Consider the following 461,373-nt stretch of genomic DNA (forward strand, 5'->3'; position numbering starts at 1 on the left):
TAATACTACTTCTGTATCTTTTATTGCTACTAAAAAGTGATTTTTTGTGAACTTTATTATTATTTATCGGTATTGTATCTTCTAAAGCCATTTCATTATTATTCAGATAACTACGTAAGGAGGCTTTATAAAGAGCCATGTTACTTGCTATTTTAACTACATCTTGCTTATATTTAAACCCTAAAGAATGAGTGGCTGAGTGGTAATGTGCTATAGCTTTGTGCCAACTCCCTAGCTGATCATATTTTGAACGCAAGAATTTTGCTCCATAATGAACGTTATTATTTGGATCAAATGCCTGTTCAAGGGAATTAAACGCTCCTAAATGATGTCTTAAGTTAATCTGCATACATCCGACATCAATACTCTCTCGCCCTCTTATAAGCTCTATTCTAACAAAACTTACGGCTTCTCTTTTTGTGTTAAAATAATAGCCTTTTCCTTCAACGTTTACCGTCCAAGGCCATACTACTCTAATTTTATGGGTTGTATGTTTTTTTCCCGATTCTTTTAAAGCTATTGAATGCAACGTATTAGATGGGATATTAAATTTTTTTTCAAAGTAAGGAAAAAGCTTTGAACATTTAAAGGATTCAGCTATTTCAGGATCGGCAATAGCCGGATTTGAAAAAAAAAGAAAGGATAACAATAGGAGTAGTATAGTGTTAACATCATCCCTACACTCTTCTATGTCATTCCCGCTTCCGCGGGAATGACATAGGAAAATTTGGCACAATTCCCAAACCATACCGCCAACGCTAAAATAAACTTGAGTTACAATAAGATAAACCAATCTACCATAACTTATCTTATGAAGCAAGGGAAGTTATCAGATCAGAAACAAACAAGATTACTTATAAATCATTAGCATCAAAATTATCTTTAGTAATACCTAATGTTTCGAATATTTGTTCAAGTTTTATTACTACAGGCTCTAACTCAGCTGACTTTTTATTAAAGCTAAAGTTTGCTGATGTTAATGTTGCTTCATTTAAACTTGCAGTTCTAACTACACTAAATATTACGCCAACTTCTTTATAAGCAATTGATATGTATTATTAACATCTTCATTATTTCTATAATAATCACTACAATCATTTAGTATTACGTGAAATATTTCTGCTTTTAATGAATCGCTTTTAGTGACCGGTAAATTTTGAGAAAGTAAATCTAATATGTCCTTACCTTTTATAATAGCTTCATTATTATTGTTTGCTTCTTTTAAAACCTGCTATAAGGACAAAAAGCCTTGCCTTAACGCTATATTATCAATATTACTAATCAATTACTAGTTTCAATAAACTGTTTAATTTCGATAAGTATACTCTCTGTCGTCTCTAGTGGTTTTACTGTATCTTTTTTAATTTTTCAGCTAATTACTCTTTCACAAAATATATCCTTATTTAAATTAAAATCTTAAAAAACCATGGAATATGGATTCTGAATTTTTGAAAACGGGGATATATAGAATTTGTAACATTTTGTCAATAAAATATAAGGTTTGTGTATAGAAGTTATACATTATTTTTAAGAAAAAGGCAAATATCATCACTTCCATTATGAAGCAAAAAAAGTTATGATATTTAAGATTTGAAGACTTAATATAAATCAAGATCAGCATCTAAAGTATCGCCTAAAGAATCGACTTCATGATTGTTTAAATTACTTTCAGTAATTTCAAAATTTTTACTTCTAGAAAAGTTTTCTTCATACCATTTTATATATACTTCTGCTGCTATTTTTAATGGATTTAATGGTGCTCCACCAAACATAGAGCCTAATACTTGTAATAGATTACTGGTTCATTATGTTATTACTTTACAATATTATTTTAGCACTTTACTTGCTTTATCTAATATAGGCAGTAAATCTTCTATAAATTTTGCTAAATTTTGAAACTCATCTGACTCTACAAATAAAGACCTACTTAGAAAATTCAGAGAAGCATAATGACTATCTAATGATTTCGTAAGATTTCCTACTATGATGAGAAGTTCTTGTTTAATAAAGTGAGGCTTATTTAAAGCTTGATCTATTATCTCTGCATCTTCGGTTTCTAAGATTCTATTTATATGTTCTTCACTGATTACTATTGTGTAATTTTTTATTAACTTATTGATTTCATTAATACTTTCTTTAACATTAAACTCTACTCTATGAGAGCTAGTAGAGCTAGCGGTATTGGAACGAGTAGAAGGTTGTTCACCTTTGTATAAATACATTATCTTATTAATATGTATCAATAAAAATGTTTTTAATTGGTAATTGACCGATTAAATAAAAATGTTTATTATTAGTCCAAATTAAATGTAATTAAGTATGTTTTATGAAAGTCGTTAGCTCATTAAAATCACTAAAAAAACGTGATAAAGATTGTCAAATCGTCAAAAGAAGAGGCAAAATTTTTGTAATAAATAAAAAGAACAAAAGATTTAAAGCGAAACAAGGTTAATTGTTTCTAGATGGAATATGGCCGGTCACTCAAAGTTTAAAAATATTCAGCATCGTAAATGTGCTCAAGATAAAAAAAGAGCAAAAGTTTTCACTAAATTAATTCGTGAAATAGTTACTGCAGTTAAAACTGGCTCTTCTAATATCCCTGAAAATAATCCGCGCCTTAGAAATGCTTTAACCGCCGCACGCAGTCAAAATCTCCCAAAAGAAAGAATAGACAAAGCTATTAATAGTGCTGACGATGCTAATACTGAAAATTATACGGAAATTAGATATGAAGGTTATGCACCGAACGGTATTGCTATAATAGTTGAAGCTTTAACCGATAATAAAAACCGTACTGCTGCTGAAGTGCGTTCCAGTTTTACCAAATACGGTGGCAGCTTAGGTGAAACGGGTAGCGTTAATTATTTATTTAAACATTGCGGAGTTATTCAGTATCCAACAAACATAGCATCGAATGAAGATATTTTTGAGGCAGCTATAGAAGCCGGAGGGGATGATATCGTATCTGATGCAATATTCCATACAATCTGCACGGATATTGAAAATTTTTCTAAAGTTCTAGAATTTTTAACCGGTAAATACGGTATACCTGAAGACTCTTATATAGGCTGGATTCCATTAAATACAATAATTATAGATGATACGGAAAAAGCTGAAAAATTACTAAAGCTTGTAGAAGCTTTAGAAGAAAGCGACGATGTACAAAGAGTTTTCAGTAATTATGAATTCTCCGATGATGTTTACGAAATAATACAAGGAGAAGAATGACTTATAGCGATGCAAATTATCAAATAATTATTTTAGCAGCCGGTAAAGGGACTAGAATGGAGTCCGATTTACCAAAAGTAATGCATAAAGTCGGCGGAGTTCCAATGCTTGAAACGGTATTAAAGAATTCGCTTAACGTCACAAATGATGTAATTATAGTTTATTCAGAAGCACTTAAAAAACATTTAATGCCCTATGAAAATATGTGTCGTTTTGTACTGCAAGAAGAACCTAAAGGCACAGCTCATGCTACTTATGCAGTAATAGATTTAATTGATAAAAATAAAACAATATTAGTTTTATATGGTGATCATCCTCTTATTACTCCAAAACTTATGCATGAATTAATAGATTATTTAGGCCTTACTAATTCTGCATTAGTTACTTTAAGCTTTGAGAGAGCAAATCCGGCTCAATATGGAAGAATAGCTACTGATAGACATGGTGAATTTTTAGAGATAATTGAACATAAAAACGCAAGCGAAGAAGAAAAAAACATCACACTTTGTAATTCAGGTATTATGGCTTTCAGTAGCGGAATTTTAAATAAGTACTTACCTTTATTTGCTACTAATACTAACGGTAATAAGGAAATTTATTTAACTGAAATAGTAAAAATATGTAAAAATTACGGTGAAAAGGTTTCATATTTATTATCTACTGATAATGATTTAATTGTTGGTGTTAATACTCAACATGAGCTAGAAGAAGCTAATAATATTTTTTCTAAGAATAAGTCTTAGCGTTGCGGTATATGGATCGTTTTTATCGTCACTGCGAGGAAAAACTGTAAGTTTTGACTAAACAATCTCAGGATTTGTTATTATTGCCTGAGATTGCAGCACATCCTACGGCTGCATAGCTCATGACAATTCTTTGGTCATGTTGGCAACGTCTGGAGTCGCTCTCAATGCATTGCCCGCGCGTGTATACTGATGTTATTCCTGCGAATGCAGGAATCCGGCATGAAGCGAACTTTTAATTGCAAAAATTTGCTATATTTATACTTTTTTCTAGATTCCCGCTTTTAGCTAAGAATGACAAAAGAAAATTTACCGGTCCACGCAGCAATGCCCGCTCGCAATGATATTTTGGGTAAATTTCTGAGATAGTGCACATAACGCTAAAAATTTTGGAGAGATGGCCGAGCGGTTTAAGGCGCACGCCTGGAAAGCGTGTTCACGGCAACGTGTCGGGGGTTCGAATCCCCCTCTCTCCGCCAGCTCTAGAAAGCTCGCGGCTTCTTGTAGTTTATTGAACGGGCAAACCAAGATATAACCGAGGTCTTCGCCTCTCAAATTTAGGGTTATCAAACCTTTAAAAGTTTCGTACACATTTTTGATTACATTTATAAAGTCTAAAAGCTTTTACAAAGCTTTTTGTCTACTAATTACCTCATCTTGATAGTCTTTTAATCTCTATTTTTACTTGTATGATAAAAATAGTTGTATATTTATATATATTACTTTCTCTATTATAGTCGTAATTTTATAAGTGACAATTATATACCTAATAATCAATTAAGTTTTGGCTCATAAAGATTTATCACATTTAACAGCAGAACAAATCAAAGATTTAATAAAACGTTATTATAATTACGAAAAAATACCAGATGTATTAAAAGAATTTGAGATTAATGTATATCCTAGCATGTTAATTAAACTTTTTCCACCTGTAGTTTAGCACATAGGATACCATTATTATGTTCCTCCAGACAATTTAAATGAAGAAGAGTTAGCCCAAGAGCTAGAACTAGAACAAGCTCAAATAATTACTCTTACAAATTATAATTTTGATTAGTATGAAAGCATTGATAAAAAATTAAACTCTTTAGGTAAGTATATACCTTAGATGATACATTCTGATAGATAAGATCATAGAACTGGTATATTCCATTCACACGTTATTAGTGATTGGAAAACTATAATTCAAATTTCTGAAAAGTTTTTTAAATTACTGTGGGAAATATAATTTAGTCAATCTTACTACAACCTAATCTCTGCTTTTGCTAAATCTTTTAAAGTACGTGATCCAGTACATATCATGGTAATTTTAAGCTGCTCGATTATCAATTGTATCTCTTCGGACACTAAGTTTTCTGAAATATCTGCCGCTTTTAATAATTGACCAGCAAGTCCAAAAATACTAGCTCCCATACGAATTGCTTTTGCTCCGTCAATGCCGGACTTTAATCCGCCGCTCGCAATAATCGCAATGTTACCCGAAACTTCTCTCACCATTTTTAGAGAATCTAAAGTTGGGATTCCCCAGCTAATAAAACTACTAGCTATACGGTTTTGCAGTGAATTTGTAGCACGGTACGCCTCTACTTGACTCCAAGATGTTCCGCCGCTCCCTGCAATATCAAGAACCTCAACACCTACCTTTATGAGGCTTTCAGCAACTTTTTTAGACAAACCGTATCCTACTTCTTTAACGACTACAGGGACAGAGAGGTAATTAACCAATTCTTGTATCCTCGGTAAAAGATTTTCCCAATTTCTATTACCTTCCGGTTGAGTCAATTCCTGTAACACGTTTAAGTGTAAAATTAAGGCATCAGCTTTAACGACATCAACTAAATACTGACATTCTTTTGGTGTTACTCCATAATTAAGCTGCACTGCTCCGATATTGGCTAGTAATGGGATATCGGGAGCAATATGCCTTATGGCAAATGTCGTAATCGTATCCGGCTTCGTTAACAAAACCCGCATAGAGCCAAGCCCCATAGCAATTCCGGCTTTTTGGGCGACTTGTGCAAGCCTATAGTTAATATCGCGCGCTCTCGCCGTTCCTCCGGTCATACTAGAAATTAGAATAGGTGCTTGTAGGTATTTTCCGAGGAAAGTAGTACTAGTATCTATGATATCATAGTTAATTTCCGGTAATGCGTTGTGAATAAATTGAATAGATTCAAAACCGCTTTTAAGTGTAGATTCAACGTTTTTTGTAAGATTAATTTCAATATGGTCTTGCTTTCTTGCTATATCTAAATTCTGATCTTTCGGCATTTTCTCACTAATTCTTTTTTACAGTTAATCTATATCAATATCCATAGCTTTACAAAATATATTTAGTATTACCTTAAACAAGGTAATTTTATTGTCATTCCTGCAAATGCAGCCTTGTTGCAACCGCTTCTATAATTTTTGCAAACGGCGTAGCAGGTTTTTATAATGGCTCAACGATGTCGGAATATAGAAATCGTGGTCTTGCAAGTGATTTACATAGAGCTAGGTTTAAAATATTAAAAGAAATAGGGATAGATAATGCAATAATTCAAACTTCACCGATGGCAACATCACTTGCTAAAAAAATTAGGCTTCGAGAAATACACAGATTATAAGATATATTGCCAAAGTTAGTAAAAAATAATGCTTGATACACTTCTCAAATAACCAAAATTTTATATTGCTGAAACAGCTGATGAAAAAGCTTTATGCAATGCTGTGAGAAATAATGATGTAGACCAAGATCTCTCTCTTATTTCAAAATTAATTGAAGCAAATCAGTGTCAAAAATTTAATGGAGATCTTCGTAATCGTGATCCCGAGGAAACATATTATGAAGTATATTATCCGTTCCTTTCAGTAGCTGTTTTAAAACGTAATCTTACAATGCTTACAATATTGTTAGAATATGACTTTAAGCCACATGCTATATCATCAGCGCTAAATCCTGAAACTACTCCGTTAATAGAAGCATCTAGATGTGGACGAGTTGATATGGTTCTGAAACTTACCTCTATTCTTAATAAAGATGAATTAAATTATTACGATCATGATATAAAAAACTCAGCTTTATATTATGCAATACAAAATAATCTTAGGTTTGCTACATTTTCTATTAGTATCTTATTGTTGCCTAAAAACACTTTATGAACTTCGAATACATCTTCCAGACGCCCCAGTCCAGTGACAAGGTATCTATGCCTAGAGACGCTATACTGCATTTACGTAATAAATCGCCTGCTTCAGCAGGTACAGAAGGGAATAGATGATTATTGTGATATTTTTCACATTCAGTTCAAAATTTTTCCCAACCGGTTTTGATCAGTACGCATGAATTTTGGCTAATTGTAGAGTTATAACTTGCTTCAAAAGCTACAATATCTTCAGACGTTACGCTGTAACGTTCATGTGCTTGTGCTGTCCCGAAACACATTTTCATAACACGGAATTTATACTCACATTCGCAATCAGAGTAGTCTAAATGTAGATTGTGATAAAAACCGCAGCCTCCATTCCAAGTTGGAATGTTGCTATCAAGCGTATGTGTTAAGTCAATGAGTTTGTATGGGAATGTCATACAATCTTTTATCTAAGCTGTTTAAAATCTCAGACTACCAGCTATACCGGTGCAGTATATTAACTATTACAATATAATTTATTTATAACTGGAAACTCTTCAATTGTAGCTATTTCATATTTAATGTAATCATTTTTTACTCTTACATTATATTTAAAATAATATATATTATAAGTACAAAAACTAATAGAGAATAATATGACTGATAAAAATTTAAATACGGCAGTATCTTATTATACTTCTATGCGTGATAAGAAATTTGAGGAAATGGCAACATTCTTTCATCCTAATATTCATTTTATAGGACCATTATCAGTTATGGATGGTAAAGAATCAGTTGTAGAAGCTGCTAAAAATTTTGCTATGTTTTTTAAAATCGCACAATCAGCGAAAATTTTTCTTCTAATGATAAAATGATGCTAGCACTTGAATTTGACTGCCCGGAGCCCATTTCTGGCCATTCTATTATTCTTCCTATAATGGTACCCAAGCATTTTATTTTCATCTTCTGCAATTAGCATTATATAATCATCTTGTAATAATAATTCTTTAAACAATTTACTTTGTGATTCTTCAGCTCCATCTTGATATCGCCAAAATTGTGGCTGTGCTTTTATAGCCATGCCGTTTAGCGTAAGATAAAGAAATCATAGAAGAAATATCGTTATTATTAGCATCACGAATTAAAATATACTCTGTACCCATATATTTCTTACCATTCAATAACCTGTATTATCTTTAAATGCTCTGCTTTGTGCTTTATACTCTCCGACTTGTTTAAAACCAGCTTTACTATAAAAATGCGTAGCTCGTGGATCATTTTCATCAGGATCAATAAAGAAAGTATAGCTTAGTGGATCAATATGTTTGTAGTAAAATTTTATAACAGCTTCTAAAATAGAGCTAACAAGCCCTTTGCCTAAGAAGTTTTTGTTACCTATACTAAAATCAAGAGTTATTGTATGACCTGATTTAGACAAATATTTTCGTTGAATCTCTGATAAATCTTGATCCTTTTGAAGAATGTCCAACACAATGAAACACAACAGTGCATTATTTATAAAACCAATCTAATAATTAATTGTCCCGTAAAAATAATGCTGTTTTCTGCCGGTCATAAAATTCAAAATATCATTCTAATGTTCTTTACTATTGTCCTAAAATTCTTTTATATGAGTCTCTTCTAACCAATTAAAAACAATTTCTTTATGAGTTAAATTAGCCTTCTCGAAATGTATATTCATATATAATCTATAACATTGATAGATGTAGAAATAATATAATTAGTATATATAAAGCGCAAGGGGCAATCTGGCTTGAAAAACTACCTAAAATTGTAGCAGCATTAACTAGAGCATGGAATCTATTTAAACTTAAACCTATAGATAATTTATCTTTCAATTATGTTCTATCAGGGTATCAAAATAATAAGCCTACTATACTGAAACTAAGCTTTACTGCTAAAGAACTCACAAATGAAGTGGCAGCTTTAAAAGTTTTTTCCGTAGTGTTGCTATTTAGGATTTTGTCTTGTACTTTGTCTACAAAAAGTCACTGCATTGTTGTCCCGATTCTTACAGTATCAGCATTCATTTCTACGGCGTTTGAGGTGCGGGCTGTAATACCAACTAATTTAATTGCTGATAACTTTTGAAGAGTAAAAAGTTCTTAGTTTATCATATGTTTATTGTTTGAAGTGTTTATAAATTGAAATAGAAATAAGACATGGTGGAGCCAGAGGGAATCGAACCCTCGACCTCTTGAATGCCATTCAAGCACTCTACCAACTGAGCTATGACCCCAATAACAAATTAATTCCCTTATACTATAATAATAAAACTAAATCTATAAAATTTTTTTATAAAATTCTTTGAGCATTGCTAACTAAGTATAGATTAATTAGCACTTAACGTCTGAGCTACGGAAAAATTAAAAATTTTGATGAAGCAATCCGGTAAGAAAATATTAAAATTAGCACTTTTTATTATTGTTCTGGATTGCCACAGCCACTTCGTGGCTTCGTAATGACGAATCTATATTGAGTAGCAATACTAATTCTTTATTTTGCTGACATTGTCATAACATCTCTAGAAGAAATTATATTATCAATTATTCCAAATTTCTTTGCTTCTTCCGGTGACATGAAATTATCACGTTCCATACTTTTTTCGATATGTTTTAACTCTTGTCCAGTATGTTTACTATACAATTCGTTAAGTAACCTTTTGATTTTTAGAGTTTCTTGAGCATGGATTTCTATATCGGTAGCTTGCCCTTTATAACCTCCTGACGGTTGATGGATCATAATACGGCTATGAGGTAAACTATAACGCATCCCCTGCGTGCCTCCACAAAGTAAAAGTGAACCCATAGAACACGCTTGACCGATGCAAAGCGTTGCCACTTTAGGTTTTATATATTGCATTGTGTCATAAATCGCAAGACCTGCGGTTACAACTCCTCCAGGGGAATTGATATACATATATACATCTTTTTTAGGATTTTCTGCTTCAAGAAACAATAACTGTGCAACAATTAAGTTGGCCATATGATCTTCAACAGTGCTACATACAAAGATTATACGCTCTTTTAGCAATCTTGAATATATATCATAAGCACGCTCACCTCGAGAGGTTTGCTCAATTACTATCGGTACATACGACATTAATATTTTCTCCTTAGACTAATTATATGATATTTTGTCATTGCAAGCGCACGTGGTCTGCGTGGGTCTTGAAACTCGTCATTGCGAGGAAAAACTGTAAGTTTTGACGAAGCAATCTAGTCAAAAATTCTGTACATCAGAATTTTTTAATTATTTTTACTGGATTGCCACGCTCCCTACTGTCGGTCGCAATGACGAGTTTCTATATACACACGGGCAACTCCTGCTCTCAGTGGTGATTGCTTACTTCTTATCTTCTAGAGCATTAGCAAGTATATCTCCAATATTGGTGGTATTATCACTAGAACCATATTCTTTGAGAGCTTTTTGACGTTCTGCTATTTTATGAGCTTTTACCGATAATAAAATTCTACCGGTTGATTTATCGATCGAAACAACTTTTGCTTCTATTGCTTCATCTATTTTAAACATTTCAGGCTTCTGTTCGTCTTTTTCATCCGATAGTTCAGTTCTTTTAATAAAACCTGCTACTTTATTGTTTAATAGTACTTCGAGTCCATCATCTTTAACTTCTGTTATAAGGGCTTTAACTATTGTGCCTTTTTTATATTCGTCACTGATTTCGTGATATGGATTAGGTAATAATTGTTTTATACCTAAGCTAACTTGTTCTTTTTCAATATTAATGGATAGAACTTTACATTCTATTTCGTCACCTTTCTTGTATGATTTTAATAAATCTATTCCCTTATCTTCCCAGCTAATATCACCTTCATGAATCATACCGTCCATATTATTACCGAGTGCAACAAAAATACCGAAATCCGTAATATTTCTAATCGGTGCTTTAATTATAGTACCAACAGGATTATTTTCAGCGAACTTTATTAAAGGATTTTCTTGGCATTGTTTAATACTTAAAGACACACGATGCTTTTCAGTATCAACCTCTAAAACTACGAATTCTACTTCTTGCCCTATAGTTAGCGTTTTTCTAGGATGTTGATTAGATTTTAACCAACTAATTTCGCTTGCATGAACAAGCCCCTCAAGTCCGTCTTTTAATTCTATAAATACACCATAATCAGCAAAATTTGTAACTTTACCGATCATTTTTTTACCGACTGGGAATTCTTCTTTAAGTGCTTCCCATGGGTTAGAATCAAGTTGTTTTATACCAAGTGATATTCTTTTGGTTTTTTCATCAAACTTAATCACCATTACTTTAACCTTTTGGTTAAATTCTAATACTTCTGAAGGATGGTTAACTCTGCCCCAAGAAATATCGGTTAAATGTAATAAACCGTCAACACTTCCAAGATCGATAAACGCACCGTAATCAGTAATATTTTTTACGGTTCCTTCTAATACCATACCTTCTTTAATTTTAGCTAGCATCTCATCTCTAGCTTCGGAACGTGATTCTTCTAAGATAGCTCTCCGTGAAACTACTATATTACCAAGCTTTTTATCCATGCTTAAAATTTTAAACGGTTGCTTAATATTCATTATAGAAGTAGGATCTTTAATAGGTCTAACGTCAACTTGGCTTCCCGGTAAGAATGCTACTACACCGGATAAATCCACGGTAAAGCCTCCTTTCACACGACCGAAAATCGTACCGTCGACAAATTCACCCTTAGAACACATGATTTCTAGTTGTCCCCATAATTCTTCTTTAACTGCTTTTTCACGGCTCAATATCGTTCTGCCGTTACGTCCTTCAATTTTCTCGATGAAAACTTCAACTACGTCCCTCACTTCAGGTAAAGCTAGAAATTCACACTTAGGTATTCTACCTTCATTTTTTAACCCGACGTCAACAATAATCATATCGTTTTTTATTTCGATTACTTGACCTTTAACTACCGTTTTTTCTTTTATATGACTTGTATCAACGGTTTCAAGCATTTTGGAAAAATCTTCTTCAAATTTGTGATTAATTGCCGCAAGTTGTGGAACAAATCGTTGTTTTAGTTTTATTGACATATTATTCTCGTAATATTAGCTGAAGTGCTTAAGCTAATAAGATTTTTTAAATGGTTAATAAAATTGGATGCTGCTGCATGGCTCGGTTTTCAATCATTGCAATAAGAATTACGTAGTAATTCGACGAAGTAATCCAGTAAAGAATGCTAAAAATTAGCATTCTTTACTGGATTACCGCGTTCCTTTTAGTCACTCACAATGACGTTTCGTGTATCCATGCAACAACACCATAAAATCAAAGAAAATAACTTAGCACTTATTTCAAGCTATTTTATTCTTTATGTAATTTGTTACTTCTTCTACGACTTCCATAGCAGAAAGCTCTGAAGTATCAATAATTAAAGCATCTGAAGCCGGTAATAACGGTGCGGCTTTTCGCTCTTTATCTCTTTTATCTCGCAAAATTATTTGCCGTAAAATCTCATCGAGTATACATTTTTTTCCTTTTGCTTGCAACTGCTTATATCGTCTTTCAGCCCTAATTTGAGGATTTGCGGTGATAAAAATCTTTAAATCTGCTTCAGGTACAACAACAGTACCTATATCCCTACCCTCCATAATGATTCTTGGCGTTGTTTTTACTAGATTAATCAGATATTTATTTAGATTATTTCTAACTTCACTTATTACGGCGATTTGCGATGCCATATCGCCTATACTCTCATGCTCCAAGTCAAGATGACTATCGAGTTTTAATGCTTTAGATAACGCAATGACTGCATCCATATCAGTGACATCTATTTTTTGATTAATACAGTCAAAAGCAAGCTGCCTATACACAATACTTGACTGAAAATATTGAAGAGAAAATTTTTTTGCAAGTATTAAACCGATAGTCCCTTTACCTGAAGCAGCGGGACCGTCAAGAGCAATAGCAAAATTTTTAGCAAAATCAAAGGCTTTAGTTTTTAAATCCACCATAAATTATAGACTGAATAATAAAATATTATAAATAATGGAAATAAAGCTTGAAATCTAGTACATTATGAAATAGATATAGAGTTTAAAATTATTAGAGCCTATCAGTAATTAAAATTTATTTACTGATAGGCTCTAAGGGTGATTAGCTCAGTTGGTTAGAGCATTACGTTGACATCGTAAAGGTTAGAGGTTCGAGCCCTCTATCACCCACCACCTTAACTCCATGGTTTGCATAATCTACTAATTTTAGCTTCATACCACGTATGCTCACTATATGCTGCTTACATTTCACTTCTGATTGTGTAATCCATGATGATTGTGATAAAAATCCCACTATTTTCTACAATTTTATTGGTAATTTTATTCCACATGAATGGAGTAATCGCTCATCTCATAATGGTAAAACATTAAGTAAAACTGCAAGGCAACTACTATCTCTAATCTTCTTTCGCTTGCAAATCTACTATAACGATAGTATCAACGAACTTCAGGAAACCTATCATTTCTTTGAACAACACTTAAGGGGTTGTCAACGAAGAGTAAGACAATGTCTACTTGAACTAAAACAATCCGGGTTTATCAATCTTGCTACCTAAACCATTATTAAATATGGTATCAAGTGTCGTAGTATACAAAATTTTCCACTCTTCATCAGCAAGTATGACAGTACAAGGCAGATTTGGATTTGTTCTAGCTACTAAAGTAATGCACAATATTATACATGCAATTACACTCATTATTGTAAGAAAGTGGATTAATCTATCTACTGTTTGAAGTCTACATTCTTCAACTTTAAGACCAGATTTTAAAATTTTGTGAAAAATTTCTATTCTCCATCTTAAACACAATACCATTGTATTTTTTCTACTGCATCTTCAAAATTATTAATAGTTAAATTTGTCAACAACATCCAACTAATAGTTTCTTCATGCAAGGAAGGATATTTTACATAAATAGTACTCAATTTTAAATTATGTCACTTTCTGATTATACTTTTAACATGATTCTTTGGTGGATACAGCACAAAATTACTAAACTTTACTTCTAACACTACCGTTCTCTTAGCTTTATTATCACGAGCAGGAATATTTATTTGCATCGCTCCTAGACAAGGCGAGTAACTCATTAAATTCCACAATTTTTACCACTTTTCTCCGAATAAGTCGATTTCTTATGTACTTTTCTACTTTGACTTGCTCTTAACTATAAAGAAAGATTGATTAGCACAAGAAGCTTCAAATAAATCATAAATATCTGCGTCTCTATCACAAATAGTAATCATCTGAATATTCTTGAATCCTGAATGATTAGTAGAATTTTCCAGAGATATTATCCACCTTCTGATTTCTTTTTCCTCTATATGGAGAGCAGTATTATGGCTTCTTCTTTTTAACGCTTTTTGATCTTTATCTAAAAGAGGTCTAGAACTAATTGTTGATCCAATAATCCTAGAGCTAATCCTTCTGTTATAACTGCAAATGTTGTATGCATAACTAATCCACGGGTTTTAAAATTAGTTTTGTTAGATCTTATTCTTGCTGCTATAACCCCCTAGTCCTTTAGTCTTCATATGGTTCTTATATGTAATATAACTCGTATATTGAATAGCTAAAATAATTGGAGATTCTTTTGCTCTTTCAACTGTTTTAGTTATATGGCTATCTAATATATTTCTTTTAGAAATAGCATCGTTTTGAAAAAATCTATAAGCTGCTTTACTTTGATTCCAATCTTCAAATGCCTGATTTATTGAGCATTCAGGTGAATTAGCAACACTATCATCTATTTTTAAAAGTCTTGTACTTAATCTTTTATCACCAAAATTAATAATTCCAAATTCATGCTACGCCCAACTAAGATTTGAGATATTTAATTGTCCTTGTGTCATCTGTGCTCATTGTTTAATTTATACCAGTTCTACATAATTACTGAAATATCCATTTATCATTTTTTGATTTATGTGTAATAGTAAGCTACTGAACACAGCATTTATATTAATCATTATACTTGCAATACAGACTCTGAGATTTAATAAGTTTCATATATATTGTATAAATATATAAAGCAAATATGTTATTACCAGCCACATTAACTGAAGAAGTAATACAGTTAATTACTATATAAATACTTGTAATTAAACTACACATTTCAGAAGTAAATCCTAAGGTTTTTCTAATACTGGTAACATCACTAATATTGTTCCACCTAGCACTCCAGCACCTGAAAATTTTGTTAAAGTAAAATATATTGCAAATAATAAAAATTGTTGGTTTGAAATAGGGAAACCATAGAAATTTATTAACAATATAGCAATAATTGGTATGCAGATTGTATCACATACAATCTGTATATTCATAGTTGTTGGACATATAAAATTTGTGTAATTTTTATTACCAACATTTTTATTAACTGTGGTTAAGGTAAATGGTAAAGCATATGCACTTGACATATTAGAAAGAGCTACAACCATAGGTAAATAAGACTCTTGAAAATTTCTATTACTTTTTTAAAATTGAAATGTGATACTAGAAAAACATGAAATATTAGATAGATAATCGTAAATCAGATCATTGTTTAATCATTAGTTCTAAATTTTGTTCTAAAAGAGTATTAAAAAGCTTCTCATCCACAAGCTTTACTACATAACCAAATATAAAAAATGGCATCAGCGGTACAAAGAATTTATTCAAAAATATCATACAACATTTGTTAATAGTACTTACAGTGGATTTGACGATATGAAAACCAAAAATATTTAAGATAAAACCTATAATGAACCCACTAACAAGAGCGAGATCATTAGAAATTATTGGTCGTAAATTTAATACCCAAAGCGGCGTAAGATTATCTAATAATTGATTCACCTGATAAGTTGTTTGTGCTGGAACAATTATAGTACCAATGATACAACATAATATGACGTTTAGAAAATTTGACAGGCAAATACAACCAAACAATATCATTACAAATAATTTTGCCCCTTTGGGAATATTGCCAAGAGCAGAAGCTATTGAACTAGTAATTAGAAAAGGCAGCATAAATACTAGCAAGGTTCTTAAAAAAGTGCTAATTGTAAAAAAATTGTTTAGTTTGATAATTAAAGTATTGGGTAAAAAATATGTATACAATAATAACAAGAAAAATTTGAAATATAGTATTTTTAATAATTTTAAAACAGTTATTAATTATGAAAATAAACCCCTCTTTTTATAAGTTATTTATATAATATGCAATACAGATCTTATCTAATGCTGTCAATCAATTATAAGATAAAATAAAAAGTCAAGTTCTAACAATAGTTATAACATAGAGATATTTTACTACAGCATTTTTTAGTATTTTGGAACATTGACTAATTGTTGTACCAGTGTTAATACATCATCTATTAACAATATTTTTTGCCAGAGATCTGGTATTTTTTATTTAATATCAAACTACCAGATAGCTTTTCTCTCTCACTTTTTGGATAAATAAGCTTGAGACTTTGTCCATTTTGACTTAATCAATATATCAGGTACCACTTGCACCTTAAGTAATTTCCTGATTTCTATAGCTAGAAGGAACGGTGGATTATACATCTTAAATAATCTCTTAAATCTATTCATTAATGCCAATTAAGAGCTAAAAAGTATAGGATGTAGAATTACAGTATGGGATAGTTTGGAAGGAACCAGTCCATAATATATATGGTACTATATTGACTAAAATAAGAGTACAAATTATGGACTGGTAGAGAGATTTAATATCACTTTATGTGGAAATCAGCAAAACATATCATCAAAAGTGCATAGGATATTGCTATAGAATGTCAAATTATACAAATTTAGAATTTTCAGATGAAGAAATTATAATAATTTATATATGTACTGGTCTAAACTTTTTTCGGGTTGGAACGAAAACTTTTTCGTGTAGTGCTAAATTTTTTTTCGTTTTTACCTAAAGATTTATGATTATAAGGCTGTAAATTTTTTGCTAATTTCACACAGAGAGTATTAGGATACATAAAACAAAACACTATCCTCAAATTCCTACCCCATAAAAAAGTTGTAAGATGGATAGCTCAGTTTGGAGGAGTTTTAGCTCGTAACAATGATGTAGAACCAGGCCTATGACATTGTGAAATGGATAAAAAAGATGAGTTGATCTTGAAGAAGGATGGCATCTTGCACTTGCATAACTTATGAGTAATAAGTAAGGTTCTTTGGGAGGAAAGCACCAATATAGTGCCTACATACCAGCTCTGCTTTGTTTTATAACAAAGAGTACCCTCTTTACTTGCTGATCTTTAACATATTTTGCTTAATGGCAATTGTTTATTTTGATTGATGATATTAATTTCACTGATTTGGTTTGGTATGAGTATGTTCTCTTTTGATGATTTTTTTGAAATTCATGTATTCTGATTCTATAAAGCAATTTAAAGATTTTTAGCAATAATATATGATAACAGCTAAAATGTATGGCAAGAATATAGATCAGTTCCCTGGTTGTATGTCAATCAGTGATATTATGGATCAATAATACGGTAAAACTGGCATGTGGACCACTAATTTTTCTACAATTATTCTATCTATTGTGGTAGTAGCTATGCAAGCTACAGCTATGGGTTATTATTATGCATTATTGGCATAATGATATTTACTCCATGGGCTCATATTCAGGATATTCTATTTCAAGCTCTAAAGAACTTGATCATGTTACTTATCACAATGACACATGTTATAAAACAATGTTTCATTCAAGATGATATAATTTTTTGTTGGTGAACATACAACCATTTTAGAGTGTATAAGTACAATGGAAGCTGCTGTTGAATCAGGTGAACGTATAGCACAAGCTATTATAAAAAATGATTTCTATCTCCATGAATTAATGAGTTAACTTCTAAAATTTATTCAGCATTCATGATGGTGATAATAATCAAGAGTTAAAGCCACTGATATGGATAATATAATGAAACAAAGATTAAAATTAGAACAAAAAAAGGCTAAGATCGTTATAGAAGAAGCTAAAAGGAAAATTAGAGAAAGAAAAGCGCGCACTCGTTATTTAATTGCATTGCAAGGGTTAAGTTGTTAAAGCTAAACTTGAGATGGTATCAGACAGTTTGTGTCAGTTGTAACAATAGTTAAGAATAAAATGAATTAAAACAACTTAACATGAGACTAATATGAAAAATAAGAACAAAGTATCAAATCCAACTATAGAAAAAGTAGTATCAGACATACTATCACAAAGTGACCAATCTGAAATATTTGGCAACGGATGGATCTTTGAAGAATTAAAAAACAGCTGGTGAATAAGATCTTAGAGAAAGAAATGGAGTCTCATATAGGATATGAGAAGCATTCTAAAACTAAGACAGAGTCAGAATAATAGGCGAAATGGTCATTATGAAAAAAACATTTTAGATGAAGAAGATCGTAAATTAAGATTAGAAGTACCAAGAGATCGTGACGGAGAGTATGAACCTATACTTATTCCTAGGGGCGTTCGTAAATTTGAAGGATTTGATGCTAAAGCTGATATCATTATATGCACGAGGTATGACTACTAGAGAAATGCAGGACCATTTAGAAGAATTGTACTCTACCAAGAGGTATCTGCTGAGTTAATATCAAAGGTAACTGATGGTGTATTAGAGGATGTTAATGCTTGGAAAATAAGTCACTTGATAGTATCTATCCTATAATGTATTTAGATTTCATTTATGTGAAAGCAAGAGATAATCATGTAATAAATTAACAAGGCAGTTTATTTGTCTGTATGTGTGAATTTAGAAGGTAAAAAATAGCTTTTATGCATTTGGATAGGCAAAAAATGAAGGCGCTAAATTCTGGTTACAGATAGTAACAGAATTAAAGAACCGTGGAGTTGAATAAATATATGTTGTATGTGTTGATTGTTTAAAAGACTTTCATGAAGATATAAACAGTGTGTTCCCCAAAACGATAGTACATCTCTGTATAGTCCATATGATTAGGAATTCTGTACAGAGTTTTAGCAAAAAATTGGATAATAAATATCAAGTTATTTTTAATATAGGGCAGCGAAATTGGCCGGGTATAGCTCCTTTTTTTTTAGTTTCCCGGATGAAATCAGAAAAGTAATTTATACAACTAATGCTATTGAATCAATTAATCGTCAAATCAGAAAAATTATCAAGAATAAATGGGTGTTTCTAGATGATAAATCAATTCAAAAAATAATATTTTTAGCATTGACAAATGCTTCTAAGAAATGGACAATGCCAATTGAGAATTGGGCAATGGCTTTAAATCAATTTGCTATACTTTGTGATACTAATTTACAAAATTAGGCAAATGGAGAAATTCTACTTACACAAAGAATCTGACAGACTTGTGTAATCGATTAGAAATAGGTCATCATTAATAGTTTCACCTTCTTGCTCATCAATATACTGCTGTATCATTTCATCAGTAATATTACCTAAATTAACTGCCATATAACCTCTAGCCCAAAAATGATTGCCCCAATACTGCTTTCTCAAATAAGTAAATTCTTGCAATAATATTCTTGAGCTACTGCATTTTCAATACTGCACAAGTTTGCTAGGTGTTATTTGCGGTCTATACTAGATAAACATATGAACATGATCACAAGCTACTTTGCCTGAAATTATCTGTACTTCATGTTCCATACAAATACTCCTAAATAAATCTCTAGATCTCTCTTCGCTACCTTTCACGTTAATACACTCTTGCTATACTTTGGTACCCACATATTGTGTACTTTTAAATCATACTGGATATGGCTATTTTTTTCTATAACTTCTCATATCTCTTTATAAATTCGTCGCCAAGGCAACTTCATTATATCTTACATTCGACTAAAGGCGATTGATTGTTCATCCCAAATCGGCATATTAATTTTATTTTATTCATTTTGTTCTCATATTCATTTATGAACCTCTATATACAATAGATAATATGATAATTCAATTATTAATTATAATTTTTTATATTTTATTATTCAGAGAAACATAAGAACGCTCTATGTTTCTTGACAAATGCTATGCATTTATATATGCTTCTTCGTATGTTAGCAACGAGCAATAAGGCTTAGAAATAAGTACTTCGAGCTTAGCACCCGTAGCTCAATTGGATAGAGTGTATGACTACGGATCATAAGGTTGGGGGTTCGACTCCTCTCGGGTGCGCCATTCCTCATTTTTTAGTATTCCTACAAAAATATCACAAGACAGAATAGAGTTTATCTGCCAGTTGAGAGATTTCTTTTTGACTGATTGTTTAAAGCTTTCCGTTGTACCATACTATTGCACATTAATTTTATTTTTCTAATTCTGTATTTCTATTTTAGAATTACTAATAAATAACTAAATTTTTAATATCTTTCAACTTATATTTGATTTTTATGCGATTATACTGATAATCTCTTCTAATTATATTTAAGTAATTAAGTTAGATATGGTTTGAGAATTGTACGAGATTTTGAATGTTGTAGTTAATGGAAAATAAGGTCATCATAATTTTGCCTCTGTCATCCCGTGGCCTGACAACAGTATCCAGTTAAAAATACTAAAATTATTAGTATTTTTTATCGTTTTTATGGACCAAGTGATCAAACGCACTAGGTGACACAGTAGGTTTGATCTGTCTACGTAACAATGCCTTGCGAACAGAAAAGCGACGTGGCAATCTAGGAAATAATGAAAATTTTCTGATTTACAGAATTTTTAGCTGGATTGCTTCGTCAAAACTTACAGTTTTTCCTCGCAATGACGACATTCAGTATCCACACAGGAACGACATAAAATAAAAATTGTCCGATACTATGACTAAATAGTTACTAATAGTATTTAAAGTTAAAAAATGATTCTGTTATTATAATTCATAGTAATGGATATCTAATATTCGCAAAAAACCAACTGTAAAATACTAAGCCACTGCTTATATGACCGCTAGGTAAACCGAAACCTGTAATATTTAAAGCAGGATTTAAAGGTATTTCAAATGTATATTTTAATAATATATTAAAATTGTAGTGAAAAGTAATACACAAATAGCTTGTGCAAATAGTTGATTCCTAAATACAGTAAATCCGAGTATTATGATAATCTCATAAACAATATTCTTGTCCAAATAACAAAAAAATTTTGTTAAATATTGGAAAAAATATCCTTATTCATTGCTTTACTTAATTTTATTTATATATAATTGAAGTTATCATACATATAAGCTATAGATATGAAAAACATTTTCCGCAAATTTGTATTTGCCATTTTCTTATGTTTAATAAATTTACAACTAATTGCTGCAAGCTTTAACGAAAAAATACCTTTATATTTTAAATTAAGTAATGAAGATCTGTTAGCATGGCAAAACTCATTAAATATTGACCTTTGCGATTCTAGAATTAAAGAATGGTGTACAAAGCCACAAAGAGAGCTAGGGCTTAACGGCAAAAGGATGAATGACTACATATCTATTTCGCCTGATATTAAGGGAGAATGGCGATTTGGCTGGTGGTATAACATCAATTTTACTCCAGAAAGTAATTTTGCAGCTCATCAAACGTATAAGATTACTATCGAAGATTATATATTTCCTCATTTTATCAGTCTAAAAAGTAATAATATAAGTTTTACAACTTTACCGCTACTACCTATTATTAAAGAAATGAATTATCTACAGGATAATATCGATATTTCCAAAAAATTCATTCAAACTACAATAGCCTTTAACTACCCTATAGAACCTAAAACTTTAGAGGAAAGAATAGAATTTATAAAATCTTCAACCAAAGAAAAATTACCGTTTTCTATCAAATTCAATGCCAATAATACGGAAGCTACGATTATTACTAATATACCACCACTTACAGATAAAGAAGATACTGTTTCCGTCATTATAAAAGACGGTGTTAAACCTCTACATGGCGGAGAAATTTTCACACATAAAAATGTAGAATATCACAATAATAAGATGCCAAATAATATAAGATATTCTTATAAAGAAAATGTATTAATTCCAAGTCTATCCTCATATTTAAAAATCACTAATAGTACTGCTACAATTGTTAAAGATGATAAGCTAAAACCGGAACAGATAATTATAATTACTACAAATACACCAGTTTCAGGCGAAGAAATAAAAAAACATCTAGAATTATTTTTATTACCGCAGGATAAGCCGGCTTTCTTAGGAGTTGCAGGCAAAAAAAACTATAAATGGCAAAGTCCGAAAGAAATAACTTATGATATTCTAAAATCTAGTGAAAAAATAAATTTTGAACTTTTACCTTCCGTTCCAAGCATTACTACTATGCATAGTTTTAAAGTAGATACGCTTGCCTCAAGAACTTTGCTTGTTAAAATAAATAAAGGGGTTAAAACATCGGATAATTTAACGCTTGGCTTAGATTACTCTCAAATAGTACAAATACCGGATAGCCCTAAAGAAGTGAAACTAATGTCAGATGGCTCTATTCTTTCATTAGCCGGTGATAAGAAGCTGCCCGTATATTCACTTGGCATAGATAAATTATATATAGAAATCGATAAGATTAATCAGCAAGAAGTTAATCATTTAATCAGCCAAACAAATAGATATAACATTTTCCAAAACCCAACGTTCATAAATGAATATTCTTTTAATGAGTATAATATTTCCAAGGTATTTCAAGATGCAGTAATAGTTAATTCTCCAAATTTAAATTTACCTAATTATACTGATTTAGATTTCAGTAATTATTTTAATTTAGAGGCAGCAGGCAGCTATTCTAAAGGATTATTTCTAACAAAAGTTTATGCTAAAGACAACAATAATAACATTATAGCTCAAGATAAAAGATTAATTTTAGTTACCGATCTTGGTTTTATAGTAAAAACCGATAAAAGCGGAACACATCATATCTTTGTTTCTTATATCAGTAACGGTAAACCGGCCGGTGGCGTTAAAGCAGATATTATAGGACTTAACGGTGAGGTGTTAGCAAGCAGCAAAACCAATAGTAAAGGATATGCTGTTTTATCCAACATACGTGATTTTAATAAAGAAAAAACCCCTATAGCTTACGTGTTAACTAATAACAACGATTTCTCGTTTATGCCATATAGCAGAGTTGATAGGCAAGTTAATTATTCTCGGTTTGATGTAGCAGGAGCCGTTAGTTCCGATCAAGGGTTAAAAGCTTATTTATTTTCCGATCATGGCATCTATAGACCAAGCGAGCAAGGCCATATAGGTATTATGCTCAAACAAAACGATTGGCAAGGAAAATTTGATGGCTTACCTCTAGAAATACAAGTCACTAACACTCGCGGAAAAGTAATAGATAAAAATAAAATAACTCTAAATGCAGAAGGGTTCGGTGAATATTTATTCTCAACGCTTGATGATGCCTTAACCGGCTTATATAATATAAGCTTATATTTAGTAGGAGATAAAGGCACAAATAACTATCTTAATAGCGTATCTGTCATGGTTGGTGATTTTCAACCTGACCGCATGAAAATCAACATAAACTTCAATAACTCACAAGATGAGCTATGGACAAATCCAAAAGATCTTAAAGCAAATGTTAATCTTATAAATCTTTACGGCACTTCTGCAGCAAATAGAAAAGTCAGCGGATTTATTGAGATTAGACCTACCGAGTTTTTTATACCTCGCTTTAAAGAATATAAATTTTATAGTAGCAAAGGAAATAACGAGTTTTTTAATGAGAGTTTAGGAGATGTTAATACCGATGCTACAGGTATCGCAAATTTTGACCTTAACCTTGAAAAATATTATAACGCTACTTTTAATCTAATATTTTCAGCGTCAGGATTTGAGCCTGACTCCGGAAGAAGCGTAAACGCAAGCAAATCGCTTATAGTTTCACCTTTGCCTTATATTATAGGCTTTAGAAGCGATAGCGATCTAAAATATATTAAGAAAAAAACTACTTCAACAATAGAATTCATAGCAATATCAAATAAAGCAGAAAAAGTAGCTGCACCTAATTTAACGCTTAACTTAAAAAAGATTAATTATGTAAATAACTTAGTAGCAGATAGTAACGGTAATTATTCTTACAATTCAGTACCTATTGAGACTCATATATCTTCTACCAAGGTTAATATCACAGCAAATGAAAGTTATATTTATAACGTGCCTACTAAAGAAGCAGGCGATTACGTCATTTACTTAACTGATAAAGAGGATACAATCTTTGCTCAAGCTGAATTTTCGGTAATAGGTGAAGGAAATGTTACAGCTAATTTAACAGACAAAGCAAATTTAAAAGTTAAACTTGATAAAGATGATTATAAAGCAGGCGATAACATTCTTTTAAATATTATAACTCCTTATACAGGTTATGGATTAATTACTATCGAAACAGATAAAGTACATAATTTTGCATGGTTTAAAGCTGACGAAAATAATAGTATTCAAGAAATACAAATCCCTGACGGTTTTGAGGGTAAAGGATATGTAAATGTACAATTTATAAGAGACATAGAAGCTAAGGAAATCTTGATGTCACCGTTTAGCTATGCAGTAGTACCGTTTACTGCTGGCATTTATAAACATAAACAAAATATTGAATTAACGCTTCCTACAAAAATTAAATCAGGCGAAAAATTAACAATTAATTATCGCACTGCCAACCCAAGTAAAATCATAATATTTGCTGTTGATGAAGGGATATTATCATTTGCCGGTTATCAGACTCCCGATCCGCTTAATTACTTCATTAACGATAAAGCATTGGAAGTCCAAACGTTACAAATCATGGATTTAATATTGCCTGAGCGTCCTTTATTAATGCAAGCTTATATGGCAGCTCCTCCCGGTGACGGTTTTATAAATGTCGCTCGAAACATTAATCCGTTTAAAAGAAAAAACCAACCTCCCGTAGCATTTTGGTCAGGCATTTTAGAATCGGATCTTGATGAGAGAGAAGTCACATTTGATATACCAAGCTATTTTAACGGCACTTTAAGAGTCATAGGGGTAGCCTCAAGCCTTGACGCTATAGGAACTTACCAAGCTGATTTATTAGTCCAATCTGATCTTATTATCAATCCAAATTTACCTTTATTTGTAGCTCCGAATGATGAATTTACAGTACCGGTAACAATATTTAATAACCTAAAAGATTCAGGAAATGCTCAAGTTTTTCTAAATATTGAAACAAGCGAAGGACTTAAACTATTAGATTATCCTAAAGAGATACAGATAGACGAAAATAAGGAAGCTACTATTAATGTTAAATTAAAAGCGACTGATAAACTCGGTTCAGCAGATTTCAAGGTCACGGCTTCTATAAATCACCTAAAACCTGGTATAATATCTAGGGCAGTAGTGCATAGCTCAGAATTAACTACTACTACAAGCGTTCGTCCTGCTAGCCCGAGCGTTACAACGGTTGATACAGGGTTTATTACGGGCAATAAAGCTAATTTACAAATCTTCAGGGATTTATATCCTGAATTTGCTAAACTGCAAATTTCTGCTTCTAAATCACCGCTCGCTATTATTTCTGGCTTTAAAGATTTTCTAGATAATTATCCTTATGGCTGTACCGAACAATTAGTAAGCCAAAATTTTGCCAATGTTTTATTATATAATGAACAAGAACTAGTTCAGATTCTTAAAACTGATCGTAAAAAAATGGATGAATCATTATCGAAAATATTCGAAATTTTATCGGAGCGTCAAAATTATGACGGTGGATTTAGATATTGGAACAATTTTAATGACGATTCCGATCCATTTATTTCTGTTTATACTATGCACTTCTTAAGCGAGGGAGCAACTAGATATTTAGCCGTTCCAAGCGATATTTTTAACCAAGGTATTTACTACTTAGAAAATATGGCAAATAGATCAATAAACTCCTTAGACGAAGCACGAGAAAAAGCATATGCGGTTTATGTCCTGACGAAAAATAGCGTTATTACTACAAGCTATATTGCAAATATTTTAAAATATTTAGACAAGTACCATAAAAATACATGGCATGATGATTTGACTAGCGTTTATTTAGCAGCTAGCTATAAAATGCTGCAAATGAATGAAGAAGCGGATAAATTACTAGATAGATTTACTCTAAATAAACCGATACCAAAAACAGACTATCAATATTACAATCCTCTAATAAAATATAGTCAGTATTTATACTTAATTTCTGTACATTTTCCGGAAATGTTACAAAACTTCGACACAAAAATTGTACAGGATATCGCTCTTTTGGCTAAAGATAACTATAATAGCCTATCGGCAAGCTATGCAATTATGGCAAGTCTTGCCTATGCTGATAAAATCAGCAATGTAAATGATGTGAGTATTAAAGTAACCTCTACAGATAAAGAAGTTACTTTAAAAGGCGATAAAGTGATGATTGCTGAGCTGTCGGTAGAAAATAAGGAGATATACTTAACATCCTCAAGTAACAGCTTCTTCTATCAGCTTTTAACTTCAGGCTATGATAAGCGATTAATAGAAAATAAAGAGATAGTTAAAGGAATAGAGATAACAAAAAAATATCTCAATGACAATAATAAAGAAATCAGTAAAGTAAAATTAGGTGATAATATTACAGTGGAAATCACCATGCGTTCAGGTAGTAATAAAACCTTGAGCAATATGGTAATACTTGACTTATTACCAGCAGGCTTTGAGCTTTTACCGGATAATCATAACGTAAATATACTAGAACGTAATCCTGTAACAATGATATGGCAACCGATATATATATATAATCATGATGATAGAGTGATGATGTTCGGTACTATTTCTGATCAAAAAATGACGTATCAGTATAAAATCAAAGCGGTTAATAAAGGCACATTCGCAACTCCTGCTATTTATAGCGAAGCTATGTACGACCCTCAAACTTACTATCTCGGCACCATAGGCAGTATTATTGTGGAGTAGTGTTACCACAGTTACCACAGCATGGCTTTTATGTAATTCCAGTGAGAAGCATTGTTGCGTGGACCGGTAAATGCTCTCTATGTCATTGCAAGTGACATCAATGCCCCAACACAACTTTCAACTTCTCTATAGTTTTTGGATCTTTTGCAAGTTCTAAAAATATGTCACGCTCATAGGCAAATAGCGATTCTTCATTCGTTTCATTATGTTGATCTATAATGGTTTGAAACTTGCTAAGTACCTTATTTTGTAGATCGTTATATTTTGATATATCTATTTCAGTTGCTAAATTGATTTTGGGCAAAGTAACTTTATGGGTAGCCGGTACTATTTTTTTAGATAGGTTCAGCTTTAAAGCTTCATCGAGAATGTAATGCTTGTTCATATTTACTTGCATATTCTCTACATCATAATCTGCTTTCACGTAATCGGCTGAACTTGTTTTATTCTGCTCTATAATATTTCTAACATTTCTAATTAGTTTAGTTTTATCTCCTCTAGCGCGAGCAAACATTACGGTAACACCGCCCCACCCAGGTATTAAACCGACTCCAAGTTCTACAAGTCCAGCACTCAGTTCATTATTTGCGACAATATAGCTTGAGTACAATAGCAGCTCACACCCGCCTCCAAGGGCTACTCCTTTGGCACAACTAACAATATGAGCTGCAGAATATTTTAAGTGAAGCATGGTTTGCTGTCCCAGCTTTAGTAAATTCTCTAAATCATGAAAATTTTTATCCTCAATATAGGAGAGAAGAAGCTTTAAATCCGCACCAGCAGAAAAATGATTTCCTTGCGGATAGATATAAAGATTTTTGCCGTCATTTTCAGCTTTACTTGCTGCTTCTTGCAGTAAATAAAACACATTATGATTTAAACAATTCATTTTCGTAGTAATAACAAACACTAAATTCTCACGATAATTTATTAGCTTTGCAGAATCGTTTTCTAATACTATCTGACTTTCCTTTAAAATATCTTTGTGAGAATTAAATTTTTGTTTATCGATTTTTTGATATTCTTTATTACCTAAATATTGCGGAAGTGGGATGTGCATTAAATCGGTATTTTTAATGATCGAATTCCAGCCGTCTTTAGCTGCTATGGTCAATAATTCAAATGGACCGTATTTCCAACTGTAACCAAGCTTCATAGCAGCATCGATATCATAGATATTATCGGTTACAGATGGTACTAAGCTTGCTAAATAAACATAAAATTCTGTGATAATTTCAGTAAAAAATTTACCGTAAACTGAATCGCTAGCTAGTAACTCATCAAGATTCTTAAATGAAATATCTACTTTTTGAACAGGACTATATGATAAGTCGTTTATATTGATAACTTCTTGAATCTTTTTGCCATTTGATACCGATAAACGATAAAATCCACCACAGCCTTTACGCCCAATTAACTTCCTCCCAATCATCTTATCAAGAACGGGAGTATTGACATATATTTTATGATAAGCATCCTTTGCAGGAAGGGCAGCAAGTAATGAGCTTGATATTAACTTCATGACGTCATGTCCTATTAGATCATATAAACCAAAAATTCCGGTACTCGGCAGCCCCAAACATGTAGTAAATATTTTATCCAAAGCTACAAAATTAAGCTTTTGACTTATCGCTTTGCGGACTACTAACTCCAGTAAAAAACACCCTACTCTATTAGCAATAAAACCAGGTGTATCATTACATCTGACTATAGTTTTACCAAGCGTTTTCGTTAAGAACTCTGATACTCTTTCTATGGCTTCAACCTTTACCATATGGTCTATAATTAACTCAAGCAGTTCCATATATCTTGGCGGGTTGAAGAAATGCGTAATAACAAATCTCGATTTGATATTATCCGGTAAATTCTCTTTTAGTCTTTTAAGAGGTAATGTAGAAGTATTAGAAGCAATAATTGCCTCTTCTTTAAGATAAGGAATAAGTTTGTTATATAATTGGTGCTTGATTTCTAACTTCTCAACAATAACTTCAATAATTAAATCACATTCTGTAATTAAATCTAAATCATGTTCTAAAGTACCGATGGTAATGAAATTTGCTTTATCGGGACAAGATAAAGGGGGAGGTTTTTGTTTATGCAAATTCTCTATAGCATTTTTTACTATTTTATTAGGATCATCAGAATCTTTAGCGATAATATCCAGTAATACGACTTTATGAGAGGAATTAGCAATTAACGCTGCAATCCCTGAACCCATTACCCCTGAACCGATAACACAAATTTTTTTTATTTCATTTTGCATAAGTTACTTCACTCTTGATGGTTTTATTTAATCGTCATTACGAGGAAAAATTGAAAATTTTGACGAAGCAATCCAGTTAACAATACATAGCATGTTTTTAATTACCTTTCTGGATTGGCGCACGGTCTTCAACCGCGCGCAATGATGTTCTAAGTCATAGCAACACTCATCACATGTACCGATCATGCCCCAGCTTGTCGTAAAATTTTAGCACATTCATTTATAGTAGCACCGGTGGTAACGACATCATTGACTAATAAGATTTTTTACTTACAATATTATATTTTGTGTTAAATTTGATACTACCATTTATATTACTTTTACATTGTTTTCGTGAACGAAAAGTCTGAGACTTATCCAATCTTGATTTAGTTAAAATATCGGCTTTGAACATTTTATCGGTAACTTTTGCAATTGCCATAGCTAAAATATGAGCATGATTATACATTCGTAGTAACCTCTTAAATATATTCATAGGTACAGGTATGATTAAATCAATATCTTTTATATCCTTGCTATATCTATTATATAAAAGCTTAGCAAATATCGTCTTATCCTGATATTTAAACTGATGAACTATTTTTTGCTATGCTCATTAAACTTAAATAGGCTGCGAGCTAGTTCATAATTAGGCTTACTGCTATAATAATTTCCACAAATACAATTATCTAAGATTTTTATACTAATATACTGCAATAAGGTATTGCTATAAACTCCAACTTCTTCCAACAATCGCTACAAAATTCACCGCTCCCCCTAGTATTTCCGAACAGCTTCAACATCTCTACGGCAAAATATAGTCTATTTACACTATTATAAACTTTAAACTCATCTTGAAGATTCTTGTTTCTTAGATGCACTTCTTCCTGTTAGTAATGGCGATATATTATTACTGCGAGCAGTAACCTTACCGTGCATTAAACTTTCCTGCATATGATGTACTTTTTCTGCTGCTTTAGCAATTGCAGGAGTTTTATGCTTTTGAATATTAGGAGTAATAAAAACGGTACTAGATTTCTGCTCTTCCTTTTTACCGTATATTTCTTTTAAATCACCAACTTGCGATTCAACCAAACAACCCGCTCCTGCTGTTACTGCTGATTTAACTTTTGCAAAATTAGTTTTTTCAGCAAGAGGAGCAAATTCAGGTGTCTCTACAACCTTTCCTCTAGTTACATTAAAATACTCTCTTAGCTGCCACTCACTTAATTGATCAATTTTAGGTAATTTAGTACCCAAGAAATTTTTAAGTGCAGGACTATCTTTTCCTTTATCTATTTGAATAGCAACTACTAACTCTGCTTGCTTTACATAATTAGCTTTAATATTTTCTAAAGTTTTTTTCTCTTTATCTAAATACTTATCTTCTCTTACTTCTAAAGTTTCCTTTACGACATCATAAGCAACGACTGATAAAGAAAGCAGCAAGCCCAAGTCCAACCGGCGTCGGGTTAATGACTAACGACACCATGACACTACCAATTTTTGCAGTACGTTTTACTGCCTTACTACCCAATGTTTTATATGTTGTCTCGAATACATTTGCTGCCCTTTCAGCACTCGGTAAAGTTTTTATTTTATCAAGCACCTTATCGGCAATACCAAGATTTGGGGTGCCTTTTTCTTTAATTTTTGCACCTTGCTGAAGTTTATCAACCGGATCATAAGCTTTTGTTACTTTTTCTCCAATGTTAATTACTCCTTCTACTATATGAGCATGACTAGCGATAACTTGACTACCATCCTTTAGCACTTCAATTGCTACTCCACTTGCAGTGATTCCGGCACGAGCGACTCTAGCACCGTAAAGTAGCGTATTCTCTTTCAGCGTTCTTTTTCATGCTGGCTTATTTTGCGATTACCGTTCCTCTGGAGGCTCAGAAGCTTTTGTTTGTGCTGCTTCTAATAAAGGCTCTACTCTTTCAGAGGTATTTATTGAAGATTTCAACTTATTATCTTCTGCTGTATTTTTTACTCCATCTTCAGAAACATTAATAGATGATTTAATGCTTAAATTTTCTTTACTCATGAATGCTCTCTAACTTTTTTAGGTATTATTACATAGCTCAGCTTTTTTGTCATTGCGAGGAAATTATGCAATCATTGACTAAGCAATCTCAGGATACTGGACGAGATTGCCACGCAGCCTACGGCTCGCAAGGCGTTGCCCCGAGTGGATCAATTTCACCTCTGTCATCCCGTGGCTTGACCGGTCTTGTTGCGTTGCTCGTTTTATGTCATTACCGCGCAGGCGTGGATCCAGAAAAATAACTTACATATTTATATAGAAGTTATATAATTTGGTGAAATAAACCAAAAAACAAGTTTTTTGTATGTTTTACTGGATCCACGCCTGCGCGGTAATGACATAGGAACACTCACCTCTTCCCCATCGCATAGCCAGTAATCAAGGTTTTTATAGGCTTAAAATTATTTATCGCCTTAAATCCTATTTGTCTTAAATATCTTACATTTTTGGCATAATTTGAAAAAATATTATTTAACTCATCAGTCAGCTTATACATAATAAAATTATCCTCTTGCCTTAGCTTTTGGTATTCTTGTAATGTACCATTATTACTAACAATCATACTCAAAGTCTCTATATCCTTTATGCCCTGATTAAGCCCCTGTCCTGCTAAAGGATGTATTGTGTGAGCAGTGTCGGCAATAAGCACTATCTTATTATGAAAATATCTATTTGCTATACGAGCTTTTAGCGGAAAACTACTAATCTCACTATCAATAGTAATTTTACCTAAAGAATTACCGGCATTTCTTTGAGTTAAAAATCTAACTTCTTCCACAGGCAAATTAACAATTAAAGCAGCCTGATCAGAAGAAGTTGACCATATTACGGATGAAGCATATTGATTTTTTAAAGGCAGCAAAGCAAAAGGACCAAGCGGCAGGAAATGTTCCATAGCACAATTTTCATGTGGATTTTCATGCTTAATATTAAATGTAAGAGCAGTTTGATAAGATTTTTCAATTTCATTAGCAAAATAATGAGACTTCACTTTTGAATTTGCGCCATCACATATAATTAATAAACTACACTTAATGTGTTTATCATCAAATTTTATAATCGAGTAGTCATTATGGCTTATAACATCTTGATATTGATTATGATCAATTAATGTTATCCACGGATTATTAGTCATTCTTGACAATAGTATTTTTTTAAAATCACTATTCTTAATCACATATCCAAGTACAGAGTCATCGTCATTGCGTAAATCTAATATCTCTGCAGCCTTATTATCTACCACATATATTTCTTGCATTTTTGCCACAAACTTTTCAAGCTCTGCCCATATATCAATAGAGAATAAGAAATTTTTGGAATGCGGCGTTAAAGCAGTAATTCTTATATCGTTGAAAAACTCTGGGCTTTTTACCGATTGACTCTCGAATATAGTAGTTTTAATACCCTTTTCTGCAAAAGAAAGTGCGGTTAGCATGCCACTCAAACCGCATCCTAAGATTATAGTATCAATCTGTTTTGTTTTCATTTGACTCATGTATAAAATATTTTAAATATCCGTTTGTTGCTATAAAGCTTAAAAGAAAGTAAATAATGGCTATATCCAAATATGAACTATTGCCTGAGTATAAACCTAAACAGCAAATAAATAAACTAACTAAAGTCGTGCAGCTATTTAAAATCAATAAATTTGTAAAAGTATCTGTTTTTTTGATAAATAGGTAGGTTATTAAGCAAATAAATAATGCAATAATAATTAAACAGATGTTAAGCATAATTTTTAAAATTTGGTTTTACTGCTTGTTATGGGCTTTGTTGTATAAGTCCGATGTTATACCGTGGTTTGACCACGGTATCCATAAAAATAACTTATGCATAATACTAATAATTTTATTAGTAGCAACTGGACCCCGTGGTCAAGCCACGGGGTGACACAGCAAAGCACTAGGTTCACGCCTACGTGTAAATGACAATATCACACAGTACCTCATTATGTATAATGATTTATAACACTACAAACAACAAATAAATTAATTACAATTCCTTAAATAATTTTAATATTATGTAATCTTAGCCAACATTTACATTATAAATAGCTATTGTGACAAAAATGTTATAAAAAAATGTTGCTTTCTTTTACATTCAGCATTAACGTATATATTTAGGCTTTGATTAATATTTGTAAGGTAAATTGTAATGTCACAACTAGATGTTTTAATAGTAGATGATGAAGAAAGTATACGAAATCTCATTGCTGCAAATTTGAAAGATGAAGGTTTTAATCCTAAGGTTGCCGCTAATAGTACTCAAGCTCTTAAAATACTTTCCGCGAAACCGGTCTCTGCAGTGATACTTGATATTTGGCTTCAAGGAAGCGAAATTGACGGTCTTGGGATTTTAGAGATAATTAAAAAACGCTATCCTTTAATGCCCGTAATAATTATTAGCGGTCACGGTACTATAGAAACAGCAGTAAATGCTATAAAAATGGGTGCTTACGATTATATAGAAAAACCTTTTAATAATGATAAATTAGTTATTTTACTTAAAAGAGCTTGCGAAGTAACAAAGTTAAAACGTGAAAATATAGATTTAAAATCAAAAGTTATAGATAAAACTGAATTAGTAGGCGAATGTGCGGTAACTTTAAAATATAAAATGGAAATAGAAAAGGCAGCTAGCTCTAGCAGTCGTATAATGATTCACGGTAAAGTCGGTAGCGGTAAAGAACTTGCAGCAAGGTTAATTCATAAACAATCTAAAAGAGTTAATAATCCGTTCATTATTTTCAGCCCTACCTGTATGACTACAGAAAAAATTAATCAAGAATTATTCGGCGAATTTGCAAAGCAGGAAAATAATAATAAACGCCCTACTATCTTAGCATTTGCTAATAACGGTACTTTATATATAGATGAGGTCAGTAGTATTCCTATGCCCATCCAGGTAAAATTATTAAAATTCCTTAAAGATCAGACTATTACAAAGCCTTGTGGAAAAACTATTAAAGTTGATATAAAAATTATCACAGGTACTTCTAAAAATATTCAAGATGAAGTTAATAATGGCAAATTCCTAGAAGATCTATATTATCGCCTTAATGTATCCTCTCTAAAAGTACCCTCATTATATGAGAGAAAAGAAGATATACCGCTACTAGTTAAATATTTTGTTAAACAGCTTTCAAAATTTTCAGGTTTAAAAGAACGTAACTTTGCTGATGAAACTATCGCTGCTCTTCAATCCTATGAATGGCCGGGTAATATCAGACAATTACGTAATGTAGTTGAATGGACTTTGATTATGAATCCATTAACTGTAGGTAATAATGAAATTATCAAACCTTATATGATACCTTCCGAAATATTAGCAAATAGTGCTAATCTCACAAAACTTGAAGATAGTTTTGATATGTTATCTATGCCACTTAGAGAGGCTAGAGAAGTTTTTGAACGTCAATATCTATCGGCACAAATGAGTCGTTTTAATAATAATATTTCAAAAACATCCTCATTTGTCGGTATGGAAAGATCAGCTTTGCATCGTAAATTAAAATTATTAAGCTTACATATACCTCCTACAAATAGAATCAATGAAGAAAAATATGAGGAAGCAAATGCTTAAAGTAATATCAATAATTACTATTTATTTGTTATTAAGCAGCTGCTCCGAATCTACTCGTGATGCGAATGGATTACTTACGGATAGTCAGAGCACAGTAATTCGGAATTATATAATATCGCAAAATTCTAAAAACCTTAAAGTGCACCTTAAAGAGAAGTTCGGTTCAAATTTAAAAGGAGTCAAATTAATAGGAGTCAAGCTAATAAATGAAGATTTATCAGGAATAGATTTAACTTCCTGTGAAATATTACGTGCTGATTTTGCAGGTAGTAATTTAGAAAAAGCTATACTTACAAATGCTATAATTCAAGAAAGTAATTTTGCAGATTCGGTAATAAAAAATATTTCCGGATATAATTCTGACTTTCAAGGTTCAATTTTTAACAATGTAACATTACAAAATACAAATTTTGTTCGATCAAATTTTAGCGATACTGCTTTTAATAAAACTACTATAATAAATGTCAACTTTGAAAATTCTCAATTTAGTCATGTATTATGGCGCAATAGCACCATCGATGGTGTTAATTTTCAAAAAACTAACCTAAAGAATAATAGCTTTAAAAATACTAATATAACAAATTCAATATTTTACGGTACGGATTTAGAAAAAAGTGTAATAAATAATACCAATTTTACTAATAATTATTTTGAATCTAGCGATCTAAGTCACACTAAATTAACGGCAGTAATAATTAAGGATTCTAACTTTACACAAAGCATTTTTAATGAAGTAAATTTTAATAACATACAAAGTCACAACTCTTTCTTTTCATACGCTTCCTTTCAAGATTCAACGTTACGGAATATTAGCCTTACTAAATGTGATTTACAAAATAGTACAATTAGTAGTTCAGTTTTAAATCATTTTAAAATCGATAATGCTATATTAAATAACATGAGTCTCAACGATAACAAATTTAATAATTTATCAATAAAAAATAGTAATGCCAATTTTGTAAGGATTAATAAAACTAAAGGCTCAAATATTACTTTAGATAATATCAGCTATACTAATAATATTTTTAGCAATAATGATTTTAAACAATTTATAGTGATTAATACTGACTTAAACAGCAGTGAAATAATAAACTCAAATATAACTAACGGACAATTTAATAATGTAAATTTTTCTAAATCTTTAATACAAAACGTAAATTTTTCAGATGTTAAAATGACTTTAGGTAATTTAAACCAAGTAGCTCTAATAAATTCTAATCTAACAAATACTACGGTTATTAACTCCGTCCTTTCTAATTCACAAATAAATAATATTAACTACCAAGCATATTCCGGTTTTATTAATACTAATGTTTCTAATAATATTATTTTAAATAGCAATAATTCGAGCAAAATTCCACCAAATAATATAGTAATAAGTTCGGTAAAAGATTTGCAAAAAATCACTAACTTAACAAATATAAATTTAACAAATCTTGACCTAAGTAGTTTAGTATTTAATGAAACAGATTTTTCAAATAGTATCTTTAAAAATGCTAATTTAACAAATACGGTAATAAAGAATTCTATTTTAAAAGAAGCTAATTTTTCTACAGCAATACTTACTAAAACAGATTTCTCAAACTCAATATTAACAAATAGCATATTTAAATCAGCTAAAATTGATCGGGCAGGCTTTAATAACTCTGACCTAACAAATGCTGATTTTACCGAAGCAACAATTAAAGATACTTCATTTGATCAAGCTAAGACAAGCGGAATGAAAGGCGTAGAATAGTTTTCAAATGCTATAAGCGATTGTAGGATTTGTGTCGCATGGCTCGGTTTCACTTCTGTCATGCCGTGGCTTGACCACACGGCATCCAGTTAAAAATGCTAAAATTATTAGCATTTTTATTGTTTTTATGGACCCCCCGTGGTCAAGCTGCGTTGGTGACGCTGTAGGTTTTACAGGTACGCCACAACGCCTGCTCTCAATGACCACTCGGTATCCATGCAACAACGCCCCGCTTATGCAGGAATGAAACAGCATTTACCTTCGATGGCTCTTCAAAGATTTTCCTTTATTAATAGGAGTATTAGACGGTGTAAATGCATTATTATTCATGCAACCAGTAGGAATTTGCTTCTGCATTCTATTAATAATTCGTTGTTGTTTAAGATTATTGATCTTTTGTCTTCCGGCTATCCTTATAGATTTAGTAATTTTGGCAGTTTCCACAAATATTTCCTGAGGAGTTTGTAACTGATCAATGTACTCACAATGCTTTTTAAGAAACTCTTCTTTTATCTTTGGCGTTACTCCTTTCAAATCAACATATGTTTTATATAACTTCTTTAATTTTATTTTAGATTCTTTTATTTGTTGTTCGGAAGATTTTTGAGAAAGTGATTTAATCGAATTAACAAGACTACTGCCTATTTCTTTTATAATATTAACTGCAGGCGCAGCTATTTTCTTTATTCCTTCATAAATTTCACCGATTGCTTTAGCAATAACATCTAATATTTTAGGCTCATATTCTTTGGATATAGTAGGTGTATCCCTAATAATATCTCTAGCTTCAGTTAGATTATTAGCTAAATTAAATAATGCTTTTTTTTCTTCTAAATCAGTATATCGAGTAGCATATGAACTAACTATATCTGCATGAGCATCTATAGTATCGGTAATTATTGATTTAGTATCATTAAAAGAAAGAGCTGTAAATGTCTTTTTTCGTGTTACAGTAGTATCTTCTCTTAATTTATCTAGCCTATCACGTATTGCTTGGTCTTTTTGAGCATTAAGAGTTTTACTTTTTTGTTCTATTTTAACTGCGGATTGTATCTTCTCAACTAGCTTATCTACCTCATCATCGGATCCATAACCAGAGTCATAACCGGATTTTTTTGCTGGGATATAAGGTCTATCTTGGAGCTTTGCAAATCTTTCTTCTAATTCTTCAAGTGTTAGAGGAGTGCCTTTAAGTTTTGCTAATCTTGCTTCTAATTCTTTTATTATTTGATCGTCCTGCTTTTTCTTAGACATATATACCTCCGTAATAATTCTCAATTATTAATAACACAAACTACTAACTAAAATAAAGTATTTTTTAATATGAAAGATAACATCCATTTAAACAATATCATTATCCAAACTATCAAAACCGCTACCTGCTATTTTAGTGCTGCTATCTTCAAAATGAAGATGCTGAGTTATCTCACCTATTACTCCTGCTTTAGCTATTAGTACCGGTAATGCACTTTAGCTATACATCCTATTTCAAAAAAATGAGCTTTGATATAATTATCTAGTTTTATAATTATCATCTAATAACAAGATTTTTAATGCCTCTTTTTTATGTTTTGGCAAACTGCTGCCATATTCTCTAAGCGCAGCATATTCTTTATATCCTATAGCACTCTCTTTGCTGAATTTCTTTTCAATAAATTCAGCCAACTTACTTAAACAATACTGTGTACTCTAAGTATCACAAATTTCTTACACTTCAGAAGTAGAGGAGTTATATGCATTCACAAAAGCGTCACATTATAACCCCTCACGTTTTTTTATAGACAGTAGCAAATTTGCTATAAGCGGTAAACTAATTGAATCAAAAGCGTGCATCTTAGGTATAAATATACTATTCTCAAGAAGAATTTGAGCCATTTCTATACGATTTAATTCAAGAACAAACAACCAAGCAATTTTTACAGCCCATGCATACTCAAATTCAGCATTAACATCTGCTCCATTTTGTAGTAAAAGCCTTGCAGCTTCAATACTATCAACTTCAACTGCTGAATGAAAAGGCGTTACACTATTTTCAGAAGCTCTTCGATCTACAGTAAAAATATTATTGTCGAGCAGATAATTTATAATATCTAAAAATCCATTGTTTGCAGCAATATTAAATATAGTTAATTTATTATAATCATCTTCTATTATAAGATATGGATTACCTCCCTTTTCAATAAAATACTTTATTACGGGCAATAAGTCCTGATCAGCAGACTCTTCTACTATTGCTTCTGCTTTTCCATCTCTATAATAAGCTCTAAATTCTGGTAATTCTTCTTCAGATAAATAATATCTTTCTAGATATAATTTTAAGAATAACTCTTTTGATGCTGCTTCAGATAAGTTATATTTTTCTTTATACACTTCTAAGGATGATTCTTTGAATTTGTCTTCAAATAAATTGCTGTTTTCTTCAGATCATTTGCAAAATAACTGTTTTAATTCCTTTTCAGATAAATTATTTTTTTTATAAACTGCTCAAAATAAATATAGCACGTCTTCACTGGATCAATAGTATTTTGCTTTATATGATTTTAAAAATAACTCCTTTAATTCTTTTTTAAATAAGCTGCATATTCCCTTATACTATTTAAAGAATAACTCAGTTTCTTCTTTCTGCGTTAATTCTTCTAACATAATTTTACCATAAGTTAATTTTAAACATAAGTACACAAAGACACACAGTAGGTATATGAAGCTCAATTTGGAAAAGAGGAATCTGTTTTGAATCTTTTAACCGCAGCGTACATACTATAGTCAAGTACAACTAAGCCAATTTTTCAAATTCAACGAGTATACTTATCCAGCACGTCAGACATGATTTTACGAGCTATTGGGGCGGCGGCTTTACTACCGCCTCCTCCATGGTCAACAAAAACAGTAACGGAATAAAGAGGATCGTGATAAGGAGCGAAGCCCAAGAACAAAGCATGATTACGCCTCTCCCAGGCAATAGAGTCACGGCTTAAATCGTCTTTAGCATTTAGTTTGCCTTGTACTTGGGAAGTACCGGTTTTACCAGCAAGCTGCCTATTTTTACCTAAAATTCTATTATAATACGCCGTACCTCCCGCAACATTCACAGTATTATATAAACTTTCTTGTATTATTTTGATATTTTCAGGCTTAATATTAACATTATAAAATTCCGAATCATTTTTTAATATTCTAGGCGTATATAGTTTACCGTTACTTGCAATAGCCGTAATAAATCTTGCAAGCTGAATCGGCGTTACTCCTAAAAATCCTTGCCCGATTGCCAAATTAAAGCTATCACCTATTGACCAAGGAATCTGTAATTTTTTCTTTTTCCATTCTTTTGACGGTACAAATCCACTACTTTCAGGAGCTAAATCAATACCGGTCTTTGAGCCGAGGCCAAATTCTCTTGCAACTTCAAGAATTTTATCCGGACCTACTATTCTTGCGAGTGCATACATATAAATATTACAAGAATGCTTTAAAGCAGACATCATATCTACCGTCCCATGCCCGCTATGATTCCAACATCTAAAGCTATTAGTACCAAGAGCAGAGCTACCGTCGCAAAAAACGGTTTTATTAGGATTAATGCCTACTTCAAGGGCTGCAAGTACGGTAATTATTTTAAAAACCGAACCTGGGGGATACGAGCTTTGTATTACCTTATTAATTAAAGGCTTATAAGGATTGCTAATTAAACTTTGCCAATAATTTTCCGATAATTTATTGAAATTATTTGATTCAAAACCCGGTGTGGAAGCACAAATTAGTATGTTTCCGCTTCTAGTATCCATAACTATTGCCGAAGAGCCTTTAGGATTTAAATATTGCTGGATATTTTGCTGAAGAGAAGCATCGATATTTAAATACATATCTTTACCAGCTTTAGTAGGGGTTCCTGCTATTTCTCTTACCTGCTTACCGTAAGCGTTTACTTCAACTTTTTTATAACCGAATTCTCCTCGTAATTTACTATCGTAATATTTTTCGATACCGTATTTACCAATATTAAAATCGCTTAAGCTATGTATATTTAACTCTTGCTTCTCTTGTTCATTTATTTGACCTAGATAACCGATTAAATGAGAAGTAGTGCTTGAAAAAGGATAAAATCTTAAATATCCTATATCAATGAATATTGAAGCTAGTTTATGCTTTTGTTCTTCAACCATTGATACTTGCTGCCAATCGAGCTGATCAAGTATTATTACAGGAGTGTGGCGACTAGATTTTTTAATTTTTTGCTTAATATAATTATATTTTTCCGGAGATAAATTTAGAATATTACTAACTATTGCTAATTCATCCAGATAATTATTATTAATGCTCCTATCTATTACTAACTGATAACATGGTTTATTAGTAGCTAAGATACTGCCGTCTACATCATAAATTCTTCCTCTGGTCGGCGGAAGTACAACAAAATTAATACGATTCTTATCTGATAAAGTCTTATATTCTTCACTTTTAATAAGCTGCAAATAAAACATTCTTATTCCAAGCAGTGATAAAAATCCGAGTTTACCTAACCCGATTATAAAGGCCCTTCGTGAAATTAACTCACCATGTAGTATTTTTTTATTTAGCATACTTTTTAAAGTAATTCATAGGAGAATCAAGTATAAGACGCATTATATTGTAAGAAAATATAGTTGTTAAAAATTGAAAGCAAATTATTAAATATCCGTCTGCTTCTAGCTTCTTGATCGTTATTAATAAATATTTAAAATTCAATATAAATAAACAATAAACACAAAAAACAACAAAATTTATCCAATAGTTTTTAGCTATAAAAAATTTTACAAAGAGTTTATATATTATATATGCCGATAAAAAAACTAACGAATTTGTACCGATAGGCATACCGCTTACTTGATCTATCAATAGACCGAGGAAAAATATGCTAAAAATATTTAAGGAATATAAAGACATGAAATAATAAATAAACATAATTTCCATTGCCGGACAAATTCTGCTTTGGCTATTTATTTTATAACTCACTAACGGAAATAATATTATAAAAAAACATAGAAAAGCAAACAGCAATTTTAATATTACTTGTAAGCTATTTTTATATATGTCCTGTTTTATCTTTAACATGAATAGTTTGTTGTTATGTATTTTGTACTGTGTTATACTATAATTAGTTATCATTCCGCGACCTGATCGCGGAATCCATATAAACAACATTTTATATGGTCATTTTAACTGGGTCTCGTGGTCAAGCAACGGTATGACGCTAGTATATGAAATATAAATTAATTTTCTATTTTGTATAGTTTTAAAAAATGAATATAAACTCTACAATAACTCACTATAATTAGGGTTAGGTCTTTTATCATCACCGCTCCGCTCTCATTCTTCTTGTTCATCGGAATTTAAGAAGAAAAACGGTTGTAACGTTATTTCTTTTTAATAGGACATTAAAATACTTAAGACGCCTGATAGTGATTAGGTAATATTTTCAACTCTCTTCCTCACTTTGTTCTATCGGCTCTAAACCATATAAAGATATCATACGCTCAAACACTCTACCGGCAGTAGGGGCAGCCGTCCAGCTTGCCGTTGCAAAGCCAAAACTTTCTTTAGTCGGTTTCGGCTCATCAAATCTAATAAAAATAATATATTGCGGGTTAGATGCGGGCAGCACACCTAAAAATGATGAAGCTCTACTATTTTTTAGATATTTCTTTTTCCCCCCTGAACCTTGTGAAAGTTTTTCTGCTGTACCGGTCTTACCGCCGATAAGATACCCTTTGACCTCTGCTCTTTTACCATTACCTTCTTTTACTACCGACCTAAATAATTTCTTCATTTGGGTAGAGGTATTTTCACTAAAAACTTTTGTACCTATTACTTTTGCATCCTTTCTTTTTAATAAAGTAATATCATATAAAGTACCGCCGTTAACGACCGGTAACATTGCTCTAACAAAATGCAAAGGACTAATTGAAATGCCGTAGCCGTACGACATAGTAACACTAGTTAACTCATTCCATCTTTTCTCGGAAGGAAATAACGGAGTACCTCGTTCAGGTAATTCTATTTGTAACTGATCTAATAGACCTAATTTCTTAAGGTATTTTTTAAAATTGCTTTTACCGATTTCAAGCATAATTTGACTTGTGCCAATATTTGAAGAATATAGAAAAATCTCAGGCACACTATGCCACCCTTGCCTTGGCGTATAATCCTTAAGCTGGAATCCTCCCACTTTCATATAACTTATATCATAAGCATCATTCATATTTATTGCACCAGTATCAAAACCGACTGCCATAGTTAATGCCTTAAACACCGAACCCATTTCGTAAATGCCAAGACTTGCTATATTAAACAACTCTTCCGGTTTTGCTAAACTCGGATGATGCGGATCGAAATCAGGCTTATTTACTAATGCTAAAATCTCGCCATTATTTGGATCTGCAATAATTCCTACTGCTCCTATGGCCTTAAATTGCTTTAAAGTTTTATCAATCTCTTCACTTAAAATACTTTGTAATCTAATATCAATAGATAATTGCAGCGGTTCTTTCCTATTCTTTGGTTCGTTTAATTCATAATCGGAATTAGTTAAATATTTATCATAAGCGAGTTCTAAGCCACTAAGCCCTACCAAATCTCTACCTACATAACCGACAACATGCGACAATAAATTAGAAAAAGTATAAATGCGTTTCTGCTCTTCTTCAAATTCAAAACCAGGTAACCCAAGGCTAGTTATTTTTTCCTGCTGACTAGGTAATAAATCCCTTTTTACCCATATAAAGCTTTTATTTGATTTTAGTTCAGAAAGTAATTTAGCTTTATTAATATCAGGTAGAATTTCTGCTAGTTTTTTTACGGAAGTTTCAGGATCGAGAACTATTTGTGGATTAGCAAATAATGAGGCAGAAGGTAGGTTAACTGCTAATAAATTACCATTTCGATCAACTATTTCTTTTCTAAATTGATGATTTTTTTTAAAGGAATTAATATTTTTATCGTAAACACTCGTAGCAACGATTATCAATCTGTAAGATAAAGTACAAAAAAGAAAAGAAAAGCCACAAATAACCATTAATAATCGGATTTTTGTATTTTTACTACAAACGTTCCAAATTATCAGACTTTTAATTGCAGGTTTCCATTTTCCTAAAATTTGTTTCATATATTATTTATAATGACGTTTATAAACAATCCTACTACGACACGAAGATCAACTGCAAAAGAGCAATGAGCCCATAAGACAATGAGCGGAGTGTATACTTAATACGTGAGCACCGCAGCACTTATAGATGACGCAGCCAATTTTCGAAGTTCATCGAGCATCCTTCACTCTACTCGAAACAGTCTTTATATACTTATTATTCGTAATTCTTTTGTAACGCCATTTACTACTCTTTGAAATACTAATATTATGATTAAATTTAATATTTTGATCGATATTTGGTCCTAACGGATCTTTTATCATTTGATAAGATTTAACTGTTTCTAATTTTAAATAAGCTGCTGCAAGTTTTTCCAATCTAGCTGGCAAAAGTAGATAAGCTTGTTCTGCTTTCAAAATATGAATATTATTATTCTCACTATTTATCTGTTTTACAACGCTACTTAATTGATAATCAAGAGTTGAGACTCTATCCTTTATGCTAAACAAACTACATATTACTATAACTGTTATCAATAATGTTAAATAGTGCAACTTTCTTATAGTCATAACTAAATTACTCTCGTATTTCCTATAATACTTTAGACAATCTTTTAAAAGCATTCGATATCATGCCTAGGTAAAAGCAGCATTGCCTGAGTTGTTCAAAAACCTACTCGATTTCATTCAGGCTTCGGCTGGAATCCAAAGCTTTAGGGTGTCATCCAGTGGCTTAACCATGGGAGCTAAAAATAATAAATTAGATACCGCGATCAAGTCGCGGTATGACAAAGTACTTGATTCCCGCCGACGCCGGAATGACATCAATCAAGCCATGCAACAATGACATAGGCTATAGTATCTTTTTTGCGGTTCTAAGCTTTGCTGATCTCGCTCTAATATTAAGCCTTATCTCTTTATCTGAGGGTGCTAGAGCTTTGTTAGTAATAATCCTAAGCCATTTATTTGGATCAATTATTATATCATCTTTAGCATATTTTGACCTTGCTACCGGCTTTTCCGAATTTTCTTTAAAGAAATTCTTGATTATCATGTCTTCTAAAGAGTGAAAAGATACCACAACTAAACGTCCGTCTTTCTTTAATATATTTTTTACATTCATTAAAAACCGCTCTAACTCCCCAAGCTCATCGTTTATATAAATCCTAATAGCTTGAAAGGTTTTAGTTGCAGGATCAATTTTGCCTTTTCTGAATCCTATACTGCTCCTGACAATCTCAGCGAGCTTGCCCGTACTATCAATTCTTGCCGTTTTTCTATATTCTACGATGCTCTTAGCTATTCTGCGTGAAAAGCTCTCATTACCATACTTATAAATTATATCGGCGATTTCTTTTTCCTCTAACGTATTTACAAATTCCTCGGCACTAAACCCTTGCCCGCTCATACGCATATCTAGTGGTCCATCATGCAAAAACGAAAATCCTCTATCTGCTACATCTAACTGCATTGATGAGACACCTAAATCCAGCACTATCCCGTCAAATTGTTTTTCCTTAAGCTTTGCAAAACTATCCGCAAAATTCGTTGCTATAAAATCGAATCTCTCAACGTAATTTTGTTTAATTTCTTCAGCTTTTTTAATCACGTTTGGATCACGATCCAAAGCTACAACATAACAGTCACAGCTTTCTAATATTGCTTTGCTATATCCTCCTGCTCCAAATGTACAATCCAAATAAAACTCACCGCCTTTTGGATCTAAAACCTTCAATACTTCGCTTAGCATTACAGGTATGTGGGTCTGTAACATCAATTCGCATTCCGTAGAGTGAACCGCTGTTCATGAGCAATTTTTTGAGCAGATTTTAAATGTTTCTCAAAATTCTGCGGCTGCCAAATCTCAAAAATCACCCCTTTACCTACAAAGCATGCCTGCTCTTCGATCCCTGCATGCTTCATTAAAGATTGCGGCAATATTACTCTTCCATCCCCATCAAACGAAAGCTGGACAGCTTCCCCGAATATCATAGTCTCAAAGGCATCACGCTCCTCGGAATAAGGATCAAGCGTCTCAATCATTTGCTTTAATTTCTCGATATGCGAAATACCACACGCCTCTATACAATTATTCCTAATCGACGGATAAGCAATCACGCCGTTAAATAGTTCTTTCCCTAGTACCGCACGGTAATTCGCCGGCACTGATACCCTACTCTTTTTATCAACACCATTTACATACTTAGATAAAAATACATTCATTGGTATAATTTGGGTTAATGTGGGATTTTATGGTAATCTATAGGATATTATAGGAATATCAAGGAGTCAAGCGTTTTTAACAGACAGAAGTTAAATTATTAACTTCTGTCTTTATTGCCATTGCGAACCGACATTGTTGTGTTGGTTGGTGCTTCCGTCTGAGCCACCGAAAAATTGAAAATTATGACAAAGTAATCTCAGGCAAGATTAATTTTTATTGTGTTTTATTTGAAATAATTATTGATTAGTATTAATAATTATCTTACTTTTTACATAAATAAGGGTTAATTATGCTACAACTTAAAATAGGTATTTTTAAAACAATAAAAACTAAAATTCAATCAAACGCTAATTATCCACTCAAGAAAAAACTACTAAAAAAATTTTAAACCCCATGGTAAAATATATAAATATGATCCCAACCAAGATGTTTGGACACCGGATACTGAACTTCTTGGAACAGATTATGACACATAATTATAAATCTAGCATTCTTAACTAAATATATATATTGTGAACAAATGCTAAGTTTGAGCTTTGAAATCTAATTTATGTTTAATTTACCTATTGATAATATTACCGTATTCATATACCTAATATCTATTCTACTTATTGGTATATATTACCGAGCTAAACATAGTAGTTTTAAGAACTATGCAAATGTTGACAGTAAAGCGCAAAATAGTAAGCTGTTACTAATAGCTACAATATTTGCAAGCTCTGTCGGAGGTGCTACCACTTTCGGCATTATGGAAAAGGTTTTTTTAGGACAAGAATATTATGCTTATGTTTTGATGCTTACAATACCTATGGATATATTAATTGCAATCTATATAGTGCCTTTAATTGCCAAACATTACGGAGCTGAAAGTATCGGCGATATCCTAAGTACATATTACGGTAATATCGGTCGTTTTATCGGAGGTGTTAGTTCGGTTATCGTTTCAGTAGGGTTTTTGGCTGCTCAAATAAGCGTCAGCGGCTATATTTTTCAATATATCTTAGAAATAAATTATGTAAATGGAGTAATTTTAAGTTATAGTATGGTACTTATATATACTACAATTGGCGGCTTACAGTCTATTGTTTTTACTAATTTATTACAATTTTTGGCGATGATAATCGCTATACCGACTATAACTTTTATAAGTTTAAATAAAATCGGTTTTGTAGCTTTGATTAATAACCTACCTACGGAAAATGCAAATTTTAATCAGAGCAACCTACTTTCTTATACGATTGCAGCAGCTTTAAGCTTTAGCGTTATGAATCTATATCCTACATTTATCCAAAGAGCTTTAATTAATAAAAATCCTACACAAACAACTAAAGCAATATATGCAAAATCTGCTATATATTTTTTCTTCTTGATTTGCATTACTTTAAACGGTTTAATTGCTTATAAGCTTTATCCAAACCAACCGTCAAATTTAGTATTACCTTATTTAATCAACCAAATTATTCCGCCTTTAATTCAAGGGGTAGTAATGAGCGGACTCTTAGCTTCCGTTATGTCTACTGCCGATTCTGATTTAAACGTTACTTCTATAGCTCTCGTTAAGGACATAATTAACCCTATACTTAAAGTAAAAAATCAGCAAAAATTATTATTAATTGCCCGAATTATTAATGTTATAATAGGAAGTTTTGCGATCATTGTAGCTTTAAAATTTAGTAATGTAATTGATTTAGTAGTGTTCTTTACCGGTTTCTGGGGACCAGTAATATTAGTACCGTTAATAACAACGCTTTTCGGTATCAGAACATCTAAAACTATAATAGTCTTATCATCACTTGGCGGAGCAGCTACTTTCTTAATATGGGAATATTATGCTTTATCGTTACAGTATTTTAACCTTAGAGGGGTGTTTATAGGAACGATGGTGAGTCTGATAATATTTATTTTAGGACGTGGCATTATGGCTCTATGTCATGGACGCAAAAGCGAGAATCCAATTTAGTATGTCTAGACTTTTCAGTGCATGGATTCCCACTTTTGCGTGCATGACATCAAGTATACTTCTGATCATATTCAAAGTTAGGTAAATCCTTATGCTGCCAACTCGATATCATGAGTTATAAAATTAGTTTTTTCTATGTGCAACTGATGTTTAAACTAGTTATTGTTATTACGTACATAATATGGTACCATCAATGGTAAAACTTTTTTAGGGATAATATTGTGGCTATTTACACAAGTTCGCAAGCACGAGCTAAATTATTTACTCTTATTTATGAAACCAATAAAACTCATGAACCTATTTATATAAAGGGAAAACGTAATAATGCGGTAATCATATCAGAACAAGACTACGAAGGATTACAAGAAACTTTATATTTGTACTCTAAACCAAGCTGAGTAAAAAGAATTCTTGAAGCTAGTAAAAAATCGTTAGAAGAATGTATTGGCCATGAAGAAGCATGGAAATGATATATACTATACTGTACCCAAAGAAAGCAATTGAAGATATACAAAATTTAAAAGCACCTAAATTAGCCGATAAAGCAGAAAATTTATGTAAATCCTTAACAATAAATTCAATACCATTAAATAGTAAAAAACTGTATCGTAATTTAGTTGGTAAACGTTCTATAAGAATTAGTTTACAACATAGACTGGTTTATGAAATATTAGAGGATAAAAAATTATAAAAATACTTAGCATGTGGGGACATTATGAGTAATGATGCCTCATCTCTTATGCAACGTTCTAAAAATCATCGCGGCAAGTGACTTGTTAATACCGTTTACTTTAGTAAGCTCATCTATTGTGGCATCACATACTGCTTTATAAGAACCGAAATAGTGCAGCAATGCTTTTTTACGAGTTTCACCTACGCCCTCTATGTTATCAAGGCTTGATATTTTTATAGCACGTGATCTACCGAGTCTATGATTCTTTATAGCGAAATTATGTGCCTCATCCCGCAAGATTTGTAAATATTTCATAATCGGCAAGTTTGTATCCAGCGTAAATACTTCTTTACCTGTCATATGAAATTGCTCAATGCCGGCATTTCTATCTACTCCTTTTGACATACAAACAAAAGGAATATGCATTGCAAATTTATCCATTACCTCTTTAACAATACCTAAATGCCCTTTGCCACCGTCTATAATCATCAAGCTCGGCAATTTATGCGGCTCATTCTTAAGTCTAGTTAATCTGCGTATTAAAACTTGCCTGAGCATTTCATAATCGTCACCTACAGCATAATTATGCGTACTGCTGGTGTCATCCTCCCGTGACCTGACAACGGGATCCATAGGGTTTGTTAATGTACTGGATCCCGCGATCAAGTTGCGGGGTGAAAATGGATAGGCGTGAGATGATAATGAAGCGTCGCAGGACGATAATGAGAAAACCCGATATTCCTTTTTATCAAAACCGGCTTTACCAACAACTACCACAACGCCGACGGCAAACTTACCTTGAATATGGCTATTATCATAAATCTCAATTCTTTCAGGAATTTCATGAAGACCAAATAGCGCTTTGATTTCAAGCATAATCTCTTGATTTTTTACAAATTTCTTCAAATATTGCTCTAGAGAGAATAAAGCCTTTATTGCTGCATTCTGAACTAGCTTGGCTTTACCTCCACTAATAGGTATTATAATATTGAGTTTAGTAATATTATTGATTTTCTTAATCGCCTCTATCATATTCTCTTTATCATTAATTTCATGATTAATGATAATTTCCGCAGGCACTTGTTGTTTTTGATAAAATTGTAATAAAAAATATTCTAATACTTCTTCTTTGGTACTATTTTCAGTAGAAGTAGGAAAATAAGGAATATTACCGCATGCTTGCCATGCCCTATATAAAAAAACTTCTACGCAATAATGTCCATTCTTTTCTACAACAACGATTATATCTGCATCTTTAACAATATCTGAAACACATGACTTAAGCTGCACATAACTAAGTGCCTTAATACGGTCTCTAATTTCTGCCGCCTCTTCAAAACGCATCTGACTACTTAGCTCTTCCATCTTTTTAGATAGGTTCTCTTGGAGTGCTTTGGTACGACCTTGTAAGAAATCTTTCACCTGAGCTACTAAGTCCCTATAGTCCTCCTTATTTATTTTACCGACGCAAGGAGCATAACAACGTTTTATTTCATATTGCATACAAGGACGAGTACGTGAATTAAAGTAATTATCTGTGCAGGAACGTAATTTAAAGATTTTTTGCAATTCCGTTAAAGTAGTGTTAACTTCCGTGGCGGAAGCAAAAGGACCAAAACATTTTCCATCATTTAGAGTTTTACCGCGATACTTTAGCAATTGTGGGAAATCATGATCTAAACGTAACTTAATGAAAGGAAAAGATTTGTCATCCTTAAGAAGAATATTAAATTTCGGCTGAAATTTTTTGATTAGCTGGGCTTCTAAAAGTAGTGCCTCAACTTCGGAATTAGTAATGCTGTACTCTAAAAAACAAGTATTTGCAATCATCCGAAGCGTCTTATTATCTAAATCGCTTTTAATGTAATGAGTAAGACGTTTCTTTAAATTTTTAGCTTTACCGACATAGATAACCTGTTTGTTAACGTCAAACATTCGATAAACCCCGCAACGTTCAGGAGCATCTATAAGTTTAGATTTAATTAACTCACTTCTGGTAATTTCTAGAGTCATGTATATTGTGCATTTGTCATACCGTGGTTTGACCACAGGATCTTATATCACAGGCTTTATTCTGAGATACCGCTACAAGCCCCGTGGTATGACCTTTAATGCCCTGTTTTATTATAAGGATTGTCATTTGCTACTTTAACATCCACTATTTTTCGTGTATTGTCATCAAAGAAAAAAGTGATTTTAAACTCATCTCCTACATTTAAATCTACTTTTGGGTCATAAAGCATAATATGCATACCCCCAGGCTTAAAATCAATGTTAATATTACCAGCAATTAAAAATGGATAATCGACTTTTACCATTTTACTAACACCTTGATCATTAATTGTTTGATGAATTTCTATTTCACTTATCTTATCTGAAGATATATTCACTAAATTATAACTCTTACTTCTACTATTTATTAATGTAAAATACATAGCAGAATTGCTAACTTTACCTTGCACATTTGTTGTAGGTCTTGCCCAAGGCTGTGCAAAGTGAACGGCTGCTTCTGCAGGTAGTAGATCACCCGACTGATCAGAAGAAGAATTTGTAGAATTAGTATTTTGAGCTGCTTGGTTATCAGCATAGCTTACTGCACAAATTAAAGTTATAAAACTAACTAATAAAGTTTTTAGCATAATAGTACCTATAATAAATTAAAATAGGATACTAGCATAAGTTATTTTTTTTGCAAAATATTCTTACGCACCTCTGCATAAAATTGCTCTATTGCATAACGAACTGCGGTTCTTGGTATTTGTGATATATAACGATCCAAAAAATCTATTAACTGTTTTTTATCTTTTTTCCTGCTTCACGTAGCATCCAACCTATTGCTTTATTCATTAAATCATGTTTATCGTTTAAGAGTAATTTATTTTCAAAAGTTGTATCTAATTGATTATTTTTGATAAAATACCAAGTAGCAACCATAGCTATTCGTCTCTCCCACAGAATTTCCGACTTTGTGAATGTAAACATTATACCATCAATAAGCTCCTACAACGTGATGAGCTGATTCACCCACTAAATTCCAATTATTTACGTATTTTATAAGTAATAAGTCTGCTTAAATCCTACACATCTAAATTATAATAACTTTTATCTATTTTACGTAAAGTCGGCACGGTAACACCAATAAACCTATCATGCTCGACATACTCTCCTTCCTGAGTGTTAAAAAACAGCGTTCTACGTTCCACAGGAATAATAGCATTCTCAAGTCAAATATTTCAAACTTGTTGTAAATTTTCTTTCATGTTCAATAAGCCATTTTTGACGATCTAGCCCTGAGCCATATCCGCCAAGCTCGCCGTTATTATTGATGCTGCGGTGACAAGGAATAATTATAGCAAATTTATTTGCTCCGTTAGCATTTACAACGGTTCTATAAGCTCTTTCCATACATATTAATTTAACTTGAGTAAAGTAACTTCGTGTTTCATCGTAAGGTACATTCATTAGCTCTTGCCGTACTAATGTTTGAAATGCGCTTCCTAAAAGATAGATAGGAGTATTAAATTTAAGTACAATTTTAACTCCTCTTCAATTGATAGAATAGGTTTAGTACGATCTGCAGTAATAGCTGATTTTACGTTAATTTTAAGTCTTTTAATTTTATGCTCTTAATTCTTTATTTTCAACAAAATCGATCCAATAAAGATTCTCTTCATCACTAATTGACAACATTAAACCAAGAGGCGTGTCAAGCCAAGCTGATTTTAAACTCATTTTTTACCCTAAATATGATTTCTTAGTATTACACTTCAGCTATTGATTTTGTGATTTAACAATCTTAATATTTCTTTAACCAACAATTTATAGGTTATAGGTAATTAAAACGGATAGCATAGTAACTATAACTCAATTTAGCAAACACTCATCTATAGATCCACAAAATGCTGGCACTATAGCTATACATGAAGAAAAAGACGGCGGTGTAATAGACCAGATAAAACCGGTAAAATTACTACCGAAGAATTTCGTATAGATTCGTATAGCAATGAATGAATTAATTGAAGAAGCAGGCGATACACCTATTACAAATCTTGAAACATTTGATAAATGCTGGAATACTATGTGCATAGTAGAACCTGAAAAACTAGTAGAGCTATATAATTTACAACAGACGCATGCATTTCATATCCATATTGTAGGCGGTACAAACGAATTACAGCATAATTATATTCAGCAAGAAATACAAAAAGACTCGATTAAACCTGATATTTCTTATACACTTTCATATGAACTCGGTACATTAGATAAGAAAAAATTAGAACATTATACAGAAAATGCTTAATTATGAGCCGATATGGCACACTGCTAATCAAAATGATGATGACCAAAACGCTTTAGACATATCAGGAAAATATTACGATAATACGACTACAGATATTATATAAATATTGATGCCTCTAAAATTCTACAATAGCGAATTATGCAATAATTCGCTATTTGTTTGATTTATGTGTTTATCTTTTATCAACTATATAAAATATAGCTTATGACAAAATACAATAGTTATTTCCTATAACTTTTTCTAGAGATCCAATATTCTCATCTTTTTCTAAAAGTTCGTCGTAATATCCTGTTTCTATAGAATATGGCTTAAGGCAACTTAGAATATGTAATATTATTTCAGTAGATAAGTGCGCAATATGTACTTCACCTTTTATAAGTTCAGTCTCATATTTTATTACTTTACATACCCCTGCTACAGCTAAAGGATTTTCCTTAACAAAATTACTTAAGGTTGATAATAGAAAGAAAATATCTGTTACATCTTCGTACTCTCTTAAATAATCTATTAGTAACTGCTTGTCAGCAATTTGATAAAATTTTAAAGCTACTAAATTTTTAATATTTAAATTTATATTTTTAGCCTCAAGAGAAAAACCGTTAATTAAAAATAAAGATAATTTTTACTAATTCTCTGTTTAAGCAAATAATTTCCTCTACTTCTTCCGGTTCTTCTGTGCGTATATCCCATAACTATCGGTTTAGTATAAGAGTAGTAAGAGAATAATTAGTTTGTAGAGCTTCTATGAAAAAATTTATCCATTCAGGGCTAACGATTCTTCTTGCAAGTCTAAGATACGTTAAAGTATTATTTGTTTCTAATGCTTCTGCAAGAAATTCTGCTCCTTTATCACATATAGCCCACTCATCGCCCCAATGACAATCGCTACCTAGGTCAAGATATATAAGAGATTTATTTACCTTTAACACTTCAGCTATTGCTTTAGCTCCTATCACACCTACTTTGCTATGGTAAACACTAAGATACTTTAATGTATCATTAAATGCTAAAGCTTTACCAATCGGTTCAATTGCTCTAGGATGTAAATAATGATTGCTGCTTAAATCAAATGAAATAAGCTTAGAGTTTTGTTGTAAAAATTCTGCAATGAATTTTAATCCATCACTTTGTATAAAAGCACTCTCTAGAATAAGGCAAGTAAGCGTAGAACTAATTTTGCTACCAAAAGTTAATATATTAAGAATATATTTTTGCTAAATTTCAAAAAACTCTAAAAACCTTATAGGAACTGGTGGAGATAAAGGGAATCGAACCCTTGACCCTCTGCGTGCAAAGCAGATGCTCTACCCCTGAGCTACATCCCCGATTATATAGAAGATATATTGTTTATAAGTAATTAAGATAAGTTTTTAACTAATCCCCAAGGTAATGGTTGACCGCTACTTCCTACGACTAAATCCCCGGAAGATTCATATTCAGCCGCTAGAAAGGAATTGCGATCAGCAATAAGCTTTACAGGTTTAATTTTCTGACCGTTATGAAAATACTCTTTAGCCTGTTCCCTAGAAGTTGGGTTGTTTTTGGAAGCGGTTTTTGCTTTAGCTTTAGACATACACTATTAACTTTTTCTTAAACTCGTGAAGAATATACAACTTTTTCCTACACCTGTCAATAACTACCGTCTCGTAATATCTCAGAAAATTATTATTCTGCCATTATTATTCACCTTCACCGACTAACTATACTTTAAATTCTGCTATTTCTGATATCGTTTTTCCGTCATATATACTAAACACTACTCATCTAAATTCTAATGTTGCATTAATTGATAATAACAGTTTACGTATTTCATCATCCGTAATATTTTCAGAAGTATATCGAACGTTTTTAGCAACCGCATGTAAAGGTGTTACTCTGGATTTGCTTTGATAAACTGCAGAGCATTGCTCAAGTAATAGTTTTTCTGCATTCAAGTACTTACCGCTTACAGCTTCATATAAAGGTGGTCCTAGCAAAGCTCGCTCGTAACCGTTTACTGCAGTTCCTTTTGCTATTAGATATTCTGCCACTTCATAATGTCCATAACGTGCAACCGTATTTAAAGGAGTGTCCTTTTTACTATGCATATTAACATTTGCTTTTCTTTCTTCAACTAACCATGCAGCAACTTTTACTGCATTATTTGAAGATTCTGAAAATAATGCAGTAGTAGATATTGTTCGTAATTTATTTAAACCTTTTATTACATATGCTCTATCAAGAGAGATAGCTTCTTTTAAAACAGCTTCATAACCAAATTGTGCTACATAAGATGTTGTATCTTTTACTATACTATTTGACTTTAGCAATACAGTTCAATTGAGGCTTAATAGTGCTTTTATCATATTCTATTTATTTATAATTTTGTATAAAGAAATTACTCGTTAACTAAATTTATCTAACTTTAAATATCCGGATGCGTATTGCTGTAGAACGCTAGCAACAAGAGTTTGATAAGGTATTCCTTCTTGTGCTGCCACTCTTTTTTATATGCTGCAAATCATGTAACGACAATCTAATATTAATTCTTTCTGATTTTTAAAAAAATTAGCAGCTGCAATTTTAGCTATCTCCTTTTGCTTATTTAGCTCTTCTTCAGGTAGTTTTACAAGTTCACCTTTTTCAAAATAATCTAATATTTCTTGCTCTTCCTCTGTTATTTATATTGCTTAATAGTTTTTACATTTAACTTTAAATTTATTAGTACTTAAATGTGATTTTAAAAGAATTACTGACCTCTCGGTGTCATGGCTCGCGTGGTGCGGTTTTCCGTCATTGCGAGAAGCATGACGCATTAATTCGACGAAGCAATCCCTACGGTCGTTCGCAATGACGATGAAACCGACCCATGACGGGTTTAGCTAGGAATGACATTGAACGCTTTGCTTGAGCTATGCAACAAGACTAATCAAGCCACGTGGTGACACAGTGGATTTTACCGCCTTTTCATCTACTCATGTGCACCATGACAGTATTTGTATTTCTTACCTGAACTGCATGGGCATAGCTCATTACGAGATACCCTACCCCAACTAGTAGGATCATCAGGGTTTCTATCTTTTGGGTCAATGCGTGATACGACAGGTTTAAGGTGAGTCTCAAGGCTACTTCCTGCATTATATTTACTAAATGCTGGATCTTCACGACTCTCACGCATATTGTTCTGAAGTTTTTTACGCTCAAGCGAAACATCTTCTTTTTGAACATGTTTTAAGTCGATATGGAAGTGATACACTGCTTGAATAAATAATTCTTTTAAATTATTAAGCATCTGCTCGAATAAGTTAAATGCTTCTCTTTTATACTCACTAAGAGGGTCTTTTTGAGCATAAGCTCGAAGAGATATGCCCTGTCTTAAATGATCTAAGCTATATAAATGATCTTTCCAAACTTGATCGAGAGTAGTGAGTAAAATATATTTCACGGCATTATGCATTAACTCGCTACTATATGCTTCTTCTTTTGACTTATATACATCATGAGCCATTTGTATAACAATCTTTGTGATTTCTTCTTCCGTTACATCACTTTTACTTACTAAATTATGATCAAATTTTATAGCAAAGACACGATGTAATTCTACGCTTAAATTTTCTATATCCCAATCTTCTCTATAAGAGCCTACAGGCATAAAAGCTAATACTATCTTTTTAGCGAGTTCCTCAGTAGTACTATTTAAGAAACCATAACTATCTTTAGATTTAATAATTTCAGTACGTTGCTCGTATATTATTTTACGTTGGTCATTCATTACATCATCAAAACGTAATAAATTTTTACGCATCTCGTAGTTATATCCTTCCACTTTTTGCTGCGCTTTCTCAAGTGAACGACTAATCATCGGATGCTGGATAGCCTCTCCGTCTTTCAATCCAAGTGTTCTAAGGACTCCTGATATACGATCTGATGCAAAAATACGCATTAAATCATCATCAAGCGATAGGAAAAACTTAGTTTTTCCTGGATCACCCTGTCTACCCGATCTTCCTCTTAGCTGGTTATCTATCCTACGGCTTTCATGCCTTTCCGTACCTATCACAAATAACCCACCCGCTTCAATAACCTGCTTTTTTTCTTCGGCAATTTGAGCTTTTATTTCATCTATTTTAGCTGCATAATTATGATCTTTATCCAGATGCTCTATTAGCATTTCAGGATTACCGCCAAGCATAATATCAGTGCCTCGTCCTGCCATATTGGTTGCAATCGTTACAGCTTTAAACCTACCGGCTTGAGCAATAATACATGCTTCCTGCTCATGGAACTTAGCATTTAATACTTTATGAGGGATTTTTTCTGCATTTAAAACGCTTGAAAGTTCTTCTGACTTTTCTATGCTTATCGTACCGACAAGTATAGGCTGACCACGATCGTAACAATCCTTAATCAGCTTTAAGATAGCATCATATTTTTCTTTTTTACTGCCGTAAATTTCATCATCAAGGTCAAGCCTTGTAACTTTATTATGAGTTGGGACTGCAACCACATCGAGATTATATATATCTTTTAATTCCGGTGCTTCAGTCATAGCCGTACCTGTCATACCAGATAATTTAGGATAATTACGAAAATAATTTTGGAAAGTAACGGAGGCTAAAGTTTGATTCTCATTTTGAATTTTCACATTTTCTTTTGCTTCTAATGCTTGATGTAAGCCTTCCGAATATCTACGTCCTTCCATTACACGACCGGTAAATTCGTCTATAATCATTACTTTACCTTCACGCACCAAATAATCTACATCAACAGTAAACATATTATGAGCTCTTAAGGCTTGGTTAACGTAATGTACTAAAGTTAAATTCTCAAAATCATATAAACCAGTATCAGGTTTTATAATACCCTCTTTACTTAAAAGCGATTCTATATGCGTAATGCCTGTTTCCGTTAGGTTAATAGTTTTTAATTTTTCGTCTTTTTCAAAATCATTTATATTAAGCAGACGTACAATTTTATCAATTTTACCGTATAATTCTGAATTATCATTAACCGGACCTGAAATAACAAGCGGCGTTCTTGCTTCATCTATCAAAATCGAATCAACCTCATCAATGATAGCAAAATTAAAAGGACGAAGTACCCGCTCCTGCAAGCTATACTTCATATTATCTCTCAGATAATCGAAACCGAGTTCATTATTTGTTGCATGAGTAATATCGGCATTATAGGCGGCTCTTTTTGCTTCATCTGGCATACCGGCAACAATACATCCAACTGATAAACCTAAAAAATTGTAAATTTTACCCATGGCAGCAGAATCACGTCTTGCCAAATAATCATTCACGGTTACAACATGTACGCCTTTTCCGGTTAAAGCATTTAAGTAAGCAGGAAGCGTTGCAACTAAGGTCTTACCCTCGCCGGTACGCATTTCGGTAATCATGCCTCGATGTAATATAAGCCCCCCTATAAGCTGAACATCAAAATGCCGCATACCGCAAACTCTTCTAGCCGCTTCCCTAACTACCGCAAACGCCTCATATACTATATCGTCTAAAGTAGCTCCGTTTTTAAGCTTTTCTTTAAACTCTACAGTTTTATTCTTTAACTCCTCATCTGATAATTTTTGTATAGCATGCTCAAGCGAGTTAATTTTTGTAATTTCAGAAAATAGTTTTTTTACAGTACGATCATTTGCAGTACCGAAAAGTTTTTTTAAAATCGAAAGCATTAAGGTCCTAAAATAATATTTTGTATTTAAAATTTATAATACTGAATCGATTTCATTCCTGCAAATAAAGAGGTATCCAGTACTATGTTGTTTTAAAATATATGCGATTTTTGTTAATAGTGCTATATAAATTTGCTGCATAATTTTTTAAATCATTATTAATAAATAAAATATTCGCAAATAGCTGTTGACGGTTATATATTATTTTTATAGAATTTGAGCTTATGTTTAACACAATTATGAGTCATAAATGAAAAAATTATCTGTTATATTTTTATCAGTTAGCATGCTTTCCGGTATTGTTTTTGCCGATCAAGACAAAGTAGTTGCTACCTATAAAGGCGGTGAAGTAAAAGAATCGCAAATTATGAAAGAATTTAAGCCTCAGCTTAATCTTCAATCAGGTGAAACAATCAAAAATTTTGATGATTTTCCACCGCAAGATCAGGAAAAATTAATAAAAATTTATGTTAATAATCTTTTGTTAAAAGCAGAAGTTGCTAAGTCAAATATTACTTCATCTAAAGAATTCCAAGAAAAACTTGAAAATGCAAAAAATCAATTAGCTCAGCAAGAATTACTAGCAAATTACATAAAATCTAATATTACAGATAAAATGTTTGATGACGAATATAATAAATATGTCGGTAACCTTAAAGGTAAAGAGCAAATAAAAGTTGCTCATATTTTAGTTAAATCTCAAAAAGAAGCTAATGATATCAAGACCAAATTAAGCAAAGGCGGAAATTTCACTAAGCTTGCAGAAGAATTATCTCTTGATAAAGCTTCAGCTTCAAACGGCGGAGTTATAGGTTACATTATATTAAATCAACCTGGACAGTTAGTACCGGAATTTGAGAATAAAGCTTTTGCTTTAAAAGTAAATGAAGTTTCAATTCCTGTAAAAACCACTTTCGGTTGGCATATTATCAAAGTGCTTGAGAAAAAACCTGTGCCTATTCCAACAAAAGAAGAAGCAAAAGTAACTATTGATAATATATTAGCCGCAGAAGTACTCAAGAAATATATTTCTGATTTAGAATCTAAAGCCGATTTAAAAATCATGTTACCTAAAGCAGATAGCAAAGCCGGATCGTAATTTATTGAATATCATTTCTAGCTAAAAGAAGCATTGTCTGTATGGCTTGTCGATGTCATTCCCGCAAAGGCTGGAATCCAAAAAAATAACTTTAATTTATATTTAATAAAATCAATCTATAAAAATAAGTTTTTTATAGATTTTACTGGATTCCAGCCTTTGCGGGAATGACATCGGGTAGATTTTTTGAACCACATGCAACACAACGGTCTATGCCTACTCTCAATAACAGATCGGTCCTACCCAAGAATTACACCTAACAACTACTCTCAACTATGGCAAACGCCACGCATACAGGATAATCATCAGAAAGAGAAAGGTGAATATTAAAAGAAGAGTATTTTTTTGTATAGCTTGCACTAACTTCTACTATAGGTTTGCCTAAATCATCATTGAGTATAGTAATGTCTTTAAAGTTTATGCCTTGACCGATACCAATGCCAAAAGCTTTACTAACAGCTTCTTTAGCAGCAAAACGTTTTGCTAAAAAAGTAGCATGACTTGTTTTATTTAATAAAGCAAACTGTCTTAATTCTTTTGAGGCTAGAATTCTTTTAGCAAAAAGTTCTGGATATAAATGCAATATTTTTTCGATTCTAAGAATTTGTACTATATCAGTACCGACACCGATAAGCATTTACTTATCGGGGTCATAATCTTCGCCATTCTCATCAATAAAGATTTGATCATCTAAATCAGAATAATCTTCCGTTATACAAACTTCAGATAAGTACTCAAATTCTTCTTTTATATCCTCTGATTCATCTTGATTAACAAGCGGCTCTATCATAGTTTTTGTACGCAGACTATTTATTAAGTCTTGCTCTAACTGTTCTACCGATACTTTTCCGGCCGCAATTCTACGTAATGCGATAACAGGAGGCTTATCACGTTTTTCTTTTTTGATTTGATTAGTTTCTACTTTATAATTTAATAATTTAGCATATCTTGTTGCTAGTACAACAAGACGAAACCTATCCGGTATAATTTTATTACAATCTTCTGCTGTAATTCTTGCCATAATTTTCTCCGTTAAAAATAGTATACTACAAATAAATAGGAAATGAGTATACAAAGATCAACTTCAAAAAGAGTAAGGAGTTCACAAGGCGAGGAACGCAACATATAGTTAATACGTGAGTACCGCATCTCTGAACGAATTAGCCAATTTTTGAAGTTCATCGAGTATGTTATACCCTTTTTATATCCGCACCACAATTACTTAATTTTTTTTCTAAATCTTGAAAGCCACGATCCAAGTGATATATTCTGTGTAATACGGTTTTGCTATTAGTACTGAGCCCTGCGAGTATTAGCGATACCGAAGCTCTAAGGTCGCTTGCCATAACTTCTGCTCCTTTTAACATTTCTACACCCCGAACGACCGCCTTATTACCTCGTACCACTATATCTGCTCCCATTCTACATAATTCAGGGACATGCATGAAACGATTTTCAAAAATATTCTCGGTAATCATTGAAACACCGCTACTCAGCGTCATAAGGCTCATAAATTGTGCTTGCAAATCAGTAGCAAAGCCAGGATAGGGATTAGTTTCTAAATCAACTGAATTTAACGTCCCTTCATAAGTTACTTGAACTCCGTTATTGATCGGCGCAACTTTTATACCGGTTTCAATAAGTTTTAAAGCTATATTTTCTATAATATGGTAATCAATCCCACAAATTTTTACATCACCTTTAGTAATAGCTGCCGCAAACATATAAGTACCTGCTTCAATACGATCAGAAAGTACTTTATAGCTCATTTTATTTAAAGAATCTTTACCTTTTATCGTTATTTCACTAGTACCGACGCCTGCAATATCGGCTCCCATTTTGATAAGGCAATTACATAAATCAACTATCTCCGGCTCCAGGGCGCAATTAAAAAGCACAGTCTCCCCCTCTGCTAAAACAGCTGCAAGTATTGCATTAATCGTAGCACCGACGGAAACTTTATCAAAAACAAAATGAGTACCTTTTAAGCGTCCTTTACTTGAAGCGTTAATATAACCGTCTTCTATTTCAATCGTAGCTCCCATAGCTTTTAATACGGCAATATGCAAATCTACTTGTCTTGCTCCAATAGCACAACCACCCGGGAGCGACACTTTTGCTTTACCGTATTTAGTAAGCAAAGGACCGAGCACCCAAATAGATGCTCTCATTTTACGAACTATTTCATAATCTGCAGTAAAGTTATTTATATTACCGGTATTAATTATAAGCTCAAATTCATCCGTGTGTTCTATTATTTCGATACATGCCCCGTGACTGCGGAGCAAATCTTTCATAGTACTAACATCCGTTAATTTTGGAACATTAGTAATATGCAGTTTATCGGTAAGAATAGACGCTGCCATAATAGGTAACACGGCATTTTTAGCACCACTAATATTAATATTACCTTTAAGAGGTTTACCGCCATGAATAATTAATTTTTGCATAAGTTTTGGTTATGTCATGCTTACCGTTCTTAATGTCATTCATTCCAGCGCAGGCGGGAATCAAGAAAAAACCTTAATATTTAAAAATTACATATTTGAAAAAATAAACATATAAAAAACTTGTTTTTATATGTTTTACTGGATTCCCGCTTCCGCGGGAATGACATTAACAAGCCACGGGATGAACCCGATTATCTTAAAAAGATACAGAGTCATCTCAATCACTTCAGACAAGATGAATTTTAAGGGATAGCCCACGCACAGCATACAAAAAGTACGTGAGCACATGCTATACCCGCAAAATTCGCTTGTATCAAGTGATTGTGAGATGACTCTGTATTATACATCCAAATTCATGACATTCAACGCATTCTCTTGGATAAATAATCTACGCGGTTCAACAACATCACCCATTAAAGTAGAGAAAATGCCCTCCGCTTCATCGACCTCCGCAACTCTTACCTGAAGCAAAGTTCTTTTTGCAGGATCAAGAGTAGTTTCCCATAATTGGTCGGAATTCATCTCACCAAGACCCTTAAAACGCTGAATGTTTATCCCTTTTTTCCCACATTCTATAATGGTATTTAATAACTGGCTTGCTGTTAAAATACCACATTCCTGACTTTTTACTATAAGCTTTAATTTCTTACTGAATATATCAAAAATCGTTAAAGCAAGCTTTGATATTTGTATAAACTCAAAGGATTCCAACTGCTCTTTCAACAATATTTTACTTTCTTTTAAACCCATACTAAAACGAAAGAACTCTATTTTATTTTCATGTTTTAAAATTTCCCAATTAGTTTTATCAGGTGACTCTTCTAAGCTATTTAACACATCTAAAGCTTTTTCGAGTCTTAAGTCACTTTCAGCTTCAAATATTTTATTATTAAGTAAGTCATTAATCGCAAGAATTTCAGTAATTGAGCGATTAAATTTTTTGCTAGCGTGCTCAAGCAAGCCGTTAAACTTAACTACTTTATTAATTAGCTCTTCTAAATTATCACCTACTAACTGCTCTTTACCGTCTAGAGTTAAGGTTGCATCATTGATAGTTGATTTTATCAAATAATCCTGCAAAGCTTGCTCATTCTTCAAATAAAGCTCAGCTGCACCCTTTTTTACCTTATAAAGCGGTGGCTGTGCTATATATAGATAACCTTTATTTATTAGCTCAGGCATATGACGATAGAAAAACGTGAGCAATAAAGTTCTAATGTGCGAGCCGTCAACATCAGCATCGGTCATAATAATAACTTTATGGTATCTAAGCTTTTCTAAGGAAAATTCTCGCTCAACACTAATCCCAAGAGCTGTAATTAACGTACCAATTTGGTCCGAACCGAGCATTTTATCAAATCTTGCACGCTCAACATTCAAAATTTTACCACGCAAAGGCAATATAGCCTGAATTTTGCTATCCCTACCCTGTTTTGCAGTACCGCCCGCAGAGTCTCCCTCAACAATAAACAATTCTGAAATTGCCGGATCTTTTGCATGGCAATCGGCAAGCTTACCGGGTAAGTTCGAGACTTCTAAGGCTGATTTTCTTCGAGTTAGCTCCCTCGCTTTTCTAGCAGCTTCACGAGCATTAGCTGCTTCCATAATCTTAGCTATAATTGCCTTTGATTCCGCCGGATGCTCTTCAAACCACTCAAGAACCTTTGTATAAACGGCATTTTCAACAACCGGTCGCACTTCGGAACTTACTAGCTTATCTTTCGTTTGAGAGGAAAATTTAGGATCAGGAACTTTAACGGAAAGTACACAACATAAGCCTTCTCTAGTATCCTCACCGCTAAAGTCATTTTTAAATTTTTTATTAAGACCCGTAGTATCAAGGTACGAGGTAATAACACGTGTTATTGCTGATTTGAAAGCACTAAGATGAGTTCCGCCGTCACGCTGCCTAATATTGTTAGTGAAACACATGATATTCTCATGATAAGAATCGTTCCAGTGCATCGCAAGCTCAAGGCTTATACCGGAGTCAGCATTCTCTGTATTAACTACTATACATGGATGAATGGCGTGTTTAGCTCTATCTATATATTTTACATAAGCTTCTATACCGCCCATATAATAAAACTCTACTTCTTTAACTTCTTCAAAGCGATTATCGACGAATAAAATCTTTACGCCTGAATTTAAAAAAGCAAGCTCACGAAGACGATGTTCTATAGTACCGAAATCAAATTCTATATTAGTAAATGTTTCTGCAGACGGAAAAAAAGTAACTTCCGTACCTTTTTTATCAATATTTTCTTTGACAACCGCAATCGGAGCTGCTGTTATACCATTATTAAATCTAATCAAATATTCCTTATTATTACGCCAAATACGTAATTCAAGCCACTCTGAAAGAGCATTCACAACCGATACTCCGACACCGTGCAGCCCGCCTGAAACCTTGTAAGAGTTCTGATCAAACTTACCGCCGGCGTGAAGTTGCGTCATAATCACTTCAGCTGCAGATGTTCCTTCTTCTTCATGAATTTCAACGGGGATACCTCGCCCGTTATCAGATACAGTTACCGAACCATTTTTATTCAATGTTACTCTTACTAGATCACAATAACCGGCAAGCGACTCGTCTATAGCGTTGTCGACTACTTCATAAATCATATGATGTAGACCGGACCCATCTCCAACGTCCCCGATATACATTCCCGGTCTTTTTCTTACGGCTTCCAGACCTTTTAAAACCTTTATAGAATCAGCGCCGTATGATGACTCGTTAAATTTTTCTTCAATTTCCGACATAATCCGACACAATATTTATTTGTTGCTAGAAACAATAAAGATAACTATAACGTAACTTATTAGAAGAGTAAAGTTTCTTGATTTAAAAAGTTTACGTCATTGCGAGGAGCGAAGCAATACGGCAATCCAGTAGCAGCTATGCATTTTTAACTGGATTGCTTCGTCAATTGCTATGAAATTTCCTCGCAATGATGATATGACAATACCAAATTAGTGAGATAACAATGAATATATTAAAGTTAAACAATATTTTCGACGTGATAGATGATTATGACGTGTTTTTATTTGATCTTTGGGGTGTCATAATCGAAGGAGGGCATACTTACCAAGGCGTCGTAGAAAATATTAATAAAATTATTAAACAGAAAAAAGTATATTTTGTCACTAATGCTCCACGAAATATTTTTTCGCTGCATCAAACGATTAAATCTTGGGGAGTAAACGTGTTACCTGAAATGATTATTAGCTCAGGTGAAATAGCTGTGCAAATGATCCTAGAAAGCAAAGAACGCTTCGGTATTACAAAACCGGTAATATATCACCTAGGACATTTAGAAAATGATATAATAAATGGAATTCAATGTCCTATTACTGATGATATTAACGAAGCTAATATTTTCTTAATGACTATTTACAGAGACGAAAACAAAAATTTAGATTTAAACGAATTCGATGAGTTATTTAAAATTGTTGTACAACGTAAAATGGTCAATATTTGTGCTAATCCTGACCTTGGAATAAATCAGCACGGTGTTTATAGATATTGTAGCGGTTATTATGCCGAAAAAATAAAGCATCTTGGCGGCAAAGTAATTTATAGCGGTAAGCCATATGAAGACATATATAGCAAGATTTTAAACGAATGTCATAATACCCCTAAGAATCGTATGTTAATGATTGGGGATACTTTTTACACCGATATACTTGCAGCAAATCGCCTTGGTATAGACTCTGCCCTAGTGTTAACCGGAAATTCTAGAGAATATCATAGTAATTTTGATAATATTGAGGAAAAACTGAATAGTTTAACAAAAGCTGCTGTTAAGCAATCGATTATACCTAATTTTGTTGCGAGGTTGTCGTAACTAACTGTCACCCCGTGACTTGACCACGGGGTCCATAAAAACGATAAAAATACTAGTAAAGTTAGTATCTTTAACTTGATCCTGTGGTCAAGCCACGTAATGACATATGTGAAATGGATCCACACGAGAATAACATAGAAAAGCGGGAATGACATCAAAAGAACTCTATTGATATTTTACTCATAATCTGCTATAGAGTAAAACTTAAGCGGTCGTGGCGAAATTGGTAGACGCGCAGCATTGAGGGTGCTGTTCTGTAAAAAGATTGGAAGTTCAAGTCTTCTCGACCGCACCATTCCTCGGTTTTTCACAAAGCAAAATTTTTTCTATAATTCTTCTTGTTAGCAAATGTCGGTGCTAGTTGTATGAAAAGGAGTTGTAAATAAAAACTATTGCTTATTTGTACTCTGTGATTTATATTGATTAGTGAATTGTACACAATTCTGTGCCAAGCCTAGCTAACCAGCTTTAAATAATTATAATCAGTATACTCCGAAGCAAAATGAAGAGTTGTCATACTTCGACACAACTTCAAAAAGAGCAAGGAATCCACAAGGTGAGGAGCGGAGCGTATACTTAATACGTGGCTACCTGTGCTCTTTTGGGATGACGTAGCCAATTTTGAAGTTCTATCTTAGTATGTATAATAAACTATTAGGTAAATAGGCCATGCCTAATTTCAATATATTTAAAAGCATTTTACCTGATCATCATGATCAATTTGCCGAGATTTTTGATCAAATTAATGATCTGATTGAAGATCACAATTATGACGCTGCTGCAAGCAGCCTGGCCAAGCTTCATTATGCCGATTTAGCAGATTTCTTAGATAATCTTAACAATAAAACATATAAAATCATTATTCCTTTATTACAGGATGAAATGAAGCCTGAAACGTTAGTATCGTTAAATGCTTATAGTAAGCCTTTAATCATAGAAACTTTAGGCATAAAAAAATCTGCAGAATTAATCAATAAGCTAGTTATAGAAGATGCTATTGAAGTGGTAATCGATCTAGACGATGATATAAAAGACCTTATCCTAAGTAATCTTACTAAAGAAAAAAAACACCAAATTACCGTAGGTTGTACATATCCTGAAAATACGGTAGGTAGGGTAATTGAGCGAGATTTTATTAATCTTCAAGAAGGCTGGACGGTTGAGGAATCATTAAATTTTATCAAGAACGTAAAACATGACTTTTATGCTGCAATCGTTACGGATAATAAATTACGCCCCATCGGTATTATTTCTCTTAGCACGCTAATTAAAGGCAAAAAAAATGAATTAATAAAAGATTTGATGAGCAAAGATTTTAAGCTTGCAGATGCTTTTACCGACTTAAATGAATTAAGCTTCATTTTTAGACAATATGCTTTAACTATTGTACCGGTAGTAAATAAAAGCGGCAAGTTAGTAGGTAGCGTATCAATCGATAATATAATTTATATTATCGAAGAACAAGCCGGAAAAGATATATTATCATTAAGCGGGGTACACACTCAAGATACTTTCTTCAATGTATTTTATACCGTTAAACATCGTTTTCCTTGGCTCTTTGTTAATCTCATAACTGCCTGCATGACTTCACTTATCATTAACCATTTTAACGATACTATTGCAAAACTTGTAACGCTTGCAGCTACTATGCCTATCGTAGCTTCAATGGGCGGAAATGCTGGAACACAAGCCATGACCGTTACGGTTAGAGCCCTTGCTAATAAAGATATTCATTATAATACTGTCAATAAAGTTATATTAAAAGAAATAGCAGTATCAGCTTTTAACGGTTTTGTACTTGCAATTATCGGAGCAGGACTTAGCTTTGTGATGTCGCTTGACTTAAATCTTAGCGTTATTTTTGCTATTGCAGTTATGTTAAATTTTTTAGTAGCTGGATTATTCGGCTCTGCTATTCCTATAATACTGCATTATTTTGATATAGACCCCGCTGCAGGCTCCGGCGTATTTCTAACAACCATAACCGATGCTCTAGGTTTCCTAACTTTCTTAAGCCTTGCTCATATTTTTTTAGTGTAATTGTTTATTAGGTGTCTTTCCAAACCAACTTATAGAGAGGAATTTAAAGGAGACATGGCAATGCTTGCCACTGCAACGTACATAGAAATAAGTGAGAATGTGAGTAGGTATTGTTGCGTGTACCGATAAAACACACTGTGTCACACCGTGTCTTGCTAACTATGTAAATAAAAACAATAAAAAATACTAATAATTTTAGTATTTTTACTAGATCCAGTGGTCAAGCCACAGTATAACAGAAGTGGAATCGATCCATGCAACAATACTATGTGAGTACCGGATCAATATATAAATTACCTATAAAAGCGAAGTTTGGAAAGACATCTATTCAAATAAAAATACGTACACATTACAGCAAACAGTAGCTACAACTCCAAGACATTTACATATACCGCAACTTGCATCCTGATTTTCAGACTCGGTAATATTATTCTCATAAGATATATATTACCTCTTTGTATATTCTGATTATTATTATTGATATTCGAGTCTTTGAACAATAAATTTGCAACAGTTAGTATTAACCCACCCTGTGATGCAATTAGATTAGTATTATTCAAGGAGCTACATTGTGCATACTCTTGTACTTCTAAACTATTACGGTTTGACATAGTTACATTTTGACTTTAGGATTAATATTAAAATTATATAACAATAATTTTTAATCTGCATTTATTATTAAAATTTTTTAATTAATAGCCCACAAATTATAATGAGATAAGACATAACTTTTATGGAAGATATAAGCTCTTGGAAAGAAAAGTGTGAAATTTGTATTTATAGTAAAAAATTACTCGATAAACTCGAATATTTAAATCCTAAAGTAGAAAATCCTATAGATATCCTTGAAATCAAACAAGGTATCTACTATGCACGTAAATATCACGGTTCTCAAATGCGTCAATAATGCGATCCCTATTATTCGCACCCGATTGAGGTAACAATTATACTTGCTGAATTTGTAGCTGAAGAAGCACCTAAGCTTTATAACATTATTATGCTGCAAGCCGTTTTACTTCATGATACTATTGAAGAGACCAAATTCACTGAAGAAGCAATTATCGAAATTTTTGGACTGGAAGTAGCAAAACACGTAGAAGTTCTAACTAGAATTAAATCTTACGGGAAAATAAGTAGCGGAGAACGCTTAAACTTATTAAAATTAGATAAAAGATACAATACGGCATTAATAAAATTATTTGACCGAATTCATAATGTGCAAACTTTGGGAGTTAAATAACCTGAGAAAGCTAGAAAAATTATTGAAGAGAGTTTAATAAATTTTCTTTTGGTCACTGCTAATATAAATTACAAACTAGAACGAGAATTTGCTGAATTATGCCTAAAAGTTTTTAATATCGAACTTGAAAGATAAAAAACTTTTTCTAATAATAACTCTCTGCTTCCTCCTCTAACTTTATAAAATGATTTAACTCCTAATGTATAACCAATTAGAATTGGAATAATAAAGAATAATAATACCCAGTGATTAAAATAATCTATTAAGTAAATTGTGCCAAAAGAAGAAACTGCAAACATTGAAGCTCTTGATAAGGCAAATATAAAACTGCCGCATGTAAAACGTTTTAATACCGGCAATCTTGCATAAAACACTGGACCTGCCGGAAAAGTAGTAGGGGCAAATACTGCAATAAATAATTGGAATAAAAGTAATTCTATAGTATTTGAAATATTGTTTAGTAAGAATTGTTTAGTAAGATATGAGACATAATAACTACAATAGGAAATATTATTAATCTTACCTTAAGGACTTTTAAAGGATATATTTTACAAACCAAATAAGTAACAATTATTGTACTTATTAATTCTGTACCACGAACAATAAAATTTTGATGAATTACCTGATAAGAACTGTAATTAAATGAGTGTTTTAGCATATAATAAATATAAACAATATAAAACCATAACGGGGCTCCACAATGTATAAAAAAGAAAGCTATTGCTGTTGGTTTATTAATTTTTTCACTCCAAATAGGGATTGATTTTAGCCTATTACCATCTATACACGCTTGTGCTACAGTTTGCTTTATTCGTCTTTTTCCATCAATGAAATCCGGAGTCTCTATAAGATTTGTCCTTGCAATAGCACCAACTATAGCAATAGCTGCTCCAAACCAAAATGCAAGACGCCAATCAAGTCCAAAAGAAGTAATAAGTGTTCCCAGCGCCAATACTACGGTTGCACCTAAAGTTATAAAAACAACAAGCGAAGCCACTAACCAATAACGTTGAGAAATTTTTGTCATTTCGGTTAGATAAAACTCTGCACCTACGACCTCCTCCATAGAGGACATCAACTGAGCAATACGACACGCAGTTACTACAAAAGTTTCCGTATACCAATTTCGGCATAAGTTTTTAAATTAGCCATTATAAGACAACAAAGCGACATTAAAAAAGTTGTAATAATTACCGTTGCCTTACGACCTATAGTATCTCCTATCCAACCGAATATTAAAGCACCGATAGGTCTAAATACATATGTTGAACAATATGCAATTGCAGAATATAGAGAAGCAGCTCGTACATCGGCTTCAGGAAAAAAATAGCTCGTTAAGAAGTACCACCATGTGCATATAGAGCATGAGATCAAAATATTCAAGAAACATACTTATCGATAGTAGCACTATTGCTTCTTTTTGATTATAGGCTAAACTCTTTTGCTCTTTTGCGTAACTTAACATACTTATTTTGCAAATTAGTTAAAATTAATAAAGAATTATACTGTGTTATATAAAAATAACAGTCAATTTAAAAAAATTAGATTTTATAGAATTGCTAACTCAAGACCAGTACTGTAATGCGTTGAGCTTGTTGCGTGGTACAATTTCACCTCTGTCATACCGTGGCTTGACAACGGTATCCAGTTAAAAATACTAAAATTATTATAGTATTTTTTATTGTTTTTATGGACCACGTGGTCAAGCACACTAGGTGACACAGTGGATTTTATCGATCTACACAATAATGCCTAATGAGCTGAACGACTGAAAGGAGCGTATCAATGTAAAAAAATAATAATAAAAAATTCTAGTTTACAGAATTTTTAACTAGAGTGCTTAATCAATATACTTTGTAATTTCTTTGCAATGGCGTTTATTTATTAAATAATCTATCTTTATTTAGCAATGCCAATAAATTTCTAATTTAACACTTGCAATTTATCTTATAATTACTTATATTCAGATCCGCTTAGATAAAAAAAACATTAAGGCGTTTTATATGTAATTAATTTTGATCCCCTTAAACTTTGTACATAAAGAGCGTTTTTAGAGAAAGTTCATAAGATTTTTGAGGTGATATTATCAATATTTCAAAAAAATCCTGTAATTTGCCGCCAAAAAGAATTAAATTGTCGGTTAGAATTTATTTACTGATGTCCTCATATTTAAGCGGGTGTAGCTCAGGGGTAGAGCGCGACCTTGCCAAGGTCGAAGTCGAGGGTTCGAATCCCTTCACCCGCTCCAGTGATTTTTTCCGTTTTATGTTGTGCCTGCATGGCGTTGTTGTGTGGGAACCAAAACCATCATTGCGAGGAGCGCAGCGGCGCAGCAATACATAAAAAAAATTAAAAAAATTCTGTAAATCAGAGTTTTTTACTGGATTGCTTCGTTGAATTACTACGTAATTCTTTTCGCAATGACGGCAAATCAGTCCAAGCAACAACGTTCTTTCGCAAGAAACATAAGTTATGTTTATCATAAATTCAATCTTTTAGACAATATTTTTTCTGAATATCTTCTCATGAAGTTACTTATTCTCATTTTTCTATACGAGACCAAGCAATTAATAAATCCGCTTTTTCTTCTATATAATTTTTTATATCGGCAATTTTAGTTGTAATCAATTATTTATTTTACCCTTGCATTAAAGCTATTAGGTAGCTATTTTTATTTTATTGCAACAATTAGGAAATTACATATGTCAGAAAAGACGCAAGATAGTCAGGTAAATAATAACGACACTATGGAGATACAGGCAACTGAGGTATTGCCTGTAGAAACAAATGCTCTGCAATCAGGGTTAACAAGCTTAATACCTATGGTTTTAATTTTTGCTGTATTTTACTTCTTATTATTACGTCCACAAGAAAAACGACGCAAAGAAATAGAGAAATTAGTAAGTAACGTTAAAAAAGGCGAAGAAGTTCTAACAAATAGCGGCATTTACGGTATTGTGACTAAAGTAAGTGAAAATGACAATAATGTTGAAATCGAAATAGCTAAAGACGTACGTATTAAAGCTTTAAAAAGTGCTATTATCGATATAACTAGTCGTACAAAAAAAGTAGCAGTAAAAAAAGAAAATAACAAAAAAGATAAGAGGGTAAACGGTGCAAAATCTTCCTAAGTGGAAAATTTTTCTTTCAATTATATGTACGGTTTTTGCGGTTATTTGTGCCTTACCTAATTTTATGCATATAAACTCTAAGTTTCTGCCTCATGATTCAGTAAATTTAGGGCTTGACCTTAGAGGAGGAGCGCATTTATTACTCGATGTTGATTTTGATACCTACTTAAATGATTTAATGGAAAATCTTGCTGATACTTTACGCAAAAATTTTCGCAAGGATAAAATCGGCTATAAAAATCTGTTAGTTAGACAAAATAATATTCAATTAGAAGTAAGATCGCCTGAGGAATTAAAACCTTTAAAGAAAATAATTAATAAAATCGATCCGGAAATTATCACTGACGTAAATAAAAATAAAATAAAGCTTAGCTACAGCGAATCTAGATTAAATGACTTACTTAATAAGGTAGTAGACCAATCTATTGAGATCGTTCGCATGAGAGTTGATAGTACCGGCACTAAGGAGCCAACACTACAGAAGCAAGGCGATAAGCATATATTACTGCAAGTGCCCGGAGAAGAAAATCCCTCTTACCTGAAGAATCTATTAGGAAAAACTGCAAAACTAACTTTTCATTTAGTTGATGAAAATGCCAATATCGAAGAAGCGGTAAAAGGACATGTCCCTGTCGGTTCAATGCTAGTTAAGGGAGCTAACGAAAGTCATGGGGAGTATTATGTAGTTATAAAGAAAAAAGTTGTTTTAGGTGGGGATCAACTTACAACTGCTTCAGCTTCTTTTGACCAAAATTCACAAGCGGTAGTTGCCTTTTCTTTCAATAATTTAGGTAGTAAAATATTCGGTGAAATAACAAAAAATAATATCGGTAAACGCCTTGCTATAGTTTTAGACAATAAATTACTAAGTGCTCCAACGATAAACGGAGCGATTATTGGCGGAAGCGGTATAATAACGGGAAATTTTACCGTTGAGTCGGCAAATGAACTTGCAATATTATTGCGTGCCGGTTCGCTCCCTGCCCCACTTAAAATTATTGAAGAGAGAAGTATAGGTCCAAATTTAGGTGCTGACTCTATAGAGTCGGGCAAAAAGGCATGGCTTATAGGATTTATAGCAGTTTGTATATTTATGGTTTGGTCTTACGGCGTGCTTGGTTTATTCGCCAATATAGCATTAAGCCTTGCATTGTTATATATTCTAGCTTTACTTTCACTTTTCCAAGCTACTTTAACTATGCCGGGAATTGCAGGAATAATACTAACTATGGGTATGGCTGTTGATGCTAATGTATTGATTTACGAAAGGATTAAAGAAGAATTGCATAAAGGTGTTTCTAATCTTTATGCCATTAGAACCGGTTTTGAATTTGCATTTGCTACTATCCTTGATTCTAACTTAACTACGTTAATTGTTGCTTTTTTACTTTATATATTCGGAGTCGGGGCAATAAAAGGTTTTGCCGTTGCATTAACGATCGGGATTATATCTTCAATGTTTTCGGCAATGATCATTACTAAATTGTTAATAGATATTTGGGTAAAATATTTTAAACCTAAGAAATTAGGTTTGGTGTAAAAGAGTAGACTTTGTGGTAGTCGTAGTTTTAACGTCATTGCGAGGAAAAACTTGCGTTGTTGCATAGCTCATTTATGTCATTCCCGCGTAGGCGGTAATCCAATATACTTTAAAGATTTTTAAAAAACTTTTTTAAAGGGCGCTTTACGCTGGATTACCGCCTACGCGGGAATGAGATCGAACGTATTACAACAAAACCTACAAGTGAGCTAGGATTACAACTAGAAAATTGGTAATATCTTATGAAAATGCAATCAAATATTATAAAAATAATTATCGTAATTAGCTTGTTAATAGGAGTAGGAGCACTATATTTGTTGTTATCTTTAAGCACACCTGAAAAACCGCTTGCCGGTCAAGTTAATATCTATGAAGATAACGTAAACATCGGCGGTGATTTTGAACTAATAGACCAAAATGGAGAGATATTTAATAGTGAAACGTTGAAAGGGAACTTAAGCCTTGTTTACTTTGGATTTACTAGTTGTCCTGATATATGCCCAACCTCTCTAAATAACATGACGAAAATTGTAGAAATTTTAAATAAACACAAAATAGATATTCTACCTATTTTTATCACTATTGATCCCAAACGTGATACACCTGAAGTGCTTAAAGAATATTTAAAACATTTTCATCCGAAATTTATAGGTCTTACCGGTAACGAACAGCAAATAAAAGATGTAGCTGATAAATTTAAGGTTTTCTATGCTCGTGTAAATGGTGATGATGACGACCCGAACTATATGCTTGATCATTCATCTTTTACCTATTTAATCGATGCAAATGGAAAATATCTAAAACATTTCTATTTAGATTCTTCACCTAAGGACATTATGGAGTTTTTAAGAAATGAATAATTATATATTGGTAGCGTATTTATTTACCTTCTTAACCTTATCCATACTATTAATCGTAATTTTTTTAAATTACAAGTCACTGAAAAATAAACAGAACTTTAATGCAAAAGAGAGTAAGAAATAGATTAATAACAATAATTATTTGTTTCTGCTCAGCTGCTCTCGGAATTAGTATAATACTTTACAATTTAGAGAAAAATATAGTATTTTTTTTGCCGCCGTCAAAAATTAATGAGATAGAAGAAGGCAAAGAGTTAAGAGTAGGCGGGCTTGTTAAAATAGACTCAATCAATAAAATTGCTGCTGATAAGATAAGTTTTGTTATTACCGATAATATTAAGGATTTAGATATATTATATCAAGGGGTCCTCCCTGCCCTATTTCGTGAAGGACAAGGAATTATTGCCATAGGGCAATTGTTGGACAGGAAATTTATAGCAAGGCAATTACTTGCAAAGCATGATGAAAATTACAGACCTCCGAGTTAAAGAACTCGGTGTCATACCGTGGCTTGACCACGGTATCCATAAAAACAACTTAAAACACAAGTTGTTTTTATATTTTTAACTAGATGACGTGGTCAAGCCACGGCATGACAAAAACAAAACGAAAAACATGTTTATAGATAAAATCAAAGCAAAAGCAAATGATGACGAAATAAACGTAATTATCGAAATTCCGATGAATAGCGGTCCAATCAAATACGAATTTGACAAAGAATCAGGAGCGGTTTTTGTTGATCGCTTTATGCAAACTACCATGAGCTATCCGTGTAATTACGGCTTTATTCCTCATACTCTTTCAAATGACGGTGATCCGGTAGATGTACTTGTCGTAGCTCATCATCCGGTAGTGCCTGGGTCGGTTATAAAATGCCGAGCAGTCGGCGTATTAATGATGGAAGATGAATCAGGACTCGATGAGAAAATTATCGCAGTACCAACCTCTAAACTCGATATTACTTTCGATCATATTAAAGAACTAGATGATTTATGTGAAATGCTAAAGAAACGTATCGTGCATTTCTTTGAGCATTATAAAGATTTAGAAAAAGGTAAATGGGTTAAGGTGAATGGATGGGAAAATAAAGCAAAAGCAGAAACTTTAATCAATGAAGGAATAGATAGGGTTAGTTAGAGGTACAGTAGTGCTGTCATACTGTGGCTTGATCACGGTATCCAGTAAAACATATAAAAATTTATTTTTATATGTTTATTCTATCAAGCTATGTACTGTCGGTAATAACGTTTAGATTATTTTTTCTGGATCCTGTATACAAGCCACGGTATGACAGAGGTAAAACTAATCCACGCAAACAATATATCTTTACAATAACGTATCTATAAAAAACAGTAATATTAATAAAACAGTGACATTATTTCGTTCAGGAGTCATAGTAGCTTTTTTTACACTAATTTCTCGTATATTCGGGCTTGTGCGTGAACAATTTATCGCATCATTATTTGGCTCTACGCCTATGGGTGATAGCATTAATATTGCTTTTAAACTACCGAATCTATTTAGAAGAATTTTTGCAGAAGGGGCATTATCAAGCGTATTCATTCCTATTTATAATGAAAAAATGCTTATTTCTAAGAAAGCCGCTAATAATTTTTCAGGCGAGGTATTTACCCTGCTACTTCTAACATTAATAGTAATAATAGCATTAATACAAATCTTCATGCCACAATTAATGTTGTTTATTGCTCCTGGATTTCACGGTAAAAAAGAAAAATTCGAGCTTACGGTATTTTTATGCCGCATTACAATGCCTTATTTAATATTTGTTTCATTAACAGCTCTACTTGGCGGAATATTAAACTCTGTAAAGAAATTTGCAGCCTTTGCTTTTTCACCGGTTATTTTAAGTATATGCGTAATAATTTTTACTTTAACATTTGATAATTATATAGAGTCTACTACCTCAATTAGCTTATCTTTAATAATTGCCGGAATATTACAAGTTTCTTTTATGTTTGTTTGTGTAAAAAGATCAGATTTAAACTTTCCAATAATTTTTAACCCAAGCGATCCCGATGTAAAAAAGCTTTTGATTAATATGGGACCGGCAACTATTAGCTCCGGCGTACAGCAATTAAATCTTTTCATATCCCAATCTATTGCTAGCTTTATTGAAGGTGCTATTTCTATATTATCTTATGCCGACCGGATATATCAATTTCCTTTATCGATAATAGGTACTAGCTTTGCTACTATATTGCTACCTGAGCTGTCAAAAATCTATAAATCAAATGATATAATAGCTGCAAAAAAAATACAGAATAATGCTATTAGAATGGGGCTGTTATTATCACTGCCTGCAACATTCGGTATTATCATTCTATCTAATCCGATTATTAATATAATTTATGAAAGAGGAGTATTCACGCCTCAAGATACTACAAATACAGCCGAGGCTATTTCTGCATTTGCATTAGGACTTCCTGCTTTTATTTTGGCAAAAATTTTAACTCCTATTTTTTATGCTAACGGAGATACTAAAACACCGCTCAAAATAACCTTATTTTCAATCATAATTAATACCGATATGAATCTATTATTAATGGATTCTTTGAAACATATCGGTATTGCAGTCAGTACATCTATTGCAGCTTGGTATAATCTAGGTTTATTATATAGCTATACTACAAAACAAAATAAGCTTCATATAGAAGCCGGTATAAAACTTTTTTGCGGTAAAATTTTGTTATGCTGTACATTAATGTCTATTATAATTGCTTTAATAAAACATTATTATTTAGAATATTTTTATTCGGAATATTTCCTGATTAAGGTCTGTATGCTAGGTAGTACAATTGCAGTGGGAATGGGAACATTTTTCGGCACAGCATATTTATTAAAAGTGGTCAATTATGATAATAACAAAAAATAAATCAAATTATCAGGATTTGCTAAAAACCTTAGCTATTATAGCCATGAGCATTGATCATGTGGGTTTATATCTATATCCTGAATTAACGGTTATGCGAATTATAGGTCGCACGGCTATGCCGATATTTTGCTTTTTTGCCGGTTACAATTTTCATGATAAGCCAAAAACTAGAATAATAATATGCGGAGTTTTGCTACAAATATATACTACTGTACTATTTAAACAGTTTTTTACTACACATATTCTAATCTCTATCTATCTAGGGCAATGGTATATTTATTATTTTCGTAATTCTTTAACTCGCTTTTTCTATAGTGGTTATTGCAATGTAGTGATAATGGTAATATTGTGGTATATTAGCTGGGCTTTGATTGATTACGGGACTCTTGTGATTGCTATAATGATACTTGGATTTATTGCAAAACATGAGCAGATAAATTTCAAACTTTGCGGTTTTATAGCAATTTTTGCTTCCCTAGTGCATTCAACTCTTTTTACTCTTGCGATTCCCTTTAGTGATTTTAATTTTTCAAATACTGACTTAATTTTAAACCTTACTTTTTTAACAATTACTTACATATTAATGATCTCAAGAGATTACTCACAAAAAATACCAATAAATCTCAAATGGATAAGTCGTAATGTTATATATATCTATTGTATACAAATTATAATCTTACAATTCATATTCATTTATAAATACACATATGGTTTTAAAAATTGGTAGATAAACATTAATAATTAGTGACAGCGTAATTTAGTTAATATTAATATATTTAAATAAATTGATCATTAAATATATGAATATAATAGATCGCTTAATTTTGGATAATGAACAATATAAAGAGCAATTTAGAAACAATAAACTTTTTAAAATTAAGTTAGATAGTACCATACGAAAAAATAAATTTCTTATACATTTTCGGATTTGGTCAGACGCATTTCAAAAAATGGTATTAGCAAGAGTAGTGTTTTCTGAAACAACAGAATTTAAACAACTTGCATGGGAGCATCTTACCGATGAATTTGGACATAATATAGAATTATCCCAAAATCTAGAAAATGGTGAAGAAGTTACAGATTCTATTTTTGAGGCCTTAGGTTCTTGGTTTACACTAAAAATGATGACTCTTGGAGATAGTGAGCGAGTTGTTCTTGTCCATTTAGTAATAGAGTCTTGTGCTACTATATTCTATGAAAAACTGGGATCAATATTTTTAAATCATAAGTCAGCAAAACATTTCAAAACACATATGCATCTTGATCCTGAACATGAACAAATGGGAATAGATTTATTAAAACAAATAAATATTAATGATTTTTCTTTACTCACTATTCAAAAAAAAGGCTGGGATATGATGGACGCTCTGTTTACTAGGCTTGCGGAAATTACACAGGACTAATTGGATAATAGTGTATCAGTAAATAAATTTTAACCGAATATTATAAATAGCAAAAATAACAACTAATTAATTGACATTTAGAGCCATTATATGTATATTACTATGTCTTATTTGTATATAAAAAATTTTTAATATATAAGCTATACGGATATTAAGTAGTATTAATGAATTAAGTTATGCCGATACTACACGTACTAATAGCAACACCAAAAAGCATTTTGAATAACTTACTTATAAATCAGATTAGCTGCTACTATACGGGCTTATAATGCTGTAAATACTCTAGATGAAGCTTTCAAAACTTCATTACAAAATAATTCTTATAAAACTGTAAAATTACTACTTTCATCTGGTTAACTTCATCTTCATTATAAGGACACCGCAGGAAATTCAGTTTTAATGAATATACTTCAATCACAAAATACTCCTATACTAAAATAAAAAATTATTTTAGTAAGGCAAACGCGGAAACTGATTTTAAATTATTTCCTTTAATACCTAATAATAGCTGTCATACAATTTATGAGATTGCTGCAGTAGCAGACAGTAAAAGATTTCAAAAATTCTTTATCATAAAATAGCAGAGCTGCATGATTTTAATAAAATAGGAGTTCAATCATTAAAGGATATGCATCCGTCTTATTATACACTTTATCCTAATAACCTAGATACTCCACATGAGATGGAATTAAATTGAGAAATACTGTTACCAACAGTACATACAGAATAAAAACATAATACAATACTAATAGCTTGAGTATCAGTATTTGGTACAGCCACTAGTGTACGAACGTTGCTACATCGTCATGGCAAAGCTATAAAGTGGCTGCGGCAATGACGAAAATCATTAAACCTAAACCAATTCACTTACTTGCGATTTGGCGAAAAGCCTTATCTGAAAGTTAATAAAATTTAAATTACCTTTTGAACATATTGCCGCAAATTTATGAGCTTTAAGTAATAGATCATAATCTTCTGCCAAATCAGCAAAGAAAAACTCCATTTCACCGCTTTGCTTTACTCCTAAAACCTCACCGCTACCTCGCAGTTTTAAATCCTGCTCAGCAATATAAAACCCATCATTAGTTTGTTTCATTATCTCAAACCTACCTCGTGCAACTTTTCCAAGCCTTTTAGGATTATAGAGCAATATACAATATGACTGCAACGAGCCTCGCCCTACTCTACCTCTAAGCTGATGCAACTGAGCGAGACCAAATCTCTCAGCGTTTTCAATAATGATCAAAGTCGCTTCAGGCACGTCTATTCCGACTTCAATAACAGTTGTTGCAACTAATATCTTAATTTCACCTGCCTTAAACTGCTTCATTATTTGCTCTTTCTGCTCGTTCTTCATCTTACCGTGAATAATACCGGTATAACCTTGATATATATTTTCGATAGAGTTAAAACGATTAATCACATCCATTAATAAACTATCCTCTTGCTCCTCCTCCATTGTCATCCCGTGGCTCCTACACAGGATCCAGTCTTTTTTAATTTTTTTCTGTATACCGGGGTCAAGCCTCGGTATGACATCATGGGAGGGACTCTGCTCTACCAATGGACAAATCCAATATACCCGCTCACCTGCTATAAGCTTCTTATTTATCGATTCGATAATATGTTCTATCTTATTAACTGACATGGTATTTGTAGCGATAGGCAAACGATTTTTTGGCTTACCCATTAGCTTTGAGATACTCATATCACCAAACATAGTAAGTGCAAGACTACGAGGAATCGGCGTTGCGGTCATAACTAAAACATCGGGATTTAGTCCTTTATTTATCAGGTTCAAACGCTGCTGTACCCCAAATCTATGCTGCTCATCGATCACTATATAACCTAGCTTCTTAAAGCTTACTTTCTCTTGAAATAAAGCATGAGTACCGACTAATATATCAATCTCGCCGTTTTTGAGCTGCTGCATGATATTTTTTCGAGCTGCCCCAAGGATTTTACCGGTAAGTAACGCAATTCTTATATTAGTATTTTTTAAAGCTTTAACACAAAACTCATAATGCTGATTGGCAAGCAAATCGGTTGGAGCCATAAGCGTTGCTTGAAATCCAGCTTTTACCACATTTACAATCGTAAGCAAAGCTACCAGAGTTTTACCGGAGCCAACATCACCTTGCAGTAATTTCATCATTTCTACTTTATCGCTTTGCTCAAACTCTATTTCTTCTATGACTTGCTTTTGATACTGCGTTAACTCAAATCCTAACTCATTTAATATATTTGCTTGAATAGCTGCAGCTTTCATGTAAATATTACCTTGTCTTCTACTCATTTGTGTACGTACATTAAAAAGAGATATTTGATTGGCGATTAGTTCTTTGGCTGCTAGTTGTTTTTTGAACGACTCAGTGTCATACCTACTAGATTTGTCCTGTGTCATCCCGCGACTTGAGCGCGGGATCCAGTCTTTTTTTATGCTTTTATTGATACCGTGGTCAAGCAACTGTATGACAACCTCTCTTACATGCAAAACATTCAAACTCTGCAATATCTCATCCAAATATTCTTTCACTTCTTTATCTTCCACCACTTTACACTTCTCTTCAAATATCTCTATTGCTTTTATAATATATGAATATAGCTGCTTGTTACTAAGCAAGTATGTCAGGGAATAAATCGGCTCTATTTCTTTTGCAAGTTTAGGATTCGTAATAAATTCAGGATGCGAAATCTGCAAATAATGATCAAAAAATTGTACTTTACCGCTAATAATATGCTTTGTTCCGACTTTCAGCTTATTAAAAATAAACGGTGGTGGTTTATGAAAAAACACTAATAACAAAGAACCGGTATCATGGCTAGCCGTAATTTTTAAAGGCTGATTACTTTTTTTCGGTAAATTAACACTCTCAATTACAATTTCCGTTTGTATTATTTCCCCGTCTCTGACTTCCGTTAAATTGGGCCATAATATTTTATTTTTGTATGACACAGGTAGATAAAATAATAAATCACGAATATTATTAATACCGAGCCTCTTCAAAGCATATACGGTATCTTCACGTATATTGATGAACGTTTTTATGGAAGAAAATAAAAATTTTTCTAGAATAGTTAGCATATATTTTAAAGAATCTAAAACATATATTCTAAATGATTTTGCTAAGAAAATTAATAAGAATTTTTAGTTTACATGATTATATTTGTTTGCTATTTTATAAAATAAATTAATAGAGGTTAATATGTTTACTAATCCACAAGAAATTTATATACTGTAGAAGAATTAGGAAGTAAATTCCAAACAGCAATGAAGGCAGATAATGTAGAAGATTTAAAAAATTAATAATTAATGTTTGAAATTACTAACGTTATCGATATACCACGTATACAGCCTAACTTCAATATAATATTAGATGAAAAAGTCTTATAAAAATCGCTAAACTTGATCCTATCATCTACCTAGTTTTTCTTACTAAGATATGTTTACCCTCAGAACAACTGCACTCCTCTATTGTATACAAAGCTTTCATAGATTGTATCCAAAATTTCAAGAAATAACAGCAATTTACACTTTATTATTACTCAGCTTAACGTGTAATCAATACCTTTATGAAGGAATAACAGGAAAGATAAAAAAGTAAATAATCTTTTACGCTACATGCATTTAGATTAAGAAGCATTTAATATAGCTATGGATCAAGGTGGAGCAATTAAAGATTTTATATGTCAAAAAGATAAGAAACTACACCATAGTGAATTTTCTAAGAATTATCTTACAGGTGAAACACAAGTAGATATTGCAGGGGATTCAGAAAGTCATTCGTAATAAATATAGTTACATTGATAAAAGTCGTTATTGCGAGGAATTTACGCACCAATTGACGAAGCAATCCAGTAAAATATAGCATTTTTACTATTTTTACTGGATTACCACGCTCCTTTTAGTCGCTCGTAATGACGGAGCGATATCCACGCTGGCAACGCCGCTTCACAATGATGTTTTTTGCAATGCTTATAAATCTAATTTTAACCCTGCTCTAAGAATAGCTGAGGATTTCAAAGGCATACCTTCTAGAAAACCAGCTGTTTTGTAGCCGCCTGAGCCAACTATCTTAAATGTTTCATTTAAGCTAAGCTCAAAATTAACTGCCCCAAATCCACCTTGTTTACAGCTCTCTTTTAAAGGAGTAGCGGTTAACATTTTAGGCTGATTCCAAAATGCAGCTTCTAAACCTAAACCGCCAAAATCGAATTCGATCAATTGATTTGCTTTAACCCCAACACCGTAAGACTTAAATTTCTGATTTTTGCCGTAATTAATATTAACTTGAATATATTTATTATCAACAACAAAATGGTTAACTAAACCACGCTCTAAACCGTATGGAGCAAGTATCGCTCTGGTCGCAGGTAAATATTTCACTTCTCCCAACTCAAACATTGGAATATTATTAAGATCTTGATTCATTATAAATGAATATCCTGAATAGAATAAAAACGGATCAAATAAATCTAAACAAGCATATGAACGAAGTTTATTTTTAGTAATATAATTTTCACCGTATATGGAGTTAATCACTTTTACATATGCATTCATATCATTACCGTCTTTATCTTTAGCGTTAAACTTAGTACTAAAAATATAAACTGCTTGATCTAGTCTTGCGACTAAATAACCTATACCGTAAGTAGGGTTAATTTTGTTACTTGTCATATATCTATCTTTAATATTTTCAGATAACAAATAGCTTGCTTGAACCCCACCTGTATCTACAGCAATGCGCTTATGAACTTGAAAAGCATTAAGATTGTTAACTTTCAAATGTGTTGTACCACTAAAAGGACCTACTTCATATTTTGTTACTTTTAAATCAAATTCTCTTGCTCTTGCTCCATGACCTCCTATTTCATGATTACCTACCATAATCCAAGATGCAGCAGTAAATCTTGTAATATAACTTAATATATTCATAGCGATATGATCTGAATCGGCAAATATAGCATCATCTAATTGACGGTAACCTTCAAGTAATGACATAGCAGCATCGCTACTCGCTCTTGAGGACATATCTTTATCATAAGTAACTATATAGCTATAACTTTTTTTAGAATTTTCTTGAATTGCCATATCGTCATCAATATTTGATGTAGTTGCCAATACTGTTGATGAATACAAAAAACAAGCCGCAATAGTTAAATTTAATTTATTTAATTTCATAGTATTATTAATTTTTGTTAATCGTAAGTAGCCACGATATATACTATTTTTAAATTTGTAAAGTATTTTTTTAACATACCAAACTTTTGTATGTCCTTGACTTCTTTTAAATCCTCATAATTTCTTAAATCTAATAGATACTAAATAATTGAAAATTTATGAATAGAATCTATCCTTCGACTGAAGCTGCTCTTGAAGGACTTCTTTATGACGGCATGACTATCATGTCAGGCGGATTCGGTCTATGTGGTATTCCCGAAAATCTAATAAATGCACTTCTTAAAAGCAATATTCAAAATTTAACTATTATAAGCAATAATTGCGGTGTTGATAATTTTGGACTTGTGCTTCTTCTTCAAAATAAACAAATAAAAAAATGATTTCTTCCTATGTCGGAGAAAATAAGCTTTTTGAGCAACAATATCTTGATAAAGTACTTGAGCTTGAATTAAACCCATAAGAAACTTTAGCTGAACGCATTAGAGCAGCGCGCATAGGCATTCCGGCTTTTTATACTAAAACAGGTATAGGTACAATAGTTGAAGGAGGTAAAGAAACAAAGGAGTTTAATGGCGAAAAATATATAATGGAAACAGCACTTCAAGCTGACATTGCTATTAACTAAATGCTTTAAAGCCGATAAAAGCGGCAACGTAATTTACAATAAAACTGCAAGAAACTTTAATGCAGTCATGGCAGGAGCAGCAAAAACCACAATTTGTGAAGTAGAAGAAATAGTCAATATAGGAGAGCTAGAACCTGATAATATTCATACACCTAATATTTTCATACAGCGATTAATAGTAGGTAAGAAATATGAAAAACGTATTGAACAATTAACTGTTAGAGAAAAATAAATATGTCTTGTACTAAAGAACAAATGTACAAAATAACCGCAGAAGAGCTTAAAGATTGGTCATATGTCAACGTGGGTATAGGTATCCCTACTCTTGTTACAAAGTATATACCTAAAGGAATGAATGTAATATTTCAAAGCGAGAACGGTATGCTTGGTATAGGACAATTTTCCTTACACAGGAGAAGAAGATCCTGATTTAATTAATGCCTGTACTATTACTGCTCTACCTGACAGTAGATATTTTGATAGTGCCTTTTCATTTGGGATGATTAGAGGTTCGCATGTCGATTTAACTATTTTAGGTGCTATGCAAGTCTTACAAAAAGGCGATCTTGCCAACTGGACTATTCCAGGTAAAATAGTTAAAGGTATGGGAGGAGCTATGAATTTAGTCGCTAACACCAAAAGAGTAGTTATTATAATGGAACATAACGCAAAAGACGGCAGTGCTAAATTATTAAAAGAATGCACTTTTCCATTCACAGGCAAAAAAGTAGTTAACAGAATCATTACCGATCTTGGAATTTTTGATATTGATAAAGATGAAATGATATTAGTTAGAAAGGGTGACGATGTTACTATTGATGAGCTAAAGTCTAAAACTGGAGCCGAGTTTATTGTATGCTTATAAGAGATGTGTGTTTAGTATGGACCGGTTCATGTCATTCCCGCGTAGGCTTGAATCCAGTACTTTCAAGATTGTTAAAAGCTCTATTTAATCTAGCTTTATGATAGGGCCTACGCGGGAATGACATAGGAAGCCTGTGGGTAACACCATGAAAAGCAAAATGAATTGTAATATTTATATAGAAAAGAAAATCGTTAAAGTAACTATCGTATATTATAATGAATATGGTCATGCTGCAAAAGTAGCTGAAGAAATACACAAGAGCGTAAAAGCAGCAAGAGCAAATGTTTCTATTATACAAATAAATAATGACAAACTTGATAATACCGATTGGGATTTATTAGACAATGCATATACTATCATTTTTGGAGTCCATACCTATATGGGTAGTTTAGCCGGATCATTTAAAATATTTATGGAAGCTACCTCAACTAGATAGACACAACAAAAATGGAAAGATAAAATAGCTGCAGCTTTTACTAATTCTATTTCTTATTTAGGCGATCAGTTATGCGGTATTCAACAGATATTTCACTTCACTATTCAGCATTGTATGATCTGGATCGGGTAAGCTGAAAGCTCACCAAATTTTACCGATCATGATATGCCTGATCCTGATAAAATTAACCGCTTCTGTGTATCTTGTCAGGACTTATGACTCAATCTAACCATAAATCTTCCCCTAATATTGCTCCTAGCCAAGGCGATCTAAAAACTGCTAATTTATTTGGTAAAAGAATAGTTGAAGTGACTAAGAAGTTTAAAAGGTAGACCCCGAATCGTCATTGTGCAGACATTGTATAGCAATTGACGAAGCAATCCAGTAAAAAATTCTTATTTACAAAATTTTTTTAATTATTTTCTGGATTGCCACGTCACATACGGCTCCTCGCAATGACGGCTTAGGTATCCACACAACAAAGCATACTTAAAGATTAACTTCTAACAAATGATGGTTTTTGTGAACTCCTATTACTTAGAATCTTTTGAGCATGCGTAGTCCTTTTACCATCTCGTTCTCTTCGATTTTTTAGAGCCTTTGGTTTATCGCTATTAACACTAATATCACTCCAGTTACCACTATCACTATCGCTTTCACTTCCACTACTGCTGCTATCACTCATCTCCATAGCAACTCTGCGTGCTAAAATTGATGCAACTCCATTAGGTTGATTAACATTCTTAGCAGGCTTACTATGAGAATGTGCAACCGGTTTTCCTGTATTAGGATCAAATGCAACTTTTCTTAGTTTGTGTTCACCTCTTATAGACTGCAGCAATAAATCTCTAGAATCTTGTATCTTAACATCCGTTTTTTCAACTTTTCTTAGATTGTTTGGTCCTGCTATTTCTCTCATTAAATCAGAAGTATCTAGAGAAGGACGTTGTTGATTTTCCAGTTTTTTAACCGTAGTAACGCCTACAGGCTTAGATAATGCATCAGTTTGAGCCGTAGGCATAGGGGGCGGCGGTGGCGGTGGCGGTGGCGGAATGTTATTTTTCGATAAAGGCGGGGGTGATGGAATATTATTTTGTGATAAAAGAGGAGGCCTTGTTATATTATTTTCCAAAGGTTTAGCGATGGACGAGGTGGTTAAGATTGGCTCCTTTTTTGAAGTCATATGATTTGCAAAATTACTTACTATATTTTTTAACTCCTCATTGTCAGGTAACTTTGAAATTATATCATTAATATTTCTTTCCTTATTTTCAATTAATTCCTCAAATTTATGCTTCGTTTTATATAATTGTTCATCAATCTTTCTAATTGTTCTAGTATTACTTTCTTTGTTTTTTGCTAAAATCTTCTCCTTATTATTTACAAAAACATTTTTAACATTTTGCCAAATATTATTTAATTTTTCAAAAAATGTATAAGGTATTTCTTCTCTAATTTCAGCAACCTGTTTTTGTATTTCTTTAAGCTCTTTGATATTAGAATTCTCGGATATTAAATTTTGGATGTTTTGTCTTGTAGCATTTAAAGAATTATATTGTTTCTCTAGTTCTTCAGCATTAATGAATTGTAAAGGATTTGTAATATGTAGAGCTGAGAATCTTTCAGGTTTGCTCTTATAGCTAAAATATACTTCTGATAATCTTTCTCTTTGCTCTTTAGATAAATCTTTCTTTGTTAAATCCTTAAAATTTTTTGCGATTTCTTCTTGTAATTCTTGCTTTAACGGTGCAGATTTTGCCGCTATATTATATATCTTATTATCAATACTTTTTAATACTTTGTTATTATATTTTATCGCTTCATTTGTTAACTGTTCTTCACTCTTTACAAAAATATACTTTACGTTAGAAACTGTTTTTACAAGTCTTTTAAACCAAGGCAACGATCTATTATGTTCTTTTGCTAGTTCTTTAGTTTTATTTTGTATTTCGATTAAACCTTGCAACTTCTTATTTTGTGTGCATAATTCATTTACTTGGCTTAATATAGCATTTAAAGCATTATTTTCTTGTGCTAATAATTTATTTATATCTATTTCCTGAGCCACGCCATACACCTACTATAAATTAATGTCAGCATTATAGTAAATTTCTTGTACAAAATCAAAGAGAACGTTAATTTATGTTATATTTAACGTAATTTTAATGATGATAAGCCTATAAGAGCGAATATAACCGAAATAATCCAAAATCTTATTACGACTTTTGATTCCGCCCAACCGTGTTTTTCAAAATGATGATGGAGCGGTGCCATTTTAAATATTCTTTTTCCTTGAGTAGCTTTAAAATAATATACTTGTAAAATAACAGATGCCGTTTCAATAACAAATAAGCCGCCGACAATAGCTAAAACTATTTCATGCTTAGTAATGACGCTAATAATTCCAAGTACACCACCAAGACTTAAACTACCGGTATCACCCATAAAAACTTCTGCCGGTTGTGCATTAAACCACAAAAATCCAAGACAGCTACCAACTAATCCAGCACACAATACTGTTAACTCCCCAGTATTAGGTATATAAGTTAACTGCAAGTAATGCGAGTAAATTAGATTTCCTACTAAATAACTTATTAAAGCAAAAGAACCAGCAGTAAAAGCAATAGGAACGGTAGCAAGACCATCAAGCCCATCCGTTAGATTCACTGCATTAGAAGAGCCGACTATAACAAATATAGCAAACACTATATAAAAATAACCAAGATCCAAATTTAAATTTTTAAAAAACGGTACATTAAGCAAATGACTTGGATTTTTATCTAGATATTCTAGTAAAACACATATAATTAAGCTAATAATTCCTTGCAGTACAAGCTTACTTTTGCCTCTGACCCCGTAATGGTTATTTTTAGTTACCTTAGCATAATCATCCATAAATCCTATAATACCGAAGCTAATAAAACCAAATAACGTAATCCAAATATATTGATTAGTTAAATCAGCAAGTAATAAAGTAGAAAGACCACTAGACAAAATAATCATAATGCCTCCCATTGTCGGAGTACCTGCTTTTGTTTGATGCGATTCAGGTCCGTCTGAGCGTATAGGCTGACCGTTTTTTTGAAGCGATCGCAGAAATTTTATTAATATCGGACCCATTATAAAACTAAGGCTTAGAGTTATAATAATAGCAAGACCGCTACGAAAAGTAATATAGTGAAATAAATTGGCTATATGTGAATTATGAATGTGAGGAAGTAAAAGATTGTACAACATTTGTAGATTTAAATTAGAAAGTATATTTAAGGTATTATTTGTATAGCTAGAAAAACGCACTCGATGTCATACCGCGATCAAGTCGCAGGATGACAACCATTGTACCAAACCACACAACATTAAAAATATCCTAGTGTATTTATTTATAATAATCAACAATCTTATCAAGTTTTAGACCTCTTGAACCTTTTATTAAGATAAGATCATTACCTTTAAATAAATCCGTAATATGTGTAATTAATTCATCAACATTTTTAAAGTATTTTTTAGCTATCTTGGAAGGAAGTAAATCATAAATATATTTAGTATTTACTCCTACTAAATAGATCTTAGAACAACCGACATCTAATATATAAGGCACTAGTTCCTCATGTAACAGTTTAGAATTTTTCCCTAACTCTAGCATATCGCCTATTATAGCGGTTTTATTCTCAGCCATTACTTGCTTTAAATATTCTAATGCAGCTTGCATTGACTTGGGACTTGCGTTATAGTAATCACAAATTACACGAGCATTTTGTATATTGATAATATCCCCTCTTCCTTTAGTAGGATAAATATTTGCTAAGTGATTTGCAGCTATCTCTATATCTTTACCTAATATATCGATAATTAAAAGTACCACGGTGTAATTTTTTGCAAAATGCCTAGGAATGAACGGTATAGTGATCTCTAAGGATTTATTATTTATCTTATATTTTAAGCGGACTTGCGCTCCTAGGTGCTCATATAAAACTAATTGTGCATGTGTATTATGCAATATGCCGAAGTTATATACCCTATCAATATAAAGGTTTTTTAATATCGATAATATTTTGCTATAACAATTAGTATCGGCATTAATAACAGCAATATCATTTTTGCTAAAATTTTCAAAAATCTCACATTTAGCTTCAGCTATCTCTTCAAGCGAGTTAAAAAACTCTAAATGAGCTTCCGAAATATTAGTAATCACAGCAATATTCGGCTTTAATATTTGAACCAGTTCCCTTATCTCGCCTTTATGGTTCATACCAAGCTCCAGAATAGCATATTCCATATCATCAGCCATTGATGCAAGATTAATAAGTAACCCCAAATAGTTATTAAAGTTGCCTCTACCTGCAAAAACTAACGAATCATGTTGTAATAATATTTTTAATGCTTCTTTAGTGGAAGTTTTACCGACACTACCAGTTATAGCTATAAATTTAGCTTTTGAATTCTCTCGTTTATATAGAGCCATTTTTTTTAGAGCTTCAAAACAATCATCGACTAAGAGAATTTTATCTTTATCTGTTATCTCTACTTGCTTACTAACAATTACGGCTGCCGCCCCTTTATCTATAGCATCTAGAGCATAATCATGACCGTCTCTATTACCTTTAAGTGCTATAAATAAGTCACCTTTTTTAACATCTTTAGAGTTTAATTGTACCTCATTACAATTGATAGAATTAGAGATTGTTATACCAAGAGCAAAACTTAAAGTTTTAGAGTTCCAGATCATATGTTTTTGTTATTTATGTGTTGTTGTATGGCTTGTTTATGTCATGCCCGCATGGCATTGCCCACGTAGATGCCAAACCCGTCATTGCGAGCGACTGTAAGGAGCGTGGTAATCTCAGGATTTTGGCATGGGATTGCTGCGTCAATGCTTTGCCTTTCCTTGCAATAACGTTAGTTTCCCTACAATTTCAGCATCATCAAAAGGTAATTTCTTATCTCCTATAATTTGGTAATTTTCATGACCTTTGCCGGCAATTAATAAAATATCATCTTGTTTTAAATTATTTATACCATATTTAATAGCCTCTTCTCTATTTGCAATTTCCATATAATCCGCTTTCTCTATACAGCTTATGATTTCGGCTCTGATCAGTTTTGGATCTTCATGACGTGGGTTGTCATCGGTAATTATTACGGTATCGGCAAGTTTGGCGGCTATTTGCCCCATAAGACTTCTCTTTGTTTTATCACGATTACCGCCGCAACCAAAAACCACGATTAACTTACTATCACGTAATTTAATATTTTTCAGCTCTGTTAAAGCTTTTTCAAGAGCATCCGGAGTATGGGAATAATCAACGAAAATATTAGTGTTATCTATCCTTTCCATTCTGCCTTTTACCGGTTTAACTTGCGTTAGAATTTCAACTATTTTATTAAAATCACATCCGATATAATGAATGCTAAGAGCGGCAATTAACAAATTGCTAGCCTGAAAACTACCGATTATAGAGGTATTAAAACTACATTCTCTATTATTAAATGCAAAACTAATATTTTGTCCTTTTAAAGAACCATTAATTTTAGTTATTTGTACATCACCTTTTTTTCCAACAGTGATAAATTTAATATTATGGTTAAGCAGATAATCTTTAATAAACTCTATTTCTTCTATATCAGAATTTAATATTGCAAGACCGCCTTGTAATAAATGCTCAGTAAATAATTTCAGTTTGGCTAATAAATAATTTTCTTTTGTATAGTGATAGTCTAGATGATCCTGACTAAAGCTAGTAAAACATGCGATATTTACTTTTATTTCCCCAAGTCTTGCTTGATTAAGACCATGACTAGAAGCTTCAAAAGCCAAATATTCTATATTGTTTTCAGCTAAATTATGTGCAATTTTTCTAAAGCTTAAATAATCAAGTGTGGTTAATTCCGTCACATCATTTATAAGATTATCGCATCCAAAAATCTCTACACCTATCGTGCCGATAGATGCGGCTTTTTTTCCAAGTAATGAATATGTTTGAGCTATATAGGACACTACCGAGCTTTTGCCGTTAGTACCGGTTACGGCTATCAAATTCTTTGGTTTCTTAGGATAAAAAATTTCTATAGCTTCATATAAAGCTGCTTGTACATCTTCTACGTAGATTATTTTATCTATAGTAGCACTTTTTTTATTGTCCGTAATGACTAATGCTACCGCCTGATTTAAAGCATCATTTATAAAATCATTTACATCGACATTTTGTCCCTTAAGCACAAAAAAGACATCATTCTCCTTAACGGTTTTAGAATTAATCGACAAACCTTTTACTTTATATTGTTTAAATAATTGTTTTAGGTTATAGCGCATGTTTATTATGTTAAAAAATGTTACTGTCATTGCGAGAAGAATTACGTAGTAATTCGACACAGCAATCCAGTAAAAAATTCTGTAAATCAGCATTTTTTTAATTATTTTTCTAGATTGCCGCGTCGCTTCGCTCCTCGCAATGACGACCTAGGTATATACGCAGGCAACGCAGAGCTAGGAATTACATCGAGTCTACGCCTCCGATAAATTCCAAAGTAACTGATTTGCCTCAGTAATTATATTTTTATCTACTAATTTCTTAATATATACTAATTTATTATCCGGCTTTATTTTTACCTGATTAGAGTAAATACTAACGAATTTCAAAATTTTATCGGTCATATCGGCATTTTTATAAAATTTAATCACAAATCCGTTATCTCCTGAATCTAAATTCTCAATGTTTAACTTAAAGCATAATAGTTTTATTTTTACAATATCAAGTAAATTATTAAATTCAATCGGTAGTGAGCCGAATCTATCAATCATCTCATCTTTAAATTTTTCTACTTCTATCTCATTGCTTAAATTACCTATTCTTCTATATAAACCAAGTTTAAGGGCTGAATCGGATATATAATGATCGGGAATAAAGACGGATAATCCTAAATTAATAGTCGGGATAAATAGCTGTTCCGAGACAATAGGTTCATCTTTAAAAATAGCTATTTGTTCTTCCAGCATTTCTTGATAGAGTTCCGTACCTACTTCTTTAATCTGTCCTGATTGTTCTTCACCTATCAAATTACCGAAGCCCCGTAAATCCATATCGTGACTTGCAATAGTAAAACCTGAACCTAAAGCACAACTATTTTGTATTATCTCTAAACGTCTTAATGAGTGCGATGTCATCTTTTTATGATTTGCTACCGTTAGATAGGCATAGCCCCGTACTTTACCTCGCCCTATCCGACCACGCAATTGATATAACTGGCTAAGCCCCAGCATATCGGCTTTATGTATAATCATGGTATTTGCTTCAGCTATATCAATTCCTGATTCTATAATAGTAGTTGAGACTAGTATATCGAATTTACCGGCATAAAACTCGCTCATAACCTCATCAATTTTACTCGGGGTCATTTTTCCGTGCGCTATTTTATAGCTTAACTCCGGCACAATGTGTTTTAATTGTTTTTCGATATCCTCTATATCTTTAATTCTTGAAACTACATAAAAGCTTCTTCCACCTCTAAAATGTTCGCGTAATAATGCATCTCTTATGATAACGGAATCAAACGGCATAACCATCGTCCGAACTTCCAACCTGTTTAGAGGCGGCGTTGCAATAATGCTAAGTTCTTTTAGACCGGTCATTGACATTTGCAGCGTTCGAGGAATCGGTGTTGCCGACATTGCAAGTACATGGGAAGAGGATTTTAGTGATTTAAGAAATTCTTTTTGACCAACACCGAAATGCTGTTCTTCATCGATTATTAACAATTTCAAATTAAAAAATTTTATATTTTTATGTAATAAAGAGTGAGTGCCTACTATTATATTTATTTTACCACTTTCAAGTTCTGCTCTTATAATCTTTGCTTCTTTAGAACTAACAACACTAGATAATTGTTTGATATTTAAACCAAAACCCTTGAACCTTTCTATGAACCTGGAAAAATGTTGACTACATAAAATAGTCGTCGGTACAACGACTGCTACTTGAGGTAAATGTTCATTTAGAGATTTTGCTACCATAAAGACAGCACGCATCGCTACCTCTGTTTTACCAAACCCGACATCACCGCATATTAACCTATCCATTAACAGACCGTTTCTTAGATCTTCTTTAATATCGTTTATAGCGGTTAACTGGTCTTCTGTTTCGCTGAAAGGAAAATTAGCACAAAATTTATCATATTCTTCAAGGTCAAATTCAACGGCAGCGCTGCTATTAAGTTTCCTTTTAGCTGCTATTTGTATTAAATGCAGTGCTATCTCTTTTATATGATTTTTAAGTTTCGCCTTAGTTCTTTGCCATGAGACGCTGCCAAGCTTATCAAGCTCCGCATTATCATTACCGTATTTCTTTATTACCTCTATATTTTCAACCGGTATATATAATTTATCATTGCCGGCATATAAAATCTTTAAAAAATCATGCAGCTTGCCTTTGATTTCTAACGCTTCTAGCTTTAGAAACTGCCCTATCCCATGATCTTTGTGAACAACAAATTCGCCTTCAACTAAATTATCAAGCTCCAACAAAATATTTTTAAGTTTTTTATTAGTATTTATAGGACTAGACTTTTCTTCTAATAATTCACTAGCGGCAATAAATAAATATTCTTTCGTATAAAAGCTTTGATTTAAAGGAATTATCCCGACATTTATTACTGAAGCCTTAGCCTCATCTAATTTATTTATCTCATTATATTTATATTCATAATTTTGAATTATGCTTTTAAGTCTCTCAAGACCACTTAAAGAAGCTGCACTTATTACGGCTTTTTTAGAAGAATGAACTTTAATAATTTCTAATAATTTATTAAAAACCGTTTTCTTTTCTATAAAACTTGTAGCGGCTATATTTTCAATTAAGCAAGCTTGCTCTGAGTTTTCAAAAGTAAGTAGTATATTATTTTTTTGTTCTAGTAATTCCGTTATTTCAGAAGCGGTAAAATATAAGATAGTTGGTGAAAGAGTGGGATAGAAACTATTAAATTTAAGTTTATTTCTCGCTGATCTTGCGGAATAAAAATCATTATAACTATGTTCAAACTCTAAAATGGCTTGTTTTGACAGATTATCGAATATGAAAATAGGATTGTTTAGGTAATCTACTAAACTAGAGCAGGAATCGTAAAATAACGGAAGTAATTGTTCATATCCTGCGAATTTTCTTCCAGATATTACCGCCTCATATAAAGGATTATCAGTATGATTAACTCCAAAATTTCGTAAGTAATTATTCTTAAAATTACTGATTGTTTCAGAATTTAAAACTATCTCATTTGCAGGACTAATAACGAGTTCCATACAAGATTTAGTTGAAATTTGCGTATCAATATCAAATTCTTTTATTGATTCAATATAATCCCAGCTAAAATTAATTCTATAAGCTTTAGGACCAGGCAATATTATATCAATGATTTCGCCTCTAACCGCAAATTCCCCAACATCGATGCTACTCGCATTTCTGGTAAAACTATTTTCTACTAGAAACATAGCAAGCTCATCCGTAGTAAATTTCATTTTAGGGGATAATTTCAAAAAATATTTAGACAAAAAATCTTTCGGCGGTAATTTGTTTAATAAGTTTGCTGCATGAGTGATGAGTAATTTACCATTATTATTATTCGTTGTTAGCTTGGTCAATGTTTCTGCACGTCTCGATAAGATATTTGTATTTGGTGACGTATGGTCGTAAGGGATAGTATCATAGCTTGGAAAGTAATAAATATTCTCATTAGAAGAAAAAAATAAAGCTTGCTTGTATAATTGCAACGCCTCCTCTTCATTATTAACACTCAAGATGAAATCTTGCTTAAGATTCTTAGTAAAATTATCAATTACAAAGAAAGACTTGGCAATCGTCGGAAATTTTTGTTGTAACATTCTACAGGAGTTTATATTCTTGCTATTTTGCGTAATTTATCCATTATTTCAGCATCTAGATAAGAAGGAGCAGAAGATTCATTATTGATCCAATTATAAATGTCATTATCGTTTTGATCAAGTATTAAAGTATAGCATTCAAGTTTTTTTTCATCCATTAAGGATAGGTACTTTTCGGCAAAACTACCGAGTATATAATCCATTTCTTTGCAACTGCGATTTTTACTACGGTAAAAAAGTTTCTTTTGTAAAGAGTTTTTATTTAATTTATTCATCTATAATATCTTGCAAAATTTTTTTATAATAATATTATTAAAACTACTAAGGGTCTATGAACAAAATTTGAATTATTTATATTTTAAGATATTTTTAAACGAAATTTAATAGGATTTTTACAGCAATAGCTGTTTCTATTTCAAAAAAATCTTATAATTTGCAACAAAAAAGCACTAAAATAGATTATTTTAAATTTTGTTTATAGAACCACCAAGATCATTTTAAAATACTTTAATAATTAAGCACTCTAATAAATCCGTGTTACATGGGTGGAATTCTATTAGCTTTTATTATCAATAACAGCAAAAAAGCGTAAATATGTCGGTTCAAAATATCTGTTCTACAAAAGCTTATGATATACTCATTTCAAATGATAATACTTTCCTTGTGGATGTGAGAACTAGAGAAGAGCGGCAACAAGTTGGGATGCCTCATTTAGCTAATAAAAATAATGTAATCTTTCTAAACCTACAATTGAATAAAGATTTTGAAGATAATTTTTTATCTATTATGAACGATAAAATAGGTGCAGCAATATTTTTTCTGTGTCGTTCAGGATATAGGTCATTTATTGCGGCAAATTTTATAGCTAATATTGGTTATAAAAATTGTTATAATATTAGTGACGGCTTTGAAGGGAATAATCAAGACAAAGGCTGGAAACAAAATAACTTACCGTGGCAGTTTTAAGTGAATACTAATCAAATAATTTTAACAGATCAAGGGGATAATTATGTAAATCTCTGGAGTCACGTGGCTCAAGATCTTTACAATCATTACGGTGAAACTCTATATAATAGCTGGTTTAGTAAAGTCAATTTTATAGAGTCTTCATTAAATACCGTTATTCTTTGTGCTCCTACTAACTTTGTCAGAGATTGGATAAAATCCAAGTACTCTATGGTCATATTGCAACTATTTCAACATTATAACAATACCATTAAGTCGATTGACATAATTACTAAAGAGCTACCTGGAACAACCCAGACAGTTATAGAATTACCTACTAAGACTTTTGCAGATATCGGCAGTAGTGAACTTAATTCGGAAAATATCTTTTCAACCCTTGATGTACGTTTTACTTTCGATAATTTTGTGGTTGGAGCCCCAAATGAGCTAGCTTATGCAGCAGCAAGGGCTGTTGCGGAATCATCAGGTGCAGTTTCTGAATCTAATCCGCTTTTTCTATATGGCGGGGTTGGACTCGGTAAGACGCATTTAATGCATGCAATCGGTTGGTACATCAAGCAGAATAACCCAAGCCGCAAAGTAATATACATGTCGGCAGAAAAATTTATGTATCAGTTTGTTAAAGCTCTGCGTAACAAAGAAGTAATCTTGTTTAAAGAGAAATTCCGCTCGGTTGACGTGTTGATGATTGATGATATTCAATTTATTTGCGGTAAAGATAGTACGCAGGAAGAATTTTTCCACACTTTTAATACATTGATTGATAATAACCGTCAAATGGTCATTTCTTGTGATAGGTCACCTTCAGATTTAGATAATATTGAAGATCGAATAAAATCTCGCCTTGGATGGGGCTTAGTTGCCGATGTTCATAGTACTACTTATGAACTGCGACTCGGTATTCTAGAATCTAAGATCGAGCAAATGAACGTTAAAATACCGAAAGACGTAATTGATTTTTTAGCATCTAAAATCGTGTCAAACGTTAGAGAACTTGAAGGAGCTTTAAATAAAGTGATAGCTCATTCTAATTTTACTTTAAAAGAGATTACGCTCGAAAATACACAAAATATTTTAAGAGATTTATTACGTTCTAATGAAAGAATAATTACCGTTGAAGATATTCAGAAAAAGGTAGCTAGCCGTTATAATATTAAATTATCCGATATGTCTTCGTCACGGAGATTACGAGAAGTGGCAAGACCGCGTCAAATAGCTATGTATCTTAGTAAAGCATTAACGCTGAAAAGTCTTGCAGATATCGGTAAAAAATTCGGTAAAAAAGACCACACTACGGTTATGTATGCTATTAAAAAAGTAGAAGAATTACTGGAAAACGATATAGAATTACGCGAAGAGATTAATTTGCTGATGAAAATATTGCAGCATTGAATATCATGTCGCGCCACCTCTGTCATCCTAGCTAACTTGATTGCGGGATGCAATAAAGAAATACTAAAATTATTAGTATTTTAAGCTGTTCTGCTGGAGACCGTGGTCAAGCCACAGTATGGAATGTTCTAGTTTATTAACTTGTTCTAAAAAATGTTTGATATCATTGATTTTATATTACCCATTTTTTTGTAAAATTGCATTAAAGATACGATATCAAATATTCGTGCCATATTTGCTAATTTATAATTATTTAATTTTTCACTAAGCCATTCTATTAATATATTACATTCTGTGATAAGTAATAGATCACCGTTTTGTACATTTGTAATGTCATAATCCATAGAATAAGCATTTGGTAACACATATTTATAGTTTTTAATTATGCCTCTTGTTTGAGCAACAGCATGCTTAGTAGACATAGGAAAAAACTCCTGAGTTGATAAAAATATACTATTTTTGTCAATAAGTTCTAGAAACATCTGAGTTGTAAATAAGGTTGTATTATTTCTATATATTTAAACTACAAATAATAAATATGTTAGCTTTTCAGCAAAATAGTTTAAATCACGCGGTAGCTCTTGTATAGTTTGTGAAGCTTCTTTATTTTTTATAACTTCAAATATACGTTCTATAATATTATTTTTATGTTCTAACCTTTGATTAAATTGAGATAAGATTTCATCATATGTTCTAAAACCCGGTACATCTGTATTACCGATTTTGTAATGCATAACATGATTATCTGTAAATGTTTTTCATAGTATTAGGGATATTACATATAGTAGAAGAATTATCATCCATACCATATAACATTACAGATTTTAGAGTAATTTTAGTTGTTTTAGTAAATGCTAACAACGCTTTAGAATTATGTATTGTAAAATTTAATGGGTTATTACTTATGCTTTTTAAGTTGATATTACTGTGTTGCAATTCTTGTAATAATACTTTTTTTGCATGCTGAGCAGTCATACCGTCTGCTAAAGCAAATATCTTAGGAATAGAGAGTGCTTTGGAGAAGATACACAGTGTAACAGCTCTTGGTAATCATGATCACTTATGTTTTCTTTGTTATAATCTTTAAATAATTTATGAAAATGTTTATTAAAAGGAGTCTTTATAATTTCAGTTTTCTTGTAAAGACTCATTATCTACAGTTAATACTTCAGATTTATTTTTTTATAAGTATTTCTAATAGCAGAATATTTAAAAAATCTATCGTCTAAATTATGTAATATTAAACCAAGTCTAAGTTTTAATCCTTTAGAGGTACTTATATAACTAATATTAAGTATATTTCTTGATAAAAAATTAAGATGTTGAGGTGAGGTGTAATTTTCCTTGGCTCTTCCTCAGAAGAGCTATCTAAGATTTCATATTTTAGTGTGATAAAATGTCATTGTTTATAGTAGCATTAAGGTTTAATTATTTAAAATATATTTTTATAAAGTCGTTTAAATTATCTACAGCATCAGCGAGAGGAATTGCTTAACCTATATAAGGCAGATAATCTACATTAGAAACATGATCATTTTCAGATATTCAATCTTTAAGATTCAAAGTTACTCCAGTATTTGCATCGCATAAATAAAAAATGCCAAAGCTTTAACTATTTCACATTTTATAAGATGCTTAGATAATTCTTTTTTTTTCATAAGCAATTACATCTTCAGTACTGTTTAACTAATTAATTACTTAGGATTCCTTTTGTGTTATTTCAGCTGCTAATAAATCTAGATTTACATCGCTATTACTAGGATTACTTATCATATCTCATAACATTATAGTTATAATATTCACTATATACTAAAATATTAATTAAGCTTTCTTTACTGATAGTGACAATTTTGTTAAGTTTATACAGATAAATTTATTGACAATTACTAACCTTTGTTATATACCGTCGGGTGATATAAATCTTTACGGTATTGTTTATGGCAGCAAAAATTGATAATGCAAAGACTAATAGAGTACTTGCACTTTCCGGCGGTGGAATTAAAGGTATATCTGAATTAGTGGTACTTATGGCAATCGAAGAGAGAACAGGCAAATCTATTTCTGAACTATTTCATATTATTTCCGGTACTAGTGTCGGTGGTCTTATTGCTGCATTATTAACAATTCCGAAAGAACCAGGTTCAAACGAACCAAAATATAGTGCTAGAGAAGCCCTTGAGATATTTAAGTCAAGCGCAAGTGATATATTTCCTAATACTTTCCTAGGTTCGGTTAAGCAGTTATTTACCCATAAATATAGTCAGAAGCCTTTAAAAGAACTATTAACAAAATATTTAGGCGATAATAGAATGGATGATACTACTTCCCGCCTTGTTATTCCAGTAAATGATTTGACTACTAACGGTGGAGAATTAGAAATTTTTGACAGCTTTCACGGTTATAGCCCTCATGTTAGGGTAAAAGACGTATTACTTGCAACAACAGCTGCACCTACATATTTTAAACCTATTATGGATAGAGCGGCTGTGCAAGGATATAATTATGCTTCAGGTACTCCTTATGCATATGCAGATGGGGGGCTCGATGCTAACAGACCGGCACACACAGTTTTAAAGTTGCTTAAAAAAGGTTATCTACATAAAGGGCAAGATCATATACGCGAAGAGAAAACACTCACACGTGAAGAGCAGAAAGAGATATTGGATAGGACTATGGTTTGTGCATTCAATTTCAGTAATGACATCGCACCTACGAGTTCCATACCTAAAATCGGCTTTGACGGGATAATAGGTTGGCTTGTAAAAGGAAAATTAGTCAGCAGGCTTATGAACAATATGGAAAATTCTTCCACTATCGAAGTTCAAAATGATTTATGCGCAGAAGATGAATTTTTTGAAATAAGCTTACCTATTACTCAAGAGACTGAAAGTTTAGATAATGCAACTCCTAAAAATATCGCAAAATTAGAAGAAATAGGACATAAATATGTAGCAGAGAATAGCGAACAAATACAAAGATTATGTGATACTTTAATGGATAATTTAAATAAAGAGCAAGCAGCTAATCAAGATGTAGATTTAATAGATGAAGGCTTTGAAGAAGAAGAAGAAGAAGAAGAGAATATAGAAAACAACAATGAGGCAGTTGATGCACGAGTAGCTCAATCTCTAGATTCTAAAGATATAAAAGACATAGAACATGCAAAAGAAGAATTATTAGCAGGTATCAAGGAGTTTTGCAATCCAGTTATCGAAAAAAATCCAGAGGCAAAAGCAGATATCGAGAATTTTTTATGCGAAATGAAAAATTGGACATTAGAAGAAATTGAAAATTGTATTGCTAATTTTAAAGAAGCTATCTTAAGATGCCAAGCCAAGCAGAATAGCCTTGATATATCTAGTAGCTGCAGTATGGAAGCCTTAAAGGAAGAGAGAGACCTTGAAGGGATAGATGATGAAGTATTAAACCATGAGATTTTAGCGTAATGGTTGTTGCTATCTCTAATTTTCTTAATGTCATTCCCGCGTAGGCAAGGATCCAGAGAATAACTTCAATATTAATATAGAAGTTACATATTTGGTAAAAATAAACCTTTTTTATAGGTTTTGCTAGATTACCGCCCACACAGTAACGACATAAAATGAGCCACGCGGGTTCCCACAACTGCTCATAATAACGATTCCTATCTTTAATCAGGAACACCTGACTTTTTCTTATATAAAATCCCAATACAGTAAAATGCAGAAGCAGAGCTAATACTTAAAACGAAGCATAATAAAGCAAAATTGCTTATCGTTTCGCTGTGTATTTTAGAAACCAAATAAGTTACGGCAGCGATCACTACATAGTATATCGTACCAAATATAGATCCTGCCGTACCTGTGACTTTAGCATAATCCTCCAGTGCATAACGAAGCGTCATAGGGATCAGTAGATTATGCCCAACCATATGAATCATCATCGGTGCAAATACCGTAGCGATTGCAAGACTATGATTTGCTGAAACAACTTCCAATATAAAAGCATTTACCGCAAATAATATACATCCACATAGACTAAATATAAATCCTAAACCCATAACTTTTTTATCGTGTACATGGCGTTTTTTTATTAAATATTCTCCTAAAAACCCTCCAAAGATAGCGGCAAAAGATAACAAAAATACTAATTTACCGTAAAAAGATGGCGAAACTTTCATTGTATCAATAAAAATAAAAGGAGCTTCTATGAAAAAACCATAATATATGCCGTTAAATGCACCGATGATAAAAGCATATAACAAAAGAATTTTATCTTTAATAATTACCTGTAAAACCTCAAAATATTTACTGCTTTGTGAAAAAGCTATATACGAATTTGTTTCAGGTAAAACTTTATAATATAAAGCTAGTAATATAGTACCGGTAAGACTAAAAAATACAAAAACATAATGCCAGCTTGAATATTCTATAATATAGCCACCTATAGATGAACCGAGAGAAGGGATAAATAACAGACACGGAGATAAGCGAGCATAGACATATGATAACTCTGAGCCCTGATAGGAATCTCTAGCCATGGCCTGCCCAATAACAGAACCTATACTTACACCGAAAGCTTGTACAAAACGAGCTATCATCAGCATTTCTATATTAACTGCAAAAATGCTAATAATTGAAGATACAACATAAATAAAAAGCCCAAGTAAAACTATAGGTCTTCTGCCGTAAATATCTGATAATCTGCCAAGCGTTAATATACCGAGAGCAAATCCTAAAAAATATAATGTAGAGGTAGTTTGAGTGATACCACCGTCAATGCCGAAATATTTAGTTAAACTCGGTAATCCTGAAGTATAAATTGTTTCCGTAGTCGGTGATAAAATAAATAAGCATAGAAGCATCCATGCCGGGATTTTAGCAATTATTTTCATAAATGATTTTTTTATTTCGGTTCATCGAGTCTTATCGATTAATCCGCTCCAAACAAATTCATTCCGTAATGTTTTTTAATTTTGCTACTCTCTCAATCAAGTAAAATAACTGCTCTTTATTAATTTTATAATTTTTATCATATCTTGATCAACATATGCTTTTTTTAGTAATTCAAAACACTCTTTTTGTTCGGGAGTTGCAATAGGAAACACTGGCAATAACTCACTATTATAATTTGCTGCTCTACTACCTAACTTTTTTATATCATGGAGTTTTGGTTTATAATTAGAAAAAACTGATAAAATGCTACTGTAAAAACTTTCAGTAGCGTGATGAAGATAAAAAGCACTTTTATTTAACTCACCTCTTTGCAATGTATATTTGCAATCAATTAAAAATCCGCATCCGCTGCTAAACCATTATGCATAATAATCTTTAGCAATTTCTTTCATCGCACTCCAAGGTAAATCTTTAGCTTCGCTTAAGGTAAATTCCTTACTATCGTATAAAAGTATGACTTCGTTTTTTATATCAGTGAAAAAATAATGCCATATCTCTACCGACTATTTACCTCGTCTATTGATTCAAGAATTATTGATATCTATGAATAATATGGAATAATCTGCTTTCTTATTACTCCCGTCTGCTCTAATCTTGTATATATATTATCTTCTAACCTTAAAGTAGCATGTCCTTTATATTTACCTTTCTTTAGAATTATCAAGATATCAGTATCGCTATGGTCACCATTAGGTAAATCACAAACCCAATCACCTCTTGCAAAAGATCCATACAGAATAATCATGGCGATTTTATCCTGTGCAATATCTAGAATCTGCTGCACTATAAAATTAAGCCTAGCTTAGATTTTTAGGGAGCGATCGGGTAAAATTGTTTCCATAATATTACTTTTGTTTCTTGGTCATTTCCTCGCAATGACGGATAAACCGGTCCACGCAACAATGCTCTACGCTGGAATGACATTGCAACACTTTTCTGTATCCTACAATAAAACCTAATACTTTAAGTATTTAAACGTTAAATCTAAAATGTACTATATCCCCATCCTGCATTTTATATTCTTTACCCTCTAAACGCATTTTACCTACTTCCTTGGCTTTTGCTTCACTACCAAGGTTTATATAATCTTCATAACCGATAACTTCTGCTCTAATAAAGCCTTTTTCAAAATCGGTATGAATAATACCGGCAGCAGCCGGTGCAAGCGTGCCGTCTTTAAAAGTCCAACTATGAGCTTCTTTAGGACCTATAGTAAAAAAACTTTTAAGATTTAAAAGATTATACCCTTCTTTAATTACTTTACTAAGCCCTGTTTTATTTAAGCCTATAAATTTTAAAAACTCTTCTTTTTCTTCAATGCTTTCAAGTAAAGCAATCTCAGCTTCTATTTTTGAAGAAATTACGACGCTTCTAGCATTTTCTTTCTTTGCTCTTGCAGCTACTAATTTTGTACATTCATTACCTATAGCTGCATCTTTTTCAAGTACGTTACATATATATAAAACAGGTTTAGAAGTAATTAACTGCAATTGTTTTAAATTATCAGATCCTAAAACTTCATTTAGCACTCTTGCAGGTTTACCGTTAGCTAGCACTTTATAAACCTCTTTTAACAGTTCTATTTGCTCTACCATTGTTTTATCACCTGACTTTAAGCGTTTTTCACTTGTTACTAAACGCTTTTCGACCGATTCTATATCAGCAAGTATTAACTCTGTTTCAATAACCTCAAGGTCATAGATTGGATCGACTTTGTTATGTACGTGCGTTATATCCTCATCTTCAAAGCAACGCAGTACGTGCAGTATTGCAGAGACTTCCCTAATATGAGATAAAAACTTATTACCTAGCCCCTCCCCTTTGCTTGCTCCTTCAACAAGTCCTGCAATATCGACAAACTCAATATAAGACGGAATAATTTTTCCGCTTCCGGCTAAGCTTGCGAGTCGTTGTAAACGCTCATCAGGCACTAAAACTTTGCTGCTATTAGGCTCAATAGTACAAAACGGATAATTAGCGGCATCCGCAGCCTGACTTGCCGTTAAGGCATTAAATAACGTCGACTTACCAACATTCGGCAACCCAACAATTCCTAGTTTTAGTATCATAAATCTTTCCGTAAACAATAATTATAGAATCTTTTGTATAACCGTATCTTGTAAATTCTAGCTTATATCCTAATTTCTCGTAAAAAGGTTTAGATTGAAAATCCATAGTCGCTAAAGCAATAAAATTATAGAAACGCTCACGTGCTCATTCTTCAGCTTGTTCCATTAATATGCTTCCATACTTTTTGTTTCTATGATTTGCATCTACAAACAATGAAGTAATATATAAACTACCCAAAAGGCTTATTCATTGCATACCGGTAATAAAATTTTTATCTTGATCTAAGCATGAGACAGAAAAATATTTTAAATCTCCTGTTAAACCTTGCTTCTCTCTTGAATCTTTATTAAAAGCATCCCAAATTATAGCTGAATAGGCTTTATCCATTTCTTCAGCATAAACAATTTCAAAATCTTGGGGCATCAGTTTTTCTTTTAATTAAAATTTTGTTGCATTGATCAATTTTTTTGTCATTGCCAGGAGGCATTGTTGCGTGGATACCACACAGTCATTGCGAGGAGCGACAATCTCAGGATATTTGACGAGATTGCCGCGTTGTGTCGCTCCTCACAATGACAATTTTTATACTATCTTATTCTTAAATTTTTCTAACTTATTCTCTAATATTAAATCAAAATTATTAACTATTCTATCTATAGCTTGCATTGCTATTTCATACTCGGATTGCAAGAAATTATTAAGTAAGTAATCTGCTACATCCTGATTATTTTTTGGTCTACCTACCCCAACCCTAATGCGATTATAATTATTGCCTATAACACCGTCAATTGATTTTAAACCGTTATGCCCGCCGTTACCGCCACCGGTTTTAAATTTTATTCTACATGTTTCTAAATCAATATCATCATGAATAACAAAGATTTTTGCGGGGTTGATATTATAATATGTTTTCACTGATATCACTGACTTACCGGACAAGTTCATATAGGTAGTGGGCTTTATAAAAATAATCTTTTGTCCATCACTAATAGTTTCAGCAATCTCGCAATTGAATTGTTTCTTTGTACTAAATGATGAATTATATTGGTTTGCTATTTTCTCTATAGCAATAAAGCCGATATTATGCCTCGTATATTGATACTCTTTTCCTGGATTACCAAGACCAATAACAAGAATCATAATAATTTACCTAATAAATAATAGTAATGGAAAATTTTTGAAGAAATATTAATCTGGAAGAAGTACGTGAGTATTCAGAATGTCATTCTCGTTTCTAGCGGCATTGCCCGCGTGAATTGCAACACTTACCCAATGTCATTCCCGCGTAGGCGGGAATGACATAAAATGAGCCAATCAACAACACCCACGAATCCTCGCAATAACGATCTAAGTATCTAAGCAAGAAATTATCTTACTTCCCTACTTCAGGGGCTTCAGCTTCAGTTTTTGCTCCTCTACGTCCTATTATAGTTGCAAGGACAAATTCTTTTTTCGTAACAAAACTACATCCTTTCGGTAATTCTATTTTTGACGATTTTAGCGAAGTGGCAATAGGCATATTAGTCACATCTATAGTTACGTTCCTTGGGATATTATTAACATCACATAATAGAGTAACTCTTCTTTTTACTATATTAAAGTACCCACCTCTTTTAACGCCTAAAGCCCTTTCTTTCCCTTCATATACTATAGGTACTTCCATTTTTTGGGTTTTTGCTTCTAAAAAGACAAAATCAACATGGCGTACCATATCCGTAACGGGATGTAACTCTACGGCTTTTGGTAATACCTTATATTGCTTCTGATCGATCGTTACATTAATTAACTGAGAGATAAAAGCAGGCTTTCTATAATATTTAGTTATTGCTTTTTCTTCCAAAGAAATACTAACAGGTGTTTTACCAGCTCCGTAAATAATAGCCGGAACACGCCCTTCTCTTCTTAATGCTCTTGCTGCTCCCGTACCGAATTCCGTGCGAGGTTTCGCTTCAAGGTCTAATATTTCACTCATTATTTAAACACTTTAAACTTAAAAAATATCATCATAGCTTCAATTAATATAAAATTCAAGTATTTTGTAAAAGACTCATAAGGCATTGCTTAGAGAACTGTTGATATCGTCATTACGAGCGGCTAAAGGCCTTGTTGCATGGCTCAGAAAAAGTGTTCAATGTCATTCCTGCGAAAGCATGAATCCAATATTAAAGCGAGATAACTTCTGCTTTTAATTTCAAAAATTTGCTATATTTATACTTTTTGCTAAATTCCCGCTTTTGCGAGAATGATATAAACCGAACTATGCAACAACGCAGTAATTTCCTAGCAATGACTTAAACTTTTTAAATTATCAACCTATTTCTAAGCAATGCCACCAATAATACTTTACTCAATTCCTAAAATTTTATGAGTTTGCAGCGATAACCTAGCACCGCTTTCTAGTGCTAATTTTACTGCTAACTCATTATTTTCGTCATTAAGTCTTTGGTTGTTTTGATCCATAGGTTGAATAAAAACCGGTATATTATAAGAGGTTTGCCCTACTTCCGGTATGAAATTATATTCTAAAATATTTTTAGCAACGATGAATTTCACCGCACTAATTTGAGACAATAAATCCTCTCGTATTTTACTATAACCGGTTTTACCGGCTTTCGGCGAACAAATTATGTACACTTCATTTGGCAAAGCGCGATATAACGTACCGTTAGTCTCTATTTGTACTTTAAAATCTTGGTCTAGTAACTTCTGACATAATAATTCTATAGGTTGACGCATCGGCTCGCCACCGGTTATTACTACCAAATTAATCGCTCTTTCATTTTTAGAATTTAATGCCAAGCTTTCTACTTTATTTAAAATCTCAACTATATCCACTAACTTAAAATCCTCAAACTCCGTATCACAAAAATTACAAGCAAGATTACACCCTCCAAGCCTAATAAAGATTGCAGGGCCACCTACAAAAAGCCCCTCCCCTTGTATAGTCTTAAAAATGGACTGTACCTCTAACGTAGTACCGTCACCGTTTAATATGCTTCTTTTAGGATTTTGTCCGAACATTTTCAGTATTAATATGTACTCAGAATACCCATTGTAGCAAATAGTTAAAAAAAATAATAGAGTTTAATAGAGGTGTTGGCTCAATAAAAATTTAATCAAGTGCTACAATAGCTAGATTCCCTAAAAAGTTATCTCTAACATATCATGTATAATAAAAGGCTTATAACTCTTTCCTGATTTTAATAATATTACTGATCCTAGATTTTTAGCACATGTAAATCTAATATAAGGTCTATCCTCAAGCAAACCAAGCATTTCAGCATTTACTGTAACGGTGCTATTTTTATGGATATGAAATTTAATCGGTTTCCACTTTCTACACAAGACTTGAAGTTAGTATCAGTAGGAGCTTCAAAAAAATTAGTATTTTGCATAGTACTTATAATTGTTAGATTGAATTTATAGCATATATGGTATGAATTTTTGCTTAAAAAGAATTAACAATTGATTTGGTTTTAATTTTATTCAACCTAAATAATGCAAGTTTACAAAACTTAAAAAAAATCTTGCAATAACTCATAAAAAAAACTAATATTTGCTTTTCTATACTGTACGTGGCTTTGGTATGCCTAATCACAGTGAAATCTTAGTAAATACCAATTTATAGGGAATAATCATGCCTAAATTAAAAACAAAATCTGCTGTAAAAAAGCGTTTTAAACTTACTGCTACCGGCAAGGTTATCGCATCTCAAGCAGGTAAAAAACATTTTATGCGTCGTCGCACTAAAGCTCAAATCCGTAACCTTAGAGGCACTACAATACTTTGTCCTAAGGACGGATATAACATTAAAAAATATTTTTTACCGTACGGTATCAATTAATCTAATTCGGAACTAAAGCAATGACACGTGCAAAATCAGGAAAAATTTCCAAAAATCGACATAAAAAAATCCTCAAATTAGCCAAAGGTTATAGAGGTAGAGCTAATAGTTGCTTTAGAGTAGCTATTGAAAAGGTAGAAAAAGCGCTCCAATATGCTTATAGAGATCGTAGAAATCGCAAGCGTGATTTTAGGGGCTTATGGATTCAAAGAATAAATGCAGCAGTAAGAGAACATGGGTTTGTTTACTCTCAGTTTATAGGAGCTCTTAAAAAGGCAGAAATCGATATAGATCGTAAAGTACTGGCAGAACTTGCCGTCAATAACAGTGACGGATTCGCAAGTATCGTAGAAAAAACAAAAGCACATATTTAGCAATGTCATTCCGTGGCTTGACCACGGAATCTCAAGATACAGACTGGAACACCAGCTTCCGTGGTCAAGCCACGGAATGACATAATTTATAACAATTAATTTTTATTTTCGTTCGGTATAAATATTATGAAACGCACATTTCAACCTAGCAATTTAGTGAGAAAAAGAAGGCATGGATTTAGAGCTAGAATGGCTACCCCAACCGGAAGAGCAATCTTAAAAAAACGTCGTGCTAAAGGTAGACATAAATTATCTGCTTAAAATAATCTGACTTATCAAATTGTCTATTACCTCTTTAAAAAATCAAAAAGAATTTGAGCTTATAAATAAGCTTGGAAAGAAGTTTCATGAGAGATATTTTATTTTGGTAATAGCCAGGAATCTTCCCACAATCTTCCTTAAATCGCAATATAACACCTTTTTAGGCATCAAAGTTAGCAGGAAGCTAAATAAAAAAGCCGTGATTCGCAACAAAATTAAAAGGCGTATACGACATCTAGTTAGAATTATTGTGAGTGATGCTAAGCTTAGTGCTGTAAAATTCGCAATGATTATTATTCCAAGAAAAGGATTTGAAGAGATCAACTTCTCACACTTGAATTATGAATTAAGTAAAATAGTTCTAAGAAATATTTAGATTTTATTGAATAGCTTAACGTTGCCCGACGTAGAGCTGTTTGTCTGTCATTGCAAGCAGTCGTAGTACTTGCGTGGTAATCCAAAAAAATAATACACAAGTTCTGTAAATCAGAACTTTTTACTAGATTGCTTCGTCAATTACTATGTCATTTCCTTGCAATGACGTTAAAACCGGTCCACACAACAATACCTCGCAGTAATGACAACTTGGATATTCATGCAACAATGTCGCGTTTGTAGAGCGTTGTGATATTGTTTATTAAATCTCCGGGTCAGTATTTCCGAATATTGTTATATCTGAATTACTATCCGTATTTTCTTCCATAAAATTTAAATTGAGTTCAATAAAGAATTGCAGGAGTTATTCCTTTATAATTTATATTTTCTATTATATTTTTTGATACAATATTTGATCCTAGAATTAGTGTACCCTCACCGGATATATTTAAAGTGATTCCTGACCTATAGTTAGTAGACCAGCGATATTCAAAGATTTTCCTGTTTCTATCATTACGCTAGTATCAGAATTGAATGAGATATTAGTAAGAGTCGTATTTGATTCTAGAACAAATCTAAGAGTATTTATATTCATAGAATCTAAATGCATATCTAAACAATCTTCAATTTTTATTTCTTTTAAATAATTTTCTTGTGCCTCTTTTGACATTTCAAGTAACTCATTTTTAGAAATAGTAATTTTTTCTGCTAGTGTATATAGATTTTTATCTTTTAAGAGATCTAATAAAAAATTTTTACTAGATAAAAACTGCAATAGTTCCTTATAAGTTATAGCATCAGAAAACCATTGTATTAACTTCCAATTTCAAAAAAGAATTTTTGATCATTTTCCTCTGTTAGTGTTCTATAGAATTTTATTCGCTCATCATTTACCGTGAAATCATGGGATAATTTTTTGAGAGTTTCTTCTAACCTAGCTAATATTGCTAAATCAAAAAAAAATCATTACCTTTTTATGGACCTGGTCATTATTAAGAGTAAAAATCCTACTATTTACTGCTATTAACTCACATAATTTATCTCACTCATTACCAACTACGTAATCAATATCTTTAAAACTAAGTGGCTTTTGTATAGTTTGTTACTCCAAGTTCATTTATGCCTTTTTGCTTATCATCTTCATAATCATTATGAGCAATTTCAAATAATTGTGTTACTGCATTTGCACTAGCCATATCATTATAACTAGCTAATGTATTTAATAATTCATGATTTGAAATAATAGTTTTCATTTCTTCTGGACTTAATATTTTCTCTTTAACTAAAAAATGATCTTTCATCTTTTCTATTAATGATTTAGCTCTTAACGCTTGTACCTTTGCACCTAATTATTTAAAACTGTCTATATTTTCCTTATCTTGTTTTTTCTTATAAGCATTTTCTATTTCTTTTTGCCTTAATTCATTACTCTTACAGTTATAAGCCTCTTTTTCTTCTCCATGTTCAGGTTGACAGTTTGTAATACGCTCTATTTTGTTCTCTATTTCTACAATTTTTTCTTTTATAAATTTAGAAGATTCTATATATATTAACTTCAATTCCTTACCTACATTTCTAACTTTATCTTTAATATATTGTCTAAATTCTGATTTTAATCTGAAAAACTCTTTCATAACCTCAGCATTCTAAATAGGCATTGATTGGTTAAGGTACTTTAAATTATTGTAAATATACTGGAAATTTTCTTTTTGCTTTTCATGGTCAAATAAAAATGCTGCTTTTATTTCAATAGCATCAATAACACTTACTATAAAACTTGTCTTTTCTACTTCAAAATCTAATTCGCTCATATTCAAATCCTAATTAGTATTAAATTGAAATTTAAGCAATTTTAACTTTTGGTAATGTAATAATTAATTAAGATAGTGTCAATGTCATATAGTCATTCAATTGGATTTTCATACAACGAGCGAAGCCTATAACTAATACAAAAGCGACGAGTAATAATGAAGGTGAGTCCAAATCAATTGACTATAAAATACGGTAATTGATTTTTATGTAAGATGCTCTCAAACTATTATCAATAAAAACTTACAACCACTTCCGTTGCTTAAAATATTTATAGGTAATAATTATAGATAATAGCATTAAGCATAAGGCTATAGGATAACCATAAGATGATTTAAGCTCGGGCATTACAGTAAAATTCATGCCGTAAATACTGGCTATTAAAGTGGGTGGTAGAAAAAAATATAGTAACCAACGAGAAAATTTTAATAATATTATTTTATTCAATAGCGATCATACCTAGTACTGCGTCTAGAGTTCTTGTAATCTCAGTAGATATAAATTGTGACACATTAATTATTGAGTCTACATCTCGAAGCAATGTATCTAATAAATCCTTCGATGCTTTATTTTGAGTTATTTGTGGAGATTTTAAAATATATTGAATAGCCATAGTTAAAAAAAAATAAACACTCACGACTTGTAGAAAGTAAACAACCTTTTCGACCTATTTTCTTTAATACATTGGTATGATCTATACGCAAATTATTAATGTTATTATCAAGTATTAAACGTCCATAATCATCAATATCAATACTAATCGACTGTACAATATTCGATAATCTTGTTACCATATTACGAAGTAACATCAATAAAATATTTACTGCATTATTAAGCTGCTTAGCACATTTATTTATACAGTCATTAAAGGGTATTAATTCTACGTAACGAACTGTTATAAAACAACCTTTATACAAAAAAGATACTATAAAATGTGTTTCAGGAAATTTTTGCTCTTTATTCACGAGTTCCACAATAAGTTTAAATATAACGCCTCATTTTCAACATATAACCTCTCGGAAATCTCAATTTGCGATATGTCCTTTCAAGTCGGTATTTCTATATTTAATGTATTTTTTACTATTACTTTTCTTCATCTGTTATATTGAATAAATCCATCCATAATGTGGATTCATTAATAATATATTTGTCATTTTTTACTATAGAATTATTTTTCTTTAAATATGTAGTTATCATATAATCTCAAATATGTTTTTGTAGAGATTAACAAACTGTACTCTTTAAAGCAACTTAAAGCTTTTATTCTCGTAGATCATTCCTATTATTAGGCTTCTTGCATAACATATATTAGAAAGAGAGATTTGAAAGAAACACGCAAGCACTTGCCACCGAGCGTATATAAATATGTGAGGATGTATGGATGTATTGTTGCATGGACCGGTAAAACTCACTGTGTTAGCTAGTTCACTTGCTAACTATGTCTATAAAAACAATACTAATAATTTTAGTATCTTTAACTGGGTCCCATGGTCAAGCCACAGTGAATGACATAGATGAAATTGATCCACGCAGGCCCCCATGGGCCTTGTGTAACAGATTAACGTACAAATCACCTTTAGAAAGAGGTCATGCAAGAAGTCTATTTTCTAAATAACAAATAATATACAATATAAAACCATCAAAAAAAAATCCATGAATGATAGCCCATCATACTGATTTATTCACATTAAATGATATTACTATTGCCAGTATTGTTCTAAGAGAAATACAACCATATCCTAAATAATTCATATATTTTATCCTTAATACTTTTTAATATCATTGTAGGAGATTTATTATATTTTATGGATTAAAAATAATTAATTTATATATTATTGCTTAAAAATTACTTTCTTATCATTTACAGCTAAAGAAAGCAACGAGTCCACAAGACAAAGAATATGACAAAAGTTATTAAATGTTCGGCATCCAAGAGTTGACAAAGATATTGCTGCTAGTTTTTTTAAGTTATATCTAAATATATACGTTCCTTATAAAAGAAGAACTTGATATATTAATTACTTTTTGCAGTAAGATTCCAAATTTTCTCTGCGTTGCTTCCAAGCCACCAAAAGCTTATTTCTAGAATTGTAAAAAATACTGATTTATGAGTTGTATAATTTTAATAGAAAGATAGGTCAAAATTACTTGGCTCTATGGACAAAGTACCTTCAGAAAGAGTATATACAACAATTCCAACGAGTACATAAGCCAATAAGTTTTGTCACTCACTACTTTAATTTTTTCTAAAGAAAAAACAGTATTGTCTTTGCAAATACATACAGGAAATCGAGAAAAGAAAATTATTGTCCTAAAAGCAAACAATTAGTTAAAGATAGTGACAGCAAATATTTGGACTGAGCAATCACTTACGTAAATATAAGCAATACACTAATCTAGTCTTTAAGGAGGTAATCCAGCCGCAGGTTCCCCTACGGCTACCTTGTTACGACTTCACCCCAGTCGCTAATTCTACCGTGGTTGGCTGCCTCTTGCGTTAGCTCACCACCTTCAGGTAAAACCAACTCCCATGGCGTGACGGGCAGTGTGTACAAGGCCCGAGAACGTATTCACCGCGGCATGCTGATCCGCGATTACTAGCGATTCCAACTTCATGCTCTCGAGTTGCAGAGAACAATCCGAACTGAGATGTCTTTTAGGGATTTGCTCCACGTTACCGTCTTGCTTCCCTCTGTAAACACCATTGTAGCACGCGTGTAGCCCAACCCATAAGGGCCATGATGACTTGACGTCGTCCCCACCTTCCTCCGGCTTATCACCGGCAGTTTTCTTATAGTTCCCGGCATTACCCGCTGGCAAATAAGAATGAGGGTTGCGCTCGTTGCGGGACTTAACCCAACATCTCACGACACGAGCTGACGACAGCCATGCAACACCTGTGTGTGGTCCAGCCGAACTGAAGGAAAGCATCTCTGCGATCCGCAACCACCATGTCAAAGGTTGGTAAGGTTTTTCGCGTAACATCGAATTAAACCGCATGCTCCACCGCTTGTGCGAGCCCCCGTCAATTCCTTTGAGTTTTAATCTTGCGACCGTACTCCCCAGGCGGAGTGCTTAATGCGTTAGCTGCGAAACCGAAAGAGACTCTTCCGATATCTAGCACTCATCGTTTACGGCGTGGACTACCAGGGTATCTAATCCTGTTTGCTCCCCACGCTTTCGTGCATCAGCGTCAGTCGTAGCCCAGATGACCGCCTTCGCCACCGGTGTTCCTCCTAATATCTAAGAATTTCACCTCTACACTAGGAATTCCATCATCCCCTACTACACTCTAGATTAGTAGTTTTGAAAGCAATTCCGAGGTTAAGCCCCGGGCTTTCACTTCCAACTTACTAAACCGCCTACGCACTCTTTACGCCCAGTAATTCCGAACAACGCTAGCCCCCTCCGTCTTACCGCGGCTGCTGGCACGGAGTTAGCCGGGGCTTTTTCTGCAAGTAACGTCATTATCTTCCTTGCTAAAAGAGCTTTACAACCCTAGGGCCTTCATCACTCACTCGGTATTGCTGGATCAGGCTTTCGCCCATTGTCCAATATTCCCCACTGCTGCCTCCCGTAGGAGTCTGGGCCGTGTCTCAGTCCCAGTGTGGCTGATCATCCTCTCAGACCAACTACAGATCGTCGGCTTGGTGAGCCGTTACCTCACCAACTACCTAATCCGACGCGGGCTCATCCATCAGCGATAAATCTTTCCTCCGTAGAGAATATACGGTATTAGCTTTTATTTCTAAAAGTTATTCCGTACTGATGGGCAGATTCCCACGTGTTACTCACCCGTTCGCCACTCACTAACTGGAGAAAACCCCAATCAGTCCGTCCGACTTGCATGTGTTAAGCATACCGATAGCGTTCGTTCTGAGCCAGGATCAAACTCTCAAGTTTGATTCTGTCAGTTTTACTTATAAAAAATTGACAGGTTTAATTATCACTTTTGTGATATGTAAATGTTTACTGTCACTATCTATATCTAATTATTTACTTTTAAAAACAGCTGCGACTTGTTTCATTTATCGCTTTGGACAGGTGTAGTTATATGCAATATAATCAGCTATGTCAACTACAATTTTGAAAATTATTTTATTTTTGTTCTATATATCTAATTTAGATCCTTCTTTTACAGCCTATAATCATTACAAAACTTTAGTTAAAATCTAATCACCATTAATGCTAATATTCTTTATTCTATACTGTGCAGATATCTATTACTCATTGATATAGTATTTAGTAAATACCTATCTCAATCATAACTTTTCATGCTCATATAAAATATCATGAATAATTTGTAAATTCTTAGCATAAAAACAATCGAGTGGAGCAATTAAAGCTTTCTACAAAGCCCAGCCTATTGCTCTATCCCAAGTATCATCATCTAAGACTCACTTTTCTTTAAAAACTTTGCTTGCTGCATTTTGCAGAAAAGTCCAAATTATTACTAAATCACAAGCAGAATCGCCAACACTCATACCTCCAAAATCGATTACTGCATCAAGTTTGTCATTTTTTATAATAATATTACTGCTTGCAAAATCACCATGAATCCATACAGGTTTTTTATTACACTGAGAATTTAATGCTTTTCCCCACACAGATAGAGCTTTATCTGCATCAACCCAATGTTTTAAGTTTTTAATTGCTGATTTTATCTCAAGGTTATAAACTGCAAGATTACCCACACGCCAAAAATTATGAGTACCTGGAATAGGTACATCAGTTATATCAATCTTATATAATTCATTTAGCAATTTTGCTAGATCAGCAGCAATTAGAGACCAATTTAAACTGCTAGCATCAAAGCTATTTACACTTTCTCCTTTAATCCATTTATATATTGACCAATTCCAAGAATAATTTTTTGAAGGTTTACCTAAAGCTAAAGGCTTAGGGATATGAAATGACAAATTATGAGCTAATACTGGTAACCATTTTTGCTATTTTGAAACCGCATCTACATATTTTGCGGCACCTGGTAATCTAATTAACATTTCATTCATCGCCTAAATAAAATGTTCTATTATCATGACCACTAAATTCAACAGGTTTAATTGATAAATTAGCACAATTAGGACATTATTCTGCAATAAGTTCTTTTGCTAAAAGCTCTGTAATTTCTATATTCATAACTTTTTGCCTATTAGGTAAGTGATCAAGTCGGCATTGTTGCGTGGATCGATTTTTCCCTCATTGCAAGGAAATTACGTAAGTAATTAACGAAGAAAAGAAGAAAAAATTCTGATCTACAGAATTTTTTTTAATTATTTTCTAGATTGCCACGCAGACTACGGCTGCTCCCAATGACGAAATGGTATCCACGCAACAATTGTATAATTCTACCATCCCAAACGCCCGACCTTCAAATTCAGCTCTTTTAAATCGAATTTTATATCGATTATTGCGCCCTCTTCTTCTCTGTTTGCTATATCTAGAATGCCGCAATGTTCTTCGACTATTCTTTTAACTATAGCAAGCCCTACCCCCATACCTTTACTACTGGTTGTAACATAGCTTTCGGTAGCTTTGCCTATTAGCTCAGGCGGGAATCCTTTACCGTTATCTATTACAATAACGCTAATAAAATCATCTTGAGCATCTATAGTAACTTCTATTTTTCCGGATTCTCGCCCTTCTATTGACTCTTCTGCGTTTTTCAACAAATTGATCATAACTTGATTTATTTGTGTAGCATCACACATAAAATCAAATTGATCTACGTTAGACTCAAATTTATACAAAATGTTATCATTAAGTAATTGACGTGCTTCAACAATATGTTTAACTAAATAAACGAATTCACTCTCCGTAAATTTAGTAGCAGGAAGACGTGCAAAAAGCACAAATTCAGACACTATATTTTTAATATCGTTAGTATGACGAATAATCATTTTTAAATAATTTTCAAATTCTACCCTGTCCTTAATTTCAGGACTAAATTTCTTAAGCAATCTTTCAGAAGCAAGTAAAATAGGAGTTAATGGGTTCTTGATTTCATGGGCTACTTTTTTTGCAACATCTGACCAAGCCATTGCTCTCTGTGCTATAAATAAATCACGCTGCTGACGCGAAAGCTGCTTAATCATTCTATTAAATGCAGCGTAAAGCGTGCCTATTTCGTCTTTATCTACTTCATTTTCAGGCACTTGTACCGTTAAATCACCGTCTTTAACTTTGTCAGTTGCAGTAACTAATTTTTTAATAGGCTTTACTATTTTAGCAGTAAATATAACCCCAAAACTTATAGCTACAAAAAGAAGTAATAATGCAATAAAGATAAACATTATAGAGAACTTAATCTGTATATTATCTATTTCATTTTTAAGGATATTATACTCTGCAGCTGCTCCGTTAGTTGCATCTACATGGTCGATAATTTTATTATCTACTAATCTACCGACTAATAAATACACATCATTATATTCTTTTAATTTAATCAACATCCTTATTTTGGTCGGATCGGATTTTACTTCCACCGGTGCCCCTAAATCCGCTTTTTTAATTAAATGTGCTGGAATAGTTGCAAATGATAATGAAAAACTTAAATAACTATTAGCTACTATAGTATTAGTAGATTTGTTTAAAACTATAGCTTCATCAAGCGAGCGCATCTCTGCTTCGGTATTAAGTGTTTTAGTAAATAAAGCGGGATTATGAATTAAATCATAATACATATCGCTTAAATCTTCAGCAACGGCTAGAGCAGTTTCTTTTAGCTGTAATTTATGCTCGGCAATATAAGATTCTGCAACTATTACGGATTGATCAAGAACCGTAGAAATCTTCTTATCAAACCAAGCTTGAACACTAAGATTAAAAAAATAAACAGAAAATACTGAGACAATTATAGTTGGAATAGCTGCAACTAAACTAAAGGCAATTACAATACGATTTTGTAATTTAGAACTATCATTATTACTATTTTGAGTAAAAAATTTTTGAGTTAGTAAAACGCCTAAAATTAAAAAAATTGCTAAATCAACTAATAAAAATCCAATAATCGTACTAAAATTCTTTGATTCTAAAGATATCACATAAAAAGTAGCACAGACAAAAATAATAGATGCCATTGCTAAAGTAAAAATTAGTACTCTACTAGAAAAATAAGAACGTAAATTTTGTTTAAAATAACTAAGCATAGATACAGTTTATATGGCTATAACAGTTCTTTATAACATAAAAAAAAGCGAGTTAGGAACATTTGTACTTTAAGTCATTCCTGCGGGGGCATTGCTGAGTGGACACCTAATCGTCATTGCGAGCAGTCATAGGCTGCGTGGCCATCTCATCAAATATCCTGAGATTGCGGACGTATAATTGCTACGCAATTTCATTGCAATGACGAAAAATTACAAAGCAATCTACATAACAAAAAAGCTAGAAATATTAATATTTCTAGCTTTTTATTTAGTATTAAAATTATTTGAAATTTTATTCATCAAACATTTTTTTACGAGCAAATTTTCTCTGTCTTCTTGCTGCTTCTTGTGCTTTACGAACACGCTTCGCTGAAGGTGTTTCATAATAACGCTGTTCTTTCATCTTACGAAAATAAAGCTCTCTTTGTAGCTTTTTCTTAAAATTCCTAAGCGTATTGTCACAATTACCGGCGTGAACATTTACTAGTATCACTAAAATTACTCTCCTTATAAAGATATTGTAGTTCGTTGGACTATACCCTATAATTAAGTTATATGTCAAGGTTAAAAAATATGAGCATTAAAGAACACCATATAAAAAAAATAAGCTTCGTGCAGTCTTTATTAGAATTATTACCGTTTAATGAATGGAATAATACGCTCCTTGAAGAAGCAGAAGAAAAATGCGGCTTTGCAAAAGGTTATGCTTTAATAGTTTTTCCAGACGGTTTATCTGAAATAATAGAATTCTTTGAAAGCTATTTAGATAATATTATGCTAGAACGCTTAAAGACAATAGAAGAACCGACAAAAATAAGAGATAAAATATCTTTAGCAGTAAAGATTAGGATCAAAACCATGCTGCCTATTATGCAGAGTAAGAATGCCGCTTATTTTGCATTAAACCCAATGCAAGGAACTGAAGTTGCATTCCGTAGTTGTGATGCTATTTGGCGTTATACCGGCGATAAATCTATTGATTTTAACTATTATACTAAAAGAGGTTTATTGCTATCTGTTTATATCTCCTCTATTCTTTTTTACATACAAGACGAATCGGAGAATTATATTGAAACTGATCAATTCATTGATACTGCCGTAGAGAATATAGTAAACACTTTCTCTCAGATGAAAAAATTACTCGACCCCTCAAATATACCCATAGTCAGAATGTTCACATAGATATACTCAGTTTTTATTGACTACATTCGAGTAGTTTTTGGTCAAAAGTAAGTAACGGCATACTTAAATATTTTGCTTTAGCGAGTAGTATACCAACTGTATGAATATTACATTTTGTATAATATTCTAGAGCATTTAGGTAATATTCTTTTTCACAATGTACACCTTTGTAAGCAAGTAGATCCGATAAAGTAGAAGAGATTTTATTGAGAGAAATTTTATAAACAGAAGATAGAACAAATATTACATCCGTAAATACAGTGTGCTCTATTATTAAAGTAATATGTCCTGTTTTAACTTGTTCAAACATTTCTTTCGTCTGATTAAACATATTTTTATCATCGGCAAATAAATATCTAACAATAACATTTGTATCACATATATATTGCATTGTATTTCCTTAACATTTTTATAATGTGAAAATACACTCTCCATCCAAGCTTTTTCTCTTACCTCTTCAAAAGAAGTTTTTGTATTTTTTTTATTATTTTGCACATACACCCCCATACATCTGAAACATGAGATAATATAACTTTATTATTATAATCAATTTCTATAGAAATAATATTGCTATTTTCTCTAACTTTTTTTGGTAGAACGATCTGTCCGTTAGAAGTAATAGCTAAAAGTAATATATTAAAATTCTTGTGTTATTACCTCTCTTGTATATAATTAGGATGTTTTTAAAAATAATTTCTAAAATGATGGCCAATACTAAATATTATCCTGAAGTTAGTTCAAATGCTAATTTTGCTGCTATAGAGCGAGAGATACTAAAATTTTGGCAAGACAATAATATATTTCAAAAATCTATTGATGGTAGGAATGGAGAATCAGAATTTATTTTTTATGACGGTCCACCTTTTGCAAACGGTTTGCCGCATTATGGTCATTTACTTACCGGCTTTATTAAAGACGTATATGCTAGATACCAAACCGTAAAAGGTAAGAAAGTTGAGCGTCGTTTCGGCTGGGATTGTCACGGTCTTCCTGCTGAAATGCAATCAGAGAAAGAGCTTGGTATTTCAGGGCGTCTTGCAATAACTAATTTCGGTATCGAGAAGTTTAATGCACATTGCAGAGCTTCAGTAATGGAATATGCGAGCGACTGGGAAGAATATGTAACTCGTCAAGCAAGATGGGTAGATTTTAAAAATTCTTATAAAACGATGGATAAGAATTTTATGGAGTCCGTCCTTTGGGCGTTTAAAGAGCTGTATAATAAGGGGTTATTGTGTGAGTCTATGCGGGTAGTACCGTATTCTTGGGCATGCGAAACACCGCTTTCTAATTTTGAAACAAGGCTTGATAATTCTTATCGTGAGCGATCAGATAAAGCTGTAACGGTGAGTTTCGTACTAAGGGATAAATTGCATGAGATTCCTGCTTTTGCAGGAATGATATCGAGGGAGTCAGAAATGACAGTAGGCGGTGATTATCAAGAATATAGAATCCTTACTTGGACGACGACGCCTTGGACTCTTCCATCAAATCTAGCCATAGCGGTCGGTAGTGATATAGATTATGCGTTAGTCCCTCAAGAAAATATTTGTTACATAATAGCTGCCTCGTCAGTTTCTAAATATGCTAAAGAATTAGGGCTTAGCGGTGAAGAAAATTTTGAGATAATTAAAGGCTCACAGCTTCAGGGACTCCGCTATAAACCTTTATTCGACTATTTTGAGCATCATCCAAACAGCTTCAAGATATTTGACGTCGACTTTGTTGTTGAAGGTGACGGTACAGGGGTTGTACATATGGCTCCCGGCTTTGGTGAAGATGACCAAATACTTTGCGAATCAAAAGGGATCTCACTTGTTTGTCCTGTGGATAATAGCGGTAAATTTACTAAAGAAATTCCTGATTTAGAGGGAGTGCAAGTATTTGATGCAAATGACAAAATAATAATCAAACTGAAAGAGCAAGGAAATTGGCTAAAAACCGAGCAGTATATTCATAATTATCCTCATTGCTGGCGGACGGATACGCCTCTTATATATAAGGCTGTTCCGTCATGGTATGTCAAGGTAACGCAGTTTAAAGATAGGATGGTAGAGCTTAATCAGCAAATAAACTGGATCCCACATCATGTTAAAGATAATTTATTCGGTAAGTGGCTTGAAAATGCACGTGATTGGTCGATAAGCCGTAATAGATTTTGGGGAACGCCGCTTCCTGTATGGAAATCAGACGATCCAAAATATCCACGCATAGATGTTTACGGCTCTATAGAGGAATTAGAGAAAGATTTCGGCGTTAAAGTTACTGATTTACATCGTCCATTTATCGATAAACTGACAAGACCAAACCCAAACGATCCAACCGGTAAATCAACAATGCGTAGAATCGAAGACGTGTTTGATTGCTGGTTTGAAAGCGGCTCGATGCCATATGGGCAAGCTCACTACCCTTTTGAAAATAAAGAGTGGTTCGAGGATCATTTTCCGGCTGATTTTATAGTTGAGTATTCAGCTCAAACACGTGGTTGGTTTTATACTTTAATGGTGCTATCTACCGCTTTATTTGATCGTCCACCGTTTTTAAATTGTATATGCCACGGTGTAATTTTAGACGCTACCGGCCAAAAACTCTCAAAGCGCCTTAATAACTACGCCGATCCGCTGGAGCTATTTGATCAATACGGCTCTGACGCATTAAGAGTTACGATGCTATCTTCAAACATTGTTAAAGGTCAGGAACTGCTAATCGATAAAGACGGTAAGATGGTATTTGATACGCTTCGTCTATTCATCAAGCCTATATGGAGTTCTTATCATTTCTTTACGATGTATGCTAATGCCGATTCGCTTAAAGGTGAGATTAGTTTTGCTTCTGAAAACGTACTTGATGTTTATATATTATCTAAGCTAAAAATAGCAGTCAGTAAGATTGAAGAGAGTTTGGATAATTTCGATACGCAAACAGCTTATCATGCAGTTTTAGAATTTTTTGAAGTATTGAATAACTGGTATATAAGACGAAGTAGAGCAAGATTTTGGAAAAGCGAAAAAGATACAGATAAACAAAATGCTTATAATACTCTATATTCATGTTTAAAGACTATGGCAATTGCAATGTCTGCACTAGTGCCTATGATTTCGGAGGCGATATATAAGGGGCTATGTCATTGCGAAGAGACGTCTACATTGTCATCCCGCGACTTGATCGCAGGATCCAGTAAATCGATAAACAATTTGAATCCAGTGGTCAAGCCACGGGATTACACCCCATCAGTGCATCACAATGACCAAATTAGCGTCCATCTATGCAACTACCCCACTCTCTCAGACTTTGAAATAAATCACGAGCTAGTTGCTACTATGGATAACGTGCTTGATATTTGTAGTAATAGCCTGTTTATTAGAAGTACTAAAAATATCAGGGTAAGGCAGCCGCTGGCTAGCATAACTATTATCAGCAAACATAATAATGATCTAAAAGCTTTTGAAAATTTGATCAAGGATGAGATTAATGTGAAATCAGTAATTTATTGCGACGATCTAGAGAATTACGCAAGCAAAAAACTATCGATTAATTTCCCAATGCTTGGTAAACGTCTTCCAGCTAAAATGAAAGAGATTATAGCTGCTTCTAAAAAAGGTGACTGGAAAGCTATCGCAGGCGGTTTAACTATATGCGGTGAAACCTTAAATAATGAGGAATATAAGCTAATTTTGGAGCCATATTCACATATAAAAGGAGCAGCAAGTTTTGAGAATAATAGCAGCTTGTTAATACTTGATTTAGAGCTAACAGCTGAGCTAATAGAAGAAGGATACGCAAGAGATATTGTACGCTTCATACAACAGGCTCGAAAAGATGCAGGTTTCTCTATAACTGACAGGATTTTAATTGAGATAATAAGCGAGTTTGATTTATCTGAGATAATTTATAATTATGGAGACTTTATTACAGAACAAACTTTAGGCGAGTTTTCTAAAAATTTTACGCCTGATTATGTAAGTAAAGTAGAATTAGAGGATCATCCAATACAACTTAAGATTAAGAAATCGTAAATTATTTTACTATTGATTAAGGTATTAATAATTTACTTATATTAATCTATAGTATGCACGCTATAAATTAATTTAGGTAAATTATGTCACAATACTCCTCATTAAGCCCGAGAGACAAAGGTTCTTGGATTAAAAATCGTTTAGGAACTAGTACCACAAAAACCACACATACAGAAATTGTAATAACTTTAGAATATTTAAAACAATATTTTAATGAGTTTCAGCCTCTAGAAGGAACAGCATTAAATATTATAGCTAGCTTAGATGCTCCGAATTTAAATCAACTACATCTCATAGAATGCCTTATATCTCAAGGCGCAAATAAATACAAAGCATTAGAATTTGCAATTAAAAATAACAATGAACAGGCTGAATATCTACTTAATCGTCTTACGTTTGAACCCAATTCTAGCCTAATACAAGCAATACAAAACCAAAGTTTAACATTAGTAAAGTATTTTGTAGAAAAATAAAAAGCAGATGTCAATTTTAGTAATTTTGGTTTTAACCCACTAAGACTTGCTGCTAGCTTAGCAGCACATTATAAAATAGATATTACATGTTATCTTTCAATAAAAGGAGTAACTTATTTAAATACAACCTTTAAAGCAGCATCACAAGGCAGTCAAACTGTAAACGAGCTTTATAAGCAAATCTTTTTAAAGCAATAAACGCAAATAAACTTAAAGTAATTAAAAAATTTGTTTGCATATACTGTTTTGATGTTAATACGAAATATTGTTTTAATACACCCGTTAAGTACCACAAATTGAAAAAATAGAAAAGCAATTGCAAAATATGTTTTATCTAAAAATGCTAATTTGGATATAGCTCTAGAAATCGCAATAATAGACGGTAAGTTAGAAGGGGTAAAAACATTATTAAAGGCAGGAGTAAAAATTAACGGCAATAAAGATGCACCACCTTTAATGCTTGCATCAGAGCATGGGCAGACCATAAGATGGGCAAAAGATAACTTACATAGTTTGCAATGGCGATATCAGAGTATATCAAGCAAATTCTAATAATACCTGCCCTCTTACAACATTATCCTTTTCATTAACAAAAACTTTAGCTATTGTTCCGTCTCTTTCGGCTAAAATAAGATTTTCCATTTTCATAGCAGTTAAAATCATAATTTCTTGCCCTGCCGTCACTACCTGCCCTTCTTTCACCTTTATTGCAACAATTTGACCGCTTAGAGGAGCCACAAGTTCGGAGCTTTCTTCTACTACTACTTTTGAGACCATCAACGCTTCAAGTTCTGATATACGAGGAGAGCGAACAAAGGCTCTTACGCTAATACCAGCATGCGATAATAAATAACCGGTTCTGATATTCTCAATTTTTACATTTGTCTTTTTACCGTTAATTATAGCCGTAAAAAGTTCATTACCTAAATTCCAGTTACTACGAATATATATTCTATCACTTTCGTGACGTATATTATAGCCGTTTTCAACAGGTGTAATTAATACGGGAAATAATTTATCATCTATAGTTACTACCCACCTTGTACCTATTTTGTTAGCCTGATTGTTAATATTGCCGGAAATTAAAGAAGCACGTCTTTGTTCCGATATATAAATAAAAATAGCCGTTGCTAAAAATACGGTAGTTACTTCTGAAGTTAGACTAGCTCCGGAAAAACCGTCAGGATATTCTTCTTGAATAAAGGCAGTAGAAATATCACCGCTAACAAAGCGTGGATGTAGCATTACCGCTTCTAAGAAACTAATATTATGAGCAATACCGTTAATTATATAAGAACTCAAAGCAGAACGCATTACCTCAATTGCCTGCTCTCTTGTTTCACCATAAGTACATAATTTCGCAATCATTGAATCATAAAACATACTTACTTCACCACCAAGCCCAATCCCTGTATCTATACGGATATTAGGATTCTTGGCAGGTTCAGAATACGCGATAATTCTACCGCTAGAAGGTAAGAAACCTCTGCTTGGGTTTTCGGCACAAATTCGTGATTCAAATGCCCAACCTTTTAATTTTATATCATCTTGCGTAAATGATAATTTCTCACCGGCTGCAATTTTTATCATCTCTTCAACGATATCTATACCGGTAATTAGCTCAGTAACAGGATGCTCAACTTGTAACCTAGTATTCATTTCTAAAAAATAGAAATTTCTATTACTATCTACTATAAACTCAACGGTACCGGCCGAATAATATCCAACTTTTTGAGATAAGGATATTACCTGCCGATACATTTCTTGCCTTATATCTTCAGTAATAAAAGCACTTGGTGCTTCTTCGATTACTTTTTGATGGTGACGCTGTATTGAACATTCACGCTCTCCGAGACATACACTATTGCCGTATTGGTCGGCAATTAGCTGAATTTCAATATGACGGGGAGTTTGAATTAACTTCTCAATAAATAATCTATCGTCACTAAAACTATTTGCTGCTTCAAGCTTTGCCGACTCAAAAGCATTTGCCATTTCAGCTGGATTATTCACTACTCTCATACCACGTCCACCGCCACCGGCAGCCGCTTTTACTATTACCGGAAACCCAATCTCTTTCGCAATATCCACCGCTTGCTTAACATCATTTATAGTTCCCATATAACCCGGAACGGTGCTAACTCCGGCTTCTATCGCTATCTTTTTTGCTTCGATTTTATCGCCCATTTTTTTAATAGTTCCGGCACTCGGTCCTATTAAAACAACACCGTCTCTTTTAAGAATATTGGCAAAATTCGGATTTTCCGATAAAAAACCATAACCTGGATGTACTGCACTTGCGCCACTTTCACGAATTGCTGAGATAATATTTTTAATAGATAAATAACTTGCCGTTGCAGGGGAATCACCTATATAATACGCCTCATCTGCATACTGCACATACATCGAGTTTGTATCTGCTTCAGAATATACTGCAACCGACTTTATTCCCATCTTTTTTAAGGTACGTATTATCCTAACAGCGATCTCGCTACGATTAGCAATCAGAATTTTATCAAATAATGGTTTATTCATAGTTTTTATTATAAAGTAATCTGTATCATTAATACTGCTGTCGATGTCATTCCTAGCTCAGCATTACCCACATGAACTGTTTTATGTCATGCCCACGAAAGCTGGAATTCAGCATAAAGCGAGATAAATCGAGCTTTTAATTGCAAAAATTTGCTGTATATATGTTTTTCTGGATTCCACTTTCGCTGGAATGACAATTAAACATTACAACGGCAAATTATCATGCTTTTTCCAAGGCAATTCTACTTTTTTAGTACGCAGGAAATTTAACGCCTTACATATTCGCCATCTAGTATTTTGCGGTCTTATAATATCATCCAAATATCCCCTAGATGCCGCAACAAAAGGCGAAGTTACTACCTTTCTATATTCATCGATTTTTTGTTTTTTAGCTTCAGGGTCTTTACATTCTTCCTTAAATATTATCTCGGCTGCTCCCTCTGCCCCCATAACAGCGATTTCTGAATTAAACCAAGCATAGTTTATATCGCCTCTAAGATGCTTGGAGTTCATAACTATATAAGCACCACCGTAAGCCTTACGGGTAATTACGGTAATCTTCGGCACTGTAGCTTCTGCATACGCGTATAACAGCTTAGCACCGTGTTTAATAATACCGTCATGCTCTTGGGATGTACCAGGCAGAAATCCAGGTACATCCACAAGACTTACTATAGGAATATTGAAAGCATCACAGAATCTAATAAATCTTGCTGCTTTTCTTGAGGCGTTTATATCTAAACATCCTGCTAAATGCAAAGGCTGATTAGCCACAAATCCTACCGTATAACCTTCCATATAACCAAATCCGATAATGATATTCTTGGCAAAATCAGATTGTAGTTCAAAAAATTCTCCCTCATCAACGATACGCTCAACAAGCTCTTTCATATCATAAGGCTTATTAGGAGTGTTAGGTATTAACGTGCTAAGAGACATATCGACTCTATCGGCAGGATCAATAGTCGAACGAACAGGAAGAGGACTACGATTGGATGATGGAAGGAAATTAAAGAACTTACGGATTTCGAGCAATGCTTCTATATCATTATTGAATGCAAGATCGGCAACACCGCTTTTAGTGGTATGCATTCTAGCACCGCCGAGCTTTTCTTGGCTTACTGCTTCACCCGTAACAGTTTTTACTACATCGGGACCGGTTACGAACATATAAGAACTATTCTTAACCATAAATATAAAATCAGTTAAGGCAGGGGAATATACCGCACCACCGGCACAAGGTCCCATAATTAAGGTAATTTGAGGGATAACACCTGACGCTAACACATTACGCTGAAATAATTCACCGTATCCGGCAAGAGCATCAACCCCTTCTTGAATTCTTGCTCCCCCTGAGTCGTTAATACCTATTACTGGAGCACCGGTTGCTATAGCTTGATCGATAATATCGCAGATTTTCTTAGCATGATATTCGCCGAGAGAACCGCCTAGTACGGTAAAATCTTGGCTGTAAATAAATACCAATCTACCGTTTATCGTACCATGCCCAGTTACAACACCGTCACCTAAAAACTTTTTATCCTGCATCCCAAAATTATCGCATCTATGTGCTACAAACATCCCAGTTTCGGTAAAACTATTCGGATCTAATAATACTTCTATGCGTTCTCGTGCAGTTAACTTACCTTTTTGATGTTGTGCGTTGATCCTAGCTTCACCGCCCCCTTGCCTTGCAATATTTTTTCTCTCATCCAATAACTCAAGGGAGATTATATTACTTTGAGTCATAAATATTTATAGTTTTATTTCCAAAATATCCATAATATAATATAATAATGCTAACGTGAAAAGATAATTATTTATGTCATCTACCGAAGATACTAAAGAAAAACCGAAAAAAGACAAACCGGCAGCTAAATTTAATAACTTATCAACTGCTTTAAAAAAGAATTTACAAAGAAGAAAGAAAGTACAAAAAGAGAAGAATAATATGGAAAAATATTGATACTAGGTCTTATATCTATTAAAGAGTGATAGCATAGAAAATAATTTTTAGGAAAATAAATATGAGCGTACATGAAATAATAATTAAAATCAGTAAAATTTGTTCTATTTTTATTCCAAAACACGATATCGAGGAATCTAATAATATTCCTGCTAATAGAGAAGCAATGCGTTATTGTTATGAAGATTTCAAATAACCCTCATTAAACATTATTTATCTATATGCAATTTGACATATTAATATAAATTGCTAGTATTTTGATAATTTAGGTTTTGTTTTGAGTCCTATGTCATTCCTGATTTCGCAGGAATGACATAAATAAGCTATGAGGGCAAAACTAACACCTTGCAACAATGACATCAAAATCTAACAAAATCGGTATTTTAAATATTAAATATAATATGGACACAAACAAATTATATCTTTTCAAAGATAGACGATTTTTACCGAATTTTATAGTGCAGTTATGCGGTTGTCTTAATGATAATATATTAAAAAATGCTATAGTAATCCTTATTACTTACGGTATTTCAGGAGCTTTAAGTAAATATAATAATATACTTGTTTTAATTGCTAATGCTACTTTTGTATTACCTTTTATAATATTCGCAAGCATCGCAGGACAAATTGCCGATAAATACGAACGTGCGAGTCTTATTAAGATTATTAAGATTTGTGAAATCGGCATAATTGCCTTTGCAATTTATGGATTTCATCATAATAATCTGCTAATCCTGTTCTGTTCTATTTCCTTAATGGGTATACACTCTACTTTTTTCGGTCCAATAAAATATAGCGTATTACCTGATCACCTAAATAAAGACGAACTACTTGGCGCTAACGGCTTTGTTGAAGCCGGAACTTTTATCGGTATTTTTATCGGTATAATAATCGGCAGTTATTATACCGTCAGCAATAATTTTATAATTTATTCATTAATTACCATCGCTTTTCTCGGCTTCATTACAAGCCTGTTTTCTCCAAAATCTCAAAATGCAAATCGTGATGTTAAAATAAATTGTAATATTATAGATGCAAGCATAAATATGATTAAATATGCCAAAGCAAAAAAACAGATATATTTAGCTATACTTGGTATTTCATGGTTTTGGTTTATCGGAGCTGCTATAATTTCTCAAATACCTTTACTTGCTAAGATAACTTTTAAAGCTGATGAGAATGTTGCTAACTTATTTTTAGCAGTTTTCTCGATTGGTGTTGGTGTCGGTTCATTTTTATGTAGCAAAATATTTGAAAATGAGATTACAGTTAAATATCTCTTTATTTCAGCCCTAGGCATTAGTATTTTTGGTATTGATTTATTCTTTGCAAGTAGAATTAGCTCAGTTAACTACGAACCTACTCAGCTAAAAAGTATTTTAGTATTTTTATCGAAAAGACATAATTGGCGAATAGTGATCGATTTATTTTTCTTAGCATCAATAGGCGGTTTATATATCGTTCCCCTTTTTGCGATATTACAGCATTACGCAAATCCTGCGCATCGTAGCCGAATTATTGCCGTTAACAACCTCATTAATTCCATTTTCATGGTGGGATCAACAATGATTCTATCGTTATTATTTTATCTAAATTTCACTATCCCTTGGATTATATTATTTATTAGCCTAGCTAATATAATCGTCACTATATACATTTACCGCTTAATACCTGATGTTAAAATTATTCCATTTAAACTATTGCGAAGAATATTCCAAATCTGTTTTGATCTTATGTATAAGGTTGAAGTTAAGGGATTTGAAAATTTTCAAAAAGCAGGTAAAAAAGTAGTAGTAGTAGCCAATCATATTTCATATCTTGACCCTCCACTAATTGCTACTTATCTAAAGGAAGAAATGATTTTTGCAATTAGTCCCGATATACAAAAAATATGGTGGATTAAACCGTTCTTACGTATGGCAAGAACTTTACCGGTTGATCCCAGTAACCCAATGGCAATAAAGACTTTAGTCAAAGAAGTACAAAAGGATCAGAAAGTAGCAATTTTCCCTGAAGGTAGAATAAGCGTTACCGGCTCTTTAATGAAAATATACGAAGGACCTGGAATGATTGCCGATAAAGCCTGTGCTACCGTTTTACCGGTTAGAATAGACGGAACTCAATTTACTCATTTATCAAAATTAAAAAACATATTAAAAAGAAAAATATTTCCTAAAATTACTATAACAGTTTTACCGCCGGTAAAATTCGCTAATGTGAGTGCTGCAAGTAATCAAGAACGACGCAGTTATATCTCTAGGACTCTTTATGATATCATGGCTGATATGATGTTTGAGAGTTCAGACTACAAAAATACTTTATTCTCATCTCTTATAGAAGCTGCTAAAATTCATGGATTTAAGAAAAAAATAGTTGATGATTTTGAAAAAAATACGGTCACTTATCGAGATTTAATATTAAAATCTTTTATCCTAGGTGATTTAATCAAAAAAAATAATATCTTTGGCAGAAATTTAGGCTTAATGTTGCCTAATACCACTAATACATTAATTACTTTTTACGCCATGCAATCTAGCGGTTATGTTCCTGCTATAATTAACTGGAGCAGCGGCATAAGTACTATTATTAACTCCTGTAAACTTGCACAAATTAAAGTAGTTTACACTTCAAAACAATTTATTAAGCAAGCAAATTTACATGAATTAATAACTAACTTATTAGATTTCGGTATTAAAATCATATATTTAGAAGATTTTAAAAATCAAATTAGTACATCTCTAAAACTAAAAGCAAAAATAGGAAGTTATTTTTCTCAAACTTATTACAATTATTTTTGTCGTAATCGTGATGATGAAAAACCGGCAGTGATAATTTTTACTTCGGGCACTGAAGGTGAGCCTAAAGCCGTATTACTATCTCACAGAAATTTACAAACTAATAGATATCAAATAACTGCTAAAGTACCTTTTAGCCCCGAAGATATAGTATTTAACTCATTACCTTTATTTCATTGTTTTGGTCTTGGAGGTGCAATTATTACAACTTTAAACGGTATTAAGCTGTTTCTATATCCTTCTCCACTAAATTATCGCAGCATTCCTGAAGTTATATACGATATCGGAGCAACCATATTAATTTCTACCGATACTTTTTTAAACGGTTATGCTAATTATGCTCACCCATATGATTTTTACTCATTACGCTATATATTTTCCGGTAGCGAGAAATTAAAAAAATCTACAAGACAATTTTGGCTTAACAAATACGGTATACGTATTTTTGAAGGGTATGGAATTACCGAAGCCGCACCTATTATAGCTTGCAATACCCCTATGCATAATAAAGCAGACACGGTAGGAAGATTATTACCGAAAATTGATTATAAGCTTGAGAAAGTAGAGGGACTAAATGAAGGATGTCGTTTATTCATCAGAGGTCCTAACATCATGCTTGGTTACCTAGACTTAGAAGGTCACCGTACTTATCACGAATGGTACGACACAGGTGATATAGTCAAAATCGATTCTGAAGGATATATAACAATTTTAGGACGTTTAAAACGCTTTGCTAAAATATCAGGGGAAATGATATCTCTTACAAAAATTGAAGAACTTGCTAGTGAAATTGATCCTAATTCCTTGTATGCTGCTATTTCTATGCCCGATAAAACGCACGGAGAAAAAATTATTTTACTTACTACCGGTTCCGATATAAATAGAGAAAATTTTGCAGATACTGTATCTAAAGCTCAAATTTCTTTACTACATTTACCGCAAGTAATTATTACCGATTCAGAAATACCTTTGCTTGCAAGCGGTAAAATAGACTATCTTGAGATTATGAAGAATGTGGATAAATTCTAACATCCTTGCTAGCGATTGGAAGCCTTGTTGCAGGGCTCGTTTTGTCTCATTCCCGCGTAGGCGAGAAGGCGTTGTTGCGTGGAACGGTTTTTCGTCATTGCGAGGAAAAATTGAAAATTTTGACGAAGCAATCCAGTTAAAAATTCTGTAAATCAGAATTTTTTAATCTGTTTCTGGATTGCTGTGTCGCTTCGCTCCTCACAATGACGGTTTTGGTATCTAGACAACAATGCCACACAGGAATGAAATAACCGAGCCATGCCACACTGGTCAAGCCACGGGATGACATTTATTTTTCTTATTAATAGCAGCATTCAAAGCTAATTTAAACCACTTACCTAATAACTCTTGGTCCTCCATAATTTCAGGTAACACCTTCCAATATGATAGAGTTACAAATTTACCTTTACTTTGATATACAAATGCCTCAGAACGGCAAGATTGCAAATATTCATCAGTGCTTAGTTCTGACTTAAAATATAATTCATTACGCTTAATAATTCCTACCTTAACCCCACACTTAATATATACCATATCCACTAAACATTACACGAACGGCTACTGCACCATATGGTTCTAACAGTTCTTAAACATATTCAGTAAATTCATTTTTATTCATAATAATCGCTTTAAATACAACAAACCATAAATAAATGTACCTAATATAATAAACAATGGAGTTAAAGGTAAATCAAAGTAGAAAGAGCTAAATGTGGCACAAAAATTAATAAATAAAGAGATAAGAATTGATATTATAATCATCTGAGAGGGGCTATATGCTACAAACCGGGCGATCATTGCAGGAATAAGTAAAATAGCAGTAACCATAATTACACCAACAATCTTTATAGCAAAAAATACCGATAATGAGAGAAGAAGTAAAAATATTAGCTCAATAATATTAACCTTTAAGCCTTTTATGACTGCAATATCTCTATTGATAATGATCAGAAGAATTTGATTATATAAATATACTATAAAGCTTATAATAGTTATTAGCACTACCCCTAGTATAATCAAATCATTAAAAGACACGGATAAAATATCCCCAAACAACAAATTAACTATATTATTCTGCAAAGAAGTAAAATAATTAATAACTAAAGCAACAGCTAGCATAAAGCTAGAAATCAAATTAATAACTGCATTTTTTTCAGCATTATTTTTAAAAATAAACACAAAAAACGAAAAAAGAATTGCAACTATTATTCCTGAATATATTAATGGGAAATGTGCTATAATGCTTATGCTAACCGCTAAAAAACTACTATGAGCAAGCCCATCGCCAAAATAAATATATCGATTCCATAGTGCAATGCAGCCAAGAGGAGCAAATATGCAGCTAATGAAAATTAATGCTAGTATTATTAAAGTCATCTGAGTATATTATATATGTTTGTTGTATGGCCTCTTTTCATCCTGTGGAGGGGCCACGGGATGACATTGGAAAAAATCATAGACTATGTCTTCAATCGATAAAAAAGAATTAGCAAAATTTGAGAAAATTTCTCATAATTGGTGGAATAAGGACGGGGAATTCGGTTTATTACACCGAATAAACCCTATTCGCCTTGAATATATAATAGAGAAAATAACTGCGCATTACAATAGACACCTTTCCAAACTAGAAATATTAGATGTTGGTTGCGGTGGAGGATTAATTGCAATGCCTTTAGCGGCTCAAGGTTTTAACGTTACAGCCATTGATGCACTACAAAGTAATATTGAAACAGCAAGCACTTACGCTAAGGAAAATAATGTAAAGATAAATTATTTACAATCTACTATAGAAGAATTAGAAAGTGACAAGCTATATGATGTGGTAATTTGTATTGAGGTTATTGAGCATGTAGGAAACGTACAGCAATTTATACTCAATTTGGTGAAGCATATTAAGCCAAACGGTATGGCAATAATTTCTACGATTAACCGCACTAAAAAAGCTTATGCACTTGGAATAATAGTTGCTGAATATATTTTAGGCTGGGTGCCTAAAAATACTCATGATTATACCAAATTCTTAAAACCATCGGAAATTTACGAAATGCTTACGGATACCGACATTGAAATTAAAGAGCTGAAAGGCTTGGTATATGACCCTGCTAAAAATGAATGGAAATTAAGCGATGATATAGACGTAAATTATTTTATGTGTTTGGGGAGCAAGAATGCAAAATCAATCAATGTCATTCCTGCTTTAGCAGGAATGACATCTTGAACGTTCATACACTAGGACATCAAGACACGGTATGACACAGTTCTTAGTATATATTTAAAAACAATAATACATGACCAACGTAATTACTAGATTTGCTCCGTCACCGACGGGGTTTTTACATATAGGTTCGGCAAGAACTGCCCTTTTTAACTACTTGTTCGCAAGGCATAATAACGGTAAGTTTCTGCTCCGCATTGAAGATACCGATAAAGAAAGGTCAACTAAAGCAGCGGTAGACGCTATATTTTCAGGTCTAAAATGGCTAGGGCTTGATTGGGACGCGGAAGTTATATTCCAGTCTAAACGTAATGATCTTTACAAAAAAGCGGCTCTAAGACTCCTGAAAGAAGGTAAGGCATATTATTGTTTTACTAGCCAAGAAGAAATAGAAAAGCAGCGACAAAAAGCTTTAGAAAATAAACAGCATTTCATTTTTAATAGCGAGTGGCGTGATAAAGAACCTGACGCCTATCCTACTGATGTTAAGCCAGTAATACGTCTCAAAACTCCAAGAGAGGGCAGAATAACAATTCATGATACCTTACAAGGCGAGGTAGTAATTGAGAACTCTCATATAGACGATATGGTACTACTAAGGGCAGATGGCACTGCTACTTACATGCTAGCCGTAGTAGCAGACGATCATGATATGGGTATCACTCATATTATTAGAGGTGACGATCATTTAACCAATGCAGCAAGGCAAATTGCTATTTATCAGGCTCTCGGTTATGAAGTACCGAGCATGACTCATATACCGCTAATTCATGGAGCAGACGGAGCAAAACTATCAAAAAGACACGGAGCCTTAGGCGTTGACGCTTATAAAAATATGGGATATTTACCTGAAAGTTTGTGTAATTATTTATTGCGTCTCGGATGGAGTCACGGTAATGATGAAATTATATCAATGACTCAGGCTATAGAATGGTTTAATCTTGATTCGCTCGGTAAATCACCTTCTAGGCTTGATTTTGCTAAAATGAATAGCCTTAATGCTTATTACTTAAGAATGCTTGACAATGATACCTTAACTGCAAAGACTGTCGAGATATTGAAACAAAATTATAAGATTAGTGATAAAGAGGTAAGTTATATAAAACAAGCAATGTCAAGCTTGCTAGTTAGAAGCGAAACATTGCTAGATTTAGCACAGCTTGCTCAAATTTATCTCGTAGATTCGCCCATCGTCTACAACCAAGATGCAAAGGAAATTATAGAAAATTGCAATAAAGATTTGATCAAGCAAGTTACAGAAGGTTTAAACAAGATTGAGAAGTTTGATAAGGAATCCGTACAGAATAAATTTAAAGAAATAGCAGCAGCAAACGACTTAAAGCTGAGTGACATTATGAAGCCCGTAAGAGCTTTAATAACCGGCATGGACGCATCACCTAGCGTATTTGCAATTGCAGAAATTTTAGGAAAAGAAAATATTTTAAAAAGGTTAGAAACTATATGAAAGATTGTATAAAAAAAGTTGCTTTTGTTCTTAGTGGATTATTTATAATAACCAGTACTTTTATTTTATACAGAGTAACAAATGTCGATGCTTCATCAACACCAAAAAAGTACGGATCTTGGACTTTAAATTGTACTCTTAATAATGAGAAAAAACAACTTTGCTTCTTATCACAACAAATTAATAATCTAGAAAAAGATAAAGAAAAGGAAATATTAGCCATTTATCACATAGGTTATTTCAATGTGGAGCAAGAAGAACAGGAATTAAAAATAATAGAACAAGAAGAACAGGAATTAAAAATAATAGAAATAGTCCCGTCAAATGTTCAAATTCCGGCAGGCACAGTCATTAATAGCGGTGACAAACGAATAGCAGCCGGAAAATACATAAATTGTACGATAAACGGCTGTCAGGCTTTGGCTGTTATTACAAAAGACGATTTAGAAATGATTTTATCTAATGATAATTATATAGAACTAATTACCGCAGACGGAAAACAAGCTAAAATTTCCTTTATAAAAGACGGCTTAAAGGAGGGTCTAAAAGCTTTGAGTAGATAGTAACGGAATTTAAGCATTGTTGCGTGGACTGTTTTTCGTCGTCATTGCGAGCAGGCATTGCCTGCGTGGATACCTAAGTTGTCATTGCTAGGAGCCATATATGACGCGGCAATCTAGAAAAAGTAATAAAAAATTCTGTAAATCAGAATTTTTAACTGGATTGCTTAGTCAATTAATTACGTCATTTCCTCGCAATGACGACTTAGGTATCCATGCAAACAATGCCATAAGCCGCTTAAAGCTCATGACAATTTGCTTAATAAGTTACATAATTGAATTAACTGTCTTTCACCGCCTAAACTTGCTTCATATTCAAGAACACACATGATTGATGAAATGCCGTGCCTGTATCAGCTACTACTATCCATCTTTCTAAAAGAATATGAAATCCTGCTTCCCTTTCCGGCAGAATTATTGAATGATCTGTAGAAGCAGGTAATGGATAACTCCAAAATGGTTTTGCTTGGCTTATATTTTGAAAAAATGTCTTAAGCTCATTAAAAGTTAGTCGTTGATAAAATCAGTAGGATGATCAGTAATCTCATATGAATAAACACGTGTTTTATGTGCTATGGTATAATCACAATGTATATCAAACTTGTCACCAGCTTTTACTTGATAAAAATGATGGCATTTGCTTCCATCTCTCAAATCAAATGTTTTGTCAGATGAAAATTGTCACATTTCTGCATTAGTATCATTAACAGAATCTCTCTCATCTTCTTTTCCACCTCTAAGAAGATACACATCTTTAATTGCCGGTGCACTTACAGCATCATCAGGAATGTTAACATCACTAGGAAAGTTTTTTCCTACTTCCATCTCATTTTTCTGTGAGCTATCCTTTAACAACTTTCACTCTTCGCAAACTAAAGCCATTGTCTTCGGTTAGGTTACTACCCAATGATATTGGGTAACACCTAAAACATGCTAAAATTTCTTATCGTACTCTGCTTTATTATGAGCTATTTTGTTATCAAGTAGTGTTTTTAGTTATAATTTACCTATTAATTTAAATTATATTTACGATATATATCAATAGATTGAATAATAATCTACCTTTACAATTAATAATATTTATTAAATTTTTAATATATTGCAAAAAATTATAAAACACTAAATGGAAAAAATATTTGATCATAAATAAAAAGGCTTGTCTTTTTATTAAACTTTATTAACTATTTTTATATTTTGACTGAAGATACTAACCATTATTATACTGATATATTCAATTTATGCTGTTAATGAAAATTAATATTAATTTAATATAACTGTCTAAAAAAATCACAAAAATATGATCACATTGACAAATCAAGATATAGTGCAACTTGTGCTTAAGCATTGATTATCGATCAATTTAAAATAAATATCATATCTTTCTAAAATCTTATTAATTTTATGATCAAAACATTTTATACTAATTGTATGCATATACTCCTTTTAAAAGAAGTGAAAATAATTTAGTATGTTTATGGAAAATATTGATGTTTGGCAGAAAAAATTTGAGGTTTGTGATGATAGTAAAAAACTAATTGATCGAATTAAATATTTGAATATTATAGTAGACTCATCTATAGATATAACAGAAATTAAAAAAGGTCTTTATTATACCCGTAAATATAATGCTTCTCAAATGCATCAATCAGGGTAACCTTATTATTCTCACCATATAGAAGTTACAATCATAATTGCAGATTTTACGGCTCTTGAAGCTCCTAAACTGTATAAATCATATATGATAAATGTGGCCATTCTTCATGATACTATAGAGGATACAATACGTACACATGCTGATATTAGTAAAATTTTTGATAAGAATACTGCCAATAGCGTAGAACGTTTAACAAGAATTAAGCCGTACAGTAAAATTATCTCCGGCGAAATATTAAATTTACTAATACAAGAACAAAGATATGACATTGCACTTATTAAAGTGTTTGATCGCCTACATAATTTACAAACTATAAATGCTAAATTTACGGAAAAGACTTTAGAAACAGTAAAAGAAATTATAGAAAGCTTCTTACTCATAGCAGCTTATTTAGAAATACAAACCGTAGAATAACAACTATCAAATGTTTATACCAATTTTATCAAGCAACATTTCCCTTCAGAACAAAAAGCAATATTTCAAAATGTTGGTTTACAAAATTTCTTTTTTCAACTTCAAAACAATACAAAATAAATGAAATTTGTATCTCTATTTTATAATTATCCTCAGTTGTAATAATAGTATGTAAAGATTGATAGCCGTTTGGCTTAGGATTAAGAACATAATTTTTAAATTTATCATTTCCATGCACATAAAGATCATGAACTACTTTTAAAGCTTTATAACATTGCTCTTCATCTATTACCACTATTCTTATCGCAAAAATATCTGTTAATTCTTCTAACTTTATACCCTTACGATATAATTTATCTAAAAGTGACATTGGATGTTTGATCATACCTGTTATTTGAGCAGTAATATCATGTTCAGATAAATTATGATTTAAATGTTTAATAACCCTTGGAACAAATCTACCTCATTAATTTATACTAATGTAGTTAATAGTTATACTTACGAATCACTAAACACACATTAAAGCAATAAACTTGATTAAGTTCTATTGATATTTCTAATGAATTTGCAATTAAAAAGAATTTAATGAGCTTTAAAATTATTTTGTTAACAGTTTCATAGGATAAATACCAAAGGTTGAGCCATTATAATTAATTAAAAAATATTTATAATCATTTATTGCGATAATTATAAGAAACTCTATATTTTATTTTTTAAGAAAGAGTTCTATTAAATAATTTATTTCTAAATTAAACAACGAATTGCTTTAAAACCCATTTGTTGTATAAATCAGTTTTTCAGTATCTTACTGCGACTTGATAATATGTTCTACGGTACGTTGTTAAAATCATTATTATCAACATGCATTGCCTGCGTGGGAACCCACAAAACGTATCCGGTGTCCACCCCCCGTGGCTTGTCCACGGTATCCAGTAAAACAACTAAAAATACTAACAATATTAGTACTTTTAACTAGACCAGTAAAAACGATCCATGCCGCAATGTCTCCTCAAAATGATGGAAATAGGCAATGCAATAAGACGAGTTTATTAGACCTACTGCATCACCTATCTTATGTAGATATAGACTTAGAAATCCATACCGCCCATACCGCCCATACCACCACGCATTGGCGGCATTGCATCTTCTTTATCAGAAGGTTCGTCAACAATTAAAGTTTCCGTGGTAATAATTAACGAAGCAACGGAAGCAGCATCTTGAAGCGCAGTACGCACTACTTTAGCCGGATCAATAATTCCTGCTTTAATCATATCGACATATTGCATATCTTGAGCATTAAAGCCATAATTTTTATCATTATGTTCTAATAATTTACCAACTACTACGCCACCGTTTTCACCGGCATTTTCAATAATCTGTTTTAGCGGATCCTTTAAAGCTTCTATTACTATCTCAATACCTGCTTGTTGATCCTTATTCTCGACTTTAAGCTTTGTTAAAGTTTGTGATGCATGAAGTAATGTTACACCGCCACCGGCAACAACACCTTCCTCAACTGCAGCACGTGTTGCAGCAAGCGCATCTTCAACACGATCTTTACGCTCTTTCACTTCAACTTCCGTAGCACCACCAACCTTTAATACGGCAACACCACCGGAAAGTTTAGCTAAACGCTCTTGTAGTTTTTCTTTATCATAATCAGAAGTAGTTTCAGCTATTTGAGATTTAATTTGCAATACCCTATCTTCAATATTTTTCTTATCACCGCTACCATCAACAATTACGGTATTTTCTTTAGAAACTGTTACTCTCTTTGCCGTCCCTAGACTTTTAATACTCACATTTTCAAGCTTCATACCTAAATCTTCAGTAATAAGCTCACCTTTAGTTAGGATAGCAATATCTTCCATCATTGCTTTTCTTCTATCACCAAAACCTGGCGCTTTTACTGCCGCAACTTTTAAACCACCACGTAATCTATTGACCACGAGCGTTGCAAGAGCTTCGCCCTCAACATCCTCAGCAATAATTAACAACGGGCGTTGTGATTGTACTACAGCCTCAAGTATAGGTAACATCGGTTGTAAATTTGATAATTTTTTTTCAAATAGCAATATGAAAGGATTTTCAAGTTCAGCAACCATTTTCTCGGAATTCGTTACAAAATACGGTGATAGATAACCCCTATCAAACATCATACCTTTAACTACTTCAACATCGAAGCTAAAATTCTTTGCTTCTTCAACAGTTATCACGCCTTCTTTACCGACTTCCTCCATTGCCTTAGCAATTTTCTCACCGATTTCCTTATCACCGTTTGAAGATATAGTACCAACCTGTGCAATTTCCTCTTGGCTATTGATTTTTTTACTTGATTTTTTAATTTCTTCTACTACTGCGTTTACCGCTAAATCCATACCACGCTTTAAATCCATAGGATTATAGCCCGCTGCGACTAACTTATTACCCTCACGAGCTAATGCTCTAGCAAGTACCGTAGCTGTAGTAGTACCGTCACCGGCTACTTCTGCAGCTTTTGTAGCAGCTGATTTTAATAGCTGAGCTCCAGCATTTCTAATTTTATCTTTTAACTCGATCGATTTTGCAACCGTCACACCGTCTTTGGTAATTTTCGGTGAACCGAATGATTGCTCAATAAGTACATTTCTGCCTTTTGGACCTAAAGTAACTTTTACTGCATCTGCAAGTACGTCAATGCCTTCTAGCATTTGCTCACGAGCTTTTGAACCGTGTTTAATAAGTTTTGTTGCCATATTTAATTTCTCCTTAAAACAAATAATTAATTAATAATACCAAATACATCGCTTTCTTTCATAACGATCAGTTTTTCGCCTTTAATTTCAATTTCGGTACCTGCCCATTTACCGTATAAAACTTTATCACCTACTTTGAGCTCTAAAGGATGAATTTCACCTTTTTTATTACGAACACCGTTACCTACGGCTACTATTTCACCTTGCATCGGCTTTTCTTTTGCGGTATCAGGAATAATAATTCCACCTTTAGTTTTTTCTTCGTGTTCGATAGGCTTTATTGCAATTCTATCATGTAATGGTTTAAAAGACATTTTAACCTCCAATTATTAAATCTTTAAATGTACATACTATATATATTTTATTTTTGCTAGTTCAAGGGGCAAGAATAAATTTTTTTTACTGACCTCTTTCAAATTCTTCTTTTTTTATACAAGAGGTCTACTCTTTCTCAAAATCCTCTAAACTAGTGCCGTGGTTAGTTTTGTGCCATTGAAAAGGACAGAAAATTATTTCAAATACTGCTTTATATGAAGCTACGGTATGTAATATAAAATAACTAGTCCATAAGATCAAAGCTACTATATCCTGAAATGTTACTTTTCTGCTTTTTAAAGAATCCTGTAATATATACAGAGCAGTACTATTAAAGATATAAAAGCGAAAAATACTACTAACAAGCCATAAATAATTAATTATAGCATTTTTATTTATAACAATAGAAAATATTGTAAAAGGTAAACTCCAAACATTATAGGTAGAGAAGCCGATAAAAATATAAATTATTATTTGAGGTAAAGTAAATTTTCGGTATTTATCTTTTTGTGCTTTAAATACAAAAAATGTTTGCAGAAAACCTTTAATCCAGCGTGATCTTTGGTTTAGCCAATTACCTAAACTATCCTGAGCTTCTTCTAGAGTATAGGAATCAAGGATAGCTACTTTATAGTTCTATGAGTAAATTCTTATACCAAGCTCGGCATCTTCCATCACATTATCAGCATCCCATCCGCCAAGCTTATTTAATATATCCGTTTTAAAATGATTACTAGTACCACCAAGAGGGGTAGGAAGTTTTAATAAACTTAATCCTTGCAAGATATATTCAAACCATAAACTATATTCTTCTATATTCTATATTCTATATTCTATATTCTATATTCTATATTCTATATTCTATATTAAACATTGTGGTTCAAATATTCTCATTTTCATTATAAAAATTGAGCTTATCCTGAAGACAAACATATTCATCAGATAAACTTCTAAACGTTGTTAGAGCTTTAAGTAGATTTTCAGGTTCAGGTTTATCTGCAGCATCATATACTACTAGATACTCACCACATGAATATTCTAAAGCATAATTAAGAGCTTTCGGTTTAGTTCTTGGTATACTTCTTGGAACAAGTATAATATGAAAATAAAACGGTAAATTATATAAGGCTATTTCTTTAATCATTAGATAATCTTAATATTCTTAGCAACAATTGGTCCAACTTTAAATCCAAGAGCATATTTTAGTTAAAGATAGTAACAGAGAGGATCTTTTGAGACATTTCCATTAGTAAAGATATCTCTCCCAAAAAATATTCTTTAAGTTTTTACCATTACTCATTAAAATTTTAGGCTGAGCAGAAATAACAAAATCTTTATCTTCAAATAGCTTCAATTAATAATAAATCGCAGCATCCATGCTTATGTTTTTTTCATTCAAAATTTATCTTCTTTGAATAAAAAATGTAATCCTATATTCTGATTATCAGTAATACCATATTCTATTGCACTACTTGCAAATTGTTCATCTTGGTAAGATGATAATTCTACTATCTTCTGCTCTAATCTTTTTATTTGCCGCAAGATTTTTGCATGAAGCCTCGGATGATCACTTACTTTTTTTTGAGGGACTCCAATAGATAAGTTACTATGTTCTTATGTATAAAACGCCTTCTTCTCTTTGCTTTTTTTTCGTTTTTTGATATCTTATTAACTTTATTAGCACTTACAATATATCTATATCTTCCCTGCTCTAACAACCATGCCGAGGCATTTACATTATTAATATCAAAAATATAGAAGTATTACTTTTACCACAGAAAGTAGAATAGCAAATATTAATATATCCCACGATAAAATAACAATTGGATCTAATCAGCGGTTCACGTTTAAAAGCCTAGGTAATATTGGGAAATTAATCTTAGGATCACATAGTAGTGTTAAAGTAACAGATCTTAATCATAAGGTATCTATAAATAACACCAATCGAGATAAGATAATTATATTATCAGGTGAAGATACTAATTTTTATGATAATCCCTACGCTTAAATTGAAGTGTGAATAGGTAACTCATTACGAGGACATGACGTAGTACTTAACTAAGAATCCTAGGAGTTTATTATTATTGCATGAGATCGCAACGCAGCATACAGCTGTTTGCAATGACGGAGCAGTATCCACTCTTGCAATGCCTCGCAGAGAATGCATCAAGAGCATTTTACCGCCCCACAAAATAACACCTCTAAGTCCCAAGCAGCACTTGATTTTGTAGTTTAAATAATTCTGCTGCACCGCATTTAGCAAGTTTTAACATTTCTATAAACTGCTCTTCGGAAAAAGGTTCTTGCTCTGCCGTGCCTTGTACTTCGATTAAATTACCGTTACCTGCAAATACAAAATTACTATCCACTTCAGCATCACTATCTTCTAAATAATCCAAATCTAGTATCGCCTCACCTTTATATATACCGCAAGAAACAGCTGCAATTTGACTAATTAAGGGATTGACCTTTAAAATTCTCTTTTTCATCAATGATCTAATAGCTAGGTGTAATGCTACATAGCTTCCTGTTATCGATGCCGTTCTAGTACCACCATCGGCATTAATAACGTCACAATCTATAATAATCTGCCTCTCACCCAGTTTCTTCAAGTCCATTACACATCGCATGCTTCTTCCTATCAAACGCTGTATTTCTTGGGTTCTTCCGCCTTGCTTCCCTTGTGCTGCTTCTCTTTTAATACGCTGGGATGTAGAGCCTGGGAGCATGCCGTACTCAGCGGTAACCCAACCTTGATTTTGCCCTCGTAAAAACGGTGGTACGGTAGTTTCGCAAGTAGCACTACACATGACATGCGTATTACCGATTTTAATAATGCACGAACCTTCCGTATTAATAAGCGGTGATAATTCTAATGAAATAGGACGTAATTGGTTGCTTTTTCTTCCTGACTGTCTCATAATACAATTTGTACTCCATAAGTAGTATACTAGTTTAATTTTTCAAATTCAACGAGTATACCATTGAAAAAATTTTTATTATATATATATATATCTCAAAAAAGAATAGAAATATAAAGTAAATAATATGATAGATGATAATATAGAAAATAATGAACAAACCATAAATGATATTGCTGAAGAGATAGTTGAAAAGGCAAATCCGGAAATAACAGAGTTAAAAGCAGAAATTGAAGAGCTAAAAGACAGACTCATTAGAACTACTGCCGAAATAGACAATACAAGAAAACGTTTAGAAAAAGCACGTGACGAAGCAAAAGATTATGCAATTGCTACATTTGCTAAGGAGCTACTAAATGTTAGTGATAATCTTTCAAGAGCATTAGCACATAAGCCGGCAAATTCTGATATAGAAGTCACAAATATTATTGCAGGCGTTCAGATGACTAAAGATGAACTGGATAAAATCTTTCATAGACATCATATTGAAGAAATAAAGCCTGAAATAGGATCAATGTTCGACTATAATTTACATAATGCAATTTCGCAGATAGAACATCCTGATCATGAACCGAATAGCATTATTACTTTAATGCAATCAGGATATAAAATTAGAGATAGGCTGCTTCGCCCTGCTACCGTACAAGTAGCTAAAAAATCTTAATACTAAGATAAAACTTCAAAAATTGGCGTTGTCGTCCTACAAGAGCTTCGGTTCGAATTATATTAAGTATACGCTGCGATCCTCACCTTGTGAACTCCTAGCTCTTTTTGAAGTTGATCTTCGTGTAGAAAATGGAAAAAGTAATATGAATATAACCGCTATATTTTGGCTAGTTTTTTTAGGGCTTTTTATAAGCGGTTTTATGCTAATTTCAGACGCAGTAAAACCATTTTTTATCGCATTTATAATATCTTACTTACTACAACCTGCTATAGGTCTTATTGCATCAAAATTTAAAATATCAAATAAATTTGCATCAAGCATAATTTATCTGATATTTTTGAGCATGTTTTTCTTAAGCTTAACTATTTTAGTGCCGATAATTTATGGACAAATTTTTACTTTTATAAATAATATTCCAAAATATAAAAATTATTTACAAGCAGAAATATTGCCGCCTATAATGGCAAAAATTTATTTGATAGAACCTGATATTGCCGATAAAATTAAGAATTCTTTAACCAATTTTATAAATAGCATATTTACTATACTTGGCAGTATTGCTAATAATTTTTGGCGTTATACCATTATTACCATTAACATATTTGTTTTATTTTTACTTATACCTATAATATTATTCTATTTCCTACGTGATTGGGCGAAAATTATTACAAACATGAAATCATTATTACCTATAAAAACCCGACCGAAAATTCTAGAAATATTATCGGCAATTAATAATCTGTTATCTGCTTACATAAGAGGACAGCTAAATATTTGCTTATTATTATCTACTTATTATAGTATTGCATTTACCATAATAGGTATTGATCTTGCTATTTTACTTGGCATTGTAACAGGATTTTTAGTTATTATTCCTTTCCTTGGCACTTTTATATCGTTTCTTTTAACTCTAATTATAAGCTATTTAACTTTTGGCATAAATACCAAATTACTATATATAATGATAATTTATCTAGTTGGAAATATTTGTGAGTCTTATATCTTAACCCCTAAAATTATCGGCGATAAAATAGGGTTGCATCCTCTTTGGATTATATTCTCGATTTTTGCCTGCGGCAGTTTATTTGGAATTATTGGAATATTTTTTGCTATACCGATTGCAGGGATTACAAAAATTTTACTCTTGAATCTAATTAAATTTTATAAATCTAGTAAGTTCTATCGAACAAACGGCTAAGTTATAATATTATTGTATGATTTTTAACAAGTGTCTAATGTCATTCCTGCTTTTGCGGGAATGACATAGAGAAGCATAAAATGACCCCCTCGACCTACCACAATGCTGCTCAGGATTAATAAATGCAGCAATATATATTTCGTTTTACTACTTCTAATAAATATCATCATGATGAGTTTATTGTTTCTAGTTCTAATGAACAAGCTTATAATATTGTAAAAAATTGGCAGTACAGCTTTGGCGTTAATCCTTATAAATTTACTGTACTAATTAAAGGGCCTTCTTCATCAGGAAAAACTTATTTAACCAAAATATGGCAAAATTTAAGCAATGCCTATATTATTAAAGATAGTTTTTTTAATGCAGAAATTTTAGAAAAATACAATGCTTGTATCATTGAAGATATTGAAAACTGGCAAGAGCCGGCATTACTTCATATATTTAATATTATTAACGAAAAACAAAAATATCTTTTGCTTACCTCATCTGATAAAACCAGAAACTTTACTTTACCAGATTTATCTTCACGTATTAAATCAGTACTTAGTATAGCATTAAACTCACCTGACGATGAATTAATCAAAATTCTAATATTTAAGCATTTTTCTATTTCTTCGGTCACAATATCCGGACAGATAATAGATTTTCTTTTAGTAAATTTGCCTAGGGAATATTCTAAAATTATAGAAATATTAGAAAATATTAACCATTCTGCTTTAATTTCTAAAAGAAAAATAACAACATCATTAGTAAAAGAAGTTTTAAATAACTATCATCATAAAATATTATAACTTTTGCCTTGACTTTAAATATTCTCAATATAACCTTTCTATAAATTAACTTTTTAGCAAAAATTGTGTTTGGATACAAACAAAAACAAAAAAATTTAAATAGAGAACCAAAACAGGCTATAGGCTTATTATCCATAGGTACTTTTTTAGAGTTATTTTGATCTTACGCTATATGTTCATATGGCAGTATTACTTAATGAGCTTTTCTTGCCGCAATATGATACTAACGTTAATCGCCTTCTTGCAGCTTTTTCTTTTTGTTCTACTTTTATTTTTAGATTCTTGGGAACTTGATTATTTGGCTGGATAGGAGATAATATCGGTTGCAATACACAGTCGTTATTACCACTATTTTAATGTCGTTTTCTTGCATCGTTATGGCTAATCTTCCTACTTATGCCAAAAGTGGATGCTAGTACCACTTGGATAGTAACAATATGCCGTATAGTGCAATGTATGTCGTCCATGGGAGAAAGAGTAAGAGCAGCATTATATTTAACGGAATCCGTAGGAGTTCCTAAACGCTTTCCTGACATAGTATTTGTAGGGATATATGACAGCTTAGTATTAACTGTCGCCCTTGGCGTAGTAACCTTAGTTACATCCTATGGCTTTAATTGGCGTATCGCATTTTGGGTAGGTGCAGGCATTGCTTTTATAGGTAGTGCTGCTAGGACTACTTTACATGAAACACCGGATTTTGTTGATGCTAAGCATAGAATACAAGAAACTATAAAAGACAGTAATATAATTAATGTAGCAAAGATAAAAAATAACCATGTATAGCAGGAAAAAGTTAATAAGAAGACTGCAATCTATTATTTTTAATACAACTAGCACAATCGGGCAGTAATACATCAAAATTTCATTATTGCTATAGTAGAATTTTTTGCAGCACTAGCACTTACGTGTTTATGTTATAAATTTCACCAATTAAAAATTTTAAAAACGCAATGGGTAATATTTTTAACTTTTCTGCTATGTAGTCCATTTCTTAATTCAACTAATTGTACTTACTTTTTCTCCAAGTGAATTTCTGGCAATTCCAATATTTTATAAAGGTTTTCCGGTTTTTAAACGATTTACCTATGCCAGCTTTATATATGCTTCTGCACGACCAGCTATGTACGTCATTAGTTCTTTTTAGCTTGTTTCATAGCTTGTTGACCACGATATAGCATTATTACGTGGATCGATTCCACTTATATCATCCTAGCTCGCTTGACCGTAGGTTTCAAAAAGGATAGCCAACTAATGTAATATTATAATGAAATACGTAACTACGACTAAAGTGAGATAAAAAAATATAAACTGTCATACCAGGACTTATTTCCGGTATCCAGAAAACCTTAAAAAGTTTTGGATCCCATGGTCAATCCATGGGATAACAAATTAATATAGCATACCATTTTTATTTCACCCTAGCTATATCAATCTCTAAATGGATAATCTCTTCTCATTTTCTTCTTGTAAACGAAATTACGTAAATTTTATTAGACTTCTTCAGAAATAAGGATTTAGAGAGGAATTTGTCAAGAGATACTGCACTTCGAACTGGAGTGAGCCTATATACTAATATGTGAGGATGAGTGGTAAGGATCGACGTACACAAATTACCTCTAGAAGTAGAGTTGCCGCAGAGGTCTACTGTATGAAACTAAGCGTGCCTCCTGATCTATGCAACAAAAAACTATAACTGTAAAGCACATAAAAATCTAGAAAAAGCAGTTAAAAATACCATTAACTGGATTATCTTGCCAACTACTCCGTCATTTTCTTGCAATGACATTATTAACTAATATATACCCAGTCAACAATGCCATTTCACAAAGACACTGTTTTTCATGATAGGTTTAACTATTGTAACATTTAAGACTGAAAAGCTTAAGTTTAAACTTCATGTATATATTGTTTGACGTTTTCGTTGAAACACTAAAAACTTTCGATTGGTGGGCGATGACGGACTCGAACCGCCGACACTCTCGGTGTAAACGAGATACTCTACCAGCTGAGCTAATCGCCCATATTTTTTATTAATTAGTAAAATAACATTATTTATAATTAATAAGAAGTATATATAAGTAATTTAGCAAAATTTTATTAATTCTTGCTTTTAAATTACCTATAAGGTGTTATTTACTTTCGTTCAAACTTTTTATTTGTTTTGATAACCTGCTGATTTTTCTTGAAGCCGTATTTAATTTAATTATATTTTTTTTCACACCTTGCATTATCTTAGACTGAGCAACAGATAAAGCTAGGTTAGCATTTTCTTTATTACCAAGACTGATTTCATGTACAACTTTCTTTATAAAAGTTTTTATTGCACTAGATCTTGCTTTATTGATTAGAGTTCTTTTTACTGTCTGTCTAGCAGCTTTTTTTGCTGAAGAATGATTAGCCATGACCGAGTCCCTTATATTTTAATTTCTTCATTATCATCTTGCTGTATATTTCCTTTAACATTAATATCTCTATCTACAAATTCAATATACGCTATCGGTGCTAAATCACCATAACGAAATCCGGCTTTTATTATTCTAGTATAACCACCAGGTCTATCTTTATATCTAGCACCTAAAATATGTATAAGCTTTTCTACTGCTTTTTTATCTTTTATTTTTGATAAAACGCTTCTTCTTACCGTTAAATCAGCTTTTTTAGCTTTAGTAATTAGATTTTCAATGTAAGGTCTTAATTCCTTAGCTTTTGGTAAAGTAGTTTTAATTTGTTCATGTGTTACAAGTGCCACAGCCATATTAGCGAGCATTGCTCGCCTATGACTACTTGTTACGTTTAACTTTCTACCATTAATTTTATGTCGCATTTTCATTAGTCCTTAATTATAAGAATCTTCATAACGTTTAGATAATTCTTGAATATTTTCCGGTGGCCAATCCGGTACATCCATACCAAATCTCAAATTAAATTTCGCCAATATTTCTTTAATTTCATTTAAAGATTTTCTACCGAAATTTGGAGTTCTAAGCATATCAGATTCCGTTCTTTTTACTAGATCCCCTATATATATTATATTATCATTTTTCAAACAATTTGCCGATCTCACCGATAATTCCAATTCATCAACTCTCTTAAGTAAATAAGGTGAAAATGGTAAAGTATCAGTTTTAACTTGCTTATCTTCTTCATGTTCTTCAAAAGAAATAAATAATTGTAATTGCTCTTGTAAGATACGTGCAGCTAAACCCACAGCCATTTCAGGTAATAAACCACCGTTAGTTTCTACAAACATGATTAATTTATCATAGTCGGTAACCTGACCTACCCTAGTATTTTCTACCTTATAAGTAACACTCTTGACCGGGTTAAATAAAGCATCTATAGCTATTTCACCAATAGGTAAATCATCCTCATAGCTATTTGTGCTAAGTACATATCCTTTACCAACCTTACAAGTTAATGCCATTTCAAGTTGCTTGTTCTTAGCTAGATTACAAATTATATGATCAGGATTCAGTATTTCTACATCATGCCCTGTTTCAATCATACCGGCTGTTACAACACAAGGTCCCGTTGCTTTTAATTTCATTATACGTTTTTCTGCAACATGCATTTTTAATTCAACACCTTTAATGTTTAAAATCACTTCAGATACATCTTCTTTTACACCGGGTATAGAAGAAAATTCATGTTCTATAGCAGGAATCTTTATAGAAGTGATAGCCGCTCCTTGTAAAGAAGATAGTAACACTCTTCTCATAGCATTACCGAGTGTTAAACCAAAACCTCTTTCTAAAGGTTCAACTACAATTTTAGCTTTATTATTGATTTCCGGAAAATTTTCATAAGCAACTCTATTCGGCTTTATTAAAGTATTCCAATTTTTACTTAACGATAACATTCAATACCTACGATTCTCTTATACTCTTCTTCTTTTCGGCGGTCTTACTCCATTATGAGCAATTGACGATACATCTAAAATTGACGTAACAACAAAATTTTGCCCGAACAAAGCTCTCATTGCTGATTCACGCTGAGCTCCCGGTCCTCCAATCCTAATAGAAATAGTTTTGAGCCCATGTTCTTTTGCCTTTGCCGATGCTCTATCAATTGTCACTTGAGCTGCGTAAGGTGTTGCTTTTCTTGCCCCTTTAAACCCATTACCTCCTGCCGATGCAGAAGAAATAGTATTACCTTGGATATCAGTAAATGTTACTATAGTATTATTAAACGATGCTCGGATATGCACAACACCAAGAGTGATAGTTTTTTTCTTTTTCTTAACTTTAACCGTCTGATTCATTATTTATACTCTATACTTAAACTATTATTTTACAGCTTTTTTCTTTCCGGCTATCGCAATAGCTTTACCCTTTCTAGTTCGAGCATTAGAATGCGTGTTCTGTCCTCTCACCGGCAATTTACGTATATGTCTAAGCCCTTGATAGCATCTTATATCTTTCTTCTTCTTAATATTAAGTGTCACTTCTCGTCTTAAATCACCCTCAACTTTATACTCACTTTCAATAATATTACGTAAGCTTATTAACTCTTGATCCGTAAGTTCTTTAGCTTTCTTATCTTTTGATATTTTTGCTTTATTACAGATCTCTGCTGCCATAGCAGGTCCAAGACCGTAAACATAAGTCAAACTTACAACTAAACGTTTATTATCGGGAATATTAACACTTGCAATTCTTGCCACAAACAATCTCCAAAATTTTACTAGTAACTAAAGGATAATATAAAAATCGTTGATAAAGTCAATTTATTTTTAGTATTTTCTGTATATCAATTTCTATTTCTTGTTCATTTTTACTTCCATTAACTAGATAAAAATTACCACTATTCTTATAATAATCTATTAACGGATATGTTTCTGTTTTATATACTTCAATTCTTTTTTTTACTACTTCTTCATTATCGTCTTTTCTATAATCAAATGTACTTGAACCGCAAACATCACATACATTATCAGTTTTAGGCTGCAAGAAGTAACTATTGTATATTTTACGGCAATTTTTACAACTATATCTTCCTAAAACTCTTTTAATTAATAATTCATCTGAAACATCAAAATATATGATTTTAATTTTTTCTTTAATAAATGATTCAAAGAATTTTGCTTGCTCTAAATTACGTGGATATCCATCTAATATATAGCCGTTTTTATATGCAGAGGATAATAAAAAATTTTTGATTACTTGATTAACTATTGCATTAGGGACAAGCTCCCCTTGCTTAACATAATTATTAATTAATTCTGCTTCACTAGTTGATGTTTTAATAATTGTCCTAAATATATCACCGAGTGCTATATGTGGTAAATCAATTTTTTTAGCGATCTTTTTTCCTTGTGTTCCCTTTCCAGCTCCTGGAGGACCTAAAAAAATTACTATCACTACTTAAGCTCATTTTTAATTTTTTAATTTTACTTTCTTCATTAAACCTTCATACTTACTACTAAATAAGTAAGTTTGAACCTGAGTCATAGTATCAAGTACCACGTTCACTACAATTAAAAAACTTGTACCTCCTAAAGAAAGAGATATTACATACTTATTCATTAATAGCTCCGGAATTACACACATTACACTTAAATATATGCCACCTATAACCGTAAGCCTTGTAAGTATATAATCAAAATAATCAGACGTATTTTTCCCTGGTCTTTTACCAGGAATATAAGCACCATATTTTCTTAAATTATTAGCAGTTTCTTCAGAATTAAATACTATTGCAGTATAAAAAAAACTAAAAAACATAATTAATGCTACATATAACAAAATATATACAGGTTTTCCATGCCCTAAATAATAAGTAAACATGCCCATAATTTCTGAATTACTATTAGAAAAATTAGCAAGCGTAGCAGGAAATAGTAAGATTGAACTAGCAAATATTGGAGGTATCACACCAGCAGTATTTAATTTAAGAGGCATATGAGTTGCTTCTCCTCCATAAATTTTATTTCCTACTTGTCTTTTAGGATACTGCACCAATAATTTTCTTTGGGCTTTTTCAAAAAATATAATTATAGCTATTAATACAACTACTCCAATACAAACAGCTATCGCTATTAAAGGCGATAATACTCCTTTTCTTGATAATTCAAACATACTAATAATAGCACTAGGTACTCCTGAAATTATACCTATAAATATAATTAAAGATGTACCATTACCTATTCCGCGTTGTGTAATTTGTTCGCCTAACCACATTAATAGCATAGTGCCTACAACTAAAGTAATTACGGTTGTAACCCTAAAGAAAAAACCAGCTAAAATTACCACAGGACCGGTATTTGTTACAATCGACTCTAAACTTATAGCAACTCCATAAGCCTGAACAGAAGCAAGCAGAACAGTTAAATATCTTGATATCTGATTTACTTTTCTTTTACCAACTTCGCCTTCTTTTTTTAAATTTTCTAAAGGTTTATAGGCAACTGACATTAATTGGATAATAATTGAGGCGGTAATATACGGCATAATTGCTAAAGCAAAAATAGACATTCTACCTAGCGAGCCTCCGGATAGCATGTTGAACATTCCGAGTATTCCAGATTGATTTTTTGCAGCCACACTACTTAAAGCAATTGAATCTATACCAGGTATAGGTATAAAAGATCCAAATCTACATACTATAAGAATGAGAATAGTAAAAATAATGCGACTAACTAAATCATTACCGGATTTTTTAGAAAAATTCTTCCCCATATACTATAACAATTTCCCACCTGCTTTCTTAATTAAATCCTTAGCTTTAGAAGAATAAGCATCTAATTTTAATGATAGAGGAGAAGAGAAATCATCACTACAAATAGACAATAACTTTACTAGATTTTTATTATTTTTGTTATTAATTAATCCGACTTCTACCAATTTTTCTTTGGTAATAGTATCAGCAGCACTTAAACGTCCATCGATCAATGCTTTTTCAATATTATAAATGTTTATTATATTGTATTCTTTAGTTGAAATACAATTAAATCCTCTTTTAGGTAGTCTTTTGATCATAGGTGTTTGACCACCTTCAAAACCTTTTATTGCGACACCGGATCTAGATTTTTGACCTTTGATTCCTCTACCGCCGGTTTTTCCTTTACCGCTACCAACACCGCGTGCTATCCTTTTCTTATTTTTTTTAGCACCTATATTATTATATAATTCATTTAATTTCATTTCAAAACTCTAACTACATATTTTCTATTTTTAACAAATGCTTTACTTTGTTAACCATACCTTTGATTGAATTAGTATTTTCAAGAATAACGCTTTTATTCATTTTGTTTAAACCAAGCCCAATTAATGTCAATCTTTGATCATACTTATGACCTATAGCACTTTTAACTTGAGTAATTTTTATATTATTAATCTTATTATTCATAACTTCACCTTACTTAAGCAACATTATTCATTAACTTGAATATCAGAAGATTTTATAGATATTTCATTTACTTTTTTATCTCTTCTCATAGCAATAGATTTTGGTGACGCCAGTTTATTTAATGCATCAAATGTTGCAGAAATCATTGCGTAAACATTCGTTGAACCTATTGATTTAGCAACAATATCATGAACGCCTAAAGAATCAAAAATTGCTCTCATAGACCCACCGGCTATAACGCCCGTACCTGCTTTAGCTCTTCTTAAAATCACTTTAGCAGCTCCACTTTTACCGACAACATCATGATGAATAGTCCTATTTTGATATAACGGCACTTTCATCATTCTCTTTTTAGCGGCTTGTTTTGCTTTTCCTCGGGCTTCATTTACTTCTTTAGCTTTTCCGTGTCCCGCCCCGACTCTACCAGCTTTATCACCGACAACTACATAAGCAGAAAAAGCAAATCTTCTACCACCTTTTACTACTTTTGTAACTCTATTTACATCAACTAAAACTTCGCTTAAAGTATCTTCATTTTTTTTAACTTTAGACATTACTACAACCTTATAACCTAAAACTTTATTTTCTCTCTAGCTGCATCAGCTAGAGCTTTTACAACACCGTGATACTTATATCCGCCTCTATCAAATACTACTTCTTTTATCCCAGCAGAATCAGCTTTTTTTGCTATTGCTTCACCTACCTTGATAGCATTATCAATATTACAATAAGATTTTTTTAATGTTGTTATTTTCTCATCTAAAGTCGAAGCAGAAGCAATCGTTATAGACCTAGAATCATCAATAATCTGTGCATATATATGTCTACATGATTTAAATATAGATAACCTAACTCTATTAGATGTTTTAGATATTTTATGTCTTATTCTACTTCTTCTTTTTTCAAATTTTAGCTTAGCACTACGCATATTTAACTCTTAAATTTAATTTTTCTTACCTTCTTTACGCGGTATAAATTGATTGTCAAATTTAATCCCTTTTCCTTTATAAGGCTCAGGGGGTCTCTGTTTTATAATAATTGAGGCAAATTGTCCTAATTTTTCTTTATCTGTTCCCTCAAGAATAATAATATTTTGCTTAGGCACATCTATTTTAATATGTGAAGGTATTTCAATTTTTGTATTGTGGCTTTTAGCAAGCATTAAATTTAAGTATTTACCTTTTACCATTGCTCTATAACCGACTCCGTTAATTTCGAGTTTAAGCTTAAACCCTTCTTTTACGCCGATAACCATATTTGATATTATGCTTCTTGCAGTACCCCACATAGCACGTGCACTTTTATTTGCGGCTAAAGGTTTTACTAAAAGCTTATTTTCTGCCAATGAAATTGCTATATTACCTTTAAAAATTTTTGATAATTCGCCTTTAGGTCCGGATATTTTTACTTCTAAATCATTTAAACCAACTGTTACACCTTCAGGTATAGTAATCGGCAATTTTCCAACACGTGACATTTTTCTACCTTAAAATACTTTACAAATTACTTCGCCGCCGACATTTTTAATATGAGCTTCTCTATCAGACATAACACCGTAAGGAGTAGAAAGAATATATATACCCATATTATTATAATATCCCTTCAAAGCTTTAATAGCAGAATATACTCTTTTTCCAGGCTTTGATACTCTATGAATTTCGCATATAGAAGCATCACCGTTTACAGAGTATTTTAACGCTACCTCAGCATAACTAATATTATTTTTTTGAGTAGTTACATAATCTTTTATATAACCTTCTTTTTGCAAAACATCTAAAATTGAAGTTTTAATTTTAGAACTAGGAAAAGAAACATTTATCAATTTGCTTTTATAAGCATTTCTAATTCTAGTTAACATATCTGCTACATTATCCGTCATTGACATATTATTTACCTATCGAATTTTACCAACTTGACTTAATGACACCGGGAACTAAACCTCTACCTATTAATTCCCTAAGCTTATTCCTCGATATACCGAATTTTCTTGTAACACCTCTTGGTCTACCTGTAAGTTCACATCTATTTCTTATTCTAGTAGAGGATGAATTTCTAGGTAATTGTGCAAGCGACATTACCAAAGAAAAACGCTCTTCTAATGAAATATTTTTATCATAAATTTTACTTTTTAATGCTGAACGTTTATTATGTAAACTTTGTGATTTTTTTTTCCTACTTTCGTTCTTTTTTATAGAACTTACTTTTGCCATTATATACATCCTAAAAATTAATTATAAAAAGGTAAATTAAACCCTGATAACAAAAACTTACTTTCTTTATCTGTTTTAGCAGATGTAACGATTGTAATATCCATACCCCTTATTGTATCGATTTTATCGTAATTAATTTCAGGAAAAACTATCTGCTCTTTTAATCCAAAAGTAAAATTTCCTTTACCGTCAAAACTTTTATCAGAAAAACCGCGAAACTCTTTAACACGAGGTAACGCAACAATTACTAGCCTTTCTAAAAAATCATACATTCTATCTTTACGTAATGTAACCTTGCAGCCTATTTTCATACTCTCGCGTAACTTAAAGGTTGCAATAGATTTTCTTGCTAACGTTACAACAGGCTTCTGACCTGAAATACAAGTAAGGTCATTTACCGCATTATTAATTACTTTGGAATCGGCTATCGCTTCCCCTACTCCCATATTTATAACAATTTTCTTAATTTGCGGTATTTCATGCTTATTTTTATAAGAAAATTCTTTTTGTAAGTTTTCAATAATTTTTTGCTGATATAATTCTTTAAATCTTAACATTATTTACCTACCTTACCGATAATTTCCCCTGATTTCTTTGCTACTCTAACCTTGGAACCGTCGTCTAAGCATTTAAAAGCTACCTTGGTAGGATCACCGGTTTTTGGATCGATATGTGCAATATTTGAGATATGTATAGGTAATTCTTTAGTTATTATTCCACCTCCACTCATTTGATTAGGTTTAGTATGCTTTTTTACTAAATTTACTCCAGCAACAATCACTTTACTGTCCTCAGGAAAAACTTTTAATATTTTACCTTTTTTTCCCTTGTGCTTTCCGGTAATAACAATAACTTCATCACCTTTTCTTACTTTTAATTTAACCATTTATAACACTTCCTCTGCAAGCGACATTATTCTAACATATTTTTTTGTTCTAAGTTCCCGTGTAACAGGACCGAAAACTCTAGTACCGATAGGTTCATCTTGTTTATTCAAAAGCACTAATGCGTTTTTATCAAATTTTATTGTACTACCATCAGGTCTTACTACTCCGGTCTTTGTACGAACAATCACGCCTTTATAAACATCACCCTTTTTAACCTTACCGCCGGGTATAGCTTCCTTAACAGATACAACTATAACATCACCAAGCTTTGCCACCATATGGTGCGAACCACCTAAAACTTTAATACACATAACTTTTCTAGCACCAGAATTATCTGCAACTTCCAAGATGCTCTGCATTTGAATCATAAACTACTTCCAATTTTTTATACACGAGAAATAAACTAAACAATCTACCTTATAAAGTCAAAGACTAAAAAATTTTATTCCCCATTTACTACTATCCACGTTTTGGTTTTTGAGATAGGACGACTTTCAATTATACTAACTTTATCTCCTTCTTGATATTTATTTTCTGAATCATGAGCAGCATATTTTTTAGATACTTTCACGAATTTTTTATAAATAGGATGCTTAAACTTTCTTTCTACTTTTACTGTAACAGTCTTATCAGCTTTTGAACTTATAACCACGCCTTGTAACACTCTTCTCGGCATTTTAATATTCCTCACTATTAGATCTTTTTGTTAATTCAGTTTTAATACGTGCTATAGACTTTTTTACTAACGAAAACCTACTAGTATTTTTTAACTCACCTAAAGCTTGTTGAAATCTTAAATTAAACAATTCTTTTTTTAAAAGATTAAGGTTTTTATACAACTCTTCTATTGTGTCAGTAGACAACTTACTTCTTAATAATTTTAAATCATTCATAACGTCTCACTATCCTTGTTCTAACAGGTAATTTTGCACTTGCAAGCTCCAAAGCTCTAAGTGCAATATTTTCTTCTACCCCTTCAATTTCAAACATAATTTTCCCAGGCGAAACTCTAACTGCAAAAAATTCAGGAGAACCTTTACCTTTACCCATTCTTACTTCAGCAGGCTTCTTAGACACGGGAACATCTGGAAAAATGCGAATCCATAATCTTCCTTGCCTTTTCATACATCTAGTAGCAGCTTTTCTCCCCGCTTCTATTTGTCTTGCGGTAACACGCCAACCATCTATAGATTTTAGACCAAATGACCCAAAAGCAAGCATCGTACCTGCTTTTGCTTTTGAAGCAACTCTACCTTTATGAGCTTTTCTAAACTTTTGTTTTTTCGGAGCTAACATTTTAATACTTAAAATTAATTATATCTTTTATTTTCTGTATATTCACCTTTATAAATCCACACTTTAACCCCTATAACTCCATAAGTCGTTATAGCCTCAGCTGTTGAATAATCAATATCAGCTCTTAAAGTATGTAACGGCATTCTTCCTTCTATATACCACTCGGTTCTAGCAATTTCAGCACCTCCAAGTCGCCCTGAACAACTAACTCTTATACCTTGTCCACCTTGCTTAAGTGAAGCCTGAATTGCCGTTTTCATAGCTTTTCTAAAAGAAACTCTTTTTTCAAGCTGTAATGCTATAGTTTGAGCTACTATAGCAGCATCTATATTAAACTTTCTAACTTCGTGAATATTTATATACACTTCTTTTAAAAAAGTCATTTTCTCAATAGCTTTTTTTAGCTTATCAATTTCACTACCATTTCTACCGATAATAATATTTGGTTTCTTGGCATTAATACTAATTATAATACTTTTATTAGAAGGACGTTCAATCAGAACTCTGCTAACTTGAGCTTGATTAAACCCCTTATTTATTAAATCCCTAATTTTTAGATCTTGTATAAAAAGAGTTTTATAATGTTTTTCTGCATATAATACGGAATCCCAACCTTTAATTAAAGTCGGTCCCACTCTAAAACCATGTGCACAAACTTTCTGCCCCATTTTAATTATCCTCTTTTTCTGTAACAGTTATGTAAAGATTACTAAAAAACTTATTTATTCTAGTTGCTCTGCCTTTTGCTCTTGGCATAACTCTTTTCATTACTAAAGCCTTACCTACAGTCGCTTTAGTAATAACCAATCTATCTATATCTAGACCTAAATTATTTTCAGCATTTGCAACAGCAGATTGTAAACAACCTTTTACAACTTTTGCAATTCTTTTAGAAGAAAAAGTTAATTGTACCAACGCTTCAGATACTTTCATATTTCTAATAAAGGCTGCAACTAAATTTAGCTTCCTTGGACTCACTCTAACAGATTTAGCCTTTGCCGTAGCAAAATTTTTATTTTCCTGTACCATATAAATCTTTACTTTCTTTTGACTTTTTTATCTGCTCCATGACCGTAAAATGTTCTAGTAGGAGCAAAATCACCTAATTTTTTTCCAACCATTTCTTCATTTACAGAAACCGGAACAAATTTATTCCCATTATGAACAGAAAAGGTAAACCCTACAAAAATAGGCAAAATTGTTGATCTTCTAGACCAAGTTTTAATCATTTCAGATTTACCTGATTCCATTAATTTTTGAACTTTCTTTATTAAATAACCGTCTACAAAAGGCCCTTTCCATATTGAACGTGCCATACCAATACCTAATTAATTTAAAATCTATTTTCTTTTCTTTACGATAAATTTTGAAGTACGTTTATTTTTACGTGTCTTCTTACCCTTTGTTGGGAATCCCCAAGGAGTAACAGGATGACGCCCTCCTGAAGTTTTACCTTCACCACCGCCATGAGGATGATCTACAGGATTCATTGCTACACCTCTAACATGTGGTCTCCAACCGAGCCATCTATTTCTACCTGCTTTGCCTAAATTAATATTTTTGCGATCCGGGTTAGATATACTACCTATAGTAGCTTTACAATCTAAAGGTACTAACCTAAATTCACCTGATCTTAATTTAATCTGAGCATACCCTGAATCTTTACCAACTAGATCTACTGAAGTACCTGCAGACCTTGCAATTTGACCACCCTTACCTACTTTCATTTCAACATTATGTAAAGTAGTACCGACAGGGATGAATTTTAAAGGTAAACAATTTCCTATTTTTATATCAGCATCTTGACTTGACATTACTCTATCACCTACAGATAACTTTTGCGGTGCTAGAATATAAGAATATTCCCCGTCTTCATATTTTATTAAAGCAATAAAAGCAGTTCTATTGGGGTCATACTCTATTCTTTCAACAACAGCAGAAATATCTATTTTATTTCTTTTAAAATCAATAATACGATATAATTTTTTGTGTCCTCCACCCCTGTGCCAAGAAGTAATTCTCCCTTGATTATTCCGTCCACCGGTTTTAGATATACCTTTGGTCAAAGATTTTAAAGGTCTGCCTTTCCATAAACTAGTTCTATCAACTTGAACTAACTCTCTAAGAGAAGGAGTAATTGGATTAAAGTTTCTTAAAGCCATTTATTTAATTCCTCCGGCAAAATCGATATTATGGTCTTTTTCTAATGTGACAATAGCTTTCTTTCTATTAATTTGAGTCCCTGTAATTCCTTTAAATGTTTTCTTCTTACCTTTAACGTTTAAAATATTCACTTTTTTTACTTTTACTTTAAATATTTCTTCTATAGCCTTTTTAACGGTAAGTTTTTTAGCAAATTTATCTACATAAAAAGCGTATTTATTCTGTTCCGAAATGTTAGTAGTTTTTTCTGTAATAATAGGTTTTCTAATTAAATCGTAGTACTTATAAGAACTCATCTTAACCTCTCTTCTAAAACGCTCACTGCTTCTTGTGATAATAGGACATATTCATATCGTATTATATCATAAACATTTGCTCCTATTTGTGGAACAATCGCAGTATTATAAATATTTTTTGCAGCTAAAGAAAAATTAGTATCTACTTCATTTCCATCTATTACAAAAAAACTTTTCCCTTGGAATTTGCTTAATATATTTACAAGAGCAGACGTTTTAGGCTGATCTAGCTTTAAAGAATCGATTACTAATAATCTCCCTTCAGCGAATTTCTCAGATAAAGCATGAATTAAACCAAGTTTTCGTACTTTTTTAGGTAATTTTGTTACATGACTACGCACTCTAGGTCCGTGAGCTACACCACCACCACGCATCTGTACGGATCTAAGGGAGCCTTGTCTTGCATTACCCGTACCTTTTTGCTTAAAAGGTTTTTTTGTGGTTCCTGATACTTCTGATACTGTTTTAGTTTTGTGATTACCGGACATTGCTTTAGCTCTCTGCCAATCAATAACCTGTTTTATTACATCATCTCTGATAAATTCAACAGCAAATATATCTTCATTTAAGCTAATCTCACCAACTTCTTCATTAGCAAGACTTAATATTTTAGTTTTCATCTTTATTTAACCTTATACAGTCTTATATAAAACTTTTATATAAATAATATTGCATGATGCTTTGTTAATTTGATAATCTTTAACCTCAACAAACATGTCTAAGAGGTGATCAATAAACAAATTTTAACCGATAATTTAATTCTTTGTTGCTGTAAATCATACGATTTTTTTTGAAATATGCATAATACTCCTACAAAAATCTTATCAATTTTTTCTAAAAAAAAACTCTTTAACTATTTAATTAAAATTCATTTACTGATAACCTCTAAATATCTATTATACAGTTATTGAATTCTTCTTTACTGCATCTTTTATTGAAAGATACGAATTTTTGTGACCAGGTATACTACCCCGAATCATAATAAGCTTACGCTCTCTATCAACGGCAAATATTTTCAAATTTTGAATAGTAACTTGGTTACATCCCATATGACCAGCCATTTTTTTGCCTTTAAAAACCTTTCCCGGATCTTGTCTTTGCCCTGTAGAACCATGCGAACGATGGGATATAGAAACACCGTGAGAGGCTTCAAGACCTCTAAAATTATGTCTTTTCATACTACCGGCAAACCCTTTACCAATAGTAGTTGCCGTTATATCCACAAATTGTCCGGCCATAAAATGGTCTACTTCTAGATTTGCTGCTATATCAATAAAATTCCCTTCAGAAATTCTAAATTCTTTTAATTTAGTTTTAGGAGATATTTTAGCATTAGCAAAAACTTGCTTCATAGGCTTGGTTACTCTAGATATTTTTTTATCTTTTATACCTATAACCAAAGCATTATATCCATGCTTTTCTAGAGTTTTATGCCCTACCACTTGACAATCATCAACTTTTACTAACGTCAAAGGAATTCTTTCTCCTTTATCATTAAAAACACTAGTCATTCCAATTTTTTGAGCAATTATACCGGTTCTCATTTATTCCCCACTCTCTAATTCAATCACTACATCAACACCTGCTGCTAAATCAACTTTACTTAAAGCATCAACAACCGCCGGATTTGGATCATCTATAACTAATAATCTTTTATGCTTTCTAATTTCAAATTGCTCTCTTGACTTTTTATGTACATGAGGAGACCTATTTACGGTAAATCTTTCAATTTTTCTAGGTAAAGGAATAGGACCATTAATACTCGCAAACGTTCTTTTAACAGCACTAACTATCTCTTTTGTAGCTTGATCAAGACTATGGTGATCAAATGATTTTAAACGAATTTTGATTTTATTTTTCATTCAGTAAACCTAATATTTAAACAGCCAGATGTGTTGCAGACATCTTAAAATATAAATACCCATTATTAAAAAATAATAGGTATTTATAAAATAAATTAATTATTTATTTTAGTTACTACGCCGGCACCCACTGTTTTACCACCTTCACGTATAGAGAATTTTGACCCTTGCTGCATAGCAATTGGTTTAATTAATTCCACTGTAAAAGTAGTAGCATTATCTCCAGGCATCACCATCTGCTTATCAGCAGGCAATTTTATTGTACCGGTAACGTCTGTCGTTCTAAAATAAAACTGCGGACGATAGTCATTAGTAAATGGTGTATGACGTCCACCTTCTTCTTTACTAAGCACATATACTTCAGCTTCAAACTGATCATGCGGTTTTATGCTACCAGGTTTTGCGAGAACTTGTCCTCTTTCAACTTCTTCCCTTTTTGTACCACGTAGTAATATACCGACATTATCTCCGGCTTGTCCTTCATCAAGTAATTTCCTGAACATTTCTACACCGGTACAGGTAGTTTTTTGTGTCTCTTTTAAACCGACTATTTCAACTTCCTCACCTACCTTAATTATTCCTGACTCTACTCTACCAGTTACAACAGTACCTCTTCCTGAAATCGAGAATACATCTTCTATCGGCATTAAGAAGGGTTTATCAGTAGCTCTTACGGGATGCGGTATATAATTATCTACTGCATCCATTAACTCATTAATAGCTTTTTCACCTTCAGGCTTTCCTGCTAAGGCCTGAAGCGCAGAACCTTTAATAATAGGTACTTCATAAGCCGGAAAACCGTATTGTAATAATAAGTCCCTTACTTCCATCTCTACTAATTCTAATAGAGCAGGATCATCCACCACATCTACTTTATTTAAGAATACCACCATAGCAGGTACACCTACCTGTTTTGCTAGTAATATATGTTCTCTAGTTTGCAGCATTGGACCATCAGCAGCAGAAACTACTAATATTGCACCATCCATCTGAGCGGCACCGGTTATCATGTTCTTTATATAGTCAGCGTGTCCCGGACAATCTACGTGTGCATAGTGTCTATTTTTAGTCTCATACTCTACGTGTGCGGTAGAAATAGTTATGCCTCTTTCTTTTTCTTCAGGAGCAGCGTCAATTTGATCATACGCTGTAGCTTTTGCTCCACCTGTCTTAGCAAGTACTGTAGTTATTGCTGCCGTTAAGGAAGTCTTACCGTGATCTACATGACCGATCGTACCTATATTAACGTGCGGTTTAGTTCGTTCAAATTTTGCTTTTGCCATATTGTTACTCTCTACAATTTTTTAGGTTTAATACAAGTTAATTTTTTTCTAAATTTATTTATTACCACTATCTCTGGAGCGGGTGATGGGAATCGAACCCACACAACCAGCTTGGAAGGCTAGGACTCTACCATTGAGCTACACCCGCATTGTGCCACTATTAATAAAACAATTCCAAAGCTATTTTGTTAACAGTCCTATATCAATTTTATTCAGATTTACAAAATGTACACAATTGTGTTTTATTTATTAAATATATAGATGTGCAATCTTTTAAAATAAAATGACATGCTTCCCTGAACCATTTAAGTGGTGGAGGGAGAAGGATTCGAACCTTCGAACGCTTACGCGGGCAGATTTACAGTCTGCTGCCATTGACCACTCGGCCACCCCTCCTAAAGAACTTTACCGTATTAGATAGACTAATTCACTGTAAAATACAATACATATTATTATTAGGACTTAATAAAACTTCTTGCCGAATTATCAAACAAACAAATGGCAGCTTGCACATTTATTTAGTTGTAACTTTCTATAATAAATAGTAATTTCTGTCAAGAACAAATTACTGATGGTTTTCAATAAGATGCAAAATAAAAAACTTGATTCTAAAAATTGTTATTATATGTATGGGAAACATCCTGTATTTTCTGCTCTAAATAATCCAAAACGTCAAATTGAAAATATTTTATGCACTAGGGAAATTTTGGATACAAACAAAAAATTAATAGGTACTAGATCTTATGAAATTGTTAATAACGATATTTTATCTAAATTACTTGGAAACCAAACACATCAAGGAATAGTTGCAAAAGTAAGACCAATTTTTTCTTACAATTTAGAGAACTTAGATATAAAAAACCAAAAATGTAAAATTGCGATTCTTGATCAAATAACAGACACACAAAATATTGGCGCCATTATTCGTAGTGCCGCTGCTTTTGATATCAATGCTATAATATTACCTAAAGATAATTCTCCGAATGAAAGCGGAGGCATTGCTAAAGCGGCTTGTGGTACTTTAGAATTAATATCTATAATTAAAGTGACTAACTTACGCTCATGTATGAATTATCTTAAAAAACACGGCTTTTGGATTATAGGTCTAACCGGTTCTGCACATGATTACTTTAGCGATAAATTAATTTCCGACAAAATGGCACTAGTATTTGGTTCAGAAGATAAAGGCATACGAAGATTAATCGAAGAAACATGTGATTATTTAGCTAAAATCCCTATTTCTAAGAGAGTTGAAAGTCTTAATGTATCAAATGCCGCTTCTATAATTTTTCATTCATTACATTAATAATATTTTTAAATCAAATATTGTTTTTATTTACTGCGATATAAGTATCTAGTCTACTAAAATTAAAGTCATAAATTTTTATTAATGTGATAGAAAAGTCATAAAAAGTGGAGCAAATGAACAAATTATCGAGAGTTTTGAAAAGCAATGAGACATATTTATAAATGCACTTACAGAAGAAGAGATAACAACAGCTATATTAAATAATTTTTTTGATCAAGTGATAAATAACCTCAAAAATGAAAGATTCATTAATGGTACTATATTTGATATATATCAAGGTAAAGCAGTAACTACTAAACCTATATATTCCTATTACATCAAATCTTCTGAACCTAAATATAACGAACATTGGCAAAAATTTTATAGTTTTAATGTTAATTTTATGATAGAAAGCACATTAATATTTATCGCTAAGAATCTAAACAAAGCTTCTTTAACAGACAAATTATATTATAGCTTTGCTAAATTAGCCCAGCAATTAGACTTGAATGTAGCAAGTAATCATTTTATGAAAAAAGATAATTATATAACATTTAACAATTTATGAAAAATTACAGAACCGAAAGCGATTCTTTTGGAGAAATTCAAATAGAAGAAAAATTTTATTGGGGAGCTCAAACTCAAAGATCTTTAGAAAATTTTAAAATAGGCAAACAAAAAATGCCTGAAATTTTAATTCGTGCTCTTGCTATTTTAAAAAAATGTGCAGCACAGGTTAATTATGAGTTTGGTGATTTAGAAGCTAAAATAGCTACAAGTATCGATAAAGCTACAGATAGAATCTTAGAAGGCGAATTTGAGGATAATTTTCCTTTAGTAGTTTGGCAAACGGGTTCGGGTACGCAAACAAACATGAATATGAACGAGGTTATTGCATCTATTGCTAATGAAGAATTAACAAGCAAGAAAGGCGGCAAATCTCCAGTACATCCTAACGACCATGTTAATAAAGGACAATCATCCAACGACTCTTTTCCAACCGCTATGCATATAGCAACCGTACTTGCAACTAAACAGCAACTTATACCGGCTTTGAATAATTTACTTACAGCTTTGCAAGACAAGTCAAAAGATTGGGGTAAAATCATAAAAATAGGACGCACCCACTTGCAGGACGCAACTCCTTTAACTCTTAAACAGGAATTCTCCGGATATATTACACAAATAGAGTATGCTTTAGAACGCATAGGAGATGCACTAAAAAAAGTTTATCTACTTGCTCAAGGTGGAACGGCAGTCGGCACAGGTATTAACTCAAAAATAGGCTTTGATATCAGATTTGCTGAGAAAGTGGCAGAGTTTACTAAACAACCCTTCAAGACGGCTCCTAATAAATTTGAAAGTCTAGCTGCCCACGACGCACTAGTAGAATTTTCAGGAACTCTTAATACTATAGCAGTTAGCTTAATGAAAATAGCACATGATATAAGGTTACTCGGGTCAGGTCCAAGATGCGGTCTTGGTGAGCTGCATTTACCAGAAAACGAACCCGGTTCTTCGATTATGCCCGGTAAAGTAAACCCTACCCAAGTCGAAGCTTTAACAATGGTGTGCAGTCAGGTGATGGGAAATCATGTTACGGTTACTATTGCCGGCTCTAACGGACATCTTGAACTTAACGTATTTAAACCTGTAATAATATACAATATCCTACAATCTATAGAGCTGTTATCCGATAGCGTAAATAGCTTTGTTACTCACTGTGTTAAGGGCTTAGAACCTAATATAGCACGCATTAATGATTTACGTGATAAATCGCTAATGCTTGTTACGGCTCTTAATCCGCATATCGGCTATGATAACGCCGCAAAAATTGCTAAAGAAGCTCATAAGCATGGTATTACTCTAAAAGAAGCAGCTAAAAAACTCAATCTTTTATCGGAAGAAGATTTCGATAAAATAGTAGTGCCTGTAAAAATGGTTGGACAACCTTAGGTTTGGTGCTAAAATATAAATTTTGACTATTAATATTACTGCACAAAATCTTATAAATATGCTAGTATTAAATTAGTTTATTTATTGTATTGCCTGTGTGAAACAAAATTTATCTAATCAAATTAACCTAATAGAAGCAAAAACTCGTTTTTCCGATCTAATACAGCGTGTACAAGACGGCGAACAAATTGCTATTTGTAAGCATAATACGCCGGTTACAACAATTATACCTATAACTCTAAAACCTAAAATAGATAATATAGTAGAACAAATAAGAGAATTCAGCAAAGGTAATACATTGGTTCCTTATACTATTAAAGAGCTTCGAGATGAAGGTAGAAGATGAGTTCTAAACCATTTATAGCCGATTACTCCATAACTCTGCTGCATGGTTCTTTAATGATGAACGTGATGACTATTCTGACTTTACATTAAATTATTGTTATAAATTTAGAGCAGTAGTACCATTTCTTTGGAAATTTGAATTATTAAAACTATAGATTTTTTAAACTCCTTAGCAATCAATATATCAAATTTTGATTTTCCTAAGTAACTAATACAATATTAATAGCAGCAAAACGTGCTAGAATAACTTCAGAAACATGTACGCAATTATGAATACTGCAAGAACCAATAATCTTACTTCATACTATGCAACTTATTTGTTAACTGCCATGCATGCAGTGCTCCCTGTGGCTACTAATGATAAAGCATTAATCAAAGCGTGTCATAATAACGGCGTCCCACTATTAAAAGAAAATCATCCGCATTTTTTATACAATACTGTGGGAATTTTAAGGCTTTGTGAAAAAATTTAATTTTTTATATTGTGAGATATTTTTGAGCAAAAATTAATAAGATTTTTGCAGCAAATAGCTACTCCTATTTCAAAAAAAATCTCATAATTTGCAGCTAAAAAGAACAAAATATATTAATTAAATTTTTCTTCACACAGCCTTAATCTTTTATTATACTTGAACATAATTATATAAATAAAAGATTATCATGGTTTTAAATATAAAAGCTCCTGAAAATATAGTATTAAAGCCGACCATTACTGTTTTCGGTGTAGGAGGTGCAGGTAGTAATGCAGTAAATAATATGATTAGTGCTAATCTGCAAGGTGCTAATTTTGTAGTAGCTAATACCGATGCACAATCGCTTGAACATTCTTTATGCACTAACAAAATACAACTCGGTGTTTCTACGACTAGAGGTCTTGGAGCAGGAGCCTCTCCTGAGGTTGGAGCACTTGCTGCTCAAGAATCAGAAAGCGAAATTCGTAGTTACTTAGAAAATAGCAATATGGTATTTATTACGGCAGGTATGGGTGGTGGTACAGGTACCGGTTCTGCACCGGTTATTGCACGCATTGCTAAAGAACTAGGCATCCTTACGGTTGGTGTAGTTACTAAACCTTTCCATTTTGAAGGCGGTCATCGTATGAAAACTGCTGATAAAGGACTTATTGACCTACAGCAATTCGTTGATACTTTAATTGTAATACCGAACCAAAATCTATTCCGTATTGCTAATGAACAAACGACGTTTGCCGATGCTTTCAAAATGGCAGATGACGTATTACATGCAGGTGTTAGAGGAGTAACGGATTTAATGATTATGCCTGGACTTATTAATCTTGATTTTGCCGACATTAAAGCAGTAATGAGCGAAATGGGTAAAGCAATGATGGGTACGGGTGAAGCTAGCGGCGAAGATAGAGCTATTAAAGCAGCAGAATCTGCAATTTCAAATCCGCTTCTAGATCATAGCTCAATGTGCGGTGCAAGAGGTGTATTAATCAATATTACCGGCGGTTCCGACATGACCTTATTTGAAGTTGACAACGCTGCTAATAGAATTAGAGAAGAAGTAGATAACCTTGATGCTAATATTATTTTCGGTTCAACATTTAATCCAGAATTAAAAGGAATTATCCGAGTATCTGTTGTTGCTACCGGTATTGAAGCCGATAAAGTACCGACATATAAACCAGCAATAGCTGAAACTACCAATATAGTTCCTGAAAAAATTCATAATGAAGCTATAGTACAACCTACACAAATAGAAGAAATTCCTGATTTTAACAGCTACAGTACCGAAAATATTGAAATTACCGACTCTACAACAAATCAAAATTTTATCGGAAATGAAAAAGCACTAGGGTTACATGTAAATACTTTCAACCAATCTGAAGATGACGCACCAAAACCATCATTTTTAGGAAAAATATGGGGTTCTCTGCGTGCTTCAAATAACCAAACTTTAGAACGCAAAAACATTGTTGTTAATACTATAGATCAAGATAATAAAGAGTCGGATATTCATGACATACCAGCTTTCTTAAGAAAGAAAAGGGATGAGATTAGAAAATGAAGATAATTTCAGAACAGCATAAAAAAGCATTATTAGAAATAACTAAAAATTTTCCTGCAGATATCGTATCACTAATAAATTATGTAGATCAAACATTTATAATGTCATATTCATGATTTATCTTTATCGGATCAGAAAGATTTAAAGTTTTTTATATCAAAAAACTTTGCCAATCAAATTGATACTCGTAAAACTAAAGAACATGCTCAAAATTTTTTACAAGAGTTACAAGATCTGTTGGAAGATTTATTTGAAGAGATATTAGCAGATAAGCATGTATATAGTTTAGACATTGATGGAGCAACTACTATACATAATTAAATCAAAATAATATGCTGAATACAACAGTTAGCAAAAACTCTCTTAATGTTAATTTAATAAAAACGCTACCTAACTTTTCTAGTGGCAAACAAAAATATAAGGCTGAACTAACCTTTACGGAATTAAAACAAAATAATTTTGCAAATATATATTTGGAAAAACAGCAATATAACTCTCAAACTATTCTTAGTTCAAATATACAAAATAATCACAATAATGACATATTATTTCCTCAAATTATAAAGAACAAGTTACAATAGATGTATTAAATAATTTATTATTAGGTGCTTATAATAAATGTAATTTTTTGAATCTAATAACGGATTAGAAATATATTTTAGATTCCCTAATAATGAAAAGCTTGCCATGAAAGTTTTCAGTTTAAATAATCATCCTATATTAAAAGAAAATCAATTTGAAAATGCTATATTATTTTTAAGTAAAAAAATAAACACAAAGGGTGAGGTTGACTATAGTGAATGCTTTAGTGCTGATATAACCGATGGTAAAATAAATTCTTCTTATATAACTCCTTTAGGCGAGATAATGGATTTTAATTAATTAAAAAAATAATCATATGCCAAATAAAATTATATTATTTCTTACGCTAGGTCTTTTTGGTAGCACCTTACTAGCTAATACTGCTAAGCTGTTAAAAGATATCGCACCATATCTACAACACTTAAAAATCAAAAGCGTTATGTAATTTATTTATCTACATAGTCTAATGAAGCAACGCTAAAAGTAGAATTGTAAGCAACAAAAAATGCAATGACAAATTGTAATCGTGTTTGGTTTTGCGGTAAGCTAGAAACAAAAACTTTAGAAGAATGGGGATATAATTATTATATAATCGAGCAAGTTAGCGATCACACTGCTAGTACAATGATGGCATGCCCAAGGTGATGAAACATTTTTAAGATATAATAGCAAACTACCTATCTAGTATATGCTCCGAAAGATGTTAAACTATATTACGTTATTTGGTATCAAAATGATATAATCAATTCTGCAAAGGAAGGTTAGTATTATAGATATCGCCATTCCAAGTAGCGGAAGTTGTTATTGCATGTCCTCCATGTCATTCCCGCAGAAGCTGGAATGACATGGAATGCGGGAACGACATAGCAACTTACAACCCACTCCCTTAGGTAATGCCTAAATTACTCAAAATCTTCCTCTACAGCTTCAACTTCTTGTACTTCCGGTACAAAATGTTTAAGCATGGACTCAATACCGTTTTTTAATGTAATGGTGGAACTAGGACATCCACGACATGCACCTCTAAGTGCTAATTTAACTACACCGTTTTCAAACCCTTTATATATTATGTCGCCGCCGTCCTGAGCAACAGATGGTCGCACTCTAGTTTCAATAATCTCTATGATTTGCTTCTCTATTTCTGAAAACCCATCAATGTTATGATTTACAGTATCTGCTTTGGTACTTTCTTCAAACACAGGAAATCCTGCAACAAAATGATCCATAATAATCATTAAAACTTCAGGCTTTATAATTTGCCAATTACCTTCAGCTTGTTTAGTTACTGTTATAAAATCACTACCGAAAAATATTGATTTTACATTATTAATATGAAATAGCGATTCTGCAAGTTTGCTTCTTCCTTTAACTTCAGCAAGCTCACTAAAAAATACCGGCTGATCGCTACTTATTTCCTGCCCTGGGAAAAATTTTATTGCATCCGGATTTGGAGTATCTTCAGTTTGAATAAACATAAATAAATCACACTAATAAATTTGTTGATTATTATAAAACGACAATTTAAACTATACAATATTTATAGTTTAGGTAAATATCGAATTAATATATAAGCAGGAATAAAACAAAATCCTGCTATGATAAAAAAATAACTCCATCCAAGATAAGTAGCCGCATAGCCTGAAATACTACCAAACAATATGGTACTAATATAAGCAATAGAAGTAATTAAAGCAATTTGGGTTATACAATATTTAGCACTACAACATCTTAATTGGTAAGAAAAAAACGGTGAAATAGTTAAGCCTTTGGTAAATTCTTGAAAAAAGACCGATATATACAGACTTGTAATATTTCGATTATAAAAATAGAGAAATAAAAAAGATATGCTAGATAAAGCATGATATATTAATGCTCTTTTAAGCAAATAAGAATATTCATATTTTCGGCACAAAAACCCACCTATAAAACCTCCAAGGACTGCAGCACACATACCAAAAGCTTTATATCCAAGAGCTAAATCTTTCTTCGTATACCCGATATCGAGATAAAACATATTTGGCATCATTGAAAGAAAATTATCCTGAAGACGATATAGCAGCATAAAACTAATAATTATTAGACATTTAGGTTTCTTGATAAAGTCATAAAAAGCATGCCCAAATCTACAAAAATCATTAATGATTATCTTCTCTTTAAATTTAAGCGGATAAATTATAATTAATAGTAATGACGGTATACATAAAATTGCCATAGCACGATAAACATCTTGCCAAGATATGATAGTTGATAAATATAACGCTCCTGAACCTGCTATAAGTATACCTATTCTAAAGCCTGTAGTACAAGCTGCCTCACTTATGCCCCAATTTTTATTTGTAATAAGTAACATCTGTGATGATTGAAGCAACATATCATAAATGGAAGAAAAAAATGCCACTGCTATTAAACATAAAGCAAATTGTATAAAATGAGTGTTAGGGTTAAAATTTGTTAGAACATATACACAACAAATACAGCTAACCAAAGCAATAATTAAACAATATTTATATCCTCGCTTACTTAAAGGGGCAAAACTTACTTTTTCTAGTAAAGGACCCCATAAAAATTTAAATATATGAATAAAATTAACTAAACTAAAAAGCCCGATAGTGATTTTATCAACACCGGATTCTCGAAGCCAAAAAGAAAGCGTTGAACTCGTAAGTAAATAAATTAAACCTCCTGGAAAAGAAATTATTAATATAAAGAAAATATTATATATATATTGAAATCGTAAAAAATTTAAATTTATGAATTTATCCTCCTTTTTTATATTCGTTATCCTGTGATTTATTCAGCGTTATTGCATAGCTCAAGAAAAGTGCTCGGTGTCATTACTGCGAAAGCACACATCCATTATAAAGCGAGATAAATCGAGCTTTTAATTTCAAAAATTTGCTGTATTTATACTTTTTTTGGATTCATGCTTTAATAGGAATGACATCAGACCTTACTACGATACTTTCTTTCTTTTATTACCGTAGATGTTACCGTCAAAGGTTCTTGTACGGCTATTATCAAAAGAATTAAATTTTTTACCCTCACCGCCGACTCTTTTACCGAATGATCTTTTACGATTATTTTTATTAACTCTAAACTCACTACGCGGCGTAGATTCTCCTTTATTTACTAGCCGATCAATTGCACGCCATCTAATAATATCATCAGGAGAAATAAAAGACAAGGCATGTCCGGTAGCCCCTGCTCTACCCGTTCTACCTATTCTATGCAAATAATCTTCAGGACACATAGGTAAATCATAATTAATAACATGCTGTGTATGGGGAATATCAAGCCCTCGAGCCGCTACATCAGTTGCTACCATTATTCTATGGTTTGACTTACGAAATGATAAAATTACTCTTTCACGTTGACGTTGACTTAAATCACCATGTATAGCTTCTGCTTTATGATTTTCATATTTTAACATTTTAGCTAATTGATCGGCAGAGCGTTTAGTCTTCACAAAAATAATTACCGATCCTTCCCTATTACCAAGTTGTTTAGTTAATTCACTAAATTTTTCTTTATCAGAAACATGTATTGATTCCTGTTTTATTTCTGCAGCTGCTTTATTGGCAGCACCTACTGTAATACGTACCGGATTGTTTAGATATTTTTGAGAAACAACAATAATATGTTTTGGCATAGTAGCAGAAAACATTAAAACTTGTCTTTTTTCCGGTAAAAATTTATTGATTTCTTCTAACTGTTCTTTCATCCCCATATCAAGCATTCTATCCATTTCATCAAGTACAGTTATACCTATGCGATCAATTTTTAAACTTCCTCTATTTAAGTGATCGATAATACGCCCAGGCGTACCGATAATCGCTTTTGGATTCTTTTTTAATTGCATAAATTGTTTATGCATCGGTTCACCGCCTATCAAAACTGCACTATTCATTTTATAGGATGTAGTTACTTTATTTAAAGTACTGTGTATTTGTGTCGCTAATTCTCTAGTCGGAACAAGAATTAAAGCAGTAGTTTTATTTTTAATGAATGAATCAATCAACGGTAATAAATAAGCAAGAGTTTTTCCTGAACCTGTTTGGCTAGAAGCGAGTATGTCCGACCCAGCCATTGCAACCGGAATCGATTGCTTTTGTATTTCAGTCGGCTCAGTGATATTCATTGTTTCAAGAGCGATAATTAATTCTTCAGATAAATTAAAATTTTTCATTATATAATCCAATATAGTTTTAAATCAAAATATGCACATTATTGATTAGACCACTCACATAACCCATTTCTTAAAGATATACGAGAAGCTCTCTCAGCCTTACATACTTTTAACTACAGTATGCTTGAGTAGAGTAGAAATCTCCTATTCCATTTATTAAGAGCCTATCTGTAAATAAGTTTTAACCGATAATTTAATTCTTTTTGGTTGCAAATGATAAGATTTTTTTGAAATATGAATAACTATTTCTGCAAAAATCTTATCAATTTTTGCTCACAAAGCTCTTTAATTAGTGATTAAAATTTATTTACAAATAACCTCTAAGATAAGTTATGCAAGAGGTCTATTGTATAAAAAATAAGCTATAGTAAATTAAAATAACGACTTATATAATTATCCTGAATCAAAAAATATGCTTAAGCTAGATTACAAACCAAACTAAATATATAAAACGATACTGAATAATGAAACTAGTTTAGAATCTTATTCAAGCCAGAATAATATTATTAGATTTAGAGCATTTTCATACCCTTTAGTAAAAATAATTTATTATACTTAAAATTATATAGGTTATTATAAGACAAAAACAAAAGATTTACTATTCTGATAAAGATGACTGTGCTACCCTCAATTATAAACAATTTTGGATAGCTGCTTCTGGTATTATAAATACGTTCATTTAATTCTGAGGTTAACAGCATAGGCTTTTCCTTGCTTTTCTTCAAGGTCAAAAATTACATCTTGTCCTTCTTCAAGGCTATGTAAACCTGTCGCTTCTACGGCTGATTTGTGTACAAACACATCTTTGCCGCCATTTTCCTGTTCAATAAATCCAAAATTCTTCGTAGAATTATACCACTTAACTTTACCTACTATATTTGTAGCCATAAAAACCTTTATTAGATAGAAATTACTTATTTGAACTTAACACACGCTTATATAATAACTGAAACCTTAATTTTACTCTAAGCCTCCCCTAAGTATAAGAGCCGATAAAATTCATCATGCAAAACTACCTTACCTTGCGGCATTTGTCAATAAACATGTCAATAACATGCAAGAGAAAGTATTACTTTCTGAAGCTAATCTATCATATTATTACTATTTTGTCACCATTTAAGTTAATTATCTAATAAATTAATGAGTAAATTAACTATTGTAAAGGTGTTTAATAACTTTTCCATATCAGACTAATATATTAACGATAAAAGTACTTGCTTTTTTGTATTTTTTTTATTAATCTGTCCAGTTAGCAAAGTACAGTTCTGTATTTATAACTGCCCGCGTGATGGAATGGTAGACATAACGGACTTAAAATCCGTGGAGCGTGAGCTCTTGCCGGTTCAAGTCCGGCCGCGGGTACCATTTGCCGGTTTGAGGCAAATTCACCAATGTATAAAACGGCGAGTGCAACATAAAATCAAGATTTTCAGCATTTTTTACTTAACAATACGTACACTTTAATAAATGTTGTTTATTATATTGTGCTTCAGAATTTGTAGGATCAAGTTTAACTGCTGAATTGCAAGTCTAAAGAACTAATGCATATTTACCTAGTAAATAGGAAAAGCCATATTTTTGAGTAAAATAGATTTATTAAAAATATAATTATTACAATTAACAATTATAATTATTAACTTCTTTTAATTCCCCATATAAATTACTTCTCTCAAATGATCATTAAACTCTATCATTAATATATAAGCTAATTTTAAAGAGTTAAAATATGAAAAATAAAGAAGAAGAAATTTTAACCTTCTTATATTGATGAATAGGAAAAAAGGCGATTAAAAGCTTACAATGCAAGGAAAGAGCTTAAGTTAATACTAATAACTCTTGGAATAGTTTTGACTAGTTTGTTAACTTGCTGTTATTTCTTTTTTAATTATGCAGCAGAAAAAAAGCAGCAAAGTATAAATTACAGCAAGAAGCGGAAGCATCAAAGTTAAATAAAGCTGAATAATGCAAACTTAATAATATCTAATAAACTCTTGAATTACTAATTAAAGTTTATTTACTGAGAGACTCATAGCAATTCTCAAATAATCTTGAGGAGCAAGATTTTCAGCGCGATAATTATCATTGATTTTCAACTGAGTTAATACTTCATGTATATTAGGTACAAGATTTTTCAGTGATGATTTGATCATTTTCCGCCGTCCTGCAAAAGCAAATGTTGTTATTTTCTCAACTCTATTTATTAGAGCAATAGACGGTGGATTTGCTAAAGGTATTAGTTTAACTATTGCAGAATATACTTTAGGAGGTGGATAGAAAGCAGTCGGTGATACGTCAAAGCATTTTTCCACTTTAGCAATTAACTGACATATTACCGATAACCTGCCATATGCTTTAGTTGACGGCATAGCACAAATACGTTCTACTACTTCCTTTTGTAACATTAGCGTCATATCAGTAATTAGCCGTGCTTCTTTCAGCCATCTAATCACTAACTCAGTACCTATATGATACGGTAAATTAGAAATTATAGTTACCTTATCATAGTCTAAATCAGTTAAATTAATTTTAAGAGCATCTTGTTTAATAATATTGAGATTAGGATAATATTCTTTAATCTCATTAAGGAGCGGGATGAATCTCTCATCTGTTTCTATAACAGTTAGGGATTCAGGATTTTTCTGCAATATTGACCTAGTTAACCCTCCGGTGCCTGGTCCTATTTCTAGCACCCTGCTATTTTCTGCAAGGTGACTCGCACGTACAATTTTATCACATAAACTACTATCAAAAATAAAATTTTGTCCGTGCTTTTTAAGAGGATTAATTTGATGAGATGCTACATGTTTTGCAATTGAAGGGAGCATGAGGGAATGTTGCTTTAGTAGAAATGGAATTTTGTTATTTTTCCAGTGTCATGCCGTTGCTTGACCACAGCATCAAAAAAAAATCTTATTAATAAAGACTGGACCCCGTGGTCAAGCCACGGGGTGACAATATACTAAGACGGCAGCATTATTTTTATGGCTGCCTTTTTACGCATATTTTCAAACATTTTTTGTGCTTTTTGCGAAATCTTTTTATTAGTTAAGAAATTTACTACATAATTATTTTCATCTTCATTAACATTTAAGATTTTTTTGCTGCACACTAATATTATTTCAAATTTGTTATTTACTTCAAAAACATTACTTGCTTTATCCGAACTTAAGTCCTTTACGATAGTTTGTTTTACGCCTTCTATCTTGCTAAGCTTATCGGTAATAATTTCCATAGTAGCGAAATTATCATAAAGCGATTTTTTAACATCCGAACATTTTTTTAGTCGATTTTTCAAATGATGCATCTGCGTAAACGCTTTCTTGCTACTATCTTGCGATGTAAATACTTGCATCGAAATTTCTACGTCTTTTTGATCACTAGATAAAATTGCGGCATCTATTTCTTTATTACTTACTTGCACCGATCTTGATAGACTTGATAAAATATTCATTTTAATCAGCTCGGATTTAATTTGGGCAATAAAACTATTAGGATTAACTGATCTGCTTTCTAGATACTGAAGAAGAGAACCTTGAGGCATTTTATTACGATCTTCAATAGATTTAATAGCGTTGTCTATCTCTTCTTGCGGAATTTCTCTATCTCCGGCATATTGAAAAAGCAAAGATTCATCAATTAAGCTCTTGATTGCCAAATCACTCAGCTGCTTATCTTGAGAAGGTGTTAAGCCATCAACATTATTGAGTGCCATAATCATTTTTTTTCTAGCACGGAACTCATTAAGAGTAATAGGTTCATCATTTACGGATGCTACTATATTCGGTAATGATGCTTGTGCTACATTAAAAGTAAAAAAAACAGTAATGATTATAAGTATTAATTTTTTCATATTTTTTCAGACTCACACAATGTAATAATTGGAATTAGATGTCATGACCGCGTGCAGGCGGGAATCTAGTCATTAAAAGATACACAACACCGAATAAAGCTCGATGTACCTCGATTTACCATGGATTCCAGCCTCCGCGGGAATGACACATATGGCACATTTGAAACTCACATATTCAAAACCTTTAAACCAATAGAAATAGTAGGCGAAGAGGTAGTCTTTGTGATTCCTCTACTTCCGTCGGCTAGATAAGCGGAATAAATCTTTGTAGTAATTCTAACACAATCTTTAGCATATGTCACCCTAATAGTTCGAGTAAGTAAATTTGGAGAACGTCTAGAGAGATCAATGAGGGCACCAAAGCCTATAGTCCAATTTTCCACTAGATGATAATTTATGTCTCCATAAAATTGTCGTACTCTATTATTTGAAACCTTTATACTTTCTACGGAATAATATTTTTTAAGATTGGTGAGCTGAATAAAACTACCTAGAAAGTTAATCTTATCATAGTTAAAATTTCCTCCCACTTCATCTCTAATAGGTTTGAAATATCTATCTTTCCGAAAGCTATAAAACACTTCTAAATTATTAGAAAGATTACCTAGAATCTGCCCTACATTTTCCGTATCATCGGCAGGCAAATCTATACTATATCTTGTATTACGTGACTGTCCTAATAATAATTTTAAATAATTTTCTTCTTTAGCAATACTAGCATTTAAGCCATAACTTAATCTATTACCAAAATCATGGCAATCAATACCACTATAACGATTGGATAAAAAGATATTTCTTTCAGATAATTCATATTTAGCAGGATCAATTATAACAAATTTTTTATCTTTCTTAGATAGTTTACGTCCAATAGTAAAAGAAACTACCGGTTCAATAAGTAAATTTATCGTTTGTGTTATATTACTTACTAACGGATAACGCCATAAGGTTTGCAATTCCGGTATATTTCTTTGAAATGATTTACTTTCTCTCGGCTTATCTAAATAAGCACGTCTAGCAAAATAAAAATCACCTCTATCTTTTGCTACAAAATCAAAAATTTGCCCTGAAGAAGTCAGCACATTATGCATAAAGGATACTTGTAAAGAGGTTCTAGCAACTTGTTTCCCTATTCTTTCTTTGTACATTAATGTATTATTTTCAACAACGATATGGCTGTTGTCATTATCATTCAAATTTATCACGTTTTTCGTATTGACTTTCGGTAATACTAACGGATCAGTATACTTACTATCATTACTACCTAAGCCTTGAAAACTTAATCCTTCCGCCGAAAAATAATCAGCCTCATAAATTTTATTTAAGAATATTTTAGAAGTTAAATATGAAGCATAGTTATTATAATCATTTTTTAAATAAGCTTTATCCGATGTACGTTCTACTCTAAAACCGTAATCATAAAGTTTATCGATACTAATAAAATTGCCACTTGCTATATAATGATAAGAAGAAACTTTTTTATTTTTTACTATACTGCCGTCTTTTGTTAGAAAATATGGTAATTTACCGTAACTACCTTGAAAATGCATATTATCGGTATCATTCAGACGATAACGCGCTTCTAGCTCATAAGTTTGATATTTACTAAAAAGCCTTGGAGTGAGAGTAAAATCCATATTAGGTTTTGCACGTAAATATATAGGTATACCAAACCCTTTATTTTTGACGCCAGGTACCAATAATCCAGAAGTTGCAGGGGCCGTAGGCGTCGGATGGAAAAAATATGGTAAGTAAAAAATCGGTACGCCGTATACTTCAAAAAATACGTGTTTATAAACTATTCTATGCTCTTCAGAATGAATATAAGTATCCTTAGAAGCAATTTGCCAAATAGGGTTTCTGTTACAAGTAACATCGCAAGGGGTAAATTCGGCATGGTGCAGTTTAAGATTATTTTTATCTATTCTTTCAGCAACTTTAGCAATTAAAAGATTATTATCACCGGCAAGTAAAATGAATTCTGATATGATCCCTTTCTTAAATTCGTCTTTTAAAACTGCTTTATCACCCTCTATTATTCTGTTTTGTTTATCCGTAATTCGGACATTACCTCCTGCCCATAAAATATCGTTTTCTATATCATAAAGTAAATTATCTGCCGTTAATAAGTACTCATCCGTGATAATTCTTATATTACCTTTAGCATATATTAAATCCTGACTTTCGTTATACTCTACGAAGTCGGCTATCATATTGCTTATTTTAATATTTTGACCATTCTTAGAAAAATCGGCAAAACTTATCAAAGAAAATATTATGATAATAAGCAAACATATTATTCGCAATAGCATTTATATTAACAAATATATTTTAATAGTAAAAAATAATAGCAAGCTATTATTAATATATCAAATAATAAAAAATTTTGCTTGCTCTTTTGCAGTGCAAGGTTATTCTATGGAGAGATGTATGTCATTAATGGATGTCATTCCTGCGAGAGCAGAAATCTAGCAAAATAAAATTACATATTTGATAAAATAAACATATACAAAACTAAATTTTTTTATCTGTTTTGCTGGCTTCCCGCTTTCGCGGGAATAACATAAACCCCCGTTCAAACTACAAATAATCTTAAACAAATGCTAGAGAATTTCATTGCAAATCAAGCAACCAAAGAGTTTTCAGTTAGTGAGATTTCTAATAAAATCAAAGAATTATTAGAAAATAATTTTGGCTATATTAAGGTAAAAGGAGAAATTTCAGGTTTAAAAATAGCAAGCTCAGGTCATGCTTATTTTAACTTAAAAGAAAATACCGCTATTTTAGCTTGTACTTGCTGGCGTCCTATTCTTGCTAAAATCAAATTTCCTTTAAATGACGGTATAGAAGTGGTGATTAGCGGCAAACTTTCAAGTTATGCAGGTAATTCACGCTATCAATTATCGGTAGATAATTTGCAACCTGCAGGACTTGGAGCTATGCTGCAAATTCTAAACGATCGTAAAGCTCGTTTAGAAAAAGAAGGCTTATTTAATAAAATACGTATTCCTATACCCTTTTTACCTGATAAAATAGGCGTTATCACTTCAATAACCGGTGCCGTTATTAAAGATATTATTCATCGTATTCGTGAACGTTTTCCGACGCGGATAATAATATGGCCGGTTAGCGTACAAGGAGAAAATTCCAGCAATGAAATTGCTGAAGCAATTGAAGGATTTAACAATTTAGCAGAGGTAAATAAGCCAAGTGTCATAATTGTTGCTAGAGGCGGCGGTTCTATAGAAGATCTTTGGTCATTTAACGATGAGATATTAGTACGTGCCGCTTACAACTCAAAAATTCCTATTATTTCCGCAGTAGGTCATGAAGTGGATTACACTTTAATAGATTTAGCAGCCGATAAAAGAGCTCCTACACCTACTGCTGCTGCTGAGTTTGCCGTACCAGTACGATCTATTTTAAATAATACTCTACACTCATATGAAAAAATATTATTGAATAATACTAGCAGGTTAATTAAGTATCACGAACACAATATAATAAATTACGATAAAATACACAGATATCTCTCTCACTATATGGATAATAGACAGCAATTACTGGATGAAACCGGTTTTAATTTATTAGATGCTTTACTGTGCTTTATTGAACTACAAGAAACAAAGATTAAATCTTTTTCTAAAGAAAGAGTCAACCCTGCTAAAATACTCAATTACAAAACATTAGAATTAACACATCAAACAGCTTATCTATCAAAATCAGCAAATAATACTTTGAAAAATTTTGAGTATAAATTAGAATTAAATAGTACATTACTTGCAAGCCTTGATTATAATAACGTATTAAAACGAGGTTTTGCTATAGTTAAAGGAGAAACGGGTAATTTTTTATCTTCTAAAATTGCGGCTGCGAATGAAAAAATTTTTAATATTAAATTTTCTGACGGAGAGATTAAGGTAGTGCGTAATTAAGGAACTTTATTACACGGATTCGATGTCATTCCTGCGTAAGCGGGAATGACAAAGCACAATTCTAAAAAAATACAAACCATGAAAATTTTAAAGCTTTTTATTTTTATACTGCTCATTTCGAAAAATTTTTATGCTTTGAGCATAGGTGCAAACGAACAACAAGCAATTTTAGAATGCGAATGGACATCCGATAAAAAAACTTTGATAAATGCATGGTATATAAATGAACCTTACCAATACTTAATGGCTACTTCAAACGGTCATACTACCGTTTCCGGTATGGATATAGAATTAATTAACGCTATTGCTGCAAAAATAGGTATCAATATTGAGTATAATCAAGACAGCTGGTATCAAGATCAATTAGATATTCAAAGCGGCAATGCCAACATGACAGCAGGAGCTACTTATACTACTGAGAGAAGTAATTATGCTTATTTTTCAAAGCCTTATCGTCTTGAAGAATTATCATTATTTATTATTGAACCGCTTGCCAAAAAGTTAAATTTCCAAAATATTAATGAACTAAAAGCACAAATACGTCTATTTAATCTTCAGTTAGGAATAGTGAAAGGTACTGTATACGGAGACCATAAATTTACGGATTTTTTATATAATGAGCAAAATCAAGATATAATAAGAATATATCAAAATAATATGGAATTGATAAATGGATTAATCAAGAAAGAAATTGACGGTTTTATTAGTGACCGCATTGTCGGTGCCATTAATATTTTAGGAAGAACAATGGACAGGAATATATTAGAAGTTCCCTTAAATATTAAAACTCCTCTACATTTAATGTTTAGCAAAAAAAACGTATCTTTAAATATAGTTGAACAATTTAATTTTGCGATAGATGATTTTATTGCAAGTAACGAGTATAAAAAAATTATTAAGACATACATGTATCATATTCTATTACCTAAATCTATAGATTCTCGTTGGTGTCATGTTATATGCTTACTTGGTTGCCTTGCTTTTGCTTTTGCAGGAATTATTTTGAGTAGTAGAAAAAATAGTACTTTATTCGGTACATTTTTATTTGCTGTATTACCGTCTGTTAGTAGCTGTATAATGCTAGATTTAATAGTAAACCATGATACCGGACATTTAAACTTCTATTTTACTCCTTCTTATTTCTATTACATATTTATAGTAGTTTTACTCGGTTTTACAATTATTAAATTATTTAGTTATTATAATAAACAGATTGCTGAAGATCATTATTTAGAACAATCATTAAATAATATAATAGCAATTTGCGATTCATTCGGACAAGCAACTTTTATAATTATAGGAGTTGTAATGGTTATTATTCACAAAATTGAGCCTTTAAGTTTTTGGGGACCGTTTTGTGCTTTCATTACAGCTAATTGCGGTGTAATATTACGAGATTTGATTATGAAAGAAAATGCAATTAAGATGGTACAAAGAGGCGTTAGTATTGAAATCACTGTATTATGGGGTATCGCTTTTAGCGTATTATTAGATATGTACGGTAGTAACCCAAATTATCATACAATAAAATACTCAATGATTATAGTAATTTCCGGAGCATTTATTACTAGTCTCTTAGTTTATCATTTTGGTTTTCTTGAATGGCGATTCCGTAATGAAAGTCCAAACTTAGAAAAACCAACATGAAAATAGCTACTTGGAATATTAATTCCATAAAAACAAGACTTAATTTATTGCGTAATTTTTTATCTCAAGAAAATCCGGATATTTTATTATTACAAGAAATAAAATGCAAAACCGAAAATTTTCCTTTTGATGAATTATCCGATCTACCTTATAATTTTTATGTTCACGGACAACAATCATATAACGGCGTTGCTATAATTTCAAAATTTCCTGCGGATGAAATAATTAAGGATTTTCCGAATAATTACTGCAGTGATCAAGCAAGATTCTTAGAAATAAAATTATCATTACCTATAGGGTTTTGTAATATAATCTCGCTCTATGCTCCTAACGGTTCATTTGTCGGTAGCGATAAATTTGTTGCAAAGCTAGCATTTTATGATAATTTTATCAATTATCTATCAACTAAAAAATCTTTTGACGAAAAAACTATCATAGGAGGAGATCTCAATATTGCACCGTTCGATATAGACGTATATTCGCCTAAGATACTTTCTGAAACTACTTGTTTTACTGAGGTTGAACAAAAAAAACTACGTACTATTCTAAATGCCGGGTTTGAGGATTTATATAGATTGATGCATCCGAGTAAACAAGCATTTTCATGGTGGGATTATAGAGCCGGATGTTTTGAACAAAATAAAGGTATGCGAATTGATATGATTCTTGGTTGTAATAATACTATTGACTATTTAGAAAATTGCTATATGGATTATAATTTAAGGACCCAAGAAAAACCTTCAGATCATATACCGGTAATTGCAAGCTTTAAGGTGTAGCATGAGTCGTCATTGTCTGCATGGACCGAAAAACGCACTCGGTGTCGTACCGTGGCTTGACCACGGTATCCATAAAAATAATTTAAAATACTAATATTAGTATTTTAAAACTGGATCCCGTGATCAAGTTAGCTAGGATGACAGCGGCAAAATTAATTTACATAGGAATGACATAAATCACTTTTAAAAATAAATATATGTCTCCAAAATTCATAAAATTTTACGAAAAATATATGACGATTGTCGGTACAATCGGCAATTTTATGTTTTATGTACAGGCTCATAAGATTTTCACCTGCAAATCTTCGGCTTCCGTTTCTATGCATGCCTTTACTATCAGTGCTATTGCTCTTTGTAGTTGGCTTATATACGGCATATTAATAAAAAATACACCTATTATAATAGCAAATATAGTAGGTTTTATTGGAGCATTATTAGTTCTCTTAACCATAATAATATATTAATAATGACTAAAAAAATCATTGCTTTAGTTGGTCGTCCGAATGTAGGCAAATCAACGCTTTTCAATAGATTAAGCATACGTAAAAAAGCTATCGTTCACGATTTGCCAGGCATTACTAGAGATAGAAAATATACAGATGGTAAAATCGGATCTTTTGAATTTTTGTTAATTGATACCCCAGGACTTGAAGAGAATCATGATAGTATGGGCGCAAGGTTAATGGAACAGACTACTAAAGCAATTTTAGAGGCAGATTTAATTTGTTTTATGGTTGACGGTAGAAGCGGAATATTGCCCAATGATAAGCTACTTGGTAGCTTTGTTAGAAAGTATAATAAGCCTGCTATATTGGTAGTTAATAAATGCGAGAAAGCTTTTGATTTTGATAAAGAGTACTACAAATTAGGGTTTGATAGTATGGTGACTATCTCTGCCGAGCATGGCACAGGCTTAATTGATTTATATGACGAGATTATCACCAAGTTACCTGAAGAAGAATCAATAGAGACAAATATAGCTGATCCAATTAAAGGAGATTATTTGCAGATAGTAGTTAGTGGCAGACCTAACGCCGGAAAATCTACTTTTATAAACGCTCTTATTAATGATGAAAGATTATTAACCGGGCCCGAAGCCGGCATTACTCGTGAATCGATTGAAATTGATTGGCACTATAAAAATAATCACATTAAATTAATCGATACAGCAGGACTCCGCAAGAAATCTACTATTACAGAGTCTTTAGAAAAATTATCGGCATCAGATGCTATTAACTCTATTAAATTTGCTAATACCGTAATCTTAATGATTGATGCTTTAGCCCCTTTAAAACAGCAAGATTTAAATATTGCAAGCCATGTGGTAAATGAGGGGAGAGGTATAGTTATAGTAGTGAATAAATGGGATCTAGTCAAAGAATCCAAAAAAGAAGCATTTCAGGAAGAATTTTATTATCAGATAAATACTCATCTGCCTCAGGTTAAAGGTGTACCAGTGCTATTTATTTCAGCAATAAATAAACAAAATATAGAGCAGGTTTTAGATTCTTGTCTTAAAATCTATAAAATTTGGAATAAGAAAATAGCTACTAGCAAATTAAATGAATGGCTTAATTTTACTACGGAAGCACATCCTTTGCCGTTACAAAAAGGCGGCAGAAGAGTGCGTGTAAAATATATGACTCAAACCAAAACTCGCCCGCCTACTTTCAAATTATTCTCCAATAATCCGGAAAAAATTACCGATAGCTATACTAGGTATTTAGTAAATAATATGCGTGATGCTTTTGACATGCCAGGCATTCCTATTAGATTCACTTATGTAAAAACCAAAAACCCTTATGTGTAGTTTGAAACTAAATCTTTTTAGAAATGTTTACAGCTCCAAGCATAGCAAGATATGAATTAGATATCTTTAAGCTATTTAATATAGCATGAGCTAAAGTAGCTTTACCACATTGCCTTGGACCGAGAATGGCAGAAATAGGAAATATTTCAAAAGAATCTTTGATATGTGTTAAATAATAATCTCTGTCTATTATCCTTGTAATTTCATAATGACACTTTGAATTCACAATATAATTTTAATCAAAGAATAGCAAGATGTTTCTAGGTCTTGTAAACTTTTGATTAATGATTATTCTATTAAAAGTACACAGGATTTAGGCTCCCCTACCGGCTTTTCCCTATCTGTCTTTGTCTTTCTTCTAATACCTTACTTGTATGCGGTCCTACCGCTTCTGTATCTTTACTAAATTTACTTTTTCCTAAATTAACTATAGTTTCTACTACTACTCCTAGAACTTTCAGATCTGATAATAATTTTAACGCCAGTACTATAATTTTGCCGTATTCATGTTTACTAAATTTATCAGCAATTTTAATTAATTCAAGTGCATGCTTACCGGCTATCTTTACTAATTTTTCACGGTTTAGTTTTAATGTTTGACTATTAGGTGTTTTGTTTTAAAAAAATCTCATCTACAACCGGTCCTAAACTACTTGCATGTTTTGTTAATAGTGCAAGAAGGTCTTTTTCAATGATGTTGCTTATTTTTGGATTATGATTTTTAATTTCTATTAAAGTACCAATCAATTCCTTTATCTCTTGTACCTTTTCTTCTTTTGATTTCTCTTCCTTTGGCACTGACTTAATTAACTGAGTGTTTTGTATTATATCAGCAACTTTATTATTATAGGCAAGGGCAAGGCTAGCAAGTTTAGTAATTGACGGCAGAGCATCTTTTAAAAAAGGCATGGAGGCATCTAGTGCCTTATGTATAAACTCTGGATCTTTCCCTTTTGATTCTATTCTTTCTATTACTTTAGGATATTTTAAAACATCTAATATATCCTGTTTATTACAATCTAAATATCGCGGTAATTCTTTTTCTAAAATAGGAGCTAAATTATCAATAATCTTTTTGGTAGTTTCATAATAAAAAATTTCTTAATATATAAGGCTATAATATTAATAATTTTTATATGTCAAACAATATCCTCTAGGATATCTAGGTAATGCTTTACCAATCGTAGCAACTTCGCTTCAGTGCTTAAGTTTTTTACTGCCCATTTTTTAATCCAAGGTTCGGCGAGTTGCCACATATTAACATTACCGTCTAGCTGTCTACCTATCCCTTCAACCATTATCAAAGTCTTTTGCAATAACAATAATTCCGGTTGTACTTCCATGCCGAACTCTTCAGTGATTTTAAATAAATGTGCAAGCAGCTTACCTATGGAAATATTTTTCGTGGGTATCCCTACTATAGGCTCAGTAACTGCTCTACAACTTTGAGCGAATAAATCTAAATCGGTATTTGATGGGATGTAGCCGGCTCTTAAATGTACTTTAGCCACTAATTTATAATCACGTTTTAAAAAACCGAATAGACTTTCGGCAACAGCTAAACGATCTTTTTCTTTAAGTCTGCCCATAATACCAAAATCAAGTAAAATTATCTTACCTTGCTTATTCACTAAAATATTGCCTGCATGTAAATCAGCATGAAAAAACCCATCTCTATAGGCTTGATTGAAAAACATTACGGCAAAATTCTGAGCTATTTTTGTAGGCTCTAATCCCAATTCTTCTAGCCGCAAAGTATCATATATAGAAGTTCCTTCTAACCACTCAGTAGTTAGTATATTTTCTGATGTTAAGTCCCAATATATTTTAGGGATTATCACATTAACATCATGTCGCATATTATCCATAAGCTCAGAAGCAGCTGCCGCTTCTAACCTTAAATCAAGCTCAAATCTCATAGTTTCATGAAATTTATCAACTACTTTAATTGGTTTTAGCCTTTTTGCTTTAGAAAATTTTGCGATAATTTTTGCAAGAAAATATAGCAGCTTAATATCTCTGTTATATTTTTTATGAATACCCGGACGCAGAATTTTTACCGCAACATATTCACCAGTTGCGAGTTGGGCCTTATGTACCTGGGAGATTGATGCGGCGGCAATGGGGGAGTTGTTTAAAAACAATGTCATCCCGAGACTTGATTGTGGGATCCAGTCTTTTTTAATTTTTTTCTGGATACCGTGGTCAAGCCACGGGCTGACAATACACTTACCAAACTCCCTCTCTATAATTTCTCTAGCCACCACACCATCAAACGGAGCTAGCTTATCCTGCAATACCCTTAAATTACCTGCTATCTCTGCTCCTACTAAATCAGGTCTTGTCGAAAGAGTTTGTCCGAATTTTATATAAATAGGTCCAAGATCGCTTAAACAATCTATTAGGCGTTTGCCATAATCTTCATACGGTTTTTTAAATAATGATAACGGAGCAGAAAATAAAGCTAATATATAACCGATAAACGTAAAATACTTAGGGCTTCTTGAATCAATTAGAATTCGTTTTTTACTGATGATACGAAAAATACGTATTAAATTAAAAAAATTATTTATCATATCTTATATCCACTGTGAATAGCAACTATTCCGCCACTTAAATTTTTATAACCAACTTCCTCAAAACCGGCTTCTTTAATCATTATTCTAAACTCGTCTTGTGAGGGGAATAACTCGATACTTTCAACCAAATATTCATATGCTTCTTTATTACCAGTGATGACCTGACCGATGGTAGGTATAATACTAAATGAATAAAATTTATAAAAATCTTTAAAATAACTTTCTTTTACCTTTGAAAACTCAAGGCATATAAACTTACCCATCGGTTTTAGAACTCTATAAGCTTCTTTTAAAGCTTTATTAATATCAGGTACGTTTCTAATACCGAATGCTATAGTATAATAATCGAAACTATTATCCGGGTAAGGTAATTCTTCGGCACTTGCTACAGTAAATTTAAGGTTCTGAAATAGGTTTAGATCAATTGTTTTCTTTTTAGCATTCTTTAGCATCTCTTCATTGATGTCACTTAAAGTTAAAGCAATATTATTGCCTCTATCTCTTGCTTTTTTAGCAAGTTTTAAAGCAATATCACCGCTACCGCTAGCGACGTCTAATATATGAGAGTTAAGATTTGGGATTCGCCTAATAAATTCATCTTTCCATAAGCGATGTAACCCAAAGCTCATTAAGTCATTCATTAAATCATACTTATCAGCGACATTAGAAAAAACGCTATTTACTAATCCTTGTTTTTTAGTGTAGTCTACTTTTTTAAAGCCAAAATCTATGTGATTCATTTATATATATATGAAATTTTTATACCCGAGGCATGAATGGGAAAATCTTTTGTATTTCTAGTAACTAATAAGCTGTTGCTGTACTTAGCGGTCGCCCATATTATAGCATCAGGTAATTTAATTCTATTTTCTTCTCTAATAATTACAGCAATGTCTGAAATTTTTTCATGTAAATTAACTATAGTAAAGTTATTTAAAATTCCTTTATTGTTTCTTGTTTATCTATCCAAAATTTACATTTAGTAATTATACTAATTTGATGATTTCTATATAACTGAAGTTCTTCATAAGCAGCTAAATTGCCAAGCAAATAATCTATTAATATGTTGGTATCAAATACTGCTTTCATTTATTCCATTCATCCTTTAATTTAGCTTGATATACTAAACTGTCTAACTCCTTATTTTCCATATACCAAAAGAGGCTTCATAACTCTTTTGGCTTTCAATATCATCAGCAATATAATTAGTTATAGCTTGTCTTATAATCTGAGTTCGGGATATTTGATTTTTTTAGATAATTGATCTAAAATTTTAATTTGTGTATCCGGTATATCAATAATAGTTCTCATAATAGTTTCTATTATGTATTGATGTATTATGTGTAAGTTATCATTATTTGATATATTATAAACGTAAAATTATTAAAATAATAGCAAAAATGCCATAACTTCCTGAAGTAGAAACTATTAAAAACTCCCTGAAAGATAAGCTAATTAGACTTATTATAGAAACTGTAGAGTTAAAAAGAGATAATTTACGTTATAAACCATCCACGCTTTTAGCTACAGAAATCTTAAATACTAATATACTTGATGTTAGGCGTCGTGCAAAATATTTAATTATAGATTTTAATAATGATTATTCCTTAATCGTTCACCTAGGCATGAGTGGTAGATTTACTCTACAATCTGCTAATTATAAAACTCAAAAACATGATCATGTAATTTTCAATTTAAATAACTCCGAAAAGCTAATTTTCAATGATACTAGACGCTTTGGAATGATTTATCATTTAAAAACTCACTTATTGAAAAAAGAATTTTTTACTAATTTAGGAATAGAGCCGCTTTCTGATTGATTAACACTGGGATATTTAAAAAGCAAATTAATTACTCAAAGAATACCGATAAAAACTTTATTATGGATAAGAGAGTTATAGTCGGAGTCGGCAATATTTACGCTTCCGAAAGTCTTCATTTAGCTATAATTCATCCGGATAAATTAGGTAGCAATTTAAGGGCTGATGAAATAGAAAGTTTAATTAAATCAATTAGAGAGGTGATAACTAAAACTATAACTACCGAAGGTACTACTCTTAAAGATTTTGTAAACAGCGATAACAAACCTGGTTACTTTACTCAGCAACTTACGGTTTACAGCAGAGAAGGACAAAGTTGTTTACACTGCTCCAGTAATATTACTAAAGCAAAACATTCAGGCAGGAGTACTTTTTATTGTAAAACCTGTCAATATAGTGAATGTACTTGACATATTTTTAAAACTATTTATAAATCTCCCTATTGTTTATTCAATTATTGTAAAATATATTATAATAAAGCCGGTAATTATAGCAGATGGTAGCGGTAAAAGACTATGGTCTTTATCATCTAAGGAGAAACCGAAACAATTTAAAAAAATATTGAGTAATCTAACTTTAACTACAGCAAACATTAACTAGAAATAAATTTCTGGGACAACCTACTGTTATGACTTCCAAAACATATGAATCAATCACTAAAGAACAAGCAGTAGAAATAAAATTAATTACCGAACCTTTACAAAAAAAATACTGCAGTTTGTGCTATCATTACGGCATTATCGGCTAAAGCACAATTGGTTGATATCGTAGTGTTAATACCTTCAGACCATCACATATCGTATAATATAAATTACTTTAATACTATAAATGGAGATTTACATTATGTTAATGAATTTGATATTTGCATTATAGGCATTCCTATAAATTTTATAAGTGCCGAGTATGGCTAAACACTGGATTATCAATTGCAGCAAATGTTTATCTAGTTGATCACTTCATTGACCAACCTATATTAGAGCAAGCAAAAACATTTTCAAAGTAATGAATATTTTTGGAATTCAGGAATTTTTGTATACGATCTTCAATGCTTCTGCAACTTAGCAATAAACCTTCAACCTGATTTATTGTGTATTGCAGAAAAAGCATTTAATACTGCTATAAAACATGAAAAAAGTTTGACAATAGACAGATGAGCCTTATAATGTAATATATTTAGGGAATTGTCATGATACAAGCTGATTTTGTTTGGAACGATCTTGGTACTTGGCATTCCTTATTACAGCTAACACAACCAAATATAAACGATAATTATTGCGAGGGAAACGTAGTAACAAGCAATACTACAAACTCTTTAATTAGTTCTAATAATAAATTAACTAACGTAGTAGATCTTGAAAATATCATAATTATCGATACTGTGAACGGTCTTGTGGTTGGCGATAAATCAAAAATAAATACAATTCAAGACTTAGTATTGATTGGAAGTAAACTCGGAAATACAGAATGTACACAGCTTATTGATTCATATCCTACAAAATATACAAGCTTTGAGTATACTGTTAATAATTTTATTCAGAATTATGTGGGACAATCTGATATCACTTCTGATAATGCTATATTGTCAGCTGCTTGCTCCGATACTTTAAATATTGCCATTTTAGGAGACATAAATTATAAGAATATGTACAACCAAGGTTGGACACATATTATTACATAATTTACTACTAATATTCAAGGATATTGACATAGTATTACTGCTTATATATCCTATTTTTATGAGGCTTAAACCTCTTCATTATAGTACAAGATGTTGCATTATGTCCAATTTATAGGAAATATTTTATTTTTTTAAGAATATAGCGAATAACGGAAAACGCTATGAGGTATGTTTTTAAAAAATTAAAAGATAATGGATAAATTGCACCTCTTCGGAAACGAGGGTTTGGGGCGACATTTGAAGGAGACACGGCAGTGCTTGCCACTGCAGCGTACTCAATGGTACGTGATGATGCGAGTTTAGGCGCTACGTACAAATTGCCCCTAGAAGTAGAATTTCCGAAGAGATCTATTGAATATAATTACAACTGCTCTTACTATAAATATCTCTAATCTTATAAACTTCAAAAATTTGTAAGTTATAGGAATAACTTAGTAATAAAGAAGTTCATTTTAGTTGAGTTACAACATGAAAAATGCTACAGAAGAACAAATAATAATATCTGAATTCAAAAATGATGAAGACGTAAGTAAAGAAAAGAAAAGATTAAAAGCAGAAGATTCACGAAAGCAACTTACAGCAATACTAATAACATTTGGTATTATTTTAACCGGTTTTCTAACTTTTACTTATTTCTTTTTTAATTACATAGAAGAAAAAGCGGAACAATATAAACAAAATCAACAACAAGAAATGCAAAAAACTACTAAAAGTTGAATATTAGATTACCGCACTGCTCCTTTAATTATGGTCTTGTTACATAGATGCTCTATCATTCCAGCAAAGTATTCTTGCGTGGATAACACCCAGGCATTGCAAGCAAACATTGTTGTATGGATCGATTGCACCTCTGTCATACCGTGGCTTGACCACGGTATCTAGTAAGATAACTAAAAATACTAATAATATTAGTATTTTGAACTAAACACCGTGGTCAAGACCATAGTACTGGACAATTGCTATTCTATGTCATGCACGTGCAGGCGAGAATCCAGATAAAGTAACCTTAATATCGATACACAATTATATATTTAATAAAATCAACATATAAAAAACTTGTTTTTATATGTTGTACTAGATTCCTGCTTTCGCAGGAATGACATCACGGTCTTGTCAAAAACTATCCGGTACTATACAGAGGAAAATACTGATTCATGAAACAAGGCTGCGACCGCCAGGAGCGTGGCACTCCACAAAAATAACAAAAAATTCTGATTTACAGAATTTTTTCTTCCTTGCTGTGTCAATTACTTACATAATTTCCTTGCAATCACTATTTTTATACTGCCTTAAGTTTAGATTACTTGAAATTAGTTTTATCAAAATCATAGATAAAATCTTTGATAATAGGTACTATAAACTGTTTAAATTTACTTCCGCTAAATACCCCGTAATGCCCTGCACCTTTCTGTACATGGTATCTTTTCATTGATTCAGGTATATTTGCACAAAGTTTTAAAGCAGCTTTTGTTTGCCCTACTGCTGCAATGTCATCTAATTCCCCTTCAATACCAAGTAAAGCACATCTAGTAATATGTTTTAAATCGATCGGACGCTTCTCAGAAACTAATTTACCTCTTGCTAACGAAAATTGTTGGAATACTTCATCTATAGTTTGTAAGTAAAACTCTGCCGGCATATCCATACCTGCTAAATACTCATCATAAAATTTAATAGTATGATCAGCTTTTTTATAATCAGAATTTAATAAACTTTGCCATAATTCTAAATGTGAATCTATGTGACGGAATAAGTTTAAACTCATAAAGCCGGCAAGTTGGAGAAAGCCGGGATATACTGTTCTGCCATAACCAGGATAGTTTGGCGGCACCTTCATTGTAACCATTTTGCAAAACCATTCTAAACTTTTACTTTGAGCAAATTCATTAACTGCTGTAGGGTTTTTTCTAGCATCAATAGGTCCCCCAATCAAAATCATCGAACTCGGCACATTTGGACTATTACTCTCCGACATTAAGCTAATGGCAGCAAGCAGTGGCACAGTAGGTTGGCAAACTGCCATAGTGTGAACATTAGGTCCTATAAAACTGATAAACTCCATTACGTAATCAATATAATCATCCATATCAAAATGCCCTGCTTCAAGCGGCACGAAACTTGCTTCCGTCCAATCTGTAATATAAATATCAGCATATGGTAATAATTCTTGTACGGTTGATCTAAGTAAAGTAGCGTGATGTCCTGCCATGGGTGCTACTATTAATAATTTAGGTAATTCTTTTTGAAAACCTATTTTCTGAAAATGCCTTAGTTCACAAAAAGGCTTTTTTAATATAACTTTTTCATTAATGTTATAGGTTTTATCATCAATAATTGTGTCAAGGATATTAAATTCAGGTTTTGTATATTTTCTAGTCATGCGTTCACAAAGTGTTAAATAAGCATGCATAATTCTTGCAAAACCGTTATCTTCTAGAGACTCATGTTCATACAGTTCTTTTAGAATTTTTATACCTAAATGCATTGGAGCAATTTGTGCTCTAAGCCCCTCTAACACATAATATGTATAATTAGTACTTAAATCATAGTTCATCATAATTTATCCCTAAATCTAAAAATAATTAATATAATTATTTAGTTTAACATCAAAAATTTCTTTAGTAACATTAATTTTAGGATTCACGTCTTAAATTTTTATAGATGCGTGATAATAATGGTCTATTGGACTGTTAACAAAATAGGTTTTTTAGCGAAAATTAATAAGATTTTTGCCGGAATAGTTATTCATATTTCAAAAAAATCTTATAATTTGCAGCAAAAAAGATTTTAATTAGCTTTAAAATTATTTTGTTAACAGTCCGATATATAAATATGTTTACTTTTTCTTCTTGTTTTGATTAGGAAGTTTATTTACGTGGTCATTAATATCAAACCACGTACTATCATTTACTTTTTGTTTTTTATAAAATGTGTCAATATTGTTTATATAATTTTCAAAATCTTTGTTCTCTTCTTCCAATCTATTAACCATATTCCAATCTATTTCCAGTCTTTCTCTAGCCAGCATTAATATCTTACTATATTCAGGATTTGCTATATCCATTAAAATAAAGCCTATACCGTGGCTAGTACACAACATTTCGAGTTCATGCCTAGTATCATTTTGTGTACTTTCAATTAAATCAGCAGCAACTAAATAACCGTCATGTGCCCCTGATGAATTTGATAAAGCCTGAAAAAATATTCTCGTAAATTACTACGGTTGATTTTTATTTTTGCTTCAAAAGACCAAAGCCGTGCTTGTTTTCCTGCATAATATTTAGCACAATCTTTAATTAGTAATCCACATTTTTCATTAAGAACCTCCATACCTACCCAATCTAGATGTAGCCACTTATTACCTTTAGCACCTTGTTGATTTGAAAAAAAATTATGCTAAATAGGCATATTATGAATCTTCAATTTGTTTTGAAGATATAATGCAAATGCATCACATACTTTATACTTCGGTTATTTTATCTTCTTTATTTGTATTTATTTTAGGTTCTGTGGCTTGTTCATTATTGACATAGTAATCACGGTTTTGCGAATAATAAAACTTTATTTTAGGTTTTAGCTCTATTCTAATATTAGGTTCTTGTCTTCGCTCAGCAAAAAGCTTACTACCGCTAATTTCACCTGCATAAATGCCTATAATCTCCTTATCTTTTTCTTCTTGAGTCTTTACTTCTAACAATCTCTTATTTGTACTTGCATTTGCTTTGAGTCTTGCTTATTCAAGGTGCTTTGCTACAAGCAATTAAGCTATGCCATAAGCGGTAAATTTGTGATCTTCACGTTCTTTTAAAAAACCCATGATGGCATTCTTGCGATCAAATTCCATATTAAATATACTAATAATGAAAATACTATAAATAGTTATTTTAAAAATTTCAACTTTAAATTATCAATCTTGAGCAGCGTACACTAGTACGTGAGGATTATTAATAAGAGACTTTGTAGCCAATGTTTCAAATTAAACGAGTATGCTTTTCAAATTTGGAAAATAATGTTTTGAAGTTTTGAGTAGTAACATTTGCTACTTCTTTTGAGGTGATATTTTTGAGTTCAGCGACTTTCTCTGCGACATATCTAACAAAAGCCGGTTCGTTTTGTTTGCCACGCATAGGGGTAGGTGCTAGGTAAGGTGAGTCAGTTTCGATTAATAACCTATCAAGCGGTATATATTTAACTATTTCCTGCAAATCGGTTGCATTCTTGAAAGTTATAATCCCTGACATTGAAATATATAAACCGATATCTAGCATTTTTTCTGCTAATTTTTTTGAAGAGGTAAAGCAGTGTATTAAACCTGGAAATTTGCTGTTACGCATTTCTGATGTTAAAATGTCAATAGTGTCTTCATCTGCTGCTCTTGTATGAACAATAACAGGCAGACGTGTACTAGACGCCGCATGTATATGTGCTACAAACGAATCTTTTTGGAGTGTTTTATCGTAAAGCTGATGATAATAATCAAGCCCCGTTTCACCGATGCCAATCATTTTCGGATGGTTGGTAATCTCTATTATTTCTGAATCCGTAATTAGCATACTGCTTTCATTAACCTCACACGGATGCACACCAACGCTTGCAAAAATATTGTCATATTTTTCGGCTATTTCTAACACAATTTGTAAATCTTCAAGCTTAGTACAGATAGTTTGCATATACTGCACATTATTTTCTAATGCTCTTTGAATGACAGAATCTAAAAGCACCGTGTCATACCGTGGTTTGACCATGGTATCCAAAAAACAACTAGTATTAGTTGTTTTAATATTTTTACTGGATCCCGCTACGAGATCGCGGGATGATAAGTCAGTAAGTAAATTAAGATGACAATGCGAATCTATTAACATGCTACAATACCGATATCATTCCTACGGAAGCAGTAATCCAGTAAAAAATGAATATAAAAGCTAGTATATAGTCTATTTAAAAAAATAGATTCCAGCTCTCGTGGGAATGATATAGAAGAAATTGGAAAGGACATAACAAGATTCATACAACATCCCCCTCAAATCTCGGAAATATTATGGTAGGTTCTAAAATATTGCTACCTGCCCTTAAAGCATAATCACGTATTAAATGCTTAAATAGGCGTTCTTCTTTACTTATCCCTAACTGATTTAGCATTTTATTCGCTGAACTCGGTATAAAAGGCTGAAGCATTATAGCAATATAGCGTAAAACTTCTAGTAAAGTGTATAACACTTCTAGCATTTTATCCGGATCTGTTTTTTTCAAATTCCAAGGTGCTTCACTATCAATATAGATATTTGCTTCTTCAGCTAGATTAATAATATTGTCAAGAATTTTATTAATCTCTGTTTTGTCCATCAATAAAATATTCTGCTCGGCAAATTTACTTGCGGTTTTTAAAATCGGCAGCTCATATATTTTATCTATAACGCTTTGCGTAAGAAGCGGCACTTTACCTTCATTATTTTTATAAACAAAAGCTGTACTACGCTGTAATAAATTACCTATTTTGTTTGACAACTCGCTATTAATACGGGTAATTAAATTACTACGGGCAAAATTGCCATCTGCACCAAAAGTTACTTCACGCATCAGAAAATACCTAATCTGATCAATACCGAATTCATTGATTAACTTAATCGGATCAATGGTATTACCAAGAGATTTAGAGATTTTCTGCCCCTCATTCGTCCACCAACCATGAGCCATAATTGTTTTCGGTAGCGGAATTTCTGCAGCCATCAAAAAAGCAGGCCAATAGACAGTATGAAAACGCAAGATATCCTTACCTACTACGTGTAAATCAGCCGGCCAAAATTTACCGTAACTACTTTGTTCATCAGGATAACCGAGTGCCGAAATATAATTAGCAAGTGCATCAAGCCAAACATAAATCACGTGTTTTTCGTTATTTGGAACTTTTATACCCCAGTTAAAAGTAGTACGTGACACGGATAAATCTTTTAGACCTGATTTAACAAAGCTAATTACTTCGTTACGCCTTGATATAGGTCTGATAAAATCAGGGTTTGCTTCATAAAACTCAAGCAATTTATCTTGCCATTGTGAAAGATTAAAGAAATAGCTTGGTTCTTTAACCCATTCAACTGGAGCACCCGTCGGCGCTAAACCGTCACTCGTAAGTTCCGACTCATCAAAAAAAGCCTCATCTCGCACTGCATACCAACCTTCATAAAATCCTTCATAGATTGTACCGTTATCTAGCAATTTCTGCCAAAAAACAGCTACAGCTTCTTTATGTCTATTTTCCGTGGTCCTAATAAAATCATCATTAGAAATATGCATAACAGCCATCAGATGACGAAAACTCTCCGAGGTCTGATCGGTAAATTTTTGAGGATCAATATTTTTGTTAATTGCTGCTTTTTCTACTTTCTGCCCATGTTCATCGGTACCTGTTAAAAATATTACGTCGAGACCACGAAGGCGCATGAAACGAGCGATTACATCACTTGCAACGCTAGTATAAGCATGACCGATATGAGGAACATCGTTAACGTAATATATAGGGGTAGTAATGTAGTAAGTATTATTCATAAATGCTTTTTTATTAACTCATGTACTTCAGGTGGACTTAAATCTGATGCTTTAATTGTTTTTATTCTCTCAGGAAATCTATTACTTAATGCTTTAAAGCAATCATAGACTTTTTTATAAAAATCTATACCTCTTATGTCAAATTTATTGCTCATATTTCGTGAATTGACTCTCTCAATAGCAGTATCCGGCTCTACGTCAATAAAAAACGTAATCTCCGGCATAAGAGAAGGCATTAAAATTTTGTGCAGATTATAAACTAAATCTATGCCGTTTTCTAGCTCTAATCCTTGATAACATGCAGTCGAGTCAATAAACCTATCACATATTACGACATGTCCATCTTGCAGAGCCGGTATAATTTTCCGTGCCATATGATCATAACGTGCTGCCATAGCTTGCAAAAGCTCAGACATAGGTAATAATGATTCATGAACTAGGATTGCACGCATTTTTTCGGCGACGGCAGTACCTCCCACTTCACGAGTTAAAATAACGTGAGTATTTTGAGATTTTAAATATTCATAGAGCATTTGAGCTTGAGTGGATTTACCGATTCCATCCCCTCCCTCAAATGTAATAAACTTTCCTTGTTTCAAATTATTCATTAATTACAATTACTCTAAGCTATAACTTTTATAATCATATCTCTTAAAAAAATTATTTACAAGTAAGATTACATACTTATATACTCCTAACACAATTAAGAGCAATTATACGAAGCGCAATTTGGAACAGAGCAAGGCATTTTGAAGCGTTTAACCGCAGCGTATATACCTAACGTGCGGATCAAAAGCGAAAAACAACGACGCCAATTTGTCAAATTCAGCAAGTATACATTATAAATTTTACATTACATTATTAATATATGAGCAATTCATTAAGCAAGAGGGATTTTTCTATCATAATCGGTAATGCGATGGACCATTTTGATACTGCACTTTATGGGTTTCTTGTACCGTTACTTGCTGGTATTTTCTTTCCGCATCATGATAAAATTGTCGCCTTAATACTTACCTATAGTGTTCTTGCGACATCTTTATTTACACGTCCCATAGGCTCTTATTGTTTTGGCGTAGTTGCTAAAAAATACGGCGGGGTTTTTGCTTTATCTCATTCTCTAATCGGAGTTGCTTTAACAACTAGCTTAATAGGTCTAATCCCCTCTCATACGCACATAGGCTGGCTTGCACCGCTATTATTAGTTGTGCTTAGAACGTTGCAAGGAGTATATTCCGAGGGTGAATGTGCTATTGCTAAATTATATATTCTAGAGAATAAAGACGAAAAAAAAGCATTTAAAGCTTCTTACCTTTATCAAACCTCTACAATGCTTGGTATTATTCTTGCTTCATTTATCAGCAGTATAGTTTTAAATCTAGAGTATAATGAATATTGGCGTTTATGTTTCATATTTGGCGGACTTATAGCCCTTATAGGTTATTTTTTAAGGAAGAGCGAGGATATTATAGTAAGACCATCATTGTCAAGCCACGGGCTGACAATGAGATCCTCGCCTCGCAATGACGTGGTATCATCGCTATTACTCGACTTAAACACAATTTGGAACAATAAACTAAGTATCTTACGTATTAGTTTTGCCGTAGGTTTCTCATATATTACCTATATAGTGCCTTGCGTCTTTATGAATAGCTTTATTCCGCTTATCACTGATATATCGCTTGAAACAATGATGAAATCTAATACGGAATTTCTGATTTGTGATATGATTATGATTCCGATAATTGGTCATCTAACAAAAAAAGTCCATTACCTTAAAATATTGAAGGGTACTCTCATTATCATGAGTTTAAGCATAATTCCTTTATGGTTTTTCTTAGATAATTCGTCTATATGGTATGTTAATTTCGTACGTATTTGGATTATAATACTCGGTGTTGGCTTCTTAGCACCATTGAATTGCTGGCTAAATAATTTGTTTAAAACTGCCGATAAATATATGTTAGTAGGTATCGGCAGTAGTATAGGCTCTTCACTGATCGGACGCCTTACCCCGTCAATCTGCCTAATGCTTTGGCATGTAACCGGCATCTCTTTATCAATTGCGGTTTACATAACTGTAATATCAATGGTAACCTTATGGGCTGTTAGAGGAGTTATTGCACAGGTCAATGTCATGCATGCATAGGCGTGGCTTTGCTTATAGTACTGGACAGTTTTTACTTTATGTCATTTCTGCGGAAGTGGTCATCCAGAAAAAAGCATCACTACAGCAAGCTTTTTGAATTAAAAGCTTGATTTATCTCGCTTTATGCTGGATACCAGCTTGTGCTAGTATGACATCCGGTAAGGTTGCTATTAAGTTGACACTCGTCTGCTTGCGCATGAATGACATCAAGCACATTATCTAATCCCTAATAAGACTGTTGTTAGTACAAGAATTTAATAAAACACCATACTCAAAAGTACCCCGACATAATTATTAGCTCTGAACCTTGTCATACAATAATCAGGATTTTTTATATCAAGCGTCGCTACTTGCAATATCAGTAAAATTAAAGCAGCTAAAATAGGTAAATAGTCGATATTACGGTTAGCTATCTTTGTTGCTAGGGTAAATAGTAATATAAAAACTATATAGCATACATCAAGCCAAAATTTAGGATGCTTGTTTTCTAAATATATGCTTAAAGATTTCACTCCTATTTTCTTATCGTCTTTTATATCCATATAGCCGTAAATCGTATCATAACCGGTTGCCCAAAAACAGCATGCTAAATATATAATAATTGCTGCTAAATCAAGTTTATCCTGAACTGCCGCATACGCTATTAATGCCCCTAGATTAAAGGTAAATCCCATAAATATTTGCGGAAAGTAGGTAATACGTTTCGTTAGCGGATATAGGCTAATCATTATTACCGCAAAAAAACCTGTATATATGGCTGTTTTGTTTAAAAGTAGCAATATACAAAGCGAGATAATACTAAGAATAAAAAGTATAAAAATAGCATAAGAAACAGATAAAGCACCGCTTGCTAAAGGTCGGTCTTTAGTCCGTGTAACATGTTTATCAAATTTTCTATCAAATATATCGTTAATAATACACCCGCTACTCCTTGTCGTTATACTCCCTAAAATAAATAACGGTAATAAATAAGCTAATTCCGTGTTAGAAGGGTTTGCAAGCAGCAATCCAAATAAAGCAGGGAAAAAAACCAGCAAATAAGCTACCGGCTTATCTACCCGCATTAATTTTAAAGTAAGTAAAAGTTTATTTGGCATTTCTATTGTTTATTAATTCTTTGGCACGTTCTGTTTTAAGACCTTATCTGTAAAGATATTGTAAAACTAATTAAATTCTTTTTTACTGCAAATTATAAGATTTTTTGAAATAGGAATTGCTATTGTTGCACAAATCTTATCAATTTTCGATAAAAAAGTTCTTTAATGATCAATTAAAATATTTTTACAGATAGGCTCCAGCTCTTCAATAGTTGGGAGTTCACTTTTTATCTCGTCAGGTATATTTTCAGTGATTTTATACTCTGTAAGTCCAATAGGTTTACTCATATCACGCAATACATATTCTACAAGTATATTATTTTTTGATTTGCATAAAATTAGCACAATAGACGTGTTATCGTTTGGATGCTTTAAAATATCATCTAAAACCGATAAATAAAAATTCATTTTACCAGCATATTTTAGTTTAAAATCCTTATCTTTAAGCTCACTTACTACAAAACGACGAAGTTTTAAATGATAGAATAATATATCAATATAGCATGTTCTACTATTTCTAAATGATATTGTCTGCCAACAAAAACAAAACCAGCTCCAAGCTCAATTAAAAATTTTTCTATATGTTTAGTGAATTATTTTTATACCTCTCTTTCATGTGCTGTATTCCATATACTTAAAAAATCAAAAACATATGGGTATTTGAACGTATAATGTGCTAGATCAGATTGAGGAGAGGCTAGTTTACTTTGAAAGTTTGTTATTGCTTGTCCTTGTCTTTTATGTAACTCAAGTTCAATTTGCATAGTAAGTACACTACGTGACCAACAATATTCAACAATTTTTTTCATATAAAAGATTTGGTGTTTTCTATCTTTTACTTTATCTAGTAAAAGAACTATATGAAACCACGTCAATTGTGCAGCAAGCTGCTGCACAAATTCTAAATCCCTATACTCTTGAGCAAAACGTCTCATATATTTTTAAGGTTTCTGCTGCTAAATCCTTTTATTTCAGGAAATGCATAATGTAGATCACGGCTTAAATTATCTATTACTTTCGCACCCTAACCATATTTGTTCTGTCGTTTAAGAATTTCATTACCTATATGATGATATAGCTTTATTAACTCACTATTTACTGACCTTGCAGCTTGATAACGACTTTCAGATACTTGAATTTTTAATTGCTCTACAAATTTTAAATACTCTGAATTAATGATATTTTGATCCCTAAAATTTCTATTGGCATTATTATATACATGGATTTTTATATTTTCAATTATTAGCAATAGTTCTATTGTCATAATCGCATATAACCTTTATAATGAGATTCCTGAATCAACTATAAAATCTATGACAGAATTTCCGAAAAATTATAATTTTACAGAAAATGAAAAAAAATGGCAGCAAATTTGGCAAGCGCAGCAAATTTATGCTTATGATCCAAATATTTCAAAAGAAGAAACCTATGTAGTTGATACGCCGCCTCCGACGGTTTCAGGGCAGTTACATATCGGGCATGTTTACAGCTATACGCAAACGGATTTTATTGTACGATTTCAGCGTATGATCGGTAAAAATATCTTTTATCCTATGGGTTTTGACGATAATGGTCTACCAACCGAGAGACTTGTTGAAAAACAGAAGCAGATCAAAGCTTATAATATGGGCAGAGACGAGTTTATAAAAATTTGTGAAGAGGTAGTAGAAAGTGAAGAAGAGAAGTTTAGAAGGCTATTTAACCAAATAGCTTTATCGGTTGACTGGAGTTTAGAGTACCAAACTATCAGTCCGTTATCACGTAAAATATCACAAATGTCTTTTCTTGATTTAGTGAAGAAAGGTAAAATTTATCGTAATGATCAGCCGATATTGTGGGACCCGGTAGATGGTACGGCTCTTGCTCAAGCCGATATTGAGGATAAGGCAAAAACCTCTTTCATGAATTATATTATTTTTAAAACTGAGCAAGGAGAGTCTCTTACTATAGCAACTACCAGACCTGAGTTATTGCCTGCTTGCATCGCCGTATTTTATCACCCTGATGACAAGCGTTATAAGCATCTAGCATGTAAATCAGCTATAACACCGCTTTTTAATGAAAAAGTTCCGCTGCTTGCCTCTCCTTTAGTACAACAAGATAAAGGTACAGGTTTAGTTATGTGCTGTACATTTGGTGATCAAACGGATATTACTTGGTGGAAGACGCATAATCTACCTTTAAAAACTATTATCACTAAAAAAGGTACAATAAATTTCCCTCACAATATTGCTATAGACGGTTTGAAAATTAAAGAAGCACGAATAAAAATAATAGATATTTTAAAAGAACAAAAGTTGATTACTAAACAAGAAGAAATTACCCAAACCGTTAAATGTGCTGAGAGGTCTGGTGCTCCTCTTGAGATACTAACGGTGCCGCAATGGTTCGTTAAAACGATATCACATAAAGAAGCATTACTTAAAAGAGCAAACGAACTAAACTGGCGTCCTAACAATATGAAAATTCGTTTAGAGAATTGGATTAATGCCATTAGTTGGGATTGGTGCATAAGTAGGCAGCGTTATTTTGGTGTGCCTTTCCCTGTTTGGTACTCTAAAAGAGTCGGCGAAGAAGGTAAGATTTTATATGCCGATATTTCGCAGCTACCTGTCGATCCATTAAAAGATTTACCTATAGGTTATAGTAAGGAGGAAGTAGAGCCTGATTTAGATGTTATGGATACTTGGGCAACAAGCTCTGTTTCACCTCAACTTTCGACGCATTGCATCTCTGACAATTTCGCTGTTAATAAAGATAGACACAATAAATTATTCCCGATGGATTTAAGACCGCAAGCACACGAAATTATCAGAACTTGGGCATTTTATACTATCTTAAAAGCTCATCTACACCAAAATACTCTACCGTGGGGAAATATCATGGTTAGTGGTTGGTGTTTAGCTGAAGATCGAAGTAAAATGTCAAAATCTAAGGGCAATGTTTTAGTTCCTGAAAAGCTGCTAGAGCAGTACGGTTCCGATGTAATACGTTATTGGTCGGCAAATTCAAAACTAGGTGCTGATACCGCCTATTCCGAAGACGTTATGAAAAACGGCAAACGACTTGTTAATAAGCTGTGGAATGCCTGTAAGTTTATTTTTATACATTGTAATAAACTAAAAGATGTAGATAAAAAAGCAAGCTTGTTCGATATTAAAGAACAAATCACTAATGAATTTGATCAGTGGATGATTAATAAGTTAGTGGAATTAGTTAACGCGGCAACAAATGAGTTACAAAACTATGAATACGCAAATGCTATGCATCTGACGGAAAAGTTTTTTTGGGTGATATTTTGTGATAATTATTTAGAGATAAGTAAAACAAGAAGCTATGATGAAGAAAATAAAAACCCACAAGGACAGTATAGTAGCATATTAACTTTATATCATGTGATGCAAATTTTACTGAAACTATTTGCACCGTTTATACCCCATATTACTGAAGAGTTATATCAGATATTATATAGTGAGAATTCTATTCACGTTAAAGGTAACTGGGTTAATTACGGTGACTTACACTATGGAATCGATGTAACGCAATCGGAAGGATTAATTGCAATCCTAGATATCGTCAGAAAATTCAAAGCTGAGAATAATCTATCTATAAAAGCTCCAATAAAACTGCTTGAAGTTAGCGGCATAGAATTATCTGCAGAGCTAACGGAAGATTTAAAAAACGTCACATCAGCAGAAGAAATACAATTTGAGGGCCAAGGTGATAAAATTAAAGTCAATGTTATCTTTTAAAAATATTATAGGCTTAATATTAATTATATTTGCCGGTAGATTTTTTTATATTAGAACATAACTGGCGATATGTAACCTTAAGTGATGAACAAGTAAAAAAATATAGAATTAGCGAGACAAAAGCTATCGCCCTTTATCAGCTAATGAAAGATACTCATGAGCTCCTTGAGAAGAATAATATTAATTATTGGACAGAAGGAGGCACTCTGCTTGGAGCCGTTAGACATCAAGGTATAATTCCTTTTGACGATGATTTAGACATCGGTATTATGCATGAAGACGAAATATTGCTGCAACAAATATTACCGCAATTTGAGCAACTCGGTTATGCTGTTTCCTACGAGAGAACTTATAATATATGCAAAAAAGCTTGTCAAGACAAATTTATATATACTAATTTAGCAGCTCGGGATAAGTATCCGAAGAGTTCATTTTATGATAATGAATTATATCCTTTAAAAAAATATAGATTCGGTAGTATATAGGTTTATGGTCCTGCTGATCCTATAGAAAATCTAAATAGGCAATATCCAGAATGGGATAAGTATGCAGTGATAAAGCATTCCCATAGCTTACATTTACCTTTTTTATCTAATATCGAGCAAAAAACCAAATTTATATTAACGCCGGAATTATTAAAACCTGCTCAGCCATTCGGACCTCTAGCAGATAAAGTGAATATAGTCAATTCAGCTACATTTATTGGTATGCACGAGGATATGGCTTATAATTAAATGTTGAAATTGTTAAGATTATTTCGATATCAGTAACAAAATAGTCATATGATTTACATTTGACTAAATTACCTTTTTTTTCGCAAAAATTAATATCACACAAATTGAGATAAGAAAGTAATAGCCAGTACTATCAATAAGCCCGGTTCATCAAATCAAGAGCCCGAAATAGCTTGTTGATTTTGAACCACTTGAAAGCTAAATTCAGGTTTAAGTAATTCATGAAAATATTTTAAGCTTGAAGAAACGGTTGAGTCACTTACTTTTGCCTCCACTAAAATCCATGGGTGGTTATCTTTTGTTATTACTAAATTGACTTCACATTTTTGTTTATCACGAAGATAATATAAACCAAAATCACCAAGCCATGTTTCGTTCCAAAAATATACTGCTTTTAAAAGGTGAGCAGCTACAAAATTTTCAAATCTTGCTCTTATATCTTTTATTTACGACCAATCCCAAAGGTAAATTTTTGGCTCTTTTATCAAGCTCCTTACAACATTTTTAGACCAAGGATTGATGGTAAAACAATAATAATGCTTTTCTAGCAAAGAAAGCCATCTTCTTATTCTTATTGTGTGGTCTGAAACCCTAACTTTGTTAACAAGATTTGTATAGTTTATTAATGAACCGGCTTGGTCGTTTATAATGGTAGCAAGTAATTCTAACGCATAAATATTGTATATATGTTCAGTATTTCTTACATCTTCTCTAAATAATTGCGCGAATCTTTTATTACTCCATATTCTATGCAATTTAGTTCTTGCTTTTAAATAACTTTCTGCAAATCCTCAAAAATTTATTAAAGCTTCAAATGCATCTATAGTGATATTTTTAGGACTTGTTATATAATCAATGTTATTATCAAAGTTTTTAGCTATTTCAGATACCGATAATGGATGCACGGTTAAATTTATATAACGCCCCATTATGCTATCGCCGCCTTTTATATATATAATTTAGCACTACCTATTATAATAAATTCAATATGTTCTCCGAATTTATCATAAAATCCTTTTACAAGATTTTTCCAATCTTTACATTTATGAATTTCATCTAATATTAAACATGGTTTCTTATAGGATATAGTAGAAAGTCACTTTTCAAAAAGTTCTGTATGTTTATTTAAGATTTTATTTCTATCTTCAAGATAATCCCAATTTAGGTAAATTGAATTGTGATTAGGCTTGATTACTTGTTTTGATATTGTAGTCTTTCCTAGCTGCATTGCGCCGCTTATCAATACAAGTTTACCGTAATTTGTTAGATATTATGCAACTTGCTTTTTATATAACCTATACATTATAATATCTCTATAAGTGTTGCCCCCACCGCTGTCATACCGTTGTTTGACCACGGTATCCATAAAAATAATAAAAAATACTAGTATTTTTTAACTGGATCCAGCGATCAAGTTAGCTAGGATGACAATCTACGGGTAATGCTATAAATTCATAAAAATATGATAAGTAAATGTCGCAATAGTTAAGACTGTTCCGATATTTATAACGCAATGCTCACATGAATTACAAAATATATGCCTTATTTATTAGCGGTTACCGCAGCTATTCTGCTTATTTTACTAGCTTTAATCATCTTATTTTATGTAAAAACTAAAACCTTAAAAAGGCAACTACAATTCTTATCAGAGCAGAATTTAGAAATTAGCAATAACAACCAATTATTGCACCAAGAAAAAATAGGATGTTTGCAAAAAATTGAGCAATTGAAGTGCAAAGTAGAATATCAAGAACAGACTATTAAGGATTCAAAAAAAATAAGAGAAGAATCATTTTCATCGGCTAAAGCTGCTTTATTTGACCTTGGGAAAGATTTGTCCAAGCAATTAATAGAGATACATAAAATGGAAAACACAGCGACAAGAGAGCTGGCCGAGCAAAATATCGCTACTGCTTCAGGAAAATTTAATAGCGAGTTTGAGAGATTGATTACTATGGTAGGAGCATTACATAAAGATATAGAGCAATCAAAAGATACCGTTGATTTGATAAAACAGTCGCTACTTTCTCCTATCGGTGCGGGGTTACTTGCTGAAATTACGCTTGAAAATATCCTAAAATCGTCAGGCTTACGTCCTAACCTAGATTTCATTATGCAATACGGTCTGACTACAACAGATAGCGGGAAGCTAAGACCTGATGCTATTATTTTTCTTCCTTCCGATAATTTAATGGTCATTGATTCCAAAGCTTCAAAGTTTCTAGTTAATGAGCAGGATAATAGCGGGAATCTCAGCAAAACTATGAATTATCATTTAAAATCTCTAGCTAATAAAGACTATGCTGCAAATATTGTAACTAATCTAAACAAAAAGGATCAGAACTTTAACAACGTTATTACTTTAATGTTTTTACCAACTGAACAAGCGGTCGAGAAAGTCATTGCAGCCGACCATGAATTTTTACAGAAAGCTTGGCGCTGTAATATCTTTCCAGTAGGACCTGCTGGGCTTATGAATATGCTATCATTTGCAAAATTTCAAATTACCGACCATCGTCGTTCAGAAAATTATAAGGTAATCATTGAAGAAGTAAGAAAACTATTAAGCTCTATAGGTACTATGGCTGATTATTCTCAAAAGATCGGTAATAATATACAAAATATGGTTACTAATTATGATAAATTTGCTGCCTCGTTTAATCGTAATTTTATGTCAAGAGTGAAGAACATTAACAAGCTTGGCATTGATTCAGGAAATAAAGCAATGCCTGCGGCCTTAGAGCGTTATCAAATCGTTTCCTCTAAATCTGAGATTATCGAAGTAGAAGCCGCAAATCCACCACAAATAGAAGAAAAATTATAGAGGTATACTATAACTTTACCTATAATGCTCATAACGGATAATTTGTGGTGGATTCATAAATATCCTTGCATTATGCTTAGAACGCATACACTCATGCAGATACACATGTTCGCAATCGTCTTTTATAGAATCGTAAAAACAGTTTTCGAAGAATTGTCGTTTATATGGCAAGACTCTTAAAACACGCATTTACCGGTAGTAAATCTGAATCCGGAGGATATATTTTCTGCATTAGAAGAAGGTTTTCCGTATCAAAATAACTCTTACCGGTTTTTATGCTATACTCATGTGGTGTATAGGAAAATGCTTCATTACGCAATGTGAAAGCATCATACATTTGCCCTGTGGGATATTATTATGCATATTAGCTACGTGTGTAAGGATTTGTTCCATAGTAAATTTATCGAGATACATCTTATGAGCTTTGTTGCCTTTTCATAAGCTTCTTCACGATGAGACTTCAGCCATTCTAAATGCTGATTTATTTGAGAGTATATTTCCTCAGGAGATTTGTGTAAAGTTTCTATATTATAGTATATTATCACCAAAAGTTGCTTTTGCCCATGTCATTGCGTCAACAATTACCAATGCTGAAGCACTCACAAGTTCTAAAACTTGTACAGAAGGAAAGTTATCCATAATATGATCTTCTGAATGCAATGCTAAACCAATACCACTTTTTCTTATTGTATAAACAAATAACTGAGCGTCATAAGGTATAAATCCTCTATATGAATTAAGCAGTAACAAACCTGCTCTAGGACCATACATATCTACATCATTACGTTTATCAAGTAGTTTATATAATTTTTTATATTTGAGACCAGAGCGAGTATTATCCCAATTATAATCACACATAAATAACCTCGAATCATTAATTTTAATAAACTCTGTTTTAGGTCGTGAAAACTTGAAACCAATTATAGGTATGGCAATATCTTCATAATATTGATTAATTTTTTTTAAAATCCGTAACAGCAACTAATCCATAAGATTTAATAGGTTTAAGACAATAATAGGGAACCAAAGCAATATCTATCAAATATTTAGCATTATTTCTCAGACAAGGAAAATGTAAAATAACATAGTGTCTAATATCCACAACCTTAGCAAAATCACCTGCGGATATAGTAACATCATGATTAAATTGCCTAACTATACTATACATTCTTAAAATATCTATCGGATGCATATTAGTGCTGATTACAGTAAATAATGATTCCCACCCAAGATTATTCATTGCTTGCTGTATCCTCATACATGCCAAACGATCATGCCTGCATAGTATTGCAATTCTGTAAGGAACATTTGGATTTTTAGGAAGCTGTACGATATAATTGTACTTTTCGCACTATTTCTGTAATGAAAGGGACAAAAAATTATAATAAAACCCCTGATATAGATCGTTGCGATATATACCATTTTTTCCTAGATCATAAATTTCTAATAACAAATATATTGGTACTGCTAATAATATAAATGGAAAAATTAACACAAGTTTTGATTTATTTTGAATACGCATCAATACTATAAAAAAAGAAGTTAGTAATATTGTAATTTTTTATACTAGATTCTGTCTACTTTTAATAGAATAATCATAATTAATCAAATGTCCATAGAACCTAGACATGGTACTTCTTCTGTAGGTTCAATATCAATAACTGTATCATCATTTGTGCCTGAGTCAATTTTATTAAGCCAAGTAATGGTAGTAGCAGTTTTCTCAGCAATATTTTTACCTACACTACTTATTGCATTACCAACATTTAAATCCGATATAGCAGTTGTGAAAACATCTATTAAAGTTGCAAGACTTAAGAAGTTTAAATCTTTAATAGACCCAAACATTATTAAGGGTACTATCGCTACAGTCAATCTTGCCGCATCATGATAGTAAAATTTTTGAAAAAACACATCATTAGTTAATTTTTCGCCCTTTATTGCCACAATATGTTGATACTAATCAAAAAGCAAGACGTATTAATTTAACAGAAGTGGAGGCATAAAACATTGGATCTTCATAAAATTCTAATTCTGGATTATGAAAATACAAACAGATATAATCTAAAATCAGTGTGGCTATTGCCGAACACATAGCACTACTCTTCAATCCATGATAGGTACTAATGTCTGATTCAATATTGTTAAAATCTATATCTTGATTGATAAGTTTATTATATATTGACTAAAGTTTTATTTGCGTATTATTATCTTGTTTAGAATATTTATATAGTCACTGAAAATATAGCTTGGGTGATTGTACAGCCATCTCTTGTTAACGCAAGTGGTTGTTACGGTGGTACCTCACTATTTAGGCATATTGCAATATTACCATACTTTATTCCTTTAATAGGCGATTGTTTGCAACAATTTCAACCTATTCATATTGATGATTTAACGAAAGTAATTATTCACTGTATAGAAATGGAATGGAAAATCTACAAATTATTAAGAATAGTTGAACCAGAATAGTTACCATGAAGGATATCTTGCTTGGATTTAGAAGATGGCTTGGAGTTAATACTGGAAGACTAATTAAAATTCCTCTAATATTCATCAAAATAGCAGATAAATTAGAGAATTTTCTAAACATAGGACCCATTAATTCTACTGCGTATAATATATTATTTCAACCTAATATTGCTGATAAAAAAAGATTTTATCAATTTTACTTCTATAATCCCTAGAAACTTGCAACAAGGTTTTGCAACCGAACCTTTAACCGTACAATCCCCATATGGCACGCTATGCTTTATTTGCTAAAACCTGTGATAACAATTGTCTTATGGCTATTTTGTATAATGACAGGAATTATTGCAAGCATTTTTTCTTATGATGCTAGTATGCACATTATAATATCACTAGGATTTGATAAACCAATAGCACATTACATATTATATGGAATCTGCTTTACGGATATTATTCTTGGAATTCTACTAATTATCAAAAATAAGATAAGTAGAATATGTAGTTTACAAATTTTAATCCTAACTTATACTCTACTATTAACATATCTTAAACCAATATTGTTGCTAGATCCGCTTGGTCCGATATTTTAAAAATATTCCAATAATATTACTTACTTTAGTATTAATGGCGATAGAACGAGATAAATAATGGATTATCTTTTTATAAAAACTATTCATATTATTAGCTCTACCATTTTATTTGGTACTGGAATCGGTACTGCTTTTTTTATGTAGTTGGCAAATAAAATCGGCGATTTGAATGCAAAGGCATATGCAGCTCGCACTACAGTTATAGCTTATCTTCTTTTTACTACTCCAACTGTGATAATTCAACCGGTGAGCGGCATAGTCAATATGCTGGGTTATAATTATTCTAATTTATGGCTTATCTTAACTTATATCGGATACATAATCGCCGGTAGTTGTTGGCTTCCGGTATTATGGATTCAAACTCAACTACGAAATATGGCACTTGAAGCATGAAAGCAGCGAACTCCCTTACAGGAAAAATATTATAAATTATTTAAATAATGGTTCTAGCTATGCTGGCAAGCATTTATCAGTTTTATTATTACTTTTTTCTTAATTGTATTAAACCCTTATAGTACTAGTTTAGGATAACTATTCGGTGTCATCCCGTGGCTTGTACCACGGTATCTAAAGAACAGCTTAAAGTACCAATAATTTTAGTCTTTTTAACTGGATACCGTGGTCAAGCCACGGGATGACACCTAATGCGTTTTTCGATACACGCAGGCAAGTCCGTAAGAATTACATAGCGAGGAAACAATATTTACGCTGGTATATCTTCAATCATCGATTGTTTTTTGTTTGATTTTGTAGAAATAAGAGATGTCATTATCGGTTCTACTAAGCCGTTAACTACCTCTTTTGTAATAGTAACACGCTGTTTTTTTAGCTCAGCAACTTTATACATACTATCAAGCAAAAGATGCTCAAGTATTGAACGAAGCCCTCTTGCTCCAGTCTTTTTAGCCAAAGCTTTTTCAGCAATAGCTTCTAGTGCAGAATTTTCAATTACAAGCTCAGTATCATCAAGCTCAAATTGTTTCTTATATTGCTTTACTATGGCGTTCTTAGGCTTAGTGAGAATTGTAATTAAAGCTTCTTTGTCTAACTCATCTAAAGTAGTAACGATGGGTAACCTACCGATAAATTCAGGGATTAAACCGAATTTAGTTAAATCCTCAATCTCTAGGGATTTAAGAATCTCACTATTATTTTTCTCTTTATCTATATTTACGTTAGCTGCAAAGCCTATAGAACTATGATTAGTTCTTGAGGTTATAATGCTATCAACCCCCATAAAAGCACCACCACAAATAAATAAGATATTTGAAGTATCTAACTGTACGAAATCTTGTTGCGGGTGTTTCCTACCGCCTTGAGGAGGCACAGAAGCAACTGTGCCTTCCATAATTTTAAGTAATGCCTGCTGTACTCCTTCGCCCGATACATCACGTGTAATAGAAGGATTCTCTGATTTACGTGCAATTTTATCAACTTCGTCAATATAAATTATACCTTTTTGTGCTTTTGCTATATTAAACTCAGCTGCTATCAATAAGCGTAGTAATATATTCTCAACATCTTCACCAACATAACCGGCTTCCGTTAAAGAAGTAGCATCCGCCATAGTAAAAGGTACGTCTAGAATTTTAGCAAGCGTTTGAGCAAGTAAAGTTTTGCCTGAACCGGTAGGACCAATCAATAAAATATTTGACTTATTAAGCTCAACGTCATTATTGCCGGATTGTACATATTCAAGTCGCTTATAATGGTTATAAACCGCTACTGCTAAAATCTTTTTAGCTTGGTCTTGCCCAACTACGTAATCGTTTAGAATTGCACATATTTTTTGCGGTGTTGGAATTGAAGAAGTAATTTGCTTTAACGCAACTCTACTTTCTTCTTTCATAATATCCGTACATAAATCTATACATTCATCACAAATAAATACTGCAGGACCTGCTATCAGTTTTTTTACTTCATGTTGTTTTTTACTACAAAACGAACAAATCAATTCTTTTTTATCAGCTTCTACTACCATTAACTTTCTTTTTTATGTTTATACTCACTGTCATCACGTGTCTTGACCACGGGATGACAGTACAATTCATACAACCCTACCATACATATAATAATCTTTATGCTCATTTGCAACTATTTCGTATTTCTTAAGGATTCCCTCCCTAGCAAAACCGCATCTCTCAAGAAGATTACTTGAACGCAAATTATCAGTAATTACTGTTGCTTGGACTCTTACAATGCCTATATAATCAGCAAATTTTAAAATATTCTTTATAGATTTTAACATCATACCTTGACCCCAAAAATTAGGATCTAGGTCATAACTTATCTCTGCTCTATGATGTTCTAGATTTATTATATTAAAACCGGCAGTACCTATTAATTTATTATCGTCTTTAAGGGCAATTCCCCAATAAACGCTTCTATGATTTTTATATAAACTAGACCAATAACGTATTTCTTCTCTAGCTTCTTCTAAGTCTTTAGGTCTATTACTATCAGTTATATAAATAGCCATTTCCGACTTACTCATATAATGAAAATAATCTTGTACATCACTTTCCACTAATTCCCTTAGTACTATATTTTCTAAATCAAGTACAGGAAAAGGCGCATATAAATATCCTCTATCTATCATAATACTTCAAGTCGTTATACTGCTTGTATTGCATATTTTGATAGGCGAGTGAGCGGAGCGTACACATAGCACGTGAGCATCACGAGTCCTTGATAAAAAGAAAGAGCAATTCTTGAAATACAAGCAGTATTTATCATACATATTTAATTGGGTCTTGTATATTATTCTTTTTAAAAGCATCAAGCCTTATCATGCAAGCAAGGCAATTACCGCAAGATGAATCATCTTCAGTAGGTTCATAACATGATATAGTATTTTTGTAATCTACACCAAGCTTAAGACCTGTTCTAATTATTTGCTCTTTAGTCATATCAATTAAAGGCGTATGAATAGTAATTTTTTGACCCTGTATTCCAATACTGGTTGCTAAATTTGCCATTTTTTCAAAAGATTTAATATATTCAGGACGACAATCAGGATAATTTGCTGAATCGCTTGTATGCACACCTATAAAAATATCTTTTGCTCCTATTACTTCTGCATACCCTAGTGCATAGCTTAAAAATATCGTATTACGAGAAGGCACGTAAGTAACCGGCACATCTTCAGGTACTGCGTTTACATCATGATAATGCGGAACATCTATATTATCGTCGGTTAAAGCAGAACCACCGAAAGCTCGTAAATCTATATCAACAATCTTATGCTGCTTGACGTTATATTCTTTTATAAGCTCCTTAACTTTCCGAAGCTCTGCATTATTACGTTGTCCGTAATTAAAACTCATAGAATGAATTTCATACCCTATTTCTCTTGCCATTGCAAGAACCGTAGCAGAGTCTGCCCCGCCGCTAACTAACATAACTGCTTTTTTCATTGTTTACCGATAAAGTTAATTTTTGGAATACTAGAGCATTTAAACTAATTTTTGCTCTAAGTGCTTCAAGTACTAAAGCTCGATACACACGTTTATCTACTCTAACATTAAACTGCCCGCTATACTCTTGCCTAGAGGGTGCTAAAGTAATAGATTGATTATGACTTATATAACTTTCTTTTATTAAAGTCCAAGCTTGTTGTAATTATTGTAGTGCTTTTTCAGGTGCATTGCCAAAAGCCGATACGTTCAGTAGCTCTTCAAATCTTGCTAGCCGATCTCCATCCGTATCTTTAAAAAGCTCTATAGTAAACCCGTCAAATGCGTCATTTGTTTTCATCTTCCTTTCCTTTTTCAAAGTTTTAAAATTGTTGAACTTGATATTCTTGTGCAATATTTCCAAAAGTTTGAATAGATAATCTATCTCCTTTGGGTGAGTACCAAATCTGATGGCTACCTTTTTGTCTATCTTTAATCCAACCACACTTAGTCATTAAAGTATGACATTCAGAGAAACTGCATCCTTTAGGATTTTGTTTAGCTGTATTTATCAGTTTTATATACTGATTTATATTGTAACTATGCATAGTTACAATATATAAGTCAAATAATATATGTTAATACAATAAATATTCTTGACTAAATCCTTCTGATAATCTAAATTTACGTTGTTAGTTTATGGCGGGTGTAGCTCAGTTGGTTAGAGCATCAGGTTGTGGTTCTGAGGGTCACGGGTTCGAAACCCGTCACTCGCCCCATATTTTTGGATTGTTGCCGTCATTGCGAGGAGCGAAGCGACGCAGCGATCTGGTACAAACGTCCTGGGGAGTGCGACACTCCTTTTAGTCACTTGCAATGACATTTTTTCTTATGGATATCAAACTTTTGTATAGGATGATTAAGTATTTAAAGTTCTATAAAAAAGACTTGATAGTCGTTATGGTTTCTTTACTTAGCGTATCAGCTTCATTATTACTAATCGGTAGTGTTTTTAGGAATTTAGTTGATAACGGCTTAAGCCAAGACCATATTTTATCGGTTGATAAATCCATATTATATATTTGTTTATTAATTACCATCTTAAGTATTGCTAGTTTTTTCCGTTCATATTTTATCAATAATATTGCTGAAAAGGCAGTTAATCAAATAAGAAAAGAAGCTTATAGTAATTTAATTAATTATGAAATTGAAGAGTTTGAAGAACTAAAAATCGGCGATATCATTTCACGCCTAACAAATGATATAGATCAAATATCTACGCTCATAGTTAATTTCTTATCTTTTTTTATTCGCAATTCAGTGATGTTAATTGGCGGCGTTACTTTAATGTTTTTTGAAAGCTTTAAACTTGCTTCTATAGTAATTATTACCATTCCTGTCTTATTAATTCCTTTAATTAAATTCGGCAAGCATGTTAAGGCTTTATCTAAAAAAGCTCTAGAATCTAAGTCACTTTTAGCATCGGATATTGATGAAACTTTTAATAATATTAGAGCTATCTATGTTTTCAACAATCAAACAAATAAAATTGCCCATTTTGATACTAAACTACAAAACTATTTAACATACTGCAAAACCCGTTTAAAAATTCGTGCTTTATTCTTTGCAATTTCAATAGCCGTTATATTTCTTGCAATTACTTTAGTTGTTTGGATTGGAGCTTTGGATATAGTCAAAGGGCATTTATCCGCAGGACAAATTATATCGTTTATTTATTATGCAATTATTGCCGGAGTGAGCTGCGGCGGCATTTTTGAGCTACTAAGCGAAATACATTTGCCTGTTACAGCCCTTGAGCGAATAATTACAATTATAGATAAGACGCCTATAACACATAATAATTATTTAGAGTTAAATAATTCCAACGCAGTATCAATCGAATTTAGAAATGTTAATTTTACCTATCATTCAAGACCTCATTTAACAATTATCAATAATATGTCTTTTAAGATAAATGCTAATCAGTTTGTTGGTATTGTAGGCAGATCAGGCGGAGGCAAAAGTACTTTGATGCAGTTATTGCTACGTTTTTACCGGCAAGAAAGCGGTACTATTCTTATTAACGATCAAGATATAACTCTTTTAAATCCTACTGAAATTCGTAAATTAATTGCCTATGTTCCTCAAGAAGCAAGCATTTTTTCCGGCACTATAAGGTCTAATATTATATTCGGTAATAATGAAGCAAACGACGACGAAATAAATGAGATACTAAAAATTACAGGAATAGAAGAATTTTCTGCTACACTTCATGACTGCATCAATGCTAAAATAGGTGAAAAAGGCGTTAGATTATCAGGAGGACAAAAACAAAGGATAGCTATTGCTAGAGCATTAATACATAAACCACATATCCTACTTCTTGATGAAGCAATGAGTGCTTTAGATACGATGAGCGAGCAGAAATTATTAAATTCTATCAGAAACATAATGAAAGGAAAAATTATTATATCAATTGCCCACCGGATTAGTAGTATAGAATCTGCTGATAATATCTTAGTAGTAGATAAAGGAGCAATAGTTGCTGAAGGATCACATAATAATTTATCTAAAAACTCAGAAATCTATCGCAATATTTGCAAAGAACAGTTAACAGTATAAAGGGATATGCCATTGTTACGTGGATACTACCACGTCATTGCGAGCAGTCATAGACTGCGTGGCACTCTAGGAAAAGATTAAAAAAATTCTGTAAATCAGAATTTTTTATTAGATTGCTTCGTCAATTGCTATGCAATTTCCTTGCAATGACGGATAAGCAGATCAACTCAACAATACCTCACTTGCATGACAATACAGTATATAATTGATATATTTGTTACAAAAAAAGTTCTATAGTATAAAAAATTTAAATGTTTAATATAATTTAGCTTGAAAGCTACTGTAGCTTTGTTATAATCGCCATTACAAAATAAAAAAGGTTTACAAAATGAAAAGTTTATTAAAAATTTTATTAATTTTAGCTTTCGCAAGCCCAGTATTTGCTTCATCAATGCAAAGACCTGACCCAGCTTCAGTTACAACAACCCAAATACAAGCTATGAGTACTGGCGATCAACAAGCTTGGGTTGCTAGCTTAACAGCAGATCAGTATAATATGTTAAGTCCTAGTGTCCAAAAGTGGGTAATGGAGAACACTACCGATGCTCAAAAACAAGCTTTAGGAATTAATCAATAATATTTTAATTGATTTAATTGATAGGGAACTGTTAACAAAATAATTCTAATTGATAATTAAAAGAGTTTTTAGCGAAAATTAATAAGATTTTTAAAAGAATAGTTAATCCTATTTAAAAAAAGTTTTATAATTTAGAGCAAAAGTAAATTTAATTAGCTTTAACATTTATTTTGTTAATAATCCCATATGTTAGGAATAACTATTCTTAACATATATCACTAGAAGTTTTTGCTTTCACTTCCTTTTAGTCTGCTTGTTATCGTGTCATGTATATGCTCCTGATGAATAAAAATTGCTAGACGAGTATAAAGATTCGTTTATTCTTTCTTTAGTAAAACAATACATTCTCATTCCTGCGGAAGCAGGAATCCAGTAGAAAATGGATTGTTGTCATGCCGTGGCTTGACCACGCCATCCAGAAAAAAAATTAAAAAAGACTGGATCACGCGATCAAATTGCAGGATGACATGGATAGAAGCGATCCACGCAGCAATGCCTCGCTGGCATGATATCGTCAACACAACCTCAAACTGACAATTACTTATGAAATTACTTATTACCGTAATCATCATGGAAATACTCGCAGGCGCGGAAATAGATTTATTCGTTCCAAGCTTCCCTGAAATACAAGATACATTCAACCTTTCAACTTTTATGATGGAACTATTACTTGGTGTAAATCTAACCGCTTATTCTATTACTTCGCTTATAGTCGGTAATTTAGGAGATAGGTACGGACGCAGACCGATTATTATACTCGGTTTACTGATTTTTAATCTTGGTAGTTTATTTTGTGTATTTGCAAATAATTATGAATCCATATTATTTGGAAGATTTTTGCAAGGATGTGGGATATCATCGGTTGCAGTGCTAGTATATGTTGTTCTTGCCGATATTTATTCTGTACAAGAGCAGCAAAGATTAATGGGTATTATAAACGGCAATGTTGCACTTTCTATGGCAATAGCGCCGGTTATAGGTAGCTATGTCAATTTATTTTGGGGCTGGCGTGGTAATTTTGTTTTATTGCTTATAGTAGGTTTGACTAGTCTAATTCTTGGTATGTTATTTATTCCGAAAAGAAAAGTTAATAAAAAAATACGTATTGCCTTAAAAGAATATATACCTATCTTCAAATCACCAAAAGCTATATATTATATACTTACAATGATATTTCTTGAACAAGGATATTGGATATTTATTGGGATTGCTCCTATTTTATATATGCAAAATTTAGGTGTAACTTTAGAATATTTCGGACTTTATCAAGGAGCAATGGCGGCTTTATTCTCAATTATGAGCTTTTCAAGCGGTTATTGTTTTAAAAAATTTGGAATTAGAAATTGCTTCTATTTTGGAGTTATATTTATAATACTATTCCTACTAGGCAATAGTATATTAGTTATCTATAATATTAATCATCCTTTAACTATAACAATAGTTACTTTATTATTATCTCTTGGTGTGATATATCCGATTAACATATTATGGCCACTGCTTTTAGAAGCTATTCCGGACGGCAAAGCTCGAATGACGGCTATGTTTACTGCGGCTAGATTGATTTTAACGGCATTTGGGTTGCAAGTAGTAGGATTGTTATATAACGGTACTTTTAACCCTATTTGCATTACTATATCCATTGTTACGCTATTTGGGTTAGTAACATTACCTAAATTATTTAAGTACGATCAAGTCTTTGAGATTTCTAATAGGGTATAGAGGCCTTTGTGGCGTCATTGCGAGCGACTACAAGGAGCGTGGCAATCTTCAGGAAATAAAAACTAGATTGCCGCGTCACTCCTCGCAATGACAGTTTGGATGTAAAAAATGATCAATAACAACTTTATTTTCAATATAGCTTTCAGATATTTTAGAGCTAAGAAAAACGAAAAATTTGTTTCTATTATTTCTGCATTTTCTTTAGTAGGCGTAATGATTGGCGTTGCAGCATTGATAGTAGTCATGTCCGTTATGAACGGTTTTCATATAGAGCTTACTAAAAATATTATCGGGTTAAATGGGGATATAGTAATAAATCGGCAAGGCGCTAGTATTGATAACTATGAAGAAATTAAAACTAAACTCCTAAAACAAGATTACGTAAAACATGTAACATTCATTGCTCACGGTCAAGCTCTAGCTCTTGGTAAAAGTAATAATAGCGGTGTGCTTGTTAAAGGCATGAAATTAAAGGATTTAAGTTTAAGAAATGAAATTTTTAAAAATGTAAATTTTGGTAGTTTTGATAATTTTTACGGCAAAAACGTAATAGCACTCGGAGAACAATTAGCAAGCAATTTAGGAGTAACTGTTGGGGATAAGATTAGATTAATTTCACCACATTCGGTTTCTACCGCCTTTGGCAGTATGCCAAGATCAAAAGAATTTAAAGTTATCGCAATTTTCAATAGCGGTATGTATGATTATGATTTGACAACGATATTAATGCCGCTTACTGCAGCACAAAATTTCTTATCTCTCGGCAACGATATTAATTTAATCGAAATTAATAGTCTAGACCCAGATAAAGCTCTCACATATTCATATAAAATACAATCATTATTAGGTCCAAACCTATACGTATTTAATTGGCAAACCCTAAATTCACAATTTTTAAGTGCCCTTGCTGTTGAGCGTACGGCTATGTTTACTATTCTATCTTTAATTATTACGGTTGCTGCATTTAATATTATTTCAAGCTTATTTATGCTTGTTAAAGATAAAACTTCAGATATTGCAATTCTTAGAACTATGGGAGCAAGCACTAAGCAAATAATGCTTATTTTTATCTATAACGGAATGTTTATAGGATTACTTGGCACGACACTAGGTATAATTCTTGGTGTTACTTTTTCTTATAATATTCAAACTATAAAAAATTATTTGGAGCGTATAACAGGTACTAAAATTTTTGAAGCAGCTATTTATTTTCTTTATAGTTTACCGTCAAAAGTAAGAACTGAGGATATTATTTTAATTACCTCTTTATCTATAATATTGTGTTTTCTTGCAACAATTTATCCTTCTTATAGAGCCTCAAAATTAAATCCAGTGGATGCCCTAAGATATGAGTAATACAATCCTCATTTTAAAAAAAATCTCAAAACATTACAGCCAAGGCAACACTATTGTTAAAGTACTCGATGATCTTAATCTAACGGTTAATGAAGGTGAATTAATCGCTATAATAGGTTCTTCAGGTAGTGGCAAATCGACTTTACTACATATTTCCGGCTTGCTTGATAAACCTACAAACGGTCAAGTCATAATACCAAATAGCAAGTATCAAAAATATCATCTAATTCGTCTTCATTATTTAGGTTTTATCTATCAACAACATCACCTACTGAAAGATTTTACCACTCTTGAAAATGTTATTATGCCAAGACTTATTAGCGGTCTTGATCAACAAGAAGCAATAGAAGATGCAACAAAGATATTAGATGATTTAGGACTTGGGCAAAAACTCTATAATATGCCCGGAGAATTATCGGGAGGAGAACAACAACGGATTGCTATAGCTCGGAGCTTAATTAATAAGCCGAAAATTATTTTAGCGGATGAACCAACAGGTAATTTAGACCCCAAAACCACACATGAAGTGTTTAATTTATTTTTAAAAGTAGCAAGAGAACAAAATACCGCCGTTATTATGGTAACACATAACCATGAGTTAGCACATAAAATGGATAAATGCTATAAGCTAAAGCACGGATTATTAAATATCACTTGATTTAAAGCTCAAAAATTTTGATAATTATATATAGATTCTTTTAATAAAGGTTAGTAATGGCTGAGCCTATTATATTTACTCTTTTACTTGGCAATAAAGATCAGATATTAGAAAGAATAAACAAGCAGGAAGCTCAAAATAAACTACCTGTTATCCCACTTCAAGTTAATAAAGAATCACATATATCCGATAAAGAACGTATTTTTTCGGAAATCTTGGAAAAATCCCGCAAAGAGGGCAAAACACCGATTTTTAACATTCAACTCAACAATAATAATGTAAAACCAATTTTTCGGGTACAAGATTTAATTAATTCACAAAATTTAAATATAAAAACTACTATTACTTTTGATCAATATAATTCATTAACCCAAAATCCTGAGCTGGAAACTTATTGGAAGCAAGTTATGGAAAAAGTTGATCATGTTTTTTTCATAAATGAAACAGATCAAAATTTAGCTATAGCCGAGGGTATAGTACAAAAAGATAAAACCACTACAATTACGGATATAAGTTTAGTAACATCTGTTTTTAACAATCTTGTATATGATCGTGAAATTGACAAGTTTCTCTCGGGTACGATACATGACAAAGCAAAATTAGACAAACTCATAAAAACAACTAAAAATCAAGGTGGTAGAGTAATTATAGACACTTGGCCTATCTCTACGGATGAAGCAACAAATCTTATAACTTCTACATTCGGTATTACCTCTGAAGATCAAATTTACGGATTGAAACTTGAAATTAATGAAATCTTAAGAGATCCAAATAATGCTGCTGAAAACTTTAAACAATATGTATCACAAATATCTAGCCAATTTCAAAAAGATTTGTGTAAAGCTGAAGTAAATCCTATTGATTTTAATTTTAATACAAAGAAGATTATAAATGATCGAGCTGAGGATATACAAAAAGAACAAACAACACCATATGAACCTCTACAAGAAAATCAACCACAACAGCAAGTTTTTTTTAGAAGAGTTTTGCACTATTTTAAAGATAGAGTAACGAGTGTTAAAGAAACAATATTCGGCAAAGAAAAAAAGCCTTAAACTCAAGAATCCACAACTCAAACTACGGAAGCAATGACGCGAGAACAGCAAGTAGTGGCTGTCCCTTCTATAACTCAACCGGAGCAACAAGCTTCTGTGAGTAATACAAAACCCTAGGAAGAACTAGGAATTATACAACAAATGTATGAAGAATCTCTGCAAGCAGAAAAACAATTAATTAAATCGCTAATAGAGCCAAAAATACCTAAAAAAATCATCACCTGTTATAAATACTGAAGCTCAAGCCGGTATTTATAATATAGAAAATATAAAACAACCTGAGTATTTATACACTGAAGATGATATAAAAAATATACTGGAAGCACATATAGATAAGAATAAATTCTCTATATTTCATCACGTCTCTTTAGAAGAGCCAGAAATACTAAAAGATACTCTTCATGCTACAGGAGAATGTTTACTATGAGATAACAAATCTGCAATTATACCGCTCAATACAGGACATAAACATTGGTTACTCTTAACGGCTAGTAAAGATGGTAACGGTAATATAAACTTTATTTATAATGACCCCTATTGTGAACAATTGACATCTCGTCCAAAAGTAACATAATATATTCACGAAGTTTATCATGGTGCAAAAATAACAGATCTAAACACCAAACAACAAAAAAACGCTTATGATTACGGAGTTTTCGTATGCGATAGTGCAATAAAATTTTCTAAAGATCAAAAAATTCTGACTACTGAAGCATCTAAAGGACAAGGTATAAATTTAAGAAGGACTCACGCTAATACACTATTAATGCAACAGCAAGCACAAAAAATCGTGAGACCGTTAAAAACAAATTCTGTACAGCAATCAAGTAATAAATTGCAAGAATTAGTGAAGAATCAAAAAATAAATGATCACGCTAGACGACTCTAATATACTCTGATAAGAATAAGTAGTATCTTGATACAACTTTAAAAAGAGCAAGAAATCCACAAGGCGAGGATCGTATACTGAATACGTGAGTACCGCAAGCTCTACGACATAGCAAATTTTTGAAGTTCTATCGTAGTAGAATAAAAAAACATTAGGCAAAATTTCTAATTCCTAATATAATTATTTATAGTTAATTTATATTTAACAAGAATGACTACCATGCTTGTGATCGTTATTATAATAATGATCGCCTTATCTGCTTTATTTGCGGCTACCGAAACTGCTATAACCGCGTCTTCCCCAGGGAAGATTCATAAGCTTAAAATCACAGGTAATAAGCGTGCTAAAACAGTTTTAGAGGTTCTTAAGAAAAAAGAAAAAGTCATAGGAACTCTACTAATCGGTAATAGCCTAATCAATACTGTTTGTACTACTATTGCTACTACTCTCTTTATTAGCTTTCTTGGAGATAATGGACCTATTGTTGCTTCCGGCGTTATGGCTTTTATAATTATTGTTTTTGCCGAAGTAGTACCGAAAGCAATCGCCGTTGCTAAACCTGAACAATTAGCATTAAAAATGGCTTCAACTATAGTAATATTTTTAAAGCTTTTCAAACCTATTAATATTGCTCTTGATTACATTACAAAAATATTTTGCTTCATATTTCGTATTAATTTAAGTCCTCAAATATCAGGAACGGAAGAAGTAAGAGGCGTGATTGAGCATTACCATCAAGAAGGCGGAGTTTATAAATCCGATCGTAATATGCTCGGTGGGATATTAGATATACGTAATATGACGGTATCGGAAATTATGACTCACAGAAGTAGTATTATAGCCCTTAATATCGACCTACCTCATGAAGTGATAATTAAAACTTTATTATCGGGCACTCATACACGTATACCTTTATGGCAAGATAATAGAGATAATATAATAGGGATTCTCAATCTAAAAGATTTGCTTAAGGCATTATATGAAAATAATAATGATACAAAAAAAATTGATATTAATACACTTCTAACTCCACCTTGGTTTATCCATGAGAATGCACTTGTAGTAGACCAGCTACATGCATTTAGAGAACGTAATAATCATTTTGCTTGTGTTGTAGATGAATATGGTGATTTACAGGGAATTATTACTCTTGAAGATGTGATAGAAGAAATCGTAGGACCTATTACCGATGAACATGATAGGCTTAATAATGAAATTATCCAGAAGTCTAACACCGAGTTCATTATAAAAGGAACTACGACTATTAGAGATATTAACCGAGAACTTGATTGGAATTTATCGGATGAGGATGCAAACACTATAGCAGGATTAATAATCCATAAAATTGCTAGAATTCCAAATCAAGGAGAAGTAATTGAAATATTTAACTTTAAAATAATAATTTTAAAGAAAATTGCCAATAAGATTGATAGTGTAAAAATTACCGTATTACCTACTACCGAGGAAATAATAAGCAGTGAGTAAAATCGGTAATTTTTTACTGCTAATAACGATGTGCTTAAGTGGGATATCGATTGTTTATGTACCTTTGTTATCACGTGGCTTGACCACAGGATCCAACAAAATAATTAATAAATGGATTCCGCGGTCAAGCCACAGAGTGACAACCATACTCCCATTCTACATAGCGGCCTCATGTGCTATACTTGCCTTTTTTACCCTAATCTATTCCTTTATCACTTCTGACTTTTCACTACAAAATGTTTTCTTAAATTCCAGTACTTTAAAACCTTTAATATATAAAATAGCCGGCAGTTGGTCGAGCCATGAAGGCTCAATGTTATTATGGTTTTGTTTATTACAAATCGTTAGTTGCTGTTATATATTTTTAGTGAAAGATAAACAGCTTCAACTTTTATCTATCATCATATTATCAGCTATACAATTACTGTTTAGCAGTTTTATTTATTTTACCTCCAATCCTTTTAACGTATTTTCTGTCGCTCCTAAAGAAGGGTTAGGCTTAAACCCGATGCTACAAGATATTGCTTTGAGCATTCATCCTCCTCTGCTTTATTTAGGCTATGTCAGCTATTTAGTGCCTTTTACTATTGTTTGTGCCGCTATGTCATTCCAGCGTAGGCACGAATCCATTGCTTCTTTTATAAAATTTTTACTGGATTCACGCATACGCGGGAATGACATAAAACTTCTCAAAACATTTTCCAATATTGGTATCTTATTTACTACCATAGGAATTAGCCTTGGTTCTTGGTGGGCATATAGAGAACTCAGCTGGGGTGGATTTTGGTTTTTCGATCCGGTGGAAAATATTTCGCTATTCCCTTGGTTATCCGGAATTATGCTACATCATGCTATAATTGTAACAACAAAAACTGGACGTATGCAAAGCTGGACTATGGTTTTATCACTTACTACTTTTCTGTTAGTCGTATTTAGTACTTTTTTAGTACGTTCCGGTTTTATTACTTCAATTCACTCTTTTGCATTCTCACCTGAGATTGGAATATACTTGCTTGGGATATTTTTGATTATGGGGATTGGTGGACTCTGTGTCATCCCGCGTCTTGACTGCTGGATCCAAAAAACAAGTGATAATACTTTTAACTTGATCCCGCAGTCAAGACGCGGGATGACAATAATAGACAAATGCATACTCCTTGGAAATACTTTCTTCTTACTTAGCCTTATTGTGCTAATAGCTGCCACACTTTATCCACCAATTTACTCTTTATTTTACGATAAACCAATCATTATTAGTGAAACATTTTTTGTTAATAATTTTATTATATTCGTTATCCCTATTCTTTGTACTATAGGATTATTTACTACCAGTAGCTCTATTAAAAAACATATTATAATTCTAATATTATCTCTAATAATTACTTATTCAATATCATTAAAAGTCACATTTAGTGTTATATCGATTTTAACTATAATCACATCGATATTTTTGATGTTTCATAATATTCATTATCTTTTGGTTAACACTAATTATTTTAGAAATAAACTTAAAGCAAGTGCTGCTAGTATGATCCTTGGGCATTTTGGTTTTGCACTAGTTGCTTTCAGCATTACCATGAATTCATTATTACAAAGTGAAATGGATTTTACCGGAGAAGTAGGAACAAGTAAAACATTTAACGAATTTAAAGTAACGTTGCAAAATATTAAGTTCGCTCAAGGTAAAAATTATTATAGACAAATCGCTGAATTTTGGCTTGAGGATAATAGCCGTAATATAACTATATTAAAGCCGGAAAATAGGCTTTATATAGTTGAAAAGAGTTTATCGCAAGAAAGCGATATATATTCTTACTTATCATATGATCTTTACGCAGTTTTAAGTAATATAGACGGCGATATAATTCATGCTAAAATATATTACAAGCCAATGATGAGCTTTATTTGGCTTGGAATTATTCTTACCGCTTCCGGTTTTTTTATTGCACTAATAAGAAACAATTCTAGCTAATTCAAATTAGCACATTTAAGGTTTAAAATTAGTAGCATTATGTTCAAGATATTCTTTAGTTCCTTTATCTCAATTTATTTGTCATATTTTTTCAGCGATAACATCATGCATTTCAAATATCGGATTAACTTCATTAGGTTCAATATTAGAGCTCAAAGCAAATTTAGAAAGCTGATAAATATCATCGTCTAGACTATGCTTATCTTCAGTAACAGAATTTAATAATTCTTTTGAAAAACTTTGATTATTAAGCATTGCTATCCCATCTAGTAATCTTTTGACACTAGGATTTAATTCATTGCTAACAAGTTGTTATATTTAGCTTAATTTTATCCTTAGAGGCTTTTATCTTGTTCTTATATGCCTCTAAGTGCAAAACCTTGTACTTGATTTAATATTTGTGTTCCTTGAACTACAAGAATCGGATAGCCTACAAATTCTTTGGTCAAAAAATTTATTAATTCCGGATTTTTATTTTCCAATATATTTTTTACAAGTAATGCAGTTTCTGACTTAGTGAAAGCATTTGCTTTGATTATATTAGATAACAATTAATAATCTTGAGAATAAACTATAATATTACCGTTATATTCCCAATTAATAAAATCCTATATTGTCTTATTTCCGCCTATTTTTAAATTATCAAACACCAACAACCATTTATCTTTAGTTGCTGGATAAGCTATTAAATCTTTCTTCATCACTACCATATCTTCTGAAATCACCGGTGATTTTACCTCGATATTAATAGCTTTAGATCATTTGAGTAATTACTGCTCTATATTTAGATTACAATCAATAAACCAAATTATGTTATAGTTATCTTTATTTGCATAAGCGTACATCTTAGCAAAGCTGCGTTTTACCCATACTGCTTCCCCATACTACACTAGACTGCTTGTATTTATTAAGATTTTCTTTTAGTGTTTCCAATTGCGATACATGATTTATAAAATAGCTAACCGGTACAACTCAATTAGATATTTGACTTTAAGCAAATATACTTTATTAGAAGCATAATAATCCCTTCACTAATATAATATTTTTTCATCATATTTATTAATTATAAATTTTTAGCTGTAAACTAGATATCTTTTTGACTAAAAAGTTAATAAAATTTGAGGTTAATGAAGATATTGCACTTGGTATAAAAGTAGATGATGTCATTCCAGCGTGGCATTGTTGCGTGGATCTGCTTTGTCGTCATTTAGAGAAGAATTACGTAGTAATTCGACGAAGCAATCTAGTAAAAAATTTTGTAAATCAGAGCTTTTTTAATTATTTTTTCTGGATTGCCGCGTCGCTTCGCTCCTCGCAATGACGATTAGATATCAACGCAACAAAACTTTCTCGCGTAGACAAGAATCCAAACAAAAAGTATCAATACAGAAAATTTTTGAAATTAAAAGCTCAAATTATCTCGCTTTATGATGGATTCCTGCTTTCGCAGGCATGACATAGGTACCCACTCCACAAGATCTGTAGACAGAAAGAAAAAATTAAAAACCCCCTTTTTTCAAAGAGGGCTTTTTCTTGAAGAACTTATAAACTTGCTAATCAGGAGCGATTAGAAGTTTACACGGACTTTTAAAGTACCTTGATGCGCAACGTATTTACTTGCAATCTGAGCATCGTAACCGACTCCATATTCCATCTTAGCATCAGGTCTTATGCTTGCACTTAAACCTAAATTATAAGATGTTTTAGCAGTTCTGTCAGGCTGGCTGATAAACGGAGTAACTTGTCCATCTAACTGAGACTGAGTTTTAGATAATCTACCGTTTACTTTGTGAACTACAAAAACGTGAGCTTCAGGATATACTGCAAGATCAGTTATATTCATAGTACCACCGGCTACTTTAGCACCTACTATTAAATCAGTTCTATCGCTAAACTTGCTGTTAACTTGCTTGTTTGCAACTGTTGTACCGGATTCTTTGTAGTTTTCGTCAGAAGACTTTAAGTAGCTAAGACCTGCCATTGGCGTTACTAATACACCTTGCAGTGCATTGTAATCATAGCCGACCATTAAGTTACCACCGAATGTAATGTTACCGTAATTACCGGCAGCAACTTGTTTATTCATCTTACCGTTAGCATCGAAGAAGTAACGCTGACTTTTGTTCTTCACGTGGTTTAAGCTAAATATTGCACTACCTTGAGCAAAGAAGTTCTTAACAAGCTGCTGGGCACCATATAACGAGAATGAGAAACCGTTAATGTCGGTTTTATCACCTTTCTTATAATCTTGGTGTTTTATATCGGTTTTAGTGATACCGATAGCAGCACCGATCATTAAGTTATCGTGAGCTAGCGTATCTAAACCGATTACGACACCGGTGGTTTTAGCTTTATAACCAGCTAAACCGCCTTTCTTACTTTGATGTGCATCAGTATAGAAAGGTTTTGCCCATACACCGTAAGCTACATTGTCAACAGCTTCGTCACCTGCAGCAACCGCAGCAGGTATTGCTCCAGCTTCAGGTCCAGCCATTTCAGCAGTTTCATGAGTACCTAAATATCTCAGAGTACCTAATCTATTACCAAGTTGAGCTTGGATATCTTTAGCTACATCTAATTGTGCATTAGTTACAGCTGCACTTGTATCGGTAGTAATAGCTCCAACAAAGTCAGCAGAATCAGCACTATTTTTAGCTAAAAGAAGATTATTATATGCCGCGGTATTAGTTGCATTTACAAATGTTGTAACGTTCTGACCTACACCCGATGCACTTGCAAATGGGCTATTTGCGATATCATTAGTAACTACGTTTGCTGCATTGTTAGTACGTGTTATCACATAATCTTGGTTAGCATCACGTATTAAAGCGTAATTTACAAAACGATTACTTCCGGTTACAGCAAAATTAGGACCTCCTAAAGTACCGTTAAATCTAGCACCACCTTGGATTAAAATATAAGTTTTTGTACCGCTGAAATTTGCATTAGCATTATCTTGTACGTTAATGGTTGTAGCTCCTGTATCTGTTGCATTAACCTGAGCATTTTCCGCAATAACGATGTGACCCATATTACCGTTTGCTACTGTTAAAGTAGTTTCAATAGAAGTATTGCTTCCCCATGTTGAAGTACCGCTTGCAAATGTTAAGGTATTTGTAAGAAGATCGATTGCACCGTTAATAGCAGTAGTACCGCCGCCCAAAATTACGTTAGAATTTAAAACAGTTAAAGTATAAGTACCAAAATCCGTGACTTGTGAATAAATATTTCCTTGTAATCCTGCACCATTATGATTACCTGTAAACTTAACAGAAGCTATATTAGCATCAGAAGCACCGATATTACCAACATACGCATCACCTAAATAAGTGACCGTACCGTTATTAGCTTCAGTGGTCACAATCATACTTGCAGGACTAGAAAATGTGCTGTCAACAAACCTTACATTAGCGTTACCGTTAACACTTCCAAGGGTAATTGTACCGTCGAAATCTGTCCCGACTACACCACCCGTAGTAACAGTTACACCGTCATTAATGGTTACGTTAGTTGCGACAATACTACCTAAGTTGTTATAGTCTGTAGCAAACGTTACTTGCTTTAACTTTGGACTATCGCTCCCTACACCTAAACCGTAAATTGTACCAGGGGTATTAGGGATACCGCCGTTAAGTGTGACAGTACCTTGATTATTTTTTGTAGTACCGATACCTGCATATAATGTAGTAGCATCAACGGTTACGCCATTATCGCTTCCAAGACATAGACCTACGATATTGTTTTGATCACCGATTGCTTGACCATCAGCGATTACACTATCAATACCTGATACGACCACAATAGGAGCATTCAAGTTACCTGGTGTACCATTACCTACTGTACTTTTAATTGTTAAACCATCTAATGGGGTATCGCTAGGTAAGAATAAACCTGCACCTAAACTTGCATTTTCAAACGAGATTGTATTAGTTTTTATAGCATGGTTATTACCTGCATTACCTATTTCATTAATCACTACGTTACCACGACCGGAAACTGTTATTTGTTTTAAATCATCAACAAGTCCAGCTTGTTTGTTTAATGTTACGGCAATAGGAGATGTGTTAACAAATTCTACTATACCGGTATTATCATCCGATGCGATAAAGTCTGCAGTATAGTCACCACCGATTTGTAAGGTAGAATTACCGGAAATGAAAGTATGGCCATCAAAAACGGAATTACCTGCAAACTGAACCGTACTATTGCCGTCTAAATATACGCCGCCGATTTTATTAGCAGGCGTACCAACTGTACCGCTTATTATACTTGTTCCACCACCAACAAATCGAAAGAAACCGTTATTAGGAGCAATAGTAGTAATATTATTGGCGTGTATACTAGCTCCGCCAAGCACTTCCAATACAGTACCTATTGCCCCACCAGTCGGTGCAGCAAAATTGAATTCTGAAAGTGGAGCTTCCGCACTACCTAAATTTGTTCCTGCCATAAGACGTGTTACATTACAATTATTCCCACCAATATTACCAACTATAGTAGAGTTAGCTATTATTTTACCTTGACCTGAAGCATTAGTAGTTTTAGCTATTAAATAGTTCACATGACCAAGATTTACTGAACCGTTATTGCCAATAACTAACTCATTAATAGCAACATCACCGATATTTAAAGTTGTTGCACTTGAACCTATCTTTAACTGATCAAGAGTTTTATTATTAGCTGCAATAGTACCGATACTACCTGCAATAGTTAAAGTTTGAGTATTTGTTAAGCCACTTGCATCAACAACACCTGTTTTATCAGCAGCAATAGCTAAATTAAAATTAACTAAAATATCATTTTGAGTACTTGTTAATTTAATAGTACCACCGTTAGCTTGGAAATTAATCGTTCCACCGGCATTGACACCGATAATCTTTGCTCCACCGAGAGTTAATGTTTTTGAAGCATCATCAGCTAAAGTAATACCGTGTAATGCAGCATTACCAGCACCGTTACCTATATCACCGGTAATTGTAGCACTTCCATCTAACTGAATAGTACCACCTGCAACAGCACCACCAATAAGAGCATTTTCGTTAACTTTACCGTTTATAACTGTATCGTCAGCAAGTTTAAAGACAGAACCGGCATTTCCTAAACTTAACTCAGCAGTATGTGTTCCTGATAATTGAACAACTCCGGCACCTGCTACTTCGATTGCTTTAATATTATTTGTCACTGCAACATTTGCATCAGAATTACCGCTTGCTAAAGTACCGTTAGCAGCAAACGTTATCACACCTGCAGTATTACCTTTATTGCTAGCATCACCTGTGAAATTACCTGTAAGGGTCTTAGTATCAGGAACTGTAATCTGCACTCCAAGATTACAGAAATCAGTAGCACCAAGGTTTGAGTTTTCAGCTATTATAACTTTAGAATCTGCGGTTTTAAAGGTAGTAGTACCGTCTATACCAACATCAACTATGTGGTTAAAGTTTACTTGTCCGCCTGCATTAGCACTTTGTATAACAATGTCTTTAGCATAAACCTGCCCAGCGACTGTTGCTGCATTACCATTATCTACGCTAACAACAAATCCTGCAGCTCTACCTGCTCCATTATTAGTACCTATTACTGCATTAGCAGGACCCGCATTAGCTATAAGTTGACCGGCTACTGCAGTAGTGTTAAATTCGATAATACCTTTTAGATTACCGCCTAAACTTCCTGTCATAACGTTAAAGTCGGTAGTACCATTCTTACTTAATAATACTAATCTACCGGTACCATCCGTTCCGTTAAAATTAATAGTAGAACCAGCTACTTGTTGTAAATTTAAAGCATTACCGTTAGTAGCATCAGTATTAAAAATGAAACCTTGACCGTCACCGATATTAATTGTCTTAACAGTAGCAAAACTTTTATCTGAAACTTGAATAAATCCCTTAGTAACATCTAAAGTACCGTTAGCACCATTAGCTATTTTAGCATTACCCCCAAGTATAAGAGGAGCGTTTTGAGTTGTAGGATTTACTAAATTAAATACTAATGCAGAAGGTACACCACCAAAGTCTATTGTGCCTAAACCGCTAAGATCATTATTGGCAACAGCATTACCACCATTAACTTGTGCAACAACATTTTGAGCATTTTTTGTAGCACCTGCTTGTGCAGCAGTAATACCTTGTCCTGTTATGGCAAGAGTTTTACCGGCAGCAAGAGTAAGGTTAAAGAAGTTAGCTTGATTAGCAGCATTAGTGACAAACCCTAAAGTAGTATTCTCACTAACTGTCACTGCTAAATCGTTCGCAGTATTTAACAACAAACCGTTCAAACTACCTGCTGGAGCATTAAAATCAATACCATGATTAACATTAGCAGTAATAACTGCATTTGGAACAACTGCAAGATTCGCGTTAGCGGCATCTTGGTCAAATCCCACACCATCAAGAGTTGTAGCAGCTCCAACTGTCGTTCTATTCTGCTGTGTAGCAGCACACATAGCTGAGCCAGCAAAGCCGGCCACTATGGTAGCTGTAGAAGCAGTTACCAATCCTGCGGAAATTAATTTTTTTAGAAAATTTGGTTTTTGAGCCATAATTTTTTTTCCTATATTTAAGTTAAAATTTAGTACCTAGTATTAAAACAAACTTACCAAACGTGAGTCAATACGTCCTGCATTTGATAAGGAAATAACCTAATATTTTGTTTCAATAGTCTCTAAACTACGGGCCACAGTATACCATATGTTGTATATAATTACAAGCATCGCTGTAGTTTTTTGATAAAGTTTTAATAACTGTTATATTTTTATCACATTTGGGTTATGACACACAGGTCGTCATTGCGAGGATGTATTACCTGCATGGATCAATTTCACCTCTCTCATTCCATGGCTTGACCACGGGATTACGAACTAATGCGCCCTACTCTTCATTAAATACTAGCACTGCAGCAGCATTTTCCCATTTTAGCATTTCTTCATATTTAGTATCCCAAATATGCATAATTTCTTTTTCATATTCTACAATTTGCTCTTCTAATCCTTTAAATTGTTTCACCATTTTACGTGCTTTAGAAAGTATCGTGTCATTACTAACATCAAAAACTTTTTTCAAATGACGGTCTTGTTCTTCTTTATAATTTAAATGAGCTGCTCTACCCAGCTCAGCATCTTTATGCATATCTTCACTTCGTATCTGTATTTCAAAATTACGTTGAGAGTGTAAACACTGCATTATATTATGCAGAGACTGATAGCCATTGCTTTTTGGTCTATTGATATAATCTTTGGTGTATAACCAATCTAAATGCGAAGAACTCTTAACTACGTCCAAAGCATTATAGCATAGAGCTTTAGATTTAACTATAATCCTACACGCAATTAAGTCTTTCAATGCATCAATCGGCACTTCTTTCCTTTTCATCTTTGTTAAAACAGAATAAGGTCCTTTAAGACGCATATATATCTCATTTTCTATATCTGCCTTATTTAAATCTTCTTTAAGCAGATTAATAATATCACAAATCAAATCCCCCCTGCTACCTAAAATTCTATAATCTCTACTATTCTTAGTAAATATTACTTATAGCTTTTAGAACTTAAATCCCCCAATACTGCTTTCTCAAATAAGTAAATTCTTGCAATAATATTCTTGAGCTACTGCATTTTCAATACTGCACAAGTTTGCTAGGTGTTATTTGCGGTCTATACTAGATAAACATATGAACATGATCACAAGCTACTTTGCCTGAAATTATCTGTACTTCATGTTCCATACAAATACTCCTAAATAAATCTCTAGATCTCTCTTCGCTACCTTTCACGTTAATACACTCTTGCTATACTTTGGTACCCACATATTGTGTACTTTTAAATCATACTGGATATGGCTATTTTTTTTCTATAACTTCTCATATCTCTTTATAAATTCGTCCGCCAAGGCAACTTCATTATATCTTACATTCGACTAAAGGCGATTGATTGTTCATCCCAAATCGGCACATTAATAGGTCAGAAAATTTATCTATAGACTCTTCCGAAACACTACCTAGAACTTCAGACATTTTGTTAAATTCTCCGGTACATTCAAGCACTATATCTACGCCTGCATCTAAAACTCCTTTGGTAATATCTGCCATACTACCGCTTAAAGCTTTCATATCTATTGCATCGGAAATAATAAGCCCTTTAAAGCCTATATTATTTTTAATATAGGCTTTAACTTTTTTGGATAGGGTGGCAGGGTTCTCAGGATCAAGAGCTTTATAAATTATATGTGCAGTCATAGCAAGTTTAATATTATCGTACTTCGCTAACTCCTTAAATACTTTAAAGTCTGTATCCTCTAGTTCTTTTAAGCTAGTATCAACAATAGGTAACCCTATATGGCTATCCACTTTAGCTCTACCATGACCAGGAATATGTTTTATACAAGCCACGACTTTCTCTTCTTGTAATCCATCTATAGCAGCTAAACATAAAGGCACGACTACCTCCAGATCTGAGCCGAAACTTCTATCGCCGACTATCTTGTCTGCTCCTTCGTGGATCAAATCCACTACCGGAGCAAAATCTAGATTAATACCTACTTCTCTTAACTCTTTGCCTATATTGATATAGTTTTGTTTGCACTCTTGCACATCAACGAAAGTTTGAGCAGCCGGAGCGTCATAAAAAGTTGGTGCTATGAGCCTTTTTACCCTACCGCCCTCTTGATCTATAGAGATGATAGTATTTGCTCCTAATACTTCTTTTATATCTGCAATAAGCTTAATAAGAGTCTCTTTATCCTGCTCACCGTTATCATTCTTTCTAATATTACGACGGAATAAAATCACACCTAAAGGATTATGCTTTTCAAATAATGCTCTTTCAGCATCGGTTAATTCAGGACCGGATATGCCTATAATTACCGGTTTTGCTCTTTGTCTTATTATCATAATATACTCTTTTCTTGTCTTTAAAACGTTATAAAACGTTATATGACAAGTACTATACGCAAGCCATCGAGGAGTCGGCAAGAATTTTTTTTATTTGAAGAGACAAATTATAAAAGTTGGTAAGTAATATATCGACTTTATCGGTAGACGGAGATGTAATATCTTTCTTTAAAGATTTGTGAAGTAGATCAATATCACTAACAGTATAATATTTTCTATTATTTATTTTATAATTAGATACATCAGGGATTTTTGCCTCTAGATATCTTAATTGATGTACAGCAATATTTAAATGCTTAATCACTTCACTAGCAGAATAATATTTTTTTGTGAACTTATTGTTTGTCATGTTTATTCACTAGGGCTTTTAATTTGGCAGAAGGGACAAAACGCAAACTCTTTTTTGATTCTATAATTACTGGTGATTTAGTATGAAAATTTATTCCGGGACGTGGATTTTTGTGTTTAACCTCAAAGCGACCGAAATTCTTTAAAGTTAATTTTTGCTCTCTTGCTATTTCTAAAATATTAGAAAAAACCGTATTAACTATTTCCTTGCATAAATTATTTGAAAAACCCAATTTGGAGCTTAACATAGCTGAAATTTTTTCTTTGGTAATAGTCATAAATAATACCGATTTTAATTGTGTCACCCCCGTGGTCAAGCCACGGGGTGACAATAGTAGAACCAAAACCCACTCAATAAAATTATGAATTTGCTGTTGCTTTATTATATTCGTTAATATTTTTATTTAGCTCTTCTAATTTATCCACTAGGTGCTGACGTATTTTTTCTTGCCCCTTGCTTCCTGCCTTTTTATAATCTTCCATTTTTGCTTTCACATCCTCTATAGATTTTTGCAGTTCTTCACCTTTTTTATCTTTCTGATCTTTCACAGTCTTTTTTATCTCGGCAACACTTTGTGCTATCTGATTGTAAGTACTGTCTAAGGTCTGATTAAATGCATCGGCTCCCGTTTGGGCTAAGTGCGTTAAATTGTCTTTTAATTCTTGTAAATTTTCGGTAATTGTTTTGATACTGCTTGTAACTACTTCTTCAGTTTGCACTACATTTGCTTTTGCTTCCTCCTTGGTAGGTGAATCTGCAAAAATGCTAGGTGTTAATAATAATGTAGCAGTAGCACCGAATGTTATTAAAACTTTTTTCATTATATTCTCCAATTATTTATATTTTCTTACTTTAAATCATAAGTTTTTTACAAAATCTATATTCTGCAACTGTATCATCTCTAATTTTCTGATAATCCTGTAACTCTTTCGTTAAATTTTTATATTGCTCTTTTATAGTTTCTAAAGAATGGTCTTTACTGTCCTGAGTATATTCCTCTAATCATTAATTTTGACGGATAATTTATCCGCTACTTCATGACATTTTTTATTAAAATCGGCAGTAATAATTTTAGCATAGTCCTTAAGATTTAAATGTAATTCTTCAAGTTATTCACTTATAGCTCCCATAAAGCCTCTTTTTGAAAAAAATAGCTAATAAAAATTAAACTTAGATATCGTATACCGATATCATAAATAATATAATTTTAAAAAGCAATTTTAAAAAGGACATATTTAATATATAGTTTATTAATATAAAATAAATTTGAGTATGTCATGACATTAGAACTAGGAAAAAAAGTTCCTGATTTATCTTTACACATAGGTAAAGATAAAGTAATTAAACTATCGGATTTAAAAGGAAAATTCATAGTACTATATTTTTATCCGAAAGACGATACGCCTGGATGTACTATTGAAGCACAAGATTTTAACAAGCTAAAACCGGAATTCGATAAACTTAATACGGTAATTATCGGAGTATCCAAAGATAAGCTTGACTCTCATGATAAATTTAAAGAAAAATATAGTTTAGGATTTGATTTAGCCTCTGATGCAAATTCAAATTTGTGTGAACAATTAGGGGTATGGGTAGAAAAATCAATGTTCGGTAAAAAATATATGGGCATTGATAGGGCTACGTTTTTACTTGATAATGAGGGAATAGTGAAGCATATTTGGAGTGCGGTAAATGCTAAAAATCACGCTCAAGAAGTACTTGAAACATTACGGACTATACTTTCCTAAGTGGTTGTTACGTGGATCAATTCCACCGCTGTCGTACCGTGGCTTGACCACGGGGTGACACCGAGTGTGTTGGGCCATTCAGTCACTTAGCTGATTACGTTTCATTTCTTCCATCTATTGTGAAACCAAAACCATTGAGAAGGATTTTGCTTAACCCATTCTCCTAACATTTGATTAATATTAAGCATAATATTATAGCAATCAGCTTTATTATCGCCGGTTTGCTCAAATTCTAATTGCGGATGAACTATTACTTTAAAATAGCTACCTTTAGTTCTGATAATTTGACACGGTATAATTGTATATTTATACTGCAAAGCAATTTTAGCTATGGCGTTGGCCGTCATAGCAGGATGCCCTAAAAAAGGCACTTCAATTCCATCATTCATTTTTTGATCCACAAGCATAACAATAGATTCACCATCCTTGATAGCCCTAACTAAAGCTCTTCTACCTTCAGGACCTTTCGGTATAAGTCTTAATTTATCACCGGCACGGCTTTCATTAATTAACTTATTAACATACGGATTATTTGCCTTACGGTAAATCACAGCAAATTTCGAATAAGATTTATGCAGAAGATGAAGCCCAATATCCCAATTAGCAAAGTGACCACTAAATAATAAAAATGGTCGTTCTCCTAGCTTTCTAATATTCTCAATACCTATTATCTCGGCTCTATGTTCTAGCTCAGCGTCACTCATTTTATTAACATAAGCACTTTCACCGATGAATCTACCGAAATTATCCCAAGTTTTATCTATGATTTTTTCAACATCACACATATCGCCGAATACTGCTTTAATATTTCGTTTAGCAATTTTATTAACGGCGAATAATATACCGACTTTTCTTGCTATAAAACTACAAATATCTGCTGCTTTATCTACACCGAATATTCCTATTACTTTAAGGAATATAACGACGATAAAATACTCAATTAAATATCTGAGCTTTTTTAAAAATTTTTTCATTTAATAAATCATGGTTGTTTATAGATAGTTCTACATCTAAACAGACAATATTATTATTTAAATCATTGAACTTAATATGATCTTTTCTTGTAGTAATTAAGGTAGTATTATGCTCTTTAGCTAACGAATATAAATTTTCCAAATCTTCTTGTAAATAATTATAATGATCAGGAAAAATTTTGTAACCGGTTATATTCAGTCCATAATTTTTTAAAGTCGAAAAGAAACGCTCAGGATTACCGATACCACTAAAAGCAAAATAATTTTTAGTTTTATCTATATTATTTGAAGGAACTATTTGAGCACTTATTACTTTATTGACATAAGGAGTTAAAATATTCGGTATTTTATCATTGGTACTACTGACTAAAAAAATTAAATCAGCTGCATCAAGGGCTTTATTTGGATCTTGTCTTAAGGGCCCTGCAGGAATTAGAAAGCCATTGCCAAAAAGCCTTTGGCTATCTACTGAAACTATAGTAAAATCTTTATAAAAATAAGGATTTTGTAGGAAATCATCAATTATTATTATATCAGGTTTAAGCTCATTAATTAATGGTAAAATCTCTTTAATATTTTTAGTAGCAATAACTGTTCCATACTTTGCAAGTATTACTCCCTCATCTCCTACCTCTAATGCTGTATGTCCTGGATGTATGGTAGTTGCACTTTTAAGGTTACTACCATAAGCCTTAGTTACTATTACAAAACTTACATTTTTAGCTCTCAGTAATTTGGCTAGATACATTACTATCTGTGTCTTACCCGTACCTCCTACGCTACAATTACCGACACAAATAACTTTAGCAGGCAACATAATAGGACGCGCTAAACTATCTCGTAAATAGCCTAAAAATTTATATATCAGGCCTATAGGCAAAAGCAAATAAGCTATAATATTTCGCTTTTGCCAAAATTTAGGATATAAAAGTTTGATCATGTTATATATAAATTAGGTTAATATTTGTGTTATTGCATGGATCGATAAACCTACTCTATGTCATTCCCGCGTAGGCTGAGATCCATAAACAATAACTTCAATATCAATATAGAAGTTACATATTTGGTAAAATAGACATATAAAAACAAGTATTTTATATATGTCTCACTGGATTCCCGCATACGCGGGAATGAAATAAAACTATACAATAAAACATATTTATCAACATTTACGGCAGTGAAAAATAAAGTCCAACGGATTGATTGCTTTGTTGTCTAGTAGAATTTCAAAATGCAAATGTTCACCCGTTGCATTACCGGTTCTTCCTTGTATACCGATCAATTGACCCCGCTTAATTTTATTGCCTTCCTTAACTAACATTTCCTTTAAATGAGCATATTTCGTAACAAATTTGCGTCCATGTTTAATCTCAACAAAATTCCCGTAATCAGGGGCTCTAGCGGCTTTTATAACAATTCCGCTTGCTGCTGCATATATCGGTGCTGCTTTTTTAGCTTGTAAATCAATACCGCTATGGAAACATTTCTTTTTTCTTTTCTTTTTATGAGGACTTTTCCTAGTTCCGTAATGGCTAGTAATTTTCGGCTCATATTCTGGCATCATAAGCGGTATCGTGCTAATAATCTTATCAAGCTTGATTAGTTCTGAAATATTATTCCTATGAGTCGGTTTTTTTGTAAAATAACTAGCTTCCGGTTTAGAGAGAAACTTATATTTTGAATTTAATTTTGTTACAACTGCCTTTATATCAGATATTTTTATTTCAGCTGCTTTATTAAATTCTGTCGGGTTTTTATTATAAAATTTTTGTAAAAAAATCTTATTCTGCTTAGGGTTATTAATTATCATACCTAAGTTTTTTGCGTATATACATTTGTTATTTTTGTTTGTTAAATCATACTGTACTACTAAATCCGAATGACTGATTTTATATTTTTGCTTTAATTGAGATGAAGTAGTAGAAAGTAATATAGTATCACTAGATTCTTTAATACTGCTGCAACCTTGAACAAGAAAAACTATAAATAGTAAAAAGATATATTTTTGAAAAGACATTAAAAGTAAATATACGTAAATTTTAAGTTTAAAATATTGCTTAAATAACACGTTAATTTTTCTAATTCTCCTATAATATTTAGAGGATTAATTAACATTAAGCCACACTTGACCATATTTTTATCACTATTTAAAAGCTCATATTCAATAATTATAGCTTCGTTAAATCCAATATTTTTGTAATTGTGGTAAAAATCACGGACCAAAGGTACATCCTTTATAGGATACCAAATTAAGACGGGATTATTAAGAACTCGTAGCTTAATTTTTTTAAGTGCTTCAAGTAATTTTTGGAACTCATTTTTTACTTCAAAAGGCGGATCAAGAAAAATTAACCCTCTATTCTCTTTAAATGGTAGAAAAGCTTTAATCGCATTATAAGCATCTATATTATGCGTATCTTTTGGTAATAATTTTTTTAAACTTAAATAATCGCTTGGATGCAGTTCGCAGGCAATTAAACGATCATTTGCTCTTAATAATTGTTTAATTATAAAAGGTGAGCCAGGATAATGATTTTGTCCTGCTAAATTTACTATATTTAAGAAAGTTTGTAAGAGTTCAAGGATAGGATTAGTAGCTTGCAGTAATTTATTAATTCCCGTATTGCTTTCTAGAGTTTTAGAAGCCGCTTCCGAGTTTAAATCATAAAGACCAAGACCTGCAAAAGCATCTAAAACCGAAAAAGGTTTATCTTTTTTCTTAAGCTGTTCTAAAATGCTAATTAGCACTAAATGTTTGACTATATCGGCAAAATTGCCTGCATGATAAATATGACGATAGTTCATTTTAAATTAATCATAAATTTCACTTCTATGACCAGCTCGCTCGCATCACTCTATGTCATTCCCGCTTGCGCGTGAATGACATAGAGCATATACTTTATAAACCATATTTCTTTTTTAAGAATTCCGTTGTGGCTGCTGCAGTATAAAATATTTTATTTGGATTATTGCTTCTTGCTAAAGCAATTTCTGCATCTTATCTATCTTCTTTCAATGCACGTAAATAATGTTTGATTGCTGCTTATATCAGCTTAGATTTAGGCATTTCCTCTAATTTAGCTATAATGGTTAATTCATTATTTAAATCATCAGGGATACCAATACTATGCCTCATAAATGCCTCTTTATATTCATTACATATTATATCATAGTAGAATTTACTGTGCAATCTTTCGTAAAAGCAATGTAAATAATACTATATCCTTTAAGTAAGTTAGTAGCACATTTTCTCAAAGCGATTCTTCTATTAGAATTGATCCTATAGCCTACTAAGATTATTGAATCTAAATTATAATTCTATTTGTCTTTTGACACTCTTTTCTCCGTCCATTTGAACTGTTGCAAAACATGCAACAGTTGCTTTTCCTAAGCGTTTTTTATAAGCGTAAGCCATTCTTCTTCATCAATAATTTTAATATTAAGCTCTTTAGCTTTTTGAAGCTTACTGCCTGCATCAAGGCCTGCTACCACTAAATCCGTGTTCGATGATACGCTAGCCGCAACTTTAGCTCCAAGCTTCTCAGCTGTGGCTTTAACTTCTGCTCTAGATATCGTCGGTAAGCTACCGGTAAATACCACTATCTTACCTGTTAAACTGCTTTGTGCCCTAGTCTCTTTATAATCTTCAATATTTAATATTTCACCAAGTTTTTTGATAAGCTGGATATTTTCTTTAACGTCCAAAAAGGCAATAATATCTATTAAAATCTTATCACCGATGCCTTCTAAATTGTTTAGTTTTTGATAGATATCCGAATCGTTTTTGCTAAGCAATTCCATTTGAGCTATAAAATTATTATAGCTGCCAAATTCTCTAGCAAGTAATTTAGCATTTTGTTCACCAATATGCCTTATGCCTAGTGCATATATAAATCTTGGCAAGCTAACATTTTTTGATTTTTCTATATTTTTCAAAAGCTTTTCTACTGATTTTTGACCCCATCCATCCATATTTTCAAGTTTGATTAAACTAGCTTCATTGTTTTTTTTTAAAAAGAAAATATCGAGAGGATTACTAATCAACCCCTTAGCTATTAAAAACTCAACTTGCTTACGCCCAAGCCCTGCAATATCCATCGCATTTTTTGATACAAAATGGCGTATACGCTCATAATGCTGAGCTGGACAATTAAGACCGTTATCACAGCGTATAATAATATCTTCAGGAACGTAATACAACTTAGAATTACATGAAGGACAAAATAAAGGAGCTTCAAATGCTATTGTATCATTAGGACGCTTCTCTATATCAGCTCCCGTGATTTTAGGAATAACGTCACCGGCACGCTGCAAGAATACGTAATCCTTAATCTGCACATCTTTTCGTACGATTTCTTGGAAATTATGCAGCGTTGCTCTGCTAACGGTTACCCCGCCTATTTCTATAGGCTCAAGCTCTGCTACCGGCGTTAACGTACCGGTTCTACCGACCTGCACAGTAATAGAGAGCAGTTTTGTTTGTCCTATTATTGCGGGAAATTTATGAGCGGTAGCAAAACGTGGAGATCGAGCAATAAAACCCATTCTATTTTGTAGTTCAAAATCATTTAGCTTATATACTACCCCATCAATTTCATAAGGTAAATTTTCTCGATTTGTTTTTAAATATTCGTAAAAGGCAAAAATTTCTTCTTCGGACTTTGTAAGCTTAGATATTTCATTCACGCTAAAACCAAATTTTTTTAATTTTGTAAGTAATTGATCTTGAGAAGAAGCCAGATTCTGCTCAGTTACTCCACCTGAATAGACAAAATATTTGAGCGGTCGTTTAGCCGTAATAGAAGCGTCAAGCTGACGAAGCGAACCGGCGGCGGCATTACGGGGGTTAGCAAATTGATCTCTGCCTTGCTCTTCTTGTTCTTCATTTAGGTTTAAAAAATCTTGTTTTTCAATATAAATTTCCCCTCGTACTTCTAAACATTCCGGAGCATTATCTATTTTATGAGGAAAATTTTTGATTGTTTTAATATTTGCCGTTATATCTTCACCGACATATCCATCACCTCTGGTCGCTCCTGTTATAAGCAGCCCGTTTTTATATATAGCAGAAAAAGATAAGCCATCTATTTTAGGTTCACAAAAGATAGGAGCAAACTCATCAAGACGTAAGAAATTTTTTATACGGTCTACAAAATCTCTTACATCTTGCTCATCAAAAGCATTACTAAGAGATAGCATAGGCACTTGATGCGTAACTTTAACAAATTTATTTGCTATTTTAGCCCCTACTTCCTTGCTAGGACTATTTTCTAAAACTAAATGAGGAAATTGCTGCTCTAATTTTAGATTGATATTAACTAGCTGATCATACTCGGCATCTGACACTAAAGGATTATCCTCTATATAATAAGCATGGTTATACGCTGCTATTTTACAGCTGAGTTCTTCTAGTAATTTTTTTGCTTCTGCTTCAGATATAAAATCAATATTTTGCATTAGTAGTTAATATTTTTAATTTACATTGCTCAATAACTATAAATTTTGTCATTGCGAGGAGGCGTTGTTGCGTGGACCGGTTTTTCGTCATTGCGAGAAGAATAGTAATTAGACAAAGCAATCCAGGAAAAATAATAAAAAAATTCTGTAAATCAGAATTTTTACTAGATTGCTTCGTCAATTACTCCATAATTTCCTCGAAATTACGGCTTGAGTATTGGTTTCTAAAATTTTTATTTTCTTCAAAATCGTTAATTGCTCGCTTTAGTCTTTCAGCATTCTTAAGACTTTTGAACAAATATAAAGTTTCTTCTATAGAATGATGATCTTCAAGCGATATAATAGCCATCGATTTTTGTTTTTGTCTATCTACAATCACTGAAGTATGATCTACATAAACCTTGTCCATAACATAACATATCTAAGTACGTTTTATAATGAGTCAACTAAGGGCTTATTAAGAATAAAAATCAAAATCTTTACCTAGTTTAATATATTCTCTAATACGGCTTATGAGGTTTTGAAAATATGTTAAATTATGCCAGGTCATTAGCATAGAACCAAGTATCTCACCGATTCTAACTAAATGATGCAGATAAGCTTTCGTGTAATTAGTGCAAGCAGGACATGGACAATCATGTTCTAGCGGCTCATTATCACCTGAGTATTTGCTATTGCAGATATTTACCGTACCGTATTTTGTAAAAGCCTGACCGTTACGTCCTGAGCGTGTCGGAATTACGCAGTCAAACATATCTATACCTCGGTTAACCGCACCGATAATATCAGCAGGCTTACCGACTCCCATTAAATAACGCGGCTTATTTTGCGGCAGAAAATCCGGAGCATAATCAAGCACTTTAAACATCAGCTCCTGCCCCTCACCTACTGCAAGCCCGCCTATAGCATAGCCATCAAAATCGAGTTCTACTAAACCTTTAGCTGATTGCTCACGTAATTCTTCGTAAACACTACCTTGAATAATACCGAATTGTGCGTAGCCTTCCCGCTTAACAAAGGCATTACGTGATCTATGCGCCCATCTAGTCGTAAGCTGCATAGAAGTTTTAGCTTCTTCAAATGTAACAGGGTACGGCGTACATTCGTCAAAAGCCATAGTGATCGTGCTACCAAGCAGATATTGTATTGCGGTAGAACGCTCAGGCGTTAACATATATTTATCACCGTTAATATGAGAGCTGAAACTTACTCCTTCTTCGGTTATCTTCCGTAACTTCGATAGCGACATTACCTGAAAACCGCCGGAATCGGTTAATATCGGCTTATCCCAATTCATGAATTTATGCAGACCGCCAAGGCGTGCTATACGCTCGGCACTTGGCTGAAGCATTAAGTGGTAAGTATTACCCAGTAATATATCAGCTCCGGTTTCTGCTACCGATTCAGGCAACATTGCCTTAACAGTTCCTCTAGTCCCGACCGGCATAAAGGCCGGAGTACGAATTTCACCGTGTGCAGTTGCGATAATACCGCTTCTAGCTTTTTTATGCTGATGATGAATATTAAATGAGAATTTTGACACGTATAATCACTTGTTTTTAAAAGCAATATCTTAGCATACTATAGGAATGTTAACAAAATAATTTTAAAGCTAATTAAAGCGATTTTGCTAACGGCTCTATAATTGATCCTGAAATATAAAAATTAAGATTAAAGGTCGCAATACTTAAGAAAATCGTCAAGTATTGATCCCCAAAGTTTTAACTCAGTATAAGATTTTATATATATTGCCGTTTTAATTAATCCAAGTAAATATCAAGTCCCAATTACTGAAAATAGGACTATAATATTTGGAGTATTGAATAATTTATCTTCAATAAAAGCAGTAATGGTTCCTTTAGGCTCGTGTACGATTTGATTAATCAGCTCTCGTAAAATAGCATAATCAAACAAGCTTTTTTCTAGGGTTTTTAATATAGTAAAACTGTTTTGCCAACAATATAAATTAGGGAGTCCTCTACGACGCTTACGATCTTCAGAATTTGAAAGTGGTGTTAGAAAGATTATTATTTTTTTATAATGGTCTATGTATTTAATCAATAAGTATTTAAAATGAAGTATAGTTTTAGATACTGTAAGGAGGTAACGATGGTGGTCAGGTTATTAATTTAATTATAATTAATAACCCGTGCCCCGATGTGTTACTCCTTACTTCATTTTGTTCCGAATAATCAATAGAGCAATGGTTTATTTACGATCAACCATTAATATCAAGTAAATAACCACCCAAAACCTTAATAAAGTTGAGGATGGTATCATTCAATGGTAAATACCAACCACGTTTACAAAAGGCTTTAAAAACCCCCGAAATAGCCTTTTGCCATTTCAGTTAAAATTTATACATACGAATCTTGCTGAATTATCTACTCGTCAAGTAGCGGAAGCTAATAATGCAAGAGGAATGGAAGAAAATCAGGTTGCAAGTAAAATGTATAGCTAAAAACGCCTTAGAAAATAAAACCGGCAAAAAAGTAATCTCAACAGAGAATTATTGAGCGCCTAAACGTATAAAGTAACTAGGGTATGTGAAGAAAAATTAATAAGATTTTTGCAGTAATAGTTATACCTATTTGAAAAAATCTTATAATTTGTAGCTAAAAAAACAAAAATAGATTGAGTTGATTTTCCTTTACACAACCTAAGATTAATTTGAAATACTTACCAATGAGCATAATTTTTGATGGTCTGTGAGGTCGCAAACTGCCGAAAGTCAGCCACACTAGGTTTTAAGCTTATAGTAACCCTTAAGCTCTGAACATACATAATACCTCCCCGACCGTGAAGTCGAGGATTACATTGGTTTTGTGAGAAATGTTCTCACTTTTGGCAGATGTTTCGACACCATGAAATAGCACTTTGCTACTCCAAGTGTCATTTTATATACAACTTTCAAGTCAATGATTGTTTGTTATTATACCAACAACGTTCTATACTACTATGCCTAAAGAGCTGATGAGACATCAGCTAATAATGACATTTCATGATCTGGTAACTCTGGAATATAAGTATATACTCCGCTTGAGGTTTCATCAATTTCAAGTATCGTCTCGAATATTTTCTCAAGACAGTTTTTGTGTTCTTCGGATTGAATATCCATTTTCCTCGATTCTTTTATTAAATTCGTAAAAGATTTAATAGCAATAAAATTATCCTTTCCATTAAGAAGATCACATATTTTATGTAATGTGTTACCTAAGGAATTTATATTAACACATATGTTAGAGACAGAATTTAATTTTGTAATTGCTTTATCTAGACCTTGTATTTTTGATTTTAATAGAAACATATCATAATCTTGACCATGTAAATTTATCGTATCTTGCTGAGTGTTGCTTAGTATTGCAAGTATATCTGTTAAATTTCCAATGTCTATCATTTCATCTAATATAGCTTGAAATTCAATTAGTGTGCTAAGATTTATATTATCCTTTTGTAACTTTATGTTTTCACCCTCTAACCTTATGTTTTCACCCTCTAACTCTAAATTTTTATCTTTTATATCCCCCAACGTATACCAATCCCATCCATATTTAGCTGCAAAACCTAGACTTATTATTCCAAATACCGTAGCGGTGATATAAGCACCGGTATATCCACCGCCATTTGTTTCATCGTTAGGTTTTTCTGTAGTGGCAGTGATTGCCTCAGTGAAAGGTTTACTCAGTAAATCTAAAATATTGTTACCTAGTGCTGTAGTGGATCTAGCGTCCAACGTTACGTTGAAATAATCTAGAATAACCTTAAGATTATCAGTAGTGAATGTGATTGGTATATTTAATAAATTAAAAATGTCTACCCCTGCTTCTTGAGCATTGTTCAAAGTTATTTCCTCATTATTAAAAATATCTCTCAAATGATTAACAAGCATTTTTGCATTATGCTCTTGCAAAATAGCTTCGCATGCATTGGTAGTGCATTCACTTAATTCTACTAAGGTAGCGTTTTGCAGTAAGTGCTTACCTTCTTCTAAAATAAGGCTAGTATTGTTTCCATAAGTGACAATAGATTTTATAGGAATTTTAATGCCTGTACACTCGCTAATTACTGCTGATAAATCGTTAGGTACATCTGTTAAATGATTAGAGATTCCTACCCAATTACATTCCATATGCTCAACGAAATAACCGTTAGTGAAACTTCCTTTAACAGTATTATATACTGATGAAAATATAGTATCGCCTAACTTATAAATAATATGTTTTGTATTGCCAGGTAAGCTACTCACCATTTCATTTGCAAATATAGGCATGAAACAGTTTAAGTTTATACTGAATATAGGCGCCATCATGTTACTCCTTTAACTTAATTAATAAAACCACAAAGCGTGCTTTCTAGAGTATGTTAATGTATTTGTCAAGATAAAGTGAAAATAAATTAATATATTAGACAGGAGTTTGAGATGGGTTATTATTATGAAAGCCTCTACGCCGTCATACCGTAGCTTGACCATTGAATCCAGAAATATAACTCATAATGTACATAATTTGACATTTTTAACTAGATCCCGTGGTCAAGCTACGGTATGTGACACCAAGTGCGTTTTTTGATCCATGCAATAATACCAATGCCAAGCTGGCATCACATATACATTATTTCCCTATGCAGAAATTTTGAAAGATCTCGCCTAGTATTTCTTCTACGTTAATAACGCCCGTAATAGCACCAATGCAGCGTGCCGTAATTCTAATATCTTCAGTTGCTAGAACTAAATCATTATCTAAGCTAAAATCCGTTAAATGTGAAAGAGCTTGTTTTAAATAATGACGATGACGTTGATTTGTTATGTAAGGCGTTTCGGTAAAGCCCGCCATATTTTCGGCAATATTTTCAATATTTTTTAATATACTTGAAAGAGCAATATTATTTTTTACCGAAACTCTTAAGCATTTATATTTATCTTCAATTGAAAATACTTTGCTTGGTTCTATAAGGTCTATTTTATTAATTATTACGATAGTATTTTCATCAATTAAACCTGTAATATCTTCATTTATAGAGGAATCTAATTTTTTGGCATCAAACATAATAATTTTAATATCCGCTGTTTTAGCCGAATTAATAGCTCTTTTTATACCTTCTTGCTCGATAATGTCACTACTTTCTTCTCTTATACCTGCTGTATCTTGTAAAATAATAGGATAACCGCCAATGTCTAAATGACCCTCTATTATATCCCTAGTAGTGCCTGCAATATTTGAGACCATCGCTATGTCTCTTTGCATTAAGAAGTTTAATAAGCTAGACTTACCTGTATTAGGTGGACCAACAATTGCAAGTTTAAGACCGCTATTTAGTAATTCTCCTCGTCTATTATCGTTAAGATAATTAGATATTTCATTTACAAGGTTTTTATGAGTATTATTAACGTCGTTAAGGACGCTATCCGGTATATCTTCATCAGGGAAATCTATATAAGCTTCAAGCAGAGAGATAATTTTTAAAAGCTGACTACGCCAGCTATTATATAATTCTTCAAGTCTTCCACTTGCTTGTCTAATTGCTTGCCTATGCTGCATAATGGTTTCGGCGTTAATTAGATCAGCTATTCCCTCTGCGGCTGTTAAATCAAATTTATTATTTAAAAAAGCTCTTTTGGTAAATTCCCCTGCTTCTGCCAAACGAATATCAGAGATATTTAACAAAGTATTTATCATCATAATAGATATAGCTTTACTGCCGTGAGTATGAATCTCGACTACGTCTTCTCCAGTAAAACTATTAGGTAGCTTAAAATAAACAACCATAGCATTATCAATTAGCTCCTTGGTTTCAGGGGCAATAATTTGTTGGTAATACATTAATCTCGGCTTAAAGGCTTTTTTACCAGTAAGCAGCTGCAAAACTTCCAGACTTTTAGGACCTGAAATCCTAAAAACCGCTACCCCTGCTTTACCGAATGCAGAGCTTTGTGCAAATATAGTTTCCACTTATTTTCTATGCCTCTTGCTTAAGTTATTTTATATAATATAATAACTTTATTATTATTCTAGAGAAAATCATGGCATACAAAACAACTCCTTTAAACTTTAGCCGTTTAAATTGTCAAATTCCGCATTATAAAACTAAAATTCTAGCACTTAGCAAGGAACGTGAGTCAAGTTCCATATATATAGATTTTGTTCAAAAGTTTTTAAATTATATTCCGATAGATTATGATTTTGAAAATAGAGAAAAATTATTTCAAAATTTTGCAGATGAAGCCTTTAAGTTTTTTAAGCAAAGGGTAGAAAGATCAAGAAAGATAGCAATAACAAAGACGGTTATAGAAAATGATCCGGCAATAAATGTCCTGATATTACTTGATAATAAACCGCATATTGTTGATTTTATTATATGTCTGCTTAAAAACATGAATTTACAAACTAAGTTTTTACTCCATCCGGTAATAAACTGCATCCGCAATAGTAAAGGAGAATTAGAAAAAATATTAGAAAATTCTGTGTCAAATGAAAAATCAGAATCGATACTACATTTAACCATTTTAGGAAATTTTGACGATAAAACTACTACATTTTTAACTGAGGCTATAAATGCAAGATTAGAAGAGTTAGAACAAAGCTATAGCCATTTACCGCAATTACTCACAAAATTACAAGGTTTATCTAAAAATATAATTAATAATGATAAATTCAATTTTGAAGAAGCTAAAGAATTCTTAAATTGGTTACAAAAGAATAATTTTGTTTTATTAGGGACTCTTGATTTTGAGGTCAAATCTTTAAAATTAACTAATGAAATAGGAGCAGCAAAAATATGGCAAGAAGTAAAAGACGAGATTTATGATATTATAAAATGTTCTACTAATCCTTTATATCAAAATCAATTAATAATACTCGGTAAAATAAATAGTGCATCGCTTATCCATGCAGATAATTTAATCGACTATATCTTAGTGAAACAATTTAACTCTTCAGGTGAGTATATTGCGGGAAGTATAATTTTCGGCATATATAATTCAAATATATATTACCATTCAATAAGTGATATTCCAATCCTACGACAAAAATTTAATTTTGTAATTGAGAAAGCAGGTTTTGCATTGTCCAGTTATAATGCAGATAAGTTAAGAATTTTAATGGAGTCGTTACCGAGAGAAGCGTTAATACAAATTGATCAAGGCGATTTATATTGTATGTGTTTACATATGCTCTCAAGTATGATGAGTAAGAAGCTTAAATTATTTATTCAATATGATTGGTCGAGTTCTTTTCTTAATATCATAATTTTTCTGCCACGAGAACGTTTAACGGCTGAAATACATAATATGATAGATTGTTATTTAGCAGAAAAATTCGGGAGTAAAATTTTATCCAACTATATAACCGAAGTAGCCGGTAATTTTTCTTATCTTTTTGTAACGCTTGAAGCACAAGGGGAACATAAAATAAATTTTGAAGCAGAAATAATACAGCAAGATTTAGATCGTATCTCTACACGCTGGAGTGAAGATTTGTATTTTAAGCTTTCTAAAAAATTTGGCGAATATCAAGCAGGTATTAATTTAAAGCTTTTTTGTAATGTTTTTCCGGCAGATTATAGACAAAAATTTTCTCCGGAAATAGCTTTAGTAGATATTGAATATTTAACGGAAGCAAGCAAGTCACAAGCATGTATGTTTAATCTAGTTTCTGTAAATGAAACGGAATTTTCCTTAAAAATATATAGTCCAAAAGTAAAACTTGCACTTTCTAACATATTGCCGCCAATCGAAAATTTAGGTTTTAAAGCAATTGATGAACAAACTTTTGCAATTAAGGAGGCTCTCGAAATTAAAGAAAGCTGGATATATAATTTTATCTTAACTTCTATTGTACCTGTAACAGAGAATATTACCAAATTAAAAATAAATGTTGAAGAGGCCTTAGATAAAATGGCACTTGGGATGCTTGCTAATGATGCTTTAAGTAAATTAATAGTGCTTGCAGGTTTTAATTGGAAGCAAGTTAAACTCGTTAAAGCTTTAACAAGCTATTTGCATCAAACGGGTTTTAGTTACGGTAAAGGTTATGTACAGTTAACGTTACTTAAACATCCAGAATATACAAAAATGTTGGTAAATCTATTTGATATAAAATTTAATCCTAAACAGCCCAATAACAATTATGATGCAATTAAAGATAAACTAAATAATTACTTAGTAACCGTTGAGATGAGTAGTGAAGACAAAGTACTACGTAATATGCTTGGTATAGTTAATGCTATTACTAGGACAAATTACTATCAACCACATAAACATATTTTTTCATTTAAGTTTGATTCCTCAAAAGTACCAGATTTACCTAAACCTGTTCCATTTGCCGAAGCATTTGTTTATTCTAGAAATTTTGAAGCTGTTCATTTAAGAGGCGGTCCCGTATCACGCGGAGGACTTAGATGGTCGGATAGAGCAGAAGATTATAGGCTTGAGGTCCTTGGGCTTATGAAAGCACAAATGACGAAGAACTCTGTTATTGTCCCTGTCGGCTCTAAAGGCGGCTTTTATGTTCATTTTACTGAGGAAGGGCTTACTCGTGATGAATATATGGAAAAAGTGGTAGAATGCTATCAGAATTTCCTGAGAGGTTTATTAGACATAACCGATAATATCATTGACGGTAAAGTAGTACATCCGAAAGACGTTATTATTTATGATAAAGAAGATCCTTATTTAGTGGTTGCTGCCGATAAAGGTACAGCTTCATTTTCAGATTACGCTAATAGTGTGGCAAGAGAATATAATTACTGGCTTGATGATGCTTTTGCTTCCGGTGGCTCTGCAGGTTACGATCATAAAAAAATGGCTATTACTTCCAAAGGAGCTTGGATTTCCGTAACTAATCACTTTAAAACTTTAGGATTAGATGTTCAACAAGACCATATTACCGTAGTAGGTATAGGAGATATGTCGGGCGACGTGTTCGGTAACGGTATGCTAAGATCAAAGGCGATTAAGTTAGTGGCTGCCTTTAATCATAAACATATATTTATTGATCCTACCCCTGATCCTGTATCAAGTTTTAATGAGCGTTTGCGTTTATTTAATTTAAAGGGTTCTAATTGGTCCGATTATGATTCTAAGATTATTTCTAAAGGAGGCCAAGTATTTGAACGCAGCAGTAAATTAATAAAACTATCACCAGAAATTAAAAAATTACTTGATATAAATGATAATGAATTATCACCAGAAGAATTAATTAAAGCTATTTTAAAAGCAGATGTTGATTTATTGTGGAATGGTGGAATAGGCACTTATATCAAAGCTAAAACGGAAAATAATTTAGAAATCGGTGATAAAACAAATGATAGCCTTAGATGTAACGGTGAAGAAATTAGAGCAAAGGTTATAGCAGAAGGCGGTAATGTCGGTGTATCACAGAGAGGTAGAGTTGAATATGCTAAAAAAGGCGGACGCATAAATACCGACTTTATTGATAATTCAGCAGGGGTTGATTGTTCCGATCACGAGGTAAATATCAAGATTGCTTTAAGTAGTGCGGTAACCTCAGGAAAAATTACTTTAGAAGAACGTAATAAACTCCTACATGATATGACAAAGCAAGTTGAAGAATTAGTATTGCTTGATAATCATAAGCAAACTGAAGCAATAACAATTATGCAGTTATCTCCTACTTTAACCGTTAATATACTTAGTCAATTTATAGATATTTTAGAAGAAGCAAAAGTATTAGAGCGGGAAAATGAATTCTTGCCTAGTGTAGAAGAATTAAATAGGAGAGCTATTAGCGGTGAAGTATTAACTCGTCCTGAGCTTTGCGTATTGCTATCATATAGTAAGAGATCTGCTTATCATGAGTTAATTAATTCTACTTTTTCCCATGATAAATATTTTGATGCATATCTTATAGATTATTTTCCTGAAATGATGCAAAAAAAGTTTCGTAATGAAATTTTATCTCATCCTCTTAAACATGAGATTATTAAAACCGTTACTATAAATAAAATAATTAATCAGCTTGGAGGACCTCTTATTAGTATTGTAAAGCGTGAGATTGGTGCTCCTCTTTGTGATATAATAAGGTCATATACCATTATTTGTGAAATTTTTGATCTTGATGATATATGGGATACTATAAGTAAGCTACCTACTAATATTGATTACAATGTAAAAATTGATATGTTTACCGAAATAACAAAATTAATGCGTCGTGGTATTTCGTGGTTTATTAAAAATTTAAAACATCCTATTAATATTAGTGAAACTATCGAAGAGTTTAGAGTTCCTGCACAAAACTTAAGAAACACGGTAGATACTTTATTAGTCGGAGAAACTAAAATAAGATTTAACGAAAAATTAAATTATTATACAACTGGCGGGGTAGAGGAATCATTTGCTGCTACTATTGCTACATTTGACAATTTAATTTCAGTATTTGATATTATATATGTAACAAAACAGACTTCAGGAAATAATCAAGAGATAGCAAAAGCTTATTTTGCTGTAAGCGATATGTTTAGTCTTGATTGGTTACGTAAAGCTTGTGATAAGCAATTGAACGATTCATTTTGGCGTCGCTTAGGTATTCAATCCCTAAAAGATGATTTATATGACAAACAACGTAGATTATTAATAAAAATAATTAATAAATCTAAAACAATTATTGCTTTAGATTTATGGATTGATAATAATAACTTAGTTAAAAATTTTCTTGATTTTATTAAAGAAATTAAATCTCAAGAAACTATAGACTTAAATATAATTATTTTAGCAAATAAGAAATTTGAAATATTCTTACAAAAACTTAAGTAAATTATGTCGTCAATGCTTAAGCAAATTAGGTTAGATTCTGGTAAAACTTTAAATCAGCTATCTAGTTGATTTAAAAATTAGAAAAAAATATTTAGTAGCTTTAGAAGAGTGTAATTTTGATGTTTTACCGGGAGAAGTATACGTAAAAGGTTACTTAAAATTATACTTAGGTTATCTTAACGTAAAAGATTGAAATGCAGAGCAGATAGAAGCTACTAAACAGAATGAAACCGAAAAATTATTAAGTAATAAAAGAACTACGGCATTAATAAATTATAAACGTAAAAAACAATTAGTACTTATATCTATAATAATGTTATCAATTATTATTGTAAGTCCTACATTCATAATTAATACAACTAATTAATGCTTGGGCAAAAATGGATAGTGAAATATTAAAGAGATTAATGGAAGAAGTTGAGCATAAACTTGATGAGTTGTTGCAGGCACAAATGAATAATCAAAATGAAGTTAACAAATTACAAAATGAAAATAAAGAATTAAAAGATAATTATATAAAAATGCTAGATCAAATTAACATTTATATTAATGAACTTGAGGAAATAAAAAAACAGCAAAAATAATTATGTCAATTGTTACGGTAACATTAAATAACAAGAGCTTTCAATTATATTGTAATAATGGGGATGAAGAGGAATTACTATCTTTAGCGAATAAATTGAATGATAAAATAGCGGAAATTAAACTTGGTAGTCCTACAGCCTCTTTTGAGCTATTATTAGTTATGGCATCACTTACTGCTCAAGCTGAAATAGCGAGTCTAACAGAAAAACTTAATAAAAACGGCCTTCAAAAAAATCATCCAGACGAAGAAAAATTCGCAGAAACCTTAACTACTATAGCAGGTTACCTAGAAAACCTTGCACGTAAAATGGGAAAGTGATATATTAGCTCTCGGCTGCTTGGTTCGTGAGCTTAATATTAACCTAGGACTATCACTAACTTTTAGGACATTGTCCCTGTCTAATACTAATTCAGTTTAGATATATAAAGTCCACCTTTACATAAAGGTCTTTGAAGGATTTTAAGTAACGGCCAAAGCGGTGATGCATACCTATGTCATTCCTAGCTAAAAGCGTGAATCCAGCATAAAGCGAGATAAATCACGCTTTTAATTTTTAACAACTTGCGGGATTTATGTTTCTTTACTGGATTCCTGCCTACGCGGGAATGACATCGAGTAGGTTTTTCAACACATGCAACAAAGCTGGATGACACCAAAAAACGACAAATCACCTTTAAAATGAAACAAATAAAACCAAGCAATAAAGTTCTCGGTGCTTTTTTAGGCACTATCATTGAATATTACGACTATAGTTTATATGGTTTTTCAGCGTCAATTATCGCAGATAAATTCTTTTCACCCGGTACTGATCCGTTAACAAAGCTTGTAAATGTTTTTGCCGTTTATGCAGCAGCATATTTATCAAAACCTATAGGGGCCTATATTTTTGGACGTATAGGGGATATATACGGTCGAAAAAAAGCCTTAAGTTTTACGATTATCGGTATTGTAATACCTACCTTAATAATAGGTTTATTGCCTGATTATTCTTCGATAGGAGTTTGGAGTACGATAATGTTAGTTTTATGTCGCTTTATGCAAGGTATTTTTATTGGAGGGGAATATGACGGTGCGGCAATTTATGTTATTGAACATTTAGAAGCAAAATACCGATTTACTGCCTCTGCAATAACTAGATGTACAGGAGTAATCGGTTTATTATGCGGGATTGGTGCAACTAATTTCTTCAATTCTCATATTTTTCCGGAGTGGTGTTGGCGTATTCCATTTTTACTAAGTTTACCGCTTGCATTAATAACTCTTTATTATCGCCGAAAATTTGATGAAACACCGGAGTTTAAAAAAGCACATCATAGCCAAGATTCTATCCAAACACTTAGCTCTATAATTAAAAAGCAATGGAAAAATATTGCACGGTTGATATTTTTGGCTGGAGGTTTTGGAGCAACATATCAAATTGCGATCATCTTTATGAAGCAATATTTACCAATCGTATTACCTTCAGTCGGTATTATTATGAGTTCTTTTTCAGTATTAATAGTAATATGTTTTGCTGTTTGCATGCCGATTGCCGGCTTTATTGCTGACCGCTTAGGAGTTAATTCAGTATTAAAAATCGCATTGATATGTACTATTACAGCAAGTGTATTTTTTGTGATAGCAGTAAAATATCAAATGACTAATTTAGGGCTTACAGCTAGTTTAATGTTAGCTGCATCGGTTACTCCTTTTAATGCTCTTGCTCATAGTATAGTTATTAAGTCTTTTGTAGTTAAGGAACGTTACCGTGTTATAAGTTTAGGACATAATATCGGTTCAATGTTAATGTCTGGTACTGCTAATTATATTTGTGCAAAGGTAATAAAATCATTGGATTTTAACCTATTCCCGATTTTATATCTTTGTATGTTTGCCGTACTTGCTTATTCTATGACGATGTTGTTTAGTAATGATACCATATTAAATCAAGATCTAAAAAACGACAAATAAACATAAGTAATAAATTGTAATTATCGTAAAAAATGACATATTATAATAAATGTTAATTTAGAGTTATAATATGGAAAGAATAGTGACCAACATGGATCAGCATGGCAGAGTTCTTATACCGGCTTCCATTAGAGAAAGATTTAATACATCAGGGTGAAAAAATCACCATAGAAATTGAAAATAGTGAAATTAAAATCGTTAGCGTTGATAATATAATTGATGAGATGCATAAAATTTTCACCAAAAATCAAATTGATAAAAATATTTCTATAGTAGATGATTTTATTGCTGAAAGACGTCAGGAATATTTAATGGAAGAAAAAAAAGTAACAAATGTCCAAAATAATATTTGATGCCCCTACACTAATTGCATTATTTGATAAAGAAAATGGTTACCAATTGATTAAGAAATATATGCGCAATGGAGTTATTTCAATCGTAAATATTGCTGCAGTTTATAAATATTGTATAGAAAAACAAGGATGAACGGAAGAAAGTGCAAAAATACTTACTAAATTATTAGATATCAAAATTATAGACTTTTATCCTGAGCAAGCACTAATTAGTGCAAATATAATTAATACAACTAAAATTTATGGTTTATCAATTGGAAATAGGACATGTATAGCTCTTGCTATCTTTAAAAATTACCCTATTCTTACTTGCGATAAAATTTGGCAAAACTTAGATTTAGGTATTAAGTTTATTATGGCACAATAATTATTTTATATCCTTTAATCAAATAGGAAAACTTCATCTATTGCAGGAATAATAAACTTATTTTTACCAATATTGTGTTTTTGCATATAGCTTGCAGTAGTTCTAAAGGAGCCGAATTAGAGCTTCATCAGCTAATTGAAATACGTTAAAATGACTAGCTATAGAATATTTAGAGCCTAAGTTCAAATGAGTAAATACTGCTTATTCATGATTCATATGTACCTATTTCATAAACCATCTTGGTTCATAAGCACCTATCGAAATAAGGCTTATTAAAAATATTATGTTTTTTCCGATCTCTTTAAAAAGAGTATCGATATAACCCGAATCACCTATAAAACCAATATCTCCTATTTTAGTTTTAATGATAAAAGTTCCACATAATGCTTGATTTTTATCAAATATTCCTCTTACAGACCAGTGCTGTGCCGGTTCTAGATCAATATTTTGTGCTTTATATGATGCTCCCCATCCCAAGGTAATAATTTCTGCATCGCTAATATGTTTTTTGATTATTACATCATTAATGAGCGGTGTAATAATCCTTAGGCTTAGCCATTATCCATAAATCTTTAATTATTCTGATATCTAAGTGCTCATAATGATTATGCCTTACTACTATAATATCTATTTTGGGTAAATCGGTAAAATTAATACCAAGCTTTACTACTATTTTTGGTCCTGCAAAAGTACAAGAACTAACCCGCTCATACCATACCGGATCGGTTAAGATCTTTAAACCGTCTATTTGAATTAAAAAAGTTACATGCCCTATATAGAATATCCTTATAGTCTCATTATCAGTTATTTTTTGTGGGTGTAATATAAATGGAAGTAAATTGGCAGTGTTGTAGGGCATTGTGGTCGTTTTGAAGTTATTTTCCATTTTAGAATATCAAATAAGGTTTTAGGTTTGATATTAGGATCAATATTGAAAAAATATTTTTATTTAGATATACCTTCCTTTCGGTTTATTAGAGTTTTTAACTTGTTTAGCAAAAGATTTTGTTTCTTTAGTTGTCGGTTTATGCATAAATCCTCTAGTTTTTTCTCCTATCAGCATGGCTTCTTGCAGTATGTCTTTTGATAGTTTCGTTATGGCTGCGGATATTTCCGGAGTTTGTTTCATTTCTACCGTTATCTTTTTTTCTTTATTGATATCTCTTCCTATTACTTCATCTAGCGAAACATTTTTATAATCGGCAAGAGCAACAATTGCTCCCATATCAAGCATTTTTGTACGACCATCTAGGAAATTTTTCCACGCTGTTTCATGGGTACCTGTTCTTTCACTTAACTTATACGGGGTTATATTCTCTGTTTCTAATATATTCAGTACAAATTTTTTAAAATTATTTCTAATTTCTTCTGGACCATCTTTATTTGTTTCTGATATATCGTTAATCTGATTCAATTTTTCTTTTGACATTATATCTTCGCTCATTATTTTTTCCTGTAAACTTTATTCCTAAAAATTGAGAATTAAAATAATTTTTTAATGATAAGCATTTATGATTTTTAAGAGGATATCTATGAAGTTATTTTAATTTATAATTAAAGAGATTTAATAGCAAAAAAGAATTTAATGAGCTTTAAAATAACTTCATAGATAGCCTGTCAGGCTTATTTATTAATATATAACTAATAAATAGTAAAGAGAAGATAATTATAATGAAAATAATAAATTTAAGCTATTTCATTAAGTATTTAGGTCTGATATATGAAATTTAAATCTATTTAAACTTTTGTTGTCACAAATTATAAAATTTTATGAAATAGAAACCATGCATTTTCAAAATCTTATAATTTTAACATCAAATAACTTAAGATATAAATTAAATTTTAGATGCAGAATCTAAGATATTTTAAAAAGATTATATAAATTAAAAATTGTTTTTTCTACATCTTGATCATTTATTAATAAGGTAATTTTAACTTCTGATAATTGTATCATGTTAACATTTATATTATCTTTCGTTAACTTTGATAATATAGTTTCAAGTACTTTACAATCATTTTTAATCCCATAACCAATAAGAGAGATTGTAGCAATTTCTGCATCAAAAGTAAAATCTTGTATCTGCTTATCATTTTTTAAATTAGTAAGTAAAGCTTGTAAATTATTTTTATCGGTTAAACTTGCAATAAAACTATATTCTTCATTATTATTTACCTCTTGCATAAATTCAATATGATTATTATTTTGTGTAATAATATTTGCAACTTGCAAAAAACTTAAAGAAATACTCTTTACAGATATTTTTAATAAATTTTTATTAGAAGTAATGCTGTTAATAATGCCATTCTCCATATTTTTATCCTTTGAAGTAATTAACGTACCTTCTTTATTCGGTGAAAATGTTGAAAGAACACACATATCTATTTTATACCGCATGACCAGCTCTACAGCTCTAGGGTGTAATACTTTTGCTCCACTTGATGCTAGTTCTAACATTTCTAAAAAATCTATTTCTTTTATTCTCTTTGCATTTGGAATAATTCTTGGATCAGCAGTAAATATTCCCTCTACATCGGTATAAATATCACATCTATCGGCTTTCATAGCTGCAGCGATTAAAGCGGCAGTAGTATCGGATCCTCCTCTGCCCAAAGTGGTTAACCTATTGGATTTGTTAATTCCTTGAAAACCGGCTATTATAGGGACGATATTTAACTGTAAACATTTTTTTAGTAAATCTGTAGTAACTGATTCTACTACAGATTTACTATGATTATTATTGGTGAGAATCGGTAATTGCCAAGCTAGGAATGATCGTGCCTTTATATCTTTTTCTTGAAGAGCTAGTGCTAGTAATGATGCTGTGACTATTTCACCGCTAGAAAGTGCCACATCATATTCTGCAAATTGAGAAATACTGTTAAGGCTTGATACTTCATTACATAATGTGACAAGTTGATTAGTAACACCCGCCATAGCCGAAACTACTACAATTACTTGGTTATTTTTAGCTATTGCGGCTTTAATGATAGAGACGATTTGTTTTATTCTATCAATATTTGCAACGGAAGTACCACCAAACTTTTGAATTATTAAGGCCATAACTAAAGGGAGACTATTTATGAGTATTATTAGTGGATTAACAAAACACTCTTACTCTATGTCATTCCTGCGTAGACATAAATGACATAGAGCATTAAGTTGACACCTATGTACCTACACAACAATGCCATAAAAGCATTTTTTGTTCCATGTAATACTAGCAGATCAAACTATAACACTCTCAAAGTCCATCTGTAAATAAACTTTAATTAATAATTAAAGTTTATTTACAGATGGCATCTTAGGCATTTGTAATTTCTTTAACATTAACAATTTTATGATTTCGCTTAGTTAAAAATTCTACTCTACCTTCTATCAAAGCAAATATTGTATGATCTTTACCAAGTCCTACATTCGTTCCAGGATGAATTGTTGTGCCGCGTTGTCTGACTATAATATTACCGGGTATTACATATTGTCCATCAGATTTTTTAACTCCCAGCCTTCGACCTGCCGAGTCTCTTCCGTTCCTAGAACTACCACCGGCTTTTTTGGTTGCCATTTTATAATTCCTTTTAACTTATTATTATTGTTTGGTAATATCTAATATTTTTAATTCCGTCAGTTCTTGACGATGACCGGCTTTACGACGATAGTTTTTTCTACGCTTTTTCTTAAAGACTATAATTTTATTATCTTTAAGTTGGTTAGTAATTTCAGCCGTAACCACAGCTCCTTTAACTATTGGAGTACCAATAAAGGAAGGCTTTGAGTATTCGCCAATCATTAAAATTTGATCAAACTGAATTTTAGACCCAAGTTCTCCATCAATTTTTTCGACTTTAATAATACTATTTCTGTCTACTTTATATTGTTTTCCACCTGCTTTTATAACTGCGAACATGAAAACTATCTCTTTAAAAATTAATAAACATTTTTCGTATCATATTATTATATTAGCAATTAGTCAATGATAATATTATGTTATACTCGATGACCTTGAAAAATTAGCCACGTCATCTTACAAGAACTAGTGTGCTCACGTATTAAGTACCTGCTGCCGTTCCTCGTCTTGTAGATTCCTTACTCTTGTTGAAGTTGAGCTTCGTATACTGCCCTTTCACTTACCAACATTATCTATTAATACGAATATAATTGCGTATTGAGTTACCGCAGCAAATATTGCGGCTAACAAATCATCAAGCATAACGCCGATACTGCCCTTAATATTTTTGTCAAACCAATTAATAGGCCATGGCTTTACTATATCAAAAAACCGGAATAGACAAAAAGGTAATATGAAAAGTAATATAATATTTATTGTTAGCGGACTAAAATATTTAATTAAATGCGATTCGTTAGCAAATAAAGCAGAAAAAAATACTAAAATGATAGTAAGCATTTGCCCTACTACTTCATCAATTACCACTTCTTTTGGGTCGTTTGAATTTGTATAATTTAAATATATTTTAGTAAAATAAGTACCGAGTATTAAGAGTATCAAACATAGGCTAAAGCTTATAATAAATATACTAACAAGTTGAGCTTCACCGAGAGTAAGATTTGAGAAAAGAATAATTATTTTATTATTAACAATAAAATATATTAAGAAGTAAGTTAGAGGGAAAGCGGCAATCGATCCAAAAGTACCTGGACAGTATTTCATTTTTCCTATATAAAGAAAAGTAGCAAAAAATTCTGAAAATTGTTTTTTAGTAAACATTGCTTTAATTATTTTATTCTAGATTAGAGCTATAATACATTTATATAATAAAATTTTAACTGATACAGCAAAAATATCATGGGAATGAGCTTTAGCCATTTATTAATAGTGTTGTTAATTATTTTTGTATTATTTGGTGCCGGTAAATTACCTCAAGTTATGTCCGATTTAGCTAAAGGTCTTAAAGCCTTTAAAAACGGCATGCAAGACGACGGTAGTGATAATGATAAAAATAAATAATTGATCTTTAGTGTCACCCCGTGGCTTGACGACGTGGTCCAATTAAAAATACTAAAATTGTTAGTATGTTAAGTTGGTTTTGGATCCAGTGGTCAAGCCACGGGATGACAGATGAAAATGCCCTAATCCCTTGAAACAGTAGAATATACACCATTCTCTTTCCTAATAATGTCATACCGTCTCTGTGCTAATCCATTGATGAAATGAATATTACCGGATAAACCTATATAAGGTTGTCTACTGTTCATTCTATTTAAAAACCTTTCAGATGCAAATTCATTGCCTATATAGTGTGCAGTCATACGTCCTAAATCATAAGAAAGAAGATGCATGAAACCCATATGGTTAATACCTAAGTCTTTTGCCCTATCCGGAACGTTGCTATTGAGTAAATTTAAAGAACCGGTAAAGCTAATATCGATATTTTCAGGGTAATCGATATCAATACGATTATCACCGATTAAAATGGATTTTTTATCTAAATTATATTTACGAATGCTATCGGCAAGTAGGTTTAAATTTTTTGGATCATCTGATAGATAAATAACCGATTTTGTTGTGTCACTACGTTCATTTATAATATCGGTATTGTCTGAAATATTTCTTGCTGCTTTTGCTATAGATTCAGGATTATCCTCATAGAATTCGGTGCGTGATAATGATGCATTTTTCTGAATTAATATATTTTGCATTACTTGACTAATAGTTTGCGAATGCTTCCCTTTAGGCAATAATGCCATAAAATCTTTATGGTCGTTACTTGCGTAATAATTGATAATACGTATCAGTTGTTTTAAAGGAGCATGACCGAATACAAATAATTTTTCTTCTGCAAGAGCCGGGTTATTTGACATAGTTATAATAATAATATCATTAGCTTTTGCTTTTTTGGCTATTAGAGAGGTAAAGTTAGAATATAGAGGCCCTAAAATAATCTTAGTTTTACGTGCTACTATTTTATCCATAGCGTCTAAAACGTTTTGTTCGTCTGAACCGTCGTAAGAAGTAACATGTATATAAGCTTTGACTCCGTCGTTAAGTCCCATTTTAATTAAATCTGTATATTGTTTCCCAACAACACTATCAGGACCCTGATTTGGCATTAAAATTGCAATCTCAATTTCTTTTTGTTCGTTTTTAGACAAACTTATAGGTTCTTCTTTCAGAGTTTGACAGGATGTTAAATATATCAAGAAAAAAAATGATAGAACGATTCGTAGTTTATGTTTTATACTAGCCATAATATTACTTAAAATTAAAAAACTATGATTTTAAAATCGGGATTATATATTGTTTCAACGCCAATAGGCAATTTTGAAGATATAACGCTTCGTGCTATATCGACTCTAAAAAACTCAGATATTATCTTATGTGAGGATACTAGAATATCCCAAAAATTGCTAGCAAAACATGATATTCATACTAAATTACAAATTTATAATGATCATAGTGACGAGAAAGATAGAGAAAATATTATAAGTTTAATAAAATCTGGCAATATAATAAGCTTAATTTCTGATGCAGGAACTCCTTTAATTTCCGATCCTGGCTATAAGTTAGTTAAAGGGTTGCGTAGTCTTAATTGTCATGTAGACGTAGTACCAGGGGTATCTGCACTGATTACTGCTCTAACTTTATCGACTCTGCCTACTGATCGATTTTTATTTCACGGGTTTTTACCTAAAACTACAGAAAGTAAGCAAAAGATTTTTTATGAATTAGTAAATCTTAAGGCTACATTGATTTTTTTTGAAACTGCTCCTCGTTTGATAAACACCTTATCGGTAGCTAAAAAAATACTAGGAAACCGAGAAATATGTGTAGCTCGTGAGTTAACTAAACTGTATCAGGAAATAAAAACAGGGGATATAGATGAAATAATAGAGTTCTATCAAAACAATATTTTAAAAGGTGAGATAGTATTGTTGATTTCAGGAATTTTACAAGAACAAAACCAACAAATCAATTTAGAAAAATTGATAGAACTTTGCTTAAGTAAAAACTTAAGTAGCAAAACCACTACCGAACTTGCTTATGATAAATTCAAAGCCGTTTATAGTAAGAAAGAAATATATAGATTGGTGAACAACCAAAAAACTTAATATACTTCTTCTGAAACTCTACTTCTAGAGGTAATTTGTACGTCGATCCGGTACTCCTCGAATCCTAACGTATGTCTATATACGATGCAGTGCTGCGTTCTGTGTTTCCTTCAAATTCCTCCCTATAAACGAATTTCCAAAGAAGCCTAGTATAAATTTATAGTAGAATTTACCTTAGAATATGGTAAATTTAAAGAACAAAGATAAAATTTAGTAGTATAATATGTATAAAGTTAATACGAGAGGCGATTTGGCCTTTAACAAATCTTTAGAGTAGAAGAGTAATAGGGATTTGTTGATCTCGCTTATTAATGCGATAGTAAGCGAAGAAGATCATGTGGCAGAAGTAACGCTGCTTAATCCATATAACCCGAAGAATTTTTGGACAGATAAGCTGTCTATCCTTAATAGAAAAGACAAGAGTTAAAGTAGTAAAATATTTAATATTGAAATACAAGTGACAGATGGAGCGTATTACGCGGATACACGCACTTTATATTATTAGACAAAATACTTAATTTTATAAGTATTATGAATACTGATAATGATCATAATGCTTTTCAGTTCAGCAAAAAAATAGTGGTTTAATATATTTCAAAGATAGAGAACTACATACTATAGAGCTTAATAAATTTGCTAAGAACCCTAAAGAAGAGTTATCGGATGTCGTTAAGACAGTTAAAAACGCTTTAGATATATGGCTAGCATTTTTAACACGTAATGATTTATTAAATAACGATAATGTACCAAAAGAGCTAGATAATAATGAGCTAAAACAAGCATTAACAATACTTGAAGTAATAAATTTAAGTGATGCAGAAAGAGAAGAGTATGAGAATCGTAGAGAATGGCTTAGAATTGAAGCCGTGGCTTTTAAAAAGATGGAAGAGAAAGGAAGGGCTGAAAGAAATATAGAAATAGCAAAGAACTTGTTATTTAAAAATATAGATATAAATATAATAGCAGATTCTAAAGGGTTAACTACATAGGAAATAGAAAAACTAAAAGCAGAAATTGATAAGGTAGAAAAATAAAAGGTCGCCTGTGATATATCAGACGACCTATTACAAATTAGTTAGCTGAGCTGTGAGAACATCCACAACCTTTTGTACTCTTATTGCTTTTTGCTGAATCCTCAAGTTTTTTACCTTCCGCTTGCATATCTTGACCAGCTCCTTGCATTGTATTACATGCACTTGTTAAGAAAGCTACAGCTACAAATATAGAAGTTATAAATGCTGAACGCATAAATTTACCTTTATCAAATTGAGACTGGATATTATGAAGTAAACAAAAACTTGTCAACTTAAAATGTATACTCATATAGAGCTTCAAAAATTGGCTACATCGTCTTATAAGATCTGCGGTACTCACGTATTAAGTATAGGCCCAGTTCCTCGACTTATAGACTCCTTGCTCTTTTTGAAGTTGATCTTCGTATATCTATTTCATTTACTGTGAGTTTATTAATATAATACTCACAATCATCTTTAATAGGGCATATGTCACAATCTGGTTTTCTAGCTTTGCAAATATATCTACCATGCAGAATTAGCCAGTGATGGGCGTGAGTTAGCCATTTTCCATCGATAATTTGCAGTAGCTCTTTCTCTACTATTTCAGGACTATTACCTTTAGCAAGTCCAATCCTTTTGGCTACTCTAAAAACATGCGTATCAACTGCCATTGTCGGCATACCGAATAAGCAGTTTTGTACAACATTGGCAGTTTTTCTACCAACGCCTGGTAGTTTAACTAATTCCTGAAAGTCATTTGGTACTGAAGCTTGATAATTGCTTATCAATATTTTACATAATGCGATAATATTTTTTGCTTTGCTGTTAAATAGTCCGATAGATTTTATATATTTTTTAAGTCCTTCTTCACCGAGTTCTAGAATTTTTTCCGGTGTATCGTAAGCTTCAAATAAAGATTTAGTTGCTAAATTTACTGATATATCGGTGGCTTGAGCAGATAATATTACTGCTACTAATAAGGTAAAATCATTCTTATATATTAATTCAGTTTTCGGATTTGGATTATTCTGACTAAAAATTTCAAGAATTTTATTAACTATTTGTGCTTGCATATATTGCTATAGAAAGTGTATTCTAGAAAATAAATTATTGAGTCTTAAAATGCTAGAAAATAAAAATTTTGAATTTATAGAAAATGCACTAAAAAATAATAAAGTAGTGCTGTTCATGAAAGGTACTCAGGAAGCTCCAATGTGTGGCTTTTCTGCTAAAGTAGTAGCTATTTTGAATAAATTAGGTGTAGAGTTTCGTGATATTAATGTATTTGTTAATCCGGAATTTCGTGAAGATTTAAAAAAATTTAGCGATTGGCCAACATTCCCACAATTATACATTAAAGGGGCATTAGTCGGCGGCTGTGACATTGCAACAGAACTATACAATAATGGCGAACTTGAGAAGATATTAAGAGAGTAAGGATGTCATACTGCGACTCTTTGATGTCATTACCGCGAAAGCGGGAAGCCTTACGCTGGATTCCCGCTTTCGCGGTAATGACATCTAAAACATAACAATTTTGTAAAAAACATGAACAAATATTTAGAATATCCCGAAGTAGAAAGTAAAGAGCAGCCGGCAAAGCAGCTAGTAGTGTTACTGCACGGCGTCGGCTCGGACGGACATGATTTAATAGGATTAGTCCCTTATATCAAAAATGATTTACCCAATTGTCATTTTATTTCCCCACATGGTATCGAGGCTTATGATATGATGCCTTATGGTAGACAATGGTTTAGTTTGCAAGCACGCAGCCCGCATATTATGGCAAAGCTAATTGCAAATAATATTTCTAAGATTGAAGATATAATAAAGCAAAAGCAGGAAGAGTTACATCTAACCAACAAAGATACTATCATTATCGGCTTTTCTCAAGGTACAATGGTAGGGTTATATTTAACACTAGTTCAAAAAGAGTCGTTTTTTTGTACTATAGGTTTTTCGGGTGCATTAATTCCACCTATGGAAGTTAATAATACGCTTACCCCTATATGCTTGATTCATGGGGAATTAGATGAGGTAGTTGGTGTTAGTGCGATGTATAATGCGTCAAACTATTTATCTAAGCTCCATATAGAGCATAGCGTGCATAAATTAACTTCTCTTGCTCACTCAATAGATGGACGGGGGCTTGAGATTGCGATTAATTTTATAGATTTTGTGTATAAAAATTAAACTATGTTATTGCCTTAATACTTTATAAACTAAGATTATTTGTGGTGATTGTTTAGAAGTAATGGATAAAATCACCAATAATTCTATTGATTTGATTGTAACTTCTACACAATATAATTTAAAGAGTTCTACGGGTAATGGTATGAAAGACGCATGTGGTAGTAAATGGTCAAATGCAGCTTTACTTAATGGTTATAAAACCACTCCGATTGTATGCCGCATGATTAATATGTCAGTTGGCAAAGAGAATGCTTAGCTGAAATGCTGAAGATAATATCAAATGATGGAGCTATTTTCTATAACCATAAATGGAGAGTACAAAAAGGAATTCTACAAGATCGTCAAGATATAATATCAGGTTTTCCTGTAAGGCAAATTGTTATATGACAACGCAAAGGAGGGATAAATTTTAATCCTGGTTATTTTCTACCTACGTCTGAAGTCATTTATTTAATATTTTAAATTATCTCCTAAAGCAAATGCATATGGTGATGTATGGGCATTTACTTAAGAAATGAATAATGATCATCCTAGACCGTTTCCAAATGCACTAATTAAAAGAATTATATCTTCTACTAATGCAAAAATAGTCTTAGATCCATTTATAGGTTCTGTAACAACAGCAATAGCTGCTCAAAAATTAAATTGAGATTATATAGATATAGAAATTTCTCAAGAGTATGTACAACAAGCACAAGCAAGCATTAATGATCAACTTGACAAATTAACAATATTAATAAAATGAATATTCCTATTTATACAAAAGAATCTTTAATTGCTAAATGACTTGAAATTAAATCTATGGGATGTATAGAAAATAGTAGGTATGGAAATCATGGTGGGCTTGGAAACACTATTGAAGATTTATTAGGTATCAGAGAAAGAATTTTTCTTATATTCTAAAATCATGACACTTTCAGGATTTTCGTTAAATAAATTTATAGGAACAGTTGCAATTGGGGATATTGTTGTAGATTTTGATGCTAGAACATGGCATAATCATGGAAATAAGTTCAGGTTCAGAAATAGTAGATTGCACGAGTTGTATGAAAATGTAAAACCAATATAAATATGGGATAATTAATGAATATTTTTAATAATAATTTGCATGAAACGGATAAAGAAATTAATGAAATAATAAAACATGAAAAGTTACGTCAAAGTAGCGTAATCGAGCTTATTGCATCAGAGAATTTCGTAAGTCCCGCAGTACTTGAAGCTCAAGGGTCGATTCTGACTAATAAATATGCAGAAGGGTATTCCGGTAAACGTTTTTATAACGGTTGTGAGGAAGTAGATAAAGCTGAAAATTTAGCTATAGAGAGAGTAAAAAAATTATTTAACTGCAAATATGCAAATGTGCAACCTCATTCAGGCTCACAAGCAAATCAAGCTGTATATCTTACTTTATTACAGCCGGGCGATACAATTCTTGGTATGTCATTAGATAGCGGTGGGCATCTAACGCACGGTGCATCCCCTAATATGTCCGGTAAATGGTTTAACGCCGTTTCTTATGGCGTAAATAAAAAAACTTATTTAATCGATTATGATGAGATTGAGAGGTTAGCAGTTTTACATAAGCCAAAACTACTTATAGCTGGCTTTTCTGCTTATCCTCGTAATATTGATTTTACAAGATTTAGAGAAATTGCGGATAAAGTCGGAGCATATTTCATGGCAGATATTGCTCATATTGCAGGGCTTGTTGCCACAGGTGAGCATCAAAGCCCTATTTCTTATGCTCATGTTGTTACCTCCACTACTCACAAAACGCTTAGGGGACCAAGGGGTGGTTTAGTCTTATCTGACGATGAAGAGATAGGCAAAAAAATAAATTCTGCATTATTTCCAGGATTACAAGGTGGTCCGTTAATGCATATAGTCGCCGCAAAAGCAGTAGCTTTTTTAGAAAGCTTGCAGCCTGAATATAAAAGCTATATTAAGCAGATAATAAGTAACGCTAAAGCTTTAGCAAGTAGCTTGCAAGAAAGAGGATATGATATATTAACAGGCGGAACAGATAATCATATTGTTTTAGTGGATTTGCGTAAAAACGGAATTACCGGAAAGCTTGCTGCTAATTCTTTAGATAACGCAGGGATTACATGTAATAAGAATGCTATCCCGTTTGATGAAACTTCGCCTTTTATCACTTCAGGTATTCGCCTTGGTACTCCCGCATGTACTACTAGAGGCTTTAAAGAACAGGATTTCGTATCAGTCGGTCATATGGTAGCAGATATTTTAGATGGTCTAAAGAATAATAAAGATAATACTAAAGCTGAACAGCAAGTGCTACATAAAGTAACAAAACTAATTAAATTATTTCCGTTTTATGACTAATTTAAATAAAAAACCGGATTGGATAAAGGTTAAAGCTCCTAATTCTGCAGAGTATTATAATACAAAAGATTTAATAAAGAATCTGAGTTTAAATACTGTGTGCGAAGAAGCTGCTTGTCCTAATATCGGTGAGTGTTGGTCGAAAAAACATGCAACCATGATTATTTTAGGTTCGGTTTGTACTAGAGCCTGTATGTTTTGTAATGTCAAAACTGGTAGACCTGATTTACTTGATCCGCACGAACCGCAAAGGTTAGCAGAGGCTGTACAAAAGTTAAATCTTAAACATGTAGTAATTACTTCCGTCGATCGTGATGACCTTGAAGACGGTGGAGCTTCACATTTTGCGGAGTGTATTAATGAAATTAGAAAATCCTCGACAAATACTACTATCGAGATTCTAACACCCGATTTTTTAAGAAAAGAAGGAGCAGCTGAAATAATAGCCAATTCAAAGCCTGACGTATTTAATCATAATGTCGAAACAGTACCGTCTTTATATAAAACGATTAGACCTGGAGCTAGATATTATAATTCTTTAAGCTTACTTCACAATATCAAAAAATTATCTCCTGAAATTTTTACAAAATCAGGTATGATGGTAGGACTTGGCGAAGAAATAAATGAAGTAGTACAGGTTATGGATGATTTAAGGGAAGCACAAGTTGATTTCCTCACTATCGGACAGTATCTGCAACCTACTAAAAATCATGCCGAGGTCGCAAAATATGTTACTCCTGAAGAGTTTCAATATTTAGGGCGAATAGCAAAAACAAAAGGATTCTTGATGGTTTCGTCAACCCCGCTAACCCGTTCTTCATACCATGCCGATGAGGATTTTCAAAAATTAAAAGAGAATTACCAACAGCGTCATACAGTGGCTTAACAGGTGTTGTTGTATGGATACTCGAACCGTCATTACGAGAAGAAGCGTAGTAGCATCGACGTGGCAATCTCATCAAGCAAGTAGTACCAAAGTCCTGAGATTGCTACTTCCTTTTAGTTGTTTAACTCATGACAATATTAACGCTTTCTAGCAATACCTCTAGAGTAAATAACCCTAATATTGATTAATTTTTATTATATGATACTATGCGTATTATATACGTGTATGAGGATTGTTTTATGCAGAAGAAATTAACAATTACTATAGATGAAACGGTGTATTATAGACTGTATTCTGTAATAGGTGCACGCAAAATTAGTAAATTTATTGAACAACTTGTAAGACCTTATGTAATTAATGAGGAGCTGGGAGTTGCTTACAAAGCTATGGCTAAAGATACAAAAGCTGAAGAACAAACCAATGAGTGGGTAGAAGGATTAATAGACAATGATTTGTATGAAAAGATGTGAAGTATGGTTGGTAGATTTTAATCCATCGTTAGGCGGTGAAGTAACTAAAGTAAGACAAGCAATAATCGTTAGCAACAATTACTCAAATGCTTCATTAAATCGTGTGCAAATAATACCTTTAACTAGTAATATTGATAAATGCTATCCTTGTGAAGCTTATATAATGATAGGTGGTAAAAAAGCTAAAGCCATGGCTGATCAAGTCATGACAGTAAGCAAATTAAGGTTAAAATCTAAAATTAATGTTATCTCTAATGAAGATATGCAGCTTTTGGAATATGCCATTAAATTACAGCTAAGTCTATAAAGATAATTTATTCAATACTTGGTACAATGATAAACGTAGAAATCATAAAAAATTACGACAAATGGCGTGAGCATAAGCAGATAAATAAGAGTTTAATCCAAAAAATAACTCAAAATATTTTATTGCGGTTTAATAATTTTAGTAAAATAAAACAATTTGAATTATCAATGTTACTAACAAATACTGCAGAAATATTGACCTTAAACAAACAATTTCGTAATATAGAAAAGGCTACTAACGTTCTTGCTTTTCCAAGTAATGAATTAAATTGGCAGGATTTATATTCTAAACTTGAATTTTTAGGCGACTCTGATTATATGCACTTAGGTGATGTAGCATTTTGTTATGAGGTAATATATAATGAATCGTGCGAGCAGCAAAAAACTTTTGAGAATCATTTTATTCATCTTTTAATACATAGTATTTTACATTTAATTGGATTTGATCATCAAAATGACACAGAAGCACACATTATGGAAAATCTAGAAATTGAAATATTATCATATTTCGGTATTTCTTCCCCTTATTAACTAAATAAAAAACTTTATGTTAAAATCTTCAAAAAAAGAAGATTCTAGTAAAAAAAATCAAAATAATAATTTAATTTTTACTGTACGAAAATTATTCTCTCCGATAAAAAATTTTTTTAGAACAACAAAAACGCCTGATAATTTTTTTGGTGTCATCAAACGCCTTAAAATTAATATCCAAAAAATGACCCTAGACGAGCGTAATATTTTAGCTAATTTATTGGAGCTAGAAGATAAAACTATTGAAGATATAATGGTACCGCGTTCTGATATTGTGGCAATAAAATTAACTGCGAATCTAGCAGAATTAAGTGAGTCTATTAAGTTAGAAGTCCCACATACACGCACTCTTATATATGACGGTACTTTGGACAATGTAGTAGGGTTCATTCATATCAAAGATTTGTTTAAAGCATTGGCTACAAAGCAAAATGGTCGTTTAAAAAAACTTATACGTAAGCATATAATTGCAGCTCCTTCTATGAAATTATTAGATTTGCTAGCAAAAATGCGTCGCGAGAGAACACATATTGCAATAGTTGTTGATGAGTATGGCGGTACTGACGGTTTAGTTACTATTGAAGATCTTATAGAAGAAATAGTAGGACGCATTGATGATGAGCATGATCAGCAATTAGATAGCGATAATTTCAAGGTTATTAATAACTCAACAATTATTTCAAATGCACGTGTTGAAGTAGAAGTGCTTGAAGAAATAATAGGAGAAAAGCTAAAAAATGATGATGATGAGTTTGATACAATAGGAGGACTTGTATTGACTAGAGTCAGTAGTGTTCCGGTTATCGGTACTAGAATAGATATTTCAGAAAATATTGAAATTGAAGTTACGGATGCAACTCCTCGTTCTTTAAAACAAGTCAAAATTAGACTAAAAAACGGTTTGCATAGCGATAAGATTTGATTTTAAATAAATATGAATTTAGAGTGGTTGATACTCTAAGTTCATTAAAAATGTTTTGTTATTATGTTTCAGTATTGTATTCTACTGCTCCAATTAATCCTTCTTCTTGGGTATTTGTTCCAATATAATAATTATAACAGACTTCTCCTACCTTAATTGCAGCTAATGTTCCAAGCACATGCTCTCTACTACTGCAAGCTTACCGTACCAAGAGTGTTGTATTATCGTTTACTGTATCATTGATTATTTCCTTAAGCATAAATATCAACCTATTAATTAATATTAAATTCTAGAGCCATAGCGTATAACTAAATATTCACTAATTGTCAATAATAATTACCAAGAAACATGGTAAAATATAATTTTATGATGTTATTTTCATTTGACTTAGCAGAAAAATTGCGTTCAATACCGAATTCTCTATATATAAGAAATGATCGTTATGCATAAACTAAACAACTCTCAGCTATAAGCTAAGATGTTATAAATAGAAGTGTAATCGATTAGAAATAGGTCATCATTAATAGTTTCACCTTCTTGCTCATCAATATACTGCTGTATCATTTCATCAGTAATATTACCTAAATTAACTGCCATATAACCTCTAGCCCAAAAATGATTGCCCCAATACTGCTTTCTCAAATAAGCAAATTCTTGCAATAATATTCTTGAGCTACTGCATTTTCAATACTGCACAAGTTTGCTAGGTGTTATTTGCGGTCTATACTAGATAAACATATGAACATGATCACAAGCTACTTTGCCTGAAATTATCTGTACTTCATGTTCCATACAAATACTCCTAAATAAATCTCTAGATCTCTCTTCGCTACCTTTCACGTTAATACACTCTTGCTATACTTTGGTACCCACATATTGTGTACTTTTAAATCATACTGGATATGGCTATTTTTTTCTATAACTTCTCATATCTCTTTATAAATTCGTCGCCAAGGCAACTTCATTATATCTTACATTCGACTAAAGGCGATTGATTGTTCATCCCAAATCGGCATATTAGATATTAAACTACAAAATTACAGTAGTATATATCCTGAAGAAATTGTTACAAAAACAAAAATGCTTGAATTTTTAAATGAGTATGCAAACCATTTTAGCCGAGATTTATAAATAGGACATTTCACTGCTTCGGCTTTTTTACTTAATAATGATAAAACTAAATTTTTATTTATACACCATAAAGAGCTTGATAAATGGCTTCAACTAGGCGATCATTGTGATGGAAATAGTAATATATTAAATGTAGCGTGTTAAAGAAGCTATAGAAGAATCAGGAATTAATTAGATTAAAACAATAAATAAAAATTTTTGATATAGACGCACATTATATTCCGCACACTCATAAGGAGCCTGCTCATTATCACTATGATGTACGATTCTTACTCAAAACAGTAAATAACGCTAATTTTATAAAAAATAACGAATCGAATGAACTTAAATGGTTTAGCTTTTCTGATTATTCAAAATTAGATATTGAGCTAGAACGTTCCGTTAATAAAATGATAGCAAAGTTTATGAAAATTAACTATCCTGCTTGTTAAATATAAATTATTTCCCTATAACGGCATTTTTAATAGAATATAAATCAAATGCCATTATCTAGAATTTTTTCATTCCGTAGCAAGAACAAGGAAGCTTACCACAAAACCCAAAAATGACGCATCCAAACCCAATTAATGAGATTGCACGCTCCTTACAGTCGCAGCCTTATTGCACAGATTGCAAAAATACGCTCGGTGTCATACCTTTATTTGACCACGGTATCTGAAAAAACAACTTGTAGCGTATATTATTTGTCTATTTTTCCTGGATCCCGCGATCAAGTCCTTAGATGACAGAAGAACAACCGATCCACGCAACAACGCCTACAGTCGCTCACAATGACAAGAAAATCGTATCACGTAGGCAACATCAGTATCATTATGCTATTTTTTGATATTCAAAATATATTTTCCTTACTGCATAAATCCAAGCAAGGCATACGAAAGTAAATACCACCATTAGAATCGGTGAGATTGAGGTAAAAGTAGCAGTCGGAACTAAGGTAAAGATAATAGATTGTACAAGACCGCTAGAGGATTTGCCAACTTTTGCACTTATTACGTCAACCGCTGCTTTGCCTTTGGTTTTAAGCTCCTCATCAAGAGGGATATATAACATTTCTCTTGAAGTATCCCATATAGAATATTTAGTACCTTTAGCTAAAATATTTTGAATACCGCCGATCGAAACGGCAAGAGCAAGAGGTGACATTAAAATTGCTCCATCAAATAATGATAAAATTTGTTGATCAAATACTATAAGTACAAAGAACAAAATGCCGGTCACCATTATTATAACTGGTGAAATAACTGCTGCTGCAAACCAGTTATGCATACGCATAACGTTATTACCGATGATGGTCATAACCATTATTGCAACGCCTGTCCAAAGTATATACAAACTGTTAAATTCAGCATAGGTATTTACAGTCGGATATAATTCCTTAATTTTTGCTTTCCATACGGCTTCGACTAAGTTAATAGCAAATCCGAACGCTGCGGAACAAATTAAAAGTAGCCATAAATATTTTGATTTTGCAATATATTTAAAGCTTTTAATCAGTCCTATCCGTGCTGAAGTTGATCTACCGCTTTTTACTTTGGCATAAAATAATGGGTTAGTAAAAACGTTCTTACTAATAAATCTAACTAACAAACAATAAACAATAGAAACGATAGCAACCATTGTCGTGGATACTTGAACTAAAGTGATTTTACTATCCGAAATACTCATAAACTTCTTAATAATAGTATCTTCCGATGATAGATTCATCATTAAAAAGCCGACTAATATTAAAGAAGAGTTGCCGAATAGCGAAAAGAGAGTATAAAATCTTTTTGCTTCTTCGGTGGTAGTAAGTTCATTAGCAAACTGCCAAAATAATAATACGTAAAAAATATTAGGCCAAAGCTCGGCAAGACTATAATATACTATATAACCCCAATTACCTACTAATGATATATACCACTTAAAATGAGGATAGCGTTCCATCCAGTCAGCTAGATTATCTGGATGTACATGAAAAATATGAATATTAGGATAAATAACAAAGGCAAATAAAACAAAAAAGCCGATGAAAAATGCACTTAAATAATAAAAGATCTTGTCAAAAGTAAGATGATTAATCATTTTAGCATAAATAATCACGAATAAAGCAGCAGCAGGAGTAACACAATAAACTTTAGCAAAACCTGCTATTTCTGCACTAATCTCAGAAATTAAAATACTATCTTTTAAGATTCGTAAAACATTTTGATTAAATAAAATACAAAACATTAAGGCACTCATCGGAATAAACTTTCCGAGTTCGTAATTATGCACAGGCCAAAATGCCGCTCTGAATTTGCTTTTAAACGATCGTGATGAGGTACTCAGCATTATAAATCCCTAAGGACAAAAAAAAAACTTAAGTACTTTATGTTCTGTGTACTTTACAATCATTAATTATACAGCACACATAACCTCAGATTTTATGAAAATATATCTACAGATATCATCTGAGAGATGGTATACTGTTTGTTGTACTTTGACGGTGCTGAGCTTATATAATATGTTTATTCTTTTGTCAATAATTTAGTCATAAAATAAAATACTCGCAATGCTCGATAGTAATAAACTACAGGAATATTTTGAACTTTATGATAATTATACAAAGGCACATAAGCTAGGTAATAAATATTTAGAATACGCTAAAATAGTAATGCAAACAGAGTATTATAGGGTGTTGTATTACTCGGCATCATCCTCAATGCCATCCTTGTCATTCCCACGAAAGCGTGAATCTAGAGATAATCACAAGATGTGTTCCCGCTTTCGCGGGAATGACATAAACAGAGACATGGATGACAAGCATAAGTTCCTAATCATCCCATCTATCTTCAACTCACCGGAAATATTTTTTCTAGCTCGTGGCAAAAATTTTATTGAAAATTTGAGAAACTACGGTGAAGTTTATTTAATAGATTGGCTAGAGATTGAGGAACCTAAATATTTACTAGACGACTATGTGCATAAAATCATTGAAGTAATAGATAGTTTGAAAATTAAAGACATTAATTGCATAGGTCATTGTATCGGCGGTAACCTTGCGATAGCTACAAATGTACTTATACCTAAATTTATAAAAACTCTGACTTTACTTACCTGCCCGTGGGATTTTTCTCATTTTTTTTATATAAGAATGTTGCATCGATGTTTAAAACTAGATAGTGGCATAGAAAATTTACCGACAATTCCTAAGATTCATATTCAAATTTTATTTTTTCTGTTATTTCCTAACTATTTCAATGCTAAATTAAAAAAATTCTGCTCTATCACTTCTGATCAGGAGCAAGAATTAGCATTTAGAATAGAACATTGGCTTACGTCAGGAAACAATATATCTAAAGGTGTGTATAATCAAATCATACAAAATATATTGGATAAAAATATGTTTATAAATCTTAAATGGCAAATCGATAATAGATCTCTTCAGAAATTCGCTTATAGAAAGGAATTTGGAGGAGACACGGAACGCAGCACCGCATCGTATATAAACATACGTGAGGATGCGAGTACCGGATCGACGTACAAATTACCTCTAGAAGTAGAGTTGCCGAAGAGGTCTAATTTTATTATTGATCCGAGTTTAATCGATTGCCCTGTATATATAGTAGCAGCGGAAGATGATCAAATAGTGCCTAAATCTTCCATTTTATCTTTGCAAAAATTATTAAAAAACTCTAAACTTATAGAAGTAAAAGGCGGACATATTAGCTATTTGATAAATAGTAAATTAGATAAATTATTTAAGGAGTATACTTAGATAGAACTTCAAAAATTGGCGTTGTCATTCTATGAGCTCAGGTGCTCACGTATTACTATACGCTCCGATCCAAGGACTCTGCATGCCTAGTTCTTTTTGAAGTTGATCTTCGTATACCTATTATTCATTCACTTGGAGTATACACATTATGATAAAACCGGTTTATATAACTTATGCGAAAAGGACGGCGTTCGGCTCGTTTATGGGTAGTCTTAGCACGACTTCAGCACCAATGCTAGCTGCTCCTTTAATAAAAGATATGATACAAAACAGCAAAATCGATCCAGCTTTAGTAGGTGAGGTAATACTTGGACAAGTAATAACAGGTGGTAGCGGGCAGAATCCGGCGAGGCAAACTCTGATTCATGCGGGGATACCGAAAGAAGTGCCGGGTTATACGATTAATAAAGTATGTGGCTCAGGTCTTAAAAGCGTAGCACTTGCAGCAAATGCGATTATGACTGGTGATAATGAGATAGTTATAGCAGGTGGGCAGGAAAATATGTCGCTCAGTATGCACGGTAGCTATATCAGAGCCGGAGCTAAATTCGGCGATATTAAAATGGTTGATCTCATGCAGTATGACGGACTAACTGATGTATTTTCAGGAGTATTTATGGGAATTACTGCCGAAAATGTCTCGAAACAGTTTAATATTAGTAGACAAGAGCAAGATGAATTTGCTTTAAGTTCTCACAAGAAAGCAGCTAAAGCACAGCTAGCCGGAATTTTTAAAGATGAAATTTTACCTATCGAAGTAACGGTTAAAAAAACTACTAGTTTGTTTAAACATGATGAAACAATCAGACCTGATACAAGCCTTGAAATTCTGAGTAAATTATGTCCTGCTTTTGATAAAAACGGCGTAGTTACGGCTGGTAATGCTTCTTCAATCAATGACGGTGCGGCATGCCTTATGGTAGTTTCTGAAGAAGCATTGAAAAAGCATAATTTGATGCCGCTAGCTCGTATTGTTTCTTATGCTTCAGCCGGTGTTGATCCAAGTATTATGTGTACTGCCCCCGTTCCTGCCTCCCAAAAGGCTTTAAGTAAAGCAGGTTGGAGTGTTAATGATTTGGAAATTATCGAGGTTAATGAGGCGTTTGCTGCTCAAAGTATTTATGTAAACCGTGAAATGAAATGGGATATGGATAAGGTTAACATAAATGGCGGTGCAATAGCCATCGGGCATCCGATTGGTGCAAGCGGTGGACGTATTCTTATAACTCTGATACACTCTTTAAGAAGAGCTAAAGCTAAAAAAGGCTTAGTCACCTTATGTATCGGCGGAGGTATTGGTATGGCTATGTGCGTTGAAGCAGTTTAAATGTAAGTTAAATATGCTGTTACAGTTTTTTAATCAATAGCAAATTACGAGGTATTACTCAATAAATATAGATTTAGTCATTGCAAGCAACTGCAAGGAGCGCGGCAATCCAGAAAAATAATCAAAAAAATGCTACAAATTAGCATTTTTATATTTCCTTGCTTCGTCAATTACTTAGTAATTTCCTGGCAATGACAGAGACTTTCAGAAATATCTATAGTTATTGAGCAATGCCAATTACGAAAGTAACTTGCTATTGAAGGTAACTACAGTTTGTTATAAAATATATCTGATTTAATATCTCTACAACCTAATAATGCATCTTTACAATGCGTTATTGTATTTATAAACTCATGGAATGCAGAAGAGTTGGAGAATACCTCCGGTTCATAACTCTCCCAATAATTCTCTGCTTCTTCTATGTGATTACAAACATGCTTTAACTTTCTACCGAAATATTTAGGAATATTACACAAATTTTTTGCCCAGCTCCATACCATAAAATAGTTAGGATTGAAATCAGTATGATCTATAAGAGGAGTTAATTTAAAATACTTCAATAAATTAGAAAAGTGATTTATGAGTTTATGAAAGACTAACACTTCATTTTGTACGTAATTCTCATCATCAAATTTATATATTTTTATGCATACTAGTATCTCTTTTGCAAGTTCCATATAACGAGAAGATGAAAATTGGGTATTATAAAAGGTATAAGTTTGATTGTTATTAAGTCATTATTTATTATTTGTGCATCTTCAATTGGATATGCGTCATTCCAATCAATTAAATAGGACAATATATAACTTAAGGCAGCTAATTGCATGCTTGGTGACTAGTTTATAGGATTGCAAGAAGACCAAATGCTATAACACTACATATTTAATAATTTCCTTATTATTTTGCATTTATTATATCCTGTTTAGGTTAAGGAAATATATTAAATGACTTTGTAAAAGATAATAAAGTTTTATTAAAAATCATTAATAATTTGGCGATAATTTTATGAATTATACATGTCTTTATATACTGTAAATAGTAACATTAAAAACTTGTTTACTTCTGCTAGTTTCATACTTAAGATATTTCTATATTAAGTAGAAACTTCTGTTTATGTACAATCAATCCGATGAGCACATCAAATCTATTTTAGATGTATGGAAGATTATTGAAGTACTGACTCCCAATAAAAACGAAAATTTAAATAGATATTTTGAAATCATTAGAAGTAATACAGATAAAAAAGATAATTTTAGTTGCCGGCTTGATGAGCAAGAAAAGCTTTTTTGCTTGAAAGATGCACCGTTTAAAAAGCTATATAAAACATAACTCGGTATTGAACTCAACATTAATCTTAATGAAAATAAGGTAGCCGTTCATTGGCATGTTTATTTAGGATATTTAAAATGGTCAGCAGCTGAAATTGATCTTTTAAAGAAAATAGGTATGAAAAGACAGTTTGCATGTAAATCTAATTTCCTTATAAAATAAAGGAAACATGGCGATAATTTGTATTTGCGAACCTAAATTTGAAAGGCGAAAACCTTGATGACTCCTTTACTTTCCCGGAAGGTAAACTACAAGAATTGGATAACTGTCGAGACGCTTGCATGGTGGATGGTACGTTATGCGAACCTTGAACGAGTATAGATTAGCCTTGATTCAGGCTATGCTTAAGTTTTGTTATATCTACTTTGAAAACGATTAATTTTAAAATATGGTTTATTACCCATATAAATATATGGGCATTTATTATAGAACTCAGTATTATTAAATTAATCGATTAAAGGCTAAAAAAGCATTCTTCTTTTGAATGGGATGAAGAAAAAAAATAATATTAATATTGCGAAGCATAATGTAAGCTTTTATGAAACTCAAAAAGCTTTTCTAGATATATAAAGGATCCTTCTTAAGGATATGGACCATAGTATTACAGAAAAAAGATATTTTTGTTTAGGTCAAGTTAATGGTAATATTTTAACAGTCCATTTCATGTTTTGAGGTAATCATATAAGAATTTTTGGAACAGAATACTGGCTTAAAGGTAAGAGAATTTATGAGCAAGAGAATAAAATACAATGATGTGGCAACAGTGGAAGTAACAATAGTAAAAGATTTCTTACCACATCCTAGAGAACTGTTATTAAAAGATGATTCTGTAAAAGTAACCATTTCTTTAAGTAAAGAGAGCGTAGAATTCTTTAAATCAGAAGCAGCCAGTGCACATGTCCCTTATCAAAAAATGATTAGAATGTTACTAGATAAATATACTAAGCATTATAAAGAAAATAAAAGAGCATAGAGCTGGCGGAGAGAGAGGGATTCGAACCCTCGATACGGTATGACCCGTATAACGGTTTAGCAAACCGCCGCCTTCGGCCACTCGGCCATCTCTCCGGTTATTGCTTAACTTTATATCATCTAAATTATAAAATTTCTAGAATTATTTTATAATGCTTCTAACTAAATATAATCATTTCACGGCTTGACAGAATCGCCAATAACTAAAGCTTCCGTATCATAACCGGGCAGTCCCTTAAATTTAAGATCCCAATAACTAGTTAAACCATCCCAACTACAGACATGTTTAATATATTTATAACAATGCTCAGCCTCTATTTTGTAGTTTCAATAGTTGTGTTATCCTCACAAATATTAAAAAGTTGCTCGGTTATATAATAAATAGATTTGATATCGTTTTTATATTTACCTATTAGGTAATCTATAATTTCGACGCGTTGTTGTAGGCTAAGATTGTAAGAGCTCGCAGTTAGCAGCTTTACCCAACCATCTTTATCGTTACAAATATTAAAAAGTTGTACGGCTGCAGGACAAATAAATTCGGTATTATTTTTATATTTATCTACTAAGTACTTTATAATGTCGTTTCACTTGTTTAAACTCAGATGACAAGAGTCTAAAATTAACAATTTTACAAAATCATCATTATCGCTACAAATGCTAAATAGTATTTCTGAATATTCTTCGCTAAGATTATTAAATAATTTCTGATATTTTACTAACAATCTATTCCAAGTTATTGCTTCAATATCGACAAAATGATTATAATTTTTAGGCTGGTAATCTAATTCATAATACGTCAATGGTACCATAAAGTTGAGGTTATCTAAATTTTGATGATATTTTATATATCTGCTACTAGCTCACAATCTAGTTTTCTAATATCATTTACTATATTACCTATATACCGTGTGATCTACATATTAAATATTTAAATCTTCAAATGTAATAACTTGCCCTTTGATTATTGTATAGTTTTTAATTATAGATTCTTCATAGTTAGCAATAATATAAATTTTCGGATTATATATCTTTAAAATTATTGCGCAGCATATTTTTTACTGCTTTTACCGTATTGTGATTTAGATAATCAAGCTCTAGCATATGAATATTGGTAAGTAGTAAACTTGCATTATCTATCTTATCAAAAGGAACAACATACCATGGGTATTCACATTCTTTAATGCATCCTTTAATAAGAGTAATTTTTGAAACATTCTTCTTTTAAAAATGTATCATTAGTATATGCTAAAGCTAAATTTTCATAACCCTCTAACATTATCTAAATAGCTCTGCCAATCACTAGTTAATAATTCTAGCCATTGCTTAAAAAACTACAACTAATTTTCATATAATAATATTATTGAGTTAATTTAAAAGCTTTATAAATCAGAAGTTATTAGAGGTGTTATTTGCTAACGTTCTCTAAAAAATTCTGTAGTTCTTCTAAATTACTAATATTACTTAATTTATATGGATAATTAATTTTCCGTAGCATATTGGTTAGTACGTTTCCTGCCCCTATTTCTACTATATGGGTTACATCTAGCTGATTAAATAGCTTTAAAGTTTCACGCCATCTAACTCGTCTACATATCTGAAGAATTAAATTTTGTTTGATTTCGGTAGGATCTAGAGTAAGTTTTGCAGTACAATTTTGGATTATCGGTATTATAGGCTTATTAATTACAGATTTATCAAGAGCTACTCGCATTTTTTCTTCTGCAGGCTTCATTAAGCTACAATGAAATGGAGCACTGACTTTCAGTTTTATCGCTTTATAACCTAAATCTTTAATTATACTAATAGCATGATCGATAGCTGTGGTTTTACCGCTAATAACTATTTGTCCTTTGATATTATCGTTGGCAATTTGGCATACATTTATTTTGTTGATATCTTCTAATATTTCTTCAAGTTTTTGAAGCGGAATATTGATACAAGCTGCCATGCTTCCCTCACCTTCGGGACATGCTTCTTGCATAGATGTACTACGTATATGAAGTAGCTTTGCTGCTGTCTCAAGGCTAATACTTTCGGTACTACATAAAGCACTATATTCACCTAGCGAATGACCGGCAGCATAATCGCAAAAACTATCCAAATTTTTACCTGTTTCAGCTTTGATAATATTTATTATTGCCATAGATACTGCCATTAATGCCGGTTGTGCGTTAGTGGTTAAGGTAAGTTCTGCAGAAGGTCCATTAAAAATTATATTAGTGAGCTTTCGATTTAGTACTTCATTAACGACTTGAAAAGTTTCTTTGGCGGGTTTAAAATTATCATAAAAATCCTTCCCCATGCCGATCAATTGCGCACCTTGACCGGGGAAGATAAAAGCTGTTTTCATATTTTGTATTATCGATTGAGTCTGTTAATGGATATTATTAAAATTTTCTAAAATAGTCAAATTATTTTAAGCATTTAAAAACGGTTTTTCAATTGTGACGCTACATATAATTTTTACAAAAGTATTAATTTTGCTTAGCTCTATAACTTGATTACTTCCAACTAGTACTATAAATTAAACTAAGAAAATATAAACAATAAAATTAGTGATGAAGGTAAAAGAACATTTTAAAAAAGTTAGCAAGTACAGCTTTTGGTCCGTGGCTTGCTGCATTTCAAAAATGATTTAGTAACGAGGAATTAGAAGCAACAATACTGAATATAAAGCAAAAGGAATCTTAAAAGCTAGAGGTTAATAAAAAAGATTTAGTATCTAATAATGTTATTGAAATTGAACAAAAAGATATAATAGAGAATGCAATTTCAGGAGCTAACTAATATAAAGAAAATATAAGTTTGGTATTGACCATAATTACCAATATTAAATTAGAAAAATTTGCAGAATTTATCTCTAATTTACCGAAAAAACATAGTGAATTTAAGGATTACTTTCGTAGTGAAGCACAAAAAGATATTTTTTAAGAAGATGCTTATAAAAAAGTTGTTAATAAAGGTAAATTAGTTAAAAAACTCTAAAACTTATATAAATATAATCATGAAAAAATAGAACGAAATGTTCATGAATTAGAAGCTTATTTAGGTTCATATGAATATAAGTGTGATATTACTAAATCTGATTTATTAGGGCATGATTATTACTATAATGCATAAATTATTATGCTATCTGAAGTAGCGGTTTCAATAAAAATCTTATTAATTTTCTTATGACAATATTTAAATATAAATGATTTAAATTTAGGATATAGTAGTTAAATTGAAATCAAAAATATTTAAGTTGAAATTTAAATAAATGTTACTACTATTATGTAATGTAAACTAAACTCTATAAAATTAATAATGTTTGATCAGTCAAATATCTTATATACTCTGTTAATAAGTATTTTTATCTTTCTTGTTATAATCGTTATTTCTAAAATATCAAAATATAAAAGGACCTTAAAAGAAAAAATTTAAGTATTATACAATTTTATCTAGATAACAAATTGCTTCATAATCATTTGAATAAAAATCTTAAAAGCCCTAGAACTGAGAATTATGCTAATGCTTTTTTAGAAAATATCAAATATGATTTGACATTAAATGATATAAGGATGATCTAGCAGGAAGAGCTAGTAGGTGATCAGGAGCTAAGGAGTTTATTTCAAAGATAAGTTAGAAGAAGTTGCTGCATCTTTGAGATAAAACAAAAAAAGATATAACAGCTTTGTATGAGGTGCTGCATGCTAATAAAGAGTCTCAGAACCAAGAAGCACATAGATTATATATATTTATTTACCGCCTGATCAAATAAAGAAGCAAGACGCCAAAAGACTTATTGATGTAAAATCTCCGTACAAATTTACTAAGGCAGAAATTTAAATACTGGATATTTATATACATTTAGTGCAGTTATTTAATACTAGCTTGGAGTAAGCTAGGAAGTAATTGCTAAAAGCTGGAATAACATTAAGGACATTTTCCGATACATGCATCCATTCTTTAACAATAGCTAATTGACTTTTTTAAAAAATTAATTAAAACCTTCCTCAAGAATAGCAATAATGTTATTCTTGATTGTAGAAGTCCTTTATCACAGATGGTTAGCATTATCCATTTAAAAATGCTCCTCAACTTTGTCATGGTTGGTGTGATTTTAGCTATGTTCAGGGTTTAAAGTACAAATTTTAAACCTAAAAGCTATATAACTGTTCTGTGACAGTTCTTCTAATGCCCCAACCACCCAAGGTCAAAATCTTTGGCGGTTGAAACTTGAGCAATTTAAGTTTGGGAGCATTTAAGTGTTAAATCAAGGTAAAAAAGCATTTACGATAGAGTATTAGATTCTACTGAACAAGAGATAAATATGCTAAAAGATGAAATTGCATTTTTATTAAGAAATCCTTTCACAAAAGAAGATATAGAGAGAATTGAGTAACGTTTAGGAGAGTTGGAAAGCCGAATAATGACTTAATAAAGCAGCTGTTAATCAAAAGTTTGCTTGACTATTTCATACCAGCAATTTTCAGGAGTGTTAGATTTATTACTAAAACCGCATATAATTAGCCGGTCTTTAGCTCTTGTCATTGCAACATAGAGTAGTCTTATATATTCTTGCAAATCTTGTAATTTTGCAGCTTCTTTTAATTCTTGTAGGAACTCCGGCGTATCTACAATATTAGCAGAGAAGAACATTTCCCCTTTATCGTCCCAAATAAATTGATTGCTACTTACAGGCAAAGTAGTAGAATCGCATAATATAACAATAGGAGCTTCAAGTCCTTTAGAGCCGTGTACGGTCATTACTCTTATTTTATCTGAATGCTCCATATCACGTTTGATGTAGATATCGTTATTCTCAAACCAAGCAACGAAGCCTTGCAGTGAATTATCTATATCATTTGCATAGTGTTTGCTTAACGTTAATAGCTCATTTATCATATCATCACTATCATCATCGTAAAGCTCTCGTAAATTTAGATTATGCACCACTAAATCAAAGAAATTCTCAACAGTCGATATTTTATAAATTTCAATTAGGGCATTTAACTTAGCGTATATTGCTTCACAAGCAGATAGATTATCCCATAAACTATTATCGTTTTTATTTATAAGAAGTACGTATAATTGCTTTTCGTTAATGCCGATAATCGGTGATTTTAGTAAACCGGCAAGGTTTAGATCATCATCTGGTAGTAATACAAATTTAGCCACGGACATTAAATCCATTATAGTTAGATTTTCTTTAATATTAATTCTATCGCTTATCTCAACGTTAAGCTTAGCGTTACTAAGTTCTTTTATAAGATTATTGCTAAATTCATCTCTCTTTCTTACTAATATTATGAAATCTTTTTCAGATATTGTGCTTACGGTAGACGGTAAAATTTCTTTGCTTTCTATTTGTTCTTGTATGAAATTTACAATTTTTTCTATAAGTAAATCAGCAGCAGATTTAGAATGTTCATAATCTTCAGGCAATGCCCAAAAAAGCTCTTCTTGTTTTTCACTCATTACTAAAGGCCAAATTGTCACTAGGCCTTGATGTGTACGACATGAGGATATTAAAGGATTATCCGCAAGGAATAAACTAGGGTAATTGGATTTTATATTTTTCAAAACATTATGAGTAAATTGTAAAATCTCTGCACATGATCTATAAGAAAATTCAAGGGTGATATTTTTGAATTTTTTATTAGCACTTGTAAGGTTTGCTTTTAGTTGCTCCTTTACTAAGCTGAAATTATGAAGATCAGACCCTTGAAAACTGAAGATGGACTGTTTATCGTCACCAACTATAAAGGTACTATTACTTGGTTTATCTGCCGCATTAAACGCTGTTATTAAAGTAGTGATAATATTCCACTGCGGGGGGCTTGTGTCCTGTGCTTCGTCAACAAGAATGTGTTTTATCTCGTTTTCAAGCTTGTGCAACAACCACTCATGCGTAGTGTTATTATTCAGCAATTTTTCGGTGTAGTAAATTAGATCATCGTAATCGAGTAAATTATTTTCTTCTTTATATGAATCGTATTTTTTTAAAATAATATGAGCAAGTTTAGTAAGTAAGTTCGTATGATATTCTAGCTTCTCTATGCGATGCAACTCATCTAAACGGTAAATTTCAGAGATAATTTTTTCTAGCTCTAGCAATAATTTAGGATATTTTCTTCTTAATTCTTTCGATAAAAGGCTTTTACGTTTTTTTCCGTCTTTTGTAAAAAAGATTTCTTTCGGCTCTATTTCCAAATCATATTCTGCAAATAAGCTTTTTACCTTATCGTAAATATTATTTAATTCCACAAACGCTAATCTTTTATTATATATTTCATTTGGAATAGTTTTATGAGTAAATAACTTCTTGAATTTAATTTTCTGATCGATTATTTCATTAAAAATATCTTGCAGGGTTATTTCATGAAAGCGGTTAAGTAAAATTTTAATGAAGTCATTATGCTCATCACTTAAGTAGATTTCATTTCTGATATTTAGGAAGATATCTTGTAATTTAGTTTCTTCAAGAATTTTAAATTCCGGTGTGATACCTGCTTCTAAAGGAAAAGTGTTAAGGATTTTTTGACAAAATGCATGAATTGTATAGATATTTAAAGGCTCGTTGCTCTTTAGTATTTTATCGTATAAAGTTTTTGCATTTTCTATTTCTTGAGGTAGCGGCTTATTACCACTCATTAAGAAGAGTTCATTTTCTAAATTTTCTGCATCACAAAGAGAAAGATGTTTAAGCTTACTATTAATTCTTGCTTTCATCTCTATAGCTGCAGAATTAGTAAAAGTAAGACATAAAATATTGGTAGGTTCTACGCCTGTTATTAACAAACGTAAAAATCGATCGGTCAGGATTTTGGTTTTACCTGTACCGGCAGATGCCGATACCCACACAGAATAATTAGGATCGGAGGCTTGTTGTTGTAGATTGCTCATTTATGTATCGCTTACTGTCACCACGTGGCTTGACCACGTGGTCCAGTCTTTTTAATTATTTTTCTGGATCCAGCGATCAAGTCGTGGGATGACATCCACGGCCATATAACGACGCTGATAAATCATATATATTACGATTAAAGAAATAGCAAGACCGAACCAAGTTAAGGCATATTCTAAATGGTCATTTCTGATTGCTGCTAAATCATTTATCGAAAGTGGTAATAAAATATCTAGATTGCTAATATCTTGTCCTTCCGTGATAATATAAAAATTCTCTAGATTTAATTCTAAGGTTTGAGAGGCTTCTTTTAAATCTAAAGTTAGCCACACCTTATTTTTTATATCGTTAGCAGGTAAGTAGATACGAGTTTTTTCAGACGGCATAGTAACACCGATAATCTCATGTGGCTGATCGTTGGTCGCTTGGGTAATAATATTTTTATTGCGATTACTGAACCAACCTCGTGCTACTAAAATAACTTTATCTTCTATTGTTTTAAAAGGAGTAACTAAATAATAGCCGTCTTTTTCACTCGACATTGACCTTCTACCATATAAATATATGTCTTTATTAGGTAAAAATTGACCGGTAATTTTTACTTTGTGATAAGGTAAATTGTCTTGAATTTCTGCTAAATTAATTGCTGGTAAGGTTAGATTAGCTTGCATCGAAGCTAAGAATAACTTCTTTTCTTTTAATCGACTAAGCTGCCAAAAGCCCAAAGAGACGAGTATCATAAAGGTGATCAGTACAAGGAAATTTGTTTTCATAGGTAAGTTTAAGGAAGGTTGATAATCGTCATTGCAAGGAAAAACTGTAAGTTTTGACGAAGCAATCCAGTTAAAAATTCGGATTTACAGGATTTTTTTTAATTATTTTCTGGATTGCCGCGTCACCTACGGCTCCTCGCAACGATATTTTACTAAGCAGTTTTTAAAATACTACTAAGAAACTCTTTATGTTTTTGCAGCTCTTCTTTTGTAGGTTTAATAACAATACTAGCTTGCTCTGTTTTGCTATTTACTTGATTAATTGCTAAATTATTTATTCCAGCAGATTTATCAACCATTTTAAAAGAGGATTGTCTACCACCCGTTAGTTCCACATATACTTCTGCAAGTAATGCCGCATCTTTCAAAGCCCCGTGAAGCTGCCTACCTGAATTATCAACTTTAAATCTTTTACATAATGCATCAAGATTATATTTTGAGCCTGGAAACATACTTCTAGCCATAACTAAAGTGTCTATCGCATTGGACAGTTCTAAAAGTTTGATTTCTGCTCTTTTTAATAATGATAATTCGTGATTTAGAAATTTAATATCGAACGGAGCATTATGAATAACAAGCTTGCTATCTGCAATAAATTCTAAAAAATCATCGGCTATTGTGTGAAACAAAGGCTTGTCCTTTAAAAACTCACCGGAAATACCGTGAATTCTATACGCATCAAACGGAATGTCTCGCTCAGGATTAATATAAAAATGAAAATTCCTACCTGTTAACACCTTATTCATCATTTCAATTGCAGCAATTTCAACGATGCGGTGACCTTGTCGTGGGTCAAGTCCCGTAGTTTCGGTATCTAAAATTATTTCTCTTAAACTTGACATTCCCAATCCTTTATTAGTCTTTTAAAATCGTCACTGCGAACGGGTGTTGTTGCGTGGATACCAAAATCGTCATTGCTAGGAGCGAAGCGACGCGGCAATCCAGAAAAAGATTAAAAAAAATTCTATAAATCAGAATTTTTAACTTGATTGCTTCGTCGAATTACTACGTAATTCTTCTCGCAATGACGACTGGTGGTCTACGCAAAATGCCTACGCGGAAATGACACAAGTACCATAAAACAAGCTTACAATTTCCTTGCAATTACGAGAATTAGCTGTGCTATTTGTTTTTCCAAGTCTAACATATCAACGCTGCTATTTATAGCAAAATCTGCTTTTGCTATTTTGCTCTCTTGTGATAGCTGAATTTCTTTTATTTTATTATAAATCTCTATATCAAATGAAGTTCTTGTTATCGCTCTTTGCATTCTTATTTCTTCAGAGCAGTATATTGTTACGACAAAATCAAAATATTTATCAAATTTCGCTTCATAAAGCAACGGTACTTCGGCAAAGCCAAATTTGAAATTAGCATTTTCTTTTTTAAATAAAATGAGTTTATCTATCAGTAATGGGTAAATAAAATTTTGTAGTTTTTCTCTAGCTAGGTCATTATTGTAAATTAAATTACTGATTTTTTCGATATTGAAAGATTCAAGTTCATGAAGTAATTTTAAGATTTGAGTTTGTACGCTCAAATCTTGATATAATTCTTTTATGCATCTATCGGCACAAAAAGTTTTATATCCTTTTTCTGCTAAATAATCCAAAATAAAAGTTTTCCCAGATGCATAGCTACCGGTAATACCTATTGCTAACATTTTGTTATAAAAATTTTATGTTCATTAGCGAGTTTTATAGTTAATTCTTCTTCGACTATAATTACGTTATTTTTCTGAATCGCTACTCCTTTGTAATTATATTTAGCGAGATTCTTTATAGTATCAGGACCAATTGTTGGCATATCTAGTCTATTATCTTGACCTAATTTCGGTATTTTGACTAACACTCCCTCATGTTCTTTTTTACGTAAAGCTGCACATCTTGCTATTAAATTATCCGTCCCTTCGGCAGCTTCTATACCTAATATGTAGCCATTTTCAACTATAACCGATTGTGCGATGTCGAATGAACTTAAATGATTCAATAATTTTACTCCAACCTCAATATCATTTTTATCTGCACTGGTAGAGTTAGTATCGGTTATAATATTGGAGTTACCTTGTTGATTTTTATATATTGCGTTACTTGAAATTACTTTAAAACCGTAGCTTTCAAAAAAATCCGCTACTATTTTTAGCAGATTATCATCTCCTCGAATTTTTTGCCCAACTATTTTGAAAAGCAATAAACCGCCTATTTTATCTACGGATAAATTTTTAAAATTCGGTCTATTAACTCCGCCTATAAAAATAATATTTTGTACCTCATTATCCTTAAAATATCTTATAGCTTCACCAACCATACCGATTTTTAAAATCTTATATTCAAAATCTTTAATTGGATCTATATCAGCTTCGTCTTTAATCGCCGCTATATAACACTTGCCGCCTTGCTTTGTATAGTTACCTGCTATTAAGTAAGGTAATGACCCTCTGCCTGCGATAATGCCAAGATTTGGTAGCATAATCAAGTTTTTAATTTAGAATTCTAAATTATTTATTATAAGTCCATTTTTAATATAAATCTAGAATTCTTATTTGACCTTTACATTTTAATCAAATTAAGGCATAATGTTTAGTGCTAATATAGCTATAGTAATAAACGTAATTTAGAATAGAGGTTGCGGACTCGGGGGCAGTACCCGACGCCTCCACCAATACTCGATGAACTTCACAAATTGGCTACTTCGTCCTATAAGTACTGCGGTGCTCACGTATTAAGTATACGCTCCACTCCTTGTCTTATGGACCCATTGCTCTTTTTGAAGTTGATCTTCGTATACCAGTCGATGTCAATACTGCTTGTACTTTAAAAAGTGAATTTTATTTTGAGAAGTGAGCACCAGCAGCCTATACTTAATAGGTGAGGATGCAAATCCTTGATAAGATGAAATTCAATTTTTAAAGTACAAGCAGTATTTTATGGGGGCGAAATAGGATCGACGTGCCTAATAAAAAGATTGCTTTTACTCGGGATGATTCCGCCGATGGCTTTTGCCATATGGGTCAAAACAAAGAAACGCAAACGATAATAATCGTTCTGTAGATTTAGCTCTAGCAGCTTAATCCTACGCGGCTGGGGGTTTGCCGGGCAACAGAAAAACCCCACACGTATACTCGTTTAATTTGAAAAATTGGCATTGCCTAAAAACGGTTAATACCGTCATTAAAACTTACAGTGTTTGCTTGCAATGACCTACACTGCTCAAATTAAACTTCGTCGACCCATTTTTATTTATTTTTCTTTTATGAATATTGAATATAAAAAATTTGTGAATGAATATATGTTAGAATTTGTGAAAAAAATTCTAACAAAAATTCAGCATGAAAATTTATATTGGGATCAGTTAATATACATATCATACAAAACCGATAGCCCTGCAGTAATTTTACCTTCAAAAGTTAAACAGTCATATCCAAAACAGATAACAATAGTACTGCAATATCAGTTTGAAAATTTAATAGTACATGATACCGGTTTTTCCTTAACGGTAAGTTTTGACGGTGTTAAAGAAATAATTTACGTACCTTTTGATGCACTTATTAGCTTTGTTGATTTCAATAATAATTACAGCTTAACTTTTAATCAGTCGTTAAATATACAAGAAAATCAACAACATGAAGAGGAAATAAATACTAATAAAAGTTATAAAACTTCATTATCTCCAAATCAAAATGTTATAATGTTAGATAAGTTTCGTAACTCTTCTAAACCTAGTTAATGCGCATATATGAATTCAAAAGTAGTTATATATACTGATGGTGCATGTGCAGGTAACCCAGGTCCCGGAGGATGGGGGGCTTTATTAAAGTTTAATGATGCTAGTAAAGAAATATTTGGGTATGAGTTAGATACAACTAATAATCGTATGGAAATCACGGCAGCATTTGAAGCATTGAAAATTTTAAAAAAATCTTGTAATGTCGAGATTTATACTGATAGTAAATATTTGCAACAGGGAATTACCGCTTGGATTCATAATTGGATAAAAAATAATTGGTGTAAAAGCAACAATGAACCCGTTAAAAATGCCGACTTATGGCAAAAATTATACGCAGAATTGAGTAAACATACTATTATTTGGAAATGGGTAAAAGGTCATGCAAATAATAGCGGTAATATTGCTGCCGATAAACTTGCAGTGCAAGGAAGAGAAACTGCTATAGAAGTTTTAAAATGTCGTGGATAGATAAGTTTTTTATTACTTTTTTTCACAAAAAAGTAGGAGAAGATGAATTTTTGAATCAATATTATGAAAGCCGTAATATTGATTATTTAGGGCGTTCAAGGAGGTTTGTTATTTATAAAAATGTAAATGAACCTACAACAATTCCGCCAAGTTGGCACACTTGGTTACATCATTTAGTAGATGAGATACCGAAAAATATCCAGCTTTTTCCATGGCAAAAGAATGATAAAATCGTTCAAAAGCCGCCTAAAACATCAAATCTTAAATATAGTAGATGGCAACCGTAATTAATTAGTATACTTAGATAGAACTTCGTATACAATTCTTCCTTTATCATGGGTATAGTAAAAAAACAATGAAACAGAACATTATTGAAACAATTATAGGCTGTATAGTATTAATTATTGCTTTGCTATTTTTAATTTTTGCCTACAACACAGGTAGTTCTATAACGAACTCAAAAGGTTATCAGGTAACTGTTAATTTTCAGAGTGCAGAGGGTATAGCAGTTGGAAGCGACGTAATGATCTCAGGTATAAAAATAGGTATTGTAAAGAAAATTACTTTAGATCCGAAGAGCTTTTATGCAAGTGTATATCTAAATATTAATGATGATGTTAAAATACCTAAAGATTCTAAAGCCCAAGTAGTCACCAGAGGGTTACTTGGAGGTAAATATATTTCAATTGTACCTGGTAATGATGATGAAAATTTAGCGGCGAATGAAGAGATAAGATATACTCAATCAGCAATTAATATTGAATCATTAATTAATAAAATTTTTTCTTCATTTGGTAGTAAGTAGAGTTTTGTTACATTGCTCGTTTTACGTCATTCCCGCGAGAGCGGGAATCCAGAAAAAAATGTATAAATACAGAAAATTTTTGAAATTAAAATCTCGTTTTATGATGGCTCCCCGCTTTTGCGGGGATGAAATATATGGGGTTTTTCGAGCCATACAACAAAGTATATCAGTAGAAGTAATACAAATTTCAACCGAATCTATTTTGAATTCGGTTTTCGTTATTTTGAAATCTCATAAATTTATTTCAATAATGTTATTTAAGCTATTGTAAAGTTCTTATAATAGGAGTATTGCATAGTTGTAGGCAAAATAATCTGCTTAACAAAATGTAACTAATCAAGGAGTAAATTATGAAAGAATCAAATTCAAACTCTGCTAAAGAAGATGTCGAAGGTATCAAAAAAGATATTGAAAGCTTAGTGTCAAGATTACGTAAATTAAGGTAAATCCGGATATATTCTATATGAGCAGTGAGGCAATTTATCATCCGTGATGGAACATTATTGGTACTATTGGTGGTACTGCTGCACTAGGACTTGCTACACTTGTCACTTCTTATGGGTTTAATTGGCGTATGGCTTTTTGGGTAGGTGCTGGTATAGCTATGATTGGAATGATAGCACGAACAACTTTACGCGAAGCTCCTGATTATGTAGATGCACGACAAAAACTTCAGGAATCATTATCACAAGTGAATCATGATATAGCAAATTTAAAAAACGATATTATTTTGCATAAAAAGTTGATAACAATGTCATAATTTCCTACTTTATAATTGAAACCATTTCGCCTATATATTTTAATTTTATTTATTTTAGTGATATTTTAAAAACACTCATTTTCTTTTTCTTCAGAACAAGTTATATATCATAATTTTATTCTAGGTATATGCTTTTTTGTTTTAAACTACATCCTCTTAAATACTTAAATTTAAATTATGGGTATTTGCTCATTGTGCCATTATTTTCCCATATTTGCGAGATATAGCCATAAATTCCAATCAAATACTTATAATTCAAATTATAAGTATTATACTAACATGTACGACATTTCCTGCTAATCCGGTAATTTGCTCTCATTTCCCTATTTTTAAACGTTTTTTTCTAGTACATTTACTTTTGCTATTGCGAAAGCTGTAATGTATCACGTTAGCTCTTTTGGTATTATGTATATAACTAGGTATTTTGGCAATCTAGGTTTATTAATTTGAACGTTACCTTTAACTATATGATATATTATAGCTAGGAATTATTTTGAGAAGCTAACAATAATAAATTGTAGTTATTATTAATAACTTTATTCGTTTTATAATAAGGATCAATTATAGCATAACAAACGCCTTCTATTAATTCTTGGGCACTGTCAATACCTAAATATAAAGCAAGAGTAAGGAATATATTAATAGTTTCTATTGCTTTTTTCTTTGGCTTTTCTTCTTTCTTCAAGTGTAATGTTAAAATATTGTGCAGACGATCCAATAATTTAATCAATAGTACTTCTTGATCCTTTGCATAAAATACAATATTTATAACTTCTCTAATGGTTTGTTCTTCCACATTAGAGTGCATGCTAACCATTTTACCAATTCATGGGTTAAATATTTTTGCAATAATTGCTGCTATGAGTTCAGTATCCTCAATAGTGTTGTGTAATAGGCTAGCTATAATTAGATTATTTATATAAAATTTGACTTCTTTATAAGCTACAAACTCCGCAAGCATAATCGCTACTTCAATTGGGTGAGAGTAGTAAGGATTGCCTGATTGGCGCCATTTGCAAGCCGTGATATTTACGGGCGTAATAGATACCTTTTTTGACTTCCTCTATATCAGCGGGATTTTTTACTTTAGTGTTTAAATAATTGTATTTCAATAACTTCATTCTGTATTATTATTTACTTTTGCTTCTTGTTCTTGCTGTAATTTATACTCTGCTGCTTTTTTCTATATAGTTAAAAAAGAAATAACAAAAAGTTAAAAAACTCGTAAGAATAATAGCAAATGTTATTATAATATTAACTTAATATATTCCCTTGCATTTTGAGCTTTTAAACGCTTTTGCTTCTCTTCATCTATTGTTAACTCAGAGATTAAAGTATCTTCTTTATTTTCTATATTTTAACTCTTAAAAATTAGACTATATTATGAATGGCAGCGTTTAATGATCATTAAAGAGAAGTAATTAAAATAAGTCAATAATTATAATTATTTAGGGTTGAAAAATTATCATGAACAGAAAGGAATAACATTATGAATAAAGAAACAATAGAAGAAAAATTTAAAGACATTGTGAACTAAAGAAAAAGAATAATAAAAAACTCGATGTCATCCCGTGCTTTATTCACGGGATCCAAAAAAATACCTAAACATCTAGTATTTTAAGTTGTTTTCCTGGATACCGTGGACAAGCCACGGTATGATATATCTCTTTAGTTAGCAATGCCAATTTAATAATGTAGTTAAAGCTATTCACAATGCTTATAACTGTGAAATCACAGAAGCACAAGCACGACAAACAGGAAGGAATTTTATCACATTTTTTCAAAAGCTTATAGAAGTACAAACTAGATTAGCAAAGGAAAAAAATAATAAAACTTAAGTATTAATTAACTTTTTGGAGGTTATATAAGAATCGTAACCGGAATTGCAACTTGCTATTTCGGGACGCAAGAATCTCTTGCTATTATGGTAATACATCAGCCATACAATGGTGTAATCCTCGACTATGTTATGGTCGGGTCGGCGATAGGCATGTTCAGAGCTTAAGGATCACTTTAAGCTTGAAACCTATTGCAAACTGTTAGTAGCGGTTTTCTTACCTACCAGACCACCAAAGTTAAACTTTGATGGTCGAAACTTGAGCAATTTAAGTTTAATAAATCGGGCATAATGATTATGTCCAACCAAAATAAAACGACCTTATCTGAAATCACATTAGAATTTGCTGCAAAAGAAATAGAAGCTCTACAAGCTTAGATCGTGCTTTTGCTAGAAACCCCTCTAATACACAGCGATATAGAAAGAATAGAACAACGTTTAGTCAAACTAGCAGAAATATTTGTTAATGGTTTGTATACTTGAAAATATTATCATCCTATTTGATTAAAAACTTATTACAAAAATAAGTACTAAGATAATTTATAGTAACCATGATTATAAATAGTGCAAAACTGTAACTCTATACCTGTTTCATCATATAATAAAGCCATTAATGTAGAGAGGAGGCTTTAAAAGTAGGAAGAACATACATAATCACGCCCACGAATATTAGAATGATTATTCCTGGAATAATACATACTATATTAAATGCATTTATAAAAGCAATATTAACTCCTTAATTAATTCGTAATCAAATGAAGGTGATCGTTGTTGAGCAATAATTATCCCTTCACCGATTGAGTCACGAGCTATTTCTGCCATTGATACAGAAACACCATGAGTGATTACTAGATTGTTACTGTATATAAAAGACGTAATACTCACAATAACAGCCATACCTAATACATCACCTAATTCATATGCTGTTTCTTATAGTGCTGCTGCACCTCCTGATCTCTCTGCTGATACTGCATTCATCATAACTGTTACGGTTGTAGAGAGGCATAGACTACTTCATATACCAAGCAGTCCAAGATATATAGTATTCGGTAATAAATCTCTATAGGCTAATATACTAGGTAAAATCAATGATATAGTAATAAAGATAAGCACGCTAAATATTATTATACGTGCAGTAAATCGTGTAAGTAAATATGACATCACTACAGACACAATTAAAGCAAAAACTGTTGAAGGCAACATATAAAGACCTGCATACAAAGTACTTAACCCTTTGATAAACTGTAACCATAATGACATAAGATACATTATAGAGCCTAAGACACAAGTAATCAGTAAATAAACTATTATTCCTACACTAAAATTGCTAATTAAGAATAAACTCATATTCACTAGCGGGTCATCACTTTTAAGTTGGTGTAAGGTAAATATTATTAGTAATACAATGCCAATTAATAGCATTCCACCGGATGCTATATTCATAATACCGTATTTAGCCAATATCTTAATATCTTGAACTAAAGCTGCTGTACCGAAAAATGATTGAAATACACCTATCCAATACCATGGTTCATTACTGGGGTTAGATGCTTCAGGAATCTAAACTATGCGAAAAGCAATAATTACTAATGCAATAGGTGCGTTTATAAAAAATGCAAATTGCCAACTTAAAAGATCAACCAATACTCCCCCAGTACGGGTCCTATAGCTTCTCCTACGGTTACCATGATTCCACACAATGATATTGCGATCATACGTTCATGTGTATTAGTAAAAATATTACGCAACATCGATAAAGTGGAAGGCATAATAATTCATCCTCCTAACCCAAGTAAAACACGGCATAATGCTAAGCCCCATGAGCTATCAAATACATAAACTAACATTGAAGCGATAAAAAACTAAAAGCCCACAAAGTAATAATCTTTTACAACAAAATCTATCTCCTAATGTAATGCACCTGCGGTAATTAAAAGACCTGATAATACTAATGCATATGTATTGATTATCCACAATTGTTGTAAAGTATATGGTTTTAAATCAAGCATTATAGTAGGCCTAACAGCATGCAAGATTGTATGCATACATTGATACTAAAAGTAAGAAAATGCTTAAAATCATTAAAATATGCCATCTAAATTTATAATATGTAAATGATGAATTATCTTTAGTATATATTCAGTTTGTGGAAATTGTGATACCCTAGGTGATAAGTTATTTAACCAATGGTTTTACTAAATCTATCTTTTTCGGAAACTATGTGACCTTAATTAGCTTTTAAATTTATAGCACATTTATAGCACAAGTAAATTTAACATCGAAGCATCATCTAGTATGGAAGTCAAGATTTAATCTTACAAGCACAAATAACATAAATAAAATTTGATTTTTCTTGCTCAAGCTTATATTTTAATTGGTAAGTTTATAATATGGAAATTTATGTCAAATACAGATAAGGAAAGAGCCATTGCCGCAGCACTCGTGCAAATCGAAAAAAGCTACGGTAAAGGTTCTGTGATGAAACTCGGGCAACGTCCGAATGTTGATATAGAAGCCGTATCTACCGGCTCACTTGGGCTAGATATAGCTCTTGGAATCGGTGGTGTTCCTAAAGGCAGAATTATCGAGATTTTTGGTCCTGAAAGCTCAGGTAAAACCACTCTAACACTACATTTAATCGCCGAAGCACAGAAAAAGGGTGGTACATGTGCTTTTATTGATGCCGAGCATGCATTAGACCCTGCTTATGCGAAAAAACTTGGCGTAAATATTGACGAGCTTATTATTTCGCAGCCTGATACAGGTGAACAAGCCTTAGAAATTACTGATACTTTAATTCGCTCCGGCGGTATTGATATGATAATAATAGATAGTGTTGCGGCTTTAGTACCGAAATCAGAGATTGAGGGCGAGATGGGTGATGCACAAATGGCTTCTCAAGCAAGATTAATGAGCCAGGCACTCCGTAAACTTACCGCATCAATTAATCGTACCAATTGTATTACTGTTTTCATCAACCAAATCAGAATGAAAATAGGTGTGATGTTCGGCAGTCCTGAAACTACGACAGGCGGTAATGCTTTGAAATTCTATGCTTCTGTTAGGATCGATATAAGAAGAATAGGCTCCATTAAAGATAAAGAAGAAGTGATAGGCAGCCAAACTAGAGTAAAAGTAGTCAAAAACAAAGTATCTCCTCCATTCAAAACTGCAGATTTTGATATAATGTACGGTTCAGGTATTTCAAAAGAAGGCGAGATAATCGATCTTGGAGTTAAGCTTGATATTGTTGAGAAATCCGGCTCTTGGTTTTCCTATAATAACGTACGCATTGGACAAGGACGTGAAAACGTCAAACAATATTTAAAAGAACATCCACAAATTTCCAACGAAATTGAGAAAATAATACGTGAAAAATCGTCAAAAATTATTAATATAAATCTTGATCAAATGGAGGACGAAAATGATTGATTTAACAGCTAAAACTGCTTTAATTACGGGAGCTTCAGGAGGTATAGGTGGAGCTATAGCGAGGTTACTGCACAAACTCGGAAGTCATGTAATTATTAGCGGTAGTCATGAGGAAAAATTAAAATCCCTTGGAAATGTTTTAAAAGATAATTATACGATAGCAGTATGTAATCTTGCAGATAAAGAAGAGTGCAGCAATTTAATATCTAAAGCACTAAAGCTAGATATTTTAGTATGTAACGCGGGTATTACTAGCGATACACTAGCAATTAGAATGAAAGATGAAGATTTTAACAAAGTTATTGATATTAATTTAAAAGCAAATTTTATTTTAAATCGTGAAGCAATAAAAAAAATGATGCAAAACAGATATGGACGCATTATTAACATATCTTCAATAGTAGGAATTTCAGGTAACCCAGGGCAGGCTAATTATTGTGCTTCTAAAGCAGGCTTAATAGGTATGACCAAATCGCTCTCTTATGAAGTTGCAACCAGAGGAATTACGGTTAATGCAGTAGCTCCAGGATTTATTAAATCAGATATGACCGATAAACTAAACGCACAACAAAGAGAAGCCATAGTACAAAAAATTCCGCTAGGCACTTACGGTATGCCGGAAGACGTGGCAAACGCAGTAGCATTTTTAGCAAGCGATCAGGCATCATATATTACCGGCCAAACTATTCACGTAAACGGTGGAATGTTAATGGTGTAAAATTTTGTGCTAGCATAAAATAATTTTTTGTGCTAGAAGTGCTTCTAAAGATAAAATGCTATGAATATTTTAAATAAATATTTATACCAGTTAAAAAAAGTATAATAGCTGAATAATCGCTATTATACGGCATATAAAATTAAATGATTTATGGAGTTCAAAATTATGAGTATAACGGACAAGATCGAACAGAAAGTTATTGAAATGGTTGCTGAAAAGCTAAATAAAGATAAATCGATAATAACTACGAATTCAAGATTTATAGAAGATTTGGCAGCCGATAGCCTTGATACCGTAGAGTTAATGATGGCAATAGAAGTTGAGTACGGTATTGAGATCCCTGATGATGAAGCCACTAAAATTAAAACCGTATCCGATGTTATAACATATATCAAAGAACGCCAATCTTAATCTACATCAATTAAATCCCTAATAGATAATTAAAAATGTCGAATCAAAGAGTAAATAAAAGAGTAGTTATTACCGGACTTGGACTTGTTACTCCTGTTGGGCTTAATGTTAGCTCATCTTGGAAAAATATTGTAAATGGGGTAAGCGGTATAAAAACTATTACGGAATTTGATGCTTCTAAACTTGCGTGTAAAATTGCTGGACTTATAGATTACTCTGAGAAAGATGGATTTAAACTTGAAAATTTCACGCAAGCAGATAACGTTAATAGACTAAGTAAAATGGATAAATTTATCCATTACGGAGTAGCAGCCGCAACCGAAGCAGTTGAAGATAGCGGCTGGTTACCCGAAAATGAAGAATCTCGTGATAGAACCGGCTTGATATTAGGTTCAGGAATCGGCGGGCTTAAAATGATCGAAGATACCTCTATCAAGCTTTATCAAGAAAATAATGGCAAAGTTAGTCCCTTCTTTATTCCTGCATCACTAATTAATCTTTTATCCGGTCTTGTGTCTATAAAATACGGTTTTAGCGGTCCAAATCAAGCAGCAGTAACGGCTTGCTCTACAGGAGCACATGCTATAGGCGATGCTATGCGTATGATAAAACACGGCTATGCAGACGTTATGGTCGCAGGCGGTGCAGAAGCTCCAGTTACACCTGTTGGAGTTGCAGGTTTCGTTGCTGCTAGAGCATTATGTACTAAATATAACGATAATCCTGAAAAAGCCTCAAGACCTTGGGATAAAGACCGCAGCGGTTTTGTTATGGGTGAAGGAGCAGGCGTTGTAGTCTTGGAAGAATATGAGCATGCCTTAAATCGAGGGGCTAAAATTTACGGTGAAGTTATAGGATACGGCTCTACAGGTGATGCGTACCATATGACAGCACCACATCCTGAAGGTAGAGGGGCTTATAGAGCGATGAGAAATGCAATGCTAGATGCAGCTATCACCCCCAATATGATTGATTACATTAATGCACATGGCACTTCTACTAATCTCGGTGATGAGATAGAATTAGCAGCCGTACAAAAATTATTTTTAGAAGCGAATCCTCAAATTTTAATGTCTTCTACTAAATCATCAATAGGACATTTACTCGGTGCAGCAGGAAGCGTTGAGTTTATCTTTTCAGCTCTTGCAATTCGAGATCAGATTGCACCGCCAACTTTAAATTTAGATAACCCCATGGATGAGGTTAAGATAGATTTAGTAAAATTAAAAGCTAGAGAAACTAAAATAGACTACGTGCTTTCTAATTCATTTGGATTCGGCGGTACTAATGCTAGTTTAGTAATTAAGAGAGTTTGATTCCTACACAGTCATTGCAAGAAACTAAAGGCGTTGTTGCATGGATCGGTTGATGTTATTCCAGCAAAAGCGTGAATCCAGCGCAAGGCAAGATAAATCGGGCTTTAAAAAAGCATTTTATATCAAGATTTTATTCAAATAAAGTTTTTAAAAAGGCTTTAAAGTACTAGATTCCTGCTTACGTGGGCAGGTATTATTGCGTAGATGCCAAAACCGTCATTGCGAGCAATCCAGAAAAAGATGAAAAAAAATTCTGTAAATTAGCATTTTTTACTGGATTGCTTCGTCGAATTACTATGTAATTCTTCTCGCAATGACGGAAAACCGGTCCGCGCAACCACGCTACGCGTGAATGACATCGAGCAGGTTTCTTGAGCAATGCAACAAAGCATTCAGTCGCTCACAATGACGGATTTTGCATATGCAACAACATCAACAATATATTCCATTTCATGATCCAAATTTATTACATCAAAAGTGGTAATCTAAGTTTTGCCGATAAAGTAATCTTATCTGATTTAGCACTTTATTTATACAAAAGTGATAAAAGATTTGTCTTATAGGACGTAACGGCTGCGGAAAATCAGGCTTAATGAAAGTAATATCAGGGGATTATGAACTAGATAACGGCGAACTATTTCAAGATTCTGCAATTACAATTGGCTATTTAAGACAATATGTTTCTATAAAGACTAATCTAACTGTTTACGATTTTATCTTACAATAAACAGATAGTACAAAAGAAATAGATAAATACCAAATCGATATAATTCTAGACCAATTACAAATAAGCTGAACAGATAACTTATCAACCTATTCATGGCAGTCAGCTTAGAAGAGCAAGCCTTGCTAAGGCTTTAATTAGCGCCGGAAACATTACTACTTGATGAACCGACCAATCATCTAGATATTGAAACGATTGAGTGGCTAGAAGAATTTGTTAAATCTTATAACGGTATTATTATTTGCGTGAGCAATGATCGTTACTTCTTAGATAAGTTAGTTACTAGAACTTTAGTCTTTGCTCAAGGTAAAATTCATGACTTAACAGGATGTTACGAAGATTATAAACAGTATTTTACTACCTCTCCTATAACTAACAAAACTTCAAAAGCACTACCACTAGCCTCTCAAAAAGCACCTACAAATAAAAAGCTATCTTATAAATACCAGCGTTTGCTTGAAACATTGCCCGACGATATCGAAAAGCTAGAAATATCCATCAAATACTTAGAAAAAGAAATTGAAGATGTTAATCTATATTTAGATAATCTTCAACAATATAACCGTATTACTAGTCAATTAATTAATGATAAAAAGAAACTAGACGAGTTATTAAATCAATGGTTAGAAATACAAAATTAATTTTTATTAAAATTTTCTTGACTGAATTACTAATTGTTGTTAACGTTTTTGTGTACGATGGAAACACAGATAGAAGGTTATTGTGAGTGAAATTACAAATAAAGAATATCCACAAAAAGAAAAAATCGCTGATCCTCAAGCACTTAATGCTATCAAAGATATTCTTGCTCAAATTACCGCTACTAATAATCCTGCAGAGTTAAATAGATTAGTAAGTGCAGCTCGCAATATTAAATCTGATAGTACTTTTATTAATGATATAGCAGAAAAAGTAGAGGCTATAGCATTAAAAAAGCAAGAACTAGCAGAAAGCCAGCTTAATTCTGAAATTACTCAAAAAGAGCTAGAACAATTAGAAAAACAACGAGAATTGGAAGCAGCAATAATACAACATAAAATGGAAGCTGCAAGACAAATGCAGGAACTGAATGCTATTCATGATAGATTTAAGAGTAAATTAGAAGAATATAGAGAATTATCTCCTTCTATAGAAACAATGGTTAAAATAAATGAAAATGGAGAAGAGATAATCGATGAACAGGCTATTAATAAAAATATTTTAACTCAAGAAGAAATAGAAGAGCGTAGACAAAAATTTGCAGAACTTCAAGAGGAGAAAGAAAAAGTAAATATAATACTAAAAAAAACTAATGAAGAAAAAGAGATTATAGAAAAAGAGATTGATGCTTTAACTGAGAAATTAAAAGATAAAAATTTATTACCTGAGCAAATTAAAGAATTAGAAGAGAATTTAGAAGTAAAGAAAGAAAATCTTGCAATTAAAAACACTGTAGTAAAAGAAGCTAGAAAAGTTCAAAACCACGTTCAAGAAGAAATAGAAAGTGTTAAGGTGTTTCATCAAGAAAACCAAAAAAAAATAAATAAGCTTAGAGATGCTATAGAGAAATCAAAAAATACTCTAGCTCCTAACAAACATCAAGAATTTAAACAGAAGCATTCTTTACTCAATAACCAACAGAAAGCAATAGTCAATAATAAAAATTTAAGCAGTGAAGATCAAGATGTACGTAAAAATATATGTAGTAAAATTAATGCTCAACGTGAAGCAAATAGAATAAAAGATTCTTTAAATAACCCAATAGCTACCACAAAAAATTATCAAGTTGAGCAAAGTAACCAAGTTCAACAAAAAAAACCAAATAACGTGTGGATAAGATAAAATTTAACAAATAAAATATAGGATGAAATATGAGTAAACAAAGTAATGATATGGATACATTAGCAGAATTAGAAAGAATTAAATCTAGAGTAACCACTTTATCAAAGGAAATAAAATCTAAACCTGTGAAAAGTATGGTAACTACCGCGACGCCACATTCAACGAATGATCATCAGACTTCGAATCAAATGCATAATGATTATGAAGCTCAGCAAACAAAACTTGCCGGCAAAGGTGCTAAAAAATTTGGATGTGAAATAATGTAACATTCTAAGAGCTGTAACTACATAGTTGCAGCTCTTGTATCATTTTGAATTAAGCAGGAGAGACCTATTGCCTATATTTGTTCTGACAATTTAAAGCTAATATCACTTTGGAATATTACATTAATTTGATCAAGCTTTAAATCTTCTAAGGATGTTTGCATTGGTTTTGTAATACTCGGTGTGTTTGTATATTTAATGTCAAAACTTAAACGTGTGCCATTTTTAAAAATTAAAATCTAGTGCTGCTCCGTTATGAGATGACCAAAAATAGCATTCCTTAGCCTTAACTTTATGGTATCTAATAATTTGTTCTAAAGCAAATCCCTCCCATGATGCACCGATTTTAGGATTAGTATTTAATGCTTCTGTAACACTAATAAATTGTGATGTGTTTCGCTATCTCTAAAAAAATTTTAGGAGTTTTAACATGTCTTTTCTTAAGATTTTCATACCAAGGCTGCAAAAAACGGATCATAAAAGTTCCTTCTAAAATATCTAAATAATGCTTTGCGGTATGATATGAGATATGTAGAGAATTTCCAAGTTCTGAAGCATTAACCAAGACCTATTGTCAAACCTAAATTTGGTATATCTCTTTCTAACAATGTTTTAATATAATGTTGACGCCATAAAGTACTTAACTCTTTATCATCTGCAAGATATGATAAAGGAAATCCGCCGCGTACCCATAATTTTTGAGTGCCTGACACTTCAGATAGGGCAAACACCGGGGTCATTTCAATATAGCTTATCCTACAACCCCACCCCGACCAGCGTTTCAGAACCTTGTTTAATTAAGTCTCTTGATGCACTTGCCTAGTACTAAAATTTAATATCAGTTGTATCAACAAGAACTCTTAAAAATAGGAAATAGATTAGGTTTATACTGAATTTCATCGATAATAACAAACCATTTGAGATCAGATCAAGCAAGCATCGGTTCATTTAACCTTGCTAAATCTAAAGGATCTTCAATGTCAAAAATATTGATTTTAGAAATATTATAAGCTTCTGCAAATTGTTTAGAAAGAGTAGTTTTCTGCACCGTCTTTGCCCTAACAAAGCACAAACTTTATGAGTTTTAAAATGTTTTATTATTGATAAAAGGAATTGTTTTCTAAGCATTTAAACTAGTATAATCCGAAGTAAAATGAAGAATCCAGTAGACGAAGGTCAATTTCAAAAAGAGTAATCGGTGCACAAGGCAAGGAGCGGAGCATATACTGAAACATTCAGCACCGGAGATCTTGCAGAACGACGTAGCCAATTTTTGAAATTCACCAGTTAAGCTTCCAATTTTCAGTATAAAAAGGAAAAGTGATAAAGTCAAAAAGCTTTTTCCCGTTCTGCAACTATAATAGCATGTATTTTTTTAAGAGTATGGCTAAAATCATCGTTAGTAATCACATAATCGTACTCATTAGCATGTGACATTTCGTTTTGTGCCGACTTCATACGTAATTTTATTGCTTCTTCATTATCGGTAGCTCTCTTCCTTAAGCGTTGTTCCAGTATTTCAATACTAGGAGGCAATATAAATATAGCAACAACATTAGTAGCATTTTTCTTAATGCTCTTTGCTCCTTGCCAATCAATATCAAACAAAACGTCTAAGCCTTGATTTAATAACATTTCGACATATTCTTTAGGCGTACCGTAATAATTATCGTATATTTTAGCATATTCAAAAAATTTATTCTGCTTAACTAATTCTTTAAATTCTAGACTGGTCTTAAAGTAATAGTGTATGCCATCTACTTCTCCTAAACGTGGTTTTCTTGTAGTTGCCGAAATAGATAAACGTAAATTATTATCTATTTTCAATAATGCTTTAGCTAAACTTGACTTACCAGTACCTGAAGGAGAAGATAAAATTATAATCAGTCCTTTATTTTTTATTGTCATATTTTATATTTTATTTCGTAGGTACAGCATATTTCAGAAAGATTCAGACAAGATGACTTTAAATGCAAGCCTGCGAAAGCAGTAGATAAAGTACAGGTGAGTCATGCAAAATGCGCTTACATCAACCTTTATGAATTATGCGGTACTTTTCTTTTTATTACCTCATCCATAGTACAATTAAAATATTTTGCTATTTTTAAAATAGTATCTATTTCAGGATTGAATTCACGATTAGCTTCCGCTCTCATAATTCTACTAACAGTTGTATAAGGGATATTAGTGACTTCGGAAAGATATTTACGATTGATTTTTTCTTGTTTTAATTTTTCTTCTAAAAATTCTTTTACCTTAGTAGCAAGTGCCATATTAATAACCTCTGAATAAATAAAGGATAGATATATACAAAATTTGTCGAGTATTACCATCCTTGTTATATGGATACCACCACGTCATTGCGAGCAGTCGTAGACTGCGTGGCAATTTCATCAAATATTCTGAGAGTGCTTCGTCAATTACTTCGTAATTTCCTAGCAATAACAGAAAAACTGACCCACGCAACAATGCCTTCCGCATAGCCGGAGCCATACAACAACAACGAGTATTACAAAACATTTTTTATAATTATAGGTAATTTATAAGACCTCATAATTACCAAATCAAACCTGATATTATAATTTCTATATTTAGAATTGCTACTTAAAAATATTTCAGCAGCCCTAATAATTCTTCTTTGCTGATTGAAAGATACAAATCTATCATAAATTGTAGAGATTCTTGCTTTGACTTACAATAAAAACAATGTCTTTATTATGTAACACAATAATATCTATTTCCCATACATAGTAACGTTTTCTATGATGCAGTATTTGATAAAATTTTAATTTATAGATTATTATACAAATATATTCGGCAATAATGCCCAAATAACCATTTGTCATTATTCCTTAGGTAACAATACTTGCACAAATTCCGTTTTAGATAGATCAGCTGCTACATTTACCATAACATCATGTTCCGTAACTTTAGACACATAACCCACTAAAATACCTGCAGGATAAATATTACCGTGTCCGGAGGTTACTATCTCCTCATCTTTTTGTACTAAGTGATTGTTAGGCAAGTATAAAATTTTACTATTATTATTATTACCTGCTAAAATACCTTGTTCTCTTGAAGAATTAGCTCTAATAGGTATTCTAGAATTAATATCGCTAATTAACATTACTTTAGCATAATTATTACTCACTTCTATTACTTTTCCTATTAATTTTCTTGAATTAACCACGATTTGATCAGGTTCAATGCCTTGCTTTTTACCTGCAGAAATCAAAGCAGTTCTAGAAAAAGGATTAAAGGAAACACTAAGTAATTTAGCAGTAATGTATTCAAACTCTTCTTCCTCAGCAATCGTTAACAAATCTTTTAATGCAATATTTTCAGCTCTTACCGATTCTACTTCACTTTGCAAACGTTGTAACCTTGCTATTTCAAGTTTAAGTTCTATATTTTGTCGTTCTAAATCTTGAAAATAAACAAATTTTTGTGTTATTGAATTTATATATCCAAATATATCTTCATAAACTGCTAAACCGGTTGATACTATACTACCGGTTACTTCAAGTGATATACTAGATATTTTTTTAGGCGTAGTAAAAAATAAATATACAGACAATCCAAGCCAAAATATAACAAAAAAACGCTTAAGAGTATTTGATATTATTCTTATTAATTCTAATGAATTTGAAGAATTTTTTACTCTATTTGCAAGTATTGCCATTGTTAATCCTGTTTAAATAGTACATGTTTTAGCTTTGTAAAATCTTCAAGTACTTTTCCTGTTCCAAGTGCCACACAAGAGAGGGCATCATCTGCAACTATCACAGGCAATTTAGTGGCTTCACTAAGAACAAAATCAAGATTTCGTAATAATGAGCCGCCGCCTGTTAATACAATTCCCTTATCCACTATATCTGAAGATAATTCAGGAGGCGTTGCTTCTAATGCCACTTTTACCGCTTCAACAATTTGACTTACCGGCTCAATTAGACTATCAGCAATTTGTCTTTCGTTCAATATCATTTCTTTAGGAATACCGTAAATTAAATCACGTCCTTTAATTTCCATTTTTCTCGGTTCAGCGTTTTCATCTACATAAGCCGTACCTATTGCTTGCTTTATCTTTTCGGCAGTAGCCTCACCTATCAATAGGTTATAGTGCCTTCTTATGTATGAGATAATAGCTTCATCCATCTTATCACCGCCGACTCTTACCGACCTTGCATATACTATGCCCCCTAGTGACAAAACTGCAACTTCGGTAGTGCCTCCTCCAATATCAACAATCATCGAACCGGTCGCTTCCGTTACGGGTAGACCTGCACCAATCGCTGCCGCCATAGGTTCTTCAATTAAATAAACATCCCTACCACCTGCACTTTCTGCTGCTTCTTGAATAGCACGACGCTCAACCGGCGTAGAACCGGAAGGCACACAAATAACAATTGTCGGACCAAAAAAAGAGCGACGATTATGCACCATTCTAATAAAATACTTTATCATTTCCTCTGCACCCTTAAAATCGGCAATAACACCGTCTTTTAAAGGTCTTTTTGCTTCAATATCCGTAGGAGTACGCCCAAGCATCATTTTTGCTTCATGACCATAAGCATAAGGTACAAAAGCACCGTCTTTTTTTATTAACGCAATAACAGAAGGTTCCCTTAAAACAATTCCACGACTTTTTTGATATACAATAGTATTTGCCGTACCAAGATCGATGGCCATACCGGAAAAAAAACCTTCCAAAAATTTCATTATCATTTTATTTTTGCTCTCTAAATTCTAAAAACGCTCCTATGGAACTGTTAATAAAACAAACAATCCCATAGTAAATAAAAATTTAATTATAGATGAAGTTTAATTTGGAAAAGAGCAAGAAGCCTCGGAATTTTTGACCGCAGCGTAGAATACTACGTGAGGATCAAAAATGAGAAGCGACGCAGACAATTTTCAAATTAAACGAGTATATATTAAATTTCCTTATAATGTAAAATAATAAAGTTACTAATGAAGAATATTAGCATACTAGGCAATAAAATAGCAGCAGTTAAAGACAAATTATTATAAGTAAGTATTTTTAATAATATTTCTGATAACGAATATGCTATAAAACCTAAAAATAAACCTAATATCAGTATTTTTTCTTGGGAATTATCACGCTGTTTAAGACTAATAAAACAACTTGCTAAAATTACGGTTGCCATCATCATTATAGGCTTAAATAATTGCTTATAATAATAAATTTGATAATTAATAGCGGGTAAACCTGAATTGAATAATTCATTAATTAATTTAGGTAAAGACCAAATAGAAACCATTTCAGGACGAATAAATTTATTTACTAAACTATTAATTGATAAATTTGTCTGTATAGTTAAATTATTGTAAGCCTTAGTTTCCTCTTTTGTACAAACCTTCACTCTCTTTAAATGTAACATTTTATTTTCAATAATACCGTATAATGCATCAATTCTCTTTAAAAAAGAATTATTACTATCAACAAATAAAATTGTAATATTATTTAATTTTTTCTCGGCAACATTAATAAATTGTGTTTGGATAATTTGATTTTCCCCATTTAAAGATTCAAAAAATAATAAACCTGATTTAGATATTATACCCTCACTCAAGGCTTTTTTAGTTAGTTTTGCTTCTAATAACTCATATTTTTGTAAGCCTATAGTACCGATAGGATTCAATATAGTCGTAAAAACTATACCTAAAATTAAAGTTACAATACATGGAATAACAAGCACTTGCCAAATATGAATACCGCTAGATAACATAGCCGTTAATTCATTATTTTTTGTTAGATTGCTAAGAAAAAATAACATAGCGGTAAAACTGATTAACGAACATACTTGACCTAGTAAATAAGGAATCTTATATAAAATAAGTCTCCAAAAAAAACTAAAAGGAACATAAATATTTTTGAATTTTTGCAAAAGATCAAAAATGTTTGAGATAATTAATAGCACGATTAAAAGAAATAGTATAACAAGGAAACACTTAGAATATAATTTAGCAAGATACCAAGACAGTGTTTTTAGATTAATCATTATAAATTCAGTGCTAATACGAATTTAAATAAGAATTTGTGTGGTAGGGCTGGTAGGACTTGAACCTACGACCACACCGTTATGAGCGGCGTGCTCTAACCAACTGAGCTACAGCCCCTTTTCATTTGAAGTTTATATAATTATTATGCAGTTAAGTCTAGTAAAATTTTTATATTTTTGAGGTATTGTCTAAAAAACAAGGCAATGTGGATCAGTTTTTTCGTCATTGCGAGGCAATTACAAAGTAACCGTACGTACACGCAATCTCAGGAGTCTGCTATTATTTCATGAGATTGCAACGCAGCCTATTGCTGCCTACAATGACAATTTGGTATCCACGTATAAACAAAGAAAGCCGAGTAGTAAACTCGACCTTTTAGGATACTATAACCAGTAAATAATTTTAGTGATGTACAACTGTTACAGCTCTACGATTATAAGCAAAAGCTTCTTCAGTATTACCAATCATAGCAGGTCTATCTTTACCATAAGAGATGGTATTTAATCTGCTATGGTCGATTCCTTTATGAACTAAGAATTTTTTTGCTGCTTCTGCTCTTCTTTCACCTAAACCTAAATTATACTCTCTGGTACCTCTTTCATCGCAATGTCCTTCCACAGTAGCTTTTACTTCAGGATGCTTTGATAACCAGCAAGCTTGTCTTTCTAGTTCTTCTTTAGCTTTTGGAGATAAAGAAGAACTATCAAAAGCAAACCATACAGCATTACCTGCATGTTTCTCGAAATCTTTCATTAATGATGTTTCTTCACACTGACTCATCATACCATCCATTTTTACGGTTCTTTTTGTTGTATTACACCCTGCAAGCACAAATAATGCAAGAAAAGCTAATGTAATTTTTGTTTTCATAATTAAACTCCTTGAGATTATAATTTATTAATATTGAATTCATTTTAGCTAGTTATAAAACTACACATAACCAAAAGCTATGTCAGTTAGTATATATCATTATTTTATTAGTTTAAAGGCTAAAATATTATAAAATGCAATTACTCATGAATAAATGTGGTAAAAATATCATTTTTATAATACGAAGTAGATACTTTGGATAAATATACAAATGAAGTTTAATGTAGAAAAGAGGAATCGATTTTGAAGCTTATAACCGGCAACATATATATAATATGTGAGGATCAAGCAATATTAGACAACGACGACAATTTTTGAAATAAAACGAGTATACTCACCATCTAATTAATGCACTACCCCAAGTTAAACCTGCACCGATAGCTGAAAATAGTAGAATATCACCTTTTTTTATTTTGCCTGATGCTTTTAGAGTACTCAAAGCAAGCGGAATAGAAGCAGCAGAGCAGTTAGCGTGTTTTTCTACGGTTTTCACTACTTTATGCTCTTCTATATTTAATAGTTCAGCGAGTTTATTTATAATACGGATATTTGCTTGATGAGGTATAAAATAATCAATACCGCTCACACTGAATTGATTAGTATGCAGCAAATCTTCTATAGATTGTTGCATTTTTTCTATTGCATGACGAAATAATTTTTGGCCCTGCATTATTATTTTCCCGCTAGTACCGTTCATGCTTATACCACCGCTTGTGTATAATATTTCATAATCAGCCCCGCTTGAAAAGATATTACTATCTATTAATCCGGAATCATCACTACTACGCTGTAATATTACGCTACCTGCTCCATCACCGAATAAAACACAAGTAGACCTGTCATTCCAATCTAAGAGCGAGGTCATTTTCTCGGCTCCTATAAGCAAAATAGTTTTATATTTACCGGACGCAATAAGAGAATCCGCCACTTGTAAACCATAAACAAAACCGGCACATACTGCTTGTAAATCAAAAGATGGTATATTAGTTAAACCAAGATAGCCATGTAGTTTAGTAGCAACAGAAGGAAAACTATTATCGGAAGTAGTAGTACATGTAATAATTAAATCAACATCATTTGCCGACACCCTCGCATCTGCTATAGCTTGTTCAGCTGATTTTAAAGCAAGATGGGAAGTATATTCATTATCGTCTGCTATATGACGTTGTGAGATGCCGCTTCTTGTTCTAATCCATTCATCATTAGTCTCTACAAATTTTGCAAGCTCATCATTACTAACTATTTTTGAAGGAAGATACCCGCCGCAACCAATAATTTTACAGGTCATAAAATCTTTAGGCTACTGCTTCTTCCGTTTCAATTCTCTTTGTTACTACTTGACGATTATTATAAGTACCATCGACTAAAGAAACGTGATGCGGAAGTTTATATTCACCTGTTTGCGAGTCAACTATTACGTTAACTTTGCCAAGTGCTAAATGCGAACGTCTCATATTACGTCTTGATTTTGATGTTTTCTTCTTTGGAACTGCCATTATAAGCCTCTCTCAATATAAATTAAAAAGTATTTGTCAAATTATTGAAGCAGTATATTATAATCATGTAATAAAATCTAGATAAAATTAAACTTATGAAAATTTTTATAACATACATTTTTAGTATATTAGCATTTTTTTCCTTAAGCGGCTGCAAAACTATCGAAAATAGAGGACAATCCATAGATGATGTAGCACTTGTAAAATTAGAGTCTAAAAAACTAAATAAAACAGAAGTCGTGGAGTTAATAGGTACACCTACTATGGTACCGGAGTATTCCCAAAATACCTGGTATTATGTTGAAAGAGTTATGTCTCAAAGAGCTTGGCTCAATCCAAAAATTGAAAAGCAGAAGATAGTCAAAATTAAGTTTGATGCTAATAATTTTATACAGGAAGTATTAGTAATAGATGATTCTCATAGACAAGATATAGAAACAGTACGTGAATATACTAGGACATATGGAACGGAACTTAACGGACTACAAAAATTTGTTAAAAATTTAGGGAGATTCAATAAAACTACTGACGGAAATAAAAACAAAAGCAAGAATAAGAGAAAGAGATAAGTAACTTAGTCACCATTGCTTACTATGTCATTCCTGCGAGAGCAGGAATCCATAATAAGTCATTCTAATAATACTTGATAAACCTATAAAAACAAGTTTTTATAGGTTTATCTGGATTCCCGCCTACATGGGAATCCAGTCATTACAAAACAAAAACTATCCAATATGATTTCGATATTTAGCAAATTAAAACAAAGTTTATCTAAAACTTCTAATAAAATATCGGAAGGTATAGACAAAATATTTTACAAGAAAAAATTAGATACAGAAACTTTAGAAGAGCTTGAAGAACTACTGATTGCAAGTGATATGAGCATTTCGGTAGTAACTAATATTATTGAAGAGTTTAAAAAGGTAAAATTTGACAAAGAAATAGATAGTGATACAGTAAAAGAAGCCCTAGCTGAATTAATAGAGCAGCAGCTATCAAAAGCAGAAATTCCTTTTACACTAAACGAAAATAAATTAAACGTAATTTTAGTTTGCGGTGTTAATGGAGCAGGTAAAACCACCACTATAGGTAAGCTTGCTGCCATGTACTCAGCACAAGGCAAAAAAGTAGCGGTTGCGGCCTGTGATACTTTTAGAGCAGCTGCCGTGAATCAGCTAAGCAGTTGGGTAGATAGAGCAAATGCACTACTTATTACTGGTGAAGAATCGGCTGACCCTGCGAGTGTTGCTTACCGTGCTATGGAAGAGTCAATAAAACAAAATATAGATATGCTGTTTCTTGACACAGCAGGTAGGCTTCATAATAAGAAAAATTTGATGGATGAACTGTCTAAGATTGTAAAAGTTATAACAAAACTAGACGGGCATGCTCATACTCATAGCATTTTAGTAATTGATGCTATTACAGGACAAAATACTTATAACCAAATCGAGCATTTTAACAATGCTACTAATTTGACAGGGCTTATCGTGACTAAACTCGACGGTAGTGCTAAAGCCGGAGTGCTTGTCGGAGTGGTACAGAAATTTAATCTACCTGTATACTTTATCGGTATAGGCGAGAAGATAGAAGACTTAAAAATATTCCACCGACATGATTTTGCTAAAAGTCTAGTGGGGTTGTAATGTTTTGCTGCGTGTGTGGGTACCGAGCCGTCATTGCAAGCATCCGTATGGCTGCACAGCAATCCAATACAAGTCATAAAAAACTCCTGAGATTGCTTCGTTAATTATTTCATAATTTCCTCACAATGACGGAAAGACGCACCACGCAGGCAATATCCACTCGCAATGACGATAGAATTCAAAATAAAATCACGAAATGACTCAAAAAAATACTTTATTACTCATAGACGGATACGGATTGGTTTTTAGAGCCTATTATGCACAACAACATTTAACTTCACCGAAAGGTGAGCCTGTCGGTGCTCTTTACGGCTTCACTTCAATGCTCCTAAAATTGCTGAGCGACTTTAAGCCTAAACATGTCGCTGTAGTATTTGACAGCGGCGGGAACAATTTTCGCCATCATATTTATCCTGAATATAAAGCTAACCGCCCGCCTCCACCTGAGGATCTAGTCGTACAATTACCATTAGTTCGGGATGTCGCTAGTAACTTAAACTTGCCTATTCTAGAAAAAAACGGCTATGAAGCCGATGACATTATTGCAACCTTTGCCGCTAAAACAGCTGCACTCGGCGAAGATGTAGTTGTCATCTCTTCCGATAAAGATTTATTACAGTTAATGAGTGAGAACATCAAAATATATGATCCTCTAAAAGGCAAATATATTACAGAGGATGATATTGTTAAAAAATTCGGTACTACTTCGGATAAATTACGTGAAGTGATGGCTTTAACAGGCGATAGATCGGATAATATTCCAGGCGTACCGTCCATTGGACCGAAAACGGCAAGTAGTCTTATAACACAATTTGGTTCTATAGAGAATATATTTAACTCTTTAGACCAAGTCTCAAGCGTAAAACAACGTGAAACTTTACAAAATTCTAAGGAAGATGCGTTAATTTCATGGCAGTTAATCGGACTTGATTCTAACATTGATTTAGATTTTCAGCTGAATAATTTAGAATGGTTACCTCCAAATAGTGATAAATTAACAGAATTTTTACAAAAATACGGTTTTAAATCTTTATATAAAAGAGCAGAAAATTTATTTGATATTAAAATTAATGATCACAAAGAAATAGTAGATAATAAAGTAACTGAAGAAAAAGAAATCAATAATGCTGGCGAGCTTGCGAATTTTGCTAAAGAAGCTGAGAAAATAGGAATATTCGGGATATATTTAGTGCAGCACAAAGGAGATAATCTTGCTTTTATTTTATCACTGCAAAACCAAAGCTATATTATAAAAATATCTAATACTTCTAATGATTTATTTCCTTATAATACTAAAAATAATAACGACTGGTTTTCAGATATAATCTTTAATTTACTAGCCGATAAATCCATAAAAAAAATTACCTACTCTCTTAAACCTCTACTTAAATTTTATGCAAACCAATCTCATAAAATTACGGCTATAGAGGATTTAGAACTAATGCAATATGCGTTATCTGCCGGTTTATCACAGAAAAATTTATTTGAAGAAGCTTTAAAAGAGGACAATATAATCAATGAATCAGCAAAAATAGTAGCAAATTTTATCTCACTTTATAAGCAAACTATATTAGCACTTAAAGATAATAAAGCCTTTAGACTGTATAGCGACATTGATTTACCTATTTGTTTTATCTTAGATAAAATGGAGAAAACAGGTATAAAAGTAGATGCAAATTATCTAAATCAGTTATCTGCTGAGTTTGGAGCAGAAATATCTATACTTGAAGAAGAAATTTTTGCTCTTAGTGGAACTAAATTTAATATCGGCTCACCCAAACAACTAGGTAAGATTTTATTTGAAAAAATGCAATTACCTTTTGGTAAAGCTGCGGCTAAAGCAATCTCTTACTCAACAGCTGCTGAAATACTCGAAAAACTTAGTGAACATGGATATAATATTGCAGATTTATTATTAAGATGGCGGCAACTTACAAAATTCAAGAATACCTACACCGATAGTTTGCCGAAACAGATAGATAATATAACAAGGCGAGTACATACGACATTTTTACAAACTTCTACCACCACAGGAAGACTTAGCTCACAAGAACCTAATCTGCAAAACATACCTATTCGCTCTAGGGAGGGGAATAAAATCAGACAAGCTTTTATTGCTGAAGAAGGCTATAAATTGATATCTGCAGATTATTCTCAAATTGAGCTTAGAATATTAAGCCATATCGCAAATATAGATACACTAAAACAAGCATTTATTAATAAAGACGATATCCATACTCAAACGGCTTGTCAAATCTTTAACTTGCAAAAACATGAACTAACTAGCGAACATAGACGTAAAGCAAAAGCGATAAATTTTGGTATTATTTACGGTATAAGTGCTTTTGGGCTTGCTAAGCAATTAAACGTTAGTAACAGCGAAGCATCCGAATATATCAAGAAATATTTTGCCGAATATAAAGGAGTACAAGAATATATGGAGCAAACAAAAGCTTTTGCAAGCAGCAACGGCTATGTCATAAATTTCTTTGGCAGAAAATGTTTTATACCTCTAATTCATGATAAAAAGCTTAAACAATTTGCAGAACGTGCAGCTATTAATGCTCCTATTCAAGGAACTAATGCCGATATAATTAAAATTGCTATGATCAATCTAGATCAAGAAATAGCAAAAAATAAGCTTAAAACCAGATTAGTACTGCAAATTCATGATGAATTACTATTTGAAGTGCCGGAGGATGAAGTAGAACTCGTAACGCCTATTATCAAAAAAATCATGGAAAACTCTACTAATATGGATGTACCGATTATAACCGAAATTAGAGCAGGTAATAACTGGATGGAAATTCATTGAATTATATAAAACTGTGTCAAGGCTTGTTGACATTGTTGCGTGGATACTATAGCCGTCATTGCTAGGATCGAAGCGACGTGGCAATCCAGAAAAATAATTAAAAAAATTTTTTGCTGGATTGCTTCGTCGCATTACTACGTAATTCTTATCGCAATGACGGAAAACCGGTCCACGCAACAACGCCGCTTTTGGCTAGGAATGACATCAAAATCATCAAGTACACTAAAATTTGATAAAAAATGATTTGATTAACTATAAAGCTTATTTAAGATCAGTACATTTTAATGATTACGAAGAACTATTTTTCGATAAAGTAGAATTTATAAGAGATTTGATAAGCTATGAAGTATCTGACGCTAAAACTTAAATAAAGTCATTTCAAGAAGCTATAGATAGTTATCTAGAAGATTGTAATATAGTCTGGTAAAATACCCGATAAACCTTTTAAAGGTAGTGTTAATGTAAGAATTGAGCCTGAACTACATAAAGAAATAAGCTGATATGCAATGCAACATAGCTATACTTTAAACGGTATAATTAAAAAAGCTTTGAACGAATTTATAAAAATATAAGAGGTTGTTTGCATCAATTATTTTAAAAATGAGCGTAATGTATGAAAAATTTTATATTCACATCTGAATCAGTTTCTGAAGGACATCCGGACAAAATGGCCGATCAAATTTCAGATACAGTACTTGATGAAATTCTAAAGCATGACCCTAGTGGTCGTGTTGCCTGTGAAACATTTGTAACAACCGGTCTAGTTCTAGTGGGTGGCGAAATTACTACTAGTACCTATGTGGATATTGAGCAAATAGTACGTAGCAAGATACAAGAAATCGGCTATAATAATCCAAATTATGGATTTGACGGTAGCTGTTGTGCCGTAATTTCATCCATCATGAAACAATCGCCCGATATAGCTATGGGTGTTGACAATGCAAATGACGATGAAATAGGTGCAGGAGACCAAGGTATGGTTTTCGGTTATGCATGTAATGAAACAGATAGCTTAATGCCTGCACCGATTTACTACGCTCATCTTTTAATGAGAAGACAAGCATATTTACGTAAACAAAATGTCTTGCCTTGGCTTAGACCCGATGCAAAATCACAAGTCACGTTACGATATGAAAATAACAAACCTGTTGCCATTGATGCAGTAGTTTTATCAACTCAGCATCATCCGGAAATACAACAAAAAGATCTTATTGAAGCAGTAATAGAAGAAATCATTAAACCTACCTTACCAAGCAGTTGGCTAAATAAAGACACTAAATACTTAATTAACCCGACGGGTAGGTTTGTTATAGGAGGTCCTGTTGCCGATTGCGGTTTAACCGGTAGGAAAATTATCGTGGACAGCTATGGAGGCATGGCAAGACACGGTGGCGGTTGTTTTTCAGGAAAAGATCCAACCAAAATAGATAGGTCTGCTGCTTATATGGCCCGCTATATTGCTAAGAATGTAGTAGGAGCAGGACTTGCCGATCGATGTGAGATACAAATATCTTATGCAATCGGTGTTGCTGCTCCCGTATCTGTGTACACTGAAACTTTCGGTACTAGCAAATTAAGCAACGAACAAATTACTAAACTAATAACACAACATTTTGATATGCGTCCTGGTAAAATTATTAAACATCTTGCACTTCGCACTCCATGCTATCAAAAAACGGCTTCTTACGGTCATTTCGGCCGTGAAGACGCAGATTTTACATGGGAGAAATTAGATAAAGTAGATATATTGAAGTGAGTATACCCCAAAGTGAAATGAAGAGTTGGTATACGCAGATCAACTTGAAAAACAGCAAGGAGTTTGTAAGCAAATGAGTGGGGCGTACAGAACATCCAAAGTCTTACAAAGACGACACAGCCAATTTTGCAAGTTCATCGAGTATAATTTATTGACATTTATTCGTAATACATGATTATTTTTATCCTTGTTTAACTAGTCAGTTGAAAATATAGCTGAGAATATAGATAATAATAGAAAATTCAGTAACTTAGAAAATTATGGATTATATCAAGCTAACAAAGAACAAATAATTAAAGAACTATAAGAAAAATGCTGAAATGATAAAGATGTAAACATACTTATCAAAGCACAAATACAAGCAAAATAGAAAGCCGGCCATCTATAGATATTTTCCGGTAAATGAAACAAAGTAATATTAACCTTAAACCGCTAGAGCTATCGGAATAACATAAGCAATTGAATGATGTCATAAAAGATATGGCACAAAAATACAAAATGACCATACCGAAAACAAAAGCGTCTCAGGAAATCACTCAAGTAGTTAAATATTATAGTGAAAATAAATTTAATGCAGAAATAACACCTATACAGGCTCAAAAATTAGTAGATGAATTTACGCAAGCAACACTAGATATTTTTGGAGAGAATAAATTAATAGACTCACCTACAATTGAAACAAAAAACGAGCATATTAATATACCGCCCCCGAACTTAGAAAAACAAGAAACTACTAATCTTAACTTGGATACAATACACTCAAAAAATTCGCCTGTATCAGGCTTTTTGGATGATGCTGTACTTAAAGAAGAAAAACAAAATTAAGTAGTAGACGATAAAAAAACAAGAAGTTAAAACCTATAATATATTCAATCAAAACTCAGAGCTTAAAAAACAAACTATCAAAAACAAGTTTTATAAGTATTTAAGCAAATTAACGGGAAAATTTGGATTAAAATCCATAAGTAATTATTTTAAAGAATTAATTAAAGAGCCAAATCTTAAGCAAAATATCAATTTAGAAAAAGATGCAAAGTTAATAGCAGACAAACATCAACTAACAAAATATATGGAGCTTAGCGATAATAAAAATAATAATGTAGTATTTAGCGGTAAAACAATATCAAAGCATATCACTCAATTATATATTTATTTTACCATCAATTCAGGTATTGCCTATGAAAAATTGACTCAAGGTTTCTACGTCATTCCTGCGAGGCATTGTTGCGTGTATACCACCACGTCATTGAGAGCAGTCGTAGACTGCATGGATCGATTTTATCTCTGTCCACCCCTTGCTTGACCACGGAGCGTTTTTCAAGAATCACACAATAATATCTCACAGCAATGACAGAGAAAGCCGAGCAACAACACTATTTACTATATCCTTTTAAAATCTCAAAATCTTGCACTTGGAGAAAAAACTGTTCAGATAATGTAATTTTTGCTACAAAATTCTTTACATCTTCACTTTGTAAATAGATTGTCGCTTTAGCATTACTATGATCTCCGTTATTAGTGCGAGCTGAAAGCAAGGTTACTATCTGCTCTAATTCTTCATAATTCTTGGGGTAAAGCTGTAACTCAAATTGTTTATTATTAATTGCATCCTCGATTGATGAAAAGCTTTTTGCCGTTAGTTTTATTCCTCCTTCATCTTTAACTACATCACAATTAACCACTACCAAACTTTTAACATCGAGTAAATGTACATAATCTTTTAAGACTTCTTCACTAAAAACACTAAGTTCAAAGATATTCTCAGGATCGGAAAGCACAAGCGTCACGAACCTGCCTCTTGCCGACATACGAGAATCCTTTTTTTGTATCACACCAGCAAGATTTACTCGGTTAGTACCTTCAGGTAAATTATTATACAAATACGCAGTATTTAAAATATTTAAACGACTAAATATTTCTTGATATTCCGTAAGAGGATGATTAGAGATAAATAAACCCATAGACTCAAATTCATAAAAGGCTAAAGTATTTTTATCGGCATAATCACTTGATACTAAAATAGTTGGACTTAAACTAGAAACTTTAATTAAGCTAAATTGATTAGATTCCTGCTCTTCGTGATATGAAGTTGAATAAGCAAGCAACTTTGAAATACTTAAAAATAATTGCAATCGATTATCATGTAGCTCATCAAAGCAGCCAGATTTAATTAAATTTTCCAATAATTTACTGTTAATAGACTTTGGCGGTAATCGTTCAATAAAATCAGTAATTGATTTAAAGGCTCCTCTTGCCTTTCGCTCATCTGTTACTAACTTACCGAAACTTGGCGTCACTCCCTTAATAGCACCTAAAGCGAAGATTATTGCTCTTTCTTCTTTGTCATATCCGGTACTTTCTATGTTATTCTCGCAAAAGCGGGAATCCATTTTCATTTCACTAGTTTTTTCTGGATCCACGCCTACACGAGGATGACATAGAGCACTGCCGAAATGACAAGTTGTAAAATACCCTTCAGAACTATTAATATTAGGAGCAATAATTTTTATACCGCTATCTTTTGCTTCTTGTAAAAATAAATTAATTTTATCATGATTATTTAATTCAAGGTTTAAACATGCTACTAAAAACTCAGCAGAATAATTAGCTTTAAGATAAGCAGTTTGGTATGAAATAACACCATAAGCCGCAGCATGGGCTTTATTAAAACCGTAACCGGCAAATTTAGCCACAGTTGCAAAAATGGATTTAGCTTGAGATTCCGAAATATTATTAGCAATCGCTCCTTTAACGAAGATTTCTTCATGCTCCTCCATTTCTTTCTTTATCTTCTTACCCATTGCTCTACGAAGCAAATCAGCAGCTCCTAGGGTATAACCGGCAAGAATCTGAGCAATTCTTTGTACCTGCTCCTGATATATCACCACTCCGTAAGTTTCTTCTAAGATTGGCTTTAATAGCTCATGTAAATAATCAGGCTGTTTTAATTTATGCTTACAAGCTATATAGGTAGGGATATTTTCCATAGGACCCGGACGATATAAAGCCCCAAGAGCTATCAAATCGTGTATAGAATCAGGTTTAAGGCGTCTAAGTGCATCTTTCATCCCAATACTTTCAAATTGGAAAACGCCGACTCCTTTACCTTTACACAACATTTGATAAGTCTTATTATCATCAAAGGTCATATTGTTAAAATCTACTTCTATTCCTTGCTCTTTAAGTAGTTTCTTACAATCGGTAATAACCGTTAGGGTTTGCAGTCCTAAAAAATCAAATTTAATTAAACCGGCAATTTCGGAATATTTCATAGAATAACCGACTACCAGCATATCAGAATTAGCATCTTTATATACCGGTACTATATCGACTAAATCAGTACATGCTATTACGATTCCTGCAGCATGAGTTGAGACATGCCTATGTAACCCCTCAAGAATTAACGAAGTATCAAGCACTAGCTTAATTAACTCCGCTTCACCCTCCAAATTATACAGCCCATTACCTTTAGCGGCATTTGCAAGCTCCGGAACTTCACGCATCGCCTGTTCAAGCGTAACTGGATTAACCGCACTAAAAGGTACAAGCTCCGTTAGATAATCAGCGAATTTATAAGGTAAACTCAGCACACGAGCAACATCCTTAATTACAGCCTTTGCCTGCATTTTACCAAAAGTTATAATCTGCCCTACTCGATTATGGCCGTATTTAGAACGTACGTAATTAATCACTTCCTCACGTCTTTCTTGACAAAAATCAATATCGAAGTCAGGCATCGAAATACGTTCGGGATTTAAAAATCTTTCAAATAATAAGCCGAATTTAATCGGATCGAGATCAGTAATAAGCAAGCTCCAAGCGACAACCGAGCCTGCTCCTGAACCTCTACCCGGTCCGACTAAAATCCCCTTTTTTTTACTCCATTTAATAAAATCGGATACAATCAAAAAATAACCGGCAAAATTCATATTACAGATAATATCCAGCTCATAATTAAGACGCGCAAAATATTCGGTTTTCAACTCTTCTTGATTCTCTAATGAAATATGTTCAGATTTAAACTTTGTAGCAAGCCTTGCAAGCAACCCTTCTTTTGCATCTTTTCTAATTAAATCCGTTTCACTAATATCTTTGGTAGCAAAATTAGGCAGCATCGGCGGGTTTGCATGTGCTGCAAAATAACAACGCTCTCTTAAATTCACAGTATTTTGTATGGCATTAGGTAGATCAGAAAAAATCTCTCTCATCTCATGCGGTGACCTAAAATAACAATTTTCACTAACTGTTTTACGATCAGGATATTCTTTAGTCACACCAGCTGATATACATAACAGCACATCATGTGCATCATGCATGCTTTTTTCGCTAAACAGAACTTTATTAGTAGCAACAAGCGGAATAGATAATTCCGAAGCTATCTTAATATAACTATCCTCAATAAACTGTTCTTCCGGCAGATCGTGCCTCATAATCTCAAAATAAAAACGATCTCCTAAGATTTCCTGTAGAGTGCGGGCAAACAACATCGCTTGTTCTTGCTCACGAGCTAGTAAGCATTTTCCGACAATACCGTCAGTATAACAACATAATGCTATTAGCCCTTCTTGATATTTGATTAAATCTTCAAAAGTAATATGATCGCATATCTTACGATCATTTTTAGTAAAAGTAAGGCTTGATAGTTTGAGTAAATTTTTATAACCGGTTTCATCTTTAGCTATAAGCAAAATTTGAGCAAAAATATCTACATCATATTTTATATTTAGAATAACTCCATGTATCGGCTGCAGTCCTTTTTTTACTGCATATAATGCAAATTCTAACGAGCCGAATAAATTGCCCCTATCTGCCAAACAAATAGCAGGCATTTTATTCGATGAAGCAAGTTCTACTATCTTCTCAAGCGTTAATGCACTTTCTAGAAAAGAATAAGAGCTTTGAGTTCTTAAATGAATAAATTCAGGTTGCATTTTTTATTAATGTTAAAGTTTATTGTCTTCATGACAATGTATCACCACGTTGCTTGACCACTTGGTCCAGTCTTTTTTAATTTTTTTTTGATACTGTGGTCAAGCCGCGGTATAACACCGAGTGTATTTTCCGTTCGATACACCAAGGCTACATCTTACTCCCAACTGCATAATATCTAAAACCGATTTTTCTCATTGCTTCATTATCTAGTATGTTTCTAAGGTCAATAATTATCGTGGATTGTACTAAATTATAAATTCCATGCCAATTAAGTTCTTTGAATTCTAACCATTCGGTTGCAATAACTATAATATCTACTGATTTACAGGCTTCATCTACCGAATCTAAATATAGCAAATTTTTATGTTCTAAATTCTTTTTAGCATTTTCAAGCCCAATAGGATCAAATGCTTTAACATATACATCTTTATTTAATAAGATCTTTACAATTTCGATTGCAGGACTGGCCCTAACATCATCTGTTCCTGCTTTGTATGTTAAGCCTAAAATTGCTATATTTTTACCTTTTAAATCTCCGTCTAACAAAGTAGCTATTTTATCTACCATATTACTTGGACGCTGCTTATTACTTGTAATTACTGCCTTAAGAATCTTACAATCGATATGATGATTTTCTACAAGATTATTTAATGCTAGAATATCTTTTGGAAAACATGAACCACCAAAACCAGGACCTGCATTTAAAAAATCTTGACCGATTCTTTGATCAAGTCCTACACCTTTAGATAAATCTTTAATATTGCCGCCAATTTTTTCGCATAAGTCAGCCATTTCGTTAATAAAAGCAATTTTGGTAGCTAAAAAACTATTTGAAGCATATTTAATAAGCTCACTCGTCACTAAATCGGTAATCACAAACTTTGCTCCTTGTTCTATTAAAGGTGCATAAATTTTTCGTAAAATTTCCTCTGATTCTTTATCATGTACACCGATAACTATACGATCAGGATATAAAAAATCTTCTACCGCATTGCCCTCTCTTAAAAACTCAGGATTAGAAGCAACATTAAATAAAAAACCTTGTGAGTTTAAAGAAGCTATAATATTACTGCAACTACCAGGCGGAACAGTAGATTTTATGACTATTAAACAATCTTTATTTATATGCTTAGAAACTTTATTAATAGCATCATAGACATATTTTAAATCTGCTTCTCCCGACTCTTTTGAAGGCGTACCGACCGTAATAAATATTGCCTCGGCATTTTGAAGTTCATTATTATAAATATTTGTAAATTTTAACCTATTAGCTTCTAAAGCTTGCTTAAGATATTCATCAAGCTTAGCTTCATAAATCGGCAATATTTGCTTATTTAATTTGGATATTTTCACCTCATCATTATCAAGACAAGTAACATTATGGCCTAAATAGCTCATAATAATACCTGAGACTAATCCAACATATCCGCTACCGATAAATGTAATATTCATAATTTTTTGTGATTTTTATATTAAATTTTTAAATTATACGTTATATTCCAAGTGTATACCTCAAATAAAATGAAGAGTAGTATAGACGAAGATCAACTTCAAAAAGAGCAAGCAATCCACAAGACTAGGAATGGATGGTATACTTCAATACGTGAGTACCGCAGTACTTGTAGGATGACGTAGCAAATTTTTGAAGTTCGTAGAGTATATAAAGCTTTTATCATATTTCAATAGATTTACAAGCTCAAATGAATTTTATTAAAAAAATCTTTATTAGTATTTTGATAATTCTAATGTCATTATCTTTGGCTATAACTCTCACTGTTTATAGTGCAAATAAAGGACTCTTAAATGAACCTTTGAAAAAAATAATTGAATTTTATTTAGGTAAAAATGATATAAAGGCTGTGCTACATAATTTAGAATTTAAAGAAAACCGATTATCCATAGATAAAATTTCCCTAAGTCTTATAGATAATGCTAGAGGAGAAATTAACGATTTTAATCTTTTCTTTAATTTCAAAAATTTCTTCTCTAATTCGTTAATAGAGGCTAATTTTAATATTGATCAAATTTCCATAATCTCAAATAACGATGAAGAGATTATAAATACTTCAACAACCGGTGATTATTCGTTAAATATAATTAAACAAGATTCCCTAACCGACATACGGCTAACTTCAATAAAAAGTGATATCTTAACGGATGAGCAAGGAGCATACTTACCTCTAGGAAATGCTTTATGCTCATATAAAACCGCCTATTCTAAAGATAATACAAAGATAGTTAATTGCAAACTCACATTTGGGGATAAAGCTTTTTTATCACTAAGCGGTATAATAACTGATAAAAATATTGATGCAAGTGCAGCTGCCGCAAATATGCCTTTAATAATTTATCAAACAGTCGAAAAAATTATTCCGGATAATCCTATAATATCATATTTACGAAAACATATAAAACAAGGTTACATCCAAAACGGAGAATTAAAGATTAAATTAGATAAAAATTTTTTAAAAAAAAATATTTTAGTAGAAGATAATTTAAAAGCAAATTTACATATCTCGAATTTTGAATATAAATATCATACAGATTTACCGCCTTTGACTAAAGTTGATACTAATATAATCATTTCAGGACCAGAAATAAAATTTCTAATTAATGAAGCATATAGCGGTACAAGTGTTGTGTCAGACGGTATTATGACTTTCAAATGGGAAGGACCGGATAAATCACAATTTATTTTTAATGCTACTGCTAAAGGTGCAATTAACGACCTAATTGCCTTTATTCCACATGATGCATATCAAAATATTAAAGCTCAAGAGATTGATCTTAAACAAATCAAAGGAACAGCAAATTCAATAATAGAGCTAATAATTCCTATTAGCCCAAATATCCCTAATAGCTATAATGTTTTGTCGACATTAACAAATATCTCTTTTAACACCTTAGACAATAATATCATATTACAAAACGGTGAAGCCAAAGGTAGTTTTAAAGATAATAAACTAAATATTAGTGGTAAAGGTAAAATTAATAATTATATAAGCAGCTTTACTTATGATCATGATATATCAGATAAAAATAATGAGTGTTTACTTAAAATAAAAAGTAATATTACGGCAAATAATCAAAGATTTGGAGTATTTAAATTAATTTCAGGCAGCACCGTTTTAAATTTTGAGTATAAAAAACAGCATAATAATGAGAGTTTGATGACCGTTAATTCTAATCTTGATAATTTAGAATTTTATATAGATAAAGTATCTATTCATAAAAAATTACATAAAAAAGCTAATTTATATTTATATATTAAATTAAATGATAAAAATTTGGATAGCAATATTGAATTTAACCTTTCAGGGCAGGATAATCTAAAAATTAACGGTAATGCCTTAATTAAGAACAATATTTATAATATTAATCTAACCTCTGTTAAACATAATCATACGGATTTAAAAGGAAAAATAATCATAGATAACCATAATCTTAATACGGAACTTTATGGAAGCGGATTAGATTTATCAAATGCTGATATGATGCAGTTTTTAGAAAAAGAGGTGGATTCTACACGTAATATCAATTTAAAAACTACTATATCAAAAATAATTTTAAAGAATAATATAATTCTAGGTAATCTTGATTTAGCAATTAAATGTGATAAAGTGCGTTGTTTCTACGGTTTTCTAAATGCTGATATTGATAATAAAAAAGTTAAGATGTCGCTTACCGCTAAAGAAACTTTTGAACAATGGCTAATTGAATCCGATAATGCCGGAGCATTACTTCAGGGACTCGGAATGTATACCACTATGCAAAACGGTCAGATTAACATCAACTTAAATACAAAAAGATATGAAGTAAAAAAAGGGGAAATAGTGCCGATATTAGACGGCAAATTTTCTATAAAACATTTTACGGTAGTCGATACTCCTTTTTTAACACGGCTTGTTTCCTTTGTTTCGTTGCCAGGTTTTCTTAGTTCAATAACTAATAATAAAAATATTTTATTTGAAGATATGACAGGTAAATTTAATTATAGAGGAAATATAATTACAATTTTCGATACGGAAGCACATGGACCGTTCTTTGATTTTACTATGAAAGGTAATATTGATACCAAGCAGCAATTAATTACGGTTAAAGGAAATGTTATTCCTTCATTTTTCTTAATGAGTACTATTGTAACTAAAATACCGGTAGTCGGTAAAATATTTTCCAAAGTAGCACCTTACTCCTTAAAAATGAACTATAAATAGTTATATTCTGTGTACAAAAAATTATATTTAATCGGTATTTTACTTTTAGGCTTAATTTCCGGTCTTACGTTTAATTTAATTTTTTTCACGGTTCCATACCAATTATCCGAAGCAAAATACACCACTGATATAATAGGTTCGATATCACTAGCTGCTTTTCCGTATTGCTTAAAGGTCATATGGTCACCTTTTATAGATAAATACTCTATACCTTTTTTATGTTCTAAATTCGGTCACAGGCGTGGCTGGGCATTGGTATCACAAATATTTTTAATCATAGCGATGACAGGGTTCTTAAACATAAGCCCTTGTAATAACTTATATATTACTGCAATTATCTTATTTATTATTTCATTCTGCAGTTCTACACAAGATATTGTACTTGACGCATATAGAATTGAGAGACCTATATCTAAAGAAGAGCTTTCAATGGCTTTTACCTTTAGTAGCATCGGGTTTCGTTTAGGTATGTTACTTGGCAGCATCGGTGCTTTATATTCATCAATTATTTTCGGCTGGAATATAGTATATAAATTTGCTTTATTCATTAATATAGTTGGACCTATAGTAATCTTATGTATCAAAGAACCGAAACCTAAAGAAAAACGTCATACGGCTAATAATTTAATAGGATTAAAACAATATTTTGAAGTTATTAAACAAAGTATTATATCCTTAAAAAATGAACAACAATATTTATTGCTAATTATATTATTTGTCTTTTTATATAAAGCTGCAGATTCCATACCTATGGCTATGAGTTCGCCCTTATTTATAGATTTAAGTTTTACTACTCACGAAATTGCCGTTATTTACAAAGCTTACGGGTTACTGATCATGATAGTCGGAGGAGCTTTAGGAGGAGTTTTAGATGCAAAAATAGGTATATTTTATAGTATCTTAATTGGCGGAGTTATTCAATTATTGTCACCTCTTATGTTTATGATTCTTGCGACCATCGGCTATGATATAAGGATATTTATAATAACCGTTACAGTACAAAATTTTTGTACAGGCTTTGCAGGAACTATTATCTCTATCTATTTTGCTAGTCTTTGTAATAGTGAATTTGTTGCCACACAATATTCTATTCTTGCATCTTTTAGCTCTCTTAGCCGTATTATTCTAGCTAGCATTGGCGGTATTTGTGCAAAATATCTTACTTGGTCTGTATTCTTTTTAGGTAATACTCTGTTTAGCATGTTATTTATACCGATATTTTATAAAATATATAGAAAAAAACTAGACTTTGTGAATCTTTCTAAAAAGATATGACAATTATTAAAAAAGGTTTATAATATTGATATATATACTTCTGCAAAATGAAGAGTCGGAATTTTTATGCAATTATATAGTTTTCAAGAACATTTATTAGAATTAAAAATAAGACTGCTTAGAATATTTACTGCTTTTATAATTATATTTGCTCTTTGCTATTATTTTAGCGACAATATTTATAGTTTTTTACTAAAACCGCTTGCTAAGCTAAGTGGTGATACGGTACGAAATATAATTTATACAGGGCTTACAGAAGCATTTTTTACCTATATTAAACTTGCAGCTTTTACTGCTTTTACTATTATTATACCTATAATTGCTTTGGAGTGTTATTTATTTATCAATCCAGGGTTACATCACCATGAAAAAAAAATTATCGCTTTTATTCTTTTTATGTCACCTATTTTATTTTGGTGCGGTAGTATTTTTGTTTTTTACTTTGTAATGCCAAAAGCTTGGAATTTTTTTCTTAGTTTTGAAAAACGTGATATGATAGTACCGATAGTTTTAGAAGCAAGAATTAGCGAGTATCTAAATTTAGTTATTCATTTAATTATTGCTTTTGGAGTTGCTTTTCAACTACCGATTGTGATAATAATATTAAATATACTAACAATAGTTAAGGTACAAACACTTAAAAAAAAAAGACGCATTGCCGTGGTAATTAACTTTATTATTGCAGGAATATTAACGCCTCCTGACATTTTAAGCCAGTTTGCTCTTGCAATACCACTACTTTTATTATATGAAACTTCAATAATGATATGTAATTTTATAGAAAAACCGAGGACACTAAATGTTAAGTATCAAATGGATTAGAGAAAATCAAGAATTATTCGATGAAAAGCTTAGCAAAAGATTTATTGAACCTATGTCTAGTAAAATTGCTATGCTCGACGGAGAGAAAAGAAAAATTACGAGTTTAATTCAAGAATTTCAGCATGCACGTAAGGTAAAATCAAAGATTTTAGGTAATATGGCTTCTAAAAGCGGCGAAGAGTTTGAAGCGATACAAAGAGATGTCAAACATATAAATGAGAAGTTGGAAGAACTTGAACAGGATCTAAATAATAATAACGAATTAAATGAACTATTAAATATGCTTCCTAATATTCCGGACGAAGAAGTACCTTACGGAATGGATGAAAGTATGAATAAATTAGTTCGTACTTACGGAGAGACAAATCCAAATGCTTTAAATAAACAGCATTTTGAACTAGGTACAAAATTAAATTTAATGGATTTTGAACAAACTGCTAAAATTTCTGGAGCTAGATTTGTAACGTTAAAAGGTGATTTAGCAAAGTTAGAACGTGCTTTAATTAATTTTATGATTGATGTTCATACTAAAGAGTTTAACTTCTTTGAGATGTCACCTCCAGTATTAGTTCGAGATAATGCTATGTATAATTCAGGACAACTACCTAAATTTGCTGAAGAGTCTTTTGCAACAACAAATGGTTACAGACTAATTCCAACCGCAGAAGTATTTTTAGTAAATATAGTCGCCGATACTATAATACCAAGGGAAAAATTGCCGATGCGTTATGTTGCTTACACCCCGTGCTTTAGATCAGAAGCAGGTAGTAGCGGTAGAGATACAAGAGGTATGATCAGATTACATCAGTTCGGTAAAGTTGAGCTAGTATCTATTACTACCCCGGAAGAATCAAAACATGAGCATGAATATATAACTAATTCATCAGAGACTATTTTACAAAAACTGAATCTTCCTTATCGTGTTATGTTACTTTGCACCGGAGATATGGGATTTGCGGCAAAAAAAACCTATGATATAGAGGTGTGGCTTCCGGGACAAAAGCAATATCGTGAAATTGCTAGCTGTTCTAATTGTGGAGATTTTCAAGCACGTAGAATGAAAGCAAGATATAAGGAATTCGGCAGTAACGAAACTACCTTAGTCCATACTTTAAATGCTTCAGGATTACCTATCGGAAGAACTATGGTTGCAATACTTGAAAATTATCAGAATGAAGATGGCTCAATAACTATACCTGATGTCTTGATAAATTACATGGGAGGGTTACAAAAAATCACTACACATGGTGAATAATTGTTTATTAAATGTAAATAATAAGGTAAAGTTTTGTTGTCTCCTTACTATTCATTTATTCGAGTATATCTTAAAAATTGGCTCTGTATGGTAGAAGATGCGGTTGCGTGGGTTGATTTTTTCGTTGTCACCACGTGGCTTGATCACGGGGTCCAGCAAAAAACTTACAATACTAATTTTTAGTATTACAAACTAGACCCCGTGGTCAAGCCACGTGGTGACACAGTATACAAAACGATAATTTAAATTCAGGTTATTTGTGTTTAGTGATTTACGAAAATTTGACAAAGATATATATAATTATGATGCTCCTAATTTTATACCTATAGCATGTCATTATAATGAAAATACTTTACTGACCAAAGACGGTAAATTACTACAAATTATAAAAATACACGGAATTAATTCAGAGAAAATAAGCGATAACATACAAAATTTACGTGAAATGGTTAGAGTTTCTATAAAAAAGAATATAACCGATTATGATTTTGCTTTTTGGCTACATACAATACGAGAAAAACAAAATTTAGATGATTCCACTCCTTACAAAAAATTATTACCAGCAAATATTCATGCACTATGGCAAAAAAAAAACCATTGGAATGATAAATTCGTTAATACTTTATATATATCTATAGTACATGATTCTGCTAAAGTTGACATCAAAAATTTTAACTCTTTAATAAATTCTTTATCTAATAAATTAATTACTGATTTTGAAAATAATTATTTAGATTCAGCTTTTCAAAAACTAGAAAATATCACTAATAATATTTTAAAAGATTTAAATGAATTCGATGCTGAGAAACTTGGTATAGTATTTGAAAATGATAATGTTTTTTCTAATCCTTTATTTTTATATAATCGAATAGCTAACCTTAATAATAATGATTGTTTGGTACCTATAATAGATTTATCCGATGCACTAGGTAGAAGTATTTATACAATTAGCGGCGATAAAATGGTAGTTACGGATTATGAGAAAAATAACAAATTCACTTCTTTACTATCTATAAAAGAATATCAAGAAACTTCTTCTAATACACTGGATAAATTTTTACAGTTACCGATTGAATTAATAATAACTGAAATATTTTACTTTGTTAGCAAAAAACACGTAATATCCAAATTGCGTGGTCAAGATTATATTCTAAAAATTACTAATGACTCAATTTTACTTAATCATAAAGGGATTGATAAGCTTGATGAAGCTAATTTAGATTTTCAATTTTGTAATCAGCAAATTTCAATTGCCGTTATAGAAGCAGATGAAAATAAACTAGATGCAGCCGTAGCTAAAGCATCAACTGAACTTTTTAAACTTGGTATTATTCATGTAAAAGAAGATATTAATATTGAACAAATATTTTGGTCGCAGTTACCTGCTAATTTTGCCTTTATCCGTAGAATGTCACCATTACCAGTAGAATATATTGCTTCTCTTACCGCTCTTCATAATACTACACTCGGTAATCAATATAATCCTTGGGGTAAGGCTATAACTTTACTTCGAACCGAGAAAGGTACTCCATATTTCATGAATTTTCATGATAAAACGAATAAAGGTAATACTTGCATCTTTGGTACGGAAAAAACCGGCAAAACCGTATTATTGAACTTTCTAATATCAGAATCGACTAAATACAATCCAACAATAATTTATATCTCCAATAATAATGATTCTAAAATTTTTATCGAGTCAATAGAAGGCAAATGGTTAGAACCAGACAAACAAATTATCAATCCATTTTTAGTAGATGATACAGAAAAATCACAAGCCTTTATTTTAGAATTTTTAAAATTAATCAGCGGTCATTATATTTCACCTCTTAGCGAAATGGAAATATCCTTTCTAAAAAAATTAAAAAATAAAATTTTATCAATTGAAAAAGAAAAACGTATTTTTTCCGATATTTTACAATTAGAGGATTTTAAGGAGGAAGGAGGAATACAAATACTTGATAAACTCAAAGTTTTTACCGAAGGACAGTTATATTTCGGATTATTTGACGGACCATCTATTAACATTGAAGAAGGGAAAGTTATAGGGTTCAATTTATATAAACTATCTGATGAGCCGTTTTCTAAACAATTTTACCCAATAGAGAGAAAATTTTTAGAACAATTTAATAATAATTTGAAGAAACACCAAAGTATTAGTGCAGCAGCAATTTATGCTTTTACTTATCATTTAAGCCTCGTTGGCACAAAACCTAAAATATTTGCTGCCGATAATTTTGATACACTTTACAGACCTGAAGTTTATTATGATAATATAAATTTAATCTATAATAATTTATCTAAAAATAACGGTGTTTTCGTCAGTAATTTCAATTTTATTTATCTTAAGTCATATCCAAAATATACTATAAAACCTTGGCTTGATTTAATTAATACTAAAATTATTCTACCGTCTGACGTTAAAATAGAAGATTTAGATAAAATTTTAGGTTTAAGCGAGGCGGAAATACGAAAATTATCACAGCTAATACTTTCTGCAAGAATGTTCTTAATTAATAAGGATAATGAATCGATAGCTTCTGAATTAAGTATTGCCGCTTTAACAGGAATTGTCCGTATTTTATCAAGCAGACAAGAGGAAATGGATATTTATAAAAAAATACTTGAACAACACCAAGGTCCTCCGGATAATTGGATTAATTACCTATATAATGAGTTAAATACGGACTGATGCGAATAGCTTAATAAAAAATACTAATAATTTTAATATTTTAAACTGGATCCCGTGGTCAAGCCACGGGATGACAAAGGTGAAGTTGGTCCACGCAACAATGCCTTGCGTGGAGAGAAGCTTTGTTGCAATCTAGTTTTAATTTCATGAGATTGCCACGCTCCTTACAGTTGCTCGCAATGATGGAAAATCAGTCCATGCGGGCAATGCCTTCTCACAATGACAACAAAACAACGAACATAAAGAATACTCAAAGTGTTAAAAAAATATTTACTATTTTTCTTATTTTCATTTTGCTCATTTAATGTACAGGCATCTATTTGGGGTGATATAGCCGATTGTCTTAGCGATCCATGTAATTGCGGACAAAGTGATAGAACTGAAACTTGGAATAGAGGCAGCAAAAATGAAGTGACAAGAGGACCTTTTAAGTCAGGCGCATTATGTCCTCCTTGGAATAAAAGCGACGGTCGCGATCATGATACTTGTTTATTAAAATTTGATTACCCAGGTACATTTATCGGGTTTTTACTTAATAGATGTGCGGAAGAAGCCCCTGATAGTAGTTACTTTACTCCAAAAATTCGTATTAGAGTTCAAAGCTGTAATGCCGCAGCTTGTTGGCACCAAAACTCTACTTTAAATTGGGATGGAGAATGTGTATTATGGCCTACAGGTTACGGTCTGCCTCTAACTAGAGTCTGTGCTAGAGTTGCCGTACCGGATATGCCTCCACCTCCAGGAATAAACGCCACACCTTCCCCTGCAGATCCAGGTTATACTGATGGAGTACATCTCAATAAAGTCGGTTATACAGAAACTGATAATAAGATAATCGGTGTAGACGGAAAAATAGTTACTTTAAAATCTCCTAAACTTTGTGCTTATAGCGACCCTGGACTTGTTAACCTTGTTTCAGATTCCGGTGTACATCTTGATCCAATGGACTGGAATCCTAATCGTCAACCTCTTCATCAAACTAACGAACTTAGCCCTATTGCAAAAGTATTAAAGTTTTTAGTTGAAACTGTAAAAGGAGCAAGTTTACCAAGTTTATTAGGGCAGCTTCTTGGTATGCTAGATCAAAATTCAGAATTCATAAAAGTACTTCAATCAATACTTAACGCAATAGGAGAGGTTTTTAATTTTTTCCCGAGTTTAATAATAAAAGTTATTGAAGCACTTGGATCATTAAACGGTGCTGTAGATAGCTATTCTTTTGGTTGTGTACAATTACCTTTAGGACCTTTTCCACCACCATATTGCCCAAATTTAGATTATATTAGTATTAATGCTAATGCTCATAATATATGTAGCATAAAAAATACCCCAGAGGATATTCAGAAAGGAAAACCTGTATTTAAACAATCTTCAACTGTGCCTCCTTGTGTAGTATCAAATGTTAACAACAATATTGTTAATAATACCATACGTGTTAGCTTTAGCAATCTTGTTCCGCTGTGCACGAGTGCTACCTCTGATCTCAAGACTTGTGTAGAACCACGTAATATAGATTTTCTTTCAGCAAAAATTACTCATACTAATACGGCTTTTAAAGATTTAATTAAATCGTGTAAGAATACTTCAGGAGGAACTCCATGTATTAATACAGAAATTGCTACGCCATGTAGTGTTACGGCTAACGGTTGTAATGAGGGATTTAGAATAGTATATTCGCAGAAAATTGGAAATGTAGAAACACCTAGCGATTATTACATAGAGGATATACCGGACTGTCCAAGTTCTAGTTCAACTACCTGCCAAAAAGTATGGGGAGTTAATATAGGTGAATTTAAGGATGTAAGCGTAAAGTTTCCTAAGGTACAAGGGCAAGATATAAATAGCTTACTACCTATAAAGACAGATGTCACCCTAAAAGACAATAACGGTAAAGATAGAAAACTTTATGTCTCTATTAGTAATACCGAAGACGATAAGCAAAATCCTAATAATATTTGCTTATTTGAGTCCGGTAATTTAATAGATTGCGTACCGAGAGTAAATCATTCTTATAGTCTAGCTACTTATGAATGTTCAAGACAATATGCCGGCATTACTTGTACTAATCACAATGCCAACGATGCTTATTATAAACCGCAATTCATTGCTTCACTGCAAGTAAGAGAGAAACAAACAGATGGTACTATTAACATTATAGATGAAACAAGCACTCTTGTAACACCGTTAGCATACGCCGGACCTCCACCTCCCAATCCAACGGACACAGAAAGTATAGTAATGCTTGCCGGTTATAAGTATAGTTCTTCTGTTGCGTTTATACCTAAAGATCCGCCAAAAGATCCAAAAAATGATAAATATATTGCTATGCCGTTTTCAGGAGAGAATGCTCTAAATCAGTTGACTATTCACGGTAAATATAAAGACGACAAAGAACCTTATGATAGTAATGGAAAACCTGATTCAAGTGCGGTATATTTAAAATATTTAGAATATTTAAATGGTAAATATATCCAAGGTGGAACGCATGCCTGCTTGATGCCGAAAAATTTCCAACATTGTAATCCTATGCCGATTCCTACTTTACCTGATGGATCATCTATTCCAGGTTACAATAATGACTCAATAAATTGTGTACTTGCTAAACTAAATAACAACAATACTATAAATTGTAAGAATTTTAAAAATACATATAGCATTAAATATCCAAATCTTGGTTTATGCAGCAAAGATATAAATACAAGTAGCTGTACTCTAAAAGAAACAGTGGAAGGTATTACTATTTATGCTTGCAATATAAATAATATTCCAAGTAACTGCTATACTAATAATAATAGCCCTAATACTCCAGTATGTGTTTTAAGTAGGGATTATAAAGATAGAATCGAGCCAGGACCTGACAAAGGACCAACATTAGTACCATTAGATGATCCTTTTAAATATTATACAGTGAAATATACAGCAGGAGATGAAAACCATCCTCCAGAGCCGACATATAAAGCTGAAACTGAGGATGTACGAGATAAAACTTGGCAAGAGCTAGGTCTTTGTGCTCCTATATTAGTACCTACTTGTGCTAAAATTCCTAGCACAGCTGATGCTCCTTCCGGTAGCACCCACGGTAATGCAGAATGGGATGAAAGCGATATAGGAGAACTTGCAATAGGAAGATGCCCGACGAATTGGATAGTTATTGATCCTAGTAAACCTTTAGAACGCCATTGTTTATCATACTTTGATAGAAAAGTTGTTGAATTCGAACCTTTAGGTCCAAATGTCGGATGTAGAGAATCTACAGGATTGCCTATAAAAGTTAGTTATAACGGCTTTCCATCAAATCAATTACATGAGATTCCTTATAATCCGGTAACTAAAATAGGTGACTATATCTTAAACAAAAAACCGGTACAACAGGGAAGCATTATGTCATTTCCAAAGGATGGGACATTTATAGATGCAACAAATGAACCGGGCAATACAATATTACATACTGTAGAATTCAAAGTAACTTTAGATATGATAATTGATGATATTGAGTATTTTAGAATAGAAGATTTATGGTACGATGATTGCACATTAATATATGTCAATGGCACAAAGCTACTTAGTCTTCCTACTGACGTTGATTCTCTAGATGAGAAAAGGTACTGTAATTATGGAAATGACCAAAATCAAGCATTACAAGCTAAAGTTGATAATCAACCTATTAGTGCAAGAAATCCTATTAATATTAAACCTTATTTAAAACAAGGAGAAAATACTATAAGATTCCAGCTAAGAGTTATTTTTGGTGGTGGACTATATTTCCACATGCAATATAAAATGAAGAGATAGGTAAATGAGTTGGATTATTTTTTATACGGTAATCGCTGCTTTACTGATTCTTGATTTGGGAATAGTACACAAGAACAATACCATAGTGAGCTTTAAAAAAAGCGTACTGTTTAGTCCTTTCTATTTTGTAATAGCTTGTTTATTCGGTATCTATGTTTACTATAATACAGGGGCAGACCATGCTCGTGAATATTATACTTGCTTTCTCATTGAGAAAGCTATGTCCCTTGATAATATTTTTATTATCTCTATTATTTTCCAATTTTTTAAAATTCCCGGGAAATATCAACATCGTGTCTTATTTTTTGGTATAATAGGCGTAATAATATTCAGAGCAATAATGATTTATGGTGGTATTATTCTTATAAATAAATTTGCCTGGTTATTATATATTTTTGCCGTAATACTTATTGCTACAGGTATAAAAACTTTCTATGTATCACATAAAACTTTTGATATACAAAATTCTTATATTTACAAGTCAATAATAAAAAATCTAAATATTACCACTAATATTGAAGGGGATAAATTTGTTGTTAAACGTAATAATAAACTATATTTTACTCCCCTTTTTATATCGTTAGTGCTTATAGAAGCAATAGATTTAGTCTTTGCTATAGATAGTATACCGGCAATATTTGCAATTACTAATGATGTTTATATAATTTATACTTCAAATATTTTTGCTATTTTAGGGCTTAGAGCATTATTCTTTTGTTTAGCAGAAATTGTAGAACGTTTCAGTTATATAAAACATTCTTTGGCTTTAATTTTAATATTTATCGGCTTTAAGATATTTATTCATCATTATATAGCAATTCCGGCATACGTGTCGCTCACTGTAACTATTACTTTATTACTGTTTGGTATAATTGCTTCAATAATTAGAAAAAATATGATTGACCATTAATAAAGTGGATATATAATATTTTTTATTTTTTAGGCAATTGTAATGATAAAATTACTAAAATTATTTTTTATTACTATTATCATTTTTAATCACATTGCTTTTGCAAAAGAAAGAGGGGTCTATATAGGAGCAGCAGGAGGAATAGTTGAACCGGTCGTTAGTAAATTCCGACATAAACGCTCAAATACCGAAATAATTTTAAAAAAAACAAGTATGTATAGCGGGAAAATAGGCTATATAATATATCCACAGATAGCTATTGAATTCTCCGCAACTTATCAACCTAAATATCGTATGCATTACATATTACCTCAGCAAAATTTAAGTAATGGTCTCACTATTCATAAAACCCAAGGTAATACTACATTATTATCAAATATATATATGCTAAATCTTATTTATGATTTGGAACAAATCAAAACTTTCACACCTTTTGTAATACTTGGAGGTGGAATAGCACAAGTAAAAGTTAAGCCTACCTCCCATAGGTGGAGTGTTATAAATTGTGATTATTTTACAGTAAGAAGAACTCATAAAAATTGCGTTGCTTGGCAAGCAGGTCTTGGAATTTCACAAGATGTAACTTCAAATTTAAGTATTGATGCAACAGCAAAATTACAAACGGCATATAGAGTAATAATTAGTTATGATACGCTTGATATGAAAACAGGGAAATTCGTGCCGGCAAATCATATCAAAAAAACTATAGCAGTTGGGGAATTTGGCATAGGATTTACTTATAGATTGCCATTTTAATAATTCTGTGAAATATTTATATGAAAGCATCGTCGACGTCATTGCAAGGAAAGTGCCTAACAATTGACGAAGCAATTTCAGGATATTTGACGAGATTGCCACGTCACTTCGCTCCTCGCAATGACGTTATGATACATACAAAAATCAACTATATAAGGAAAAAATATGTCCACAAAAGCCGCTAACTCTTCTTCTACCACTAATGGTCATGATAAGACATCAGAAACTACCAAACATGTTCTGAATGGTGCGGTTTCAAATCATAACACTTATGATGAAGTGCCGTATGAAAGCTACCCATATGCTCTTACAACTCCTTATCACTTAAATACACTTGCAACTCTTTTCGGTGTAAATGCTCCTGAAGTCGAGAATGCAAAAATATTAGAGCTTGGTTGTGCAGCAGGCGGTAATTTAATACCACACGCAGTTCTTTATCCCAAAGCTCATTTTGTTGGTGTGGATTTGTCTAAGGTACAAATTGACGCAGCAAATAAAAATGTTAAAGCACTAGGATTAAAAAATATAGAGTTCTATCATTGTTCAATAACCGATATTGATGATTCTTTCGGTAAGTTTGATTATATAATTTGCCATGGAGTAATTTCTTGGGTACCAAAAACCGTTAGAGATAAAATTTTTGAAGTTTGTAATAAAAACCTTACTTCAAATGGCATAGCATATATTAGCTATAATACCCTCCCTGGCTGGAATATGGTCCGTACTATCAGAGATATGATGATGTATCATTCTAGCGCATTTGCAAATGTCCGTGATAGAATAGCTCAATCTAGATTATTACTAGAATTTGTTAAGGATAGCCTAGAAAACTCTAAAACTCCTTATGCAGAGGTATTAAAAACCGAATCAGGGTTACTTGCTAAACAAACCGATCATTATTTACGTCATGATCATCTAGAAGAAGAAAATGCTCAATTCTATTTTCATGAATTTATGAATGAAGCAAGAAAGCACAATTTACAATATTTAGCCGATTGTAATCTTTCGACTATGTATCTCGGTAATATGCCTCTGAAAGTAGTAGAGAAGTTAAAAGAGGTGAACGATATAGTTAGAACTGAACAATATATGGATTTCATTACGAATCGTCGTTTTAGAACCACTTTACTATGTCATAGTGATGTGAAAATTAATAGAAATATTAACAATGATGATATAACGAAATTTAATATGATCTTTAATATAGTGCCTGAAAAACCACTCAAAGAAGTAGACATGAATAATGCTTCCGAAAATTTAAAATTCTTCTTAAACGGTAATCAAGACTCTAACTTAACAACTAGTTCGCCTTATATGAAAGCTATTTTGTATACTTTCAGCGAAAATCTAAATAATCCGTTAAGCTTTGAGAAAATAACCGCTGAAGCTAATAAAAAGCTACATAATACTAAACTAAACGAAATCAAAGCTGAGCTTTTAAATAATGCAATGAAGCTAGTACTACAAGGTTATATTAGTATTACAAATCAGAAACATAGAAATAACCCTGAGCTTGATAGGCCTAAAACAACAAAAATGGTCATACATCAAGCAACCAATACACCTTCTATGTGGGTCACAAATTTAAAACATGAACCGATCGGCGTTAATTTCTTTGAGAAGTTTGCACTTAGATATATGGACGGTAAACACGATAAAAAAGCAATCATTGATGCTATACTGGGTCATGTAGAAAAAGGCGAGCTAACTTTAAGTAAAGAAGGTCAAAAAGTAGAAAATAAAGAAGAAATACGCAAAGCACTAGGAAGCTTATTTACTCCGATGATCGAGAAGTTTTCTTCTAATGCTTTGTTGGTTTAATGTGTTATTGCATTCCCGCTTTCGCGGGAATCCAGAAAAAACTATAAATACAACAAATTTTTGAAATTAACAGCTAGATTTATCTCGCTTTATGCTGGATTCCCGCCTACACGGACATGACATAGGTAACGATGCAAGCGATATTCAAAAACACAAAAATAACTTATGCCCATATTTTTTTATTTATTTGCAACATTAATAACTATTAGTAGCTTATGCGTTGTTTTAAGCAAAAATTCCATATATTCGGTATTATGTTTAATTTTTACATTTATCAACGGTGCAGGACTTATGATTTTGCTTGGAGCAGAATTTTTAGCTATGATTCTTATAGTCATTTATGTTGGAGCTGTAGCAGTGTTGTTCTTATTTGTGATAATGATGCTAGATATGCATTTTAATAAGACAATAACGCAGTTAAAAGAAAATTTAGCTTTAAGTATTTTTATAGCTTTAATTATGTTTTGTGATTTAATAATAATTATTTTACTTGGTACTAAAAACATTAATTTTAGCTCAGATATATCATTTGCCATCACAAATAATATCTCAAATACTAAAGCGATAGGTAACGTGCTTTACACTAACTTTATGCTACCGTTTCAAATGGCTGGTCTTATTTTATTTGTCGCTATGATTGCATGTATTACGTTAACACTAAAAAAACGTGAGGGAGTAAAACATCAAGATATTACAAAACAACTCTCCCATAATAAAGGTAATGTTGTATTGATGACAAAGCCTACTCTAAATAAAGGTGTCGAGAATATTAAATATGAATGAATATATTTCGCTTAATCATTATTTAATCTTAAGCAGCTTAGTTTTTACTATTGGGATGTTTGGATTATTTATGCATCGCAAAAATATTATCAATATATTAATGTCCATTGAGTTAATGCTGCTCGCAGTTAACATAAATTTTGTTACATTTTCCGTATATATGCAAGAATTATCGGGACAAATTTTTAGTATTATAATCTTAACTGTAGCAGCTGCCGAAACCTCAATAGGGCTTGCAATATTACTAATATATTTCCGTAATAAAGGCTCAATTGAAATCACTGACATTAATCAGATGAGGGGGTGAGATGTATCAAAATCTTGCCATGATGATCATCATGTTACCGCTTGCATCTAGCGTAATAAACGGATTATTTTTAAAGTTAATAGATAAAAATTTAGCTCAAATAATTGCAACAGGTTTTTTGTCATTATCTGCCTTATTCTCATTAATAATATTTTGCGATGTGGGTTTAGGCGGGAATATAATCCATATTCAGTTATTACCATGGATTGAGGTTGGAAATTTTAAAGTAAATTGGTCGATTTATATCGATCAGCTCACTAGCATAATGTTTGTAGCAGTAACATGGGTGTCAAGCGTCGTGCATATTTACTCGCTTGGCTATATGGCGGAGGATAAGGGAATTGTACGTTTTTTGTCTTTTCTTTCTTTGTTCACCTTTTGTATGTTAATGCTAGTATCAGCAGATAATTTCTTACAATTATTTTTCGGCTGGGAGGGCGTCGGGGTTTGCTCATATTTACTAATCGGATTTTGGTATTCAAAAGAATCAGCCAATAAAGCAGCGATTAAAGCTTTTGTTGCAAATAGAGTCGGCGATTTTGCTTTTATCTTGAGCGTAATAACGATTATTGTTTATTGTGGTTCAGCAAATTATAAAGATGTATTTGCATCTGCAGAGTTACTATCTAATACAAAAATATTTTTACATTTTTCCATTCTAGACATTATTTGCTTTTTATTATTCATCAGTTGTATGGGTAAATCTGCACAGATCGGTTTACATGTATGGCTGCCTGATGCGATGGAAGGACCAACTCCCGTATCCGCACTTATTCACGCAGCAACTATGGTAACAGCGGGAGTATTCTTAGTAGCACGCTGCTCTTATGTGTTTGAATATAGCCCTTTAGTTCTACAATTTATTACAATGATAGGTGGCATTACTTGTCTTTTTGCCGCAAGCATTGCTATTATGCAAAGCGATATCAAAAAAATTATTGCTTACTCTACCTGTAGTCAGCTTGGTTATATGTTTATGGCTTGCGGGGTATCTGCCTATAATAGCGGGATATTTCACTTAGTAACTCACGCATTTTTTAAAGCCTTATTATTTTTATCAGCGGGCAGTGTAATACACGCAGTTCATGAGCAAGATATTTTTAAAATTGGTGATTTAAGAAATAAAATGCCGGTAACTTACGGAAACTTCTTAATCGGTTCACTCGCATTAATAGGAATTTATCCCCTTGCAGGGTTTTACTCTAAAGATTCGATTTTAGAATCAGTGTATAGTAGTGGCTCGTTTATGTTTATTTTTGGAATAGCAGCAGCAATACTTACCGCTATTTATTCAATGAAGATTATTATGTTGGTATTTCATGGTAAAACTAAACTAGCAAAAGATGTTTTTGAGCATGCCCATGAACCGGCTAAAATAATGCATAATCCTCTTATATTACTTGTTGCTGGGAGCTTTTTTAGCGGTATGATCGGCTATTATTTACTTTCTATGGACAAACCAAACGGCTATTTCCATGACAGTCTATTTCATTTACATATTTATAAACTACTAATTAGCCACCCGCCTTTATATATTAAGCTACTACCTATGGCAGTTGGTATAATTGGGATTGTTATTGGGATTTGGATATTTTCATTGTCATCCCGCGAGCTTGTAGTGGAATCTAATAAAAATAAAAACAACTGGATCCAGTGGTCAAGCCACGGGATCACACCCATTGGATTAATTGCCAACATACTAAGAAATAAATATTACTTCGACGAGATATATAATTTCTTAATTGTTAAGCCTACTAACTGTTTAGCCTATTTATTTTATCTTGGTGACCAAAAAATAATCGATCGTTTTGGACCGAATGGTTTTTCACGCGTTGTTAGTTGCTTTAGCGTTCTTACCGGAAAAACACAAACGGGATATGTTTTTAATTATGCTTTGTATATAGTATTATTTATTGTTGTAACAATTAGTTATTTTGTTTGGAAAGGCTTTGAGTGTCATACCGTTGCTTGACAACGGGGTCCAGTTAAAAATACTAAATTATTAGTATTTTTAGTTGTTTGTTTGATACTGTGGTCAAGCCTCAGTATGACATCGAATGCGTTTTTCGATCCAAGTAAGAATGATATATACTACTAAAAAAACTTATAAAATCTTAAAAGAATGTTAGAATTACCTATTATATCTATCAGTATTTTTCTGCCGCTAATAAGCGTGCTATATATTTTGCTGTTTATGAGTCAAAGTAAAAAGACGGATAAATCGATATATGTAATGTATGTGGCGGTGCTTAGTTCTGTTTTAACATTCATCTCAACTATCTATATTTTAATAGAGTTTAACTCCTCAAATCCTGCTTATCAATTTGTTGAACGCTACGCTTGGCTTGATAAAATCGGGCTTGAATTTCATGTTGGTGTTGACGGTATATCAATATTTTTTGTTGCTCTAACTTCTTTTCTTACTCTTGTTTGTATAATCGGAAGCTTATTTACCATTAAAAAATATATTAAAGAATATTTAGTATGTTTTTTATTAATGGAATCTTTTTGTATAGGAGCATTTACCTCAGTAAATTTATTATTATTCTATCTCTTTTTTGAAGCAATATTAGTGCCGATGTATATCATTATAGGCGTATGGGGTGGCGAGAACAGAATATATGCGGCTCTTAAATTCTTCTTATATACTTTCTTCGGCTCGGTATTTTTCTTACTTTCATTAATTTATATTTACAGTAAAATTCATAGTTTTGATTTAACTTATATTCCTGAACTTACTGATAATATTCCGTTATTTGCTCAGCAAATTTTATGGTGGGCTATCTTTATAGCCTTTGCCATTAAAATCCCTATGATTCCGGTGCATACTTGGCTACCTGACGCACACGTACAAGCTCCAACTAGCGGCTCGGTTATTCTTGCTGGTATTCTGATAAAACTTGGCGGTTACGGTTTTTTAAGAGTATTACTACCGCTACTCCCAAGTGTATCACAAGAATTTGCAATTTACGTAATTTACCTTAGCATTATTGCTATAATATATGCTTCCCTTGTTGCTCTTGCTCAAAAAGATATGAAGAAGATGATAGCCTATTCATCAATTGCACATATGGGATATGTTACGATAGGTATTTTTAGCTTTACTGACGCCGGGGTTAATGGAGCAATATTTCAGATGCTTAGCCATGGAGTGATTTCCTCATGCCTATTCTTAATAGTCGGTACTTTGTACGAAAGATTACACACTAAAGAAATAGCTAAATACGGCGGTGTAGCAAGTAAAATGCATGTGCTTGCCACATTTTTTATGATTGCAATGCTTGGCTCTGTCGGCCTGCCAGGTACTAGCGGATTTATTGGAGAATTTTTAAGCTTGCTTGGGACGTATAAGGTGAATGTAGCAGCAACTTGTGTAGCGGCTCTCGGCATAATCATTGGGGCGGTTTATATGCTGAAATTATATAAAGAAATTATGCTTGGTGAAATTACCAATAAAGAAATTATGCATTTCAGAGATTTATATAAATATGAAATAATCTCAATAGCTCCTTTAATATTATTAATTATTTACTTTGGTCTAATGCCGAGTTCTATTCTAAATGTATTTAGTTTTTCGGTGAAGAATTTATTGGTTAAATTTTAATTGCTTACAAAAAATATAAATGCTACTCTAATTATAGAACTTAAAAGTGAGTTCTATATAGCAAAAGATGCTAATAAAGTAACAGGCATAGATATAGTCATGTAGTAAATCCTGAGGCATCAAATCATAAGGAAGCTTTAAGAAATGCTCGTGACAAACTTGGAATTTGTCATAATAATCAACAAAATAATACAGAATTAACTGGGGGCTACACCAGAAGAGCATCATGAAAATTAAATTTATTGAAAAGCAACAGATATAATACCGTGGTCAAGCCACAGTATCCATAAAAGCAAGGCAAACTACTAATCATTTTACTAGATACCGTGGCTTGACCACGGTATGACAGAGACATGCTATCACTTCATCAATTACAATTTAATATAGAACAAAGAAATTTATTTGATCTATGTATCACTTTTCTTCCTTCTTCTATCACCTATATAAAAGGAGCTAATGGTTGTGGTAAAAGCTCACTACTGCGAATGATAGCAGGAATTATGCAACCAAGTAATGGTAATATCTACTATAAAAATAGTAATATTAACAATATCCATAAACCTTACTGCACTTATATCGGTCATAATTTAGGTCTAAAACTCGAAATGACTGTTTTTGAAAATCTAAAATTTTGGTCGGAAATTTATAATTCTGCCGAAACTATATACGCCGCTATTCATTACTTCAAATTACAAGATTTATTAGATGAAAAATGCTATAGTTTGTCTAGTGGGATACAGAAAGTCATAGCCGTATCAAGGCTTATTGCTTGCCAATCTGACTTATGGCTACTTGATGAAGTTGAAACTAACTTAAGTAAAGAAAATAGGGATTTATTAAATAATCTAATTGTCATGAAAGCAAATAGCGGCGGTATTGTTCTTCTATCATCTCATCTAGAAAGTTCTATAAAATCTGCACAGACATTACAACTTGATTCATTAGTAGACTTCTTTCCTAACTTGCAATGGTAAATTGCACGTCGCGACCCGGTACTAGAATTCTCACGTTACTTGCGTGTAGGCTGCAGTTCGAGGTGAAGTATCTCATTCAAAAATTCCTTCTTATTAGCTACGTTGTGCGAGAGGTATATTATTGTTTTGCATATTTTTATAAATCTTCCAATGTACAATACAAAATATAAGACTAACTATAATTCAAATTGAATAATTAATTATTGTACTTATACACGTGCTTTAGTAACTGCTATATATTCATTCTTACAACTAATTCTCTTTTCTTCTAGCTCTTTTTTGTAGGCAAGACTTTTTAATTGTTAATATAAATCTTTATCATATGATTTTAGCTTTAAATATTGCTCATCATTAGTACTATATTTATGAGTTCCTCTTTATTAGTATATTCCGGTAGGAAATAATGTAATGAATGCATTAAATGTAATAGAGAGCGTTATCCAATAAAACTATAGTAGTAACAAAGCAAACTACCATACTATAAATCTGTTTTATAATTATTTACAATTAAGAGAGCTTTATCTCACTTTATGCTGAATTCCTGCTTGCGCAGGAATGACATAGAGTAAAAACTATCCAGTAATATAGCAATTTACCTATACTCATAATCCTTATGTAGCTTACTAGCGAGTGCCTGCTCCCATCTATCGCCGTTTTGCAGTAATCTTTCTTTATCATAAATAAGTGCGGCATGAGTTAGGCTTGCAAACTCAAAATTAGGACCTTCAACTATCGCATCTACTGGGCAAGCTTCTTGACACAACCCACAATAAATGCATTTTGTCATGTCTATATCATAACGTGTTGTACGCCTACTGCCGTCTTCTCGTTCGTCCGCTTCAATTACTATTGCTTGTGCCGGACAAATCGCCTCGCAAAGCTTACAAGCAATACAACGCTCTTCCCCGCTTTCATAGCGACGCAGTGCATGCTCACCCTTAAATCTAGGGCTAACATGGCTTTTTTCATAAGGATAATTTATGGTAACTTTGGGCTTAAAGAAATACTTTAAGGTCAAAGACATTCCCCTTATTATCTCATATAGAAAAAATGATTTTAAATAGTTTATCATAAAAAATATATATTAACGATCTATGGCTTTGTTGCAGCTTCTATGTCATTCCCGCCTACGCAGGAATGACATAGAAGCAGCAACAAAGCCATAGATCGTTAATATATATTTTTTATGATAAACTATTTAAAATCATTTTTTCTATATGAGATAATAAGGGGAATGTCTTTGACCTTAAAGTATTTCTTTAAGCCCAAAGTTACCATAAATTATCCTTATGAAAAAAGCCATGTTAGCCCTAGATTTTAAGGGTGAGCATGCACTGCGTCGCTATGAAAGCGGGGAAGAGCGTTGTATTGCTAAAAAAGTGTTTTTACCTCTAACTTTATTTTGGGTGGTGTTAGTGTCAAGTGTACTTTTTTACACTGATAATTTGCCGAATGTTTGAGAAAGTTATTATTATAATTAATTTCTAGCTAAAACCGGTATTGTTGCTGCTTCTATGTCATTCCCGCCTACGCAGGAATGACATAGAAGCTGCAACAATACCGGTTTTAGCTAGAAATTAATTATAATAATAACTTTCTCAAACATTCGGCAAATTATCAGTGTAAAAAAGTACACTTGACACTAACACCACCCAAAATAAAGTTAGAGGTAAAAACACTTTCCAGCCGAGTCGCATTAATTGATCATAGCGATATCTTGGCAACGTCGCTCTAATCCATAAAAAGCAGAACAATAAGAACCCAACCTTAAATACAAACCAAAAGAATCCTGGAATACAATCTAACCATGATATATTAAAGGGCGGTAAATAACCTCCTAAAAAGAAAGTGGTAGTCATTGCACTCACTAATATCATATTAGCATACTCACCTAGGAAGAATAAAGCAAATCCCATAGAGGAATATTCAACATTATAGCCTGCGACTAATTCCGATTCTGCTTCAGGTAAATCAAAAGGTAACCTATTTGTTTCGGCAAGTACCGAGATAAAGAACACGATGCCCATAGGTAGTAGCATTAAATCAATCCACCACGGCATTGTTCTTTGTGCTTCAATAATCCCACTTAAATTGAGAGTACCGGTAGTAAGTAACACAGTAATAATAACGAATCCCATGGATACTTCATAAGAAATCATTTGGGCCGAGGAACGTATAGCACCAAGAAATGCATATTTTGAGTTACTAGCCCAACCAGCAATAATAATGCCGTAAACGCTTAAAGAGGATATAGCAAGAATATATAAAACACCGACATTAATATCTGCAAGAACTACGCCCTTTGAAAACGGTATAACTGCCCAACCGATTAAACTTAATATAAAAGTTATCATCGGTGCTAAAATAAATAATATTTTATCGGCATTGATTGGAATTATCGGTTCTTTGAATAAAAGCTTAACCGCATCAGCAATAGGCTGAAGTAATCCAAATGGACCCACAACATTCGGTCCACATCGTAACTGCATTAATCCAATAACACGACGTTCTGCATATGTTAAATACGCAACACATAAAATTAAAGGGATAGTGATCGCCACCACCTTTAGAGCGATGATAATTAACGGAAAAATATATTCAAAAAAGAAGTCTGTCATCATGTTATTTAATTGTCATACAACCGTCATTGCGAGGAGCAACGCGACGTGGCAATCCAGAAAAAGATTTAAAAATGCTGTAAATCAGAATTTTTTACTGGATTGCTTCGTCAATTACTTACGTAATTCCCGCGCAATGACGACTCTTTATGCTACCTCCCTACTTCTTGCTTCCTTAGCCTCTACGCACTTAGCCATAGTGACCGAGTTTTTGCTAATTACGTCAGTCATGTAATAATTACTAGGCTCCATAGTTATAGGCTCTTTTGATAACTTATCTTGAGAGCTAAATTTAGCAAATTTACTCTCTACAATTTTATCAATATTAGCAAATATCTTATATTCTTTAGCAAGTTTGGCTCTTACTTCTTGTAAATCACGCATTCCGATATCTAGTTTCAGATAACCGGCAAGCTCTTTAATAATTTCTATATCTTCTTTAGCTGTTCCTACAAGCGATACTGCTTTTTCTGCTATTTGCGGTCTTCCTTCTAAATTTACGTAAATTCCGCTCTGCTCTGTATAAGCAGCAGCAGGTAAAATTACATCAGCATTTGCAGCACCTGAATCCCCATGATGTCCTTGATATACTATAAAAGCCGATTTCAGCTTATCAAATGAGACGGCGTCCGCTCCAAGCAGATAAGCGAGTTCCAGTTCATCAAGCTTAATAGGATTATTCAAACCAACGTCAAGACCGCCAACTATCGAAGCATGATTATACAATATATTAAAGCCATTCCAATCATCACGCATAATATTATATTCAGCCACTATCTTATGGATAAGCGACAATATAGCATATCCGTCATCTCTTGCATATACGCCATCACCTACTATAATCATCGGATATTTTACTGCTTTTAAAGCTTTCGTAAACTCATGAGCACCAATAGCTAGCTCCTCAATAATCTTAATATCACTTCCTAGATCCTGAATTCTATAAGTTTGGTTATGTCCTTCACCTATTCTTGCTACTTTTAATGAACCGGCACGCACTTTTTGTCCTATTCGGCTATTTAACACCGGAGCTATCTGCCTTGGATTTGCTCCGATTAGTAAACATAAATCAGCCTTTTTGACGCCGACAATAGTTGTATTAAATAAGTAGTTTCCTCGCTGCGTAGTATCTATTTTATAGTTAAACTGATTAACACTATAATTATTACAGCCAAGCTTTTGCATTAATGTTTTCAGCATAAACATTGCTTCAACAGAAGCAAGAGAACCTGCAATAGCAGCAATTTTCTCCGGTTTTACGGATTTAATTTTATCCGCTATCGTCTTTAAGGCTTCAATCCAACTAGCCTCTACTAACTTACCGTTTTTTCTGATATAAGGACGATCTAAACGCTGATATTTCAAACCGTCATAACTAAAACGGTTTTTATCAGAAATCCATTCCTCATTTATTTCTTCATTAATACGAGGCAATATTCTCATTACCTCATCGCCTCTACTATCTATACGAATATTGGAACCTTCGGCATCATGTACGCCAATGCTAGCAGTATGTTTTAGTTCCCATTTACGAGCTTTAAATGCATAAGGTTTGGAATTTAAAGCACCAACCGGACAAATATCTATCATATTACCGGAAATTTCAGAATCGAGTGTTTGCTCTAAATATGAAGTTACCTCCATATGCTCGCCACGATGGATAGCGCCCATTTCTTCTATTCCGGCTATATCATTTGCAAATCTAATACATCTTGTGCATTGTATACATCTAGTCATCGCTGTTTTAATCAGAGGTCCCATATATTTATCTTTAATAGATCTCTTATTTTCATGGAATCTATTAGTACCTTTGCCGTATCTAAAAGCCTGATCCTGCAAATCACACTCACCTCCTTGGTCACAAATAGGGCAATCTAAAGGATGGTTAATAAGTAAAAACTCCATCACCCCTTCACGTGCTTTTTTTACCATAGGTGTATCAGTGTGAATAACCATACCGTTACTTACCGGCATTGCACAAGAAGCTATAGGCTTTGGTGATTTTTCCATTTCAACCAAACACATACGGCAATTACCGGCGATTTTTAAACGCTCATGATAACAAAAATGAGGAATTTTTTTACCTGCTTGTGTACATGCCTGATAAACGGTGCTACCTTCTGATATTTCTATTTCAAAACCGTCTACGTTCAGTTTTATCATCTTATTTTATCCAATAAGTCATAGGGTTTGGGTATGTCTGATCCTCTATCATATATTTAAAACCTATGGCGACACGCAGTACATACCAAACAGCGAGTGCAAAATATAGTACTACTCCAATAATGATAAACGTAAATATGAAACATACAATCCACCCCAATACCCCAAGGCAAAAAGTACGAAATAACAACACATAATGACTAGTAGCAAAGTTGTCACCTTTATCTTTATTGAGATATGCAAAAAATACTCCAATTAACGGTAATATCGGTGCTACTATCCCACATAGATATAATATATATACCACAATTAGGTTCTTCTTACCACTCTCGGTATATTCTTTAAGATGCTTGTCCATATACTTTTCCTTTTTTACTGCTCAATTTCATCTTTTAATCTTTGTATTTCTTTCATAGGTAATTCGGTAATTTCATGAATTTCTTCTATAGATTCTGTTCTCATTAACATCTTGTGTGCTATTTTTTCCATAGCTTTCTCTGCGCCTCTTTCTTCAACCCTTTTAACATCACTAGCTTCAATTCTCAACCAATTTAAGCGGTTTTCATATTCTTCTCTTTCTTCATCACTTAAATTTATTACTTCAAGCACATTTAATACTTTCTTGAGCTCTTTACTGTTGAATTTCTTTAGGAAGCTTATCTTTATTTAGCAAATCATTTCTAGTTAAAAAAACAACCCATATATCTAAAGCATTCTTTACTTTTTGTTACTATATCTGATAGTTCTTCTTTGATGTTATCAGCAAACTTATTGAGTTCTATAGTGTGTAGCCCTATATCCTTAAAATATTTTAAACCGGTTTCATTTTCTTGCAACCTCAATATATTATGATATTTATCAATATTTGTGATGTCGGGAAATTAAGTATATGGATTCCTATCGTTTTGTTTAATTCTGAATATCTAGAACCTTCTTTTAGCTGTCCAACGTATAGCTTTGCCCAATAATATAAAGCCATTTTATCATAATTTGCTTCATCCGTTACGTGAATTTCGATATTAAATATTTTACCGCTTTCGCCTTGAGCTTTAATATCTAAAACAGAAAGCTTATCATTTAAAAAACTCTTTAGATTATATGGATTAAGTATAGTTACTTCTTGTACCTAATTTTCCTTGGTTACTATCCAATTAATAAGCGATATTAATAAATCTTTGTTTCCTGCTACTCCAAAGATTTTCTTAAATGCCAGATCTACTCTTAGATTAACTCTATACATAGTTATTTTTTCAAACTCTCTACCACAAAATGCATAATACTGCCGTGCCGTATATAATTTATCTCATTATCCGTAAATATTTGCAATATTAAATCGATTGTTCTTGTTTCGCCAGTTTGTTTTTTTATCACGCATTTAACAGGATTATAAGGCTTTATTTGTTCACTTAAGCCTATGATATCAATAGTTTCTGAACCGTCTAACTTTAAATCTAATCTTGTATTATTGCCCGTAAAAGTTAGCGGTAAAATACCCATACCAACTAAATTTGAACGATGTATTCGCTCAAAGCTCTCGGCAATCACTGCCTTTACGCCAAGCAGTTGCGGACCTTTTGCCGCCCAATCTCTAGACGAACCGCTACCATATTCTTTACCGGCAAAAATTACTACCGGTACATCATTAGCTTTATAGTCCATAGCCGCATCGTAAATAGTTTGCTGCGTACTACTTAATTGGTTTATGGTAAAGCCACCTTCTACTACCTTACACATTTCGTTTTTTATACGTGTATTAGCAAATGTGCCACGCATCATCACTTCATGATTTCCTCTACGTGATCCGTAAGAGTTGAAATCTCGAGGCTCTATATGATAGTCCGTTAAATATTTAGCAGCAGGGCTGGTTTTACTAATACTTCCTGCCGGCGAAATATGATCGGTAGTAATAGAATCACCGAAAATTGCTAGAATTTTCGCAGATTTTATATCTTTTATACTATTCTTGCTGCCTATATCCTCAAAATAAGGCGGATTATTAATATAGGTACTATTCTTACTCCAGTTATAAGTAGCACTATTAGTAACCTCTAGACTTTGCCACTCTTTTGTTCCACTAAATATATCGGAATATTTTTCTATAAACATAGAGGAATTAATTGAATTTGCAATAACTTCATCTATCTCTTCTTTACTTGGCCAAATATCTTTCAAATAAATATTTTTTCCTATTGGTTGTCTATTTAAATCTATATTAAGAGTGCCGCTAAGTGCATATGCTACGACTAAAATAGGAGATCCGAGATAGCTCGCTTTAGTAAGGGGATTAATTCGCCCTTCAAAGTTCCTATTACCCGATAAAACGGAAGCAATAACTAACCCGTGTTTATTGATAGTTTCCTCTATTTCCGGATTTAAAGGACCAGAATTACCGATGCAAGTAGTGCAGCCATAACCTACTAGATTAAACCCTAGCTCATCTAAATATTTATCAAGACCGCTAAGCTTCAAATATTCCGTTACGACTTTTGATCCAGGAGCAAGAGAAGTTTTAACCCAAGGCTTTACCTTTAACCCATGTGCTAGTGCTTTTTTGGCAAGAAGTGCTGCACCAATCATCACGCTAGGATTTGAAGTATTAGTACAACTAGTGATCGCTGCAATGACCACATCACCGTGACCGATTTCGTAATTCTGATTTGCTACAGCATATTTTTTATCAATACCTTTACTTTCTATACCGAAATTCGGCAATTCATGTTTAAAACTACTTGCTACATCGGTTAAATTTACCCTATCTTGCGGACGTCTTGGCCCAGCAAACGAGCTATGTACCGTAGATAAATCCAGCTCTAAAATTTCGCTATATTCTGCCTCATGCTCAAAATCATACCAAAGATTCTGCTCGGTTGCATATTTCTCTACTAATTTGATTTGTGCTTTTTCTCTACCCGTTAGCTCTAGATATTTTATCGTTTCTTGATCAATCGGGAAAAAGCCACAAGTAGCACCATATTCAGGCGACATATTAGAAATAGTAGCACGGTCGGCAATCGTGAGGTTTTTCAAGCCCTCACCGAAAAACTCAACAAACTTACCTACTACTTTCTTTTTCCGCAACATCTCAGTAATGGTTAAAACTAAATCGGTTGCTGTAGATATACCTGTTAATTTTCCTGTTAGTTTCACTCCGATTACTTCCGGCAAAATCATAGTAAGCGGCTGACCGAGCATTGCAGCTTCTGCTTCTATTCCCCCAACTCCCCAACCAATTACCGATAGTCCATTTACCATAGTTGTATGGCTATCAGTTCCAACTAAACTATCAGGATAAGCAAGTCCGTCTTGATGCCACACGACTTTTGCTAAATATTCTAAATTTACCTGATGACAAATACCCGTACCAGGCGGCACTACTTTAAAATTATTAAATGCCTGCTGCCCCCATTTAAGAAATGCATAACGCTCTATATTACGTTTCATTTCCATTTGCACGTTTTGATCGAATGAATCCTTAGCTGCATAAGAATCAACGCTTACTGAATGATCTATTATCAAATCAACAGGAATAAGCGGATTAATTTTTAACGGATCGCCTCCTATTTTCGTCATCGCATCACGCATAGCAGCCAAGTCTACAATAGCAGGCACACCGGTAAAATCCTGCATCAAAACTCTTGCCGGCATAAAATCTATTTCTGCATCGGATTTTTTAGTGTTCAGCCATTCTTTAAATACAAGTAAGCTTTCTTTATTACCACTGGTACGTAGCACGTTTTCACATAATATTCTTAAACTGTATGGTAGCTTTTTTAAAGGAAGTTCGATATCGCTTACCGCTTTATTTATATCATAAATTTTGTATAAACTATTATCGACTGATAACTCTTTTATATATTCTGAATTATGCACTTTTGACATTTGTTTCTCACTTGATATTCGTTATGTTAGTAACATCGACGACTATGTCATTCCTGCGTAGGAAGTATAAATACAGTATACTTTTAAAACTACAAGCTCGATTTATCTTGGATTCCCGCTTCCGCGAGAACGACATAAAAACTAGAAATAATTATTACAATAATCTTATCCCAAAACGTAGATTTTTCAAACAAATTAATGTTGTTCTGATAAAGGTTTTTGAAGCCCCTGAAGCTTGGTTGCTATCTCGGCTTCACTTAAATTCGTAACGTTAATAGCCGTTTCTGTGGCTATGTTAACATAACTGCCCGTTACTTCGGTTACACCGCTGGACACAAGATAAGTAATTTGTGGGTTGTATATATCATCTATATAAACCTGTACTAAACCGGCTTTTAAACTAACGATCATCGTAGCGTGATTCGATAGCACACCAAACATACCATCCTCACCCGGTATTGTTACCATTTTAGCTTGCCTTTCCAATGCAATACTTAAAGGAGTAATTATTTTGACTAAAATTGTTTCGTTCATAGAATAATATAGTAAAATTACTATGTCATTACGAGGAGCGAAGCAACGTGGCAATCCAGAAAAATAATAAAAAAAATGCTATAAATTAGCATTTTTACTGGATTGCTTCACCAATTACTTTGTAATTTTCCTTGCAATGACAGGACAACTGGTCCACGTAACAATGCCACGTGGGAATGACATAAACATTACTTCAAAATCTTTGCTTTCTCAATAGCCTCGTCTATAGTTCCGACCATATAAAAAGCAGCTTCCGGTAAATCATCATATTTACCCTCTACCAATCCTTTAAAACCTGCGATAGTATCAGCTAGATTAACAAATTTGCCTTCAGATCCGGTAAATACTTCGGCGACATGAAAAGGCTGTGATAAGAAACGCTGTATTTTTCTAGCACGCGACACGGTTAGTTTATCTTCTTCGGACAACTCATCCATACCTAAAATAGCAATGATATCCTGCAACGATTTATAAGTTTGTAAAACCTGCTGTACTTGTCTTGCTACGCTATAATGCTCCTCACCGACAATCATCGGGTCAAGTACCTGAGAATTACTATCTAACGGGTCAACTGCTGGATAAATTCCAAACTCGGCTATCTGACGGCTAAGTACCGTTGTAGCATCGAGATGCGCGAAAGAAGTAGCAGGAGCAGGATCAGTTAAATCATCCGCCGGTACATATATAGCCTGCACTGAAGTTATTGAGCCGTGCTTAGTAGAGGTGATACGCTCTTGTAGTTCTCCCATATCGGTAGCAAGAGTAGGCTGATACCCTACCGCTGACGGAATCCTACCAAGCAGCGCCGATACTTCAGAACCTGCTTGAGTGAAACGGAAAATATTATCCACGAAAAACAAAACATCTTGCCCCCCATTCATATCTCTAAAACTTTCCGCAATGGTCAGACCGCTTAACGCAACTCTTGCCCTTGCTCCAGGCGGCGCGTTCATTTGTCCATAAACAAGAGCTACTTTTGAATTTTCCGGTTTCTCAAGGTCAATCACACCCGAGTCAATCATTTCATGGTAAAGATCATTACCCTCTCTAGTTCTCTCACCGACTCCTGCAAATACCGTATAACCTCCATGTGCCTTAGCTACGTTATTAATAAGCTCCATAATTAACACGGTTTTACCTACACCTGCACCGCCGAATAATCCTATCTTACCGCCTTTAATGTAAGGAGCAAGTAAATCAACAACTTTAATACCGGTTACTAATATATTACGCTCGGTTGACTGATTGGTAAAATCAGGAGCAGACTTATATATAGCAGAAATATTTGAGCTTTTAATGTCTCCTTTACCATCAATCGGCTCACCTACAACATTCATAATACGCCCAAGCGTCTCAGTACCTACAGGAATACAAATAGGACTACCGGTATCCATTACTTCTACACCCCGCACTAATCCTTCAGTAGAATCCATAGCAATACAACGCACCGTATCATCACCTATATGTTGGGCTACTTCCAGCACTATCCTTTGTTTATCGTTATAGCACTCTAGAGCATTTAAAATTTCCGGTAACTCACCGTTATTCGTAAATTTTACATCCACCACCGCTGAAATAATCTGAGTAATTTTACCGATATTTTTTGTCATAATTTTTTCTGTTAAGATAATGTTCTTACATAGTTACCAATGTCATTCCCGCGCGTAGGCGAGAATGACATAATACACATATCTACACCGCCTCAGAGCCGGCTATAATCTCTATCAACTCCGTAGTAATAATAGCCTGTCTTGATCTATTCAACTTTAAAACTAATTTACTTATTAAATCATTAGCATTATTTGTTGCATTTTCCATAGCGGTCATTCTAGCTCCCTCTTCACTTGCTCTACTTTGTAGTAAAGCATAATTTATTTGGGAACTCACATATAAATTAATTAGATTAGAAATTAGATTTTTCCCCTCATACTCATAATGGTCATTCTCTATTTTAGAATCATCATGATATTTTTCTACCGGTAAAACCTGTTGTCTAGTCATAATTTGAGTCATTGCGTTCTTGAATTTATTAAAATATATAACACAATTACTAACTTCTAGATTTGCGACTAGCGACATAATTTTTTGTTTTACTTGCAGGATCAGATTTTCAGCATGAATTTTTGGTAACTCAAAATAACTATCAATATAACTTGCATATTGCATTTTTAGTGCTTCGTAACCTTTTTTTCCTATAATGATAAGCTTTATTTGTTCACCTTTATTTTCTAACTCTTTAATATCATACTTAACTTGCTTAATTATACTGTAATTAAACGTTCCACATAAACCACGCTGTGATGTCATCACTATCAATAAAGTTGCTTTATTCGGTATAGTATTAAAGAATTTCTGCTCTTCTATAGAGAGCTCATACATATCAATTGATACTATATCGGACATCATTTTACTAATAGCCTCAATATAAAAATTTGACTTGGCTATTTGACTTTTTATTTTCGCCATTTTAGAAGCTGATACTAATTGCATTGCTTTAGTAATCTTTTGTGTAGATTTAACGCTTTTAATTCTAGTTCTTAATTGCTTTAAATGTGACATATAGTTTTTTGGTTTTCTATTGTCACCCCGTGGCTTGTACCTGCGGGGTCCAGTATTTTTAACTTATTTTACTGAATGCCGTGATCAAGTCACGGCATGACACAATAGGCTTTTACGAAATTCTCTAAAAATGCTTTTAGTTTCTGCTCTGTTTCTTCGGTTATACGTTGCTCATTTTTTATTGATTCCAAAATATCTTTTTTATTTAATCTTATCTCCGTAAGCATTTTATCTTCAAACTCTTTTACTTTCTGAAGCGGTACATCATTTAAATATTTCTTAGTTCCGACATAAAGACTTATTATTTGTTCTTCTACCGGCAAAGGACGATATTGAGCTTGTTTTAATATCTCAACTAATCTTTTACCGTGATCGATTTGTGCTTTAGTAGCAGGGTCTAGATCCGATCCAAATTGCGAGAAAGACTCGAGCTCTCTAAATTGAGCAAGTTCTAGCTTTACCGAACCTGCTACCTGCTTCATAGCCTTTATTTGTGCTGCAGAACCAACACGGCTTACTGAAATACCAACATTAACGGCAGGTCTTACACCTTTATAAAATAACTCACTTTCTAAGAAAATTTGACCGTCGGTAATTGAAATAACATTCGTTGGGATATAGGCAGATACATCACCTGCCTGCGTCTCGATTATAGGAAGAGCGGTAAGTGAACCATTGCCTTTTTCCTCTGACATTTTAGCAGCTCGCTCAAGCAATCTTGAATGCAGATAGAACACGTCACCGGGATATGCTTCTCGCCCTGGAGGTCTTCTAAGTAATAATGAGATTTGTCTATATGCGACGGCATGCTTACTTAAATCATCATAAATAATAAGTGCATGCATACCATTATCACGAAAATATTCGCCCATACTACAGGCAGAATAAGGGGCAATGAATTGAAGAGATGCAGCTTCCGAAGCAGTAGCCGAAACAACGATTGTATAGTCCATTGCTCCGGCATCTTCTAGTTTTTTTACTATCTGTGCAACGCTTGATCTTTTTTGCCCAATAGCTACATAAATACAATAAATTTTATCGCTTTCATTAGTAAGTGAATGAGCTTGTTTTTGATTAATAATAGTATCAACCGCTATCGCTGTTTTTCCGGTTTGTCTATCACCGATTATTAATTCTCTTTGTCCTCTACCTATCGGAATTAACGAATCTATAGCCTTGATTCCGGTTTGTACAGGTTCGCTTACACTCGTTCTTTCTATTATTCCCGGAGCTTTCATCGCGATATGTCTGTACTCTTTACTCGCAATATCGCCTTTGCCATCAATAGGGTTACCAAGAGCATCAACAACACGACCAAGCAATGCCTTTCCTACCGGTACTTCTAAAACTTCTTTAGTTCTTTTGACATTATCTCCTTGCTGTACTTGGTTATCATCGCCCATAATTACAGCACTGACGCTATCATTCTCCAAATTTAAAACAAGCCCCTTAACACCGGATTTAAACTCTACTACTTCACCAGATTTTACATTAGCAAGACCATAAATTTTAGCAATACCGTCACCTACCGAGATTACCTGCCCTACTTCTTTAATCTCACTTAAGCAATTAATATTAGCTATTTCCTTTTGTAATATTTCAGCTACTTCAATAGGCTTTAGTTTCATGTGGGATGACTCCTAATTACACGTTGTCATCCCGTGGCTTGACCACGGGATCCAGTTAAAAATGACAAATAATATACAGCTTTAGATTGCTTATGGGTCCCGTGGTCAAGCCACGGGATGACAATAGTACTCAAGCAGCAATCCTAACTTTCTTTAAAGTTTTCGTTATTTTTTCTAAACTACCTTTTATTGAGTAATCTTGCAGCATACTATCATATTTAATTACAATACCGCCAATAATAGTACTATCTATATCAAATAATATTTCTGTTTTTTGATTTAATTCTTTTTCTATACGAGATTTAATCCACTCCTGCTCTTTAGGTTGTAACTTATTTGCAGAAATAACCCGAACTATCTTTATGTTTTTACTTTCATATAGTAAAGCATTATAAGTATCTACTATATTAGATAAAATAGCAGTACGAGAATTTTTTACCAATAACAATAAAAAATTTTGTACTATTGTGCTCATTTTGATATTTTTTGCTAACGAATTTACTGCGTTAACTTTGTCGTTCTTATTTACTATAGGAGAAAATAGGAACTCTCTAATATCAAAATTATCGGTAATTATACGATTTATAGCGGTAATTTCTTCAAAGATTTTATCTTGTATGTTATCAACCACAGCATTATTAAATAACGCCACTGCATAATTCTTGATTAAATTATCTTTGTTCATACATGTACTACCCTATCATAAGCAGCGAGTACTGACTCGTGCATCATTTCCGATAAAGTCGGATGTGGGAAGATAGTATTAATTAAATCCAACTCTGTTGCTTCTAAATTTTTTGAAACCACATATCCTTGTATTAATTCTGTTACTTCCAAGCCTATCATATGAGCACCGAGCAACTCACCAGTCTTAGCATCAAATATAGTTTTAATTAAGCCATCGCTATCACCAATTACTAAAGCCTTACCATTAGCCATAAAAGGAAACTTACCGATTTTTAATTCATAACCCAAAGCTTTTGCTGCTTCTTCTGTAAGTCCGACGCTTGCTATTTGCGGCGAAGAATAAGTGCAACCCGGTATATTATGCTTATTGATAGCATAGGGTTTTAAGCCCGCTATGCTTTCTGCTGCAATAATACCTTCATGGCTTGCTTTATGAGCTAAACAAGGCACTCCTGCTACATCGCCTATAGCATAAATTCCTAGTTCTGCAGTTTGCATTAATCCGTTAGTAACTATATAACCATTTTCTACTTTAACTTTGGTTTTCTCTAGTCCTAAACTTTCTGTATTTGCAGTAATACCTACTGCCATAAGTAAGATTTCAGCTTGTAATTTTTGTGTTTTACTGGATAACTCTAGCTCCACTTCTATCTTATCTTTTGATTTTGTTTGCTTAATTAATTTAGCATTTGTAATAATTTTTATTCCCTTTTTCTCAAAATTCTTATGAGCGATTCCGGAAATTTCCGTATCTTCAGCAGGTAATATTCTATTATGTGCCTCAATTACGGTAACATCCACACCAATACTATTATAAAATGAAGCAAATTCTATACCTATTGCACCTGAACCAACAATAATCATAGATTTCGGCACATGACGCGGTATCATAGCTTCTTTTGAAGTCCATATTTGCTTGCTATCAGGCTCAAAACCTTTTAACACCCTAGATCTTGCTCCGGTAGCTATAATAATATTTTCTGCTTTTACTGTAGATTTATTATTGATATTTACTACCTTATTTCCTGCAAGACTTGCTACTCCGTCTATCACGGTAACTTTATTTTTTTTCAACAGTAACTTAACGCCACCTGCAAGCTTATTTGAAATCTCTCTTGAACGCTCAACTATTTTCTTAATATTGATTTCAGCACCTTCAGAATCAATTCCATAATCTTTAGCGTGCTTTGTATATTCAAAAACCTCAGCAGACTTAAGCAGGGATTTAGTCGGTATACACCCCCAATTAAGACATACCCCTCCCAAATGTTCTTTTTCTATTAATACAACTTTTTTCCTTAATTGTGCCGCTCTAATTGCTGCAACATATCCACTGGGACCACCGCCTATGACGGCTACATCATATTGTTCCATTTTATTTTTGTTTTGTTTATATTGTAATCCCGCAACTTGATCACGGGATCTAGATTTTGATTTTTTTTGATCCCGCGATCAAGTCGTGGGATTACAAGTATCACTAAACTATACTACTCTGCAACATCCATCTGTTTTTTTCATGCACCTTAATCCGTCCAATAATCATATCGGCTGTACCCTCATCGCCCTCTGCTTGTGCTACTTTGAGTCCCTTATATAAGGTATCTCTAATAATATCTTGATCTTTTGTTAGACTTTTAAGCATTTCATTTGCTGTTACGTTTGGATTTGCCTCATCTATAGATGCAAGTTTTATTAAATTTGACAATGCTGGGACTTTAGCACCTAAACTTCTCACTCTCTCAGCAAGTTCATCTAAGCTTTCAGCTAAATCTTCATATTGTACTTCAAATAATAAATGTAGACTTCTAAACTCCGCTCCTTCTACATTCCAATGATAATTCTGTGTTTTAAAATATAAAGCATAACTATCTGCTAAAATTTGTTCTAAAGCTTTTACTACTTGCATAATATCCCTCAAATTTTTATGAACTTTTTGACTTTATAACATTTCTTTAGATACTTCAAGAGATAACAGGGTTTATATAAATTCCTGATATATTTCTTTTCTGTGTTTGATTACAATAATAATTACCGTAGCTGTTTCTTGTTCAATACGGTATATAATACATTAATCACTTACTCGTAGTATGCTATCACCTTTCAAACTATAGCATAAATTGCACATTTGATAAGAGTTTTTGCATTGGAGGAAAGCATTGGGATATGCCTATTTGTTACTTCTTCTAGATAACGTATTTTGTAATTCATTTCCACGCTTCTTCGCGAGAGTAAGTTTGAGCATTCTCTTTATCAAGCTTTTTAGCAATTTTTGACAGAAACAAATCTTCTATCATTTCAAGAGCTGCAAGTGTTAATTCTCTGACTAAACTCGATAAAGATTTATGTTCTTGAATTGCTAAATTACTAAGCAAAGTGGCAATTAACCTGCTCAATAAGCAACATTAACTCTTGGACTTTGAGACATATAGACTTATTTTTATTGATTAGTATTATCATTGTAACACTTTTACATCACTCAAACAATAAAATTATCAATTCAGACTAAAATTCCAATAATTATGTATTAAATATTAATTTTTATTAGTAATTTGTTGACTACATTTGTACCACTTATAATTTAAAACTTAGGGATAGAACGACATGAATCACATATTACACTTTGCGTTAACTACCGTAGCAAGAACCACTAATACAATAAAAACAATTGGTGGTCAAGGATACCACGTGCTTAAAATTGGACATAATGTGGCCAGTTACTATCTAACTACTACCCTTAGTTTAATTGAGCAGACTTGCCATAAAGAGAATATATTAACAATTCTGTGTAGTAAAGGAATTGAATTATTAAATACTGAAACAAGACATTTTGTATTTGAAGGCATGTTCAAAATAAAGGAAGTATTAACTGCAAATAAAGCTATTATTACAGCGATTAATGATAATGGGGAGACTATACGGGATTATATATTGCACAAACAATGTGATAAGACTTATATATATGAGGAACGCTTGCTTAAAATATGTCAAGAAAATCTTCAAGAAAATCTGACCATTGATGGTATACTTAATATCGCAGGGGATAATAACACTATTATAGAAGATATTAAAGGGTGCGAAATATTTGAAGTAGAGAAAGAAACTGCTCTACAGGCGATTCTCTCAGAAATAAAGGATTTAATATCTAACCCGATATCTAGCACTACTCAAGCAAGTGATATTAGTACAACCGAGGGATGGACAGAGTCCATAACAGAATATTTATCGGAAATTGCGAATAATGCAATCAATAACGCAATAACAAATTCTACTGCCGAAATTTCTGAATCAATCTTTTCCAATAACACTGAAAGTTGGACTGAAATGGGAGTAAATTTAATTACTAACACCGTAGCAAACTTTACTAATAGCACTTTTAATACAACTGACAACTCTCAAGACAATATGTTTGATGAGCGTGATAACGGTAATTCCTTAGTTACATACATAGGCATTGGTACAGCTGTAGCTGCATCCATAGTTGTTGCAATATGTGCGGGAGTAACTTGGTATTGCGTTAGAAGTAACAACACAAAAAAAGCTAAATTAAAACAATATATTGAGGAAATTGAAGCTGCAAGAGCTGCTGCTATAGCTGAAGATCCACTTGCTGCTAACGCTATTGATGAGCATGATGATCATACTACGATAGAGATGACCGGACTCTCCTATGAAGACGCAGATAATCCTGTATAAATCACTTAGATTCTTGTTTTTGAATCAACCACCAATAGCAAATTCACTGTTGGTTGTTCCTCGAAAATAAAAATTGAGTTTATTTTCACTCTTTATTTATCAGTTCTTTTAGCTTTTCTTTCGCTATTTCTTTAGCACGTCGTCCTGCATAAGAATCATAAGTTTTATTATCTTCAATGAAATGTACACAAAAAACTGTTCTGTCATTTTTTTGTAGCCAACCTATAAACCATCAAATTTGTTTATATTCTAACTTTATTGCTCTATCTCGGCTAAGTTTATTACCGATGTCTGTTTTACCGTAAAGCTTCCAACCATCTACAACATCTTCAATAAATAAGATATTTTTAGTCATTTCCTGAGCTTGAACGCTTACAGGCAATTTATTATCTGCCAGTTTTTGAAGAAAAATTAATTGTCCTTCCGGTGAAATTTCTAAAGAACTAGAAGCAATGCATTAGTTAAACCGTTATTCTTTCCTTTATCTCCTAAAATATCATGATTATCATAATCAAATTTTGTTACATAATTACGAAATTTTGCAATACCTAATTCTTTGGTAATAACCTGTGAATACCAAAGACAGCTATTCTTCATCAAGTCTTTAGGAGTATGGGGGGGCTGTTTCCAAACCTCTAGCATATCAGCATCACCATCTTTAAAAGGTAATTTTGGACGAGTTTCATCAATTAAAAACCCATCATCATAACCCATTAAACTTATAGCAATTTTAAATGTTGAGAATGGAGCACAACGAGACTCGCACTTACCTGCCCGTTTAATAAATTTATCATTTTCTTTAACTAAAAAACAATCAGCTTTAGTTATAAAAGGTATAGTAAGTGATATTACGACAGTTAGATATAAAACAATTTTTTCACATAATTAAAATTCTGAATAAATAAGCAGGTAGCTTTGTTGTATACGATGTCATGCCCGCGGAAGCGGGAATTACATCGGCTTAAACAAGTATACAGTTTAATAAATCTCTTGAGACTGATCTCCCTTACTCGGTACATAATCAAAAATATCATTATTATCTTGCGTATCAATCATATCTTCATTCTCAAGCATCTGAACATTATTTACTTTAAATGCTTCTATAACAGTGCCGTTTGGTGTAATTGTACCGGTTGCTCTATCTACGGCGATTAGCTTAATTGAATCGGGCACTTTGAAAGGCAGCGATGACTCATCCTTATAAGCATTACTCATAAAATCAATAAAAATCGGCAATACTACGTTTGAACCTGTTGCTCTTTTTCCCAGTTCTTTCGGTGTATCATAACCAACATAACTGCCAACTACTATCTTAGGCGTAAAACCTATAAACCATGTATCTTTACTATAATTACTAGTACCGGTTTTTCCACCGATAATTTTTCCTAACTTCTTCGCAGCATAACCGGTTCCTCTATCTATTGCTCCTGTTAAAAACGAAGTAATTTGATAATTGCTAGCTTCATCCGTAACTCTATAAATACCTTCTTGCGGTATTTCTAATATTGCGATATCTAAATTGGCGTCCGAAACATTACAAGAAAGACATTCTCTATCATCTCGCCTATAAATAATTTTACCGTTACGGTCTTTAATTAATTCTACAAAATGAGGTTCAACTTTTTTACCACCGTTAGCAATAATTGCATAAGCATTGGTCATTCTGCTAAGTGTAGTTTCAATTGAACCAAGGACCATAGAGTAAACCTTTTTTGGTTCACTATTAATACCGAATCGCTTAATTATATCAACGATTTTTGTAAGTCCTACGGCAGCTGCTACTCTGACCGTTATAAGATTACGGGATTTTTCAAAACCAGTACGCATAGTGATTTCACCCAAAAACTTACCTTCATAATTTTTAGGACGCCAACTAGGCATCCCAGGACCTTGCGCAATCTCAATAGGCCCATCGTTAAAAATCTGATTCGGCTTAATACCATTTTCAAGAGCTGCTAGATAAACAAAGGTTTTACTCAAAGAACCGGGTTGACGAAGTGCTTGAGTTACTCTATCAAATTTACTTGTGGAAAAATCATAACCCCCGACGCTTGCAAGTACCTGCCCGGTATTTGGATTCATAACCATAATAGCACCGTTTACTTCAGGGATCTGACGCAAAGCATAAAGAGCATCTTTTACAGGTTCAACTACTATCACATCACCTTTTTTAAGTAGAGCCTTAACTGATTTAAGATTACTTCTTGTCCATTTCATTTCAGCAATAGGAATCCTAGATTTATTACCGTCTATAAGTCCAATCTCTGCATGATTATCGGCCACATCCAGAACTACAGCTAATTTATACTCTAAAAGCGATGGAGGAGTCGGTAGTTTTTTTATCTCCTCTTGCCAATTATCAACAGGAATATTAGCTATAGGCTTTCTAAAACCACGTCTTCTATCAAACTCCCTGAGACCTTTTCTTAAAGAGTTTTCAGCTAATTGCTGCATCTTTGCATCCAAAGAAGTAATAATAGTAAGACCTCCGGTATAAAATTCTTCCTTACTATTTAACATCCTAATTACTTCTTCTCTGACCTGTGCTACATAATAATCTGCCGTAACAGTTTCTTCTTGAGCTCGTTTACGTAAAACTATCGGGCTATCCATAGCTTCTTTCGCAGCATCTTTTGTTATATAACCATCTTCAAACATACGTCCTATTACGTAATCACGACGAGCTTTTACTCTAGCGTAATTTCTCGCTGGATTAAGTTCGGAAGGGGCTTTAGGAAGTGCTGCAATAAAAGCTGATTCTGCAATGGTAAGTTCCTCTATGGATTTATTAAAATAATTTTGTGCAGCCGCCGCAACGCCATATGCACCACGACCAAAGAATGTTTGATTAAGATATAATTCTAAGATTTGATCCTTAGTAAATACTCTTGAAATCATATAAGAAAGAATCGCTTCTTTAATCTTACGTTCAAGAGAAACCTCATTAGTTAGTAGAAAATTTTTAACCACTTGCTGAGTAATAGTAGAGGCGCCTTCCATACGCCTATGATGTAGATAATTAGATATGTTTAAAAATGTCGCTCTAACTATTCCAAGCAAATCGACGCCCGGATGGTTATAGAAATTCTTATCCTCAGCTGCGATAAAACTTTCTATTAATGAAATCGGTACGCTATTAATCGGTACAAATACACGACGTTCAAAAGCGTACTCCTCCATTAATTTACCGTCACGAGAATAAATACGCGTTACAGACGCTGGATAATAACGTGCAAGTTGTGAGTAATCAGGTAAATCACGTGAATAGTGATATATTATATACCACACAACCGCACAACCTATTAGAATAAGTACGGCAAAAATTTTTAAACAAAAAAACAGAGATTTATACATGAATTATAATATTTCGCCGGTTAAACTATTAAGTGAAGCTTTAGTAATTTTTACATCAATGATTTTACCAAGTAAAGATTTATTAGGGTTTTGGATATATACAGACTGCATATATATAGTTTTACCTATTATTTGATCATCGAATTTACCGCTACGATCAAATAGAACTTTTATAGTACTACCGACACAACTTTCATTACAAGCTAATTGCTGATCCATGAGTTCTTTTTGCAATATAGTTAATCTCTCTGATTTTATATGTTCAGGTATTTGGTCGGTTCTAGTTGCACCCGGCGTACCGGGGCGTGGGCTATATTTAAACGAATAGCACTGACCGTATTTTACTCTCCGGACCAAATCTAAAGTATCCTCAAAATCTTCATCTGTTTCACCAGGAAAACCGACAATAAAATCAGAGGATAAAACTATATCAGGCCTTGCTTCTCTTAAGCGATTAATTATATCAAAATAATATTCCCGATCATGTTTGCGGTTCATTGCTTTTAATATTTTATTTGAACCTGACTGCACCGGTAGATGTAAAAACGGCATTAATTTAGGCTCAGTACCGTGCAGTTGTATTAGATCATCTGTCATATCTATCGGGTGCGATGTCATATAACGCAATCTCTCTAAATTTGGAATTTGTGCTAGATGTTTGAGTAAATCGGCTAAACTAAATATTTTATCTGCAGAACCTTTCCAGTTATATGCATTTACATTTTGTCCAAGTAGCATAATTTCTTTAGCACCGCCGCTAACTACTTGTAATGCTTCTCTGTAAACCTGTTCTACGTTCCTTGAAAATTCAGCTCCTCTTGTATAAGGTACTACGCAGAAAGTGCAAAATTTATCGCACCCCTCTTGCACCGATATAAAGCTACTAGCTCCTTGCGGATATAATTGTTCCGGTAAATTATCAAATTTCGCTTCTTCAACAAAATCAAGATCGATTAAATGTTTTGCGTGTCTAACGATTTTTGAGATTAATTCCGGTAGGTTGTAATAAGATTGCGGACCGACAACAATATCGACATAAGGAGTTCTTGTAAAAATTTCTTCTCCCTCTGCCTGAGCAACACAACCTGCTACAACTATTATTGCAGAGTTTAATCCTTGTTTTTTTCTCGTATCTTGTAGTTTCTTAATACGACCGAGTTCAGAATAAGTTTTCTCGGCTGCTTTCTCTCTGATATGACAGGTATTTAGGATAATAACATCAGCTTCTTCAATATTTTCCGTAGGTTCATAACCAAAAGGATAAAGCAAATCTTGCATCTTAACAGAGTCGTAAACATTCATCTGACATCCGTAGGTCTTAATATAAAGATTCTTACTCATAAAATTTTTAATATTATAAAATGTTCTATACTATATTTAGGTACTTTTATCAAATTTTAAATAAACCGCAAACACTATCCATCTGCTCTTCTTAACTTAATTAATTAATCTACTAGAGAAATTTTTTCTCCTATTAGTGTATCTATATAATCTTGCACTTTTGTGTGTAATTTTACTAAAGCTTGATTTGGAGTAGTAATACAAATCACACTCTCTTTTTTATGTGCTTTATCTTTTATTTTCTTTTTTGCCATATTAGTAATACTTTATAATGAATAGTATTGTTATCAAATAAGGATAAACATACCATATTATTTTTTACTTATCAATTCAGCCAAGCTTTAAGCTAACTTCTTGACGTATTAATCTTATCCATATAAATTTGCATGGATAATAACTAAGTGGATATGTGATTAAGTGTTTTTAGCAAAAGAAATTTAATTTTAAATATTATTGCTGATTAATTCTTGCTGTGCAGATTCTTTCGGTGAGTTCTTTTAATGTTTCTATTCGTTCAATAAGATAAAGCAGCTGTTCTTATGTCATTTTATAGTTTTTATCATATCTTGCATCAACATAAGCTTTTTCAAGACGCTCAAAACACTTTTTTGTTCTTCGGTTAATTGAGGAAACACACTTAATAATTCATTATCATAATTTCCTGCCATACTGCCTAGTTCTTGTAAATTGTATAGTTTATGTTTGTAGTTTGAACACACTAATAAAATAGTGCTGTAAAGACTTTCCGTAGCTTGATGAATGGGAAAGACTGATAAAGCATACTCCAAATCGTTTAAATAAGTAGTTGCACCTTTGAAAAGCCTTTACCTCTACCAAACCAATATTCATAGTAATCGTTAGAAATTTCGTTCATCTCGCTCCAAGGTAAATCTTTAGCTTCGCTAAGCATAAATTCCTTGCTATCATATAAAAGAATACATTTTTTTGTGATATCCATATAAAAATCACGTCCTTTTTCTAACTACCTATTTATTTCGAATTATCAATATTCTTGAATCATATGGGATAATTTGATGTTTTATTACTCACGTTTTTTCTAATCTTTTATATATTCTATCTTTTAATTTTAAAGCAGTATAACCTTTATACTTACCTTTTATCAGAATTATCAAGATATCAGTATAGATATTATGCCAGTTAGGTAGATCATACACCCAATCACCTCTAGCAGAAGAGCCGTATAAGATAATCATAGCAATTATTACTACCGGCAATAAATCTTTATGTTTCATACCTTGCTTAATTTGACTAACGTAGGTATAACAACCGTAAAGCTGCATTCTATTAAGATAATCTTTCTCCATTTTCGATGCATCCTGATTATATACCATCTACCGGTTTCACCTTTAACTTTTAGATCGAACAAACTTCTTTTCCATTCAAGAAATAAAGGTAACTGTTCAGTAGTTAGATAGCTTAAATCTATAATCCTATCTTATTTCGGTAACCTAAGAAGAGAGTTCGGTCAATTTATTAATTTTACTTTATCGCTAAATAATTTCTTAAATGCGACATCATTTGTACTGTCTAAATATCTTTGCATGAATAATTGCACCTTTAATATATTTTTATATAAAGCAAATTAATCTTAGGTAGTAAACTACTTTTACAATTGATTATCGATATTAGACTGCTTGCATAACTTATCTTATAAAGAGGAATCCATCAGGAAACCCTTGCCACCGCAACGTATATAAATATGTGAGGATGGGAGTAGCAGATTTACGTACAAATTACCTTTAGACTAAGGTTTTCAAGAAGTCTATTGTATTAATATCTATCATTATGATTGTATACTCCCCAAATTGCTTTCTTTGAGATCCATCCAGTATAATCTTTACATGTAATTTGGCAGAATTGTTCTTTGCATTTTTTTAAACCGCAGCGAACCTTGGGCATTAATTTTGCTATAACTCGGCTTTTAGAATCGACGGATTTGGTAAGCTCTATTTCCTTATCAGAGGTAATAATCACTGATCTTTTACCTGATAGAACGCTTGAATGTATCCAACCACCTTCACCGTTAATGTCACGTACTTGTCGCCATTGCTCGTACTCTGCAGTTATTTCTACCGGTTCGCCTTTTTTAACAAAAACCCATTCTACGGCAGATTTAGTGGTTGGTCCACTCCTTGCATTTACTTCATTAGATTTTATTGAAACAAATCTCGGAATAGACAATTTTTTATTATCGGCGTTAATTGTTGTAGATAATATTATTGTAATTAAAATGATAAAAACTTTAATCATTATCTTCCACTTCAGATAAAGCATCTTCTTTTTTTGCTATTATATAATTACCAAGCCTAAATTGTACTTTTATTCTATTAATTTCCTGCTCGCTAATACCTATATTCTTCAGGACTGTTCCACCGATTTGTAATCCGGCCTCATAACTTTCCGGAATAATAGTTGTGGCACCTAAATCATAAAACTCTCTAGCATTTTTTAAATTTTTTAACTTAACGACAACCGGTATATCCTGATAATTACCGCTAATTGTTTTAAGCGATTTCTTTATAGTGACTTGATTATTCATGGTAAGTATTATAGCGAATGCTCTTTCCGTACCTAATGCCTTTAGAGTATCGGCTTGCGATACATCACCTTTAAAAACCGGCAAACCGTTTGATAGCTCTTCTTTGACTCTATCATCATCTAAATCAAGTATTACGTAACTTATACCTTCCGCTTCCAAAACTCTTGCTACCATTTTACCGGTATTACCAAGGCCGGCAATAATAATATGGTTTGTTAAATCTCTTGCCCCAAGCTCAATCATTTGAGTCGGAGTTTTACCGAGTCCTTTATCAACTTTCTCAGCAATCTTTTTCCCTAAAGCCGCGAGTAATGGAGTAAGTGCCATAGTAAAAGTAACTACGAGTAATAATATATCGGCAGTACTTTCTTCTAATACTCCACTATCTTTACCTAAACTGAATAATATAAAACCAAACTCTCCACCTTGCGATAATAATAAGCCTGAATAAAAAGCAACTCCTTTATTAAAACCGAATAAAAGACAAAACGCCGTTATGATTAAGGTTTTTATACCTATTAAAGCAATAGATAAAGTAAGAATATGAGATATTTTTTCATACATTTCTAGTGCGTCGATATTCATACCGACAGTCATGAAAAACAATCCTAAAAATAAACTTTTGAAAGGATAAATACTTTCTTCTGCCTGCAATCTAAATTCAGTTTCGGCAACTAATACTCCAGCAACAAATGCTCCTAAGGCTAAAGATAAACCAAATGTTTCGGTAGCCCAAGCAGCAGAAAGTACTATTAACAAAGTCATCGAAATAGGTAACTCGCTTGTATTATTACTTTCTGATGAAATGAATGAAAATACAGGACGAAGAAAAACACGACCAACAATAAATATTGTAAGTAGGGCCGTTACTGCTTTTAAGAGTGCAATACCAAGAGCCCCTGCAAGCGAGGCTTTATTATTACCGGCAAGTAACGGAACTATCACAAGCAATGGCACTACAGCCAAATCTTGCAGTAGCAGAATAGCCAAAGAGATTCTTCCTATTTGTGTCGATTGACTACGATTTTCCTCAATAACCTGCATAACAAGTGCAGTAGATGAAAGGGCCAAACCACCGCCGGTAATAATAGCTGCACTACTATTGCCGTCTATAAGCACCATTGCACCGGCAATTACTATAGCGGTTGTTACAACTTGCAAACTACCAAGACCAAATACATATCGTCTCATAGCTTTTAATCGCTCAAAAGATAACTCCAGTCCTATCGCAAATAATAGAAATACTACACCAAGTTCACCTAGTAACTTAGTTTGGTCATATGTTACGATTTTTAAACCGTGATCACCTATTGCAGCTCCTGCAATTAAGTAACCAAGTACCGGACTTAATCTAAGACGCTTAAGTATAGCCACAATAAAAACCGCAGTACCGAGTAAAATTATAACGTTAATAAGAATATGATCGTTCATCTTTTCCAAATTTCTTCTAGCTTAAAATGCTCCCGTGCTTCAGGATAAAAAATATTAATTAAAACAGTACCTGCATCTATTAGTACCCACTCTGATTTACCAAGACCCTCTATATTACTATTTATACAAGCATTATTTTTTAATTCTAAAGCCACATATTCAGCAATTGCTCCAACATTTTTAGTTGAACGACCGCTAGCAAATATAATGTAATCGGCTAATTTATGTTTTCCTGTTAAATCAATTACCTCAATATCTTCTGCTTTTTTCTCACTTAAACATTCTAAGATAAATAATTTTAATTCTTCAGTTTCTTTTTTCATAATAATTAATAAATGATATAATTGTATCAATTATTATATTCATAAGAGCAGAGTTTATCAATGAATGTTTAAAATTCTACAATAAAAATTCATATAAAGCTTTACTTTAACCAAAAAAAACTTTAATTAACATTTAGACTTTTATATCTAAAAAGTGATAAAATAATGGCAATATCTGCAAAAGAATTAGAAAAAATACTTAAGGAAGCCTTTCCAAACAGCATAATAAAAATTACTGATTTAGTAGGGGATCAAGACCATTATGCGGTAGAAATATCAGATGTTCAATTTAATGGACTTTCTTTAATTAATCAACATAAATTAGTAAAAAACGCCCTATCTGAAATATTAAATAAAAAACTACATGCAATTACCATAAAAACTATTGCAGTTCCTGAAAAATAATTACAAATGTTAATACAATAAATTCTACCTAAATTCAACTTATCATTTAAGTTTTATACTTACTTAAGATTATAATTTTCATGATAAAGTAAGATTTATAAATATAACTTTTGTATTAGTCAACAATATGTTGACTAATATTCTTAAATAGAGTACACCACAAATTAATCTACTCCCAGATCTAAATGCAATATAAATTCAGCTTTTCTAAAACAGCTTTAAAAAATTTACTCAAAATTTCTACAAACAAAAGAAAAGCTATATTAGCAAAATTAGCACAACTAAAGCTAAGTCCTTATAAGAAAAATAATAATATCAAAAATTAATAGGACATGACGGGTATAGATTAAGGATTGGAGATTATAGGGTGATATATAGCATAAATAAAGGAAAGTTAGAAATTCTAGCAATTAATGTTGATGTTAGAGGAGAGGTATATAAATGAGTAATAAACATATAATAGAATATCAAAGAAAGCATGCTTTTGTTTTTATACCTTTTAATGAATATCAGGAACTGATCAATAAAACACAATGTATTACCGATGAAACATTATACGCTGAAGCTATAGCCAAAAATGAGGAATATTTTCCTGAAGCTTTGGTACAAAAAATTTTAAACGGCAAAAATTCGATTAAAGTTTATTGTGAATATAGAGGGTTATCCAAAGAGCAATTAGCTATTAAAATCGGTAAAACTAAGCAATATATCTCATCTATCGAAAAAGGATTACGAAAAGGTACAATAGACACACTAAAAAACTAAGTACTGTTTTAAATGTTGATTTAGATATGTTATGATTTGCAGCAAAAATAACCATAATTAAATCTTTTTAGAGATGTTTACAGAACCTACATTGCACTTTTAAAAAAAGTTAATAATAAAATTAAATTTTTATTCAGGGCTTTAATTAACAAAAATAATAAACGATGGTAAGAAGAAGTAATTAATAATTATTGAAAGCACAAAAATTTTTCTAACTTATGATTTTGTTATATAAATAATACTTTATTTTTAATTGAAAAACATTCATTAAATACTAAAATATCTATCAAAATACTTATAAAATAAAGTGTTCTCTACTTATAAAAAGTAGTTGTAAGTTACTTTTTCTTATTTTAAATAAATTAAACTTTATATATTTTTATAGAAATTAGGTAAATCGTATATAAAACTTAAGGAATACAAGAGTAAAACCTATCTATTTTAGCTTCTTAATGAAAACCGCAAAACTTTATTAATTTGTGTATAAAAATGAATACCAAAACCGTCATTGCGAGAAAACACTGTAAGTTTTGACAAAGCAATCCAGTTAAAATACTAAATTATTAGTATTTTTTATTATTTTTATTGACCTAGTTAGCAAGCCATGGGGCGACACAGTGGGTTTTGCCGGTCCATGCAACAATGCCTGCTCACAATAACGATATCTTGCTTTATTAAGCAAAATCTATAAATTTTTGCATAAACAAATTGATTTGCTACGAATAATAGAGTATATAGTACAGACATAATTAATTCTCGGGGCGTAGCGCAGCCTGGTAGCGCATCTGGTTTGGGACCAGAGGGTCGGGAGTTCGAATCTCTCCGCCCCGACCATAAAACGTAAATTATAATGTCAAAAGACGACCTAATTCAGTTTACAGGTACAATACTTGAACTTTTACCTAATGCTACTTTCAGAGTAAAGCTTGAGAATGATCATGGAATTATTGCTCATACTTCCGGTAGGATGCGTAAGAATCGTATCAGAATATTACTAGGAGATAAAGTTACGGTAGAAATGACTCCTTATGATTTAACTAAGGGACGTGTGATTCATCGTCACTAGTCTTTACAAGTATGAAGCAACACAGAGAAAACCTACCGATTATATTAGCATCAAGCTCTCCTGCAAGAATTGAGTTACTAAACAGAATCAAAATTATCCCTTCACAAATTATTCCGGCAGATATAGATGAAACACCTAATTTGCGTGAATTACCTGCGCCCTTAGCCATAAGACTTGCTTACGAAAAAGCTATTAAAGTTGCATCTCAAGTAGAGGAATCAGCTATAATTATAGCTGCCGATACGGTAGCGGCAGTAGGTAGAAGAATATTGCCGAAAGCTACTACTTATGAAGAGGTCAAAAATTGTATTAAGATGGTATCCGGGCGTCGTCATCGTGTCTATACCGGTTTATGTATTATCAAAACAGAGAATGATCAGCTTACAGTTAAACAAAAAATAGTTCAGACTATTGTTAAGTTTAAAAAATTAAGTGATGAAGAGATTAATTTTTATTGTTCTTTAGATGAAGGGAGAGGTAAAGCCGGCGGTTGCAAAATTTCCGGTTATGCAGAAGCTTTTATCTCATTTATTTCTGGCTCATATTCAAATGTTATGGGATTGCCTTTATTTGAAACCGCAAATGCTCTAACCTCTTTAGGTTTTAAGGTATATTAATATGTAGTGTTGCCTCTGTAAAGATTGATCTTGTTACATGGATCGTTTATGTCATTCCCGCATGGTATTGTTATGTGGATACCTTAGCCGTCATTGCAAGGAGCGAAGCGACGCGGCGATCCAGAAAAATAATTAAAAAAATTCTGTAAATCAGCATTTTTTACTGGATTGTTTCGTCGCAGTACTACGTAATTCTTCTCACAATGACGAAAAGCAGGTCTACGCAACAATGCCTTTCCACCTACCTAGGGATAACATTGAGTAGGTTTTTCGAACCATATACACATCAATTACAATTTTAATTCTTAGGCTCATCCAAATGACTTCTCTCGTAATTTTCATGACGCTCTTGAGCTTCAATACATAATGCAGCAATAGGTCGTGCTTCTAATCTTTTTATACCTATTGGGGCGCCTGTTTCTTCACAGTAACCGTATTCCCCATTTTGAATACGTAATAATGCTTCTTCTATTTTGCTTATTAATTTACAATATCTATCTCTACTACGAAGCTCAAAAGCTCTTTCTGTTTCATGAGTAGCACAATCGTTAAGATCGGATTCTTTTAAATTTTCTTCCTTTAAATGATTTAAAGTCTCTTGAGATTCCTTTAATAAATCCTCTTTCCATCTTAAAAGTTTTTGTCTAAAATATTCTAAGTGATTAGGACACATATATTCTTCATCTTTAGAGGGTTTATATCCCATAGGTAATTTAGGTGTTTCTATCATAGAAATATCTCAATATTAGCTCTAGTATATATAGTTTATAAGGTTTTTAAAAAAATATATACCTTAAAATTAACGCAAGAAGATTATAAATATTAATTTTATTTTTTAATTGGATATGCGGTAGTATATACAGCCTCTAAACGCTTTATACTTGTTTTAGTATAGTTTTGTGTAGTAGATAGACTTTTATGACCTAATAGCTCTTGAATAGAGCGTAATTCTGCACCACGTTCAAGCAAATGTGAAGCAAAACTATGTCTAAATGAATGAGCAGTTAAATGCTGCGGTAAACCATAAAAATGCTTTAATTTAATTAATTCACGATTAAATACCTGTGGCTGCAATTTCTTACCACGCTTTCCTCTAAATATCGGTTCATTATCCCCGAGCTTATACGGCAATATTTCTAAATATTGGGTAATTAAATTTTTAGCAATCGGCAACCACGGAATTATTCTTTCTTTACTACCTTTACCTATTATTCTTATAAATTCTAGATTTTGTAGATGAAGTTTCGTAATTGATAATGCTTCCGATATACGTAGACCTGAAGCGTATATAAGAACAAGTAGGGATTTATTTCTAAGTTCTACCCACTTAACATTCCCGTATTCTTCAATATGTTCAAGGGATACTACTACATCATCCTCCGATAAAGCTTTTGGTAATAATTTAGTTTTTTTAGGAGATTTTATAGAAAAAATTATATGACTATTTAATTGTGTTGTTTTCTCTAAAAATCTATAAAAATTTTTTACTGCAGATAAACCACGTGCAATTGAAGAAGTGGTAAAATTATCATAGTTACGTTTTGCAAGCCAACTTCGGATTAATCTTATATCTGCGTTTTTAATATGATTTATCGTTACAAGCTCTGAATTATAATAATTCATAAACTCAAGGAAATTCTTAAGATCATTATTATAAGAAATTACTGTATAATTAGAATAATTTCTTTGCAAAACGAGGTATTTTTGCCACTTATCTATTAATTCTTGAATTAATATATCTAACATTTATAAAAACTTAACTATCGTTAATATTACGCTTAATGCTAACAACTATTGACTCATAATTTTATAAATGTTAGCATGAGCTGAGGGTTTACGTTGACATATACGTAACCTATAAAACACAAAAAATTTTTTGAGTAAAAAATTTAATTTATTTTAGGAGAATAAATAATGTTAAATAATACACTATTTTTAGATTTAATGAAATCATATATGAATCCGGAATTTTATATGAGTGCTATGAAAAATATCCCTAGTGTAGATCTTTCATCTATCACAAATACAATGCAACGAGCTATGAATATTCTTTTCACAACTAACCAAATTGCTACAGAAAGCATGCTATCTTTGCTTAAGAAAAATTCCGAGATTACACAAAATAATGTTAATACTATTTTGAATACTACTAAAGAAGCAGCAAATTCTAAAGATTTCAAACAAGCTAGTGAATGTCAGCAAAAATATTTAAAATCTATTTATGAAACCTCTATGGATAACGCTAAGGAATTATCAAGTATTGCTTATGAGTCTTCACACAAAATATTTGAAGCCGCAAATAAGCATATTGCCGAAAATATTCATCATGCTTCTAATAATATGCAGAATATGGCAGAACAAGTACAAAAAAATTTTAATAAGAAATCTGCGTAATTTTTAACTATTTTTCTATGTCATCCATGCGAAAGCAGGAATCCATCGTAAAGCGAGATAAATCGGGTTTTTAATTTCAAAAATTTGCTGCTTTTATACTTTTTTTAGATTCCTGCTTTTATAGGCATGACGTGAGAATCATACAGCAACACTTTGCATCAATTACTAGCCTTTCTGTGTAACCAATTTTGTAAATAAGACTCTGCTACCTCCTGATCTTCTATAGCAATCACATTTTCGGCATTACGTTTGTCGGCAGCAGCCGTGAAATTAAACGAACCGGTTATTACTTGCTTTTTATCAATAATTATAACTTTATTATGAGCAATTCCCGGTACTTTATCTATACCTACATCAATTTTTGCTTGTTGTAATTCGTGTAATTTAGAAAATTTCTGCTTTAAATTACTACGATCAAGCAATATTCTAACTTTTACTCCTCGCATCTGTGCATTAATAAGTGCAGTAGTAATTAACGCATCGCTCATACCGTATGCCTGCATATAAATAGATTCTTCAGCTTTATCTATCTGATTGGCTATAAACTTAGTACAACCGGCAGGTGGAGTAAAACACGTACTAACTTTACTTCTTGCAGGCTCTGAAATATTGTAATGCTTTATTTGTGGAGCAGATAAAGCGAATGATTTTTGATTTATTAGATTAGTAAAATAATCAGGATTCTGTCCATCAATACCTAAAGCAACGCCCAAGATAAAGGCAATAGATATTTCTATAAATTTATTATTTTTTCTCTTCATGACTTATTTATATTTTAGGCGTTGTGTGTATGGATCAAGAAACACACATTGTCATTCACGCGTAGGCGGGAATGACAATGAAGTAATAACACCTACTTCCTTACGTAACTGCCAGGTGCTTCTTCAATAGCCTCTAGATTCTGATAATCTACAGAATCTACTAGCTTATTATCATTATTTTTTATAAGCCAATCAAGCCAATAATTCCACCATGAGCCTTCATATTCCGTAGCCTTTATAAGCCACTCATGACTACTTAAACTTAAGTCATCGTTAAGCCGATAATGATATTTAGCAATCGCAGGAGGATTAACTACACCTGCTACATGCCCTGAATCAGCGAGACAAAAAATCTTATGTCCGTTTAATAATTTGACTCCATCATATATTGAACGCCATGGAGCTATATGATCTTCTTTTGCGGCTACGAAAAAAGTGTTGCAATCAACTTTTCCAAGATCTATTGTTGCCCCGAGTACCTCTAAATTATTAGACTCTTTTAGCAAGTTATTACAATATGTATTGTGTAAATATTCCTCATACATTTTGGCCGGCAAGTTAGTAGAATCCGCATTCCAATATAGCAAATCAAAAGGCATAGGTTTTTCACCAAGCAAATAATTATTGATAAAAAATGTCCAAATTAGATCATTTGCCCTTAGCAAACTAAAACTATTTGATAAATATTGTCCATCAAAATAGCCCTTTAGCTTTATATCTTCTTTAATGTAATTAATTGTAGCTTCATTAAAAAATATTCCAAGCTCGCCCGGGTGAGTATAATCAAGCAAAGTAGTAAAGAAAGTGCTACTGTGAACAGCATCTATTTTTTTTACTTTTAAGTAGGCTATGATTATAGCAAGGAACGTACCACCCATGCAATAGCCGACAAAATCAATTTTCTCAAAACCAAGATTTCTAACATACTCAAAAGGAGCTAAAATGCCGTCTTTTAAGTAATCCTCAAAGCCTTTTTCCGATAGAGATATATCAGGGTTAACCCATGAAATAAGAAAAACTTGCAAATTATTTTCTACCAAAAAAGATACTAGCGAATTATGCGGAGATAAATCGAGTATATAATATTTATTTATACATGGCGGAATAATAAATATCGGAATCTGATAAGTTTTCTTTTTCGGCTCATAACATATTAGCTGCATTAAGTCATTTTGGAATATAACTTTTCCTTTTGTTGCCGCAATATTGTGACCGAGTTTAAATGCTGATTTATCAGTAGTTTTAATATTTAATATATCGCCTGAACTTTTTATATCGCTTAAGAAATTTTCTAATCCCTGTACTAGATTTTGACCGCCGCTTTCTAACGTCTTACGTAAAACTTTTGGATTACAAAAAGCAAAATTTGAAGGTGAAAAAGCATCAATAAAATGTTTAGTTACAAACTCTAAATGTTGCTTGAGATCATTTGATAGCACATATTGTTCTATATTCTTCTTAAGCCACTCACTAGATAGTAAATAATATTGTTTAACAAAGTCAAAATAAGCATTATCCTCCCATGAAGAATCTTTAAATCTTTTATCTCGATTATCCGGAGAAAATACAGCTTTTGCCGGACTACCGACAAATTTTGCAAAGCTATTCGTTGTAAGCTCTCTTAACTTATCAATATATTCAATATTAATCTGACAAAATTTTTCAGGATTTGAACAAAATTGTTCGACCATTAAAGAAGCTATAATCCTGTTTTTATCACTTTCAATTAGGCTCCTAGTGATCATACTCCCTTTGCCTTGCATGAAATGCAAAATAAGCTCTTGATATTTATCGGCAATTTCTTTGAAATTATTAATTATCGTCTCGTGCGATATGTTATACATGTTTAGTTCTGATAATGTTATATGATTTGTATGGCTCTCTATGTCATTCCCGTCTCCGCGCTGGAATGAACATAGAACAACCTAGATCTTTAAACCATCCCACATACTATCAACCTTGTCGATCACTTCTTGACTCATTTCTATTTTTTTACCCCATTTTCTATTTGTCTCAGGGTATATTTTATCTGTTGCATCTATTCCCATTTTACTACCAAGACCTGACTTGGGTGATGCAAAGTCCAAATAATCTATCGGAGAATTATCTATAAAGCTCGTATCACGTTTTGGATCGCTTCTTGTCGCTATTGCCCAAATCACTTCTTGCCAATTACGAACATCAATATCATCATCTACAATGATAATAAACTTACTATACATAAATTGCCGTAAGTAAGACCAAATACCAAGCATTATTCTTTTAGCATGACCGGGATAGGATTTTTTAATCGATACTACTGCAACCCTATATGAACAACCTTCAGGTGGAAGCCAAAAATCTACTATTTCCGGAAATTGTTGTTGCAAAATAGGAATAAAAATTTCATTTAATGCTTCACCTAAGATTGATGGCTCATCAGGTGGTTTTCCCGTATAAGTACTTAAATACATAGGATTTTTCTTCATTGTTATTGCAGTGACGGTAAATACAGGAAATTCTTCAATATCATTATAATATCCGGTATGATCCCCAAAAGGCCCTTCAGGCAAATACTCCTCTAAACTTACATAGCCTTCTAACACTATTTCGCTATGTGCCGGTACTTTGAAGTCAATAGTTTTACATTGTACCAGCTCTATTTTTTCATTACCGAGTAAACCTGCAAAATTATATTCTGAAACATTCTCAGGTATCGGCGTAACCGCTGCCAAAGTTACCGCTGGATTTGCCCCAAGCACGATGGCAGCAGGAAACGGCTCTTTTTTTGCTTCTTTCCAACGTTTATGATGCTCTGCTCCGCCTCGTAACTTTAACCAACGCATCAATAGCTTATTAGGAGCTATTGTTTGCATCCTATATATACCAAGGTTATAATTATCCACCTTATCTTTTGTTGGACCTTTAGTAACTACTATACCCCAAGTAATTAAAGGCGAAATATCCTCAGGCCAACATTTTTGAATCGGTAATATATTGATATTCGGTTTGTCAATGATGACTTCATGACAAGCTGCTTTTGATATTGTTTTAGGAGACATAGCAAAGATACGCTTAGCAAGAGGTAACATTGATAATGTTTCTTTAAAAGATGCAGGAGGTTGTGGATGCTTAAGTAATGCTAGTAAAACGCCAAGTTCTCTTAATTCTTTGGGTGATTTAAGGTTAAGCCCCATGCAAATGCGGTAGATACTAGCATAAAGATTAGTTAGGACTGGTATAGTGGATTTACTTCCATCAACTTTTATAACATTTTCAAAAAGTAATGCAGGTCCGCCTTGTGCTAATGCTCTTCTGCTAATCTCGGTAATTTCTAGGTCAGTTTTTACCTCAAGAGAAATACGCTTTAACTCACCATTTTTTTCTAAAAATTTTAAAAACTCCGGTAAATCTTTAAAGCTCATAGTTCTATTTTTTTTGTTTTATTTTGGTCTCTTTATTATGTCATTTCCACATGGCGTTTGCGTTGTGGCATGGATACCAGACTCGTCGTTGCGAGGAGCGAAGCGACGTGGCAATCCAGTAAAAATAATTAAATGCTAAACATTAGTATTTTTAACCGGATTGCTACGTCAATTACTTCGTAATTTCCTCGCAATGACGATTTCCCTACTTACTAAAATTAGCTTTTATCTGCATATCATTCTGAATAATTGTGTAGTTAATTAGCTCGTCAATTACAGAATTTTTAATATTATATATTATATTTTTTTCTGAATTGACATGAATATTTTTAGCTGTTAATTCATCTATACTTCTAGATTTAATATGTGCAAAATATACTTCATCACCTACTTGGAATATAGGTGTATTACTTCCTATTTTAGTATTAAAAATTGATAATAATATCTCAGGAGTTAATGTTAGATCATTTTCCATTTTGGATCTAATATAGCTTTTTTTGCTTATTTTTATTCCAGTAGCTTTAAGCTCTTTTATGTTCTCTTGATCTGAATTGTATTCCTTTGCTAAATCCTTGATAATTTTTAAATTTACATCAGCGATATTCTGCTTTATCCAAACTTTATTTACCTGCTCTTTAATAGTATCAAATTCAGGTATTTTTGTCGGCTGAATAGATTTTAATTCTACCAATATAAGATAGCTTTTATCTTCTGCTTCTATAGGATAAGATAATTCTCCTTCCGAAAGCTCAAAAATACTATCAGCGCTTTCGGCAATTATTTTATCTTCAATAAGCTCTGCATAACTTATATAGTTAACGTTTTGTATCGGTAGCTTATATTTTTCGGCAATTTCAACTAAGCTTGACCCTGCCGCCGTCTCATCTTCCAGCTTTTTAGCAAACTCCATATTAAGTATGTCGATTTTTTGTGCCTTTAATAAATCATGCAATTGTTTTTGTACCAATTCAAAGCTTTGATCACCGAATTCATCTTTATTTTCATTATAAAATTCTAACAACTCATCTTGCGTAACTGAGACTTTTAAATCCTTAATATTAGCCTTAATATAAGAAAAGCTCCGTTTCTCAGGTACCTCAAACGCGGTTTTATTATCTTGGTAAAAAACCTTTAATTGCTGGTCGGTAGGGGTAGGGATTTGTAAATCTTTCGGTTTATTTTGTAAATCTATTTGTATTAATTCTACTTCTCTTTTTTCAGCCATATAATCTACTATATTGTCAGTCATAGCGTTAGGAACATAGAAACTTTCTATAAAACTACCGACAAGAATGTTTTTTAAAGCTTTTTCTTTAAAGTTTAATAAATATTTTTCTTCATCTATATAAGAATTTCTAAAATAAGCTTTAAAATTTTTTATATCAAAAGCACCTTGCTCATTTTGAAAAACCGGTGATTCTTTAACTAAAATTTTAACTGTATCATCACTTAGATCTAAGTCGTAATAGCTAACTAAATAATCTAAGACATTATCGTAAACAAGTCTTTTAAGGATTTGGTTATCAATATTTAACTGTGCTATTTCTTCGTCAGTTAAACTTGTTCCCGTTTGCTTGCTTATAGCATTAATTGCTAAAGATTTTGCTCGCAAAAAATCTTCTTGGGAGATATTTTTCACGTGAGAAAAAGTAACAATATCGCCACTTCTTCTTCCGTTTAATACATCTTTAATACCAAATCCGACAAAAGCAAAAGCTATCATTGCGAATAAAACCCGCATTATAAAACTATCGGCAGTTTTTCTAATATTATCTAACATAATTTTTTGTCTAAGTTTTTAAGTGAGAATATGTCACACCCGCGGGGCAATGCATCCTCAGCATTACGGAATGACATTTAAGCAGCTTCTCAAGACTGCATTATAAAGCAAAAAAGCCTATATAGTCAAACTATATAGGCTTTTTTATTATTTTTGTAGATGTTCGATGTCATTTCTGTATGGTTCAGTTTTTCTGTCATTGCAATGAAATTACAAAGTAATTGACGCAGCAATCTCAGAAGTTTGTTATTATTTCATGAGATTGCCACGCAGCCTATGGCTTGCTCGCAATGACGACCTAGAGCATATTAGAAGTTTATACGAACTTTTACACTACCTTGCTGAGTAAAATACTTACTTCCGATATTGGTATCGTAGTTAATACCGTATTCCATCATTTGATGCTTAGCAGTAATACCAACACCGATATCAAAGCTTGTTTTGCTTTGCTTAAAGCTGTTGGTTGGGAAAGGAGCAATCATACCTTGTAATCTCGCATCAATCGCCGGAACTTTATTCTTGAATGCATAATCAACCATTGCGTACAGCTCAGGAGTTAACACTACTTCACCTACATTTATATTACTTAATACCTTAGCACCGAGTAAACCATCGAAAGTGTTATAGTTCTTGCCTTTAACTGTAAGATTTTTGTTAGTAGTACCGGTTTCTTTATAACCCTTATCTTTGATAGCCGAATATCTAAGCCCAACTAGAGGTGTTAAGCTAATGTTTTCACGCACCATATAGGTATAACCAGCCATTAACTAACCTGTATAGCTTTCTGATTTATACTTACCGCTTGCGGTTTGATAGCCGACAGTCTCTAGTGCCGTCGCAATAACACATCTTGATTTGCTTCTTATCTTGTTATCAGAGTAAGATGCTATAGCTTTAACGCAAAGATTTGCATAAGGTACGTTATATAAACCGTATAAAGAGTAAATATTACTCTCTACCTCATTCTTATCACCTGTCTTATTATTTTTCAGTTTGATATCAGTATCGGCTCCAGCTCTTGTATATGCAAGTCCGAGTGCTAAATCATCCTTAACTAAGCCATCAAAACCTATAGTACCACCGATTGTATCAGACTTATAACCGCTTATATTGTTATGCATCTTCTGCATTGCATTACCGACAAATGAGCTCCAAACTTAGCATCTCTGCCCTCATCACAAGCAGCTACAGCAACCGGCTCTATTGCATCCATTCTAGCATTTAGATTAATTAAGCTACTTGAGATATTACTGAGTATAACTTGATTATTAATAGCAGCTATAGTATCGCTAAGCTTTACAACGTCTTGCATGAGCTGAGTTACAGTATCTGCTTCTTGGATTGGACTCAGTTTACCCCAATTATCGAAAGCTCAACATGCATCTGAACCTCTTTGTGCTTGCTCCATTAACTCAAGCGATTTCTTTACATTTGCAGCATTTGTGATATTTGCAAGCGGCCCACCAGGTTTAAAATATGCTTCTATCACTTCTTCCGCCATATCCTCTGCAAATAACGTCAAAGTCGATTCATCAAAAGTAAAGTTGACAAAGCGGTTGTAATTATTAACGGTTACTTTAACATTACCTGCGGGAGTAGGCTTTCATCCGCCTGCTGTTTCTGAAGATATTACCGTATATTTTGTATCCGGGCTTATATTATTAATGTCAAAATTAGTAGCAGTAACAACAAGTTCTAAAGTTGAAACTCCTGATAAATCAAGAGTACTACCTGATTTAATTAAGATATTACCGTCTAACTTATCTGCACCATCAAAAGTAGTATTTAAGGTTAGTGTATCGGTAAAGCTACCGGTACCGGTATATGTTATTTGGCTTGCACCTAAAGTAAGTGTAGTACCGCTACCTGTTATATTACTATTAAAAGCTAGGCTATTACCGAAATTAATAGTAGCATTGTTAACTGCAAAGCTGGTAGCCGTTACATTTTTAGCAAAATTAGTGATAGAAGCTTTAGCTAAAGTAACTGCACCAGTGTTAGTAAATGTATCGGCAAAACTTGTAGTACCGCAGAGCGTCGCCGTACCTTTTGCATTAACACTGCTTGCAAAGTTTATTATGCCTGCCGTTGTGATATCACCCACCGAATTAGCCACAGTCCCTACAACACCACTAACACTGCCGCCATTCGTGAAGTTTAACTTCAGAGCCTGACCACCGGTTTTATTTATGCTGCCTGTTAAGTTAAAGTTTGCAGGTAATGTGAAGAGTGCAGTACCGTTACCTTGGATTTCAGTGATGCTAGCATTACCGCCTTGGGTTATGCTTACAGCCCCGGCACCTACTTTTAACATAGCAATATTATTAATAGTACTTGCAACAGTTGCGATGATTGTACCATTAACTCTGTTACTGCTTGTAATACTACCGGTTATATTTTTATTTGCACCAAGTATTATAACTGCTGCTTGATTATTGAAATCTACACTATCGTTAATATTACCGTTTTGAGTTAAAGCAGTAGCAGCACCGAATGATAAATTAGAGTTGATATCCTTATTATAGCCGGCACTGATAATTCTAAATTGTTAGCAAATATATCAGTATCTATTTAGAATGTGCTGTTTCCTCTAAATTCTAATGCTTTTAATTTATTTACTACAGTACCGTAAGTAGCATTTCCGACATTTGTAAGAATTACTTGCCCGCCCGCAGCTCCTGAATCTACAGCAAGTTTACCTTTATTTGGATCTCCAGGATCAAGTGTGGCATTTAATGTTATTGTACTATCACCGGCTGCACTATTTTGTAATACTAACTCTGCATCTTCATGGACAAAATTGATAGTCTGACCGTTTGCGAAAATTCCTACATTAGCGCCATTTGCATCAATCGTATAAGAACCAGCAGCGGCAGGAAGTCCAAGACTCGCATTTGCTGCACCTATATTTATTACATTAATTTGGTTAGTAATACCGCATACATCAACAAACTGCATAGTATTTATGATATTAAATGCGAGAACATTTGTAGTATCTATATTATTAAAGGCTACATTCCCTAAAACATTTAATGATGCTAGTTCATTTCCTGCCGTACATATTGCTTTAGCTGCACAATCATCTTGTAAGGTTATAAGGTTTTCTGTACCAAGAAGAAGTAACATACCACCACCGGTTGTAAACGCCGGTAAATCATTTTTAATACAACTCTATCATCTGTAGCACTATTGTTAACTAAAAAAAGCTTTGAGTTTGCACCTTTAAAATCAATAACTTGAGCGTTTAATATCTCAATATCAGCGTTCTTAACATTTATTGCAAAAGTCTTATTATCTTGAATGTTAATTTGTGCAACCGTCCCGATACTAGCATTATCTGCAGTAACCAAACCGAGAGTATTAATATTAATTGTAGCATTATTACTGTTTGCTATAGTTCTGCTTAATGTATAACTCTTACCGACAGGACCGTTCAATTCTAAAGTACCCCCCTGAGCATTCACACCGAAATTGATATTTGTAGCTATCAAATTACCGCCGACTTGTATCGTACCGACTGCTCCACCACCGGCAATATCATCAAAATTTACGATTTGTGCATAAATATCACTTGTAAAACAAGATCCGCAGCACCATTATCAACTTTAGCATTCAGAACTTTTAGAGATGCTGCATTTGTACCTACCGAGCCGGTAACCCATACTCCAGCGTTGTTGCACTTATTGCTCCTACTGTACTTACTCCGCCTGCATTACCGTTATTAAACGTTACGGCATACAAAGTTTTGGTCCAAGCGATTGCTCCGGTAAAACTTGTTCGAGTATTAACAGTTATTTCACTATGATCATGATCATCACTATCTATAGCTACTGCAATCTTTATTAATGCTAGAGTTGCAGATTGTATAGTTAAGCCTGCAGTGGCACCGCCTATGGTAATAGCTCCTCAACCTATATAATCAGCAGCAGCATCAAAACCATGATTTGCAGCAACTGCTTCAGTACCGGTTAAAATTAAGCTTTTGCCGTCAGTGATAGTAACAGGCAACAAGTTATCACATGTAACAATAGAACTGACGCTAGTATTTTGAGTAATATTTAGAGCTACTTGAATAGTACCTGCAACATTTATAGCAGTAATAATACGATCTGCTTCATCTGCAGTGATAGTATGATCACCACCGTAAGTAAATGCATCATCGTCTTGAGGACCGTCAGAAGGATGACCATTAGCGGCTCCTCCAGCCGTTATATCATTCAAATTATTGGCAACAGCAAAATCACTAAATACTGCATCATTAACAGAAATAAAACCAGAAGCGACACCACATGCCACGCTACCACTCAGCATTATCGCTGCGGTTGAGGTAGTGAATAAAGCTGTTTTAAGACTTTTTTGAATTGCTTTTTGAAATAATTTTGGAGAAATATTCACCATAATGTAAACTTTAATAAAAATTAAATAATTTAATAATTAAATATAAGTGTTTAAATATGTCTATTATAATTAATAATTATATACAATATTTTACAAATTTATATGCGGCATTTGCATTCTGCAGGGGCGGTAGCTTTGTTGCATAGATCGGTAAAACCTACTCAATGTCATTCCCGCGTAAGCAGAACCTTGTTGCATGGTTCGAGAAATCTACTGAGTAGTAGACCGTGCTCAAACCACGGGGTGACAGCTAAAAGTACTGGATCCACACTTTCACTGGGATAACATTAAGAATACGAGAATAACATTTACCTCTCAGGCAGTAATATCTCCCTCTTACCTGTATGATTCGGTGGTGAGACTATTCCATCTTTCTCCATCTTCTCAACTAAGTTGGCAGCTTTGTTATAGCCGATTCTAAGCGACCTTTGGATATAGCTAATGGAAGATTTACGTTCGTCACGCACTATCTGAACAGCTTTTTTGTAAAGCACTGCATCAGACGTGCCATCAACGATATCAATTCTACTATCGTCTTCTTCAGGCTGCTCGGTAACGGCAGAGATATATTCAGGCGCACCGGTCTCTTTCAAATATCCTGTAATTTTCTCGATTTCAACTTCATTAACAAACGGTCCATGTACCCTACTTATCTTTGCAGTATTCCCCATAAATAGCATATCACCCATACCTAGTAACTGCTCGGAGCCTTGCTCGCCTAAAATCGTTCGGCTATCGATTTTAGATGTAACTTTAAAGCTAATACGACTTGGGAAATTGGCTTTAATGACACCGGTAATAACGTCTACAGAAGGTCTTTGCGTTGCCATGATAATATGGATACCTGCCGCTCTTGCCATTTGAGCAAGCCTTTGAATCAGCATTTCAATATCCTTACCGGCAACTAGCATTAAATCAGCCATCTCATCAACAATAACCACAATGTAAGGTAGTTTCTCCATATTCATCGTAACGGTTTCGTAAATAGGCTTACCTGTTTCAGGATCAAAACCCGTTTGAATCGAACGCTCAATTACTCTATTCTCTTTCACCGCTTCTAAGATTTTTGCATTGTAACCTGCAATATTCTTAACACCGATATTGCTCATAATTCTATAGCGGTTTTCCATTTCCTTAACCGCCCATTTAAGAGCAACTACAGCCTTAGAAGGTTCAGTTACTACAGGAGTGAGTAAATGGGGTATTCCGTCATAAGCGGATAATTCAAGCATTTTCGGGTCAATCATGATAAAGCGGCATTCTTCAGGAGTATAGCGGTATAAGAGCGAAACTATCATCGCGTTAATCCCAACTGATTTACCAGAACCGGTTGTTCCTGCAACAAGCAAGTGAGGCATCTTCGCAAGATCGGCAATCAGTGGCTTACCGACTAAATCTTTACCTAAGACTAACGGTAATAAAGTTGATTTGTCTTGGTATTCAGGCGTCTCTATCAACTCTTTCACACAAAAGAATTCACGCTGCTTATTAGGGAGCTCAATACCAAGTACGTTTTTGCCGGGTATTACCGCTATCCTTGTTGATAAAGCAGATAGTGAGCGTGCTATATCGTCAGATAATCCTACTACTCTTGATGTTTTAGTACCAGCTGCCGGCTCAAACTCATATTGAGTTACCACCGGTCCTTGATTGATATTAATTATATGCCCTTTAACTCCAAAATCATTCAGCACGGTTAGTAGCTCCTCGGCTTTTTGCTTAAGCTCTGAGGAAGAAACCCCTTTTACATGATGGTTTTCAGGATCACGTAATAACGAAATAGGCGGCAATTCTGCTATTTCGCTTTGAGATATTTTAGGGGCTGCATTGGATTTATTAAAGAATTTTATAGGATTTGCAGGTATGGGTCTAGCTACTTCAGTGAATTTTACTTTTCCACTTACATGCTTTTGGTAAGAAGAAGTTATATTTATCTTATCATTGTTTTTAGTAGGGAATAATCTTATCAACGACAAGCTTGAAAATACATTATGTAAAAAATATTGTATCCAATAGGTTAAAAATGTACTTAGCTTAATAATAAAAGTAATGAAAAAAGTAAATTTAATTTCAAGTAAAACAACTAATATAATAAAGGTAAAAAATATTAATAATAAGTATAGCTGATTTGTAAATCGCTCAAAAAAATTAAAAGCTATTATTCCGATAGCTCCGCCTGCCTTTGCCGGTATGAATTCTAGATTAATCTGAGATAATAATGTGCTACTGCTAATGAGAGCAAGAAACATTACAAACATACGGACAAATGAGCCGCGATATCTTCCATACCAAGAATTTCTTCCCCAAACAAAGCAAGCAAGCGGTATAATAAAAGCAGCCAACCCAAAAAATTGATATAAAAAATCCGATAAATAAGAGCCGGCAATTCCGATTAAATTACTAGGATATTCTGTTGTAACTGAGTTAAAAGATGGATCGTCTATATTATATGACATAAGAACAGTCACAATACCAAACCCTATTATCCCTAAGATAACAGCTTGTACCTTATTGTTTGAAAGAATTTTATTTATGTAATATAGCATTAAGTGATTTTTGAAAAATTTTGATATAAAATATATTTTTAAAGTAAATTAGACAAGCTAATTTAATATGATTCTATAATGTCAACTTTTGAAATTTACACCTTAGAAAAAAATGTTATACTATAAACGATTTTAAAAACTTGCAATATAACATGACCATAAAAATCCACACGGAACAAGATTTCATAAAGATGCGGCGAGCTGGAAAATTAGCTGCAGAGACGCTTGATTTTATTACTGGTTACGTAAAACCGAACGTCACTACTAATAGTTTAAATAACCTTTGTCATAATTTTATTACTTCTCATAATGCGATTCCTGCACCGTTAAATTATAAAGGCTTTCCGAAATCGATTTGTACTTCTATAAATCATGTGGTTTGTCACGGCATTCCAAACGATAAACCATTAAAAAACGGTGATATAGTAAATATTGATGTTACAGTAATTTTAGACGGTTGGTACGGTGATACTAGCCGTATGTATTATGTCGGTGACGTAGCAATTAAGCCAAAGCGTCTTATTCAAATAACTTATGATGCAATGATGAAAGGGATTGAAGTAGTTAGACCTGGTGCTAAAATCGGTGATATCGGACATGCGATTCAAAGCTATGCCGAGAAACATAATTATTCTGTGGTTAGAGATTATACGGGTCACGGTATCGGAAGAGTTTTTCATGACGAGCCGTCAATATTAAATTACGGCCGCAGCGGCACAGGTCTAACGTTAGAAGAAGGGATGTTTTTCACCATTGAACCTATGATAAATGCTGGTCATTATGACACTATATTAAGTAAACTAGATGGATGGACGGTTACTACGCGTGATAAATCATTATCGGCTCAATTTGAACATACTATAGGTGTGACTAAAAATGGCTTTGAAATATTTACGTTATCACCTAAAAAACTTGATTATCCTCCGTACGAAATTGTAATATAAAAAGGTACAAGTTGATTGTATGGTTTAGTCGTTTCGTCATTGCGAAAAAAATTACGAAGTAATGTGACGAAGCAATCCAGTAAAAAATTCTGATTTACAGAATTTTTTTAATTATTTTCTAGATTGCAATGTCGCTTCTCTCCTCGCAATGACGGTGCGGGTATCCATGCAACAAATCCCTGCCTCCACGGGGATAACATCAGCAACATTTTTGTTATTTATAATTTGAATAAACATAAAGAATGTTAGAAAATAATTTGATAGAATTCGTTAATAAACATATTTCCAAACCAGCTTATAGAAAGAAATTTAAAGGAGATACAGCACGCAGCACAGCAGCGTATACTATAGTACTTGAGGATGCAAGTACCGGTTCCACGTCTACATTACATCTAGAATCACAGTTTGTAAAGATGTCTAATGATGAAATAGATACGCCGCATTATATAGGTCACCGTAAAAGAGTAAAAGAACGCTTCGTGGCCGCTGGAGCAGAACATTTTTCCGATTACGCATTACTTGTAGTAATGTTATTTACGACTATCCATCGGAAAGACGTAAAACCTCTTGCTAAAAAATTACTTGATCATTTTGATATTACGAATTTAATTAACCTTGATAAGGAAAGGCTACTTAGTATTAAAGGCACCAATGAAAATTTATATATTAATTTTGCTCTAATACGTGAGCTGATAAATAGAGTATTGAAACAAAAAATAATAAATAAAAATATTATTGCTGCTTGAAGTTCTTTGATTGATTATTTAAAGGTTAATATAGGTAACATGCGACTCGCGCAATTTCATATATTATTTTTGAATAAGAAAAATATTTTAATTACCGATGAGGTTTTAAGTCAAAGCACTATAGACCAAGCTGCGGTATATCCACGTGCGATAATTAAACGAGCTTTATTTACAAGAAGCAAGCAGCCTTATACTTGTGCATAATCATCAAAGCGGTAGCCCTAAACCTTCAAAAGCCAACATTCATATGACAAATAAGCTAGTAGAGAAATGCCAAACCGTAAAAATATTATGGTACATGATCACGTCATTATAAGTAATAACAAATATTATAGTTTTAAATCTAATATGTTACTATGAATATAAATAGCTATAGCACATTATTTATTTTTTCTTTTATAGCCACCGCTATATTAACATATATATTAACTAAATATCTTACTGCAATCGGTTTAGTTGATGTACCTAGTAGTCGTCGCTCTCATGATAAGATAACACCGCGCGGCGGCGGTCTCGCTATTGTCATTGTCGTAATGATTGCTTTGAGCGGGTTTGAATATATAATGAGCAATAACCTTGCTAATTCAATAAAAATATTACCGTTATTATTGATCATTGCATCGATTTCCTTTTTAGATGACTTAAAAGCTGTACCTATTCTAATTCGTTTAATAGTCCACTTAATTTGTGCAGCTTTTGCTATTTTTCTTTTTTCGCAGCTAAACTCTGTACATATACTAATATATTCTATTTTAGTTATAGCTTTAAGCGGTTTTATTAATATATATAATTTTATGGATGGTATAGACGGTATGAGTTGTGTCGAATCTATCCATCTATCTAGCACTATGCTTATATTATGTTTTTTACAATTTTCGATTATTGATAACCCATATTTTATAGCTAGTGTAAATGTTATTATTCTTGGTTGTTCTTGTGGTTTTTTAATATTTAATTGGCATCCGGCAAAAATATTTTTAGGCGACGTAGGAAGTATTAGCCTTGGATTCTTAACTGGTCTTTGTTTGGTCCTGCTTGCTCTTACAAATACTAATTTATTTATAGCTTGTGTTATTGCTAGTTTATATTACATTACCGATGCCGTACTAACCATATTAATTCGACTACTCAATAAAGAAAAAATTTGGCAGCCTCATCTAAAGCATTTTTTTCAAAAAGCAGTAAAAAAAGGTAAGTCTCATAAACAAGTAGTATCGATTATAGCAGTTTGTAATATATTTTTAATGATCATATCAGTTACATCTTTACATTTTCCTGTAATATCTATAATACTTGCTGTAGCCGTCATAACTTTAACAGTGCAAAGTTTATTAAAATGAAGCTAATTAAAGAAGATATTGATAAAATAGTTAGACGTATATTCGCCAAACAACATCCATTGCTTCCTGCAATCATGATTAACTGGAATAAAATAGTCGGGTTTAACTTCAGCAATAAAGCGTTACCTTTAAAAATCACCACCTATACTTATAAAAAACAAAAGATTAATACACTGTTTATACAAGCGGAAGATAATACCATTGCAGCAGAACTACCTTATTATCAAGATATTATTTTAGAACGTATTAAAATTTATTTAGGCTTTGCAGCAATACACAAAATGAATGTAACGTTTTACAAAGAAAAATCTAAGATAGGATGACGCTTTATACTATTCTTGCAAGCCATGGTGTTGTTTGAATGAGATCGATTTTTTTAGTTGTCATACCTGCGACTTAAGCGCGGTATCCAGATTAAAATGCTAAAATTACTAGCATTTTAAGTTATATTTTTGAACCACGTGGTATAGTACCAGACAGTTTTTGTTCTATGTCATTCCCGCGTAGGCATTGTTGCGTGGACCTGCTTTTCCTTCATTGAGAGAAAAATTACGTAGTAATTCGACGAAGCAATCTAGTAAAAAATTCTGATTTACAGAATTTTTTTATTATTTTTGCTGGATTGCAACGTCGCTTTGCTCCTCACAATGACGATTTGGTATCCATACAAGCAAAAAGAACAGCAATAAAAAAAGGAGCCTTTAATATTAAAGGCTCCTTTTTCGTGTTAATAACTTGTAAAAAGATTTGAGATCTAATTACATATCAAATCTTAATCCTGCCATTAAGTTATTACCTTTATAACGGGTTCCAGTAAATTTAACATTATTTCCGGCAATACTTTTAACATTAGCTTTTGATTTACCGTAATCTGTCCAGCTATAAACAAGTTCTGCCTTCACACCTTGTGCTACCTCAAATGAAGCGCCTAAAGATAATTGATAAGCAAAGTTAGTTTTGTTTTTAGTGGTTCCTGAAAAATTAGTACTACTAATAACATTATTATTAGCAACAACCTTAGTTGAAATATTTACTTTTTCCTTTACTAATGCAGCACCGACACCTGCTCCTGCAAACACTTTAAACATACTTACATCAATAAAGTCTGCATAACCGTTAAGTAATACACTTACAATAGTAGGTTTATGTTTTACTGATACTGTAGTAGCAGTGGTAGTACCACCAGGGCGGCCACTTGTAAGCACACATCCTGGAATTACAACACCATTAACAATAAGCTGTCCACCTGCTGAAACAACTGATGCTGCAGTTGCAGACTTTTTCATGTGGTTATTTGTTACCATTCCAATTGTAAAATCAGTTCTCAAATTATCCATGATATAATAACCTGCTCCAATATTACCGGTAAAACCTGTATTGGATTTTAACTTAACACTGCTATTTGAAAGTTTTGTTTTATCAAAAACCACGCCGCCAGCACTAAGTTTTAAATACCATTGATTTTCCATAGATGATGACATCGACGAACTAGTAGATGAACCTACAGAAGAACTCATATCACAATCAGCGAATGAAAGACCAGAAGTTAAAAGTGCTGTGCTTGCAGCTGCTATTACAAGTAATTTTTTCATATTGTTAAATTTTCCATTTAAATTTTATTAGTTGTTAGTAAAAACGATATTAGACAATAATTTTTATCTAAACTCGATAAAAAATAATTTTAAGTAACATTTCTAAGCCGCAGCTTAACATCACTCCATTGCTTGACCAGAGAGTCTAGTCTTTTTGTGTACTACTAGAGACCGTAGCCAAGCCACGATATGACATTGGTCTATTACCTAAAACTATTAATATATTCTTGTTAATTATATATCAAATCTTATACCAGCCGTTAAGTTGTGACTTTGATAACGCATGCCACCGGTTAGTACACTTGTTCCTTGGTAAATTACATTCTTACTTTTTGTTCTACCGTCATATATCCAGCTATAAGCTAGCTCTGCTTTAACACCGTCGGCAATTTGTGCAGAAGTACCTAAAGTTAGCCTGTAAGAGATATTAGTTCTGTTTTTAGTGTTAGATGAAAGACCTGTTATACCATTATATGTAATTTTCTCTTTAACTAATGCAGGACCAACACCGGCACCGGCAAAAACATCAAACAGATCAAAATTAGTTAAATCTACATAACCGTTAATAAGTAAACGTGTAATAGTAGGTTTATGGCTCACTGAAACGTTAGTACCGGTAAAAGGTGCATGAGTTGCAGATCCGGATGCCTTCAACTTTCCACCTATTATAGTACCTAATGTTAAATCGGCTCTAAAATTTTCAAAAATATAATAACCTATACCTAAATCAACCGGAACAGTCGTATTAGATTTTAATTTAACACTGGTTGCCTTATCTTGTTCTTTATTAAACATTGCTGCACCGGCATCCACTCTTAAATACCACTCATTACCCATGTCATCGGCAAATGATATACTAGAAGATAAAATTGTTGCACTTGTAGTAGCTATTAAAAGTAACTTTTTCATGGTTAGCACCTCAAATTAACTAATTAAACATTATCTATTAATGGCATAATATATAACATATCATATTTTTTAGTTCTATATTTAATCTGTAATTAGATTCATATAATAAAGCTTTTATCAAGTCTTGTGACAAAATAAACACATGTATTTAATTCATATTATTTATATATTTATTAAACTTATTTTTCTCATCTTTAAATTTATCAGCATCAGGCAAGGCAGGCTTGTTCTTGGTAATATTTTTCCATCCTTTATTTTCTATAAAATCTTTTGCACGTTCTACCCATTCTATTAACTCCGGTGATTCAGGTTTGATAGCATCTATAGGACAATCAGGCACACATACACCGCAATCTATACATTCATCAGGATTGATAACGAGCATAAATTCACCTTCGTAGAAACAATCTACAGGACATACTTCAACACAATCGGTATATTTACATTTTACACATTCATCGGTTACAACATAAGTCATTTTGTTATCTGTTTTTGATTTTATCGATTAATATAGAAGTTCTTAAAAGTAATACTAATAGAAAATATAATATAAAACTGATAAACATGATAATTAAAGGCTTTAGCATTGAAGAGTGAATAGTTGGACTCCCTAGCCTTAAAACACTAGCAGGCTGATGTAGGCTATACCAAATATTTACCGAAAATTTTACTATCGGTATATTGATCAGTCCGATAAGAGCAATAATAGAAGCAGGATTTTGTGCTTTTCTTATATTATCCGCACTATTCACTATGATAATATAGCTTAGATATAACAAAAATAATATGAGCATAGAAGTAAGCCTTGCATCCCAAGCCCACCATGTACCCCATATAGGCTTTCCCCATAAAGCACCTGTTATTAAGCTAATCAAAGTAAAAATAGCCCCAACGTAACTAGATGCTACAGCTAACAAATAGCTGATAGTAGTTTTCCATACTAGATAACTAAAGCTGCATGCTGCCATGAACACATAAATACCAAGTGCCATCCAAGAAGCAGGTACGTGAACATACATAATGCGTATAAACTCACCTTGTTGATAATCTATCGGCGAAACTATGAGGGCTAAATAAAGACCTATAATCATCATTACAAGAGTAGATATAGCTAACACATGTATTATAACCTTTGATAATTTATTAAAATAATAAGGTGTTAATAGTTTTAGCATATTTTCTTACTTCTTTATGTCATTCTTGCAGAAGGCTTGCGTGTATGGATAGATTTTTCATTTGTCATCCCGCAACTTGATCGCGGGATCTAACTAAAAATACTAAGATTTATTAGTATTTTTAAGTTATTTTTATGGATACCATGGTCAAGTCACGGTATGACATCGAGCATACTTGATAATCCACGCAAGCAATGCTCTACCATGATTATCGTATCCTCCTAAAAAACTCTTTCATTAATAGCCCAGAATCTTCAGCAAGAATTCCGCTATATATTTCCGGTCTATGAAAACAAGCACTACTGTTAAAATATCGTAAATTACTTTCAACTGCCCCGTGCTTAGAATCAGAAGCACCGTAAAACAAACGTTTTAACCTGCTATGAGCTATAGCCGCTGCACACATGGCACAAGGTTCTAAAGTAACGTAAATATCATAATCATTTAAATTTTTAGAAGATATAAGATTACACACTTCATTAATAGCAATAATTTCAGCATGATAAAGAGCGTTGTTTTTTTCTTCGGTATTATTATGACTATTAATAACGATTTTTTGATTTAACCTCTCTACCATCACCGCTCCGACCGGAACTTCATTTTTATCAAAAGCGAGCCGTGCTTGTTTTAAAGCTTGCTCCATGAAAAAGTTATTGAAACTCATTTCTTTATCTAACAATATATTCACGATAATTTACGTGTTCTTCGACTCCAAAAGGATCTTGGTGGATAATTATTTCAGCTTCCGGAAATTCCTGCAATATTTCACAAACAATCTCATCGCTAATTTTATGAGCATTATACAGTGACATATTGCCATCCATTTCCAAATGGAACTGAATAAAAGCTTTTTGACCGGCATATCTAGTTTTCATTTCGTGCATACCTTTTACCACTAAATGGTTATTAACTATCGAGATAATTTTTTGTCTATCTTGTTCAGGTAATTCGTGATCAACTAAATTTTTCAATGCCTTTTTAAATAAAGAATAAGACGAGTGAAATATATACAACGAAATAATTACTCCAAATAATGGATCAACAAACCAAAAGTAATCACTTAAATTTATAGAGATAATTACTATAACATTAGTAAGAAAGTCTGTAAAATAATGGAGCTTATCGGCTTTTACTATCTCAGAGCCTGTTTTGTTAATTACATAGGTTTGGTAAAGTACTAAAATAACCGTCAAAAATATACATACATACATTACAGTAGTACCGTCGCTAATATTCTCCGGTTTTGCTTTTTCAAATAAAAATTTAACTGAAGCAAAGCATACAAAAAAAGCAGAAGCAAAGAAAAATATCGATTGAGAAAAAATTGTCAAATCCTGCATTTTTTCATGCCCAAAGCGATGATGATGATCGGGCGGTTGCATGGCAAATCTCAAAGCTATTAAGTTAATAAAGGAAGAAGTTACATCAAGCATTGAATCAATTAAAGAAGCAAGAATTGATTGCGAATCGGTAACAACCCAAGCGTATAATTTTATACTTAAAATAATTAATGCTGTAGTAACCGATAAATAAGATGCTGATTTTATTAACCGATTACGGCTATTAGTATCCATGACAAATCTTTGCAATTTAATTTTGTTAGTTTAACAAAGAAAGTATAAAATTCAATGAGTTTTATACTTTACAAAATTCTAAAAACCATATACTTATTAAATGATATATTAATTTAGAGAGAATTATATGAAACTATTATCTAAAATTATGATTATAGCTCTTGCAGCTTCTATGGTACAAGCCTGTAACGGTCCGGGCGGTATGAATAAACAAGGTACAGGAACACTTCTTGGCGGTGCCGGCGGTGCATTACTTGGTTCTCAATTCGGTAAGGGAAAAGGAAATCTTGTCGGAGTAGGTGTAGGTGCATTACTTGGAGCAGTGCTTGGTGGACAAATAGGTGCAGGTATGGATGAGCAGGATAGAAGACTTGCAGAGCTCACCTCTCAAAGAGCTTTAGAATCAGCTCCTAGCGGTAGTAACGTAGAGTGGCGTAATACGGATAACGGCAATTACGGTTACGTAACACCTAATAAAACTTATAGAAATAGCAATGGTCAGTATTGCCGTGAGTACACTCAAACAGTTGTAATAGGCGGAAAACAACAAAAAGCATACGGTAATGCATGCCGCCAACCTGACGGACAATGGCAAGTTGTGAACTAAAGTGTCATACCGAAAAGTACCATATTTCATTCCCACGCAAGCGGGAATCCAGAAAAACGTGAAATTATCTTGAGCTTTTAATTTAAGAATTTAGTGTGTTATACTTTTTATCCTGCTTTCGCAGGAATGACATATACAACACGGGAGAGCATTTGTGACTTTCATAATAACAAGTACGGCGTTTAAACATAATGACCGCATTCCTGATAAATTTACTTGTAAAGGACAAAATGTTTCACCGCATCTAGAATGGAATAACGCTCCTTCAAATACTAAATCTTTTGCGCTTATCATGGATGACCCGGATGCACCGGTAGACATAGCACCACCGCACGGTATATGGAATCATTGGACAATATATTACTGAGCTTTCAGAAAGACAAATAGATTAGTAGTATTAAAATTTAAAAATAGCTGGAAAGAAAAAAAATACGCCGATCCTTGTCCACCTGCAGGCAAACCTAATCGTTATTTTTTTTTAAACTATATGCTCCAAATGATTCTATTGAACTTGACGAGAATGCTAGCAAGCAAAATTTAGTATTAGCGCTGCAAAAGCATTTATTAGCTAAAACTGCAATAATCGGTATTTATTCTACGTAATGTCATTCCTGCGGAATGCTGCATTAAACCGTCATTGTGATGAGCGAAGCGACGTGGTAATCCAGAAAAATAATAAAAAATTCTGTAAATCAGAATTTTTCACTGGATTTCTTCGTCAAAACTTGAAGTGTCTTCTCGCAATGACGAAACAATCAATCCACGTACGAATAACATAAAACTTTAAACACAAAATATTATCTTGGAAAAACCTATAATCGAATTTCGTAATGTATCTAAAAAATTCGGTAATAAATTGCCGATAAATAACGTTAGCTTTACCGTCAAAAAAAATAATATTACTACTTTAATTGGACCTAACGGTGCAGGTAAAACCACCATAGTACGATTAATGCTTGGCCTTGAAAAACCGACAAGCGGTGAGGTTATAATTGATTCCAAATTAAAAATCGGATATGTACCACAGAAATTCGGATTAACCCCTGATCTACCTATTACAGTAGAAAAATTTTTAGATTTGTTAGCACCTAGTAATTTTAATAGCAATATTAAAGAGATTAACTCATTTATTGATTTGGAACATATAAAAGAGCAAGATATTTCTCAACTCTCAGGAGGACAGTTTCAAAAGGTAGTGCTTGCATGTTCAATAGTTAATAATCCTGACTTAATTATTTTAGATGAACCGCTGCAATCTTTAGACGTAATAAGCCAGCAGGAATTTTATCAGCTTATTAATCTGATTCGTAAAAAGCTAAATATAACGGTTTTTATGATTTCTCATGATTTATTTACCGTAATAAAAAACTCCGATCAAGTGATATGCTTAAATGGTCACATATGTTGCAGCGGAATACCAAACGAAATAACTCCTAACTCTGAATTCTCAAACGCACTTTCTTCTCTAGGCTTCTATACTCACCAACACGACCATAAGCATTAGACTTATTCCAAATATTGCTTTAAATATCTGCCTGTATGGCTTTCCGTGCAAGCAGCAATATCTGCAGGAGTACCGCATACCACTATCTTACCGCCTTTGTCGCCACCTTCAGGACCAACATCAATAATATAGTCTGCTGTTTTTATCACATCTAGATTATGCTCAATAACTAAAACGGTATTACCCATATCAACAAGCTTATGTAAAACTTTCAGCAATTTATTAATATCGTCGATATGCAGTCCCGTAGTCGGTTCATCAAGTATATAAAGTGTTTTACCGGTTGAACGTCTTGATAATTCTTTAGCAAGCTTAACGCGTTGTGCTTCACCACCTGAAAGAGTAGTAGCAGATTGACCGATTTTAATATAGCCTAGTCCCACTTCATTTAAGGTAATTAATTTTTCATAGATTAACGGGATTTTCTCAAAAAATTGCATCGCATCTTCTACTGTCATCATCAAAATATCAGCAATAGATTTACCTTTATATTTTATTTCAAGAGTTTCTCTATTATATCTATGACCATTACAAATATCACATTTTACATATACGTCAGGTAGGAAATGCATTTCTATTTTAATCAGCCCGTCACCTTGGCATGCTTCACATCTCCCGCCTTTAACGTTAAACGAAAATCTGCCTACTTTATACCCTCTAGCTTTTGATTCAGGTAATGCCACAAACCAATCCCTAATATGAGTAAATGCTCCTGTATAAGTCGCAGGGTTTGAACGAGGAGTTCTACCTATCGGAGATTGATTAATATCGATAATTTTATCAATATATTCAAGTCCTTTTAATTCTCTATATTTGCCTGGAAAGACTTTGCTAGTCGGCTCTAAATGCTTTAAAGCTGCCTGATATAGAGTATGAATCATTAAGCTTGATTTACCGCTTCCTGATACTCCTGTTATAGCAGTAAACGTACCAAGCGGAATTTTGATATCAACATTATCTAAATTGTTGGAAACTGCCCCTAGTAATTCAATTGTCCTATTATCATGCCCTACTCTTGTTTCAGACGGTACTTTAATTGTTTTACGACCGCTTAGATATCTACCTGTAATACTTTCTTCAAAATTCTTTATTTCTTCAGCATTTCCTTCCGCGATAACACGACCGCCGTGAATACCGGCTCCCGGGCCTATATCAATAATATGATCTGCTTCATACATTGTTTCTTCGTCATGCTCGACTACCAAAACGGTATTACCTAAATCTCTAAGCCTTTTGAGCGTCTGAATTAATCTTGTATTATCTCGTTGATGCAGACCGATAGACGGCTCATCAAGTACATATAAAACACCGCTAAGCCTTGAACCTATTTGAGATGCAAGACGAATACGCTGACTTTCCCCTCCCGATAAAGTAGCTGCTTCTCTTGATAACGTTAGATACTCAAGCCCGACATCCATAAGAAATTTTAATCTCTCAGTAATTTCTTTGAGAATACGCTCAGCAATAAATAATTGCTTTTTATTTAATTTTTCTTCTAAGTTACTAAACCATTCTTGCAAGGCTGCAATACTCATACCTACTACTTCGCCTATATGAAGATTCGCTATTTTAACGCATAATGCTTCGTCTTTTAATCTAAATCCTGAGCAGGCGGTACATTTATGTGCTGACTTAAATTTAGCTAGTTCTTCTTTAATTAAAACCGATTCTATAGTACGGTCCTTTTCTTGCAAACTTGGTATTATACCGGCAAAAGGTTGTTTTATTATTTGCGTTTTAGAACCGTCATGAAATTCAAACTTTATTGCCTCTTCTCCTGAACCTTCAAATAAAATATCCTTAACATTTTGTGATAAACTTACAAAAGGTACGTCAATAGAAAATTTATAATGATCGGCAAGAGCCTTTAATGTCTCTAGGATAAATTTAGAAGATGTACTACCCCAAGGCACTATTGCACCGTCTTTAATAGAAATTCTTTGATCCGGAACAATTAATTCTCTATCAAAGAAAAACTCTTTACCTATCCCTTCACATTTAGGACACGCTCCAAAAGGGCTATTAAAAGAAAAGATTCGAGGCTCTATTTCCGTAAGCTGAAAACCCGATACCGGACAAGAATATTTCTCAGAAAAAGTAATACGCTGATTTTTTTCAAACTCGTTCTTAACTGCAGACGGCAATTCCACAATTTCCAAATAAGTAATACCTTCAGCAAGATTTAATGAACTCTCTAAGCTATCTGCAAGCCTATTACCTAAACTTTCGTCTAGAACTATTCTATCAACGATTACTTCTATATTATGTTTCTTATTTTTATCAAGTTTCGGCAAATCATCAATTTCGCAAACTTCCCCGTTAACTATTAATTTCTGAAAGCCTTGCTTTTTCAGATTTATAATTTCACGCTTAAATTCCCCTTTATGTCCTCTAACAATAGGAGCGAGTAAATATACTTTCGTACCTTTAGGTAGTTCGTTAATTATATCTACCATCTCAGAAACAGTTTGGCTATGTATCGGAAGACCGGTTGCAGGAGAGTAAGGAATACCTACCCTTGCATATAATAACCTAAGATAATCGTAAATTTCCGTTATAGTTCCAACCGTAGAACGCGGATTTTTAGAAGTAGTTTTCTGGTCAATTGCAATTGCCGGTGATAATCCGGAAATAGATTCTACATTAGGTTTATTTTGTAAATGTAAGAATTGCCTTGCATACGAAGATAAACTTTCAACATATCGCCTTTGACCTTCTGCATAAATAGTATCAAAAGCTAAAGAAGACTTGCCTGAACCACTAAGACCGGTGATAACAACAAATTTATTCCTTGGAATATCAACATTTATATTTTTTAGATTATGCTCTTTAGCCCCGCGTACCTTAATATATTCTTGGTTCATAATCACTTCACTACAAAATTTTTGAGATATTTTTTAAAAAACCTGTAGTATTATAGGCTCTTTTATTTTATTATTGCAATGATAATATTTTAAAATAGGTAGCAATCTATGGCAGGTAGTTTAAATAAAGTAATATTAATAGGTAATGTAGGGCGTGATCCGGAAATTAGAACTACGGGCGAAGGGAAAAAAATCATTAATCTTTCCTTAGCAACAACCGAAACTTGGAAAGATCGTATTACCAGCGAACGAAAAGAACGAACTGAATGGCATAGAGTAGTGATATTTAGTGAAGGATTAGTATCTGTTGTAGAACGCTATGTAGCAAAAGGTAGTAAATTATATATTGAAGGTTCATTACAAACCCGTAAGTGGAATGATAATTCAGGTCAAGAAAAATATACCACGGAAGTTGTGTTACAAAACTTTAATTCACAATTAATATTATTAGATAGTAAAAACTCTAATAATCATAATCAAGATTCAGGGCATAGCGAATATAAGCATACTGAAACTAAAAATCATTCCTTTGATCATAGCGACTTAGACGATGAAATACCGTTTTAATTATTTGCTACCGTCATTGCAAGAAAAATTACGTGGTAATTCGACGAAGCAATCCAGTAAAAAATTCTGTAAATCAGAATTTTTGTATTATTTTTTCTAGATTGCCACGCTCCATACGGTCGCTCGCAATGACGATTTGGTATCCACGCAGGAATATTGTTAAAGACATATCAGTAACTTCTACCAAATATTACCTCTAAATATTATGAAAAAACTTCTTTATATAATATTCCTTGCATCAATATTTCTCTCAGGGTGTTCTACCATTCATGATGTAGCTAGTAGGGTAAAGCATTCGCAAGATATAGCAACTCAAAATAACTTTCAGATGAGGCTAGTAAGCGGAGGTGATTTTACTCTTACTACTTATCAGCGTATTACCGCTAGTGACCTACCTTTTGTATTCTATATTGAGGGAGATGGGCATCTTTCGGATGGCTACGTTAACTCTGAAAACCCTACTCCTGTTAATCCGATGCTCTTGAAGCTTGCTACAATCGACAAAAGACCGAATGTTGTTTATATAGCACGACCTTGTCAATATACTCCTTTAGAGATGAATCCAAAATGCATTAGCGATTATTGGTTAGATAAAAGAATGGGACAGGAAGTCGTAGATTCAATTAACAATGTAATAAATATTATCAATAACGGACAAAAATTTAGCTTAGTCGGCTTCTCCGGTGGCGGCGGGCTTACAATATTAATTGCCGCTCAAAATAATAATGTTAAAGATATTATAACGATTGCAGGTAATTTAGATACTAAAAAGTTTGATAAATATCATAATTATCGCGGTTACTTAGTTAAATCGTTAAACCCGATAAATTATGCAAAACAGGTTAATAATGTTCCTCAATTACATCTATCCGGCATGGATGACAAAAGAGTCCCACCTTTCATAGCAGAGCTTTACGTACAAACAAGTAACTCATCATGTGTAAAAAAACAAACTTTGCCTAATATTTCTCATGCAAAAGGTTGGGATAAAGTTTGGGCTAATATATTAGATATTCCTCTGATTTGTAATTAAGCATTAGGAAATATTATTAATCTATTTAAACATATAAGACAAAATCCGTTATTCATTTTTATACACAACAGTATCATTCTTTTTACAATTTAATTTTTTATACAAGAATTATGCTAGGCTATAAAAAAAGAATAAAGCAGTTTGATAAAAGAACAGAAACAAGCTGTAGGGTTGTGATCTGTAGGAACCTTATTGGAATATTTTGATCTTATGCTTTATGTCCATATGTCGGTCCTTCTTAATGAGCGTTTTTCCAAAAGCCGATGCTTATGCTATTTCGCTTTACTCTATAGCAGTTTTATGTTCTACTTTTATCTTGAGAGATCTCGTTTTCGGATATTTAGGCGATACATATGGACGCAAAACTACAGTAGTAATAACAATTCTGATGATGGATACTTCATGCATAGTCATGGCATTACTTCCTACTTACAATGCAATTGGTATAACAGCTTCTATTATAATAATATTATGTAGAATTGTTCAAGGTATGTATGCAATTGGAGAGGTAATAGGAACAGAAATTTATTTAACTGAGTTTACTAAACCTCCAATACAATATCCTATTGTAGCCTTAGCTACGGTTTTCGCTACTGTAGGAACTTTCGCAGCTTTAGGGGTTGCTACTATTGTTACTTCTTATTGCTTTAATTGGCGTTATGCATTTGGTATCGGTGCAATTATTGCCGTTGTAAGAACATTAGTAAGAACCGCATTACGAGAAACTCCTGAATTTGCTAAAATGCAAAGCTTAAATTACTTAAAACTGTTTTTATTTTGCATATATTTATTGCGGTGATATTCTTATAACCAAATTTAACTGTACTCCTGAACAAATTATAAAACAAAATTTCAAATTATCTATGATAGAACTTATAAGCATAATAATAGTATGCAGCATTAAGTTATAAGATATATCTTTTAAAAATTCTAAAAGCATTATTAGGTATTTTTCAATATTACTATGTCTATATTTATTAAATAAAGCTTCTAATCCAAATTAAATATTCATTATTCAATCACTTATCATGGCTTTTGCCCTTAATATTATACCGGCTGTACAAAATTGTTTGAGACATTTTCCAATCTTTAAACGCTTTACTTTCGTAACATTTACATATGCTTTATCAGTTGCTTGTATTTATGTTATTAGCTCTTTTGGTTTTCCTCATTTAATAAAAACCTTTGGAAACTGGTGAGTATTACCAATAAGTATTGGATTTGTATTTAGTATATTTCATTTTGAAAAACTGGAGAAAAAAAGTGGAAATTATCAAACAAAATCTTTTGCACCTTCTCCAGTTATGTCTGCTTAATTGATAAATATTTTGTGCCTTTTATTATTAACTGGCAGCAGGTACAAAAGCATTATCACCACCTAACAAGCAAATATCATCATTTATATTTTGGTTATCAATTATTTCGTTAAGCTGGTTTTCTATAGTCATAATTTTAAATTTTGTAAATTTATCAACTATCAGATCTTGTATACTAGCAGTTATTTTGTCTATATCGGTTGTATTATTAAGTTCTTTAGCTTGTGTATTATCTCTTCTATAGTATCTTTTATTAGAGCTTTATCTTTAGCATTTATTGCAATTAGTGTCTACTTTATCGTTTATTACATCAGCCAACTTTTGAAAATTCATTAAATTTTTATTTCTAGATATTTCTCAATTATCACTTTGCTTTTATTATCTATATTATCTTGCTCTAAATCTATATACGTAATAGTAGTATTTTCTCTTAAAACTTCAATAATCACTTTTGCTCATTCAGGTGTTATTTTATTACCTAAAATATCAAGATGCTTTAAAGTTCTATTATTTGTTAAGAATTCAGTTATTAACTTTACTCCCTCATTATCTATATTGTGATTGTGTAAATCTAGATGTACAATATTATTGTTGAACTTTGAAGCTGGTATAATTGCTTTAATTCCTATAATCCCTATATCATTTCCACCAAAGTAAATATGAGTAAGAGTAGTAATTTATAAAATTTCAGCTAGAATATATGATCACCTAAATTACTGAAACTAACGTCAAACTTCTCTAAGTTTTTACTCGCTTTTAGGGCTTCAGTAATAATTTTTATTCCCATACTACTTATTTCGCTACCTGAAAAATTAATAGTAGTAGTTGTATTAATGCTTTTTTTATCAGCTATTAGCTCTGTTAATTCATCTCTTATTGTTTAATAACAAATATTAATAGAAGTAGAATTATAGAAAAGTTATTTATAGTTTTAATGAGTTCCTTATTTATGAAAGTGATAATTATTTTTGCGTGTAGCTAGTCTTCGTTCTTATATATATTTGTTTTATTGAGTTGATTATTTGGTTCGTGTACTCTTAAAATAAATAAGTCATATAAAATTATTTTTATAACTAAACTTAATACTGTTGCACATTTATTATTAATATGCTGAATAGCTTGATTGGTCATTCTAGGTATTAGTAACTCACTTACCTTATTAAACAGTTCCATATAGCTAAGGTTAATGCTTTGTCTCCTTTACTAGTAGCTTTACTTATTCAACAATATCCATTTTGGCAATTAAATGCTGTGCTTCTGTTTTATTTCCTGCCTTTATTATCTCTATTAGTTTTTGATATGAAAGTTGTAATTGCCATTTAAACATAACTATACCCTTATTAAATTCTATAAATCTTAATTTTTTTGTTAAAAATGCGCTTATAGACAGAATTATAACAAAGAGTTTAAAAAAATAGAAATTTAACTAGAAGTATGAATAAATAAATTGGAATTGATTTAAGAGATATATGAATATAGAGGATTAGAGGAAATAATAGAAAATTTTAATAAATGGTAATAATTACATAATATATATTAGTTAATTATTTTAAATAATTAGTTTCTAGATTTAAGTAACAACAATCTCATTAGCAATTGAGGCTGTGCCTGCTTCACTTAAGTACAATGACTGCTCTAAGTTACGGTGTTTCACTAAGCCTTACAGCTTAACACCGCCTTTAGCATACACCATCTTGGTATTTAATTAGCGGCGTTCAAGTATTCGCCTCGGTTGAACTTTTGTTGCAATGTTGATGCTTAGAACGAACTAGCTCCGCAGTTAAAAATGAATTAGATTAAAGCGGCTTGTTGTTTAGTAAAATGATTAATATTTCTTTTTATGGGATAGTAAATTTACTATTTAGAAGAAAGAGAAAAGCTGCTCAGTTTAGAGATTTGGTGAAAGACAATTAATAAAAATTAGTTTTATCGAACCTTTCATTAAACGGTAAAAAGTTCGATTTCATGCTGCATCTGCAGTTTGATATTCTTGTAGCAATACCCAAAAATGAAGAATGGCGCACCCTAAAGGATTCGAACCTCTGACACACAGATTAGAAATCTGTTGCTCTATCCAGCTGAGCTAAGGGTGCTAACATTTACGGTGAACTTTATATCAGTTTAAGCAAACTTTTTCAAGTATTCTTTTTTGATTAAAAATAATAAGCAAATATGATAAAAAATATTCATGGATAAATTCTATAATTATAACTCTTCTTTACATCAGGTATTACTTAATCTTAAAGTAAAGCCTAATTCTAAACAAAATCTAATTAGTAATTTTGTAATTATCAATAATATTCCATATCTAAAATTATCTATAAAAGCAACACCGGAAAAAGGTAAAGCTAATGAAGAAATCATAAATTATTTAGCAAAAGCATGGAAATTATCACGTAGTAATATCGAAATTATTAAAGGTCATACTCATAGCGTAAAAACGATATTGATAAAAAATATTAATGAAGACTATTTAAATTTTATTATTAATTCCTATATTAGATAGGGTGCAGTTGTTGCTAGGCTGCCGATGTCATTCACGCGTAGGCGGTCATTTTATTAATTATAAAATTCCATAATAAGATATTTTTAATGTTCTTTTTGGATTCCAGCGCACGCGGGAATGACATAGAAAGTCATATGACTAAAAAATAATTCATTAACTGGAATAATTATGACACAAGAAAAGAAAAAGTTTGATGCCGAGGTCGGCAAGATTTTAAATTTAATGATTCACTCTCTGTATAGCAATAAAGAGATTTTTATGAGGGAGTTAATTTCCAATGCTTCGGATGCTTGCGATAAATTACGTTATTTATCTCAAAGTCATAGCGAATTAGTAGCTAGTGATAGTAATTTTAAAATTACGGTTAAAGTCGATAAAGATAACTGGCAGATTATTATCCGTGATAACGGTATCGGCATGAATAAAGAGGATTTAATTGATAATTTAGGTACTATTGCAAGATCTGGTACGGCAAATTTTCTTAAAAGCCTCTCCGGTGATTCTAAAAAGGATAATATGCTAATCGGTCAATTTGGTGTTGGATTTTATTCAAGCTTTATGGTGGCCGATAAAGTGACTGTAACCTCAAGAAAAGCAGGCGAAGATACAGTCCATGTTTGGGAATCAGACGGGCTTGGCGAGTATATTGTTTCAGATTCAGATAAAGAATTCACAAGAGGCACGGAAATTATTTTACATATCAAAAAAGAAGAAGATATATTCCTTGATCATTTCAGGTTAAAACACATCGTTAAAAGCTATTCCGATCACGTAGCAGTACCAATATATTTCTTTGATGAAGCCGGTAATAATGAAATCCAGCTTAATTCAGCTTCTGCATTATGGACAAGACCGAAATCAGAAATTACGGAAGAACAATATAAAGAATTCTACAAAAGCCTATCTTATGCCGTTGATGACCCTTGGATAACTATGCATAATAAAAACGAAGGAGCTATAGAATTTACTAACCTGCTTTTCATTCCTTCAAGTAAAACATTTGACTTATTTCATCCTGATCGTAAAAGGCGAGTCAAATTATATATAAAAAGAGTGTTTATTTCTGATGAGAATATTGATTTAATTCCGTCATATTTAAGATTTTTACGAGGCGTGGTTGATTCAGAAGACTTACCGTTAAATATTAGCCGTGAGTCATTACAGCATAATAGTGTACTTGAGAAAATCAAAAATGCTATTACAAAAAGAGTGCTTGGTGAGCTTAGAAAAAAGAAAGAGGAATCATCTGAAGAATATAATAAGTTTTGGGCTAATTTCGGTGGGGCTTTAAAAGAGGGTTTATGTGAAGCTACTACCGACCATGAAAAATTATTAGAGGTATGCATATTCAGAAGTGCCTTACATAATAAAATGATTAGCCTTGACGAATATATAGCAGGATTTAAAGAGGAACAGAATACTATATATTATTTAAGCGGTGATAACCCAGATAAATTACTTTCAAGTCCACAAATTGAAGGATTATTAAGTAAAAATATCGATGTATTACTTTTTACCGATACAGTGGATGATTTTTGGGTAAATGTTAATAGCGAGTATAAAGGACATGCTATTAAGTCAGCGACAAGAAGCGATATCGATGTAGAGCAAACTACTTCACAATCTGAAGATAAAAATACACATAGTAAAAAATCCGATGATGAATATAAATTGCTAACAGATTATTTTAAAGAAACACTTGGGAAATTAGTAAAAGAAGTTAAGATCTCTAAAAAACTTACTTCAAGCCCTGCTTGTCTTGCCGTTAGCGACTCTGCTATGGATATTCGTATGGAGAGATTTTTGATTGAGCAGAAACAAATAACTGCTGCATCCGCTAAAAATTTAGAGCTCAATCCTAAAAATAAAATCATAGAAAAAATCTTTAACGACTTAAAAGCAAATAATAAAAATAATGAAGAATTGGTTAATCTAATATTTGATCAAGCCTGTATTTTAGAGGGTGAACCGGTTGCCGATACAGGTGCATTTTCAAAGAGATTAAACGATATTGTACAAAAAGCTATATTATAACTTTAAACTTTTTTAATTTTAATGTAGAATAGTTGCACTCCGTTGTCATCCCGCGGCTTGATCGCTTGATCCAGTAGAAATACTAGTATTTTTTATTGTTTTTATGGATCCCATGGTCAAGCCACGGGATGACACAGTATATTTTACAATTCACATAAAAAACTTCAAACAAATAATAGTTCTAATGTCTTATTACGATACTATATTTAGCAAACATATAGACAAAATTAAGGGCGAAGGAAGGTATCGAGAATTTAAAGCCTTAAAAAGACAAGCCGATAATTTTCCTTTTGCAGAACATGCTAATAAACAAATAGTTATGTGGTGCATTAATGACTATTTAGGTATGAGTAAACATGCAAAAGTAATGCAAGCTTCTATAGAGACATTGCTAAAATACGGTGTTGGATCAGGCGGAACTCGCAATATCGGCGGCAATAATATTGCCATTCTTGAGCTTGAAAAAGAACTTGCAGATTTACACAAAAAGCAAGCAGCTTTAGTTTTTACATCTGGTTTTGTTGCAAATGATACAACGCTTGCAAGTCTTGCTAAAATCATGCCGGATATAGTATTTTTCTCCGATGAGCTAAATCATGCATCAATCATTGCAGGAATTACAAGTTCAAGAGCCGAGAAATATATATATAGACATTTAGATGTTAAACATCTAGAAGAGCTTTTGCAATCAATCGATATTAATAGGCCGAAAATTATTGTTTTTGAATCGGCTTACTCTATGGACGGTTTCTTCTCACCTATCAAAGATATAATCAACTTAGCCAAAAAATATAATGCTTTAACCTTTATCGACGAAGTCCATACGGTCGGTTTGTACGGTAAACAAGGCGGCGGTATGGCTGAGCTTCTTAATTGTAGCGATCAAATCGATATTATTCAAGGAACGCTTGCCAAAGCATACGGCACTATCGGCGGTTATATCACTAGCACCCATAATTTAGTCAATGCTATAAGATTAACCGCTCCAGGATTTATTTTCACTACTTCATTACCGCCGGTAATTTCTACCGCTGCAACGCATAGTATTAGACATCTTAAAGAATCAAATGAAGAACGAATAACACATCAAGAAGTAGTGATAAAACTTAAAAACTCTTTTGAAAATTTTAATATACCTTATTTGAAAAATGAAAGTCATATAGTGCCAATAATTATTGGTGATCCGATTAAAGCGGCGAGAGCCTCAAATATGCTCCTTAATGAGTACAGTATTTACGTTCAACATATCAATTTTCCAACCGTACCGAGAGGTACGGAACGCCTCCGAATCATACCAACCCCTGCCCATACCAATAAAATGATCAATGATTTGTCTATAGCCTTAGTGCATATATTTGCCGAACTTGATATAGAATTATCTTCTACAAAAGAACTAAACGAAGAAGTACGTTTGAATCTTATTGCATAAAGTCATTGTGAGGGAAATTACGAAGTAATTGACAAAGCAAGTAAGAAAAAAAATTCTGATTTACCGAATTTTTTTAATTATTTTCTGGATTGCCACGTCGCTTTGCTCCTCGCAATGACGATTTTGCCTCCACACAACCACACATTCACACGTAGGCGGGAATGATATAATATCCATGCAGCAATACTTTTGGTTGTTTAGCTTGTGATAATATCTATCTTTAATTTAGCAATGTCTAAAAAATAATATAATTAACTAATATGTCTTTTTTTGACCGCAAAACTGCAATTATTAAACTCCTCAAAGCCCATCCAAGTAAAGAGTTTACTGCTATGAAAATAGCAACTTGGCGAGTTGATAATGATCCTGAAGAACCAAAGAAAAAAGAGGAAGCAAGCAATGATGAACGATTACTTAATGCTAAAAGCAAAGTAAGCAAGAGACAAATTATTATCATGATTTATAGAAATGAATTAAATAGGCTATTGTGTACCACTATACCGAAAATAGAACAAAAAATTAAAATAACCAAAAAAGGACGCTGGTTTATATATTATTATGTTAACAATATTGATAACATAGTCAATCATGATAATAGATGCTATGAGATATTTGATCTTAAATCCGCAACTATTAAGTTTCGTAAGATTAATACCGAAAAAGAATTTACTGCTTCCCAAATAGCCGTATGGATAGCTGAACAATATTCTCAATAAGCACAAGTAACGATAAGCTATTGATGAGCGTTAACAAGATGAGTGACAAAAAAGAAATAGCTGTACTTTTTTATCAAAAGGAAATACGTTATTACGTATAACAATACCAAAAGAACCGAACATTAAGATAATAAAAAAGGGGAGCTGAACTAGATATTGTTATATTAATAATATCAATCCGATATTTGATACATCCAAATTTATTAAAGCCCCTAAAAATCATAAGAAAATTATTAAAGCCCTTGAAAATTATAAGAAGCAAGTTACTTACTGCTACAGAAATTACTCAATTGCTGTTAAGTGCTAACGCTAAATAGTTAGTAATTGCAAAAATAGACGACTATATGCCAGCAAATGTGAGTTTTGCACAACTCACAGTTAGCAATTCCTAATCCTCATGGGATTTTACAAAAGCTATTGCATATTTCGGCTCATTAGTTTATTTTGATTAGCAGACTATGCACAGAATTAATGGATTATTAAAATGGGAATTACCGTATTAAAAAATGAAGGATTGGATTTTCATGCAAGAATCTCTACTCCTTTAAGTGAGATAGATGACGATATTCAAAAAGAATTACTTGATTTAACCAAAAAAGTTAAGATAGCAGGTTTTAGAGCTGGTAAAGTACCGGTTTCAATTGTTAAGCAAAAATACGGTACTTCCGTCAGGAATGATGTAATAGAAAGAAGAATTAACCATTCGGTAAATCACGTTATTAAAAAACATAATCTAAGTATAATCGGTAGACCAAAAATTGAAGCATTGCAAAACGAACCCGATAAAGCTTTAGCATTTACCGTAAAAATAGAGCTATTACCTAAAGTTACTATTCCAGATTTAAAGAAAATCTCACTGGATCGTCCAAAATTAGAAGTAAATGCTAAAGATGTTGAAGAACAACTAGAAAAACTTGCCGCATTAACAAAAAGCTATACTAAAGAAAGTAAAGCAAAAATAAAAGATGGAGATCAGGTGACTATTGATGCAATCGGGTACATCAAGGACGAAGCTTTTGAAGGCGGTCAATTAAATGATTTAAAGGTAGTAATAGGTAGTAATGCACTTATTCCAAGTTTTGAGAAGCAATTAATAGGTTCTAAAACAGGTAGTGAAGTAGATGTTAATGTTACTTTTCCTGAAAATTACCATTCTAAAGATTTAGCAGGTAAAGAGGCTCGTTTTGCAGTACAAATTAAAGCAGTACATACTGCAGAACCTACCGTTATTGATGATGAGTTTGCTAAAAAATTCCAAAGTAATAGCCTTGAAGAATTGCGTACACATTTTGCTAAACAAATAGAAAACGAATCGGAAGAAGCTATTAATACTATAATGAAAATGAACTTATTTGATCAGTTAGAAAAATTGTTAGATTTTGACGTACCGGCATCTTTATTAGAGCAAGAAAAAAATATTCTAAAGTCCGAAACCGATAAAAATAACCAAGATGAATCATTATTAAAAGATAAATCCCCTAAAGAAATAACAGAATATTATAATAAAGTAGCCCTACGCCGTGTGCGAATAGGCTTATTACTTGCTGAATACGCAAAATCTAAAAATTTGCAATTAGAGCCTGATGATTTAAGAAAAGTTATTATGCAACGAGCACGTAATTTTCCTGGGCAAGAAAATATGATATTTGATTTTTATAAAAATAATCCTAGCGCCATTGAAGGGCTTAAAGGTCCTGCCTTAGAAGATAAAGCTGTACAATATATATTTAATAACGAAATAAAGCTTAAAGAAAAGAAATATACTAAGGAAGAGCTAGAGAAATATCTAGAAGCAGAAGAACAACGTATTACCTTGATTTGAAGTTTATTAGTTGTCATTGTGAGCAGTTCGTAGCACTTGCGTGAACCAAAAAACTACTCGATACATTCCCGCATATGTGGGAATCTAGCATAAAGCGAGCTTTTAATTTTGAAAATTTGCTGTACTTATACTTTTTTTTGGATTCATGCTTTTGCAGGAATGACATCGGTATCCACGCGGGCAATGCACGTCTTTCTTAGCTCCGGCAATATATTACTCCTGATTTTTTATAATCTTTAAAGCTAGTTTAACTATTTTATTTACCCCTAGATTAGTGTATGTAGAGATAGAAAAAACTTCTTTATTAGTAGCTTGTTGTAACTTATTTATTTTTTCTTGTATTTCCTCATCGGTAAGAACATCACATTTATTAAGACATATGATTTCGATTTTATGTTCTAGATGGTCGGAATATGACCCAAGTTCAAGACGTACCGTGTTATAATCTACCACTACATCATTACTAGAGCCGTCTATTAAATGTATTAATACATTACATCTTTCTATATGCTTTAAGAATTTATCGCCAAGTCCGTGTCCTTGATGAGCTCCTTCAATCAAACCTGGAATATCAGCTATTACGAACTCTTCGTCATCAACATACACCACTCCAAGATGCGGCACTAAAGTAGTAAAAGGATAATCGGCAATTTTAGGCTTGGCGGCCGTTACAACCGATAAAAAAGTAGATTTACCGGCATTTGGGAGACCCACAAGCCCAACATCAGAGAGAAGCTTTAAGCTTAAATGAATCCACATTTCTTCGGCAATTTCCCCTTCCGTACGCTTCCTCGGAGCTTGATTAACCGACGTTTTGAAATGGCTGTTACCAAGACCACCGCTTCCTCCTTTAATTATTTCAAAGCTTTGGTCATCTTCAGTGAAGTCATGCAATAATATATTGCCGTCCTCGGAAAAGATTTGAGTACCGATGGGAACATCAAGAACTAATGATTTTCCTGATTTGCCGCTTCTATTTGAACCTTTACCATTTTCGCCGTTTTCTGCGGTAAAATGCTGTTTATATCGATAATTTACTAGCGTATTAAGATGGTGATTACTCCTAAATATAACACTACCGCCACGCCCACCGTCCCCACCGTCCGGTCCGCCTCTGTCAATAAATTTCTCACGATGGAAACTAACGCAACCATTACCGCCGTTCCCGCCTTTTATATATATTTTAACTTCATCAATAAAATTCATATGATTTATATTTTCAACGTCATTGCAAAGGAGTGCGTGGAGCCGGTTTTCTGTCATTGCGAGGCCATTGCATAGCAATTGACGAATCAATCCAGTAAAAAATTCTAATTTACCGAATTTATTTTTTAAATTATTTTCTAGATTGCCACGTCGCCTATGGCTCCTCGCAATGACGGATTTGGTGTCCACACAACGCAATACCCGCTCACGATAATGTTTACCTTTCCCCGATACCCGTATACTCTCTATGTACATAACCGGTATAAAGCTGTCTAGGTCTGCTGATTTTTTGTCCAGGGTCTTCGTGCATTTCTTTCCATTGTGCCATCCAGCCTACGGTTCTTGCTATTGCAAAAAGTACCGTGAACATTTGCGACGGTATACCCATAGCTTTATAGATAATACCTGAATAAAAATCAACATTTGGATATAATTTTCTCTCAATAAAATATTCATCTTTAAGAGCGATAGCTTCAAGTTCTATTGCTATTTGTAAAAGTGGATTATTTTCTAGCTGCCCAAGTTCCTTTAATACTTCTTTGCACGTTTCTTTAAGTACTGAGGCACGTGGGTCATAGTTTTTATATACACGATGACCGAAACCCATTAACCTAAACGGATCACTTTTATCCTTAGCTTTAGCTATATATTTAGGTATATTCTCAGAACTACCGATTTCTTTAAGCATGTTTATTACCGCTTCATTAGCTCCGCCGTGAGCAGGTCCCCAAAGTGATGCAATACCAGTGCTAATACACGCAAAAGCATTAGCTCCAGATGAACCAGCTATTCGGACTGTTGAAGTAGAAGCATTCTGCTCATGGTCTGCATGTAGGATAAATATCTTATTAAGCGCATTTTTTATTATTGGATTTACTTTGTATTTTGTACAAGGCGTTGCAAACATCATATGCAGAAAATTTTCAGTAAAATCTAACGAATTATCAGGATAAACAAACGGTTGTCCTATAGAATATTTATAAGACATTGCGGCGATAGTTGGTATCTTAGCAATCATTCTAATAGCGGTAAGTTCGTAGTCTGCTTCTTTAAAATTCAGTAAATCAGGATAAAATGCCGACAGAGAACCAATAGCCGCAAGCATAATAGCCATAGGATGAGAAGAGCTACAAAAGGTTTGAAATAAATAGTGTAATCTTTCATTCACTAATGAATGATGAGCAACCTGTTTAGTGAAATTATTATACTGCTCGATGCTTGGTAATTCTCCATAGATTAGCAAATATGCCACTTCCAAAAAATCGCTCTTCTCGGCTAAATCTTTAATATTATATCCTCGATGCCGCAAGATTCCTTTATCACCGTCTATATAAGTGATAGTAGACTTACAAGAAGCAGTAGACATAAAACCCGGGTCATAAGTAAAACAATTGACTTCCGCAGATACCCTGCTTATGTCGATTACATCCTCACCTATACTTGCTTTAAGTATAGGTAATTGAAATATTTTTCCTCTGATTTTTAATTCGGCAAATTCTGAATCAGAATCATTGTCATTGGTCATAATGGATATACCCTATTTTTATACATCAGTAAATATAACCCTAATTTAATGAAATTAGAAATGAATTAGTATTTATGAGGCTTTAAAAATTTTCTATATTCGATACAAACTTATAATACGTAAAATTTGTAAAGGGCTGGTATCAGGAGCGCAAATAATATAATAATTATATACAATCCAAAAGCGCAAGTGTTATTTGTTAAATCTTCACGTTCACTTCCAATGTTAGGATTATGAGCTAATTTATCAAAAGCTTGTTCCAAACATTCTAGTACGTCATCAGCTGCTCTAATACTATCATTTGTTATATAAAGCCAAATATCTTTGATATCTTGTTCAGCATGGCTAGTTAAAATAAATTGATTTTTAACTATTGTTTTCTAAATACGCTTTACGAAAATCACGCATATCTTGTAACGCTTTTTCTCCTGGAATTAATTTATATTCAGCAGCTTGATCTAAACCAATCTGTATTTCGTGATTAAGCCATGTTTTATAATTTTCAAACTGAGCATTTTGAGAAATATTTTCAGATTTGACCATTAAACGTAACACTGCTCTTATAACTTCACTTGAAGAATGGTAAAAGCCACTTTCTACCTGTCTATTTACATACTTTTCAAATTCAGGAGTTAAATAAATACTTACAATACTCCCTTTAAAATAACAATAATTGATATTAGCATAACATTATATGTTGTTTCAAGAAGATTTAAGCTGAAAGTTTTTCTTAAATTTTTTAGTTAACGAGCAAACCCGTATTCACTAAATACTCCTTAATTTTGAGTAAATCATACCAAGAGGTACGTTTTTGCATAGGTTGGCGAAGTAAATAGGCAGGGTGGAAGATTGCAGTAGTTTGAATAGGAGCTGATAGATATTTATTGGTATAAAAATAATATTCTTGTCTAATTTTAGTAATGCCTGAATTTTTTCCGAGTAAGCTAGTTGCAGCCGTGCTACCGACTAGAATAATTAGCGTCGGGCTAATAAGCGCAATATGTTTCTCAACAAATGGTTTACAAATATCGACTTCTTCAAGCGTTGGCTGTCTATTAGCGGGAGGACGCCAAAATACCGTATTAGTAATATAAGCGTTATTTTTTCGTGAAATTCCGATAGCATGTAGCATATTATCGAGTAAATTGCCGCTTTCGCCGCAAAAAGGTATTCCTTTCAAATCCTCAGTAATCCCAGGAGCTTCGCCTATTAACATAATTTTAGCTTCCAAATTACCATCACCGAAAACCGTATTAGTAGCAAATTTCTTAAGTGCACAACCATTAAAATTTAGTAGAGATTCTTTTAATTCTGCGATATTATTAGCTTTATCTGCAAGAGATCTTGCTAGGGTTATATTATCATGAACTTTATCATTAGAAAGCTTTCCAAACCCTACTGCTAGAGGTAGTTTAGATGTCGATCCTAACCCCTCAACCTCACATACGCTTGTGTACGCTGAGGTTCGATGTGAAGTGTCTCCTTTAAATTCCTCTCTATAAGGAAATTTTGAAAGATTTCTATTCGTATTGAATACAGTTTTTTTTGTAGACATAAGTTTTACTTGTGACTTTTCAGTTAGTTCAGTATTATTACATACCTTTAATTTCGGTGGGTGCTCAGAGCAGTAATATTCAACACCGATTGCACTTAACCATTTAAGCGTATTACTCATTATCTTAAAATAAAATATGTTAACATATAATGTACCAAACGAACTAAATAACATACGACTCGATAAAGCTTTGTCACAACTTCTTGAAAAGATTTCTAGAAACCAAATCCAAAAAGCTATTAAAAATTCGCAAGTACTAGTTAATGATGTAATTATTTCTGATCCTGATGTTTTGGTCAAGGAGAATGATGTTATACTATTTGCTTTTAAAGAACCTGAAGAGCTAAAAATTGCAGCAGTAAATATAGCACTTGATATAATTTATGAAGATGATGATTTGATAGTAATTAACAAAGCTGCAGGTATGACAGTACACCCAGGGGCAGGACATCATGACGATACGCTTGTTAATGCATTACTTTATCATACGAAGAATCTATCGGATATAGGTTCAGCAGCAAGACCTGGGATAGTGCATCGTTTGGATAAGGATACTACGGGCTTAATGGTAGTTGCTAAAAATAATAAAGCACATATGTTGCTTGCAAATCAGATAGAGCAAAGGCAGGTAATACGGAAATATAAAGCGTTAGTGTGGGGAGTAATTAATCCGCTAGCAGGAGTCATTAAGAATAATATAGGTCGTAGCCGAGTAGAGCGTCAAAAAATGAGCATATTAAAATATGGCGGTAAAGAAGCTGTTACGCATTACAAGACTTTAGAGCTGTTTTACGGCGGCACTATTAGTATGGTGGAATGCAGACTTAATACCGGTAGAACTCATCAAATCAGAGTGCAGCTAAGCCATGTAAAGCATTCGGTGGTCGGCGATCAAACTTACGGCAATAACGACCGAAAAATTGCTCATTCTTCTCCTGCACTAAAAGCAAAATTAATCGATTTTAAACGCCAAGCCCTGCATTCTTGGTATTTAAGCTTTACACATCCGACTAGTAATAAGATTATGGAATTTTCTTGTGAGCTGCCAAGGGATATGGAAGCTATTATAGCCACCGATGTATTGCACAAATTTACCGAGCTTAAGAAAACAAGATCCTTTTGGTAGTGTAGAAGATATTTTAGAGATGAAAATATAGGTAGAAAATGAGGGTACTGCAAAATCAAGATTGATAAGAGATAAAAATAAGATACTCTATTAAGAAAAAGGAAAGCTAATGGAATATTGTAAATGGTGCGGTAATAAGAGTTGAGTAAAGAATGGTCGGACGTCAAAAATGGTACAAAGATACAAGTGTAAAAGCTGCAAAGGGACATATCGTATAGGCGATAAACGTATAAAATATGGATTAGAAAAAAGAATAAAAGTAATAAAGATGTATCGTGGAGGCATTGGGATAAGATCAATAGAAAGATTAGAAAAAGTGTCGAGCACATTGATAATATATTGAATTCGTCATTTTACAGAATTAATACGCAAAGAACTAAGAAATGTAAATATACCGGAGAAATTAGAGGATATTGAAATATTAGAAATAGACGAATTATTTACGTATTATAAAAAAGAAAAATCGAGCCTATGTCTGGCGTGCTGTTGACAGAAAGCGGAATAAAATTATTGATATCGAAGTAAGTGAAACTAGAGATTTTTATTGTTATTTAGGTATTGTTACTCGTATATAGAAATTGTATAACATTAATATATTGTGCACTGATGCGTATGATGTGTACGGCAAATATAAGTTGGCTTTACAACACGTTGTAACTAAAGTGGAAACCGCTTTGGTAGAGTCCAAAAATTCTTTAATCAGACACTATCTTGCTCGCTTTAATAGGAAAACTAAACGATATAATAAAGCTCTTGATATGATTGAGAACTCATTACTACTTCTTTTTAATAAAAATTAATTACTATCATTCTTTACTGAGCAATGCCAAAATGAGAACTTGACATAAATTGTATTACAATTATAATTACACTATGTGTGTGCTTATAATTAGTAATACTTAAGAGTTATATCTGCACTTACTGTAAGATTACACGATGATTTAGCCAAGGAAGTAGCTAAAATGGCTAAAAACTTCATATTTCACGTAGTCAGAGAGGATCTATTGAGACTATGAATAAAAGCCTATATGAGCAGGAAAGGAAAGAAAAATTATTTGCAATTAGTATGCGTACAAGAAAAGAAAGCATGAAAATAAATTCCGAATTTTCGAATATGGAGCATGATCCTGAATGTTAACCTCGGAGAAATTTGGCTTGCCGATTTAAATCCTAGAGTCTATAGTGAGCTTGGTAAAATAAAACCTGTATTGATTATCCAAAATTAAGTACTATTGGACCCAGATCATCCGTCTACTTTAATCATCCCTCTAACAACTAATTTAATAGATGAGGCTTTACCTTTACGAATTCGTATTAAAGCTCATAATAAATTAGAAAGCGATTCAGATCTTTTAATAGACCAAATACGTAGTATAGATAATAAACGCTTAATTTTGTGGCATATTATAGCTACTGTTAGCCCCATGATTATGAAAACAATATATAAAGCAATATTAGAAATTATAGGAGTTGGACCTGTTCCGTGCAATATTCTATAAAACAAGCCTTGAGTACAGCATCAGATAAATTAAATAAAATAGGTATCAGTCCGCCGCAATTAGAAGCACGAATTTTACTTCAGCATGTCATACATAAACCTATTGAGTATTTGCTTATTAATCTTGATGAACAGTTAAGTGAAGCTGAGATAAAAGCTTTTGAAAAATTGTTAGAGAGAAGACTAAAGCATGAACCTATAACATATATTACAGGCGTTAAAGAATTCTACTCACGTGAATTTATTGTCAATAAACATGTGTTAATTCCTAGAAGTGATACTGAAATTTTGGTGGATGTTGTATTGCAGCGTTATTCCCATAGCACTCAAGGTCATTCTACCGAAAGCGGGAAACCAGAAACAAAGAAGCTGGATTCTGTGGTCAACCCACGGAACGACAGCATACTAGAACTCGGTACAGGTAGCGGCTGCGTTGCTATCAGTCTATTATGTGAGTTACCGAATGCTAATATAATTGCAACCGATATAAGCATTGAAGCAATAGAAGTTGCTAAAAGTAATGCCATAAAACATCATGTAACGGATCGCATTCAGATTATTCACAGTGATTGGTTTGAAAATTTAGGAAAGCAAAAATTTGATGTTATAGTTAGCAACCCACCATATATATCACACAGCGAAAAATCAGAGATGGCACTTGAGACACTGAACCACGAACCGCATTTTGCATTATTTGCTGAAGAGGACGGCTTGCAAGCTTATCGTATAATTGCTAAAAATGCCAAACCATTCTTAAAACCAAACGGTAAGATTATATTAGAGATAGGGTTTAACCAAGCAGAAAAAGTTAGCAAAATCTTTTTGAATTACGGCTATAATATCGACAATATTTATAAAGATTTGCAGTCACATAATAGAGTAATAGAAATATCGTCTATTACTCTCAATCGGTCATACGCAAGGCGAGTCGGCAAAAGCTTATCAGGAGTACAACAGAATTTATTAGATAACGAACTACTAAAATATTTATTTTCCAAAGCAAAACTTGAAAGCGAAAAGCGTAAAGTATTTCTTGAGATAGGTTTTGGTATGGGTGAGCATTTCATTAACCAAGCAAAAATGAATCCTGATACACTTTTTATTGGTGTAGAGGTATATTTAAACGGAGTTGCAAATGTTTTAAAACTTGCTGCTGAGCAGAATATCAAGAATTTTTTATTATTTCCGAATAATTTGGACTTAATATTAAACGATTTACCAAATAATAGTTTAGATGGAATTTATATTTTATTTCCTGATCCATGGATAAAAAATAAGCAAAAAAAGAAACGTATTTTCAATAAAGAGCGTCTTAAGGTTTTACAAGATAAGCTAAAAGATAACGGTAATTTAGTATTTGCTTCTGATATCGAAAATTATTTTTATGAAGCAATTGAACTAATAAAACAGCACGGTAATTTTGAAATTATGAATAACGATGATTATCTAACCTCACATGATAATTATGTAATGACCAAATATCATCAAAAAGCTATTAAGGAGAATAGAACGCCGAAATTTATGATTTTGCGGCACGTTTTAGGCGATCATTAATTGCAGCACCAATATTTTCTTGAGGTATAGGCGCAACTGCTATACCGCTTACATCATGAGCTGCAGCATAGTCGTCAAGAATTCTTAAATACGCATAAAGATTTGCAGCAGCTTCTATAAGATTGCCCTTGGTACTGAGATTTAATGAAAATCTTCCCGTAAGATTGCTATTACCAAAATTGACGCTGATTTCGTTATACTCTAAATTTATAGCATTTAGCCTGATCGGTACTTTTGGTGAATAGTGTTTCGCAAGCATGCCTGGAGCTTTTATAGCACTTGTTTCTGATGCTTTTAACACTTTTACCCTAAGTACTTCTTCTAAAATTTCAACAGTTATAAACCCTTCTCTAAGAATAGTAGGAGTAGCGGTTGTAGTATCAATTATCGTTGACTCTAGACCATATTCAGATTGATAGATTTCAGGTGCTAAAATAAAAATTTCCTGATTATCCTTAAAATGTTTTGTGACATGCTCAGCGTTAGTCGGACTAATATAGTTTGAAGGGTTAGCACTTGGGGCGGCTATAGGCACGCCTGATTGTCTGATAAGCTCTAATGCTACAGGGTAAGACGGTATCCGAAGTGCTATGGTATTTAGTCCTGCAGCTGCACTAGGGGCAATATTGGCATTCTCTTTTAAAGGGACAACTATAGATAATGGTCCAGACCAAAATTTTTCTGCTATTTTTATAGCTAAATCATTAAACTCGCCTATTTCTTTTGCTTGCTCTATGGAGAAGACATGCACAATAAGCGGATTACTAGCAGGACGATTTTTAAACTGAAAAATCTTTAAACAAGCTTCATTATTAGTAGCATCCGCTCCGATTCCATACACTGTTTCGGTTGGGAATACTACTACTTTACCTGATTTTATAAATTGAACTGCTTTACTAACCATTATTTAGTTATTTTGGTTTTGTTATATATCTGCTTAATGGATTCCCGCTGTCGCGTGAATTACATAAGAAAGTTTCAGTCATAAGCGGTTAAACTTAGCAATTTTATTTAATAACTCGCAAATATTTTGTAATAGCGATAAACGATTTTGAGCGATTTTTGGATCAGGATCATTAACTAATACATTATCAAAAAAGCTAGTAATAGGAGTTAATAGAAACGATAATAAATTTAAGGCTCTCTTATAATCTTTATCAGCTATACTATCTATAATCTGTGGAGAAATTTTTTGGACTACTTCAAATAAGTCTTTTTCAGGCTGTGTACTAAAGAGACTAGCATCAACTAGGCCGGTAATTTTCTGATCACCGATTATATTGCTCGCTCGTTTATAAGCATTTAATAACTGCTTGCCTGCGTCTTCTATTAAAAATTCTTTTAGCGTCTCAAGCTTAAATTGTGTATCTACTAAATTTAAATCAAGAACAGCATTAATTAATAAAATATCATATTTATTTTTAAAGTAAAATTTTGCTCTTTCTTCAAAGAAAGATGTTATTAAATCTTTATCTGCTGAATTTCCATATAACTTTAAGGAAAAAATAATTAAATCATTTAAATTTAGTTCTAATTTATTTTCAAGTATTATTCTTATTATACCAAGAGCTTGACGTCTCAATGCATATGGGTCACCTGAACCTGTTGGAGCTTCGCCTGCTATCATCAAACCTACTAGACTATCTAGCTTATCGGCTAAAGCAAGCAATGCCGCATTTCCGCTTGCTACATTGTCACTCAAACCTTGCGGTTTATAATGGTCTCTAATTGCAGCGGCTATTTCTTCATTTAGCCCTTCATATTTTGCATAATAATAACCCATAATACCTTGCAGATCAGGAAATTCTCCAACCATCTCAGAAACAAGGTCACTTTTGCAAAGCTTTGCTGCCGTAATTAAATCTTTATTATTTGGAGCTATATAATTACAAATATCGGTTATGTGTTCAATTTTTTCTCTTAAGTTACCAAGTTTTGCATGAAATGTTACAGCTTCTAATTTACCTAATCTTGATTCTAAAGTTTTAGCTATATCTTGTTTATAAAAATATAAAGCATCGGAAAGTCTTGCCGATAGTACTTTTTCATTACCTTGAATAACGAGTTCAGCATTTGCAAATCTACCATTACTAACAAAGAGAAAATATGGTGCAAAATTTCCTGTTTTGTCAAATAAACAAAAATATTTCTGATGCGTACGCATCGAAGCAATAAGTACTTCTTTAGGTAGCTCTAAGAATTTCTGCGCTATTTTCCCAAGCAATACGACAGGAAATTCGCTAAGTCCTGCTACTTCTTCTATTAAACGCGCATCTTCTTTTATATTTAGATTTTGAGAATTTGCTAGCTCTAATAAGCCGGTCTTAATTATTTCTTCTCTCTTTATTCTTTCTAAAACAACGTTATTTTCTAAAAGCTTATTTCTATAATCTTTAAAATCTGTTACTTCTAATTTTTTATTATCAGTAAGACGATGCCCGTACGTAATATTATTAGCGGTTAAATGCCCAAATTGCAGTGGTAGTACTTCACCATCAAATATACATAAAATATTTCGCAAAGGTCTGATCCATTTTATTTTGTAATCACCCCAAAACATCGATTTTGCCCAGCTATATTTATTAATAGCCTCTATAATAATCTTAGGCAAAATCTCTTTTATTTCTCTTTCTTTTGTCTTTTTGACAAAGAAATAATATAGCTGATTGTTAATTAATTTAGTAGAAAGCTCTAATTTACTAACATTATGAGCACTGCAAAAGCCGTTAATAGCGGCTTCCGGAGATTCTATGCTTGGTCCTTTAATTTCTTCCTCTTGTGGCAAAGTGACCTTTGGCAAATGGGTAGCATACAGCGTTATCCTACGAGGTCCTACAAATACTTGTACTTTTGCAAATATTGCGCTTTCTGCAAAAATTTGTGTGAATATATTTAAATACCCCTCTTCAGCGTTTTTTTGCATAAATGCAGGTATTTCTTCACTAAATAGCTCTAATAATAATTCACTCACCGCTTAACTCCAACCATTTCATACAACAAATTCTAGCTAAATGACGCACTCTTAAAACATAAGAAGCACGCTCCGTTACACTAATTACACCTAACGCATTTAATTGATTAAAGTAATGACTTGCTTTAAGGCATTCATCATAAGCCGGCATAGGTAAGTTTGCCTTCACTAGCCTCTCGCATTGTTCTTCACTATCTTTAAAATGTCTTAGCAACATCTTGCTATCGGCAAGCTCTAAATTATATTTCGAAAATTGCCGCTCAGCCTCGAAATCTACTTCACCGTATTTTAAAGCTTTTTCACCTATTTGTCCGTTCCAATCAAGTGCTTTGACTACATCAACGCCTTGGATGTATAACGCAAGCCTTTCTAAGCCATAAGTGATCTCACACGCAACGGGACGACATTCAATCCCACCGATTTGCTGCATATAAGTAAATTGTGATACTTCCATACCATCGCACCATACTTCCCAACCGAGCCCTGAGGCTCCGAGCGTCGGTGACTCCCAATCATCTTCAACAAATCTGATATCATGGTTTTTTAAATCTATCCCCAAACATTCCAAATTTTTAAGATATAAATCTTGAATATCATCTGGCGACGGTTTTAAGATAACTTGAAACTGGTAATAATGCTGCATTCTATTGGGGTGCATACCGTATCTGCTATCGCCTGGTCTTCTTGATGGTTGAACATATGCAACAGACCAAGGTTTAGTACCAAGGCATCTAAGCACCGTTGCAGGGTGAAACGTACCGGCTCCGACATGGGCATCGTAAGGCTGTAATATGCCGCAACCATAATCCTGCCAATAATTTTGTAATGTCAGAATAATTTGTTGAAATGATAGTTTTTTCATAAAAAGTTATTAGTGAGGAATAAAATTTTTATCAGTCAAAAGGATTAAATATTTTAATGTTAAATATATTATAATGTTTGGTATTTCTAGTAACTAATATCATATTATTTTGTTTTGCTTGTGCTGCTATTAAAACATCAATTGCATTAATACCGTCTATGATCATTAATTCATCCCATTCTTCACATATTGCTTTGTCAATATCAAGAATTCTCTCATTATAATCTATCAGTTATTTATAGTCTTTTATACTCATAATGACAACTGCGTCTTCACCTCTTTTTGTCATACACTGAGAGGAGTGCCATGCATGGCAATATCAATAATATTACTTAACTTATTCTTTGCTTCGTATAACTGCCATTTATTCATAATAAACCCTAATATAGCTAGATTGTCTAGATTATTATAATATAAAGATTTAAAAAATATTTTTTATTAATTTAAGAGACTAATAATACTCCTTGCCGATCTCGATCTTAGGGCGATCATTTGCTACTCGCCAATCGTTAGTATCACGGAAAGAATAAACACAACCGCAAAATTCTTGCTTATAAAAATGCTCTTCTTTAGCGATTTCATACATACGACTAGCACCACCGTCTTTACGCCAATTATAAGTCCAATAGGTTATCCCTGCATAATGAGATGCCGCCCTAGTTCCTGATTCATTAATTTGGTTCATATCTTTCCATCTAGAAATACCAAGCGAGCTAGTTATAACTTTAAAGCCGTTCTCATAAGCATATAAAGCCGTACGCTCGAAACGCATATCAAAACACATTGTACAGCGTATACCTCTCTCAGGCTCAAATTCCATCCCTTTAGCTCTTCTAAACCAATTTTGTGGATCATAATCTGCGTCGATAAATTCTATATTATGCTTCTCGGCAAACTTAATATTTTCGTTCTTACGAAGCTCATATTCTTTTTTAGGGTGAATATTAGGATTGTAAAAAAAAAGTGTATATTTAATGTCGCTCTCTATCATTTTTTCCATTAAAGGACCAACGCAAGGAGCACAACAACAATGTAGTAAAACTTTGCTTTCACCGTTTGGTATTTCAAAAACTGCGCTCATCATAGAACCTAATTTACCAAATTCTTTTTATAAGTTTCTTTGTAGAATTTTAGAAGAATAGAAGACAATAATGCAAGTGCAATTAAATAATATGCAATAGCATAATTGTCTCCGGTCACTTTCGTTAATATCATTGCTAACATTGGAGCAGCACCACCAAATACAGCAGCTGCAAGGTTGTATGAAAGTGCAATGCCGGTAAATCTTACACTAGTCGGGAATATCTCTACTAAAACTTTTGGAATGGGTCCCATATAAATAGCGATAATTCCAGCAAATATTACTTGAGATATTATAGCTAAAGTAAAATTCATTGACCCTAAGGCTACAAAAATAGGATAGACTGATAAAATTAACAAGATAATCCAACATATTAGTACAGGACGCCTCCCAACCTTATCCGAAACATACGTAGATATAGGAAATACTGTCATCATTACGATTAATACTATACTACTAACAATTGTGCTTTGCTGATTAGTATAACCAAGCATTTGCATAAAATTACCGATAAAACCGTAGAAGTATAAAAAGGCGCAGTTACAGTAATATAAAGACCAAGTGCGATAATGAGTTCTTTTGGAGATTTAGTTAATGTTTCACACAAAGGAAAACGTGTTAACATGCCGTTCTCTTTAGCTTTTTTATAAATAGGGCTTGCTGCTAAATTTTTTCTGATATATAGACCTATAGAGCCAATAAATAATCCTGCGATAAAAGGTATTCTCCAACCCCATTCAAATAGCATATCGGCAGGCATAAAATAAGAAAAACCGGCAGAAGTTAGTAGCCCAAGAAGCATACCGCCACACATACTAACAAACGAGGCACTTCCTGCAATCCCTCTTTGCTCAAACGAAGCATGCTCTACTATATAAGAAATACAGCCGCTAAACTCACCTCCTAGAGAAAAACCTTGTATAAGCCTAATAATAGTCAAAATGATGGGGGCAGCAATTCCAATAGTGTGATAACTAGGGAGTAGCCCTATTCCTGTAGTCGGCACCGTCATAGTTATAATACCAATAACTAAAGCAGTGCGTCTACCGAATCTATCTCCGATATTACCGAAAATAATACCTCCGAGTGGACGCACTATAAAACCCGCAGCAAATACAGCAAACGTTAATGTATCACGCATTTCAGAATCAGGAAAAAAATGCTGCCCTATAATATAAGCAAATTGTGCATATAACGCATAATCAAACCACTCAGCAGCATTACCGATCATTCCCGGTATTATTACTTTTCTCATTAAGTTATTTTATTGATTTTAAAACAAGATAATAAAAGGAATATTGTACATTCTCAAGTAAAAATAACTTTATAGCTTCATTGTACAGCTCATTTATGTCATTCCTGCGAAAGTGGGGCGTTGTTGCGTGGACACCACCTCCGTCACTGCGAGCGGTCGAAGACCGTGCGTCAATCCAGTAAAAATAATTAAAAAAATGCTAAAAATTAGCATTTTTAACTGAATTGCTTCGTCACAACTTACAGTTTTTCCTCGCAATGACGAAAAAACTATCCATGGAATAACGCCAATGCCTCGCAGGAATGACATCGAGTAAGTCTTTCGAACCATACGGGCAACATCTACAGTCACTCGCAATTACGATACCCTATCTATATTTTTCATTAATCACTTTCTTAGTTAATTGAGCATTTATTTGAGAAGGAGAAACTTTAATATTTTGTTTAATGTTTTTTGTTTTTTCTTGAGATAGAAGACTTTCTTTATCATTTTGTAATGTTTTCATAAACTTATCTATATTGCTTTGTTCTAGTTTTATTGCATTATCATTATTTAAAATTAACCCTCCAATTTTTTCCCCAAGTTCGGGTGCATATCTGACAGCAAAAATTGATGCCGGTACAACTATGATAGAAAAAGCCGCTCCCGCAGTCGCAACACTAATTGCTCCGACTAGTAAAGCACAAACAGCACCGGCAATTTTTCCGGTTGCTTGTTTAAACATATTACTTTTTTGTGTAAATGCTAAAGACATTTCGAATATTTTATTAAATTCTTTCTTTATATAGATTGTTGCTTCATCAATATTATTATATTTCTTCATTGCATACATTACAGAAGCCTTAAATAATTTTTTATTAGATTCCGCATAGTTTATTATTTTGTCACAATTCTTCTCTTTTAAAAGAGTTTTAAATATATTTTTAACTTTTTCTTTTTCGGTACTATTTATTTTTTTATCTCCAAAATAAACCTCTACAAGATTTTCTGCTATTATATCTTGTGATTGCTGTAAAATATTATTCTTATTTTGCTCATTTTCATTTTCAGAAGTAATCATTATTGCAAATAACTCCAATGCTACGGAAAAATTATCATCATTAATAACCCGCATACCTAAATAATTTTTGAGTCTAGAAATACATTTATTAATATATTTTTCAGCTTCCGGCTTAGAATTAAGCCTTAGCGTATAATCTATAGCCAGCATATTTGCAATAGTAGAGCAAGTAGATTGCGTAAGATTATTGACAAAATTATTAACAATATCTTTTTTAAATAAATTAGTATTTATGTTATTAAGTACTATTGCATTATTCATTTTAGTAATTTATTTTGAGGCTAATTCTCTGATATATAATATCAATTTAGCATAAATAAGATTAGGAGCATGATTCACTGAAAGTTTATATATATTCTTGGGCGTTAACACTTCTTCATTACGCACTCGTACAAAAGATATAAGAGTATTAGGAGGCATATAAGAATAAATTTCAGAAAATATTTTTAAAAAAGTTACAAAATCTGCACATGCATATTTGATATTTATGCTATAATTATTTAGATGAATCGCTTCACCCTCTCCTCCTTCAATCGCTTGAACATTATTTTTAAAAAATACTGAACTTATAGATACGTCTATAGGTTCTACTAAATCATATTTAGTGCTTAAGCTTTTTATTTTAGGAATTAGTTTTTCATAATTTAAGCAACTCACATCACTTGGAAGGCTTAAATCTACATATTTTTTGTAAGATTCTAATATTTCTTCTTTAGAGTTAATTACAGAATAAAGCTTTAAAACTGCCTCTGTTAGATTTTCTTGTGAAACTTGTTTATCAAGAATAGATTTACTGTATTCTTGTTGGCAATTTTTTATTATCCAAATAGTTAAGGAAATAAAGAAGAAATATATAATAAATTGAAAGAATATAAGATTCTTTAAATACATAATATATTTTTCAAACATTATCTTTACCTTGGGTTATGAATGCTGTTGCATGACTTATGTCATGCCCGCATGGCATTGCCTGAGTTGTTCGGTTTTCCGTCATTGCGATAAGAACTACGTAGTAATGCAACGAAGCAATCCAGTAAAAAATTCTGATTTACAGAATTTTTGATTATTTTTTCTGGATTACCGCGTCGCTTCGCTCCTCGCAATGACGATGAGATATCCACACAACAATGCCTTCCCGCTTCCGCAGGAATGACCTAGAATACTAGGTCTTATTGTCAACTATATTAACCGATAAAGGAATTACTACCTTACCGAATATATCAAGTATTTTATCCTTATATATAACATAATCTATCTGCAAATTAGATAATTGATTTTTTACGTTTTGCATATGATCATCTAGCAGCTTTAGAGATTCATCTATCGACAGATTATTAGTATAATATTTAAGTATTAATTTGATTATTAATTGTCTCTTAGAAACTAATAAAACATTATCTATATTTGTTAATTCCCATTTAATTTCTTCTAATTTAAAAGCCGGATTTAAAGTAATTATAAGTCTGTTAAGCAAATCAAAGGGTAGCGGTACAGGTGTTTCTAGTAATTTTCCTATTACATATAAATCAGCGATGCTAGTAGTATTTTTAATATAAGGATATTTATATTTGATACTATCATATTCTTGGTTTGTTGCATAATATTTTTCATTAATAGAGTTTATATCTTTGTAATTCTGGTTTGTATTATATTTAATAATACAAACCACTAATATTAATATTATAAGTAATGCATTATATAATTTAAATGTCAGATCTTTTATAGTAACTAGTTTTTTTATTGATTTTAAATTATTATTATAAGCAGGAAAACTCTTATATTCTAGAAACAGCCTACTAATATTCGTATCTATAAATCTTTCTTTTTCTAGAGCTTGCGTGTTTAGTATATTATCAACCGGTATAAAGATTACAGGGCAATCTTCAAAATTTGTTGATTCTAATAAAGATTTTAACTCTTCATCTACTATAAGAATTATACAGGCTCTGTGGTCAAGATTACTTATATAGTTTTTAAATAATATAAAGCAATCATTAATTTCTTGTTCTATAATACCTTGAACATAGCCGGTTGTTTTATCAAATGGATACTCAAGATTTCTAATTGTTATTATATTATTTTTATGTTTGATAATAAATTTTATACCGCTAGCTTGTGATGCATATACACAAATTTGGAAATAATCATTATATTTATCATTTTCTATATTCTGAACTATTTTATTTATAATAACTTTTAGCTCTAACGTTAAAAAGTAAATGTCTTTTAAATCAAGCGATCTTTGATCTATAATGCATGAAATTATATCACTTAAAAGTGTTTCAAATGGACACGACATAATTAAAGTCGACCAAATTTCACTTGGTGTAGTAGTAATTTCGTAAACACAATGTGCTATAATATCTTCTTTATTAAAATAACCTTCGATAAATTGTTCAATAGGATCAAGTTTAACTATCGACTGTAATACAGGTATTTGATCGTGCCGTGTCTTACATTCGCTACCGTCAAGTAAAAAATAAATATCGCTTTTTGGAAATTTACTAAAAAAGTTTTTATAAGGATTTAAGTCTATCTGTTCCTGAGTAGGGATAAATAATTTATCTAATAATTTATTATCAAGAAAAGTACTAAGAAATACACCTTGATTACCTAGTAACAGCACGATCTTTTTTCTTTTGAAAGAAAATATCTTTAATTTTGTTAAAAAATTAACAAAATCTAATTTGCTCGAATCAAAAATATTTTTCATAAATAAATTTATTTTAATCATAATTCAGTGTATTTTACTATATGCAAAGTCAGACCTGCGTAACATTGTTGCGTGGACTGATTTTCTGTTGTCATCCCGCGACTTGATCGCGAGATCCAACTTTAAAAAATACATAATAATACTAATATTTTTATGGACCCCGTGGTCAAGCCACGTGCTGATACGGTGGATTTTACCGATCCACAAAGGAATGACATAATATTAAATAATATATCGTACCATGACTAAATTTACCACCGAAGAAGTTAGAAGTAAATTCATAACTTACTTTAAAACAAATAATCATACACATGTACCGGCTAGCTCGTTAATTCCACACAATGACCCTAGCTTAATGTTTGTTAATTCCGGAATGGTACAATTTAAAAATGTTTTTACTGGACAAACAAAAAGACCTTATCACACAGCAGTAACTAGTCAAAAATCTGTTAGAGCCGGCGGTAAACATAACGACCTTGAGAATGTCGGTTATACAGCAAGACATCATACATTTTTTGAAATGCTAGGTAATTTTTCATTCGGTGACTATTTTAAAGAACAAGCAATATATTACGCCTGGAATTTATTGACTAAAGAATTTGAACTCCCAAAAGACAAGCTGTATGCAACAATTTATCATACTGATGACGAAGCGGCTTCTTGTTGGAAAAAAATAGCAGGTTTTGGGGATGATCGCATAATAAAGATTAAAACAAACGATAATTTTTGGTCTATGGGAGATACTGGTCCTTGTGGTCCTTGCTCTGAAATTTTTTATGACCACGGAGAACAAATATACGGCGGGCTACCTGGCACTAAGTACGAAGACGGTGACAGATTTATCGAAATTTGGAATATGGTATTTATGCAATATGAACAAATCGATAAAGATACTAGAATAGAGTTACCGCAAAAATCTATCGATACCGGTATGGGTCTTGAGCGTATGACTGCAGTATTACAGCATGTTAGCAACAATTATGACATAGATTTATTTCAGGAAATAATTAATTTTACCGAAAATATAGTAAAAGTGAAAATTGAGGGAGAAGCTAAATTTTCTTACCGAGTTATTGCCGACCACTTACGAGCAAGTAGCTTTTTAATAGCTGACGGCGTTATTCCTTCAAATGAGGGGCGTGGTTACGTACTTCGACGTATTATGAGGCGAGCCATGAGGCATGCCCATATGCTCGGATCACAAGAGCCGTTAATGTATAAATTACTGCCAAAACTTGTTGATTTAATGGGGAGTGTTTATCCTGAACTTAAGAGAGCAGAAAGCTTTATCAGCAGAATCTTAGAACAAGAAGAAATTAGGTTTAAAACTACTTTAGAACGTGGATTAAAGCTACTGACCGAAGAAACAGAAACGCTAAAGAAAGGTAATGAATTATCAGGAGAAATAGCGTTTAAACTATATGATACTTACGGATTTCCGCTTGATTTAACCGAAGATATTCTAAAAAACCGTGATATCTCCATCGATCATAAGGGGTTTGAAGAGCAAATGCTCGCACAAAAAGAACGTGCTAGAAAAGCTTGGCTTGGCTCCGGTGAATCAAAAACCGATCAGTTGTGGTTTGACATCAAAGAGCAGCATGGTAGCACGGAGTTTTTAGGATATACGCTTAATGAAGCAGAATGTAAAATAATTGCATTAATTAAAGATAATAATTTAGTTAATGATATAAAAAAGATAGATACGCAATTTCTGCTAATCAGCAACCAAACACCTTTTTACGGTGAGTCCGGCGGTCAGATGGGTGACATTGGAACGATATTTGCAAAAGATTCTGATATAGAAGTAATAGATACTTTAAAATATTTAGGCTCTATTATAGCCCATAAATGTATTTTGAAAAAGGGCCAGATTAACGTAGGTGATAGTGCTAATTTTAGTATAGACATCAAATATAGACAAAATTTAAGGATTCACCACTCGGCCACGCATATATTACATGCAGTACTACATGAGGTACTTGGTCAACATGTTACACAAAAAGGTTCGTTAGTCGCTCCGACTTATTTACGTTTTGATATTAGCCATTCTAAAGCTGTGACTCATGAAGAAATCACTTCAATCGAAGATAAGGTAAATGAGATTATTAGAGATAATCATGAAGTAAATACTACATTAATGACAACTGAAGATGCAGTTAAACAAGGAGTTATGGCACTTTTTGGTGAGAAGTACGACTCTGAGGTAAGAGTAGTTAAGATGGGTGAGACTTCTTTAGAATTATGTGGCGGTACGCATGTTAGACGTACCGGTGATATCGGATCTTTTAAAATTACAAGCGAAAGTGCTATAGCAGCAGGTGTTCGTAGAATTGAAGCAGTTTGCGGTGAATTCGTAATTAAATTAATTAGAGAAAAGGATAGTTTACTTAAATCTATAGAAAACAGTTTAAAGACTAACAAAAACGAACTTGTTACTAAGGTTAATAATACCCTAGAGCGTAATAAGGAACTTGAGAAAGAGTTAGAAAAAACTCATTTAGCTCGTTTAGATTTAAGTATAGAGCAAATTGAAAAGCAAGCTGAGGATATAAAAGGAGTTAAGTTAATTTATCGACATATAGAGAATTTAGACAATAAAGTATTGCGTCAGGCTGCAGCAAATTTAACGAACAAAGTAGAAGATTTAATAGTAGTATATATTACGGGTAATAACGATAAATTATCTATTACGGTTGCGGTGAGTAAAGCTATAACAGACAAATACAATGCATGTATAATTGCAAAAGAACTCTCTTTATTCTTGGGGGGCAGCGGCGGAGGTGGACAAGCAAGCCTTGCTCAAGCCGGAGGAAGCGATATAGGCAAGTTAACTAACATCCATGAAAAATTATACAGTTTTATAACAGCGTCGTAATATACTAATTTAGGATGTGGTTGCGAGCAGTGGTATCGTTGTTGCATAACACATTTTATGTCATTCTCGCGTCGGCTGGAATCCAGAAAAAAGTATAAATACAGCAAATTTTTGAAATTAAAATCTTGCTTTATGCCATTGATTCCCGCCTCCGTAGGAATGACATCTAGGACTTTTTAAAATTGTCCGGTACTATGGACTTGATCGCAGGATTCACACTTGTTTTCTTATGGATACCGTGGTCAAACCACGGGATGACAGAGGTAAAATTGATCCACACTGGCAATGCTTCGCAGGAATGACATCGGTACCCACACAACCGTATATTATCGTTAAATATCCAAGTACTTCTACTAATTTATGGTTATTAGCAAAATTTCCTGCCTCATCATGATTGCCGTAATGATCAAAATTTATTAATATCTCTTCTTGAGAATTTTTATAAATTAGATTTGTAAATAAACACATGTCACGGTCAAATTTAGCTTCTACTGCTTTATTTTGTAAAAATTTAATTCCATTGATGCTTGTTTTAGACAATATGTAATACCTTTTTCTATAGCTTGAGTAAAAGAATCAATTAAATTAATATCTAATGTTTTCTTGATGTCTTCAGAAATTTTTGCAAAGCAATTTAAACCTTTATATTTGCCTACAAAATAAGACTCATCTTTTTTAATGTTCTGTTTATTAACATTCCAATTACTAACAATTTGGTTATTAGTGATTTTTTAGCTCATTTCAAAAAGTTTTTGTTGTTTTAGCCGTTGATATTTCTTTTGCATCATATTGCTCAATAAGCTCGTCTATATTTTCTGCTTTGTTATCTGTAGAGTAATTTGCAGAAATTTCTTGCTGTTTTTCTTCGGTTAATTGATTTGCATATTCTTGGGCTTTTTCTTTATTAAATAATAATAAAGAAAAAGCTATACCTATTTCTAAAGTTTCTTCATTTTTTTTGGTCATATTTTAAAAGGTTGTCTACCTTTTCAGGAATAGAGTTAAATTCTTAATTAGCAATTAAAACAGTACTCGAGATATTAATTAAATCAGCAGCTTCTTTTCCATCTAGATGATTGCTATCAATAATAATTTGTGAAACTTCAATATCCTCTTCTAATCCAAATAAAGCTTTAAATTGCCATAAATATTTATTTTGGAATTATTGTGCATTAGGGCTTTTTTTTTACAATATCAAATTGTTTAGTGTAGAGAGCTTGAAAACAATGATGTATTATCACTACAATCATTAATAAGTTTGTTCAGAACCTTAGCTTCATCAGCCTTAAAAAACTTACCTTCATTAAATTTAGCTACATATTCTAAACTTTTAATTAGAGAATTGAAGCATGTAGGTATTGCAATTTTATTAATTGATGCTAATCCTTTTGTAGAAACAGTAGGAAGATCTTGAGATATCTTTAATAAGTGTTTTAAATCTTTATATGTTAAGTAATTTATAGAAAAGCAGCTCAATAGTATTTTTTGCAGATTGATAATCTGCTTTATTGAAATATGCGATTCCAAGGTTATGATAACAATTACCTATATCTGTATATATATTTTTGTTTGCTAAATCCTCATTATCCATATTCACTAATTTACTTTTTAGCAACTTTATTACTTGATCAGCATCGTTTTTTGATAACAAAGCATCTGAAAAGTTTAACAATGCACAAAAATTTTGTTGACAGTGTGTTTCTAATAAAAGATACTAAGTTGGTAATGATTCAGATAGCTTCGTTATATTTAGGGCATTGATTAAAAAAAAAGCTAAGTTTACATCAGCAGTTTTTAATACATCTTTTATTAATTCTTCAGCTAGTTGGTCATGATTATTTTTTATGGCAATATTTATAGCATCACGCATAGCTTCGATTTTTAGAAATATAACTCTCCCGACATCTAAATTACTAATTTTTTTAGGTTACAGTTCGCATGTATAAAATTTCTTCTCTATTTTATACACAAAAATTTTTTTCAGATAATTTTTTAATCTGATATTTATCAAGTAGTGTATTACATTTTACACCCTAATACCGACGATTAATAAATAATTTTGTCATAACATTTTGTATAATAAGTTATTGCGTTATATTTAGATGTATCATTAATTAAGTAATTAACAACTTCTACCGTAATTTTAATATTTTTTACGAAGTCAATAGAATCCTGTAATGCCATAGCATAAAATTCGTCTGCTTGTAACATTTGTGTAAATTGTTTAAAATTACTACTATTACTACTATCTAAAAGAATTGATTTATTTTCAGAAAAAGTAATAGCTTGGAGATGATTTGGTGTAGATTGGAGAGTTTCTTGGTTCATCATAATTGATAATTGCTTGGAGGATTATATACTAATTTTGATTTTTTGTAAAGAACGTTAATATTCAAGTTCCCACTGTGAAATGAAGACTATCGTTGTTAAGAGCTATTACAAGTAGATCAGAGTTATTATATAACACTCATAATAGTTATTAATACTCTGTTTTCACAAAATAAAGTCCATAGGCAGGGGCGGTAAGACCAGCAGCTTTTCTATCTTTAGCTTCTAGAACATCTTTAATATGCTCTGCTTGCCAAATATTCTTACCAACAAGCACTAAACTACCAACAATGTTACGCACCATATGATGTAAAAATGATGGGGCTGAAAGATATAATTTTATTTCTTCGTCTCCTTTAACAATGTTAAGTTCAGTTAAAGTTTTAATCGGTGATTTTGATTGACATGAGCTAGCCCTAAATGAAGTAAAATCATGTTTGCCTAATAGATAAGCTGCAGCTTTTTGCATAGCTAGAACATCTAGAGGTGAACTAATCCACCATGCTCTATTTAAATCAATTACCGATGGATAAGGTCTATTAATAATTCTATATATATAATGACGAGAGGTGGCTGAAAATCTTGCATGAAAATCATTTAGGACTATTGCACAATGCCATACCACTACTGCATAAGGTCTTGCAAAATAGTTAATAGCCGTAATAATTTTGTGAGGTTCTAAATATTTTGAAAGATCAAAATGTGCTACTTGACCTATAGCATGAACACCGGCATCTGTTCTTCCTGACCCAAATAATATTACCTGTTCACCAGAAAATTTATAAATCGCTTCTTCTAATATCTGCTGTACCGACATTACTCCTGCTTGTCTTTGCCAACCTGCAAGATTCGTGCCTAAATATTCAATGGTGATCTTATATCGATACATAAAGAAGATTGTTATTGTCATTCCTATGGAAGGATACCTAAGCCGTCATTGCGAGAAGAATTACGCAGTAATTTGACAATGCAATCCAGCAAAAAAATCTGTAAATTAGAATTATTTTATTATTTTTCTGGATTGCCACGTCGGTTCGCTCCTCGCAATGACGATTTGGTATCCATGCAAAAAACCACAGGATGACATACAAGTATTATCATGCCTCTAGTAAATCTGATGGATTACCTTCACCACGCTTTCCACCGCTTCTAAAGCTATTAAGTTTTTTGGATCTAATAGGATGTTGTAACTTTCTTAAAGCTTTTGACTCGATTTGTCTTATACGTTCTCTAGTTACCTTAAATTGCTGCCCTACTTCTTCTAATGTATGGTCAGTATTCATACCTATACCGAAACGCATTCTAAGCACTCTTTCTTCACGAGGCGTAAGGGTTGCAAGTACTCTAGTGGTAACTTCTCGTAAATTTGACTGAATCGCTGCATCAATCGGTGCTATTGCATTCTTATCTTCGATAAAATCGCCTAATTGACCGCCGTCACTATCATCACCTACTGGATTCTCAAGACTTATAGGTTCTTTAGCTATTTTCATAACTTTACGCACTTTATCAAGCGGCATTGAAAGACGATTAGCGATTTCCGTTGCCGTTGGTTCGTATCCAAGTTCATTAAGCATTTGTCTTGAAGTACGCAGTATCTTATTAATTGTTTCAATCATATGCACAGGAATACGTATAGTCCTTGCTTGATCTGCAATAGCTCTTGTTATAGCCTGTCTAATCCACCAAGTAGCATAGGTAGAGAATTTATAACCACGGCGATATTCAAATTTATCCACCGCTTTCATAAGTCCTATATTACCCTCTTGAATTAAATCTAAAAACTGCAACCCTCTATTAGCATATTTTTTAGCGATAGATATAACTAAACGTAAATTCGCTTCTATCATATCCTTTTTTGCTTGCAGTGTTTGTCTCTCACTTTTTTGTATAGTATTCACTAGTTTTTTAAAATCATTAACTAAAAGACCGGTATTAGATTCTATAACCGATAATTCAGCAATCATTTGATCTATATAATCCGATTCTTTAGTAATTAACTCTTTCCAAGCGACTTTTTTATTTTTCAGCATTTTTTCTTTCCATGCTGCATTGATAACCGATCCTATATATTCATCGAGGAAATTTTGGCGCGTTACTCCATATTTTTCAGCAAGTTTTAAAAAAGCTGTTTCTTTATTAATTAAATCACGATTTATTCCATACATCTTACCTAAAATTTCTTCCGTTCTTTTAGAATTAAAATGTATTTCCGAAACTTCATGTAATAATAATTCCAAATTATTATTATATTTTTTGCTATTTTGTAAAACTTTAGGTTCAAAAGATTTTTCATAACATTTTTTAGCTTCAATGAGTAGCTCTTCGCAGATAAAAGAAATCTTTTTCATACGCTCTATGATATTAGGTAATATCTGCGTTTCTACTCTAGACATAGATAGGTGATTATCATCATGCTCTTCTCCTTCGGTCTCACTACTATGTTCTTCATCATTTTCGGGTGTTTCGTCATGTAAAATGTTAGCTTCTAAATCTATCAGGTCACGTAGTAACATTTTTTCATTAACTAAATCTTCATACCATACTATAAAACAACGCATAGCAATAGGGCTTCTGCATAAGGAAGCAGTCATTGTTTTGCGTCCTTCCTCAATCCTTTTTGCGATTTCTACTTCGTGTTCACGAGTTAAAAGATCGACTCCTCCCATATCCTTAAGATATAATCTTACAGGATCATCGGTAGTACCTATATTTTCTTCTTCTGCTTCATCTTCAGGTTCATTATCAATATTGGTAGATAGCTTAAATTCTTCATCCATTCCGATATCAAGCTTAATATCATCATCTTCGTTAGATTCTAAAATATCTACTCCCGCATCGGAAAATTTTAATATAGCTTCTTCTAATTGTCTTATTGAAGGATTTTCATTAAGAGGAAGAGCTTTGTTTATATCATCATAAGTGACAGGTATCTTTTTAGATTTAGCTTTTTTAAGTAAACTATCTATTTGATCTAGATCATTGTCTATATTGCTATTGCTCATTAAATACCTATATGCTTTTTCTTTTACAAGAAGTTTGAAATAATTAATTTATCGTGTGATTAATAAAAGATTCGTTTAAAACTTGAAGTTCATTTGCAATCTTCAGAATTTCTTTTTTATATACTAAAACTTTTTCAAAGTCGTGATTGTCTGTACTGTTTATGGTAATAGCGTATTCTTGTTGTAAATTTATTAGATAATATTTCTTATGTAGCCACTGCCATAATAAATCCAGTCTGATATTATTTTTATTAAATGAGATATCTAAAAACAAATTATCCGTTTTTGATAATAATAAAAAAATATCAAAAAAGCTAGTTTTTTCTACAATTGCAGTAATTTCACTTGCTTCTACATTATTATCTATAATCTCGTTTAAATACCAGTTACGAAATTCTTCAAGCGATTTATTATTAAAATTTAAATTTAAGATGAAATCTCTAATATCTTTTTCTTCAAGCATTATAGGAAATTTAACCAACAAAGCACAAAAAGCGTGTTCTAGTATTTCAAGCTCCGAATAGCCGTGACTTGAAACTATAGGCGCTAAATTTGAGCTTTTAGTTATAATTTTCTTCTGCTTTGTGACTAAATTTTGCCATATTTGATCTTTAAAAAACCTGTAATAACTTGCTTTTAAATTACTATCTGATATTTTATTGCAGTAATCTTTTAAATTTTTCTCTAAATTAGCTTTTTCTTCTGCGGTTTTAAAATTCTTGCCGCTATATTCAATATGCCAAATCATTTCTGATAGACTTATTCTTTGATCTATAAGCTTTGCAACAAAATCAGCACCATGTTTATTTACTGCATCGTCTGGATCAAGTCCTCTTGGTAACCTAATAAAAGAAATTTTCTTTTCACTATTAATAAGCGGTAATGCTAAGTTAATAGTTCTTATGCTAGCTTTTATGCCTGCATTATCTCCATCAAGACATAATATAATTTCATCGCCGGCACGCCATAATTTATGTAAGTGATTCTCGGTAACGCTAGTACCGAGACTCGCAACCGCTTCACTAAAGCCTGCTTGATGTAGTGCTATAACATCAAAATAACCTTCTACTAAAATCGAATGATTTTTTTTATAGCTACTGCTTATCGCTTTATGCTCACCGTATAGAGTTTCACTTTTTTGAAATACTGTAGTTTCAGGTGAATTTAAGTATTTAGGTAGCCCTTCCCCAAGTACCCTACCGCCAAAGCCTACAATTTTATTGTAAATATTTCTAATTGGAATAGTAATACGGTTAGAAAATAAATTATATATTTCACCGTTTTCTCGTTTACCTATTAAGCCGGCTTTGCCGAGTTTTATAATATCTATATTTTTATCACGAAAAAATTTTTCAAATTTATTATTTCTTGGAGCAAAACCTATTGAGAATTCTTTTATTGTCGTTTCGGTAATATTTCTTTGGTGTAGATAATTTAATATTTCAGGCGTTAATTGCTTTATAAAAAATTTATTAGCAAGCTCTAAAATATTTAAAATTTCATCGGATTCTTCATAAAATTCTTTCTGTTTCGTAGTTAATTTCGGTATCTCTATACCGTAATCGGTTGCAAGCTTTATAGCAGATTCATTATAGGATAGACCGCTAATATTAGAAGTAAATTTTATAACGTCACCAGCTGCTTTACAGCCAAAACAATAGAAAAATCTCTTACTATCACTAACTGTAAAAGATGGGGTCTTTTCTTGATGGAAAGGACATAAACCGACATAGTTACCGGATTTTCTGGTTAAAACTACTTTTTGCCGCACTACATCAAATATGTTAATACGGTTTCTTAAGAACTCATAAAATTCCGGTGCAACTCTCATTATATTACAATATGTAGGAAAGCATAGCTGTAGAAAAACAATAAGAAAGTGGTATAGACAAATTATCGTTAATTCTTAAATCTTTTGAATAAAATTCAGTTGCCGTAGCCCCTATACAACTTATTATAATAATAATAAAACTTGTATTATATCCTAAATAGAAATACACTAATACACTTATAAAAATTGCAGAAGCTAAGAAGGTAACAGAACCTGCTATAGATTTACCGTTACCTAAGCTATTTCCTATTTTAACGCCGACAAGAGCCGCTAAACAATCTGAAATAATTAAAATCAACCACGAACAAATCACTAAATTTTTGGGAAAAAGAAGAGCAGTTAAGAAAAGACCAAGCATCATAAAGCTAATGCCGCTTAAAGTACAATAACCATTATTTTCTTCGAACCTTATAACTTTTGAGAAAAATTTAGTTACAAATTCACTAATTTTTGCATTATTATGACGTGATACATCTAAATATAATGTAACAGCCGTTATTATGAATAATAACAACGTAATAACGGTTCTTGGAATAAATAAATAAAGCAGAGGAAATATTATAGCCGATAAGTGAAAAATTTTACGGTTTTTCTCAAAGTCAAAATCTTTAATTTCCATAGGATTACTAATTTGTTGCTATTGTTTATGAAAAATAATACCTACGTCATTACAAGCAAGAATTGATATTGTTGCATAACTCAAAAAAACGCGTTCGATACAATCCCCGCGTAGACGTGGATCCAGAATAAATAACTTTAATACTAATATAGCAAGTTACATATTTGATAAAATAAGCATATAAAAACTTGTTTTTATATGCTTTACTGGATTCCTGCCTTCGCGTGAATGACATCTAAATTTAAAACTCACTGTTTTCAGGCAGTGCCAAACAATTAAAAAGGCTTATTTGACAAATTTAACTATTACAAATATACTTGTTGAAATCTATATTATTGAAAATAGTATACTAAAATTACTAAATCTATACAATATAATTATGAATACAAAATTTCCTATCACCGCTAAAGGTTTTGAAAAATTAGAACACGAGCTTAAACATTTAAAACATGTAGAGCGTAAAAAAATTAGTGAAGATATATCCGAAGCGCGAGAACACGGCGATTTATCAGAGAATGCAGAATATGAAGCGGCACGTGAGAAACAAGCATTTATAGAAGGGCGTATTAAAGAGCTTGAAGATATGACGGCAAGAGCAGAAATTATTGATATTGGTAAATTATCAGGAGATAACATAAAATTCGGAGCTACGGTTACTTTGATTGACGACGATACTGAAGAAGAAGTAACATATATTATTGTAGGAGAATATGAAGCCGATATAACTAGAAAGAGAGTTTCAATCGCTTCTCCTATAGCAAAAGCTTTGATTGGAAAATCGGTAGGTGATTTTGTAGAAGTTACAACACCGAGAGGATCTAAATCATACGAAGTAGTTACCGTTGAATATAAAGAACTGGAGTTGTAATTTGACTTGTTCGTCATTGCGAGGAAAAGCTGTAAGTTGTGACGAAGCAATCCAGTTAAAAATTCTGATTTACAGAATTTTTTTGTTTTTCTGGATTGCCACGTCGATTTGATCCTCGTAATGACGGTTCTGATATCCACGCAACAACGCAAATATTACATTATAATTACTTCTTTTTAAACATCTCGAGCATTCTTTTTGTTACTATAAATCCGCCGAAGATATTTATAGAAGCAATCAGCGTTGCAAAATACCCAAGTAAACCGTGAAACCCAAAAGCAGGGCTACTTGCGGCAATCATAGAACTAAGAACTATAATACCTGAAATAGCGTTAGTAATAGACATAAGCGGAGTATGTAGTGCAGGCGTTACTTTCCACACAACATAATAGCCTACAAAAGAAGCTAATACAAAAACAGTTATAGCAAATACTAGAGGATCTATAGTACTTGTGTTTGTTTGCCAACTAGTATCTATTACCAAATCTTTTAATTTATTTGATAATTCTTGGGTATTATGGGCAATTTCAGCAGCCTGTTTAGCCATTATCGGTAATTGATTCATACTTTTCTCTTGGTTATTTTTTCATTTTCATTGCGAGGAGATGCACCAGCATCGACGCGGCAATCCAGTTAAATAATTACTTAACCTTCTCACTCACAATTTTGCCGTCTTTAGTAATCAACATATCACGTACTAACCCATCATCCATATTAAATTTACCGTCTTGCAACGCATAGGTTAGAAAATTATACAAATTCTTAGCATATAATTTTGAGCTGTCTGTAGCAATTTTAGTAGCAAGGTTTGATAAACCTATTATTGTAACTCCGTGCTTATTAACGATCTTATCCGGTTCTGAACCTTCTACGTTTCCGCCTGTACTAGTCGATATATCAACAATCACTGAGCCATACTTCATAGATTCTAACATTTTTTCTGTAACAAGCAGAGGGGCTTTTTTGCCTGGAATTTGTGCAGTAGTAATAACTATATCATATCCTTTAATAATTTTTGCTAGAAACTCTGCTTGTTTCGCCTTATAATCTCCCGAACTCTCATTAGCATAACCTGATTTATCTTGTAAATCTTCTTGTAGTTCCAGTGAAACAAACTTAGCTCCTAAGCTTTCTACCTGCTCTTTGGTAGCAGCCCTTACATCATATCCTGCAACAATACTACCGAGTCTTTTTGCCGTTGCAATAGCTTGGAGTCCTGCAACACCGATACCAAGCACCAAAGTTTTGCACGGTGAAATCGTACCTGCTGCCGTCATCATCATAGGAAAAGCCCTTGTATAATGATAGCTTGCTTCAATTACGGCTCTATAACCAACTAAGTTACTTTGAGAAGACAAAGCATCCATATTTTGAGCTTTAGTAATTCTCGGCACAAATTCCATAGCAAAAGTCGTAAGATTTTTTTTAGCTGCCGCTTTTATATATTCATGATTTAAATAAGGCGATAATAATCCTACAATAATTGCTCCTTTTTTTGCGAATTCAAGCTCACTATATTTATCCGTAACGGATGAAGGTTGTACCTTTAATATAATATCGGCATCAGAAATAATCTCGAGTGGTACCGAAGATATTTTAGCACCTCGAGCAATATACTCTTCATCAAGAAAACCGGCATGAAGACCTATATCTTTTTCTACCGTAACTGCATAACCTTTTTTGACTAGTAACTCCGCTACTTCAGGCGTTATGGCGGCACGCGATTCATGCTTGGCTTTTTCTTTTAAAGCAACGATTTTCATAAATATCATTTGTTTTAACAAAATAACTAAGGTATTTTAAACATAATTTAAAATATAAAACAATAAAAATGAAAAAAATATTCTTAGTTATTATTTGTGTTTTTATAAATTCAGTCGTAGCGTTTGGAGGAGCGGATGATAAAACAACTATTTCAGAGCTAAAAACTTATTTACGTACTATAAAATCAATTGCGATAGATTTTACTCAAGAAGATTCGTACGGTAAAATAGTTGAAGGAAAATTGTTAATCCACAAACCTTATAATTTTAGATGTAATTATTATCCTCCTTTCCCTTTAGTTATAATAGGTACTAAAAATTTCGTATCGATGTATGATTATGATATGGAGCAAGTAAGCCGTATTAATAGAAGCGAAAATGCATTGAATTTTTTATTAGAAGATAATAAGCATTTTGACAAGGATTTTGTTTTTGAATCAGTAATTAACGAAAGAAATATTTCTAAAATTACTATCTATCATACTCTAACGGAAAAACGTAGCGAAATTACTTTTAATAAAGCTACTAAACAAATTGAAGCATTAAAAATATTTGCAGATAATAATATAGTCACTATTACTTTTGATAAAATAGCTAAAGTACAAAAATTTTCCGATGATTTGTTTAAATTAAAAAACCCTGCGATATTTGGTCCTCCTGAAAGATTAACAAAATCGGAAATAGAAAAAAAATATATTGTTTCTTGAAAATAAACAGACTATGTTAGTAATGCTGGTAGTGGGCGTTGTGCCTGCTTAGTCGGTCAGGTCTGAAAGGAAGCAGCCGGAGTGGGATGCGGTGGGTCATTACTAGCACTATTCTAATTTCGATGTCATTCCCGCGCAGTTCAGTAAAACACACTGTGTTACCACATAGCTTGACCACGTGGTCCATAAAAACAATTCAAAATACTAATGCTTTTGGTATTTTTAACTGGATCCTGTGGTCAAGCCACGGGATGTGAAGACAGAGGTGGAATTGATCCACGCAACAACGCACGAAAGCGGGAATGACATAGAGAATTACACAATAACACCGGTTTTTAGCTAGAATGCCATAAAAAGTCTTATAACAATCGTGCTATATATAAATTCATCAAATCAATATATTCCTTTTGCAAGGAAATATCGTCCTAGTAACTTTGCCGAGCTTCAGGGGCAAGAGGTATTAGTCAAAGTTTTAAGCTATACTATTTTAAACGATAGGCTAGCCGGAGGCTATCTTTTAACGGGTATTAGAGGAGTCGGTAAAACTACTTCCGCCCGAATTATTGCTAAAGCCGTAAACTGTTCTGCTTTAATTACAGAAAATACGACTATTAAAACATGCGAAGAATGTACAAATTGTATCAGCTTTAATAATCATAATCACCCTGATATAATCGAAATTGACGCAGCAAGTAAAACTAGCGTAGATGATATACGTAGAATTATAGAATCTGCTGAATATAAACCTCTACAAGGTAAACATAAAATCTTCATCATTGATGAGGTGCATATGCTCTCTAAGGGAGCGTTTAATGCACTTCTTAAGACTTTAGAAGAACCGCCGCCTCATATAATATTTATCTTTGCAACAACGGAAGTACAAAAGATACCTGCAACTATCATCTCAAGATGTCAACGTTATGATTTAAGGCGGTTGAATTTTGAAGAAATTTTTAAGCTACTTGAATATATAGCTAAGCAAGAAAACTTAAAAACCGATATAGAATCTTTAAGAATTATAGCTTATAAGTCTGAAGGATCGGCACGTGATGCAGTATCTATTTTAGATCAAGCAGCTAGTATGTCGGCGAAATCTGATAATATCATTAGCCCTCAAGTAATTAATCAAATACTTGGGCTTGTTGATACTTCGGTTATAATAGAATTTGTGGAGTATATAATTCATAGAGAGACGGAAAAAGCTATAAATTTAATAAATAAACTTTACGGTTTTTCTGTTAATCTTGAGATTTTTATAGAATCGGTAGCAGATTTTATTGCTTATCTTAACAAAGCAAAAATGTTACATAATTATAGTTTACCGATATATGAATCATTTAACGATAGGACTAACAGCATATTAGATACAATCAGCTTGCCACATCTATCAATCTTATGGCAAATATATAATAAGGGAGTAGTGGAAATAAAAAGTTCCTATAATCAACTAACAGAAACGGAAATGTTAGTTATAAAATCTATATATTCGACGTCGCTGCCGCTGCTTGACGATTCTGATGGTAATAATCAAAATTTAAATCAATCAATTAATCCGGAAATAAAAAAAAATTTTGAAATTGTAGATTTTCTTAAATATCTATATAAAAATAATGAGATAGATATATATTATTTCCTACTCAATCATGCGGAGCTTAAAAATCTCAGTGATAATAGATTAGAGTTCTGCAGTCTTGAAATTAAAAGTAAATTAAAGAAACAAATAGAAGATTTGTTAGCTGATTTTACTAAAGAAAAGTGTAAATTTATAGTAATAAAAGAGCAGAACAAGCAAACCTTAAAGAGCCAGTTAATAGATAAGATTGCAGCAAGTAATGATTTTGGTTTAATTAAAAAACATTTCCCGAATGCGGAAATTTCAGATATATTACTTAAAAATTAAAGGATAGAATTATGGTAAATTTTAATCAGTTTTTAAAGCAAGCCCAATCAATGCAAAAAAAAATGCAAGAAGCACAAGAGCAAATGGCAAATGCAAGGTATACCGGTAAAGCAGGTGGCGGGCTTGTTGAAATTATTATCACCGGTAAAGGGGAAGTTGCAAAGATTTCAATTGATGAATCTTTATTAAAATCAGAAGAAAAAGAAATGCTTGAGGATTTAATTAAAGTTGCCTTTAACGATGCTAAACAAAAATGTGATGAAGATTCTCAAAATTCTTTATCAGGAGCTTTAAACGGTATGAGCTTACCGCCCGGTTTCAAAATGCCATTTTAATACGGCGTTTTGCGTCATTCCAGTAAAGCATTGTTGCATGGATCGGTAAAAAATCCACCGTGTTACCCCGTAGCTTGCCACGTGGTCCATAAAAACAATAACAATACTAATAATTTTAGTATTGTTAACTGGATCCAGTGGTCAAGCCACGGGATGACGTCTCTCTTAATGTGACACAAATGCGGCATGACATGGATGGAATCAAGCCACGCAACAACACTTTCTAAGTGCTATAAACTTCCTTGAAAAGAAGTCTAATAATTCAGAATTAATAAATCCTTATCAATCCTGAAACTTTTAAAACGCTCGAGTAGCGACATACCAAGCAGTGAGATATAAAGTTCACCAAGGCCTACATGTCCTTTGATATTCTTAAATTCCGTACCGATTACTACACTATTTAAGGTTATAGGTGCGGCTTTATTTTCACCGTTAGCTGTCAGATAAGTTCTGGTATATTTTAATTTAGTTAAGTCAAAGCCTAATTTTTGGGCATCTTCTTTAGTCAAAGCGATATCACTTGCACCGGTATCTATCATAAATTTTATTTTAACGTTATTTACAAAAGCATTGATATAAAAATGCCCGTCTCCGCTGCGGGCTATAATAATTTCTCCGACTTCAGTAGACCATTTATATGATGGAATTAAAGCAGACATTACCCTATGATAAGCATAGTGCAGCTCAAACCTAAAAGCATAACCGGTGATTATAACTAAAAAAATTGCTGCCCACATTGCTAATTGCAAACAAAATCTGCGTATTGCATTTTGGCTAATAGTACTGTAGATTATACTAAATAATATTAATAACGACGCACAAAAACTCCATATATTTTGTAGTTCTTTAAAAAATTTTGGATAATGCTGATTGATATATTTGTATAACAAACCGGTTACAATTACGGTGCTGCAAATTATAAAAATAAGTTTTATAAGTTTTTTATTCATATAAAATAATTTTTAACCTATATAATCAAACCAAAGTACCAGCCCATTTTTAGGTGGGAAACTACCTTTTTGGGTCACTAGAATAATAATTCCAAGTGCTTCTGATGATTTTTTACAATTTAAAGCTTCTTCAAGTATACTAAAACGATATTACCATATCTATAACATTGCACTGGTTTACAACTAGCTTGTTGTTTTTTTAACAAGGTTAAAAACTCATCCCTTGCTCAATTTCAATATTTCCTGAGAATTGACAACCTGTTGTGTGTCTTCAAAAGACTAATAATATTTTTTAAGTATGGTAATTTGAATTTTTCATCAAAATCTAAACTTCCGTGATCTACCATTAATGCAATTGCCGTTGCCAAAACAGATTTTGAAACCGATGCTAACAGAAATAAAGTTTTATCCGTAATAACTCCACTCTTAACTCTCTGATTTCCAAACATTGTTTTATAAATAATCTCATCTTTGTATAAAATTGCAATTGCTCCTCCTTGTAATGCGTCTTTTTGCAATTCGAGCTTTTTATTCATATAGCGATATTATTTTGATTTACAGATATGACACTAAGAAATTAAATACGGGAAAATAATTTATTATACACTTCATTCCGATTTCTTTTCCCAATAGCAAGTACTCTTATCATCTACTTCATACACTAGTCGGTAACCGACTGTGACCTCAACTTTATTTTATATAAGTTATTTCCACCGTTTACTGCATCTTTGGTACGTGTGGTGATTTAAGTCTCTCTGATAACTTCTTTTTAAACTGTTCTTTTATTGTAAAACCTAACTTATTCAATTCTTTATTTGGCAATAGGGATAAATTATAGACTATAAGTCATTTATATCAACCTTGATCGCTGCCTTTTTATCTTTTAATCTAATTTAAGAAAGCTCTAATAAATAATTATCATCTAAAGCTTCAATGATTCTTGCGTATAATTTAGCTGAAATTAAATAAGCAGTCGGTTCATTATTATTTAATAAGGCTATAGGCTCTCACCGCTTGCCTTATCCAATAATGCAGTAGGGCTTTTTTAAATTCTGAGATACTAACTGTTAGATTTGCATAAATATGTTCCATTATTAGACCTATAATTTTATCGTTGTCAAGAAAATCACATCAAATCACCGATATTCTCTAAAAATAACCTAGCTCGATGCGATGCCGGTTTCTTAAAAAACTCCTCCGCAGGCTGATTTGCTAAAATCTGTCCTTGATCCATAAAAATAATACGATCTGCTATTAATTTTGCAAATTTCAAATGGTGCGTAACCACTACCATGCTCATTTGATCTTTTAATAAATTTATATTCTCTATAACATCTTTAATATTTTCAGGATCAAGTGACGAAGTCGGTTCGTCGAATAACAAAATTTCCGGCTTCATCATTAAAGCCCTTGCTATCGCTATTCGCTGCTTTTGTCCTCCTGATAGGCTTGCCGGATATGAGTCAAATTTTTGCGTTAGTTTAAATTTTGCAAGTAATTCCTTTGCCATAGCAATTGCTTGTTCTTTCGGCAATTTTAAAACATTTACCGGTGTATAAATTAGGTTTGCTCCTACAGTTAAATGAGGAAAGAGATTAAAATTTTGAAAAACCATACCGACTTTTAAACAAAGCTTTCTTCTATCTTTTGGCAGTAACTTCTTCTCGTCTACCAAACAAGTACCGCTACTTGGTTCTGCTAAATTATTTAAAATTCTAAGCAGAGTAGTTTTACCGCTTCCCGAAGGTCCAATTATTACAGTAGTCTCCTTGGTAGTAAAACTTAAATTAATATTCTTAATTGCATAATTCTTGCCGTAACGCTTACAAACTTTTTCTAAAATAATCATAAACTAAACCGTAAATCTATAACCGTCATAAAGCGGTTTAACGTTATTTGGAAGCATTTTCGTAATTTCATGATAATCTATTGTATGTCTCATATTAGTTAATAATATCTGCTCAGGTTGATATTTTTCACGCCATTCTAGAACTTTATCAAGCCCTGCATGATTCAGATTTGATTTATAATCCATACAATCTAATATCCATATTTTTATATCTTTTAAAAATTTTTCCGATTCAGGCGGAAAATCGATTACATCGGGCGAATAAACAAAATCACCTATACGCAAGCCCAAACTATCTATAGGACCATGATGTTGTCTAAAAAATTGTATTTCGATAGTATTAATCTTAATTTTATCAAAAAAACTAACAGATTGCGTTGTGAACAGTCGCCCAAGCTTAAATAACTTATTAGTAAATAGATAATCAAATTTTGTATAGAGATTTGCCGTACTATCGTGATCTGTATAGATTTTAAATGGCTTACCTTGCATAAAAGTAAACACCCGTAAGTCATCTATACCGTTAACGTGATCGGAATGATAATGTGTTAATATAGCACAATCAAGCTTATTGATCTTTTCTCGTAATAGTTGATTTCTAATATCAAAACCGAAATCAACTAATATTTGACTATTTTCATCGTTAATATATATTGCTGATCTAGTCCTTTTATTATACTTTGAATGAGATGCACAAATACTGCAATCACACCCGATCACCGGTACGCCTATAGATGCTCCACACCCGAGTACTACGACTTGTAACATAAATATTTAAAATGATGTTTGAAGTTTTTTATAATTTTTACGGCTTAAATCAAGAAATATTCTTATTTTTGAATAAAATTACTAATATCGGCTCTATACCTTATTTTTTAAAAATAATTTCGTTTTGTTTTAATATCGCTAATTTCGCCTTAATATATATTTTATACTGTATATATTTTTATATTCAATTAAAGAAAATTAAAAATGATAATGAACGACAAAATAAATTTTGGCACGGTTATAATAAATTAGTTGAAATCGGTATAATATACGGGGTATTCGGTTTAATTTTTACCGCTCTTAAATTTTTAGTTAATTTTCCTCGCCCTTATTGCAGTCTTCCTGCGGATAGTGTCATGACCATAATAAATACTGCAAATGAAAGATGCTTTTCAAGCTTTCCAAGCAGCCACGCAGCTCTTAGCGTTTTAGTAATATATTTTATTTTGGATTATATTAAATTACCATTAAAAATCTTAATGATTTGTGTTATTATGCTCGTATCTTTATCTCGCATAAGCCTTGCCATGCATTACCCAAGTGATATAATTTACGGCATTGCTATTGCATTTATAACAATACTAATAGGTAAATTAATTTATCGCATCTTTGCAAATAATATAATAAGAAAGGTTGGTGTAATGCTTACTATTATCATTCCACGACTTGATCGCGGAATCCGTTAAAAATATTAGTATTTTTTATTATTTTTATTGGTACCGTGGTCAAGCCACGGTATGACAAATTTGGAACAAATCTATGCTGCTATATCGAAAATACTTTATAAAAAATATCTTACCGCTGCTTATAGTAGTTACTTTTTCATTGACTAGTATAGTATGGATAACACAAATATTAAAACTTTTATACTTATTTGATAAAGGTATAAAAGTTATGGATTTCTTCAATTTAATAGTTCTAGTGCTTCCTACTTTATTATTTATTCTGTTACCAGTAATAACGGTTATTGCAATCATCTATATCTATAATAATTTAAAAGTCGAGCGACAATTAATTATATTACAAGCTTCGGGAGTTAATAATGTACAGTTAGCATTGCCTGCTTTATATGTCGCATTAATAGTTATGCTACTTGCTTATTATATATCTTCTACCATCATGCCGTTATCTCATATAAACTTAAAATCACATTTAAACTTTATAAAGAATAATTATATCTCAAGTATGATTGAAGAGAAAACTTTTAATAAAGTAACGAAAGATATCACTGTTTTTATAGATAAAAAATCAGCAGGAAATATTATGAACGGAGTAATAATATTTGATAATCGCAATGCTGATAATCCATCAGTAGTATTTGCTGGTTCAGGTACTCTTAATATATATGATAACAACCCGATTTTTGAACTTAATA

Annotated in this window: 434 protein-coding genes, 16 tRNA genes, 1 rRNA gene, 3 other RNA genes and 52 pseudogenes (2 of these 506 cut by a window edge); 211 read left to right on the top strand and 295 right to left on the bottom strand. The window is 32.4% G+C overall.

The features are described 5' to 3' along the window. The 3 genes from A1C_RS03720 to A1C_RS08655 form a co-directional block, all read right to left on the bottom strand. Nucleotides 1–748, bottom strand: the 5' portion of a protein-coding gene (locus A1C_RS03720) for a lytic transglycosylase domain-containing protein (protein WP_232279134.1). The gene continues 29 nt to the left of window position 1, outside the view; the window shows 748 of its 777 coding nt (coding positions 1–748); it begins with the start codon at nt 746–748; its stop codon lies beyond the left edge, outside the window. An 850-nt stretch (nt 749–1,598) separates the two neighbouring features. Continuing rightward, nucleotides 1,599–1,772 carry a hypothetical protein gene (locus tag A1C_RS03725; RefSeq protein ID WP_012149736.1) on the bottom strand — a complete coding sequence of 58 codons (174 nt, stop codon included), beginning with the start codon at nt 1,770–1,772 and terminating at the stop codon, nt 1,599–1,601. Between the two features lie 54 nt (nt 1,773–1,826). After that, complete coding sequence (locus A1C_RS08655) at nt 1,827–2,222, bottom strand: hypothetical protein (protein WP_012149737.1); 396 nt, start codon at nt 2,220–2,222, stop codon at nt 1,827–1,829. 104 nt (nt 2,223–2,326) lie between these two features. Between A1C_RS08655 and ykgO the strand changes: the two genes are divergently transcribed. The 5 genes from ykgO to A1C_RS08135 all read left to right on the top strand — a co-directional run bounded on the left by ykgO (nt 2,327) and on the right by A1C_RS08135 (nt 4,911). Then, the gene (ykgO, locus tag A1C_RS03730; protein ID WP_004998227.1) at nt 2,327–2,452 is read left to right on the top strand and encodes a type B 50S ribosomal protein L36; all 126 of its coding nucleotides are present in this window, start codon (nt 2,327–2,329) and stop codon (nt 2,450–2,452) included. 17 nt (nt 2,453–2,469) lie between these two features. Next, entirely contained in the window at nt 2,470–3,228 is a 759-nt protein-coding gene (locus tag A1C_RS03735; RefSeq protein ID WP_012149738.1) for a YebC/PmpR family DNA-binding transcriptional regulator, read from the top strand. Further along, nucleotides 3,225–3,971, top strand: a complete 747-nt coding sequence (locus A1C_RS03740) for a sugar phosphate nucleotidyltransferase (RefSeq protein ID WP_012149739.1) — start codon at nt 3,225–3,227, stop codon at nt 3,969–3,971. The genes A1C_RS03735 and A1C_RS03740 overlap by 4 nt, the downstream gene beginning before the upstream one ends. Before the next feature lie 391 nt (nt 3,972–4,362). After that, nucleotides 4,363–4,450, top strand: a tRNA-Ser gene (locus A1C_RS03745). Nucleotides 4,451–4,755: 305 nt separating this feature from the next. Then, nucleotides 4,756–4,911 carry a hypothetical protein gene (locus A1C_RS08135; protein WP_012149740.1) on the top strand — a complete coding sequence of 52 codons (156 nt, stop codon included), beginning with the start codon at nt 4,756–4,758 and terminating at the stop codon, nt 4,909–4,911. 302 nt (nt 4,912–5,213) lie between these two features. Here the strand turns inward: A1C_RS08135 and fni are convergent, their stop codons facing one another. Beyond that, nucleotides 5,214–6,242: a type 2 isopentenyl-diphosphate Delta-isomerase gene (gene fni / locus A1C_RS03755; protein ID WP_012149741.1), complete on the bottom strand. Its 1,029-nt coding sequence runs from the start codon at nt 6,240–6,242 to the stop codon at nt 5,214–5,216. 176 nt (nt 6,243–6,418) lie between these two features. Here fni and A1C_RS03760 point away from each other — a divergent pair, with 176 nt between their 5' ends. Both A1C_RS03760 and A1C_RS03765 read left to right on the top strand, forming a co-directional pair. Next, a complete protein-coding gene (locus A1C_RS03760) occupies nt 6,419–6,577 on the top strand; it encodes a hypothetical protein (protein WP_012149742.1) in 159 nt (52 codons plus the stop codon). A gap of 103 nt (nt 6,578–6,680) precedes the next feature. After that, on the top strand, nt 6,681–7,112 hold the full coding sequence (locus A1C_RS03765) for an ankyrin repeat domain-containing protein (protein WP_012149743.1): 432 nt from the start codon (nt 6,681–6,683) through the stop codon (nt 7,110–7,112). A gap of 145 nt (nt 7,113–7,257) precedes the next feature. On the opposite strand, the gene A1C_RS08140 is transcribed toward A1C_RS03765, so the two are convergent. Further along, a complete protein-coding gene (locus A1C_RS08140) occupies nt 7,258–7,539 on the bottom strand; it encodes a cyclase family protein (protein ID WP_198282958.1) in 282 nt (93 codons plus the stop codon). A 198-nt stretch (nt 7,540–7,737) separates the two neighbouring features. On the opposite strand from A1C_RS08140, the gene A1C_RS03770 reads away from it, so the two are divergent. Beyond that, the gene (locus tag A1C_RS03770) at nt 7,738–7,956 is read left to right on the top strand and encodes a nuclear transport factor 2 family protein (protein WP_012149746.1); all 219 of its coding nucleotides are present in this window, start codon (nt 7,738–7,740) and stop codon (nt 7,954–7,956) included. Nucleotides 7,957–8,258: 302 nt separating this feature from the next. On the opposite strand, the gene A1C_RS08145 is transcribed toward A1C_RS03770, so the two are convergent. The 5 genes from A1C_RS08145 to cmk all read right to left on the bottom strand — a co-directional run bounded on the left by A1C_RS08145 (nt 8,259) and on the right by cmk (nt 13,075). After that, nucleotides 8,259–8,573, bottom strand: coding sequence for a GNAT family N-acetyltransferase (locus A1C_RS08145; protein WP_012149748.1), 315 nt, complete (start codon nt 8,571–8,573; stop codon nt 8,259–8,261). Nucleotides 8,574–9,265: 692 nt separating this feature from the next. After that, nucleotides 9,266–9,341: transfer RNA gene (locus tag A1C_RS03785), tRNA-Ala, on the bottom strand. A gap of 257 nt (nt 9,342–9,598) precedes the next feature. After that, on the bottom strand, nt 9,599–10,204 hold the full coding sequence (clpP, locus tag A1C_RS03790) for an ATP-dependent Clp endopeptidase proteolytic subunit ClpP (protein ID WP_012149749.1): 606 nt from the start codon (nt 10,202–10,204) through the stop codon (nt 9,599–9,601). A 243-nt stretch (nt 10,205–10,447) separates the two neighbouring features. Next, on the bottom strand, nt 10,448–12,154 hold the full coding sequence (locus A1C_RS03795; protein ID WP_012149750.1) for a 30S ribosomal protein S1: 1,707 nt from the start codon (nt 12,152–12,154) through the stop codon (nt 10,448–10,450). 261 nt (nt 12,155–12,415) lie between these two features. Then, nucleotides 12,416–13,075: a (d)CMP kinase gene (cmk, locus tag A1C_RS03800; RefSeq protein WP_012149751.1), complete on the bottom strand. Its 660-nt coding sequence runs from the start codon at nt 13,073–13,075 to the stop codon at nt 12,416–12,418. Nucleotides 13,076–13,211: 136 nt separating this feature from the next. Here cmk and A1C_RS03805 point away from each other — a divergent pair. Both A1C_RS03805 and A1C_RS09280 read left to right on the top strand, forming a co-directional pair. Beyond that, nucleotides 13,212–13,288, top strand: a tRNA-Val gene (locus A1C_RS03805). Nucleotides 13,289–13,338: 50 nt separating this feature from the next. Continuing rightward, nucleotides 13,339–13,668: pseudogene (locus tag A1C_RS09280) on the top strand (hypothetical protein); the annotation flags it as partial. A 33-nt stretch (nt 13,669–13,701) separates the two neighbouring features. Here A1C_RS09280 and A1C_RS08660 read toward each other — a convergent pair. The 3 genes and pseudogenes from A1C_RS08660 to A1C_RS03820 all read right to left on the bottom strand — a co-directional run. Then, nucleotides 13,702–14,906, bottom strand: a pseudogene (locus A1C_RS08660) (IS4 family transposase); the annotation flags it as partial. Between the two features lie 330 nt (nt 14,907–15,236). Continuing rightward, nucleotides 15,237–15,545 (bottom strand): cation:dicarboxylate symporter family transporter, encoded by a 309-nt coding sequence (locus tag A1C_RS03815; RefSeq protein ID WP_012149754.1) that lies wholly within the window; start codon nt 15,543–15,545, stop codon nt 15,237–15,239. Between the two features lie 97 nt (nt 15,546–15,642). Further along, nucleotides 15,643–15,939 carry a hypothetical protein gene (locus A1C_RS03820; protein ID WP_012149755.1) on the bottom strand — a complete coding sequence of 99 codons (297 nt, stop codon included), beginning with the start codon at nt 15,937–15,939 and terminating at the stop codon, nt 15,643–15,645. Between the two features lie 52 nt (nt 15,940–15,991). On the opposite strand from A1C_RS03820, the gene A1C_RS03825 reads away from it, so the two are divergent. The 7 genes and pseudogenes from A1C_RS03825 (at nt 15,992) to A1C_RS09550 (ending at nt 19,394) form a co-directional block, all read left to right on the top strand. After that, the gene (locus A1C_RS03825) at nt 15,992–16,288 is read left to right on the top strand and encodes a hypothetical protein (protein WP_041816779.1); all 297 of its coding nucleotides are present in this window, start codon (nt 15,992–15,994) and stop codon (nt 16,286–16,288) included. Nucleotides 16,289–18,016: 1,728 nt separating this feature from the next. Further along, a pseudogene (gene traD / locus A1C_RS08665) lies at nt 18,017–18,167 on the top strand (conjugal transfer protein TraD); the annotation flags it as partial. A gap of 78 nt (nt 18,168–18,245) precedes the next feature. Beyond that, nucleotides 18,246–18,374: a hypothetical protein gene (locus A1C_RS09530; protein ID WP_012149762.1), complete on the top strand. Its 129-nt coding sequence runs from the start codon at nt 18,246–18,248 to the stop codon at nt 18,372–18,374. Nucleotides 18,375–18,413: 39 nt separating this feature from the next. Further along, nucleotides 18,414–18,632 (top strand): transposase, encoded by a 219-nt coding sequence (locus tag A1C_RS09535; protein ID WP_012149763.1) that lies wholly within the window; start codon nt 18,414–18,416, stop codon nt 18,630–18,632. After that, nucleotides 18,622–18,690: a hypothetical protein gene (locus A1C_RS09540; RefSeq protein ID WP_408635247.1), complete on the top strand. Its 69-nt coding sequence runs from the start codon at nt 18,622–18,624 to the stop codon at nt 18,688–18,690. The genes A1C_RS09535 and A1C_RS09540 overlap by 11 nt, the downstream gene beginning before the upstream one ends. A 267-nt stretch (nt 18,691–18,957) precedes the next feature. Continuing rightward, nucleotides 18,958–19,185, top strand: a complete 228-nt coding sequence (locus A1C_RS09545; RefSeq protein WP_408635248.1) for a transposase — start codon at nt 18,958–18,960, stop codon at nt 19,183–19,185. Continuing rightward, on the top strand, nt 19,131–19,394 hold the full coding sequence (locus tag A1C_RS09550; RefSeq protein ID WP_012149764.1) for a transposase: 264 nt from the start codon (nt 19,131–19,133) through the stop codon (nt 19,392–19,394). The genes A1C_RS09545 and A1C_RS09550 overlap by 55 nt, the downstream gene beginning before the upstream one ends. A gap of 15 nt (nt 19,395–19,409) precedes the next feature. Here A1C_RS09550 and tnpA (A1C_RS07030) read toward each other — a convergent pair. Beyond that, nucleotides 19,410–19,874, bottom strand: a pseudogene (gene tnpA / locus A1C_RS07030) (IS200/IS605 family transposase). A 307-nt stretch (nt 19,875–20,181) separates the two neighbouring features. Here tnpA (A1C_RS07030) and A1C_RS03850 point away from each other — a divergent pair. After that, nucleotides 20,182–20,258, top strand: a tRNA-Arg gene (locus A1C_RS03850). Nucleotides 20,259–21,303: 1,045 nt separating this feature from the next. After that, entirely contained in the window at nt 21,304–26,985 is a 5,682-nt protein-coding gene (locus tag A1C_RS03855; RefSeq protein ID WP_012149766.1) for an alpha-2-macroglobulin family protein, read from the top strand. A gap of 97 nt (nt 26,986–27,082) precedes the next feature. Here A1C_RS03855 and A1C_RS03860 read toward each other — a convergent pair whose 3' ends face one another. From A1C_RS03860 to A1C_RS03890, 7 genes are all read right to left on the bottom strand, one after another. After that, entirely contained in the window at nt 27,083–29,248 is a 2,166-nt protein-coding gene (locus A1C_RS03860) for a 3-hydroxyacyl-CoA dehydrogenase/enoyl-CoA hydratase family protein (protein ID WP_012149767.1), read from the bottom strand. A 253-nt stretch (nt 29,249–29,501) separates the two neighbouring features. Then, nucleotides 29,502–29,723: an amidophosphoribosyltransferase gene (locus A1C_RS03865; protein ID WP_232279083.1), complete on the bottom strand. Its 222-nt coding sequence runs from the start codon at nt 29,721–29,723 to the stop codon at nt 29,502–29,504. Between the two features lie 353 nt (nt 29,724–30,076). Further along, nucleotides 30,077–30,676, bottom strand: a complete 600-nt coding sequence (locus tag A1C_RS08670) for a hypothetical protein (protein WP_012149769.1) — start codon at nt 30,674–30,676, stop codon at nt 30,077–30,079. Continuing rightward, entirely contained in the window at nt 30,645–31,001 is a 357-nt protein-coding gene (locus tag A1C_RS03875; protein WP_012149770.1) for a hypothetical protein, read from the bottom strand. The genes A1C_RS08670 and A1C_RS03875 overlap by 32 nt, the downstream gene beginning before the upstream one ends. Before the next feature lie 105 nt (nt 31,002–31,106). After that, nucleotides 31,107–31,277 carry a hypothetical protein gene (locus A1C_RS08675; protein ID WP_012149771.1) on the bottom strand — a complete coding sequence of 57 codons (171 nt, stop codon included), beginning with the start codon at nt 31,275–31,277 and terminating at the stop codon, nt 31,107–31,109. Nucleotides 31,278–31,626: 349 nt separating this feature from the next. Continuing rightward, on the bottom strand, nt 31,627–32,763 hold the full coding sequence (ubiH, locus tag A1C_RS03885) for a 2-octaprenyl-6-methoxyphenyl hydroxylase (RefSeq protein WP_012149772.1): 1,137 nt from the start codon (nt 32,761–32,763) through the stop codon (nt 31,627–31,629). Beyond that, a complete protein-coding gene (locus A1C_RS03890) occupies nt 32,744–33,010 on the bottom strand; it encodes a monovalent cation/H+ antiporter complex subunit F (RefSeq protein WP_012149773.1) in 267 nt (88 codons plus the stop codon). The genes ubiH and A1C_RS03890 overlap by 20 nt, the downstream gene beginning before the upstream one ends. A 421-nt stretch (nt 33,011–33,431) precedes the next feature. On the opposite strand from A1C_RS03890, the gene A1C_RS03895 reads away from it, so the two are divergent. Continuing rightward, the gene (locus A1C_RS03895) at nt 33,432–34,859 is read left to right on the top strand and encodes a sigma-54-dependent transcriptional regulator (RefSeq protein ID WP_012149774.1); all 1,428 of its coding nucleotides are present in this window, start codon (nt 33,432–33,434) and stop codon (nt 34,857–34,859) included. Further along, nucleotides 34,852–36,597, top strand: a complete 1,746-nt coding sequence (locus A1C_RS03900) for a pentapeptide repeat-containing protein (protein ID WP_012149775.1) — start codon at nt 34,852–34,854, stop codon at nt 36,595–36,597. The genes A1C_RS03895 and A1C_RS03900 overlap by 8 nt, the downstream gene beginning before the upstream one ends. A 3-nt stretch (nt 36,598–36,600) precedes the next feature. Here the strand turns inward: A1C_RS03900 and A1C_RS07780 are convergent, their stop codons facing one another. From A1C_RS07780 to mraZ, 10 genes are all read right to left on the bottom strand, one after another. Beyond that, a complete protein-coding gene (locus A1C_RS07780) occupies nt 36,601–36,852 on the bottom strand; it encodes a hypothetical protein (protein ID WP_157211903.1) in 252 nt (83 codons plus the stop codon). Beyond that, nucleotides 36,853–37,851 carry a hypothetical protein gene (locus A1C_RS03905; protein WP_012149776.1) on the bottom strand — a complete coding sequence of 333 codons (999 nt, stop codon included), beginning with the start codon at nt 37,849–37,851 and terminating at the stop codon, nt 36,853–36,855. It lies immediately after the preceding gene. 258 nt (nt 37,852–38,109) lie between these two features. Next, a complete protein-coding gene (locus tag A1C_RS08160) occupies nt 38,110–38,262 on the bottom strand; it encodes a hypothetical protein (RefSeq protein ID WP_012149777.1) in 153 nt (50 codons plus the stop codon). A gap of 90 nt (nt 38,263–38,352) precedes the next feature. Then, nucleotides 38,353–38,967, bottom strand: a complete 615-nt coding sequence (locus tag A1C_RS03910) for an ankyrin repeat domain-containing protein (RefSeq protein ID WP_012149778.1) — start codon at nt 38,965–38,967, stop codon at nt 38,353–38,355. A 422-nt stretch (nt 38,968–39,389) separates the two neighbouring features. Continuing rightward, nucleotides 39,390–41,174 carry a penicillin-binding protein 2 gene (gene mrdA / locus A1C_RS03915; protein WP_012149779.1) on the bottom strand — a complete coding sequence of 595 codons (1,785 nt, stop codon included), beginning with the start codon at nt 41,172–41,174 and terminating at the stop codon, nt 39,390–39,392. Continuing rightward, a complete protein-coding gene (locus tag A1C_RS03920; RefSeq protein WP_012149780.1) occupies nt 41,164–41,685 on the bottom strand; it encodes a hypothetical protein in 522 nt (173 codons plus the stop codon). Before A1C_RS03920 ends, mrdA begins: the two co-directional genes overlap by 11 nt. 364 nt (nt 41,686–42,049) lie before the next feature. Then, nucleotides 42,050–43,735: a peptidoglycan D,D-transpeptidase FtsI family protein gene (locus A1C_RS03925; protein ID WP_012149781.1), complete on the bottom strand. Its 1,686-nt coding sequence runs from the start codon at nt 43,733–43,735 to the stop codon at nt 42,050–42,052. A 150-nt stretch (nt 43,736–43,885) separates the two neighbouring features. After that, nucleotides 43,886–44,284 (bottom strand): cell division protein FtsL, encoded by a 399-nt coding sequence (gene ftsL / locus A1C_RS03930; RefSeq protein WP_012149782.1) that lies wholly within the window; start codon nt 44,282–44,284, stop codon nt 43,886–43,888. 283 nt (nt 44,285–44,567) lie between these two features. Beyond that, complete coding sequence (rsmH, locus tag A1C_RS03935; RefSeq protein ID WP_012149783.1) at nt 44,568–45,488, bottom strand: 16S rRNA (cytosine(1402)-N(4))-methyltransferase RsmH; 921 nt, start codon at nt 45,486–45,488, stop codon at nt 44,568–44,570. Continuing rightward, on the bottom strand, nt 45,488–45,937 hold the full coding sequence (gene mraZ, locus A1C_RS03940) for a division/cell wall cluster transcriptional repressor MraZ (RefSeq protein ID WP_012149784.1): 450 nt from the start codon (nt 45,935–45,937) through the stop codon (nt 45,488–45,490). The genes rsmH and mraZ overlap by 1 nt, the downstream gene beginning before the upstream one ends. Before the next feature lie 551 nt (nt 45,938–46,488). Between mraZ and A1C_RS03945 the strand changes: the two genes are divergently transcribed. From A1C_RS03945 to A1C_RS08680, 3 genes are all read left to right on the top strand, one after another. Beyond that, entirely contained in the window at nt 46,489–47,898 is a 1,410-nt protein-coding gene (locus tag A1C_RS03945) for a sodium:solute symporter family protein (protein WP_012149785.1), read from the top strand. 221 nt (nt 47,899–48,119) lie between these two features. After that, nucleotides 48,120–48,296: a type II toxin-antitoxin system Phd/YefM family antitoxin gene (locus A1C_RS03950; protein ID WP_012149786.1), complete on the top strand. Its 177-nt coding sequence runs from the start codon at nt 48,120–48,122 to the stop codon at nt 48,294–48,296. Between the two features lie 68 nt (nt 48,297–48,364). Beyond that, on the top strand, nt 48,365–48,589 hold the full coding sequence (locus tag A1C_RS08680; RefSeq protein WP_232279084.1) for a type II toxin-antitoxin system RelE/ParE family toxin: 225 nt from the start codon (nt 48,365–48,367) through the stop codon (nt 48,587–48,589). 39 nt (nt 48,590–48,628) lie between these two features. Here the strand turns inward: A1C_RS08680 and uvrC are convergent, their stop codons facing one another. From uvrC to A1C_RS03975, 4 genes and pseudogenes are all read right to left on the bottom strand, one after another. Further along, nucleotides 48,629–50,584 carry an excinuclease ABC subunit UvrC gene (gene uvrC, locus A1C_RS03960; RefSeq protein WP_012149788.1) on the bottom strand — a complete coding sequence of 652 codons (1,956 nt, stop codon included), beginning with the start codon at nt 50,582–50,584 and terminating at the stop codon, nt 48,629–48,631. Between the two features lie 95 nt (nt 50,585–50,679). Next, the gene (locus tag A1C_RS03965; RefSeq protein WP_012149789.1) at nt 50,680–51,210 is read right to left on the bottom strand and encodes a copper chaperone PCu(A)C; all 531 of its coding nucleotides are present in this window, start codon (nt 51,208–51,210) and stop codon (nt 50,680–50,682) included. A 41-nt stretch (nt 51,211–51,251) separates the two neighbouring features. Then, nucleotides 51,252–51,626: pseudogene (locus A1C_RS09285) on the bottom strand (DNA alkylation repair protein); the annotation flags it as partial. A gap of 164 nt (nt 51,627–51,790) precedes the next feature. After that, nucleotides 51,791–52,303: pseudogene (locus A1C_RS03975) on the bottom strand (methylated-DNA--[protein]-cysteine S-methyltransferase). Nucleotides 52,304–52,574: 271 nt separating this feature from the next. On the opposite strand from A1C_RS03975, the gene A1C_RS08690 reads away from it, so the two are divergent. Continuing rightward, nucleotides 52,575–52,871 (top strand): hypothetical protein, encoded by a 297-nt coding sequence (locus tag A1C_RS08690; protein WP_012149791.1) that lies wholly within the window; start codon nt 52,575–52,577, stop codon nt 52,869–52,871. A 692-nt stretch (nt 52,872–53,563) separates the two neighbouring features. On the opposite strand, the gene A1C_RS03985 is transcribed toward A1C_RS08690, so the two are convergent. The 5 genes from A1C_RS03985 to secA all read right to left on the bottom strand — a co-directional run bounded on the left by A1C_RS03985 (nt 53,564) and on the right by secA (nt 58,542). Next, nucleotides 53,564–53,827, bottom strand: a complete 264-nt coding sequence (locus tag A1C_RS03985) for a hypothetical protein (protein WP_012149793.1) — start codon at nt 53,825–53,827, stop codon at nt 53,564–53,566. Between the two features lie 294 nt (nt 53,828–54,121). Further along, nucleotides 54,122–54,196: transfer RNA gene (locus tag A1C_RS03990), tRNA-Ala, on the bottom strand. Nucleotides 54,197–54,228: 32 nt separating this feature from the next. Continuing rightward, nucleotides 54,229–54,444, bottom strand: a complete 216-nt coding sequence (locus A1C_RS03995; RefSeq protein WP_012149794.1) for a hypothetical protein — start codon at nt 54,442–54,444, stop codon at nt 54,229–54,231. A 187-nt stretch (nt 54,445–54,631) separates the two neighbouring features. Beyond that, nucleotides 54,632–55,180 carry an ankyrin repeat domain-containing protein gene (locus A1C_RS08695; protein ID WP_012149795.1) on the bottom strand — a complete coding sequence of 183 codons (549 nt, stop codon included), beginning with the start codon at nt 55,178–55,180 and terminating at the stop codon, nt 54,632–54,634. 641 nt (nt 55,181–55,821) lie between these two features. Beyond that, nucleotides 55,822–58,542, bottom strand: coding sequence for a preprotein translocase subunit SecA (gene secA, locus A1C_RS04010; RefSeq protein ID WP_012149797.1), 2,721 nt, complete (start codon nt 58,540–58,542; stop codon nt 55,822–55,824). Nucleotides 58,543–58,792: 250 nt separating this feature from the next. On the opposite strand from secA, the gene A1C_RS04015 reads away from it, so the two are divergent. Continuing rightward, nucleotides 58,793–59,641: a foldase protein PrsA gene (locus A1C_RS04015; RefSeq protein ID WP_012149798.1), complete on the top strand. Its 849-nt coding sequence runs from the start codon at nt 58,793–58,795 to the stop codon at nt 59,639–59,641. Nucleotides 59,642–59,897: 256 nt separating this feature from the next. Here the strand turns inward: A1C_RS04015 and acpS are convergent, their stop codons facing one another. From acpS to gyrB, 4 genes are all read right to left on the bottom strand, one after another. Continuing rightward, complete coding sequence (gene acpS / locus A1C_RS04020; RefSeq protein WP_012149799.1) at nt 59,898–60,278, bottom strand: holo-ACP synthase; 381 nt, start codon at nt 60,276–60,278, stop codon at nt 59,898–59,900. Beyond that, on the bottom strand, nt 60,279–60,662 hold the full coding sequence (gene rpoZ, locus A1C_RS04025) for a DNA-directed RNA polymerase subunit omega (protein ID WP_012149800.1): 384 nt from the start codon (nt 60,660–60,662) through the stop codon (nt 60,279–60,281). It abuts the gene before it with no gap. A gap of 169 nt (nt 60,663–60,831) precedes the next feature. Further along, the gene (gene murA / locus A1C_RS04030; protein WP_012149801.1) at nt 60,832–62,091 is read right to left on the bottom strand and encodes a UDP-N-acetylglucosamine 1-carboxyvinyltransferase; all 1,260 of its coding nucleotides are present in this window, start codon (nt 62,089–62,091) and stop codon (nt 60,832–60,834) included. Between the two features lie 339 nt (nt 62,092–62,430). Further along, complete coding sequence (gene gyrB, locus A1C_RS04035; RefSeq protein ID WP_012149802.1) at nt 62,431–64,854, bottom strand: DNA topoisomerase (ATP-hydrolyzing) subunit B; 2,424 nt, start codon at nt 64,852–64,854, stop codon at nt 62,431–62,433. Nucleotides 64,855–65,078: 224 nt separating this feature from the next. Between gyrB and A1C_RS04040 the strand changes: the two genes are divergently transcribed. The 3 genes from A1C_RS04040 (at nt 65,079) to mgtE (ending at nt 67,979) form a co-directional block, all read left to right on the top strand. After that, entirely contained in the window at nt 65,079–65,939 is an 861-nt protein-coding gene (locus A1C_RS04040) for a TIGR01459 family HAD-type hydrolase (protein ID WP_012149803.1), read from the top strand. Nucleotides 65,940–66,147: 208 nt separating this feature from the next. Next, nucleotides 66,148–66,234, top strand: a tRNA-Leu gene (locus A1C_RS04045). A 374-nt stretch (nt 66,235–66,608) separates the two neighbouring features. Next, a complete protein-coding gene (mgtE, locus tag A1C_RS04050) occupies nt 66,609–67,979 on the top strand; it encodes a magnesium transporter (protein ID WP_012149804.1) in 1,371 nt (456 codons plus the stop codon). A gap of 324 nt (nt 67,980–68,303) precedes the next feature. Here the strand turns inward: mgtE and A1C_RS07065 are convergent. Further along, nucleotides 68,304–68,590: pseudogene (locus A1C_RS07065) on the bottom strand (hypothetical protein). A 122-nt stretch (nt 68,591–68,712) separates the two neighbouring features. Between A1C_RS07065 and A1C_RS09555 the strand changes: the two are divergent. After that, nucleotides 68,713–69,354, top strand: a pseudogene (locus A1C_RS09555) (HD domain-containing protein). Here A1C_RS09555 and A1C_RS09560 read toward each other — a convergent pair. The 3 genes from A1C_RS09560 to A1C_RS08710 all read right to left on the bottom strand — a co-directional run bounded on the left by A1C_RS09560 (nt 69,288) and on the right by A1C_RS08710 (nt 70,593). Then, on the bottom strand, nt 69,288–69,578 hold the full coding sequence (locus A1C_RS09560) for a proline/betaine transporter (protein WP_232279085.1): 291 nt from the start codon (nt 69,576–69,578) through the stop codon (nt 69,288–69,290). The pseudogene A1C_RS09555 and the gene A1C_RS09560 sit on opposite strands and share 67 nt — an antisense overlap. A gap of 98 nt (nt 69,579–69,676) precedes the next feature. Then, on the bottom strand, nt 69,677–70,285 hold the full coding sequence (locus tag A1C_RS08705) for an MFS transporter (protein ID WP_232279086.1): 609 nt from the start codon (nt 70,283–70,285) through the stop codon (nt 69,677–69,679). A 35-nt stretch (nt 70,286–70,320) separates the two neighbouring features. Beyond that, a complete protein-coding gene (locus A1C_RS08710; protein ID WP_232279087.1) occupies nt 70,321–70,593 on the bottom strand; it encodes an MFS transporter in 273 nt (90 codons plus the stop codon). A gap of 799 nt (nt 70,594–71,392) precedes the next feature. Between A1C_RS08710 and A1C_RS04080 the strand changes: the two genes are divergently transcribed. The 9 genes from A1C_RS04080 (at nt 71,393) to A1C_RS04125 (ending at nt 79,046) form a co-directional block, all read left to right on the top strand. After that, a tRNA-Gly gene (locus A1C_RS04080) sits at nt 71,393–71,467 on the top strand. A gap of 454 nt (nt 71,468–71,921) precedes the next feature. Continuing rightward, nucleotides 71,922–72,350 (top strand): preprotein translocase subunit YajC, encoded by a 429-nt coding sequence (gene yajC / locus A1C_RS04090; RefSeq protein WP_012149808.1) that lies wholly within the window; start codon nt 71,922–71,924, stop codon nt 72,348–72,350. Beyond that, nucleotides 72,334–73,890, top strand: coding sequence for a protein translocase subunit SecD (gene secD, locus A1C_RS04095; RefSeq protein WP_012149809.1), 1,557 nt, complete (start codon nt 72,334–72,336; stop codon nt 73,888–73,890). Before yajC ends, secD begins: the two co-directional genes overlap by 17 nt. Before the next feature lie 242 nt (nt 73,891–74,132). After that, a complete protein-coding gene (locus A1C_RS04100; RefSeq protein WP_012149810.1) occupies nt 74,133–74,750 on the top strand; it encodes an SCO family protein in 618 nt (205 codons plus the stop codon). Between the two features lie 101 nt (nt 74,751–74,851). After that, nucleotides 74,852–75,238, top strand: coding sequence for a cytochrome c maturation protein CcmE (gene ccmE / locus A1C_RS04105; RefSeq protein WP_012149811.1), 387 nt, complete (start codon nt 74,852–74,854; stop codon nt 75,236–75,238). Between the two features lie 127 nt (nt 75,239–75,365). Beyond that, nucleotides 75,366–75,887 carry an inorganic diphosphatase gene (ppa, locus tag A1C_RS04110; protein WP_012149812.1) on the top strand — a complete coding sequence of 174 codons (522 nt, stop codon included), beginning with the start codon at nt 75,366–75,368 and terminating at the stop codon, nt 75,885–75,887. A gap of 232 nt (nt 75,888–76,119) precedes the next feature. Continuing rightward, complete coding sequence (gene murJ / locus A1C_RS04115; protein ID WP_012149813.1) at nt 76,120–77,643, top strand: murein biosynthesis integral membrane protein MurJ; 1,524 nt, start codon at nt 76,120–76,122, stop codon at nt 77,641–77,643. Continuing rightward, entirely contained in the window at nt 77,624–78,370 is a 747-nt protein-coding gene (locus tag A1C_RS04120) for a TraX family protein (protein WP_012149814.1), read from the top strand. The genes murJ and A1C_RS04120 overlap by 20 nt, the downstream gene beginning before the upstream one ends. A gap of 73 nt (nt 78,371–78,443) precedes the next feature. After that, entirely contained in the window at nt 78,444–79,046 is a 603-nt protein-coding gene (locus A1C_RS04125) for a hypothetical protein (protein WP_012149815.1), read from the top strand. Between the two features lie 853 nt (nt 79,047–79,899). On the opposite strand, the gene A1C_RS04130 is transcribed toward A1C_RS04125, so the two are convergent. Next, nucleotides 79,900–82,131 carry an ATP-dependent DNA helicase RecG gene (locus A1C_RS04130; protein WP_012149816.1) on the bottom strand — a complete coding sequence of 744 codons (2,232 nt, stop codon included), beginning with the start codon at nt 82,129–82,131 and terminating at the stop codon, nt 79,900–79,902. 570 nt (nt 82,132–82,701) lie between these two features. Here A1C_RS04130 and A1C_RS09110 point away from each other — a divergent pair. Continuing rightward, on the top strand, nt 82,702–82,836 hold the full coding sequence (locus tag A1C_RS09110; protein ID WP_012149817.1) for a hypothetical protein: 135 nt from the start codon (nt 82,702–82,704) through the stop codon (nt 82,834–82,836). 186 nt (nt 82,837–83,022) lie between these two features. Here A1C_RS09110 and A1C_RS04135 read toward each other — a convergent pair whose 3' ends face one another. Then, a complete protein-coding gene (locus tag A1C_RS04135; protein ID WP_232279088.1) occupies nt 83,023–84,168 on the bottom strand; it encodes a hypothetical protein in 1,146 nt (381 codons plus the stop codon). Nucleotides 84,169–84,386: 218 nt separating this feature from the next. Here A1C_RS04135 and A1C_RS08715 point away from each other — a divergent pair. The 3 genes and pseudogenes from A1C_RS08715 (at nt 84,387) to A1C_RS08720 (ending at nt 86,154) form a co-directional block, all read left to right on the top strand. Next, nucleotides 84,387–85,085 (top strand): annotated as a pseudogene (locus tag A1C_RS08715) (CoA transferase subunit A). 2 nt (nt 85,086–85,087) lie between these two features. Then, nucleotides 85,088–85,718: pseudogene (locus A1C_RS04145) on the top strand (3-oxoacid CoA-transferase subunit B). 145 nt (nt 85,719–85,863) lie between these two features. Continuing rightward, nucleotides 85,864–86,154: a flavodoxin domain-containing protein gene (locus A1C_RS08720; RefSeq protein ID WP_232279089.1), complete on the top strand. Its 291-nt coding sequence runs from the start codon at nt 85,864–85,866 to the stop codon at nt 86,152–86,154. Between the two features lie 496 nt (nt 86,155–86,650). Here A1C_RS08720 and A1C_RS04155 read toward each other — a convergent pair whose 3' ends face one another. From A1C_RS04155 to A1C_RS04180, 6 genes are all read right to left on the bottom strand, one after another. After that, entirely contained in the window at nt 86,651–88,222 is a 1,572-nt protein-coding gene (locus A1C_RS04155) for a hypothetical protein (protein WP_012149822.1), read from the bottom strand. Nucleotides 88,223–88,305: 83 nt separating this feature from the next. Next, nucleotides 88,306–89,391: a phospho-N-acetylmuramoyl-pentapeptide-transferase gene (gene mraY / locus A1C_RS04160; RefSeq protein ID WP_041816848.1), complete on the bottom strand. Its 1,086-nt coding sequence runs from the start codon at nt 89,389–89,391 to the stop codon at nt 88,306–88,308. A 139-nt stretch (nt 89,392–89,530) separates the two neighbouring features. Further along, nucleotides 89,531–90,880, bottom strand: a complete 1,350-nt coding sequence (locus tag A1C_RS04165) for a UDP-N-acetylmuramoyl-tripeptide--D-alanyl-D-alanine ligase (protein ID WP_012149825.1) — start codon at nt 90,878–90,880, stop codon at nt 89,531–89,533. A gap of 141 nt (nt 90,881–91,021) precedes the next feature. After that, nucleotides 91,022–92,464 (bottom strand): UDP-N-acetylmuramoyl-L-alanyl-D-glutamate--2,6-diaminopimelate ligase, encoded by a 1,443-nt coding sequence (locus A1C_RS04170; protein ID WP_012149826.1) that lies wholly within the window; start codon nt 92,462–92,464, stop codon nt 91,022–91,024. Nucleotides 92,465–92,656: 192 nt separating this feature from the next. Continuing rightward, nucleotides 92,657–96,022: a transcription-repair coupling factor gene (gene mfd, locus A1C_RS04175; protein ID WP_012149827.1), complete on the bottom strand. Its 3,366-nt coding sequence runs from the start codon at nt 96,020–96,022 to the stop codon at nt 92,657–92,659. Between the two features lie 11 nt (nt 96,023–96,033). After that, nucleotides 96,034–96,297, bottom strand: coding sequence for a succinate dehydrogenase assembly factor 2 (locus A1C_RS04180; protein ID WP_012149828.1), 264 nt, complete (start codon nt 96,295–96,297; stop codon nt 96,034–96,036). Between the two features lie 319 nt (nt 96,298–96,616). Here A1C_RS04180 and A1C_RS04185 point away from each other — a divergent pair, with 319 nt between their 5' ends. Next, nucleotides 96,617–96,988, top strand: coding sequence for a rhodanese-like domain-containing protein (locus tag A1C_RS04185; protein ID WP_012149829.1), 372 nt, complete (start codon nt 96,617–96,619; stop codon nt 96,986–96,988). Then, complete coding sequence (gene dnaA, locus A1C_RS04190) at nt 96,989–98,380, top strand: chromosomal replication initiator protein DnaA (protein ID WP_012149830.1); 1,392 nt, start codon at nt 96,989–96,991, stop codon at nt 98,378–98,380. A gap of 146 nt (nt 98,381–98,526) precedes the next feature. Here dnaA and A1C_RS04195 read toward each other — a convergent pair whose 3' ends face one another. The 3 genes from A1C_RS04195 to A1C_RS04200 form a co-directional block, all read right to left on the bottom strand. Further along, entirely contained in the window at nt 98,527–98,802 is a 276-nt protein-coding gene (locus tag A1C_RS04195; protein ID WP_232279090.1) for a hypothetical protein, read from the bottom strand. A 96-nt stretch (nt 98,803–98,898) separates the two neighbouring features. Next, nucleotides 98,899–99,114 (bottom strand): hypothetical protein, encoded by a 216-nt coding sequence (locus A1C_RS07090; protein WP_012149832.1) that lies wholly within the window; start codon nt 99,112–99,114, stop codon nt 98,899–98,901. Nucleotides 99,115–99,121: 7 nt separating this feature from the next. Further along, entirely contained in the window at nt 99,122–99,355 is a 234-nt protein-coding gene (locus tag A1C_RS04200; protein WP_012149833.1) for a hypothetical protein, read from the bottom strand. Between the two features lie 962 nt (nt 99,356–100,317). Here A1C_RS04200 and A1C_RS04205 point away from each other — a divergent pair. Further along, the gene (locus A1C_RS04205) at nt 100,318–101,826 is read left to right on the top strand and encodes a patatin-like phospholipase family protein (RefSeq protein ID WP_012149834.1); all 1,509 of its coding nucleotides are present in this window, start codon (nt 100,318–100,320) and stop codon (nt 101,824–101,826) included. A gap of 203 nt (nt 101,827–102,029) precedes the next feature. On the opposite strand, the gene A1C_RS04210 is transcribed toward A1C_RS04205, so the two are convergent. The 10 genes from A1C_RS04210 to A1C_RS07820 all read right to left on the bottom strand — a co-directional run bounded on the left by A1C_RS04210 (nt 102,030) and on the right by A1C_RS07820 (nt 108,729). Beyond that, entirely contained in the window at nt 102,030–103,253 is a 1,224-nt protein-coding gene (locus A1C_RS04210) for a Bcr/CflA family efflux MFS transporter (protein WP_012149835.1), read from the bottom strand. Nucleotides 103,254–103,349: 96 nt separating this feature from the next. After that, nucleotides 103,350–103,628, bottom strand: a complete 279-nt coding sequence (locus tag A1C_RS07815) for a HEPN domain-containing protein (protein ID WP_232279091.1) — start codon at nt 103,626–103,628, stop codon at nt 103,350–103,352. Between the two features lie 227 nt (nt 103,629–103,855). Further along, complete coding sequence (locus A1C_RS04220) at nt 103,856–104,098, bottom strand: nucleotidyltransferase domain-containing protein (RefSeq protein ID WP_232279092.1); 243 nt, start codon at nt 104,096–104,098, stop codon at nt 103,856–103,858. Nucleotides 104,099–104,285: 187 nt separating this feature from the next. Next, nucleotides 104,286–105,383 (bottom strand): redox-regulated ATPase YchF, encoded by a 1,098-nt coding sequence (gene ychF, locus A1C_RS04225; RefSeq protein ID WP_012149836.1) that lies wholly within the window; start codon nt 105,381–105,383, stop codon nt 104,286–104,288. Between the two features lie 145 nt (nt 105,384–105,528). Continuing rightward, nucleotides 105,529–105,621, bottom strand: coding sequence for a GNAT family N-acetyltransferase (locus A1C_RS09565; RefSeq protein WP_408635236.1), 93 nt, complete (start codon nt 105,619–105,621; stop codon nt 105,529–105,531). 9 nt (nt 105,622–105,630) lie between these two features. After that, nucleotides 105,631–105,807: a hypothetical protein gene (locus A1C_RS08725; RefSeq protein ID WP_012149838.1), complete on the bottom strand. Its 177-nt coding sequence runs from the start codon at nt 105,805–105,807 to the stop codon at nt 105,631–105,633. Nucleotides 105,808–105,966: 159 nt separating this feature from the next. Beyond that, nucleotides 105,967–106,524, bottom strand: a complete 558-nt coding sequence (gene pth, locus A1C_RS04235) for an aminoacyl-tRNA hydrolase (protein ID WP_012149839.1) — start codon at nt 106,522–106,524, stop codon at nt 105,967–105,969. Nucleotides 106,525–106,756: 232 nt separating this feature from the next. Then, on the bottom strand, nt 106,757–107,356 hold the full coding sequence (locus tag A1C_RS04240; RefSeq protein ID WP_012149840.1) for a 50S ribosomal protein L25/general stress protein Ctc: 600 nt from the start codon (nt 107,354–107,356) through the stop codon (nt 106,757–106,759). A gap of 371 nt (nt 107,357–107,727) precedes the next feature. After that, nucleotides 107,728–108,405: a 7-carboxy-7-deazaguanine synthase QueE gene (locus A1C_RS04245; RefSeq protein WP_012149841.1), complete on the bottom strand. Its 678-nt coding sequence runs from the start codon at nt 108,403–108,405 to the stop codon at nt 107,728–107,730. 120 nt (nt 108,406–108,525) lie between these two features. Beyond that, the gene (locus tag A1C_RS07820) at nt 108,526–108,729 is read right to left on the bottom strand and encodes a hypothetical protein (protein WP_157211906.1); all 204 of its coding nucleotides are present in this window, start codon (nt 108,727–108,729) and stop codon (nt 108,526–108,528) included. Nucleotides 108,730–109,021: 292 nt separating this feature from the next. On the opposite strand from A1C_RS07820, the gene rpmI reads away from it, so the two are divergent. The 4 genes from rpmI (at nt 109,022) to rnpA (ending at nt 110,239) form a co-directional block, all read left to right on the top strand. After that, a complete protein-coding gene (gene rpmI, locus A1C_RS04255; RefSeq protein ID WP_012149843.1) occupies nt 109,022–109,228 on the top strand; it encodes a 50S ribosomal protein L35 in 207 nt (68 codons plus the stop codon). A gap of 20 nt (nt 109,229–109,248) precedes the next feature. Beyond that, nucleotides 109,249–109,602: a 50S ribosomal protein L20 gene (gene rplT / locus A1C_RS04260; protein WP_012149844.1), complete on the top strand. Its 354-nt coding sequence runs from the start codon at nt 109,249–109,251 to the stop codon at nt 109,600–109,602. A 126-nt stretch (nt 109,603–109,728) separates the two neighbouring features. After that, complete coding sequence (gene rpmH / locus A1C_RS04265) at nt 109,729–109,863, top strand: 50S ribosomal protein L34 (RefSeq protein ID WP_012149845.1); 135 nt, start codon at nt 109,729–109,731, stop codon at nt 109,861–109,863. 19 nt (nt 109,864–109,882) lie between these two features. Then, the gene (rnpA, locus tag A1C_RS04270) at nt 109,883–110,239 is read left to right on the top strand and encodes a ribonuclease P protein component (RefSeq protein ID WP_012149846.1); all 357 of its coding nucleotides are present in this window, start codon (nt 109,883–109,885) and stop codon (nt 110,237–110,239) included. Nucleotides 110,240–110,686: 447 nt separating this feature from the next. On the opposite strand, the gene A1C_RS08730 is transcribed toward rnpA, so the two are convergent. The 4 genes from A1C_RS08730 to A1C_RS08740 all read right to left on the bottom strand — a co-directional run bounded on the left by A1C_RS08730 (nt 110,687) and on the right by A1C_RS08740 (nt 112,049). Continuing rightward, nucleotides 110,687–111,013, bottom strand: coding sequence for a hypothetical protein (locus tag A1C_RS08730; protein WP_012149847.1), 327 nt, complete (start codon nt 111,011–111,013; stop codon nt 110,687–110,689). 304 nt (nt 111,014–111,317) lie between these two features. Continuing rightward, nucleotides 111,318–111,539 (bottom strand): hypothetical protein, encoded by a 222-nt coding sequence (locus A1C_RS04280; protein WP_012149848.1) that lies wholly within the window; start codon nt 111,537–111,539, stop codon nt 111,318–111,320. A gap of 48 nt (nt 111,540–111,587) precedes the next feature. Further along, nucleotides 111,588–111,872 (bottom strand): hypothetical protein, encoded by a 285-nt coding sequence (locus A1C_RS08735; protein WP_012149849.1) that lies wholly within the window; start codon nt 111,870–111,872, stop codon nt 111,588–111,590. A 12-nt stretch (nt 111,873–111,884) separates the two neighbouring features. Then, on the bottom strand, nt 111,885–112,049 hold the full coding sequence (locus A1C_RS08740) for a hypothetical protein (RefSeq protein WP_012149850.1): 165 nt from the start codon (nt 112,047–112,049) through the stop codon (nt 111,885–111,887). A gap of 113 nt (nt 112,050–112,162) precedes the next feature. Between A1C_RS08740 and A1C_RS07115 the strand changes: the two are divergent. After that, nucleotides 112,163–112,237 (top strand): annotated as a pseudogene (locus tag A1C_RS07115) (palindromic element RPE2 domain-containing protein); the annotation flags it as partial. 53 nt (nt 112,238–112,290) lie between these two features. On the opposite strand, the pseudogene A1C_RS04290 reads toward A1C_RS07115, so the two are convergent. The 5 genes and pseudogenes from A1C_RS04290 to rpsU form a co-directional block, all read right to left on the bottom strand. After that, nucleotides 112,291–113,244 (bottom strand): annotated as a pseudogene (locus tag A1C_RS04290) (CorA family divalent cation transporter). Between the two features lie 1,207 nt (nt 113,245–114,451). Further along, nucleotides 114,452–115,950, bottom strand: a 16S ribosomal RNA gene (locus A1C_RS04295). Nucleotides 115,951–116,444: 494 nt separating this feature from the next. Further along, complete coding sequence (locus tag A1C_RS04300; RefSeq protein WP_012149851.1) at nt 116,445–116,966, bottom strand: phosphotransferase; 522 nt, start codon at nt 116,964–116,966, stop codon at nt 116,445–116,447. Nucleotides 116,967–117,395: 429 nt separating this feature from the next. Next, entirely contained in the window at nt 117,396–119,195 is a 1,800-nt protein-coding gene (locus A1C_RS04305) for a sensor histidine kinase NtrY-like (RefSeq protein WP_012149852.1), read from the bottom strand. A gap of 292 nt (nt 119,196–119,487) precedes the next feature. Then, nucleotides 119,488–119,688 (bottom strand): 30S ribosomal protein S21, encoded by a 201-nt coding sequence (gene rpsU, locus A1C_RS04310; protein WP_012149853.1) that lies wholly within the window; start codon nt 119,686–119,688, stop codon nt 119,488–119,490. An 80-nt stretch (nt 119,689–119,768) separates the two neighbouring features. On the opposite strand from rpsU, the gene A1C_RS04315 reads away from it, so the two are divergent. Then, complete coding sequence (locus tag A1C_RS04315) at nt 119,769–120,377, top strand: COQ9 family protein (protein WP_012149854.1); 609 nt, start codon at nt 119,769–119,771, stop codon at nt 120,375–120,377. 13 nt (nt 120,378–120,390) lie between these two features. Here A1C_RS04315 and A1C_RS04320 read toward each other — a convergent pair whose 3' ends face one another. Continuing rightward, nucleotides 120,391–120,768: a PIN domain-containing protein gene (locus tag A1C_RS04320; RefSeq protein ID WP_012149855.1), complete on the bottom strand. Its 378-nt coding sequence runs from the start codon at nt 120,766–120,768 to the stop codon at nt 120,391–120,393. Between the two features lie 313 nt (nt 120,769–121,081). Between A1C_RS04320 and ileS the strand changes: the two genes are divergently transcribed. From ileS to A1C_RS07125, 3 genes are all read left to right on the top strand, one after another. Beyond that, nucleotides 121,082–124,393: an isoleucine--tRNA ligase gene (gene ileS, locus A1C_RS04325; RefSeq protein ID WP_012149856.1), complete on the top strand. Its 3,312-nt coding sequence runs from the start codon at nt 121,082–121,084 to the stop codon at nt 124,391–124,393. An 83-nt stretch (nt 124,394–124,476) separates the two neighbouring features. Continuing rightward, nucleotides 124,477–124,866, top strand: coding sequence for a hypothetical protein (locus A1C_RS08745; protein WP_012149857.1), 390 nt, complete (start codon nt 124,477–124,479; stop codon nt 124,864–124,866). A 348-nt stretch (nt 124,867–125,214) separates the two neighbouring features. Continuing rightward, complete coding sequence (locus A1C_RS07125) at nt 125,215–125,418, top strand: hypothetical protein (RefSeq protein WP_012149858.1); 204 nt, start codon at nt 125,215–125,217, stop codon at nt 125,416–125,418. Here A1C_RS07125 and A1C_RS04345 read toward each other — a convergent pair. Together A1C_RS04345 and A1C_RS04350 are read right to left on the bottom strand one after the other, a co-directional pair. Next, nucleotides 125,404–127,401 carry an acetyl-CoA carboxylase biotin carboxylase subunit gene (locus A1C_RS04345; protein ID WP_012149859.1) on the bottom strand — a complete coding sequence of 666 codons (1,998 nt, stop codon included), beginning with the start codon at nt 127,399–127,401 and terminating at the stop codon, nt 125,404–125,406. The two genes, A1C_RS07125 and A1C_RS04345, sit on opposite strands and share 15 nt — an antisense overlap. A gap of 204 nt (nt 127,402–127,605) precedes the next feature. After that, a complete protein-coding gene (locus A1C_RS04350; protein WP_012149860.1) occupies nt 127,606–129,150 on the bottom strand; it encodes an acyl-CoA carboxylase subunit beta in 1,545 nt (514 codons plus the stop codon). Nucleotides 129,151–129,223: 73 nt separating this feature from the next. Here A1C_RS04350 and A1C_RS08190 point away from each other — a divergent pair, with 73 nt between their 5' ends. The 3 genes from A1C_RS08190 to A1C_RS04355 all read left to right on the top strand — a co-directional run bounded on the left by A1C_RS08190 (nt 129,224) and on the right by A1C_RS04355 (nt 133,191). Further along, a complete protein-coding gene (locus A1C_RS08190) occupies nt 129,224–129,367 on the top strand; it encodes a hypothetical protein (protein ID WP_012149861.1) in 144 nt (47 codons plus the stop codon). Between the two features lie 61 nt (nt 129,368–129,428). Next, complete coding sequence (locus tag A1C_RS09115; RefSeq protein ID WP_012149862.1) at nt 129,429–129,563, top strand: hypothetical protein; 135 nt, start codon at nt 129,429–129,431, stop codon at nt 129,561–129,563. Nucleotides 129,564–129,768: 205 nt separating this feature from the next. After that, a complete protein-coding gene (locus tag A1C_RS04355) occupies nt 129,769–133,191 on the top strand; it encodes an acyl-[ACP]--phospholipid O-acyltransferase (protein WP_041816852.1) in 3,423 nt (1,140 codons plus the stop codon). A gap of 270 nt (nt 133,192–133,461) precedes the next feature. Here the strand turns inward: A1C_RS04355 and A1C_RS04360 are convergent, their stop codons facing one another. Both A1C_RS04360 and A1C_RS04365 read right to left on the bottom strand, forming a co-directional pair. Continuing rightward, entirely contained in the window at nt 133,462–133,725 is a 264-nt protein-coding gene (locus A1C_RS04360; RefSeq protein WP_232279093.1) for a TfoX/Sxy family protein, read from the bottom strand. Nucleotides 133,726–133,806: 81 nt separating this feature from the next. Beyond that, nucleotides 133,807–134,568, bottom strand: a complete 762-nt coding sequence (locus A1C_RS04365; RefSeq protein WP_012149865.1) for a metal ABC transporter permease — start codon at nt 134,566–134,568, stop codon at nt 133,807–133,809. 85 nt (nt 134,569–134,653) lie between these two features. Between A1C_RS04365 and ubiG the strand changes: the two genes are divergently transcribed. The 4 genes and pseudogenes from ubiG to A1C_RS09300 all read left to right on the top strand — a co-directional run. After that, nucleotides 134,654–135,409, top strand: coding sequence for a bifunctional 2-polyprenyl-6-hydroxyphenol methylase/3-demethylubiquinol 3-O-methyltransferase UbiG (ubiG, locus tag A1C_RS04370; RefSeq protein WP_012149866.1), 756 nt, complete (start codon nt 134,654–134,656; stop codon nt 135,407–135,409). 70 nt (nt 135,410–135,479) lie between these two features. After that, nucleotides 135,480–136,871, top strand: coding sequence for a glutamate--tRNA ligase (gene gltX, locus A1C_RS04375; RefSeq protein WP_012149867.1), 1,392 nt, complete (start codon nt 135,480–135,482; stop codon nt 136,869–136,871). Further along, nucleotides 136,868–137,434 carry an invasion associated locus B family protein gene (locus tag A1C_RS04380; RefSeq protein ID WP_012149868.1) on the top strand — a complete coding sequence of 189 codons (567 nt, stop codon included), beginning with the start codon at nt 136,868–136,870 and terminating at the stop codon, nt 137,432–137,434. Before gltX ends, A1C_RS04380 begins: the two co-directional genes overlap by 4 nt. Nucleotides 137,435–137,534: 100 nt before the next feature. Continuing rightward, a pseudogene (locus A1C_RS09300) lies at nt 137,535–137,633 on the top strand (lytic transglycosylase domain-containing protein); the annotation flags it as partial. A gap of 479 nt (nt 137,634–138,112) precedes the next feature. On the opposite strand, the gene A1C_RS04385 reads toward A1C_RS09300, so the two are convergent. Next, on the bottom strand, nt 138,113–138,286 hold the full coding sequence (locus tag A1C_RS04385; RefSeq protein WP_232279094.1) for a hypothetical protein: 174 nt from the start codon (nt 138,284–138,286) through the stop codon (nt 138,113–138,115). 613 nt (nt 138,287–138,899) lie between these two features. Between A1C_RS04385 and A1C_RS08750 the strand changes: the two genes are divergently transcribed. After that, nucleotides 138,900–139,085 (top strand): guanosine polyphosphate pyrophosphohydrolase, encoded by a 186-nt coding sequence (locus A1C_RS08750; RefSeq protein ID WP_232279095.1) that lies wholly within the window; start codon nt 138,900–138,902, stop codon nt 139,083–139,085. 36 nt (nt 139,086–139,121) lie between these two features. Next, nucleotides 139,122–139,499: an HD domain-containing protein gene (locus tag A1C_RS08755; protein WP_232279136.1), complete on the top strand. Its 378-nt coding sequence runs from the start codon at nt 139,122–139,124 to the stop codon at nt 139,497–139,499. A 28-nt stretch (nt 139,500–139,527) separates the two neighbouring features. Here A1C_RS08755 and A1C_RS04395 read toward each other — a convergent pair whose 3' ends face one another. From A1C_RS04395 to rph, 7 genes and pseudogenes are all read right to left on the bottom strand, one after another. Next, entirely contained in the window at nt 139,528–139,884 is a 357-nt protein-coding gene (locus A1C_RS04395) for a nucleotidyltransferase family protein (protein ID WP_232279096.1), read from the bottom strand. Between the two features lie 703 nt (nt 139,885–140,587). Continuing rightward, on the bottom strand, nt 140,588–142,234 hold the full coding sequence (groL, locus tag A1C_RS04400) for a chaperonin GroEL (RefSeq protein WP_012149871.1): 1,647 nt from the start codon (nt 142,232–142,234) through the stop codon (nt 140,588–140,590). Between the two features lie 26 nt (nt 142,235–142,260). Further along, complete coding sequence (locus A1C_RS04405; protein WP_012149872.1) at nt 142,261–142,548, bottom strand: co-chaperone GroES; 288 nt, start codon at nt 142,546–142,548, stop codon at nt 142,261–142,263. A gap of 637 nt (nt 142,549–143,185) precedes the next feature. Further along, entirely contained in the window at nt 143,186–143,332 is a 147-nt protein-coding gene (locus tag A1C_RS08760) for a hypothetical protein (RefSeq protein WP_232279097.1), read from the bottom strand. 97 nt (nt 143,333–143,429) lie between these two features. Then, the gene (locus A1C_RS08765; protein WP_052290655.1) at nt 143,430–143,693 is read right to left on the bottom strand and encodes a glycosyltransferase; all 264 of its coding nucleotides are present in this window, start codon (nt 143,691–143,693) and stop codon (nt 143,430–143,432) included. A gap of 61 nt (nt 143,694–143,754) precedes the next feature. Then, nucleotides 143,755–143,983 (bottom strand): annotated as a pseudogene (locus A1C_RS08770) (hypothetical protein); the annotation flags it as partial. Nucleotides 143,984–144,750: 767 nt separating this feature from the next. Continuing rightward, a complete protein-coding gene (rph, locus tag A1C_RS04415) occupies nt 144,751–145,470 on the bottom strand; it encodes a ribonuclease PH (protein ID WP_012149874.1) in 720 nt (239 codons plus the stop codon). A gap of 127 nt (nt 145,471–145,597) precedes the next feature. On the opposite strand from rph, the gene grpE reads away from it, so the two are divergent. The 3 genes from grpE to A1C_RS04430 all read left to right on the top strand — a co-directional run bounded on the left by grpE (nt 145,598) and on the right by A1C_RS04430 (nt 148,126). Continuing rightward, complete coding sequence (grpE, locus tag A1C_RS04420) at nt 145,598–146,134, top strand: nucleotide exchange factor GrpE (protein WP_012149875.1); 537 nt, start codon at nt 145,598–145,600, stop codon at nt 146,132–146,134. A 145-nt stretch (nt 146,135–146,279) separates the two neighbouring features. After that, on the top strand, nt 146,280–147,335 hold the full coding sequence (locus tag A1C_RS04425; protein ID WP_012149876.1) for an AI-2E family transporter: 1,056 nt from the start codon (nt 146,280–146,282) through the stop codon (nt 147,333–147,335). 122 nt (nt 147,336–147,457) lie between these two features. Further along, nucleotides 147,458–148,126: an HdaA/DnaA family protein gene (locus A1C_RS04430; RefSeq protein ID WP_012149877.1), complete on the top strand. Its 669-nt coding sequence runs from the start codon at nt 147,458–147,460 to the stop codon at nt 148,124–148,126. 176 nt (nt 148,127–148,302) lie between these two features. Here the strand turns inward: A1C_RS04430 and A1C_RS08195 are convergent, their stop codons facing one another. Further along, nucleotides 148,303–148,455: a hypothetical protein gene (locus tag A1C_RS08195; RefSeq protein ID WP_198282980.1), complete on the bottom strand. Its 153-nt coding sequence runs from the start codon at nt 148,453–148,455 to the stop codon at nt 148,303–148,305. A 67-nt stretch (nt 148,456–148,522) separates the two neighbouring features. On the opposite strand from A1C_RS08195, the gene A1C_RS08775 reads away from it, so the two are divergent. Then, a complete protein-coding gene (locus A1C_RS08775) occupies nt 148,523–148,912 on the top strand; it encodes an MFS transporter (RefSeq protein WP_232279098.1) in 390 nt (129 codons plus the stop codon). 1,161 nt (nt 148,913–150,073) lie between these two features. Here the strand turns inward: A1C_RS08775 and A1C_RS04440 are convergent. The 32 genes from A1C_RS04440 to A1C_RS04595 all read right to left on the bottom strand — a co-directional run bounded on the left by A1C_RS04440 (nt 150,074) and on the right by A1C_RS04595 (nt 165,869). Beyond that, nucleotides 150,074–150,149 (bottom strand) — tRNA-Val (locus tag A1C_RS04440). A gap of 109 nt (nt 150,150–150,258) precedes the next feature. Further along, complete coding sequence (rpsT, locus tag A1C_RS04445; RefSeq protein ID WP_012149879.1) at nt 150,259–150,531, bottom strand: 30S ribosomal protein S20; 273 nt, start codon at nt 150,529–150,531, stop codon at nt 150,259–150,261. An 11-nt stretch (nt 150,532–150,542) separates the two neighbouring features. Continuing rightward, a complete protein-coding gene (gene rplQ, locus A1C_RS04450) occupies nt 150,543–150,953 on the bottom strand; it encodes a 50S ribosomal protein L17 (RefSeq protein WP_041816855.1) in 411 nt (136 codons plus the stop codon). 12 nt (nt 150,954–150,965) lie between these two features. Next, complete coding sequence (locus tag A1C_RS04455; protein WP_012149881.1) at nt 150,966–151,988, bottom strand: DNA-directed RNA polymerase subunit alpha; 1,023 nt, start codon at nt 151,986–151,988, stop codon at nt 150,966–150,968. Between the two features lie 18 nt (nt 151,989–152,006). Next, nucleotides 152,007–152,390, bottom strand: a complete 384-nt coding sequence (gene rpsK, locus A1C_RS04460; protein ID WP_012149882.1) for a 30S ribosomal protein S11 — start codon at nt 152,388–152,390, stop codon at nt 152,007–152,009. A gap of 24 nt (nt 152,391–152,414) precedes the next feature. Further along, nucleotides 152,415–152,792, bottom strand: a complete 378-nt coding sequence (gene rpsM / locus A1C_RS04465; RefSeq protein WP_012149883.1) for a 30S ribosomal protein S13 — start codon at nt 152,790–152,792, stop codon at nt 152,415–152,417. 58 nt (nt 152,793–152,850) lie between these two features. Beyond that, complete coding sequence (locus A1C_RS04470; RefSeq protein WP_012149884.1) at nt 152,851–153,489, bottom strand: adenylate kinase; 639 nt, start codon at nt 153,487–153,489, stop codon at nt 152,851–152,853. Nucleotides 153,490–153,504: 15 nt separating this feature from the next. Then, a complete protein-coding gene (gene secY, locus A1C_RS04475; RefSeq protein ID WP_012149885.1) occupies nt 153,505–154,806 on the bottom strand; it encodes a preprotein translocase subunit SecY in 1,302 nt (433 codons plus the stop codon). A gap of 3 nt (nt 154,807–154,809) precedes the next feature. Continuing rightward, nucleotides 154,810–155,271, bottom strand: coding sequence for a 50S ribosomal protein L15 (gene rplO, locus A1C_RS04480; RefSeq protein WP_012149886.1), 462 nt, complete (start codon nt 155,269–155,271; stop codon nt 154,810–154,812). 13 nt (nt 155,272–155,284) lie between these two features. Beyond that, nucleotides 155,285–155,476, bottom strand: coding sequence for a 50S ribosomal protein L30 (gene rpmD, locus A1C_RS04485; protein ID WP_012149887.1), 192 nt, complete (start codon nt 155,474–155,476; stop codon nt 155,285–155,287). A gap of 23 nt (nt 155,477–155,499) precedes the next feature. Continuing rightward, nucleotides 155,500–156,030 carry a 30S ribosomal protein S5 gene (gene rpsE / locus A1C_RS04490; RefSeq protein ID WP_012149888.1) on the bottom strand — a complete coding sequence of 177 codons (531 nt, stop codon included), beginning with the start codon at nt 156,028–156,030 and terminating at the stop codon, nt 155,500–155,502. A 17-nt stretch (nt 156,031–156,047) separates the two neighbouring features. Continuing rightward, the gene (rplR, locus tag A1C_RS04495; RefSeq protein ID WP_012149889.1) at nt 156,048–156,404 is read right to left on the bottom strand and encodes a 50S ribosomal protein L18; all 357 of its coding nucleotides are present in this window, start codon (nt 156,402–156,404) and stop codon (nt 156,048–156,050) included. 15 nt (nt 156,405–156,419) lie between these two features. After that, nucleotides 156,420–156,953 carry a 50S ribosomal protein L6 gene (rplF, locus tag A1C_RS04500; RefSeq protein ID WP_012149890.1) on the bottom strand — a complete coding sequence of 178 codons (534 nt, stop codon included), beginning with the start codon at nt 156,951–156,953 and terminating at the stop codon, nt 156,420–156,422. Between the two features lie 9 nt (nt 156,954–156,962). After that, nucleotides 156,963–157,361, bottom strand: a complete 399-nt coding sequence (rpsH, locus tag A1C_RS04505) for a 30S ribosomal protein S8 (RefSeq protein WP_012149891.1) — start codon at nt 157,359–157,361, stop codon at nt 156,963–156,965. Between the two features lie 19 nt (nt 157,362–157,380). Continuing rightward, entirely contained in the window at nt 157,381–157,686 is a 306-nt protein-coding gene (rpsN, locus tag A1C_RS04510; protein WP_012149892.1) for a 30S ribosomal protein S14, read from the bottom strand. A gap of 17 nt (nt 157,687–157,703) precedes the next feature. Next, nucleotides 157,704–158,243, bottom strand: a complete 540-nt coding sequence (gene rplE, locus A1C_RS04515) for a 50S ribosomal protein L5 (protein WP_012149893.1) — start codon at nt 158,241–158,243, stop codon at nt 157,704–157,706. Beyond that, the gene (gene rplX / locus A1C_RS04520) at nt 158,243–158,572 is read right to left on the bottom strand and encodes a 50S ribosomal protein L24 (protein WP_012149894.1); all 330 of its coding nucleotides are present in this window, start codon (nt 158,570–158,572) and stop codon (nt 158,243–158,245) included. The genes rplE and rplX overlap by 1 nt, the downstream gene beginning before the upstream one ends. Further along, complete coding sequence (gene rplN, locus A1C_RS04525; RefSeq protein ID WP_012149895.1) at nt 158,573–158,941, bottom strand: 50S ribosomal protein L14; 369 nt, start codon at nt 158,939–158,941, stop codon at nt 158,573–158,575. A 74-nt stretch (nt 158,942–159,015) separates the two neighbouring features. Next, nucleotides 159,016–159,249, bottom strand: a complete 234-nt coding sequence (rpsQ, locus tag A1C_RS04530; RefSeq protein WP_012149896.1) for a 30S ribosomal protein S17 — start codon at nt 159,247–159,249, stop codon at nt 159,016–159,018. A gap of 1 nt (nt 159,250) precedes the next feature. Continuing rightward, entirely contained in the window at nt 159,251–159,466 is a 216-nt protein-coding gene (gene rpmC, locus A1C_RS04535; RefSeq protein ID WP_012149897.1) for a 50S ribosomal protein L29, read from the bottom strand. Then, complete coding sequence (gene rplP, locus A1C_RS04540) at nt 159,459–159,869, bottom strand: 50S ribosomal protein L16 (RefSeq protein ID WP_012149898.1); 411 nt, start codon at nt 159,867–159,869, stop codon at nt 159,459–159,461. The genes rpmC and rplP overlap by 8 nt, the downstream gene beginning before the upstream one ends. A 14-nt stretch (nt 159,870–159,883) precedes the next feature. Further along, complete coding sequence (gene rpsC / locus A1C_RS04545) at nt 159,884–160,537, bottom strand: 30S ribosomal protein S3 (protein ID WP_012149899.1); 654 nt, start codon at nt 160,535–160,537, stop codon at nt 159,884–159,886. A gap of 1 nt (nt 160,538) precedes the next feature. Beyond that, nucleotides 160,539–160,898, bottom strand: coding sequence for a 50S ribosomal protein L22 (gene rplV, locus A1C_RS04550; RefSeq protein ID WP_012149900.1), 360 nt, complete (start codon nt 160,896–160,898; stop codon nt 160,539–160,541). Between the two features lie 8 nt (nt 160,899–160,906). Continuing rightward, nucleotides 160,907–161,185, bottom strand: coding sequence for a 30S ribosomal protein S19 (gene rpsS, locus A1C_RS04555; RefSeq protein ID WP_012149901.1), 279 nt, complete (start codon nt 161,183–161,185; stop codon nt 160,907–160,909). 24 nt (nt 161,186–161,209) lie between these two features. Then, a complete protein-coding gene (gene rplB / locus A1C_RS04560) occupies nt 161,210–162,031 on the bottom strand; it encodes a 50S ribosomal protein L2 (protein ID WP_012149902.1) in 822 nt (273 codons plus the stop codon). Further along, nucleotides 162,032–162,328: a 50S ribosomal protein L23 gene (gene rplW, locus A1C_RS04565; RefSeq protein WP_012149903.1), complete on the bottom strand. Its 297-nt coding sequence runs from the start codon at nt 162,326–162,328 to the stop codon at nt 162,032–162,034. Beyond that, nucleotides 162,325–162,948 carry a 50S ribosomal protein L4 gene (gene rplD, locus A1C_RS04570; RefSeq protein ID WP_012149904.1) on the bottom strand — a complete coding sequence of 208 codons (624 nt, stop codon included), beginning with the start codon at nt 162,946–162,948 and terminating at the stop codon, nt 162,325–162,327. Before rplD ends, rplW begins: the two co-directional genes overlap by 4 nt. Before the next feature lie 276 nt (nt 162,949–163,224). Beyond that, nucleotides 163,225–163,872 carry a 50S ribosomal protein L3 gene (gene rplC / locus A1C_RS04575; RefSeq protein WP_012149905.1) on the bottom strand — a complete coding sequence of 216 codons (648 nt, stop codon included), beginning with the start codon at nt 163,870–163,872 and terminating at the stop codon, nt 163,225–163,227. Continuing rightward, nucleotides 163,873–164,190, bottom strand: coding sequence for a 30S ribosomal protein S10 (gene rpsJ / locus A1C_RS04580; protein WP_012149906.1), 318 nt, complete (start codon nt 164,188–164,190; stop codon nt 163,873–163,875). A gap of 95 nt (nt 164,191–164,285) precedes the next feature. Continuing rightward, entirely contained in the window at nt 164,286–165,473 is a 1,188-nt protein-coding gene (tuf, locus tag A1C_RS04585) for an elongation factor Tu (RefSeq protein ID WP_012149907.1), read from the bottom strand. A 74-nt stretch (nt 165,474–165,547) separates the two neighbouring features. Then, nucleotides 165,548–165,621, bottom strand: a tRNA-Gly gene (locus A1C_RS04590). A gap of 162 nt (nt 165,622–165,783) precedes the next feature. Next, nucleotides 165,784–165,869: transfer RNA gene (locus A1C_RS04595), tRNA-Tyr, on the bottom strand. Nucleotides 165,870–166,059: 190 nt separating this feature from the next. On the opposite strand from A1C_RS04595, the gene rlmB reads away from it, so the two are divergent. The 9 genes and pseudogenes from rlmB to A1C_RS08795 all read left to right on the top strand — a co-directional run bounded on the left by rlmB (nt 166,060) and on the right by A1C_RS08795 (nt 172,320). Beyond that, nucleotides 166,060–166,779 (top strand): 23S rRNA (guanosine(2251)-2'-O)-methyltransferase RlmB, encoded by a 720-nt coding sequence (gene rlmB, locus A1C_RS04600; protein ID WP_041816782.1) that lies wholly within the window; start codon nt 166,060–166,062, stop codon nt 166,777–166,779. 154 nt (nt 166,780–166,933) lie between these two features. Next, entirely contained in the window at nt 166,934–167,329 is a 396-nt protein-coding gene (locus tag A1C_RS04605; RefSeq protein ID WP_232279137.1) for a hypothetical protein, read from the top strand. Further along, the gene (fumC, locus tag A1C_RS04610; protein ID WP_012149910.1) at nt 167,326–168,717 is read left to right on the top strand and encodes a class II fumarate hydratase; all 1,392 of its coding nucleotides are present in this window, start codon (nt 167,326–167,328) and stop codon (nt 168,715–168,717) included. The genes A1C_RS04605 and fumC overlap by 4 nt, the downstream gene beginning before the upstream one ends. Nucleotides 168,718–168,814: 97 nt before the next feature. Next, nucleotides 168,815–169,063 (top strand): type II toxin-antitoxin system Phd/YefM family antitoxin, encoded by a 249-nt coding sequence (locus A1C_RS04615; protein WP_012149911.1) that lies wholly within the window; start codon nt 168,815–168,817, stop codon nt 169,061–169,063. Further along, nucleotides 169,060–169,535, top strand: a pseudogene (locus A1C_RS09570) (type II toxin-antitoxin system VapC family toxin). The gene A1C_RS04615 and the pseudogene A1C_RS09570 overlap by 4 nt, the downstream one beginning before the upstream one ends. 187 nt (nt 169,536–169,722) lie before the next feature. Continuing rightward, the gene (gene ftsZ, locus A1C_RS04625; protein WP_012149913.1) at nt 169,723–171,093 is read left to right on the top strand and encodes a cell division protein FtsZ; all 1,371 of its coding nucleotides are present in this window, start codon (nt 169,723–169,725) and stop codon (nt 171,091–171,093) included. A 332-nt stretch (nt 171,094–171,425) separates the two neighbouring features. Beyond that, entirely contained in the window at nt 171,426–171,674 is a 249-nt protein-coding gene (locus A1C_RS08785; RefSeq protein WP_232279099.1) for a hypothetical protein, read from the top strand. 106 nt (nt 171,675–171,780) lie between these two features. Beyond that, nucleotides 171,781–171,975, top strand: coding sequence for a hypothetical protein (locus A1C_RS08790; protein ID WP_232279100.1), 195 nt, complete (start codon nt 171,781–171,783; stop codon nt 171,973–171,975). Nucleotides 171,976–172,185: 210 nt separating this feature from the next. After that, nucleotides 172,186–172,320: an ecotin family protein gene (locus tag A1C_RS08795; protein ID WP_012149915.1), complete on the top strand. Its 135-nt coding sequence runs from the start codon at nt 172,186–172,188 to the stop codon at nt 172,318–172,320. Between the two features lie 257 nt (nt 172,321–172,577). Here A1C_RS08795 and A1C_RS04645 read toward each other — a convergent pair whose 3' ends face one another. From A1C_RS04645 to A1C_RS04660, 4 genes are all read right to left on the bottom strand, one after another. Then, complete coding sequence (locus tag A1C_RS04645) at nt 172,578–173,150, bottom strand: NifU family protein (protein ID WP_012149916.1); 573 nt, start codon at nt 173,148–173,150, stop codon at nt 172,578–172,580. 62 nt (nt 173,151–173,212) lie between these two features. After that, nucleotides 173,213–174,457: an MFS transporter gene (locus A1C_RS04650; RefSeq protein WP_052290656.1), complete on the bottom strand. Its 1,245-nt coding sequence runs from the start codon at nt 174,455–174,457 to the stop codon at nt 173,213–173,215. 171 nt (nt 174,458–174,628) lie between these two features. Beyond that, entirely contained in the window at nt 174,629–175,861 is a 1,233-nt protein-coding gene (locus A1C_RS04655) for a DEAD/DEAH box helicase (RefSeq protein ID WP_012149919.1), read from the bottom strand. 675 nt (nt 175,862–176,536) lie between these two features. Continuing rightward, on the bottom strand, nt 176,537–176,749 hold the full coding sequence (locus A1C_RS04660) for a cold-shock protein (RefSeq protein WP_012149920.1): 213 nt from the start codon (nt 176,747–176,749) through the stop codon (nt 176,537–176,539). 391 nt (nt 176,750–177,140) lie between these two features. Between A1C_RS04660 and A1C_RS04665 the strand changes: the two genes are divergently transcribed. Both A1C_RS04665 and A1C_RS08800 read left to right on the top strand, forming a co-directional pair. Further along, a tRNA-Leu gene (locus A1C_RS04665) sits at nt 177,141–177,226 on the top strand. A 410-nt stretch (nt 177,227–177,636) separates the two neighbouring features. Continuing rightward, nucleotides 177,637–177,824 (top strand): annotated as a pseudogene (locus A1C_RS08800) (hypothetical protein); the annotation flags it as partial. 40 nt (nt 177,825–177,864) lie between these two features. Here A1C_RS08800 and rsmA read toward each other — a convergent pair. The 3 genes from rsmA to A1C_RS04680 all read right to left on the bottom strand — a co-directional run bounded on the left by rsmA (nt 177,865) and on the right by A1C_RS04680 (nt 182,020). After that, nucleotides 177,865–178,686 carry a 16S rRNA (adenine(1518)-N(6)/adenine(1519)-N(6))-dimethyltransferase RsmA gene (gene rsmA, locus A1C_RS04670; RefSeq protein WP_012149922.1) on the bottom strand — a complete coding sequence of 274 codons (822 nt, stop codon included), beginning with the start codon at nt 178,684–178,686 and terminating at the stop codon, nt 177,865–177,867. 134 nt (nt 178,687–178,820) lie between these two features. Next, the gene (locus A1C_RS04675) at nt 178,821–179,711 is read right to left on the bottom strand and encodes a SurA N-terminal domain-containing protein (RefSeq protein WP_012149923.1); all 891 of its coding nucleotides are present in this window, start codon (nt 179,709–179,711) and stop codon (nt 178,821–178,823) included. Between the two features lie 167 nt (nt 179,712–179,878). Further along, a complete protein-coding gene (locus A1C_RS04680; RefSeq protein WP_041816784.1) occupies nt 179,879–182,020 on the bottom strand; it encodes an LPS-assembly protein LptD in 2,142 nt (713 codons plus the stop codon). Here A1C_RS04680 and A1C_RS04685 point away from each other — a divergent pair. The 6 genes from A1C_RS04685 to der all read left to right on the top strand — a co-directional run bounded on the left by A1C_RS04685 (nt 181,986) and on the right by der (nt 187,879). Continuing rightward, nucleotides 181,986–182,180: a hypothetical protein gene (locus tag A1C_RS04685; RefSeq protein ID WP_012149925.1), complete on the top strand. Its 195-nt coding sequence runs from the start codon at nt 181,986–181,988 to the stop codon at nt 182,178–182,180. The genes A1C_RS04680 and A1C_RS04685 overlap by 35 nt on opposite strands. Before the next feature lie 128 nt (nt 182,181–182,308). Continuing rightward, nucleotides 182,309–183,643, top strand: a complete 1,335-nt coding sequence (xseA, locus tag A1C_RS04690; protein WP_012149926.1) for an exodeoxyribonuclease VII large subunit — start codon at nt 182,309–182,311, stop codon at nt 183,641–183,643. A 78-nt stretch (nt 183,644–183,721) separates the two neighbouring features. Continuing rightward, complete coding sequence (locus A1C_RS04695; RefSeq protein WP_012149927.1) at nt 183,722–185,290, top strand: transporter substrate-binding domain-containing protein; 1,569 nt, start codon at nt 183,722–183,724, stop codon at nt 185,288–185,290. Then, a complete protein-coding gene (gene xth / locus A1C_RS04700) occupies nt 185,287–186,069 on the top strand; it encodes an exodeoxyribonuclease III (RefSeq protein ID WP_012149928.1) in 783 nt (260 codons plus the stop codon). The genes A1C_RS04695 and xth overlap by 4 nt, the downstream gene beginning before the upstream one ends. 197 nt (nt 186,070–186,266) lie before the next feature. Further along, nucleotides 186,267–186,533 carry a SemiSWEET family sugar transporter gene (locus tag A1C_RS04705; protein WP_012149929.1) on the top strand — a complete coding sequence of 89 codons (267 nt, stop codon included), beginning with the start codon at nt 186,267–186,269 and terminating at the stop codon, nt 186,531–186,533. Between the two features lie 2 nt (nt 186,534–186,535). Continuing rightward, nucleotides 186,536–187,879, top strand: a complete 1,344-nt coding sequence (gene der / locus A1C_RS04710; protein ID WP_012149930.1) for a ribosome biogenesis GTPase Der — start codon at nt 186,536–186,538, stop codon at nt 187,877–187,879. Between the two features lie 7 nt (nt 187,880–187,886). On the opposite strand, the gene A1C_RS04715 is transcribed toward der, so the two are convergent. The 6 genes from A1C_RS04715 to A1C_RS08205 all read right to left on the bottom strand — a co-directional run bounded on the left by A1C_RS04715 (nt 187,887) and on the right by A1C_RS08205 (nt 191,547). Further along, on the bottom strand, nt 187,887–188,105 hold the full coding sequence (locus tag A1C_RS04715; RefSeq protein WP_012149931.1) for an ATPase: 219 nt from the start codon (nt 188,103–188,105) through the stop codon (nt 187,887–187,889). Between the two features lie 377 nt (nt 188,106–188,482). Further along, the gene (locus A1C_RS04720) at nt 188,483–188,788 is read right to left on the bottom strand and encodes a hypothetical protein (RefSeq protein ID WP_012149932.1); all 306 of its coding nucleotides are present in this window, start codon (nt 188,786–188,788) and stop codon (nt 188,483–188,485) included. A 230-nt stretch (nt 188,789–189,018) separates the two neighbouring features. Then, entirely contained in the window at nt 189,019–190,455 is a 1,437-nt protein-coding gene (ubiB, locus tag A1C_RS04730) for a 2-polyprenylphenol 6-hydroxylase (protein ID WP_012149934.1), read from the bottom strand. Further along, on the bottom strand, nt 190,452–191,198 hold the full coding sequence (ubiE, locus tag A1C_RS04735) for a bifunctional demethylmenaquinone methyltransferase/2-methoxy-6-polyprenyl-1,4-benzoquinol methylase UbiE (protein ID WP_012149935.1): 747 nt from the start codon (nt 191,196–191,198) through the stop codon (nt 190,452–190,454). Before ubiE ends, ubiB begins: the two co-directional genes overlap by 4 nt. Continuing rightward, entirely contained in the window at nt 191,195–191,398 is a 204-nt protein-coding gene (locus A1C_RS09580; RefSeq protein WP_088124021.1) for a PIN domain-containing protein, read from the bottom strand. Before A1C_RS09580 ends, ubiE begins: the two co-directional genes overlap by 4 nt. Continuing rightward, nucleotides 191,392–191,547, bottom strand: coding sequence for a PIN domain-containing protein (locus A1C_RS08205; protein WP_012149936.1), 156 nt, complete (start codon nt 191,545–191,547; stop codon nt 191,392–191,394). Before A1C_RS08205 ends, A1C_RS09580 begins: the two co-directional genes overlap by 7 nt. A 338-nt stretch (nt 191,548–191,885) precedes the next feature. Between A1C_RS08205 and mutM the strand changes: the two are divergent. From mutM to A1C_RS04755, 4 genes and pseudogenes are all read left to right on the top strand, one after another. Next, nucleotides 191,886–192,688: pseudogene (gene mutM / locus A1C_RS04740) on the top strand (bifunctional DNA-formamidopyrimidine glycosylase/DNA-(apurinic or apyrimidinic site) lyase). Between the two features lie 61 nt (nt 192,689–192,749). Next, nucleotides 192,750–193,189 (top strand): annotated as a pseudogene (locus A1C_RS09305) (sugar phosphate nucleotidyltransferase); the annotation flags it as partial. A gap of 275 nt (nt 193,190–193,464) precedes the next feature. Next, complete coding sequence (locus A1C_RS08810) at nt 193,465–193,956, top strand: mannose-1-phosphate guanylyltransferase (RefSeq protein ID WP_012149939.1); 492 nt, start codon at nt 193,465–193,467, stop codon at nt 193,954–193,956. Nucleotides 193,957–194,424: 468 nt separating this feature from the next. Then, complete coding sequence (locus A1C_RS04755) at nt 194,425–194,673, top strand: RP671a family tick cell line-upregulated protein (protein ID WP_012149940.1); 249 nt, start codon at nt 194,425–194,427, stop codon at nt 194,671–194,673. A gap of 583 nt (nt 194,674–195,256) precedes the next feature. Here the strand turns inward: A1C_RS04755 and A1C_RS04760 are convergent. From A1C_RS04760 to tmk, 7 genes are all read right to left on the bottom strand, one after another. Further along, nucleotides 195,257–196,513, bottom strand: a complete 1,257-nt coding sequence (locus A1C_RS04760) for a polyhydroxyalkanoate depolymerase (RefSeq protein WP_041816785.1) — start codon at nt 196,511–196,513, stop codon at nt 195,257–195,259. Between the two features lie 279 nt (nt 196,514–196,792). Beyond that, nucleotides 196,793–197,056: a hypothetical protein gene (locus A1C_RS06255; protein WP_088123997.1), complete on the bottom strand. Its 264-nt coding sequence runs from the start codon at nt 197,054–197,056 to the stop codon at nt 196,793–196,795. Nucleotides 197,057–197,109: 53 nt separating this feature from the next. Then, a complete protein-coding gene (locus tag A1C_RS07845; protein WP_157211908.1) occupies nt 197,110–197,286 on the bottom strand; it encodes a hypothetical protein in 177 nt (58 codons plus the stop codon). Nucleotides 197,287–197,416: 130 nt separating this feature from the next. Next, nucleotides 197,417–197,653: a hypothetical protein gene (locus A1C_RS06260; RefSeq protein ID WP_012149942.1), complete on the bottom strand. Its 237-nt coding sequence runs from the start codon at nt 197,651–197,653 to the stop codon at nt 197,417–197,419. Between the two features lie 274 nt (nt 197,654–197,927). Further along, nucleotides 197,928–198,818 carry a TatD family hydrolase gene (locus A1C_RS04775; protein WP_041816786.1) on the bottom strand — a complete coding sequence of 297 codons (891 nt, stop codon included), beginning with the start codon at nt 198,816–198,818 and terminating at the stop codon, nt 197,928–197,930. Between the two features lie 142 nt (nt 198,819–198,960). Next, nucleotides 198,961–200,499, bottom strand: coding sequence for a methionine--tRNA ligase (gene metG / locus A1C_RS04780; RefSeq protein ID WP_012149944.1), 1,539 nt, complete (start codon nt 200,497–200,499; stop codon nt 198,961–198,963). After that, nucleotides 200,496–201,107 carry a dTMP kinase gene (tmk, locus tag A1C_RS04785; RefSeq protein ID WP_012149945.1) on the bottom strand — a complete coding sequence of 204 codons (612 nt, stop codon included), beginning with the start codon at nt 201,105–201,107 and terminating at the stop codon, nt 200,496–200,498. Before tmk ends, metG begins: the two co-directional genes overlap by 4 nt. Nucleotides 201,108–201,367: 260 nt before the next feature. Between tmk and A1C_RS04790 the strand changes: the two genes are divergently transcribed. Beyond that, nucleotides 201,368–202,648 carry an MFS transporter gene (locus tag A1C_RS04790; RefSeq protein ID WP_012149946.1) on the top strand — a complete coding sequence of 427 codons (1,281 nt, stop codon included), beginning with the start codon at nt 201,368–201,370 and terminating at the stop codon, nt 202,646–202,648. 254 nt (nt 202,649–202,902) lie between these two features. On the opposite strand, the gene ubiA is transcribed toward A1C_RS04790, so the two are convergent. From ubiA to A1C_RS08830, 4 genes and pseudogenes are all read right to left on the bottom strand, one after another. Next, the gene (gene ubiA, locus A1C_RS04795) at nt 202,903–203,745 is read right to left on the bottom strand and encodes a 4-hydroxybenzoate octaprenyltransferase (RefSeq protein WP_012149947.1); all 843 of its coding nucleotides are present in this window, start codon (nt 203,743–203,745) and stop codon (nt 202,903–202,905) included. A 162-nt stretch (nt 203,746–203,907) separates the two neighbouring features. Beyond that, nucleotides 203,908–204,326, bottom strand: a pseudogene (locus tag A1C_RS08820) (PDDEXK nuclease domain-containing protein). 18 nt (nt 204,327–204,344) lie between these two features. Next, the gene (locus A1C_RS08825) at nt 204,345–204,680 is read right to left on the bottom strand and encodes a DUF1016 N-terminal domain-containing protein (protein ID WP_232279102.1); all 336 of its coding nucleotides are present in this window, start codon (nt 204,678–204,680) and stop codon (nt 204,345–204,347) included. A gap of 89 nt (nt 204,681–204,769) precedes the next feature. Beyond that, nucleotides 204,770–205,009 carry a DUF1016 N-terminal domain-containing protein gene (locus A1C_RS08830; protein WP_232279103.1) on the bottom strand — a complete coding sequence of 80 codons (240 nt, stop codon included), beginning with the start codon at nt 205,007–205,009 and terminating at the stop codon, nt 204,770–204,772. A 49-nt stretch (nt 205,010–205,058) separates the two neighbouring features. On the opposite strand from A1C_RS08830, the gene A1C_RS04805 reads away from it, so the two are divergent. Then, nucleotides 205,059–207,497 (top strand): valine--tRNA ligase, encoded by a 2,439-nt coding sequence (locus A1C_RS04805; RefSeq protein ID WP_012149948.1) that lies wholly within the window; start codon nt 205,059–205,061, stop codon nt 207,495–207,497. Further along, a pseudogene (locus tag A1C_RS04810) lies at nt 207,466–208,231 on the top strand (LicD family protein). The gene A1C_RS04805 and the pseudogene A1C_RS04810 overlap by 32 nt, the downstream one beginning before the upstream one ends. Nucleotides 208,232–208,386: 155 nt before the next feature. Here the strand turns inward: A1C_RS04810 and A1C_RS09590 are convergent. The 3 genes and pseudogenes from A1C_RS09590 to A1C_RS08220 form a co-directional block, all read right to left on the bottom strand. Then, nucleotides 208,387–208,986, bottom strand: a pseudogene (locus tag A1C_RS09590) (DUF4143 domain-containing protein). A 36-nt stretch (nt 208,987–209,022) separates the two neighbouring features. Beyond that, nucleotides 209,023–209,160: a hypothetical protein gene (locus tag A1C_RS08215; RefSeq protein WP_198282960.1), complete on the bottom strand. Its 138-nt coding sequence runs from the start codon at nt 209,158–209,160 to the stop codon at nt 209,023–209,025. Between the two features lie 17 nt (nt 209,161–209,177). Then, nucleotides 209,178–209,459: pseudogene (locus A1C_RS08220) on the bottom strand (ATP-binding protein). A gap of 309 nt (nt 209,460–209,768) precedes the next feature. Between A1C_RS08220 and A1C_RS04825 the strand changes: the two are divergent. Then, nucleotides 209,769–211,055, top strand: coding sequence for a DNA recombination protein RmuC (locus A1C_RS04825; RefSeq protein WP_012149949.1), 1,287 nt, complete (start codon nt 209,769–209,771; stop codon nt 211,053–211,055). 160 nt (nt 211,056–211,215) lie between these two features. Here the strand turns inward: A1C_RS04825 and A1C_RS07850 are convergent, their stop codons facing one another. The 4 genes from A1C_RS07850 to A1C_RS04835 form a co-directional block, all read right to left on the bottom strand. Further along, entirely contained in the window at nt 211,216–211,392 is a 177-nt protein-coding gene (locus tag A1C_RS07850; RefSeq protein WP_012149950.1) for a hypothetical protein, read from the bottom strand. A 191-nt stretch (nt 211,393–211,583) separates the two neighbouring features. Next, a complete protein-coding gene (locus A1C_RS08840; protein WP_232279105.1) occupies nt 211,584–211,913 on the bottom strand; it encodes a hypothetical protein in 330 nt (109 codons plus the stop codon). A gap of 94 nt (nt 211,914–212,007) precedes the next feature. After that, on the bottom strand, nt 212,008–212,313 hold the full coding sequence (locus tag A1C_RS08845) for a hypothetical protein (RefSeq protein ID WP_012149952.1): 306 nt from the start codon (nt 212,311–212,313) through the stop codon (nt 212,008–212,010). 347 nt (nt 212,314–212,660) lie between these two features. Further along, a complete protein-coding gene (locus A1C_RS04835; RefSeq protein WP_012149953.1) occupies nt 212,661–213,002 on the bottom strand; it encodes a hypothetical protein in 342 nt (113 codons plus the stop codon). Between the two features lie 530 nt (nt 213,003–213,532). On the opposite strand from A1C_RS04835, the gene A1C_RS08850 reads away from it, so the two are divergent. The 3 genes and pseudogenes from A1C_RS08850 (at nt 213,533) to A1C_RS04855 (ending at nt 214,507) form a co-directional block, all read left to right on the top strand. Then, nucleotides 213,533–213,742, top strand: a complete 210-nt coding sequence (locus A1C_RS08850) for a hypothetical protein (RefSeq protein ID WP_232279106.1) — start codon at nt 213,533–213,535, stop codon at nt 213,740–213,742. A gap of 156 nt (nt 213,743–213,898) precedes the next feature. Next, the gene (locus tag A1C_RS04850; protein ID WP_232279139.1) at nt 213,899–214,114 is read left to right on the top strand and encodes a DoxX-like family protein; all 216 of its coding nucleotides are present in this window, start codon (nt 213,899–213,901) and stop codon (nt 214,112–214,114) included. Between the two features lie 57 nt (nt 214,115–214,171). Then, nucleotides 214,172–214,507: pseudogene (locus tag A1C_RS04855) on the top strand (DUF2269 family protein). 310 nt (nt 214,508–214,817) lie between these two features. Here A1C_RS04855 and clpX read toward each other — a convergent pair. From clpX to A1C_RS08855, 5 genes and pseudogenes are all read right to left on the bottom strand, one after another. Beyond that, a complete protein-coding gene (gene clpX / locus A1C_RS04860) occupies nt 214,818–216,095 on the bottom strand; it encodes an ATP-dependent Clp protease ATP-binding subunit ClpX (RefSeq protein ID WP_012149956.1) in 1,278 nt (425 codons plus the stop codon). 66 nt (nt 216,096–216,161) lie between these two features. Next, nucleotides 216,162–216,713, bottom strand: a complete 552-nt coding sequence (locus A1C_RS04865) for a GNAT family N-acetyltransferase (RefSeq protein WP_012149957.1) — start codon at nt 216,711–216,713, stop codon at nt 216,162–216,164. Between the two features lie 133 nt (nt 216,714–216,846). Beyond that, nucleotides 216,847–217,530, bottom strand: coding sequence for a 7-cyano-7-deazaguanine synthase QueC (gene queC, locus A1C_RS04870; protein ID WP_012149958.1), 684 nt, complete (start codon nt 217,528–217,530; stop codon nt 216,847–216,849). Continuing rightward, nucleotides 217,505–217,870 (bottom strand): annotated as a pseudogene (locus tag A1C_RS04875) (toxin-antitoxin system HicB family antitoxin). Before A1C_RS04875 ends, queC begins: the two are co-directional and overlap by 26 nt. A gap of 22 nt (nt 217,871–217,892) precedes the next feature. Then, nucleotides 217,893–218,117 (bottom strand): type II toxin-antitoxin system HicA family toxin, encoded by a 225-nt coding sequence (locus A1C_RS08855; RefSeq protein ID WP_232279107.1) that lies wholly within the window; start codon nt 218,115–218,117, stop codon nt 217,893–217,895. Between the two features lie 94 nt (nt 218,118–218,211). On the opposite strand from A1C_RS08855, the gene A1C_RS04885 reads away from it, so the two are divergent. From A1C_RS04885 to A1C_RS04925, 10 genes and pseudogenes are all read left to right on the top strand, one after another. Next, nucleotides 218,212–218,288: transfer RNA gene (locus A1C_RS04885), tRNA-His, on the top strand. A gap of 112 nt (nt 218,289–218,400) precedes the next feature. Continuing rightward, entirely contained in the window at nt 218,401–220,131 is a 1,731-nt protein-coding gene (locus A1C_RS04890) for an ABC transporter ATP-binding protein (RefSeq protein ID WP_041816789.1), read from the top strand. A 56-nt stretch (nt 220,132–220,187) separates the two neighbouring features. After that, nucleotides 220,188–220,271 (top strand): annotated as a pseudogene (locus A1C_RS09595) (lytic transglycosylase domain-containing protein); the annotation flags it as partial. 188 nt (nt 220,272–220,459) lie between these two features. Continuing rightward, complete coding sequence (locus A1C_RS04895; protein ID WP_012149963.1) at nt 220,460–220,708, top strand: DUF2673 domain-containing protein; 249 nt, start codon at nt 220,460–220,462, stop codon at nt 220,706–220,708. A 543-nt stretch (nt 220,709–221,251) separates the two neighbouring features. Continuing rightward, entirely contained in the window at nt 221,252–222,427 is a 1,176-nt protein-coding gene (locus A1C_RS04900; protein WP_012149964.1) for a multidrug effflux MFS transporter, read from the top strand. A 108-nt stretch (nt 222,428–222,535) separates the two neighbouring features. Then, on the top strand, nt 222,536–223,783 hold the full coding sequence (locus A1C_RS04905; RefSeq protein ID WP_012149965.1) for a lipoprotein-releasing ABC transporter permease subunit: 1,248 nt from the start codon (nt 222,536–222,538) through the stop codon (nt 223,781–223,783). Continuing rightward, nucleotides 223,776–224,441, top strand: a complete 666-nt coding sequence (locus A1C_RS04910; RefSeq protein ID WP_012149966.1) for an ABC transporter ATP-binding protein — start codon at nt 223,776–223,778, stop codon at nt 224,439–224,441. The genes A1C_RS04905 and A1C_RS04910 overlap by 8 nt, the downstream gene beginning before the upstream one ends. Before the next feature lie 56 nt (nt 224,442–224,497). Then, nucleotides 224,498–226,385 (top strand): annotated as a pseudogene (locus A1C_RS04915) (Ulp1 family isopeptidase). 210 nt (nt 226,386–226,595) lie between these two features. Next, on the top strand, nt 226,596–227,870 hold the full coding sequence (locus A1C_RS04920) for an HlyC/CorC family transporter (protein ID WP_041816790.1): 1,275 nt from the start codon (nt 226,596–226,598) through the stop codon (nt 227,868–227,870). A gap of 313 nt (nt 227,871–228,183) precedes the next feature. Further along, on the top strand, nt 228,184–229,842 hold the full coding sequence (locus tag A1C_RS04925; RefSeq protein WP_012149970.1) for a cytochrome c-type biogenesis CcmF C-terminal domain-containing protein: 1,659 nt from the start codon (nt 228,184–228,186) through the stop codon (nt 229,840–229,842). An 81-nt stretch (nt 229,843–229,923) separates the two neighbouring features. On the opposite strand, the gene A1C_RS08860 is transcribed toward A1C_RS04925, so the two are convergent. The 9 genes and pseudogenes from A1C_RS08860 to A1C_RS04960 all read right to left on the bottom strand — a co-directional run bounded on the left by A1C_RS08860 (nt 229,924) and on the right by A1C_RS04960 (nt 239,901). Beyond that, a complete protein-coding gene (locus tag A1C_RS08860; RefSeq protein WP_232279108.1) occupies nt 229,924–230,097 on the bottom strand; it encodes a hypothetical protein in 174 nt (57 codons plus the stop codon). Nucleotides 230,098–230,198: 101 nt separating this feature from the next. Next, nucleotides 230,199–230,393, bottom strand: a complete 195-nt coding sequence (locus A1C_RS08865) for a hypothetical protein (RefSeq protein WP_232279109.1) — start codon at nt 230,391–230,393, stop codon at nt 230,199–230,201. Nucleotides 230,394–231,409: 1,016 nt separating this feature from the next. Beyond that, nucleotides 231,410–236,386 (bottom strand): outer membrane protein OmpB, encoded by a 4,977-nt coding sequence (gene ompB, locus A1C_RS04935; protein ID WP_012149972.1) that lies wholly within the window; start codon nt 236,384–236,386, stop codon nt 231,410–231,412. Nucleotides 236,387–236,714: 328 nt separating this feature from the next. Continuing rightward, nucleotides 236,715–237,320, bottom strand: a complete 606-nt coding sequence (locus A1C_RS04940) for a guanosine polyphosphate pyrophosphohydrolase (RefSeq protein WP_012149973.1) — start codon at nt 237,318–237,320, stop codon at nt 236,715–236,717. 76 nt (nt 237,321–237,396) lie between these two features. After that, nucleotides 237,397–237,706: pseudogene (gene tnpA, locus A1C_RS09680) on the bottom strand (IS200/IS605 family transposase); the annotation flags it as partial. A gap of 35 nt (nt 237,707–237,741) precedes the next feature. Continuing rightward, a complete protein-coding gene (locus A1C_RS04945) occupies nt 237,742–238,731 on the bottom strand; it encodes a glycoside hydrolase family 3 N-terminal domain-containing protein (RefSeq protein ID WP_012149974.1) in 990 nt (329 codons plus the stop codon). Between the two features lie 52 nt (nt 238,732–238,783). After that, nucleotides 238,784–239,080 (bottom strand): MerR family transcriptional regulator, encoded by a 297-nt coding sequence (locus A1C_RS04950; protein WP_012149975.1) that lies wholly within the window; start codon nt 239,078–239,080, stop codon nt 238,784–238,786. Beyond that, a complete protein-coding gene (locus A1C_RS04955; protein WP_012149976.1) occupies nt 239,067–239,357 on the bottom strand; it encodes an HU family DNA-binding protein in 291 nt (96 codons plus the stop codon). Before A1C_RS04955 ends, A1C_RS04950 begins: the two co-directional genes overlap by 14 nt. An 82-nt stretch (nt 239,358–239,439) precedes the next feature. Then, complete coding sequence (locus A1C_RS04960) at nt 239,440–239,901, bottom strand: hypothetical protein (protein ID WP_012149977.1); 462 nt, start codon at nt 239,899–239,901, stop codon at nt 239,440–239,442. A gap of 456 nt (nt 239,902–240,357) precedes the next feature. On the opposite strand from A1C_RS04960, the gene bcp reads away from it, so the two are divergent. Next, complete coding sequence (gene bcp, locus A1C_RS04965) at nt 240,358–240,828, top strand: thioredoxin-dependent thiol peroxidase (RefSeq protein WP_012149978.1); 471 nt, start codon at nt 240,358–240,360, stop codon at nt 240,826–240,828. A 101-nt stretch (nt 240,829–240,929) separates the two neighbouring features. On the opposite strand, the gene A1C_RS04970 is transcribed toward bcp, so the two are convergent. From A1C_RS04970 to A1C_RS05020, 8 genes are all read right to left on the bottom strand, one after another. Next, the gene (locus A1C_RS04970) at nt 240,930–241,802 is read right to left on the bottom strand and encodes a lipid A biosynthesis lauroyl acyltransferase (protein ID WP_012149979.1); all 873 of its coding nucleotides are present in this window, start codon (nt 241,800–241,802) and stop codon (nt 240,930–240,932) included. Beyond that, nucleotides 241,765–242,742, bottom strand: coding sequence for a tetraacyldisaccharide 4'-kinase (gene lpxK / locus A1C_RS04975; protein WP_012149980.1), 978 nt, complete (start codon nt 242,740–242,742; stop codon nt 241,765–241,767). The genes A1C_RS04970 and lpxK overlap by 38 nt, the downstream gene beginning before the upstream one ends. A gap of 222 nt (nt 242,743–242,964) precedes the next feature. Next, complete coding sequence (locus A1C_RS04980) at nt 242,965–243,819, bottom strand: M23 family metallopeptidase (protein WP_041816859.1); 855 nt, start codon at nt 243,817–243,819, stop codon at nt 242,965–242,967. Further along, a complete protein-coding gene (rlmJ, locus tag A1C_RS04985) occupies nt 243,819–244,607 on the bottom strand; it encodes a 23S rRNA (adenine(2030)-N(6))-methyltransferase RlmJ (RefSeq protein ID WP_012149982.1) in 789 nt (262 codons plus the stop codon). Before rlmJ ends, A1C_RS04980 begins: the two co-directional genes overlap by 1 nt. A 582-nt stretch (nt 244,608–245,189) precedes the next feature. Further along, nucleotides 245,190–247,259 (bottom strand): NAD-dependent DNA ligase LigA, encoded by a 2,070-nt coding sequence (gene ligA, locus A1C_RS04995; RefSeq protein WP_012149984.1) that lies wholly within the window; start codon nt 247,257–247,259, stop codon nt 245,190–245,192. Nucleotides 247,260–247,440: 181 nt separating this feature from the next. Further along, on the bottom strand, nt 247,441–247,668 hold the full coding sequence (locus tag A1C_RS05005; protein WP_012149986.1) for a type II toxin-antitoxin system Phd/YefM family antitoxin: 228 nt from the start codon (nt 247,666–247,668) through the stop codon (nt 247,441–247,443). 48 nt (nt 247,669–247,716) lie between these two features. Beyond that, complete coding sequence (gene tgt / locus A1C_RS05015; protein ID WP_012149987.1) at nt 247,717–248,802, bottom strand: tRNA guanosine(34) transglycosylase Tgt; 1,086 nt, start codon at nt 248,800–248,802, stop codon at nt 247,717–247,719. Between the two features lie 233 nt (nt 248,803–249,035). Next, nucleotides 249,036–249,320, bottom strand: coding sequence for a hypothetical protein (locus A1C_RS05020; protein WP_012149988.1), 285 nt, complete (start codon nt 249,318–249,320; stop codon nt 249,036–249,038). Between the two features lie 277 nt (nt 249,321–249,597). Here A1C_RS05020 and A1C_RS09125 point away from each other — a divergent pair, with 277 nt between their 5' ends. Then, on the top strand, nt 249,598–249,720 hold the full coding sequence (locus tag A1C_RS09125; RefSeq protein WP_012149989.1) for a hypothetical protein: 123 nt from the start codon (nt 249,598–249,600) through the stop codon (nt 249,718–249,720). A gap of 501 nt (nt 249,721–250,221) precedes the next feature. Here the strand turns inward: A1C_RS09125 and A1C_RS05025 are convergent. Beyond that, nucleotides 250,222–251,529: a DUF5460 family protein gene (locus A1C_RS05025; protein WP_012149990.1), complete on the bottom strand. Its 1,308-nt coding sequence runs from the start codon at nt 251,527–251,529 to the stop codon at nt 250,222–250,224. 340 nt (nt 251,530–251,869) lie between these two features. After that, a complete protein-coding gene (gene mnmE / locus A1C_RS05030; RefSeq protein WP_012149991.1) occupies nt 251,870–253,207 on the bottom strand; it encodes a tRNA uridine-5-carboxymethylaminomethyl(34) synthesis GTPase MnmE in 1,338 nt (445 codons plus the stop codon). A 71-nt stretch (nt 253,208–253,278) separates the two neighbouring features. Here mnmE and A1C_RS05035 point away from each other — a divergent pair, with 71 nt between their 5' ends. The 7 genes and pseudogenes from A1C_RS05035 to A1C_RS05055 all read left to right on the top strand — a co-directional run bounded on the left by A1C_RS05035 (nt 253,279) and on the right by A1C_RS05055 (nt 260,916). Further along, complete coding sequence (locus tag A1C_RS05035) at nt 253,279–258,027, top strand: NAD-glutamate dehydrogenase (protein WP_012149992.1); 4,749 nt, start codon at nt 253,279–253,281, stop codon at nt 258,025–258,027. 3 nt (nt 258,028–258,030) lie between these two features. Continuing rightward, a pseudogene (locus A1C_RS08875) lies at nt 258,031–258,394 on the top strand (helix-turn-helix domain-containing protein). Between the two features lie 13 nt (nt 258,395–258,407). Continuing rightward, complete coding sequence (locus A1C_RS05040) at nt 258,408–258,611, top strand: RP576a family tick cell line-upregulated protein (protein ID WP_012149993.1); 204 nt, start codon at nt 258,408–258,410, stop codon at nt 258,609–258,611. A gap of 2 nt (nt 258,612–258,613) precedes the next feature. Beyond that, nucleotides 258,614–258,931: a cell division protein ZapA gene (locus tag A1C_RS05045; protein ID WP_012149994.1), complete on the top strand. Its 318-nt coding sequence runs from the start codon at nt 258,614–258,616 to the stop codon at nt 258,929–258,931. A 9-nt stretch (nt 258,932–258,940) separates the two neighbouring features. Beyond that, a non-coding RNA gene (gene ssrS, locus A1C_RS09685) (6S RNA) lies at nt 258,941–259,099 on the top strand. Between the two features lie 192 nt (nt 259,100–259,291). Further along, nucleotides 259,292–260,563, top strand: coding sequence for an MFS transporter (locus A1C_RS05050; RefSeq protein WP_012149996.1), 1,272 nt, complete (start codon nt 259,292–259,294; stop codon nt 260,561–260,563). 101 nt (nt 260,564–260,664) lie between these two features. Then, nucleotides 260,665–260,916 carry a hypothetical protein gene (locus A1C_RS05055; protein ID WP_012149997.1) on the top strand — a complete coding sequence of 84 codons (252 nt, stop codon included), beginning with the start codon at nt 260,665–260,667 and terminating at the stop codon, nt 260,914–260,916. A 589-nt stretch (nt 260,917–261,505) separates the two neighbouring features. Here A1C_RS05055 and A1C_RS09600 read toward each other — a convergent pair. The 7 genes from A1C_RS09600 to A1C_RS05095 form a co-directional block, all read right to left on the bottom strand. After that, on the bottom strand, nt 261,506–261,760 hold the full coding sequence (locus tag A1C_RS09600) for an MBL fold metallo-hydrolase (RefSeq protein WP_012149999.1): 255 nt from the start codon (nt 261,758–261,760) through the stop codon (nt 261,506–261,508). Between the two features lie 46 nt (nt 261,761–261,806). Next, on the bottom strand, nt 261,807–262,142 hold the full coding sequence (locus tag A1C_RS09605; RefSeq protein WP_012150000.1) for an MBL fold metallo-hydrolase: 336 nt from the start codon (nt 262,140–262,142) through the stop codon (nt 261,807–261,809). Between the two features lie 90 nt (nt 262,143–262,232). After that, entirely contained in the window at nt 262,233–262,727 is a 495-nt protein-coding gene (locus A1C_RS05075) for a helix-turn-helix domain-containing protein (protein ID WP_012150001.1), read from the bottom strand. Nucleotides 262,728–263,138: 411 nt separating this feature from the next. Beyond that, nucleotides 263,139–264,344, bottom strand: a complete 1,206-nt coding sequence (locus A1C_RS05080; RefSeq protein ID WP_012150002.1) for an aspartate kinase — start codon at nt 264,342–264,344, stop codon at nt 263,139–263,141. Nucleotides 264,345–264,585: 241 nt separating this feature from the next. After that, on the bottom strand, nt 264,586–264,846 hold the full coding sequence (gene rpmA, locus A1C_RS05085; RefSeq protein ID WP_012150003.1) for a 50S ribosomal protein L27: 261 nt from the start codon (nt 264,844–264,846) through the stop codon (nt 264,586–264,588). 24 nt (nt 264,847–264,870) lie between these two features. Continuing rightward, nucleotides 264,871–265,188: a 50S ribosomal protein L21 gene (gene rplU / locus A1C_RS05090; protein WP_004997480.1), complete on the bottom strand. Its 318-nt coding sequence runs from the start codon at nt 265,186–265,188 to the stop codon at nt 264,871–264,873. A gap of 216 nt (nt 265,189–265,404) precedes the next feature. After that, a complete protein-coding gene (locus A1C_RS05095) occupies nt 265,405–266,007 on the bottom strand; it encodes a phosphatidylglycerophosphatase A family protein (RefSeq protein WP_012150004.1) in 603 nt (200 codons plus the stop codon). A 78-nt stretch (nt 266,008–266,085) separates the two neighbouring features. Between A1C_RS05095 and tatA the strand changes: the two genes are divergently transcribed. Beyond that, complete coding sequence (gene tatA / locus A1C_RS05100; RefSeq protein WP_012150005.1) at nt 266,086–266,247, top strand: twin-arginine translocase TatA; 162 nt, start codon at nt 266,086–266,088, stop codon at nt 266,245–266,247. A gap of 122 nt (nt 266,248–266,369) precedes the next feature. On the opposite strand, the gene A1C_RS05105 is transcribed toward tatA, so the two are convergent. Continuing rightward, nucleotides 266,370–267,488 (bottom strand): penicillin-binding protein activator, encoded by a 1,119-nt coding sequence (locus A1C_RS05105; protein ID WP_041816791.1) that lies wholly within the window; start codon nt 267,486–267,488, stop codon nt 266,370–266,372. A gap of 24 nt (nt 267,489–267,512) precedes the next feature. Here A1C_RS05105 and rsmI point away from each other — a divergent pair, with 24 nt between their 5' ends. Then, nucleotides 267,513–268,349: a 16S rRNA (cytidine(1402)-2'-O)-methyltransferase gene (gene rsmI, locus A1C_RS05110; protein WP_012150007.1), complete on the top strand. Its 837-nt coding sequence runs from the start codon at nt 267,513–267,515 to the stop codon at nt 268,347–268,349. 1 nt (nt 268,350) lies between these two features. Here the strand turns inward: rsmI and A1C_RS09610 are convergent. Then, nucleotides 268,351–268,503: pseudogene (locus tag A1C_RS09610) on the bottom strand (palindromic element RPE1 domain-containing protein); the annotation flags it as partial. A 183-nt stretch (nt 268,504–268,686) separates the two neighbouring features. Between A1C_RS09610 and A1C_RS07875 the strand changes: the two are divergent. The 3 genes and pseudogenes from A1C_RS07875 (at nt 268,687) to A1C_RS09135 (ending at nt 269,338) form a co-directional block, all read left to right on the top strand. After that, the gene (locus A1C_RS07875) at nt 268,687–268,776 is read left to right on the top strand and encodes a hypothetical protein (protein WP_012150008.1); all 90 of its coding nucleotides are present in this window, start codon (nt 268,687–268,689) and stop codon (nt 268,774–268,776) included. Nucleotides 268,777–268,966: 190 nt separating this feature from the next. Further along, nucleotides 268,967–269,140: pseudogene (locus A1C_RS08880) on the top strand (Rpn family recombination-promoting nuclease/putative transposase); the annotation flags it as partial. 75 nt (nt 269,141–269,215) lie between these two features. Next, the gene (locus A1C_RS09135; RefSeq protein WP_269479056.1) at nt 269,216–269,338 is read left to right on the top strand and encodes a hypothetical protein; all 123 of its coding nucleotides are present in this window, start codon (nt 269,216–269,218) and stop codon (nt 269,336–269,338) included. 82 nt (nt 269,339–269,420) lie between these two features. Here A1C_RS09135 and A1C_RS05115 read toward each other — a convergent pair whose 3' ends face one another. Beyond that, nucleotides 269,421–269,597, bottom strand: a complete 177-nt coding sequence (locus A1C_RS05115; protein WP_041816862.1) for an entericidin A/B family lipoprotein — start codon at nt 269,595–269,597, stop codon at nt 269,421–269,423. Nucleotides 269,598–269,751: 154 nt separating this feature from the next. Then, nucleotides 269,752–270,438, bottom strand: a complete 687-nt coding sequence (nth, locus tag A1C_RS05120; RefSeq protein WP_012150011.1) for an endonuclease III — start codon at nt 270,436–270,438, stop codon at nt 269,752–269,754. Nucleotides 270,439–270,487: 49 nt separating this feature from the next. On the opposite strand from nth, the gene grxD reads away from it, so the two are divergent. The 12 genes and pseudogenes from grxD to tlyC all read left to right on the top strand — a co-directional run bounded on the left by grxD (nt 270,488) and on the right by tlyC (nt 277,019). Next, nucleotides 270,488–270,802, top strand: a complete 315-nt coding sequence (gene grxD / locus A1C_RS05125) for a Grx4 family monothiol glutaredoxin (RefSeq protein WP_012150012.1) — start codon at nt 270,488–270,490, stop codon at nt 270,800–270,802. Between the two features lie 111 nt (nt 270,803–270,913). Beyond that, nucleotides 270,914–271,558: a dienelactone hydrolase family protein gene (locus A1C_RS05130; RefSeq protein WP_012150013.1), complete on the top strand. Its 645-nt coding sequence runs from the start codon at nt 270,914–270,916 to the stop codon at nt 271,556–271,558. A gap of 61 nt (nt 271,559–271,619) precedes the next feature. Next, on the top strand, nt 271,620–271,814 hold the full coding sequence (locus tag A1C_RS05135) for a hypothetical protein (protein WP_012150014.1): 195 nt from the start codon (nt 271,620–271,622) through the stop codon (nt 271,812–271,814). Between the two features lie 5 nt (nt 271,815–271,819). Further along, nucleotides 271,820–271,945, top strand: coding sequence for a hypothetical protein (locus A1C_RS09140; RefSeq protein ID WP_012150015.1), 126 nt, complete (start codon nt 271,820–271,822; stop codon nt 271,943–271,945). A 127-nt stretch (nt 271,946–272,072) separates the two neighbouring features. Then, complete coding sequence (locus A1C_RS08240) at nt 272,073–272,207, top strand: DNA methyltransferase (protein WP_012150016.1); 135 nt, start codon at nt 272,073–272,075, stop codon at nt 272,205–272,207. 240 nt (nt 272,208–272,447) lie between these two features. Next, nucleotides 272,448–272,627: pseudogene (locus A1C_RS09615) on the top strand (MvaI/BcnI family restriction endonuclease); the annotation flags it as partial. Between the two features lie 14 nt (nt 272,628–272,641). Continuing rightward, a complete protein-coding gene (gene glyA / locus A1C_RS05145) occupies nt 272,642–273,904 on the top strand; it encodes a serine hydroxymethyltransferase (RefSeq protein ID WP_012150018.1) in 1,263 nt (420 codons plus the stop codon). After that, entirely contained in the window at nt 273,897–274,790 is an 894-nt protein-coding gene (lipA, locus tag A1C_RS05150) for a lipoyl synthase (RefSeq protein WP_012150019.1), read from the top strand. Before glyA ends, lipA begins: the two co-directional genes overlap by 8 nt. 239 nt (nt 274,791–275,029) lie before the next feature. Next, nucleotides 275,030–275,260, top strand: a complete 231-nt coding sequence (locus A1C_RS05155) for a hypothetical protein (RefSeq protein WP_012150020.1) — start codon at nt 275,030–275,032, stop codon at nt 275,258–275,260. Further along, nucleotides 275,247–275,567 (top strand): type II toxin-antitoxin system PemK/MazF family toxin, encoded by a 321-nt coding sequence (locus tag A1C_RS05160; protein WP_012150021.1) that lies wholly within the window; start codon nt 275,247–275,249, stop codon nt 275,565–275,567. The genes A1C_RS05155 and A1C_RS05160 overlap by 14 nt, the downstream gene beginning before the upstream one ends. 26 nt (nt 275,568–275,593) lie before the next feature. Then, the gene (gene ybeY / locus A1C_RS05165; RefSeq protein ID WP_012150022.1) at nt 275,594–276,097 is read left to right on the top strand and encodes an rRNA maturation RNase YbeY; all 504 of its coding nucleotides are present in this window, start codon (nt 275,594–275,596) and stop codon (nt 276,095–276,097) included. Nucleotides 276,098–276,113: 16 nt separating this feature from the next. Next, the gene (tlyC, locus tag A1C_RS05170) at nt 276,114–277,019 is read left to right on the top strand and encodes a hemolysin C (RefSeq protein ID WP_012150023.1); all 906 of its coding nucleotides are present in this window, start codon (nt 276,114–276,116) and stop codon (nt 277,017–277,019) included. 462 nt (nt 277,020–277,481) lie between these two features. On the opposite strand, the pseudogene tnpA (A1C_RS07275) reads toward tlyC, so the two are convergent. Then, nucleotides 277,482–277,949 (bottom strand): annotated as a pseudogene (gene tnpA, locus A1C_RS07275) (IS200/IS605 family transposase). 261 nt (nt 277,950–278,210) lie between these two features. On the opposite strand from tnpA (A1C_RS07275), the pseudogene A1C_RS08885 reads away from it, so the two are divergent. Then, a pseudogene (locus A1C_RS08885) lies at nt 278,211–278,581 on the top strand (NUDIX hydrolase). 379 nt (nt 278,582–278,960) lie between these two features. On the opposite strand, the gene tlc5 reads toward A1C_RS08885, so the two are convergent. Then, nucleotides 278,961–280,460: a GTP/GDP exchange transporter Tlc5 gene (gene tlc5, locus A1C_RS05180; RefSeq protein ID WP_041816792.1), complete on the bottom strand. Its 1,500-nt coding sequence runs from the start codon at nt 280,458–280,460 to the stop codon at nt 278,961–278,963. A 220-nt stretch (nt 280,461–280,680) separates the two neighbouring features. On the opposite strand from tlc5, the gene A1C_RS05185 reads away from it, so the two are divergent. After that, nucleotides 280,681–281,886: a palindromic element RPE1 domain-containing protein gene (locus tag A1C_RS05185; protein ID WP_041816793.1), complete on the top strand. Its 1,206-nt coding sequence runs from the start codon at nt 280,681–280,683 to the stop codon at nt 281,884–281,886. 148 nt (nt 281,887–282,034) lie between these two features. After that, nucleotides 282,035–283,213 (top strand): acetyl-CoA C-acetyltransferase, encoded by a 1,179-nt coding sequence (locus A1C_RS05190; RefSeq protein WP_012150028.1) that lies wholly within the window; start codon nt 282,035–282,037, stop codon nt 283,211–283,213. A 266-nt stretch (nt 283,214–283,479) separates the two neighbouring features. Here the strand turns inward: A1C_RS05190 and A1C_RS05195 are convergent, their stop codons facing one another. Next, nucleotides 283,480–283,890: a hypothetical protein gene (locus tag A1C_RS05195; RefSeq protein WP_012150029.1), complete on the bottom strand. Its 411-nt coding sequence runs from the start codon at nt 283,888–283,890 to the stop codon at nt 283,480–283,482. A 436-nt stretch (nt 283,891–284,326) separates the two neighbouring features. On the opposite strand from A1C_RS05195, the gene A1C_RS06270 reads away from it, so the two are divergent. Beyond that, a complete protein-coding gene (locus A1C_RS06270) occupies nt 284,327–284,542 on the top strand; it encodes a hypothetical protein (protein WP_012150030.1) in 216 nt (71 codons plus the stop codon). A gap of 727 nt (nt 284,543–285,269) precedes the next feature. Further along, nucleotides 285,270–285,515, top strand: a complete 246-nt coding sequence (locus tag A1C_RS05205) for a CopG family transcriptional regulator (RefSeq protein WP_052290658.1) — start codon at nt 285,270–285,272, stop codon at nt 285,513–285,515. 3 nt (nt 285,516–285,518) lie between these two features. On the opposite strand, the gene A1C_RS05210 is transcribed toward A1C_RS05205, so the two are convergent. The 9 genes and pseudogenes from A1C_RS05210 to A1C_RS05245 form a co-directional block, all read right to left on the bottom strand. After that, a tRNA-Ser gene (locus A1C_RS05210) sits at nt 285,519–285,610 on the bottom strand. A gap of 491 nt (nt 285,611–286,101) precedes the next feature. Further along, complete coding sequence (locus tag A1C_RS07305; protein WP_012150032.1) at nt 286,102–286,326, bottom strand: hypothetical protein; 225 nt, start codon at nt 286,324–286,326, stop codon at nt 286,102–286,104. Nucleotides 286,327–286,358: 32 nt separating this feature from the next. Further along, a pseudogene (locus tag A1C_RS09315) lies at nt 286,359–286,567 on the bottom strand (hypothetical protein). Nucleotides 286,568–286,922: 355 nt separating this feature from the next. Then, complete coding sequence (gene fabD, locus A1C_RS05215; protein ID WP_012150033.1) at nt 286,923–287,867, bottom strand: ACP S-malonyltransferase; 945 nt, start codon at nt 287,865–287,867, stop codon at nt 286,923–286,925. Nucleotides 287,868–289,948: 2,081 nt separating this feature from the next. Continuing rightward, nucleotides 289,949–292,405: a UvrD-helicase domain-containing protein gene (locus tag A1C_RS05225; protein WP_012150034.1), complete on the bottom strand. Its 2,457-nt coding sequence runs from the start codon at nt 292,403–292,405 to the stop codon at nt 289,949–289,951. Nucleotides 292,406–292,456: 51 nt separating this feature from the next. Beyond that, on the bottom strand, nt 292,457–293,179 hold the full coding sequence (locus A1C_RS05230) for an SURF1 family protein (protein ID WP_041816794.1): 723 nt from the start codon (nt 293,177–293,179) through the stop codon (nt 292,457–292,459). A 152-nt stretch (nt 293,180–293,331) separates the two neighbouring features. Next, complete coding sequence (dnaQ, locus tag A1C_RS05235) at nt 293,332–294,021, bottom strand: DNA polymerase III subunit epsilon (RefSeq protein WP_012150036.1); 690 nt, start codon at nt 294,019–294,021, stop codon at nt 293,332–293,334. Between the two features lie 245 nt (nt 294,022–294,266). Further along, the gene (coaE, locus tag A1C_RS05240) at nt 294,267–294,842 is read right to left on the bottom strand and encodes a dephospho-CoA kinase (protein WP_012150037.1); all 576 of its coding nucleotides are present in this window, start codon (nt 294,840–294,842) and stop codon (nt 294,267–294,269) included. After that, on the bottom strand, nt 294,836–295,648 hold the full coding sequence (locus A1C_RS05245) for an LpxI family protein (protein ID WP_012150038.1): 813 nt from the start codon (nt 295,646–295,648) through the stop codon (nt 294,836–294,838). Before A1C_RS05245 ends, coaE begins: the two co-directional genes overlap by 7 nt. 75 nt (nt 295,649–295,723) lie before the next feature. On the opposite strand from A1C_RS05245, the gene ssrA reads away from it, so the two are divergent. The 6 genes from ssrA to A1C_RS08245 all read left to right on the top strand — a co-directional run bounded on the left by ssrA (nt 295,724) and on the right by A1C_RS08245 (nt 298,938). Beyond that, nucleotides 295,724–296,293, top strand: a transfer-messenger RNA (tmRNA) gene (gene ssrA, locus A1C_RS07315). 138 nt (nt 296,294–296,431) lie between these two features. After that, nucleotides 296,432–296,905, top strand: a complete 474-nt coding sequence (locus tag A1C_RS05250; RefSeq protein ID WP_012150039.1) for an SspB family protein — start codon at nt 296,432–296,434, stop codon at nt 296,903–296,905. Nucleotides 296,906–296,914: 9 nt separating this feature from the next. Beyond that, nucleotides 296,915–297,373, top strand: coding sequence for a ribonuclease HI (rnhA, locus tag A1C_RS05255; protein WP_012150040.1), 459 nt, complete (start codon nt 296,915–296,917; stop codon nt 297,371–297,373). Next, nucleotides 297,361–297,660, top strand: a complete 300-nt coding sequence (locus A1C_RS05260; protein ID WP_012150041.1) for an NADH-ubiquinone oxidoreductase subunit NDUFA12 family protein — start codon at nt 297,361–297,363, stop codon at nt 297,658–297,660. The genes rnhA and A1C_RS05260 overlap by 13 nt, the downstream gene beginning before the upstream one ends. A 68-nt stretch (nt 297,661–297,728) precedes the next feature. Beyond that, nucleotides 297,729–298,178: an outer membrane lipid asymmetry maintenance protein MlaD gene (gene mlaD, locus A1C_RS05265; RefSeq protein ID WP_012150042.1), complete on the top strand. Its 450-nt coding sequence runs from the start codon at nt 297,729–297,731 to the stop codon at nt 298,176–298,178. A 574-nt stretch (nt 298,179–298,752) separates the two neighbouring features. Next, complete coding sequence (locus A1C_RS08245; RefSeq protein ID WP_012150044.1) at nt 298,753–298,938, top strand: hypothetical protein; 186 nt, start codon at nt 298,753–298,755, stop codon at nt 298,936–298,938. 481 nt (nt 298,939–299,419) lie between these two features. On the opposite strand, the gene A1C_RS08890 is transcribed toward A1C_RS08245, so the two are convergent. From A1C_RS08890 to A1C_RS08905, 4 genes and pseudogenes are all read right to left on the bottom strand, one after another. After that, the gene (locus A1C_RS08890; RefSeq protein WP_012150045.1) at nt 299,420–299,755 is read right to left on the bottom strand and encodes an HD domain-containing protein; all 336 of its coding nucleotides are present in this window, start codon (nt 299,753–299,755) and stop codon (nt 299,420–299,422) included. Nucleotides 299,756–300,055: 300 nt separating this feature from the next. Further along, a pseudogene (locus A1C_RS08895) lies at nt 300,056–300,292 on the bottom strand (RP671a family tick cell line-upregulated protein). Nucleotides 300,293–301,489: 1,197 nt separating this feature from the next. Continuing rightward, nucleotides 301,490–301,672: a hypothetical protein gene (locus tag A1C_RS08900; protein WP_012150047.1), complete on the bottom strand. Its 183-nt coding sequence runs from the start codon at nt 301,670–301,672 to the stop codon at nt 301,490–301,492. 117 nt (nt 301,673–301,789) lie between these two features. Then, on the bottom strand, nt 301,790–302,236 hold the full coding sequence (locus A1C_RS08905) for an MFS transporter (protein WP_012150048.1): 447 nt from the start codon (nt 302,234–302,236) through the stop codon (nt 301,790–301,792). Between the two features lie 939 nt (nt 302,237–303,175). Between A1C_RS08905 and recA the strand changes: the two genes are divergently transcribed. The 7 genes and pseudogenes from recA (at nt 303,176) to A1C_RS05325 (ending at nt 309,463) form a co-directional block, all read left to right on the top strand. Next, on the top strand, nt 303,176–304,207 hold the full coding sequence (gene recA / locus A1C_RS05295; RefSeq protein ID WP_041816795.1) for a recombinase RecA: 1,032 nt from the start codon (nt 303,176–303,178) through the stop codon (nt 304,205–304,207). Beyond that, the gene (gene fabG, locus A1C_RS05300; protein ID WP_012150051.1) at nt 304,200–304,925 is read left to right on the top strand and encodes a 3-oxoacyl-ACP reductase FabG; all 726 of its coding nucleotides are present in this window, start codon (nt 304,200–304,202) and stop codon (nt 304,923–304,925) included. The genes recA and fabG overlap by 8 nt, the downstream gene beginning before the upstream one ends. A 150-nt stretch (nt 304,926–305,075) precedes the next feature. After that, complete coding sequence (gene acpP, locus A1C_RS05305; RefSeq protein ID WP_198282961.1) at nt 305,076–305,336, top strand: acyl carrier protein; 261 nt, start codon at nt 305,076–305,078, stop codon at nt 305,334–305,336. A 35-nt stretch (nt 305,337–305,371) separates the two neighbouring features. Further along, the gene (gene fabF / locus A1C_RS05310) at nt 305,372–306,652 is read left to right on the top strand and encodes a beta-ketoacyl-ACP synthase II (protein WP_012150053.1); all 1,281 of its coding nucleotides are present in this window, start codon (nt 305,372–305,374) and stop codon (nt 306,650–306,652) included. 452 nt (nt 306,653–307,104) lie between these two features. Next, a pseudogene (locus A1C_RS07335) lies at nt 307,105–308,017 on the top strand (ATP-binding cassette domain-containing protein). 82 nt (nt 308,018–308,099) lie between these two features. Then, nucleotides 308,100–309,197, top strand: a complete 1,098-nt coding sequence (locus tag A1C_RS05320; RefSeq protein ID WP_012150054.1) for a coiled-coil domain-containing protein — start codon at nt 308,100–308,102, stop codon at nt 309,195–309,197. 29 nt (nt 309,198–309,226) lie between these two features. Beyond that, the gene (locus tag A1C_RS05325; RefSeq protein ID WP_012150055.1) at nt 309,227–309,463 is read left to right on the top strand and encodes a hypothetical protein; all 237 of its coding nucleotides are present in this window, start codon (nt 309,227–309,229) and stop codon (nt 309,461–309,463) included. A gap of 71 nt (nt 309,464–309,534) precedes the next feature. Here the strand turns inward: A1C_RS05325 and A1C_RS07340 are convergent. The 10 genes and pseudogenes from A1C_RS07340 to rpmF all read right to left on the bottom strand — a co-directional run bounded on the left by A1C_RS07340 (nt 309,535) and on the right by rpmF (nt 317,853). Beyond that, a pseudogene (locus tag A1C_RS07340) lies at nt 309,535–310,588 on the bottom strand (ATP-binding protein). Between the two features lie 201 nt (nt 310,589–310,789). Next, nucleotides 310,790–311,368, bottom strand: a complete 579-nt coding sequence (gene gmk / locus A1C_RS05335) for a guanylate kinase (protein WP_012150059.1) — start codon at nt 311,366–311,368, stop codon at nt 310,790–310,792. 128 nt (nt 311,369–311,496) lie between these two features. Further along, nucleotides 311,497–311,733 (bottom strand): helix-turn-helix transcriptional regulator, encoded by a 237-nt coding sequence (locus A1C_RS05340; protein WP_012150060.1) that lies wholly within the window; start codon nt 311,731–311,733, stop codon nt 311,497–311,499. 572 nt (nt 311,734–312,305) lie between these two features. After that, nucleotides 312,306–313,145 carry a rod shape-determining protein MreC gene (gene mreC, locus A1C_RS05345; RefSeq protein ID WP_012150061.1) on the bottom strand — a complete coding sequence of 280 codons (840 nt, stop codon included), beginning with the start codon at nt 313,143–313,145 and terminating at the stop codon, nt 312,306–312,308. A 2-nt stretch (nt 313,146–313,147) separates the two neighbouring features. Further along, complete coding sequence (locus A1C_RS05350) at nt 313,148–314,188, bottom strand: rod shape-determining protein (protein WP_012150062.1); 1,041 nt, start codon at nt 314,186–314,188, stop codon at nt 313,148–313,150. Between the two features lie 209 nt (nt 314,189–314,397). Beyond that, nucleotides 314,398–315,486, bottom strand: coding sequence for an LptF/LptG family permease (locus A1C_RS05355; protein ID WP_012150063.1), 1,089 nt, complete (start codon nt 315,484–315,486; stop codon nt 314,398–314,400). 41 nt (nt 315,487–315,527) lie between these two features. Next, nucleotides 315,528–315,604, bottom strand: a tRNA-Met gene (locus A1C_RS05360). Between the two features lie 285 nt (nt 315,605–315,889). Beyond that, complete coding sequence (gene pal / locus A1C_RS05365; RefSeq protein WP_012150064.1) at nt 315,890–316,357, bottom strand: peptidoglycan-associated lipoprotein Pal; 468 nt, start codon at nt 316,355–316,357, stop codon at nt 315,890–315,892. A 334-nt stretch (nt 316,358–316,691) separates the two neighbouring features. Continuing rightward, nucleotides 316,692–317,645: a beta-ketoacyl-ACP synthase III gene (locus A1C_RS05370; RefSeq protein ID WP_012150065.1), complete on the bottom strand. Its 954-nt coding sequence runs from the start codon at nt 317,643–317,645 to the stop codon at nt 316,692–316,694. A 7-nt stretch (nt 317,646–317,652) separates the two neighbouring features. Further along, a complete protein-coding gene (gene rpmF, locus A1C_RS05375; RefSeq protein WP_012150066.1) occupies nt 317,653–317,853 on the bottom strand; it encodes a 50S ribosomal protein L32 in 201 nt (66 codons plus the stop codon). A gap of 95 nt (nt 317,854–317,948) precedes the next feature. Here rpmF and A1C_RS05380 point away from each other — a divergent pair, with 95 nt between their 5' ends. The 7 genes and pseudogenes from A1C_RS05380 to A1C_RS09320 all read left to right on the top strand — a co-directional run bounded on the left by A1C_RS05380 (nt 317,949) and on the right by A1C_RS09320 (nt 325,252). Next, nucleotides 317,949–318,422 (top strand): outer membrane protein assembly factor BamE, encoded by a 474-nt coding sequence (locus A1C_RS05380; protein WP_012150067.1) that lies wholly within the window; start codon nt 317,949–317,951, stop codon nt 318,420–318,422. Nucleotides 318,423–318,587: 165 nt separating this feature from the next. Continuing rightward, entirely contained in the window at nt 318,588–319,499 is a 912-nt protein-coding gene (ftsY, locus tag A1C_RS05385) for a signal recognition particle-docking protein FtsY (protein WP_012150068.1), read from the top strand. A gap of 196 nt (nt 319,500–319,695) precedes the next feature. Continuing rightward, nucleotides 319,696–322,314 carry a DNA polymerase I gene (gene polA / locus A1C_RS05390; RefSeq protein ID WP_012150069.1) on the top strand — a complete coding sequence of 873 codons (2,619 nt, stop codon included), beginning with the start codon at nt 319,696–319,698 and terminating at the stop codon, nt 322,312–322,314. 428 nt (nt 322,315–322,742) lie between these two features. Continuing rightward, complete coding sequence (locus tag A1C_RS08910; RefSeq protein ID WP_232279141.1) at nt 322,743–322,814, top strand: toxin-antitoxin system HicB family antitoxin; 72 nt, start codon at nt 322,743–322,745, stop codon at nt 322,812–322,814. Nucleotides 322,815–322,927: 113 nt separating this feature from the next. Next, nucleotides 322,928–324,070: a methionine adenosyltransferase gene (metK, locus tag A1C_RS05400; RefSeq protein ID WP_012150070.1), complete on the top strand. Its 1,143-nt coding sequence runs from the start codon at nt 322,928–322,930 to the stop codon at nt 324,068–324,070. Between the two features lie 480 nt (nt 324,071–324,550). Then, complete coding sequence (locus tag A1C_RS08250; RefSeq protein ID WP_012150071.1) at nt 324,551–324,895, top strand: hypothetical protein; 345 nt, start codon at nt 324,551–324,553, stop codon at nt 324,893–324,895. Between the two features lie 76 nt (nt 324,896–324,971). Then, nucleotides 324,972–325,252, top strand: a pseudogene (locus A1C_RS09320) (hypothetical protein). Between the two features lie 191 nt (nt 325,253–325,443). On the opposite strand, the gene dnaE reads toward A1C_RS09320, so the two are convergent. Together dnaE and A1C_RS05415 are read right to left on the bottom strand one after the other, a co-directional pair. Next, nucleotides 325,444–329,001, bottom strand: coding sequence for a DNA polymerase III subunit alpha (gene dnaE, locus A1C_RS05410; protein WP_012150072.1), 3,558 nt, complete (start codon nt 328,999–329,001; stop codon nt 325,444–325,446). A 148-nt stretch (nt 329,002–329,149) separates the two neighbouring features. Further along, nucleotides 329,150–330,454, bottom strand: coding sequence for a UDP-glucose dehydrogenase family protein (locus A1C_RS05415; RefSeq protein ID WP_012150073.1), 1,305 nt, complete (start codon nt 330,452–330,454; stop codon nt 329,150–329,152). Nucleotides 330,455–330,702: 248 nt separating this feature from the next. Between A1C_RS05415 and A1C_RS05420 the strand changes: the two genes are divergently transcribed. The 14 genes from A1C_RS05420 (at nt 330,703) to ccmA (ending at nt 352,207) form a co-directional block, all read left to right on the top strand. After that, nucleotides 330,703–333,216, top strand: a complete 2,514-nt coding sequence (locus tag A1C_RS05420) for a YhdP family protein (protein ID WP_012150074.1) — start codon at nt 330,703–330,705, stop codon at nt 333,214–333,216. Nucleotides 333,217–333,225: 9 nt separating this feature from the next. Further along, entirely contained in the window at nt 333,226–334,491 is a 1,266-nt protein-coding gene (locus tag A1C_RS05425; protein ID WP_012150075.1) for an MFS transporter, read from the top strand. Between the two features lie 66 nt (nt 334,492–334,557). After that, a complete protein-coding gene (gene tatC, locus A1C_RS05430) occupies nt 334,558–335,313 on the top strand; it encodes a twin-arginine translocase subunit TatC (protein WP_012150076.1) in 756 nt (251 codons plus the stop codon). Next, nucleotides 335,291–336,568 (top strand): serine--tRNA ligase, encoded by a 1,278-nt coding sequence (serS, locus tag A1C_RS05435; RefSeq protein ID WP_012150077.1) that lies wholly within the window; start codon nt 335,291–335,293, stop codon nt 336,566–336,568. Before tatC ends, serS begins: the two co-directional genes overlap by 23 nt. Nucleotides 336,569–336,827: 259 nt before the next feature. Continuing rightward, the gene (locus A1C_RS05440) at nt 336,828–339,260 is read left to right on the top strand and encodes a VirB4 family type IV secretion/conjugal transfer ATPase (protein ID WP_012150078.1); all 2,433 of its coding nucleotides are present in this window, start codon (nt 336,828–336,830) and stop codon (nt 339,258–339,260) included. 255 nt (nt 339,261–339,515) lie between these two features. Next, nucleotides 339,516–343,052 (top strand): hypothetical protein, encoded by a 3,537-nt coding sequence (locus A1C_RS05445; RefSeq protein ID WP_012150079.1) that lies wholly within the window; start codon nt 339,516–339,518, stop codon nt 343,050–343,052. 4 nt (nt 343,053–343,056) lie between these two features. Further along, a complete protein-coding gene (locus tag A1C_RS05450) occupies nt 343,057–343,962 on the top strand; it encodes a TerC/Alx family metal homeostasis membrane protein (RefSeq protein ID WP_012150080.1) in 906 nt (301 codons plus the stop codon). A 42-nt stretch (nt 343,963–344,004) separates the two neighbouring features. Beyond that, nucleotides 344,005–344,718, top strand: a complete 714-nt coding sequence (locus A1C_RS05455; RefSeq protein WP_012150081.1) for an outer membrane protein — start codon at nt 344,005–344,007, stop codon at nt 344,716–344,718. Between the two features lie 165 nt (nt 344,719–344,883). Then, nucleotides 344,884–346,539 carry a class I SAM-dependent methyltransferase gene (locus tag A1C_RS05460; RefSeq protein WP_012150082.1) on the top strand — a complete coding sequence of 552 codons (1,656 nt, stop codon included), beginning with the start codon at nt 344,884–344,886 and terminating at the stop codon, nt 346,537–346,539. A gap of 165 nt (nt 346,540–346,704) precedes the next feature. Beyond that, nucleotides 346,705–347,322, top strand: a complete 618-nt coding sequence (locus A1C_RS05465; RefSeq protein ID WP_012150083.1) for an NADH-quinone oxidoreductase subunit J — start codon at nt 346,705–346,707, stop codon at nt 347,320–347,322. Then, nucleotides 347,315–347,629: an NADH-quinone oxidoreductase subunit NuoK gene (gene nuoK / locus A1C_RS05470; RefSeq protein ID WP_012150084.1), complete on the top strand. Its 315-nt coding sequence runs from the start codon at nt 347,315–347,317 to the stop codon at nt 347,627–347,629. Before A1C_RS05465 ends, nuoK begins: the two co-directional genes overlap by 8 nt. Before the next feature lie 31 nt (nt 347,630–347,660). Then, entirely contained in the window at nt 347,661–349,601 is a 1,941-nt protein-coding gene (nuoL, locus tag A1C_RS05475; protein WP_052290660.1) for an NADH-quinone oxidoreductase subunit L, read from the top strand. A gap of 150 nt (nt 349,602–349,751) precedes the next feature. Beyond that, nucleotides 349,752–351,233, top strand: a complete 1,482-nt coding sequence (locus A1C_RS05480) for an NADH-quinone oxidoreductase subunit M (protein WP_012150086.1) — start codon at nt 349,752–349,754, stop codon at nt 351,231–351,233. 353 nt (nt 351,234–351,586) lie between these two features. Beyond that, the gene (gene ccmA, locus A1C_RS05485; protein ID WP_012150088.1) at nt 351,587–352,207 is read left to right on the top strand and encodes a heme ABC exporter ATP-binding protein CcmA; all 621 of its coding nucleotides are present in this window, start codon (nt 351,587–351,589) and stop codon (nt 352,205–352,207) included. A gap of 592 nt (nt 352,208–352,799) precedes the next feature. On the opposite strand, the gene nuoI is transcribed toward ccmA, so the two are convergent. Continuing rightward, nucleotides 352,800–353,279: an NADH-quinone oxidoreductase subunit NuoI gene (nuoI, locus tag A1C_RS05490; RefSeq protein ID WP_012150089.1), complete on the bottom strand. Its 480-nt coding sequence runs from the start codon at nt 353,277–353,279 to the stop codon at nt 352,800–352,802. A 114-nt stretch (nt 353,280–353,393) separates the two neighbouring features. On the opposite strand from nuoI, the pseudogene A1C_RS07365 reads away from it, so the two are divergent. Beyond that, nucleotides 353,394–353,589, top strand: a pseudogene (locus A1C_RS07365) (NADH-quinone oxidoreductase subunit NuoI); the annotation flags it as partial. A 216-nt stretch (nt 353,590–353,805) separates the two neighbouring features. Here A1C_RS07365 and nuoH read toward each other — a convergent pair. The 15 genes and pseudogenes from nuoH to A1C_RS05560 form a co-directional block, all read right to left on the bottom strand. Continuing rightward, nucleotides 353,806–354,825: an NADH-quinone oxidoreductase subunit NuoH gene (nuoH, locus tag A1C_RS05495; RefSeq protein WP_012150091.1), complete on the bottom strand. Its 1,020-nt coding sequence runs from the start codon at nt 354,823–354,825 to the stop codon at nt 353,806–353,808. A 147-nt stretch (nt 354,826–354,972) separates the two neighbouring features. Then, the gene (nuoG, locus tag A1C_RS05500) at nt 354,973–356,988 is read right to left on the bottom strand and encodes an NADH-quinone oxidoreductase subunit NuoG (protein WP_012150092.1); all 2,016 of its coding nucleotides are present in this window, start codon (nt 356,986–356,988) and stop codon (nt 354,973–354,975) included. Between the two features lies 1 nt (nt 356,989). Next, nucleotides 356,990–357,346 (bottom strand): DUF4870 family protein, encoded by a 357-nt coding sequence (locus A1C_RS05505; RefSeq protein ID WP_012150093.1) that lies wholly within the window; start codon nt 357,344–357,346, stop codon nt 356,990–356,992. Between the two features lie 14 nt (nt 357,347–357,360). Further along, nucleotides 357,361–357,597: a hypothetical protein gene (locus tag A1C_RS08915; protein WP_012150094.1), complete on the bottom strand. Its 237-nt coding sequence runs from the start codon at nt 357,595–357,597 to the stop codon at nt 357,361–357,363. A gap of 71 nt (nt 357,598–357,668) precedes the next feature. Then, nucleotides 357,669–357,824 carry a hypothetical protein gene (locus tag A1C_RS08920; RefSeq protein ID WP_232279110.1) on the bottom strand — a complete coding sequence of 52 codons (156 nt, stop codon included), beginning with the start codon at nt 357,822–357,824 and terminating at the stop codon, nt 357,669–357,671. Between the two features lie 2 nt (nt 357,825–357,826). Beyond that, nucleotides 357,827–358,228 (bottom strand): annotated as a pseudogene (locus tag A1C_RS08925) (Rpn family recombination-promoting nuclease/putative transposase). Between the two features lie 2 nt (nt 358,229–358,230). Further along, entirely contained in the window at nt 358,231–360,867 is a 2,637-nt protein-coding gene (acnA, locus tag A1C_RS05520; RefSeq protein ID WP_012150096.1) for an aconitate hydratase AcnA, read from the bottom strand. Between the two features lie 195 nt (nt 360,868–361,062). Then, complete coding sequence (locus tag A1C_RS05525) at nt 361,063–361,401, bottom strand: F0F1 ATP synthase subunit epsilon (RefSeq protein WP_012150097.1); 339 nt, start codon at nt 361,399–361,401, stop codon at nt 361,063–361,065. A 188-nt stretch (nt 361,402–361,589) separates the two neighbouring features. Beyond that, nucleotides 361,590–363,011 carry a F0F1 ATP synthase subunit beta gene (gene atpD, locus A1C_RS05530; RefSeq protein WP_012150098.1) on the bottom strand — a complete coding sequence of 474 codons (1,422 nt, stop codon included), beginning with the start codon at nt 363,009–363,011 and terminating at the stop codon, nt 361,590–361,592. 82 nt (nt 363,012–363,093) lie between these two features. After that, nucleotides 363,094–363,960, bottom strand: coding sequence for an ATP synthase F1 subunit gamma (gene atpG, locus A1C_RS05535; protein ID WP_012150099.1), 867 nt, complete (start codon nt 363,958–363,960; stop codon nt 363,094–363,096). Between the two features lie 89 nt (nt 363,961–364,049). Continuing rightward, entirely contained in the window at nt 364,050–365,588 is a 1,539-nt protein-coding gene (gene atpA / locus A1C_RS05540) for a F0F1 ATP synthase subunit alpha (protein ID WP_012150100.1), read from the bottom strand. 130 nt (nt 365,589–365,718) lie between these two features. Continuing rightward, nucleotides 365,719–366,273 (bottom strand): ATP synthase F1 subunit delta, encoded by a 555-nt coding sequence (atpH, locus tag A1C_RS05545; protein WP_012150101.1) that lies wholly within the window; start codon nt 366,271–366,273, stop codon nt 365,719–365,721. Beyond that, nucleotides 366,270–367,649, bottom strand: a complete 1,380-nt coding sequence (gene lpdA, locus A1C_RS05550) for a dihydrolipoyl dehydrogenase (RefSeq protein ID WP_012150102.1) — start codon at nt 367,647–367,649, stop codon at nt 366,270–366,272. Before lpdA ends, atpH begins: the two co-directional genes overlap by 4 nt. 103 nt (nt 367,650–367,752) lie before the next feature. Beyond that, entirely contained in the window at nt 367,753–368,181 is a 429-nt protein-coding gene (locus tag A1C_RS05555; RefSeq protein ID WP_012150103.1) for a Dps family protein, read from the bottom strand. Nucleotides 368,182–368,479: 298 nt separating this feature from the next. Further along, entirely contained in the window at nt 368,480–368,668 is a 189-nt protein-coding gene (locus tag A1C_RS05560) for a hypothetical protein (protein ID WP_012150104.1), read from the bottom strand. Nucleotides 368,669–368,876: 208 nt separating this feature from the next. On the opposite strand from A1C_RS05560, the gene A1C_RS08930 reads away from it, so the two are divergent. After that, nucleotides 368,877–369,968, top strand: a complete 1,092-nt coding sequence (locus A1C_RS08930) for a hypothetical protein (RefSeq protein WP_012150105.1) — start codon at nt 368,877–368,879, stop codon at nt 369,966–369,968. An 85-nt stretch (nt 369,969–370,053) separates the two neighbouring features. Here the strand turns inward: A1C_RS08930 and A1C_RS09325 are convergent. From A1C_RS09325 to rsfS, 11 genes and pseudogenes are all read right to left on the bottom strand, one after another. After that, nucleotides 370,054–370,350: pseudogene (locus tag A1C_RS09325) on the bottom strand (penicillin-binding transpeptidase domain-containing protein). Nucleotides 370,351–370,403: 53 nt separating this feature from the next. Continuing rightward, the gene (locus A1C_RS08935) at nt 370,404–370,841 is read right to left on the bottom strand and encodes a penicillin-binding transpeptidase domain-containing protein (protein ID WP_332239179.1); all 438 of its coding nucleotides are present in this window, start codon (nt 370,839–370,841) and stop codon (nt 370,404–370,406) included. Nucleotides 370,842–370,946: 105 nt separating this feature from the next. Next, nucleotides 370,947–373,322, bottom strand: coding sequence for a penicillin-binding protein 1A (locus tag A1C_RS05580; protein WP_012150106.1), 2,376 nt, complete (start codon nt 373,320–373,322; stop codon nt 370,947–370,949). A gap of 3 nt (nt 373,323–373,325) precedes the next feature. Next, a complete protein-coding gene (gene miaB, locus A1C_RS05585; RefSeq protein ID WP_012150107.1) occupies nt 373,326–374,663 on the bottom strand; it encodes a tRNA (N6-isopentenyl adenosine(37)-C2)-methylthiotransferase MiaB in 1,338 nt (445 codons plus the stop codon). Between the two features lie 104 nt (nt 374,664–374,767). After that, nucleotides 374,768–374,917 carry a hypothetical protein gene (locus tag A1C_RS08265; RefSeq protein ID WP_012150108.1) on the bottom strand — a complete coding sequence of 50 codons (150 nt, stop codon included), beginning with the start codon at nt 374,915–374,917 and terminating at the stop codon, nt 374,768–374,770. Nucleotides 374,918–375,205: 288 nt separating this feature from the next. Then, nucleotides 375,206–375,382: a hypothetical protein gene (locus A1C_RS08940; protein ID WP_012150109.1), complete on the bottom strand. Its 177-nt coding sequence runs from the start codon at nt 375,380–375,382 to the stop codon at nt 375,206–375,208. A gap of 74 nt (nt 375,383–375,456) precedes the next feature. Beyond that, nucleotides 375,457–375,621, bottom strand: coding sequence for a hypothetical protein (locus tag A1C_RS08270; RefSeq protein ID WP_198282962.1), 165 nt, complete (start codon nt 375,619–375,621; stop codon nt 375,457–375,459). Nucleotides 375,622–375,709: 88 nt separating this feature from the next. Then, the gene (locus A1C_RS08945) at nt 375,710–376,015 is read right to left on the bottom strand and encodes a hypothetical protein (protein ID WP_232279111.1); all 306 of its coding nucleotides are present in this window, start codon (nt 376,013–376,015) and stop codon (nt 375,710–375,712) included. A gap of 439 nt (nt 376,016–376,454) precedes the next feature. Next, the gene (locus tag A1C_RS05605; protein WP_012150110.1) at nt 376,455–376,934 is read right to left on the bottom strand and encodes an SH3 domain-containing protein; all 480 of its coding nucleotides are present in this window, start codon (nt 376,932–376,934) and stop codon (nt 376,455–376,457) included. Next, on the bottom strand, nt 376,927–378,654 hold the full coding sequence (locus A1C_RS05610) for a monovalent cation:proton antiporter-2 (CPA2) family protein (protein ID WP_012150111.1): 1,728 nt from the start codon (nt 378,652–378,654) through the stop codon (nt 376,927–376,929). The genes A1C_RS05605 and A1C_RS05610 overlap by 8 nt, the downstream gene beginning before the upstream one ends. After that, entirely contained in the window at nt 378,651–378,977 is a 327-nt protein-coding gene (gene rsfS, locus A1C_RS05615) for a ribosome silencing factor (protein ID WP_012150112.1), read from the bottom strand. Before rsfS ends, A1C_RS05610 begins: the two co-directional genes overlap by 4 nt. Before the next feature lie 165 nt (nt 378,978–379,142). Between rsfS and A1C_RS05620 the strand changes: the two genes are divergently transcribed. The 6 genes from A1C_RS05620 to A1C_RS05645 all read left to right on the top strand — a co-directional run bounded on the left by A1C_RS05620 (nt 379,143) and on the right by A1C_RS05645 (nt 381,830). Next, nucleotides 379,143–379,382, top strand: a complete 240-nt coding sequence (locus A1C_RS05620) for a BolA/IbaG family iron-sulfur metabolism protein (RefSeq protein WP_012150113.1) — start codon at nt 379,143–379,145, stop codon at nt 379,380–379,382. A gap of 185 nt (nt 379,383–379,567) precedes the next feature. Continuing rightward, the gene (locus A1C_RS08950) at nt 379,568–379,708 is read left to right on the top strand and encodes a type II toxin-antitoxin system RelE family toxin (RefSeq protein WP_012150114.1); all 141 of its coding nucleotides are present in this window, start codon (nt 379,568–379,570) and stop codon (nt 379,706–379,708) included. A gap of 115 nt (nt 379,709–379,823) precedes the next feature. Then, nucleotides 379,824–380,147 carry a helix-turn-helix transcriptional regulator gene (locus A1C_RS05630; RefSeq protein WP_012150115.1) on the top strand — a complete coding sequence of 108 codons (324 nt, stop codon included), beginning with the start codon at nt 379,824–379,826 and terminating at the stop codon, nt 380,145–380,147. Between the two features lie 757 nt (nt 380,148–380,904). Beyond that, nucleotides 380,905–380,981 (top strand) — tRNA-Pro (locus tag A1C_RS05635). A gap of 16 nt (nt 380,982–380,997) precedes the next feature. Beyond that, the gene (gene infA, locus A1C_RS05640) at nt 380,998–381,213 is read left to right on the top strand and encodes a translation initiation factor IF-1 (RefSeq protein ID WP_012150116.1); all 216 of its coding nucleotides are present in this window, start codon (nt 380,998–381,000) and stop codon (nt 381,211–381,213) included. Nucleotides 381,214–381,224: 11 nt separating this feature from the next. Continuing rightward, nucleotides 381,225–381,830, top strand: a complete 606-nt coding sequence (locus tag A1C_RS05645; protein WP_012150117.1) for a Maf family protein — start codon at nt 381,225–381,227, stop codon at nt 381,828–381,830. Nucleotides 381,831–382,128: 298 nt separating this feature from the next. Here A1C_RS05645 and dksA read toward each other — a convergent pair whose 3' ends face one another. Together dksA and A1C_RS05655 are read right to left on the bottom strand one after the other, a co-directional pair. Then, complete coding sequence (gene dksA / locus A1C_RS05650) at nt 382,129–382,560, bottom strand: RNA polymerase-binding protein DksA (RefSeq protein ID WP_012150118.1); 432 nt, start codon at nt 382,558–382,560, stop codon at nt 382,129–382,131. 98 nt (nt 382,561–382,658) lie between these two features. Further along, nucleotides 382,659–383,576 carry a tyrosine recombinase XerC gene (locus A1C_RS05655; RefSeq protein ID WP_012150119.1) on the bottom strand — a complete coding sequence of 306 codons (918 nt, stop codon included), beginning with the start codon at nt 383,574–383,576 and terminating at the stop codon, nt 382,659–382,661. Between the two features lie 168 nt (nt 383,577–383,744). Here A1C_RS05655 and A1C_RS05660 point away from each other — a divergent pair, with 168 nt between their 5' ends. After that, nucleotides 383,745–384,224: a phasin family protein gene (locus tag A1C_RS05660; protein WP_012150120.1), complete on the top strand. Its 480-nt coding sequence runs from the start codon at nt 383,745–383,747 to the stop codon at nt 384,222–384,224. A gap of 158 nt (nt 384,225–384,382) precedes the next feature. On the opposite strand, the gene pld is transcribed toward A1C_RS05660, so the two are convergent. From pld to A1C_RS05700, 6 genes and pseudogenes are all read right to left on the bottom strand, one after another. Then, nucleotides 384,383–384,985, bottom strand: coding sequence for a phospholipase D (pld, locus tag A1C_RS05665; protein ID WP_012150121.1), 603 nt, complete (start codon nt 384,983–384,985; stop codon nt 384,383–384,385). A 92-nt stretch (nt 384,986–385,077) separates the two neighbouring features. After that, nucleotides 385,078–386,829: a PHA/PHB synthase family protein gene (locus tag A1C_RS05670; protein ID WP_012150122.1), complete on the bottom strand. Its 1,752-nt coding sequence runs from the start codon at nt 386,827–386,829 to the stop codon at nt 385,078–385,080. An 81-nt stretch (nt 386,830–386,910) separates the two neighbouring features. After that, a complete protein-coding gene (locus A1C_RS05675) occupies nt 386,911–388,389 on the bottom strand; it encodes a UbiD family decarboxylase (RefSeq protein ID WP_012150123.1) in 1,479 nt (492 codons plus the stop codon). A 205-nt stretch (nt 388,390–388,594) separates the two neighbouring features. Beyond that, on the bottom strand, nt 388,595–390,169 hold the full coding sequence (locus A1C_RS05680; RefSeq protein WP_012150124.1) for a SurA N-terminal domain-containing protein: 1,575 nt from the start codon (nt 390,167–390,169) through the stop codon (nt 388,595–388,597). 308 nt (nt 390,170–390,477) lie between these two features. Beyond that, a pseudogene (locus tag A1C_RS05685) lies at nt 390,478–394,567 on the bottom strand (autotransporter outer membrane beta-barrel domain-containing protein). A 308-nt stretch (nt 394,568–394,875) separates the two neighbouring features. Further along, nucleotides 394,876–397,113 (bottom strand): DNA translocase FtsK, encoded by a 2,238-nt coding sequence (locus A1C_RS05700; RefSeq protein ID WP_012150132.1) that lies wholly within the window; start codon nt 397,111–397,113, stop codon nt 394,876–394,878. 152 nt (nt 397,114–397,265) lie between these two features. On the opposite strand from A1C_RS05700, the gene map reads away from it, so the two are divergent. Next, nucleotides 397,266–398,057 (top strand): type I methionyl aminopeptidase, encoded by a 792-nt coding sequence (map, locus tag A1C_RS05705; RefSeq protein WP_012150133.1) that lies wholly within the window; start codon nt 397,266–397,268, stop codon nt 398,055–398,057. A 26-nt stretch (nt 398,058–398,083) separates the two neighbouring features. On the opposite strand, the pseudogene A1C_RS09630 reads toward map, so the two are convergent. Further along, nucleotides 398,084–398,168: pseudogene (locus A1C_RS09630) on the bottom strand (lytic transglycosylase domain-containing protein); the annotation flags it as partial. Nucleotides 398,169–398,470: 302 nt separating this feature from the next. Here A1C_RS09630 and A1C_RS05710 point away from each other — a divergent pair. The 4 genes and pseudogenes from A1C_RS05710 to A1C_RS05725 all read left to right on the top strand — a co-directional run bounded on the left by A1C_RS05710 (nt 398,471) and on the right by A1C_RS05725 (nt 400,466). Then, nucleotides 398,471–398,803 (top strand): UPF0758 domain-containing protein, encoded by a 333-nt coding sequence (locus tag A1C_RS05710; protein WP_052290669.1) that lies wholly within the window; start codon nt 398,471–398,473, stop codon nt 398,801–398,803. A 6-nt stretch (nt 398,804–398,809) separates the two neighbouring features. Continuing rightward, nucleotides 398,810–399,119 (top strand): annotated as a pseudogene (locus tag A1C_RS07385) (JAB domain-containing protein). 40 nt (nt 399,120–399,159) lie between these two features. Continuing rightward, nucleotides 399,160–400,143, top strand: coding sequence for an MraY family glycosyltransferase (locus A1C_RS05720; RefSeq protein ID WP_012150134.1), 984 nt, complete (start codon nt 399,160–399,162; stop codon nt 400,141–400,143). Next, nucleotides 400,140–400,466: a DciA family protein gene (locus A1C_RS05725; RefSeq protein WP_012150135.1), complete on the top strand. Its 327-nt coding sequence runs from the start codon at nt 400,140–400,142 to the stop codon at nt 400,464–400,466. The genes A1C_RS05720 and A1C_RS05725 overlap by 4 nt, the downstream gene beginning before the upstream one ends. Nucleotides 400,467–400,670: 204 nt before the next feature. Here the strand turns inward: A1C_RS05725 and A1C_RS09640 are convergent. From A1C_RS09640 to A1C_RS05755, 7 genes and pseudogenes are all read right to left on the bottom strand, one after another. After that, nucleotides 400,671–400,761, bottom strand: a pseudogene (locus A1C_RS09640) (lytic transglycosylase domain-containing protein); the annotation flags it as partial. A 140-nt stretch (nt 400,762–400,901) separates the two neighbouring features. Next, the gene (locus A1C_RS05730; protein WP_012150136.1) at nt 400,902–401,735 is read right to left on the bottom strand and encodes an outer membrane protein; all 834 of its coding nucleotides are present in this window, start codon (nt 401,733–401,735) and stop codon (nt 400,902–400,904) included. A gap of 234 nt (nt 401,736–401,969) precedes the next feature. Next, the gene (locus tag A1C_RS05735; RefSeq protein ID WP_012150137.1) at nt 401,970–402,644 is read right to left on the bottom strand and encodes an outer membrane protein; all 675 of its coding nucleotides are present in this window, start codon (nt 402,642–402,644) and stop codon (nt 401,970–401,972) included. A gap of 148 nt (nt 402,645–402,792) precedes the next feature. Then, nucleotides 402,793–403,122, bottom strand: coding sequence for a ferredoxin FdxA (fdxA, locus tag A1C_RS05740; protein WP_012150138.1), 330 nt, complete (start codon nt 403,120–403,122; stop codon nt 402,793–402,795). Between the two features lie 4 nt (nt 403,123–403,126). Next, nucleotides 403,127–403,819: a heme ABC transporter permease gene (locus A1C_RS05745; RefSeq protein ID WP_012150139.1), complete on the bottom strand. Its 693-nt coding sequence runs from the start codon at nt 403,817–403,819 to the stop codon at nt 403,127–403,129. Nucleotides 403,820–404,027: 208 nt separating this feature from the next. Next, complete coding sequence (locus A1C_RS05750) at nt 404,028–404,507, bottom strand: nucleoside deaminase (protein ID WP_012150140.1); 480 nt, start codon at nt 404,505–404,507, stop codon at nt 404,028–404,030. Next, nucleotides 404,488–405,393 (bottom strand): cation diffusion facilitator family transporter, encoded by a 906-nt coding sequence (locus tag A1C_RS05755; RefSeq protein WP_012150141.1) that lies wholly within the window; start codon nt 405,391–405,393, stop codon nt 404,488–404,490. Before A1C_RS05755 ends, A1C_RS05750 begins: the two co-directional genes overlap by 20 nt. A gap of 127 nt (nt 405,394–405,520) precedes the next feature. On the opposite strand from A1C_RS05755, the gene A1C_RS05760 reads away from it, so the two are divergent. The 3 genes and pseudogenes from A1C_RS05760 (at nt 405,521) to A1C_RS05770 (ending at nt 407,504) form a co-directional block, all read left to right on the top strand. Continuing rightward, nucleotides 405,521–406,000, top strand: a complete 480-nt coding sequence (locus A1C_RS05760) for an RT0821/Lpp0805 family surface protein (protein ID WP_012150142.1) — start codon at nt 405,521–405,523, stop codon at nt 405,998–406,000. A 154-nt stretch (nt 406,001–406,154) separates the two neighbouring features. Then, nucleotides 406,155–406,541: pseudogene (locus A1C_RS05765) on the top strand (YbhB/YbcL family Raf kinase inhibitor-like protein). A gap of 261 nt (nt 406,542–406,802) precedes the next feature. Next, nucleotides 406,803–407,504, top strand: a complete 702-nt coding sequence (locus A1C_RS05770; RefSeq protein WP_012150144.1) for an ATP-binding cassette domain-containing protein — start codon at nt 406,803–406,805, stop codon at nt 407,502–407,504. Between the two features lie 2 nt (nt 407,505–407,506). Here the strand turns inward: A1C_RS05770 and uvrA are convergent, their stop codons facing one another. Further along, the gene (gene uvrA, locus A1C_RS05775) at nt 407,507–410,368 is read right to left on the bottom strand and encodes an excinuclease ABC subunit UvrA (protein WP_012150145.1); all 2,862 of its coding nucleotides are present in this window, start codon (nt 410,366–410,368) and stop codon (nt 407,507–407,509) included. Nucleotides 410,369–410,476: 108 nt separating this feature from the next. Here uvrA and A1C_RS05780 point away from each other — a divergent pair, with 108 nt between their 5' ends. The 4 genes and pseudogenes from A1C_RS05780 to A1C_RS08965 all read left to right on the top strand — a co-directional run bounded on the left by A1C_RS05780 (nt 410,477) and on the right by A1C_RS08965 (nt 413,284). Continuing rightward, nucleotides 410,477–410,935 carry a single-stranded DNA-binding protein gene (locus tag A1C_RS05780; RefSeq protein WP_012150146.1) on the top strand — a complete coding sequence of 153 codons (459 nt, stop codon included), beginning with the start codon at nt 410,477–410,479 and terminating at the stop codon, nt 410,933–410,935. A gap of 205 nt (nt 410,936–411,140) precedes the next feature. Further along, nucleotides 411,141–411,968: an alpha/beta hydrolase family protein gene (locus A1C_RS05785; protein WP_012150147.1), complete on the top strand. Its 828-nt coding sequence runs from the start codon at nt 411,141–411,143 to the stop codon at nt 411,966–411,968. A gap of 241 nt (nt 411,969–412,209) precedes the next feature. Beyond that, nucleotides 412,210–412,767 carry an MFS transporter gene (locus tag A1C_RS08960; RefSeq protein WP_012150148.1) on the top strand — a complete coding sequence of 186 codons (558 nt, stop codon included), beginning with the start codon at nt 412,210–412,212 and terminating at the stop codon, nt 412,765–412,767. Between the two features lie 229 nt (nt 412,768–412,996). Next, nucleotides 412,997–413,284, top strand: a pseudogene (locus tag A1C_RS08965) (hypothetical protein). Between the two features lie 455 nt (nt 413,285–413,739). Here A1C_RS08965 and A1C_RS09645 read toward each other — a convergent pair. Next, nucleotides 413,740–413,961 carry a hypothetical protein gene (locus A1C_RS09645; RefSeq protein ID WP_157211928.1) on the bottom strand — a complete coding sequence of 74 codons (222 nt, stop codon included), beginning with the start codon at nt 413,959–413,961 and terminating at the stop codon, nt 413,740–413,742. 1,339 nt (nt 413,962–415,300) lie between these two features. Then, nucleotides 415,301–415,377, bottom strand: a tRNA-Arg gene (locus tag A1C_RS05805). A gap of 95 nt (nt 415,378–415,472) precedes the next feature. Between A1C_RS05805 and A1C_RS05810 the strand changes: the two genes are divergently transcribed. The 5 genes from A1C_RS05810 (at nt 415,473) to tig (ending at nt 421,791) form a co-directional block, all read left to right on the top strand. Next, a complete protein-coding gene (locus tag A1C_RS05810) occupies nt 415,473–415,790 on the top strand; it encodes an A1G_07140 family DUF167 domain protein (protein ID WP_012150154.1) in 318 nt (105 codons plus the stop codon). Nucleotides 415,791–415,958: 168 nt separating this feature from the next. Next, complete coding sequence (gene htpG / locus A1C_RS05815) at nt 415,959–417,824, top strand: molecular chaperone HtpG (RefSeq protein ID WP_012150155.1); 1,866 nt, start codon at nt 415,959–415,961, stop codon at nt 417,822–417,824. Nucleotides 417,825–418,008: 184 nt separating this feature from the next. Then, complete coding sequence (gene hemA, locus A1C_RS05820) at nt 418,009–419,253, top strand: 5-aminolevulinate synthase (protein ID WP_012150156.1); 1,245 nt, start codon at nt 418,009–418,011, stop codon at nt 419,251–419,253. A 260-nt stretch (nt 419,254–419,513) separates the two neighbouring features. After that, nucleotides 419,514–419,969 carry a hypothetical protein gene (locus A1C_RS05825; protein WP_012150157.1) on the top strand — a complete coding sequence of 152 codons (456 nt, stop codon included), beginning with the start codon at nt 419,514–419,516 and terminating at the stop codon, nt 419,967–419,969. 484 nt (nt 419,970–420,453) lie between these two features. Beyond that, complete coding sequence (tig, locus tag A1C_RS05830) at nt 420,454–421,791, top strand: trigger factor (RefSeq protein ID WP_012150158.1); 1,338 nt, start codon at nt 420,454–420,456, stop codon at nt 421,789–421,791. A 213-nt stretch (nt 421,792–422,004) separates the two neighbouring features. Here tig and obgE read toward each other — a convergent pair whose 3' ends face one another. The 5 genes from obgE to A1C_RS05850 all read right to left on the bottom strand — a co-directional run bounded on the left by obgE (nt 422,005) and on the right by A1C_RS05850 (nt 426,197). Then, the gene (obgE, locus tag A1C_RS05835; RefSeq protein WP_012150159.1) at nt 422,005–422,997 is read right to left on the bottom strand and encodes a GTPase ObgE; all 993 of its coding nucleotides are present in this window, start codon (nt 422,995–422,997) and stop codon (nt 422,005–422,007) included. Nucleotides 422,998–423,214: 217 nt separating this feature from the next. Beyond that, the gene (locus tag A1C_RS05840; RefSeq protein ID WP_012150160.1) at nt 423,215–424,522 is read right to left on the bottom strand and encodes a citrate synthase; all 1,308 of its coding nucleotides are present in this window, start codon (nt 424,520–424,522) and stop codon (nt 423,215–423,217) included. A 110-nt stretch (nt 424,523–424,632) separates the two neighbouring features. Continuing rightward, nucleotides 424,633–424,896, bottom strand: coding sequence for a type II toxin-antitoxin system RelE/ParE family toxin (locus A1C_RS07400; RefSeq protein WP_332239180.1), 264 nt, complete (start codon nt 424,894–424,896; stop codon nt 424,633–424,635). Continuing rightward, entirely contained in the window at nt 424,889–425,200 is a 312-nt protein-coding gene (locus tag A1C_RS09150; RefSeq protein WP_332239181.1) for a type II toxin-antitoxin system ParD family antitoxin, read from the bottom strand. The genes A1C_RS07400 and A1C_RS09150 overlap by 8 nt, the downstream gene beginning before the upstream one ends. Before the next feature lie 61 nt (nt 425,201–425,261). Further along, entirely contained in the window at nt 425,262–426,197 is a 936-nt protein-coding gene (locus A1C_RS05850; RefSeq protein WP_041816868.1) for a uracil-DNA glycosylase family protein, read from the bottom strand. 16 nt (nt 426,198–426,213) lie between these two features. Here A1C_RS05850 and A1C_RS05855 point away from each other — a divergent pair, with 16 nt between their 5' ends. The 5 genes and pseudogenes from A1C_RS05855 to trmB all read left to right on the top strand — a co-directional run bounded on the left by A1C_RS05855 (nt 426,214) and on the right by trmB (nt 430,255). Further along, nucleotides 426,214–427,203 (top strand): RluA family pseudouridine synthase, encoded by a 990-nt coding sequence (locus tag A1C_RS05855; RefSeq protein WP_012150163.1) that lies wholly within the window; start codon nt 426,214–426,216, stop codon nt 427,201–427,203. A gap of 617 nt (nt 427,204–427,820) precedes the next feature. Continuing rightward, nucleotides 427,821–428,003 (top strand): hypothetical protein, encoded by a 183-nt coding sequence (locus tag A1C_RS09650; protein WP_157211911.1) that lies wholly within the window; start codon nt 427,821–427,823, stop codon nt 428,001–428,003. A 212-nt stretch (nt 428,004–428,215) separates the two neighbouring features. Beyond that, a complete protein-coding gene (locus A1C_RS09155; protein ID WP_012150164.1) occupies nt 428,216–428,341 on the top strand; it encodes a hypothetical protein in 126 nt (41 codons plus the stop codon). Beyond that, nucleotides 428,325–428,702 (top strand): annotated as a pseudogene (locus A1C_RS05865) (type II toxin-antitoxin system PemK/MazF family toxin). Before A1C_RS09155 ends, A1C_RS05865 begins: the two are co-directional and overlap by 17 nt. Beyond that, the gene (gene trmB / locus A1C_RS05870) at nt 428,687–430,255 is read left to right on the top strand and encodes a bifunctional peptide chain release factor N(5)-glutamine methyltransferase PrmC/tRNA (guanosine(46)-N7)-methyltransferase TrmB (protein WP_012150166.1); all 1,569 of its coding nucleotides are present in this window, start codon (nt 428,687–428,689) and stop codon (nt 430,253–430,255) included. The pseudogene A1C_RS05865 and the gene trmB overlap by 16 nt, the downstream one beginning before the upstream one ends. Here the strand turns inward: trmB and A1C_RS05875 are convergent. From A1C_RS05875 to A1C_RS05910, 10 genes and pseudogenes are all read right to left on the bottom strand, one after another. Continuing rightward, a complete protein-coding gene (locus A1C_RS05875) occupies nt 430,221–431,159 on the bottom strand; it encodes an L-threonylcarbamoyladenylate synthase (RefSeq protein WP_012150167.1) in 939 nt (312 codons plus the stop codon). The genes trmB and A1C_RS05875 overlap by 35 nt on opposite strands. Nucleotides 431,160–431,237: 78 nt before the next feature. Continuing rightward, complete coding sequence (gene glyS, locus A1C_RS05880) at nt 431,238–433,226, bottom strand: glycine--tRNA ligase subunit beta (protein ID WP_012150168.1); 1,989 nt, start codon at nt 433,224–433,226, stop codon at nt 431,238–431,240. After that, on the bottom strand, nt 433,219–434,088 hold the full coding sequence (locus A1C_RS05885; protein WP_012150169.1) for a glycine--tRNA ligase subunit alpha: 870 nt from the start codon (nt 434,086–434,088) through the stop codon (nt 433,219–433,221). Before A1C_RS05885 ends, glyS begins: the two co-directional genes overlap by 8 nt. Before the next feature lie 31 nt (nt 434,089–434,119). After that, nucleotides 434,120–434,320: pseudogene (locus A1C_RS08980) on the bottom strand (PIN domain-containing protein); the annotation flags it as partial. Between the two features lie 3 nt (nt 434,321–434,323). Beyond that, nucleotides 434,324–434,460: pseudogene (locus tag A1C_RS08985) on the bottom strand (type II toxin-antitoxin system Phd/YefM family antitoxin); the annotation flags it as partial. 79 nt (nt 434,461–434,539) lie between these two features. After that, complete coding sequence (locus A1C_RS05890) at nt 434,540–435,169, bottom strand: epoxyqueuosine reductase QueH (protein WP_012150171.1); 630 nt, start codon at nt 435,167–435,169, stop codon at nt 434,540–434,542. Between the two features lie 8 nt (nt 435,170–435,177). Continuing rightward, a pseudogene (locus A1C_RS07905) lies at nt 435,178–436,424 on the bottom strand (MFS transporter). Between the two features lie 367 nt (nt 436,425–436,791). Continuing rightward, nucleotides 436,792–437,745 (bottom strand): RP853 family protein, encoded by a 954-nt coding sequence (locus A1C_RS05900; protein ID WP_012150174.1) that lies wholly within the window; start codon nt 437,743–437,745, stop codon nt 436,792–436,794. Between the two features lie 9 nt (nt 437,746–437,754). Next, nucleotides 437,755–438,393 carry a hypothetical protein gene (locus tag A1C_RS05905; RefSeq protein WP_012150175.1) on the bottom strand — a complete coding sequence of 213 codons (639 nt, stop codon included), beginning with the start codon at nt 438,391–438,393 and terminating at the stop codon, nt 437,755–437,757. 253 nt (nt 438,394–438,646) lie between these two features. After that, nucleotides 438,647–440,218 carry a hypothetical protein gene (locus tag A1C_RS05910; protein WP_012150176.1) on the bottom strand — a complete coding sequence of 524 codons (1,572 nt, stop codon included), beginning with the start codon at nt 440,216–440,218 and terminating at the stop codon, nt 438,647–438,649. A gap of 220 nt (nt 440,219–440,438) precedes the next feature. Between A1C_RS05910 and alaS the strand changes: the two genes are divergently transcribed. After that, the gene (gene alaS / locus A1C_RS05915) at nt 440,439–443,075 is read left to right on the top strand and encodes an alanine--tRNA ligase (protein ID WP_012150177.1); all 2,637 of its coding nucleotides are present in this window, start codon (nt 440,439–440,441) and stop codon (nt 443,073–443,075) included. A gap of 213 nt (nt 443,076–443,288) precedes the next feature. Here the strand turns inward: alaS and A1C_RS05920 are convergent, their stop codons facing one another. Further along, entirely contained in the window at nt 443,289–443,615 is a 327-nt protein-coding gene (locus A1C_RS05920; RefSeq protein WP_012150178.1) for a hypothetical protein, read from the bottom strand. Nucleotides 443,616–443,816: 201 nt separating this feature from the next. Continuing rightward, a complete protein-coding gene (locus A1C_RS05925) occupies nt 443,817–444,041 on the bottom strand; it encodes a hypothetical protein (protein ID WP_012150179.1) in 225 nt (74 codons plus the stop codon). A 292-nt stretch (nt 444,042–444,333) separates the two neighbouring features. On the opposite strand from A1C_RS05925, the gene A1C_RS08990 reads away from it, so the two are divergent. Continuing rightward, on the top strand, nt 444,334–444,489 hold the full coding sequence (locus A1C_RS08990) for a hypothetical protein (RefSeq protein WP_232279112.1): 156 nt from the start codon (nt 444,334–444,336) through the stop codon (nt 444,487–444,489). A 27-nt stretch (nt 444,490–444,516) separates the two neighbouring features. On the opposite strand, the gene A1C_RS05930 is transcribed toward A1C_RS08990, so the two are convergent. The 7 genes from A1C_RS05930 to A1C_RS05955 form a co-directional block, all read right to left on the bottom strand. Next, complete coding sequence (locus A1C_RS05930) at nt 444,517–444,747, bottom strand: hypothetical protein (RefSeq protein WP_012150181.1); 231 nt, start codon at nt 444,745–444,747, stop codon at nt 444,517–444,519. A gap of 42 nt (nt 444,748–444,789) precedes the next feature. Next, nucleotides 444,790–444,945 carry a hypothetical protein gene (locus A1C_RS07915; protein WP_012150182.1) on the bottom strand — a complete coding sequence of 52 codons (156 nt, stop codon included), beginning with the start codon at nt 444,943–444,945 and terminating at the stop codon, nt 444,790–444,792. Nucleotides 444,946–445,121: 176 nt separating this feature from the next. Further along, nucleotides 445,122–445,403: a hypothetical protein gene (locus A1C_RS05935; protein ID WP_232279113.1), complete on the bottom strand. Its 282-nt coding sequence runs from the start codon at nt 445,401–445,403 to the stop codon at nt 445,122–445,124. 151 nt (nt 445,404–445,554) lie between these two features. Further along, entirely contained in the window at nt 445,555–446,292 is a 738-nt protein-coding gene (truA, locus tag A1C_RS05940) for a tRNA pseudouridine(38-40) synthase TruA (protein ID WP_012150184.1), read from the bottom strand. A 208-nt stretch (nt 446,293–446,500) separates the two neighbouring features. Further along, nucleotides 446,501–448,408 carry an RNA polymerase sigma factor RpoD gene (gene rpoD, locus A1C_RS05945; RefSeq protein ID WP_012150185.1) on the bottom strand — a complete coding sequence of 636 codons (1,908 nt, stop codon included), beginning with the start codon at nt 448,406–448,408 and terminating at the stop codon, nt 446,501–446,503. Between the two features lie 43 nt (nt 448,409–448,451). Next, nucleotides 448,452–450,239 carry a DNA primase gene (dnaG, locus tag A1C_RS05950; protein WP_012150186.1) on the bottom strand — a complete coding sequence of 596 codons (1,788 nt, stop codon included), beginning with the start codon at nt 450,237–450,239 and terminating at the stop codon, nt 448,452–448,454. A 4-nt stretch (nt 450,240–450,243) separates the two neighbouring features. Next, nucleotides 450,244–450,858 carry a diacylglycerol/polyprenol kinase family protein gene (locus tag A1C_RS05955; protein ID WP_012150187.1) on the bottom strand — a complete coding sequence of 205 codons (615 nt, stop codon included), beginning with the start codon at nt 450,856–450,858 and terminating at the stop codon, nt 450,244–450,246. 379 nt (nt 450,859–451,237) lie between these two features. On the opposite strand from A1C_RS05955, the gene greA reads away from it, so the two are divergent. Further along, complete coding sequence (greA, locus tag A1C_RS05960) at nt 451,238–451,726, top strand: transcription elongation factor GreA (RefSeq protein ID WP_041816870.1); 489 nt, start codon at nt 451,238–451,240, stop codon at nt 451,724–451,726. Nucleotides 451,727–451,892: 166 nt separating this feature from the next. On the opposite strand, the gene A1C_RS05965 is transcribed toward greA, so the two are convergent. Continuing rightward, nucleotides 451,893–452,291 (bottom strand): NAD(P) transhydrogenase subunit alpha part 2, encoded by a 399-nt coding sequence (locus tag A1C_RS05965; RefSeq protein ID WP_012150189.1) that lies wholly within the window; start codon nt 452,289–452,291, stop codon nt 451,893–451,895. 76 nt (nt 452,292–452,367) lie between these two features. Continuing rightward, nucleotides 452,368–453,489, bottom strand: a complete 1,122-nt coding sequence (locus A1C_RS05970) for an NAD(P) transhydrogenase subunit alpha (protein ID WP_012150190.1) — start codon at nt 453,487–453,489, stop codon at nt 452,368–452,370. Between the two features lie 68 nt (nt 453,490–453,557). Here A1C_RS05970 and A1C_RS05975 point away from each other — a divergent pair, with 68 nt between their 5' ends. The 4 genes from A1C_RS05975 to A1C_RS05985 all read left to right on the top strand — a co-directional run bounded on the left by A1C_RS05975 (nt 453,558) and on the right by A1C_RS05985 (nt 456,431). After that, nucleotides 453,558–454,196, top strand: a complete 639-nt coding sequence (locus tag A1C_RS05975; protein WP_012150191.1) for an outer-membrane lipoprotein carrier protein LolA — start codon at nt 453,558–453,560, stop codon at nt 454,194–454,196. 20 nt (nt 454,197–454,216) lie between these two features. Then, nucleotides 454,217–454,310: signal recognition particle sRNA small type (gene ffs, locus A1C_RS07440), an RNA gene on the top strand. 256 nt (nt 454,311–454,566) lie between these two features. Further along, nucleotides 454,567–456,096 (top strand): DNA polymerase III subunit gamma/tau, encoded by a 1,530-nt coding sequence (gene dnaX / locus A1C_RS05980; RefSeq protein WP_012150192.1) that lies wholly within the window; start codon nt 454,567–454,569, stop codon nt 456,094–456,096. 11 nt (nt 456,097–456,107) lie between these two features. Continuing rightward, entirely contained in the window at nt 456,108–456,431 is a 324-nt protein-coding gene (locus tag A1C_RS05985) for a YbaB/EbfC family nucleoid-associated protein (RefSeq protein ID WP_012150193.1), read from the top strand. A gap of 254 nt (nt 456,432–456,685) precedes the next feature. Here A1C_RS05985 and A1C_RS05990 read toward each other — a convergent pair whose 3' ends face one another. The 5 genes and pseudogenes from A1C_RS05990 to A1C_RS06005 all read right to left on the bottom strand — a co-directional run bounded on the left by A1C_RS05990 (nt 456,686) and on the right by A1C_RS06005 (nt 459,998). Next, nucleotides 456,686–457,381 carry a TIGR02281 family clan AA aspartic protease gene (locus tag A1C_RS05990; RefSeq protein ID WP_012150194.1) on the bottom strand — a complete coding sequence of 232 codons (696 nt, stop codon included), beginning with the start codon at nt 457,379–457,381 and terminating at the stop codon, nt 456,686–456,688. Between the two features lie 233 nt (nt 457,382–457,614). Further along, nucleotides 457,615–457,917: a serine hydrolase gene (locus A1C_RS06285; RefSeq protein ID WP_012150195.1), complete on the bottom strand. Its 303-nt coding sequence runs from the start codon at nt 457,915–457,917 to the stop codon at nt 457,615–457,617. 357 nt (nt 457,918–458,274) lie between these two features. Continuing rightward, a pseudogene (locus A1C_RS09330) lies at nt 458,275–458,473 on the bottom strand (type II toxin-antitoxin system Phd/YefM family antitoxin). Nucleotides 458,474–458,507: 34 nt separating this feature from the next. Then, complete coding sequence (locus tag A1C_RS06000; protein ID WP_012150196.1) at nt 458,508–459,230, bottom strand: amino acid ABC transporter ATP-binding protein; 723 nt, start codon at nt 459,228–459,230, stop codon at nt 458,508–458,510. Between the two features lie 3 nt (nt 459,231–459,233). Beyond that, nucleotides 459,234–459,998, bottom strand: a complete 765-nt coding sequence (locus A1C_RS06005) for an MBL fold metallo-hydrolase (protein WP_012150197.1) — start codon at nt 459,996–459,998, stop codon at nt 459,234–459,236. Nucleotides 459,999–460,012: 14 nt separating this feature from the next. Here A1C_RS06005 and A1C_RS06010 point away from each other — a divergent pair, with 14 nt between their 5' ends. Continuing rightward, nucleotides 460,013–460,684: a phosphatase PAP2 family protein gene (locus tag A1C_RS06010; protein WP_041816796.1), complete on the top strand. Its 672-nt coding sequence runs from the start codon at nt 460,013–460,015 to the stop codon at nt 460,682–460,684. Nucleotides 460,685–460,757: 73 nt separating this feature from the next. Beyond that, nucleotides 460,758–461,373, top strand: partial view of an LptF/LptG family permease gene (locus A1C_RS06015; RefSeq protein ID WP_012150199.1) — the 5' portion only. The gene runs 467 nt beyond the window's last position; 616 of the gene's 1,083 nt are visible here — the first part of the coding sequence; it begins with the start codon at nt 460,758–460,760; the stop codon falls past the right edge of the window.

The sequence above is a fragment of the Rickettsia akari str. Hartford genome, from assembly GCF_000018205.1.
Taxonomy (GTDB): Bacteria; Pseudomonadota; Alphaproteobacteria; order Rickettsiales; family Rickettsiaceae; genus Rickettsia; species Rickettsia akari.

Excerpts from the sequence above, each read along its gene's own strand:
- A1C_RS03725 (WP_012149736.1), bottom strand. The coding sequence starts at position 1,772 with ATGTTTGGTGGAGCACCATTAAATCCATTAAAAATAGCAGCAGAAGTA.
- A1C_RS08655 (WP_012149737.1), bottom strand. The coding sequence starts at position 2,222 with ATGTATTTATACAAAGGTGAACAACCTTCTACTCGTTCCAATACCGCT.
- ykgO (WP_004998227.1), top strand. The coding sequence starts at position 2,327 with ATGAAAGTCGTTAGCTCATTAAAATCACTAAAAAAACGTGATAAAGAT.
- A1C_RS03735 (WP_012149738.1), top strand. The coding sequence starts at position 2,470 with ATGGCCGGTCACTCAAAGTTTAAAAATATTCAGCATCGTAAATGTGCT.
- A1C_RS03740 (WP_012149739.1), top strand. The coding sequence starts at position 3,225 with ATGACTTATAGCGATGCAAATTATCAAATAATTATTTTAGCAGCCGGT.
- fni (WP_012149741.1), bottom strand. The coding sequence starts at position 6,242 with ATGCCGAAAGATCAGAATTTAGATATAGCAAGAAAGCAAGACCATATT.
- A1C_RS03760 (WP_012149742.1), top strand. The coding sequence starts at position 6,419 with ATGTCGGAATATAGAAATCGTGGTCTTGCAAGTGATTTACATAGAGCT.
- A1C_RS08140 (WP_198282958.1), bottom strand. The coding sequence starts at position 7,539 with ATGACATTCCCATACAAACTCATTGACTTAACACATACGCTTGATAGC.
- A1C_RS03770 (WP_012149746.1), top strand. The coding sequence starts at position 7,738 with ATGACTGATAAAAATTTAAATACGGCAGTATCTTATTATACTTCTATG.
- clpP (WP_012149749.1), bottom strand. The coding sequence starts at position 10,204 with ATGTCGTATGTACCGATAGTAATTGAGCAAACCTCTCGAGGTGAGCGT.
- A1C_RS03795 (WP_012149750.1), bottom strand. The coding sequence starts at position 12,154 with ATGTCAATAAAACTAAAACAACGATTTGTTCCACAACTTGCGGCAATT.
- cmk (WP_012149751.1), bottom strand. The coding sequence starts at position 13,075 with ATGGTGGATTTAAAAACTAAAGCCTTTGATTTTGCTAAAAATTTTGCT.
- A1C_RS03815 (WP_012149754.1), bottom strand. The coding sequence starts at position 15,545 with ATGGTTGTAGCTCTTTCTAATATGTCAAGTGCATATGCTTTACCATTT.
- A1C_RS03825 (WP_041816779.1), top strand. The coding sequence starts at position 15,992 with ATGACGTTTAGAAAATTTGACAGGCAAATACAACCAAACAATATCATT.
- A1C_RS09530 (WP_012149762.1), top strand. The coding sequence starts at position 18,246 with ATGAAAAATAAGAACAAAGTATCAAATCCAACTATAGAAAAAGTAGTA.
- A1C_RS09535 (WP_012149763.1), top strand. The coding sequence starts at position 18,414 with ATGAGAAGCATTCTAAAACTAAGACAGAGTCAGAATAATAGGCGAAAT.
- A1C_RS03855 (WP_012149766.1), top strand. The coding sequence starts at position 21,304 with ATGAAAAACATTTTCCGCAAATTTGTATTTGCCATTTTCTTATGTTTA.
- A1C_RS03860 (WP_012149767.1), bottom strand. The coding sequence starts at position 29,248 with ATGCAAAATGAAATAAAAAAAATTTGTGTTATCGGTTCAGGGGTAATG.
- A1C_RS03865 (WP_232279083.1), bottom strand. The coding sequence starts at position 29,723 with ATGAATATATTTAAGAGGTTACTACGAATGTATAATCATGCTCATATT.
- A1C_RS08675 (WP_012149771.1), bottom strand. The coding sequence starts at position 31,277 with ATGAGTAAAGAAAATTTAAGCATTAAATCATCTATTAATGTTTCTGAA.
- ubiH (WP_012149772.1), bottom strand. The coding sequence starts at position 32,763 with ATGAAAACAAAACAGATTGATACTATAATCTTAGGATGCGGTTTGAGT.
- A1C_RS03890 (WP_012149773.1), bottom strand. The coding sequence starts at position 33,010 with ATGCTTAACATCTGTTTAATTATTATTGCATTATTTATTTGCTTAATA.
- A1C_RS03895 (WP_012149774.1), top strand. The coding sequence starts at position 33,432 with ATGTCACAACTAGATGTTTTAATAGTAGATGATGAAGAAAGTATACGA.
- A1C_RS03900 (WP_012149775.1), top strand. The coding sequence starts at position 34,852 with ATGCTTAAAGTAATATCAATAATTACTATTTATTTGTTATTAAGCAGC.
- A1C_RS07780 (WP_157211903.1), bottom strand. The coding sequence starts at position 36,852 with ATGCTGTTTCATTCCTGCATAAGCGGGGCGTTGTTGCATGGATACCGA.
- A1C_RS03905 (WP_012149776.1), bottom strand. The coding sequence starts at position 37,851 with ATGTCTAAGAAAAAGCAGGACGATCAAATAATAAAAGAATTAGAAGCA.
- mrdA (WP_012149779.1), bottom strand. The coding sequence starts at position 41,174 with ATGCTAAATAAAAAAATACTACATGGTGAGTTAATTTCACGAAGGGCC.
- A1C_RS03920 (WP_012149780.1), bottom strand. The coding sequence starts at position 41,685 with ATGTTAAAGATAAAACAGGACATATATAAAAATAGCTTACAAGTAATA.
- A1C_RS03925 (WP_012149781.1), bottom strand. The coding sequence starts at position 43,735 with ATGAAACAAATTTTAGGAAAATGGAAACCTGCAATTAAAAGTCTGATA.
- ftsL (WP_012149782.1), bottom strand. The coding sequence starts at position 44,284 with ATGACTATAAGAAAGTTGCACTATTTAACATTATTGATAACAGTTATA.
- rsmH (WP_012149783.1), bottom strand. The coding sequence starts at position 45,488 with ATGTTACAGACCCACATACCTGTAATGCTAAGCGAAGTATTGAAGGTT.
- mraZ (WP_012149784.1), bottom strand. The coding sequence starts at position 45,937 with ATGAATGTATTTTTATCTAAGTATGTAAATGGTGTTGATAAAAAGAGT.
- A1C_RS03945 (WP_012149785.1), top strand. The coding sequence starts at position 46,489 with ATGTTTAATTTACCTATTGATAATATTACCGTATTCATATACCTAATA.
- A1C_RS08680 (WP_232279084.1), top strand. The coding sequence starts at position 48,365 with ATGATATATACTATACTGTACCCAAAGAAAGCAATTGAAGATATACAA.
- uvrC (WP_012149788.1), bottom strand. The coding sequence starts at position 50,584 with ATGACTCTAGAAATTACCAGAAGTGAGTTAATTAAATCTAAACTTATA.
- A1C_RS03965 (WP_012149789.1), bottom strand. The coding sequence starts at position 51,210 with ATGCTAAAAACTTTATTAGTTAGTTTTATAACTTTAATTTGTGCAGTA.
- A1C_RS08690 (WP_012149791.1), top strand. The coding sequence starts at position 52,575 with ATGAATGAATTAATTGAAGAAGCAGGCGATACACCTATTACAAATCTT.
- A1C_RS03995 (WP_012149794.1), bottom strand. The coding sequence starts at position 54,444 with ATGTCTAAAGCTAAAGCAAAAACCGCTTCCAAAAACAACCCAACTTCT.
- secA (WP_012149797.1), bottom strand. The coding sequence starts at position 58,542 with ATGCTTTCGATTTTAAAAAAACTTTTCGGTACTGCAAATGATCGTACT.
- A1C_RS04015 (WP_012149798.1), top strand. The coding sequence starts at position 58,793 with ATGAAAAAATTATCTGTTATATTTTTATCAGTTAGCATGCTTTCCGGT.
- acpS (WP_012149799.1), bottom strand. The coding sequence starts at position 60,278 with ATGCTTATCGGTGTCGGTACTGATATAGTACAAATTCTTAGAATCGAA.
- rpoZ (WP_012149800.1), bottom strand. The coding sequence starts at position 60,662 with ATGGCAAGAATTACAGCAGAAGATTGTAATAAAATTATACCGGATAGG.
- murA (WP_012149801.1), bottom strand. The coding sequence starts at position 62,091 with ATGCAAAAATTAATTATTCATGGCGGTAAACCTCTTAAAGGTAATATT.
- gyrB (WP_012149802.1), bottom strand. The coding sequence starts at position 64,854 with ATGTCGGAAATTGAAGAAAAATTTAACGAGTCATCATACGGCGCTGAT.
- A1C_RS04040 (WP_012149803.1), top strand. The coding sequence starts at position 65,079 with ATGAATATATTAAAGTTAAACAATATTTTCGACGTGATAGATGATTAT.
- mgtE (WP_012149804.1), top strand. The coding sequence starts at position 66,609 with ATGCCTAATTTCAATATATTTAAAAGCATTTTACCTGATCATCATGAT.
- A1C_RS08705 (WP_232279086.1), bottom strand. The coding sequence starts at position 70,285 with ATGGAGGAGGTCGTAGGTGCAGAGTTTTATCTAACCGAAATGACAAAA.
- yajC (WP_012149808.1), top strand. The coding sequence starts at position 71,922 with ATGTCAGAAAAGACGCAAGATAGTCAGGTAAATAATAACGACACTATG.
- A1C_RS04100 (WP_012149810.1), top strand. The coding sequence starts at position 74,133 with ATGAAAATGCAATCAAATATTATAAAAATAATTATCGTAATTAGCTTG.
- ccmE (WP_012149811.1), top strand. The coding sequence starts at position 74,852 with ATGCAAAAGAGAGTAAGAAATAGATTAATAACAATAATTATTTGTTTC.
- ppa (WP_012149812.1), top strand. The coding sequence starts at position 75,366 with ATGTTTATAGATAAAATCAAAGCAAAAGCAAATGATGACGAAATAAAC.
- A1C_RS04120 (WP_012149814.1), top strand. The coding sequence starts at position 77,624 with ATGATAATAACAAAAAATAAATCAAATTATCAGGATTTGCTAAAAACC.
- A1C_RS04125 (WP_012149815.1), top strand. The coding sequence starts at position 78,444 with ATGAATATAATAGATCGCTTAATTTTGGATAATGAACAATATAAAGAG.
- A1C_RS04130 (WP_012149816.1), bottom strand. The coding sequence starts at position 82,131 with ATGCTAACTATTCTAGAAAAATTTTTATTTTCTTCCATAAAAACGTTC.
- A1C_RS09110 (WP_012149817.1), top strand. The coding sequence starts at position 82,702 with ATGGATCAAGGTGGAGCAATTAAAGATTTTATATGTCAAAAAGATAAG.
- A1C_RS08720 (WP_232279089.1), top strand. The coding sequence starts at position 85,864 with ATGAAAAGCAAAATGAATTGTAATATTTATATAGAAAAGAAAATCGTT.
- mraY (WP_041816848.1), bottom strand. The coding sequence starts at position 89,391 with ATGTTGTACAATCTTTTACTTCCTCACATTCATAATTCACATATAGCC.
- A1C_RS04165 (WP_012149825.1), bottom strand. The coding sequence starts at position 90,880 with ATGATCTGGAACTCTAAAACTTTAAGTTTTGCTCTTGGTATAACAATC.
- A1C_RS04170 (WP_012149826.1), bottom strand. The coding sequence starts at position 92,464 with ATGCGCTATAACCTAAAACAATTATTTAAACAATATAAAGTAAAAGGT.
- mfd (WP_012149827.1), bottom strand. The coding sequence starts at position 96,022 with ATGTTACAACAAAAATTTCCGACGATTGCCAAGTCTTTCTTTGTAATT.
- A1C_RS04180 (WP_012149828.1), bottom strand. The coding sequence starts at position 96,297 with ATGAATAAATTAAATAAAAACTCTTTACAAAAGAAACTTTTTTACCGT.
- A1C_RS04185 (WP_012149829.1), top strand. The coding sequence starts at position 96,617 with ATGTCGGTTCAAAATATCTGTTCTACAAAAGCTTATGATATACTCATT.
- A1C_RS04195 (WP_232279090.1), bottom strand. The coding sequence starts at position 98,802 with ATGTCTACTAAGCATGCTGTTGCTCAAACAAGAGGCATAATTAAAAAC.
- A1C_RS07090 (WP_012149832.1), bottom strand. The coding sequence starts at position 99,114 with ATGCATTACAAAATCGGTAATACAGATGTACCGGGTTTTAGAACATAT.
- A1C_RS04200 (WP_012149833.1), bottom strand. The coding sequence starts at position 99,355 with ATGACTGCTCAGCATGCAAAAAAAGTATTATTACAAGAATTGCAACAC.
- A1C_RS04205 (WP_012149834.1), top strand. The coding sequence starts at position 100,318 with ATGGCAGCAAAAATTGATAATGCAAAGACTAATAGAGTACTTGCACTT.
- A1C_RS04210 (WP_012149835.1), bottom strand. The coding sequence starts at position 103,253 with ATGAAAATAATTGCTAAAATCCCGGCATGGATGCTTCTATGCTTATTT.
- ychF (WP_012149836.1), bottom strand. The coding sequence starts at position 105,383 with ATGATACTAAAACTAGGAATTGTTGGGTTGCCGAATGTTGGTAAGTCG.
- A1C_RS08725 (WP_012149838.1), bottom strand. The coding sequence starts at position 105,807 with ATGCCCCAAGATTTTGAAATTGTTTATGCTGAAGAAATGGATAAAGCC.
- pth (WP_012149839.1), bottom strand. The coding sequence starts at position 106,524 with ATGATTCTTGTTATTGGTCTTGGTAATCCAGGAAAAGAGTATCAATAT.
- A1C_RS04240 (WP_012149840.1), bottom strand. The coding sequence starts at position 107,356 with ATGAGTGAAATATTAGACCTTGAAGCGAAACCTCGCACGGAATTCGGT.
- A1C_RS04245 (WP_012149841.1), bottom strand. The coding sequence starts at position 108,405 with ATGTTCGGACAAAATCCTAAAAGAAGCATATTAAACGGTGACGGTACT.
- rpmI (WP_012149843.1), top strand. The coding sequence starts at position 109,022 with ATGCCTAAATTAAAAACAAAATCTGCTGTAAAAAAGCGTTTTAAACTT.
- rplT (WP_012149844.1), top strand. The coding sequence starts at position 109,249 with ATGACACGTGCAAAATCAGGAAAAATTTCCAAAAATCGACATAAAAAA.
- rpmH (WP_012149845.1), top strand. The coding sequence starts at position 109,729 with ATGAAACGCACATTTCAACCTAGCAATTTAGTGAGAAAAAGAAGGCAT.
- A1C_RS04280 (WP_012149848.1), bottom strand. The coding sequence starts at position 111,539 with ATGAAAGATCATTTTTTAGTTAAAGAGAAAATATTAAGTCCAGAAGAA.
- A1C_RS08735 (WP_012149849.1), bottom strand. The coding sequence starts at position 111,872 with ATGAAAGAGTTTTTCAGATTAAAATCAGAATTTAGACAATATATTAAA.
- A1C_RS08740 (WP_012149850.1), bottom strand. The coding sequence starts at position 112,049 with ATGAGCGAATTAGATTTTGAAGTAGAAAAGACAAGTTTTATAGTAAGT.
- A1C_RS04305 (WP_012149852.1), bottom strand. The coding sequence starts at position 119,195 with ATGCTTAGTTATTTTAAACAAAATTTACGTTCTTATTTTTCTAGTAGA.
- A1C_RS04315 (WP_012149854.1), top strand. The coding sequence starts at position 119,769 with ATGAGCATTAAAGAACACCATATAAAAAAAATAAGCTTCGTGCAGTCT.
- A1C_RS04320 (WP_012149855.1), bottom strand. The coding sequence starts at position 120,768 with ATGCAATATATATGTGATACAAATGTTATTGTTAGATATTTATTTGCC.
- ileS (WP_012149856.1), top strand. The coding sequence starts at position 121,082 with ATGGCCAATACTAAATATTATCCTGAAGTTAGTTCAAATGCTAATTTT.
- A1C_RS08745 (WP_012149857.1), top strand. The coding sequence starts at position 124,477 with ATGTCACAATACTCCTCATTAAGCCCGAGAGACAAAGGTTCTTGGATT.
- A1C_RS04345 (WP_012149859.1), bottom strand. The coding sequence starts at position 127,401 with ATGAATAAACCATTATTTGATAAAATTCTGATTGCTAATCGTAGCGAG.
- A1C_RS04350 (WP_012149860.1), bottom strand. The coding sequence starts at position 129,150 with ATGACTCAAAGTAATATAATCTCCCTTGAGTTATTGGATGAGAGAAAA.
- A1C_RS08190 (WP_012149861.1), top strand. The coding sequence starts at position 129,224 with ATGTCATCTACCGAAGATACTAAAGAAAAACCGAAAAAAGACAAACCG.
- A1C_RS09115 (WP_012149862.1), top strand. The coding sequence starts at position 129,429 with ATGAGCGTACATGAAATAATAATTAAAATCAGTAAAATTTGTTCTATT.
- A1C_RS04355 (WP_041816852.1), top strand. The coding sequence starts at position 129,769 with ATGGACACAAACAAATTATATCTTTTCAAAGATAGACGATTTTTACCG.
- A1C_RS04360 (WP_232279093.1), bottom strand. The coding sequence starts at position 133,725 with ATGGTATATATTAAGTGTGGGGTTAAGGTAGGAATTATTAAGCGTAAT.
- A1C_RS04365 (WP_012149865.1), bottom strand. The coding sequence starts at position 134,568 with ATGACTTTAATAATACTAGCATTAATTTTCATTAGCTGCATATTTGCT.
- ubiG (WP_012149866.1), top strand. The coding sequence starts at position 134,654 with ATGTCTTCAATCGATAAAAAAGAATTAGCAAAATTTGAGAAAATTTCT.
- gltX (WP_012149867.1), top strand. The coding sequence starts at position 135,480 with ATGACCAACGTAATTACTAGATTTGCTCCGTCACCGACGGGGTTTTTA.
- A1C_RS04380 (WP_012149868.1), top strand. The coding sequence starts at position 136,868 with ATGAAAGATTGTATAAAAAAAGTTGCTTTTGTTCTTAGTGGATTATTT.
- A1C_RS08750 (WP_232279095.1), top strand. The coding sequence starts at position 138,900 with ATGTTTATGGAAAATATTGATGTTTGGCAGAAAAAATTTGAGGTTTGT.
- A1C_RS04395 (WP_232279096.1), bottom strand. The coding sequence starts at position 139,884 with ATGATCAAACATCCAATGTCACTTTTAGATAAATTATATCGTAAGGGT.
- groL (WP_012149871.1), bottom strand. The coding sequence starts at position 142,234 with ATGGCAACAAAACTTATTAAACACGGTTCAAAAGCTCGTGAGCAAATG.
- A1C_RS04405 (WP_012149872.1), bottom strand. The coding sequence starts at position 142,548 with ATGTCTTTTAAACCATTACATGATAGAATTGCAATAAAGCCTATCGAA.
- A1C_RS08765 (WP_052290655.1), bottom strand. The coding sequence starts at position 143,693 with ATGATTAAAGAAATAGCCTTATATAATTTACCGTTTTATTTTCATATT.
- rph (WP_012149874.1), bottom strand. The coding sequence starts at position 145,470 with ATGAGACAGTCAGGAAGAAAAAGCAACCAATTACGTCCTATTTCATTA.
- grpE (WP_012149875.1), top strand. The coding sequence starts at position 145,598 with ATGATAGATGATAATATAGAAAATAATGAACAAACCATAAATGATATT.
- A1C_RS04425 (WP_012149876.1), top strand. The coding sequence starts at position 146,280 with ATGAATATAACCGCTATATTTTGGCTAGTTTTTTTAGGGCTTTTTATA.
- A1C_RS04430 (WP_012149877.1), top strand. The coding sequence starts at position 147,458 with ATGCAGCAATATATATTTCGTTTTACTACTTCTAATAAATATCATCAT.
- A1C_RS08775 (WP_232279098.1), top strand. The coding sequence starts at position 148,523 with ATGCCAAAAGTGGATGCTAGTACCACTTGGATAGTAACAATATGCCGT.
- rpsT (WP_012149879.1), bottom strand. The coding sequence starts at position 150,531 with ATGGCTAATCATTCTTCAGCAAAAAAAGCTGCTAGACAGACAGTAAAA.
- rplQ (WP_041816855.1), bottom strand. The coding sequence starts at position 150,953 with ATGCGACATAAAATTAATGGTAGAAAGTTAAACGTAACAAGTAGTCAT.
- A1C_RS04455 (WP_012149881.1), bottom strand. The coding sequence starts at position 151,988 with ATGTTATCGTTAAGTAAAAATTGGAATACTTTAATAAAGCCGAATAGA.
- rpsK (WP_012149882.1), bottom strand. The coding sequence starts at position 152,390 with ATGAATCAGACGGTTAAAGTTAAGAAAAAGAAAAAAACTATCACTCTT.
- secY (WP_012149885.1), bottom strand. The coding sequence starts at position 154,806 with ATGGGGAAGAATTTTTCTAAAAAATCCGGTAATGATTTAGTTAGTCGC.
- rplO (WP_012149886.1), bottom strand. The coding sequence starts at position 155,271 with ATGAAATTAAATGAATTATATAATAATATAGGTGCTAAAAAAAATAAG.
- rpmD (WP_012149887.1), bottom strand. The coding sequence starts at position 155,476 with ATGAATAATAAGATTAATAATATAAAAATTACTCAAGTTAAAAGTGCT.
- rpsE (WP_012149888.1), bottom strand. The coding sequence starts at position 156,030 with ATGTCTAAAGTTAAAAAAAATGAAGATACTTTAAGCGAAGTTTTAGTT.
- rplR (WP_012149889.1), bottom strand. The coding sequence starts at position 156,404 with ATGCGTAGTGCTAAGCTAAAATTTGAAAAAAGAAGAAGTAGAATAAGA.
- rplF (WP_012149890.1), bottom strand. The coding sequence starts at position 156,953 with ATGTCACGTGTTGGAAAATTGCCGATTACTATACCTGAAGGTGTAACA.
- rpsH (WP_012149891.1), bottom strand. The coding sequence starts at position 157,361 with ATGTCAATGACGGATAATGTAGCAGATATGTTAACTAGAATTAGAAAT.
- rpsN (WP_012149892.1), bottom strand. The coding sequence starts at position 157,686 with ATGGCAAAAGTAAGTTCTATAAAAAAGAACGAAAGTAGGAAAAAAAAA.
- rplE (WP_012149893.1), bottom strand. The coding sequence starts at position 158,243 with ATGTTAAGATTTAAAGAATTATATCAGCAAAAAATTATTGAAAACTTA.
- rplX (WP_012149894.1), bottom strand. The coding sequence starts at position 158,572 with ATGGTTAAATTAAAAGTAAGAAAAGGTGATGAAGTTATTGTTATTACC.
- rplN (WP_012149895.1), bottom strand. The coding sequence starts at position 158,941 with ATGATTCAAATGCAGAGCATCTTGGAAGTTGCAGATAATTCTGGTGCT.
- rpsQ (WP_012149896.1), bottom strand. The coding sequence starts at position 159,249 with ATGCCGAGAAGAGTGTTACAAGGCGTGGTTATAAGTTCAAAAGCTGAT.
- rpmC (WP_012149897.1), bottom strand. The coding sequence starts at position 159,466 with ATGAATGATTTAAAATTATTAAGAAGTAAGTTGTCTACTGACACAATA.
- rplP (WP_012149898.1), bottom strand. The coding sequence starts at position 159,869 with ATGTTAGCTCCGAAAAAACAAAAGTTTAGAAAAGCTCATAAAGGTAGA.
- rpsC (WP_012149899.1), bottom strand. The coding sequence starts at position 160,537 with ATGGGGCAGAAAGTTTGTGCACATGGTTTTAGAGTGGGACCGACTTTA.
- rplV (WP_012149900.1), bottom strand. The coding sequence starts at position 160,898 with ATGGTACAGGAAAATAAAAATTTTGCTACGGCAAAGGCTAAATCTGTT.
- rpsS (WP_012149901.1), bottom strand. The coding sequence starts at position 161,185 with ATGGCACGTTCAATATGGAAAGGGCCTTTTGTAGACGGTTATTTAATA.
- rplB (WP_012149902.1), bottom strand. The coding sequence starts at position 162,031 with ATGGCTTTAAGAAACTTTAATCCAATTACTCCTTCTCTTAGAGAGTTA.
- rplW (WP_012149903.1), bottom strand. The coding sequence starts at position 162,328 with ATGAGTTCTTATAAGTACTACGATTTAATTAGAAAACCTATTATTACA.
- rplD (WP_012149904.1), bottom strand. The coding sequence starts at position 162,948 with ATGAAAACTAAAATATTAAGTCTTGCTAATGAAGAAGTTGGTGAGATT.
- rplC (WP_012149905.1), bottom strand. The coding sequence starts at position 163,872 with ATGAGAACCGGTATAATTGCTCAAAAAATTGGAATGACTAGTGTTTTT.
- rpsJ (WP_012149906.1), bottom strand. The coding sequence starts at position 164,190 with ATGAAAAATAAAATCAAAATTCGTTTAAAATCATTTGATCACCATAGT.
- tuf (WP_012149907.1), bottom strand. The coding sequence starts at position 165,473 with ATGGCAAAAGCAAAATTTGAACGAACTAAACCGCACGTTAATATAGGT.
- rlmB (WP_041816782.1), top strand. The coding sequence starts at position 166,060 with ATGCAAAATAAAAAACTTGATTCTAAAAATTGTTATTATATGTATGGG.
- fumC (WP_012149910.1), top strand. The coding sequence starts at position 167,326 with ATGAAAAATTACAGAACCGAAAGCGATTCTTTTGGAGAAATTCAAATA.
- ftsZ (WP_012149913.1), top strand. The coding sequence starts at position 169,723 with ATGGTTTTAAATATAAAAGCTCCTGAAAATATAGTATTAAAGCCGACC.
- A1C_RS08785 (WP_232279099.1), top strand. The coding sequence starts at position 171,426 with ATGCTGAATACAACAGTTAGCAAAAACTCTCTTAATGTTAATTTAATA.
- A1C_RS08790 (WP_232279100.1), top strand. The coding sequence starts at position 171,781 with ATGAAAGTTTTCAGTTTAAATAATCATCCTATATTAAAAGAAAATCAA.
- A1C_RS08795 (WP_012149915.1), top strand. The coding sequence starts at position 172,186 with ATGACAAATTGTAATCGTGTTTGGTTTTGCGGTAAGCTAGAAACAAAA.
- A1C_RS04645 (WP_012149916.1), bottom strand. The coding sequence starts at position 173,150 with ATGTTTATTCAAACTGAAGATACTCCAAATCCGGATGCAATAAAATTT.
- A1C_RS04655 (WP_012149919.1), bottom strand. The coding sequence starts at position 175,861 with ATGAAAAATTTTAATTTATCTGAAGAATTAATTATCGCTCTTGAAACA.
- A1C_RS04660 (WP_012149920.1), bottom strand. The coding sequence starts at position 176,749 with ATGGCTACAAATATAGTAGGTAAAGTTAAGTGGTATAATTCTACGAAG.
- rsmA (WP_012149922.1), bottom strand. The coding sequence starts at position 178,686 with ATGCTCCCTTCAATTGCAAAACATGTAGCATCTCATCAAATTAATCCT.
- A1C_RS04675 (WP_012149923.1), bottom strand. The coding sequence starts at position 179,711 with ATGAAAAAATTAATACTTATAATCATTACTGTTTTTTTTACTTTTAAT.
- A1C_RS04685 (WP_012149925.1), top strand. The coding sequence starts at position 181,986 with ATGATAATAAGCAAACATATTATTCGCAATAGCATTTATATTAACAAA.
- A1C_RS04680 (WP_041816784.1), bottom strand. The coding sequence starts at position 182,020 with ATGCTATTGCGAATAATATGTTTGCTTATTATCATAATATTTTCTTTG.
- xseA (WP_012149926.1), top strand. The coding sequence starts at position 182,309 with ATGCTAGAGAATTTCATTGCAAATCAAGCAACCAAAGAGTTTTCAGTT.
- A1C_RS04695 (WP_012149927.1), top strand. The coding sequence starts at position 183,722 with ATGAAAATTTTAAAGCTTTTTATTTTTATACTGCTCATTTCGAAAAAT.
- xth (WP_012149928.1), top strand. The coding sequence starts at position 185,287 with ATGAAAATAGCTACTTGGAATATTAATTCCATAAAAACAAGACTTAAT.
- A1C_RS04705 (WP_012149929.1), top strand. The coding sequence starts at position 186,267 with ATGTCTCCAAAATTCATAAAATTTTACGAAAAATATATGACGATTGTC.
- der (WP_012149930.1), top strand. The coding sequence starts at position 186,536 with ATGACTAAAAAAATCATTGCTTTAGTTGGTCGTCCGAATGTAGGCAAA.
- A1C_RS04720 (WP_012149932.1), bottom strand. The coding sequence starts at position 188,788 with ATGCCTTTTTTAAAAGATGCTCTGCCGTCAATTACTAAACTTGCTAGC.
- ubiB (WP_012149934.1), bottom strand. The coding sequence starts at position 190,455 with ATGATAAATAATTTTTTTAATTTAATACGTATTTTTCGTATCATCAGT.
- ubiE (WP_012149935.1), bottom strand. The coding sequence starts at position 191,198 with ATGAATCACATAGATTTTGGCTTTAAAAAAGTAGACTACACTAAAAAA.
- A1C_RS08205 (WP_012149936.1), bottom strand. The coding sequence starts at position 191,547 with ATGAAAGCAGTATTTGATACCAACATATTAATAGATTATTTGCTTGGC.
- A1C_RS08810 (WP_012149939.1), top strand. The coding sequence starts at position 193,465 with ATGATACAAGCTGATTTTGTTTGGAACGATCTTGGTACTTGGCATTCC.
- A1C_RS04755 (WP_012149940.1), top strand. The coding sequence starts at position 194,425 with ATGAAAAATGCTACAGAAGAACAAATAATAATATCTGAATTCAAAAAT.
- A1C_RS04760 (WP_041816785.1), bottom strand. The coding sequence starts at position 196,513 with ATGATGAACTATGATTTAAGTACTAATTATACATATTATGTGTTAGAG.
- A1C_RS06255 (WP_088123997.1), bottom strand. The coding sequence starts at position 197,056 with ATGTTGTGTACTAGCCACGGTATAGGCTTTATTTTAATGGATATAGCA.
- A1C_RS07845 (WP_157211908.1), bottom strand. The coding sequence starts at position 197,286 with ATGGAGGTTCTTAATGAAAAATGTGGATTACTAATTAAAGATTGTGCT.
- A1C_RS04775 (WP_041816786.1), bottom strand. The coding sequence starts at position 198,818 with ATGTTAATAGATTCGCATTGTCATCTTAATTTACTTACTGACTTATCA.
- metG (WP_012149944.1), bottom strand. The coding sequence starts at position 200,499 with ATGAATAATACTTACTACATTACTACCCCTATATATTACGTTAACGAT.
- tmk (WP_012149945.1), bottom strand. The coding sequence starts at position 201,107 with ATGAATAATTTGAAACAAGGAAAGTTTATTACATTTGAGGGAGGGGAT.
- A1C_RS04790 (WP_012149946.1), top strand. The coding sequence starts at position 201,368 with ATGAGCAATTCATTAAGCAAGAGGGATTTTTCTATCATAATCGGTAAT.
- ubiA (WP_012149947.1), bottom strand. The coding sequence starts at position 203,745 with ATGCCAAATAAACTTTTACTTACTTTAAAATTAATGCGGGTAGATAAG.
- A1C_RS08825 (WP_232279102.1), bottom strand. The coding sequence starts at position 204,680 with ATGAGACGTTTTGCTCAAGAGTATAGGGATTTAGAATTTGTGCAGCAG.
- A1C_RS08830 (WP_232279103.1), bottom strand. The coding sequence starts at position 205,009 with ATGACAATAGAACTATTGCTAATAATTGAAAATATAAAAATCCATGTA.
- A1C_RS04805 (WP_012149948.1), top strand. The coding sequence starts at position 205,059 with ATGACAGAATTTCCGAAAAATTATAATTTTACAGAAAATGAAAAAAAA.
- A1C_RS08215 (WP_198282960.1), bottom strand. The coding sequence starts at position 209,160 with ATGGGGCGTTATATAAATTTAACCGTGCATCCATTATCGGTATCTGAA.
- A1C_RS04825 (WP_012149949.1), top strand. The coding sequence starts at position 209,769 with ATGCCTTATTTATTAGCGGTTACCGCAGCTATTCTGCTTATTTTACTA.
- A1C_RS07850 (WP_012149950.1), bottom strand. The coding sequence starts at position 211,392 with ATGTATGATGCTTTCACATTGCGTAATGAAGCATTTTCCTATACACCA.
- A1C_RS08840 (WP_232279105.1), bottom strand. The coding sequence starts at position 211,913 with ATGTGTGATTATAATTGGGATAATACTCGCTCTGGTCTCAAATATAAA.
- A1C_RS08845 (WP_012149952.1), bottom strand. The coding sequence starts at position 212,313 with ATGAGGATACAGCAAGCAATGAATAATCTTGGGTGGGAATCATTATTT.
- A1C_RS08850 (WP_232279106.1), top strand. The coding sequence starts at position 213,533 with ATGAAGGATATCTTGCTTGGATTTAGAAGATGGCTTGGAGTTAATACT.
- A1C_RS04850 (WP_232279139.1), top strand. The coding sequence starts at position 213,899 with ATGCACATTATAATATCACTAGGATTTGATAAACCAATAGCACATTAC.
- clpX (WP_012149956.1), bottom strand. The coding sequence starts at position 216,095 with ATGGTAGTAGAAGCTGATAAAAAAGAATTGATTTGTTCGTTTTGTAGT.
- A1C_RS04865 (WP_012149957.1), bottom strand. The coding sequence starts at position 216,713 with ATGATAGATAGAGGATATTTATATGCGCCTTTTCCTGTACTTGATTTA.
- queC (WP_012149958.1), bottom strand. The coding sequence starts at position 217,530 with ATGAAAAAAGCAGTTATGTTAGTTAGCGGCGGGGCAGACTCTGCTACG.
- A1C_RS08855 (WP_232279107.1), bottom strand. The coding sequence starts at position 218,117 with ATGCATAGTTACAATATAAATCAGTATATAAAACTGATAAATACAGCT.
- A1C_RS04890 (WP_041816789.1), top strand. The coding sequence starts at position 218,401 with ATGGATATCAAACTTTTGTATAGGATGATTAAGTATTTAAAGTTCTAT.
- A1C_RS04895 (WP_012149963.1), top strand. The coding sequence starts at position 220,460 with ATGAAAAGTTTATTAAAAATTTTATTAATTTTAGCTTTCGCAAGCCCA.
- A1C_RS04900 (WP_012149964.1), top strand. The coding sequence starts at position 221,252 with ATGAAATTACTTATTACCGTAATCATCATGGAAATACTCGCAGGCGCG.
- A1C_RS04905 (WP_012149965.1), top strand. The coding sequence starts at position 222,536 with ATGATCAATAACAACTTTATTTTCAATATAGCTTTCAGATATTTTAGA.
- A1C_RS04910 (WP_012149966.1), top strand. The coding sequence starts at position 223,776 with ATGAGTAATACAATCCTCATTTTAAAAAAAATCTCAAAACATTACAGC.
- A1C_RS04920 (WP_041816790.1), top strand. The coding sequence starts at position 226,596 with ATGACTACCATGCTTGTGATCGTTATTATAATAATGATCGCCTTATCT.
- A1C_RS04925 (WP_012149970.1), top strand. The coding sequence starts at position 228,184 with ATGTTATTATGGTTTTGTTTATTACAAATCGTTAGTTGCTGTTATATA.
- A1C_RS08860 (WP_232279108.1), bottom strand. The coding sequence starts at position 230,097 with ATGCTTAATAATCAAAGTTTTTCAAAAGAATTATTAAATTCTGTTACT.
- ompB (WP_012149972.1), bottom strand. The coding sequence starts at position 236,386 with ATGGCTCAAAAACCAAATTTTCTAAAAAAATTAATTTCCGCAGGATTG.
- A1C_RS04945 (WP_012149974.1), bottom strand. The coding sequence starts at position 238,731 with ATGATAATAAGACAAAGAGCAAAACCGGTAATTATAGGCATATCCGGT.
- A1C_RS04950 (WP_012149975.1), bottom strand. The coding sequence starts at position 239,080 with ATGACAAACAATAAGTTCACAAAAAAATATTATTCTGCTAGTGAAGTG.
- A1C_RS04955 (WP_012149976.1), bottom strand. The coding sequence starts at position 239,357 with ATGACTATTACCAAAGAAAAAATTTCAGCTATGTTAAGCTCCAAATTG.
- A1C_RS04960 (WP_012149977.1), bottom strand. The coding sequence starts at position 239,901 with ATGAAAAAAGTTTTAATAACATTCGGTGCTACTGCTACATTATTATTA.
- bcp (WP_012149978.1), top strand. The coding sequence starts at position 240,358 with ATGACATTAGAACTAGGAAAAAAAGTTCCTGATTTATCTTTACACATA.
- A1C_RS04970 (WP_012149979.1), bottom strand. The coding sequence starts at position 241,802 with ATGAAAAAATTTTTAAAAAAGCTCAGATATTTAATTGAGTATTTTATC.
- lpxK (WP_012149980.1), bottom strand. The coding sequence starts at position 242,742 with ATGATCAAACTTTTATATCCTAAATTTTGGCAAAAGCGAAATATTATA.
- A1C_RS04980 (WP_041816859.1), bottom strand. The coding sequence starts at position 243,819 with ATGTCTTTTCAAAAATATATCTTTTTACTATTTATAGTTTTTCTTGTT.
- rlmJ (WP_012149982.1), bottom strand. The coding sequence starts at position 244,607 with ATGAACTATCGTCATATTTATCATGCAGGCAATTTTGCCGATATAGTC.
- ligA (WP_012149984.1), bottom strand. The coding sequence starts at position 247,259 with ATGCAAAATATTGATTTTATATCTGAAGCAGAAGCAAAAAAATTACTA.
- A1C_RS05005 (WP_012149986.1), bottom strand. The coding sequence starts at position 247,668 with ATGGACAAGGTTTATGTAGATCATACTTCAGTGATTGTAGATAGACAA.
- A1C_RS05025 (WP_012149990.1), bottom strand. The coding sequence starts at position 251,529 with ATGCCTATATTTGCAAATGAAATGGTGAGTAGCTTACCTGGCAATACA.
- A1C_RS05035 (WP_012149992.1), top strand. The coding sequence starts at position 253,279 with ATGGCATACAAAACAACTCCTTTAAACTTTAGCCGTTTAAATTGTCAA.
- A1C_RS05040 (WP_012149993.1), top strand. The coding sequence starts at position 258,408 with ATGGATAGTGAAATATTAAAGAGATTAATGGAAGAAGTTGAGCATAAA.
- A1C_RS05045 (WP_012149994.1), top strand. The coding sequence starts at position 258,614 with ATGTCAATTGTTACGGTAACATTAAATAACAAGAGCTTTCAATTATAT.
- A1C_RS05050 (WP_012149996.1), top strand. The coding sequence starts at position 259,292 with ATGAAACAAATAAAACCAAGCAATAAAGTTCTCGGTGCTTTTTTAGGC.
- A1C_RS05055 (WP_012149997.1), top strand. The coding sequence starts at position 260,665 with ATGGCAGAGTTCTTATACCGGCTTCCATTAGAGAAAGATTTAATACAT.
- A1C_RS09605 (WP_012150000.1), bottom strand. The coding sequence starts at position 262,142 with ATGCCCTACAACACTGCCAATTTACTTCCATTTATATTACACCCACAA.
- A1C_RS05075 (WP_012150001.1), bottom strand. The coding sequence starts at position 262,727 with ATGAGCGAAGATATAATGTCAAAAGAAAAATTGAATCAGATTAACGAT.
- A1C_RS05080 (WP_012150002.1), bottom strand. The coding sequence starts at position 264,344 with ATGGCCTTAATAATTCAAAAGTTTGGTGGTACTTCCGTTGCAAATATT.
- rpmA (WP_012150003.1), bottom strand. The coding sequence starts at position 264,846 with ATGGCAACCAAAAAAGCCGGTGGTAGTTCTAGGAACGGAAGAGACTCG.
- rplU (WP_004997480.1), bottom strand. The coding sequence starts at position 265,188 with ATGTTCGCAGTTATAAAAGCAGGTGGAAAACAATATAAAGTAGACAGA.
- A1C_RS05095 (WP_012150004.1), bottom strand. The coding sequence starts at position 266,007 with ATGTTTACTAAAAAACAATTTTCAGAATTTTTTGCTACTTTTCTTTAT.
- tatA (WP_012150005.1), top strand. The coding sequence starts at position 266,086 with ATGGGAATGAGCTTTAGCCATTTATTAATAGTGTTGTTAATTATTTTT.
- A1C_RS05105 (WP_041816791.1), bottom strand. The coding sequence starts at position 267,488 with ATGGCTAGTATAAAACATAAACTACGAATCGTTCTATCATTTTTTTTC.
- rsmI (WP_012150007.1), top strand. The coding sequence starts at position 267,513 with ATGATTTTAAAATCGGGATTATATATTGTTTCAACGCCAATAGGCAAT.
- A1C_RS05115 (WP_041816862.1), bottom strand. The coding sequence starts at position 269,597 with ATGCGTTCAGCATTTATAACTTCTATATTTGTAGCTGTAGCTTTCTTA.
- nth (WP_012150011.1), bottom strand. The coding sequence starts at position 270,438 with ATGCAAGCACAAATAGTTAATAAAATTCTTGAAATTTTTAGTCAGAAT.
- grxD (WP_012150012.1), top strand. The coding sequence starts at position 270,488 with ATGCTAGAAAATAAAAATTTTGAATTTATAGAAAATGCACTAAAAAAT.
- A1C_RS05130 (WP_012150013.1), top strand. The coding sequence starts at position 270,914 with ATGAACAAATATTTAGAATATCCCGAAGTAGAAAGTAAAGAGCAGCCG.
- A1C_RS05135 (WP_012150014.1), top strand. The coding sequence starts at position 271,620 with ATGGATAAAATCACCAATAATTCTATTGATTTGATTGTAACTTCTACA.
- A1C_RS09140 (WP_012150015.1), top strand. The coding sequence starts at position 271,820 with ATGCTGAAGATAATATCAAATGATGGAGCTATTTTCTATAACCATAAA.
- A1C_RS08240 (WP_012150016.1), top strand. The coding sequence starts at position 272,073 with ATGAATAATGATCATCCTAGACCGTTTCCAAATGCACTAATTAAAAGA.
- glyA (WP_012150018.1), top strand. The coding sequence starts at position 272,642 with ATGAATATTTTTAATAATAATTTGCATGAAACGGATAAAGAAATTAAT.
- lipA (WP_012150019.1), top strand. The coding sequence starts at position 273,897 with ATGACTAATTTAAATAAAAAACCGGATTGGATAAAGGTTAAAGCTCCT.
- A1C_RS05155 (WP_012150020.1), top strand. The coding sequence starts at position 275,030 with ATGCAGAAGAAATTAACAATTACTATAGATGAAACGGTGTATTATAGA.
- A1C_RS05160 (WP_012150021.1), top strand. The coding sequence starts at position 275,247 with ATGAAAAGATGTGAAGTATGGTTGGTAGATTTTAATCCATCGTTAGGC.
- ybeY (WP_012150022.1), top strand. The coding sequence starts at position 275,594 with ATGATAAACGTAGAAATCATAAAAAATTACGACAAATGGCGTGAGCAT.
- tlyC (WP_012150023.1), top strand. The coding sequence starts at position 276,114 with ATGTTAAAATCTTCAAAAAAAGAAGATTCTAGTAAAAAAAATCAAAAT.
- tlc5 (WP_041816792.1), bottom strand. The coding sequence starts at position 280,460 with ATGCTGAGTACCTCATCACGATCGTTTAAAAGCAAATTCAGAGCGGCA.
- A1C_RS05185 (WP_041816793.1), top strand. The coding sequence starts at position 280,681 with ATGCTCGATAGTAATAAACTACAGGAATATTTTGAACTTTATGATAAT.
- A1C_RS05190 (WP_012150028.1), top strand. The coding sequence starts at position 282,035 with ATGATAAAACCGGTTTATATAACTTATGCGAAAAGGACGGCGTTCGGC.
- A1C_RS05195 (WP_012150029.1), bottom strand. The coding sequence starts at position 283,890 with ATGGAACTTGCAAAAGAGATACTAGTATGCATAAAAATATATAAATTT.
- A1C_RS06270 (WP_012150030.1), top strand. The coding sequence starts at position 284,327 with ATGTACAATCAATCCGATGAGCACATCAAATCTATTTTAGATGTATGG.
- A1C_RS05205 (WP_052290658.1), top strand. The coding sequence starts at position 285,270 with ATGAGCAAGAGAATAAAATACAATGATGTGGCAACAGTGGAAGTAACA.
- A1C_RS07305 (WP_012150032.1), bottom strand. The coding sequence starts at position 286,326 with ATGGTACCATTGACGTATTATGAATTAGATTACCAGCCTAAAAATTAT.
- fabD (WP_012150033.1), bottom strand. The coding sequence starts at position 287,867 with ATGAAAACAGCTTTTATCTTCCCCGGTCAAGGTGCGCAATTGATCGGC.
- A1C_RS05225 (WP_012150034.1), bottom strand. The coding sequence starts at position 292,405 with ATGAGCAATCTACAACAACAAGCCTCCGATCCTAATTATTCTGTGTGG.
- A1C_RS05230 (WP_041816794.1), bottom strand. The coding sequence starts at position 293,179 with ATGAAAACAAATTTCCTTGTACTGATCACCTTTATGATACTCGTCTCT.
- dnaQ (WP_012150036.1), bottom strand. The coding sequence starts at position 294,021 with ATGTCAAGTTTAAGAGAAATAATTTTAGATACCGAAACTACGGGACTT.
- coaE (WP_012150037.1), bottom strand. The coding sequence starts at position 294,842 with ATGTTAGCAATAGGTATTACCGGTAGCTATGCATCTGGGAAAACTTTT.
- A1C_RS05245 (WP_012150038.1), bottom strand. The coding sequence starts at position 295,648 with ATGCTACCAAATCTTGGCATTATCGCAGGCAGAGGGTCATTACCTTAC.
- A1C_RS05250 (WP_012150039.1), top strand. The coding sequence starts at position 296,432 with ATGAATATTGAATATAAAAAATTTGTGAATGAATATATGTTAGAATTT.
- rnhA (WP_012150040.1), top strand. The coding sequence starts at position 296,915 with ATGAATTCAAAAGTAGTTATATATACTGATGGTGCATGTGCAGGTAAC.
- A1C_RS05260 (WP_012150041.1), top strand. The coding sequence starts at position 297,361 with ATGTCGTGGATAGATAAGTTTTTTATTACTTTTTTTCACAAAAAAGTA.
- mlaD (WP_012150042.1), top strand. The coding sequence starts at position 297,729 with ATGAAACAGAACATTATTGAAACAATTATAGGCTGTATAGTATTAATT.
- A1C_RS08245 (WP_012150044.1), top strand. The coding sequence starts at position 298,753 with ATGGCTTTTTGGGTAGGTGCTGGTATAGCTATGATTGGAATGATAGCA.
- A1C_RS08890 (WP_012150045.1), bottom strand. The coding sequence starts at position 299,755 with ATGGTTAGCATGCACTCTAATGTGGAAGAACAAACCATTAGAGAAGTT.
- A1C_RS08900 (WP_012150047.1), bottom strand. The coding sequence starts at position 301,672 with ATGGCTGTTATTGTGAGTATTACGTCTTTTATATACAGTAACAATCTA.
- recA (WP_041816795.1), top strand. The coding sequence starts at position 303,176 with ATGTCAAATACAGATAAGGAAAGAGCCATTGCCGCAGCACTCGTGCAA.
- fabG (WP_012150051.1), top strand. The coding sequence starts at position 304,200 with ATGATTGATTTAACAGCTAAAACTGCTTTAATTACGGGAGCTTCAGGA.
- acpP (WP_198282961.1), top strand. The coding sequence starts at position 305,076 with ATGGAGTTCAAAATTATGAGTATAACGGACAAGATCGAACAGAAAGTT.
- fabF (WP_012150053.1), top strand. The coding sequence starts at position 305,372 with ATGTCGAATCAAAGAGTAAATAAAAGAGTAGTTATTACCGGACTTGGA.
- A1C_RS05325 (WP_012150055.1), top strand. The coding sequence starts at position 309,227 with ATGAGTAAACAAAGTAATGATATGGATACATTAGCAGAATTAGAAAGA.
- gmk (WP_012150059.1), bottom strand. The coding sequence starts at position 311,368 with ATGACAATAAAAAATAAAGGACTGATTATAATTTTATCTTCTCCTTCA.
- A1C_RS05340 (WP_012150060.1), bottom strand. The coding sequence starts at position 311,733 with ATGGCACTTGCTACTAAGGTAAAAGAATTTTTAGAAGAAAAATTAAAA.
- mreC (WP_012150061.1), bottom strand. The coding sequence starts at position 313,145 with ATGGCAATACTTGCAAATAGAGTAAAAAATTCTTCAAATTCATTAGAA.
- A1C_RS05350 (WP_012150062.1), bottom strand. The coding sequence starts at position 314,188 with ATGATAATGAAATTTTTGGAAGGTTTTTTTTCCGGTATGGCCATCGAT.
- A1C_RS05355 (WP_012150063.1), bottom strand. The coding sequence starts at position 315,486 with ATGATTAATCTAAAAACACTGTCTTGGTATCTTGCTAAATTATATTCT.
- pal (WP_012150064.1), bottom strand. The coding sequence starts at position 316,357 with ATGAAAACAAAAATTACATTAGCTTTTCTTGCATTATTTGTGCTTGCA.
- A1C_RS05370 (WP_012150065.1), bottom strand. The coding sequence starts at position 317,645 with ATGACCTGTAAAATTATTGGTTGCGGCGGGTATCTTCCTTCAAAAATA.
- rpmF (WP_012150066.1), bottom strand. The coding sequence starts at position 317,853 with ATGGCAGTTCCAAAGAAGAAAACATCAAAATCAAGACGTAATATGAGA.
- A1C_RS05380 (WP_012150067.1), top strand. The coding sequence starts at position 317,949 with ATGAAAATTTTTATAACATACATTTTTAGTATATTAGCATTTTTTTCC.
- ftsY (WP_012150068.1), top strand. The coding sequence starts at position 318,588 with ATGATTTCGATATTTAGCAAATTAAAACAAAGTTTATCTAAAACTTCT.
- polA (WP_012150069.1), top strand. The coding sequence starts at position 319,696 with ATGACTCAAAAAAATACTTTATTACTCATAGACGGATACGGATTGGTT.
- metK (WP_012150070.1), top strand. The coding sequence starts at position 322,928 with ATGAAAAATTTTATATTCACATCTGAATCAGTTTCTGAAGGACATCCG.
- A1C_RS08250 (WP_012150071.1), top strand. The coding sequence starts at position 324,551 with ATGGCACAAAAATACAAAATGACCATACCGAAAACAAAAGCGTCTCAG.
- dnaE (WP_012150072.1), bottom strand. The coding sequence starts at position 329,001 with ATGCAACCTGAATTTATTCATTTAAGAACTCAAAGCTCTTATTCTTTT.
- A1C_RS05415 (WP_012150073.1), bottom strand. The coding sequence starts at position 330,454 with ATGAATATTACATTTATCGGTAGCGGATATGTTGGATTAGTCTCAGGT.
- A1C_RS05420 (WP_012150074.1), top strand. The coding sequence starts at position 330,703 with ATGAATTTTATTAAAAAAATCTTTATTAGTATTTTGATAATTCTAATG.
- tatC (WP_012150076.1), top strand. The coding sequence starts at position 334,558 with ATGCAATTATATAGTTTTCAAGAACATTTATTAGAATTAAAAATAAGA.
- serS (WP_012150077.1), top strand. The coding sequence starts at position 335,291 with ATGTTAAGTATCAAATGGATTAGAGAAAATCAAGAATTATTCGATGAA.
- A1C_RS05450 (WP_012150080.1), top strand. The coding sequence starts at position 343,057 with ATGAGTTGGATTATTTTTTATACGGTAATCGCTGCTTTACTGATTCTT.
- A1C_RS05455 (WP_012150081.1), top strand. The coding sequence starts at position 344,005 with ATGATAAAATTACTAAAATTATTTTTTATTACTATTATCATTTTTAAT.
- A1C_RS05460 (WP_012150082.1), top strand. The coding sequence starts at position 344,884 with ATGTCCACAAAAGCCGCTAACTCTTCTTCTACCACTAATGGTCATGAT.
- A1C_RS05465 (WP_012150083.1), top strand. The coding sequence starts at position 346,705 with ATGCCCATATTTTTTTATTTATTTGCAACATTAATAACTATTAGTAGC.
- nuoK (WP_012150084.1), top strand. The coding sequence starts at position 347,315 with ATGAATGAATATATTTCGCTTAATCATTATTTAATCTTAAGCAGCTTA.
- nuoL (WP_052290660.1), top strand. The coding sequence starts at position 347,661 with ATGTTACCGCTTGCATCTAGCGTAATAAACGGATTATTTTTAAAGTTA.
- A1C_RS05480 (WP_012150086.1), top strand. The coding sequence starts at position 349,752 with ATGTTAGAATTACCTATTATATCTATCAGTATTTTTCTGCCGCTAATA.
- ccmA (WP_012150088.1), top strand. The coding sequence starts at position 351,587 with ATGCTATCACTTCATCAATTACAATTTAATATAGAACAAAGAAATTTA.
- nuoI (WP_012150089.1), bottom strand. The coding sequence starts at position 353,279 with ATGATAAACTATTTAAAATCATTTTTTCTATATGAGATAATAAGGGGA.
- nuoH (WP_012150091.1), bottom strand. The coding sequence starts at position 354,825 with ATGACAGACTTCTTTTTTGAATATATTTTTCCGTTAATTATCATCGCT.
- nuoG (WP_012150092.1), bottom strand. The coding sequence starts at position 356,988 with ATGATAAAACTGAACGTAGACGGTTTTGAAATAGAAATATCAGAAGGT.
- A1C_RS05505 (WP_012150093.1), bottom strand. The coding sequence starts at position 357,346 with ATGGACAAGCATCTTAAAGAATATACCGAGAGTGGTAAGAAGAACCTA.
- acnA (WP_012150096.1), bottom strand. The coding sequence starts at position 360,867 with ATGTCAAAAGTGCATAATTCAGAATATATAAAAGAGTTATCAGTCGAT.
- A1C_RS05525 (WP_012150097.1), bottom strand. The coding sequence starts at position 361,401 with ATGAACGAAACAATTTTAGTCAAAATAATTACTCCTTTAAGTATTGCA.
- atpD (WP_012150098.1), bottom strand. The coding sequence starts at position 363,011 with ATGACAAAAAATATCGGTAAAATTACTCAGATTATTTCAGCGGTGGTG.
- atpG (WP_012150099.1), bottom strand. The coding sequence starts at position 363,960 with ATGTCACATTTAAAGCAATTAAGAACTAGAATTAAAAGCGTTAAATCT.
- atpA (WP_012150100.1), bottom strand. The coding sequence starts at position 365,588 with ATGAAACTAAAGCCTATTGAAGTAGCTGAAATATTACAAAAGGAAATA.
- atpH (WP_012150101.1), bottom strand. The coding sequence starts at position 366,273 with ATGAACAAAGATAATTTAATCAAGAATTATGCAGTGGCGTTATTTAAT.
- lpdA (WP_012150102.1), bottom strand. The coding sequence starts at position 367,649 with ATGGAACAATATGATGTAGCCGTCATAGGCGGTGGTCCCAGTGGATAT.
- A1C_RS05555 (WP_012150103.1), bottom strand. The coding sequence starts at position 368,181 with ATGCAAGTAGTAAAAGCTTTAGAACAAATTTTAGCAGATAGTTATGCT.
- A1C_RS08930 (WP_012150105.1), top strand. The coding sequence starts at position 368,877 with ATGAATCACATATTACACTTTGCGTTAACTACCGTAGCAAGAACCACT.
- A1C_RS05580 (WP_012150106.1), bottom strand. The coding sequence starts at position 373,322 with ATGTATAAATCTCTGTTTTTTTGTTTAAAAATTTTTGCCGTACTTATT.
- miaB (WP_012150107.1), bottom strand. The coding sequence starts at position 374,663 with ATGAGTAAGAATCTTTATATTAAGACCTACGGATGTCAGATGAATGTT.
- A1C_RS08265 (WP_012150108.1), bottom strand. The coding sequence starts at position 374,917 with ATGGCAAAAAAGAAAATAAAAGATAAAGCACATAAAAAAGAGAGTGTG.
- A1C_RS08270 (WP_198282962.1), bottom strand. The coding sequence starts at position 375,621 with ATGGATATCACAAAAAAATGTATTCTTTTATATGATAGCAAGGAATTT.
- A1C_RS08945 (WP_232279111.1), bottom strand. The coding sequence starts at position 376,015 with ATGGTATATAATCAGGATGCATCGAAAATGGAGAAAGATTATCTTAAT.
- A1C_RS05605 (WP_012150110.1), bottom strand. The coding sequence starts at position 376,934 with ATGATTAAAGTTTTTATCATTTTAATTACAATAATATTATCTACAACA.
- A1C_RS05610 (WP_012150111.1), bottom strand. The coding sequence starts at position 378,654 with ATGAACGATCATATTCTTATTAACGTTATAATTTTACTCGGTACTGCG.
- rsfS (WP_012150112.1), bottom strand. The coding sequence starts at position 378,977 with ATGAAAAAAGAAACTGAAGAATTAAAATTATTTATCTTAGAATGTTTA.
- A1C_RS05620 (WP_012150113.1), top strand. The coding sequence starts at position 379,143 with ATGGCAATATCTGCAAAAGAATTAGAAAAAATACTTAAGGAAGCCTTT.
- A1C_RS08950 (WP_012150114.1), top strand. The coding sequence starts at position 379,568 with ATGCAATATAAATTCAGCTTTTCTAAAACAGCTTTAAAAAATTTACTC.
- A1C_RS05630 (WP_012150115.1), top strand. The coding sequence starts at position 379,824 with ATGAGTAATAAACATATAATAGAATATCAAAGAAAGCATGCTTTTGTT.
- infA (WP_012150116.1), top strand. The coding sequence starts at position 380,998 with ATGTCAAAAGACGACCTAATTCAGTTTACAGGTACAATACTTGAACTT.
- A1C_RS05645 (WP_012150117.1), top strand. The coding sequence starts at position 381,225 with ATGAAGCAACACAGAGAAAACCTACCGATTATATTAGCATCAAGCTCT.
- dksA (WP_012150118.1), bottom strand. The coding sequence starts at position 382,560 with ATGATAGAAACACCTAAATTACCTATGGGATATAAACCCTCTAAAGAT.
- A1C_RS05655 (WP_012150119.1), bottom strand. The coding sequence starts at position 383,576 with ATGTTAGATATATTAATTCAAGAATTAATAGATAAGTGGCAAAAATAC.
- A1C_RS05660 (WP_012150120.1), top strand. The coding sequence starts at position 383,745 with ATGTTAAATAATACACTATTTTTAGATTTAATGAAATCATATATGAAT.
- pld (WP_012150121.1), bottom strand. The coding sequence starts at position 384,985 with ATGAAGAGAAAAAATAATAAATTTATAGAAATATCTATTGCCTTTATC.
- A1C_RS05670 (WP_012150122.1), bottom strand. The coding sequence starts at position 386,829 with ATGTATAACATATCGCACGAGACGATAATTAATAATTTCAAAGAAATT.
- A1C_RS05675 (WP_012150123.1), bottom strand. The coding sequence starts at position 388,389 with ATGAGCTTTAAAGATTTACCGGAGTTTTTAAAATTTTTAGAAAAAAAT.
- A1C_RS05680 (WP_012150124.1), bottom strand. The coding sequence starts at position 390,169 with ATGTTAGATAATATTAGAAAAACTGCCGATAGTTTTATAATGCGGGTT.
- A1C_RS05700 (WP_012150132.1), bottom strand. The coding sequence starts at position 397,113 with ATGCTATATTACATAAATAAAATTCTTTCAAACAATAAGGTACAAGCT.
- map (WP_012150133.1), top strand. The coding sequence starts at position 397,266 with ATGACCATAAAAATCCACACGGAACAAGATTTCATAAAGATGCGGCGA.
- A1C_RS05710 (WP_052290669.1), top strand. The coding sequence starts at position 398,471 with ATGTCTAATGATGAAATAGATACGCCGCATTATATAGGTCACCGTAAA.
- A1C_RS05720 (WP_012150134.1), top strand. The coding sequence starts at position 399,160 with ATGAATATAAATAGCTATAGCACATTATTTATTTTTTCTTTTATAGCC.
- A1C_RS05725 (WP_012150135.1), top strand. The coding sequence starts at position 400,140 with ATGAAGCTAATTAAAGAAGATATTGATAAAATAGTTAGACGTATATTC.
- A1C_RS05730 (WP_012150136.1), bottom strand. The coding sequence starts at position 401,735 with ATGAAAAAATTACTTGTAATAGCAGCTGCAAGCACAGCACTTTTAACT.
- A1C_RS05735 (WP_012150137.1), bottom strand. The coding sequence starts at position 402,644 with ATGAAAAAGTTACTTTTAATAGCTACTACAAGTGCAACAATTTTATCT.
- fdxA (WP_012150138.1), bottom strand. The coding sequence starts at position 403,122 with ATGACTTATGTTGTAACCGATGAATGTGTAAAATGTAAATATACCGAT.
- A1C_RS05745 (WP_012150139.1), bottom strand. The coding sequence starts at position 403,819 with ATGCTAAAACTATTAACACCTTATTATTTTAATAAATTATCAAAGGTT.
- A1C_RS05755 (WP_012150141.1), bottom strand. The coding sequence starts at position 405,393 with ATGGATACTAATAGCCGTAATCGGTTAATAAAATCAGCATCTTATTTA.
- A1C_RS05760 (WP_012150142.1), top strand. The coding sequence starts at position 405,521 with ATGAAACTATTATCTAAAATTATGATTATAGCTCTTGCAGCTTCTATG.
- uvrA (WP_012150145.1), bottom strand. The coding sequence starts at position 410,368 with ATGAACCAAGAATATATTAAGGTACGCGGGGCTAAAGAGCATAATCTA.
- A1C_RS05780 (WP_012150146.1), top strand. The coding sequence starts at position 410,477 with ATGGCAGGTAGTTTAAATAAAGTAATATTAATAGGTAATGTAGGGCGT.
- A1C_RS05785 (WP_012150147.1), top strand. The coding sequence starts at position 411,141 with ATGAAAAAACTTCTTTATATAATATTCCTTGCATCAATATTTCTCTCA.
- A1C_RS08960 (WP_012150148.1), top strand. The coding sequence starts at position 412,210 with ATGAGCGTTTTTCCAAAAGCCGATGCTTATGCTATTTCGCTTTACTCT.
- A1C_RS05810 (WP_012150154.1), top strand. The coding sequence starts at position 415,473 with ATGGATAAATTCTATAATTATAACTCTTCTTTACATCAGGTATTACTT.
- htpG (WP_012150155.1), top strand. The coding sequence starts at position 415,959 with ATGACACAAGAAAAGAAAAAGTTTGATGCCGAGGTCGGCAAGATTTTA.
- hemA (WP_012150156.1), top strand. The coding sequence starts at position 418,009 with ATGTCTTATTACGATACTATATTTAGCAAACATATAGACAAAATTAAG.
- A1C_RS05825 (WP_012150157.1), top strand. The coding sequence starts at position 419,514 with ATGTCTTTTTTTGACCGCAAAACTGCAATTATTAAACTCCTCAAAGCC.
- tig (WP_012150158.1), top strand. The coding sequence starts at position 420,454 with ATGGGAATTACCGTATTAAAAAATGAAGGATTGGATTTTCATGCAAGA.
- obgE (WP_012150159.1), bottom strand. The coding sequence starts at position 422,997 with ATGAATTTTATTGATGAAGTTAAAATATATATAAAAGGCGGGAACGGC.
- A1C_RS05840 (WP_012150160.1), bottom strand. The coding sequence starts at position 424,522 with ATGACCAATGACAATGATTCTGATTCAGAATTTGCCGAATTAAAAATC.
- A1C_RS05850 (WP_041816868.1), bottom strand. The coding sequence starts at position 426,197 with ATGAGTAATACGCTTAAATGGTTAAGTGCAATCGGTGTTGAATATTAC.
- A1C_RS05855 (WP_012150163.1), top strand. The coding sequence starts at position 426,214 with ATGTTAACATATAATGTACCAAACGAACTAAATAACATACGACTCGAT.
- A1C_RS09155 (WP_012150164.1), top strand. The coding sequence starts at position 428,216 with ATGAATAAAAGCCTATATGAGCAGGAAAGGAAAGAAAAATTATTTGCA.
- A1C_RS05875 (WP_012150167.1), bottom strand. The coding sequence starts at position 431,159 with ATGGTTAGTAAAGCAGTTCAATTTATAAAATCAGGTAAAGTAGTAGTA.
- A1C_RS05885 (WP_012150169.1), bottom strand. The coding sequence starts at position 434,088 with ATGAAAAAACTATCATTTCAACAAATTATTCTGACATTACAAAATTAT.
- A1C_RS05890 (WP_012150171.1), bottom strand. The coding sequence starts at position 435,169 with ATGAGCGCAGTTTTTGAAATACCAAACGGTGAAAGCAAAGTTTTACTA.
- A1C_RS05900 (WP_012150174.1), bottom strand. The coding sequence starts at position 437,745 with ATGAATAATGCAATAGTACTTAATAACATAAATACTAATTTATTTAAA.
- A1C_RS05905 (WP_012150175.1), bottom strand. The coding sequence starts at position 438,393 with ATGTTTGAAAAATATATTATGTATTTAAAGAATCTTATATTCTTTCAA.
- A1C_RS05910 (WP_012150176.1), bottom strand. The coding sequence starts at position 440,218 with ATGATTAAAATAAATTTATTTATGAAAAATATTTTTGATTCGAGCAAA.
- alaS (WP_012150177.1), top strand. The coding sequence starts at position 440,439 with ATGACTAAATTTACCACCGAAGAAGTTAGAAGTAAATTCATAACTTAC.
- A1C_RS05925 (WP_012150179.1), bottom strand. The coding sequence starts at position 444,041 with ATGACCAAAAAAAATGAAGAAACTTTAGAAATAGGTATAGCTTTTTCT.
- A1C_RS07915 (WP_012150182.1), bottom strand. The coding sequence starts at position 444,945 with ATGCGTGATGCTATAAATATTGCCATAAAAAATAATCATGACCAACTA.
- A1C_RS05935 (WP_232279113.1), bottom strand. The coding sequence starts at position 445,403 with ATGAACCAAGAAACTCTCCAATCTACACCAAATCATCTCCAAGCTATT.
- truA (WP_012150184.1), bottom strand. The coding sequence starts at position 446,292 with ATGTATCGATATAAGATCACCATTGAATATTTAGGCACGAATCTTGCA.
- rpoD (WP_012150185.1), bottom strand. The coding sequence starts at position 448,408 with ATGAGCAATAGCAATATAGACAATGATCTAGATCAAATAGATAGTTTA.
- dnaG (WP_012150186.1), bottom strand. The coding sequence starts at position 450,239 with ATGAGAGTTGCACCGGAATTTTATGAGTTCTTAAGAAACCGTATTAAC.
- A1C_RS05955 (WP_012150187.1), bottom strand. The coding sequence starts at position 450,858 with ATGGAAATTAAAGATTTTGACTTTGAGAAAAACCGTAAAATTTTTCAC.
- greA (WP_041816870.1), top strand. The coding sequence starts at position 451,238 with ATGAATACAAAATTTCCTATCACCGCTAAAGGTTTTGAAAAATTAGAA.
- A1C_RS05965 (WP_012150189.1), bottom strand. The coding sequence starts at position 452,291 with ATGAATCAATTACCGATAATGGCTAAACAGGCTGCTGAAATTGCCCAT.
- A1C_RS05970 (WP_012150190.1), bottom strand. The coding sequence starts at position 453,489 with ATGAAAATCGTTGCTTTAAAAGAAAAAGCCAAGCATGAATCGCGTGCC.
- A1C_RS05975 (WP_012150191.1), top strand. The coding sequence starts at position 453,558 with ATGAAAAAAATATTCTTAGTTATTATTTGTGTTTTTATAAATTCAGTC.
- A1C_RS05985 (WP_012150193.1), top strand. The coding sequence starts at position 456,108 with ATGGTAAATTTTAATCAGTTTTTAAAGCAAGCCCAATCAATGCAAAAA.
- A1C_RS05990 (WP_012150194.1), bottom strand. The coding sequence starts at position 457,381 with ATGAATAAAAAACTTATAAAACTTATTTTTATAATTTGCAGCACCGTA.
- A1C_RS06285 (WP_012150195.1), bottom strand. The coding sequence starts at position 457,917 with ATGAATAAAAAGCTCGAATTGCAAAAAGACGCATTACAAGGAGGAGCA.
- A1C_RS06000 (WP_012150196.1), bottom strand. The coding sequence starts at position 459,230 with ATGATTATTTTAGAAAAAGTTTGTAAGCGTTACGGCAAGAATTATGCA.
- A1C_RS06005 (WP_012150197.1), bottom strand. The coding sequence starts at position 459,998 with ATGTTACAAGTCGTAGTACTCGGGTGTGGAGCATCTATAGGCGTACCG.
- A1C_RS06010 (WP_041816796.1), top strand. The coding sequence starts at position 460,013 with ATGTTTGAAGTTTTTTATAATTTTTACGGCTTAAATCAAGAAATATTC.